Annotated in this window: 479 protein-coding genes, 5 pseudogenes, 5 riboswitches and 1 other annotated feature (2 of these 490 only partly in view); of the genes and pseudogenes, 126 read left to right on the top strand and 358 right to left on the bottom strand. The window is 38.1% G+C overall.

All coding sequences use genetic code 11. The features are described 5' to 3' along the window. From JTI58_RS21840 to JTI58_RS21855, 4 genes are all read left to right on the top strand, one after another. Positions 1–1,022, top strand: the 3' portion of a protein-coding gene (locus tag JTI58_RS21840; RefSeq protein WP_205443683.1) for a solute symporter family protein. The gene continues 532 nt to the left of window position 1, outside the view; only the last 1,022 of its 1,554 coding nucleotides appear in the window; its start codon lies beyond the left edge, outside the window; the stop codon is at positions 1,020–1,022. Positions 1,023–1,503: 481 nt separating this feature from the next. Continuing rightward, positions 1,504–1,842 (top strand): DUF485 domain-containing protein, encoded by a 339-nt coding sequence (locus tag JTI58_RS21845; RefSeq protein WP_205443685.1) that lies wholly within the window; start codon positions 1,504–1,506, stop codon positions 1,840–1,842. An 8-nt stretch (positions 1,843–1,850) separates the two neighbouring features. Then, complete coding sequence (locus JTI58_RS21850) at positions 1,851–3,395, top strand: solute symporter family protein (protein WP_205447534.1); 1,545 nt, start codon at positions 1,851–1,853, stop codon at positions 3,393–3,395. A gap of 92 nt (positions 3,396–3,487) precedes the next feature. Beyond that, positions 3,488–3,670, top strand: coding sequence for a hypothetical protein (locus JTI58_RS21855; protein ID WP_243456202.1), 183 nt, complete (start codon positions 3,488–3,490; stop codon positions 3,668–3,670). A gap of 25 nt (positions 3,671–3,695) precedes the next feature. Here the strand turns inward: JTI58_RS21855 and JTI58_RS21860 are convergent, their stop codons facing one another. The 7 genes from JTI58_RS21860 to parE all read right to left on the bottom strand — a co-directional run bounded on the left by JTI58_RS21860 (position 3,696) and on the right by parE (position 12,016). Next, positions 3,696–4,445 carry a TatD family hydrolase gene (locus tag JTI58_RS21860; RefSeq protein WP_205443688.1) on the bottom strand — a complete coding sequence of 250 codons (750 nt, stop codon included), beginning with the start codon at positions 4,443–4,445 and terminating at the stop codon, positions 3,696–3,698. Then, positions 4,435–5,184, bottom strand: coding sequence for an ABC transporter ATP-binding protein (locus tag JTI58_RS21865; RefSeq protein ID WP_205443689.1), 750 nt, complete (start codon positions 5,182–5,184; stop codon positions 4,435–4,437). Before JTI58_RS21865 ends, JTI58_RS21860 begins: the two co-directional genes overlap by 11 nt. Beyond that, complete coding sequence (locus JTI58_RS21870) at positions 5,159–5,932, bottom strand: ABC transporter permease (RefSeq protein ID WP_205443691.1); 774 nt, start codon at positions 5,930–5,932, stop codon at positions 5,159–5,161. The genes JTI58_RS21865 and JTI58_RS21870 overlap by 26 nt, the downstream gene beginning before the upstream one ends. Then, positions 5,932–6,222, bottom strand: a complete 291-nt coding sequence (locus JTI58_RS21875; protein WP_205443692.1) for a thiamine-binding protein — start codon at positions 6,220–6,222, stop codon at positions 5,932–5,934. The genes JTI58_RS21870 and JTI58_RS21875 overlap by 1 nt, the downstream gene beginning before the upstream one ends. Before the next feature lies 1 nt (position 6,223). After that, complete coding sequence (locus JTI58_RS21880) at positions 6,224–7,219, bottom strand: ABC transporter substrate-binding protein (protein ID WP_205443694.1); 996 nt, start codon at positions 7,217–7,219, stop codon at positions 6,224–6,226. A 154-nt stretch (positions 7,220–7,373) separates the two neighbouring features. Further along, positions 7,374–7,484: riboswitch (TPP riboswitch) on the bottom strand. 120 nt (positions 7,485–7,604) lie between these two features. Then, on the bottom strand, positions 7,605–10,043 hold the full coding sequence (gene parC / locus JTI58_RS21885; RefSeq protein WP_205443696.1) for a DNA topoisomerase IV subunit A: 2,439 nt from the start codon (positions 10,041–10,043) through the stop codon (positions 7,605–7,607). Beyond that, positions 10,040–12,016: a DNA topoisomerase IV subunit B gene (gene parE / locus JTI58_RS21890; RefSeq protein ID WP_205443697.1), complete on the bottom strand. Its 1,977-nt coding sequence runs from the start codon at positions 12,014–12,016 to the stop codon at positions 10,040–10,042. The genes parC and parE overlap by 4 nt, the downstream gene beginning before the upstream one ends. A 558-nt stretch (positions 12,017–12,574) precedes the next feature. Between parE and plsY the strand changes: the two genes are divergently transcribed. The 6 genes from plsY (at position 12,575) to JTI58_RS21920 (ending at position 17,888) form a co-directional block, all read left to right on the top strand. Further along, entirely contained in the window at positions 12,575–13,177 is a 603-nt protein-coding gene (gene plsY, locus JTI58_RS21895) for a glycerol-3-phosphate 1-O-acyltransferase PlsY (RefSeq protein ID WP_205443698.1), read from the top strand. Positions 13,178–13,196: 19 nt separating this feature from the next. Then, positions 13,197–13,487 (top strand): HesB/YadR/YfhF family protein, encoded by a 291-nt coding sequence (locus tag JTI58_RS21900; RefSeq protein WP_205443699.1) that lies wholly within the window; start codon positions 13,197–13,199, stop codon positions 13,485–13,487. Between the two features lie 213 nt (positions 13,488–13,700). Next, positions 13,701–15,245 carry a spore germination protein gene (locus tag JTI58_RS21905; RefSeq protein ID WP_205443700.1) on the top strand — a complete coding sequence of 515 codons (1,545 nt, stop codon included), beginning with the start codon at positions 13,701–13,703 and terminating at the stop codon, positions 15,243–15,245. Between the two features lie 25 nt (positions 15,246–15,270). Next, positions 15,271–16,470, top strand: coding sequence for a Ger(x)C family spore germination protein (locus JTI58_RS21910; protein WP_205443701.1), 1,200 nt, complete (start codon positions 15,271–15,273; stop codon positions 16,468–16,470). A gap of 4 nt (positions 16,471–16,474) precedes the next feature. After that, a complete protein-coding gene (locus JTI58_RS21915; protein ID WP_205443702.1) occupies positions 16,475–16,708 on the top strand; it encodes a hypothetical protein in 234 nt (77 codons plus the stop codon). 31 nt (positions 16,709–16,739) lie between these two features. Beyond that, a complete protein-coding gene (locus JTI58_RS21920; RefSeq protein ID WP_205443703.1) occupies positions 16,740–17,888 on the top strand; it encodes a GerAB/ArcD/ProY family transporter in 1,149 nt (382 codons plus the stop codon). 40 nt (positions 17,889–17,928) lie between these two features. Here the strand turns inward: JTI58_RS21920 and metA are convergent, their stop codons facing one another. Continuing rightward, positions 17,929–18,864 (bottom strand): homoserine O-acetyltransferase MetA, encoded by a 936-nt coding sequence (gene metA / locus JTI58_RS21925; protein ID WP_205443704.1) that lies wholly within the window; start codon positions 18,862–18,864, stop codon positions 17,929–17,931. Between the two features lie 124 nt (positions 18,865–18,988). Then, positions 18,989–19,100, bottom strand: a riboswitch (SAM riboswitch). Between the two features lie 203 nt (positions 19,101–19,303). Between metA and JTI58_RS21930 the strand changes: the two genes are divergently transcribed. Further along, positions 19,304–19,675, top strand: coding sequence for a nucleotide excision repair endonuclease (locus JTI58_RS21930; RefSeq protein ID WP_205447536.1), 372 nt, complete (start codon positions 19,304–19,306; stop codon positions 19,673–19,675). 52 nt (positions 19,676–19,727) lie between these two features. Here the strand turns inward: JTI58_RS21930 and JTI58_RS21935 are convergent, their stop codons facing one another. Then, a complete protein-coding gene (locus JTI58_RS21935; RefSeq protein WP_205443706.1) occupies positions 19,728–20,114 on the bottom strand; it encodes a hypothetical protein in 387 nt (128 codons plus the stop codon). Between the two features lie 23 nt (positions 20,115–20,137). Then, entirely contained in the window at positions 20,138–20,920 is a 783-nt protein-coding gene (locus JTI58_RS21940; protein ID WP_205443707.1) for a TrmB family transcriptional regulator, read from the bottom strand. A 126-nt stretch (positions 20,921–21,046) separates the two neighbouring features. Between JTI58_RS21940 and JTI58_RS21945 the strand changes: the two genes are divergently transcribed. Further along, positions 21,047–21,817: a TSUP family transporter gene (locus JTI58_RS21945; RefSeq protein WP_205443708.1), complete on the top strand. Its 771-nt coding sequence runs from the start codon at positions 21,047–21,049 to the stop codon at positions 21,815–21,817. 43 nt (positions 21,818–21,860) lie between these two features. Here the strand turns inward: JTI58_RS21945 and panF are convergent, their stop codons facing one another. The 12 genes from panF to JTI58_RS22005 form a co-directional block, all read right to left on the bottom strand. Next, positions 21,861–23,306 carry a sodium/pantothenate symporter gene (gene panF / locus JTI58_RS21950; protein ID WP_205443709.1) on the bottom strand — a complete coding sequence of 482 codons (1,446 nt, stop codon included), beginning with the start codon at positions 23,304–23,306 and terminating at the stop codon, positions 21,861–21,863. Then, on the bottom strand, positions 23,306–23,569 hold the full coding sequence (locus tag JTI58_RS21955) for a YhdT family protein (protein ID WP_004227902.1): 264 nt from the start codon (positions 23,567–23,569) through the stop codon (positions 23,306–23,308). Before JTI58_RS21955 ends, panF begins: the two co-directional genes overlap by 1 nt. Positions 23,570–23,832: 263 nt before the next feature. Beyond that, entirely contained in the window at positions 23,833–24,387 is a 555-nt protein-coding gene (locus JTI58_RS21960; protein ID WP_205443710.1) for a short-chain dehydrogenase, read from the bottom strand. Between the two features lie 63 nt (positions 24,388–24,450). After that, positions 24,451–25,926, bottom strand: coding sequence for a class I adenylate-forming enzyme family protein (locus JTI58_RS21965; protein WP_205443711.1), 1,476 nt, complete (start codon positions 25,924–25,926; stop codon positions 24,451–24,453). A gap of 15 nt (positions 25,927–25,941) precedes the next feature. Then, complete coding sequence (fabG, locus tag JTI58_RS21970; RefSeq protein ID WP_205443712.1) at positions 25,942–26,673, bottom strand: 3-oxoacyl-ACP reductase FabG; 732 nt, start codon at positions 26,671–26,673, stop codon at positions 25,942–25,944. Next, positions 26,657–27,568, bottom strand: coding sequence for an intracellular short-chain-length polyhydroxyalkanoate depolymerase (gene phaZ / locus JTI58_RS21975; RefSeq protein ID WP_205443713.1), 912 nt, complete (start codon positions 27,566–27,568; stop codon positions 26,657–26,659). The genes fabG and phaZ overlap by 17 nt, the downstream gene beginning before the upstream one ends. A 12-nt stretch (positions 27,569–27,580) precedes the next feature. Continuing rightward, entirely contained in the window at positions 27,581–28,585 is a 1,005-nt protein-coding gene (locus tag JTI58_RS21980) for a 3-oxoacyl-ACP synthase (protein WP_205443714.1), read from the bottom strand. Next, the gene (locus JTI58_RS21985; RefSeq protein ID WP_205443715.1) at positions 28,582–29,598 is read right to left on the bottom strand and encodes a branched-chain amino acid ABC transporter permease; all 1,017 of its coding nucleotides are present in this window, start codon (positions 29,596–29,598) and stop codon (positions 28,582–28,584) included. Before JTI58_RS21985 ends, JTI58_RS21980 begins: the two co-directional genes overlap by 4 nt. Continuing rightward, complete coding sequence (locus JTI58_RS21990; protein WP_205443716.1) at positions 29,595–30,467, bottom strand: branched-chain amino acid ABC transporter permease; 873 nt, start codon at positions 30,465–30,467, stop codon at positions 29,595–29,597. The genes JTI58_RS21985 and JTI58_RS21990 overlap by 4 nt, the downstream gene beginning before the upstream one ends. A gap of 15 nt (positions 30,468–30,482) precedes the next feature. Then, the gene (locus JTI58_RS21995; RefSeq protein WP_205443718.1) at positions 30,483–31,190 is read right to left on the bottom strand and encodes an ABC transporter ATP-binding protein; all 708 of its coding nucleotides are present in this window, start codon (positions 31,188–31,190) and stop codon (positions 30,483–30,485) included. Beyond that, the gene (locus tag JTI58_RS22000) at positions 31,165–31,941 is read right to left on the bottom strand and encodes an ABC transporter ATP-binding protein (protein ID WP_205443719.1); all 777 of its coding nucleotides are present in this window, start codon (positions 31,939–31,941) and stop codon (positions 31,165–31,167) included. Before JTI58_RS22000 ends, JTI58_RS21995 begins: the two co-directional genes overlap by 26 nt. A gap of 61 nt (positions 31,942–32,002) precedes the next feature. Then, positions 32,003–33,241 (bottom strand): substrate-binding domain-containing protein, encoded by a 1,239-nt coding sequence (locus tag JTI58_RS22005; protein WP_205443721.1) that lies wholly within the window; start codon positions 33,239–33,241, stop codon positions 32,003–32,005. A 303-nt stretch (positions 33,242–33,544) separates the two neighbouring features. On the opposite strand from JTI58_RS22005, the gene JTI58_RS22010 reads away from it, so the two are divergent. Then, positions 33,545–34,456, top strand: a complete 912-nt coding sequence (locus tag JTI58_RS22010) for an MBL fold metallo-hydrolase (protein ID WP_205443722.1) — start codon at positions 33,545–33,547, stop codon at positions 34,454–34,456. Positions 34,457–34,599: 143 nt separating this feature from the next. Here the strand turns inward: JTI58_RS22010 and JTI58_RS22015 are convergent, their stop codons facing one another. The 3 genes from JTI58_RS22015 to JTI58_RS22025 form a co-directional block, all read right to left on the bottom strand. Next, a complete protein-coding gene (locus JTI58_RS22015; protein WP_205447538.1) occupies positions 34,600–35,136 on the bottom strand; it encodes a GNAT family N-acetyltransferase in 537 nt (178 codons plus the stop codon). Next, on the bottom strand, positions 35,120–35,956 hold the full coding sequence (locus JTI58_RS22020) for an alpha/beta fold hydrolase (protein ID WP_205443723.1): 837 nt from the start codon (positions 35,954–35,956) through the stop codon (positions 35,120–35,122). The genes JTI58_RS22015 and JTI58_RS22020 overlap by 17 nt, the downstream gene beginning before the upstream one ends. Before the next feature lie 763 nt (positions 35,957–36,719). Beyond that, entirely contained in the window at positions 36,720–39,908 is a 3,189-nt protein-coding gene (locus JTI58_RS22025) for a winged helix-turn-helix domain-containing protein (protein ID WP_205443724.1), read from the bottom strand. A gap of 211 nt (positions 39,909–40,119) precedes the next feature. Between JTI58_RS22025 and JTI58_RS22030 the strand changes: the two genes are divergently transcribed. After that, positions 40,120–40,710: a hypothetical protein gene (locus JTI58_RS22030; RefSeq protein WP_205443725.1), complete on the top strand. Its 591-nt coding sequence runs from the start codon at positions 40,120–40,122 to the stop codon at positions 40,708–40,710. Between the two features lie 55 nt (positions 40,711–40,765). Here the strand turns inward: JTI58_RS22030 and JTI58_RS22035 are convergent, their stop codons facing one another. Next, a complete protein-coding gene (locus JTI58_RS22035; RefSeq protein ID WP_205443726.1) occupies positions 40,766–41,746 on the bottom strand; it encodes a diaminopimelate dehydrogenase in 981 nt (326 codons plus the stop codon). A 284-nt stretch (positions 41,747–42,030) separates the two neighbouring features. Between JTI58_RS22035 and JTI58_RS22040 the strand changes: the two genes are divergently transcribed. Continuing rightward, positions 42,031–42,342, top strand: a complete 312-nt coding sequence (locus tag JTI58_RS22040) for a hypothetical protein (protein WP_205443727.1) — start codon at positions 42,031–42,033, stop codon at positions 42,340–42,342. Positions 42,343–42,768: 426 nt separating this feature from the next. Here JTI58_RS22040 and JTI58_RS22045 read toward each other — a convergent pair whose 3' ends face one another. The 3 genes from JTI58_RS22045 to yeiL form a co-directional block, all read right to left on the bottom strand. Next, positions 42,769–44,463 (bottom strand): methyl-accepting chemotaxis protein, encoded by a 1,695-nt coding sequence (locus JTI58_RS22045; protein ID WP_205443728.1) that lies wholly within the window; start codon positions 44,461–44,463, stop codon positions 42,769–42,771. 38 nt (positions 44,464–44,501) lie between these two features. Next, complete coding sequence (locus tag JTI58_RS22050; protein ID WP_205443730.1) at positions 44,502–46,253, bottom strand: methyl-accepting chemotaxis protein; 1,752 nt, start codon at positions 46,251–46,253, stop codon at positions 44,502–44,504. A 373-nt stretch (positions 46,254–46,626) separates the two neighbouring features. Continuing rightward, positions 46,627–47,289 (bottom strand): transcriptional regulator YeiL, encoded by a 663-nt coding sequence (yeiL, locus tag JTI58_RS22055; RefSeq protein WP_205443731.1) that lies wholly within the window; start codon positions 47,287–47,289, stop codon positions 46,627–46,629. A gap of 98 nt (positions 47,290–47,387) precedes the next feature. Between yeiL and JTI58_RS22060 the strand changes: the two genes are divergently transcribed. Then, the gene (locus tag JTI58_RS22060) at positions 47,388–48,539 is read left to right on the top strand and encodes an MFS transporter (protein WP_205443733.1); all 1,152 of its coding nucleotides are present in this window, start codon (positions 47,388–47,390) and stop codon (positions 48,537–48,539) included. 36 nt (positions 48,540–48,575) lie between these two features. Here JTI58_RS22060 and JTI58_RS22065 read toward each other — a convergent pair whose 3' ends face one another. Continuing rightward, positions 48,576–49,718 (bottom strand): oxalate decarboxylase family bicupin, encoded by a 1,143-nt coding sequence (locus JTI58_RS22065; protein ID WP_205447540.1) that lies wholly within the window; start codon positions 49,716–49,718, stop codon positions 48,576–48,578. Between the two features lie 849 nt (positions 49,719–50,567). Continuing rightward, positions 50,568–52,010 (bottom strand): aminotransferase-like domain-containing protein, encoded by a 1,443-nt coding sequence (locus JTI58_RS22070; RefSeq protein ID WP_205443734.1) that lies wholly within the window; start codon positions 52,008–52,010, stop codon positions 50,568–50,570. Between the two features lie 110 nt (positions 52,011–52,120). Between JTI58_RS22070 and JTI58_RS22075 the strand changes: the two genes are divergently transcribed. Next, positions 52,121–52,723 carry a LysE/ArgO family amino acid transporter gene (locus JTI58_RS22075; protein WP_205443736.1) on the top strand — a complete coding sequence of 201 codons (603 nt, stop codon included), beginning with the start codon at positions 52,121–52,123 and terminating at the stop codon, positions 52,721–52,723. 42 nt (positions 52,724–52,765) lie between these two features. On the opposite strand, the gene ileS is transcribed toward JTI58_RS22075, so the two are convergent. From ileS to JTI58_RS22105, 6 genes are all read right to left on the bottom strand, one after another. Further along, positions 52,766–55,858 carry an isoleucine--tRNA ligase gene (gene ileS, locus JTI58_RS22080; protein WP_205443737.1) on the bottom strand — a complete coding sequence of 1,031 codons (3,093 nt, stop codon included), beginning with the start codon at positions 55,856–55,858 and terminating at the stop codon, positions 52,766–52,768. Positions 55,859–55,919: 61 nt separating this feature from the next. Beyond that, positions 55,920–56,158: a binding site (T-box leader), on the bottom strand. A gap of 59 nt (positions 56,159–56,217) precedes the next feature. Further along, complete coding sequence (locus JTI58_RS22085; RefSeq protein ID WP_205443739.1) at positions 56,218–57,060, bottom strand: DUF2785 domain-containing protein; 843 nt, start codon at positions 57,058–57,060, stop codon at positions 56,218–56,220. 19 nt (positions 57,061–57,079) lie between these two features. Further along, positions 57,080–57,721, bottom strand: a complete 642-nt coding sequence (locus tag JTI58_RS22090; protein ID WP_205443740.1) for a hypothetical protein — start codon at positions 57,719–57,721, stop codon at positions 57,080–57,082. A 102-nt stretch (positions 57,722–57,823) separates the two neighbouring features. After that, entirely contained in the window at positions 57,824–58,786 is a 963-nt protein-coding gene (locus JTI58_RS22095) for a DUF3221 domain-containing protein (protein WP_205443742.1), read from the bottom strand. Further along, on the bottom strand, positions 58,779–59,297 hold the full coding sequence (locus tag JTI58_RS22100; protein ID WP_205443744.1) for a sigma-70 family RNA polymerase sigma factor: 519 nt from the start codon (positions 59,295–59,297) through the stop codon (positions 58,779–58,781). The genes JTI58_RS22095 and JTI58_RS22100 overlap by 8 nt, the downstream gene beginning before the upstream one ends. A 61-nt stretch (positions 59,298–59,358) precedes the next feature. Continuing rightward, entirely contained in the window at positions 59,359–59,802 is a 444-nt protein-coding gene (locus JTI58_RS22105) for an Lrp/AsnC family transcriptional regulator (RefSeq protein ID WP_016994226.1), read from the bottom strand. Between the two features lie 141 nt (positions 59,803–59,943). On the opposite strand from JTI58_RS22105, the gene JTI58_RS22110 reads away from it, so the two are divergent. Further along, on the top strand, positions 59,944–60,528 hold the full coding sequence (locus tag JTI58_RS22110) for a DJ-1/PfpI family protein (protein WP_205443745.1): 585 nt from the start codon (positions 59,944–59,946) through the stop codon (positions 60,526–60,528). 54 nt (positions 60,529–60,582) lie between these two features. On the opposite strand, the gene JTI58_RS22115 is transcribed toward JTI58_RS22110, so the two are convergent. The 40 genes from JTI58_RS22115 to JTI58_RS22310 form a co-directional block, all read right to left on the bottom strand. After that, positions 60,583–62,073 (bottom strand): S-layer homology domain-containing protein, encoded by a 1,491-nt coding sequence (locus tag JTI58_RS22115; RefSeq protein WP_205443746.1) that lies wholly within the window; start codon positions 62,071–62,073, stop codon positions 60,583–60,585. A gap of 215 nt (positions 62,074–62,288) precedes the next feature. Further along, positions 62,289–64,994, bottom strand: a complete 2,706-nt coding sequence (gene acnA, locus JTI58_RS22120; RefSeq protein ID WP_205443747.1) for an aconitate hydratase AcnA — start codon at positions 64,992–64,994, stop codon at positions 62,289–62,291. A 647-nt stretch (positions 64,995–65,641) separates the two neighbouring features. Then, positions 65,642–65,863: a hypothetical protein gene (locus JTI58_RS22125; protein ID WP_205443748.1), complete on the bottom strand. Its 222-nt coding sequence runs from the start codon at positions 65,861–65,863 to the stop codon at positions 65,642–65,644. A gap of 860 nt (positions 65,864–66,723) precedes the next feature. Next, positions 66,724–67,443: a peptidoglycan recognition protein family protein gene (locus tag JTI58_RS22130; protein WP_205443749.1), complete on the bottom strand. Its 720-nt coding sequence runs from the start codon at positions 67,441–67,443 to the stop codon at positions 66,724–66,726. After that, positions 67,440–67,700 carry a phage holin gene (locus tag JTI58_RS22135; RefSeq protein WP_205443750.1) on the bottom strand — a complete coding sequence of 87 codons (261 nt, stop codon included), beginning with the start codon at positions 67,698–67,700 and terminating at the stop codon, positions 67,440–67,442. The genes JTI58_RS22130 and JTI58_RS22135 overlap by 4 nt, the downstream gene beginning before the upstream one ends. A gap of 15 nt (positions 67,701–67,715) precedes the next feature. Next, positions 67,716–67,988: a hypothetical protein gene (locus JTI58_RS22140; RefSeq protein WP_016994216.1), complete on the bottom strand. Its 273-nt coding sequence runs from the start codon at positions 67,986–67,988 to the stop codon at positions 67,716–67,718. A gap of 144 nt (positions 67,989–68,132) precedes the next feature. Further along, the gene (locus tag JTI58_RS22145) at positions 68,133–68,423 is read right to left on the bottom strand and encodes a hypothetical protein (RefSeq protein ID WP_205443751.1); all 291 of its coding nucleotides are present in this window, start codon (positions 68,421–68,423) and stop codon (positions 68,133–68,135) included. 438 nt (positions 68,424–68,861) lie between these two features. Beyond that, the gene (locus tag JTI58_RS22150) at positions 68,862–69,269 is read right to left on the bottom strand and encodes a hypothetical protein (protein ID WP_205443752.1); all 408 of its coding nucleotides are present in this window, start codon (positions 69,267–69,269) and stop codon (positions 68,862–68,864) included. A 254-nt stretch (positions 69,270–69,523) separates the two neighbouring features. Then, positions 69,524–69,667: a hypothetical protein gene (locus tag JTI58_RS22155; protein WP_205443753.1), complete on the bottom strand. Its 144-nt coding sequence runs from the start codon at positions 69,665–69,667 to the stop codon at positions 69,524–69,526. Next, positions 69,660–69,911: a hypothetical protein gene (locus JTI58_RS22160; RefSeq protein WP_205443754.1), complete on the bottom strand. Its 252-nt coding sequence runs from the start codon at positions 69,909–69,911 to the stop codon at positions 69,660–69,662. Before JTI58_RS22160 ends, JTI58_RS22155 begins: the two co-directional genes overlap by 8 nt. Next, positions 69,912–71,723: a DNRLRE domain-containing protein gene (locus tag JTI58_RS22165; protein ID WP_205443756.1), complete on the bottom strand. Its 1,812-nt coding sequence runs from the start codon at positions 71,721–71,723 to the stop codon at positions 69,912–69,914. A 1-nt stretch (position 71,724) separates the two neighbouring features. Then, complete coding sequence (locus JTI58_RS22170) at positions 71,725–72,330, bottom strand: hypothetical protein (RefSeq protein WP_205443758.1); 606 nt, start codon at positions 72,328–72,330, stop codon at positions 71,725–71,727. Continuing rightward, positions 72,323–72,631, bottom strand: a complete 309-nt coding sequence (locus tag JTI58_RS22175) for a hypothetical protein (protein ID WP_205443759.1) — start codon at positions 72,629–72,631, stop codon at positions 72,323–72,325. Before JTI58_RS22175 ends, JTI58_RS22170 begins: the two co-directional genes overlap by 8 nt. Continuing rightward, positions 72,628–73,284 (bottom strand): putative phage tail protein, encoded by a 657-nt coding sequence (locus JTI58_RS22180; RefSeq protein ID WP_205443761.1) that lies wholly within the window; start codon positions 73,282–73,284, stop codon positions 72,628–72,630. The genes JTI58_RS22175 and JTI58_RS22180 overlap by 4 nt, the downstream gene beginning before the upstream one ends. Next, complete coding sequence (locus JTI58_RS22185) at positions 73,281–74,372, bottom strand: baseplate J/gp47 family protein (RefSeq protein WP_205443763.1); 1,092 nt, start codon at positions 74,370–74,372, stop codon at positions 73,281–73,283. Before JTI58_RS22185 ends, JTI58_RS22180 begins: the two co-directional genes overlap by 4 nt. Beyond that, entirely contained in the window at positions 74,365–74,781 is a 417-nt protein-coding gene (locus tag JTI58_RS22190) for a DUF2634 domain-containing protein (RefSeq protein WP_205443765.1), read from the bottom strand. The genes JTI58_RS22185 and JTI58_RS22190 overlap by 8 nt, the downstream gene beginning before the upstream one ends. Beyond that, on the bottom strand, positions 74,775–75,215 hold the full coding sequence (locus JTI58_RS22195; RefSeq protein ID WP_205443766.1) for a DUF2577 domain-containing protein: 441 nt from the start codon (positions 75,213–75,215) through the stop codon (positions 74,775–74,777). The genes JTI58_RS22190 and JTI58_RS22195 overlap by 7 nt, the downstream gene beginning before the upstream one ends. Beyond that, on the bottom strand, positions 75,212–76,177 hold the full coding sequence (locus JTI58_RS22200; protein ID WP_205443767.1) for an XkdQ/YqbQ family protein: 966 nt from the start codon (positions 76,175–76,177) through the stop codon (positions 75,212–75,214). Before JTI58_RS22200 ends, JTI58_RS22195 begins: the two co-directional genes overlap by 4 nt. Before the next feature lies 1 nt (position 76,178). Beyond that, complete coding sequence (locus JTI58_RS22205) at positions 76,179–76,877, bottom strand: LysM peptidoglycan-binding domain-containing protein (RefSeq protein ID WP_205443768.1); 699 nt, start codon at positions 76,875–76,877, stop codon at positions 76,179–76,181. After that, entirely contained in the window at positions 76,874–79,402 is a 2,529-nt protein-coding gene (locus tag JTI58_RS22210; RefSeq protein WP_205443769.1) for a tape measure protein, read from the bottom strand. The genes JTI58_RS22205 and JTI58_RS22210 overlap by 4 nt, the downstream gene beginning before the upstream one ends. 41 nt (positions 79,403–79,443) lie before the next feature. Beyond that, entirely contained in the window at positions 79,444–79,806 is a 363-nt protein-coding gene (locus JTI58_RS22215; RefSeq protein WP_205443770.1) for a hypothetical protein, read from the bottom strand. A gap of 244 nt (positions 79,807–80,050) precedes the next feature. Beyond that, positions 80,051–80,452: a phage tail assembly chaperone gene (locus tag JTI58_RS22220; protein WP_205443771.1), complete on the bottom strand. Its 402-nt coding sequence runs from the start codon at positions 80,450–80,452 to the stop codon at positions 80,051–80,053. 14 nt (positions 80,453–80,466) lie between these two features. Beyond that, the gene (locus JTI58_RS22225; RefSeq protein ID WP_205443772.1) at positions 80,467–80,934 is read right to left on the bottom strand and encodes a phage tail tube protein; all 468 of its coding nucleotides are present in this window, start codon (positions 80,932–80,934) and stop codon (positions 80,467–80,469) included. Beyond that, complete coding sequence (locus tag JTI58_RS22230; RefSeq protein ID WP_243456206.1) at positions 80,888–82,246, bottom strand: phage tail sheath subtilisin-like domain-containing protein; 1,359 nt, start codon at positions 82,244–82,246, stop codon at positions 80,888–80,890. The genes JTI58_RS22225 and JTI58_RS22230 overlap by 47 nt, the downstream gene beginning before the upstream one ends. Continuing rightward, positions 82,246–82,443 (bottom strand): hypothetical protein, encoded by a 198-nt coding sequence (locus JTI58_RS22235; RefSeq protein ID WP_205443775.1) that lies wholly within the window; start codon positions 82,441–82,443, stop codon positions 82,246–82,248. Before JTI58_RS22235 ends, JTI58_RS22230 begins: the two co-directional genes overlap by 1 nt. Continuing rightward, positions 82,397–82,855, bottom strand: coding sequence for a phage tail terminator family protein (locus tag JTI58_RS22240; RefSeq protein ID WP_205443776.1), 459 nt, complete (start codon positions 82,853–82,855; stop codon positions 82,397–82,399). The genes JTI58_RS22235 and JTI58_RS22240 overlap by 47 nt, the downstream gene beginning before the upstream one ends. Beyond that, positions 82,848–83,246: an HK97 gp10 family phage protein gene (locus JTI58_RS22245; protein WP_205443778.1), complete on the bottom strand. Its 399-nt coding sequence runs from the start codon at positions 83,244–83,246 to the stop codon at positions 82,848–82,850. Before JTI58_RS22245 ends, JTI58_RS22240 begins: the two co-directional genes overlap by 8 nt. Continuing rightward, on the bottom strand, positions 83,246–83,638 hold the full coding sequence (locus JTI58_RS22250) for a hypothetical protein (RefSeq protein WP_243456208.1): 393 nt from the start codon (positions 83,636–83,638) through the stop codon (positions 83,246–83,248). Before JTI58_RS22250 ends, JTI58_RS22245 begins: the two co-directional genes overlap by 1 nt. Position 83,639: 1 nt before the next feature. Next, positions 83,640–83,984 carry a head-tail connector protein gene (locus JTI58_RS22255; protein ID WP_205443780.1) on the bottom strand — a complete coding sequence of 115 codons (345 nt, stop codon included), beginning with the start codon at positions 83,982–83,984 and terminating at the stop codon, positions 83,640–83,642. Positions 83,985–83,995: 11 nt separating this feature from the next. Next, complete coding sequence (locus tag JTI58_RS22260; RefSeq protein WP_205443782.1) at positions 83,996–84,178, bottom strand: hypothetical protein; 183 nt, start codon at positions 84,176–84,178, stop codon at positions 83,996–83,998. 12 nt (positions 84,179–84,190) lie between these two features. After that, complete coding sequence (locus JTI58_RS22265; RefSeq protein ID WP_205443783.1) at positions 84,191–85,207, bottom strand: major capsid protein; 1,017 nt, start codon at positions 85,205–85,207, stop codon at positions 84,191–84,193. A 29-nt stretch (positions 85,208–85,236) separates the two neighbouring features. After that, positions 85,237–85,551 (bottom strand): hypothetical protein, encoded by a 315-nt coding sequence (locus tag JTI58_RS22270; protein ID WP_205443785.1) that lies wholly within the window; start codon positions 85,549–85,551, stop codon positions 85,237–85,239. A gap of 12 nt (positions 85,552–85,563) precedes the next feature. Further along, entirely contained in the window at positions 85,564–86,151 is a 588-nt protein-coding gene (locus JTI58_RS22275; RefSeq protein WP_205443787.1) for a phage scaffolding protein, read from the bottom strand. Positions 86,152–86,247: 96 nt separating this feature from the next. Beyond that, positions 86,248–87,261 (bottom strand): minor capsid protein, encoded by a 1,014-nt coding sequence (locus tag JTI58_RS22280; protein WP_243456210.1) that lies wholly within the window; start codon positions 87,259–87,261, stop codon positions 86,248–86,250. Beyond that, positions 87,254–88,699 (bottom strand): phage portal protein, encoded by a 1,446-nt coding sequence (locus tag JTI58_RS22285; protein WP_205443788.1) that lies wholly within the window; start codon positions 88,697–88,699, stop codon positions 87,254–87,256. The genes JTI58_RS22280 and JTI58_RS22285 overlap by 8 nt, the downstream gene beginning before the upstream one ends. 9 nt (positions 88,700–88,708) lie before the next feature. Beyond that, the gene (locus JTI58_RS22290) at positions 88,709–89,983 is read right to left on the bottom strand and encodes a PBSX family phage terminase large subunit (RefSeq protein ID WP_205443790.1); all 1,275 of its coding nucleotides are present in this window, start codon (positions 89,981–89,983) and stop codon (positions 88,709–88,711) included. Continuing rightward, the gene (gene terS, locus JTI58_RS22295) at positions 89,976–90,788 is read right to left on the bottom strand and encodes a phage terminase small subunit (protein WP_205443792.1); all 813 of its coding nucleotides are present in this window, start codon (positions 90,786–90,788) and stop codon (positions 89,976–89,978) included. Before terS ends, JTI58_RS22290 begins: the two co-directional genes overlap by 8 nt. A 109-nt stretch (positions 90,789–90,897) precedes the next feature. Continuing rightward, positions 90,898–91,755, bottom strand: coding sequence for a DUF456 domain-containing protein (locus JTI58_RS22300; protein ID WP_205443793.1), 858 nt, complete (start codon positions 91,753–91,755; stop codon positions 90,898–90,900). Positions 91,756–91,900: 145 nt separating this feature from the next. Then, positions 91,901–92,479 carry a hypothetical protein gene (locus tag JTI58_RS22305; protein WP_205443795.1) on the bottom strand — a complete coding sequence of 193 codons (579 nt, stop codon included), beginning with the start codon at positions 92,477–92,479 and terminating at the stop codon, positions 91,901–91,903. A 167-nt stretch (positions 92,480–92,646) separates the two neighbouring features. Beyond that, positions 92,647–93,099, bottom strand: a complete 453-nt coding sequence (locus JTI58_RS22310; RefSeq protein ID WP_205443796.1) for a hypothetical protein — start codon at positions 93,097–93,099, stop codon at positions 92,647–92,649. A gap of 273 nt (positions 93,100–93,372) precedes the next feature. Here JTI58_RS22310 and JTI58_RS22315 point away from each other — a divergent pair, with 273 nt between their 5' ends. Beyond that, positions 93,373–93,633 (top strand): DUF7669 domain-containing protein, encoded by a 261-nt coding sequence (locus JTI58_RS22315; RefSeq protein ID WP_205443798.1) that lies wholly within the window; start codon positions 93,373–93,375, stop codon positions 93,631–93,633. A gap of 101 nt (positions 93,634–93,734) precedes the next feature. Here JTI58_RS22315 and JTI58_RS22320 read toward each other — a convergent pair whose 3' ends face one another. The 23 genes from JTI58_RS22320 to JTI58_RS22420 form a co-directional block, all read right to left on the bottom strand. After that, positions 93,735–94,244 carry a sigma factor-like helix-turn-helix DNA-binding protein gene (locus JTI58_RS22320; protein WP_205443800.1) on the bottom strand — a complete coding sequence of 170 codons (510 nt, stop codon included), beginning with the start codon at positions 94,242–94,244 and terminating at the stop codon, positions 93,735–93,737. A gap of 103 nt (positions 94,245–94,347) precedes the next feature. Next, entirely contained in the window at positions 94,348–94,518 is a 171-nt protein-coding gene (locus JTI58_RS22325) for a DUF3954 domain-containing protein (RefSeq protein WP_205443801.1), read from the bottom strand. A 97-nt stretch (positions 94,519–94,615) separates the two neighbouring features. Then, entirely contained in the window at positions 94,616–94,789 is a 174-nt protein-coding gene (locus JTI58_RS22330) for a hypothetical protein (protein ID WP_205443803.1), read from the bottom strand. Positions 94,790–94,869: 80 nt separating this feature from the next. Then, on the bottom strand, positions 94,870–95,313 hold the full coding sequence (locus JTI58_RS22335) for a hypothetical protein (protein WP_205443804.1): 444 nt from the start codon (positions 95,311–95,313) through the stop codon (positions 94,870–94,872). Positions 95,314–95,534: 221 nt separating this feature from the next. Next, positions 95,535–95,789: a hypothetical protein gene (locus tag JTI58_RS22340; RefSeq protein ID WP_205443805.1), complete on the bottom strand. Its 255-nt coding sequence runs from the start codon at positions 95,787–95,789 to the stop codon at positions 95,535–95,537. A 35-nt stretch (positions 95,790–95,824) separates the two neighbouring features. After that, positions 95,825–96,091 (bottom strand): hypothetical protein, encoded by a 267-nt coding sequence (locus JTI58_RS22345; RefSeq protein ID WP_205443806.1) that lies wholly within the window; start codon positions 96,089–96,091, stop codon positions 95,825–95,827. 30 nt (positions 96,092–96,121) lie between these two features. Continuing rightward, positions 96,122–96,385 (bottom strand): hypothetical protein, encoded by a 264-nt coding sequence (locus JTI58_RS22350; RefSeq protein ID WP_205443807.1) that lies wholly within the window; start codon positions 96,383–96,385, stop codon positions 96,122–96,124. 4 nt (positions 96,386–96,389) lie between these two features. Further along, on the bottom strand, positions 96,390–96,821 hold the full coding sequence (locus JTI58_RS22355; protein WP_205443809.1) for an ASCH domain-containing protein: 432 nt from the start codon (positions 96,819–96,821) through the stop codon (positions 96,390–96,392). A gap of 32 nt (positions 96,822–96,853) precedes the next feature. Beyond that, on the bottom strand, positions 96,854–97,597 hold the full coding sequence (locus tag JTI58_RS22360; protein ID WP_205443811.1) for a hypothetical protein: 744 nt from the start codon (positions 97,595–97,597) through the stop codon (positions 96,854–96,856). Between the two features lie 5 nt (positions 97,598–97,602). Further along, positions 97,603–98,145, bottom strand: a complete 543-nt coding sequence (locus JTI58_RS22365; protein WP_205443813.1) for a Holliday junction resolvase RecU — start codon at positions 98,143–98,145, stop codon at positions 97,603–97,605. Then, the gene (locus JTI58_RS25270) at positions 98,135–98,323 is read right to left on the bottom strand and encodes a DUF6011 domain-containing protein (protein ID WP_431844389.1); all 189 of its coding nucleotides are present in this window, start codon (positions 98,321–98,323) and stop codon (positions 98,135–98,137) included. The genes JTI58_RS22365 and JTI58_RS25270 overlap by 11 nt, the downstream gene beginning before the upstream one ends. Further along, a complete protein-coding gene (locus JTI58_RS22370) occupies positions 98,320–98,724 on the bottom strand; it encodes a hypothetical protein (RefSeq protein WP_205443814.1) in 405 nt (134 codons plus the stop codon). The genes JTI58_RS25270 and JTI58_RS22370 overlap by 4 nt, the downstream gene beginning before the upstream one ends. Positions 98,725–98,743: 19 nt before the next feature. Then, on the bottom strand, positions 98,744–99,343 hold the full coding sequence (gene ssb, locus JTI58_RS22375) for a single-stranded DNA-binding protein (RefSeq protein ID WP_205443816.1): 600 nt from the start codon (positions 99,341–99,343) through the stop codon (positions 98,744–98,746). Further along, a complete protein-coding gene (locus JTI58_RS22380) occupies positions 99,340–99,648 on the bottom strand; it encodes a DUF6877 family protein (protein WP_205443818.1) in 309 nt (102 codons plus the stop codon). Before JTI58_RS22380 ends, ssb begins: the two co-directional genes overlap by 4 nt. A 4-nt stretch (positions 99,649–99,652) precedes the next feature. Continuing rightward, positions 99,653–100,657, bottom strand: coding sequence for a DnaD domain-containing protein (locus JTI58_RS22385; protein WP_243456212.1), 1,005 nt, complete (start codon positions 100,655–100,657; stop codon positions 99,653–99,655). Between the two features lie 188 nt (positions 100,658–100,845). Further along, positions 100,846–101,562 carry an ERF family protein gene (locus tag JTI58_RS22390; RefSeq protein ID WP_205443819.1) on the bottom strand — a complete coding sequence of 239 codons (717 nt, stop codon included), beginning with the start codon at positions 101,560–101,562 and terminating at the stop codon, positions 100,846–100,848. 104 nt (positions 101,563–101,666) lie between these two features. Next, a complete protein-coding gene (locus JTI58_RS22395) occupies positions 101,667–101,825 on the bottom strand; it encodes a hypothetical protein (protein ID WP_205443821.1) in 159 nt (52 codons plus the stop codon). A gap of 193 nt (positions 101,826–102,018) precedes the next feature. After that, complete coding sequence (locus tag JTI58_RS25105; protein ID WP_279381290.1) at positions 102,019–102,153, bottom strand: hypothetical protein; 135 nt, start codon at positions 102,151–102,153, stop codon at positions 102,019–102,021. 66 nt (positions 102,154–102,219) lie between these two features. After that, positions 102,220–102,489: a hypothetical protein gene (locus JTI58_RS22400; protein ID WP_205443822.1), complete on the bottom strand. Its 270-nt coding sequence runs from the start codon at positions 102,487–102,489 to the stop codon at positions 102,220–102,222. Next, positions 102,477–102,746: a helix-turn-helix domain-containing protein gene (locus JTI58_RS22405; RefSeq protein WP_243456436.1), complete on the bottom strand. Its 270-nt coding sequence runs from the start codon at positions 102,744–102,746 to the stop codon at positions 102,477–102,479. The genes JTI58_RS22400 and JTI58_RS22405 overlap by 13 nt, the downstream gene beginning before the upstream one ends. Before the next feature lie 140 nt (positions 102,747–102,886). After that, the gene (locus JTI58_RS22410) at positions 102,887–103,189 is read right to left on the bottom strand and encodes a hypothetical protein (protein ID WP_205443824.1); all 303 of its coding nucleotides are present in this window, start codon (positions 103,187–103,189) and stop codon (positions 102,887–102,889) included. A 2-nt stretch (positions 103,190–103,191) separates the two neighbouring features. Further along, positions 103,192–103,929 (bottom strand): Rha family transcriptional regulator, encoded by a 738-nt coding sequence (locus tag JTI58_RS22415; protein ID WP_205443825.1) that lies wholly within the window; start codon positions 103,927–103,929, stop codon positions 103,192–103,194. Between the two features lie 56 nt (positions 103,930–103,985). Continuing rightward, positions 103,986–104,159 (bottom strand): BC1881 family protein, encoded by a 174-nt coding sequence (locus tag JTI58_RS22420; RefSeq protein ID WP_205443826.1) that lies wholly within the window; start codon positions 104,157–104,159, stop codon positions 103,986–103,988. A 66-nt stretch (positions 104,160–104,225) separates the two neighbouring features. On the opposite strand from JTI58_RS22420, the gene JTI58_RS22425 reads away from it, so the two are divergent. Beyond that, a complete protein-coding gene (locus JTI58_RS22425; protein ID WP_205443827.1) occupies positions 104,226–104,492 on the top strand; it encodes a hypothetical protein in 267 nt (88 codons plus the stop codon). Here JTI58_RS22425 and JTI58_RS22430 read toward each other — a convergent pair. Both JTI58_RS22430 and JTI58_RS22435 read right to left on the bottom strand, forming a co-directional pair. Further along, a complete protein-coding gene (locus JTI58_RS22430) occupies positions 104,473–104,706 on the bottom strand; it encodes a hypothetical protein (RefSeq protein ID WP_205443828.1) in 234 nt (77 codons plus the stop codon). The two genes, JTI58_RS22425 and JTI58_RS22430, sit on opposite strands and share 20 nt — an antisense overlap. A gap of 72 nt (positions 104,707–104,778) precedes the next feature. Continuing rightward, a complete protein-coding gene (locus JTI58_RS22435) occupies positions 104,779–105,015 on the bottom strand; it encodes a helix-turn-helix transcriptional regulator (protein ID WP_205443829.1) in 237 nt (78 codons plus the stop codon). Between the two features lie 157 nt (positions 105,016–105,172). On the opposite strand from JTI58_RS22435, the gene JTI58_RS22440 reads away from it, so the two are divergent. From JTI58_RS22440 to JTI58_RS22475, 8 genes are all read left to right on the top strand, one after another. Further along, on the top strand, positions 105,173–105,535 hold the full coding sequence (locus tag JTI58_RS22440) for a helix-turn-helix domain-containing protein (protein ID WP_205443830.1): 363 nt from the start codon (positions 105,173–105,175) through the stop codon (positions 105,533–105,535). Positions 105,536–105,735: 200 nt separating this feature from the next. Further along, positions 105,736–106,071 (top strand): helix-turn-helix domain-containing protein, encoded by a 336-nt coding sequence (locus JTI58_RS22445; RefSeq protein ID WP_205443832.1) that lies wholly within the window; start codon positions 105,736–105,738, stop codon positions 106,069–106,071. A gap of 322 nt (positions 106,072–106,393) precedes the next feature. Further along, positions 106,394–108,373 (top strand): DEAD/DEAH box helicase, encoded by a 1,980-nt coding sequence (locus JTI58_RS22450; RefSeq protein WP_205443834.1) that lies wholly within the window; start codon positions 106,394–106,396, stop codon positions 108,371–108,373. A 5-nt stretch (positions 108,374–108,378) separates the two neighbouring features. Beyond that, complete coding sequence (locus JTI58_RS22455; RefSeq protein ID WP_205443835.1) at positions 108,379–108,633, top strand: hypothetical protein; 255 nt, start codon at positions 108,379–108,381, stop codon at positions 108,631–108,633. Positions 108,634–108,720: 87 nt separating this feature from the next. Further along, positions 108,721–109,221: an ImmA/IrrE family metallo-endopeptidase gene (locus JTI58_RS22460; protein WP_205443837.1), complete on the top strand. Its 501-nt coding sequence runs from the start codon at positions 108,721–108,723 to the stop codon at positions 109,219–109,221. Between the two features lie 135 nt (positions 109,222–109,356). Beyond that, a complete protein-coding gene (locus JTI58_RS22465; RefSeq protein WP_205443838.1) occupies positions 109,357–110,526 on the top strand; it encodes a tyrosine-type recombinase/integrase in 1,170 nt (389 codons plus the stop codon). A 1,250-nt stretch (positions 110,527–111,776) separates the two neighbouring features. Continuing rightward, on the top strand, positions 111,777–112,313 hold the full coding sequence (locus JTI58_RS22470) for an RNA polymerase sigma factor (RefSeq protein ID WP_205443840.1): 537 nt from the start codon (positions 111,777–111,779) through the stop codon (positions 112,311–112,313). Between the two features lies 1 nt (position 112,314). Beyond that, positions 112,315–113,916: a DUF4179 domain-containing protein gene (locus tag JTI58_RS22475; RefSeq protein WP_243456437.1), complete on the top strand. Its 1,602-nt coding sequence runs from the start codon at positions 112,315–112,317 to the stop codon at positions 113,914–113,916. 216 nt (positions 113,917–114,132) lie between these two features. On the opposite strand, the pseudogene JTI58_RS25275 reads toward JTI58_RS22475, so the two are convergent. The 3 genes and pseudogenes from JTI58_RS25275 to JTI58_RS25110 form a co-directional block, all read right to left on the bottom strand. After that, a pseudogene (locus tag JTI58_RS25275) lies at positions 114,133–114,444 on the bottom strand (phage tail protein). 461 nt (positions 114,445–114,905) lie between these two features. Next, positions 114,906–115,046 (bottom strand): hypothetical protein, encoded by a 141-nt coding sequence (locus JTI58_RS22485; protein WP_205443843.1) that lies wholly within the window; start codon positions 115,044–115,046, stop codon positions 114,906–114,908. 313 nt (positions 115,047–115,359) lie between these two features. After that, positions 115,360–115,596, bottom strand: coding sequence for a DUF3953 domain-containing protein (locus tag JTI58_RS25110; protein ID WP_205447543.1), 237 nt, complete (start codon positions 115,594–115,596; stop codon positions 115,360–115,362). A 378-nt stretch (positions 115,597–115,974) separates the two neighbouring features. On the opposite strand from JTI58_RS25110, the gene JTI58_RS22495 reads away from it, so the two are divergent. Together JTI58_RS22495 and JTI58_RS25280 are read left to right on the top strand one after the other, a co-directional pair. Further along, the gene (locus JTI58_RS22495; RefSeq protein ID WP_205443844.1) at positions 115,975–116,442 is read left to right on the top strand and encodes a hypothetical protein; all 468 of its coding nucleotides are present in this window, start codon (positions 115,975–115,977) and stop codon (positions 116,440–116,442) included. 188 nt (positions 116,443–116,630) lie between these two features. After that, positions 116,631–116,780 (top strand): annotated as a pseudogene (locus JTI58_RS25280) (ImmA/IrrE family metallo-endopeptidase); the annotation flags it as partial. Between the two features lie 68 nt (positions 116,781–116,848). Here the strand turns inward: JTI58_RS25280 and JTI58_RS22505 are convergent. The 9 genes from JTI58_RS22505 to JTI58_RS22545 all read right to left on the bottom strand — a co-directional run bounded on the left by JTI58_RS22505 (position 116,849) and on the right by JTI58_RS22545 (position 126,109). Beyond that, the gene (locus tag JTI58_RS22505; protein WP_205443845.1) at positions 116,849–116,995 is read right to left on the bottom strand and encodes a hypothetical protein; all 147 of its coding nucleotides are present in this window, start codon (positions 116,993–116,995) and stop codon (positions 116,849–116,851) included. A 307-nt stretch (positions 116,996–117,302) separates the two neighbouring features. Then, positions 117,303–118,067, bottom strand: coding sequence for an amino acid ABC transporter ATP-binding protein (locus JTI58_RS22510; protein ID WP_205447544.1), 765 nt, complete (start codon positions 118,065–118,067; stop codon positions 117,303–117,305). A 17-nt stretch (positions 118,068–118,084) separates the two neighbouring features. Next, positions 118,085–118,741, bottom strand: coding sequence for an amino acid ABC transporter permease (locus tag JTI58_RS22515; protein ID WP_205443846.1), 657 nt, complete (start codon positions 118,739–118,741; stop codon positions 118,085–118,087). A 50-nt stretch (positions 118,742–118,791) separates the two neighbouring features. After that, a complete protein-coding gene (locus tag JTI58_RS22520) occupies positions 118,792–119,580 on the bottom strand; it encodes a substrate-binding periplasmic protein (RefSeq protein ID WP_205443847.1) in 789 nt (262 codons plus the stop codon). Positions 119,581–119,599: 19 nt separating this feature from the next. Next, complete coding sequence (locus tag JTI58_RS22525) at positions 119,600–120,778, bottom strand: M20 family metallo-hydrolase (RefSeq protein ID WP_205443848.1); 1,179 nt, start codon at positions 120,776–120,778, stop codon at positions 119,600–119,602. Beyond that, positions 120,760–122,106 (bottom strand): MmgE/PrpD family protein, encoded by a 1,347-nt coding sequence (locus JTI58_RS22530; RefSeq protein WP_205443849.1) that lies wholly within the window; start codon positions 122,104–122,106, stop codon positions 120,760–120,762. The genes JTI58_RS22525 and JTI58_RS22530 overlap by 19 nt, the downstream gene beginning before the upstream one ends. Positions 122,107–122,119: 13 nt before the next feature. Continuing rightward, positions 122,120–123,484, bottom strand: a complete 1,365-nt coding sequence (locus tag JTI58_RS22535; RefSeq protein ID WP_205443850.1) for a hydantoin-5-propionate amidohydrolase — start codon at positions 123,482–123,484, stop codon at positions 122,120–122,122. 21 nt (positions 123,485–123,505) lie between these two features. Next, positions 123,506–124,237, bottom strand: a complete 732-nt coding sequence (locus JTI58_RS22540; protein ID WP_205443851.1) for an IclR family transcriptional regulator — start codon at positions 124,235–124,237, stop codon at positions 123,506–123,508. 1,095 nt (positions 124,238–125,332) lie between these two features. After that, positions 125,333–126,109 carry a copper amine oxidase N-terminal domain-containing protein gene (locus JTI58_RS22545; RefSeq protein WP_205443852.1) on the bottom strand — a complete coding sequence of 259 codons (777 nt, stop codon included), beginning with the start codon at positions 126,107–126,109 and terminating at the stop codon, positions 125,333–125,335. 186 nt (positions 126,110–126,295) lie between these two features. Between JTI58_RS22545 and JTI58_RS22550 the strand changes: the two genes are divergently transcribed. Together JTI58_RS22550 and JTI58_RS24965 are read left to right on the top strand one after the other, a co-directional pair. After that, the gene (locus JTI58_RS22550; RefSeq protein ID WP_205443853.1) at positions 126,296–126,925 is read left to right on the top strand and encodes a TetR/AcrR family transcriptional regulator; all 630 of its coding nucleotides are present in this window, start codon (positions 126,296–126,298) and stop codon (positions 126,923–126,925) included. Between the two features lie 25 nt (positions 126,926–126,950). Beyond that, positions 126,951–127,115, top strand: a complete 165-nt coding sequence (locus JTI58_RS24965) for a DUF2197 domain-containing protein (protein WP_243456214.1) — start codon at positions 126,951–126,953, stop codon at positions 127,113–127,115. Between the two features lie 149 nt (positions 127,116–127,264). On the opposite strand, the gene JTI58_RS22555 is transcribed toward JTI58_RS24965, so the two are convergent. Both JTI58_RS22555 and JTI58_RS22560 read right to left on the bottom strand, forming a co-directional pair. Next, entirely contained in the window at positions 127,265–127,972 is a 708-nt protein-coding gene (locus JTI58_RS22555; RefSeq protein ID WP_205443854.1) for an S-layer homology domain-containing protein, read from the bottom strand. Between the two features lie 325 nt (positions 127,973–128,297). Further along, positions 128,298–128,858: a hypothetical protein gene (locus JTI58_RS22560; RefSeq protein ID WP_205443856.1), complete on the bottom strand. Its 561-nt coding sequence runs from the start codon at positions 128,856–128,858 to the stop codon at positions 128,298–128,300. A gap of 376 nt (positions 128,859–129,234) precedes the next feature. Here JTI58_RS22560 and JTI58_RS22565 point away from each other — a divergent pair, with 376 nt between their 5' ends. Continuing rightward, the gene (locus JTI58_RS22565) at positions 129,235–130,176 is read left to right on the top strand and encodes a DMT family transporter (RefSeq protein ID WP_205443858.1); all 942 of its coding nucleotides are present in this window, start codon (positions 129,235–129,237) and stop codon (positions 130,174–130,176) included. 131 nt (positions 130,177–130,307) lie between these two features. Here the strand turns inward: JTI58_RS22565 and JTI58_RS22570 are convergent, their stop codons facing one another. From JTI58_RS22570 to JTI58_RS22605, 8 genes are all read right to left on the bottom strand, one after another. Then, positions 130,308–130,787 (bottom strand): GNAT family N-acetyltransferase, encoded by a 480-nt coding sequence (locus JTI58_RS22570; RefSeq protein ID WP_205443859.1) that lies wholly within the window; start codon positions 130,785–130,787, stop codon positions 130,308–130,310. A gap of 1,358 nt (positions 130,788–132,145) precedes the next feature. Beyond that, positions 132,146–132,322 carry a hypothetical protein gene (locus tag JTI58_RS22575; protein ID WP_205443861.1) on the bottom strand — a complete coding sequence of 59 codons (177 nt, stop codon included), beginning with the start codon at positions 132,320–132,322 and terminating at the stop codon, positions 132,146–132,148. Positions 132,323–132,459: 137 nt separating this feature from the next. Beyond that, positions 132,460–132,828, bottom strand: coding sequence for a hypothetical protein (locus tag JTI58_RS22580; RefSeq protein WP_205443863.1), 369 nt, complete (start codon positions 132,826–132,828; stop codon positions 132,460–132,462). Positions 132,829–132,922: 94 nt separating this feature from the next. Then, a complete protein-coding gene (locus JTI58_RS22585) occupies positions 132,923–133,297 on the bottom strand; it encodes a DUF6713 family protein (RefSeq protein ID WP_205443864.1) in 375 nt (124 codons plus the stop codon). A 154-nt stretch (positions 133,298–133,451) separates the two neighbouring features. Continuing rightward, the gene (locus tag JTI58_RS22590; RefSeq protein ID WP_205443866.1) at positions 133,452–134,057 is read right to left on the bottom strand and encodes an ABC-2 transporter permease; all 606 of its coding nucleotides are present in this window, start codon (positions 134,055–134,057) and stop codon (positions 133,452–133,454) included. After that, positions 134,050–134,916 (bottom strand): ABC transporter ATP-binding protein, encoded by an 867-nt coding sequence (locus tag JTI58_RS22595; RefSeq protein WP_205443867.1) that lies wholly within the window; start codon positions 134,914–134,916, stop codon positions 134,050–134,052. Before JTI58_RS22595 ends, JTI58_RS22590 begins: the two co-directional genes overlap by 8 nt. A 5-nt stretch (positions 134,917–134,921) precedes the next feature. Further along, positions 134,922–135,293, bottom strand: coding sequence for a GntR family transcriptional regulator (locus JTI58_RS22600; protein WP_205443868.1), 372 nt, complete (start codon positions 135,291–135,293; stop codon positions 134,922–134,924). A 15-nt stretch (positions 135,294–135,308) separates the two neighbouring features. Beyond that, positions 135,309–135,461, bottom strand: coding sequence for a YfzA family protein (locus JTI58_RS22605; protein ID WP_243456216.1), 153 nt, complete (start codon positions 135,459–135,461; stop codon positions 135,309–135,311). Positions 135,462–136,836: 1,375 nt separating this feature from the next. Between JTI58_RS22605 and JTI58_RS25285 the strand changes: the two are divergent. Continuing rightward, positions 136,837–136,911, top strand: a pseudogene (locus JTI58_RS25285) (YjcZ family sporulation protein); the annotation flags it as partial. Between the two features lie 369 nt (positions 136,912–137,280). Further along, on the top strand, positions 137,281–137,679 hold the full coding sequence (locus JTI58_RS22615; RefSeq protein WP_205443870.1) for a hypothetical protein: 399 nt from the start codon (positions 137,281–137,283) through the stop codon (positions 137,677–137,679). A 410-nt stretch (positions 137,680–138,089) separates the two neighbouring features. On the opposite strand, the gene JTI58_RS22620 is transcribed toward JTI58_RS22615, so the two are convergent. The 7 genes from JTI58_RS22620 to JTI58_RS22650 all read right to left on the bottom strand — a co-directional run bounded on the left by JTI58_RS22620 (position 138,090) and on the right by JTI58_RS22650 (position 143,888). Further along, positions 138,090–138,290, bottom strand: a complete 201-nt coding sequence (locus tag JTI58_RS22620) for a cold-shock protein (RefSeq protein WP_004225195.1) — start codon at positions 138,288–138,290, stop codon at positions 138,090–138,092. 393 nt (positions 138,291–138,683) lie between these two features. After that, entirely contained in the window at positions 138,684–139,559 is an 876-nt protein-coding gene (locus JTI58_RS22625) for a cation diffusion facilitator family transporter (protein ID WP_279381293.1), read from the bottom strand. 346 nt (positions 139,560–139,905) lie between these two features. Next, entirely contained in the window at positions 139,906–140,661 is a 756-nt protein-coding gene (locus JTI58_RS22630) for an SDR family oxidoreductase (RefSeq protein WP_205443872.1), read from the bottom strand. Between the two features lie 236 nt (positions 140,662–140,897). Continuing rightward, the gene (locus JTI58_RS22635) at positions 140,898–141,554 is read right to left on the bottom strand and encodes a hypothetical protein (RefSeq protein ID WP_205443873.1); all 657 of its coding nucleotides are present in this window, start codon (positions 141,552–141,554) and stop codon (positions 140,898–140,900) included. Positions 141,555–141,600: 46 nt separating this feature from the next. Further along, a complete protein-coding gene (locus JTI58_RS22640) occupies positions 141,601–142,074 on the bottom strand; it encodes a GNAT family N-acetyltransferase (RefSeq protein WP_205443874.1) in 474 nt (157 codons plus the stop codon). Positions 142,075–142,110: 36 nt separating this feature from the next. Next, a complete protein-coding gene (locus JTI58_RS22645) occupies positions 142,111–142,335 on the bottom strand; it encodes a DUF6199 family natural product biosynthesis protein (RefSeq protein ID WP_205443876.1) in 225 nt (74 codons plus the stop codon). A 77-nt stretch (positions 142,336–142,412) separates the two neighbouring features. Next, on the bottom strand, positions 142,413–143,888 hold the full coding sequence (locus JTI58_RS22650; protein ID WP_205443878.1) for a methyl-accepting chemotaxis protein: 1,476 nt from the start codon (positions 143,886–143,888) through the stop codon (positions 142,413–142,415). A 137-nt stretch (positions 143,889–144,025) separates the two neighbouring features. Between JTI58_RS22650 and JTI58_RS22655 the strand changes: the two genes are divergently transcribed. Continuing rightward, positions 144,026–144,988 carry an MBL fold metallo-hydrolase gene (locus JTI58_RS22655; protein ID WP_205443879.1) on the top strand — a complete coding sequence of 321 codons (963 nt, stop codon included), beginning with the start codon at positions 144,026–144,028 and terminating at the stop codon, positions 144,986–144,988. Between the two features lie 326 nt (positions 144,989–145,314). On the opposite strand, the gene JTI58_RS22660 is transcribed toward JTI58_RS22655, so the two are convergent. Together JTI58_RS22660 and JTI58_RS22665 are read right to left on the bottom strand one after the other, a co-directional pair. Next, on the bottom strand, positions 145,315–145,761 hold the full coding sequence (locus JTI58_RS22660; RefSeq protein ID WP_205443881.1) for a hypothetical protein: 447 nt from the start codon (positions 145,759–145,761) through the stop codon (positions 145,315–145,317). Between the two features lie 54 nt (positions 145,762–145,815). Then, positions 145,816–147,633 carry a DNA ligase D gene (locus JTI58_RS22665; RefSeq protein ID WP_205443883.1) on the bottom strand — a complete coding sequence of 606 codons (1,818 nt, stop codon included), beginning with the start codon at positions 147,631–147,633 and terminating at the stop codon, positions 145,816–145,818. A gap of 106 nt (positions 147,634–147,739) precedes the next feature. On the opposite strand from JTI58_RS22665, the gene JTI58_RS22670 reads away from it, so the two are divergent. Next, a complete protein-coding gene (locus JTI58_RS22670) occupies positions 147,740–148,561 on the top strand; it encodes a non-homologous end joining protein Ku (protein ID WP_205443884.1) in 822 nt (273 codons plus the stop codon). A gap of 30 nt (positions 148,562–148,591) precedes the next feature. Here the strand turns inward: JTI58_RS22670 and JTI58_RS22675 are convergent, their stop codons facing one another. Continuing rightward, positions 148,592–149,113 (bottom strand): AAA family ATPase, encoded by a 522-nt coding sequence (locus JTI58_RS22675; RefSeq protein WP_205443886.1) that lies wholly within the window; start codon positions 149,111–149,113, stop codon positions 148,592–148,594. A gap of 132 nt (positions 149,114–149,245) precedes the next feature. Between JTI58_RS22675 and JTI58_RS22680 the strand changes: the two genes are divergently transcribed. After that, a complete protein-coding gene (locus JTI58_RS22680) occupies positions 149,246–150,253 on the top strand; it encodes a serine hydrolase domain-containing protein (RefSeq protein ID WP_205443887.1) in 1,008 nt (335 codons plus the stop codon). 14 nt (positions 150,254–150,267) lie between these two features. Here JTI58_RS22680 and JTI58_RS22685 read toward each other — a convergent pair whose 3' ends face one another. Further along, positions 150,268–150,798, bottom strand: a complete 531-nt coding sequence (locus JTI58_RS22685; RefSeq protein ID WP_205443889.1) for a dihydrofolate reductase family protein — start codon at positions 150,796–150,798, stop codon at positions 150,268–150,270. A 99-nt stretch (positions 150,799–150,897) separates the two neighbouring features. On the opposite strand from JTI58_RS22685, the gene JTI58_RS22690 reads away from it, so the two are divergent. Together JTI58_RS22690 and JTI58_RS22695 are read left to right on the top strand one after the other, a co-directional pair. Further along, positions 150,898–151,848, top strand: coding sequence for a helix-turn-helix transcriptional regulator (locus tag JTI58_RS22690; protein WP_205443891.1), 951 nt, complete (start codon positions 150,898–150,900; stop codon positions 151,846–151,848). A 97-nt stretch (positions 151,849–151,945) separates the two neighbouring features. Next, positions 151,946–152,989: a DUF418 domain-containing protein gene (locus tag JTI58_RS22695; RefSeq protein ID WP_205443892.1), complete on the top strand. Its 1,044-nt coding sequence runs from the start codon at positions 151,946–151,948 to the stop codon at positions 152,987–152,989. A 360-nt stretch (positions 152,990–153,349) separates the two neighbouring features. On the opposite strand, the gene JTI58_RS22700 is transcribed toward JTI58_RS22695, so the two are convergent. After that, on the bottom strand, positions 153,350–154,204 hold the full coding sequence (locus tag JTI58_RS22700) for a malate synthase (protein ID WP_205443893.1): 855 nt from the start codon (positions 154,202–154,204) through the stop codon (positions 153,350–153,352). A 430-nt stretch (positions 154,205–154,634) separates the two neighbouring features. Here JTI58_RS22700 and JTI58_RS22705 point away from each other — a divergent pair, with 430 nt between their 5' ends. Then, on the top strand, positions 154,635–154,880 hold the full coding sequence (locus JTI58_RS22705) for a hypothetical protein (protein ID WP_205443895.1): 246 nt from the start codon (positions 154,635–154,637) through the stop codon (positions 154,878–154,880). A gap of 53 nt (positions 154,881–154,933) precedes the next feature. Here JTI58_RS22705 and JTI58_RS22710 read toward each other — a convergent pair whose 3' ends face one another. Then, positions 154,934–155,326, bottom strand: a complete 393-nt coding sequence (locus tag JTI58_RS22710) for a RidA family protein (protein ID WP_205443897.1) — start codon at positions 155,324–155,326, stop codon at positions 154,934–154,936. Between the two features lie 645 nt (positions 155,327–155,971). Next, on the bottom strand, positions 155,972–156,523 hold the full coding sequence (locus JTI58_RS22715; protein ID WP_205443899.1) for a hypothetical protein: 552 nt from the start codon (positions 156,521–156,523) through the stop codon (positions 155,972–155,974). 218 nt (positions 156,524–156,741) lie between these two features. On the opposite strand from JTI58_RS22715, the gene JTI58_RS22720 reads away from it, so the two are divergent. Together JTI58_RS22720 and JTI58_RS22725 are read left to right on the top strand one after the other, a co-directional pair. Next, positions 156,742–157,407, top strand: coding sequence for a response regulator transcription factor (locus tag JTI58_RS22720; protein WP_205443901.1), 666 nt, complete (start codon positions 156,742–156,744; stop codon positions 157,405–157,407). Between the two features lies 1 nt (position 157,408). Continuing rightward, a complete protein-coding gene (locus tag JTI58_RS22725) occupies positions 157,409–158,644 on the top strand; it encodes a sensor histidine kinase (protein WP_205443902.1) in 1,236 nt (411 codons plus the stop codon). Positions 158,645–158,791: 147 nt separating this feature from the next. Here JTI58_RS22725 and JTI58_RS22730 read toward each other — a convergent pair whose 3' ends face one another. The 9 genes from JTI58_RS22730 to JTI58_RS22770 form a co-directional block, all read right to left on the bottom strand. Continuing rightward, the gene (locus JTI58_RS22730; RefSeq protein ID WP_205443904.1) at positions 158,792–159,346 is read right to left on the bottom strand and encodes a ferric reductase-like transmembrane domain-containing protein; all 555 of its coding nucleotides are present in this window, start codon (positions 159,344–159,346) and stop codon (positions 158,792–158,794) included. Next, the gene (locus JTI58_RS22735; RefSeq protein ID WP_205443906.1) at positions 159,336–160,241 is read right to left on the bottom strand and encodes an FAD:protein FMN transferase; all 906 of its coding nucleotides are present in this window, start codon (positions 160,239–160,241) and stop codon (positions 159,336–159,338) included. The genes JTI58_RS22730 and JTI58_RS22735 overlap by 11 nt, the downstream gene beginning before the upstream one ends. A gap of 28 nt (positions 160,242–160,269) precedes the next feature. Continuing rightward, positions 160,270–160,527: a hypothetical protein gene (locus JTI58_RS22740; RefSeq protein WP_205443907.1), complete on the bottom strand. Its 258-nt coding sequence runs from the start codon at positions 160,525–160,527 to the stop codon at positions 160,270–160,272. A gap of 17 nt (positions 160,528–160,544) precedes the next feature. Continuing rightward, entirely contained in the window at positions 160,545–161,186 is a 642-nt protein-coding gene (locus JTI58_RS22745; RefSeq protein ID WP_205443908.1) for a copper amine oxidase N-terminal domain-containing protein, read from the bottom strand. 320 nt (positions 161,187–161,506) lie between these two features. Beyond that, the gene (locus JTI58_RS22750) at positions 161,507–162,712 is read right to left on the bottom strand and encodes an EAL-associated domain-containing protein (protein ID WP_205443909.1); all 1,206 of its coding nucleotides are present in this window, start codon (positions 162,710–162,712) and stop codon (positions 161,507–161,509) included. A gap of 456 nt (positions 162,713–163,168) precedes the next feature. Then, a complete protein-coding gene (locus JTI58_RS22755; protein ID WP_205443910.1) occupies positions 163,169–164,272 on the bottom strand; it encodes a TFIIB-type zinc ribbon-containing protein in 1,104 nt (367 codons plus the stop codon). 14 nt (positions 164,273–164,286) lie between these two features. Further along, complete coding sequence (locus JTI58_RS22760; RefSeq protein WP_205443911.1) at positions 164,287–165,618, bottom strand: SPFH domain-containing protein; 1,332 nt, start codon at positions 165,616–165,618, stop codon at positions 164,287–164,289. A gap of 163 nt (positions 165,619–165,781) precedes the next feature. After that, a complete protein-coding gene (locus JTI58_RS22765) occupies positions 165,782–166,156 on the bottom strand; it encodes a DUF423 domain-containing protein (protein ID WP_205443912.1) in 375 nt (124 codons plus the stop codon). Between the two features lie 11 nt (positions 166,157–166,167). After that, on the bottom strand, positions 166,168–166,593 hold the full coding sequence (locus tag JTI58_RS22770) for an acyl-CoA thioesterase (protein ID WP_004225136.1): 426 nt from the start codon (positions 166,591–166,593) through the stop codon (positions 166,168–166,170). A gap of 719 nt (positions 166,594–167,312) precedes the next feature. Between JTI58_RS22770 and JTI58_RS22775 the strand changes: the two genes are divergently transcribed. Beyond that, entirely contained in the window at positions 167,313–167,774 is a 462-nt protein-coding gene (locus tag JTI58_RS22775) for a DinB family protein (RefSeq protein WP_205443913.1), read from the top strand. Between the two features lie 467 nt (positions 167,775–168,241). Here the strand turns inward: JTI58_RS22775 and JTI58_RS22780 are convergent, their stop codons facing one another. After that, the gene (locus JTI58_RS22780) at positions 168,242–168,403 is read right to left on the bottom strand and encodes a hypothetical protein (RefSeq protein ID WP_205443914.1); all 162 of its coding nucleotides are present in this window, start codon (positions 168,401–168,403) and stop codon (positions 168,242–168,244) included. Positions 168,404–168,647: 244 nt separating this feature from the next. After that, positions 168,648–168,944, bottom strand: a complete 297-nt coding sequence (locus JTI58_RS22785) for a hypothetical protein (RefSeq protein ID WP_205443915.1) — start codon at positions 168,942–168,944, stop codon at positions 168,648–168,650. A 230-nt stretch (positions 168,945–169,174) separates the two neighbouring features. Between JTI58_RS22785 and JTI58_RS22790 the strand changes: the two genes are divergently transcribed. After that, positions 169,175–170,599: a VanZ family protein gene (locus JTI58_RS22790; RefSeq protein ID WP_205443917.1), complete on the top strand. Its 1,425-nt coding sequence runs from the start codon at positions 169,175–169,177 to the stop codon at positions 170,597–170,599. A gap of 1,906 nt (positions 170,600–172,505) precedes the next feature. Here JTI58_RS22790 and JTI58_RS22795 read toward each other — a convergent pair. Continuing rightward, entirely contained in the window at positions 172,506–172,940 is a 435-nt protein-coding gene (locus JTI58_RS22795; RefSeq protein ID WP_205443919.1) for a hypothetical protein, read from the bottom strand. 135 nt (positions 172,941–173,075) lie between these two features. On the opposite strand from JTI58_RS22795, the gene JTI58_RS22800 reads away from it, so the two are divergent. Both JTI58_RS22800 and JTI58_RS22805 read left to right on the top strand, forming a co-directional pair. Further along, complete coding sequence (locus JTI58_RS22800; protein WP_205443921.1) at positions 173,076–173,990, top strand: class I SAM-dependent methyltransferase; 915 nt, start codon at positions 173,076–173,078, stop codon at positions 173,988–173,990. Between the two features lie 605 nt (positions 173,991–174,595). Next, positions 174,596–175,753, top strand: coding sequence for a Ger(x)C family spore germination protein (locus JTI58_RS22805; RefSeq protein ID WP_243456219.1), 1,158 nt, complete (start codon positions 174,596–174,598; stop codon positions 175,751–175,753). A 47-nt stretch (positions 175,754–175,800) separates the two neighbouring features. Here JTI58_RS22805 and JTI58_RS22810 read toward each other — a convergent pair whose 3' ends face one another. Continuing rightward, positions 175,801–176,556, bottom strand: a complete 756-nt coding sequence (locus JTI58_RS22810; RefSeq protein ID WP_205443924.1) for a class I SAM-dependent methyltransferase — start codon at positions 176,554–176,556, stop codon at positions 175,801–175,803. A gap of 263 nt (positions 176,557–176,819) precedes the next feature. On the opposite strand from JTI58_RS22810, the gene JTI58_RS22815 reads away from it, so the two are divergent. From JTI58_RS22815 to JTI58_RS22825, 3 genes are all read left to right on the top strand, one after another. Beyond that, positions 176,820–177,686, top strand: a complete 867-nt coding sequence (locus JTI58_RS22815; protein WP_205443925.1) for an AraC family transcriptional regulator — start codon at positions 176,820–176,822, stop codon at positions 177,684–177,686. 16 nt (positions 177,687–177,702) lie between these two features. Further along, positions 177,703–178,278 (top strand): GNAT family N-acetyltransferase, encoded by a 576-nt coding sequence (locus JTI58_RS22820; RefSeq protein ID WP_205443927.1) that lies wholly within the window; start codon positions 177,703–177,705, stop codon positions 178,276–178,278. 142 nt (positions 178,279–178,420) lie between these two features. Next, positions 178,421–178,852 (top strand): hypothetical protein, encoded by a 432-nt coding sequence (locus tag JTI58_RS22825; protein ID WP_205443928.1) that lies wholly within the window; start codon positions 178,421–178,423, stop codon positions 178,850–178,852. Positions 178,853–178,926: 74 nt separating this feature from the next. Here JTI58_RS22825 and JTI58_RS22830 read toward each other — a convergent pair whose 3' ends face one another. Beyond that, positions 178,927–179,772 carry an alpha/beta hydrolase gene (locus tag JTI58_RS22830; protein WP_205443931.1) on the bottom strand — a complete coding sequence of 282 codons (846 nt, stop codon included), beginning with the start codon at positions 179,770–179,772 and terminating at the stop codon, positions 178,927–178,929. 181 nt (positions 179,773–179,953) lie between these two features. Here JTI58_RS22830 and JTI58_RS22835 point away from each other — a divergent pair, with 181 nt between their 5' ends. Both JTI58_RS22835 and JTI58_RS22840 read left to right on the top strand, forming a co-directional pair. Beyond that, complete coding sequence (locus tag JTI58_RS22835) at positions 179,954–180,397, top strand: SMI1/KNR4 family protein (RefSeq protein ID WP_205443932.1); 444 nt, start codon at positions 179,954–179,956, stop codon at positions 180,395–180,397. Positions 180,398–180,427: 30 nt separating this feature from the next. Then, positions 180,428–180,913 (top strand): tetratricopeptide repeat protein, encoded by a 486-nt coding sequence (locus JTI58_RS22840; RefSeq protein ID WP_205443934.1) that lies wholly within the window; start codon positions 180,428–180,430, stop codon positions 180,911–180,913. Between the two features lie 35 nt (positions 180,914–180,948). On the opposite strand, the gene JTI58_RS22845 is transcribed toward JTI58_RS22840, so the two are convergent. The 5 genes from JTI58_RS22845 to JTI58_RS22865 all read right to left on the bottom strand — a co-directional run bounded on the left by JTI58_RS22845 (position 180,949) and on the right by JTI58_RS22865 (position 185,582). Continuing rightward, positions 180,949–181,167, bottom strand: coding sequence for a DUF3955 domain-containing protein (locus JTI58_RS22845; RefSeq protein WP_205443936.1), 219 nt, complete (start codon positions 181,165–181,167; stop codon positions 180,949–180,951). 310 nt (positions 181,168–181,477) lie between these two features. Beyond that, complete coding sequence (locus tag JTI58_RS22850) at positions 181,478–182,521, bottom strand: phosphotransferase family protein (RefSeq protein WP_205443937.1); 1,044 nt, start codon at positions 182,519–182,521, stop codon at positions 181,478–181,480. A 13-nt stretch (positions 182,522–182,534) separates the two neighbouring features. After that, positions 182,535–183,311, bottom strand: coding sequence for an SDR family oxidoreductase (locus tag JTI58_RS22855; RefSeq protein WP_205443939.1), 777 nt, complete (start codon positions 183,309–183,311; stop codon positions 182,535–182,537). Continuing rightward, positions 183,308–184,543 carry an acyl-CoA dehydrogenase family protein gene (locus tag JTI58_RS22860; protein WP_205443941.1) on the bottom strand — a complete coding sequence of 412 codons (1,236 nt, stop codon included), beginning with the start codon at positions 184,541–184,543 and terminating at the stop codon, positions 183,308–183,310. The genes JTI58_RS22855 and JTI58_RS22860 overlap by 4 nt, the downstream gene beginning before the upstream one ends. Before the next feature lie 145 nt (positions 184,544–184,688). Continuing rightward, positions 184,689–185,582, bottom strand: a complete 894-nt coding sequence (locus JTI58_RS22865) for a LysR family transcriptional regulator (protein ID WP_205443943.1) — start codon at positions 185,580–185,582, stop codon at positions 184,689–184,691. A 139-nt stretch (positions 185,583–185,721) separates the two neighbouring features. Here JTI58_RS22865 and hutG point away from each other — a divergent pair, with 139 nt between their 5' ends. Beyond that, the gene (hutG, locus tag JTI58_RS22870) at positions 185,722–186,687 is read left to right on the top strand and encodes a formimidoylglutamase (RefSeq protein WP_205443944.1); all 966 of its coding nucleotides are present in this window, start codon (positions 185,722–185,724) and stop codon (positions 186,685–186,687) included. Continuing rightward, positions 186,684–187,868 carry a sodium/glutamate symporter gene (gene gltS, locus JTI58_RS22875; protein WP_205443946.1) on the top strand — a complete coding sequence of 395 codons (1,185 nt, stop codon included), beginning with the start codon at positions 186,684–186,686 and terminating at the stop codon, positions 187,866–187,868. Before hutG ends, gltS begins: the two co-directional genes overlap by 4 nt. 48 nt (positions 187,869–187,916) lie before the next feature. On the opposite strand, the gene JTI58_RS22880 is transcribed toward gltS, so the two are convergent. From JTI58_RS22880 to JTI58_RS22910, 7 genes are all read right to left on the bottom strand, one after another. After that, entirely contained in the window at positions 187,917–189,179 is a 1,263-nt protein-coding gene (locus JTI58_RS22880) for a polysaccharide deacetylase family protein (protein WP_205443948.1), read from the bottom strand. Between the two features lie 312 nt (positions 189,180–189,491). After that, complete coding sequence (locus tag JTI58_RS22885; RefSeq protein ID WP_205443949.1) at positions 189,492–189,683, bottom strand: hypothetical protein; 192 nt, start codon at positions 189,681–189,683, stop codon at positions 189,492–189,494. A 184-nt stretch (positions 189,684–189,867) separates the two neighbouring features. Then, entirely contained in the window at positions 189,868–190,704 is an 837-nt protein-coding gene (locus tag JTI58_RS22890) for a D-alanyl-D-alanine carboxypeptidase family protein (protein WP_205443951.1), read from the bottom strand. 78 nt (positions 190,705–190,782) lie between these two features. Beyond that, on the bottom strand, positions 190,783–191,400 hold the full coding sequence (locus JTI58_RS22895) for a histidine phosphatase family protein (protein WP_205443953.1): 618 nt from the start codon (positions 191,398–191,400) through the stop codon (positions 190,783–190,785). 32 nt (positions 191,401–191,432) lie between these two features. After that, complete coding sequence (locus tag JTI58_RS22900) at positions 191,433–191,852, bottom strand: DUF3995 domain-containing protein (RefSeq protein ID WP_205443955.1); 420 nt, start codon at positions 191,850–191,852, stop codon at positions 191,433–191,435. A gap of 93 nt (positions 191,853–191,945) precedes the next feature. Continuing rightward, positions 191,946–192,455, bottom strand: coding sequence for a TetR/AcrR family transcriptional regulator (locus JTI58_RS22905; RefSeq protein WP_205443957.1), 510 nt, complete (start codon positions 192,453–192,455; stop codon positions 191,946–191,948). Between the two features lie 198 nt (positions 192,456–192,653). After that, positions 192,654–194,342: an AAA family ATPase gene (locus JTI58_RS22910; RefSeq protein WP_205443958.1), complete on the bottom strand. Its 1,689-nt coding sequence runs from the start codon at positions 194,340–194,342 to the stop codon at positions 192,654–192,656. 93 nt (positions 194,343–194,435) lie between these two features. On the opposite strand from JTI58_RS22910, the gene JTI58_RS22915 reads away from it, so the two are divergent. Next, positions 194,436–194,867 carry a hypothetical protein gene (locus JTI58_RS22915; protein WP_205443959.1) on the top strand — a complete coding sequence of 144 codons (432 nt, stop codon included), beginning with the start codon at positions 194,436–194,438 and terminating at the stop codon, positions 194,865–194,867. A gap of 33 nt (positions 194,868–194,900) precedes the next feature. On the opposite strand, the gene JTI58_RS22920 is transcribed toward JTI58_RS22915, so the two are convergent. The 4 genes from JTI58_RS22920 to JTI58_RS22935 form a co-directional block, all read right to left on the bottom strand. Continuing rightward, entirely contained in the window at positions 194,901–195,830 is a 930-nt protein-coding gene (locus JTI58_RS22920) for a helix-turn-helix transcriptional regulator (protein ID WP_243456221.1), read from the bottom strand. Positions 195,831–196,233: 403 nt separating this feature from the next. Then, positions 196,234–196,548 carry a YbjQ family protein gene (locus JTI58_RS22925; protein WP_205443961.1) on the bottom strand — a complete coding sequence of 105 codons (315 nt, stop codon included), beginning with the start codon at positions 196,546–196,548 and terminating at the stop codon, positions 196,234–196,236. Next, the gene (locus JTI58_RS22930) at positions 196,548–197,039 is read right to left on the bottom strand and encodes a nucleoside 2-deoxyribosyltransferase (RefSeq protein ID WP_205443962.1); all 492 of its coding nucleotides are present in this window, start codon (positions 197,037–197,039) and stop codon (positions 196,548–196,550) included. Before JTI58_RS22930 ends, JTI58_RS22925 begins: the two co-directional genes overlap by 1 nt. Before the next feature lie 12 nt (positions 197,040–197,051). After that, complete coding sequence (locus tag JTI58_RS22935; protein WP_205443963.1) at positions 197,052–197,486, bottom strand: GNAT family N-acetyltransferase; 435 nt, start codon at positions 197,484–197,486, stop codon at positions 197,052–197,054. A gap of 183 nt (positions 197,487–197,669) precedes the next feature. Between JTI58_RS22935 and JTI58_RS22940 the strand changes: the two genes are divergently transcribed. Further along, complete coding sequence (locus JTI58_RS22940) at positions 197,670–198,836, top strand: immunity 26/phosphotriesterase HocA family protein (protein WP_205443964.1); 1,167 nt, start codon at positions 197,670–197,672, stop codon at positions 198,834–198,836. A 111-nt stretch (positions 198,837–198,947) separates the two neighbouring features. Then, positions 198,948–199,982 carry a YdcF family protein gene (locus JTI58_RS22945; protein ID WP_205443965.1) on the top strand — a complete coding sequence of 345 codons (1,035 nt, stop codon included), beginning with the start codon at positions 198,948–198,950 and terminating at the stop codon, positions 199,980–199,982. Between the two features lie 61 nt (positions 199,983–200,043). Here JTI58_RS22945 and JTI58_RS22950 read toward each other — a convergent pair whose 3' ends face one another. The 10 genes from JTI58_RS22950 to JTI58_RS22995 form a co-directional block, all read right to left on the bottom strand. Further along, a complete protein-coding gene (locus JTI58_RS22950) occupies positions 200,044–200,511 on the bottom strand; it encodes a hypothetical protein (RefSeq protein ID WP_205443966.1) in 468 nt (155 codons plus the stop codon). Positions 200,512–200,532: 21 nt separating this feature from the next. Further along, positions 200,533–201,000, bottom strand: coding sequence for a DUF4259 domain-containing protein (locus JTI58_RS22955; protein ID WP_205443967.1), 468 nt, complete (start codon positions 200,998–201,000; stop codon positions 200,533–200,535). 69 nt (positions 201,001–201,069) lie between these two features. Then, positions 201,070–201,261, bottom strand: coding sequence for a hypothetical protein (locus JTI58_RS22960; RefSeq protein ID WP_205443969.1), 192 nt, complete (start codon positions 201,259–201,261; stop codon positions 201,070–201,072). Positions 201,262–201,279: 18 nt separating this feature from the next. After that, positions 201,280–202,080 (bottom strand): hypothetical protein, encoded by an 801-nt coding sequence (locus tag JTI58_RS22965; protein ID WP_205443970.1) that lies wholly within the window; start codon positions 202,078–202,080, stop codon positions 201,280–201,282. 17 nt (positions 202,081–202,097) lie between these two features. Further along, a complete protein-coding gene (locus tag JTI58_RS22970) occupies positions 202,098–202,793 on the bottom strand; it encodes a DUF4274 domain-containing protein (RefSeq protein ID WP_205443972.1) in 696 nt (231 codons plus the stop codon). Positions 202,794–202,808: 15 nt separating this feature from the next. Beyond that, positions 202,809–204,470, bottom strand: a complete 1,662-nt coding sequence (locus JTI58_RS22975) for a DUF6138 family protein (RefSeq protein ID WP_205443973.1) — start codon at positions 204,468–204,470, stop codon at positions 202,809–202,811. 64 nt (positions 204,471–204,534) lie between these two features. Then, complete coding sequence (locus tag JTI58_RS22980) at positions 204,535–205,596, bottom strand: suppressor of fused domain protein (protein ID WP_205443975.1); 1,062 nt, start codon at positions 205,594–205,596, stop codon at positions 204,535–204,537. A gap of 403 nt (positions 205,597–205,999) precedes the next feature. Then, a complete protein-coding gene (locus tag JTI58_RS22985; protein WP_205443977.1) occupies positions 206,000–206,548 on the bottom strand; it encodes a hypothetical protein in 549 nt (182 codons plus the stop codon). A 337-nt stretch (positions 206,549–206,885) separates the two neighbouring features. Further along, complete coding sequence (locus JTI58_RS22990) at positions 206,886–207,608, bottom strand: SDR family NAD(P)-dependent oxidoreductase (protein WP_205443978.1); 723 nt, start codon at positions 207,606–207,608, stop codon at positions 206,886–206,888. Positions 207,609–207,678: 70 nt separating this feature from the next. Next, positions 207,679–208,083 carry a cysteine hydrolase family protein gene (locus tag JTI58_RS22995; RefSeq protein ID WP_205443980.1) on the bottom strand — a complete coding sequence of 135 codons (405 nt, stop codon included), beginning with the start codon at positions 208,081–208,083 and terminating at the stop codon, positions 207,679–207,681. 315 nt (positions 208,084–208,398) lie between these two features. On the opposite strand from JTI58_RS22995, the gene JTI58_RS23000 reads away from it, so the two are divergent. Continuing rightward, positions 208,399–209,955 (top strand): S-layer homology domain-containing protein, encoded by a 1,557-nt coding sequence (locus JTI58_RS23000; protein ID WP_205443981.1) that lies wholly within the window; start codon positions 208,399–208,401, stop codon positions 209,953–209,955. Between the two features lie 593 nt (positions 209,956–210,548). On the opposite strand, the gene JTI58_RS23005 is transcribed toward JTI58_RS23000, so the two are convergent. Together JTI58_RS23005 and JTI58_RS23010 are read right to left on the bottom strand one after the other, a co-directional pair. Further along, on the bottom strand, positions 210,549–211,013 hold the full coding sequence (locus JTI58_RS23005) for a GNAT family N-acetyltransferase (RefSeq protein WP_205443982.1): 465 nt from the start codon (positions 211,011–211,013) through the stop codon (positions 210,549–210,551). 242 nt (positions 211,014–211,255) lie between these two features. Further along, positions 211,256–212,236, bottom strand: coding sequence for a DUF2268 domain-containing putative Zn-dependent protease (locus JTI58_RS23010; protein WP_205443983.1), 981 nt, complete (start codon positions 212,234–212,236; stop codon positions 211,256–211,258). A gap of 176 nt (positions 212,237–212,412) precedes the next feature. Here JTI58_RS23010 and JTI58_RS23015 point away from each other — a divergent pair, with 176 nt between their 5' ends. The 4 genes from JTI58_RS23015 to JTI58_RS23030 all read left to right on the top strand — a co-directional run bounded on the left by JTI58_RS23015 (position 212,413) and on the right by JTI58_RS23030 (position 214,372). Continuing rightward, positions 212,413–212,637: a hypothetical protein gene (locus JTI58_RS23015; RefSeq protein WP_205443984.1), complete on the top strand. Its 225-nt coding sequence runs from the start codon at positions 212,413–212,415 to the stop codon at positions 212,635–212,637. Between the two features lie 385 nt (positions 212,638–213,022). Continuing rightward, positions 213,023–213,160 carry a YjcZ family sporulation protein gene (locus JTI58_RS24970; protein ID WP_243456223.1) on the top strand — a complete coding sequence of 46 codons (138 nt, stop codon included), beginning with the start codon at positions 213,023–213,025 and terminating at the stop codon, positions 213,158–213,160. A 363-nt stretch (positions 213,161–213,523) separates the two neighbouring features. After that, positions 213,524–213,808, top strand: coding sequence for a hypothetical protein (locus tag JTI58_RS23025; protein WP_205443985.1), 285 nt, complete (start codon positions 213,524–213,526; stop codon positions 213,806–213,808). An 87-nt stretch (positions 213,809–213,895) separates the two neighbouring features. Next, positions 213,896–214,372, top strand: a complete 477-nt coding sequence (locus JTI58_RS23030; RefSeq protein ID WP_205443986.1) for a GNAT family N-acetyltransferase — start codon at positions 213,896–213,898, stop codon at positions 214,370–214,372. A gap of 172 nt (positions 214,373–214,544) precedes the next feature. Here the strand turns inward: JTI58_RS23030 and JTI58_RS23035 are convergent, their stop codons facing one another. Genes JTI58_RS23035 through JTI58_RS23050 form a run of 4 tightly spaced genes read right to left on the bottom strand, consistent with a single transcriptional unit; the run spans position 214,545 to position 216,706 of the window. Then, the gene (locus JTI58_RS23035; RefSeq protein WP_205443987.1) at positions 214,545–214,898 is read right to left on the bottom strand and encodes a YhjD family protein; all 354 of its coding nucleotides are present in this window, start codon (positions 214,896–214,898) and stop codon (positions 214,545–214,547) included. Further along, a complete protein-coding gene (locus JTI58_RS23040; protein ID WP_205443988.1) occupies positions 214,882–215,217 on the bottom strand; it encodes a YolD-like family protein in 336 nt (111 codons plus the stop codon). Before JTI58_RS23040 ends, JTI58_RS23035 begins: the two co-directional genes overlap by 17 nt. Before the next feature lie 11 nt (positions 215,218–215,228). Next, positions 215,229–216,488, bottom strand: a complete 1,260-nt coding sequence (locus JTI58_RS23045; protein ID WP_205443990.1) for a Y-family DNA polymerase — start codon at positions 216,486–216,488, stop codon at positions 215,229–215,231. Then, a complete protein-coding gene (locus tag JTI58_RS23050; protein ID WP_205443991.1) occupies positions 216,485–216,706 on the bottom strand; it encodes a transcriptional regulator in 222 nt (73 codons plus the stop codon). The genes JTI58_RS23045 and JTI58_RS23050 overlap by 4 nt, the downstream gene beginning before the upstream one ends. Before the next feature lie 244 nt (positions 216,707–216,950). On the opposite strand from JTI58_RS23050, the gene JTI58_RS23055 reads away from it, so the two are divergent. After that, positions 216,951–217,607 (top strand): cupin domain-containing protein, encoded by a 657-nt coding sequence (locus JTI58_RS23055; RefSeq protein WP_205447547.1) that lies wholly within the window; start codon positions 216,951–216,953, stop codon positions 217,605–217,607. Between the two features lie 97 nt (positions 217,608–217,704). After that, positions 217,705–218,187 (top strand): DUF3231 family protein, encoded by a 483-nt coding sequence (locus JTI58_RS23060; RefSeq protein ID WP_243456224.1) that lies wholly within the window; start codon positions 217,705–217,707, stop codon positions 218,185–218,187. Positions 218,188–218,233: 46 nt separating this feature from the next. Here the strand turns inward: JTI58_RS23060 and JTI58_RS23065 are convergent, their stop codons facing one another. The 5 genes from JTI58_RS23065 to JTI58_RS23085 form a co-directional block, all read right to left on the bottom strand. Next, positions 218,234–220,840, bottom strand: a complete 2,607-nt coding sequence (locus tag JTI58_RS23065; RefSeq protein WP_205443992.1) for a cation-translocating P-type ATPase — start codon at positions 220,838–220,840, stop codon at positions 218,234–218,236. A gap of 253 nt (positions 220,841–221,093) precedes the next feature. After that, positions 221,094–222,284 carry an MFS transporter gene (locus tag JTI58_RS23070; RefSeq protein ID WP_205443993.1) on the bottom strand — a complete coding sequence of 397 codons (1,191 nt, stop codon included), beginning with the start codon at positions 222,282–222,284 and terminating at the stop codon, positions 221,094–221,096. Between the two features lie 73 nt (positions 222,285–222,357). Further along, a riboswitch (purine riboswitch) is annotated at positions 222,358–222,457 on the bottom strand. Positions 222,458–222,856: 399 nt separating this feature from the next. Continuing rightward, positions 222,857–223,417: a signal peptidase I gene (gene lepB, locus JTI58_RS23075; protein ID WP_205443994.1), complete on the bottom strand. Its 561-nt coding sequence runs from the start codon at positions 223,415–223,417 to the stop codon at positions 222,857–222,859. A gap of 148 nt (positions 223,418–223,565) precedes the next feature. Further along, positions 223,566–223,676 carry a hypothetical protein gene (locus JTI58_RS23080; RefSeq protein WP_016995537.1) on the bottom strand — a complete coding sequence of 37 codons (111 nt, stop codon included), beginning with the start codon at positions 223,674–223,676 and terminating at the stop codon, positions 223,566–223,568. A 348-nt stretch (positions 223,677–224,024) separates the two neighbouring features. Beyond that, entirely contained in the window at positions 224,025–224,963 is a 939-nt protein-coding gene (locus JTI58_RS23085; RefSeq protein ID WP_205443995.1) for an LCP family glycopolymer transferase, read from the bottom strand. A gap of 296 nt (positions 224,964–225,259) precedes the next feature. On the opposite strand from JTI58_RS23085, the gene JTI58_RS23090 reads away from it, so the two are divergent. Together JTI58_RS23090 and JTI58_RS23095 are read left to right on the top strand one after the other, a co-directional pair. After that, complete coding sequence (locus JTI58_RS23090) at positions 225,260–226,348, top strand: M24 family metallopeptidase (RefSeq protein ID WP_205443996.1); 1,089 nt, start codon at positions 225,260–225,262, stop codon at positions 226,346–226,348. Positions 226,349–226,362: 14 nt separating this feature from the next. After that, positions 226,363–227,562: an aminotransferase class V-fold PLP-dependent enzyme gene (locus tag JTI58_RS23095; RefSeq protein ID WP_205443997.1), complete on the top strand. Its 1,200-nt coding sequence runs from the start codon at positions 226,363–226,365 to the stop codon at positions 227,560–227,562. Positions 227,563–227,589: 27 nt separating this feature from the next. On the opposite strand, the gene JTI58_RS23100 is transcribed toward JTI58_RS23095, so the two are convergent. The 5 genes from JTI58_RS23100 to JTI58_RS23120 all read right to left on the bottom strand — a co-directional run bounded on the left by JTI58_RS23100 (position 227,590) and on the right by JTI58_RS23120 (position 231,544). After that, positions 227,590–228,363: an IclR family transcriptional regulator gene (locus JTI58_RS23100; RefSeq protein ID WP_004230566.1), complete on the bottom strand. Its 774-nt coding sequence runs from the start codon at positions 228,361–228,363 to the stop codon at positions 227,590–227,592. 300 nt (positions 228,364–228,663) lie between these two features. Beyond that, the gene (locus JTI58_RS23105) at positions 228,664–229,098 is read right to left on the bottom strand and encodes a MarR family winged helix-turn-helix transcriptional regulator (protein WP_243456226.1); all 435 of its coding nucleotides are present in this window, start codon (positions 229,096–229,098) and stop codon (positions 228,664–228,666) included. A 25-nt stretch (positions 229,099–229,123) separates the two neighbouring features. Further along, positions 229,124–229,879, bottom strand: a complete 756-nt coding sequence (locus tag JTI58_RS23110; protein ID WP_205443998.1) for an SDR family NAD(P)-dependent oxidoreductase — start codon at positions 229,877–229,879, stop codon at positions 229,124–229,126. 167 nt (positions 229,880–230,046) lie between these two features. Next, on the bottom strand, positions 230,047–231,051 hold the full coding sequence (locus JTI58_RS23115) for an anti sigma factor C-terminal domain-containing protein (protein WP_243456228.1): 1,005 nt from the start codon (positions 231,049–231,051) through the stop codon (positions 230,047–230,049). After that, complete coding sequence (locus tag JTI58_RS23120; RefSeq protein WP_205443999.1) at positions 231,041–231,544, bottom strand: RNA polymerase sigma factor; 504 nt, start codon at positions 231,542–231,544, stop codon at positions 231,041–231,043. Before JTI58_RS23120 ends, JTI58_RS23115 begins: the two co-directional genes overlap by 11 nt. A gap of 192 nt (positions 231,545–231,736) precedes the next feature. On the opposite strand from JTI58_RS23120, the gene JTI58_RS23125 reads away from it, so the two are divergent. Further along, entirely contained in the window at positions 231,737–232,108 is a 372-nt protein-coding gene (locus JTI58_RS23125; RefSeq protein WP_243456230.1) for a hypothetical protein, read from the top strand. 648 nt (positions 232,109–232,756) lie between these two features. Here JTI58_RS23125 and JTI58_RS23130 read toward each other — a convergent pair. Both JTI58_RS23130 and JTI58_RS23135 read right to left on the bottom strand, forming a co-directional pair. Then, positions 232,757–234,490 (bottom strand): ABC transporter ATP-binding protein, encoded by a 1,734-nt coding sequence (locus tag JTI58_RS23130; protein ID WP_205444000.1) that lies wholly within the window; start codon positions 234,488–234,490, stop codon positions 232,757–232,759. After that, complete coding sequence (locus JTI58_RS23135) at positions 234,487–236,229, bottom strand: ABC transporter ATP-binding protein (protein WP_205444002.1); 1,743 nt, start codon at positions 236,227–236,229, stop codon at positions 234,487–234,489. Before JTI58_RS23135 ends, JTI58_RS23130 begins: the two co-directional genes overlap by 4 nt. A gap of 912 nt (positions 236,230–237,141) precedes the next feature. Here JTI58_RS23135 and crcB (JTI58_RS23140) point away from each other — a divergent pair. Genes crcB (JTI58_RS23140) through JTI58_RS23150 form a run of 3 tightly spaced genes read left to right on the top strand, consistent with a single transcriptional unit; the run spans position 237,142 to position 238,195 of the window. Then, on the top strand, positions 237,142–237,507 hold the full coding sequence (gene crcB, locus JTI58_RS23140; RefSeq protein ID WP_048392465.1) for a fluoride efflux transporter CrcB: 366 nt from the start codon (positions 237,142–237,144) through the stop codon (positions 237,505–237,507). Further along, positions 237,504–237,833: a fluoride efflux transporter CrcB gene (gene crcB, locus JTI58_RS23145; RefSeq protein WP_054550415.1), complete on the top strand. Its 330-nt coding sequence runs from the start codon at positions 237,504–237,506 to the stop codon at positions 237,831–237,833. Before crcB (JTI58_RS23140) ends, crcB (JTI58_RS23145) begins: the two co-directional genes overlap by 4 nt. A 14-nt stretch (positions 237,834–237,847) precedes the next feature. Then, positions 237,848–238,195, top strand: a complete 348-nt coding sequence (locus JTI58_RS23150) for a hypothetical protein (RefSeq protein ID WP_205444003.1) — start codon at positions 237,848–237,850, stop codon at positions 238,193–238,195. A 30-nt stretch (positions 238,196–238,225) separates the two neighbouring features. Here JTI58_RS23150 and JTI58_RS23155 read toward each other — a convergent pair whose 3' ends face one another. From JTI58_RS23155 to JTI58_RS23165, 3 genes are all read right to left on the bottom strand, one after another. Then, the gene (locus tag JTI58_RS23155; protein ID WP_205444005.1) at positions 238,226–238,921 is read right to left on the bottom strand and encodes an SIR2 family NAD-dependent protein deacylase; all 696 of its coding nucleotides are present in this window, start codon (positions 238,919–238,921) and stop codon (positions 238,226–238,228) included. Positions 238,922–238,975: 54 nt separating this feature from the next. Continuing rightward, complete coding sequence (locus tag JTI58_RS23160; protein ID WP_243456439.1) at positions 238,976–239,602, bottom strand: trimeric intracellular cation channel family protein; 627 nt, start codon at positions 239,600–239,602, stop codon at positions 238,976–238,978. Positions 239,603–239,834: 232 nt separating this feature from the next. Then, on the bottom strand, positions 239,835–240,761 hold the full coding sequence (locus tag JTI58_RS23165) for a substrate-binding domain-containing protein (RefSeq protein WP_205444008.1): 927 nt from the start codon (positions 240,759–240,761) through the stop codon (positions 239,835–239,837). Positions 240,762–240,924: 163 nt separating this feature from the next. On the opposite strand from JTI58_RS23165, the gene modA reads away from it, so the two are divergent. Further along, positions 240,925–241,710 carry a molybdate ABC transporter substrate-binding protein gene (gene modA, locus JTI58_RS23170; protein WP_205444010.1) on the top strand — a complete coding sequence of 262 codons (786 nt, stop codon included), beginning with the start codon at positions 240,925–240,927 and terminating at the stop codon, positions 241,708–241,710. Positions 241,711–241,713: 3 nt separating this feature from the next. Continuing rightward, entirely contained in the window at positions 241,714–242,370 is a 657-nt protein-coding gene (gene modB / locus JTI58_RS23175) for a molybdate ABC transporter permease subunit (RefSeq protein ID WP_205444011.1), read from the top strand. 37 nt (positions 242,371–242,407) lie between these two features. Here the strand turns inward: modB and moaD are convergent, their stop codons facing one another. Genes moaD through JTI58_RS23200 form a run of 5 tightly spaced genes read right to left on the bottom strand, consistent with a single transcriptional unit; the run spans position 242,408 to position 245,917 of the window. Beyond that, the gene (gene moaD / locus JTI58_RS23180; RefSeq protein WP_205444013.1) at positions 242,408–242,641 is read right to left on the bottom strand and encodes a molybdopterin converting factor subunit 1; all 234 of its coding nucleotides are present in this window, start codon (positions 242,639–242,641) and stop codon (positions 242,408–242,410) included. Beyond that, entirely contained in the window at positions 242,634–243,113 is a 480-nt protein-coding gene (locus JTI58_RS23185; RefSeq protein ID WP_205444014.1) for a molybdenum cofactor biosynthesis protein MoaE, read from the bottom strand. Before JTI58_RS23185 ends, moaD begins: the two co-directional genes overlap by 8 nt. Continuing rightward, on the bottom strand, positions 243,110–243,634 hold the full coding sequence (mobB, locus tag JTI58_RS23190) for a molybdopterin-guanine dinucleotide biosynthesis protein B (protein ID WP_205444016.1): 525 nt from the start codon (positions 243,632–243,634) through the stop codon (positions 243,110–243,112). The genes JTI58_RS23185 and mobB overlap by 4 nt, the downstream gene beginning before the upstream one ends. Beyond that, complete coding sequence (locus tag JTI58_RS23195) at positions 243,598–244,887, bottom strand: molybdopterin molybdotransferase MoeA (protein ID WP_205444018.1); 1,290 nt, start codon at positions 244,885–244,887, stop codon at positions 243,598–243,600. Before JTI58_RS23195 ends, mobB begins: the two co-directional genes overlap by 37 nt. A gap of 13 nt (positions 244,888–244,900) precedes the next feature. After that, positions 244,901–245,917, bottom strand: coding sequence for a thiazole biosynthesis adenylyltransferase ThiF (locus tag JTI58_RS23200; protein WP_205444019.1), 1,017 nt, complete (start codon positions 245,915–245,917; stop codon positions 244,901–244,903). A 107-nt stretch (positions 245,918–246,024) separates the two neighbouring features. Between JTI58_RS23200 and JTI58_RS23205 the strand changes: the two genes are divergently transcribed. The 3 genes from JTI58_RS23205 to moaC are packed head-to-tail and all read left to right on the top strand — an operon-like array spanning position 246,025 to position 247,581. Next, on the top strand, positions 246,025–246,519 hold the full coding sequence (locus JTI58_RS23205; protein ID WP_205444021.1) for a MogA/MoaB family molybdenum cofactor biosynthesis protein: 495 nt from the start codon (positions 246,025–246,027) through the stop codon (positions 246,517–246,519). Continuing rightward, positions 246,516–247,106, top strand: a complete 591-nt coding sequence (mobA, locus tag JTI58_RS23210; RefSeq protein ID WP_205444022.1) for a molybdenum cofactor guanylyltransferase — start codon at positions 246,516–246,518, stop codon at positions 247,104–247,106. The genes JTI58_RS23205 and mobA overlap by 4 nt, the downstream gene beginning before the upstream one ends. Beyond that, positions 247,099–247,581, top strand: coding sequence for a cyclic pyranopterin monophosphate synthase MoaC (gene moaC, locus JTI58_RS23215; protein ID WP_036120641.1), 483 nt, complete (start codon positions 247,099–247,101; stop codon positions 247,579–247,581). The genes mobA and moaC overlap by 8 nt, the downstream gene beginning before the upstream one ends. A 50-nt stretch (positions 247,582–247,631) precedes the next feature. On the opposite strand, the gene moaA is transcribed toward moaC, so the two are convergent. The 3 genes from moaA to JTI58_RS23230 are packed head-to-tail and all read right to left on the bottom strand — an operon-like array spanning position 247,632 to position 249,824. Then, positions 247,632–248,648, bottom strand: a complete 1,017-nt coding sequence (gene moaA / locus JTI58_RS23220) for a GTP 3',8-cyclase MoaA (RefSeq protein WP_205444023.1) — start codon at positions 248,646–248,648, stop codon at positions 247,632–247,634. Beyond that, positions 248,649–249,464, bottom strand: coding sequence for a formate dehydrogenase accessory sulfurtransferase FdhD (fdhD, locus tag JTI58_RS23225; RefSeq protein WP_205444024.1), 816 nt, complete (start codon positions 249,462–249,464; stop codon positions 248,649–248,651). 12 nt (positions 249,465–249,476) lie between these two features. Next, positions 249,477–249,824, bottom strand: a complete 348-nt coding sequence (locus JTI58_RS23230; protein ID WP_036120650.1) for a Na-translocating system protein MpsC family protein — start codon at positions 249,822–249,824, stop codon at positions 249,477–249,479. A gap of 578 nt (positions 249,825–250,402) precedes the next feature. Between JTI58_RS23230 and fdhF the strand changes: the two genes are divergently transcribed. Genes fdhF through JTI58_RS23245 form a run of 3 tightly spaced genes read left to right on the top strand, consistent with a single transcriptional unit; the run spans position 250,403 to position 254,882 of the window. After that, on the top strand, positions 250,403–253,339 hold the full coding sequence (gene fdhF / locus JTI58_RS23235; protein WP_205444025.1) for a formate dehydrogenase subunit alpha: 2,937 nt from the start codon (positions 250,403–250,405) through the stop codon (positions 253,337–253,339). Between the two features lie 4 nt (positions 253,340–253,343). Continuing rightward, positions 253,344–253,823, top strand: coding sequence for a helical membrane plugin domain-containing protein (locus JTI58_RS23240; protein ID WP_205444026.1), 480 nt, complete (start codon positions 253,344–253,346; stop codon positions 253,821–253,823). Positions 253,824–253,835: 12 nt separating this feature from the next. Next, on the top strand, positions 253,836–254,882 hold the full coding sequence (locus JTI58_RS23245; protein WP_205444027.1) for an Mrp/NBP35 family ATP-binding protein: 1,047 nt from the start codon (positions 253,836–253,838) through the stop codon (positions 254,880–254,882). Here the strand turns inward: JTI58_RS23245 and JTI58_RS24975 are convergent. The 5 genes from JTI58_RS24975 to JTI58_RS23270 form a co-directional block, all read right to left on the bottom strand. Next, the gene (locus JTI58_RS24975) at positions 254,873–255,040 is read right to left on the bottom strand and encodes a hypothetical protein (RefSeq protein ID WP_243456232.1); all 168 of its coding nucleotides are present in this window, start codon (positions 255,038–255,040) and stop codon (positions 254,873–254,875) included. The genes JTI58_RS23245 and JTI58_RS24975 overlap by 10 nt on opposite strands. Positions 255,041–255,482: 442 nt before the next feature. After that, positions 255,483–255,773, bottom strand: coding sequence for a hypothetical protein (locus JTI58_RS23255; RefSeq protein ID WP_205444028.1), 291 nt, complete (start codon positions 255,771–255,773; stop codon positions 255,483–255,485). Positions 255,774–255,866: 93 nt separating this feature from the next. After that, entirely contained in the window at positions 255,867–256,976 is a 1,110-nt protein-coding gene (locus tag JTI58_RS23260; RefSeq protein WP_205444029.1) for a PA2928 family protein, read from the bottom strand. 23 nt (positions 256,977–256,999) lie between these two features. Further along, on the bottom strand, positions 257,000–257,830 hold the full coding sequence (locus JTI58_RS23265) for a CbrC family protein (protein WP_205444030.1): 831 nt from the start codon (positions 257,828–257,830) through the stop codon (positions 257,000–257,002). Between the two features lie 25 nt (positions 257,831–257,855). Then, positions 257,856–258,164, bottom strand: coding sequence for an antibiotic biosynthesis monooxygenase family protein (locus JTI58_RS23270; protein WP_205444031.1), 309 nt, complete (start codon positions 258,162–258,164; stop codon positions 257,856–257,858). Positions 258,165–258,251: 87 nt separating this feature from the next. Here JTI58_RS23270 and JTI58_RS23275 point away from each other — a divergent pair, with 87 nt between their 5' ends. Further along, a complete protein-coding gene (locus tag JTI58_RS23275) occupies positions 258,252–258,938 on the top strand; it encodes an ArsR/SmtB family transcription factor (protein WP_205444032.1) in 687 nt (228 codons plus the stop codon). Positions 258,939–258,964: 26 nt separating this feature from the next. Here the strand turns inward: JTI58_RS23275 and JTI58_RS23280 are convergent, their stop codons facing one another. Continuing rightward, the gene (locus tag JTI58_RS23280; RefSeq protein WP_205444033.1) at positions 258,965–259,831 is read right to left on the bottom strand and encodes a DMT family transporter; all 867 of its coding nucleotides are present in this window, start codon (positions 259,829–259,831) and stop codon (positions 258,965–258,967) included. Positions 259,832–259,969: 138 nt separating this feature from the next. Between JTI58_RS23280 and JTI58_RS23285 the strand changes: the two genes are divergently transcribed. Continuing rightward, a complete protein-coding gene (locus JTI58_RS23285) occupies positions 259,970–260,410 on the top strand; it encodes a hypothetical protein (RefSeq protein ID WP_205444035.1) in 441 nt (146 codons plus the stop codon). Positions 260,411–260,467: 57 nt separating this feature from the next. On the opposite strand, the gene JTI58_RS23290 is transcribed toward JTI58_RS23285, so the two are convergent. The 13 genes from JTI58_RS23290 to JTI58_RS23350 all read right to left on the bottom strand — a co-directional run bounded on the left by JTI58_RS23290 (position 260,468) and on the right by JTI58_RS23350 (position 272,541). Beyond that, on the bottom strand, positions 260,468–261,406 hold the full coding sequence (locus JTI58_RS23290) for an alpha/beta fold hydrolase (RefSeq protein WP_205444037.1): 939 nt from the start codon (positions 261,404–261,406) through the stop codon (positions 260,468–260,470). Positions 261,407–261,593: 187 nt separating this feature from the next. Next, positions 261,594–262,955 carry a sensor histidine kinase gene (locus JTI58_RS23295; RefSeq protein ID WP_205444038.1) on the bottom strand — a complete coding sequence of 454 codons (1,362 nt, stop codon included), beginning with the start codon at positions 262,953–262,955 and terminating at the stop codon, positions 261,594–261,596. Next, positions 262,952–263,626, bottom strand: a complete 675-nt coding sequence (locus JTI58_RS23300) for a response regulator transcription factor (RefSeq protein ID WP_205444040.1) — start codon at positions 263,624–263,626, stop codon at positions 262,952–262,954. The genes JTI58_RS23295 and JTI58_RS23300 overlap by 4 nt, the downstream gene beginning before the upstream one ends. A gap of 142 nt (positions 263,627–263,768) precedes the next feature. Continuing rightward, positions 263,769–264,557, bottom strand: coding sequence for a lipid II flippase Amj family protein (locus tag JTI58_RS23305; protein ID WP_279381335.1), 789 nt, complete (start codon positions 264,555–264,557; stop codon positions 263,769–263,771). A 108-nt stretch (positions 264,558–264,665) separates the two neighbouring features. After that, complete coding sequence (locus JTI58_RS23310; RefSeq protein WP_205444043.1) at positions 264,666–265,154, bottom strand: kinase; 489 nt, start codon at positions 265,152–265,154, stop codon at positions 264,666–264,668. 16 nt (positions 265,155–265,170) lie between these two features. Next, on the bottom strand, positions 265,171–266,439 hold the full coding sequence (locus JTI58_RS23315; protein WP_205444045.1) for an MFS transporter: 1,269 nt from the start codon (positions 266,437–266,439) through the stop codon (positions 265,171–265,173). A 135-nt stretch (positions 266,440–266,574) separates the two neighbouring features. After that, positions 266,575–267,762, bottom strand: a complete 1,188-nt coding sequence (locus tag JTI58_RS23320; RefSeq protein ID WP_205444046.1) for an MFS transporter — start codon at positions 267,760–267,762, stop codon at positions 266,575–266,577. Between the two features lie 221 nt (positions 267,763–267,983). Continuing rightward, positions 267,984–268,853, bottom strand: a complete 870-nt coding sequence (locus tag JTI58_RS23325) for a metal ABC transporter permease (protein WP_205444048.1) — start codon at positions 268,851–268,853, stop codon at positions 267,984–267,986. After that, positions 268,850–269,722 (bottom strand): metal ABC transporter permease, encoded by an 873-nt coding sequence (locus JTI58_RS23330; protein WP_205444050.1) that lies wholly within the window; start codon positions 269,720–269,722, stop codon positions 268,850–268,852. The genes JTI58_RS23325 and JTI58_RS23330 overlap by 4 nt, the downstream gene beginning before the upstream one ends. Before the next feature lie 11 nt (positions 269,723–269,733). Continuing rightward, a complete protein-coding gene (locus JTI58_RS23335) occupies positions 269,734–270,462 on the bottom strand; it encodes a metal ABC transporter ATP-binding protein (RefSeq protein ID WP_205444051.1) in 729 nt (242 codons plus the stop codon). Between the two features lie 9 nt (positions 270,463–270,471). Further along, entirely contained in the window at positions 270,472–271,386 is a 915-nt protein-coding gene (locus tag JTI58_RS23340) for a metal ABC transporter solute-binding protein, Zn/Mn family (protein WP_205444053.1), read from the bottom strand. Positions 271,387–271,541: 155 nt separating this feature from the next. Then, positions 271,542–271,703 (bottom strand): hypothetical protein, encoded by a 162-nt coding sequence (locus JTI58_RS23345; protein ID WP_205444054.1) that lies wholly within the window; start codon positions 271,701–271,703, stop codon positions 271,542–271,544. 205 nt (positions 271,704–271,908) lie between these two features. Beyond that, positions 271,909–272,541 (bottom strand): TetR/AcrR family transcriptional regulator, encoded by a 633-nt coding sequence (locus JTI58_RS23350; RefSeq protein WP_205444056.1) that lies wholly within the window; start codon positions 272,539–272,541, stop codon positions 271,909–271,911. Positions 272,542–272,678: 137 nt separating this feature from the next. On the opposite strand from JTI58_RS23350, the gene JTI58_RS23355 reads away from it, so the two are divergent. After that, entirely contained in the window at positions 272,679–273,416 is a 738-nt protein-coding gene (locus JTI58_RS23355) for an SDR family NAD(P)-dependent oxidoreductase (protein ID WP_205444058.1), read from the top strand. A 124-nt stretch (positions 273,417–273,540) separates the two neighbouring features. Further along, complete coding sequence (locus JTI58_RS23360) at positions 273,541–274,569, top strand: S-layer homology domain-containing protein (RefSeq protein WP_205444060.1); 1,029 nt, start codon at positions 273,541–273,543, stop codon at positions 274,567–274,569. A gap of 22 nt (positions 274,570–274,591) precedes the next feature. Here the strand turns inward: JTI58_RS23360 and JTI58_RS23365 are convergent. The 4 genes and pseudogenes from JTI58_RS23365 to JTI58_RS23380 all read right to left on the bottom strand — a co-directional run bounded on the left by JTI58_RS23365 (position 274,592) and on the right by JTI58_RS23380 (position 278,011). Next, positions 274,592–275,491: pseudogene (locus JTI58_RS23365) on the bottom strand (LysR family transcriptional regulator). 218 nt (positions 275,492–275,709) lie between these two features. Beyond that, entirely contained in the window at positions 275,710–276,258 is a 549-nt protein-coding gene (locus JTI58_RS23370; RefSeq protein WP_205444061.1) for a flavodoxin family protein, read from the bottom strand. Between the two features lie 186 nt (positions 276,259–276,444). Beyond that, positions 276,445–277,047 carry a hypothetical protein gene (locus tag JTI58_RS23375; RefSeq protein WP_205444063.1) on the bottom strand — a complete coding sequence of 201 codons (603 nt, stop codon included), beginning with the start codon at positions 277,045–277,047 and terminating at the stop codon, positions 276,445–276,447. 253 nt (positions 277,048–277,300) lie between these two features. After that, the gene (locus tag JTI58_RS23380; RefSeq protein ID WP_205444065.1) at positions 277,301–278,011 is read right to left on the bottom strand and encodes a TspO/MBR family protein; all 711 of its coding nucleotides are present in this window, start codon (positions 278,009–278,011) and stop codon (positions 277,301–277,303) included. Positions 278,012–278,364: 353 nt separating this feature from the next. Here JTI58_RS23380 and JTI58_RS23385 point away from each other — a divergent pair, with 353 nt between their 5' ends. From JTI58_RS23385 to JTI58_RS25115, 3 genes are all read left to right on the top strand, one after another. Beyond that, a complete protein-coding gene (locus JTI58_RS23385; RefSeq protein WP_004230677.1) occupies positions 278,365–279,264 on the top strand; it encodes a MerR family transcriptional regulator in 900 nt (299 codons plus the stop codon). A 395-nt stretch (positions 279,265–279,659) separates the two neighbouring features. Further along, a complete protein-coding gene (locus tag JTI58_RS23390; RefSeq protein WP_004230679.1) occupies positions 279,660–281,231 on the top strand; it encodes a phytoene desaturase family protein in 1,572 nt (523 codons plus the stop codon). Between the two features lie 57 nt (positions 281,232–281,288). After that, complete coding sequence (locus JTI58_RS25115; protein WP_205444066.1) at positions 281,289–282,092, top strand: methyl-accepting chemotaxis protein; 804 nt, start codon at positions 281,289–281,291, stop codon at positions 282,090–282,092. 115 nt (positions 282,093–282,207) lie between these two features. On the opposite strand, the gene JTI58_RS23400 is transcribed toward JTI58_RS25115, so the two are convergent. The 3 genes from JTI58_RS23400 to JTI58_RS23410 all read right to left on the bottom strand — a co-directional run bounded on the left by JTI58_RS23400 (position 282,208) and on the right by JTI58_RS23410 (position 285,257). Further along, a complete protein-coding gene (locus tag JTI58_RS23400; RefSeq protein WP_205444068.1) occupies positions 282,208–282,744 on the bottom strand; it encodes a DUF6143 family protein in 537 nt (178 codons plus the stop codon). Between the two features lie 250 nt (positions 282,745–282,994). Beyond that, positions 282,995–284,740, bottom strand: coding sequence for an adenine deaminase (gene ade / locus JTI58_RS23405; RefSeq protein ID WP_205444069.1), 1,746 nt, complete (start codon positions 284,738–284,740; stop codon positions 282,995–282,997). A gap of 94 nt (positions 284,741–284,834) precedes the next feature. Beyond that, the gene (locus JTI58_RS23410) at positions 284,835–285,257 is read right to left on the bottom strand and encodes a pyridoxamine 5'-phosphate oxidase family protein (RefSeq protein ID WP_048392416.1); all 423 of its coding nucleotides are present in this window, start codon (positions 285,255–285,257) and stop codon (positions 284,835–284,837) included. A 163-nt stretch (positions 285,258–285,420) separates the two neighbouring features. Between JTI58_RS23410 and JTI58_RS23415 the strand changes: the two genes are divergently transcribed. From JTI58_RS23415 to JTI58_RS23425, 3 genes are all read left to right on the top strand, one after another. Next, positions 285,421–286,047 (top strand): YczE/YyaS/YitT family protein, encoded by a 627-nt coding sequence (locus JTI58_RS23415; protein WP_205444071.1) that lies wholly within the window; start codon positions 285,421–285,423, stop codon positions 286,045–286,047. A gap of 145 nt (positions 286,048–286,192) precedes the next feature. Continuing rightward, complete coding sequence (locus JTI58_RS23420; protein WP_036218718.1) at positions 286,193–286,480, top strand: PadR family transcriptional regulator; 288 nt, start codon at positions 286,193–286,195, stop codon at positions 286,478–286,480. Continuing rightward, a complete protein-coding gene (locus JTI58_RS23425; RefSeq protein ID WP_205444072.1) occupies positions 286,467–287,075 on the top strand; it encodes a DUF2812 domain-containing protein in 609 nt (202 codons plus the stop codon). The genes JTI58_RS23420 and JTI58_RS23425 overlap by 14 nt, the downstream gene beginning before the upstream one ends. Positions 287,076–287,120: 45 nt before the next feature. Here JTI58_RS23425 and JTI58_RS23430 read toward each other — a convergent pair whose 3' ends face one another. From JTI58_RS23430 to JTI58_RS23465, 8 genes are all read right to left on the bottom strand, one after another. Beyond that, the gene (locus JTI58_RS23430) at positions 287,121–287,756 is read right to left on the bottom strand and encodes a 50S ribosomal protein L25/general stress protein Ctc (protein WP_205444073.1); all 636 of its coding nucleotides are present in this window, start codon (positions 287,754–287,756) and stop codon (positions 287,121–287,123) included. An 82-nt stretch (positions 287,757–287,838) separates the two neighbouring features. After that, positions 287,839–289,035, bottom strand: coding sequence for a staphylopine family metallophore export MFS transporter CntE (gene cntE, locus JTI58_RS23435; RefSeq protein WP_205444074.1), 1,197 nt, complete (start codon positions 289,033–289,035; stop codon positions 287,839–287,841). Further along, on the bottom strand, positions 289,032–289,844 hold the full coding sequence (locus tag JTI58_RS23440; RefSeq protein ID WP_205444075.1) for an ABC transporter ATP-binding protein: 813 nt from the start codon (positions 289,842–289,844) through the stop codon (positions 289,032–289,034). Before JTI58_RS23440 ends, cntE begins: the two co-directional genes overlap by 4 nt. Then, a complete protein-coding gene (locus tag JTI58_RS23445) occupies positions 289,838–290,710 on the bottom strand; it encodes an ABC transporter ATP-binding protein (RefSeq protein ID WP_205444076.1) in 873 nt (290 codons plus the stop codon). The genes JTI58_RS23440 and JTI58_RS23445 overlap by 7 nt, the downstream gene beginning before the upstream one ends. Before the next feature lie 17 nt (positions 290,711–290,727). After that, entirely contained in the window at positions 290,728–291,531 is an 804-nt protein-coding gene (locus tag JTI58_RS23450) for an ABC transporter permease (protein ID WP_205444077.1), read from the bottom strand. After that, positions 291,531–292,472 carry an ABC transporter permease gene (locus tag JTI58_RS23455; protein ID WP_205444078.1) on the bottom strand — a complete coding sequence of 314 codons (942 nt, stop codon included), beginning with the start codon at positions 292,470–292,472 and terminating at the stop codon, positions 291,531–291,533. The genes JTI58_RS23450 and JTI58_RS23455 overlap by 1 nt, the downstream gene beginning before the upstream one ends. A gap of 5 nt (positions 292,473–292,477) precedes the next feature. Beyond that, positions 292,478–294,079 carry a nickel ABC transporter substrate-binding protein gene (gene nikA, locus JTI58_RS23460; RefSeq protein WP_205444079.1) on the bottom strand — a complete coding sequence of 534 codons (1,602 nt, stop codon included), beginning with the start codon at positions 294,077–294,079 and terminating at the stop codon, positions 292,478–292,480. 170 nt (positions 294,080–294,249) lie between these two features. Next, on the bottom strand, positions 294,250–294,954 hold the full coding sequence (locus JTI58_RS23465) for a YjjG family noncanonical pyrimidine nucleotidase (protein WP_205444080.1): 705 nt from the start codon (positions 294,952–294,954) through the stop codon (positions 294,250–294,252). Between the two features lie 359 nt (positions 294,955–295,313). On the opposite strand from JTI58_RS23465, the gene JTI58_RS23470 reads away from it, so the two are divergent. Then, the gene (locus tag JTI58_RS23470) at positions 295,314–295,568 is read left to right on the top strand and encodes a hypothetical protein (RefSeq protein WP_205444081.1); all 255 of its coding nucleotides are present in this window, start codon (positions 295,314–295,316) and stop codon (positions 295,566–295,568) included. Between the two features lie 324 nt (positions 295,569–295,892). Here JTI58_RS23470 and yfkAB read toward each other — a convergent pair whose 3' ends face one another. Next, a complete protein-coding gene (gene yfkAB, locus JTI58_RS23475; protein WP_205444082.1) occupies positions 295,893–296,996 on the bottom strand; it encodes a radical SAM/CxCxxxxC motif protein YfkAB in 1,104 nt (367 codons plus the stop codon). Positions 296,997–297,246: 250 nt separating this feature from the next. Between yfkAB and JTI58_RS23480 the strand changes: the two are divergent. Further along, positions 297,247–297,465: pseudogene (locus JTI58_RS23480) on the top strand (radical SAM/CxCxxxxC motif protein YfkAB); the annotation flags it as partial. A 99-nt stretch (positions 297,466–297,564) separates the two neighbouring features. Here JTI58_RS23480 and JTI58_RS23485 read toward each other — a convergent pair. The 7 genes from JTI58_RS23485 to JTI58_RS23515 form a co-directional block, all read right to left on the bottom strand. After that, on the bottom strand, positions 297,565–298,755 hold the full coding sequence (locus tag JTI58_RS23485; protein WP_205444083.1) for a hypothetical protein: 1,191 nt from the start codon (positions 298,753–298,755) through the stop codon (positions 297,565–297,567). 13 nt (positions 298,756–298,768) lie between these two features. After that, positions 298,769–299,596: a hypothetical protein gene (locus tag JTI58_RS23490; RefSeq protein ID WP_205444084.1), complete on the bottom strand. Its 828-nt coding sequence runs from the start codon at positions 299,594–299,596 to the stop codon at positions 298,769–298,771. Beyond that, positions 299,593–300,282: an ABC transporter ATP-binding protein gene (locus JTI58_RS23495; RefSeq protein WP_205444085.1), complete on the bottom strand. Its 690-nt coding sequence runs from the start codon at positions 300,280–300,282 to the stop codon at positions 299,593–299,595. Before JTI58_RS23495 ends, JTI58_RS23490 begins: the two co-directional genes overlap by 4 nt. Beyond that, positions 300,279–300,668: a GntR family transcriptional regulator gene (locus JTI58_RS23500; protein ID WP_004230719.1), complete on the bottom strand. Its 390-nt coding sequence runs from the start codon at positions 300,666–300,668 to the stop codon at positions 300,279–300,281. Before JTI58_RS23500 ends, JTI58_RS23495 begins: the two co-directional genes overlap by 4 nt. Positions 300,669–301,005: 337 nt before the next feature. Further along, positions 301,006–301,377, bottom strand: coding sequence for a VOC family protein (locus JTI58_RS23505; protein WP_205444086.1), 372 nt, complete (start codon positions 301,375–301,377; stop codon positions 301,006–301,008). Between the two features lie 939 nt (positions 301,378–302,316). Beyond that, positions 302,317–303,309: an LLM class flavin-dependent oxidoreductase gene (locus JTI58_RS23510; RefSeq protein WP_205444087.1), complete on the bottom strand. Its 993-nt coding sequence runs from the start codon at positions 303,307–303,309 to the stop codon at positions 302,317–302,319. A gap of 74 nt (positions 303,310–303,383) precedes the next feature. Beyond that, complete coding sequence (locus JTI58_RS23515; protein WP_243456236.1) at positions 303,384–303,809, bottom strand: hypothetical protein; 426 nt, start codon at positions 303,807–303,809, stop codon at positions 303,384–303,386. Positions 303,810–304,024: 215 nt separating this feature from the next. Between JTI58_RS23515 and JTI58_RS23520 the strand changes: the two genes are divergently transcribed. From JTI58_RS23520 to JTI58_RS23540, 5 genes are all read left to right on the top strand, one after another. Further along, positions 304,025–304,792 (top strand): sulfite exporter TauE/SafE family protein, encoded by a 768-nt coding sequence (locus JTI58_RS23520; protein ID WP_205444088.1) that lies wholly within the window; start codon positions 304,025–304,027, stop codon positions 304,790–304,792. A 153-nt stretch (positions 304,793–304,945) separates the two neighbouring features. Further along, positions 304,946–305,464, top strand: a complete 519-nt coding sequence (locus tag JTI58_RS23525) for an RNA polymerase sigma factor SigV (protein WP_004230723.1) — start codon at positions 304,946–304,948, stop codon at positions 305,462–305,464. Positions 305,465–305,491: 27 nt separating this feature from the next. Then, entirely contained in the window at positions 305,492–306,346 is an 855-nt protein-coding gene (locus JTI58_RS23530) for an anti-sigma-V factor RsiV (protein WP_205444090.1), read from the top strand. 149 nt (positions 306,347–306,495) lie between these two features. Beyond that, complete coding sequence (locus JTI58_RS23535) at positions 306,496–307,620, top strand: GerAB/ArcD/ProY family transporter (RefSeq protein ID WP_205444091.1); 1,125 nt, start codon at positions 306,496–306,498, stop codon at positions 307,618–307,620. Further along, positions 307,620–309,101 carry a spore germination protein gene (locus tag JTI58_RS23540; protein ID WP_205444093.1) on the top strand — a complete coding sequence of 494 codons (1,482 nt, stop codon included), beginning with the start codon at positions 307,620–307,622 and terminating at the stop codon, positions 309,099–309,101. The genes JTI58_RS23535 and JTI58_RS23540 overlap by 1 nt, the downstream gene beginning before the upstream one ends. 39 nt (positions 309,102–309,140) lie before the next feature. On the opposite strand, the gene JTI58_RS23545 is transcribed toward JTI58_RS23540, so the two are convergent. The 3 genes from JTI58_RS23545 to JTI58_RS23555 all read right to left on the bottom strand — a co-directional run bounded on the left by JTI58_RS23545 (position 309,141) and on the right by JTI58_RS23555 (position 311,926). Then, on the bottom strand, positions 309,141–309,560 hold the full coding sequence (locus tag JTI58_RS23545; protein ID WP_205444094.1) for an SRPBCC family protein: 420 nt from the start codon (positions 309,558–309,560) through the stop codon (positions 309,141–309,143). A 246-nt stretch (positions 309,561–309,806) separates the two neighbouring features. Beyond that, positions 309,807–310,019, bottom strand: coding sequence for a PepSY domain-containing protein (locus JTI58_RS23550; RefSeq protein WP_205444096.1), 213 nt, complete (start codon positions 310,017–310,019; stop codon positions 309,807–309,809). Positions 310,020–310,165: 146 nt separating this feature from the next. Then, positions 310,166–311,926 carry an ABC transporter ATP-binding protein gene (locus JTI58_RS23555; protein ID WP_205444098.1) on the bottom strand — a complete coding sequence of 587 codons (1,761 nt, stop codon included), beginning with the start codon at positions 311,924–311,926 and terminating at the stop codon, positions 310,166–310,168. 416 nt (positions 311,927–312,342) lie between these two features. Between JTI58_RS23555 and JTI58_RS23560 the strand changes: the two genes are divergently transcribed. Next, positions 312,343–313,104 (top strand): TerC family protein, encoded by a 762-nt coding sequence (locus tag JTI58_RS23560; RefSeq protein WP_205444099.1) that lies wholly within the window; start codon positions 312,343–312,345, stop codon positions 313,102–313,104. A gap of 204 nt (positions 313,105–313,308) precedes the next feature. Beyond that, positions 313,309–313,818 (top strand): ferritin, encoded by a 510-nt coding sequence (locus JTI58_RS23565; RefSeq protein WP_009370301.1) that lies wholly within the window; start codon positions 313,309–313,311, stop codon positions 313,816–313,818. A 642-nt stretch (positions 313,819–314,460) separates the two neighbouring features. Here the strand turns inward: JTI58_RS23565 and JTI58_RS23570 are convergent. The 17 genes from JTI58_RS23570 to JTI58_RS23650 form a co-directional block, all read right to left on the bottom strand. Then, a complete protein-coding gene (locus JTI58_RS23570; protein ID WP_205444100.1) occupies positions 314,461–315,633 on the bottom strand; it encodes an iron-containing alcohol dehydrogenase in 1,173 nt (390 codons plus the stop codon). Between the two features lie 17 nt (positions 315,634–315,650). Continuing rightward, positions 315,651–316,496, bottom strand: a complete 846-nt coding sequence (ahlS, locus tag JTI58_RS23575; RefSeq protein WP_004231440.1) for an AhlS family quorum-quenching N-acyl homoserine lactonase — start codon at positions 316,494–316,496, stop codon at positions 315,651–315,653. A gap of 20 nt (positions 316,497–316,516) precedes the next feature. Next, positions 316,517–317,938, bottom strand: coding sequence for an aldehyde dehydrogenase family protein (locus tag JTI58_RS23580; RefSeq protein WP_205444101.1), 1,422 nt, complete (start codon positions 317,936–317,938; stop codon positions 316,517–316,519). 100 nt (positions 317,939–318,038) lie between these two features. Continuing rightward, the gene (locus tag JTI58_RS23585) at positions 318,039–319,040 is read right to left on the bottom strand and encodes a LacI family DNA-binding transcriptional regulator (protein ID WP_243456238.1); all 1,002 of its coding nucleotides are present in this window, start codon (positions 319,038–319,040) and stop codon (positions 318,039–318,041) included. A 72-nt stretch (positions 319,041–319,112) separates the two neighbouring features. Further along, the gene (locus JTI58_RS23590; protein ID WP_205444103.1) at positions 319,113–320,333 is read right to left on the bottom strand and encodes an RtcB family protein; all 1,221 of its coding nucleotides are present in this window, start codon (positions 320,331–320,333) and stop codon (positions 319,113–319,115) included. A 104-nt stretch (positions 320,334–320,437) separates the two neighbouring features. Next, positions 320,438–322,288 (bottom strand): dynamin family protein, encoded by a 1,851-nt coding sequence (locus JTI58_RS23595; protein WP_205444104.1) that lies wholly within the window; start codon positions 322,286–322,288, stop codon positions 320,438–320,440. Between the two features lie 271 nt (positions 322,289–322,559). Continuing rightward, positions 322,560–323,441 (bottom strand): ribokinase, encoded by an 882-nt coding sequence (gene rbsK / locus JTI58_RS23600; RefSeq protein WP_205444105.1) that lies wholly within the window; start codon positions 323,439–323,441, stop codon positions 322,560–322,562. A gap of 306 nt (positions 323,442–323,747) precedes the next feature. Beyond that, positions 323,748–324,338: a 3-isopropylmalate dehydratase small subunit gene (leuD, locus tag JTI58_RS23605; protein ID WP_205444107.1), complete on the bottom strand. Its 591-nt coding sequence runs from the start codon at positions 324,336–324,338 to the stop codon at positions 323,748–323,750. 32 nt (positions 324,339–324,370) lie between these two features. Beyond that, a complete protein-coding gene (gene leuC, locus JTI58_RS23610) occupies positions 324,371–325,780 on the bottom strand; it encodes a 3-isopropylmalate dehydratase large subunit (RefSeq protein ID WP_205444108.1) in 1,410 nt (469 codons plus the stop codon). Positions 325,781–325,797: 17 nt separating this feature from the next. Continuing rightward, positions 325,798–326,898 carry a 3-isopropylmalate dehydrogenase gene (gene leuB / locus JTI58_RS23615; protein ID WP_205444110.1) on the bottom strand — a complete coding sequence of 367 codons (1,101 nt, stop codon included), beginning with the start codon at positions 326,896–326,898 and terminating at the stop codon, positions 325,798–325,800. 184 nt (positions 326,899–327,082) lie between these two features. After that, on the bottom strand, positions 327,083–328,618 hold the full coding sequence (locus JTI58_RS23620) for a 2-isopropylmalate synthase (protein WP_205444111.1): 1,536 nt from the start codon (positions 328,616–328,618) through the stop codon (positions 327,083–327,085). Further along, positions 328,605–329,639 (bottom strand): ketol-acid reductoisomerase, encoded by a 1,035-nt coding sequence (gene ilvC, locus JTI58_RS23625; protein WP_016991908.1) that lies wholly within the window; start codon positions 329,637–329,639, stop codon positions 328,605–328,607. Before ilvC ends, JTI58_RS23620 begins: the two co-directional genes overlap by 14 nt. Positions 329,640–329,725: 86 nt before the next feature. After that, on the bottom strand, positions 329,726–330,241 hold the full coding sequence (gene ilvN / locus JTI58_RS23630; RefSeq protein ID WP_036123293.1) for an acetolactate synthase small subunit: 516 nt from the start codon (positions 330,239–330,241) through the stop codon (positions 329,726–329,728). After that, complete coding sequence (gene ilvB / locus JTI58_RS23635; RefSeq protein ID WP_205444113.1) at positions 330,238–332,004, bottom strand: biosynthetic-type acetolactate synthase large subunit; 1,767 nt, start codon at positions 332,002–332,004, stop codon at positions 330,238–330,240. Before ilvB ends, ilvN begins: the two co-directional genes overlap by 4 nt. A 486-nt stretch (positions 332,005–332,490) precedes the next feature. Further along, entirely contained in the window at positions 332,491–334,161 is a 1,671-nt protein-coding gene (gene ilvD, locus JTI58_RS23640) for a dihydroxy-acid dehydratase (protein WP_205444115.1), read from the bottom strand. Between the two features lie 371 nt (positions 334,162–334,532). Beyond that, the gene (locus JTI58_RS23645; RefSeq protein ID WP_205444116.1) at positions 334,533–335,855 is read right to left on the bottom strand and encodes a D-arabinono-1,4-lactone oxidase; all 1,323 of its coding nucleotides are present in this window, start codon (positions 335,853–335,855) and stop codon (positions 334,533–334,535) included. Then, on the bottom strand, positions 335,843–337,018 hold the full coding sequence (locus JTI58_RS23650; protein ID WP_205444117.1) for an amino acid deaminase/aldolase: 1,176 nt from the start codon (positions 337,016–337,018) through the stop codon (positions 335,843–335,845). Before JTI58_RS23650 ends, JTI58_RS23645 begins: the two co-directional genes overlap by 13 nt. Before the next feature lie 801 nt (positions 337,019–337,819). On the opposite strand from JTI58_RS23650, the gene JTI58_RS23655 reads away from it, so the two are divergent. Continuing rightward, complete coding sequence (locus tag JTI58_RS23655; RefSeq protein WP_036123271.1) at positions 337,820–338,077, top strand: GlsB/YeaQ/YmgE family stress response membrane protein; 258 nt, start codon at positions 337,820–337,822, stop codon at positions 338,075–338,077. 35 nt (positions 338,078–338,112) lie between these two features. Here JTI58_RS23655 and JTI58_RS23660 read toward each other — a convergent pair whose 3' ends face one another. Continuing rightward, positions 338,113–338,811 (bottom strand): lytic transglycosylase domain-containing protein, encoded by a 699-nt coding sequence (locus JTI58_RS23660; protein WP_205444118.1) that lies wholly within the window; start codon positions 338,809–338,811, stop codon positions 338,113–338,115. Positions 338,812–339,014: 203 nt separating this feature from the next. Here JTI58_RS23660 and mscL point away from each other — a divergent pair, with 203 nt between their 5' ends. The 4 genes from mscL (at position 339,015) to JTI58_RS23680 (ending at position 344,283) form a co-directional block, all read left to right on the top strand. Beyond that, the gene (mscL, locus tag JTI58_RS23665; protein WP_004231397.1) at positions 339,015–339,404 is read left to right on the top strand and encodes a large conductance mechanosensitive channel protein MscL; all 390 of its coding nucleotides are present in this window, start codon (positions 339,015–339,017) and stop codon (positions 339,402–339,404) included. 963 nt (positions 339,405–340,367) lie between these two features. Further along, positions 340,368–341,534 (top strand): IS256 family transposase, encoded by a 1,167-nt coding sequence (locus JTI58_RS23670; protein ID WP_066037801.1) that lies wholly within the window; start codon positions 340,368–340,370, stop codon positions 341,532–341,534. 470 nt (positions 341,535–342,004) lie between these two features. Continuing rightward, positions 342,005–343,120 carry a methionine biosynthesis PLP-dependent protein gene (locus JTI58_RS23675; protein WP_205444119.1) on the top strand — a complete coding sequence of 372 codons (1,116 nt, stop codon included), beginning with the start codon at positions 342,005–342,007 and terminating at the stop codon, positions 343,118–343,120. A gap of 2 nt (positions 343,121–343,122) precedes the next feature. Continuing rightward, on the top strand, positions 343,123–344,283 hold the full coding sequence (locus JTI58_RS23680) for an aminotransferase class I/II-fold pyridoxal phosphate-dependent enzyme (protein WP_205444120.1): 1,161 nt from the start codon (positions 343,123–343,125) through the stop codon (positions 344,281–344,283). A 52-nt stretch (positions 344,284–344,335) separates the two neighbouring features. On the opposite strand, the gene JTI58_RS23685 is transcribed toward JTI58_RS23680, so the two are convergent. After that, positions 344,336–344,764, bottom strand: coding sequence for an NUDIX hydrolase (locus tag JTI58_RS23685; RefSeq protein ID WP_205444121.1), 429 nt, complete (start codon positions 344,762–344,764; stop codon positions 344,336–344,338). Positions 344,765–345,054: 290 nt separating this feature from the next. Here JTI58_RS23685 and JTI58_RS24990 point away from each other — a divergent pair, with 290 nt between their 5' ends. Further along, positions 345,055–345,258 (top strand): N-acetyltransferase, encoded by a 204-nt coding sequence (locus JTI58_RS24990; protein ID WP_243456240.1) that lies wholly within the window; start codon positions 345,055–345,057, stop codon positions 345,256–345,258. Positions 345,259–345,288: 30 nt separating this feature from the next. Here the strand turns inward: JTI58_RS24990 and JTI58_RS23695 are convergent, their stop codons facing one another. From JTI58_RS23695 to JTI58_RS23775, 17 genes are all read right to left on the bottom strand, one after another. Further along, complete coding sequence (locus JTI58_RS23695; RefSeq protein WP_205444122.1) at positions 345,289–345,627, bottom strand: cupin domain-containing protein; 339 nt, start codon at positions 345,625–345,627, stop codon at positions 345,289–345,291. 20 nt (positions 345,628–345,647) lie between these two features. Next, positions 345,648–346,184, bottom strand: a complete 537-nt coding sequence (locus JTI58_RS23700; RefSeq protein WP_205444123.1) for a hypothetical protein — start codon at positions 346,182–346,184, stop codon at positions 345,648–345,650. A 126-nt stretch (positions 346,185–346,310) separates the two neighbouring features. Further along, positions 346,311–346,463: a YpzG family protein gene (locus tag JTI58_RS23705; protein WP_004231380.1), complete on the bottom strand. Its 153-nt coding sequence runs from the start codon at positions 346,461–346,463 to the stop codon at positions 346,311–346,313. A gap of 103 nt (positions 346,464–346,566) precedes the next feature. Further along, on the bottom strand, positions 346,567–347,742 hold the full coding sequence (locus JTI58_RS23710; protein ID WP_205444125.1) for an amidohydrolase: 1,176 nt from the start codon (positions 347,740–347,742) through the stop codon (positions 346,567–346,569). Between the two features lie 18 nt (positions 347,743–347,760). Continuing rightward, positions 347,761–348,948, bottom strand: a complete 1,188-nt coding sequence (locus tag JTI58_RS23715) for a hypothetical protein (RefSeq protein ID WP_205444126.1) — start codon at positions 348,946–348,948, stop codon at positions 347,761–347,763. A 226-nt stretch (positions 348,949–349,174) separates the two neighbouring features. After that, a complete protein-coding gene (locus tag JTI58_RS23720; protein ID WP_205444127.1) occupies positions 349,175–351,157 on the bottom strand; it encodes an AraC family transcriptional regulator in 1,983 nt (660 codons plus the stop codon). A gap of 145 nt (positions 351,158–351,302) precedes the next feature. After that, on the bottom strand, positions 351,303–351,617 hold the full coding sequence (locus JTI58_RS23725; RefSeq protein ID WP_205444129.1) for a DUF3784 domain-containing protein: 315 nt from the start codon (positions 351,615–351,617) through the stop codon (positions 351,303–351,305). A gap of 11 nt (positions 351,618–351,628) precedes the next feature. Beyond that, positions 351,629–352,912: an alpha/beta hydrolase gene (locus JTI58_RS23730; RefSeq protein ID WP_205444131.1), complete on the bottom strand. Its 1,284-nt coding sequence runs from the start codon at positions 352,910–352,912 to the stop codon at positions 351,629–351,631. Between the two features lie 13 nt (positions 352,913–352,925). Further along, positions 352,926–354,005, bottom strand: coding sequence for a DUF1648 domain-containing protein (locus JTI58_RS23735; protein WP_205444133.1), 1,080 nt, complete (start codon positions 354,003–354,005; stop codon positions 352,926–352,928). 7 nt (positions 354,006–354,012) lie between these two features. Beyond that, the gene (locus tag JTI58_RS23740) at positions 354,013–354,390 is read right to left on the bottom strand and encodes a GntR family transcriptional regulator (RefSeq protein ID WP_205444134.1); all 378 of its coding nucleotides are present in this window, start codon (positions 354,388–354,390) and stop codon (positions 354,013–354,015) included. 1,327 nt (positions 354,391–355,717) lie between these two features. Further along, positions 355,718–356,095: a carboxymuconolactone decarboxylase family protein gene (locus tag JTI58_RS23745; protein WP_205444135.1), complete on the bottom strand. Its 378-nt coding sequence runs from the start codon at positions 356,093–356,095 to the stop codon at positions 355,718–355,720. Positions 356,096–356,298: 203 nt separating this feature from the next. Continuing rightward, positions 356,299–357,678, bottom strand: coding sequence for an argininosuccinate lyase (argH, locus tag JTI58_RS23750; protein ID WP_205444136.1), 1,380 nt, complete (start codon positions 357,676–357,678; stop codon positions 356,299–356,301). Positions 357,679–357,759: 81 nt separating this feature from the next. Continuing rightward, positions 357,760–358,953, bottom strand: a complete 1,194-nt coding sequence (locus JTI58_RS23755; protein WP_004231366.1) for an argininosuccinate synthase — start codon at positions 358,951–358,953, stop codon at positions 357,760–357,762. 289 nt (positions 358,954–359,242) lie between these two features. Next, positions 359,243–360,049: a CPBP family intramembrane glutamic endopeptidase gene (locus tag JTI58_RS23760; protein WP_205444137.1), complete on the bottom strand. Its 807-nt coding sequence runs from the start codon at positions 360,047–360,049 to the stop codon at positions 359,243–359,245. 74 nt (positions 360,050–360,123) lie between these two features. Further along, complete coding sequence (locus tag JTI58_RS23765; RefSeq protein WP_205444138.1) at positions 360,124–360,918, bottom strand: MerR family transcriptional regulator; 795 nt, start codon at positions 360,916–360,918, stop codon at positions 360,124–360,126. 109 nt (positions 360,919–361,027) lie between these two features. Next, entirely contained in the window at positions 361,028–361,783 is a 756-nt protein-coding gene (locus JTI58_RS23770; RefSeq protein ID WP_205444139.1) for an SDR family NAD(P)-dependent oxidoreductase, read from the bottom strand. Positions 361,784–361,791: 8 nt separating this feature from the next. Further along, positions 361,792–362,781, bottom strand: a complete 990-nt coding sequence (locus tag JTI58_RS23775) for an MBL fold metallo-hydrolase (RefSeq protein ID WP_205444140.1) — start codon at positions 362,779–362,781, stop codon at positions 361,792–361,794. Positions 362,782–363,128: 347 nt separating this feature from the next. Between JTI58_RS23775 and proC the strand changes: the two genes are divergently transcribed. Together proC and namA are read left to right on the top strand one after the other, a co-directional pair. Further along, on the top strand, positions 363,129–363,932 hold the full coding sequence (gene proC / locus JTI58_RS23780) for a pyrroline-5-carboxylate reductase (protein ID WP_205444141.1): 804 nt from the start codon (positions 363,129–363,131) through the stop codon (positions 363,930–363,932). Between the two features lie 48 nt (positions 363,933–363,980). Next, positions 363,981–364,991: an NADPH dehydrogenase NamA gene (gene namA, locus JTI58_RS23785; protein ID WP_205444142.1), complete on the top strand. Its 1,011-nt coding sequence runs from the start codon at positions 363,981–363,983 to the stop codon at positions 364,989–364,991. A 48-nt stretch (positions 364,992–365,039) separates the two neighbouring features. On the opposite strand, the gene JTI58_RS23790 is transcribed toward namA, so the two are convergent. Beyond that, positions 365,040–365,318 (bottom strand): YuzB family protein, encoded by a 279-nt coding sequence (locus JTI58_RS23790; RefSeq protein ID WP_205444144.1) that lies wholly within the window; start codon positions 365,316–365,318, stop codon positions 365,040–365,042. 369 nt (positions 365,319–365,687) lie between these two features. Continuing rightward, positions 365,688–365,903, bottom strand: a complete 216-nt coding sequence (locus JTI58_RS23795; protein ID WP_205444145.1) for a DUF3955 domain-containing protein — start codon at positions 365,901–365,903, stop codon at positions 365,688–365,690. 224 nt (positions 365,904–366,127) lie between these two features. On the opposite strand from JTI58_RS23795, the gene JTI58_RS23800 reads away from it, so the two are divergent. Then, positions 366,128–366,571, top strand: coding sequence for a hypothetical protein (locus JTI58_RS23800; RefSeq protein WP_205444147.1), 444 nt, complete (start codon positions 366,128–366,130; stop codon positions 366,569–366,571). A 101-nt stretch (positions 366,572–366,672) separates the two neighbouring features. Here the strand turns inward: JTI58_RS23800 and JTI58_RS23805 are convergent, their stop codons facing one another. The 26 genes from JTI58_RS23805 to JTI58_RS23930 form a co-directional block, all read right to left on the bottom strand. Then, complete coding sequence (locus tag JTI58_RS23805; protein ID WP_205444148.1) at positions 366,673–367,347, bottom strand: serine/threonine protein kinase; 675 nt, start codon at positions 367,345–367,347, stop codon at positions 366,673–366,675. Positions 367,348–367,792: 445 nt separating this feature from the next. Beyond that, positions 367,793–368,359 carry an NADPH-dependent FMN reductase gene (locus tag JTI58_RS23810; RefSeq protein WP_205444150.1) on the bottom strand — a complete coding sequence of 189 codons (567 nt, stop codon included), beginning with the start codon at positions 368,357–368,359 and terminating at the stop codon, positions 367,793–367,795. A gap of 13 nt (positions 368,360–368,372) precedes the next feature. Beyond that, positions 368,373–369,428 (bottom strand): LLM class flavin-dependent oxidoreductase, encoded by a 1,056-nt coding sequence (locus tag JTI58_RS23815; protein ID WP_205447562.1) that lies wholly within the window; start codon positions 369,426–369,428, stop codon positions 368,373–368,375. A 16-nt stretch (positions 369,429–369,444) separates the two neighbouring features. Next, positions 369,445–370,386: a ring-cleaving dioxygenase gene (locus JTI58_RS23820; protein ID WP_205444151.1), complete on the bottom strand. Its 942-nt coding sequence runs from the start codon at positions 370,384–370,386 to the stop codon at positions 369,445–369,447. A 58-nt stretch (positions 370,387–370,444) separates the two neighbouring features. Beyond that, positions 370,445–370,888, bottom strand: a complete 444-nt coding sequence (locus JTI58_RS23825; RefSeq protein ID WP_205444153.1) for a MarR family winged helix-turn-helix transcriptional regulator — start codon at positions 370,886–370,888, stop codon at positions 370,445–370,447. Between the two features lie 99 nt (positions 370,889–370,987). Next, entirely contained in the window at positions 370,988–371,608 is a 621-nt protein-coding gene (gene cdaS, locus JTI58_RS23830; protein ID WP_205444155.1) for a sporulation-specific diadenylate cyclase CdaS, read from the bottom strand. Between the two features lie 722 nt (positions 371,609–372,330). Beyond that, positions 372,331–372,561 (bottom strand): hypothetical protein, encoded by a 231-nt coding sequence (locus tag JTI58_RS23835; RefSeq protein ID WP_009370265.1) that lies wholly within the window; start codon positions 372,559–372,561, stop codon positions 372,331–372,333. A 65-nt stretch (positions 372,562–372,626) separates the two neighbouring features. Then, entirely contained in the window at positions 372,627–374,621 is a 1,995-nt protein-coding gene (locus tag JTI58_RS23840) for a methyl-accepting chemotaxis protein (protein WP_205444157.1), read from the bottom strand. A 312-nt stretch (positions 374,622–374,933) separates the two neighbouring features. Then, complete coding sequence (gene rnz / locus JTI58_RS23845; RefSeq protein ID WP_205444159.1) at positions 374,934–375,866, bottom strand: ribonuclease Z; 933 nt, start codon at positions 375,864–375,866, stop codon at positions 374,934–374,936. A gap of 97 nt (positions 375,867–375,963) precedes the next feature. Further along, positions 375,964–376,800 (bottom strand): class I SAM-dependent methyltransferase, encoded by an 837-nt coding sequence (locus tag JTI58_RS23850; protein WP_205444160.1) that lies wholly within the window; start codon positions 376,798–376,800, stop codon positions 375,964–375,966. Beyond that, complete coding sequence (locus tag JTI58_RS23855) at positions 376,797–378,296, bottom strand: cobyric acid synthase (protein WP_205444162.1); 1,500 nt, start codon at positions 378,294–378,296, stop codon at positions 376,797–376,799. The genes JTI58_RS23850 and JTI58_RS23855 overlap by 4 nt, the downstream gene beginning before the upstream one ends. Before the next feature lie 257 nt (positions 378,297–378,553). Then, positions 378,554–379,090, bottom strand: a complete 537-nt coding sequence (locus JTI58_RS23860; RefSeq protein ID WP_243456243.1) for a cob(I)yrinic acid a,c-diamide adenosyltransferase — start codon at positions 379,088–379,090, stop codon at positions 378,554–378,556. Between the two features lie 13 nt (positions 379,091–379,103). After that, on the bottom strand, positions 379,104–379,664 hold the full coding sequence (locus JTI58_RS23865) for a nitroreductase family protein (RefSeq protein ID WP_205444164.1): 561 nt from the start codon (positions 379,662–379,664) through the stop codon (positions 379,104–379,106). Between the two features lie 33 nt (positions 379,665–379,697). Next, positions 379,698–380,465 carry a uroporphyrinogen-III C-methyltransferase gene (cobA, locus tag JTI58_RS23870; RefSeq protein ID WP_205444165.1) on the bottom strand — a complete coding sequence of 256 codons (768 nt, stop codon included), beginning with the start codon at positions 380,463–380,465 and terminating at the stop codon, positions 379,698–379,700. Continuing rightward, positions 380,462–381,100, bottom strand: a complete 639-nt coding sequence (locus JTI58_RS23875) for a precorrin-2 dehydrogenase/sirohydrochlorin ferrochelatase family protein (protein ID WP_205444166.1) — start codon at positions 381,098–381,100, stop codon at positions 380,462–380,464. Before JTI58_RS23875 ends, cobA begins: the two co-directional genes overlap by 4 nt. After that, positions 381,093–382,460 (bottom strand): cobyrinic acid a,c-diamide synthase CobB, encoded by a 1,368-nt coding sequence (locus tag JTI58_RS23880; RefSeq protein ID WP_205444167.1) that lies wholly within the window; start codon positions 382,458–382,460, stop codon positions 381,093–381,095. The genes JTI58_RS23875 and JTI58_RS23880 overlap by 8 nt, the downstream gene beginning before the upstream one ends. An 11-nt stretch (positions 382,461–382,471) precedes the next feature. Next, positions 382,472–383,593, bottom strand: a complete 1,122-nt coding sequence (locus JTI58_RS23885; protein ID WP_205444168.1) for a cobalt-precorrin 5A hydrolase — start codon at positions 383,591–383,593, stop codon at positions 382,472–382,474. After that, positions 383,586–384,371 carry a precorrin-4 C(11)-methyltransferase gene (gene cobM, locus JTI58_RS23890; RefSeq protein WP_205444169.1) on the bottom strand — a complete coding sequence of 262 codons (786 nt, stop codon included), beginning with the start codon at positions 384,369–384,371 and terminating at the stop codon, positions 383,586–383,588. The genes JTI58_RS23885 and cobM overlap by 8 nt, the downstream gene beginning before the upstream one ends. Beyond that, on the bottom strand, positions 384,371–385,078 hold the full coding sequence (gene cobI, locus JTI58_RS23895) for a precorrin-2 C(20)-methyltransferase (protein WP_205444170.1): 708 nt from the start codon (positions 385,076–385,078) through the stop codon (positions 384,371–384,373). The genes cobM and cobI overlap by 1 nt, the downstream gene beginning before the upstream one ends. Then, the gene (gene cbiE, locus JTI58_RS23900; protein ID WP_205444171.1) at positions 385,071–386,291 is read right to left on the bottom strand and encodes a precorrin-6y C5,15-methyltransferase (decarboxylating) subunit CbiE; all 1,221 of its coding nucleotides are present in this window, start codon (positions 386,289–386,291) and stop codon (positions 385,071–385,073) included. Before cbiE ends, cobI begins: the two co-directional genes overlap by 8 nt. After that, positions 386,248–387,381: a cobalt-precorrin-5B (C(1))-methyltransferase gene (locus tag JTI58_RS23905; protein ID WP_205444173.1), complete on the bottom strand. Its 1,134-nt coding sequence runs from the start codon at positions 387,379–387,381 to the stop codon at positions 386,248–386,250. Before JTI58_RS23905 ends, cbiE begins: the two co-directional genes overlap by 44 nt. Next, positions 387,381–388,040 carry a precorrin-8X methylmutase gene (locus tag JTI58_RS23910; protein ID WP_205444174.1) on the bottom strand — a complete coding sequence of 220 codons (660 nt, stop codon included), beginning with the start codon at positions 388,038–388,040 and terminating at the stop codon, positions 387,381–387,383. Before JTI58_RS23910 ends, JTI58_RS23905 begins: the two co-directional genes overlap by 1 nt. 12 nt (positions 388,041–388,052) lie before the next feature. After that, positions 388,053–388,814, bottom strand: a complete 762-nt coding sequence (gene cobK, locus JTI58_RS23915) for a precorrin-6A reductase (RefSeq protein WP_205444176.1) — start codon at positions 388,812–388,814, stop codon at positions 388,053–388,055. Then, positions 388,811–389,710, bottom strand: coding sequence for a sirohydrochlorin chelatase (locus JTI58_RS23920; protein WP_205444178.1), 900 nt, complete (start codon positions 389,708–389,710; stop codon positions 388,811–388,813). The genes cobK and JTI58_RS23920 overlap by 4 nt, the downstream gene beginning before the upstream one ends. A 14-nt stretch (positions 389,711–389,724) precedes the next feature. Further along, positions 389,725–391,392, bottom strand: a complete 1,668-nt coding sequence (gene cobJ / locus JTI58_RS23925; RefSeq protein ID WP_205444179.1) for a precorrin-3B C(17)-methyltransferase — start codon at positions 391,390–391,392, stop codon at positions 389,725–389,727. Positions 391,393–391,396: 4 nt separating this feature from the next. Then, positions 391,397–391,768, bottom strand: coding sequence for a (2Fe-2S) ferredoxin domain-containing protein (locus JTI58_RS23930; RefSeq protein WP_205444180.1), 372 nt, complete (start codon positions 391,766–391,768; stop codon positions 391,397–391,399). Positions 391,769–391,913: 145 nt separating this feature from the next. Beyond that, a riboswitch (cobalamin riboswitch) is annotated at positions 391,914–392,095 on the bottom strand. Between the two features lie 252 nt (positions 392,096–392,347). Beyond that, positions 392,348–392,532, top strand: a riboswitch (cobalamin riboswitch). Positions 392,533–392,680: 148 nt separating this feature from the next. Here JTI58_RS23930 and JTI58_RS23935 point away from each other — a divergent pair. From JTI58_RS23935 to JTI58_RS23955, 5 genes are all read left to right on the top strand, one after another. Continuing rightward, positions 392,681–393,427, top strand: a complete 747-nt coding sequence (locus JTI58_RS23935) for an energy-coupling factor ABC transporter permease (RefSeq protein WP_205444181.1) — start codon at positions 392,681–392,683, stop codon at positions 393,425–393,427. Positions 393,428–393,430: 3 nt separating this feature from the next. After that, positions 393,431–393,703, top strand: a complete 273-nt coding sequence (locus tag JTI58_RS23940) for an energy-coupling factor ABC transporter substrate-binding protein (protein ID WP_009370241.1) — start codon at positions 393,431–393,433, stop codon at positions 393,701–393,703. Between the two features lie 5 nt (positions 393,704–393,708). Continuing rightward, positions 393,709–394,482 (top strand): cobalt ECF transporter T component CbiQ, encoded by a 774-nt coding sequence (gene cbiQ, locus JTI58_RS23945; protein WP_205444182.1) that lies wholly within the window; start codon positions 393,709–393,711, stop codon positions 394,480–394,482. Then, on the top strand, positions 394,479–395,315 hold the full coding sequence (locus tag JTI58_RS23950; protein WP_205444183.1) for an energy-coupling factor ABC transporter ATP-binding protein: 837 nt from the start codon (positions 394,479–394,481) through the stop codon (positions 395,313–395,315). The genes cbiQ and JTI58_RS23950 overlap by 4 nt, the downstream gene beginning before the upstream one ends. Before the next feature lie 178 nt (positions 395,316–395,493). Beyond that, entirely contained in the window at positions 395,494–398,994 is a 3,501-nt protein-coding gene (locus JTI58_RS23955) for a S8 family serine peptidase (RefSeq protein WP_205444184.1), read from the top strand. A gap of 622 nt (positions 398,995–399,616) precedes the next feature. Here JTI58_RS23955 and JTI58_RS23960 read toward each other — a convergent pair. Next, positions 399,617–400,057: a GNAT family N-acetyltransferase gene (locus tag JTI58_RS23960; protein WP_205444185.1), complete on the bottom strand. Its 441-nt coding sequence runs from the start codon at positions 400,055–400,057 to the stop codon at positions 399,617–399,619. Positions 400,058–400,175: 118 nt separating this feature from the next. Then, complete coding sequence (locus JTI58_RS23965; protein ID WP_205444186.1) at positions 400,176–401,264, bottom strand: glycosyltransferase; 1,089 nt, start codon at positions 401,262–401,264, stop codon at positions 400,176–400,178. A 255-nt stretch (positions 401,265–401,519) separates the two neighbouring features. Between JTI58_RS23965 and JTI58_RS23970 the strand changes: the two genes are divergently transcribed. Genes JTI58_RS23970 through JTI58_RS23980 form a run of 3 tightly spaced genes read left to right on the top strand, consistent with a single transcriptional unit; the run spans position 401,520 to position 404,029 of the window. Then, positions 401,520–402,119, top strand: coding sequence for a glycosyltransferase family 2 protein (locus JTI58_RS23970; protein ID WP_205444187.1), 600 nt, complete (start codon positions 401,520–401,522; stop codon positions 402,117–402,119). Positions 402,120–402,149: 30 nt separating this feature from the next. After that, entirely contained in the window at positions 402,150–403,178 is a 1,029-nt protein-coding gene (locus tag JTI58_RS23975; protein ID WP_205444188.1) for a polysaccharide biosynthesis protein, read from the top strand. Next, positions 403,175–404,029: an SDR family oxidoreductase gene (locus JTI58_RS23980; protein WP_205444190.1), complete on the top strand. Its 855-nt coding sequence runs from the start codon at positions 403,175–403,177 to the stop codon at positions 404,027–404,029. Before JTI58_RS23975 ends, JTI58_RS23980 begins: the two co-directional genes overlap by 4 nt. A 47-nt stretch (positions 404,030–404,076) precedes the next feature. Here JTI58_RS23980 and JTI58_RS23985 read toward each other — a convergent pair whose 3' ends face one another. Genes JTI58_RS23985 through JTI58_RS23995 form a run of 3 tightly spaced genes read right to left on the bottom strand, consistent with a single transcriptional unit; the run spans position 404,077 to position 407,538 of the window. Continuing rightward, positions 404,077–404,829 (bottom strand): alpha/beta fold hydrolase, encoded by a 753-nt coding sequence (locus tag JTI58_RS23985; protein WP_205444191.1) that lies wholly within the window; start codon positions 404,827–404,829, stop codon positions 404,077–404,079. 24 nt (positions 404,830–404,853) lie between these two features. Beyond that, positions 404,854–406,092 carry a DNA polymerase IV gene (locus JTI58_RS23990; protein ID WP_205444193.1) on the bottom strand — a complete coding sequence of 413 codons (1,239 nt, stop codon included), beginning with the start codon at positions 406,090–406,092 and terminating at the stop codon, positions 404,854–404,856. 48 nt (positions 406,093–406,140) lie between these two features. Next, a complete protein-coding gene (locus JTI58_RS23995) occupies positions 406,141–407,538 on the bottom strand; it encodes an aminotransferase-like domain-containing protein (RefSeq protein WP_205444194.1) in 1,398 nt (465 codons plus the stop codon). Positions 407,539–407,666: 128 nt separating this feature from the next. Here JTI58_RS23995 and JTI58_RS24000 point away from each other — a divergent pair, with 128 nt between their 5' ends. Then, a complete protein-coding gene (locus tag JTI58_RS24000) occupies positions 407,667–408,830 on the top strand; it encodes an aminotransferase-like domain-containing protein (protein ID WP_205444195.1) in 1,164 nt (387 codons plus the stop codon). A 555-nt stretch (positions 408,831–409,385) separates the two neighbouring features. On the opposite strand, the gene JTI58_RS24005 is transcribed toward JTI58_RS24000, so the two are convergent. Further along, positions 409,386–409,940, bottom strand: a complete 555-nt coding sequence (locus JTI58_RS24005; protein WP_205444196.1) for a helix-turn-helix domain-containing protein — start codon at positions 409,938–409,940, stop codon at positions 409,386–409,388. Positions 409,941–410,053: 113 nt separating this feature from the next. On the opposite strand from JTI58_RS24005, the gene JTI58_RS24010 reads away from it, so the two are divergent. Continuing rightward, positions 410,054–410,641 carry a LysE family transporter gene (locus JTI58_RS24010; protein ID WP_205444197.1) on the top strand — a complete coding sequence of 196 codons (588 nt, stop codon included), beginning with the start codon at positions 410,054–410,056 and terminating at the stop codon, positions 410,639–410,641. Positions 410,642–410,683: 42 nt separating this feature from the next. On the opposite strand, the gene JTI58_RS25120 is transcribed toward JTI58_RS24010, so the two are convergent. The 6 genes from JTI58_RS25120 to JTI58_RS24035 all read right to left on the bottom strand — a co-directional run bounded on the left by JTI58_RS25120 (position 410,684) and on the right by JTI58_RS24035 (position 415,192). Next, positions 410,684–410,806 (bottom strand): hypothetical protein, encoded by a 123-nt coding sequence (locus tag JTI58_RS25120; RefSeq protein ID WP_279381295.1) that lies wholly within the window; start codon positions 410,804–410,806, stop codon positions 410,684–410,686. A gap of 370 nt (positions 410,807–411,176) precedes the next feature. After that, entirely contained in the window at positions 411,177–412,172 is a 996-nt protein-coding gene (bioB, locus tag JTI58_RS24015; RefSeq protein WP_205444198.1) for a biotin synthase BioB, read from the bottom strand. Beyond that, positions 412,169–412,762 (bottom strand): biotin transporter BioY, encoded by a 594-nt coding sequence (locus JTI58_RS24020; RefSeq protein WP_205444199.1) that lies wholly within the window; start codon positions 412,760–412,762, stop codon positions 412,169–412,171. Before JTI58_RS24020 ends, bioB begins: the two co-directional genes overlap by 4 nt. Continuing rightward, on the bottom strand, positions 412,738–414,132 hold the full coding sequence (gene bioA, locus JTI58_RS24025; protein WP_205444200.1) for an adenosylmethionine--8-amino-7-oxononanoate transaminase: 1,395 nt from the start codon (positions 414,130–414,132) through the stop codon (positions 412,738–412,740). Before bioA ends, JTI58_RS24020 begins: the two co-directional genes overlap by 25 nt. Beyond that, positions 414,113–414,817, bottom strand: coding sequence for a dethiobiotin synthase (gene bioD, locus JTI58_RS24030; protein WP_205444202.1), 705 nt, complete (start codon positions 414,815–414,817; stop codon positions 414,113–414,115). Before bioD ends, bioA begins: the two co-directional genes overlap by 20 nt. A 192-nt stretch (positions 414,818–415,009) precedes the next feature. Next, complete coding sequence (locus JTI58_RS24035; protein ID WP_205444204.1) at positions 415,010–415,192, bottom strand: DUF4177 domain-containing protein; 183 nt, start codon at positions 415,190–415,192, stop codon at positions 415,010–415,012. A gap of 140 nt (positions 415,193–415,332) precedes the next feature. On the opposite strand from JTI58_RS24035, the gene JTI58_RS24040 reads away from it, so the two are divergent. Next, on the top strand, positions 415,333–415,797 hold the full coding sequence (locus JTI58_RS24040; protein ID WP_205444206.1) for a hypothetical protein: 465 nt from the start codon (positions 415,333–415,335) through the stop codon (positions 415,795–415,797). 180 nt (positions 415,798–415,977) lie between these two features. Continuing rightward, the gene (locus JTI58_RS24045; protein ID WP_205444207.1) at positions 415,978–416,676 is read left to right on the top strand and encodes a response regulator transcription factor; all 699 of its coding nucleotides are present in this window, start codon (positions 415,978–415,980) and stop codon (positions 416,674–416,676) included. 24 nt (positions 416,677–416,700) lie between these two features. On the opposite strand, the gene JTI58_RS24050 is transcribed toward JTI58_RS24045, so the two are convergent. From JTI58_RS24050 to JTI58_RS24065, 4 genes are all read right to left on the bottom strand, one after another. Continuing rightward, positions 416,701–421,836 carry an ATP-binding protein gene (locus JTI58_RS24050; RefSeq protein ID WP_205444208.1) on the bottom strand — a complete coding sequence of 1,712 codons (5,136 nt, stop codon included), beginning with the start codon at positions 421,834–421,836 and terminating at the stop codon, positions 416,701–416,703. 22 nt (positions 421,837–421,858) lie between these two features. Then, entirely contained in the window at positions 421,859–423,526 is a 1,668-nt protein-coding gene (locus tag JTI58_RS24055; protein WP_205444209.1) for an HD-GYP domain-containing protein, read from the bottom strand. Between the two features lie 396 nt (positions 423,527–423,922). Beyond that, positions 423,923–424,966 carry a beta-carotene 15,15'-monooxygenase gene (locus JTI58_RS24060; protein WP_205444210.1) on the bottom strand — a complete coding sequence of 348 codons (1,044 nt, stop codon included), beginning with the start codon at positions 424,964–424,966 and terminating at the stop codon, positions 423,923–423,925. Between the two features lie 98 nt (positions 424,967–425,064). Continuing rightward, positions 425,065–425,958, bottom strand: coding sequence for an AraC family transcriptional regulator (locus JTI58_RS24065; RefSeq protein WP_205444211.1), 894 nt, complete (start codon positions 425,956–425,958; stop codon positions 425,065–425,067). A 106-nt stretch (positions 425,959–426,064) separates the two neighbouring features. On the opposite strand from JTI58_RS24065, the gene JTI58_RS24070 reads away from it, so the two are divergent. Further along, a complete protein-coding gene (locus tag JTI58_RS24070) occupies positions 426,065–426,982 on the top strand; it encodes a DMT family transporter (protein WP_205444212.1) in 918 nt (305 codons plus the stop codon). A gap of 160 nt (positions 426,983–427,142) precedes the next feature. Beyond that, positions 427,143–428,192, top strand: a complete 1,050-nt coding sequence (locus tag JTI58_RS24075) for a Cj0069 family protein (RefSeq protein ID WP_205444213.1) — start codon at positions 427,143–427,145, stop codon at positions 428,190–428,192. Positions 428,193–428,223: 31 nt separating this feature from the next. Here JTI58_RS24075 and JTI58_RS24080 read toward each other — a convergent pair whose 3' ends face one another. The 3 genes from JTI58_RS24080 to JTI58_RS24090 all read right to left on the bottom strand — a co-directional run bounded on the left by JTI58_RS24080 (position 428,224) and on the right by JTI58_RS24090 (position 431,518). Further along, complete coding sequence (locus JTI58_RS24080; RefSeq protein ID WP_205444214.1) at positions 428,224–428,856, bottom strand: LysE family translocator; 633 nt, start codon at positions 428,854–428,856, stop codon at positions 428,224–428,226. Between the two features lie 115 nt (positions 428,857–428,971). Then, the gene (locus JTI58_RS24085) at positions 428,972–429,700 is read right to left on the bottom strand and encodes a tetratricopeptide repeat protein (protein ID WP_243456245.1); all 729 of its coding nucleotides are present in this window, start codon (positions 429,698–429,700) and stop codon (positions 428,972–428,974) included. 105 nt (positions 429,701–429,805) lie between these two features. Further along, the gene (locus JTI58_RS24090; RefSeq protein ID WP_205444216.1) at positions 429,806–431,518 is read right to left on the bottom strand and encodes a methyl-accepting chemotaxis protein; all 1,713 of its coding nucleotides are present in this window, start codon (positions 431,516–431,518) and stop codon (positions 429,806–429,808) included. Positions 431,519–431,715: 197 nt separating this feature from the next. Here JTI58_RS24090 and JTI58_RS24095 point away from each other — a divergent pair, with 197 nt between their 5' ends. The 3 genes from JTI58_RS24095 to nspC all read left to right on the top strand — a co-directional run bounded on the left by JTI58_RS24095 (position 431,716) and on the right by nspC (position 434,700). Continuing rightward, positions 431,716–431,922, top strand: a complete 207-nt coding sequence (locus JTI58_RS24095) for a hypothetical protein (protein ID WP_205444218.1) — start codon at positions 431,716–431,718, stop codon at positions 431,920–431,922. Between the two features lie 412 nt (positions 431,923–432,334). After that, the gene (locus JTI58_RS24100) at positions 432,335–433,564 is read left to right on the top strand and encodes a saccharopine dehydrogenase family protein (protein WP_155591447.1); all 1,230 of its coding nucleotides are present in this window, start codon (positions 432,335–432,337) and stop codon (positions 433,562–433,564) included. Then, positions 433,561–434,700 carry a carboxynorspermidine decarboxylase gene (gene nspC / locus JTI58_RS24105; protein ID WP_205444220.1) on the top strand — a complete coding sequence of 380 codons (1,140 nt, stop codon included), beginning with the start codon at positions 433,561–433,563 and terminating at the stop codon, positions 434,698–434,700. The genes JTI58_RS24100 and nspC overlap by 4 nt, the downstream gene beginning before the upstream one ends. 315 nt (positions 434,701–435,015) lie before the next feature. Here nspC and JTI58_RS24110 read toward each other — a convergent pair whose 3' ends face one another. Continuing rightward, positions 435,016–435,609, bottom strand: a complete 594-nt coding sequence (locus JTI58_RS24110) for a GNAT family N-acetyltransferase (RefSeq protein ID WP_205444222.1) — start codon at positions 435,607–435,609, stop codon at positions 435,016–435,018. Between the two features lie 265 nt (positions 435,610–435,874). Beyond that, a complete protein-coding gene (locus JTI58_RS24115; RefSeq protein ID WP_107894599.1) occupies positions 435,875–436,159 on the bottom strand; it encodes a CD3324 family protein in 285 nt (94 codons plus the stop codon). A 366-nt stretch (positions 436,160–436,525) separates the two neighbouring features. On the opposite strand from JTI58_RS24115, the gene JTI58_RS24120 reads away from it, so the two are divergent. Further along, the gene (locus JTI58_RS24120; protein ID WP_431844412.1) at positions 436,526–436,888 is read left to right on the top strand and encodes an NUDIX hydrolase; all 363 of its coding nucleotides are present in this window, start codon (positions 436,526–436,528) and stop codon (positions 436,886–436,888) included. 304 nt (positions 436,889–437,192) lie between these two features. Here the strand turns inward: JTI58_RS24120 and JTI58_RS24125 are convergent, their stop codons facing one another. From JTI58_RS24125 to mce, 5 genes are all read right to left on the bottom strand, one after another. Further along, positions 437,193–437,681 carry a chemotaxis protein CheW gene (locus tag JTI58_RS24125; RefSeq protein WP_205444223.1) on the bottom strand — a complete coding sequence of 163 codons (489 nt, stop codon included), beginning with the start codon at positions 437,679–437,681 and terminating at the stop codon, positions 437,193–437,195. A 23-nt stretch (positions 437,682–437,704) separates the two neighbouring features. After that, complete coding sequence (locus JTI58_RS24130; protein ID WP_205444224.1) at positions 437,705–438,820, bottom strand: M20/M25/M40 family metallo-hydrolase; 1,116 nt, start codon at positions 438,818–438,820, stop codon at positions 437,705–437,707. A 135-nt stretch (positions 438,821–438,955) separates the two neighbouring features. Next, the gene (locus tag JTI58_RS24135; RefSeq protein WP_205444225.1) at positions 438,956–439,909 is read right to left on the bottom strand and encodes a hypothetical protein; all 954 of its coding nucleotides are present in this window, start codon (positions 439,907–439,909) and stop codon (positions 438,956–438,958) included. A 106-nt stretch (positions 439,910–440,015) separates the two neighbouring features. Next, the gene (locus JTI58_RS24140; protein ID WP_205444227.1) at positions 440,016–441,563 is read right to left on the bottom strand and encodes an acyl-CoA carboxylase subunit beta; all 1,548 of its coding nucleotides are present in this window, start codon (positions 441,561–441,563) and stop codon (positions 440,016–440,018) included. A gap of 5 nt (positions 441,564–441,568) precedes the next feature. Then, positions 441,569–441,982 carry a methylmalonyl-CoA epimerase gene (gene mce, locus JTI58_RS24145; RefSeq protein ID WP_205444228.1) on the bottom strand — a complete coding sequence of 138 codons (414 nt, stop codon included), beginning with the start codon at positions 441,980–441,982 and terminating at the stop codon, positions 441,569–441,571. 125 nt (positions 441,983–442,107) lie between these two features. Here mce and prli42 point away from each other — a divergent pair, with 125 nt between their 5' ends. Continuing rightward, positions 442,108–442,203, top strand: coding sequence for a stressosome-associated protein Prli42 (prli42, locus tag JTI58_RS24150; RefSeq protein WP_205444229.1), 96 nt, complete (start codon positions 442,108–442,110; stop codon positions 442,201–442,203). A gap of 21 nt (positions 442,204–442,224) precedes the next feature. Here prli42 and JTI58_RS24155 read toward each other — a convergent pair whose 3' ends face one another. The 10 genes from JTI58_RS24155 to JTI58_RS24200 form a co-directional block, all read right to left on the bottom strand. After that, positions 442,225–443,235 carry an aromatic acid exporter family protein gene (locus JTI58_RS24155; protein WP_205444230.1) on the bottom strand — a complete coding sequence of 337 codons (1,011 nt, stop codon included), beginning with the start codon at positions 443,233–443,235 and terminating at the stop codon, positions 442,225–442,227. A gap of 151 nt (positions 443,236–443,386) precedes the next feature. After that, positions 443,387–443,827: a BrxA/BrxB family bacilliredoxin gene (locus tag JTI58_RS24160; protein ID WP_205444231.1), complete on the bottom strand. Its 441-nt coding sequence runs from the start codon at positions 443,825–443,827 to the stop codon at positions 443,387–443,389. Positions 443,828–443,988: 161 nt separating this feature from the next. Further along, entirely contained in the window at positions 443,989–445,086 is a 1,098-nt protein-coding gene (gene meaB, locus JTI58_RS24165; protein ID WP_205444232.1) for a methylmalonyl Co-A mutase-associated GTPase MeaB, read from the bottom strand. Next, entirely contained in the window at positions 445,086–447,239 is a 2,154-nt protein-coding gene (scpA, locus tag JTI58_RS24170) for a methylmalonyl-CoA mutase (RefSeq protein WP_205444233.1), read from the bottom strand. Before scpA ends, meaB begins: the two co-directional genes overlap by 1 nt. Beyond that, positions 447,236–448,939, bottom strand: a complete 1,704-nt coding sequence (locus tag JTI58_RS24175) for a methylmalonyl-CoA mutase family protein (protein ID WP_205444234.1) — start codon at positions 448,937–448,939, stop codon at positions 447,236–447,238. The genes scpA and JTI58_RS24175 overlap by 4 nt, the downstream gene beginning before the upstream one ends. A 121-nt stretch (positions 448,940–449,060) precedes the next feature. After that, the gene (locus tag JTI58_RS24180; protein ID WP_205444235.1) at positions 449,061–450,398 is read right to left on the bottom strand and encodes a dihydrolipoamide acetyltransferase family protein; all 1,338 of its coding nucleotides are present in this window, start codon (positions 450,396–450,398) and stop codon (positions 449,061–449,063) included. A gap of 171 nt (positions 450,399–450,569) precedes the next feature. Then, positions 450,570–451,553, bottom strand: a complete 984-nt coding sequence (locus tag JTI58_RS24185; protein WP_016993882.1) for an alpha-ketoacid dehydrogenase subunit beta — start codon at positions 451,551–451,553, stop codon at positions 450,570–450,572. Beyond that, on the bottom strand, positions 451,553–452,569 hold the full coding sequence (locus tag JTI58_RS24190; protein ID WP_205444237.1) for a thiamine pyrophosphate-dependent dehydrogenase E1 component subunit alpha: 1,017 nt from the start codon (positions 452,567–452,569) through the stop codon (positions 451,553–451,555). Before JTI58_RS24190 ends, JTI58_RS24185 begins: the two co-directional genes overlap by 1 nt. Positions 452,570–452,655: 86 nt before the next feature. Continuing rightward, entirely contained in the window at positions 452,656–454,083 is a 1,428-nt protein-coding gene (gene lpdA, locus JTI58_RS24195) for a dihydrolipoyl dehydrogenase (protein WP_205444239.1), read from the bottom strand. A 178-nt stretch (positions 454,084–454,261) separates the two neighbouring features. Next, a complete protein-coding gene (locus JTI58_RS24200) occupies positions 454,262–455,356 on the bottom strand; it encodes a Leu/Phe/Val dehydrogenase (protein WP_205444240.1) in 1,095 nt (364 codons plus the stop codon). A gap of 387 nt (positions 455,357–455,743) precedes the next feature. Here JTI58_RS24200 and JTI58_RS24205 point away from each other — a divergent pair, with 387 nt between their 5' ends. Further along, complete coding sequence (locus JTI58_RS24205; RefSeq protein WP_004231186.1) at positions 455,744–455,980, top strand: DUF2627 domain-containing protein; 237 nt, start codon at positions 455,744–455,746, stop codon at positions 455,978–455,980. 47 nt (positions 455,981–456,027) lie between these two features. Here the strand turns inward: JTI58_RS24205 and JTI58_RS24210 are convergent, their stop codons facing one another. The 6 genes from JTI58_RS24210 to recN all read right to left on the bottom strand — a co-directional run. Then, positions 456,028–456,756: a glycerophosphodiester phosphodiesterase gene (locus JTI58_RS24210; RefSeq protein ID WP_205444242.1), complete on the bottom strand. Its 729-nt coding sequence runs from the start codon at positions 456,754–456,756 to the stop codon at positions 456,028–456,030. After that, complete coding sequence (locus JTI58_RS24215) at positions 456,749–458,320, bottom strand: flagellar assembly protein A (protein WP_205444243.1); 1,572 nt, start codon at positions 458,318–458,320, stop codon at positions 456,749–456,751. Before JTI58_RS24215 ends, JTI58_RS24210 begins: the two co-directional genes overlap by 8 nt. A gap of 289 nt (positions 458,321–458,609) precedes the next feature. Continuing rightward, entirely contained in the window at positions 458,610–458,777 is a 168-nt protein-coding gene (locus JTI58_RS24220; protein WP_205444244.1) for a hypothetical protein, read from the bottom strand. A gap of 324 nt (positions 458,778–459,101) precedes the next feature. Next, on the bottom strand, positions 459,102–459,893 hold the full coding sequence (spo0A, locus tag JTI58_RS24225) for a sporulation transcription factor Spo0A (protein WP_016993890.1): 792 nt from the start codon (positions 459,891–459,893) through the stop codon (positions 459,102–459,104). A 385-nt stretch (positions 459,894–460,278) separates the two neighbouring features. Continuing rightward, a complete protein-coding gene (locus JTI58_RS24230) occupies positions 460,279–461,226 on the bottom strand; it encodes a SpoIVB peptidase S55 domain-containing protein (protein ID WP_205444245.1) in 948 nt (315 codons plus the stop codon). Between the two features lie 122 nt (positions 461,227–461,348). Then, on the bottom strand, positions 461,349–461,373 hold the 3' end of the coding sequence (recN, locus tag JTI58_RS24235; RefSeq protein ID WP_205444246.1) for a DNA repair protein RecN. 1,667 nt of this gene lie beyond the right edge of the window; the window shows 25 of its 1,692 coding nt (coding positions 1,668–1,692); its start codon lies off the right edge, out of view — the gene reads right to left on this strand; the stop codon is at positions 461,349–461,351.

A 461,373-nucleotide genomic window follows, 5' to 3' on the forward strand; every position in this document is an offset into this window, starting at 1 on the left:
AAATCATTAAAGCAAGCTTGTTATTATTCGGGACAGGTCTATTAGCGGTATTAGTGTTAATGAAATTTGACTTCTCTCTTATGAAGATGTTCGACACAATTGCAGTAGATCATGGTGAAAAATTCCTTGTACCTGGAATTAAGTACACAAGCACAATTGACTCTGTTTCGATGATGATGGCTTTAGTTTTAGGAACATCTGGTTTACCACATATTTTAATGCGTTTCTTTACAGTAAAGGACGCAAAGACAGCACGTGCCTCTATTTCTTGGACAACTTGGATTACAGCTATTTTCTTCTCATTAACTATTTTCTTAGGGTTCGGTGCATTAAACTTTGTAGGTTTAGATCAAATTCTTGCTGAAAGTAAGGCTGGTAATACAGCCGCTCCCCTTCTCGCGCATTATTTAGGTGGAGATGTATTGATGGCATTTATCGGCGCCGTTGCATTTGCGACTATTTTAGCCGTTGTTTCTGGTTTAGTTCTGACAGGGGCGTCTGCCATTTCTCATGATATTTATGGAGAAATCATTAAAGGCGGTAAATTAACAGAGAAGCAACAGGTGATGGCAGCCCGTACAGGCTCTATTTCGATTGCGATCGTGTCTATTATTCTTGCTCTGTTTGCACAAAGCTTAAATGTTTCATTTTTAGTATCCTTTGCCTTTTGTATCGGTGCATCAGCAAACCTACCTGTGATCCTTTATACAATCTATTGGAAGAAATTTAATTCCACAGGTGCTGTAACAGCAATGGTAACGGGATTAGTGTCCTGTTTAATTTTAGGAGCAATGGGACCAAATGTCTGGAGCCCTGTTGAAGGTGCGGCAATTTTTGTTGGACAACCACTTGTGCCACTTGCTGTTCCAGCGATTATTACAATTCCACTAGGCTTTATTGCTGGATACTTAGGAACTGTCCTTTCACCTAACAGAGTGCCACAGAAAGAGGCAGAACGTATTTATAAAGAAATTCGTGTGAAAGCAAATACAGGTGTGTCTGTTTCTGATATTTCACATTAATATTTATACACCTCCTGCATAATGAATCCTAATTCAAAAAGCGCAAAAAAATAGGCAAAAAATTCGATTTTTGGTCGAGTTTTTCGCCTTTTTTGTTATTCAATATCTACCAATTTATTTATCGAACAATATTATTTCACTTCCAAAAAACAGAAAAAATCCAATTTTCACTAGGTAAATAGTGTTTATTTTTGATTGAAAAAACGAGATTTTTTTGTAAATTTACCCTTCATTTTTTGTCAAGAATCTAGATTTCTCTTCACTTCATTTATTTATCTGAATTTTCTAAAACCCTTTATATTCTTGAGTTTACGCCATTTTTTCTCTCCTAAGAGTATTTTCTGAAAAATTTTTTTTACATAATTTTTCTGAAATGTATTGCAATTTTGTGAACTGTTTCATAAAATGAAAATGTGAATTCACTAAACTAGCAAAATCAAGTCTTGAGGTAGAAAAAATATACACAAAATGGGGAATGTTAATGGGGAACAATCAAGCAAAAAAAGGTATCGTGATTGACTATGATACAATTGCAAACCAAGAATCGTTTAAATCTCTTGTACGAAGAAAGAATTCTTTTCTTTGGTCTATGACTGCCATATTTTTATCGGCATACATGTTGTTACCAATTCTGACATCGTACACAACAATTCTACACCAAAAGGCATTTGGGGAAATTACTTTTGTGTGGATCTATGCAGCAGGTCTTTTCATCATGACATGGGGGTTATGTCATTTATATGTAGCAAAAGCAAACAGCTTCGATAGAGAAGCAAAAGCGATTATCGCTGAATACGAGAACGGAGGTGGCCGCCGATGAGTAACGGAATGAGTTTTACAGCCATATTCTTCTTCGTAGGCATTGTTGGTTTAACATTAGTTATTACATGGTGGGCATCTAAACGTACATCTTCAGCAAGTGATTTCTACACTGCTGGTGGTGGCTTAACAGGCTGGCAAAATGGACTAGCTATCGCAGGTGACTATTTATCAGCAGCATCCTTCTTAGGTATCGCTGGTGCTGTAGCATTATTTGGATTTGATGGATTCTTCTTCTCTATTGGTTATTTGGTAGCTTACTTAGTGGTATTATATATTGTTGCTGAGCCGTTACGTAACCTTGGGAAATTTACTTTAGCTGATATGATTACAGCGCGTTTTGATAACGCAAAAGTTCGTGGAACAGCTGCTTTAAGCACTATTACAATTGTTTTATTCTACATGATTGCACAACTAGTTGGTGCAGGAGCACTTATTCAATTACTATTAGGTATCGACTATTGGATCGCCGTATTAATCGTAGGTTTCATGATGACAACTTACGTGCTATTCGGTGGTATGACAGCAACATCTTGGGTACAAATTATTAAAGCTTGTCTTTTAATGTTAGGTACGGTTATTATTTCGTTCTTAGTATTAAAAGAGTTCGGCTTCAGTATCTCTACAATGTTTAAAGAAATGACTACTGTTACTGACAGTGGTGCTGCTTATTTAAACCCAGGTCTTAAATATACAAATGGACTTGATACAATCTCTATGTTAATCGCGTTAGTATTGGGTACTGCGGGTCTTCCACATATCTTAATGCGTTTCTTCACAGTAAAAGACGCAAAAACAGCTCGTTCATCTGTTATTTGGGCTACTTGGATCGTAGGTATCTTCTACGTTCTAACAATTTTCTTAGGCTTCGGTGCAGCAGCATTCGTTGGGAAAGAAGATATTATCGCAGCAAACGCTGCTGGTAACATGGCTGCCCCACTTCTTGCAGAAGCACTTGGTGGCGACATTCTATTCTCATTCGTTTGTGCCGTAGCATTCGCAACAATTTTAGCGGTAGTAGCAGGTCTTGTACTATCTGGTGCATCTGCCCTATCACATGATATTTATGGACAAATTATCAAAAAGGGTAAAATTACAGAAAAAGAGCAAGTTCTTGCAGCTCGTATCGGTTCGATTACAATCGCTGTTATTTCTATCCTATTAGCACTTGGTGCACAAACATTAAACGTTGCATTCTTAGTATCTTTAGCATTCTGTATTGCAGGTTCTGCTAACCTTCCAGTTATTATTTACACAATTTATTGGAAACGCTTTAATACAGCAGGTGCTGTTACTGCGATGTTAACAGGTTTAATCTCTGCGTTAGTATTAGTTGCTATGTCTCCAAACGTGTGGAATCCAGTTGAAGGTAAGGCCATTTTCGTAGGTGATCCATTAATTATGTTAACGAACCCAGCCATAATCTCTGTACCACTTGGTTTCCTTGGTGGTTTCTTCGGCACATTACTTTCTAAAGAAACAGATGATGCGAAATATCGTGAAGTTGACGTTAAAGCAAACACAGGTATTTCTGTACAGGACGTATCTCACTAATACACTCGACAGCCTCGTAAGTATCTTGCTTACGAGGTTTTACTTTTTCTTCCCTATTCGCTACTATAGAATTAAATAATGAATTGGAGGTTATGCTCGTGTCACAGTCTAACGCTAAAAAAAAACGTATGCATATTAAACGCACAGTCGGTAAAGATGTTGAAAAAAATCGACAATCTATCTCTTTCAGTACACATGAACGCTTAACGAAAACAAAGAACGAAAAATTGGAGCATGATTATACAAAATATAAAAAGCAGTATAAGGACGATTAACTCGTACCCTATACTGCTTTTTCTTTTAAAGCCGATAGAAGGCTTTCGTGTTTTGCGTAATGATTTTGGCCGCTTCCTGTATTGACAGTCCTTTGATAGAGGCAATCACCTCAAGCGTAGAATGCATCATCCATGGCGATGTACGCTTGTTCGTAAACGGTCCTTCAAACGGCCAAGGACCATCCGTTTCCACCATCATCAGTTCAATCGGATAAGCATGAATTAGCTGTTGAATCTCCTCTTCATACAAACAATCTGGCGTAATGGAAATAAAATAACCACGCTCGATCATGCGCTTCACAACAGCTTCATCCCCTTTAAACCAATGAAAATGGGCTTGACGCAGCTGATGCTTTTCCAGCAAATCACACACAACACTAGCGTCCTCATATACAGCGTGTAATACAATCGGCTTATCCAGTTCCTTCGCCAATACAACAAAACGCTCTAATAACGCCACATAAGGACGATCATCAATCGCTTGCTCTTGCCTTAAATAATAAGGTAGACCCACCTCACCAATAGCCACCATCTCATCCTTATGCGTACGAATCCAATCGAATAAAGCTGCCTCATCGCTTGGACTTAGTAAAGGCTGTTCAGGATGGAAGCCAAAAGCAGCCTTTACTTGCTGATAGCTGTTCGATAAACGCAACGTTCTTTCACACGAGGATAGTTGCATGCTAACCGCAATCACAGCATCGACCTCTTCCAACAATAATGGAATTTCCTCATCGTTATACTGTTCCAAATGAATATGCGCATCAATCAACATACATATCACCCTTTTCTTCTTGTAAATACGTAAATAGCTGTTGCTTTAACGCTGTGAACGCTGCGGAATGTCGAATCTCCTCTTTCCGTGGTCTCTCAAAGGGCACGATGATTTCCTTTTTAACAGTTGCTGGACGTTTGGTTAAGACAAGTATACGATCCGCTAAAAAGAGAGCTTCCTCAATACTATGTGTAACAAATAGGATTGATTTACGATACTCTTCCCAGATGGATAAAAGCCATGCCTGCATTTCCAGTCTTGTAAATTCATCCAACGCAGAAAATGGTTCGTCTAAGCATAAAATCGGCTTATCACTAACCATTGCACGAATGAACGATACACGCTGCTGCATGCCTCCTGACAGTTCGTTCGGATAGGCATGGATAAAGGAGGCAAGACCAACCTTTTCTAGCCATGCCTTGGCACGTTCCACATCAGGTTTATGCTGTAATTCCTCTACAAGCGTGACATTTTCTAAAATCGTACGCCAGGGTAATAGGCAAGGTTGCTGTGGCATATAGCCAATCGTTCCTCTTTTTTGCTGGATATCCTCTTCATTTAATAAAATGGCTCCTTGATCAATTGGCGAAACACCACCAATTAATTGAAAAAGTGTGCTCTTACCACTGCCTGAAGGACCCACAATGGCCACAAACTCACCATCCCTTACGTCAAATGAAAGTTGATCAAGGACTTTTAGTGCATCGAAGGATTTAGCGATGTTTTGAATGCTGAGCATGATAGCCTCTCCCCTTCACCATGAATTTTTCAATCAAACGAATCCCGCTAAACAATAGTAAGCTCAAGAGAACAATCGCAAAAATTGCCACAAATACACGATCTGTTCGGAAGGAGGACTGAGCTAAGGTCATGTAAACACCAATACCCTTTTTTGCACCGAGCCACTCCGCAATCACAGCCCCCATCACACTATATGTAGCAGCAATTTTAACGCCTGAGAAAATGGCTGGATAAGCATGAGGCCATTCCAGCTTCCAAAAAGTTTGTGCCTTGGTAGCACCGATCATGGCAAAATAATGCTTTAATTCAGGGGCCGTTTGCCTAAATCCATCCATCGCTGCAATGACAATTGGGAAAAAGCACACGAGGCAAATAATAATGAGCTTCGGTAATAAGCCAAAGCCAAACCAAATAATAAGCAATGGTGCCAAGACAAGAATGGGAACATTTTGCGACATAATAAGAATTGGATAAAACAACTCCCGAATGAATGTAAAACGATGCAACACAATCGACACCGTTAGACCACAAGCAATGCCAATGGCCAGACCTAGTAAGGCTAACTGCACCGTAGCGAATACATGTGGTAGAAAGGTTTGATACGACTGAAAGGCTTCCGACAAAATACTACTTGGCGCAGGTAATAACCAATGTGGAACTTCAGCAAAATGCACGATTAGTTCCCATATGAATAAGAGGAAGGCGATAAAAATTATCGTCCTTCCCTTTTGCAATGCACGTTTCATTACTGATATTTCTCCGTTAATGTATCCATCGTAATACCCTTTGGCTGATATAAAATTTTCACTTGTGTAATAACATTAATGGCTCCTAGCTCGATCATCTTCTCATTCATTTTTTCAATGATTTGGAGCAATGTAGAAAGCTCGCCTTCCATCGTTGTTTCCAATGGATGTACCTCATATTTCACGCCAGAAGCATCGATCACAGCAATCGCTGCATCCACATAAGGGATAACATCTTCATATTTCTCTGTCTTTGGTATGATTTGCACACTGATTAATGAATTTGCCATGTTAATTGGCCTCCTTTTTAGGTAAGAAATCATTTGTAAAGGCTTGTTTCGCATCAAACTCGCCCTCTAGTACATGATTGCTAGACATCCATTTTGCATAGTTTTCCCACACAGAAAGCTTTTGCTCTCCCCATTGCTTGGCATCATCCTGATATTTATCTGCCAGCCATTCCTGACTTTTATGCACTAGCTCTTTATCTAAATCAGGAGCCGCTTCGATTAACATATCAGCTGCTTCACTTGGGTTTTCTATTGCGTATTCATAGCCTTTTGATGTAGCTGCAACAAAGGCTTTGACAACATCAGGGTTGTCCTGTAGCATTTTTTCATTCGTAGCTAGAACAGGTGTATAGTAATCCAATTGATCACTATAATCCGTTAGATACAGCATATTAATCTTTTCCCCACGCAGCTCAGCTTCAATCCCAGTCCATGCATAATAAATCCAAGCAAAATCAATGTCTTTTTCCATCATTGTGAAGAAATCTAAATCCCCTGCATTGACGATATCTAGCTTATTGATATCTGCCTTTTCTGTTTGCATTAATGATTGGAGAACGGCTTGCTCTAATGGCGCACCCCAACCACCATAAGTTTTACCTTCAAAATCCTTTGGCGATGTAATGCCTTTTGATGCAATAGAAGCAAAGCCAGATGTATTATGCTGAATAATCGCTGCGATAGAGACCAGCGGCACATCTTGTACACGCGCCTGTGTAATGCCTTCCTGATAGCTCACGCCAAACTCTGCCTTTCCAGAAGCAACAAGCTGATCTGCGCCCGCCTCACCAGGCATAATTATCTCAACATCTAAGCCCTGTTCCTCAAAATAACCAAGTTTTTTTGCGACATACAGACCTGTATGATTCGTATTCGGTGTCCAATCCAGTACCACAGACACCTTTTTCAGCTTGTCACTTGCCTGCTTGTCCTCCTTGTCACTACAGCCCACCAAAGTCAAAAGTGCTGCCAATAGAATAAATAACCATTTTTTCATGCGAAAGCCTCCCAGTTTGTAATATGAAAGTGTTCATGAATGAATGTTGTCACCAGAAGAAAGCGTATACAAGGTTTTCAAACTATTGCTTGAAAACATAAAAAAACGCCTAGGATTCCTCCCAGACGTATTACAATCATTCTTCAAAACTTTGCTTTTTTGAATAGATGTTCCCTACGCTGGTACGAGCCAAATCAGGTTCAAAGGGTCAGCGTCTATCGGACACAATCTCAGCTAGCAACTACTAGCCCCCCTACATTCTTTCGCTATGAACTTTTCGATGATTATTATACCCATAGTTACACTTAAATGACAAGGTGCTATTTTTGAATAACGATTGTATTCAAGACAAAAGCCCAGTTCTCCTAAGAGACTGGGCATGATATTAGCTAGGTTTTTGTTCTTTTTTGGCTGTTAATACATGGGAAATCGCCCCATCTGTTGCAATATCCACTTTAAACGAACCGTTGGAATGGCGATCTGCACGAGACAATGCTTGTACAGCAATTACCTCTTGAACGCCTTTTTCGGTTTCAATCACAACCTGCTCCTCGTCTGTCGCTTGTATAACTGCTACAATTCGGTGAGGATTTGCTTTTAACTCTGTTAATACTTTTAGTCCACGTTTTGCACGACTTGCTACTTCAACTTCAGCGACATTCATTTTCTTCACGGCTCCACGCTGTGTCACAATCACTACATATTGTGTAACATCAGGCTGTAGCACATTGACACCAACTAAGGCTTCTCCATCTTTTAGCGTGATCCCTTTCACACCGCCTGTTTTCACACCTGTAACGGGTAGTTCCTCCATCGGGAAACGAATCGCATAGGCTGTATCCGTTGTTAGCATCAGTTCTACATCATCCGTCACAAACGATGCATAGATCATCGCATCACCAGCCTTGACGTTCATCGTTTTAATTGGCTTTGAATAACGTGTTACCGCATAGTCTGCGAGTGGTGAGCGCTTAATTTGACCATCTTTTGTGGCTGTGAAGACATACGTATTTGGCTGTTCAAATGTTTCAAAGCCATAGACCGCAATAATCGATTCATCTTCCCCTGTTGGGACAATACTGGAAATATGCTGGCCCAGGTCCTTCCAGCGTATGTCAGGAAGCTCATGAACAGGTTGATAAATATAATTGCCACGATTTGTGAACAGCAATAGATGGTGCTGTGTATTTAAGTTTGCTTCATACAATAAATAATCCGAATCCTTCATGGCAAAATCTTGCCCATTTGAAGCGGCATGAGAACGTGTCGATGTACGTTTAATATAACCGTCCTTCGTCACTGTCACGACAACCTCTTCACTTGGCACAAGGACATCCAATGTAATTTTAATTTCTTCAATTTCCTGCTCAATCTTCGAGCGACGTGGCTCTGTAAAGCGTTTCTTAATGTCTAGCAACTCTTGTTTAATAACACGTACTAGCTTGGCTTCACTTTGTAGAATGCCCTCTAGCTTCGCAATTAACTTATTTAACTCGTCCTGTTCCTGACGAAGCTCTGTAATATCCGTATTCGTTAAACGGTATAATTGTAGGCTTACAATGGCCTCTGCTTGTACCTCTGTAAAATCAAACTTCGCTTGTAAATTAAGCTTTGCATCCTTCTTATCATTAGAAGAACGAATCGTCGCAATTACTTCATCTAAAATGGAAAGGGCTTTAATTAAGCCTTCTACAATATGAGAACGGTCCTTTGCCTTTTGTAAATCGTAAATGGAGCGGTTTGTCACTACTTCTTTTTGATGGGCGATATACGCATCCAGCAATAATGGCAATGTCATCATCGTTGGGCGACGATTGTGGATGGCAATCATATTAAAATTATAAGCTACCTGTAAATCCGTTGTTTTAAACAAGTACTGTAAAATTCCTTGCCCTGGTACATCCTTTTTCAGCTCAATCACGACACGTAAGCCTGTACGGTCTGATTCATCTCGAATTTCCGCAATACCTTCTAGTCGTTTATCTACACGTTGCTCATCAATTTTTTTCACAAGATTCGCTTTATTTACATCGTATGGTAACTCCGTGATAACAATTTGCTCTTTGCCACCCTTGATTGGTTCGACAACCGCTTGGGCACGGACAATGATTTTGCCACGACCTGTTTCATACGCCTTTTTGATGCCGTCCACACCTTGAATGATACCACCAGTTGGGAAATCTGGCCCTTTAATCACCGTCATCAATTCATCTACACTAACATTAGGCTTGTCTAAGCGCATCAACACAGCATCCAGTACTTCATCTAAGGCATGTGGCGGAATATCCGTCGCATAACCAGCGGAAATCCCTGTAGAGCCGTTGACTAATAGGTTTGGAAAACGTGCTGGTAAAACGGTTGGCTCCATATCCTGGTCATCAAAGTTTGGCACAAACTCGACCGTTTTCTTGCCAATATCTCGTAGCATTTCAGCGGCAATAGCAGATAGTCTCGCCTCTGTATAACGCATCGCAGCTGGTGGATCACCATCGACCGAGCCATTGTTCCCGTGCATCTCAATGAGCATATGACGCGCCTTCCAGTCCTGACTCATACGGACCATCGCCTCATACACAGAGCTATCGCCGTGCGGATGATAGTTACCAATCACGTTACCCACTGTTTTTGCGGATTTACGGAACGGTTTATCGTTTGTATTGCCTTCTGTAAACATCGCATATAAAATACGGCGCTGTACTGGTTTAAGACCGTCACGTGCATCAGGCAACGCGCGGTCTTGAATAATATATTTACTATAGCGACCAAAACGGTCACCCATCACTTCTTCTAACGGTAAATCTTGAAACTTTTCTGTACTACTCATGCTTGGTCCTCCTCTTGTTGGATGAATTCATTCTCTAAAATGTTAGAATCATCCTCCATACCGAAGTCTACATTGGCTTCGATCCACTTACGACGTGGTTCTACCTTATCGCCCATTAACGTCGTGACACGTCTCTCTGCACGTGCACCATCCTCGATTGTGACACGAATCAACGTCCGTGTTTCAGGGTTCATCGTTGTGTCCCATAGTTGGTCTGCATTCATCTCACCAAGACCTTTATAGCGCTGTAATATGTAACCCTTTCCAACCTTTTTGATGGCCTTTTGTAAATCACTTTCTGTCCAAGCATATTCAATGACTTCTTTTTTCCCAGTACCCCTCGAGACTTTATAAAGCGGTGGTAGCGCGATATAGACTTTTCCTGCTTCAATTAGTGGACGCATATAACGATAGAAGAATGTTAATAGCAAGACTTGAATATGTGCCCCGTCTGTATCCGCATCGGTCATAATCACTACTTTATCGTAGGCGGAATCCTCCACCGCAAAATCCGTTCCAACACCTGCCCCAATCGCATGGATAATCGTTGAAATTTCTTCGTTTTTCATAATGTCCTGTAGCTTGGCTTTTTCTGTGTTGATTACTTTCCCACGCAATGGCAGAATCGCTTGGAATGTACGATCACGGCCTTGTTTGGCAGAACCTCCTGCAGAATCACCCTCGACTAAATACAGCTCATTTTTTGACGCATTGCGTGACTGAGCTGGCGTTAATTTTCCTGATAGAATCGTACTACCCTTTTTGTTTTTCTTCCCATTTCGTGCATCCTCACGTGCTTTACGAGCCGCTTCACGTACTTGCTGCGCACGAATCGCTTTACGAACAAGGGAAGCCGATAACTCCGCATTTTCCTCTAGCACATACAAAATTTGCTCAGACACCACACTATCCACTGCAGAACGAGCCTCACTTGTACCAAGCTTGCCCTTTGTTTGACCTTCAAATTGTAGTAAGTGCTCTGGGATACGAACAGACACAATGGCCGCTAAGCCCTCACGAATATCTGTCCCCTCAAGGTTTTTATCCTTGTCCTTTAACAAGCCAATTTTTCTTGCATATTCATTAAAGACACGTGTCAATGCTGCTTTTGCACCCGTTTCATGTGTACCACCATCACGTGTACGAACATTATTAACAAATGATAAGATCGTTTCCGAATAACCATCGTTATACTGGAAAGCGAACTCTACTTCGATATCATCTTGTATACCTTCTACATATTTCACTGGATGAAGGACATCTTTTTCCTCATTCAAATACGCAACGAAAGCTTCAATGCCATTCTCATAAAAGAACACATCATTTTTGCCTTCCTCGCGCTCATCGATTAATTCAATTTTTAAACCCTTTAATAAAAAGGCTGATTCACGTAATCGTTCTGCTAACGTATCATAATTGAATTTTGTGACAGAGAAGATCGTTTCATCTGGTAGGAAATGGACAAGTGTTCCTGTCTGCTTGGTTTGACCAATATTTTCAAGCGTTGTGACAGGCTGTCCCCCGTGCTCAAAGCGCTGACGATACTTTTTGCCATCACGATGAATCGTCACCTCTAAAAATGTTGAGAGCGCATTCACAACAGAAGAACCAACACCATGTAAACCACCACTTGTTTTATAGCCACCTTGACCAAATTTACCGCCAGCGTGTAACACCGTAAAAATAATTTCTGGTGTCGGTTTGCCCATTTTATGCATACCGGTTGGCATCCCACGGCCAAAGTCGCGCACACTCATACTTTGATCTTTATGAATTGTGACAATAATATGAGATCCAAAGCCAGCCAGTGCTTCATCCACCGCATTATCTACGATTTCATACACAAGGTGATGAAGTCCACGGCCATCCGTCGAACCGATATACATGCCAGGTCGTTTGCGCACCGCTTCTAATCCTTCCAATACTTGTATAGCGTCATCATTATAGACGCTAGTTGACTGTTTATTCGTCAAAAAAATTCCCCTCCAAAAACAAACACATGTTCTATTTATGTTCTCATCCTAATAATAATAGCATTTCCTGTCAATAGCTAGCGACAGGTCCAATCATTTTAATAATTTGCTCACAGTTTTGATCATATTTCTAAATAGTAAACATCTTCAACAGTTGCTTAAAATTGGTATTTAAGCAAGACAGACTGCTTCTAGCTTCCATCAACATTGGACGCATCGAAGCCTATATAGTTGCAAAATAAATTTGTGTTGCTTGCAGATAGAAGCACTATTACGTACCTTGGGATGAAACTGGATAAAGTTAGACTTCTATTCTACCAAAGGAATGAGCGATTGACAAAATTGCCTTTTTGCCTATATTTTTAAAAAGGTTTTTTCACTTCTTACAAACTTTTGTCTAAAAGCCTAGCCCTCGCTAATAGATTCTCTTTTGTATTGAATTCAAGGCTTCCTATGAAATCTCCTTCATATCATTGTAGATTAGCAAGAAAAAGTGTAAAATACTTGTTACAAACTATTAGTACCAAGTGATGGACTATGAATGAAAGGAGTCCAGCTATGATCAATGGACTTATTATTTTATGTGCTTATCTAATCGGCTCTATACCTTCTGGATTATGGATAGGCAAAATTTTTTATAATACCGATATTCGTGAACACGGGAGCGGTAATCTTGGTGCGACCAATACTTTTCGAACGTTAGGGAAGAAGGCAGGTATTGTTGTTACGGTGATGGATGTCTTAAAAGGAACAGCCGCTGTCTTACTCGTGACACTTCCCGTTTTCTCTGACAGTACACTTCATTCTTTATTACTTGGTCTTGTCGCTGTGATCGGTCATATGTTTCCGATCTTCGCCAACTTCCGAGGTGGGAAAGCCGTGGCAACTTCTGCGGGTGTATTATTAGGCTATTCTTGGCCTCTCTTTGTCCTACTATTTATTACCTTTATTGTGACATTAAAAATCACAAAAATCGTTAGCTTAACATCGATGATAGCCGCTTTAGTAGCGCTTATTTATGCAATCGTTTATTATTTTATTACAGGTGACTTTGCATTAGGCATCTTGGTAGCCTTTTTATTTACCTTTATTGTTTATCGCCACCGTGCCAATATTGCACGTATTAAAAACGGCACCGAACCAAAGGTAAAATGGCTGTAGGAAGAGAGGAGCATTTGAAATGAACATTGCATTGACAGATGAAGCCCTACAATGGTTCAAACATGAAATGGAAGTTGAACCTGGCGATACAATTCGCTTTTATGCACGCTACGGTGGCTCTAGTCCGTTTCATGAAGGCTTTTCACTCGGCATGACACGTGAGGAACCCATTGCCATAGGTGTGCAGACAGTAATTGATGACGTCATCTATTACATTGACGAGAAAGATCTTTGGTTCTTTAACGATCACAATTTACATGTTGACGTTGATACAAGTAAAGATGAATTACAATACGACTATCGTACATAAAACAAGTCTATCCTTTCAGCCCATGAAAGGATAGACTGTTTTTTTTATTTAGTACAGAACAATTTTTCGAGACAACTTGAAAAACCCGCATACGAATGTTGCACAGTACATGATTTAACCGCAATTAGCTAATTTTTCATCCCCTTTTCGTTTATCTCTCAAAAAAATTGTCCACTCTAATGATAATGAACGTCCATTTGAGGAGGAAAACATATGTCCATGTCCAACAATATCGAGACCTCCCCATCCCATACAACGAACGATTTGTTGTATACTTCCCTATCTAAAAATATAAAAATCATTCAACAGTCACTAGGGCATAGTAATGATATTATCATACGCGAAATTACGATTGGAGAAGCGGTTCCCCATAACCTCGCTATTATTTCCATCGATGGCTTATCGGATAAAACCACTATTTCTGATTCTGTTATCGATAAACTGATGGCAAATATTGAAGAAGAACAAGATATTGAGATAACAACGATTAACCAATATGTTCGGAATTCCTATCTAACAGTAGGCGATGTGACGAATATCGAGCATTTTACAACACTCTATAATGCCATCCTCAATGGTGAAACGGTTATTTTATTAGACGGTTTTGCTGAGGGGATTGTGACAAGTACCAGAAGTGCCAAGGATCGAGCTGTCACAGAGCCATCGACTGAATCTGTTATTCGCGGACCGAGGGAATCCTTTACCGAAACCATACGTACAAATACTGCGCTCATCCGTCGCAAAATAAAAAGTCCGAATCTCTGGATAAAGTCACGCGTTATCGGTGATGTGACACAAACAGACGTTGCGGTGATGTATATAAATGGCATCGCCAGCGACAAAATTGTCGCAGAGGTATTAGCTCGATTAGACCGCATTAATATCGACGGTATACTGGAAAGCGGCTATATTGAGGATTTTATTCAGGATTCAAAAAATTCTATGTTTCCAACCGTCTACAACTCCGAACGTCCTGATGTCATCGCAGGTGAATTATTAGATGGCAAAGTGGCGATTCTCGTTGATGGCACACCTTTTGTTTTAGTTGTACCAGCGTTATTTACATCCTTTTTACAATCAGCAGAAGATTATTATCAGCATTGGATGATTAGCTCACTTGTACGTATCTTGCGTTTTTTTGGTATCAGTCTAGCATTAGTAGCACCTTCTTTGTATGTTGCAATTACCACCTTTCACCAAGAAATGCTACCAACACCTATGTTGATTAGTATTGCATCGCAAAGAGAAGGTGTACCCTTCCCTGCTGTTGTCGAAGCCCTTATTATGGAGATTGCCTTTGAGGTACTAAGGGAAGCTGGGCTACGGATGCCTAGAACAATCGGGCCAGCTGTGTCCATTGTAGGGACATTAGTTATTGGTCAGGCAGCAGTTGATGCAGGCGTTGTTTCGGCTGTAATGGTCATTATTGTGGCCTTAACGGCGATTTGTAGCTTCCTATTCCCTGCTTATGGCTTATCGAATACCATTCGTGTGCTACGTTTTCCATTAATGATTTTAGCTGCTATGTTTGGTTTATTTGGTGTCATGTTTGGCATTATGGTCATTATTCTTCATTTATGTAGCATTCGATCATTTGGTGTACCTTATTTAAGCCCTTTTGCACCGTTAATATTACAGGATCAGAAGGATGCCTTTGTGCTGTTTCCGCGTAGAAAGTTACTTACACGACCTCGTTTAGTCAATCAAAAAAATATTGTTAGAGGCCATAACTATGTCAATGTAAAAGGAAGGAAATAACTACTGGATAAATGAGGAATGGAATATGGCAAAAATAAAATGGATTTGCTTACTATGTATCCTCACTTTACTGTTAAGTGGTTGCTGGAGTAAGCGTGAATTAAATGAACTAGCCATTGTCGTAGCACTGGGCATTGACAAAATAGACGAAGAATATGAAATTACGGTTCAAATTGTCGATCCTAGTGAAGTTTCAGTGCGACAAGCTTCCACTCAACGCTCTCCTGTTGTTAGCTATCATTCTAGAGGCGAAACCATCTTTGAGGCCATTCGAAAAATGACGACCCTTGCTGCACGAAAGCCTTATTTTGCCCATCTTCAAGTGGTTGTTTTAGGAGAAGATCTCGCGAAAGAAGGAATTAGTGATGCACTCGATTTAATTGTAAGGGACCATGAATTTCGTAAGGATTTCGATGTCATTATGTCTCATGAAGCGACAGCGAAGGAAGTATTAAATGTCTTAACACCCATCGAAAAGGTTCCAGCTAATAAAATGTTAAATTCCCTCGATGTCTCTGAGAGAGCTTGGGGTTCCACAATAGCTGTTAATATTGATGAACTAGTCAATACGTTAAGCAACAAGCATAAAGGGGCGTTAATTTCTGCTATTGAAGTTCATGGCGATAAGAAATTAGGGGTAGATCAAACAAATGTGCAACGTGTTAAAACACCTGTGCTGTTACAATATGCGGGATTAGCAGTCTTTAAAGGGGATAAATATATGGGGCTGCTATCCGAGGGTGAAAGCAAAGGCATTAGCTTTCTTAATGACAAAATTCAAAGTACGATTGAAATCATCGCCTGTCCTAACAAAGGGACTTTATCTACGGAAATCACCCAATCCACTACAAAAGTGAAAGGGTCATTTAAAAATGGGAAGCCGAAAATCGATGTTCATATTAATGTTGAGCAGAATGTTGGAGAGGTCGAATGTGATATCAATCTCACCAAAAATAAATCGATTGATTACGTTAATAAAAAAACAGCCCAGGGTATCGATGAACGCATTGAAAAAACATTAGAGATAATGCAACAGCAATATGAAATCGATGTTTTTGGTTTTGGTGATGCCCTACATCGTGCAGATGCAAAGCAGTGGGGAAAAATCAAGGATGAGTGGGCTTCCCTCTTTCCCGATTTGGCAGTGGCTGTTCACGTGAAGGTAACAACACAAGGATTGGGTACGATGCAAAATTCATTATTAAACAAGCCAAAGGAGGAGTAATGAAATGGTGCTAGCTGTAGCTATCTTGATCATCTCAATCATCGTTGCACTTCTATTTATTCCAAAGTTCAAAAAGCAACAGGATAAAAAAACCATTATTGTCTTCTCCTTTTTGCTATTCATTGGAACTGCTTTAAATATGGCCATTGCCCTGAAAGTCCATATTCCAAGCCCATTAGATTTAATTACCTTTATCTTCACACCAATTAAGGATTACATTGTGTCATTCACAAAATAAAAAGATGGACTGAGAAACGGAGGGTAGCTAGATGGAAAAAGAGATCATTAGTTCAAGACAGTTTACAATCGTTACCTTCCTCTATTCTATCGGTACAGCAATTTTAATTATCCCTTCAAGTATTACGGGCGCTGCTAAGCAAGATGCTTGGGTTGCGGCAAGCATTGGTGTTGTGCTTAGTTTACTGGTCATTAAGTTATTCTTAACACTCGCCAATCAAACACCCTCTCTTAATTTTATAGAGGCGAACGAAAAAATTCTTGGTCGTTTTTTGGGGAAAATCACAGCCATTTGCTTTCTCATTCTCACCTTTTTCTCCACTGGAGAGTTACTTTATTTTATTGGTATTTTTATGAAAACCGAAGTTATGCCAGAAACACCGACATTAGCATTCGCCCTACTGTTCAGTATCATTATTATGTATGCCGCGTATCTAGGGATTGAGACGTTTGCCCGTTCAGCAGAAATTCTCTTTCCGTTGTTTATCTTTATCTTTATTTTTTTCGTCGTTTGTATTACCCCTCAAATTACATTTGAGAATATTCAGCCTCTACTAGAAGCAACCAAAACATCTATGTTTTATAGTATTGCACGCTTTATGAGTATCTTTTCCTTTCCATTACTCGTGTTATTGATGCTATATCCTGCTGGCGTCAATGTACAGCCATCTGCACAGAAAGGGCTATATATTGGGACCATCCTTGGTGGTGTCGTCTTAATTACGTTGATTGTCCTATCGATTCTTGTCTTAGGGCCTGAAAACACAGCATCTAGGACATTTCCCAGCTATGCCTTAGCGCAAAGAATATCCATAGGGAATTTTTTGCAACGTATTGAAATTATTATGGCATTTATGTGGATTTCGTCTATTTATATTCGCACATTTATGTATTTCTATACGACCGTTGTTGGCCTTGCCCAAATTTTGAAAATCAAGGATCATCGTCCGCTTATTTTACCGATGGGCATCATTATCATTGGACTTTCTCAAATTGTTCATCCAGATATTGTGCATTCTACTAATTATAATAATGAAATTTGGCCTATCTTTTCCTTTATCTTCACCATTTTATTACCAATACTTTTGTTGATTGTGGCAGTTATTCGAAATCGTAAATCTAAGGCTCAAAATACCGAAACACCCCAACAGGATACAACGAAGGAAAATCAAAAAGTCTAATTTCTTTTACGTTTAGAAAAGAAATTAGACTTTTTATTAATTAGATATGATATTCGATTTCATCTACAAAATCCCATTCGTATGGTGTTTCTTGGTAGACATAGTAGTTCAACCAGTTAGAGAATAATAAATGCGTATGGGCACGCCATGTATTCATCGGCTCTTGTTTCGGATCATCATTCGGGAAGTAATTCACAGGGACGTCGATATCTATGCCCTTCGCCACATCACGGCTATATTCATCGGCTAGTGTTGTCGCATCATACTCCAGATGCCCCGTTATCATAATATTTTTATTATCTTTTGATTGTACGATGAATACCCCTGCATCCTCTGAATAGGATAATAATCGTAGGTCTGGATGATTGCGAACCTCGTCAATGGAAACAGATGTATAGCGAGAATGAGGCGCAGTAAATAAATCGCTAAAGCCGCGCACTAAATCCACCGTTAAATCTGTAATTACATGGGAATAGACGCCTGAGCATTTAGCAGCAAGCTCGACCTTCCCAATGCCATAATGGTGATACAATGCAGCCTGTGCCCCCCAACATATATGTAGCACGGATGTCACATTCTTTTTAGACCAATCCATAATTTCTGAAATTTCCTGCCAATAGTTGACATCTTCAAATGCCATTTTTTCTACAGGTGCCCCAGTAATAATCATGCCATCATAGCGTCGGTGACGAATTTGGTTGAACGTTGTGTAAAATAGTTGCAAATGAGATTTACTCACATTTTTCGATTCATGTGTGGCCGTATTTAAAAAGGTAATATTCACCTGTAGTGGTGTATTCCCTAATAAACGTAGTAATTGAAGCTCTGTTTTTTCTTTTTCAGGCATTAAATTTAGTATTAATATATTTAATGGACGGATTTGCTGTGTTTTCGCTCGATCCTCTTCCATGACGAAGATTTTTTCCTCACGTAAATGTTCTCCAGCTGGTAAATTTTTCGGAATATTAATTGGCATCTTGCTTTCCCCTCTCTATAATCACTCTCTTTTTTAGCAAACCTTGCTTGCAAAGAATGCAACTAAATTAAAAAATCCTCCTCATTCCATACGAGATAGAATGAGAAGGATTTTTTCACGTCCACTCTTATCTCTCAAAGGAAAAAATCCTTTGCTGGAATTAGCACCTTTCTAACAATTGTTAGAGGTTGCTGAAGCGTCATCGGGCCAAATCCCTCAGCTTCTCTTGATAAGATTATTTAATTATCTTGAATTGTAACATGAACTAGTTAGAATATCAATAATTCATAGAATATTTTGTGATTCAAGTGCATGTTCCTTGCTCATTTGATGTACACTAAGCTTGCTATATGTGGTGTTTCTACATTTAAAATTTATGGTAAACATGCCGTAATTATGTTACCATATACTTTTAGTAAGAGAGAGGAACGTGAATAGTTTGATTAAAATTGAATTTCCAAAACCAGATCTAGTAATCCGTCAACGTGAACAAGATTTAAAACCAGGTGATGTGGAAATCACACCTTACTTCGGTTTTATTGACTTCCATAAAATCACACGTGATAAAGGCGGCATTTTCTTATTCTATAATGACAAGAATGAGCTATTGTTTGTTGGGAAAGCACGTAAAATTCGTCAACGTATTAAAAAACATTTCGAGGACAATGTATCTCCGATGAAAAACCATCGTGATGAAGTGTTCAAAATTGAAGTCTATGAAGTAGAAGATCCAATGGAACGTGAAATTTACGAAACATATGCGATTAATACTTTCCGCTCTAAATACAATGTAGACAAAGTCTTTTATTAGACATCATGCAAAGAAACCGAAATCTCGTCTAGAGGGATTTCGGTTTCTTTTTTCACATTATGGTCATGCGATCGATTGGTGTACTCTGGCTATTTATTCGCAAATCAATGGTATCAAACTCAGGATTCTTGACGTTGATTTGAAAAACATAGGGCTGAGCCTCTTTCCTTTGCTCGCTGCCTTCTTCTAGCTGGATGATAAGCCTATTTCCCTCAGCCGTAATACTTGCCAACACATTCCCCTTTGAATAATAGACGAGGTAATATGAAGCATTATTTTCATGCAATAGTTGTATTCTGTCATTAGAAACAATATTTTTTTGGATATTGTCGGGGACAACAGTTAGCTCATGAATCGCTAGTGGATCAGCAGCTGGTGTAGCGTTACATGCTCCTAACATTAGTAAACTCATTAAACCTAGCAACACGATTTTTTTCACGTTACTCCCCTTCCCTTATACGATTATTCCAAGAAGAAAGCTTTTCGCTCCTTAGCAATCCAGTCTTCTAACTCCTGATCATCCCGTTTTACCAGTCGATTGATGAGCACATCATGCCAAATATAATCCTCTAGTAAATAAATATGGACAGGATCATTGGTGATAAAAGCCGTCTCTTGCGTGGATGGAGAGTGACCATAAATCATTTCCTGACTATCTATCGATAAGATAAACCAATGCGGTGTAGACGATTTTTTTGTATAGTGTGTGGCTCTATGCTGGTCAATCGAGGCTAAATGCTCCCCCACATACAAAGTAATTCCATGGACAGGAACATGCTGGGCCACCTCTTGCAACTCTTCTCGTAGCGCATCATACATATCCTCCCACATTGACAGCATCACCTTTTTCTCCGCTTTCTTTAGAAGTGACTGACAATAGTTAATGATGGATTCCTTGCCCTTTAGCATGACCACTTTAGGCTCCGCTTCTTGCACTTTTTCCTCTAGTTTCTCTAATTTCCCGCGCATAGATGTAAAATTTGACTCCCAGCGTTGTTGCATTTGCTGTAAAAACACAGACACTGGCATTGCCGCATAGGTTGTTTGTTCTGCGGTCTCTTCTTTTAACACGATGCCCTTATCTACAAGGATATTTAAAATATCATACACTCTTGCACGTGGTATGCCAGAATTTTTACTAACCTGATAGGCACTGACATGACTTTGCTGAACAAGTGCCGTATAGGCCTTTGCTTCATATTCTGTAAAACCCATTTCTTTCAACTGGGCGATTAATTCCTCCATGTAATCCCTCCATTATCTTTATTATAGGCTACTTTTGTGAAGATTTGCCAATGAAAAAATGAGGGTTTACAGCACAAATAAAATTAGTTACTATTTCAGTAGTAACTAATTTAAAAGAGGTGTAATATGTTTTTTGAAGTCGATGTACATATTCTTATACTGTTAATTTCATTTGGATTTCTGGCGGCTTTTGTCGACTCAGTAGTGGGAGGGGGCGGTTTAATTTCATTACCTGCTTTACTGTTTGTTGGCCTAAATCCAGCCGCAGCTGTTGCCACGAATAAACTAGCAGGAGCAATGGGCTCGCTCACGTCCTCGATTTCCTTCTACCGTTCTGGCCAGCTGGACATTCGCTCTGTCCTCAAATATTTTCCTCTAGCATTTATTGGATCTTTATGTGGTGCATGGACTGTACATCTAATCAACCCAGCATTACTAAAGCCCTTAATGCTTGTTATGCTGGCGGCTGTTGGGATATATACGATCTTTAAAAAGGATTGGGGCGCTGTCGCTACTGTAAAAAAACTATCTAAAACGCATTTATTTTTATTTATGCTGTTATTATTTGCTATTGGTTTTTATGATGGATTTCTTGGTCCTGGAACAGGCTCCTTTTTAATTTTTAGCTTCCTACTGGTAGGCTTTGATTTTTTAAAGGCGGCTGGTAATGCGAAGTTTTTAAATTTGGCGAGTAATGTGGCCGGCGTTTGTATGTTTGCTTACTTAGGCCAAATTCATTATGTCTATGGTTTAGTAATGGGCATTGCGCAAATTGGCGGAGCTATGCTTGGCTCGCGCATGGCGATCAAGAAAGGAAGCGGCTTTGTCCGCACGCTTTTTATTGTAGTCACGATGACACTACTTGCAAAAAATGCCTATGATTTTATGATGCATTAAAACAATAAACGCCACAGAATTTGATATCTGTGGCGTTTTTGAGTTAAATCATAAGTTTTTCGTTTTTAAATTTATGACTAGTAGTCAAACTAACAAGCACAAAAATAATGAAGGATGCGACGATTGGTATTGTGACTGTATGCATACCAAATACAGAAGGGTAGAATCGATCAATCATAATATACAACAGCATACCTGAAATCATCGATGCAATCGCTCCGTATTTATTCGCTTTTTTCCAATATAATCCTAAAACTACTGTCCAAATAAAGACAGCCTCTAGCCCACCGAAGGCAAATAAGTTCAACCACACTAATAAATCAGGTGGATTGAGTGCAAAGATGACAACCGCTAAGCCAATGACCGTTGTCACAATAAAGCTTGCACGTTTAATCTCTGCATCACTAGCTTTCGGCTTCATGTAATTTAAATAAATATCTTTGACAACCGTGGAACTGACAAGCATAAGTAACGCATTAACCGTTGACATTGTGGCGGCCATTGGTGCAGCTAAGACGATTCCTGCTAAAAATGGCGGTAGTACTTTTAATGTCAGAAGTGGCATTACCTTATCACCAATCTCAATGCCAGGTAAGACAGGTCGGGCTAACACACCAATTAAATGCATGCCAAACATGATTGTCCCTATGGCAATCGTGCCAATAATGATCGCTTGATGCATACTTTTTGAATCCTTGTAGCTCATCGCACGAACGGCAATTTGCGGAAGTCCTACAACCCCTACACCGATGAGAATCCAAAATGTCGAGACATACAAAGGCGTTAAGTCTCCTTGTGCGCCAAATGGTGACACAAAGTCAGGATTTTCAGCGACCAGTGAGGCCATTATATTGTCGATGCCTCCACCTGCCACAATGGTTCCGATTAATAAAATAATCGTACCAATCACCATAATCGAACCTTGGACCGTATCCGTTAACGCTACTGCTCGGAAACCACCGATAATGACATACACTAACACGGAAATCGCAAAAATAAACAGTGCCGCTGTGTAGCTTAAGCCAGTTAAAGACTCAATTAAGCGCGCACCCCCAACCCATTGGGCCATCATAGCCGAAAATAAAAAGACAATGATACTAATGGCTGACAAAATGACAATGACATGGCTTTTGTAGCGCTCTCGTAAAAAGTCGATTAACGTAATGGCCTGGTAACGACGAGCGATAATGGCGAATTTTTTCCCTAAAATCATGAGTACAAAATAACCTGCAGGTAGCTGAGCCATTGCCAGTAATACCCACCCTAATCCTTTTGTATAGGCCACACCCGGTCCTCCGATAAAACTACTCGCACTGCCGTATGTAGCGATCATCGTCATCGCAAGGATAAAACCACCCATTTCGCGACCACCAAGGAAATACTCCTGTAGGAATGAATTAGAAGAGCGGACATGCTTATTGGCCCAAATACCAATTCCAAATATAATAATTAAAAATAATAGCAATGGAAATACAACTTGCCAATGCATTAGCGATCCACCTCCTCATCATCAAATGGTACCTCTTTGAAAAAGAGTTTCATCACAATCCAGATAAGAAGGATCATAAAGCCTGTCCCTGCGATACAGCTATAGAAAAACCAAGCTGGAAAACCAAAGACATACGTATAATTTCTTGGGTCCCCTGAGCCTAGTCCATAGGCAAAGCCAAACCAAATCGCAAAGTTGACAAGGACGAGTCCAATCCCGATAAGCGCCTCTCGATGCGCTATTTTAAAGCGTTGATCTTTCATATGTAATCCCCCCTAACCTACTCTATTTTACTGATATGTCGGTCTGATGGGAAGAGATGTGATTAAATAAGGATGAGTTATATAGAAATGATTTTGTTATACTAAGAAAAATTTAAGATGTAAAAAAGACGGTTGATTCTGATGTTTTTCACACAAACCTAAATATCCCTCACCATTATGTAGACATCCGAATTTCGCTAAAAAAACTGATAATGGACATAAGTAAAAACCTTCGTCCATCTAGTTAGACGAAGGTTAGGTAGTTATAGCAGTCGCTTTTCCCACGGTTGTAGCGTGCCAACGATATGAACAGGCAGATCATGTTGAATAGCAGCAACGACACCTTGCGATATTTCTTCATGCGTAAGCCATCTCGAATGACCTTTTTCCATCATAAAACCTAGCTGGATTTGCCTGTATTGCGTACGATCAAGCAGCTTCAATTTCTCTTGGACTTCACTTACATTTACCTTACTCCCCAACACATGAAACAGTTTCCATTTTCCGCTATTCCAATTGGAAATTACACTGGATATGTTCTCTAGTGTCGTGTCAGCATAGGAATGAATCCACGCAATGACCAATTCAATGGGTCCATTATGCGCGATCGTTTCTTCTAGTTTCTCTTTTAATAAGGTGATATCACAATAATCAACTAAAATCGGTGTTAGAAGAGAAGGTTTGGTTGTTCTATTTCGCAAGTTTTCCATTCGATAGGCACTACGTCCAATTATTGACACATGATAGCCTTTATTCACTAACCAAAGAGATGTGTCAGCTAACATCCCTGTTCCACCAATCACTAATGCGTGGGCCATTTATGTGTCCCTCTCTCATTTCTATTTAGCAAGATAAGCGTGTCTTCCTTCTCATCATCATACTTAACAAGTAGATGAGTCGACAAGCCTATACAATGCCTTTTTATCGATTTTACCAACGCTTGTTTTTGGTAGTTCGTCTATGAAAATCATTTGTTTTGGAATCTTATAACGTCCTAGTTGTTGATGACATAGCTCGTTAAGATCATCTAGTATGGAAGCTACTTGGTGAGGACAGACAATAAAAGCTGTCACGATCTCACCCCAATAGTCATCACCTACACCAATCACAGCTACCTCCTGCACATCTGGATGCCGTAATATACATTGCTCTACTTCCTGAGGATAGATATTTTCACCACCAGAGATAATCATTTCTTTTCTTCGCCCTACGATATAAAAATCACCATCCTCATCCATCATGGCTAAATCTCCTGTTTTCAGCCAGCCGTCTTGGAGGATATTAGCGGTTTCTTGTTTGTTATTCCAGTAAAAGCGAAACATATGCTTCCCTCTTACCAATAGCTCTCCTACTTCACGGGGTGCACAGCTTTGTCCCGCAAAATTAACAATTTTAGCTTCATTGAATTGCATGCTTTTCCCGACAGCGCCTTTTTTCGTATAGGCATGCTCTCGGGCAATGTAAAAATTATTTGGCCCTGCTTCTGTTAAGCCATATCCTTCTTTAAAAAATAATCCCTTATTATGAAAGGCATCGTAAATAGGATGAGGACATGGAGCACCACCAGATAAAAATACCTTCATCGAAGGAAATTGATTTTCCTGAAAATACTTGGTCGCAATCATCGCTTGATACATCGTTGGCACAAAAAGGGAAATGGTCGTTTGATATCGGTTCGTTGCTTGCAGTGCCTCTTCTGCATCAAACTTATCGCCAATAATGACGGTTCCTCCCGCCATAAGTAAGGGAATACATAAGGCATTCAAGCCACCAGTATGAAACATCGGCATATAATTTAATGTGCGATCTTGAGCATGTAAACCCCAGCTAATGATCGTATTCATGGCATTCCAATTGACCGACTGAAAGGATAGCACAACCCCCTTTGGACGACCTGTCGTACCTCCTGTATAAATCATTAGCCACGGATCATCCACAGCCACGTCTTGCCTACTTGGTTGTATCTCCTTCTCATGTTGGCTCACATGAAGTGAAAACATCTTTTCTAAAACTAAAGGACAATGACTATCCTCTTCGTATAATAGGATAGCAGGGGTCGCATCCGCCAAAATTTGTGTTAGCTCCTCCTTGCTTAAGCGCCAATTTAACGGCACATAAATGAGCCCACGTAGCCCACAGGCAAATAAAACAGCAAACAATTGGATATGATTTTTCGCAAAAACAGCGACTCTACTTCCTTTTTGTAGCTGCTGACGCTCGAAAAATTGACTCCATTTGCCGATTTCCTCGGATAATTGCTGGTAGGTCCATTGTTCCTCTGACGCTAAATTAATCAAGGCGATGTGATGAGGCGTTAATGCCGCACGTTTTAAAATCCATTCTTGCTCAACAAACATCTTGACCTCCCCCTATCACATCATAATCGCGCCATCCACATGCAGAGTATGCCCATGGACGTAGGAGGCCTCGTCAGATGCTAGAAACAAATAAGCATTGGCAATATCTCTTGGCGTCCCTAAGCGTTGTAGGGGGACGATTGAGCGCATTTGAGCCAAAATATTTTCGGGCATTTTTTTGACCATATCTGTTTCAGTAAAGCCAGGTGCCACTGCATTGACATTAATTCCCTTACGCCCTAATTCCTTCGCCCATGTTTTTGTCATACCTACAATCGCGGCTTTTGTCGCTGCATAATTGGTTTGACCAACATTGCCATAAACCCCACTAACGGAAGATGTATTAATAATCTTGCCTCCACCAGCTGCCACCATATAGGGAATGACCTCCTGTGTACAATGAAAGACCCCTGTCAAATTGACATCTAACACCTGCTGAAATTGGTCCTCTGTCATCTTTGTCAGCATGGCATCTCTTGTAATTCCCGCATTATTCACTAAAATATCAATGCGGCCTGCCTGTTCAATCACTGATGTCACCAATTGTTTAACGCTCTCTCTACTTGCGACATCTACTTGTATAAACACTGCATTTTCCCCTAGTTGATGCGCTGCTAAAATGCCTGCCTTGTCATCAAAATCAGCGATAAATACCAATGCTCCTTCTTCGATAAAACGTTCTGCAGCCGCATAGCCGATGCCATTTGCAGCACCTGTAATGATTGCCACTTTATTGTTTAAACGCATACTGTCTTCCTCCAATTTCTAAAAAGGCTTCAATTTCAGCTGTTAATTGTGCTAAATCATCAATCAAAGGTGAATGTCCACAATTTTTTAAGCTTACAAACTGTGCTGTTTTGCCTAAATCATGTAGCAATTCAGCATTCATTTCTTCTGTAATCACTAAATCTCGATCCCCTCGAAGCACTAAAATTGGGAAATGGAGCATTAGGGCATCCTGTGATCCTTTGGCCACCTCGTTGTCAACAGCACTTATATTAAATGTATTGAGAGCATGATATACTTCCGCTAAATTCCGCTGTGTAAGCATATCCTCCACATATTCTTGATATTTTTCAGCCTCTGGTTGCTGATGCGTATAAATTAACGCATTCCATATAGACTGTAAGCCTTCAGCATTTTTTGACTCATAGAAGCCTTGAATCAGCTTTGTTTTCGATGTATCCACGAGTACCTCTTCATAATGATAGGCTCGCTTAAAGGTGGCTGGATTGCCTGTTCCCAAATCCGTGTAAAATGGGTAGCCACGTGTAGAAGCAGAAGCCAGTAAAATCAGTCGTTGACAGTGACCTGGATAATCCGCCGCAAACTGCATACAGACGGCTCCACCTGTTGACCAGCCAATCATATCAAAGCTTTGCAATTGCATGGCATCCACAAAAAGCTTGACATCATCACTAAAATCTTTAATAGCAGTAATGGGCTTATGATAGGACGATTCGCCAAAGCCACGTAAATCTATTGCGTAAATGGTGTATTTCTCGTCTAAAGTATCCATCAGAATATCCCAATGCTTCGAAGATGTCATATTGCCATGTACCAACACTAAAGGATGACCTCCACCTAAGCGCGTGCGATAAGCCATCGTTTCCCCATTTGCTAGTTGAATCTTTTTTACCATGCCATTTCCCCCTTATCCCCAGCGTATTGTGATAGCTCCCCAAACATAGCCAATACCAGCACTAACGAGCGTCACAATATCGCCTGCTTGAATTTGATTTTGCTCCTGTGCTAGCTGTAGGGACAAAATTTGATCGATCTGACCAATATGTCCATAGTCTTGCAAATAAATAGACTGCTCCTGCTGTAAGCCAAGCTCCGCTAAAATATAATCATGTGCAGATCGTTTCATATGCAGCATCGCTAAGTAATCTAGCTGTTCCTCACTGTATCCACTTTTCGCTAAAGAACTGCGAATGACCTTCAAAAAATTGCTTAAAGATTTTTGTTCTAGCCGCTCCTTCATCCCAATGGGGTCCATAACGTCAAGCTTATATAAATTTTCGGTTAAATGAGATGGAATTAATGGATTTTTCGTTCCTCCAACTGGTACAACTACATCCTCTGAGAAAGAACCATCCGTTATCATATCTGCCTCTAGTAGCAGATTTTTTTCATAGTTTTTTTGTACTAACATGGCGCCCCCACCTGCCGCCAAATTGTACATAAAGCGCGTGCGCGGATTGCTATAATCGATAAAATCAACATTGCGATAACCACCTGCTAAAAGAATGGTTTGTATCGTGTCATCTGAGGCCATTAAGCTTTTCGCCACTTTCAACGCCATGATTGTTGTGCCGCAGCGTAATTGCACATCAAATGCCCATGCATTAACTGCACCAAGCTCCTCCTGCATTTTAATGGAGGCTGTCCAGAGTGGATATTCCTTATGTTCCTCCCCCATATAAATGACAACATCAATATCCTTGGGGTCTATATTTGCTTTTTGAATCGCCTCCTGTGCTGCCCAGATCCCCATTTGCACTGTATGATCATGCTTACCTGGGATTGGCTTTTCATGGATGCCCATTTTTTGACGGATAATGTCCTCAGGAATATTGGAAACAGCCGCTATGTCCTGCGATGTCATCTTCTGTTGAGGTAAATAAATACCTGTACTAACAATACCAACTGTCATTCAAATCGCTCCTTTTCCTGTGGCAGGGGACCCGTCGTTTTTCGTTGCTTTAGCCTTCCTCGCCACTTCCAAAACAGCAGTCTTAGTGAGCCGATAATACCTTTAGGGAAGAAGATAACGGCTAAAATATAAAGAATCCCAAAGAAGATAATCCAGCGTTCGAAAATAGGATAATCTCGCGCAAGCCCAGACAGTGCATGTTGTGCATATTCGATGACTGCCGACCCTAATAACGGCCCCACTAAAGTGCCAACCCCACCGATAATCGTCATTAACAAAGCATCCAGTGTAATATCCATTGCCATGACACTTGTGTTGACGAAACGTAATGACACTGCATATAAGGAACCTGCAAAACTTGCTACAATGCCTGCCACAACAGAGGCAATGACTTTATAGTGCAACGTATTAAAGCCTAATGATTTCGTCCGTTGTTCATTTTCACGAACGGCAATTAAAATACGACCTGTCGGCGAATTAACAAAACGGTAGAGTGCCAAAAAGATGACAACTAGGCTTGCTAGCACAAAGAAATAGAAGGTCATTCGATCTCTAAATAGATCAGGTGCTCGAAAAGTAAAGCCATCATTGCCATATGTGACAGAGCGCCACTTTTCAGCTAAGACTAAAAATAACCCCGAAAAGGCTAGCGTCAGCATTGCAAAAAAATGACTTTTTAAGCGCAAGGTCAATAAGCCTACTAAAAAACTAATGAAGCCTGCTAGTATCATGCCAATCACGATGGACAGTACAAAGATCAAGAGTGTGTTATCCATCTGCTTCAGCATGACCGCTGTTGTATAGGCGCCAATGCCGAAAAACATGGCGTGCCCAAAGGAGACGATGCCTGTATAACCTAGTAAAATATCATAGCTCATCGCCAATATCCCAAAAATAAAGATTTGCGTGAGTAAAATAAGTAACGTGCGTGAATCATTAACAAAAGGAAGGATAATAAAAATGGCAAGTAACAGAAAAAATGCGATCGAGCGTAAGGTTATTTTCTTATTCATGATGTTCGCTCCTTTCGCATCGCAAACAGCCCCTGTGGACGGAAAATTAAAACGATGGCCATTAAAATCATATTGACCGCCAGTGACAGCACAGGGACATAATAAGCCATAAAGCTACCCGCAAGCCCTACTAAAATCGCTGCCAGCAAGGAGCCAGAAAAACTACCCATGCCGCCAATTACCACGACAATAAAGCCTAAAATAGCATATTCCATACCCATTTCCGCATAGATCACACCTGAATAGGGAGCCATCAGCATCCCACTTAGTGCCGCCAGAGCTGCGCCGACCATAAAAACATATAAAAATACACGCTTAATATGAATACCGAGAGCCTGTGCCATTTCCTTATCCTGCACACCCGCACGAACGATCAAGCCAATCTTCGTGCGCTTCAGCATATATTGGAAAATACCAAAAATGATGAACCCTTTGACAATAATAAATAAACGATATTTAATGATGATCACATCACCAATTTCCCAGCTTCCTGCTAAATAACTCGGTGTTTTCACTGCCACACCATTCGGACCAAAGACCACCTTAATAAGCTCCTGCAAAACAAGCATCAGCCCTAAGGTAATTAAAATTTGCTGAATATGATTGCCGTAAACAGGCGTAATAATAAATTTCTCTGTCAACAGTCCAAGTAACGCTCCCGTCACAATCGCACTTATAATCCCAACGATAAAACTTTCTGTCCACATATAGGTAAAGATCCCCGCATAAGCCCCCCAAACAAATAACCCACCATGCGCAAAATTCAATACATCCATTAAACCGAAAATTAACGTCAAACCAGCTGCTAGTAGAAAAATTAACATCCCCGTGGCCAAGCCATTAATGATTAAATTGACGAATAACTCCAATGATGGTCACCCCCTCTATCCAATGCCAAGATACTTACGCTTTAGTTCTTCATCATAAATCAAATCCTGCATATTGCCCGAATTTACGGTTCTGCCATCATCGATTAATGTATAGGTATCACCAATTCGACTAGCCATCATAAAGTTTTGCTCAACCAGGACAATGGACGTTTTCTTTTTCATTTCCACAATCGCTTCCATCACTTTTTCCACAACAATAGGAGCAAGTCCCTTGGAAGGCTCATCTATCAATATTAATTGGCTATCATTGATAAAGGCTCTCGCCATGGACAGCATTTGCTTTTGACCACCAGATAAATGCCCGCCAGCCTTTTTCCAAAATTTCTTTAAGTCAGGAAACAGCTCCAGCACATATTGCTGTCGCTCTAATGTCGCCGTATCCTCCTTGCGCATCGCTACCTTCATATTTTCCTCTACCGTTAAATCTGCAAAAATCCCTTGATTTTCAGGCACATAGCCAATCCCTAATTTCGCCACCTTATAGGTGGGGCTCTTTTTAATCGAATGAGAGCGAAAGGCAATGTCACCCTTTGTTGCAGGCGTTAATCCCATTATTGTTTTCAGAGTGGTCGTTTTTCCTGCGCCATTACGTCCAAGAAGTACTGTAACCTGCCCCTCCTTCGCTTCAAAATTAACGCCCTGTAATATATGATATTGGCCGATATGCGTGTGAACCTCATTTAATGTCAGTAAGGTGGTCATCGTACAGCCCTCCTAAATATGCATGTTGCACAGTATCATTATTCATAATTTCCTCTGGTGAGCCATCTGCTAATAACTGACCATTGAACAACACCATAATGGAATCCGATAAATCTAAAATCATATCCATTTTGTGTTCTATGAGCAAAATGGTTTTATCTCCTTGCTGTTTAATGCTCCGAATGACTTCTAAAATTGTAGGAACTTCCTCTAATGACATCCCTGCCGTTGGTTCATCGAGCAGCAAAATTTCTGTATCTAACGCGAGTAGCATGGCTATCTCAAGCTTTCTTTTCTCTCCGTGGGATAGCATCGTTGTAAGAGCATCTCGTTTATTGTCGAGTAAAACGAGTGCCAATAACTCCTCCGCTTTTTCCGTAATCGCCTTATAGCTTTTGTAATGGCGGAATAGCTGGTAACGAATTTTCTCCTTGGATTGGACGGCTAAACGGACATTTTCGAGAACCGTTAAGTTTGGAAAAACATTGGTGATTTGAAAAGATCGTCCCAATCCCATACGTGTTCTTTCGATAGCCGACTTTTGTGCAAGTGATTGCCCTTTAAAATAAACATCACCCGCAGTTGGCTTTAGCTCACCACTAAGCAAATTAAAGAATGTTGTTTTCCCAGCACCATTCGGCCCAATAATGGACTTCAAATGCTTCTCTGGCATTTGAAAATTAACGCCGTCCACAGCCGTGTGTCCGCCAAAACGGATTGTTAAATTATCAGTGTATAATAGCGGCTCCATTCTCTACTCCCTTTCCTTCTAATAGATATGTAGAGAGACAGCCATGCTGCCTCTCATTTGTTTAATTCATAACAGGAGGTGCCGTTTCCTCAGGACTTAACTCCCGAATAAGCACTGGTACTGGATAATCCACACCATCTTGTTGCTCTAAGCGAATCGAATACATCGATTGAAGAGCCTGATGATCCTCTTCACGGAACGTCATCGTACCTTTTGGTGTCTCAAATGACATACCCTCCATTATGTCGATCAGCTTATTGGCATCTACATCCCCATCCGACTGTTTCAATGCCTCCACAACAGCAATCGCCGCAGACATACCACCAGGAGTAAATAAGTCAGGCACTTCGTTGAAACGTTTCTGGTGTTCATCAACTAACCATTTATTGACATCATTTTGCGGTAGCGTATGATAATACACCGAGAAGCCTTCCATCCCAACCAATGGATTCATAAATTGAAGTGCAATAATGTCCGGTGCACCCGTCGAAATCTTAATGCCCTTTTCTTGAATTTTAAGATCAGCAATTTGATTCCACGGTGAATTTGCCCCAGCCCAGACAACAAACAAATAATCAGGCTTCGTATCAATCACCTTTTGCAAATTGGATGTAAAGTCTGTTGCTGCAGGATCTGCATATTCCTCAAGTACAATTTCAGCCCCTAATTTCTCCGCTGCCGTTTTAAAGGCATTCACCCCATCCCAGCCAAACGAATAATCTGGCGCAAATGTAGCAATCTTCACACCTTTGCCCGCAATAGCCGCTGCCGCAGCATACGCATCCTGTGATGAATTACGACCTGTACGGAAAATATACTCATTAAACTCGGAACCCGTAATACTGTCAGCCACTGCTGGCTCTACCACCATAATTTTTTCATACTCCTCAGCAAGTGGTAAAACAGCGAGCGTATCACCCGAACTCGAAGAACCGACTAAAAAATCAACCTGATCATCTTCCAAAAGCTTTGTCGCCTTCTGCACAGCCACCTCTGGCTTCGTCTCCGTATCCTCATACACAATCTCTATTTTCTTACCATTGACCTCCATCGTGCCACCTGTTGCATACTCAATCCCTAAATCAAACCCACGCTGCGTCTGCTTTCCATATGACTCAAGCGCCCCCGTTAACGAAGCAAGCACCCCAATCTTAATTGTGCCCCCTTTTGCTGTCACCGCCTTCGTCTCACCACCAGAAGAATCTGCATCCGTTGCATCATCCTCTGTGTCTTCCCCATTACAAGCCACCAACACCACAGCCAACATCACGAAAAGAAACCAATACCACTGCTTCCTCATCCCATATCCCCCTTCAAAATAAGCTCCCTAGAAAGCGCTTTCTTGCTTTGACAACACTATATAAAAGTCCAGTTACAAATTAGTTACAAAAATGCTTTGCACTTTAGTGCAGAGCATTTTTATGTCCCGAAAGTGTAGCGTAGCGCCTACGAATGCGATTATTCATAGCGACGATAATCTACAAATTGGGCATTTATGGTATTGTTACTTTAAGTATTTTAAAGAAGAGTGAACAGTGTAGGATATTTATGTAACAACTCGTATTATCTTTACTAAACACCTAAAAAAAGAGAGGGAATTTTAATGAGTGAATATTATTCTAGACATTTTAATCTTGAAAAAGTAAGTGAAGGTATTTATGCCGCTATTGCAAAGGATGGTGGTGGCGCGTTTGGAAATGCTGGTGTCATTGATTTAGGGGACAAAACCATTATTTTTGATACATTTAACACGCAACAAGCAGCTGAAGATCTAAGAAATATAGCTGTACATATTACAAATAAACCCGTCTCTTGGGTAATTAACAGTCATTTCCATAGTGATCATACGAGAGGAAACCAAGTATTTAAAGATTGTCATATTGTTTCTAGTCAAATAACACTTCAACAAATGAAAGAAAACCATCCAGCAAAAATTGCTGAACAAAAGGCAGATTTAGAAGGGTTAAAAAAATACATTGCCTCCCTTGTCGCTTCCACTGACATACAAAAAATGAATGAAATAAGTTTTTTAAAAGAAATGGAAAGCTCAATCCCTGACCTGGAATTAGTTTTGCCGCAATATACTTTTACTCATGAATTTACTATTTCCGGAACAGAACGTACCGCTAGAATAATGACACTGGGAGGTGGTCATTCTCCCTGTGATTCTTTTCTTTATATACCTGAAGATGAAATCATATTTATGGCTGACCTTCTATTTGTCGGTATGCATCCATCATTTTTCCCTTATTCCAATCCAACACAATGGGAAAATATTTTAGAAGAAGTAAATAACTTGGCCATTCAAAAAGCTATCCCTGGTCACGGTTCAGTAGGATCTAAAAAAGATATAGTGAAGCTTAAAAACTACATTAATGAAATGAATTTGTTATCAAAAAAAATTAGGAACATGGAAGACGTTTCAATACCTACAGCATATCAAGATTGGACAACTATCCATATCGACGTTATGGAATTTGTAGCTACGATATATAAAGAAAGACAAAAACGTTGAATGTACAACATTTTTGTCTTTTATATGAGGAACTATTTTTTAAGTGTTCCAAACTAGATTCTGTAATTTCCGATGAGGACAATCTACAAAAAGGATTTCAACATATCCAATAAAATGCAGAATGTTCATTTAATGCATAACTTTTAACATGATGACCATTCCTGTTTCAATACACTATACAAAAATGAATCTCGCCAAACGCCATCTTTCATTAGCATATTTTCACGTAATACTCCTTCTTTTAACATTCCTACTTTTTCTAAAACCTTTGCTGATCCAATATTTCTAGGATCACAGGTTGCACAAATACGATGGAGCTTTAATTTTTCAAAGCCGAAAGTGATCATTAATTTAGCACTCTGCGTTGCTACTCCCTTCCCCCAATAATCAGGGTTCACGATATAGCCAATTTCCCCGACCTTATTTGTAAAATCCTTAATCATGATTTCTACCGCACCTATTAACGTTTCTTGATAAATAATCGCAAAAACATATCTTTCCCTTGGTGTTTGTGTTGCTTCATCGAGAACATCCTGAATGAATTCTTTTGTATCCTCCTCTGTATTCGGTCCCCATGTTTGAAACCTACAAACAATTTCCTGTGAGGCATATTTATGAACATCAATCCAGTCATATTGCGTGAATTCTCTTAAAAATAATTTTTCATTTGCAAGAATCACTTTCATCCACCCCTCCCTCTACACGATTCAACCATTCACTCATCAGCTTGGTAAACAATTCAGCTTGTTCGATCTGCAAATTATGCCCCGCCCTATCTAATATGGCAAAAGTTGCTCTAGGAAATTTTTCTAAAATCGAAAAAGCATCTTTATAGCCAACAACGGAATCTTGTTTTCCAAGTAAAAAGAGACTTGGCTTGTCAAAGGACTGTTCGTCAACGGCAAAGGAAAATCCATAGCTTTGCTGAATTTTTTCTAAAAATGCCTGATCTGCTAGGTTACACCCTGCCAACACCTCTGTTGTATAGCGCTCCCAATTATAGGCATCTAAGACGACTTGATTAGCCCCAAAATCATCTTGCTCCTGCTGACTTAATGTTGATAAAAAAGCAGCATCTGCTTGTACAATACAATGCTGTGGCACTGTACGTTGCTCTTTTTCAGGAATGATGAGAGGACAAATAAGGGCAGCACCTAAAAGTTGATCGACTGACGTTCTCATAATACCGCGCGCTAAATAGCCACCGTAAGATTCACCCACCAACAAGTAGGATTCATTTGGAATGATTGTGTGTATCAATTCGATGATTGCTTCTAGCATTTCATCTGAGTTCTGAATCGATGAATAGTCTGTTGTCTTCCCCATTCCTGGAAGATCAATATAGATACGCTTCCATCCTTCTCGCTCTATAAAAACAGGCTCCATACATCCCTTCATCAAACGATGATCAGGAGAAAAACCATGTAGCATGATAATAGGTGTCCCTGTTCCAATAACTTCATAGTAAATATTCGCTTTATTCGTCTGATAAAATGACATTGTTGTTCCTCCAAATACGGTACATTTTTGTACATTGTATATAGTCTACTCCACAGTTGGAGCGGGTTGACACGGTTTATGAGCGGCTTTCCTCTTTGATTGAGCGCTTTGACCACACTTAGGAGCGGCTCTCTCCTTAGTTGGAGCGCTTTGACTCCACTTAGGAGCGGCTCTCTCCTTAGTTGCAGCGCTTTGACCACACTTAGGAGCGGCTCTCTCCTTAGTTGGAGCGCTTTGACTCCACTTAGGAGCGGCTCTCTCCTTAGTTGGAGCGCTTTGACCACACTTAGGAGCGGCTCTACTCATAGTTGGAGCGCCTTGACCACACTTAGGAGCGGCTCTCTCCTTACTTAGAGCGCTTTGACTTCACTTAGGAGCGGCTCTACTCTCAGTTGGAGCGCCTTGACCACACTTAGGAGCGGCTCTCTCCTTACTTAGAGCGCTCTGACCACACTTAGGAGCGGCTCTCTCCTTAGTTAGAGCGCTTTAATCCCACTTAGGAGCGGCTCTCTCCTTAGTTGGAGCCCTTTGACTCCACTCAGGAGCGGCTCTCTCCTTAGTTAGAGCGCTTTAATCCCACTTAGGAGCGGCTCTCTCCTTAGTTGGAGCGCTTTGACATCACTTAGGAGCGGCTCTCTCCTTAGTTGGAGCGCTTTGACATCACTTAGGAGCGGCTCTCTCCTTAAAAGGATCACTTCCCACACTCAATGGAGCAGTCCCATCCAATACAAAATCACTCCCCTAGCCTTAAAAGCAACACTGGCTAACCCATTATCAAATCATAGACTGTCATGGTGGATTCCATGGGGGTTGTGTTTAGCTCCTGTTGTAATTGTTGGACACATTTTTCATACCATTTTAAGGCCAGGGAGCGGTTTTGGAGTTGGTAGTGGCTGTACATGAGCAGACGATACGCTTCCTCCCAGAGTGCATCCTCGCGCAGGATCTTTTCTGCGAAAAAAATGGCTTTTTTATATTGCTGTTGTCTTGTTGCGTTTTGTGCCAGTCGTTCCAGGACTTCGATATATAAAAATTGTAGCTTTTCACGGTCCTGTGTAAGCCAGTCGATTTGCTTTTTTTCCGCATAGAGAGCATCCGTATAGCTCGCTTCCGCTAATAATAGCCATTCATTGGACAACTGTGGATCAAATTCCTCCATTCCTAAGCTGTAATAATAGTGAAAGCGTTCTACATCAATTTGGAGAAAAGCGATATTTTGTAACTGATACATATTATTTTTTCGTTGAATGAAAAAGCTATCTTGTCTTGCATGACGTTGTGGCTCCAACACTTTGAGTAATGTGTTTAAGACCACCTTAAAATCTCGATCTAAGGACTCGACACTACGATCTGGCCATAATGCCTGTGCTATTTCTTCCTTTGGTGTAAAGCGATTGCGATGACAGTAGAGGTACACGAATAATTCCTTTGATTTATCACGCTGCCACTCTTTGTCTTCCAGCTTTCGTTGTGCTCGAATTAAATTTAAACTCCCAAAAAGATTCATCTGTACCTCATCCTGCGGATAACTGATGCTATCCTCGACCTGAAAATAACTTTGCAATGCTAAGATAGCTGGATGCTCCATCTGACAAGTTTGACTAAATTGAAGTAGCTCGTAAAATATCATTCGATTGCTAGGACCAAGTATCGTTGGCCTTTGTAAGAAATATTCATAGCCATTCCCCACACATAGTTGTGCAAACTGTTGAAAATACTGTTGAAACGGCTTCTTATTACACTCTTGCATGGCAATCACTGACTGATAAAATAAAACATGCATCAAGCCATTGCGATCACCGCATTCTTGAAATAATTGCTGTGTCTTCTTTAATAATTGCTTCGCTCGCCCTCTTTCTTGCTGGGAAAGGATGATTTTTACCTCTGCTAGAAGAATTAGAGCCGTCATCCACGCATCTTGAACTTGCTCTGTTTCCTGTAAGCCCAGTGCTAAGTATTTCTTAGCCGCTACCATATCTCCTAAAAAATGTTTGACAATGGCTAACCCCATATAAGGCTCAGCCTTCACACGAGATATATTAATGGCATTCATTAACGTCAACGCTTTTTCATAGGCTTGACATGCCCCCTGATGATCTGGGAAATCCATTAACAGCAGAGCATGTGCCTTTCTGATATAGCCTACCGCCTCTATGAAAATAGACTTCTCTTTTAATCCTCTGCGAATTCCATGTTGGGCAGCATACCAGGCTTCTTTGCCTTGACCTAACAATGCATAAACGAAAGCCGCCAGCAGTTCACTTTCTCGATGGGTTGCAACAAGCTGAGGCGGTAATTCAAGTCGCTGTGCTAATAACTCCTTGGCCTCCCGTAGTTGTCCAGTTCGTAGTAAAACACGAACATCGACATTCGCTCGTTGTATGACATCCACTGGCAATGCGACGTCCTCCATAAAGAGCTGTGCACCCTTGGCCTTCCCTAGGTTCACTAAATTTTCAGCATATTGCCGTTGAAGTTCTAATAATTCCTCTTTGCGTAATGGTGTATGTTTCGCTAGCTCTAATGCTTTCTCTAGATAGGGCTCTGCTAAAGCAGGTTGAATGGTGTCTAAGTATATATGGGCTATCCCGGCTTGAGATTTTGTCATAAATAGGTGATCCCGCTGTTGCTGTGCGATGGTTGCACATTTTTCATAGGATTGTTTCGCTTTTTCATAATAAGCTCTGTAGCGATGACACTCACCCTCGAAATAATATAATCTATAAAATTTGTCTTTTTCCTGTGCAGTAAATCGATTGATTTTTTCTAACAACCATTCAAATTGACCCGCACGTACGATTGATTCTGCATGAAGCTGTAATAGCTCCCCACAAAAGTCATGATCATTCGTTTTAAAGGCATGATACAGAACAGATTGAATATTATGACGGTCTACATAATACAATGCTGCTTGTTTATGAAGGTCTGCATATTGACTTGGGTGCTGTCGCCATTTCATTTCTAAAAATCGACTGAACAATGCGTGAAAACGGTATAAACCATCTGTTGTCACTGGTTGGATAAATAAATGACGCTGGGTTAATGCATTCAGTATTTGTGCAATTTCAGCGCCATAAAACGCTTCCAATAACTCTGCAGAAAAGGTAGGAAAAATTGCTAATTTCAAAATGGTATCCTGCTCAGAAGCGGTCATCGTACTATAAACTTCTTCTGATAAGTAAGTGAATAGATCATTTGTAGAAATCGTTAGCCAATGATCCAACGAAGCATGGTGCCATTGCTCCGCCAATAAGGAAATACTAATGGCCCAGCCCTCCGTGATCTCTAATACCTTGGTCATTTCAGCCTCGGATAAATGCACATCTACATATTCTTCAAAAAACACCGCAATTTCCTCCGTTGTAAATGCCAGTTCGTCCTCTTTCATAACCAGCCATCTTTTTTGCAGCTTTAATTTCCTCATAATATCCCAATTGGGGAGTGTTCTTGAAGCAATAATAAAATGAATGCTGGGTGGAGCAAATTCAATGATTTTTTCCATGAAATAATTAATAGGAAAGACATGATCTATTAGATGAAAGTCGTCAATTACAATAAGTAGTGACTCCTCTATGTCACATAGGCAATTGACAAATAGCTTATACCAACGATTGAGCTCATCCATCTTAGGAAAGCGTGACAATTGATTCCACCCATCAAAGGTATGACCAAAATTTGGTGCAATTCGCTGTATGCTAAAAAAAAGATGTCTCAAAAAGGGTAATAGATTATCATCTTCATCCGAGATACTATACCAAGAAAATTTACTCGATTCGTTAGCAAGAAATTGAGTTAGAATGGTTGTTTTACCATACCCTGCACCACTATGCAGAAAGGTACAAGTGTGATAATGGCTCTTCTTTAATGTTCGCATGAGTGTCGCTCTATTAATGCAATGCGTGGAAGGATTTGGCGCCATACATTTTGATTGAATAATAATTTCCGCTGTCATATAAGTATAACCTCCATATTTTGTAAGGTTACAAAGATTTCTACAAAAATTCAGATTATTAAATTATTGACAGTTTACCATATTTTTTATGTAATTTTATAGATTTCATCCCCATTTTTTGTTTTGGGAATGGAAGTAGAATTTCGTTTGCATTTTATGCCTAATTTTAGTAATCTGTTATATTACTAAAATTTAGAAGGAAAGTGGATAAATGAACAGTCTAGATAGAGCAACGAAAAGGAAACAACAAGCAGAAAGCGTTTTAACTGACTTACAATTGATTCAGAAATGGAGTACTGTAGGCGAATGTTTTTTAGTAGGGGCAGCTGCTTATAATTTGATGGTTTCCCCCGATATTGACCTCGAAACATTTTGTGATGTGCCTAATCCTCACATCATAATGAGCGAATTAGCCATGCTCACACAGAACAAGAATGTCATTGAACTAAAATATAGAGATTATACAAGTTCCGATTTTAAGGGACATTATTTTAAGTTGCTTTACCGAGCGGAGGAAGTTGAGTGGAATATTGATATGTGGTTATTTTCAAATAGCCACAATGGTGCCATCTCAAAAGATTTAGTACCATTTATGAAAAATCATTTAACAGTGGAAACTAGAAAAGCCATTCTTGATATAAAGGAAGCATTACTTCATCTTCCTACACAATACGCCTCTATTTTTATTTATCAAGCTGTCTTGGAATTTGACATTAGACATGTAGATGATTTTTTACAATGGACGAAACATCATAACACAACTGTACCGTTTCATTGGCAACCTATTTCAGCAAACAATTAGGCTAAAAAAAATTCCCGATTATCAACTCTATGATAATCGGGATCATTAGCTATGATTATAGTAATTCTTTACGTAATTCAGCAGCTGATTTTGGCGAAAGTAGGCTGAATGGGATATCAAATACTGTTTTCGCACCTTTATCACCAGCTTGACTTAAACGGTGTGCTGCACGTGCGTAAGCCACTAATACACTCGATGTAAAGTTTGGATTACTGTCAAGTTTTAATGAGAATTCGAGAATTTGTTTATCGTTTGCACCACTGTCACCACTGCGAATGACAAAACCACCGTGTGGCATACCAGTATGATTTGCTTTAAATTCATCTTCAGTAATGAAGTTCACTGTTGTGTCATACTCATCGAAATAGTTAGGCATTGTGACAATTTCTTGTTCAATCTTCGTTGCATCTGCACCTTCTTCTAACACAACCCAACATTCACGTGCATGTTTTTCACGTGTAGTTAATTCAGGGTTTTCACCGTTACGAACTCGCTCTACAGCTTCTTTAATCGGTAATGTGTATTGAACAGCATTTTTAACACCTTCGATACGACGAACAGCATCTGAGTGTCCTTGACTTAGGCCATCGCCCCAGAATGTATATGTTGTACCAACTGGTAACACTGATTCTCCTAGTAGACGATTTAAAGAGAATAGACCTGGATCCCAACCAACTGAGATAACAGATACTTTACCAGATTTTTGTGCCGCTGCATCTACAGCATCGAAAAATTCAGGAATTTTCGCATGTGTATCGAAGCTATCAATTGTATTAAACCATTGTGCAAAATGTGGACCTTGCTCTGGTAAATCTGTTGCAGAACCACCACATAAAATCATGACATCAATGTCGTTTTGGAATTTTTCAGCGTCATCTACTAAATATACGCTCGCATTGCTTGCTACGTTTACTGTTGAAGGATCACGTCGTGTGAACACCGCTACTAATTCCATATCTGGATTTTGTGAAATGGCATACTCCACACCACGTCCTAAATTTCCATATCCTACAATACCTACTCGAATTGCACTCATTAAAAATTCCTCCTAACGATTTCGTGACTTTGTGAAAACTTTCACGTTAAATCTAATTACAATAATACTTCGTGTTAGAAAAATTCACAATAGTTTGAGTATGAGTTTTTTAAAAAGAATTTATATCAGTTTTCTATGGTTTTTATCCCATAACGGTATGAATACGGTTCCAAATTACTAAATCTTCCATGAACCTTAAAGATATTGTAAAAACCTTGTAAATAACGGCTATTTTCCCACCTAGTCTTGTACAATAAATGTAACGACAAAAGGGGGCATGTTGAATGAAAAGTACTGGTTACTCATCAAGCACAACATTGGCACAAGGAGAACTACTTGCATTCCATATGACACAAAATACTGCAAACAAGCATAGTGAAGCGATACAAATTGGCCGTAAGCCGCATGGAAAATTTCCATCAAACAATCCTATATGTATCGGTGTTTTACCTTTTGACGTTTTAGAAAACATACCTGACATCTCCATCCAAAAAAACAAGGTAAATGAGGTGGACTTCTACAATAGTGGTAAGGACATCGCTCGCTGGTTCATTAAAAAAAGTGAATACAACAAGGATGGCTTTGACTTCAATTAAAGAAATCAAAACCATCCATAGAATAGAGGCTCGCCTGTCTCGCTATCCTATGGAATACAAGTTGCCTTCCACTACACCCCACTTTTTAGCAAAGGTTTTCAAACAAAGTGAAGGTGTTCTCAACACTTTATGAAGGGCTGTTGCCACGCATCGCTTCTCCACATTTTTCACTACTGTTAGTATGAAAGAAAAGGAAAAGACACTTTTGCAGAATGATTGATTGGAGTGGAGCCAGCGTCACAGAGGAGATCCTGGAGCGAACGTAAGTGAGGGAAGCGGCTCCTCGGACGCCCCCTGGAAAGGACGCTGGCGGAACGGAAATCAACCCTCGCCTTGTTAAAAGATCTCTTTCTACTAGTGACATAATCTTTTTTCAACAACATGATGGCTTTGACTTCATTTAAAGAAGTCAAAACCATTTTTAATTTATAGCTTATAGAACTGAATTAATTCCTCTAGTTGATCGGCTGTTCGCGTTAGCTGATCTGCACTGCTCGTAACAACTTGAAGCGAGCTACTGGATTGCTCTGCTGATGCGGCGGTTTGCTCCACACTGGCTGCAGCCTCCTCTGTGACAGCAGCTATTTCCTCAATCATTTTACTGACACTTTCACTATCCTTCATGACGATTTCAATTCTTTCAGATGTATCTTGGATAGTAATCGTCACCATTTTAATGGCTTCATTAATATTTTCAAAGGTATGCCCGGTCATTTTCATTTGCTCTGATCCCCTCGCGACTTCTACATACCCCTTTTGCAGAAATTCTGTCACTGTGTTAGTTTCTTGTTGAATTTTCTCCACAATGCCTGTAATTTCAACTACAGAATAGGAAACTTGATTTGCCAATTTCTTTACTTCCTCCGCAACGACAGCAAAGCCCTTTCCGGCATCACCTGCACGAGCCGCTTCAATTGCAGCGTTTAATGCTAATAAATTCGTTTGGTCCGAAATCTCCCGAATCACGGTGACAAGCTGATTAATTTCTTGAGACTGCTTGTCTAAATTGTTGACATTTGTTACTGTTCCCTCAAATACCTCATGGATGATGGACATTTGTAACAAAGATTGATCCATTAATTCTTTGCCCTGACCAGTCATCGCTAAGATGTCATGTGACTTCTGAAATATGTGCTGACCGTTTTCATTCATTTCACAAATGTTTTTAGAAAATACGTCCATCTTAGAAACCATTTCACTTGCTAAATTTGCTTGTGCTTCGGCCCCTGAGGCAAGTTCTATCATCGTTTCCGTCGTTTGCTCTGAACCATTAAATACATCCTTTACAGATTGTGCAATATAGCCAATTTGTTGATGTAATTCCTTCGCAGATACTTTTACCTGCTGCAATAACCGATTATTATTTTCACTAACAAAATTAGATGCCTTCATCAGTTCTGCCACTTCATCTTGAAATTTAACTTTCAATGGTGGATCCGTTAAATCACCTTCAGCAATTTTTTGTAAACGTTTCATAACCAAATTGATAGGTTTCACTATGCCGTTTGTCACAAATATCGCAATGATTATTCCTGTTAGAACTATCAGAATAGTGAAAATTGAGTTGAATTGAATATTTTTATTTCCTATTTCAATCACATGGATACCTTGTTCTAATACATCCTGCTTGCGCTCGTCTGCCATAGCTGAAAAACCACTCATTAATTCTCTTGCATAGTTTTGTGCCTCTCCATTTAAAATAGCTTCAGCTTGTTCAATTTTTCCCTGTTCAAAAAGAGGAAAAACATTTTCAACAATCATTTCATCCCATTTTCTTCCTAATAAGATCAGCTCCTTAGTCTTTGGAGATTCCGTTTGTTGCAGCAATTCTTCCTCTAGGGTACTGGCTTGCTCAGCATATTTCTGAAACTCATTCTTATAAGAACTATCGCCTGTCAAAATATACCCTCTGGCTAATGCAATTTTTTCTGCCGTGTTAAAGGCCATTGATTGATCCAGCATAAGCAAAGGTAACTGCTCTTGCATGATATGGTTGGTATCTCGATGAATTTTTTTCATCGACTCGATTGTGAAAATAGAAAGAATGATCATTAGAAGTAAGACAAGCAAAAAACCAAATAAATTTTTCTGTCGCACTGATTTAAGTTTAATTATGGCCATTTTAATTCCCCCAGAAATGTTTAAAACCTAAGATATATTTAACGTTCATATCGCTGCTTTTCACTCACTAAAAGAGCTTTTAATTGCTGTAACTTATCCACTACTTTATGAGAAACCAAGGTAATTTCGCGAAGATAAGCTTCCGTTTGATCTTTGTAACCTTGATTGAATGCTTGTACAGCTTTTTTTGCCAGCTCATGGATGAGCATATGAGGTTCTTCAAGCTCTTTGAAAATAGCTTTATCTCCAAGCAATGTTTTTCCTAATCCGTAATACCATTTACCGAGACGACAGTTTTGATAGGAGGCTATTTCTTCTTCAGACATTTTTTCAAAGCCTAATAGTAAATTATAAATTTTCCAACTCCATAGCAAATGATCAGTAATCGCTAATTCGATAACATCTTCCTGACTAATGATGTAATTATTGGAAATCGTTTTGGTACGGTAATCATCAATCATATTGCTCAGTCGGTAAATAGAGGAGCCCATATGAAAAACAATTCCCTTACTTTTGTCCATGCTTTCAGTAATAGTTTGATTGCACTCTGCAATGTAGTTAGCCGATGCAGCTTGACTTCTAGCTGTCTCTGCAATCTCTCCAAAACGGATACCTTGCTGCTGAATATTATCGTTTAAATTTGTAAGTGTTTCTGTAATCATCGCTGTATCGACTACGCCTTTATGCAAATCTTTGGCAAACTGCTGTGTAACGGATTGTATGTCTGCCGTTATGAGCAGTAATTCATTGATGTCCGTATGAATCGAAAGTACGGACGATTTTGTATCATCAGCCAATTTACGTATTTCTTCCGCTACTACTGTAAAGCCCTTTCCTGCCTCTCCCGCTCTTGCTGCCTCAATTGTGGCATTGAGTGCCAGAAGATTCGTCTGATCAGCAATGGCTTTAATCAATTCCATTAATTTTGCCACACTATTGACATGGTTTACTAAAAGACCGATATTTACCTGCATTGATTTTTGGCTTTCATCCGTTACTTGCAAAATGGAAGTAATATGCTTTAAAGACGCTAGGTCTTCATTTAATTCAAACAATGCTGTTTTAGTTTGAGCTGAAATATCGCTTACAGAAACAGCAATTTCTTCAATGCTATTTTCTAAATCCTGCATCGATTGATTTGCGGCAACAATCTCCTTTTGCTGCACCTCTTGGAACTCGATTAATTCTTTGATTGAGACGAGTTGTGTATTATATTTAATAATTTCTCCTAATCCTGTCACAACAGAATTTGCCTGGTTTTCTATATACGTTTCAAAGATAATTTGCTGATCAATATTTAATAGACTTTCAAATGCGAGTAAAACATCCAGCATGTTTTTAGGATTTCGAGCTAATTCTTTTACGATGAGTGGAATAATCAATTGATTAATTAACATATAAATCGCAATGATTTGATTTGGTAATATGCCAACACTTAAAAGTATGGATGATAATTTCCTTCTTTTAAAAACATATTGAAGGTTCAATTCATCCTCAAACAAGCTCTCAAAATAATCATCAATTAATTGCTTGTCTCCACCTAGATCAGGATACTTCTCTGCTATTTTGGCAAAATCTTGTACGTCATTTAAACGGTCAGATAAATTGTCTAAAATGTCTTGTCGATTATTCTCGTAAATTGTACGTAAATAACGAACTAGCTCCCTCCGATTTTTCGAAAATGCTAAAAAATCTAGTTTTTCTTTGAATCGCTCATTGGATTCTATATCTGAAAAATTTATTGCAGAAAAATAATTATAATCTCCAGCTACTTTCTTAGAAAAAAACATTTTTTCTCTCGCTGCATAGCCATAGCAAATGGGCTAAAGGCGTCGCAGCTCCCCCCTTTTTATTATTGTTGATGTTTTTTAGTGATTCTTAGATGTCATAGTTAAAAATAGTATAAACACAGAAACTAAGAAAAACAATCTATAAAATGTAAGATTTTAGTTCAAAATAAATTCTAAAGAACCATATCTAAAGACCTATATTTTTTTTGGTTCTGCTATTTGAAAAATACAGGAGTTTTATCACAGCTCAATTCTGTACAGTGAAAGAATACTTATTTTGACTAGAATAATTATTTTGAAGTAGGCAATTACGCTCTCCTCTATGAATGAAAGAAGGAGGGCCTCAAATAATCTTTGAGACCCTCCTTTATTTTCATTGTATTTCTTGTGCTAGCTGAGCAAGACGCTTGTCATTAATAATATGATAGCTAGTCTTATGCTTTTCCAATATCTTCTCTTCACAAAACTGTGCCAATACATATAATAAATGACGATAAGAAACCCCTAAATACTCACAGATTTCCGTATGCTTTTCTTTGTAGACACCTTGATCGGCAGATAATTGGATAAATGCCGCTAAGCGATTTTCCAACGGATATGCTTGATTTTGTGTATATTTAGATGTCATTTTTGTGGCTTTTTCCCCTAAAAACACACAAAGTCTACGTAAAAATAAGGCATCCGCAAGTAACTTTTCCTTACATGACTGCGTAATCGAATAACAAATTGTCTTGGTGACAGTTTGTATCCCCTTTGTATACCTTGCCTCATTCAGCAACTCAATTTCCCCCATAAAAAGTGGTGCTTCTAGGTATTCAATAAGTGAAACCTTCCCATTTTTATGTGTCATATAGAGTTTCGCCTTTCCTTCTATCATGTAATACACTGTATCTGGAAAGGAGCCTTCCTGGAAGATCCACTCTCCCTTGTCGAACTGGCGGACTTCTAGATAAGGATTGATATCAAATGAGAAAAAATCATCAATCGGATATTTTTCAAGATAATGGGCACGTGCTTCAGCTGTTAAAATATGCATTTTTTTACTCTCTCCTATAAAAAATATGAGATATCTCACATTATTGTAGCGATGAACATGCTATTATTCAACATAGTTAATGGAGGTACGGAAATTATATGAACAATCAACGATGGCTTTCTCAGAATTTCTTTACATTTTTCATCACTTGGGGCATTTTCTTACCCTACTGGACAGGTTGGCTGGTGGATGCGAAACATCTAACCGTTTCGCAGGCAAGTGTGGTGATGGGCTGTGGGCTCCTAGCTCGTGCCACATCCAATCTTTTCTTCTTTCCAGCACTTGCAAAATATGTACACAATAAACGACTCATTACGATTTTAGCAATAGGCTCGCTACTAACAGCCTTCCTCTATATTCCAAGCACTGGCTTTACAGCATTATTAATCGTGACTATTTTATTTAGTATTTTTTATCCAGCACTATTACCTGCTGTGGAAAGTAGTGCAGCAACACTTGTTCAGCATGGCAATATTCATTATGGCAAAAGCCGCTCCTATGGTTCATTTGGCTTTGTCATTGCCGTTTTAATTATTAGTATGCTGACAGGCGTTTTTGGTAAGAACATCATCTTTTGGAGCATGATTATTGGGTTGATTGGCATGTTGCTTATGCAGCAATTAGCGACACCAAAGGAATTACTCGTGGTGCCGACCAAAGAACAACGGGCAAAATCTTTGTCGATGAAGACATTATGGCATATCAAAGGCTTCCCGATTGTTTTATTCATCGTTATCTTGCTACAGGGTGCACATGCTTCCTATTATAGCTATGGTTATATTTATTTAGAAGATTTACAGGTTGATCCATTCTATATGGGGATGATTATTAATATCGCAGTTATTTGCGAAATTTTATACTTTATGAAGGCTGATACGTTATTGACGAAATGGCGCTCATCTTCCTTATTACTCTTAGCAGCGAGCGGCTCTTCCCTACGCTGGTTACTCATCTTTATGTTCCCGAATGTCTGGGTATTTATCGCTTCCCAAACCTTGCATGCATTATCCTTTGCATTAGCGCATTTTGCCTTTATTCGCTACTTAACAAAAGCGCTACCAAAGGAACAAATCCCTAATGCACAGGGTTTATACTCTGCATTAGCTATGGGCTTAAGTACTGCCATCCTTACGTTTCTAGGTGGTTATTTGTACGAAATATCGCTAGGTCTATCCTTCGCAGCCATGCTTATTTGCACAGTACCAGCCATCGCTATTTTGCTCATGACACGCAAAAAATATCAATATTAAACAAAAAGCAGGTGAGAATTTCTTCACCTGCTTTCGTTATTTTGGATAATAGGAAAAGCCAGGATATTTCACTACCGGCCATTTTTCTTTTCTGAGAGCCTCTAGTAGCTCCGGACCGACCTGCAAATTACTTTGCACCAATTCTGTCGGAGTTAAGGCCATCCATTGATTTAAGGACACATCCTGGAACCGATCACTTTTAAACATTTCTAAAAACCATAATGGCTCTGTGCCCGTATTTTCAATATAGTGTCCCGTGGCAAACGGCACATAGCCAACATCGCCCGCCCGATAATCAAATGTTCGAGCTGTTCCATCCCCTGTAAATACTGTCATACGTCCTTTTCCTTGCAGATAATATTGCCACTCATCGTTGTTCGGATGCCAATGCAACTCCCGCATCGCACCAGGCTCAATTTCCACCAGTGCAGCCGCGATATTTTTAGAAATAGGGAAATTAGTCGAATCGACAATGCGCACACTGCCTCCTGGTGTTTTTAATGGCGGCTGTGCCAACAGGCGATGTTTAAAGGTTTGAGGAACCTGCCCGTAAGGAGACTGCACTTTCTGCGAATCGATTGGTCCCGGGACCCGATCCTGATAAATATACACTTGTTCACTCGGAATGTGATCAAAAGCGCTGATGGGAACCCCAAAATTTGCTGATAACACCTCTTTCGGCGTATGAGCAAACCAATCCGAGATTGACAGTGTATTCAGATCAGAGAAATGCCCATCATCAAATACTAATAAAAATTCACAGCCATCCTCTAGCCCTTGAATGGAATGTGGGATGCCGGGTGGAAAATACCATAAATCGCCTGGCCCCACATCCGCTATAAAGTTACAACCATTCTGATCGACTGCTGTAATACGAGCATGACCAAGCAGCATATAAGACCACTCCGCCTGCTGATGCCAGTGCAGTTCACGCACGCCCCCCGGTGTCAAACTCATATTCACACCCGCCAACGTCGTAGCAATCGGCAATTCACGAACCGTAATTTCCCGTGACCACCCACCTTGATTTAAGGTCATATGCGTGTCTGAAAACGAGAATCGCAGATTTGGAATCAAACCTGCATCGGTCGTTGGTGGCACCAGCATATCAGGATTTTCTAAATCCCTCATAATATCCCGCGGCCCCTTATCCACCCCTCCAGCCCCATCACCTCGCATAGGCTGAGGCACCTGAAAATAACCCGGTGGTAAATTCTCCAATCCTTCACCTCTTTATGTTCGAAATCGAAATAAAATACTTTCATCCTTCTAAAATGTATGGATGCAATGCTCGGATTATTCACTTTCTTTTCTGTTGGTGAGATAAGTGACTGAGCGTGGATACTTGATTAAGAGAGGGCTTGCTATGCTATGTTGATCACTTCTCACTGAATTTGGAGCGGGGGCCTCATTTTTTGATCACTTTTCAATCACTTTGGAGCGGGTTTCTCACTTTTTGGATCACTTTTCAATCACTTTAGAGCGGGTTTCTTACTTTTTTGATCGCTTCTCACTTTCTTTGGAGCGGGGGCCTCATTTTTTGATCACTTTTCAATCACTTTGGAGCGGTGCCTCACTTTCATGATCACCTCTCACTCTCTTTAGAACGGGGGCCTCACTTTCATGATCATCTCTCAACCACTTTAGAGCGGGATCCTCTCTTTTTGGATCACTTCTCACTCACTTTGGAGCGAGGGCCTCATCTTTAGGATCACTTTTCAATCACTTTGGAGCGGATTCCTCTCTTTTTGGATCACCTCTTACTCACTTTGGAGCGGTTTTCTTACTTTTTTGATCACTTCTCACTGAATTTGGAGCAGTGGCCTCGCTTTTTGGATCATCTCTCACTCTCTTTAGAACGAGTCCCTCACTTGCATGATCACCTCTTCCTTACTTTGGAGCGGAATCCTCACTTTCATGATCACCTCTCACTCTCTTTAGAACGGGGGCTTGAATTCCATGATCACTTCTCACCTTATTTAGAGCGACCTCCTCACTTCCACGTTTCCCTAACTTTGGAACAAGTCCTTACTTGCTCTTTCGTACCATAGCCGCAACCACACATTCATGCAGGATTCGTAAGCCTTCTTGTAATTCTTCAAAGGTTGCATAGGCATAGGATAGCCGAATATGGTGGTGATTGTGTGGATCGTAAATATAGCCTGGATTGATTAATACTTGTTGATGCAACAGCTTCATAAAGAGGTCTTTATCTACAAGCGGTTCGTGAAACTTGAGCCAAATATAAAAGCCTCCCTTTGGTTTATTCCAATTCGCCATGTCTTTAAATTTTTCCTGTAAAAGCTGTTCCGTAAAATCGGCTCGCTCCTGTAATTGTTGTCGTAATCCAGCGAGATGCTTTTCATATTTTCCTGACTGCAACCAATGGAGGACAATTTCTTGTGAAATGGCACTTGAGCCATAGTCTGTTTGCATTTTTATATCGGCTAATCGTTCGATGACAGTGGTTGGACCAATGAGCCAGCCAATGCGTAGCCCAGGGCTTAAGGTTTTGGAGACGCTACCAATATAAAGGACTTGCCCACTACTATCCATTGCTTTAATCGGAGGGGATGTCTCTTCAAAAAGCAATTCATGGTAGACATCATCCTCTATAATCGGAATGCGTGATGCCTGACATGCTTCGTATAGCTGTTCTTTTTCTCGTGTTGTCCACACATGCCCTGTTGGATTATGTAAAGTAGGAATTGCATAAAACACGGCTTGTTTTTTTCGTTTCCTTTGGGACAATGTACTGGCAAGCTGGTCATCACGCTGAATGCTAATCATTTGCATGCCGACGGACTGAAATGGATGAACAGAATTTAAATAGGAAGTTGGCTCCTGAAACACAATGGACCCTTGCTCTAATAAGCCAACAGCAATCAACTGTAGTGCCTGAAGAGCACCTGAAACAATACAGACGTTTTGAGGCTCGGCAGTAATACCCCTTTTTTGGACATATTCACAAATTGCTGCACGAAGCTGGTCATTTCCCTGTGGTGAAGAGTAGCCTAATGCTTTGGGATGAAAGGATAGCTCTCGAAGTGATGCTTCTATTTCCTCGGTGGGCAACAAGCTAGGTGCTAGCTCTCCCGTTCCTAAACGAATTACATCATCACGCTGTTCGTATTCATTAATTAATTGGATGGTGTGATAATTTGGTTTATGGATGCTTGTCTCAATATAAGTTTGCCAATTCGGCTGTGTTTGTTGGATTAATGCATGCCAAGAATGGTGTGTAACGTAAACCCCAGAGCCTACTTTTGCTTCAAGGATGCCCATTGCTTTTAATTCCTCCAAAGCCTGTTGAACAGTGCTACGGTTCACATCGAACTGGATGGCCAGCTGTCTTTGGGTGGGCAGTTTTGTCCCTGCTACCCAGTCTCCTCGTTCCACTTGGGCTGTTATCCACTGTACAATCTGCTGCTGTAATGTAGTGTCAATTTGTCTATTCGGTTGCCAGCTCATGATCCCTCTCCTTCCATCCTATAAAATTGGGTGGATAAAAAACCATCCAATTGGTCGTTTTCTTTTAGTTATATCATATCTAAAATGAGTAGTGAAAGGAGGAATGATTGTTGGAAGCTTTTCTGCATGGTATCATTTTAGCATTCGGACTCATATTGCCATTAGGCGTTCAAAATGTTTTTGTTTTTTCGCAAGGTGCTACACAACCAAATTTATTACGCGCTTTGCCAGCAAGTGTGACAGCTGCGATCTGTGATACAATGCTCATTCTGCTTGCGGTATTCGGTCTATCACTAATTGTCCTACAATTTGAGTGGCTGCGTATCACTTTAATGACTATTGGTATCGTTTTTTTACTTTATATGGGCTATACCATTTGGCGTTCGAATCCAGCAACCACTGAAAATAGGGAAGCATTGCCCATAAAAAAACAAATTCTCTTCGCACTTTCGGTGTCACTTCTCAATCCACATGCTATTTTAGATACAATCGGCGTCATTGGTACAAGCGCATTAAAATATAATGGTACTGAGCAAATGATGTTCACTGTTGCTTGTGTGTTCATTTCTTGGCTATGGTTTTTCGGTCTGACATTGACAGGCGCCTCATTCAAAAAACTCGATAGCTCTGGAAAGCTGATGCGTATTTTTAATAAATGCTCTGCCATCTTTATTTGGGCAACAGCATGTTACCTCGCAAGTGGCTTATTGTAGCATACATAGAAAATGCTCAGGAGGAACCCCTGAGCATTTCTTTTATAGAGTGACAAACAAAGTGAGTTTTTCATTAAATAATGCCGTCTCAATGGATTTCGCATGAGGCCATTCCTCGCCATAATGAATAGCTTTGACTAATACATTGGCTTGTAATAAAGATTCATGCTGTTGAATGATGGAAAGCACCTCTGCACTACCATTAAAAGCAATCGTTACATATTGCTCCACTGGTAGCTGCCATTTTTTTCGTGCATCTTGTATTGTACGAATCAATTCTCGCATTTGCCCTTCTTGTAGCAAGCTCTCTGTGAGTTGAACATTCATCAAGACACGGCATGTGCTATCCTCCGCTAAAATATAGTGATCCTTCACGATTGATTCAGCTATCACATGTTCTGTTACTAATGTTAGCTGTTGACCTTCCATCATGATATCCACTGTTCCTTGTTGTTGTAGCTTTTGTTTCTCATCATCCGCTAATGTCAACACATATTCTTTTACTTGATTAACCTTTGGACCAAATGCCGCTCCAGCCGTTTTAAAATTCAGCTTGTAATACACGCTTTCATAAGCCGAAAAATCATATGTCCATCTACAAACTTTGATGTTTAACTCATCCTGAATGAGTTCGCAATAGACTTGATAATCTGCCGGTTCACCTCCAATGGCAACAATGAGCTCACTTAAAGGCTGTTTAACCTTGATTCCCTGACTATTACGAATGCTACGTCCAAGTTCCACAACTGTTAAAACCGTTGCCATTTCTTGTTCAAGCTTCATATCCACTAGTTGATCGTTGAATGTTGGATATTTCTCAAGATGAACACTTTTCCCACATAATTGACAGTAGATATCCTCTGCTATAAACGGTGTAAACGGAGCTACTAATTGACAAATGGATGTAAGCACCTCATAAAGTGTGCTAAATGCACCGCGTTTATCTGCTGTCATTCCATTTGCCCAAAATCTAGCGCGTGACCGACGAATATACCAATTGCTTAACTCCTCTACCAATTGACCAATTTCCCGTGTAGCCTGTGTAAATTGATAATCATCCATGGATGTTGTGACAAGCTGGATAGTATGATGTAAGCGAGACAATATCCAACGATCTAGTTGTGAGCGTGTACCTGTATTTGTAGCATCATACGTAAAGCCATCGATTTGGGCATACATTTCATAAAATTTAAACGTATTGTCGAGTGTATCCACTAGTTTAGATTTCGCATCTAGGACAATTTTCTTAGAAAAACGCTTTGGATTCCATGGGGAGCTATCAACTAAAAATGCCCAGCGTAAAGCATCTGCTCCATACTGCTCAATTAACTCAACAGGCTCTAACGCATTGCCTTTACTTTTGGACATCTTCTGTCCATGCTCATCCAGTACATGCCCTAACGATAGCACATTTTTATAAGGTGGTTTTCCTGTAAATAAGGTCGAAACCGCTAATAAGCTATAGAAAAAGCCTCGCGTTTGGTCGATTCCCTCAATAACAACATCTGCTGGAAACTGATGATGAAAAGTCGCTCCATCCTCAAAAGGATAATGCTGTTGGGCAAATGGCATCGAGCCACTGTCAAACCAAACATCGATAACTTCAGGCGTACGTTTCATGTCGCCTCGACAGACAGGACAGGTACAGACAATGTCATCAATAAATGGTTTATGGAGCTCTAATTGCTCATCGACAGTCCCTTTGGCTAATTGTTTTAGTGCTGCAATACTGTTAGGTGCCTCCTCATGAGTGCAGTCCTGACAAATCCATACATTGAGCGGTGTCCCCCAATAGCGATTACGACTAATATTCCAATCCACTAAGTTTTCTAAGAAGTTGCCAAAGCGACCATCCTTGATATGGCTAGGATACCATGTCACCTGTTGATTATTTTGTAAAAGCTGCTCTTTTAATGCAGACATTTTGATAAACCAGCTATCTGTTGCGTAGTACAGCAATGGGGAATCACAGCGCCAGCAATGCGGGTAGCTGTGCTCATATTTTTCTTTAGCAAATAAAAGCTCATTTGCTGCAAGCATCTTAATGATATCGACATCACAGTCTTTCACAAATCTTCCGACAAGCTCAGGTACAGTTTCTGTATAACAGCCTTTAAGATCGACTACATTGACAAAGGACAAATCATTTTGTTGGACCGTTTTATAATCGTCTTCTCCATAAGCCGGCGCTATGTGTACGATCCCTGTTCCATTATGCTCTGTCACATAATCCGCCATGACAACAACATGACCTTTATCGACGGTTATATAGGAAAATGGCGGTAAATAGGAAACACCCGCAAAATCCTGCCCGTCATGCTCACTTAATATTTCCACAGGCTCTGAAAAAACCTTTGATACTAACGATTTGGCGAGGATATATATGTTATTTGCATGCCTTACACGTACATATCGAAGAGCAGGATTCATAGCCAAAGCTACATTGGCTGGTAACGTCCAAGGTGTCGTTGTCCAGCCTAAGAAATATTCGTCTCGATCCTCAAGCTTAAACATTGCAGTAACGGATAAATCCTTGACATCCTTATAGCCCTGTGCCACCTCATGAGAGCTTAAGGATGTTTGACAGCTAGGGCAATAAGGTGAAACGCGATGCCCTTTGTATAAAAGTTTTTCCTTGTGAACATGGCTTAAAATATGCCATACAGATTCGATATAGTCATTACTTAATGTTAGGTAAGGATCATCCATATCGAGCCAGTAGCCAAGCTGCTCTGTAAAGGTACGCCATTTTTGCTCATAGGTAAAAACGCTCTTTTTACATGCCTGAATAAAGCGCTCTACCCCGTAGTTTTCAATCTCCTGCTTTCCAGATATGCCTAATGTCTTTTCTACCCCTAATTCCACAGGCAAACCATGTGTATCCCAGCCTGCTTTTCGTTCAACCAAATAGCCTTGCATCGTTTTATAACGTGCCACGACATCTTTTATGGTTCTACCAAATGCATGGCCAACATGTGGTAAACCATTCGCTGTTGGTGGTCCCTCATAAAACACAAAGGGCTGCTGTCCAGCACGATTGCTAACGGATTTAGTGAAGGTCCCTTCTTGCGCCCACAATGCATGAATCCTTGTTTCTCGTTCAACCGTTGTTTCTTTCTTTTGTTCTTTCTGCATATTAGCTCCTCCTATACAAGCAAATTTGTATAAAAGGCATACAAAAAACCCCGTCCCAAGGAAAAGGGACGGGGTTAACCGCGAATACCACCCTAATTCTATTGACACGATGGCCAATAGCACTCAGCAACGTACAATCATACGTGTTCTTTTTAACGGTAGACACCCGGATTAGCTTACTCGATTCAGCTAATCTTCTCAGAGAGGATTTTCATGTAACACCTGCACACCGACTTCCACCAAATGTCGGCTCTCTGTAGAACAAAATGAAACACTACTCTTTCTCATCAACGAATTTGTATGCTTTTATTGTCCTTCATCTTAGCAAATTACCAATTGTCTGTCAACAGTGGACAATCTTAAAAATTTTCGTTGAGACAAGTGGCAATGCTTTGATGGAGAACAGCATACCGTGGCTGATGAATGGTTTGAATCAAAAGGCTCTTTAGCAAAGTTTTACTATTGAATAGTACTATTCTGTATTGTTCTTCACTCAGCTGTTCCTTTAATACGGCTATAGTGAATGGCATTTGCTGCACTAGTTGGATGACTTCATTTTGATTCAGTCCCTGCTCCAGCATCGCGAATATTGGCACTAATAGCCTTTCATCTTCATTATGGATAAAGACGTAATCTGGTTGTAAATAGATGGACCATAGTGCATGTAGCATATCGACATAGGCTGTTTTCATCGATTTAGGATTTTTCACGAGTTCATCGATAGCATCTGAAACATGTGCCACACTATGCGCCCATCCCTTGCCAGGCACATAGCCTCTTACATCCTTTTCAGATAATACATAGGTTAGTACCTTCGTTTGACAGTCCTCTATATTAGCCTTGGATAAAAAATTATCTTGTAGATCCCTTGCTAAAATAAGCGCTACTAATAATGATGTAAAGGAGCGAGTAAAGACCCAATCCGATTCCTTTTCTCCAATTCCCTTAACTAATAAATGGTTTAAGCTGTAATCCCACAGCTCCGTTAAGCAACGATGATCCAGCAAGTTTTTTTCTAAAATCCATTCATAAAAGCTGCTATAAATATAGGTATCCCGTAGCTCACTATCAATAGAACCGATGTGTGCTAGCATGGAATGCACAAGCTGCTCTTGATTCTCTAGCTCCATTGTTGTTTGTCCCTTTTTCAATGCTATTAATCGATCCTTTAATTCTTCTTCCTTCAGTACATCTTGTATCAACTGTTTGACTCCCCTTTGCTTATTTATTTTGATACTCACTTTTTCGGTATATCCCATCTAGCTTCCATCCCTCATTAAAACGGACATATGTAAATTCCTTTTGCCAATTATCTTGGTGTACAATCACCTTACTACGCCAAGGAAAGGTTGCCGCGTATACCTGACCACTGCGAACTTCAGCTATGTCATCAGCAACATCTAGAAGTGTCGAAGGAGCAATCGTATTGTGTATCAAATAAAGCTGTCGATCTGAACTGTCCTCAAGCTCTAGCATTACCTGCTGATGAATCGCAATCACTTGCTGATTTGCCTGATAAAGTGAATAAACGAGTGAGCTCCCAAATAACACCATCAATGTTGCCACAATCACAACATGCTTTTTCTTTAAGCCTATATAACATGCCCACTTCTTTTCCTTGTTGTATAAATGGAGATAGATTGCTAGACTAATTGGCCATAAAAATAGTAACTGCCAAAAGAGGACAACCCAAAAAAGCGCACCATCCGATACAAAATAACGAATACCAAAGTAATTCAACAACCATAAAGGCATCGACCAACGCCAAGAGGACTCTTCCTGTGACATACTTTTTAAATAAATCAGTAGAAGAGGTAAGCTTAGGAAAAAAGCTGTCGCATTATCTAATATAGCAAATAACAATTCAACACCTCTATTTTAGAAAAATATTACAACTATTGTATATGAATCCAACTTTAAAGAAAAGGCTAGACATTCTATAATCATTGAATGTCTAGCTTCTTTTTATTGATATTCCTTTACTATTTTCATCTCGACGATATCTTTATAATCAATGAACGGCTGAGTGTCATCGTTCCCAATCGCCTGTCTATACTGTACTTCTACTCGATCGCCAACTGATAGTGTTTTCGGGACATCCACTAGAGGGAACCATGTACCATTGCTATGTTTTTGCACTAATTCATCTACAGATTTTTGACCAATCTCGCTTTCCAGGACACCTGAGACAACTAAAAACTCATGTTCCTTAATTGCTAAGACCGTTCCACTTCTGATGAGCTTCATTTGGCTGTCCTTTTCTGGGATTTTATATTTTTCTCGTAAGGAGGCAATGTCTTGAAGATAATGTTGCTCTAAATAATTCATGGCTTCTTGCTCAACAAGCCATGTACGAATTGGATAACTTACATCCTTATAATCGGCTTTGCTTGCCTCCCATAATAAGTTAACTGTGGCCATTTTATAAGCGATTGGCATTGCATATTTAGCAGAAAACTCTTCTTTTGTGATTTGTAGCATTTGTAATCGTTCATCCATTGTTGGCTGAGTTTCATTGCTAAATCCCTCCATAATCAGCTCTAGCTCTTTATCTACTTGCTCCTGTGAGGGGATTAACTTCCTTGATTGCGCATAAGCAAAAGTCGATTCAAGATATAAAAAACTATCAAAACTTGCCTTATAGAGACGATATTTTCCATTCATATAAGCATCCTTTTGTAAATATAGCTCTATAATCCGCTCATCTAATACTTTGGGAATCTTAGATGCTTGCTGTTGTGGATCATTGTATTGCTGGTATATAAACAGCCCTATGCAGATACTTAAAATCATAGCCAAAACGCCATATGGCCAACGTTTAGCAGATTTTTTTTCATGGCGTTGTTGTAAATGCTGGACCACATTTGTCATCACACGCTTTTTGCTTTCTGATAAATCCCTTAATACGCGAACATCCACTTTACTCATGCAGGAGCACCTCCCATTCAACATGCTGTAACTGTAGCTTTAATAACTCTCGCCCACGACGTAGCCTTGTTTTGACTGTGCTTTCAGGAATAGTTAACAGCTCTGCAATGTCCACAACAGGCATTTCTTCAAAATAAAAATGTATAATGACCTCACGCTGCTTGAATGGGAGAGCTAGAATCGCATTTTCAATCAAAGTACGTTCATCTTGCTGTACAAGCATATCTCTTCTCGTGACGGTTTGCTTCGGAAAAATCTTCTGTTGAACTTGAATTTTCCGATAGGTCCAGCTGCGTAAATAATCTTTACTTCGATTACTAACTAATTTCGATAAATAAGCCTTTAGCTCACCACGTTCCTCATAGTTTTGCTGATTATCATAGAATTTAATAAAGACATCTTGTACGATATCTTCAGCGCTTTGTAAATCTCTAACATAATAAAAGGCAAGACGAATAAGCCTCTCTGTATGCTGTTCCATTATTCTTTCCAGTTCATGAATTGGCAACATTCTTCCTCCTCTCTACCCTATAAACGGTGCTTACGGCTTCGAGGTTTGCTTTTTTTATCATTTACCCCAAATCATTGTCAGCAAATGGTGTAATCACCTGTTTTTCCGTTGAAGATAGCACGATATTAGTAGAAGGCGTGCCATAGGGCATAGCCGCATCAATAAATTGTTCTAATGTTTCTACTGAATAGGTCGCTAGTTGAACAATATAACTAATCTCCCCTGCCACCCGATAGCATGCCAAAACATCAGGATGGGCATTACAAAAGGAAGAAAGACTTTTACAGTCAATGGATTTAAATAAAATAATGGCTTCAATCGTACGTTCCATCTTTTTCAAATTTACCTTTGCATGATAGCCTTCAATCACACCTTGCTCCTCCAGCTTTTTGACTCTTTCAATAACGGCAGGAGAGGATAAATGAACGGTAGTGGCTAATTCCTTCATCGAGATTTTGGCATTTTGCTGTAACTGCTGTAAAATTTGTGTATCAATATGATCCATGGTCCATCACCTTTCTAAATCAATCATTTAGGACATAATACCTTTTCAAATAAAGTTTTTTACCTAAAATCCATTATACAGCGTATGTAATCTTTTATCCCTTTTGTTTACAATAAAAGCAATAAAGGAGGCAAAACAAACATGAAAAAAATATTATTACTATTAGCAAATGGCTTTGAAGCGGTGGAAGCAAGCGTCTTTACTGATGTGCTAGGCTGGAATAAATGGGAAGGTGATGGGACGACAGAGGTGGTTACAGTCGGCTTGCATGAACAGCTACAATGCACATGGAATTTTAAAGTCACTCCTGAGAAATTGCTCCATGAAATTAATTTAGAGGAATTTGATACCTTAGCGATTCCAGGTGGCTTTGAGGAAGCGGGATTTTATGAGGATGCCTTTAGCAAGGAATTTCAGGCAGTCGTTCGCCACTTTGATGAGCACAAAAAACCGATTGCAACAATCTGTGTAGCTTCCCTTATTTTAGGACATAGTGGGATTCTTCAGCAACGTCAAGCAACTACCTATAATCATCCAACAAGTAAACGTTTAGCACAGCTAAAAGGCTATGGCGCAACTATTGTCAACGAGCGCATTGTGCAAACAGATCATATTATCACCTCCTCCAATCCAGGAACAGCTTTTGATGTTGCCTTTCGTTTACTAGAAACACTGACGTCTGCTACAAACACAGCGAAAGTAAAAGAATTAATGGGTTTCCACTAAAGCATAAAAAAGTAGGTTTACGCCAATATACTTGGCATAAACCTACTTTTTGTATTATTTGCTTACTGGTGCTGTTTCTGATGCGCTAAAATCCATTTCCTTTGCGTTGTCTAGCACATCTTTTGGAATCGTAATCGTTGTTACCGCATTGAAATCATGATATTTGATCGTTGTTTGCTGTCTTGTTTTGATCGAATTGCCTTCTACTTGCATCTTTAATGTCATATCCATAGCAATTTCTTCTACATCGAATGTTTCTTTATTAATCAATAATTTATATGTGAGACCATCAAAGGAAATATTGCCTAATTGTGCCTCTAAATCAGCATCCATTCCTAAATCCATTGCGCCAAGCTGTTGCTTCACTAGTTCTGTGAATTTATCGCCAGCGCCCTTTAGAGTTAATTCATAACGGTTTGCTGTTTCAACTAATGTGAAATCTTCAGCAAATGCTTGTAGCATCTCCAATTGTTCTGTTGCATCTGGCTGCATCCCTGTTTGGCTCAGTACATCTTCAAATAATTGTTTCGGGAACTTTACCCAAGCCTTTTGTTCTGCCTCATACATATACATACCATCTTTAGCTGTCATATACATTTTAATCGGCAAATTGATCGCTTCACCACTTGTTGGATCTGTTAATGACATTGTACCATCCGCAAAGAATTGCATCGGCTCTGTCACAATTTCCATCTTCATGTTGCCTTTAGAATCCATTTTCATGGTTTCCTTACCATCGTTTGCCTCCACTGACTGAGAGATTGTCATGGTAGCCTTCATGCTTTTTAGCTCTTTTTGCTTAGCTAATGTTTTCGTAAACACTTCCTCTAACAAAGCACTATCCTTTGTTGTCGTAGGTTGTTCTTCCGTTACCTGCTCCTCTGTAGGTTTTTCCTCTTTTTCTTCCGTTGTAGGCTTTGTAACCTCAGCTAAGCCTAATGCGTTTACAATAAATGTCGCTAACTGACCACGTGTAACATTTTTATCTACACCAAATTCTGTGGCAGAAACACCCTTCGCAATACCTGCCTCATACAGGGCTGTTACTGCATCTGCGAATGGACTATTTTGTTGTACATCTGTAAATGGACTTTTGCCTTCTGCTGTTAAACCTGCAGCCTCTGCTACCATTATCGCCATTTGACCACGAGTAATCGTGTCATCTGGACGGAATGTATCATCCTCGTAGCCTTGTACAACCCCAAGATTAACTAATGTAACGATCGCTTTATAGAATGGGCTAGATGAATCGACATCCTTGAAATTTGGATTCTCTACAGTCATATCCGTTGTTGTTAGTTGGAAAGCCCTTGCTATCATCTTCGCCGCCTGTCCACGTGTTACGTCCTGTGAAGGCTTAAATGTACCATCTGGAAAACCATTAATAATATCTTTTGCATGTAATGTGGAAATACTGTTAAAATGCGCATAATCTTTGCTCACATCTGAAAATGGACTTGCAGCCGAAACAGGTACTACCGCAACAGCTGTAATCGCCATTGCCGCTGTTGCCACTGTATAAAGCTTATGTTTTTTCTTTGTCATAATTAATCGTCCCCCGTTTATGTAAATTTTAATGCTTACCTATTAATTTTATCGAATGGAAGGGGAAAATGCTAGGTTAGTTGGAAATTAAATTATAATTATCCATTATATCCGTCATTTGGTTCGATTTATCCATATTTTGGCCACTTCTATCCATCACTTTCTCAAGAAATAAAAAAACCGACCTCCTAAGAGATCGGTTTTTATGGTGATGATTACTCAGCAGCTTTTGCGCGTAGAACCATTTGTAGGATACCACCGTGACGGTAGTAGTCTACTTCTACTTCTGAGTCGAAACGAGCTAAAGCTTGGAAAGTTTTAACTGTACCGTCTTCAGATTTAGCAGTTACTGTTAAGATTTCACGTGGTTTCACGTTGTCAGTAATGTTTACAGAGATTTCTTCTTTACCAGTTAAGCCTAATGTATCAGCAGATTCACCTGGCATAAATTGAAGTGGAAGAACACCCATCATTACTAGGTTAGAACGGTGGATACGCTCGTAAGATTGTGCGATTACAGTTTTCACGCCAAGTAGGAATGTACCTTTCGCAGCCCAGTCACGAGAAGAACCCATACCGTAGTCGTTACCAGCAAGTACGACTAAGCCAGTACCTTGCTCTTGGTATTTCATACATGCGTCATAGATGTACTCTACTTCGCCTGTTGGCCAGTAAGTAGTAAATCCACCCTCTGTACCAGGAGCCACTTGGTTACGGATACGGATGTTTGCAAATGTACCACGCATCATTACTTCGTGGTTACCACGACGAGAACCGTAAGAGTTGAAGTCACGGATTGCAACACCGTTTTCAATTAAATATTTACCTGCAGGTGTATCTTTACCGATTGCACCAGCTGGAGAAATATGGTCAGTTGTGATTGAGTCACCAAACTTCGCCATAATGCGTAAGCCGTCTAAGCCTTTAATAGCTTCTGGCTCTTTTGCAAGACCTTGGAAGAATGGTGGGTTTTGGATGTAAGTTGATTTGTCATCAAATGTGTAAAGAGACTCAGTTGATGTTTCAATTGCATTCCATTTTTCGTTCGCTGTGAATACAGTTTCGTATTCTTTTTGGAATAACTCACGGTTAACAACAGTACCTAATACTGCGTTAACTTCTTCAGTTGAAGGCCAGATATCAGCGAAGAATACTTCGTTACCATCTTTGTCTTTACCGAATGAATCTTTTTGTAGATCGATATCCACTGTACCAGCAAGTGCATAAGCAACAACAAGTGGTGGAGAAGCTAAGTAGTTAGCTTTTACAAGTGGGTGTACACGACCTTCAAAGTTACGGTTACCAGAAAGAACTGAAGTTACGAATAAGTCATTTTCTTTAATTGCATCTTCGATTTCAGGTAATAATGGACCTGAGTTACCAATACATGTTGTACAACCGTAACCTACAGTGTTGAAACCGATTTGGTCAAGGTACGTTTGTAAACCTGAATCTTCAAGGTAACCAGTTACAACTTTAGAACCTGGTGCTAAAGAAGTTTTTACCCATTTCGGCACTGTAAGACCTTTTTCTACAGCTTTTTTCGCCACTAAGCCCGCAGCAATCAATACGTATGGGTTAGATGTGTTTGTACAAGAAGTGATGGCAGCAATTGCAACAGCACCTGTTGGAATTTCTACATCGCCTTCAGCGAATTTCGCTACAGAAGTTTTTGCGAATTCATCTTCTGTTAAACCGAAACCTTGTGTACCTTGTGGTGCCACTACTGCTTCTTTGTAACGAGAACGCATTTGAGATAGTGGAATTAAGTCTTGTGGACGTTTTGGACCAGAAAGGTTTGGTTCGATTTCAGCTAAGTTTACTTCTAAAACATCAGTGTAAACTGGCTCTAATGTTGGATTGAAGAACATGTGGTTCGCTTTTAAGTAAGCTTCTACAACCGCGATGTGCTCTTCGTCACGACCAGTTAAACGCATGTAGTTTAATGATTCTTCGTCAATTGCGAAGTAACCACATGTAGCACCATATTCAGGAGCCATGTTAGAAATTGTCGCACGGTCAGCTAGTGGTAATTTAGATACGCCAGGTCCGAAGAACTCAACGAATTTACCAACTACGCCACGTTGACGTAATACTTGTGTTACTTTTAATGCTAAGTCAGTAGCAGTTGTTCCGTTTGGAAGATCGCCAACTAATTTAACACCAATAACTTCTGGAATTGGGAAGTATGAAGGCTGACCAAGCATACCTGCTTCAGCTTCGATACCACCTACGCCCCATCCAAGAACGCCGATACCGTTGATCATTGTTGTATGAGAGTCAGTACCTACTACTGAATCTGGGAATGTTTCGAATGTGCCATCAGCATTTTCGTTAACGTGTACAACTGGAGCTAAGTACTCTAAGTTTACTTGGTGAACGATACCTGTTGCTGGTGGTACAGCACGGAAGTTATTGTAAGCAGTTTGAGCCCATTTTAAGAAGTTATAACGCTCAGCGTTACGTTCGAATTCTAGGTCCATGTTTGCTTGTAATGCAGATGCATTACCGTATTTGTCAACTTGTACTGAGTGGTCAATTACAAGGTCAACTGGAATAGCAGGGTTGATTTTGCTTGGGTCGCCGCCCATTTCCTTCATTGCAGAACGAAGAGATGCAAGGTCAACAACTACTGGTACACCAGTAAAGTCTTGTAATACAACGCGAGAAGGTTTGAATGGTACTTCTGCTTCTGGGTCAGCACCGTTACCCCATTTTGCTAATTCGTTTACGTGTTCTTCTTTAATTACATACGCATCATATTGACGTAAAACAGATTCTAATAATACTTTAATTGAATAAGGAAGGTTTGAAACTTTTGCAACGCCAGCTTTTTCAATCGCAGCTAAATCATAGTAATTGTAAGTTTTACCATTCACTTCGAATGATGCACGGCTGTTGTGTAAATTACCTTGTGCCATTTGCGGATCCCCCTAATATATATCTTTTTGAAAAGGCTTTAAAAATGTGTAGCATCTTTTCTCCAATACCCATGATAGCGCATTTATATTCATAAGTAAATTACATTAATATTATCTTTTTTGATAAGCATAACTTATGACCTTGGTTTCTATCCTGATGTTTTTAATTTTTTGATGTGCATAATATCAAGGTTTTGTATTAATGAAGGTTTCTATACCTGTCTAACGAAGTGTATCTAAATGTATTTAACTGGGGTACTTTTTGGGGCACTCGCTGGGGCACCTGTAACTTTTTTTAAAATGGTGCCCCAGTTCGTAAAAATGTAGATAAAGAAGGTTTGGCAGGTACTATTTTATAAGGAAAGAACGATATAAATTCCCTTAAAGTTAGTATTATTTCTTTGCCACAATCTGTGGGATTTTTATTTTATTTATACACAAACAACACTCTACTATATTAATACATTTTTATTATTGTACCTTATAGTGGCTCATCTCGTTTGTAGATGCTAAAGATTTTTGTTTGCTTTCTCTACATTGATTCAGTAATGCATTCGCAATTTCTTCCAAATTAAATTCATCACGATCCATGTGTTTGGGCTCTTTTTTCTTTGTTGGTGTTTATTTTGCTATCATATTTGACAGCCTTAAAATCTTTCTTTGAAATTAATACTTATAATATTTTCATCTCTTTGGATCATTCTGATTACGTTGTAACCCTGTGCTCTTAAAAGGTTTAGAGCAACATCATCTGTTAGTGCTTCATGTTCACGGTGTGTTAAATGTAAGCTTGATAAACCTATTATTGGTACATTATCGGGCTCACGTTTGAATAAAAAGCGTACTGGTACTATTACTTCATAGCTCATAATCTTCACCCCTTTTACAAATATTTCTACATATAAGTTTAAATACCCTACCATTAATTCGAATATCAACATTTATTTCTATGTACAAAACATCCTGATTTTCCCAAAATGGTAAATAGTAGATAGGTATATAGAGGTGAATACAAATGAATAATTGTCCTAATTGTTTAGCCAGTAATCCTTTTAAGAAAGTAAATAGAGATGTTTGTGAAATGTGAATATTGTAATACAATTTTTGAAGATACTTCAACGAGAAAAATGAGAGACGTGTCAGAGCGAGTACGAAAGGAAGTCCAAAACAAAGTCACAAACGAAGAAAACATTCGCGCAGCTGAAAAATTCGTTTGGGGTATAGTAGTTCTAATCATTATTTGAGTTATTATTGACGCAATGTTATGGAATAATTAATCACTACAATGCCCAGGCTCAAAATAATTTGAGTTTAGTGCTAAGATGGTAGACATAATATACCAAATACAGTACAGTAATTTTAGGTAAATTAATTTAATTTTACTTTGACACAGGAAGCACCTGGGGATAAGTCATCTTTATGATGGCTTTATCCTCAGGTGCTTTTTCATTTGAAAGGAGGTGAAAAATATGCTAGGATTTCTTAAATTATCAGTCTTAGCTTCAATCTTTATATTGGTATCTGCATTAGGGTTAATTTTCCTATGTAACAATTTCATTAGATTTAGAAAGAACAGATACTATGACTCACGATTAAAGTTATACTGGGCTGGAGCTATTGTAATTACTATTGGATTAACATTTCTTTTTACCCATTAAAAAACATTGCCCGATAAGACAATACTATCGGGCATGATTTTCTTTCCTATTGTTAAAAAATCTATACCATATTATCGTTGAGAAATAATAATTTTCAAACCTTCAAAATCGCCACTTGTCATCGTACCTTGGTCGAATTTATCAAGCCATGACTTATCGATTTTCTTTTTATCAACTGCTTGTTTAATGTAGTCACGTACAGCAGCTTTAGTTGTATCGTTTGTGAATTTCATTGTGTCATCATCCTCCTTAACTATATGCTGTGGTTTGTCCAAGCCATTCAGAATATCCAACTTGAATTGTTTCTCTGTAATCCCCATGCTTGCTAAATAATCATAAGGATCTATATGCGTTGTTCCTTTAAGATTTTCTGTAATCCATCGATGTGACTTGATACCATTACCACTGCCATCAAGTACAACAGGTATTCCAGCCTCTATAGCTAGTTCACGTAACAGCCAAATATAAGCAGCATAATCCTTTTTAAATTGTTCTTTATCATCGGTACGAGCCAACTCAACTTGTGCATAGCTGAGTGGATTCCCCTTAGGACCACAACCGTATTGCACACGATTAACTGGCGCAATTTGCACGATTCGTCCACCACCGCCTACCCAGTGAGACGTAAATGCATTAGCTTTATTTCGGATCATATACGCAATTTCATTTTCTAATGCATCAGGACCGCAATTTTTTGGATTTCCTGACTCATGAGCAATTACATACTTAACAGCTTCTAATCGTGTGTTTGGTAATCCAGACATTAAGCGTTTTTCAATTTGATAAGTCATTTTGCACCACCCGTTGGCTTGTCATATTTTAAAGCTCTTTCACTATCGTTTATACCTGGTGTTGTTGGATCGTGTACGATTCCGATTAACGCGAGAATAGTCAGTACTGTCTCGACTACGTTCGTTACCTGCGCACTAACAATTGTAATGTCTGCGCCCCATATTGAAGCAATTTGTTGTGCTAGGACGATAATAAGCGCCCATAGAGATAATAAAAACGTTTTATTTTTAAAGCGTACTTTCCAGTTAATTTTCATGTGTAATTCCTCCATTTATAGTTTCATGAAATTTAGTACAAGTGCAATGACTGCCACTGCCCAGCCACCCCAGTTCTGAATGGCTTCAAGTACCTTGTTTTTACCTATGGATACAGCTTCAATTTGCACCATCAATTCTTTCACTTGATCAACCTCAAGTTTTAATCCTTGGTACTCTTCACGCAATCCATTGTACTGTTTAATCAAATTACGAGTTTCTTGCATTTCTCCACGTAATGCATTTATTTGTTCGAACAATTCTTTATTCGAATACCATTCTTCGCCCATCTTGGCCACCTGCCTCACAAATAAAAATAGCACTGCTCGGTACAGTGCATCACTTAGATCTTGTTGTATATAAACAACCCTCCACTAATGATTGTGGAAAGGCTTCATGAAAAAACCCCGCCTAAAGGCGAGGTTCTAATAAAACTAATTAAGAGTAATTTTATTTAAACTCCACGTTTCTGAAACAGCGTTATAAATTGCTTTATACACACTTTCTTCATCATTACTCTTTCTAATACCAAAAGTGATATTGACTACTTCCAAACCCGGTTGGATTTCTAATGCTGCAAAATTAAAGCTATTGTAAATTAGAGTTGGATCTGGGCGGCTTTCATTAGGTATGAGTACTCCTTGCCAACCTAACACTTGAGCTTTAACAGGTTCTGAAAACACTACAGAAAAACCATTTGCATCATTAGTTTCGCCTATCACCACTAATGATTCTTGTTCGCTATTCTCGCCTTATACACATCAGTGTTTTATAACGAGCCTTCACCGTACAGGCGACTTTCATCGCATACGGCGATCCGTCAGCAAGAGATCTTCAAAACTTATTTCCCCTATCGTCATCATAATTACAAATATAAAGTTAATCAATAGAATCACGACAAGGTAAAGAAATCTTAACGTACCCTCTCATTATTCACTTCACCACCGATTGACTTTGTTAATAGTACTTCTTTCATTTTACTATCACCTATCCTTCGCCAATTTTTGTGTAAATAAAAAGCCATAAGGCGAATAGAAATTCAGTAATATGTTTCGTTGCCCATCTCGATTGCTCTCATAGCAAAAAAATACATAAAAAATAACACTGCTCACCACGAAAGTGAAAAGCAAAAAGAAACCTCACCAAAAGGTGAGGCCTTAAAATTACTCATTAATAAATACTCGGTTATTACGTGTAGTATCTACATTTAAGTTGATATAATATTTTTCGTTTGGATTTGAAACACTTTGAACTACAACAACGAAATTATCCTGTGCAAAAATTGATAAATCGCTGTCAACATTCACATCAAATGTAAGTGTATGTTCATTCTTAACTGTTACAGTAACACCCTCATTAGGTCCTGTAAAATTGAGTACTCCATCAAAACCTGTTTCAGCTCCATTAAACTCTACATAGACAATATAATCTGCCCCACCAATAGGAGTTTCTTTAAAAACCTCTGTTGACATATATCGAGTTGCTGTATTTCCATAAGTTCTATATATTGCTTGATTAGGTCCTATTGCCTCTGTGAGTGTTTTTTTGTTTCCTATAACAGTGAAGTTCACTTCGTTTGATGTCCAATCAACTTTATTTACAAATACCGGTCCGCTATTCTCGTCTTATACCTATTGGTTTTATAACGAGCCTTCACCGTACAGGCGACTTTCATCGCATACGGCGATCCGTCAGCAGTAGATCTTCAAAACTTATTTCCCCTATCGTCATCATAATTACAAATATAAAGTTAATCAATAGAATCACGACAAGGTAAAGAAATCTTAACGTACCCATTCATTTAGACAATAAAAATAACGCTAAGCTATGCTTGCGTTTCTCCTTTGTCTAGCTTCTTATAAACAACATCACGTAAATTAGATAAATTAGGTACTTGCTCACGCTTGTCAGGATTCGCTTTTACAAAATTGCACCAAATTCCGACTAAGCCGCTGTTTTCATTAAACATCACTTTCACCTCCTGGTAGTGACGTAGCAAGTAATGTGGAGAGCTCCATTATTGCATTCTCTTGCACTTCTAGACGTTTTTCTTGCATTGCCATATAAGATGACATTTCCATCATGCTACCAAGTAACAATTTATTTTCTTGCTCTAAACGAGCAGCCTTTTCCTCTGCTGTTTCTTCAATCCCGAATTTTTTCATTGCACCCATAGTTCCGTCTGGATTACGTACTTTGTACTCAAATGGCATTTAGTCCACCGCCCCTGAAATAAGATGAATTTTATGATTGAACGATAAATCTGTACGTGATGGTGTGATTTTTAGAATAATGTTTTGCTTCTCTTCTGAAACTGTGTGTTCGAAAGTATCTTCTACAGTGCCACTATTTGTTGGTTCAGTATTAACTGGTGTGAGGGTGATGTATTGCTCCTGTTCTCCTGTCAAAGTCATTGACAACTCGACTTTTACTGCCAAATCTGCGTCACGCTCAATAAATAATAAAACACCCTTTGCTGATCCTTTTGGTGGCTCAATTTTATATCGGGCTACGGATTGCAAAATAGGCGTGTTTACAGTGTTTTTATTAAGTTTTATCGTCTTGCTAGTCTTTGCTCCATAATTATCTACTACCTCAACCACAATCGTATTTTCTCCAACTTTTAATTGAGCTAATAACAATTCAAACTCCCATGCCCCGCCTGGGCCTTCATAGATATCTACCGCATTGCCTGCATTGATTCTATAAGACACTTTTACATTAGCATTAGCATCTGGATCGCCTGATGCACCATTTATTGTAAATTTATCAGTATTAATTATTCCGTTTAGCACAATTGTATCTATGGTTAAAAGTGGTGCTCGGTTAGGTACAACGTAAAATGTACGTTCAACCATATCAGATTGTCCACCCTCACTATCTATTGCCCAAAATTTTAGTGTATGTGGGACGCCATCGGCTAAAACATCAGTTATTGGCACATCTCCATCAAACAGCCTGCCACCTTTAAATATCAGTTGCTTTGACAGTGGGATTTGCATCTGGCTTAAATTTGTCGCTAATACCCGTTTGGGATTATCATCAATTTGATAATAAGCTGTAACTGACTGGTTAGGATCAGTATCGTTTGTTGTGCCAGATAAATTGAGTATGTCGTTTTCGTATAATGTTGTGTTATTTGCCGTGTTTAATGTAATTGTAGGAGCACTATTAAATTTTATTTCTAGTATTGGACGCAAATTTACGTTAGCTACTTCATTTGAATGAATAAACCATGAACCACCGCCACCTTCATTGTTTCGTTTTATTATAAACCCATTACTTATTAACCCCTTTTTTACTGCATCCGTTACATCAAATTCTGCTATCGCTGATTGCACCGTAGCCTCAAATGTTTGACTACTTGCAATAAAATCCTCTTCATAGATAGGCAGATTGGTATTATTTGTTCCAGTCACTCGCGATGCATAAACTTTTAGAAAATCGACAGAACCCATTTCGTATATATTTAAAATTAATTTAGCACTTTGTATCTTACTTTTATCAATACTCGCTACATTAAATTTAAAGAGTGAACGAAAATATTCTGTAGCCGTACTATAGCCAACTAAGGTCCGTGTTTTACTTTCATTAGTTATTAATGATTGAGAATTGGTCAGTGTGTACGAATCGTAAATTGGATTCAATGTAATTTTGGTAGCATTTTTGGGCATAGCATATAGATTTAAAGCAGTATTCCAGTTTAACCTTACGGCCATGAACGTTCCGTAGGATTTACCTGGTTCGATTACTAATTCATCACCTGGTTTAAGATTCATGGTTGTGCCTTGATAATTTATCTGATATTTAATTTCATTTGCACTACTTCCATATTCTTCGTTAATTATTTTGTAATTAAAATTTTGGAAGTCTAAATCAAATTTAATATCTGATCCACCACCACCTGCACGATACTGTCTTACAAATGCATTATTGACATCATTACCACTAACACCTATAACTTGGTTGTCAGAACTGTTATCAACAGTTTTTACATACATAGATTTAACTTTAGTCCAAGCCATATTACACCACCTCCACTAACTGAACATCATAAGTCTGCCAATCTCCAACACCCATTTCAGCATTTATGGTATCGATTACCACATTACTACGAGTTACTTTAGCACCCTTTTTATACGGATTTTGTAAGGCTTGTACAGTGATAGTCTTTGCACTTGCATCAATTGCTGTAATTAATACATCTTCAGTATTTGTATCATCAAAAATAGTGGCTTGTGTGAATGGTGTAAAACCATCAACACTCGCCACTTTTAAGGTAGTTGTGCCAGCTATAACAGCTTCAATAATATCCGTTAAGGCTTTATCTAAGTTGATTTTATTTGAGCTGCCATCAAGCGTGTCTGAAAAGGTGCCGCTATTTCCAGGAACACGTCCATCTAACTCAAGTTGAACTTGTAAACGTTGCATTTGACGAGCGTGTTCTATCAAAAAACGGTACGCATTATACAGGCCCCACTCAAGATTGTTTCCATATTCAGCCCAAAAAATTGTACCCTCTTCTAGCACTTCACCAGTGTTGGGGTCCGTTAAATCATCCTCCCATTTCACCCGTTTATATGGATTTGTTTTAAAATTTAAAGGGATTTCTCCTGTCATAAATTCAGCCACTTACTTTCACTTCCTTTGCTTCAAGCGTGAGAGGGAATGCAATGGTATAGCCCTGCGCTCCTTTTTGGTAGTTCATATTTTTCACATATAGCTCTCGGCCCATCGAATCTACTAAAACTACTCGAGTAATAAGACCTTTTTCGGTTGTTAATTTCACATATTTTCTCAATCCATAACGATCACTAGTATGTGAAATAGGTTTATCATAAACTACCCCATCAATTGTTACCTTTGCCCCAACGACCAAATTACTTAAAAATGCTTCTGTAAGTTGTATTAATAAAGGCTGTATTTCGCTCACACTATTCCACCTCCTGCTCTAAATCGCCCACAAGTCCGTGCGCGAAGTAAAAAAGCATACGATCCATCTCGTACGCTTACATTTTCTTTGCCTATGATTGCTGACTTTGAAGCTGTTTTAAATCGTCCACATATACGATTATTGTTAAAATTCCAAGCATATGTTCCAGCAATCATTACTAAAGAATCCTTAATAGCAAGTATTGTCGCCATTAAGTCAATATTCAAAGGCACAATGCGCTCAATTATATTTATTAACTCTTCATAGTAAATGGTTTGCTCCACATCAATGGCTACTTCCATCTCGAAATGATCAATGTCTAGTAAAATTTGATGTTTATTTTCACCCAATAAATTAGTAAGTACCTTAATTAAGTGTTCAAGTACATAGGGCGCTTTATCTTGCATACGGGCAAGTAACCTTAGCTTGCGAAACTTCAATGTTTCACTTTTTAGATCTGCACGAATCCCGAAATCTTTTTCTCTCATTGCAACAGCAGTTTCGCTTGATGTTAAAATAAACTGATCATTTTCCACATCAAAAAGAGCTTCGTCAAGTTGGTCCCAGCTTACTGTAACTGTGTTGGACATCTCGCGAAACTCTCTAATATTTCTATAGTAAGGCGGTAATTCCTCTAAAAAGGGATTGGTCATGTACTCACTTCCCTCAGTATTACTTGTGAGAGAACAGGGATATCTTCAATCAAATTAATGTTCTTATCAAACCCATTTAACGTGGTTGAAGCAATATCCTCTACTCCTTCGATTTCCAAAAGTCTCGCTTCAATATGCGTAATCCGCACATTTATATCTAAATCCTTATACCAAATTGCACGTAGTTCTGCAAAATATTCTTTTAAATTTTCATTTATTTGTGCCTCAATTTGCCCAATTGTTACCCCATTAAGAATGAGTTCACTTTCAACAACAATATCGTTTTTTCCTACACCTTCAACCGTGACCCCATGGCCAATAGGTGCCATGCCGTAACCCTCACCTTTGAACTCGATTGGATCTATAATCTCTTGAACATAGGATACAAACTCTGGTGTCGGTACATTAAAATCAGAATCAATAATAATAGCTTTTACTGTTCCTCCTCCAAATGGCGCACGTCGTAAACGAACACCACCTACACCTTGAATGGCCCTTAACTTTTTCTTATAATCAGCACGATTCCCTCCAAAAGCTTTCTCACGAATATGGTCTAGAAACTTTTGATAAAGGGATTCGTCTGTTTCATCATCTTCACCAGGCACAAGGACATCTGCTAAAATCGCTTTCCCTAACTGATTGTTTGCCTCTAAAGGGAGCATTTCACCATAATCTTTATTTCCAACGGATCCAGCTGTTTGAGCTTCTGCTTTAAAATCACCCGCTTCTATCCGTTCAATTATCGTATATACAATTTCATCTAAACGATATTGGCTACTTATTGACACATCAAGTGGTTGTCCATCACCATCTGTAAACAAAGCACGACGAATAGCCTTACCTGCTTTTTTTCGCTCAACTCCATGCTCATTTACACGCTTTTCAAGATCATCACCGTCTGCCGTAGCAGCAAAAGTGCGACGATAGAGCACAGCCATATCCCAATAAGTCTCAGCAAGTTTCAACGCTGATGGAGCAAGTGCATCGTATATGACACTACCCTCTCGCTTATCAACGTCATCTGGAACCCGTTCAAGCAATGCTGTTAAGATACTATCAAAAGATTGTGCTTCTAAGTAATCAAGCAATCCTTATCGCCTCCTTCAAGAGACTTACATCCCCGTAAATAGTGCGAGCAGTAAAAGTCACTAAAACATCTTCTTTAGAAATAAATTCAAGGCTGAAATTTTCCAATGATGTAATACGCTCATCTTGTAGGACTGCATCATGAATACGCCTAGCTAAGTCCCCTCGTACATACAATTCATCATAACCAACCATATTCTGAAAACCGTAGTTATTTGTATAGATAAGATGTTCGAAGCGGATCGTATTTAGAGCTTTAAAAATCGCTTGCTCCATTGCTTTCTGACCATCAATAAATCCTGTACAACACCCTTTTTTGAAATCCAAGTGGTATGTTCGAGTCGGTAATTCAACGGCATCGATTACCTCAATTTCTGGTGTAATTGTTATTGCTTCTGTTGGGACTACCATACGCTATCACCTTCCTTATATCTGTCTGAAACAAAATATTTTTGCCCTCCCTGCACCCTATGCAACACAACTTTATCACCTATTTTAAGCCCATCTTCAAAAATAAATTTTGCGTATTTCATGTCATATTTTTCATAAGGATTAGGTTCAGATTCCCTTATATTTTTTCGTGAAGAACTTGCTTGTTTCAAAGCATCTCCCATACGGCCACTAGAAAAATTTTGTGCATATTCATAAGCAATTGAAACTATACGTTCATGCCTTGTCAAATGCTCAGCCACAAGCAAAAACTCATCCGTTAAGATGAGCTTGGAATGGACTTCTATTTTAAGTGGCTTCGATTCAATTACTTCACCTACAACGATATTGACTGGATTGGATGCTTGGAAGGCAGCCATGGCCGTTGTTTTGATTAAATCTAGTAAACTCATCATATCACCTTTAATTCTAATGACATTATATGGACTTTAGGTGTCCAATCATGGGTGCAAGTATCCACCAAAAACAATTGTTTTAACCCTAGCTTTTCGATGAAGATAAACACCATTTTGCCTGCTCGTACACGCCAGTCACCTAAACATTTCAAAGATAGTTTCTTTTTTTCTTTATTGTGTACAGCTAGTAATGCATCTAACAGACTCTCAACTTGCGCTTTCGTCATATTTTCATCTACTTTTTCGTAATACTGTAATTGTCCCCATTTAGCGATATTGTTACTATCCTGCGCTATAAATACCCGTCTCTTTGATGCCTTTTTATCATCTAAAACGAGCTTAATGCGATTGTAACTATCATCTATAGAGATGGCATAATCATAATCATACAAAAGACTTTCTTCACCTATATAAAAATCAGTAGGTGGGATAACTAAATCTTTAATATTATGAAGCCCAAGCGAGCCAAAATCGTCCATGAAAACAAAACTTTGGTTGGTTGCTACAATAGCCGAATCAATATATTTCATAATGACATCTAAGGCTTTTTTATCTTCCTCTATCATTGCTGGTGCTTTATAGCCTGTCTTCGTAGATACACTTAATTTTAATTTTGCTTGGCTGCATATTTGAGCTATAGCAGCCTCGGACTGCATTGATTTCATGACAAACGTGTCATTGAACATTAAATACCTCAGTTGGTCATAAGCAGTAATCTTAAATTCGCTGCTTTTCCCCAATCCAGCTTTAAATGAATAACCATAGAAAATTTTGTGCTTCTCATCAGTCACCCTTACAATCGCACCAGATATAATTTTATTTTCGAGTGGCTTCGGATTTAACAGATTAACATTCAGTTCAGAAGCTTTTCCTGTTTTTTCTGTTTTCCAACTAATTGACGTGACAGGAATTTCATATATCTTTCCATCACGATTGTCGATTAATACTTCTATACCTGTCACCTCATTTCTTTGCTGTCCACTCAGGCGGTATTTTTACTTTTAAGCCAATAGGTAATTTTCTTAACTCACTGTCCTTTATTCCATTCAACGATTGTAGCGCCTTGTAGTTTGCTCCATTCCCTGTATACTTTTGAGCAATCTTCCAAAGCGAATCCCCTTTTACTAAACTATAAGTCTGCGGAACAGGTTTAGGGTTATCTCGCGGAGCTTCTTTTTTAGCAACTGTTACTGGCTGTTTAGTGGCCGCTACCTTTTTAGCAGCACTCTTTTTTACTACTTCCATTTTTCGGAATCCAAATGGCACATGTTTTTTAAAAGAAATCGTGTAATCTACATCTTCTGTGCCAAATTGATCCTTTGGTTCAAAGCTTTCAATTGTCACCAATTCATTAACGGAAAAGGAACCACCAACATAAATAAAGCGGATAACCGTTTCTGCGGCCATCCACTTGTTTATCTGGTCTATATATATTTGAGGTTCTCTAAACTGAGTTTCTGCATAGTGGGTATCATCAGCAGGGAAAAATGATGAGAAAGCAAACTCTGTTAGTTTCATTGGTTTAGGTACATTAACAGTTCCCTTTTTGGCGATAGAAAATTCTTCACCATCAGCGGTGTTTTTAAAAGGGAGTTCAGGTGGATTTACAGGGATACGAAAGCCCTCGGTATCATTCTTAGCACTAAGATAGATGCCTATCATGTATATACCCCCTCAACCGAACGATCTTGCTCATCTTTTAACCACTTCACAATTTGTTTGATTAGTTCCTGCAAGTCCACATCTTTATGAATATCACCTGAAAATTCAATTTTAGGATCACTCTTAATATGCTGCACTATGGTCTTATTATTGTTAGTAATAGGTGAAGCGGAAACATTTTCACGTATGTCTTTTGAGACTGCAACATCATCTCTTGACGGAGAGGTTAATGTTTGGGATACAAGATCATTAATTTCCGTTGCATTGCCGCCTACCCTAGACAAATCACCAAACTTATTAAGCATTTTCTCCATTTTGCTACCTGTAGTATCCTCAAACTTATTATGAACCTGTAAGTTTGGTGTTAAAGATACAATGTTATTAATGGCCTTACCCTCAGCTATATCTTTAAATATCTCAAGATATTCGTCTGCAAGGTTTATTTTGTCCTCAATCTTTTTGACCTTATCAAGCTTACCACCTTTTAGTTTTCCTTTGTCTGGATCTCCTGCTGCACCTAATCCAGATTCAGAAGGAGCGGTTTTTACAACGTCGTCCATTAAGCTTGTTTTATCAAGAAAAGGATTTTCTTTATTTTTATCATCTTTACCTAATCCAGCCAAACTTTTTGCCTTATCAACTAAGCCACTTACTTTATCGGCAGCTCCCATCATACCGTCGTATGCCCATTCGTTTGCTTTATTAAAAGTATCTGGGATACTAAAGAGCTTGGTTTTAGACAAACTAACTACGTTTTTATCACTGGTCGGAGCTTTAATATTTGCAGCAAAGTTCTGCCAATGCTTTGTAATGACATTTGATTTACCAGTCTGTAACTCTCCTATTTTACCGAAATTAACACCAGGTATTTTATTAACTAGGGTAATTAATCCATTTACGGCCTTGATGGCAATATTAACGCCTGCAACAAAGGCATTCCCTAACGCTGTTGCAGCACTATCAAAACTCCCTGTCATAGCTGACATATTTTCCACTACCATCATGACCAAATCATAAAATAATTTTTTTACTGCATAGACGGGATCAATAAATAAATTAATAAAGAATTCGGCAAAAATTGTTAAGAAATTTGCTATATTTATAAATTGATTAAGGATATAGGCTCCTAATGCTGCGAAAATGCCTGCTACAAACCCAACTACCGTGGCAGTCTCTTCACCCCACATAACCATGGCCATCACTACTAAGGCAATAACGGTAATGATGGCAATAAGTACCCACGTTATCGGATTTGAAAGAAATGCAGCATTTACAACCCATTGAGCCGCTGCCCAAGCAAGAGTGGCTACTCTAATTAAACCTAATATTGCATATTTAGTTGCTAGTATTGCTACTATTGATCCTATAATCGTTCCTAAAATCACTAAAATAGGTACCACCAAACTAGCATTATCATACATAAACTGCCCTATAGCCCCAATCATGTTATACAATGCCTCAAGAATCGAGAATACGAATGATAGCCCTGATACAAAAAGATTAATAAACACCATTGCATGCCCTGCTAAAATTCCGAAAGCATTGGAATTTACAAATTGTCTAAAACGTACAAATAACGGCTCGAAAGCTCGCTGTGCCCAGTTATTAAAGACTGTCATAGCATCAGCAAATGTCAGTGGCATTTTATTGAATTTGTCTTCAATTTCCGTAGCTGCTGCAAACAAAGATTTTTTAATAATATCAGCAGTAATTTCACCATCTGACGACATATCCTTCAAGCCTTCCATTCCAACACCTGTTGCATCAGCAATCGCTTGACCTAGGAGCGGAGCATTTTCCATTATTGAACGGAATTCATCGCCCTGTAGTCGCCCCGAAGCCATCGCTTGTGTCAATTGGTACATACCTGCTTGTTTTTCTTGCGTCCCCGCTCCTGATACGCTAAATGATTTATTCATAAGCTCTGTAAAACGTAAAGCTTCATCATTGCTTGCAAAAGCATCTTTAGCTAATAGATTTAACTTAGCAACACTTGACGCTGTATCGTTATACGAACTTAAACTTCTTTGAGATGCCCTATAAATCTTGTCTTGTAACTCCTTCTGGGTCTGCAATCCGTCGTTAATATTAGCTAAACGGGCATTAGTATTTGAATAATTATCAGAAGCTTGTGTAAATTTACTAAACCCGTTAGTAATGCCTTGAATAGATAAGTACGCAGTTGTAAAACCCAATAGATTAGTTAACAACATACGTACGCTACTGGTGGCAGAATTCGCACTATCCCGGACTCCATTTAGACTATCTCTTAATCTATTTCCTGAAGTTTGCCCCTCGCTCCCTGCCAACCTAGCACTTAATCTTAAACGTTCAAAAGAAGCACTTGCACTTTCTATGTCTCGCCGAGCCCTCTGCAAACTGCGCATATCACTAGCTCTGTTAGATGCTGTGTGCATTTGTTCCATTGCCCTAATGGTACTATTCATTGCTTTCATCATTTTTTGAAGAGTGCCAGTCATTTTATCTGTTAATGACATCGTTGTGCGTACAGACAGTTTAATCATCCTCCTCCCCAGCCAAAATAAAAAGCACTCAATAAGAGTGCTCAAAACATTTTTTGGATCAATAACTTATAAATTTTTTCATTAACTTCAATCAAACTTTTCTTACCATCTTTGAACTCAATAACCAATGTATGTGTACCTTTATTTTTTGCAGATAAGCCTGCTAAGAGTCCAACAGGCCCTAATAATGCTCCGCCAACTAATCCCCGAGTCACGCCGCTTACTGCACTTTTTCTATGTTCTTCTGTAATTAATTCATAAGAATCAACAGTTTCTTTATTTAAAGGAAACTTTTTAGTAAATCCTGTGAATAAAAAAACCTCTTCTTTACTGAAGAACCCCTGTTGGCCAATCATTATGTTTTTTCCTTCATAATCTCCCGCAAGTACCTTATTTTGAGCCATGTGTATCCCTCCTCATACACAAATATACATAACTTGGAGGGATTTCACTATACTGTATTGGCATAAATCTACTATTTCTTAGCCGCTTCTGCCTCTTTTTCAAGCTCTATGTCCAAACTTGCAATGATAAACGCCCTCTCTTTACGATCCATACTTAAAAAGCTATTGGGCAGTATATTGAACCGATGTAGCGCAACATGTGCATAGAAAGCTAGTCCGTCACGCTCATCCTCACTGCCCTGTATTAGTTTTTTGCTTCTTCTATATCATCTTCTAAAGTATGATCTAAACCACTAATCTCTGATACTTTTTCAGAAATCTGAGATGCTTCTCCAACCCAGAACATTGCACCAAACAATTGCTCAGCACCTTTTACTCCATATGATTTTTGTAGTTCAGTATCATTTAAGTCTGGATAAATAATCGAAGCTACACTAATACCACGGTTGTAAGCGACTGGATCAAATACACGCTCTTGGCGCCCCTTTCTACCAGGTTTATTTTTAAAGCAGCGGTCATTAATTAAATCAGACTCCGCAGATGTTAAAGGACGTAATTTAATTGATTCTGTAAATCTTTCTAATTTCAGTTCTACCGGATCTGCCTGACGTACATTTTCTTTCATAAAAGCTTTAAAATTACTCATTTATAAGTTCCTCCTTATTGGATAACACTGAATTGATTTAAGATTTCAAAATCGTCAAATGTAAATGGGAATTCGTCTTTTAATGTATCAGCGCTATCTGCATCAAGCATTGCCAATAGGGTTTTGTCTGGTACAATGTTTCGAATATCTACTGTTTGTTTACCAGCTGCACTTGTAATATCTGCGTTGACGATTGTTGCATCAAACATCGGTGACTTCCCTGATCGCAAATAATCCGAAGCCATGGCGCGAATTTCTGGACGATGATAGTACATGGTCATCTCTCCAACACCTTTAGCTCCAACAATTTTCGAACCTTCCATGCGAGCATTTAGACGCTTTACTTCCACCTTGTTATATTCTACTTCTGCTTTAAATTTTAGAATCTCCGCAATTTCGAATGTTTGACCCTCAATATTAATAAACACCAAGCCCTCACGTGAGGACATGGCGTCTTTTGTTTGCATAACATTTGGTGCCATCAAGCCTTACCTCCTTCTTATTTGCACTCAACACGCTATATAATTTTTCCATTGCATCAATGAACTTGACACCTAAGACTGCGAACACTGCGTCTTTTTCATCACCCGATTCAATCACAATATCTTCTGGCATGTATGGATCAATTACCCCTAGTCTTACATAAGGATCAAGAACAGTTTTCATAAGTTGTTTCTTAAATAAATCACGCCCATTTGCATCATTATTCACCTTACCTATGAAATATTTACGGAAAATATGACGAGCGTTGTTCTCAATAATCGACATGCCACGATCAATTTTCCCCTTCCGGAAATCCTGATTTTTTTTCGGTGTGAATGAACGGAATGTGTTAATATCTTGCTCCACCACAACCTCATCATTATTGAATGAATAAACAATATGGCCATCTTTTAATGCTTGAATAATCTCATCATTGGTCATCGTTTCTGCCTCAGTCGCCCCAGGGTATGTTGCATAGGTAAGCGATCCTACTGTAGAAGCGGCAAATGCTGCAGCAAACCAATATACAGCATCTTTTGCTGTTAGCACTTCTCCACCATCCAAAGTGACGCCATTTTTAATGGATACGGTACTTTCATGGTCCGCTGCATTGTAATTGTTCGTTACAAATGTTACACGTTTACCTACCTGCTCCCGAAATTCCTTCACTTTAAGAGCAAGCAAGGACTTGATGGTATGATCATCTGTACCGTATGCAACTGTTTTAAAATCTAAGGAATCTAAAGCTGAGGCAAACTCTGAAATAGATTCGTTCGTTGCTGCTACAGTTGCCCCACCCCCAAGTGTCAAAATCGCATCGGCTCCAGGAAGGCTTCCCGTAAAAATAACAAAGTCATTTGCTTTTAATTCTTCAAAACTCGCTACCTTTTGAGAATCTACTTGTAAAGCTTCGAAATACGTTTTAATAGTTACAGCACCATCTAAACCAACAGTGACGGTTACATGAATCTTATTTCCGTCTGAGCCACCATATATTGCTGTTGCTGTAAGTCCTTCTGCTGTGGCTTTTGCCTTTTCCCCTAAACCATTGATGTTATACAAGAAAATGTTACTTGTTGCTTTAAATGATTCTCTTACTGGCAAAATCTCTGCAAGTGACTTGCCAAATAGCGCCTTGAATTTTGTATTGGTAGATAGTTTAATAAATTTACCTACCTCACCCCAATCAAGCGCAACAGGAATAGCTAATGCACCATTTGAATCTAGCCCCATTGTATTAAGGCTATTGGTTTCAAAGTTAATGTACGCATCTGGCCGTACTTTATTTTGCGTTTCCCAAATACCGCCCATTAAGCCTCTACTCCTTTCTTTTTCCATTCATCGACAAGTCTATCCGCTTCACTTTTGGTATAACTCTTATCATCTTCAAGCACTACCTCATACTCTAGCCTTGCCTTTGTGGAAGAAGCGGACTCTAAAAAAGCAACCTTGGAGAACTTTTTATTCCCCGGTTGCTTCGCCGTTTTGTTTGTTGTCTCTTGTGTCAAAATCAACGCCCTCCAATGTTCTCATTTTCACTTCTTCTAATATGTCGTGTAGACAAGCTTTCACTTGATATTTCATAACTAATGTTTCATCTACTATTTCACCTTCAATTTCATGTACATGAAACCTATTTGCGAGGTATTTAAAATTGTTTTGCACAACTTCTAATACATTTAGGCATTCTTCGTCTATATCATCCGTAGCGGGGAAATAGACCATGCTAAAAGAATAGGTCCGACTGGCTTGATGCTTCATACCTCGCTCTTGGTGTACATTAAAAATACGTACTAAAAAAGCAGGTACTTTTAAGCCCTGCTTCACGGGTTTATCATATACTTTCATGGATGGATAAAGAGAACGTATTTGCCTAATTGCAAGTGTCTTAATGCCTTCTGTTACATTTACATCACTCACCTAGAATACGCCTCCATTCCTTTTCAATTTCACGCTCCCACACTCGTGGAGCCAGTCTTTCCATTTCTTGTTCTGTCAGTTCTAACATAAACTGTCCATCAACAAACCCTACTGTACGACCAGCTATTACAATGCGGTGGCCTTTCTCAATAAAAAGTGCGTACTCTACATTATTATAGATAATAATTTTGTACGTATCTCCTTGCTTAATGATGTGATACTTCCAGTTATTGCGTAAATCACCCGTATCAACAGGCGTGAGCATTTTAACCTTACGGATGGCTAATTGAGCAATTCTTTCTGCCACTTTTTTATGGATCTTGCCCGAAGCAATGGTGAGCTCTTTCATCTTTTCTGCTAGTTGTTTCACTTCTTCAAATTCAAAAGCCATTAAGCATACACCTTCTTCTTCAAAAGCACTTCCTGATGTGTTACATAAAGAAAAGACTCTTTAGCAGACGTAAATTCATCCGTCATAATCAGCTCGCCATCTTCAAATAGCTGAACCGTAATTTCGTCCCCAGCTAAAATCTCAACGGTTGAAGAAAGAAACAGCTTGGCATCATATAGAATCTGATTTGCTTCTCCTTCCACAGTATTATTAAGTGTCTGCATTCCTACTGTAGATAAACGGCAAGGCACATTGGCATGCTTTGTAATCCATTTCTGTCCGGTTGAACTATTAGGCTTTTCATACTCTTCATACCGCTTCACTGTGGCCTCTCGATCATACATGAGCTCAACAGACTTTGTTGCTGTAGCCAATAGCTTTCGAATGTTCACTCTACCACCTCAATTTCCGGAAGCGGTTAAGCTGAGATGTGTAGTTAGTGAGTATTTGCATCGTCATTTGTTCACTTGTCGTTGAACTGGTACCTATTTCAACAGCAACATCACCCTCTTTAACAGACTTTGCAACAGCAAAATCGGATGGATTCATCGATTTCATTTCATAGTTGATTAAATCAAGTGTCATATTCGCATGCACGAATTTTATGTCGTCCGGAATGTCACTTCGGTTACAGTACGTTTTAATTGCTTGAGCCACTTCTTCAATTTTTAGAAGCAGTTCATTTCCAGTAAATGTATCTGGTTGAACTTTACTTTTTACGATATCAAATACGTTCAAGCTAAAACCTCCTATTCAGTAGGTTCCGTAGATTTCGTAGTGCGTTTCTTGGATGTTTCTATTACCGATAAAATCTCAAAACTAGGATGCTCAGCGTGTTCACTAAGCACTTCTAATTCCTCACCAACTTTGTACACTTCATCATCATAGCGTACAGGGAAGCTGTTCTCTTTGACTTTCACAAGAGTTTTCATTTAGCAACCTCCTTATATTGTTTGAGCTTGGAAAACGTTATCGGCAGCATGGAATGATGGAATAGCTGTAGCGGCTGCTTTTGTCCAAGTCGAAACTGGGTCTTGTCCTTCTTCAAACACCATTGTGATGATTTTACCCACGCTCGACACGTCTGCACCTTCTCGCAACATACGACTTTCTTCTGGTGTTGGTCCATATAACGTTTCACCTAAAGTTCCATCACCAAACATGACGAATTTGTCTTCATCAAGGTAACGATGTGATGTGTAAGATCCATTGGCTGCTTGCTTACGATACTTTGCATCATATACTGCAATGACAGGCAAATCATGTTGTTGTAAAAAAGCGTTTAAATCTTGTCGTGTTGGAATACGACCTGAATCTTTACCAAATAAAGCAGCAATGATTTTAGCATTTCTTAAAATTGAGCGAAGTATTTTAGTAGAAGTTAATGCACGTGTGGGTTTATCAGTTAAAGTATCTGCCCAACGTTCCATATCACCGATAATGTCAGCTGAATCAGCTGTCCATAGTCCAGCACCACTTAAAGCTTCTTGGTGATCAGGCGGCACATGGTAATTGACAGACATATTAAGTCCATTTTCATTCAACGTCACTTTACCTTTTGATAACGCTTCGATCCGCATTAATTCAACACGGGCTCGTACACCATTCACAAGTGTATCAACATCATTAAATACATTTTGCATTAAGTAATTCTTTTCAGCTTCATTGCGAGGTTGAGTCAATGCAATTATATCTTTCTCAGTAATTTGCATTTTACGTTTAATATAGGCTGCCTCTAAAGCTTGCTTAGAAGCTTCCCGACTACCAATTTCAGCCTCTGTGTCAAATGCATGTACTGAAGCAATTGTCGGTAATGAACTTCCACCTTTAATCATGTCAAATTCAAGCGTAGAGTGCTTAACCTCTGGGAAAAGTGTTTCTCCTAGTAACGGCTTATACTCCCGTGTTTTTGAGTAATCAAGCATAGTTTTTTGATTGAATAATTCTAATACATCTGGCATATTCGTTTACTCCTTTCAAATGGCCGCTATTAGCGGAATGTAATATTCTTTAAAGCTGTTTTCGCTTCTGCTGAAGGTGCTGTGTGTAACCGAGCTTCTAAAATGTAAGCTTGATCAATTAACGAACCAGGTTGTGGTCCGTTTGTTACATCCACATCTGTATACAAAATACCTTTCGCAGTACCGTCATTTGCAGGTAATACTGTCCCTGCTTTAACAATCTTTTTACCGTTTGAATCTGCAACTACACCTACATCACTTACCTGATACGTGAACGATTGCACCTTTGATGATGCAAAAAAATTTACACGTTCTGCTTTTTGTACATTACTTACATATGGCATATAATGTCCTCCCTAATCCCAAATAGTTTTTGTTTCACTTGACTGACTGCGTGTATTTAATTGTTGAGCGATTTGAGCACTGATTGATGTAGATGGTTTATCGTCAGTTTTACCTTCACCCGGTTTAGTTCCCTTTGGTAGCGGCTTTTCCTCAGTTTCAGGTGTAAATAAAAAGGCTTTAGATTCGCGCAGTGTTTTAATCTGCTCATCTAAGCCTTTTTTTACGTTACCTTCTTCGTCCAATTCAATTGTTGATTTATCAATAAGACCTGTAACGAGATCAGTATCATGTACTTTACTGGCAAGTGCTAATTTCAAGGCACTTTTAAGTTGGGTATCCTTGATTTTCGCTTCATATTCAGCCTTGTCAGTTTCATTTTGTTGCTGCAGCTCTTCAATTTTTGTCTGTAACCCAGCTGCATCAATTTTTTTCAAATCATTTAGCTGAGTGTCACGTTCTTTCAATTGATTTGTTAGGTCCTTTACTTCATTGATTTTATCGTCAAGACGACTTTTAGGAACCATGGTGCCAAAACCTGCTATTACTTTATCTGCCTGTTCCTCCGATAAACCTAAAGCAATTAAATCTTCTTTTTTCATCGTATAGCCTCCTATTTCGCATTATCGTAGTACGCACGATAGGTTCTTGCTTTGAATCTTTTACGTCTGCAAAGCGAAAAAGACGCAAAATCAATTTTATGCAACATACCTCTCTTCCCATTCTTTATAGTTCATTTTCTTAATCCTACCGTTAGCAGAATTTCGTGTTTCATAAGCCATATACTCAGCTTCATCAAAATATGGAATAGTCGTAGTTCTGCAACGCGCATGAAATGGGGGTGCATTAGTACCTGGTGTATAGTCCTTCACAAAGTAAATATTCATGTCCTGCTCTTGGCAAATTTCTGATGTGCGATTGTCCAAAGTAGCAAGGATTTGATAACGTTCTAGATCCGCCTCAATGTATGAGTTATTTGCAGCAATGTTATGAAAGAAGTTAGCTTCTGTTCTTACCAGTGCCTCTGCTCTACTTAATACCACGTCAGTAGCTTTGCTGATTGCCCTTGATGTTTTACTAAGGGAGCGGCCTTGCCTAAATGACTTTTCTAACTCCTTTCTAATCGTAACCATAGTTGCCGCTTCATGGCCCCAAATGCGCTTTGAAAACTCCTTACCTGACCAGTTATAGGTGAGTACTTCTTTCATCACACTATCCGTTAACCTAGTGACAGGCTGATAAACAGCAGTGAATGTGGCAATGTCATATAACCCTTTATAATAAGAGTTTTCGTATACTTCTGTTAAACCTGTATACGTATAGGCCTGTAATCCATTCACGCCGCCATATAGTTCAAGCATCTCTAACTGAATCTGTAAATGCAGCATCTCTAATCGAGAAATACGAGCCCGATAGCCAATTGCCTCTAAAATGCGATCATATTCTGGATTCCCCGACAATGAAAGAGCTTTGTATTGCTGCAATGTAATATTGCGAAAATCTTTTAACTCTTTGGCAGTTAGATACTTCTTAGCCTCTGCATAGGAAATCTTATTATCAATAGCATAACGAGAATAAAACACCTCAATCTGCTGTATGATGTTCACTTGTGCTATGCGTAGCTGTTCTTCCATGCGAGCAAGATACTTACTGGCAATAAGCTGTGATTCCAATTCACGTTGTGCAGCACGATTTTCCCAATACTTACTCATCGTCAGTCACTTCCGATTGAGACTGGCGCTGTTTCTCCAAAGCCTCTTGATACTCATCTATCTCTTTCTGTTCTTCAACTTTTTGTTTGGCTAACCTATCCTCAACTTCTGGCGTGTACCATGGATGATTTTCACGGTTGGTTTGATCATCAATAATCCCTACTGACTTCTCACACATTTCAACCGCTTCTACTTCATTAATAATAATGTCACGATTAAAAACAAATTTTACTTTTTCTTCAGTAAAATCACCTTCTCCAATCATTTGCAAATAATGTGTAATGAACCACATCATGTGCTCAATACTCGACTGCATTTCACTCTCTAAAATATTGCAATCCATATCTAAATCACTGTAGCGGAATTTAAGTGCTACCCCAGATGCATTGCCCAAATTTTCATGTAATGTATCAACTCCACGGCCAAGCTCATAAATAGCTCTACGTGTACGTTCAAGTTCTTTTTCGTTAGCTTCAGTTTGAATCTCAGCCGATAATTTATCAACATCACCATTTTCATCCGTTTTGACTGCACGATAGACATTAAGATCGTGAAGAAACTCTTTTAAATCGACTCCACCATAGTTAATGAGTTTATAGATAAAATTAGGAATATCAGCAAGTACATCTGCATTTGTAGAAGCTTGGGTATTGTAATTGTCAACGAGTGATTTAATCAGCTCAATTAAAGGCTGCTCTTCCTCGTTATACCTGAAATGAATAAGGGGTATCTTTTTCCACAGCACCGGTTGATCACCTAATAAAAAGTGATATCCTTGTTTTCCTCCCGCTGGGACATCAGAGATGAGTGTTGAACCTTCAAATACGTAGTGATCTATCCCATCACTGTGATAATGCTCTACCTTTTTCAACGTCTTTTTGGTCGTACCATCATAATGATTGGTTTCATACACCCGTAAAAACGACTCAATTTTCATATTTTCAGAGTCAGCATAAAACGGTATGATTTGCTCGGATGGAAACCGCATAAAGCTAAGCTCCCCAGCTTCATTAAAGTAAGGATGCAAGTAAGCAACACCTTTGTTAATGGCCTCTTTTCCTACTTTACGTAAGCGGTTAATCATGCCAGCATCAAATATGTCATCTAACTTTTTCTGATAACCTTCATTTTCACTAGTGACTGAAGGTTGCTTCGAAAGAACATAGCCAATCTTTTGATCAACAAGTTTCTTCACGTAGCCATGTATCAGCTTTAAGTTGGACTTCCACTCTGCATCCCGCTTCTTTTCTTCAATGTCCATCTTATTTTTGTAATACCTGTCACCTGTTAACATGAGCTTCCGCTTCGGAGAATCCTCCCAATCCTTTATCTCATTAAGCAGCACTTTTTCATTTTTAATAACGCTTTCCACCATTCGTTTTATCACCTCCTCCATCTGTTCATGCCAACGTGGTCTATATAAATCCTCAATTAGCATTTAATCACCTCACTTTAGAACGGATAAACCGCCTTTTTTGAATATGACTGTGTTAACAAAATATCTATCACTATCCATCTGGTGATCATTATGTTTTACTGGCTTATCCTCGCCACGATCTGCCGCTTTTTCATCCCAAATGTAAGACGAAAACTCACGAAAGGTTTCTTTACAGCAATCGTTATACTTGATTAAACCGTTAATAAGCGCATTGCCAACATTTCTAATACCTTCTAACACATCATTTTTCGCCTTTATCACACGTATACCATTCTGTTTTAGTAGTGTGATGAATGAAGAAGCGGACGGGTCAACAATAACACCTTGGAAGTTTTCAACGCCCTCTATGAATCCTAACAAGTCCTTATAATACTCTTGGTCTGTCTTTTGTTTGCTTCTCTTGCGACCGTCATAATGATATTCCTTAACCTTGTACCAAACTCCATCAAAAAATCCCCACAGACCAAATGTCGTAGGGTTCTGTGTGCCGTAATCGACACTGACATAGTATTTCGTATAGTTACGTGGTATCGTCTCGACTGCATGCAATTTCTTATCAAACATGTCGTAGATAACGCCCTCTGCCAGCACCCATAAACCAAGGATGAAACGTTGATAGAACACACCTTTATACATGCGCTTGTACCGTTCTTTAATACGCTGTGATAACGAAAGGTTATCGTCCATCGTAAAGTGCAGATGCAGCATGTTCTTATCTTCTAGTTGATCTAAGTACTCTAATTTGAACCAATGGTAAGGACCAGCTGGGTTACAGTTAAACCAAAACTTAGCTCCATCAACAGAACATCGAGCAGTTGCTTGGTTAACAAATGATTGAGGCATAAGGGCTACTTCGTCAAAGAACATTCCAGCGAGTGTAATCCCTTGGATAAGATCCTGTGACGCCTCATCTCTTCCACCGAAAATATAAAAATAGTTCACCTTGCCATTTCGAGTGACAGTGAACATATTTTCTGAACGATATTCTTTTACTTTATAACCACGGGACTGCAGCATCCGCTTCAAAGGTTTGAAAACGTTACGCCTGAACGAACCGATTGTTTTACCGGCCATACCAAGGTTTTCATCATCAAACGTTTCCATTGCCCACATAACGAACGATAGAGACATAACGATTGTTTTCCCAGCACGAACAGAACCATCACAAATAAGGCCATCTTTATCCTTGTGAGGGGAATCAGATTGCCACCATTTGAGTACTTTGAGTTGTTTCTTGCTAAACGGCTTGAATTTGAATAGAGCGGGTTTCTTCCGTTTACTCATCCCAATCCACTTCCGTTCCCTTCAGCGCCTCTAGGAAGCCATCATCTTCGAACTCATCTTCGTTATCACCATTTTCTTTACGAATAGCGATTTCCGATAGTTCGATGTCTGCTTTTGTTTTCTCCATGTTAAGCTGCATCTGTTCCAGTTTGATCCTGCGTTCATCATCATAATCCGCCATCTCAACAAATTGACGAATAGAAGAACGCAACTCCCTAATTGCTCTCGATTGAGCAGTGAGTAGTTGCGCCTGTCGTTCCCATGCAAATTGGAATTCATATTCTTCTTCAGTTACAGCCTGCTCTACGCCTCCACCATCCTCCTTAGAACGTGGATAGTATTCGTATTTTGCTTTTTTGAGTTCCTTTATGATTTCGTCTTTTGATTCAACATGCATAATTCGTTGAGCCCTTATGATTGCAGCATACTGTATCTGTATTTGGTCCCAGATTAAATCGGCTGGAGAACGTTCATTCATCGCTTCCATGATTTCAAGTGTTTCCTCTGGGAGAAACTTTGAGAAGAAGCCATGAGTAACAGCGTTCTGATTTTGCTTAGGTGCACCATGCCCCTTTGCATTATTGTTACCTGCAGGAGCACCTCTACTTCGTTTAGTAACGTTACCATTGGATTTAGTAACGTTACCTTTCAATTGGTCGTCCCATTTATCTTGGTTCTTCCACTTTCTGATCTGTGAATCGGATAATTCTAACTGCTCAGCAATATTCTTTAGGAGCATTTGCCCTTTGCTTTCAAGCCACATTTGAAAAGCTTCGTCACGCTTCGGATTTCTTGGTCTAGCCATATCTCATACACCACCACCTCCATCATCATTTGTTTGTTTTGTAATCACCCCTGTATGCTAGTTGCTTTGTAAAATAAAAAAACTTCCATAACGGAAGTTTAAAAGATAATTATTTCAAGTGCTCTAATAATGCAACTAGATTATTAGAATATAATTCTAATAAATTATTAAAATCATTATCCTTATTGTCATCATAATTATTCAAAATTTCTTCAAATTCATCGTTAAAATTATTAGAATTCACAAAATTATACATTTCACTAATATTTCTTTCTTGTTTCTTTTTAAATTCCAGTACCTCATCAATACCTACATTCAAATGAAGTATTCTCACGTTTAACTCTGCTAGTTTCTCAAAAATATTAGTTTTAATTTGAGTTTCTTCACGCTTAAGTCTATCTACCTCTTCCATTCTCTCAAAGATTTTAGGTTCCATTCTCTTTATTATTCCTTGTGGATCTCCTTGCCCCATATACATAGTTTTTAAATGTATCATTCCATCGTAGTCTTTTCTAGCATGACTAATAGATAACAACAGATTCACTCGATGAGTTATTATGCCTCTTAATTCAATTAAAAGTTCAATTATTTTTTCATTTTGTCCAATTAAAAATGAAAAATAATACCTTTCTCTTTCTTTTTTATCATTAAGGTCTGCTGCCATTTGAACATCATTTTTTTGTTGTTCTAATAACTCCTTATGTTGTTTGTTTTGATTACTTATTAAAAGGTGAGTTGTCACAATTACTGCAAACATACCCACTATTCCACCTAAAAAACTTCCCCAAAAACTTATCCAACTACCAGCTAAACTACTATCATTATTCCCTACACTACCTATGACCCAATTATTCACTATATATGGAATGACAAATAAAATAACCAAAAGTACTCCAAATGATATGATTGATGAAAATATTAATACTTTAAAATAGGATATTTTTTTCTTCTCTTGTATTGATTCCAATTTATAATCTCTCCTCCCACTCCATAATAGAGTAAAAGGTATGTACAAAACCTCAATAACTTTTTGCTCTCAAAAGTAAGTACCAACGAAACAAAGGGGAGGAACTGCTCAATACTCACTTGTCAAGGCAAAATAAAAACACCCATCAAAAGTGTCTAATTGTATTTTTTATTTTTTCTAAATTCACATCTGCTATTGAAAGTTGTCTACGATATCGCATTAATTCTTCCATTATTTGTTGATCAGTTATTCCAGGAAGTGCCTTTATAATAGTTTTATAAATATTTTCAGCATTGTATTCAACGCTTTTTACTTCTCGATAGATTAATATATCTATTTTCACTGCTTCTTCTTTCATGACTAACGCAGTTTCTGTAAGTTCTTTTGAAAACTGTGCAATCTCATCAATATTTGTATCCCAATCACAAGGCAGTGACTTTATCCTACTGTTCACTTCATTTATTTTCGATAGTAATTCAGTGAAAATATAATTAGCAATGAGATGTTTTTTATGGTTATCAGTCCTTTTATTTTCCTGAATCGTTTGTTTAACACCAATTAATGTAATACCACCTGATATAGCTCCACCTATTAATGCACCAATGAATCCCCAATCAAGTTTAAACCCAAAGTATTTAATTGCTACTTCTATAACGATATATCCAGATGTTACTAAAAACACATTTAGTATTAATACTGTTGTATATAGAAAAAATTTATGCATTTTCAACCCTCCCAAACAATCATAAACTAGTAGATGAAATATATGTAATAACTTTTTGCTCTCAAAACCACACAACCTCCGCCCTCTAATCACAAAGTGTTTTGGCTGTTTGATGCAGTTTTCAAAGCAAAAGAAAAAGCCACTGATTTATAATCAGCAGCATTTTACTATATCTTTTTTTCATTTTCTTTTAAATATATCAATATTCTAATTAAATCATGCAATCTATTTGCCTTTTTACCAAAAAACATTTCATGGTTAAATGCGAATGCAATTATACCAAATAATGCTATTAGAATAAATAAAATCATGATCATCCCAATACCGAAATCTATTTCGAACTCTGACGACAATGATATTAAGATTGCATATGTGCCAATAAAGACTGCCATTACAACACTTAACCCCGTCCAAAATGCAGAATTAATTCTGATATTCTTATTGATATCTAAGGTTATTGTTTTTTCCATTTCCTTTAATTCTTCTATACTTACCTTTTTTAAGATATTACGTGAAAACCATTCTATAGTACATCTATCGTAGAAATCTATTTTCACCAAATCTCTAAAGTAAGAATGTAATTCATTGATTTTAAAGATAGACAATTTGTTATTTTTCATGTTTTTACCTCCCAAACAATCATAAACTGAAGGTGAAAAAAATGGTGCAATTTTCTATAACAAAAATTAGTAAAATATAAATACCAAGGAAGGAAAACTTTACTGTGCCGCTCTGCCATCAATTTTAACTATTTATCGCATAAAATGATACATTTGGACATTTATAACACCTATACTTCTAATCACAGAACTCTAATTATACCTCTCCAATTACTTACATATTTTCATAAAATCTGATAAATTATTCTCAAATACATGTAAGAGGTGATTGAATTGCTTACTGAAAAGAAAACATGTCGAGATGAATTATTAATAGCTGTTCGTGAATTCATTAAAGATACAGGAAAAAACGAATTCTCTATAAACGAAATCATTACTTTTATGAACAATCAAGGAACAATTTTTAAAAAAGGTACGATCAGAAATCACATAAAATATAGATGCTGCGCCAATGCTAAACAACGATACCACGCAACCAATTATGACGATTTAATAATGTTAGAAAACGGTTTGTATTCTTTGAATACTAAATAAAGTAAAGCAACCTGAAGGTCATTTCATCATATCAACATCTAGTTCTCTCACGTAGAGAAAAATTTATTTCTATCACTATATAGGCATTTGTACGACAAATTTTATACTGCAAATAAAAAAAGTTTTTCTTTTCTAATGTTATTTGCAATTTTGGATTCTGCACGTTTTACATAATTTTGCACGGTACCACGATTTACCCCTAGTATTTTGGCAACCTTACTAAAGGTCATTTGCTCGGCTCGTATCATAATGAAAGCGGTACGTTCATTTTCCGTTAAACCGGCTAGAGCTTGATTAGCTGTATCCTTAACATTAAACATTCTTTCAATTTCTTTAACTGCAGAATTGTCGTAACTACAATCAATGACCTCAGCAAGTACAGTAGGAGTCATTTTATCACTATCAACATACGTAATTAGGTCTTGCATTAAATGATGGTCCATAACATAAACATCTGTACGTGTAGCGGCTCTATACTCTGCTGGATCATAGCCTGTTTCCATCCATTTAATAGCTTCCTGCATATCTTTCATCATACTGAGACACCCTCCTGCTACTTTTAACTCTTTAAGAGATCGTTTATATTCTTCGATTAAATCTGGAAAGTACATGGCCATCTTCCTTTCTATTCTATGTAAAAATAAAAAGGACACTAATAGAGCTGACATAATTGCCAACAACTATTAGTGTCCATCGGTTTTTCCGTAAGGACGATTATTTTGTTTTTTTAATACGTATACGTTCAGCCCGCTCCACATCAAGTACTTGACCATTGTGCCAAATGATTGTATCTTGCCCAAATGGTTTTGGTTTTAGCGGTGTAATTATTCCATCTTGTACGATGTATACACCGTTTTCAGATGTGTTGATTTTCTGTTGTGTCATAGTTTTGCCCCCTATGATATAATCAATTATCTGACTGAACTTATAAAAGGGCAGGAACCAATTTTACGGCTGTAGTGTGTGACGACACTACGGCTTTTTATTTAGTATTAATACTTTCCCAATTGTTTAAAATCTCTTGTATTGTATATTTGACAGATTGATGATCATAATTCTTTGCTTTGGAAATAAGTGCTACAAATTCAGCTATCAAGATTTCTTTAGGTAGTTCATTTAACAAATCTTTAATTTCTTTAATTTGTTCGTAATCCAATTTAATCACCCTCTATTTTCATATGCACTAATTTATAGCCTCTTGCCTGGTATGGCACAATTACGGTTTATATGTTCGAACTATGCAACTTTTGTTACTACCAGGGCTGCATTAAAGTAAACCATGCTTCCAGATGTTGAAGATATTAAAACTCGTATAACATCGCCTTGATTTAACGTAAATTGGTCTGTTCTAGATAGTGTATCTGTTTCAGTCGCAGTAGAACCAATAGGGAAGTTTGTTTGAAATGCAATTTCTTTTGAAAAATCAGGAGTCCCGTTTATAGAGAGACAAAAAATAATACTATGAGGTGTTCCTGGCGAACCATTTGTGAATAGTTCAGTTGAAAACGAAATAGTATAAACCCCTGAACTATTAACAGTAATAGAATCATCAATAATATTTGGTGTTGTTCCACTGAAAGGCCCAACTACCTCAAAATCAACATTTGTACCAGCTACAGCAATAGATCCCATTGATGGTGGGGTAGTTAGCGAACCATAAACTGGAATAAATACTGGCACAGGTTCCACTTTAGGCGGCACAAATGGACAACTGGAAATTCTGAAACTAGGGAAACTTTTACAGCCCTCATTACCTCCACAATTCTCGTAACCCCTTTTGAATACTCTCTTCTTAGATGACAAATCTATCGTCTCCTTTATCACTCCTAATAAAATATTTTATGTTTGTAAAAAAATTATTGATTGTACAAAATCCTCATATTGTTCATTAGATTTAGTAATTACTTCTTAACTAAAATGCAATTTTCATAACATGTTTTATCGTCAATATCCTCCCATTCATATACTCTATTAGTTTCAATATCTTCGAAAATTAATCGTTTACCTTTCGCTTTTGCAACAAGAGTGTGTTTCCATGACCACATACCACCGTTACCTACTCCAGCACTCGCTTCACTTTCTCCATCCATTCCTTCCCAAGCAATCAAAGTACCTTCTGAAATTTCGTTCCCTTGATAATCCCTATATTTTTTCATAAAGAAACTTCTCCTTTGTATTTATTTGAGCTTTGTCATTGGTCCATTAACGAATTATTACTAAAGCGCCTATCTTCTTCTGATATTCCTGATTTTAATTTCTCAGCCTTACCAAGAGACTTCTCGCACTTTGCACAGTATGCAATTTTCCCACCACTATGGTTCAAATAATCGTACATACTGCTTTGCTCTTCGGCATAATCACCTAGTTCTGTATAATGGATAGTAGCTGTTCCTGTAATACGTTCCTTAACATAGAATCCATCCTCAGCTTTACAATAAGGACAAATAATAATGCTCATTTTCACACCTCATTTACTGAACAATTTCTTTCAAATATCTAGCTCCAATTGCCCTGTTATTTCTTTTACGTGATCATTCCAAGCGATTTGATAATTCTTGCTATCCGAATTTGCTGGAACAAAATAGGCTTGTTTTAAATGACGGCCAAGACCATTGGAACCGTACCAAATAGAAATCCTTTTTAATATAGTTCCTGGTTTCCAGCCATAAAGAACCTCATAATTTTTATCCGTTTGCTCTAGTAAAATATATTGACTCTGTTGTTCTGGAGGAAGCATTTCAGATACCTTCAAAATTTCACCCCATTTCCTCTTTCCATTCCCATAGGCTTAGCTTTCCTTTTGCTGGCTCTGGCTCAGATAACACTTTCACTTTATTCAGCTCCCATGCATAACGACCATCCATAAAATCACCAAAGTACAGTTCGTCACCCTTTAATATTTTGCCGATGTCTATGCCTGCAGCACTTAACTCATTCGGTATCAAATGGCAGTCAATTAATTCAGCAGTAGCAATGACAAACCCCAGTGGTAAATCTTCATTTTCAATTCCATGTCTTTGAAGTGCTCTCTTAATTGGTGGATATTCGCAATATTCCATATCCATTGTTTTGCCAGCATGAATAGCAATAGGACCTCTGTATTTCGTCTGCCAGCTGCGTGTCTCGAACCGCTTCTCACCCAAAGCAATAAGAGTAGCCCAAGGTTGTTTAATTGTGATTGCTTTCATGACAGTTACCTTCTTTCATTGAGCTCAACTCTTTAAAATAAACTGAGCTGTTCATATTTTTGTTTTTTAACAGGCGCATTCACTATTTCAGGCACATTGTGCACCATTTCTATCGTTTTTTGCACCTTTTCCTGCTTATCGTTCACCATAGCCGCTTCTAGTACAGTTCTTGATCCAACTTTTCTAATAGCCTGTAGATCCTCTCCTACTAAAAGCACACTACTTATGACCATCTTATCTACAGGCTCATTTCTTTGAATTGATATGCAACCATAAAAATTCTCTATAACTGTTGCCTGTATACCATTTTCATAATGTTTACGTCCTATAATCGATGCGTCTACAATTTCTACAATATCGCCAACCTCAAAAACGGTAGCCTTATCTGTTGCTGATTCTTCAAGAGGCACAATACGCTCAAAACAATCCGTACGTTTATATGCCCCGATAGGAGGACCATCTGGGCGATGCTTAAAAAACACACTGTAGTAACCATCTGCTCTTGCCTCCGTAATGATGTATTCCTCATCGATCAGATAAAAATGTGATGGTGGCTTAACTACACGGGCCAAATATTTATTAAGTACTTGAGCTGGCACATCATTAGCAACATTCACTAGCTCAAAGTGATTCTTTTGATAGGCTCCAAAGTGAGATCCAGCTCGAGGGAAGCGGCTAGCACAATATGCTTGACCGCCGTGTGGGAAAAGATAGTACACTTCACCTTTTGTAAGATTAGTAGAACCGCCCGTATCAACACATTTTCCCCGTAACATCCTCATCACCTACTTTCGACAAATGGCAACAAGTAGTGCAAAGTATAGCCGTCCATCGATACCACTTCGCTTGCATGTTCCTCAAATGTCTCCAGCGGAATCGATTTGCGTCCACCACTTTTAGCTGTATGCCAAGCTACTTGGAGCGGTGGAAAAGGTAAGCGATAGTATTTATCCAACTCGTTGAAATACACAAGTAAAAAGGTGATGGCGCCTTTTTCGTACCAGGAGCGAAGCAATTCGTATTGATGTTCATGTAAGTTTTGAAGCGGAAAACTTTTCCCCTTCGTTTCCTTTGCATCAAACACCACTGCTCGTCCATTACAGACACCTGCATAGTCCACCCATTCAGGTTTTTCCTTCCGTCCTTCTATTTGGGAGCCTTTATCCTTTGTAATTTGTACAGGCGTTGGAATTTTACGAATATCTGCTAAGCCTGCATTACGATATTTTGTGTTGGCCATATCAATGACACGTTCTAAAAACTTGCCACGGTTAGCATGTGTTACTGATTTCGCACGCTGTTTAGTTGATTGATTACGAAACATCCTGTGTCCTCATTTCATCTTGATTTTCCGCTTCTAACACGTCATATATGGTGAGCTGATTTTTCAAAAATTCCTCCTCGAGGTCATCCAAATGCCGTTGCCAGCAAGTGAACCCATATTGTCGTACTATGGATTCACCACTTTTTAAAGGTCTGTTACATCTTTTACAACGACTCATGATGTACTCTTTAGAGAAATTTCTTCAATGATTTCTACATCATCAGTTCTAAATGTAGGAGAAGGACCAAATTCATATTCTTCCACTTCCCAATCTTTAATAAATTCATCACGCTCATTAACATAAGTGCCAAAGTAAGGATCTTGTTCTGCTTGGTAAAATAATTCCCTAACTCTTTCGTCATCCTCTTTTTGCCATACATATAACCCATAATTGGCAACACCAAGTTGACCGCGATCATATACAACAATCTCTAAACCATCTAGTTTGTTATAGACATCGATATATCCCTGTATTTCTTCCTCACTAGGTTCTGGACCGACTGAACCATCATACATTTGTTTAATATCCTCTGGCGTTTTTCCAGCAGTTCGTAATATAGCTTTAAACATTTTAAACATGAGAAAATCCCCCTATTTATTAAAATGGCAAATCATCTTCTGATACTTCAATTGGACCCCTACTGTTGGCAAATGGATCTTCATCTACTCGCGTATAGCTTGGCTGATTCATAGGAGGTTGTTGTTGATTCGTGTTATAGGAGCCTCCAAACTGTTGTTGAGGTTGTCCACTACCATAGGATGGTTGATTATTTCCGTATGCTTGTCCTCCATATTGAGGCTGTTGTTGTTGCTGTTGCGGATATTGGTTTGGTTGATTTTGATAATTAGGAGTATTTTGTGGCCCTCCTCCACCGCTTCGTGATGGTTCTAAAAATTGAATACTATCGGCAACAACGTCAGTGGTATACACTCTTTGACCATTTTGTCCCTCGTAACTTCCCGTTTGGATACGACCCTCTAAACCAATCAAAGCCCCTTTACGTTGATAGTTTGCTAGATTTTCAGCTTGCTTGCGCCATGCTACACAACTGATAAAATCAGCATCACGTTCACCTTGTTCGTTAGCAAATGTACGGTTAACCGCTACTGTGAAGCGGCATGATGCAACGCCGTTAGGTGTGTAACGTAACTCGGGATCTTTTGTAAGACGGCCAACTAATACGACACGATTAATCATTTGTTTGAATCCTCCCTTATTGTGGCGATGCCAGCATGTACGTTATTTTCTAAGTATCTAAGTTGCTGCATAGCATAATGTGGGCAATGGCTGTCACTTAACCGCTTCTGTACGTCTTGTAGGACTAGAAGCGGAAACTGGTACTCATTGATGAGTTGGTTAATCCGAATTGCAACTTCCTCATGTGTCATCTTTTTAACTGCTTGTACCAGCGCTTTGTCTGTGCCGTTAGTAAAAGTCCCATTAGCCAGTGCAGCCTTTGCCAAATGTTCACGCATTTTCATATGTTCTTCATGTCTGCTCATAGCGTTACCCCTTCCCTAACATTTCTAAAATTTTCTGACGCTCCGCTTCAAAATCCATGGTTGACGTTGGTTCAGGCACGTCATTCGGAACAGCGTTATGGCGATTATCAAACCAACCTGGAACAACCTCTTCACGTCTATTTTTTTGCTGATAATACTTTTGCGGCTGATTACGTTGCGGTTTCGCTTGGATTTGTTGATTCTTCCACTGTAAGTCAGCTGCTTCAACCGCTTCCAACGTGAAGAGTTTCTTGTTGAACCAATCTTTTAAAATTGTTTCGACATAACCCCAGGTAGTTTTTCCGTTAAGTACAGCTTTCTCCATTGCGTGAATAACTAAAGGCTCTGACAAGTCATTAATCCATTGGTCAATTTTGAAAATGATTAGAGATCCTAATGCTCCAAAATGATTCTGCTCATAAAATGCAAATGCATTTTGTGTTGGAGAAGCGGTTTGCTTTTCTAGTGGTGCTGCATAAGCAGGTGGCTCCTTATCATCATTATTATTAATTAATCTATTAGTACTTAGTAAATCAGTACTTGGTATATCAGTACTTAGTAGTCCTTGATTTTCCACTAATGGTTTTTCCACTCGTGGATTTTCCATGGATGGTTTTTCGGGGTATGGTTCTACCATAGGGTGATTTTCCACTAATGGTTTTTCTGGTGATGGCTGTTCCGCTAGTTGGTCCTTTTGTTCTCCGTCGAACTGTGGAACTTCATATACCACCGTGACCCATTCAAATTTACCGTTTTTGCCACGTCGCCTTTCTTTTTTGACATAGCCGTATTTCTTTAATTCTTTCAAACCTGTATCAAATGATGTATCACCATCCGTGGCCCATTGTGTAAGCTCGCTATTATGAAATGTCCAATCGTCTGGTTTCGAGAGCATAAAGACATGGATGGCTTTTGCTTTCCAACTTAAATTCGTGTCATAAAGCGATGTATTGTTAATGACTGTATAATCTTTGTTTTTGACTACTCTGACGATATTTTTACTCTCCATCAGTTGATCCTCCTATAAAAATCTATCAGTTCGTTCACAGATGGCGAAGCTACCCTCAATTCGTATAATCTTGTAGCCTTGGTAGCTCTGCCATATGTAGCGGCGTACAAGGCGATATAATTCCTTTTCATCGCCTGCCGCCTTTTCAAAAATCCAGTTTGGCAACAACACTCTGTGCGGTACAGAATTCATTGAGCCACTTGCATCTTGATAGCACGTAAATATTGAATTAAGCTATCCGCTTCTTTCATTGTTAATAAATCCGAATTCTTATAAGGGATTTTGCATCTCTGCATAGCACCGTTATAAACTGTGTTAGGATCGGAACTATATGCTGTGGCAACTTCACTCAACAATTTTGCTATATCATTGAACTGTTCCTGAGTCCTTAAACCTGTGTGATTTGGTTGATTTTTTTGCTGCTGAGGCTGACCATTTGGCTGTTTTGAAGGAGATGGTTGATTAATATATTGATAATCATTTCCGCTCGCTCCATTTGCATCATCATCCTTCTCAGTAGCCAGTCCTAACATAGCTGACAAGCTATAGCGCTTCATGTAAGTAATCTGACCACCAAAATCTTGCATGCTGTTGGCTGCTGGAAATTTGAGTGGATAAGATTTCACATACTCTCCTGATTCATGCAGGAATATGGTTTCTACACAAGCCATTGTTAAATTGCCTTCAACGGTTGTATAGCTGTTCTGAATGATGGATAAATGATTTTGAACAAATATAGGTCTGACAGCATCCAAAATGCCATTGAGATCAGTGTATTCAAACGTATATGAACCGCCATTTTTGGTGCGAACATTTACTTTTGCATTATGTTTTGGTGTTTGAATCGTAGCCCATGCTTTAGCTAAGGCTGCCGAAATATTTACATTACTCTCGGAAAAAAGCATGATTTCCCTCCTAGCTAGTTGATTTTTTAAAGTCTAGGGCGTAAAATAAAAGGTAACTATTTTGAAAAATAATTTTCTTAGACCACTGTTTACGGCAGTGGTTTTTACTTTGTATATGATTGAGAATAGAGAGTGGAACGTTCTGCAAATTTCAATGTCACAACTTCTCCATCTTTAGCGACGCCTTCAAGACCTGTGTTCTTTACTTGTAAAAATCGAAATTCTTTCTGATCTGATAAACGCTTGAAGAAAACAATACGCATTTCAATCACCTACTTTCTGATGGAATCCCATCAAGCAGCCTATAACTGCAAAGCAATCCGTCAAGGGGAGGAACGGGTTATAGACTGCTTGACGAGAGCGAGTGTCGTACTCGCAATCATCTAGTTTTGTGATATAATTATCGAGACTAATTTAGTTCTGCTGTTTAATCGCTCCAACGATTAAGCAGCTTTTTTATTGCCAGTAAGCAATAATGATTGGTACGCCAATAGCAATCATCACAATTCCGCATATCACACAGAACTCCTTATGTTTTTGATTGCGGCCATCATCTGGCATATACAAATAGTTCACTAGCCATTTCACCATGCTGACCACCACTTCCCAACAGACACTAAGCGTTCTTGCAATGATAGCTTCTTCCATTTACTAACTTTAAATATTTTCATTAGCAAGCTTCTTCACCGTCCTTGAAAAAATACCTCGTTGTGCTAAATCCTGTATTAAGCCACCAAAATTTTTGTTATCCTGTAACTGTATTTCTAAACGTCTGATAGCATGTTCTGCTTTTTTTATCCGCCACGCACATTCTGCTGCTAAGTTGTATGTACCGTGCTGTTTATGAAATGCCATGGCTACTTGTAAATCCTCAATGCATGCTTTCTTTGCCGCTATCTCTAACTCCAATTTCTTTACATGATCCAATTGAAAATCCCTCCTATAAACATTGGTACTGTCTGTAAAAACTGCATTGCTGCATCTGCACTAAATAACGCTGCTACTACTGTGTCCTGTGAATTTGTAATTGCGGCAGTTCTGGCTAAAAAATTAACTTCGCAAGCGATGATATTCTGCTCAATGCGACTGATAGTTGACTGCGTAGTATGCATAAGTTCCGCAAAGGCTTCCTGCGATAATTTTGCTTTCTTGCGGCACTTTCTGATTAACTCTCCAACATTCACATGCAATGAAATCACCTCCTTATGCAGAAAGTGCATATTATGCTTACCACGCATGGTTTCTCTATTAAGTTATCTTTATAGTTGAGATATGAGATTGATTGCCCCAATCTCTATACATACCTGTCCGGGTAGTTGTATTTTTAATTATCTTTATTCAGAATTTCTTCGAGCACTTTAGCTGTAGGCTCTGCTAACCAAACTCGTTTGTATCTCGAACCTATTTGTCTTTGGTGCTCCCTAATTCGAGGATCGCAAAGAATATATTTTTCTAATGACGCTTTACTAAATCTAGTTTCTCGAACTAGATCATCGATATCCCAATAAAGTGTTCGTTGCCTAACGGTTGCTTGTACTATTTGGTCGTATCTTTCTAATAGTTCCTTTTTAGAAAGGCCAGCATTCTCCAGAACTAAATGAGTAATGTCTGTATCATTTTTAATCACAGTTACTTGGCACCACCTTCAACAAGTTTTAACGCTTGTTGGTTGTATGCGTTAATCTCCATTCTCAGCGTAGTAGATGGCTGCCACATGGAGATAAATTTGATACTTTCAGCAAAACGTGTTTTAGGAATTTCTCCATACCGTGGGACTTCAAAGTGATTTTTGAAATCTCTCCAAAAAGCTGAAAACACTTGACGACTTATTTTTTTATATGCATTTGATTCTTTGCCACCTAACGCGGCAATTACTACTTCTCGGCCACGTTTGCTGATTTGAGACTCTTGATTGCCATCTATACGCATCGTTTTATAGAGTGATTGAACCGTTTCTTTCACTTCGCTCACCTCAACTTTTAATGTTTCGATCTCTTCTGATGTCTCAAGTGATAGTCTCATCGAAGCTTTCAGTTGCTCTTTTTCAGATAATGGCTGTGGTTGAAGCTGTTCCTCTAATGCATTAAAAGCTTGAATGTATTTCAATTTGAACTCTAAGGACTTAGGTCCAGTGAAACCCATTGCTAAGAGCGTAAAGCCATCTCGATTCATGTAATACATTTTGTAAATCTGCTTATTTTGCGGATGTTGATAAGAGCTTTCAAAGAATAAATTTTGGGTCTGCTCATTTTTGAGCAACCCCTCTATATCCCGTAAAACATTGCGATGCTCTTTGTTAAACGATTCAGCAATTTGCAAAGACGTGGTAACAGCTTGGCGGTTTTGAATGACGACTAATTGGTTCATGATAAAACCTCCCTTGTAACTTATATACAAATGTATGGGTAATTTAGAGACATGTATTAGTCTTCATTGATTAATAATCGTGCAGGACCAGTAAATTCATGTACACGCTGACCTTGCAGCACTCTAAATTTCTTATAAGGTGGAATAATGATTTCAGACACCCGTTCATGGCTAGCTAATGATTCATGTAAATCTTTCGTTGGTAGCATATCAATCGATTTTTGTTTCATGTACTCACCACTTTCCCTTTAAATTTCCAATCTGCTAAACTATTGGTAGATTGGGGGTGAACAAATATGAACCATTACGAAAAGCAATTTTTAAAACTAGGTCTTGAAAATTTCTATAAGAGTGGCAGCTCTTATTCAGAGGTTCAGCCTAAAAATTCACAAGAATTGATAGACTTTACGAATGTAGCGAAACAACTTTATGAAAATGAATGGCTAATACCACATTCCGACAATATCTTTTCTAATTCAGTTAGCATCGTACCTAACGAAACATTAATTTGTTATGAATTGACAGACAAAGGATTGTCGGAAGCTAAGAATTTACAATCTTAAAACCAAATTCAACCACAAGTTCGCTTGATCTTTTTTCGAATATGAGCTTGTTGCGAATATATCCTTTAAATTCCTGCAAGCTCATTTTTTGAAATTCTTGATAAAGCAATTCAGAAAATTTCCCCATTTGTTCTTGGTCATCTCCACCTTGAGCAAAACAACCTGATGCTACAAGTAGCTCGTCCATATTGAACTTTTTATGAGTACTATCCAACCCTCTCACCTCCTTCACTGGATTAGCGTTGCTACCGCTTCGTGAGCTATTGGGACGGATAAAATAATAAATCTAAATTACTCTTTCAGCTCCACAAAAATTAGACGTTTTGTCCAATTCGTTACCAAAAAAAATTTCATCTACACTACAGTCAAATAGAGATGCTATTTTTCCAGCAAGCAAAAAATTAGGATTTCTAACACCACTTTCTATTTTATAGTAGTGTGACTGTGAAATATTTAATAGTTGAGCCATTTGTTCTACGCTTAAATTTTTATTCATGCGAAGTTCTTTCAAATAAACTCGCATACTTTCACCTCTTTTCTTTTGGACATTTTGTCCTCGAATTAAATATAATAGACATTTTGTCTAAAGTCAAATATTTTTACACATTTTGTCCAAAACAAATTATTTATTGGACAATGAGTGTAAAATAAATTAAATAAATACATAAAGGAGGGCTCTAATGTTTCATGAACGGTTAAAAAAGCTGAGAGAACAAGAAAATATTAGTCGAGAACATTTAGCTAATTCATTAGGCATTACATATTCTGCATTGTCCAAATATGAAACAGGGAAAAGAGAGCCTGATTTTAAATTACTACAAAAAATAGCGAGCTATTTCAATGTAACAACTGATTATTTACTTGGTAATATAGATAAATCTGAACAACTTTCTCAACAAGAAAAAGACGAAGCTGAGTTCCAGGCTTTTGCCAACAACCCTACCCTGCAAAAATGGTACAAGGAGTTGCCGAAGTCGAAGGAAGAAGATTTGGAGAAGTTGCGTAAGATGTGGGAGATTTTGAAGGATAATGGTGAGATATAATCCTAAAAAGGATTAGTATTTAACCTTTTTATTTTTTTCATTTTTTTAAAGTTAAATAATTCAAAAACGAGTAGTAAATTTAGAATTTAACTAATTAATAATGTTAACATTCTATATATAAATACTATAAATTTAAATAATCCATTTATGAACTCACTGAAAGTTGTGAAAACATGGATATAGGAAAAAAGATAATTTCATTGCGAGAAAAGCGAGGTTGGACTCAAAAGGAGTTAGCTAATCGAGTTAATTTAAATGTCAGTGTAATGAATAGAATTGAGTCTAACGAAAGACCACTTAAAGATAACGAATTATTAAATCTAGCAAATGTCCTTGTCGTTAGTTCCGATTATCTTCTTGGCCGTACAGACACATCAATCCCTACAACCGAAGAAAAAGACGAAGTTGAGTTCCAGACTTTCGCCAACAACCCTACCCTACAAAAATGGTACAAGGAATTGCCGAAGTCGAAGGAAGAGGATCTGGAGAAGCTACGGAAGATGTGGGAGATTTTGAAGGATAATGGTGAATTGTGATGGTTAATTGGTGAAAAGCCAAATAATCGATTTTTATTTTTTTAAAAGTAACATAATAATATGTATGAGGAGGACATGGCATATACATGTCCTTTAAATACACTATTAATTGGTAGTATTATTCATTTATGTTTTATATTATTTTTTTGTGATTGTTATAGGTATATTTACGCAATAACTATTAACTACAAAAATGAAAAGAAATTGCCATCTTAATAACAGCACAAAAATCTAATGTATCAACACCATCAAAAAATTAATTTTAGTATACGATGTTAAAGTAAACTCTTAAATTTAAAATTTTTTTCAGGGGTGACTATTTATGTTCGAATCTTCTAATGCAAATATTATTGGAAATACTAACTTATATCCTGCTCAAATTAAGGCTTATCAAGCCGTTATATCGCATTATCAAGAATTTGGGGATAATCCAAGATATAGAGAATCTCTTGTTGTGATGCCAACAGGGTCTGGTAAATCAGGTCTTATGGCTCTCCTCCCATATGGATTGTCAAGTAAACGTGTATTAATTATCACTCCTGGGAAGATTGTGCGTTCAGCAGTATATAAACATTTTAATACTGCTGATAACCCTGAAAAGACTTTCTGGATAAAACAAAATGTTATATTTGATTATGCGAAGTTACCCAAATCTTACAAATACGAAGGATTTAATTCTGAGAAAGAAGGTATTAAAGAAATTGTTCTTTCATTATTAGGACAAGCTGATCTCGTTATAACTAATGTCCATAAAATTGTGGGAAGCTCTGAAGAGATTAATTTAAAAAATATATTACCTAATGATTTTTTTGACTTAATTATCGTTGACGAAGCACATCATGTAGCTGCAGATATGTGGCAAGAGTCTTTAAATCATTTTAACACTGCTAAAGTAATTAAATTAACAGCTACTCCATTTAGAAGTGATAATATAAGCATTATTAACCATGAATTAGATCCTATTTATGAATATACTTTGGGTCAAGCAATCGATGATGGACTTTTAAAAGAAATTGTCAAGGAAGAGGCCATCCCAAGTCATGTTACATTCACTAGAAGTAATGGTGAAGAAATATCTTTAGAAGATGCCAAACTTTTATTAGGAAGCGATGCTGTTAGTGCAAGTATTGCTATGTCTGAAGAGAGTTCAAAAGAGGTTATTGAATATACTAAAAAAACTTTTATCACTAAACAACGCAATAGTAAACAGAATCATCAAATACTCGCTATTGCATGTAATGATCAACACGCTCAAAATCTTTTTCACTGGTTTACTGAAGCAGGACTTTCTGCAACCTATGTAAGTACAAAATCATTATCACCTGCTCAAAATGAACAAAGAATTGCAGCATTTACTAAAGGTGATTTTAATGTAATGATAAGTATTCAATTATTGGGTGAAGGGTATGATAATCCTAATATTTCAATTATATCCATATTCAGACCTTACCGTACTCTTGGTCCATATGCTCAAGCAATCGGGCGAGGGCTAAGAAAAATATATAGTGGTACTGATTTTGATAATATCTGCAATGTTATCTATCATCGTGAACTCAACCTTGAAAAACTATGGGAATATTATAAAAATCAACGAGAAAAAGCTACTGCTATGAAAATACAGTTAACCAATTTATATGAACAACTTTCATTACCATTTGATGAACTAGGTTTTGTCGAAAAAAGAAGTTTTGGAACTAAACCTGGTGAAAAAGAGTTCTCAGATAAAGATTTTCAAGAACTAACTCTTGCAGTTGCAGAGCATTCTGCTACTACTATTGGTAATATTGACAGCTTTTCTACGGAAGGTGTAGAAACATACTTAAGGGAAAAGGCTAAAATAGAAAAAGAGGTCGAAGAAAATTACAATGCAGAAATTGCTCGTTATAAAAAATTAAAGGATGCGGGTGTGTTGTCAGAAGAAGATTATACTATTTTAATTCGCCAACAACGTGAAAAAATGCAACAAGTAATTGTAACTAATAATGATAATTTCCATGACCAAATTCTTGCTATGAGTTTAAGAACAGACCTTACTACATGGATAATTCAACAGGTAGAAACTACTTTTGAAAAAATTATTATAGAAAAAGATGGTTATGAATTGTTTGATACTCACAGTGGTCCTGAGACACTAGACAAAATTAACAATATAAGTTATATTGTTAAAAATATTAGGGTTAGTCTGTTCAATGAATTCCAAAAGCCAGTTGATCTATATACGTTAAAAGATTACGCTGATGCTAAAAGGTTTGTTGGAGAGAAATTAACTAGCATAATTCAACGCTTTTCAAAGGAGGGATAAGTACCGTGCAAACTTTATTTGTCGAAAAACTCCATGCTACAAATCATTATTTAGATGTTATTGCTAAATTAAATAGCCATGGAAGTAATATTTTATTTTTGACAATGGAAGAAAAGGATAACCATAATATCATTCACTTCCAACATAAATTCCCTCATTCCTCGTTGATTTTTGATGAAGTTATGATATATGAAAAAAACACTGAAAATCTACTGAGTTGGAAAACATCTAATATATATGGTTCCGTAAATATTGTCTAATTAGATTCCCCCCTTTCTTAAGGCGGGGTTTTCTTACAACCAAAAAAGAACATACGTTCCTAATTTTCGTTTCAGGGGTTGATTTACATGTACTATACTCATCTTGAAGATTATGTCCAACAGTTCTACACTCGCATGGGGATTACCTGCCCTCCCCTACTGAATTTAGAAGAAATCGCATTTAGAATGGGCTTGAAAGTTTTTTATTGGGAAGAAAAGAGTCAGGCCTTGTTTATTGATGGTCGGTATTATATTTTCCTTAATAAAAACCAATCGCCACAGCAACAATGGCAAGACTTTTGCCATGAGCTATCACATGTCTTGTTACATACAGGTGATCAATTTCATATGTATCCCCTATTTCGTGAGTATCAGGAATTCAAGGCTAACAATTTTATGTACCAAGCTTGTATTCCCACTTTTATGTTGGAGGCTTTGTCAATACATAATCATACCGAACAAACGATTAAGCAAGTGATGCAAATCTTTAACGTAGAATACGATTTTGCTTATAGAAGATTAACACAATATAACAATAAGCAGATTATGCAGAGGTTGCATAATATGACCTTTCTAAATATGAGATGATGCATATAGGACAGTTCATAAGTGAGTTTAATATAGGTTATTTGCTTCAAATTACTGTGAAAGGAGTGATGTTCTAATTGTCCTTAAACTCTAATCAATGTACCTGTCCGGGTCAGTTAGATAGGAAGTGACGATATGGTTAGAAAGAAACTTAATAGTACTAAAAAGGAAAATATTTATTGGTATTATGATTCAAACAAGAAGAAGAAATTTGCCTACCGTTACAAATTTTATGACCATACTGGAGTACGTAGAGAAAAAACAAGACAAAACTTTAACTCTAGTATCGAAGCTGAAAAAGCATTAACAGCATTAAAAGCTACTTTTTTAAATGGCGGAGAAAAAATAATATTTAATGAGAACATGACTATTGCTCAATGGGTAGATATTTATTTTGATCGTAAAAAATCGAAATGGAAAGGTACCTCCCCTAAAACTTATCGTAATTTAATTGAAATTTACATTAAACCTTATATCGGTGGATATAAGCTATCTCGACTGTCCAAAAGTTTATACCAATCTGAATTTATTGATAAATTATCTTTAATAGCTGCTCCAAAAAGCATTCAAATGTATCATAATTTTTTCATTGGATGTATTAATGCTGCTGTTGAAGATGATATTTTGGATAAAAATCGTATTGCAAAAGCTGAATTACCTCGAGTTGAAAAAATTAATAATGATGAAGTGGAGGGCAATTATTTAACCCCTACTGAACTAGAATTTTTACTTAAATGTGTAAAGCAATCTTGTGATATTTCAAGATATACTTTAATTTCTATTCTAGCAGCTACTGGTATGAGACGTGGAGAAGCTGGAGGTTTACGTTGGTCTGATATAGATTTTAAAAATAATCTAATTTACATCAATCGTACTCGTGATTTTTATGGGGAGCGCTCTGCCAAAACACTAAATAGTATCCGTTGTATTGATATGACCGAGGTACTAAGTAAACAATTAGATCGTTATAGAAAATGGTGTATCGAAAGAAAATTAATTTTCGGGATTCAACATAGTGAGGATGACCTTGTCTTTATAAGTAAAACATGCAAGCCTCTTAATCAAAATGCAGCTAGATTAACGCTAATCTTAATGCATGAATTATATGACGTTAAACTCATCTCTCCTCATGGTTTACGACATACATTTGCTACCATCTCAATTGCATCCGGTACACCGCCAACAACAATTGCCAAAATCCTTGGTATGACTACTTCTACTCTTTTAAAAACCTACGCTCATTCGTTTGCAGATCGAGAGAAAAGAGCAATGCAAGTTCTAAGTGAAATAGTCAATTTCGATTAAAACACTATTTTTCATTTAAAATGGGGCACTTTTTGGGGCACCAATGTGGTTAGCCCCTCCCCAACCCTTGATAATCAAAGGGTTTATAAAAAAATAACTATAAGCATAACTTATGACCTTGGTTTCTATCCTGATATTTTTAATTTTTTGATGTGCATAATATCAAGGTTTTGTATTAATGAGGGTTTCTATACCTGTCTAACGAAGTGTATCTAAGTGTATTTAACTGGGGTACTTTTTGGGGCACTCGCTGGGGCACCTGTAACTTTTTTTAAAATGGTGCCCCAGTTCGTAAAATGTAGATAAAGAAGGTTTGGACAGGTACTCTTTTATAAGGAAAGAACGATATGAATTCCTTTAAATTTAATAGTATTTTTTGTCACAATTTGTGGCATTTTTATTTTTTACTATACAAACAACATACTACTATAATAATACATTTTTATTATTACAAATAACTACCAAGAGAGTTAATACATTATGAAGAATTTCTTTTTTAATTCGACACTTTTTAATTCTCTAATATTTAATAGGATGTGCAGATTCTTCTGAGGATAATATTTATAAACCTGATAATTTACCAAGGTTGTCCTAATGAAACACTTTATCGTCGGTAATTTCTCTCGTCAATTTTTTAACGTTAGAATTCTTCGGATTCTTGAACCTCGCAACCTTGGTATACCAAGTGTTTGCGGGGTTTTTGTTTTATTTTCATCTTTAGATATTTAGCGATTTTTTAATGGGGTTTGGGGAAGCGTTTTTTTCGCTTATATTAATTTTTTAAAAACACCAACGGACAGGTGTACATTAATCTTCATATTTATGATCAGGTACTTTTACCTATCATTTTTATATACTGATAAAACTTTACAATATTTATACAACTTTACTTTATCACCATATACGTCAAAAAAAAGGAGGAAACTAATTTGAAGATACAGGAATAAATAAAAGATTATTTGAAGCCAGCTGGTAAACAAGTTCTTCCTCAGTTGGCTCATACCATAGATCCCAAAAAGTCATTTCCCAAACATATAAAAATTAACTGATAAACTAACAACCAATATACCCTTTTGCTTTTTAAAGTAAGCATGCCATTAGTTAAAGAGATTTATAATTATAATAAGTGTATTTGAATTAATAAGGTGCTTTCACCATCAAATTCGAAGGCAGTTTATCCATTTTAAAAAATGAACTATTTATATTGCTAAATTGTTACTTGTGTAGAAATCGGAAAAGGAGGTGGAATTATGGAACAAATTAGCAATGAAAGGGTCTTATTTCAAACATATTATAAGGATGTCTTCAGAGCTTGCTATTATATGCTTCAAAATAAATATGACGCTGAGGACCTTTGTCAGGATGTATTTGCTAAAGCTTTGAGTGAAGATTTCCAATCTATACAAAATCAAAAATCTTGGTTACTTAGTATTTCTATGAATATGTCTCGAAATTATTTAAAGAAAATGAACAGACTGCTATTAAAAGAAAATTTTGATTTCCTATCATTGATACGAGTTGACAGTACTCAAAATATTGAGCGAACAATACAGCTCAATGAAAATAAAAGTGAATTAGTCGACTTAATGAACAAACTGCCTGTTCGTATACGGAAGGTAATGGTATTGAAATATGTACATGATTGTAAAGATAGAGAAATTGCTGAAATTCTAAAAATCCCTGAGGGAACGGTTAAATCAAGGCTTTTTAAAGGTAAAAAACTAACGAAAGAGTTTATCCAAGTAGATGAAAATTTGTTATTTGAATGGAGGGATCATCGTGAGTAATATGGACGATTTAATGAAAGAAAAAGTGAAATACGATCAAATAGATTATCCAAATGAGAGTGAAATGTGGAGTAAAATCATTCGTAAACAACAAAATCATAATTATAAAACTAAAAAACATAGCAATAAACCACAAGTTATATTAACCGTCATTATGTTCACAATTGTTTTATCAGCCACACCTGTATTTGCTAAATATACAACAGAAATCTTGGACTGGATGCGAAATATGAATAGAACAGGCGTTATCACTTCTTTAGAAAATGGCTTTGGACAGGAAGTCAATAAAACTGTAGAAAACGGAGCTGGTGTATTAAATATCCATAATGTAATTTCAGATCAAAATGGTACTACTATTAACTTTAGCTTAGATATTGATCATGATTCTCCAATCGATGCAGCCAATTTTGAACAAGCATTACTCAAAATAAATGACGGAAAAGAAATAAAGCTGGAGGCTAACGCAGTATATAATCAGGAAACAGATCAATTAGTAGGGATTCTACATACAGATGAAGGAATCCCGCACAACAGCAATGTTACACTTCAACTTGGAGGTGTAAAGGAGACACAGCTGAAAACTATAGAGTTAAAAGATGTGGTTCAATCGAACTCATTCCCTGAAAAAATTACAATTAATCAAGATGGAATATCACATATAGAATTCACTTCAAATGAATATCAAAATGGTCAATATACATTGGATTACCTTATTGATCTGGAAAAGTCCAATAACATAGAAAACGCATATTTATCTTATAAAATTCAAGATGAAAACATTGCGAATTTTGGCGTTATTTATAAACGTCCACAACCAAATGTCATTAAAAGTAGTGATTCACTAGAGATTCAACAAGAAATGGTAGAAAAATTAGGGGTATTTTTAAGCTATACTGATACAGTAAGTTATAAACCAGATACGTGGAGCCTAGATTTCCACTACAATCAGGATCTTGCTAAAAAATCTACATTTGTTATGGATATAGACGAAAAAATAGAGATAGGCTCTCAGCAGCTTCAATTTAACGAGCTTGTTATTACACCGAGTGAGGTAAAGCTTTATTTTGATGAAAAATATATAGATTCTAATTCTAATATAGCTCATTTCAACTATCGTCAGTTTAAATTACGAATTGGCGAACAGGAATTATCGGGAAATAATTTTAAGGATTATATTTCTTTTGAAACACTGGGGCTGATAAAGGATATTACGAATAAGGAAATTTCTCTTACTTTAAATGATGCGAAAGTTTCTTATAAAGCTGGAAAGCAAGACAATGTAGAGCTAACAAATATTTCTGAAGATCCAAAGACTATAAAAGCAGAATTAAACGGATATCCAATTGATATTACCTACTATTCGAAAGGTAATGATTTAATTGTTGAATCAGAAAGTAAGAACGAGCAATTTGGAGGTATCACACAAAATGTTATTTATGAGAATGGCAAAAGAATCTTTGCTGAAACTCGTTCTAATGATGGCGTGTTAAGAACACACAACCAATTAGAAACATTTAAAAATATAAAAGAAAAAGATATTACATTAAACTTCTTCCTTTATACTGTCAATGAAGATCGAGCGAAGACTATTGTTTTACAGTAAATCGTTTGCAGTGAAACTTCTTTAAGCAAATGTTTTATGTAACGTAAGTGAAACGGCAGTTACAAGTCTTTTCGTAGCGACAGTACACGACTGATTGATGTTTTATGGCAGATTAGGAAGACTATGAAGGACTGTACGCCTTCTAAAGGTAAAACTACTTTAGGGCATATGATGATAAAAGCATGATTCAATTGAGTATAAAAAAGCGTGTTTTGATTAATTCAAAATACGCTTCACTACTCTAATTAACTGATTTTCCTCGTCAAAAATACCAATCTCCCTAAATGTGAAACCACCAGCTGTTACAGGAATAACGGCATCAATAATGATCCGTTTGTAGTTTGTTGGATCAATGAATAGCCCAGAGATAGGGCCAACTGACCATGGCTGTTAGATTTGCGTTGGGACATAGTGTGTTCCATTACCATCGCCTAACGCCATGTACTCTAGCCCTACTTTGGACTGTGTGACTTGGGCATTGGCGATTGAAGTTAGCTTTTTACTCTCAAAACCACAACATTCATTCATTGTAGGAATCTATCAATGCTTGTTTTTTGCATTTTAATTTACGTTCAATCAATAGCATCACGTTATTATGCTAGTTGCTAGTTTAATTAAAAGCAACACCCGCATGAGCGTTTTTTTCTTGTATATCTATTGAATGTCATTTAGTGCATCTTTAATTTTTTTATCAATATTATCTTGGATATCCTGTTAACCTTTTGAAATTACAAATACAAGATAAAATCTTATTACCTTTCTCTTTAGTACTGATACAACTACTGACAATTCTATCTAAAACGTCAGCATGGATTTTGTAATTAAGGTAGGAATTTTTTATATCTTCTGCATCAGAATTGACCACCTGATTTCATGTAATTATCTCGTACGTCTCGAATAATTGACAAACTTACATTCTTGCTATTATATTAGATACCCTTATATGATTACTTAATCTATAAATATATTTTTTTCTTTCAAGTCAGCCTTTATAAATGAAGAAGCATGTTGCTCGGATTCGTTTTTATAGAAATTCTTGCAGCATAATAAGCGCCTATTGCCCCTGCAAAACCATCAATCAAACCTAAATATCTAGCTGCTAATGTATTATCCAGTATTTTTGATTTCAAAAAGACTGTTACCCCAATCACAAACTAGAAGATGTTATCTATTTAAAACATTTGCTCTCAAAACCCACCCCCTGCCCTCTCAACTCAAAGCGTTTTAGCTGTTTGATGCAATTTACAAACCAAAAGAAAAAGCCTCCACCCTAAGATGAAGGCTTTGATGTTGTGGTAAATTGTCGAGAGCTCACTTGCGACTCGTGATAGAACGAAACCACGTTATTTTGAATCGATAGCTTGTGTTAGTGCACTTAGTAAATTTGACCGAAATAAATGGAAAGTGGACGAAGGTCACATATAAACCACTTCCTTATTTAAATCAAAAGAAAGTTTGAATTGACACATATTCTATAAATAAAAATACCCCCATATAGATCCAACCATAAACTTTTTGCCCTCTTTGGAATTCTTTCATTCCTAAAATTAATATCAATAATCCTAAGAAGAAAATCAATAGGAAATTCCACTGGTAATCACTTGTGATAATTCCGTAAGTTGAGAGTGATACTACTATGATTGAAAAAACAATTTGTAATATTGTTAGCAAAGCTACCATCACCTTTTAAATATTGTTCTTTGATTATACAATAAAACAGATAATTTAGATATAATTACCAATTTTCACTTTAATGAAGATACCTATTCTCTTAAAAAATATGGACCTGCCATGTCTTGCTCCGAACAAATTTGTGGAGCGCAGGTCTGTCATTCCTGTTAATTTATTGTTTTTATAGATACCCATAGAGGAAAATACCTACACATCATCCTGCTTCCGATTTTACACTATAGATTGCTTAAATTGATTGGTTTGGAACATTCGTAACTCTTATTCTTCTGAAAAACATAACAGTTGCTTCTGCATTAACTATTCATTTCTTGAAATATCTGTTAAATTAATTTTAAGTTTATTGGATTAAGAATGGGGAGAATATCTATGAAAAAATCGTATCATTTACTTATTTTTATTGGTGTAGTAATGCTCGCTCTATATGTTGTAAATAATAGTGAAATAACAGAAACAATTGCTAACAAAAATAGTACCCAGTATATAGTTAATGAAGATCCATATAAAGATTTTAGAAGTGATAACACACAAACAGATTTAGAAAACATTATCAAAAACGAAGCTGATAAATTCATGATAGAAAATTTCGGAAGTTATACTAAAACTACTTGGTTTGACTCAGTTTCAGCTACATCAACTTCCATAAATAAAAATGGAAAGTATTTCTTAGTACAATCAAAAGATACAGAACACGATTCACAAGCAAAGCAGTTTGTACAAGGATTATTAATGTACTTTAATTCAAAGACATTAGATAAATCATACAAAGTAGATAAAGTAATTTTAGTAGATCAAGATTTCAATATTCTATTTGCATTCGAAATTATAAAATGGTAAAAATAACAATATTTAAAAAGAAGCAACCTCAGGTAAAGCTTTGCACCAATCTAATAGAAATTACTGCGGCATTTTGAAGAAGTAGCTTATAGAATGTGCTTGAAAGTTTTTTTTGTTGGCCTGATAAGAGTCAGGCCTTATTTGTTAATGTGTGGCATTTTATTTTTCTTAATTAAAACCAATCTCCACAGCAACAATGGCTTGACTTTTGTCATGAACTATCACATGACTTATTTCATACAGGCGATCAATTTCATATGTATCCCCTATTTCGTAAATACACGGAATATAAGGCTAACAATTTTATGTACCACGCTTGTATTCCTACTTTTATTTAGGAAATGTTGTCTATACATAATGATACAGCAAAAACAAATATTCAAGTTATGCAAATTTTTAACGTGGACTAATAACGGGTCTTTACACAAAACATAGGTGTTGTTACTGCATGATCTAATTGTCCTTTAAATGTAACGTGCAAATTCGTTAATGCGACAATCGATTCCACAATACAAACTGCTAGATTATGATGTTCAAGAATCCCTGCATCCATTATTTTATAAGAATGCTCCCTTTTTCATCTTCTTAAGGAGTGTGCAACTCGATTAAAACCATAGATTTTGGTCGCACCAATTTGGCTAAGCTTTTGTAAACGCTAACACGCTCATATTTAGGGTATGGATTATTTGTAAAGTCTTGTACTGTATCAGGTTAAATGCTTTCTGTTGAGCACCTTTCCCCTACTTCACTCAACGAATAATCTACTATAGATATGGTCCAAACCTAAATATCAGCACTTACTTACTTTTGGTGATAAATCATAAAAGGGAGGAATATGACTTCTATTCCCCCATAAGAAATTATATAGTTGGATGCATACTGTTTAAAAACTGTGTAATACGGGGATTTGCTTTCTCACCAAAAATTTGGTCTGGTGTTCCTACCTCTACAATTGCACCTTGTTCCATAAATACAACACGATCTGATACTTTACGAGCGAACTCCATTTCATGGGTTACGATAATCATCGTCATGCCACTCTCTGCAAGGCTTTTCATAATTTGCAATACCTCATTCACCATCTCTGGGTCAAGTGCCGAAGTAGCCTCATCAAATAACATAACATGTGGATCCATTGCTAATGCACGTGCAATTGCAATTCGTTGCTGTTGGCCACCCGATAAATCACTAGGGTGATCGTCACGTTTATCAGCTAGTCCCACTCGCTCTAAAAGCTTTTCAGCAATTTTAATAGCTTCTTCACGTGACATTTTCTTTACCTGTATGGGACCTTCAATAATATTTTCAAGTACGGTTTTATGCTTCCATAAATTAAAGTGTTGGAAAACCATACCGATGTTTTCACGTACTTTGCTCATTTGAATTTTAGACCGTAATGTTAGTTGATTTGAGCGATTTACTTTATATTTAATTGGCTGATTCTCAAAATTCACAACACCTTCAGAAGGTACCTCTAAAAAATTTACACAACGTAGTAGAGTGGACTTCCCCGAACCGCTTGGACCAATTAAAGAAACAACTTCGCCTTGATTAATCGATAAATTAATATTTTTGAGTGCATGCTTATCTCCAAAATATTTATTAATATTTTTTAATTCTAATATTTCCATGGGTTCCCTCCTTACTTATTGTTATTTGCTACTTTTAATTTTTTCTCTGTCCATGATTGTAGTAGCATTAATGAGCTCGTCATAACTAAGTATAATATGGCTGCCACACCTAATGTTTCATATGGTAGGTATGTACTACTATACTGTGTTTGAGCATTTAACATTAAATCTGGTACGGTAATAACCGAAATTTGCGCCGATTCCTTTAATAAAACTACAGAGTTATTAATATATGGTGGGATAATTAGACGCACCATTTGCGGTATTTTTATTCGAAACATAATTTGAATAGGTGTCATCCCGATTGCTTCTGCCGCCTCAACCTGACCTTTATTAATAGCCATCATACCTGAACGAATAATCTCAGCCTTATATGCTGCAGAGTTCAATGACATTGCGAACAATGCTGCGGTAAATGCACTTAACTTAATATCAAACGGAGTTGCATAGTAAAATAGAAATAAAATAATTAATAGTGGTAATCCTCTAAATAGCCAGATATATACAGATGCTATATACTTTAAGATACGTATATTAGACATCTTACATAAGCACAATATAAAGCCTAAAACTGTTCCTAGTATTATTGCTAGAATAGAGACCTTCAATGTAACCCATGCACCTTCTAAAAAGTACGGCATGGCATTTGAAATTACATCAAAATTCATCTATATCACATCCCTCTTTATTAAATTCATTCAGCTATCTTTCACAATGACTAAAAGGTTTGACCAAAATATTTCATAGCGAGCTCATCAAATGTACCATCCTCTTTTTTCTTTTGAATCACCTTATTAATGGCTTCCAATAAATCATCTGAATCTTTAGCAATTGCGACAGCTATATCTTTTTCATCAAAAGGTTGACCGATTATTTCAATTTCGTTACCTGTTGTTGAATTGTTTATATACTCTGCCGCTGCTGGTAGACCAATTGCGACAAAATCAACACGGCCAGCGATTAAATCGGCAAAGCTCTCTGCAGCACCTGGATATGTTTTCAAATCTTTATAACCACCAATTTTTTTCACAACTTCCTCAAAAGCAGAACCTGCATTTACCCCAACAATTTTGCCTTCCATATCCTCAATGCCACTGACTCCCACAGTACCTTTTTTCACTACCGCTACTGCTCCATCCTTCGCATAAAATTCTGAGAAATCAACTGACTTTTTTCGTTCTTCCGTTGCATTTGCTCCTGATAAAACAACATCGAATTTGCCTGCTACTAAACCTGGTATTAAACCAGAAAATTGTCCTGTTACAAATTCCAGCTCTAGGCCTAATTCATCTGCAATAATCGTCGCCCATTCGATATCGTAACCTGTTAGTTTATTGTTTTTGTCCATGTATGAAAATGGTCGGTAATTTCCTGTTGTCCCGACAACTAATTTGCCCGCTTTCTCTACACGCTCTAATGCCGTTTGTGTTGAAGCTTCCTGTTTGTCCCCACATGCCCCTAATACAAGCGTAGCTACTGCCAAAATTACTAAAAACCATTTTTTCATAAATGCAACCCCTATTGTTTTATTTTGATAAAGATACTAGCGTTTTAAGTAAAATATTCGTTCCGATTTCTATATCCTCCCACGATGAATACTCATCAGGGTGATGACTTATACCGTCCTTACTTGGTATAAAAATTAAGCCTGCTTTCGATAATGTAGCCATTGACTTCGTATCATGATTTGCACCACTTAACATTTTTGTATAACTTACATCATTTTCTTCACACACATTCGTAATCGCTTGTTGAATACTTGCATCTAATGCATTTGGATATTTGACAACATCTCTTCGTAATGATGCATCAATATGCTGTTCACACCAGTCTGAAATCATCTCTTCTACCGACTCTATCTCTTCCCAAAGATCCCCGCGAATTTCAATCATACATTCAACAGCCCCTGGTACGACACTTGCTAAATTTGGATAAACATTGAATTCACCTACTGTTGCAACTAAATTACTCTCTTGTTTTTTTGCCACATTATTTACAAACTGTACTAAAGAGGCTGCTTGAAGCAAGGCATCATTCCGACGATGCATGGGTGTTGTCCCTGCATGACGGGCATCACCCTGAATACGGACGAAAACACGTAATATTCCAGAAATTGCCGTCGCTACACCAATTTTTGCCCTTTTTTCTTCCAATACAAAACCTTGTTCGATATGAAGTTCAAGAAAAGCTTCAAACTCATGTTGAGATCGAATGGCCTTCTCACATTGCGCCCATGTCAAATTAGCTATTTTCAATTTATCATCTGTATAAGACTCATCTAACATGCCAGCTAAAGCTCGACTACCAAATGTACCGCCTAATGGGTTTGCCTCTTCCGCAACAAAAGCGATTAGTTCTAATGGTTTAGTTGGTTTATAGCCGTTTTCAACTAATGTCTGCAAACATTCTAACCCAGCTAACACGCCTAATGCTCCGTCGTATAAGCCACCATTTCTTACGGTATCTAAATGAGATCCAAAACTAATTGAAGGCAGATTGTTAGCACCAAACTTTCCGAAAACATTGCCAACTGCATCTTCTTTCACGGTTACTTGGATTGCATTTAACTTACTCTTTAGCCACTCTAAAGCACCTCTCTCCTCAAGTGAAAAAGCAATTCGATTAAATCCAGCCTCTCCCGTATTGAATTGAGTTGCCAGTTCGTGAAAGTTTTCTTGTAAGCGCTTTAAATTAATGTGATACATTCCCTCACCTCATCTACTTGTGCGATATAGTCTCTAAATGTAACGTCTTCAAGTTGTTGTATTGTTTCCATAAGTTTTTGCACATTAGGCAAACTTATTTTTTCGAATAATTCAGTATATTTATGTTGCAATGCTAGCTTTGGTAGCGGTTCTTTAAAGTTTCCTTTACCATCTAAAGCCAATCTCTCGATGACGCAATCATCTTCAAAAGTAATTCTAATCTTTGAAGGACGACTAGTTGGTAACATCCCTGTCAGTTCTACATCTTCTGTAACTTCTATTTTTTCTATTAACGTTCGTACCTCATTATCTAAATTTTCTTGATAATGCGTATATAAACTTTTCTTCAGAAGCACCACTGCAACGGCATAAGGTATAGAAAATTTTGATGCTAATACTGTTTCTGGATACTTATTCGTTAATCGTGCTGCTAATGAGTATGTTGTTACTTCAACTTTTGTAATAGCTGCTACGCTGGTGCTTAATTCCTCCAAACAAGCCATAGCCGCATCGATTGCTGAATGCGTAAATCGACAAGTAGGATACAATTTAAAATAATTTTGATCCATTAAATATGCTTCATCTTCTTTTAGATTGAATAACGTATAGTCAATTGATACTGGTAGTAATTGGCCCCAAACATGATCCACTACACTTAAATGGCTTGAAAAACCAGCTTTCATAAAACCTAGCATTTGATATGAAATTTGATTGGCTAAACCAACATATAAGTTCCGAGCTGTTCGACCTTGTATTGCAGCCTGCCATGAAGTAACGAATGGAAACGTTGCTGCTAACTTGGCCACTTCTACAATTTCATCATCTGTAAAGCCTTTTAATATTGCTGCAGCTACAGCACCTCCAACAATTCCCCAAGTACCATGAGGATGTGCGTTGTCATCTAGCTTACTAGCATTTCCTAAGCGCGCACTTATTTCATAACCAATCATAAAAGCACGTAACACATCTTTACCTAAACTATTTTCTTCATAAGCTGCAACATAGAGTGGACCAAATATATGGGCTGCAGGATGACCTTTTGCAAATTGGTTCCCCTCATCTAGTTCAAAGCTAACAATAGCTGTTCCTGTTAAAACTAAAAAATCGAGTGGCTGTCTGGCTAGTGCCTGCCCTACTAAAGGAATATTCCCCTCGGACTGCTCTTTTATCATCTGTGACACTTCAGTAGCAGCTTGCATGCCATAAGCTGCTACCATAAATGTGTCTAAATAAATCCATTCAACACGCTCTTTAGTTTTTGCAGGTAACATGTCCCAATCAACTTGTAATAAACGCTTTAATGCATCTTCAAAATGTTGAATTGACATCCCTACACCTCAATTATTGTTTATATGCCTTGCCTGGAACAAATGCACCAAATCCTGGCTCTTTTGTCACTTTCTCTCCATCATAAACGGTTTCGCCACGTACAATCGTTTGCACAACTTTTCCGTTTACCTCTTGTCCATGGAATGGTGAAATTTTCGAATATGAATGGAATAGGTTTTCATCTACTGTCCAAACAACTTCCGGATCAATAATTGCAAAATCTGCATCAAATCCTTCTGCAATACGGCCCTTATTCGGTATGCCATAAATATCTGCAGGATTTTGTGCCATTACTTTTGCAAAATGCACAGGTGAAAATCCTTTTTCTACTACCATACTTTCAAACATTAATGACCCCATAATATCTAAACCAGGCATACCGGATGCAGCTAGGAAAATATTATCTTTCCCTTTTTCTTTATGTGCCAATGACCAAGGAGCATGGTCCGAAGTAACAAAATCAAGATCATTCGTTTTTAGTTTCTCCCATAAGCCATCCACATCCTCTTGATAACGTAATGGTGGATTATTTTTTGCTTTTGGACCAAATTTATCTAAATCATCACAGTTTAATAGTAAGTAAGTGTAACAGGTTTCTGATGTTACTTTTGTCCCTTGCTCTTTAAACAGTTTGATTAATTCCAGCGTACGTGGGTGACTTACATGAACAATATGCAGCTTTGAATCTGTCCAATGCGCGAACTCCATAAGCTTTAATACAGCAGATGTTTCTGTATAAGGAGGACGGGTTTCCATATGTGCCTTCGGGTATACCTTCCCCGCCTTTTGATAGTCTTCAATCAGTTCGACAATGATTTCATCGTTTTCTGCATGGAACGCAGCGACTAGATCATATTCCCGAAGTTGTTCCATTGCTTTAATAATTTCGTAGTCTGGAATACGTGGGAAGCGATAGGCATCTGTCTCGAATGTAGACATTTTAAATGCTACTGCACCAGCTTCTGCTAATGGCTTAATTTGTTCCACACCGTCATATTTAGAAATTGTCCCCCATAAACAAATGTCTACGATTGATTGCTTATTTAAACGCTCAACCTTTTCCTTAAACATCTCTACATTGTTAATAGGATTGGGTAAGTCATATGGCATATCAAGGAATGTGGTAACTCCTCCTGCCGCAGCAGCTGCACTTGTTACTTCAAAACCTTCATCTGGGTTACTAAAGCAATGTACATGGGCATCAATTAACCCTGGAAAAACATATTTTCCTTGAGCATTGACTATATTCGTTGCTTGAAGGTGTCCGATACCCTCCGAAATTGCTACGATTTTTCCATTCTGTACGCCAATCTCTCCTTCTACTACCTTTTCAGGTAAAACTAATTGACCTTGAATAACTACTTCAAATTGATTCATTTCCCCATCCCCCATTGTTTATTAAAAATAATGTTCAATTTCTTCTTTTGCATCAAAAAGTTGTTCAATTATTTTTTGCTCCTCTACTTCCTTCATTCGCTCGGAAGGTCCAGCAATACTTAAAGCTGCGATTAAGTGATTATCCATATCATGTATTGGTACACCATACGCGATTACCCCTTCATCTACTTCAGAATCAGAATACGAATACCCTTTCTCTCTAGTAACCTTCATATCTTCTTGAATTTCTTCTACAGAGGTTTTTGTTGTTTCTGTATATTTATGTAGCAATCCTCGTTTGCTTAATTGCTCTAATGTATCGTCTGGCATATACGCCAGTAATGTTTTTGTAGAAGCACCTGCATGTAGCGGCAGGATCTTCCCCTGTTCAGATGCTACTTTTATTGCTTTATCTGGTGTAACAACTTCCAAACAGACCGCCGAATATTCTGTAGGAATCGTCAAAATAATCGTTTCACCTAACTTGGTAGATAGATTTTTCATTACAGGAAATGCAATAGATGATAAATTAATATCGCTTTTCACATACTTGGCCAGCTGGAGAAAACGATAGCCTAACTTGTAATTACCTAGGCTTGTTTCAACAACATATCCTTTTTCTTTTAGAATTTTCAAATGCCTATAAACAGAACTTTGTGGGCTGTTTAATAATATTGCTATCTGCTGCACTGATAATTCCCTTGTTTCGTAATTGAACAGATCAATGATTTCTAATGTTTTTTCTGCACTCATAGTAACACCTCTTCAAAAATGAGAATTGATTATCATTTATCAATAATTGAATTCTAAATTATCTAAATATTATTTGTCAACGTTTTTTCAAGCAAAAATATACACAAGGTAGAATAAATCATCTATTTTACATCCTCAAAAATTAAATAATCTTCTATCAAACCAGCAGTACGCTTAGTGTGAAACAATTCATTTATCCGCAGAAAAAATTATCAATACATACTGACGATAATGGCAAATTCACTAAATTCACCTATAAATAATTAGTAAAAAATTTCTTTATATTACATATATCAACCAAAAAATATTTGGATGATTTATGCAAAATAGCCGTTTATCTGAAAATTTTCTCCAGATAAACGGCTATTCGGTGTGCCTAAAAAGTGGCTTTTTTTGCATTTTAATGTACGTTAATCAAATTGAAATATACTTATATACATCAACTTACACAAAAAATAAATTATAAACTGCCATACTCACGGATAATAGAAATACAAATATTCCTGTGCTTAAAGACTTAATAAAGTTTCTTTTATTATCACTTTTAAAATCGAAACTTTTATTAATTACAACTAACCCTAAAAGTGCAAACGCTAGATTAATATAGATAGGATTGAATGCACTAGGTATAACGAACAGGACCATTATCATTAATAAAAATTTACTTATGTATTTCCTTTTTTGAGCATCCAGTAATAAAACCTCCTATGACTAAAATATCTACATAACACATCATTAAAGCTAATTTTCATCCCTTATTTTTCTCTAAAAGTTGTTTTATTTTATTATCAGTATTTAATAATACTTGTTTAATCTGATGTTCTCTTTGTAATATCTGCTCATACTTTTCTTGAAATATAACTTTTATTTCAAGCAGATTTTGTATTTCTTATCACCTCCTACACCCAATATTAAACCATAAGATGAAATATATGTAATAATTTTCAGTCTCAAAACCAAACAGCCCCAACCTACTAATAATTAATTCCATTAAGCCCAAGTATTATAATCTTCCTCACGCAACACATGCTTTCGATTGTTTGATTTCAAAGCAAAAGAAAAGCCTCCATCCTTAGATGAAAGCTTTACAAAATTCTATGGCATAAATTGATAAAAACCTTCTGTAAGAGAACCCACTACCCATTGATTATTTCTCTTTGTAAGTAAAGCATCTTGTACCAACCGTCCAAACTTTCCAGGTACAGAAACCTCACGACTGATTTTCATATTCGTTTCTTTTGGATAAGAGTAAGAATAAGAATTATATTCTTGGGACATATCCGTAAAGGTCAAGTTTCTCATAATAATTAAATTAATCATTTCATCTGTGAAGTATGGCTTTAAATACTGTCTTTTTTGAGCGACAGTTGAAATATTTTTTACTTTAGCAATGGCTTCATCCAGCAGCTTATAGCCATCCTCATAGTACAGTGGTTGAGCATATACAACGACACCAAACTGCTCCTCTTCAGAATATAGGCCTGCAACCCGGTTATATTGAGTCCATGTAGTTTTGTACTCTAGCGCATCGCCGATAAATCTGATTGGTAAAAAAATGCTTCCATTTTCCAAAAGTAACGATACATCCATTTGTCGTTGCTCATTATTCACTTTTAGGATCTTGGAGCCAAGTGTCATTTTGATCACTTTCTTACCTTTAATTAAAGTGGCTGTTTTCGTTGTCGCATCCCAGCTTACTTGCGCCTTTATCTTTTCACCTACAGCTCGAATAGGTACGTAAAGTCTTCCGTTTACCACTTTACCATTATAAATCTGATTATCATTTTCACTTGCATATACAGTACTATTCGCTGTACCGAAGTGGCATGTTGCAATAACTACTATTAAACAACAAACTACTAATCTTTTCATTTTACTCAAAATTCATTCAATCCAATCTTTCGTTATTATTCTATTAGGTAATCGTTTTATTATATATATTCTATCCATTATTAACTAATGGTAAATAATTCTTATGGATAATGACACTACAAAAAATAGGAGCCGACTTAAATTTTCTTATTCGATTTATTTGTACGACCGTGCTAAAATATATACATGAGTATAAAAAATAAAACAACTAACCAAAAAGAAATGTCATTTATTGAAAAAGCTCGTAGAACTCAAATTATAGAATGTGCCATTGAAACCATTGCAGAAGTCGGTTACGCTCAAGCTTCTTTAGGTCAAATTGCAAAACGTGCACAAATCAGTAAGGGCGTTATTTCCTATCACTTTGCAAACAAGGGGGAATTATTAGAGCAAGTAATTTACGATTACTACATGGCATGTCAAGCCTATACGGCACCTCTAATAGAAAATCAACCATCTCCTATAGAAATGCTTAGCGTGTATATTGAATCAAACCTGAGATTCATAGATGAAAATAGGCAACATGTTTTCGCTGTCATTGAAATTGTTTCTAATGAAAGAACTGCTGATGGCAAACTTCGATTTGCGGCGGACCATGATGATACTATTTTTCTTCCCATTGAAAACATACTCACACTAGGAATGCACGAGGGTGTTTTCCGAGAATTCACCCAATTGTCTACGAGAGTAATGGCGTTAGCTATAAGAAATTCCATTGATGGGTTCACCATTGAATTAATGAGAAATCCTCAACTAAATGTTCAGGAATATACAAGGGAACTGATTACAATCTTCGATAAATCAACTAAAAAATAATAAGTCACACCTGAGGAGGATAGCTATGAACTACTATGAGGTAATTTGCTCTAGTTGTAGAAATAAATTCAGAGTATATGAGGGGTCACTGAGATTCAGACAGTTAAAGGAAAGAACAGATAAGATTTTTCGTTGCGAAGAGTGTTATAGTAAAATTCGTATGGATGCCATTAAAAATTTCTTTAGATAGCTCTTTGAGGCGGCCTACCAGAAGATTGAGGATAATAAAAAGGAATTACGAGTTGAATAAGCACAAGCCCAGACTCCAAATTAATGAGTATCTGGGCTTTGTGGAATAATTTAGGTCTATCTCTACTTAACAAATATACTATCTTCAAATTATTCAATGTTAGTTTTTGGGTATATAATATTACTCCGATCAAGTGCTAAAGATAATCCATCTCCGACCTTATCGAAAACTAAATGAGCATATGAAGCATTTAGAGCTTCCGTTCCACGCCAACCATACGTTTTTTCATTCGTATTTTTTGATTCAAACGTTAAACCTTTTCCTCCTAGGATCATACTAACTTGTTCATAGCTCATACCCGATTCTAACTTTTTTAAGTTCTCTACTGTTACTTGAGGGTAATTTGCACTAAACCCACCCTTAGACCTTACTGTGCCGTCATTGTTAAACCATACTGTTGTTTCTATTGAAGAAATATAATATTCACCATAGTTAGAGCCTTGACTATATCCTCCAAACATCCTAATCAAATCCTCTTTGGTTGTTTTTCCAATTTTGATTGCTTCATACTGATCCACCCGATCTAAATCCGCATCAATATAACCCCCTTCGGCCAGGTTTTGAACAACACCTGTTAATTCAGCGCGTGTGACATTGCTATTTGGTTTAAACGTCCCATCTGGATAACCACTAACAATTCCCTTTTCTTGTGCCCAAAGAACGGCATCTTCGTACCACGCACCAGCTTTGACATCCTTAAATGTTCCACTCGCAGCACCTACTGTTACTGTGGCAGCCCCTAATACCATTGCTGTTGTAAATCCTAAAAAAAAGCCTTTGATTGTGTTCTTTTGCATATTCACTTTCCTCTCTTACATACATATATTTTCCACAATTATTGATACTATCATAGATTCGAATATTATTATCTAAACAAATATTGCTAATGTTAGCTAGATAGAACTTTACCACTTCAAGCAATTTTCTAAGCTAGCTTCATTATCTATGAGAGTGGAACCATGAATAAATACAAAAATACCCAAATTCAAAATTAATGGAGCACCTATAGAATTTTGTTATTTTGTTCTCGTCTCAGATTTGCTGCTGCTACTGTGGACACTACTTCCATTCGATCGCTCTCATAGTAATTAAAAAGAACACCCAAATTAGGTGTTCTTAAAATCAACTTTTCTCGTTTAAATCATCAGGATAAATTATTGTGTTAATTACATCTCCGTTTGAGTCGTCTTTAAAAATTACTTTGACTTTATAATCTTTTTCGTCCACACCGTTAAATAATTGATAATACATACCTGTTAAAGCTAGTCCTAACGAGGCCATTGTATCAAGACTATTTTCAAACTCTTCTTTGTTTACAGATAATGTGAATTCTGAGAAGGATTTGTTATATGTTACATCTTTTATAGATTTGAAATCTTCACTAGCTTTAATCTCATCTACACTTGCTAGAATGCCTTCTTTTAAACCTTTCATCATTTCTTTGTGTTCTGATTTAGACATTTTATAAGTTAAAGAACCATCATCATTCTTCATGACTTCCTTAATCCCACTATTTTTCGCCTTAGAAATAACCGAATCGATGTCCTGTCCTTCAAAAAATATAGCTGGAATGGTCACTTCTACATCTCCACCATTGTTGCTATCTTTTTCTTGCCCCTGACTACATCCAGCTATCAAAACACTTAATACTAACAAAAAGGGTAGTATCCATTTTCTTGCCATTAAATCTCCTCCTCATACACCAATATACAGAATATGAAGTGATTACACTATACTTTATTGACATAAAGCTACTATTTCTTAGCCTCTTCTATACCTGAGAAATCACTTTTCTTTTTTGAGAGACAAATTTTTTTCATCACCTTCTTTAATGTTCCAGTATCCTGAGCTGGTGGCGTTGGCATCTATTGAAAATACTAACATTGGCTACATTGCATAAAGGATCCAGAGCTGCTAGTAAATAAAATCTATTTTTTACTAAATGTTCAATGCTTAATTTTATAGAATTTGACACGTACTTTGATATAATCAATCATGCCGTTGTTTTAAATTTCTTTTTTCGTTACATTTTATTCAACAAAGGTTGTGATGAATTTTTATGTTTGCAATACTTTTGGCTATAGGTATTGGAGCTATTTTTGCTGGGCAAACAGCCATTAATGCTCAATTAAGAAAGTTTGTGATTTCTCCACTTTTAGCTTCAATGATTTCATTCGCTGTTGGCGTCATCTTCTTAACGATTACATTATTAAGTAGTGGTTCTTCATTGGGTATTCCATTAGATTTATTCTTGAACCAGCCTATCTATATATGGTTGGGAGGAATTGGTGGCGCTATTGCAATAACTACCAACATTCTTTTGTTTCCTAAATTGGGAAGTGTGCAGACAGCCATACTACCAATTTTGGGAATGACTCTGATGAGTATGTTAATCGATCATTATGGTTGGTTTAATTCAATACAATATTCTTTTGGATGGAATCGAATCTTTGGCCTATTACTAGTCTTACTAGGTGTCTTTTTAGCGACAGCTATACGCAGCAAGAAAAATGGCCAGGTTTCTCCCCTAACAAATAAGGAAAGCATGTTGAAACAATGGATTTGGCGCATAGTAGGTATATTAGCAGGAATGTTACTAGCTATCCAAATTGCTATTAATGGACAATTAGGGAAAGTTCTTCACTCTGCTTCCCATGCTGCCCTTGTTTCATTCTTTGTTGGTACTATTACGTTGATTATAATTGTTGGGTTAATGGATCGCTCTTACACAAATATTAAAGAGCCTTTTAAACACTCTGCTCCTTGGTGGATATGGATTGGAGGGATCTTAGGAGGATCTTATGTACTAATCAATGTATTTCTCGTCAATCAAATTGGAAATGGACAAACTGTAGTCCTTGTTTTATTTGGTCAAATCACAGGTAGCCTGTTGGTAGAGCAATTCGGATTGTTTAACTCGATAAAAAATCGAATGGAACCATTACAAATAATTGGTTTAATGGTAATGATAGCTGGTGTATTTTTAATTAGGATATTTTAAATGCTTTTCTTTGCTAAACTTGAGCGATGAAGCTCATTTTTAAGAATGGATCCGACATTTTCCGCAAAACATAAAACCAGAGTTCATCTACAAAATGTAGCATAAACTCTGGTGACAATGCTGGTCTATTATTATTTTATTATTTGTCTCATGATAATTTCTTCACCGATACGTCCTATTAGCCTCTCATTCGTATCTTCAAACCCTACTTTTACATATAGTTTCTGCGCTGGTATATTATCTTTGTCAACAACTAAAACAATTTCATCACAGTTAGGGAATTCTGTTTTAACAAACTCTACTAGTAATGTCATGCCTTGTTTTGCGTAGCCCTTCCCTTGCTCCATATGATTAATTGATAATGCAGATAATAGCATCGCATTTATATTATTAGAGTATTTCTTAACTCGTTCATTTGAATTTAGGAGAAAGAAACCTACAGGTGTATTTTCACTTAAAATTACAATACGATGCTGTCCTTCATTAATTTCCTCAAATTTGCTTGGCAGTGCAGAAAATTGTTTTTGTTCTTCAGTAAGTACAAAAGTGTTCAATTCTTTCATATATTCACTTGAAAAATGCTTTAATTCAACCTTTTTCAGTTTTTCCATTACATAATTCTCCATTCACTTTTTCTATACTTTACCACTTTTTTAGGTTTTGGTCATTCATTTATTTGAAATTTCAAAAATATAAAACCTATATACATCACGATAACGTTTGGGGATTGATCATCTGTTCATGTCCTAACACCCCAACTGGCTTCATGCTGTCCTTTTGTTAGTGATGTATTGCTAAATATAATTAGCCTTTATTTGATTTCGTTCACTACCACTGCCGTATTGGAGCAACAATCGCTTCAATTCCCGGGGCTTTCTTTCTCTAACTGTCACTATCCTCGTGAAAGTTCTAGACCTATGTATCATTTCTTTAGCATTAGTTATTACTTCATTAACCCATGAGATTCCTCCATACAACTTATTCTTTAATTAACGTCCTATGCCAATTCCATTCCATGGAATACTTTACCTATCAAATCTTAACAATGGATTTCTATGTAAATTTTTCCTCTTCCAACTACCCTGCTTCATTAATGGAAGAAACATTACTTTTAGACATTTGCAACTAATTGATAAAAATATCGTTATTGTAATTATTGGAGGAGATTGGAATGGTTATTAAGACATTTTTTCTTTATTTAGCGTATATCGTTTATTTTGTAATAGTGCTTTTCTTAACTTATTGTTTCCAATGGGTGACGGTGCTTTTTATGGGAGGTATTCGATTTACAGCTGCAGAAAGTTATCCTGGGGATTTGAGTACTATTTCTTTAGTTGTATGGAGCTTCTTATTTTCTAGCATTCATTTTATTATTATAACAATGTATTTATTTTTTCATAATTTAATGATGTTTCTGTTTAAAATTAGGTTTCAAAACAAGCTAGCGTTTTTGTTTAATTCTTTTGTGACTGTCTGTTTAGTTTTTTATTATTTAAAAGTATTTTTAGATTAAGCTATTCAAGATGGAACCCATTTCAATTTTCTCATATCGTCCTCCTCTGCTTTATCCTACACCCAATATTTACTAGTTCCATTTGAGTAAGTTACTGATAAAATGAATGAAGTTCGTTTCATCATTTGGAGGCAATATGACCGATGTAAGCACCCAACCTATAACTACCTTACTTTCCCAACTGACATATAGTCCTTTGTATATCTTGATTGTAATTCTCTCCATTGTGGTATTAACGCCCTCAAGTCTTGATCAATATTACTCTACAGTTATATATAAATGTATTGCTGTTTTCTATATCTTCATTTATCTACTAGCAGTTTATTTTTACATATCAGCGAAATAAACTGCTACTGCCTTGTTACTTGTCTTTTGTTAGGAACTATATCACAAGCGTGTCTATCTACTATACAAGCTCTAATGCAGAAGACATCAAGTATTAAAATCCCAATAAGTTCAAATTATTTTTTTTTTTGATATTTTTGCAGGGAAAGAGACAACCACTACTATTAACCCTAAATAGAGAGGGTATTTTAAAAATTCATTCGTTGAATAGCCCAATAAATAAGGCATGCCTATTAATGCCATTACTATACCAATTACGAACAAACCCATTTCAATTTTTTTAATCATATATTTCTCCCAATACTTAATATTTCTAATTCATTTTGATTATCCTCTAACGCTACAACTAGAGAGGCTTTAGCTTATTCAAAAGGAGACCTCTTAAAATAAAAGACACCCCTCAGAAATAAGGAATGTCTAACTTTTTATCTGTACACATCTAACAGATTTAACAAATATCTTTCTAATTCATTAATCGCAAACAAAACTTCCTTATGAAGTCGATCTTCAACCACGCTATCATCAGTAAAGACCTCTAAGTATTTATTCACGTCTACAAAGAATTTTTCATACTCCTGTAAAAATTCATCAATTGTTTGATCACCAGGTGTTACAGATAAATAAATTGTTTTAAATAAATTAAAGTCACTATATGCATTACTTAAAAAATAAATTGCCAGTATTCTATCGCTATTCATATACAATTTTACAAAGGATAGGTTTTGTTTTATTTTTTTCAATGCATTGATAAGATTGTTCGTTTGCTTCAACATATTTGCGGTATTACTATACATCTGTTAATCACCTCCATCTTTATAATAAGCAGAAGATCAACAAATTGGAATAATTTTCAGGAAATTTCACTTTGAAAACTTCCTTTATCATACCTTAAATCGAAATATTAAATAAAAATACTAAATGTATTACAGCAAGGAATCCTATTGGATAAATAATGGCTCTTGAAAACCTATTTTTAAATTCATTTCGAGGATGTCGTTCAAAAATGAAGTGCAAGATTGCATGAATGATAAAGAATAAATCAAGAACCCAAAAAATAATGGTTTGATACTGACTGAAAAGTAAGGAAAGGATTGATACGTAAAGAAACAGGTGAATAAAAGTGAATACTTTATAAGCCTTTGAATCTTCCATATCTTTAAGTATTATAAACAATCGCCACTCAGAATGTCTTATAGCATCCATTTCGTGCAAAAGAAATAATGAAAAGTTCAATAAAAAAAGGATGAGTAATAAATCAGGCATATAAAACCTCCTACATTTTATATACCAAATTTTACTATAAAACCACTTTTGAAATACCAAATAAACCCGCCAAAATATGTCGATTTAAAGTTCGTTATCATTCTTTTCCTCAGATTAAATAATTGAGAGGAAAACATTACCTCAATGAACACAATCAAAACGCTTTTCGTTGGTAAATAATATTGGTAATCCCCCAAGAAATACTATAGATTGCCAAAATTAAAAGTGCCGCTCCTATATATAAAACCGTGACAGATGTATGATCTATAAAATCAATGATTGCTGTTAAGTGTTCATTCATATACAATGCAACAGGTCGTGAAATCCATGTTAAGAGGATAAAGCTAATCAGTATAACAGTTGTAATATAGCCCTGTTTAAATACCTGAAATAATGGGAAAGTAAGCGCAGCAAATAATAAGAATAAGCCGCTACCAATCGCAATATCTGCCATCGTAAAATGTTTATTGAAAGCAAATAACGCTAAACTTGTCACCCCAATGGATAAAATCATATATACAATTGCACCAAGATAGCGTGATGCGATAATCTCCGTACGTGTGTAAGGTAAGGAATTTAATAATATATTTGTCTCTACTTTTTCATCATATGCATATGTGTTAAAGGGAATAAAAATACTGGCAACTAGAAAAATTAAAGCTGGATGTGCCCCCATAATAATAAAGACTAAGATAAAAGGAATAAAGATTACTAGCTGCCTTTTCTGTAGTATGACATCGCGTTTGATTAAGTTAAGCATGATGGATGCCTCCTTTAAAGTAATACATGATATCTTCCAGAGAGGCACGTTCAATAATAACGGTGTCTCCGAAAATATTTTTTGCTGCCTTGATATTATCCGTTAATGCTTCAAATCCTGTTGTTGCACGATGAACATGAACAAATGCCTTTTCAGTATCTCTATCCAGAAGCTCCAATTGGCCTTTGACGAGTCCATAGTTTTCAGCTACATCGTGAATAGACTGATTAAATACTAATTCCCCTTTCTGTATAAAGGCTATATAATCTGCGATACGATCTAAATCAGTTGTAATGTGCGTAGAGAAGAAGATGGTGCGATTACTATCCACCATTAATTCCTGTAATAGATCTAACAGCTCCCGTCTAAAAATGGGATCTAATCCTGCTGTTGGCTCATCCATAATGATCAGCTCTGCGTGATGTGAGAGTGCTATCGCCAATGATGCCTTCATTTGCATCCCTTTTGAAAAAGTTTTTATCGCTTTGTTTAGTGGTAATTCGAATTGTTCAACATATTGATAAAATAATGTGTCATCCCAGCGTTTGTAAGCAGGTGCAACTATGCGTTTTATATCTTTTAAGTTCAGCCCTTCAAAAAAGATATTGCCATCGTATACAAACCCAATGCGCTCCTTAATCGCCTTCTCATGCGTCTTGTAGTCCAATCCGAAAAGCTTCACTTCTCCGGTATCTGGTTTTAATAGATTCATCATCGTTTTTATCGTTGTCGACTTACCCGCGCCATTTGCTCCAATGAATCCCGTAACAAAGCCTCGCTTCACTTGTAAATCAATATTATTTACAGAAAAACCTTTGAACTTCTTCGTTACATTTTTTAATTCAACCACATTTTCCATTTCTTTCACTCCTCGTATAGAATCTTCAATAATTCCTGTAACTCCTCAAGTGACAGGCCCATTTCTCTGCTATTCGTTATGACCGCGCTCAGCTGTTCCTCAATAACCTTCAGCTTCTTTTCTCTTATAACCTCTAAATTTTGCTCTGCAACAAAAGATCCTTTGCCGACAATGGAATAGATAAAGCCCGCCTTCTCTAATTCCTCATAGGCCCGTTTCGTCGTTATCACACTAATTTGTAAATCCTTTGCGAGGTTGCGCATAGAAGGTATTGCTGTCCCCTCCTGTAGTTCACCTGCTAAAATAAGTGATTTAATTTGATTCGTAATCTGTTCATAAATTGGCTCCTTTGAACTGTTCGAAATAATGATTTGCATGCCAATCCCTCTTTTTTATTTTTTTGAGAATATAGTTGAAATAATGCCCCCTAGTGCTGCAATCAGTATCGCAATAACATGAATTGAGATGGCCATATTAAAAAATGGAAAGGAGTAAGGGGTAATCCATTCGGTGAAGAACCTCGAATCCAAAATCCATCTTCCCATCCTCGCAACAAAATCTCCCTTCTCTAAAGGCGGAAATACATACGTTTACCTTCACCATTACATATTGTATATATACTATATAAACATTATATACACAAATGAAAATTTAGTTCAACCACTTTTTTGGTTGAAAGGAAATTTTTCACCAATAAGAGGAGGACATGAATGAATGATATTTCTGTAAAGTAAGAGGTTTAATCTAAAGTACAAGTAGCTTTGATAAATAATAAATAGAAGGAGCATGTTACTAACAGATAAAGACCTTTAGGCAAGGCGCGGGTTGATTTCCGTTCGCTCCAGGGTCTCCTCTGTGACGCTAAATCCCCTAGGAGTGACGCTGGCTCCACTCCAATCAACCATTCTGCAAAATGTCTTTACTTTTTCATACTAGCATAGCAATCAAATAGCCCAATATCTGTATTCTTGGGGGGGATAGGATTTATATTTTCAATGTGGAGAAGTGATGCGTGACAACACCCCTCCATAAAGAGTAGTGAACATCTTCACTTTATCTGAAAATCTTTGCTAAAAAATTAAATATTTATTTGGTTGGAGTGGAGGGCTACTTGACCGTGGGATCGCGAGACAGGCAAAACTCTAAACGAAGCGGTAACGGAGGAAGCGATTCGGCGCTCGCCCACAGGAAAGCAAGTAGCCTGCAACGGAAATCCAATTTCACTTTTCACAAAAATTCTATGGATGGTTTTGTTTTTCAACACTAAAGAGCATGTTTGATAAATAGCTCTATCAAAACATGCTCCTATAAGATTTTGTAATTATTCTCCACAACAGCTATTTGGCTATCGATTGTATCTTGTCGTTTTAACGGTGTATTTCATCCATCTTAAATTATATACACCTATTCAGCTATGTTCATTTTGAGATTGCTATTTGATAATTTATGATATAATGAATCATCTGACTATACTGGCAAGACAACGGCTGTAGCGTGTGACGACGCTGCGGCTTTTTAAATGTATAAATAAGCTATATTTACACAAACTATTAATGAGTGTATCGCACGCACTTCATAGGCTATGACGTTGGTTGACCGTCACAGCCTTTTTTATTGTTTAAATTTATTTTAAAGGCAATAAACTATACAAAAGGAGTTAGCTTTTCATATAAATAGTAGTGTTAAGCTAAACTAGTTTAACTTGTACCTCCCGAATTGTTACTTAGGGTCACTTCCAGCCGAGTGACCCTTAAATATTTCTAATTCGTACGAACCACGATAAATATGTAATATACATTTTTTGAAAAAGGAGAATAACTGGCTAGCTGCTTTCTATAACTTTACATATTCTAGATGACTGAAAGGAGGGACTTTAATATGGGATATGAAGTTTACGGTTCAAGCTATGGCAAGCACGATAATTTATCATTCGCTCTAATTGTTGTCCTATTTATTCTTTTAATTATTGTCGGCGCTAGTTTCTTGCATAATTAATACTTGTATTATTGGCAACAATTAAAAACCTGCATTACGCCTTCTGCTACTAGTGGAATGCCTATCTATCAGCCTTATCTTTTCATGCTATGACCAAAGGGTCGTCTCCCACTCTGGTGACCCTTTTTTAGCTTCTTTCCTCATATGCATACTTTGTCACACTTCATTTTAGTAAACAAATTATTTTAAGTGTTTTCTTGATAGCGCCATATTCTATATCCATTGTTTTAGCATCGTGTATAGAATTCTTAATTGTGATGGCTTACATATGTCAAAACAAGCTCGGCTGCTCATATAAAGTACTAATCTAACATAAAGTTCATACAATATAAACATAATTAAGGCTAAAAATAACAAAGGAGAATGGCTATGAGCATTGAATTTATTACACTTGCACCAACAATATTGCAAGTGTTTAAAGCAGGAGAATCGAATCCAAAAAAAGTAAAGCGCATTGTTTATGGACAAGCTACATCTGATGCAAATGGGATAGCCACATTTTATTTTACAGACAACGCATTAGCTAATGGCTCCCCTCTTTTATCAACAATTGACTATGCCGTGTCAAGCGTATACTCTACAAATTCGTCGATAAATGTAAGACCGAGAGCACAAATGAGGGAGAAGAATAGTATTGGAAAATATGTCTCTGCTAATATTACCAATATTAGTGGTGTCACAGTATTAGGAATTAGTGTATTAGGATCAGAAAATCCAGTAAGTGGCGTTATTGTAGATTTTATGGTTTTAGGTAGTTTTGATGTGTAAGAATGGCATATACCAGCCCCACGTAAATACTCCCTCCTGCTGCTTCTGCGTTCATTATCGTCCGTGTTGGGTTGTAGACAACTTGTTTAGGGAATCTGCGCTACAACGTTTATCAAAATCATTGGGATAACTACTTAAATCCTCTTGAAAATCTATGCAATTTCTTTCAATGAAAAATATTGGGTAAAAATTTAGGTACAGTTCACTTGAAATGCAGGATTGTTTACAGGTGATTTTCGTACGGTAGTATTTCAAAGGGGCGTTTTGGAAGGTGCGTTAAAGATAAAAAATCAATTATTAAATCTAAAATAAAGATCTCAATATGTTTTGAGTCAAAAAAATATAGACAAAGTCGAAAAAATCGACTTTGTCTATTGAAAGCACTCTATTCAAGAATGTTTTTTTTAAAATTAAAGTTTAACGATGTTAGCAGCTTGTGGTCCGCGTTGACCTTCTTCTACTGTGAATTCAACTTTTTGACCTTCTTCAAGTGATTTGAAACCTTCACCTTGGATAGCTGAGAAGTGAGCGAATACGTCTTGTCCGCCTTCTACTTCGATGAAACCAAAACCTTTTTCTGCGTTAAACCATTTTACTGTACCTTGTGTCATTTAAATGACCTCCAATAATGTTATTAAATAAAATCATACAACTTCCAAAGAAAAAAATTCACATATTACAAAAAGTAACTAACAAAACACGATTACTCTTTGTAATATGTGAATTTATTATTTCTTTAAGAAAGATTCTATTACATACAGTATATGATAAAAAATCGTATTAGTCCAGCCCTAAATGAAATTTTTATCAATGAAAGGCTAAAACCTACAATTACCACTTATTTTAAAAGTTAAAATTAGTCATTTCATCACCATTAAGCAGTTACAGAATAATTATTTATTGAGGAATATCTCGCCAGTCACTTACATCCCATTAACCTTCATTATTTCTCCACAGCCTCCACACTTGATAGCGCTCTTTGGTCTCATTCACTCTACTCCCGTTTATGCCTCCTTAGGTTCAACATGGACATGCACTTCATAAACCCCTTGCTTTTCAACCATATTTTTTTCAACAACAGAAGCGACATCGTGAGCTTTCGTGATATCTAGCTTTGCATCTACAAGAATAACGACATCGATTACCTCGTTATTACCATAATTTCTTCCTCTGATTTCTTTCAACCCTTTAACGCCATCTATTTTTAAAATAATTTCTTTGTATGTTTGAAGAATTTTCTCATCAAATCCATCAGAAAGTTCATGAGAAGCATCTTTAAAAATCTCCCAAGCTGTTTTACAAATGATGAAACCTACAATAATAGCTGTTACCGTATCTAACCATGGCATATGTAGTTGTGATCCCAAAATACCTACAGCGGTTCCAATACTTACCCAAGCGTCTGACAAATTATCCTTAGCAGCTGCCATAACGGCTTTACTGTTGATCTTTTCTGCCAATTTTTTGTTATAGCGATAGACAAAATACATCACCAATGTCGATCCTAATCCCACATAGGCTGCAACCATATCTGGCGATTCTTTTCCACCTTGAAAAATTGAAATAAAAGCACCCACTAATACTTGAATACCAACTGCCATCATTATAAATGAAGCGACCATCGATGCAATGGTTTCACTTTTCCAATGCCCATATCGATGATCATGATCTGCAGGTTTTTGTGAAAGCTTTAGTCCAATCAGTACTGCAATAGAGGCAATTATATCTGTTGTATTATTTAATCCATCCGCCTTTAAAGCCTCTGAACCACTCATGTAACCAATTCCAACTTTCACGATGGATAAAACTATATAGGCAATAATACTGATGATGGCGCCACGTTCACCTAATTTAAGGTTATTATATCTTTCTGCTTCCAATTCACTTACCTCCCACTTACGTACATTATCATCATAACAACCCAACATCGAGTGGGTCTACAGCAACCTTTTTGCCTTACTATACATAAGTAGGGCGAAGATAAAAGTGTTGATTATGGGAAAAAATACAGCACTTAGGAAGAAACTTAATTACTGGTTAAAAACCTAGAAATTATTATACTAAACGAATAAAATAATAGTGTATCTGTTCTTTAAGATTTTTTCCTCCAACGAACACACCTGACAAAACTTGGTCATTTCCAAATTCGGAAGTGACCTTTTTTATGGGCACGTAAAAAAGCCTTGCCACAAATCGTAGCAAGACTCTTGATCTCAATTTTATTCTCTATCCTCGCAGAAATCCGCCTTCTGAGTGGATTATTTGTCCAGTTATCCATGTAGCTTCATCACTAGCTAGAAAGCCAATCACTTTGGCCACATCCTCTGGCGTTCCGAGTCGACCCATTGGAAATTTAGGTAATAAATAACCTCTAATTTCATCATTCATCCATGTAGAATCTGTTGGTCCCGGATTGACAGCATTTACGGTAATGCCTAGCGGTGCTAGCTCCTGTGCTAATGATCTAGTAAAGGCTGAAATTGCCCCTTTTGTTGCTACATAGGCTAGCTCTCCCATCATAGGACCTAAATCTTGACCAGATGTCATATTAATGATTCTCCCTGAGATTAAGTTAGCTTTTTCAAAAAGACGGGCAAATTCCACACAAAGAAGAAAGGTGGACCTCATATTCACCGCGTAATGTTCGTCTAATGTTTGAGCATCTAACACTAGATAGCCATCCTGTGCTGAATGGGCAGCATTATTTACTAAAATGGAAGGTACGCCCAGTTGTTCGACGGCCGTTTGGCGTATCGTTTGGGCTGACTGTGAATCTGATAAATCAATCGTCATTTCTTCACAAGAAACACCCATACTCAAAATCTCCTGTTTGAATTCGCCAATCCAATTACGATCAGCATGCCAGTGTGTAAAAAAAATACTGACACCATCCGCAGCTAATCTTCTACAAATAGCTGTGCCAATATCTCGTGGGTGGCTTGCACCTGTAATGATCGCTATTTTATGCTGCATTTTACTCATTATTTTTACCCCCAGTTAATATGGGATGCTTTCGATGGTTATTGAGATTTTAAATAAAAAAAGAGCATCACCATAATGGTCTGCTCCGTTTTTAGGAATCAAAACTCCTCACCGCGCACCCTTGAAAATGAACATCATACCTAGATACACTTTCCCCTTAAAAAAGCTACAGCATTTGCCACATATAGCGTATGAATTCCCCTTTCTTCATATAATACAAAAATTTGTCTTAATTTCTAATCTAAAATTTTAATTTTATTTTGAACGTCAATAGAAAATGTTTCTATATCAAATTGATGCTGTTTTATTGTGTCTTCCGCTAACTGTTGAGCCTTCTTTTTAGCTATGTCATTTTTCTCTTCTGTTAAATTAATCCTTATCTGAATTTCCTCCGACATAATACTATGATCAATGCTAAAGGCGCCAAAATTTTGTTCAATCATCGTCTCAAATAGATTGGCCATTACATCGTTATAACTTAGCCGAGTCGAGAACGCTTCTGCTGGCTCATAGAGATTCTTTAACGTTATTTGAAAAGAGATGGGGTTTAAATCATTGTCTTTTATAACACCCAACATCGTTTCTTCTATATGTTGCTTTGTCTTATGATCGACCTTGGCGGGTAATGACACAAGGAGCTCGATTTTCCCATTGGATAGAATCCCATAATCTAATTGAAAGCTATAGGATTCCTTGCGCAATGCATGAAAAATCTCACTGATTAAAAATTGATATTGCTGAATATAACGCAATAATTCATTATTGCTAGGTCGTGACAGAGGAGCATTGGATTTTTCAGCAGAATGAATAGGTGCATTTGGAAAAAAGAAAAATGCACCACAAACAAGAATCGAAAGTAGCAACCATAACGTAAATATCTTTTTGATAAACATTTATAGCCCCCTTATTGGGGACTATATGCCAATTATCTAAAGTAAATTACGGTAGAATCTTATAAAACAACACACGGTCTTGTTTTTCGCCACCATAATTACTATGAATGGACATATTATCCATCACTTTGTCACCTTTTTCCATTCTAAAGCCCATATTTGTATGAAAGGCAATAGACACTTCGTTAATAGGCGACGTGACACATTTCACAATATTTCGATGGTATTGCTTCACAACATGAAAGAATACATCATATAATCTTTTTGCAATATTCTGTTTTCTATAATCAGGATGGACCCCAACAAAATGGATAAACGCTTCATTTGTTTTGGACTGCGATAAAAAGCCGATGAGGAAGCCGATAATTTCGCCATCCTTCTCCATTATCAGACTCGTATTTGTAAAGTGATCAAAAAATAATTTAGGCAGCTTATCTGACATATTCCTGCCGCCCCACCACTTATCAATTAATGGAGATAAAGTATAGTAATCTGAACTCTGTACACTACGAATGTTCATGGAATCCCTCCTCCTTTTCAACTCATACAACAGATTTTATGGTCTGAATGTATCGACAGCTACAACAATGAGATAAATGGTGACTATCACCATTGCAAACACACTACCAATCCGTATCAATTTTATTTGCAAATCGGATACCTCTGGTGTTTCTTTATAACGCCAACGCTCAAAGAATAAAGAACTTTCCTCAGGATCATACAAACTCCAAATACAATAACCATAAACAGGTATAGATAAAACAATGCAGATGAATAACATCTCTATACCCTCCATCAAGGATGCTTAATCCTATTCTTATTTTACCCTACCATTTATTTCAATATCAATGGTTCTATTTATACCTTTGCCATTACTAATGACTTTAACGTATTGCTTAAAGCCTGAATATGGTTCGTCGTATCTGTCATGCTTACTAGAAGCTGATTTTCGTCCTCCACTGAATGTAGAATATCACCCGTAGAAGCTGCATTTTGCTCAGTCATGTGATTCAGTTTTTCAATTTGCATTTGGATCACCTCAAATTGTGAGATGGCACTGCTTAATTCATGCATTCCCCTCGTTAAATCTGTATTCGTTTCTGAAAAAGAATCTTTTAAACTATTAAAGAAATGACTGACATCCTGTAAAAGCTGTTCTCCGTGCTGTAGCGCCTTTTCACCGTCATCTGAACGTTGATGAGCCTCTGTTGATTTTTCAAACAAAGTTTTCGTCACATTAGTAATGCTGACTGTAATAGCGGCACTTTCCTCTGCTAGCTTACGCACCTCATCAGCTACAATGGCAAATCCTTTACCATGTTCCCCTGCTCTAGCCGCTTCTATCGCCGCATTTAATGCCAATAAATTGGTTTGTTCTGCAATATGAGTAATTCCCTTTAATAGGCTATCCACCGTTTGCAGGCTGTGTTGCAGCTCGTTGACAGTTTCCGCAGTAGAGCTCATCGCATGACTCATGACGCTCATTTGAGTCATTGCATCCTGCATTTTATCCCATCCTGCCGATACTTCTGTTTGTAGCTCCGTAGATTTTGCGACCGTATCCTTCGAAATCGTCAATGTTTTATTGACGAAATGTACAGAGTCGCCCATTGTGCCATGAATCATTTGTAAACTGGATGCCTCCTGCTGAATACTTGCAGAAATATCCTCTGTGGCTACTAAAATTTGCTTACTAGAGCCAGAAATCCTTTGCATGGTTTGTTGGAATTGCGTGACATGTTTGTCCAATGCCTGACTGCTCTTTTCAATTTCTTGAAATGTATTTTGTAGTTGATTGAAGGATGCTTGTACTTCATTTTGCTGGATTTCTGCATGTTGAATCAGTTCATTCCCCCATTTTGCCAGCAAATAAAAGGCAATAATGACCCCATTCATAATCGCCAGAAGTGTCACAAAGACAATGGTGTCATCAAATGGCCCCAACAATGATGACGAGTTAACCATATATAAAATGAAAAAACTAAGATTTGTTAGAATGCCAAAGAAGACGATCAATTCCTTTTTAAAATACAGTGCAATAATCGCCACTGTGCATAGTAAAATATAATGTTTATTTAACGAAAAGCTATCAAGCAAAAATAAGGTAAATACAACACTTGATGGAATGAGGCCAAAAATAAAGCCTTTGACATACGTTTTTATAGGTAAAAAATAATTACACACCGCCAAGGCAATGACAGCTAGCCCAATAAATAAAAAATGTATGCCCTTCGATAGAATCATAGGTCCGCATATTAGAATGGCCAAAATTGAAATAATAGCCAAATTTACACGATGGACTTTTCGTGTATCATAACGAATTTTATTCTCCATTACTTTCCCCCTAAAAAATGAATAGACATTCAGTTTAATTTTCTATTATTATATAGTATAACTACTACTTTTTGTAGCTAAATATTGCATTTATAAGCATAAGTTACTTATTTTTGAAATAAAAGGGGGAAATTGAATTGACCAGCGTCCAACAAATCGCACCAAATTTCTACTGTATTGATACACATGATTTAGGTCGAGAGCAGCGAACAAGCTCCTATCTATTAATTGATGAAAAGATAGCCTTAATCGAAACTTCTGCCAGTCCTTCCGTACCTTATATTATGGAAGGGCTACAGGAATTAAATATTGCATTAGAGGATATAGACTATGTCATCGTGACACATATCCATTTAGATCATGCAGGCGGAGCAGGGTTATTTTTGCAAAGCTGCCCTAATGCTAAATTAGTGGTTCATCCACGAGGTGCAGCCCATATGATTGATCCAAGTCGTCTTATCTTCAGTGCAAAAAGTGTTTATGGCGCTGAATTTGACAAACTCTTTGATCCGATTGTACCCATTGACGCTGCGCGAATTATTGAAATTAGTCATGAACAACGTCTTCAATTAGGACAACATCATTTAACGTTTTATCATACAGAAGGCCATGCTAAACATCATGTTTCAATGCTTTATTCCGCTACAAATGGTTTATTTGTAGGAGATACGACAGGTGTTCGCTACCCTGAAATGGATGGAGAAGCGATCGATTTAATCATTCCGTCGACCTCTCCAAATCAGTACAATCCTGAAACCATGGAACAATCCCTGCAATTGTATGAAAAGCTACAAGCAAATGAGTTATATTTCGGTCACTATGGTGCCTATCAAAATCCAGCAGAAGCCTATCGTCAGGTGCGCTATTGGACACCGTTCTTTCTAGAAGAAGGTAGAAAAGCGCAAGCAGCATCAAGTCAATTCCAGGAACAAGTTCACTACCTAGATGCTCGCTTAAAGGAACTTTTATTCAGCTATTTACAGGAAAACGGCATTCCGTCCGATCATCCTGTCTATCAAACCATTCCATTTGATACCATTGTGTCAGCAATGGGGATACTGGATTACTTAGAAAAACTAAATGCTCAGGTTCCACACTAATAGGAAAAAGAGGTGTCTCCAATGACTTTGGGGACACCTCTTTTTTAGAAGCGCTCATTTTTGGGTAAATCCGCTCTTTTTGCTGTTCGAGGCGCTCCTTTTTTAGGTAAACCCGCTCTTTTTTCTGCTCGAGGCGCTCTTCTTTCAGTTAAACCCGCTCGCTTCTCTGTTCGAGGCGCTCCTTTTTTAGGTAAACCCGCTCTTTTTTCTGTTCGAGGCGCTCTTCTTTCAGTTAAATCCGCTCACTTTTCTGTTCCAGGCGCTCTTTTTTCAGGTAAGCCCGCTCGCTTCTCTTTTCAAAGCGCTCCTTTTTCAGGTAAACCCGCTCACTTTTCTGTTCGAGTCGCTCCTTTTTCAGGTAAAACCCGCTCACTTTTCTGTTCGAGGCGCTCTTTTTTTAGGTAAACCAGCTCTCTTCTCTGTTCAAAGCGCTCCTTTTTCAGGTAAACCCGCTCACTTCTCTGTTCGAAGCGCTCCTTTTCAGATAAAACCCGCTCGCTTCTCTGTTCAAAGCGCTCCTTTTTCAGGTAAGCCCGCTCTTTTTTCTGCTCGAGGCGCTCCTTTTCAGGTAAAACCCGCTCACTTTTCTGTTCAAAGCGCTCCTTCTTCAGGTAAACCTGCTCGCTTCTCTGTTCAAAGCGCTCCTTTTCAGATAAAACCCGCTCGCTTCTCTGTTCAAAGCGCTCCTTTTTCAGGTAAACCTGCTCACTTTTCTGTTCGAGGCGCTCCTTTTTCAGGTAAACCCGCTCACTTCTCTGTTCAAAGCGCTCCAAACCTCATTCAGCAGCGGTCATTCCCTGTCCTCATAAAGAGGCTTATCCCTGTCCTCATTCCTTTAATCGATCTAGAACAGCTTGAAAATCCTGTTGCTCCCCTACTTCACGGAACGATTGAAAGGGATTACTCATTTTTTTTATGCGTTCCATGACAAAAGGAATTGTAAAAAGCGCTGGTGTTAGGTTTTCATTGACCTCCTCCCACAGAAGCGGTGTTGCTACTAAGCCCAGTTCATTGCCACGAGTGGAATAAGGAGCAATAATGGTTTTGCCCTCTGCATGCTGCACATAATCTAAATACAATTTTTCATGACGATTCTTTTTTAAACGCTCAATTGTATATAAATTCGGCTTTTGCTCACATAAAAAACGACAAACAAATTCTGTAAATACACGAACCTCTTCATAGGTAAACGAATTTGCTGGCAAAGGAATATAAAGCTGTAAGCCTTTACCACCAGATGTTTTAACAAAGGATTGTAGCTGAAAATAATCAATAATGTTCTTTAAATCAAGTGCTCCTGAAACGGCTAATGAAAAATCTTGTGCTGAGGGTGGATCTAAATCGAAAACAATCTCTGTTGGATACGGGGAATGTTGTGTTTGAAATGGAATGTGTAGCTCTAATGCCAGTTGATTTCCAAGCCACAATAATGTTTCCAAGTTATTACACACGATATAATCAATGTCATCCATCACTGCTGTTGCCACAAAATCAGGCATTTTTTCTGGTCGACTTTTTTGATAAAAGCTTTCACCTGGAACCCCATGCGGATAGCGTATTAGCGTTAGTGGGCGGTCCTTTAGAAAAGGCAATAAATAGGGCGAGATATTTTGCAAATAGGACAAGTATTGATCCTTTGTAATATCAATTTTTGGCCATACAGGTTTGTCTGGATGTGTGATAGAAACTGATTCAGGGATAGGATACAGTTGACGCTGCATGTGCTGCCAATGACAATCCTCAGGTAACAACTCTAATCGAAAGGCATGAAATCTAGGTTCCCGAAGCTTACTACCATCAAAATCAATACAGGCAATTTCAACACAAATAGAAGGCTCAAGTTCCCATAGCTCCTTTTTACGTTTTCCATTCGTCTGAAAGAATTTGATAAGTGTTTGATGTTCTTCCTCTGTCATTCCATGCTTAAACGTAACGACTTCTCGTAATTGATTCTCCTCAAAAACTGCACCATGAAAATAGCTATTGCTATGGTCGTATTGAGTGACAATGACTGTGACATAACGCCAATTTTTAATTTTTAACCAATGATTTGAACGTATGTTTTCCAGCCATTTACTTGTTTTTTTCTTGGCAACGATGCCCTCCCCATTGTAAAGCTTGATGGACTGCCATAAGCTCTCGTGCTCCTCACTGCCATGTACAACTTGGATAGGCGTTGGATTCTCATAGTCAACGATTGGCCATTTAAACTTCGCAGCAAGCTTGACCAATTGCTCTTTCCGCGTCTTTAAATAGCGGTTATGGAGGGATTCTCCTTTAAGCGTTAAAACATCAAATGCTAGATAGCGAAAAGGAAATGAGTTAGCATGTGAGTTAATCACGTCTTGATTTTGCATTCTCCCCCTTTTTTGAACAACGGCAAAATCACTTTTGTAATGATTGCGTAAATAAACTAATTCCCCATCCAAGGTTAGGGGTAAAAATGTTTGAATCGACGCATGTATTTGCTGACAAAAAGCCAAAATTTCAGGAAACAAGTGATTTAAATTTCGCCCATTTCTACTAATGAGCTGCGGCTCTTCATCCCAAACGAATAAACAGCGAAAACCATCATACTTCGTTTCAAATAGCCATTCATCTCCACTAGGAATATCGTTTGTTTCCGTTAAAAGCATTGGTTTCATTCCACAATACCTTCTTTGCTTTTTATCTTCAGTGTTTGAAGATTTCATTTTAAGATACATAAAAAACCTCAAAATACATCATAGTAAGAAAAACGAGGTGACAATAATGCATACAGTGTGGAAAGGCAGTATTTCCTTTGGACTGGTCAATATCCCTGTGAAACTACATGCTGCTACTGAAAATAAAGATGTCAAATTGCGTCAGCTTCACAAAGACTGTCATACGCCCATTAGCTACAAAAAAGTTTGTGAGGGCTGTAACCAAGAGGTAAAAGATGAAGATATCGTCAAGGCCTATGAATATGCCAAAAATAAATTTGTTGTGTTGGACCAAGAGGATTTAGAAAACTTGCGTAAGGAAAATGAAGATAAGGCTGTGGAAATTATTGATTTTGTGCAATTAACTGAAATCGATCCGATTTATTTTGAGCGTACCTATTTCTTATCGCCCGATTCGACCGGCGCCAAAGCCTATTCATTGTTACGTAAAACATTAGAACAATCAGGAAAAATTGGCATTGCTAAAATCATTATCCGTTCAAAAGAGCAGCTTGCCATCGTACGTGTTTATCAAAATGCCCTCGTGATGGAAACCATTCACTATCCAGATGAAGTTAGAAGTATTGGCGATGTACCCAATATTCCAAGTGAACAGGATGTTGTGCAAAAGGAGCTTGATACTGCACTCATGTTAGTGGAGCAACTAACAACTACATTCAACCCTGAAAAATATACAGACGATTACCGTAATGCTTTATTAGAACTAATTGAAGAAAAGAAAGCTACGAATACGATAGCTACAAGTGATAATCAACGCCCAATCCCTGAAAATGTCACCGATTTAATGACAGCGCTACAGGCTTCCTTAGAAAAAACGAAAAAGCCAGCTACAAGAAAACGGACAACACGAACAAAGAAAAATGCCTAAAAAAAGCGTATCCTTATTTCGGGATACGCTTTAAAATTGCTGAAGGAAGTTATTCAAATCCTTTTTTTGCTGAATCACTAAAATTTTATTTAACAGATCACTTTGTTGTTTAAAAAATCTAGGTTTCCCCTTCTGCTCAAAGCGTTTATTCCAACGAAACATTTTAAAGAAGATCGAAAAAGTTGGCTGATAATGAGCTTTTTCGATGCCCATTTTTTGTTTCATAAATCTTTTTATAATACGAAAGATCCGAACTTTGTAAGGTGTATCAAGAAAGAGAATGCAATCAGCTTGTTGGAAGCTATCAACAACCCACTCCTCCTGATGTATCCCTTCGATAATCCAACTGTTCGTTTGGAGAATGCTTTGTAAGTGCTCCTTTTTTTCTTCATCTGTTCTTAGAATATCTCCTGATTCCTTTCGAATCCATGCCACATTATCAAGCTCATAATAAGGAATCTGAAAGGTTTTAGATAACTCCCTCGCCAATGTTGTTTTCCCACTGCCAACGGACCCAATGATATGTATTCTTTGTGGAAACCCTTTTGTCATCGAACCCCTCCATTACATATACCTTTGTAGAAATAATTCCTTTATTATACAATAAATTTCAGCTTAAAAATTTCCAGAACATAAGTTCCTATTTATGGTATAATGAAGGAAAAACTAGGAGACTCTTTATTTATGACAATACACGAGCAAATGCTGCAACAACAAGTAGCTGGTCTCAGCCTTGCCTATATAGAGGATGGAGAGCTTCAGAAAACAGAGTGCTTTGGGCTGTTAGAGGTCGGAAAAACTACCAGCATCAATACAGAAACCATCTTCAATGCCTGTTCAATCAGTAAACTATTAACAAGCATTTTAGTGCTGAAGCTAGTCGAGCAAGAACTAGTAGATTTAGATGAGGATATTAATCAAAAACTTACGTCCTGGAAGATACCAGATAATAACTATACTAGGGCAAAAAAAGTAACATTACGACATTTGTTATGTCATCAGGCAGGTATTATTGACCCTAAAGGCAGCTTTCCTCCCTTACTTTCATTGACACAAATGCCTTCGATGGGCGATATATTACACGGTAAAACACCTTATTGTCGCATGCCAATCGAAAGTACCATTGAACCGGGACATGAATTTCATTACTCCGATGCAGCCTTTTGCATCGTTCAATTACTGATTGAGAACACCACAGGCTCAATGTTTCCTAAACTCGTGACAGACCTTATTTTTCGACCACTAGCCATGACAAACAGCTTTTTTTCTTCCGAAGTTCCAACTGCTAATACAGCAAGTGGTCATCATAAAGATGGCACCTTAACAGCCCAAAGACACCCAATCTACCCATACGATGCAGCTTGCGGATTATGGACAACACCGTCAGATCTAGCAAAATTATTACTAGAGGTAATGCAGGCATTGAAAGGAAAAGGTACACTTGGATTATCTTCAATCCATGAGCTAATTCGTCCTCAAGGATGTAAGGAATGGATGGGCCTTGGTGTATTTCTTGATAGTACTGGCGAGCAGCTTGAAATATCCTCCCTTGGCTGGGGAGTTGGCTACCAATGTATGCTAGTGTCCTACCCTCATTTAGAAAAAGGCTTTGTTGCCATGTCTAACACCGATACAGGTGTCCATCAAATGCAAGGTCTCTTAGGCGATATCTATCGTTCCTTTGTCAACTAAAAAAGAGGCTCGATTTAAGCCTCTTTCCTCACCTGATAATGCATCTGTACCATTTGACCATATCGCTTTGTCTCCAGTAGCCTTAAATTTTCGAACGGACGTGGAGATGTAAACAAAGGTATTCCCGAGCCCAGTAAATGTGGTGTGATGGTAATAATCCATTCATCAATTAATTGCTCCTGTAAAAAGGCATCTAGTATAATTGCTCCACCAACCATCCAAATTTTTGCACCTTTTTGCTCTTTTAATCGTTTAGTAAATGTGACCACATCTTCTTGGACAAAAGTCACATGCTCATTTTCCCCATTTTGAGCTGTTGTGAACACATAGCATTTTTTATCAGGATAGGGGAACGTATCACTGTGCTCTAGAATATAATCATAAGTTCGTTTTCCCATAATGACGGTATCAATGGTTTGATACATATCAGCGTAGCCATTATCTCCTTCTCCCTCCGTTTCTTCCAGCCACTGCAAATCATCATTTTCCTTAGCAATAAATCCATCTAAACTCCCTGCAATAAATACCACTATTTCTCGTGACATCTCGTCAGCTCCTCTTTTTTGAAAATCTCTTGTACAATCTCTATACTAAATATAAAACATGACAACTATTGGCATGATTAAATAAAAAGGTGAAAGAATATGTCCAAAGCCAAACGATTAATTGATATTTTGTTATTTGTCAGTGCGAAAAAGAAATTTACAGCGCAGGAAATTGCCGACACATTCAATATTTCAGTGCGAACAGTGCATCGCTACCTTTTAGATTTAAGTGATATGGGACTGCCCATCTATGCGGAGCAAGGTAGACATGGTGGCTATACTGTTTTATCAAATGCAATCCTCCCTCCTATTTTATTTACGGAGGAAGAAGCAGTCGCCATTTTCTTTGCATTTCAATCTCTGCACTACTATCGTGATTTACCTTTTAATACTGAAATGAAGTCTGTCTCTCAAAAACTATATGACTCCTTACAGCAGGAGGCCAAGAAAAAGGTGGATACGTTGCAATCGTATATGGCCTTTTGGAATCCTAAAAGAGCCATTACAACGCCACTCTTAACAGACGTTTTAGAGGCGATCATCAACCGGTCACAATTGCATATCCAGTATGAATCAAAGTCTGGTATCACATCAAAGCATATCCAGCCTATTGGCGTGTACGCTCATGATGGCTTATGGTATATGCCTGCATTGTTGCTACCAAATGAAAAAATATTACTCTTCCGTGTCGATCGTATTCATGCCATGACGATCAGTGATAAAAGCCATAAAACGACGATGAATTTGCAACAGTGGCTTGAAAGTGACTATGCGCCTCAACAGCCTATTCGCTTATATGTAGAATTATCAAGCGAAGGCGTTCGTCAATGTTTAAGTGAGCCCCATCTTGAAAAAGCTGTTGTTCGACAAAGTGATGGAACAGGCTATATCGATACGATGATTGATCAAAATGAGCTCCACTTTAATAGTTCCCTATTCTTTCGCCTTGGTCAACATGCGATTGTTAAAGAACCCCAAGCATTGATTCAGCTTTTGCGTCAGCATGCACAGGAGCTATTCGCGATATATCCTGAGCAAACTGAGACCTAATCTGTTAGATGACAATTTTGTCAGATTCGTGTAACCTTCATCGTTACTACTTTTTAGTAAACTTCCTTATACTTGGTTTTGAAGGAGGAGATGAACGTTGCAACCGACCAACATTAATAAACGAATTGATACATTAGATTATTTAAGAGGGTTCGCCTTACTGGGCATTATTTTAGTCAATATTCCTGCATTAATGTGGATAGAACCACCTAAGCTAGCGAACGACATTGCCTATAGCCGCTTTTTAACACTTTTTGTAGAGGGTAAATTTTTTATCATTTTTTCATTTTTATTTGGGATAGGATTTTATCTCTTTATATCACGGGCCAAGGTAAGGGGAGAAAAAGCCTATGCCTTATTTAGTCGTAGACTTTTGATTTTACTGCTTATGGGGCTTGTACATTTTTATTTCCAACCAGGTGAAGCCTTAACTGTCTATGCTTTCTTTGGCTTTGTAGCCTTACCTTTTTATAAAATGCGCAAAGAAATCAATGTTATCATTGGGTTCATTCTTTTAGCCATTACTGCTTATTTTGGCCTTAAAATTTTGATGCCATTTCCACTGATTTTACTAGGTCTAGCTGCTGGTCAATATCGATTATTTGAAAATATCTCTATGCATCAAAGAAAAATTATGCTAGTGACGATTATTATGGGGTGTATTAGTATTGCTAGCTGGTTTTATCAATGGCTGTATGTGCCTGATGCCATTGTCAATATTGATAATATGACTAAGGATCAGCTAGAAGCACATAGTACAAATATCGAGCAATTTGCATTAATCGGACTACAGTTCAGCCCATTTGCTTCCACATTTTATATGGGAACAATCATCCTATTATTACAAAGCACTTTGTTTCAGCGACTATTAGCGCCATTAAAAGCATATGGGCGCATGGCCTTGACTAATTACTTGGGCCAAACAGCACTCATTCTAGTAATCGGTCACGCCTTCCAGCTAATTGGGCATCTTCGCTACATTGAATCTTTGTGGATTTGTCTTGGTATTTATGTTTGCCAATTGCTGTTTAGCAAGCTATGGTTACACTTTTTCCGCTTCGGCCCGATGGAATGGCTGTGGCGTATGGGTACCTATTGGACAGTTCCTCCCCTAAGACAAAGTAATAAAGATTCTTTATAGTCAATGATAAATACCTATCAGCATAGCGTTAAACGTCATATATTGGTAATGTACCCTACTCGCTTTCCATCTTTGCTCATATCTTCAGCAAGAAACACATCCCCATTTAATTTGGTCACTTTTTGCATACAGAAGATTACGGTCAGAAATATGCAGAAGTGACTAATTTAAAAACAGCGTTAATCCAATATTGACGCTGTTTCTTTTATTTCTATAAAAAAACATTTGATAAACAGACAAGTCACTGGATTTTAAAATCCAGTGACTTGTATTCATTGCAGTTATTTTTCTATTTAGCTGTTCATTGCCACTTTCGTCACATTCGAGTATGTCTCTTCTTATATCCGTAGCCCCTAACGTCTAAATACGTGTTAATGCGCCATTCGGCTTTGGTAATTCTTGAACTGTTATCTGATTCATTTTACAAAAGTGTTTAAAGAATTGTTGCGCCAACTCTCGTTCTTTTGGGTCACTTTTCAACGAAATGATATCAAGTAAAATTTGAGCCATCCATAAATTTTCAAAGTAACGATATTTACCTGTCTTCCATGTCATTTTTTCGGGGAATTTTTCATTTATATAGTATTGCCAGAACAGCAGCTGATCTGATTCCTGTTCTGTCAGTTGAATTCTGTATTTTGAATGAGCAGGAATATGTCCATCTTCACACAGCTTACCGACAAAATTTTCATTCACCATATAGACACCTAAGATACGTCTATCTTTTTCAGGCTTGCTGGATTCTCTTGCCGTTAATAGAACAGCGCTATTCTGGTGCAGGCGGCTCGGCTTGTTTGGCTTTCCTTTGTTATTACCACTCTTTAATATGCCTGAAAAAACTTTCCACTCTGAAAAAGAACTATTCTGTTCTTCTGTGTCACACCAAAAAACCATTTGTGATGCGGGATGAAGTTTATGGTTATTCATAAGTTTTTCGTGTTCCAAGCGAAGTACTAGTTCTTTCCGTTGAAGTTCTTTTGCCTCTTCCATCCGCGATTCTTCTTCTTTTCGTTCAATTTCCTTTTTTTGTATAATTTCCTCAAGTAACTTAGCATCACTTTTATCATGTATTGTTAGGTGCTTTCCAAATACGTCTGGAAAAACAAACCTTTTATTTTCTGATGCAAAATGTATTTCAATACTAGAATCGTTTTGTTTAACTATACTACCTATGCCAAAACGCTTGTGTGTAACTTTCTTATTAATTAGATTCATTCATCTAGTCCTCCTTATGGAATAAAAATTAAGTTACTATTAGATAGTAAATTTTTTTAAATAACTTCTTTAAACAATTTCGAATTTTTCTTCCGTTTAAAAAAATAAAAAAAAACGTATCCAAATTCTTTCTGCAAAATAGGACATCGGAATTCGAAATACGTTTATAAAAAATTATCGTAATACTATTATAACATTTTTTAATAAAATTACAAATTTATTATTGACAACCCATTTTTACATGAGTTAAAATGATTATTTATTCTCTGAATGTCATTGGCATCATTTTAGAAAAGACCATAGACTTCTGAAAAACGCCTTCTAAAATCCAACTTTCCCTTGTTACCTATTTGACGCCAATAAATTCTTCACCTGTTACTTATCCTAAGCATACAATGAAAATAATACCCTTTTTTGTAGGGAGGATTATATGAAGCAAAATAAAGGAAATCGGAATCGTGAGGGTTTGGAATCCGTGAGTCAAGCAGCTAAGTTGGCTGTCATTGCGGGGGCGATTACAACACTCGGAGACGCTCTAGCGACCATTGCGGCTGGTCTTGCTCTAGAGGATGAGTTGAAGGAAAACGAAAGTAATAGCAATGATATTTGCAAACTACAAAAGCAAATTGACGAATTAAATTATGAAATGAAACAATTAAAAAGGATGTTACGTTAATTCAGTCTGTACACAAAAACGACAATACCACATGGATATTGTCGTTTTTTAGGCTATTTAGCAGCCCAAAGTTCAATCTCTATTTTTATATCTGGTAGCCCTAATGCAGATACATAAGCAATAGTCATAGAGGGATAGGAATGACCAAACATTACTTCCCATTGCTGATCGAAATGATACCAATCAATCTCCTCTGTCGCCCATATATTCACCTTTACCACATGAGAAGCATCCAATCCCTCAGTTGCTAAAAGCGCTTCAATATTTTTAAATGTATTGATCGTTTGTTCAATTAGACCTCCAGGCAGTTGCTCATCTTGATCAACCCCTATTTGTCCAGAGAATACATACATTGTTGCATCTTTCGGAATGATTGTGATGTGGCTATATTTCCCAACAGGGCTAGGTACCTGCATTGGATTTTTACGTAATATGTTTGTTTTCATATTCTTTTCTCCTTTAGGGTTGTATTTTTTCTAAAAAAGGCAGACTTATCCCTTGTTTGTTGATTTTAGAAAAAAACAGCTGTGGAGAACCCTATACCCATGCTTAAAAAACGAATAGCTCTTTTTTTCATGTGAATTCTCCTCCTTGTCCCTAAAGTTATGTTCACTTTACCATTTCTATCCTATACAATCAATGAAATACCCAAACTATTTTGCATATCATCGATTTTTTCTCAGGCATTTAACTATTCAACCATAGTAATCACAACATATATATAGTAGTGTAAAGCTATATTAGCCTTACACCTCCGAAATTGTTACTAGGGTCACTCCATCCCAAGTGTCCCTTTGCATAATAGAACTAGGTACCCCTCTTTGGCGTACCTAGTTTTTTTGGTTATTTGGGGTCGAGTCGCACTTATGTTGACTAAGTATTGTTACCCCTGCATTACAGCTAATTTTTTTCATCTGCAAGTAATATTGATTGCAGCTTTTATCTCTAATCAATCGTATTTTTTAAGCTGAGGTGTAGAATTCTTATGCTGAAAAATACCATAGCCGTTTATACAACATATATATAAAAGAATGCAATATGCAACAAAAATGTTAAGCTTAGTAATTGTGAGCCGAGTCATGTTTACATAATTAAGAGATAAAAATATGAACCCCTCCTGTAATAACACTTAATGCAGCTATTGAGATATGGATTGTTCGTAAGCTTCGATTTTTTCTATAGTTGAATAAATTGATTCCTATAATAGCAGTAATTGACAAAAGAATAATTGCAATCAAGCCAATGATTCCTTCATTCTCCAATTCACCCTCATTAAAGTACATGATTATCCCATGACCAATACCTAACAACAATGCCATTGTGCCAAAAAGAATATGATATTTACCTATTAACTTTGCTACGTGTAAATATAGCCCTTTAGATTGTGGGAAAGTACGAATTACAGACTTCAAGAAGGTTCTAATAGGAAAAATCATACCCGCTGCACCAATTCCTATGAATGCACACCAACCAATTAATTCACCAAGGTCCTCATATCGCCCTTCTTCATGTTGTTGTCTACCGTTATACTCATCATCATACTCATCTTTTCCTTCAAAAATATCATCTGCATAGATGGGATTTACATCATACAAAAAAAACATAACTACCAATACTATCCCAAAAATTTTTAAATATCGCATAGGAGATCTCCTTCCATATTGAGGTTCAACATTAGTCTAAGCAACCAATATGAAAAAAATCTGAAAAATGGTACTAGAAAAAATTACGATATTTAACTAAAATTTCTTTTTTTAGCTTAGAATAAGTAGAAGATTGGTCGCACAAAAAATTCAGGTGGATTTCATAAAGTTGTTATAAATTAGTTATATTGAATATAAAAAAGGTAGGGGAAGCTTCGTTGAAAATACTGATAGCAGAAGATGATAATCGATTAAGAAAAAACATTGTTCACATCATTCAAAAAGAATTTCATCAGGTGGATGCTGTAGATAATGGTCAACATGCATTAGAATACATACTGTTTCATACATACGATCTAGTCATTCTAGATTGGATGATGCCAGAAATAAGCGGTATTGATGTGTGCAAAGAAGCTAGAAGAAATGGTTATGAAGGTGGCATATTAATACTAACAGCAAAGGATGATAGCAATGACATCATCTGTGGATTAGATGCAGGTGCTGATGATTATGTTGTTAAACCATTTAAAATGGAAGAACTCTTAGCCAGAATACGTGCCATTTTAAGAAGAAAAAATAAATCCATTCATCAAATCATTCAAATTGATGATTTAAAGTTATATTTGGATTCCAGGACACTTTATAAAGATAATCAAGAAATACTATTAACTAAAAACGAATTTTTATTGTTAGAGTACCTTTTTATCAACAAAGGCATCGTTCTTACTAGAGAACAAATTTACACACAAGTATGGGGCTTTGATCATGAAATGACTAACAACAACCTTGATGCGTTAGTAAAATTAGTTCGTAAAAAAATCGATTATAATCGATCAAAATCCATTATTGAAAACATTAGAGGTATAGGATACAGAGTGAGGTAGCATGTTTAAGAAAACCCGTAAAAAATTAACTTTATTTAACTCCATTTATTTTATAGGCTTTTTCTTTGCTTTTCTTATTATTCTTTATTTTTCATTAGTTCAACTAATGAATTATCAACAAGTAGAAGAACTAGAAACTTATTACGAAGAACAATATCATGATTTTTTTGAGCACAAAAATGATAATGAAGGGAAATTAGAATTTAACCCAAATGGTATGTATTTTTACTATATTTATACAAAAGACCAGATACTAGTCCACGGTGACGAAAACTATCAAGGCTTATTTAAAGATCTAGAAAAAATCATTCAAACGGAAAACCCTTCTAAACGTTTTGTAAAAAATATAAATTGGCGTGATAGACATCTTTTAATTTTATCGAAACCCATTCAGACTAACGATGAATTCCTAGGATATATTGTTATAGGCAAATCGACCACATCACAATATCATTTTTTTCAAAAAATGATTTTACTGTTTATTGTTTTAATTATAATTTTTACGATAATAATTGGATTCTTAAGTTACTACATGGCAGGAAAAGCCATGATCCCCATTCAACATGCACTTGAAAAACAGAAAAATTTTGTTTCAGATGCTTCTCATGAGTTAAGAACACCGCTAAGTGTATTTTATAGTTCACTCGATATTTTAGAATCTGATGAAGCTAATAATATGAGTGATTTCGGTAAAGAATTAATCGAAGATTTAAAGCATGAAGCAGAGTTAATGAAAGAGCTATTAGATAAACTATTATTTTTAGCCCGACATGACAAAAATCGTATTAATTCAACTAAAGAAAAAATCTCCTTAACAGAGTTGCTAATAACGATTAGTAGGAAGTTTAAAAGAGCGTTACCGAAAACAATAGTTTTCGAAACAGAAATCCAACCTAATGTTAAATTTATTGGAAATTCAAATAATATAACTGAATTAATTTATATATTATTAGATAATGCAGCGCAGTACACACAAAAAGGTTCAATCTATCTAAAGCTTTTACAAACTGATAAAATGATATATATCTACATTGAAGATACAGGCATTGGGATTTCTAAGGAAGACCTCCCTTTTATTTTTGATAGATTTTTCCGGAGTGATGCTGTGAGAAACAGAAACGGAACAGGACTAGGACTTGCTATAGCTGATTCTATTGTTCAAGATCACGTAGGAACAATTACAGTTCAAAGCGAGTTGGAAAAAGGTACAACATTTTGCATTCAATTTCCTCTTTAATAAAAAGTAGGCTCTTCATCGTTACAGGATGGATAAACCATTGAATGGCATTACATGAATCAGTAGTGCCATTCAACTTTTTTTTTTGAGCTACTTTGGCAGTCTAGCTAACATGGAGAAACTGCCTTTCATCCATTCAAGCACCGCTTACTTGCTAACACCTTGCTTTTGATTTTTCTTCTTAAACCCATCACTCATCAACCTTACAAGTAGTGCGATAATTATAACCATTACTGTACTACTATAAAATAAAATTATTAACATTTGATTAGAGTCAGCACCAATGAATAGCCCATGAATAAGTGATAATATCCAAGCAGGTAAAACAAGAAAATGCATCTTCTTCCAAAGTGAGAAGTTCATTTTATTTATCCATATATCTGATGTTAAAAGAACTATTAAAAATAAATAAAAAGCTATGGTTCCTAGCCCAGACAACAATACCTGATAGTTAGCGCTAAAAGGTAATACGATTTCAGAAATAGTATAGGGTTCGTACTTATCAATCATTAGTAAAAGGAAATGTACAATAACAGTGATAAATCCCATCCATCCACTCATTTGATGTAATTGAAAGTACAAGTTTTTATTGGTCTTGAGAGTAGAAGATTTCCTTAGTAAACCAAAAAAAATGGACATACTGAAGTAAAAATAACTTAAAAGACCTAATAATCGAATCCATTCCCAAGTACTAAATAACATCTAATTTTTCTCCTCCTTTTAGCCAATATATACTTCCATCATCTTTTGCTATCAAGCAAGCACAAAGCATCTGTAGTTTGTCAAACCATACTTGTAATTCTTGTTCATTTAATAAAAAAGCAAGTTTTGTTGCCACTTCTGCTTGACATAATGAGTTTGTTATTATTGTTGTTTGAAGGATTGGGCTAATCATTACCTCTCCGGTTCTTCCATCCAATAAGTGATGCTTTTCTTTCCCCTGCTGTTTCCAACTTCTAAATATACAATTCGAAGTGGCAATTGCTCCATTTTGAATTCTAATTGTACTGATCTCTTCGTGTATATGAAATGGATGAGCAATCCCAATGGTCCATGTCTTTTTGCCTGACGACCACATTTTCATATCTCCACCACCATCTACTATTCCAAACTCTGGAGAAACCTGTCTAAGCCAATCAGCTATTTTTTCAACTATGTATCCTTTGGCAAATCCACCTAAATCAATTAATTGATTACTCGTTTTTAAAACTTCATTGTGATCCAAAAAAAGAAATGGCTTATTTGCCTTTTTTTCTATTTGTATTGGCTCATACTTTGATTCTTGAAAAGGAAAGGATCGATCATACCCATGTTGTTCTAAATGTAATTTTAAATACGGAGAAAATATATTATTAGTTAATGTATAATAGTTGTCTGCTTCTTTTAAACAATCATATAATGCAGGAGAGATTCTGCCTATTTCTCCTACCCTTAGTTGATTAATTTGATTTAACTCATTATTTGGCTCAAATCTCGACCACTCTCTTGCAACGTATTGCAACCATTTCACCACTTTGTCTTTCCAATCCATTTTTTGTGTTCCAGCAATTTCAATATAAAAGTTTGTATTCATCGTGTTTAATGATAGGGTATCCAAGCAACTTCAACTCCACTTCAAACTATGTTTAGGATCGTTTGGTAGTTCGATCGGTACGAATTTTATTTTGTTGCAGTTGATTCACTCCAACAATTTCAAAATTTGTCCAATCCAATTGAACAAGTTCCTTTTCTCGGTCTGACATTTTTTTTGATTGTTCAGTTGTCAAATTTAGATCAGCTATGTTTGTATCTGATGGAACATTATTAAATTGCGTTAATAGTAAAGAAGATAATATTACTCCAGAAGTGCCTAATATCCATTTAGCTTTCTTTTGATCTTTCATTCAATCATCTCCCTTTTTTATTTTAATAACTTCAATACAACAGAGTTATTCATTTCTTGCCATTCAGCCACATAGCCCAAACCATTTGAAATTACACTAATTGGAACATACATATTATCATTCAAGTAAAATGTAACAGCTGGTATCGGTGATTTTATCTCGTTATAGTACACAACATTTGTCCCCGCACGAAAAATTAGTTCTGTACCACCGTTATTAATTTCTAATATTTTACTATTATCATAATTAACTACTTTTGCACCTAAAAGTTCAGCAACAATTTTACCTGGCACATATATTTCACCATCTAAAGGAATCAAGTAAAGTGACACTGTATTATTATTATTTTCTAGTTTTAATTGAATTTCTTTCGCTTCTTTAAAGGGTAACTCTCCTTTTTTTACATAAGTCGATCTTGTCCAAATATTCCATGTATTACTATTTGTTTCAAGGTATCTTTGGTCATAATATTCGTATTCATCCTCTTCTTTATCGTCATCATCATCTTCTTCCGAGTCATCATCATAATCATCATTGTACTTTTTATGAACATCACCCTCGTATTTTTTATAATCTTCTTCATCATCCGCATTTGCTATTTTGGCATCAACAAATGGCCAAATTAAAATAATAATTAGAAGTACTTTGATAATCCTCATTTATTCAGCTCCTTTATGTTATTTCCATCTTAATTAAGCTAAATGAAAAAATACTGAAAAAACAAAATCATTCATTACAAATTTAACAAATGTATAGATTGCCATTTTTGTTTCATAGAGGTAGTTAATTTTCTATGAGAATTTAAATAGCGTTCTTGATTGAAATCAAAAAAATTGCCTTCTGCAAATATAGAAGGCAACTTCAGTATTTTACTCGGCTTTTAGGATTCTCCCCCATAATACCTAGTATTTTATTAAACTAAATATATCGAATTGCAATTTGTACCCCTGAAATGTTGTCACTATAGAAATTAGTAATATTATCTAAAGATTTTATGCTCATAAAGATAGTCATAGGAAAGGTCAACAAACAAATATTCATGCTCGTTGATGGCGATGGAGAATGTTCTTGTAATTTCTCCTGTTTCAATATCCCGATACAATTCAGAGATTTCCCCACTTTGATCGTTGCGCATTTTGATAATCGTTTGAAGGAAATACGGACGCCAGCTCCAATTTTTATTGATGGCACGTGGCTGTAGCTCCCAAATACCGTCAATTCGCATAACGTTTGGTGTTAACTGGAACCCATCCTCATTACAAATATAGAGTCGGAAGGAGTAATTATCTAATAGTTCAGCTAAATACTCTAAATGGGAGACATTGTCGCTCGTTGGTTTCACACGATGAACAATCGCCTCTAATTCCTCTCTTAATTTTTTCAACTGCAAATATTGTGCCTCCAGCATTTTCTTTTCGGAGGTAATAAATTGCTGGCATTCTTTTTTAAAACGTTCCTTTAATATATCCTTATCAACAAAGGTCATTGCTGGATTTGCTAGGTATGGACCTTGATAAAATCTACCCCCATTTTTCCAGGCAAATTGTAGCTGATAAACCGTTTCGATATCTTCAAATAAAAGATTCGCTCCAATTTTATAAGCTAGGCTACCAATGGCGGAAATCATGTCCGATTGAGCAGACCAAGAATCATAATTTAAATCACGTGTATTGACCTTTAAGATATGGGGTGCCAATAACGCAATATGCTCTAAATGACTTTCGGCTCCTACTTCCTGAACGGCAATTTTCACTCCAAACGTCGTAAAATAGCGGAGGGCGTGATGTAGTTTGTTAATATCCCCGATAAAACGATGCTCTGATACGACAAGTACGATGCGCTGTAAATCTTTTTCATCTATATATTGTTGGATAATATTAAAATGACTTTCACCAAAATCTTGCATCAATAAATTTGGATTGCTTGGAATATAAATATCAATTTCTGGTGCAATTTCATCAATTTTAGCTAATGCCGCATGTAAAATTTTATGTTCCATATCAATTCGATATTCTTCTGGAATATCTTCATTGTTGACAAAATCCTTTAAATTAATTTGCTGACCTTGAATTTGTAGATATCCGGAAATTTCGTAGGCAATCACCGTATGCGCATCTGCACTAAATATCGGTTGATAATACCCATGTATTTGATCTAAATTCGTTAACACTTCAATTGCGTCCATCATCGAAACCTCCAATATGAATAACGTTTTTATTGTTATTCAAAAATAACATTACATTCATCATGATTAACTAAAAAAATGCTCTCTGACTGTATAATAAGTTGTTTAAAGTAAAATCGCAACTTCACTTCTCATAATTTATGGCAAATCTGTCCTAAATTTTAACGTTCAACTATTTGATTTTTATCAATGCTAACGACTTTCCTGCATAGTAGGTTGCTCCTTACGCCATCTTGTTCCTTTTACTTAATTTTCATGTCAGTCAAGGCTGTTCTCTTATTTTGTTTCTCACTTTAATTTATGCAACATAACACAAAGACAGCCGTGATAATAGATGATCATTATCCTATCCAAGCCAAACAATTCAGTCATTTGCCCAGTATTTAAGGACAATTTTATGAAAAAACAGTATCCCAATAGGACAACACGAGGCTCCTACTGGCATACTGTTTATTATTATTCAGACATAAAGAAATACCAAATCAGTGCGATTACTGCTACTGATAAAATAATAGCTATCGTTACGCGAAGCGGCGAAATAGGAGCATTTCCGCCAACTCGACCCGTTTGTCCATTCACCATAAAGCGGTAAATCTTCTCCTTATAGCGGAAAGAAGATAACCAAATCGGTAACATTAAATATTTGTATGTAATATCATCATGGTTTGTGGAAAAACGCAGATTGGATACTACATCGGCACTATTTTCCCAACGAATTTTGGACGTGATCTGCGCATGGAGGTGATCATGGATTTCACTTTTTGCTTGGCTCCAGCCATCCTGCAAACCAACACTGTAACGCTCTGATAAAAATCCAGCTACATATTGTGGTTTATAGGCCTTATTATTAAGGAGATTAAATGGTTCGATTTTTCGCATCATGTCCCGATCATAGCGTGTCGTGGCACTCACTAAATGATCGTCTATAAATTCCTGATAAAAACCACTTGTTGAATACCAATCTGTTTCTGTATGCGTTTTACCGTCTTTATCCGTAACTGTTCGATGACGTCCATATCTTGCGGAGTATCTGGAGCTTGTTTTTGAGTCAAACGTCCAATAAGGGAGATATACCCCTTTAAAGGCATCAGGCTTTGCACTTATTTTGGCAGCCTTTGGTGTAAACCATCTGCCTTTAATCCATTTCTGAAAATGTTCCCCTGCCTGCTTATCCGTTACTTCAAAAGCACATACGCCATTGGGTGCTAGCGTATTCTCAGCACTAGCCTCCATGACCTGATTCGAACCGCAGTAAGGACAACTATCAGCAACCTGCAGGGCATCATAAATCGTCTCGGCTGCACAAGCTTTACAAATGACCGTCTTTTTCTCTACGCCCCAATTGAAATTTCCACGTTCTTCTGCTTTTAAGAAGTCCATTTCCTGGGCAACTTTTTCCTCTTCTTGCTCAGGTGTTGCAATTTCAGACTCAAATCCACAATACGGACAAGTCAGCTTACCTGTGGCAGGATTAAACTCAATCGATGCACCACAGGAAGGACATTCAGCATCAAAGTCAAGCTTTACTTGTTTGACATGTTCAACTTCTTGCGTTGACATAGGCCATCATCTCCTTACTTGATATCCTTTTCATCAAAAACATCGCCGCATTCAGGACAGAATTTAGGTGGATTTGCAGGGTCCTCTGGTGTCCATCCACATTTATCACATGCATAGAGTAAAGCACCAGCTGGTTTTTTAGAGCCACACTCACTGCAAAACTTCCCTTTATTCACCGCTCCACACGTACATGTCCAGCCCTCTTCCGCCGGTTTTGCCGCACCACAATTTGAACAGAATTTCCCCGTGTTGTCATGACCACATGCACATGTCCAAGTATCAGAGGCTTTAGCTGTTTGATTTTGCATCGCAGCCTGAGCCATTTGCGCTTGCTTATTTTGCTCATTCATTTGATAAAGCTGACTAGCATTGACTCCACCAGCTTGTGCAGCCATATTCATCCCCATGAATCCTGCCATAGCCCCACCATCATTGTTGGCAGCCGCAATCATCGCTTCTGCCTGAGCACCAGTTAAATGGGCAGCAGCCATACCTGGATCACGCATGACCGCATTGCGTTGTAGTTGTTTGATCATCGCTTCGTCTTCTTCAGAAGCTTTCAGTGTACTGATGCCAAATGACACAACAGCTAAACCACGTGTAGCAAGCCATTTTTCAGATAATACCTTATTGAGTGCGTCTGCTAATGCAACTGTATGAGCGGGTATTTCACTATAACGAACGCCACTAGCTGAAATTTGTGCAAAGGCTGGCTGTAACGCTGTCATTAATTCTGATTTTAACTGGCTATCAATGGCCTCTCGCGTAAATTCACGCTCTACATTTCCACATACATTTGTATAGAATAATAACGGATCAATGATTCTATAAGAATACTCACCATGGCAACGAATGGCAATGTCGATATCTAATTCGATATTACGATCAATAACTCGGAATGGAATTGGTGCAGGAGTGCCATATTTATTCCCAACAATCTCCTTTTTATTAAAATAATAAACTCGCTGATCTTTAGCAGGTTCTCCACCAAATGTGAAACGTTTGCCTATCTGTTTAAATGTTTCCATAATGCCATGAGACAAATCTGAGCCGTACATAATCGAAGGTTCTGTTGATGTATCATAGACATATTCCCCAGCTTCTGAAGAAAACTCTACAACTTTCCCCTGTTCAACAATCATCATACATTGCCCTTCATTGACGGCAATAATCGAGCCATTGCTAATAATGTTGTCATTTCCTTTATTTGAACCTCGTTTAGAAGTGCGTTTAACACCCTTAGTTACTAGAACATCTGAGGATAATGCCTCACAATAAAAATACTCACGCCATTGATCCTCTAAAACGCCTGTTAATGCCCCAACGCCTGCTTTTAATAAACCCATAAATATTCCCACCTTTACATTGATGTTTAGCTTATTTTATCATCTATCAACACTATGTAATACGCAAAATCAGACAAATTGTTTCATTTTCTTCATACTAAACTAAAAAACGAGAAGTTCCTATGATGTGAATCATCAGAACTTTCTCGTTACAGTGTCTTTCTTATGATAAGGCCGCTATTATGACAAGCACCCATGCAACAATAAATAACATTCCACCGATTGGGGTAATCGCCCCTAGCTTTTTCACACCTGTCACGGCAAGCACATATAAGCTACCAGAGAAGAAGACAATCCCTGTAAACATCAGATATCCTGCCCACGAAAGCAGACTAGAGCTTCCTAAAAGTGCCTCATTGGATAGAATGCCAAGCGCAAGAATTCCTATAGCATGATACATTTGATATTGCACAGCCGTTTCCCAAATGGCTGCATAATGTGGCGAGGCAAACTTATCCTTTAGTGCATGTGCGCCAAAAGCTCCTAAAATAACACCAAGACCTGCCAAAATCGCGCCTAAAGCTAAAAACATTTCCATCTATTGTTCTCCTATTTTGCCTCAACGGCAATTTCTTTATATTTGGCGTCCCAAGCTGGGTCAATCTTACTTAAAGATACTGGTCGCAATGTATCCTTATGCGCAAGAATATGTACGGATTGAGCTGTGGCTGCTACCGTGCCATCCTCATGTAAAATTTCATAGCCATACGTAGTTCGTAAACGATCATGCTTTTCTACCCAAGTGCGTACCGTTGCCACCTGTCCATAATGCATGGCTGCTTTATACGAAATCGATAAATCCATTACTGGCGATACATAGCCATCTTTTTCTAATGCAGCATACTCAAAGCCCGCATCACTTACAAGCTGCGTACGACCAATCTCCATCCAAATGATGTAGTTCGCATGGTACACTACGCCCATTTGATCTGTCTCCGCATACCGTATTTCAATCTGTTTCTCACTTACAAACATTTTCTTCACCTCGTCCTACATTATAGCGTAAAAGTATTGATTTGGTGGGGTTTTTGCTCTATTGGAATTGGAGATTGAAAAATGTATTTGTCTACGTAATGATCTCATTCCATATATCCTTTGAAAATCGTATATTTTTAAAACAGGAAACGCTGCCAGATTCCTCGACTTTTCAATGAATGTATAACTAACCATAATTAACACACACTAATTTTGAGTGTCTCGCACGCAGTAAGTGAAGAAAGTAGTATTTGTTGACCGTCTTCATCTCTTATGTGTGATGATTACACCATTTTATATAATAATAGAGGTGCTTGAAGTGACTATATTCGGAAAATGTTTATATATCGCATTCTTTATCATCGTCTTTTTATTCACAACAATTTGGAACTATTTTAATAGTGGTCATTGGGCCTTGCTTGAGAATTTATTCTTTGCCTTTTGGGTAGCCAGTTTCTTATTTATGGCCTTGCTGCTTAGAAGTAAAAAAGTTGAATCGGAAAAAGCTGATAATAGAAGTTGATATACCTATTTAATGATATTTTCTATTGTTTAATTATTTCCTACAATTTATTCATTTGCTGTGGCATCTACAAGCTGCAGCTTTTTTATTGTTGCACCAACTTCATACAAAGCTTGTCAGTACTAGTATTTTATCCGTACATTCAAGCCTCAAAATGATATACTATTCAAAAAATACTTTGAAGAAGGGAACGTGAGTGATGGAGGCTAAGACCATCTTATTAGATCAATTTTTAGCTAATGCGAATGACCGTAGTTGGTATATCTCATTTTATGAAGTCGTTGAAGGGCTATCTGAAGCAGAAGCCTTTTGGAAACCCGATCCTTCTAGCCATAGTATGGCTGAAATTGTCCAGCATTTAATCTATTGGAATGAAATTTGGCAAATACGGTATAGGGAGAATCAAGTGAAGGCCCCATCCCAAACGAATAATGCAAATACGTTTCTTGTTAAAGATGAAGTAACTTTCTATGAATTGAAAGAAAAGTTATTCCATATCCTGCTGCAATGGCAAGATTTAATTGAGGAAGAGCAACTTTTATCTATCGTAAATGGATACCCCGTAAAAGCGGAATGGTGGGCCATCCTATCGAATGCCGCGACTCACAATGCCTATCATATTGGACAGCTCGCTTATTTACGTAAAATGGAAAAATAGACATTTATATGTTATAATCTCAGAGTAGGGCTAATAGTAATAGTCCTATTTTTGTTTGCTGCCGCTTATTTAACTCAAATAACACCAAAGGAAGATGCAATGTGAGCCTAGAAGAAATTACACAAATTTATTCATTTTACTTCTTCACGACACCCATTTTAATAAGGTTAATTGTATTTAATTTTATTTTCAAAGAACACAAACATACGATGGCTATTTTATTGGATGCTATTGTTTTAGTATCAACTACTATATGGTTAATATTGATTAGAGAAGTCATTTTCCCTTTGCCTTCATTAACTTTAAATGTATTTAGTGTACTATACATCCTATTGATTATTGACATTTCTATTAATTATTATCGCTTAAAAAGGAAGAATTCCTTGAAGTGAATAGCCCAATTTATACATATAAACAAGCTCTAAGCAAAAGAAAAAAGCATCTCTCGTCAAGATGCTTTCACTTTACTATTGGGGCAATTCTTCTAGTGATTTTTCAAATTCAAGTATATGTCCATCAACTTTTGCTCTTTCTAGTTCCTCAATAAATTCTTCCTTACGCTCATCAAGTCTGGAGTCAAGTGTGTTTTGATAACCCGGAAATAGATTGTAATCTACTGGTTTCCCCATAAGTTCACCTCTTATTCTCAGCTTTTTTATTTATTATAGGGTATATTGATATTTTCTGACAATTATTTATATCATTTTTGATTACAAGGACCGACAAGCCAACACAACTGAAGACTCATAAAAAACACCTACCTATACTTAATTGCCCATAAAATGATGCCCTTAATTCTAGAGAACAAGCGATGTCATTTATTTTGTCATCACTTCTGAAAGTACAATTTCCATAAACTTTGTTGATGACCCCCTAATCTCCCCTCACTTTTTTTACGGAAAATAAAATCAAATTTACTATATTTAAAAAGAGAATAACTAAAAACATATAAAAGGTAGTTGGGTCTCCGCCTGAGGGCACTTCATCCGCTATGTATCCAGAAATAATCATCAGTGCCCCTGATACGATACAGGAAATTATTGCTAATACACCTATCGTATATCCATTGACAATAGGCTTTTTTAATAAAATTAAAAATAATGTAATGAACAAACTAAGTAGAAAAATACCCATTGATAATTTTATATAATAAAAAACATCTACTAACATTTCATCCACTCCTTTTCACGTTAGACGTTTCCAGCTATTATAGTTTTATCTATTTCCCCTTACTTTTCCAAGCACTTCCTCCACTAGTAGATATGATGCAAAATCTTAAGAAATCTTCATAATTATTCTCAATAATTATTAATAATTACCATTTACAATAAGAAAAGTCGACAATATTACATCAACAGAAAATCAATTCATCAGATTAACATAGTTAGGAGCATCTTGTCTTGGGCGTTACAGATATTATGAATAACATTCGGATTTTAATGTTGCCAGTCATCCTTATTATTGGCGCTGAGTTCTTACTCATTGCACTTTATTATTTCCTTTATTATAAAAAACACCAGTCCGATCGAAAAAAAATAAACATAAAGCAACTGATGCTTGGAGCACTCTTTATCGGCTATATTGTATTTGTGTGTGAGCTAACGATTATTGGTCGCGGTTCTTCCCATTTCATGCAAATGAATCTTCAACCATTCAGTGGTTATATAGATGCATGGAAGAAATACTCGTTACGAGATCTTCAAAATTGTATTTTTAATATTTTCATGTTTGTGCCACTAGGCGTTTTTTTACCTTTACTTTTCTCTAAATTTAAATTGTTTAAGTGGCTTCTTCCTGTAGTAGTGATTGCAACTTTATCCATTGAAACGTATCAAACACTCACAGGAGCGGGGATTTTTGAGCTTGATGACTTAATCAACAACTCGCTTGGCGGGATTATTGGATACCAGTTATACCGACTTGGGACTTCTATTGTTCAGCATAAAAAAATAAAAGTGAAAAGTTTGATCGGAAACCTAGCCATTCCTCTCATGATGAGTTTGATTTTTATTGGCATGATGATTGTCTACGCTCAAGAGGAATTTGGTCATTTAGCAATTAATGCCTACACAAAATCAAATATGTCGGATGTTGATGTAACCACCTCATTAGATTTACATACAGCATCTACCGTTGCCCCCGTGTATAAAAAAATAATTCATACAGATGAAGTTGAGACTTTGTTGCAAAAGAAATTTGATTTATCAGAGTTAAGTCGGCAGGATATTAGTGGTGATCGTGAGCTCTTATTGAAAGATAAAGCCGAGAACTCGTATACGCTATATATTAATTCAGAGGGAAATTGGTCGCTAACAGACGATCTTTATACGCCCGTGCAACCTTCTTTAGCTGTGCAAGAGACACTTGTGAAGAAGGCAAAGAGTATGATGGATGAGCTTTCTCTCCTTCCTAAAGATGGGGAGTTTACAGCTTTGGATAATGGCGTATTTGAATGGACGCTTCCTGACCAAGCTGAATTGAACCAAGATTATTGGCTTGGTGAAGTAGAGCTCGGTTTGAAGCCAGATGGTAGTTTGTATTCATTATCGTATAATATTCATGAGCATCAATTGATCCGTGAAGTAAATATTTTGTCACCTGCAGAGGTGTATGAGCGAATTAAGAAGGGCGAATTTCCACAGATAAAATATAATGCACTCGTAACAGAAGAAGAACTGTTGATAAAAAAAGGCGATCAGCTTACTGTTGATTTAATAGAGCTCTCGTATATGTATGATACAAAAGATTTCTATCAACCCATATACAGAGTTTCTGGTACATTCAATGGAAAAAGTTGGTTCACATTGATTCAGGCGAGAAAGTAGCTTTTTTGATACCGCTAACTAAGGAAAGCCCAGACTTGATACTGGGCTTTCTTTTTATATGAGTTGAAACAGTTAATTTCTCTTTCAACATCTCAAACTTTGGACTACTTCTAACAAAACGGTTAGCCCATCTGGGAATGACTTTGTCGTTCAAAATGACGGTGTCTATCAAATCACCATTTCGATTAATGCGCAAGCAACAGCAGCCCCTGATCCTGATCAACCATTTTTCACAGTGAGCATTACCGTCAATGGTCAACCGATTTTTCTAAACGGCATTGCAGTCTTTAATGTTGTCAATAGAAGTAGCTCGGCCTATGTGGTCCAACCTATATTAGCCGCAGGGGATTTGGTGGGAGCCAGTGCAGCTTCAGATTCCTTCGTCGCTAGTTATGCTAACCGCTCCTTAACGATTGTTCAATTGAGTGGTTAGATTAAAAGTATATAAAGGACAGTAGCTCTCATCTCTAAATTTTAGAGAGGGGATCTTTTTGATTTGACTAAGAGAGTATTCGGCTCTCTCTAATACTTCATTACATATTTCTTACTTATAATCAAGTGACTCTCAAGTCGCATATAACAAAAAACCAGATGCTCTCTTTTGGGGAGCACCTGGTTTTATTGTGAAAGTGAATCTTACTAACTTACTTAGTTTTGATTCGTTATAATACTACGACAACTTGAGGCGCTGAACAAGTTAAAATATTTTCCAATAGGATTTTAGGGGGAATTAATGCTTTTTCGAGAAAATAAATCATTCTATCAAATTTTAAGTCTTTCTTAGTTTCATTAAAATAAGAAATAATGAAAATGACTGAACGTAGCTCATGACACAGGGTCATTTACCAATGACAGCCCCACTGTATGGGTGGGTGACTGTTTGCTATTTTCACATAATTTAAAGTATGTTTCTACAAACTGAAAGTGATAACAATGCTCTCCCTGCTCTAACTGAAAAATTTCTGCTGAAAGCGTGAAATCCACTTCATCATTCTCGCTTAGTGATTGAAAAGCAATACAAGCAAGACATGCGCTGTTAAAACCATACAGGTCTCTATGGTTTTAACTATGAAAGGTGAAGCTACTAATTTTTCGTGCTATTAATAAAACATGCTGAAGAAACACGTCTGTAAAGGAACATTAAACAAAAAGACCAGTCACTCTTTTAAAGAGAACTGGCCATTTTGCGTTTAGGTTGAAGACTATGAAATATCTTCATTCATAGATTAACATATTTATACTGAACAATATCTGAACAACCATACAAAAAAGACTAGACTCTCACATGATGATGTAAGCTCTAGTCTTTTAAGTGAAAGTGAATCTTACTAAATCTTGTCTAGCTTTAGATTCAAATTACAATACGAATGAACAGGCTAAAGGTTTCATAAATTCTTTATTTTTTCGTTAAATTATAGGACCACCACCACAAAAAGACCAGGAAACACGAAAAAATGTGAATCCTGGCCCTTTTGTGAAAAGTGAATGTTACTAGTTTGCTTTAGTTCTTTGTATTCTACTGATGAGTTAGACGGCTGATGTTTTAAAAAGTTACACATTCTTAAAAATTTTTTACTCTACTAATTAAATGGCAAATCAAACACGCCGTCAGCTCCATCTATAGCACACGCTCCTCTGACTTATATAGGCTTCTTTTTCCAGTAAAGATATTTATCCTTCAGCAGCTACTCTACCTTTAGCCCATATTTTCCCTTCCGAACCCGTGTCACTCCAGTTAAATTGTTGTGTGCCTTTATTTTCACATCATATCAGATACCGAGTTCTTCATCAGAATGGTCACTACAAAAGGAGGTGTGAAATTCACCATTCCCAGTTGATTCATCCCATAATTCACAGGGAAGATCTATGCTGTATCCCTACTTATTTAGCTTGTGTTGGATACTAACTAATTCTGTGAATCTTCCGTTGCTTTTTCTAAAAGACTAAAAAAAGCGTGATCTTTTATCAGTTCAAAGCTTTCATTTGTGTTAAGGAGAACCAATATTTTATTTTTAGAATCAATGAACATCGGGTAGCTTGTATTGAGTGAAATTGTCATTCGGTAATCGTAATCAATAGTTTTTATGGCTGTTTTTTTGAATGTTGCCTGTTGAAAAGACTGTATCAATTCTCGCTGTGTTTCTTTTGATATTTTCATTTCAGAAAAGATATCTTCTGTATCTGTATCTATACGATGTAGCGTAACAGTGGGATTTTCCACATCAAAATTAGCATTTTCTAATATATCGGTAGCAGAATAGCTTTGATTTTTCCATGTAACGAACATACCACCAAGAATAATAGCTAAGAGTAAAGGTAAAATCACTTTAAATTTTTTCATATAACTCTCCTCTTTCAATACCTAAAACTTGACAAAAAAATATTTTTATGCTAAAATTTACATTTAAATTAATCTTTTATATAATAGGATTCTCCTGGCCAGGGGAATCCTATTTTTTTGTTAAGGAGTGTTGGTATGAATCAACAGGAATCTAGTATCACTTCATTAGTAGCTGCTTTTAGTAGAGCCTATCATAGTCAATTTGATTCTCCGAAAATTTTTGATGATTATGTAGCCAAAGAATTGATCTCACAAGAAGAATATCAAACAATTCAAGACAACATGATACAAGGTATTGCATTTTTTAATAAAGAGATTGCTACAAAGTTTAAAGGCAATACGAAAGAATTAATAAAATGGATTATACAAGTTCAACTCTCTCCAACGCCCTTGGCACGTGCTGCTTACTGTGAAAGGGTCCTGCAAAACGAAATACAGCTTGGTGTCGAGCAATATGTCATTTTAGGTGCTGGCCTTGATACTTTTCCGTATCGTCAGCAGCAGGTACAAGCCATGCTAGAAATTTTTGAGGTGGATTATCCAGCAACACAGGCTTCCAAAAAGAAAAGATTACAGGAAGCTTCCCTTCCCCTCCTGAATCATCTACATTTTGTACCAATGGATTTTACAAAACAATTTCAATCTCAACCATTAGTAGAGCAAGGCTTCCAAAATAAAAAAACTTTTTTTAGTCTGTTAGGTGTTTCTTATTATTTAACTAAAGAGGAATTAGCAAGCTTACTTAATCATCTATTTGCCCTAGTTCCATCAGGAAGTTCCATTGTTTTGGATTATGCTGATCAATCTCTCTTTAAAGAAAAAGGACTCTCGAATAGAGTGGAAAACATGGTGAAAATGGCCGCAGTTGGTGGTGAACCAATGAAATCTTGCTATGCTTATGCGGACATGGAGAGGATGTTAGATCAATTAGGCTTGCTTATATACGAACATCTATCTCCTACAGCGATTCAAGAGCTGTATTTCCAAAATCGAACAGATTACTTATGTGCTTTTGAAACTATCCATTACATGCATATTGTTAAAAAATAGGTCGAATCATTTATTTTTATATAATTCTTAATTTTCTTTTTATTACCCAGGCAATTAACTATTTCAATATAGAGGATTAGTATACTATAGTAGTGTAAAGCTAATTAGCCTTACGCCTCCTAGATTTGTTACTAGGGTCACTGTTAACGCAGTGACCCGCTTATGATTGACAAACGACTAATAAAAAAAATTAGTTACCCTTCTCCTCTTGAACATGGTGCTCTACTCAAAATAAATCAGTCTCTTCAATATTTTGAGAAAGGAAATTCACATATCTTCCAACTTCAAAGTGATTGTCTGGAAAATGAAATGGCTAATGCTCCCTCTTCTATGTATAGAAGCTTAAAACCCAATATGTCCTCATACCATTTAGCCAATCATTTTGATGGCCTCTACACCTTCAAATAAAAATTGTTTCACTTCCTTTTTTCCATTTCATATACATACTGTTTTGTTTCTACATTTTATCCTCCTTCAAAAAGATTCATTGAGATTTCCGTTATTGATTATTTTGCCTGTCTTTTGCTTATCCTTAATAGTATCGGAAATGTCTTCTTTTCCTAGAGGAGGTGTCCACCATCAAACACAAGGTATCATTCATCCTATTGCTGTCAGTACTTCTTTTACTAGGTGGATGCTGGAATAAGCGGGAGTTAAACGAACTAGCTATTGTTACGGCTGTTGGAGTAGATAAATCGGACGAGCTATTCGAAATTTCTGTTCAGATTGTTAATCCAAGTCAAGTGGCATCAAACAAGGCCTCAGGCAATCGAGTTCCTGTTTTTACCTATCATGCAAAGGGAAAAACCTTATTTGATGCCATTCGAAAATTAACAACACTGACGCCAAGAAAGCCTTATTATGCGCATGCGCAAATCATTATTGTCGGCGAAGAAATGGCTAAAGAAGGTATGAATAGCATTTTGGATTTATTTCAAAGAGACCCTGAAGGTAGAAGTGAATTTAACATTATCGTGTCCCATGAAGCAACTGCACTAGAAATATTAAGTATTTTAACACCGTTAGAGGATATTCCTGCTAGCAAAATGTTTAAATCCTTAAAAGTATCAGAAGCTGTATGGGGAACGACAGAGTCTGTTATTCTAGATGACTTAGTCCAATCTTTAGGTAGTATTGATAATAGTGCCGTATTACCCTCTATTCAAATATACGGTGATGCAGATGCTGGTGCTTATAGCTCTAATATAGAAAAAATTGAGAGCCCCGCACAATTAAAATATGGTGGGCTGGCCATTTTTAAAAATTATAAGCTCATTGGCTATTTATCAGAACAAGAAAGCAGAGATTATAATTTTTTAAACAATAATATAAAAAGTACATTTGAAATTATTGCCTGTCCTGAGCAAGGGAAAATCTCAACCGAAATTATTAATTCTTCTACTAAAGTGACGGGCCATTTTAAAAATGGGATACCTTCGATTTCCATTAAACTTGATATTGAGCAGAACGTTGCAGAGCTTAGTTGCCCTCTGGATTTAACAAAATCAAAAACCATCGATGCTTTAAATAAAGAAACGAGCAGACAAATCAAGGAGCGTTTAGAACATACACTTCAAACGATTCAACAAACCTATCAAGCTGATCTATTAAAATTTAGTGATGTACTACACCGAGAGGACTATCAAGCATGGAATCGAATCAAAAAGAGCTGGCTAACCCTCTATCCAGACCTAGCAGTTCAAATTGAAGTCAAGGTTCATACAAAAGGAGTCGGAACTGCTACAAAATTAAAACTAGATTAATTCATAAAAAATGACCAGACTCTTTTAAGGAGTACTGGTCATTACAATTAACGCACCGCTTCAAATGTTATAAGTGACGTTTCTTCATTTGGTTGTTGAAGGAACGTGTAATTCGCTGAACATGTTATATCAGAGAATCCAACACTTTGTAATAGAAGCTTAAATTCCTCTATCCCATACCAGCGCAATAAAAACTTTTGCAGTTCTGTATCCATTAATGTACCTTGTTGCCACTTCTCGTATTTTAAAACCATGAGTGTATATTGCTCCACCCAGTTCATGGCAATTGATTTTCTTTCAAGAGCAATTCCTTCATCTTGTGAAATTTGATGGTAAGATGTCGTAATTTCCCCTGTTTTCCAGTCAGTAGGAAGTAATAAATCTACTAGGAGTCGACCACCAGGAACAAGGTGCTGATACATAGAGGTTAAGGATGACAGCGCTTCTTGATGATTTTCAATTAAACAAAACGTGCCTGTTGGCATGACAATGGCTTCATATTGTTGATCTAATGTAAATTGACATACATTCCCTTCATAAAGAACTGGTGTCAATCCTCGCTCTTGACAACGCTTTCGACAGGACGCTAGCATTTCTGGAGAGTAATCAATCCCCTCTATATCAAAGCCCTTCTCCATTAAAGGAATATAGAAGCGTCCAGAACCGACCCCTGCCTCTAAAATCTTACCCGTGATACCTTGCAATCGCTCTAGATAATATTCAATATCCCCACCAAGAGAGTGTCCAACTGGTTTTGTAAAATCATAAAGTGCTGTGCTTAACGATCCGTAATTTTTGTACATATTTTCTCCTCCGATTGTTTGCGGAAGAAATCAATCTATTAATCCTCCCGCACCTTTATGTTATTGAATGGGAAAATTGAGCTGACTATCATCATCTATCACTCGCTTTCTTGTAAATTTAGTTAAATTATACATTTATTAATCATTTAATTCAATGTTTCTATTGATTTCCTATTCATTACAATTTAATGTACAAATTAGCACAAATTATCAAAAAACCCTTCCTATTAAACAGTACCATTGAGTTAAGAAAGGATGATGGTATGGATTATTTTGAAAGAATTCAAAACACCATAGAATTTATTGAGAGAAACCTACAGGAAAAGTTAATGATTACAGATATATCTTCCCAATCTTACTTTTCAGCATTTCATTTTCAACGACTTTTTCAAGCCATTACAGGTTTTTCAGTGCAGCAGTATATTCGCAACAGGAGGCTTTCTGAAGCGGCTTCCTTATTAGTAACAACTACCCAGAATATACTTGAGATTGCAATCAACTTTCAATATGGTTCTCAAGAGGCATTTACACGGGCATTTGTTCAGTATTTTGGTGTCACACCTGCTAAATACCGAAAAGGAGCCCACTCCATACCACTTCAAACCAAAATAAACTTTTTGGATTATAAACTGGAAGGAGAACTCCCTATGCAGCGACCAGAAATACTTCAATTACCTAAAAAACGTATCACTGGCTATGAATACAAAACGTCCTTACAAGACGAACAGTATTATGCTGAAATTCCAGGCTTTTATATGGATTTTGGTCAACAGCAATATTATGAGCGAATCTCACATAAAGTAGCCCCTAATATGGCGTATGGCATTTCTACAAACTATCAGGAGAATGGTCAATTTTCCTTTATTGTAGGAGAGGAAGTCGAAACATTTGAGGAGCAATTAGAGAAAGGCTTCACCCAACTTGAAATTCCTGCTGGTAAATATGCGGAGTTTACATTGAATAGCACTGCAGAAGGAATTCAAAATACAAGACGTTATATTTATGGCGTATGGTTACCAAATTCTAATTATGAGCGCGATTCCGGTCCCGATTTTGAAATAACGGATGTTATGCAATCTATCTATCCACATGAGATGAAAATGAAAATCTACATTCCTATTAAAGAATAGAAAAGGAGCTACGCCAATGATTATTGAGAAAATATTTAAGCAATTCCCTACCTTACATTCAACTAATTTACAATTAAAAAAAATAGAAGAATCACATATACAAGAGCTATTTGCCATTTATGATAATGACAAGGTATTTGAGTACTGTGGCATCATCCCAAAACACAACCTTCAAACTGTTCAAAAAATGATTGGCCATTTTGAACGTGATTATACGAAGAAAAGCAGAATAAAATGGGGTATTTTCGAAAAATCACAGAGTGAAAAACTTGTAGGGATTATCGAAGCGATGGACTTTAATCAAAAAGTAGATATGGTTACAATTGGTTACTACTTAGCTGAAGCTTCCTGGGGAAAGGGCATCGCTACAGAGGCAGTCGAAATCATCGTAAAATTTTTATTGGAGGAGGTAAATGTTAATCGAATACAGGCAGAAGTCATGCCTTTAAATGAACCATCGAAAAAAGTGCTGCTAAAAAATGGCTTTATAAAAGAAGGTCTCTTGAGACAAGCTTCATTATGGTCTGGCAAAGGTGTTGTTGATTTAGAGATCTATGGTTTATTGAAGGGCGAGTACGACTTGAACGGCTAAACTCTATTTATGAGTTTAGTCTTTTCTTTTATTCTACAGATAAATAGACATTTTACCATCTCCTAAATGGCTCTTTGACATAGATTAGAAATAGGTGACCCGTGCTAGCATGATATTGAAACCATAAAGGAGCGTTTAAGGAATGGATGAAAACAGATATTTAACACGAATGAATTGGGAATTTAACAATTATCATAAGTTTTCCAAATGTTATTGTGAATCAAGAGATTTTTGCTTTGATCACGCTTCTGGCGTCGATCATCCTATTGTTGAGGAAGATTCTTATAAAATCAAATATTATAATAGCCCCCAATTTGAAAAAACATATCAGAAAAAAAAGCAAGACAAAGAACATTGTCAAAGCTGTGTTTGTAGTCACTTAGAATGTTTTGAACCAGGGACTTTAGTAGATGTATACCTCTCAAACGGCAGCCAATTTTTAGGTATTTATTTTATCTATCTTGATCCGCAAAACTGCTGTGGGTACTTCCTTCAATTCGATGAAACGGCACGCCCAGTCATTATAGACTGTCAAAAAATAGATGCATTACGTAAAACCTGCGCAGGAAGTTAATACTTTAACTCTTCCCTTTTTTGTGTAATTGAAATAGGCTGGTTATTGCTATATAAGCATAACCAGCCATTCGACTACTCTTCGTTTATCCATTTGATTAATTGTTCATCAAAAAAGACAGGTTCTTCAAACATAGGATTATGACCACTTTTTTCAAAAATAACTTTCTTTACATGAGGAGTATAATCCACTGCATCCCATAACGAAACAGGCGCAACTAAATAATCATACCTACCTAGTCCTATAAAAATCGGTTTGCTTACTTGTTGTATTTCTTGTAAAAGGTTCTGCTCCGCAAAAGCTACTCCCCATAGATAATCAATAATTTCCATATTCGGATGAACGTTATCCCACGTAGAGGTAGCATTGAACATATAATCATAAAAACTATGTGCCCCCATACGAATACACATGTGAACAAAGCGTCGTTCAGGCTCCCTCTTAAGATCCTGCTCCAACAAAGCTATATCATGCGTAAATTGATGTTTACGCTGTGCACTTGCATGTGCCTCAAAATAAGACAAGCTTTGCTGCTGTCTTTCTTGACTATTCGTTGTTGCCGTATTTAAAAGAACGATTTTTTGAACATGCTGGGGATAAGCTTTGGCATACGCCATTGCCATAAATGCATGCCCTGAATGTCCTAAAACAATTAAATCATCAAGCTGTAGAGTTTGTCTTGCATACTCCATGTCTTTCACTATTTTGTCTAATGTATAATCAGCTTGTTTCAATGCATGCGTAGGCTTACCAAAACCTCGATGATCTAAAAAAATAACCTGAAAATGTTGGTAGAAGTTTTCTGAAAACAGACGTGGATAATATATACTACTCCCCACTACTAAAATTGGTTGGCCTTGACCTTTTATACAATAGTTTAATTCAAATCCATCACACATAAGTTTTTGATATATCATCATCTTGATCCTCTTTTCTTTTTTTGTATCATCACTCCCTTTCTTCTTTGTTTTCCCGTGTTTTTTCCATTGAACGCTCTAGCATTCTATCACCTCAGTAGATGTTACTATTACATTAACAATATCATTTCCACAGATTCCTAGCAATGAAGGATCGTGTATACTTAATAAAAGGGGCATGTCTATGAAGGAAAATCTAATAAAGCGTTTGCGGTCATTTTTATTTAATGAGAAGCACCCAAACTTAGTAGGTAAACCTGCAAGCCAAAGAGAAATAAAAGATGCACAGCAGCAGCTTCATGTACAATTTCACAGCGATTATGTCGAATTTATTGAAACGTTTGGTGGAGCATACGCAGGTTTAGCAATCCATGCTTTTTCGAATGGCTCTAGTCTAGGAAACGAAACCGTTGTTGATTTAACACTTGATTTTCGTCAACAATATAAAGATATCCTATCTCCGACTATCATAGACACTAGCTATGTCATTTCAATGGACGGTGAAGGAAATCACATTTTCATCGATTCATCAGGTAAGGTTTTCATTTGCGATCATGATTGCGGGGAAATCAAGCGATTAGCTGATTCATTTGAATTGTTAATAGAAGATTGTTTTTATGAATGGTAAGTTATTTAAACAAAGAAGAGGTTAAATAAAATGGACAAACAATTAGAACTTATACTTGCATTAAGAAAAAACGGACAGCTTGAGGAAGCAAATCAATGCATGGTGGCACTGGTCAAGAAACATCCTGAAAATGCATACTATCAATTTCAATGTGCTTGGACATTTGATTCTTTAGGGCAGGAAAAAGAAGCAGCTCCGCACTATGAAAAAGCGATAAAATTGGGACTAGAACCAGAAGTTTTAGTAGATGCCTACCTTGGTTTAGGGAGCACATATCGAACTTTAGGGCAATACGAGCAAGCAAAGCGGATCTTTGAACAAGCCATTCAAGAATTCCCTGAGGCCGAGCATGTCAAGGTCTTCTATGCCATGACACTTTATAATCTTGGCGAACATGCAAAATCAATGGAAACATTATTGCACACCTTAATACTTACAACCAACCATCAGGGCATTCAAGATTATAAAAAAGCCATTCATTACTACAGTGATAAACTAGATCAAACATGGTCATAAAAAAACAGGCTCCTATTTTGGGCCTGTTTTTAGCATTATGATGCGGTAGTTTGCTTTTTGAATGTAGAAGATAATGCCATAATCAAGAATGTTAGTATACCGCTAAAGAAAAATAGATAACTCAATGGAATTAAAAAGAAGTTTTTCTCCACAATCGTACCATCTGCTAGTATCTCATCTCCTATAATTCCTTTTATAAATAAACATACGATCCCCATGATCATCGGAATTGTGGCAAGTAAATATTTTTTCATTATTTTTTCCTCCAGATTGTTAAATCCTTGTTGTTATTGATGTCGCTTACAACTGTTATGATAGCGTTAGTTATATTATAAGTCAATTATTTTTTATCGAAAAACAATAAATAATTATTGATTAACACCCTTAACAAAAAAAGAACGAATGTTCCCCCTCTTTTAATTTCTTGTACGTGCTTTATTACGATTTTCGAGCTGATTTTGTGCGAGCGAAAATCAATAAATATATAATTTAGTGTCGGATAATCTGCTTTAATGAGCTATAAAAAAACAGCTACTTAGCAAAAAGTAACCGTTTTTTCTTGATTTATATCGATTTAGAAGCCTGTTGTATGAGTGCAGCGACCATTTTATCCATCTGAGCAAAGCGATCATCCTGAGTTTGCCCTTTGACATAACGATAATAGATTTGCTGACAAATAACGGCTAATTTGAAATAAGCAAATGTACAGTAATAATGAATGGCTGACACATCTCGCCCACTCTTCTCTGCATAACGATCAATAAATTGTTGTCGGGTATAAAAGCCTGGTAATACAGTTACTGGTGGTTCTCCAAGTGCATATAATAGCATTTTTGGGTCATCCGCTTGCATCCAATAACTCATTGCTACCCCAACATCAGCTAGTGGGTCCCCTACTGTTGTCATCTCCCAATCAAAAAGACCAATCATTTCGGTAACATCCTTAGAGAACATCGCATTATTCAATTTATAGTCATAATGAATAATGGTTGCTTCATTATTGGAAGGGATATGATTTTTTAACCACTCTGTTAATACGGCTACTTCCGCATGCTCTGCTGTTTTCGCTTTTTCATAACGCTCGATCCAGCCATACACTTGTCGTTCCATAAATCCGTCAGGCTTCACCATATCCTTTAATGGTGTGTCCTGATAAGGAATGGCATGTAATGCAACTAAAGAGTCAACCATCATTTCGGACAACTGACGTGCTAGCTCCTCTGTTGGTTCTGTCCCTTTTGGAAAATGCGTATCAAGGACGATGCCTTTTTTGCGCTCCATTAAAAAGAAATCACTACCGATGATGTCTCGATCCTCTACATAGACATATGGCTTGGGAACCACTGTTAAAAATGGATGCAATGCTGATAAAATTGTAAACTCCCGCTTCATATCATGCGCTTTCTTGGCAACTGGTCCAAGCGGAGGACGACGTAGAACTGCTTCGAAATCAGCTATTTTTAAACAATACGTCAAATTGGAATGTCCTGCACTAAATTGTGATATTTCAAGTTTCCCCTGTGGAAGCTCAGGGAAATAGCTTTCTAAAAAGGCATGTAATTTATCCACATCTAACCGTTCACTTGACCTTACTTGCATCGTATCCATTTTACTTCCCTCCTTAAATAATGGAGCTCATGCCCCCATCTACTACAATGACATCCCCTGTTACATAATCCGAAGCTGGTGCTGCTAAAAATAACGCTACGCCCTTCAGATCATTTTCTGAACCTAAACGTTTTAACGGTGTAACGCCCATTAAATAGTCTTGTCCACGCTCGATTAAAACATTGGACATTTTCGTTGGGAAAAATCCTGGTGCAATGGCGTTGACATTAACTCCATGTGGTCCCCATTTAACAGCTAAATCCTTCGTTAAAGTGATGACAGCCCCTTTACTCGCGTTATAGGCAATCGTGTCCATAAAAGCTGGTAGCGTACCTCCTAGTCCAGCGATGGAAGCAATATTAATAATTTTGCCGCTTTTTTGCTCTAGCATAATTTTGCCCACTGCTTGGCTAAATAAAAAGGTTCCATTGACATTGACATCAAATACTTTTTGCCAGGCTTCATAGGGCATATCAATGGCAGGTGTTCCCCATGATGCGCCACTGTTATTGACTAAAATATCAATTTTACCGAATGTTGTGATTGTTTTGGCCACCACATGAGCAATATCCTCTGGCTTTGTGACATCACATGCTAGGGCTAATGTTTGAACACCTAGCTTTTCGAGCCCTGTGGCAACTTCCTCACACGCCTCCACCTTTCGTGAGCATAGGACCACATTGGCTCCAGCCTCTGCGAATCCTTGAGCAATTTGCGCACCGAGTCCACGTCCTCCTCCTGTCACAATGGCTGTTTTACCTTTTAAGCTAAATAACTCTAGGACTGTCATTTCACCAGCTCCTCTTGTTTGTTGGCATGCTTTTTCAATTCTAGCTTAGCAATGGTATTACGATGCACCTCATCTGGTCCATCTGCTAAACGCAATGTGCGTGAATTTGCCCATTGTGCAGCAAGCGTTGTATCTGGACCTACCCCAGCTGCACCAAATGCTTGGATAGCTCGATCAATGACTCTTAGTGCCATATTTGGCGCAACTACCTTAATCATGGCAATTTCAGCTTTTGCCTCTTTGTTGCCTACCGTGTCCATCATATAAGCAGCCTTCAAAGTTAAAAGCCTTGCTTGCTCAATATCCATGCGAGATTCGGCAATACGCTCCCGCATTACCCCTTGATCAGCTAGTGGTCGATGAAATGCCTGTCTCTCCTGTACACGTACACACATTTCCTTCAATGCACGTTCTGCTGCACCAATCAGACGCATACAATGATGAATTCTTCCGGGTCCTAGTCTACCTTGCGCAATGGCAAAGCCTTTTCCTTCACCCCATAAAATATTGTCCACCGGTACACGTACATTGGTAAAAGTAACCTCACCATGGCCCTCTGGTGCATGATCGTAGCCAAAGGCAGTTAGCATACGCTCCACTTTTACCCCTGGTGTATCCATTGGTACGAGAATCATAGATTGCTGCTCATGGATAGGGGCCATTGTATCTTTATGCTTGCCCATAAAAATAGCCACCCTACAGCGAGGATCCCCGGCACCGGTTGTCCACCATTTATGGCCATTTAAAATGTATTCATCTCCGTCTCGTTCAATACTTGCCTCAATATTCGTAGCATCACTGGATGCAACAGCTGGCTCTGTCATCGCAAAGCAAGATCGTATTTCGCCTCGTAATAACGGTTCAAGCCACTGCTTTTTTTGCTGTGCCGATCCATAACGTACAAGTACTTCCATATTTCCTGTGTCAGGTGCATTACAGTTAAACACTTCGGGTGCCAGAAGTGAGCGTCCCATGATTTCACATAAAGGTGCGTATTCTAAGTTGGTTAAACCTGCTCCATATTCACTATCTGGTAAAAATAAATTCCACAAACCTGCCTGTTGTGCCTTCTGTTTCAGCTCCTCCATAATAGGTGGAATCGCTCCCCAACGATCTTCCATTGCCTCGACCTGTGCAGCATAAACGGTCTCATTTGGATAAATATATTGCTCCATAAAATTCGTCAGCTTGTCCTGTAACTTCACAACCTTTTCACTATAGGAAAAATTCATTAGAAGATACCCCCTTTGCTTGAACTTCGCAAAATGAATGAATGTTCATTTTCATTCTTACAATAAATGTTACCGCTATTTTTCTAGTAAAGCAATGTTCTATTTTTGAATTTTCTAACAAAAAGGAAAATTCATTACTATGGACTTACGTCGTTTTATTTTCAAAAAACTGTAAAATATCCTTCAATAATTGTCGGATGGCTAATGGTAAATGACGATTTTTCAAGTACACTAGATAGACATTTCGACTTAAATTCACACCCTCAATTTCTTTTTTTACAATCGTTTTGGCAGTCGGCCCTTGCAAGTAATTTTCAGGTAATATGGTCACACCTAAATGTTCTCGTACAAGCGATACAGCGGTTTCAAAACGCTCAATTTCAAATTGGATATTGATGCTTTTACCAGCCTGTTCAAATGACGTTAAGATATCTCGTCTTGTTTGAAAGCCCTCGGTACTAATAATAAATGGTTCTTCACAAATATCTGAGATGGTTAGAACCTCCTTTTGGGCTAACGGATGATGTAAAGGTAACACTGCGACCAATCGTTCTTCATATAAGGTTTGAACTTCTAAATCTGGATCATCCATTAGCTGATTGGTGATGATTACATGCGTTTTATAGCTTTTCAAGGATTTTTTCACCCGCTTACTGCCTAAAATATCGACTAAATGAATTTTCATTTGTGGATAGTCTTTTTTATAGTTGGCGATTACTTTCGGGAGCCAATGCTTGATCGATTCCATGCCCCCAATAGTGATGTCCTTCGTGCCATGAACAATCACTTCATCCATTTCAATTTTCAATACTTCCATATTTTTCACAATAACTTTTGCCCGTTCAAAAAGTAACTCTCCTGCTTCTGTTAATTGCAGATTTCTAGTATTTCTTTCTAATAAGGGGGAGCCAATCTCTTGTTCTAATTTTTTGATAGCATTACTTAAGGAAGGCTGCGAGATATGCAGTCTTTCTGCGGCTTTTGAGAAATTCATCTGTTCTGAAACAGCGATAAAATAGTGTAATTGTTTAATGTCCACCTATAGATACCTCCAATATTTATAGTTAAAAGCTATAGATTAATATTAATTATATATTAGTAATTATAATTATGTGAATATATAATGAATTACAACAATACTTTTTCTACAATAATATTAACAATGGGGTTGATAAATTATGTACACACTGACAGATCAAAAACAATGGAAAGGCCGAATAGATTCAACGACAAATACAAGCAGTTTTCGTTTACACCAACAAGTTAAAAGATTGGCGATTAATGATGTAAGCGCTTCAGATAAGAAAAGCGCTGCACTCGTTGGTTTTATCTGCGATGAAGGGGTACGTCGAAATCAAGGTCGTGTAGGTGCAGCAAACGGACCAAACGCACTGCGAGAAGGATTAGCAAGTTTACCGTGGACATTTGAGGACGATCAACAAGTCATTGATGTTGGCAATATCGTTTGTCTGAACCATGCGTTAGAGGATGCACAGCGTGAGCTTGGTGAAGTAGTAGCAACAGTACTGCAAAAAAAATTAGCATGTGTTGTGCTAGGTGGCGGACATGAAACGCTGTATGGCCATTATGTAGGCGTTCGTTCTGCCCTACCGAAGGATGCTAAAATCGGCATCATTAATATAGATGCTCACTTCGATTTACGACCATACGATGAACAAACTTCGTCAGGTACGATGTTCCGCCAAATTTTAGAGCAGGATCCACACGCTGACTATTTTGTTGTTGGTATCCAACGCTATGGCAATACAAGAGAACTTTTCGAAAAAGCCGATGAATTAAAGGTGAAGTATGTTTATGAAGATCAAATGACAGTAGCCAACCAACAGCAATTATCGGATGAATTACAGCACTATATGGATCAACATGATTATATTCTTTTAACATTATGTATGGATGTCTTGAATGCAGCTTTCGCTCCAGGTGTAAGTGCTCCTTCACCGTTTGGGCTTGACCCATCGACTGTGCGCACAATCCTCCAACAAGTCACTTCACACCCTCACACACATTCATTTGATATTTGCGAGGTCAATCCGTTATTAGATGAAAACGGACGTACCGTGAAATTAGGTGCTTATTTTGTGTATGAAGCACTGAACAACTTACTTAGGAGGCAAGGTTCATGATCGAAATTAATCAAATTACAACGGTGTTTCTAGCCGTGGCACTCTTTGCATTGGGTGGCTTTCTTATCAATAAAATAGGCTTTTTAAAGCGTTTCTGTATCCCAGCTCCCGTGGTTGGTGGTTTATTGTTCGCTGCCCTTGCTACCATCTTAAAAACAACGGGAATCCTAGAAATATCCCTTGATACTTCTTTACAAAGCTTATTTATGATTACTTTCTTTACGACAATTGGCTTAGGTGCAAGCTTTAAACTAGTAAAGCTCGGTGGAAAATTACTCATTATTTACTGGCTAGCATGTGGCTTCCTAGCGTTAATGCAAAATGTCATTGGGGTATCGCTTGCCTCACTCATGGGCATTCATCCTTTAATCGGAATGATGGCTGGAGCCGTTTCTATGGAGGGTGGTCATGGAGCTGCCGCTGCATTTGGTCAAACTTTAGAAGATTTAGGTATTTCTTCAGCCATGACAATTGGTGCCGCTGCCGCAACATGTGGTCTAGTTGCTGGTGGTTTAATTGGTGGTCCAATTGTCAAATATTTAGTAGGTAAATACAATTTAACACCAGATGAACAAGAATCGGAAGAAATCGAATATGAGAATAAACATGAGCAAATTACATCCGATTCGTTCTTTACACAAGTCTTATTAATTACATTCTGTATGGCTGTCGGTACGTATGTCGGGACTTTATTCTCAGAGGCAACAGGCTTCGTTCTGCCAGGTTATGTGGGAGCAATGTTTGTAGCTGTCTTAGTCCGCAATATGATGGACAAATTCAAACCAGAAGCAATCAATATGAAGAGTATCTCATTAATTGGTGATGTCACATTAGGTGTTTTCCTTTCCATGGCGCTAATGAGTATCAAGTTATGGGAAATTGCTGATTTAGCGCTTCCATTATTTATCATTGTCTTTGCGCAAGTATTCTTTATTGTTGTATTTAGTATTTTTGTATTGTTTAAATTACTTGGCAAAAACTACGATGCAGCTGTTATGGTAGCTGGTTTTGCAGGACATGGTTTAGGGGCCACACCAAATGCCATGGCCAATATGTCAGCCGTTGTGCAACGCTTCGGTCCTTCTAAAAAAGCCTTCCTCGTCGTTCCGATTGTCGGTGCCTTTTTAATCGACGTATTTGGTATTCCAATTATCATTACAACGATCAATTTATTTAAATAAAAAAGAGCTTTGCAGTCGTCCAGTGTAGACGATTGCAAAGCTTTTCTATTATTGTAATATCTCACTTACTGTGACAAATTCATAGCCTTGTTTCTGTAAATAAAGAATGACATTTTCTAAACCATTGGCTGTCGTTTGATGGATATCATGCATTAAAATAATACTACCATCCTTTACAGAGGCTTTGACATACGCCAAAATTTTATCTGGATTGTGATGTTTCCAATCCAGTGTATCAATCGACCACAAAATAGAAGGGATTGTCATGACAGAACGTACTTGGTCATTGGTCGCTCCATATGGTGGACGGAAAACGGTTGGATACTGCCCAATGGCTGCATAAATAGCATTACCTGTGCCATTGACTTCTTGTTTAACGCCTGCTATTGATAAGGTCGTTAATTTTTTATGGCTCAAGGTATGGTTGCCGATTTCGTGCCCTGCTTCATAGACTTGCTTAACGATTGCAGTATTTCTTGATACATTTTTACCTACCATAAAGAATGTAGCCTTGGCATCGTATTTTTTTAACGTTGCCAAAATTTGTGGTGTCACCTTGGCATCAGGCCCATCATCAAATGTTAAAGCTACCCGTTTTTTTGCGCCTTTCGCCACTGGCACACCTTTATTATAAACTTTGTTATCTATTAACTGAATATCGGCTAGCTCAGAAGCTTTGACATACCCTTTTTGGTCACCCGCTTCTACATAGGCCCAGCCTGCAAGTGTTATGTAATACTGGACAGTTGTTTTATTGGCAAGTGTACCAAGAACTTCTCCGTTTGGACTCGCTGTTAAACGTAATTCAGCACCAGCCACAGCTTGGATTCGTTTCTTTGTTGGGACAGGTTTTTTTAATGCGTTTGTCGCTACATACCCTATCTCCTCGCCATATTGAACGAAAGACCAACCACCAGGTGCTGTGCCATACACATAAATCATTCGTCCTTCATAGAGCTGTCCTACATGCTGGGCATGTTGACTTGGGGCTGTAAATAAAGTCGTACCACCCTTTTGAATCACTAAGTAACCCTCAGACTTCAGCTTGACTAAAACATCAGATGTGACATAGCCCTCCTGCTCTGGCGTTTGAATATGTGTCCATCCTTTACTTGCTTGTGTTACTGAAACAAAGCTTCCTTTTGATAATTCCCCAATCTCCGCACTATTCGTAGAAGCTTCTTCATAGATTACCGCATCTTTGGTAACCTTTTGAATCACCACTGACCCTTCAGCACTTGCTGAAAGTTGCCCAGCCAATATGCATATCATAAACGTCAAAACGATTGCATAGGGTAAAAATTTTCTCATTGTTCTACACCGCCCTTAGATGTCTTCCATGTCTGTTTGCTAAAAAAATGTTAAGATTTAACTTTCATTATAGAGGAAACATTCATACCAGAAAATAGTAATAATCAACTAGATTCCCTATTGCAAGGCTACTCAAAACGTATTTTAATAAATACTTATACATTCCTCCTTCCCGTTTTTCTACGAAACTATGCATAGTTTATGCTAATTCAATGATGTCGACTTATTTTGTTAGTTCCTATTTTGAGAATGGATCATCTTCGTGCTGCTACTAATGAGCCGTTGCTACTTAGAATGGAGCGGTACTATTACTTAGGTGAGCGGCTCTCTCCTTATTTGGAGCGAATTTCTCACATCTTTGAGCGGCTCTCTCCTCTTTTGGAGCGGGGTTCTCTCCTTTTTGAGCAGCTCTCTCCTCTTTTGGAGCGGGGTTCTCTCCTTTTTGAGCGGGTCCCTTCTCATTTGGAGCGCTTCTCTCACCTTTATGAGCGGCTCTCTTCTCATTTAGAGCGCTTCCACCACTTTTATGAGCAGCTCTTCTCAGGAATAGATCCTCTTCCTCGTATCAAGCAGCTTCTCCCAAAAAACCTGGATTATCTACTACCGTCCCTAAAATATTCAATGCCCTCCTTTCTATTAAGACGCTGGGAACCATGAAAAAGTTGAGCTTTTTTCATTATTTTTCCTCTCATAAAGCCTCGTAGGCAGTGAGGGCATCCTCGATATGTGGGGGTGGGGTCCACATATAGCTTGGGGCATTGGTTGTAATGAATAAAAAAGATTTCCCTTCTTTTTCGATTATGGACGCCAGACACAGTCCTGCTTCTGGGGTATAGCCTGTTTTTCCACCTAGTATTGGTCCGTCTAGACCCGGCAATTTTGTAAATAATGAGTTTGTAATTATTAATTGGTTGGGTACATGAGTTGTGTAGCTTTTCGAGGTAAAGATTTGATAAAAGATAGGATTTTCTAACGCATAACGTAGAAGTTTACTGATGTCCCGCACGCTGGATACATGTGCCTCATCATGTAGGCCACTGGTGTTAACAAAATGTGTATCATGCATGCCTAATTCCTGCGCCTTATTATTCATCAACGTAACAAATTTATCCTCACTACCTGCCACAGCATCTGCAAGTGTTCCGGTTGCATCGGCACCTGAGGCAAGGAGTGTGCCATACAATAAGTCCTCCATCGTGACAAAATCTCCTGCTTGAAAGCCTGCCATCGAAGCATTTTGTGCCGTATAGTTCGCAATCGTTTGGGGTTCTACAATGGTTTGTGTTTGTAAATTATCTGTCATCTCTATGGCAACGATAGCTGTCATGATTTTTGTTAAGGATGCAGGATAAATAATAGCATCCGCATTTTTTTCGTATAATACTTCGCCCTGTTCATTGAGTAACAAAGCATTTTGACTATGTAATGATGGCAGTTCTAGATGAGCGAGTTCATATGTTTTGTTTATACAATAAAATAAGAAAACCACGATACAAAGACAGCCCAATAACATCCATTTTTTCATAAAAAACGCCTCCTACACATTATAATAGGCGGCATTTCTTAATATTCCTTGAGAAAAATGAGATGAACTCAAATATTTTCACATGTAAAAATCATCTTCGTAATTTGAACTAATTCTTGTAATCTCTTTATTAGTTAGTTTGAACAATACATCTTGAGAAACCTCTAGCTTGAGAGCCTCTTCTTTATTTAGACCAGCATAGACGCCGCGCAAAATACGCCCCGTCAAACCGTGCGAGACAACAATTACTTTTGAAAATGGTTGAATCTCTTCAAGCAAAGCAGTTAGTCTGCTCACAACAGCTTCATAGGTTTCTCCATCTGGTGCACGAAAATACCAATTGAAGGCATCCGTGTTCGTTAATAAAGCAGGCCAATTTTGCTGTATTTCTGCCATGGTTAAGCCAGCCCATTGTCCCACAGCAACCTCTGTTAAACGTTGATCCTGCTTCACCTTGTTAATGTTATAGCCAAGCGTTTCACAAAGTATGACTGTGCTCTGCATGGCTCTTCCCATTGGACTTGATAGGATGGTCCATTCATCTGCATCGCCAATGAGTGATTTCAGCATGCGTGCATTTTGCTGAACTTGCTCCCGGCCACGCTCTGTTAGTGGTGAATCAAGCTGTCCCTGATATCTCCCTTGTGTATTATAATTTGTCTCACCATGACGAAGTAAGTAGATTATTTGCTCCATTTTATTTCCCCCATTCCAAAGTAAAATAGCTGTTAAAACAACACTAGTACATAGACCAAGCTAAGAAACAAACATAACGGACTATACCATTTCGAATCATTTTGAGCAAACTTGGAATGCTTAATGGTTTTAAAAAAGCCAACATATTTAAAATCACCAATTGCTCGTATCAAAAATACCAGCGCACAAACGATACTGCCTACTTTTGAAAAAATAGAGGCTTGAAAAAATGTCATCCACCCTCCTTGAATAAGGATGATACTACTTGCTAGCAACACCAGTATTGCTACACAGAGCGTTCCCCATTTCCTAGGAACAAAAACGGCTTGTTGGCTGCCTTCTTTCATAGGAATAACAGCTTCTGTACCCCATCGACCACCAAAAGCCCAATAAATATGTATTACACTAATCAGCCATAATAGTCCTACTGCGACCATTGATAAAATAAACATGTTCTACCTCCACATTCACATTCCCATACGCTATCGTATGTTTTGGCGATAAATATAGTCCCTCAAAGCTTATGTCGGCTCTGAGAGACCTTCTTATTGTAATAGGAGCTTAATCATCTTTTCGAGATCGAAATGAGGATTGGCTTCGAATCGTGTCATCCAGCCAATATAGGTTAAATAAGCCAATCTTGCACGGTCAGTAGATTCATTTATATCTACACCACTTTTTTGATAGAGTGTCGCCACACAGCCAATTCGCTGCTCCTCTATTTGAACGATACGCGTTGCGACATCTGAATCATATTTGGCCCAAGCATAAATGCCTATCTCCATTTTTTTATTTTTGTGAAAACTTATCCGTAAAAGCTGTTCTAAAGTAGCATCTTCTTGCTCCATGCTTTGAATAATGGCCTTTGTCGCATGGGTTTCCCAATAGTAAAGCATGGCATCTAATAGCTGTTGACGATCACGAAAATAATGATAAAAGCTCCCCTTGCTAATATTTAATGATCGAGCAAGTGCTTCAATACGTACTTTATGTATGCCCGCTTCTGCTAATTGATCTAGACCCGCTCTAATCCAATCTTCTTTCGTTACTTGCATGATTGCCCTCCAAAAAATACGATAGCGTATGTTTTGTCTTATATTACCACCTTATGCATCCCTCATCAACTTTTATCGTTTTTATGGCGAACATTAATATGATTATTCACTGTAACATGGACTGTTACCACTCGTGGTAAAATACATGCACACACTATAATAAGCGCAATCAACTTTTTCATTCGTCTACTCCTTGTCTTAAAAAGTATTATCAAATAGCTTTTCTGCAATGCCCTGTAAAATATCTTGCTCCTCAAATGTCATAAGTTCATCTTTCGTGATTGTTGCCTGTTGAATCAATCGGGTTGATTGGATTGTCACTAGTTTTTCAAACAAGTTTCGAATATAACGACCATTCGAGAAATTAGGGATGGTTTCAATTGGCATATGACGTAGCTGTGCTTTCATATGTTGGGCAAATGCATCGCCAAATTGATAGTCGTTCGTTTGACAAAGCATCGCAAAGATATCATAGAGTTCATCAGTGCTAAAATTATCGAATTGTACAAAATGATTAAAACGAGATTTAAAGCCTGGATTAGATTGTAAAAATTCCTCTATCAGCTCTGTATAGCCAGCAACAATAATTACTAAATCATCACGTAGATCCTCCATTGCCTTTAATAAACTATCAATTGCTTCCTTCCCAAATGCATCCTGTTTATCATTTATTAATGCGTAGGCTTCATCAATAAAAAGTACCCCACCCTTTGCTTTGTTAACGACTTCCTGAACCTTTAACGCTGTTTGTCCAACATAGCCAGCGACTAGCCCCGCACGATCTGTTTCCACAAAATGCCCACTTGAAAGGACACCAAGATGCTTGTAGATTTGGCCAATAATACGTGCCACCGTTGTTTTACCTGTGCCTGGATTACCCGAGAAGACAAGATGATACGTAATAGGAAAGCTTGTTAAACCATGATCCACACGCAAGCTTTGAATTTTAATAAAGTTAATTAAATTATGTAATTCCTTCTTTGCATTTGGAAGGCCTACAAGACTATCTAATTGTTTTTGTAGCTTGGCAATCTCTTGTTCGATTTCAGGTGTGATGCGTAATCGTTCGTCGTTGATAAATTCTCCACTATAGATGATTTTGCCCTCTTCATTAAAATAATCGCCTCGTCCATGTTTTTTGCCTTGCACGAGGTCACCAATATAAGAAGCCTGCCCATTGGCATAATATAGCGTTCCTTGCCCTGTCATCACATCCTCTTTAAATTGCCCTTCCGCTTCTAGAATCCCATCCCTAGCATATACTTTGCCTTTACCATGCTTTAGATCTTCAAAAAAATGACCTTCATAGTGGAGTATTGTTACCCCACGATCAAGCTCCTCAGTTGTTGGTGATTCTGTAGGATAATACAGCTTCCCAGCCCCTTGCATATGATGCCAAATAAAATCACCCTCATATTGTAACAATCCATTTGGATAATATTGCTTGCCTTTTCCTTTTTTCATGCCGTGGACAAAATCACCCTCATACTGTGGTTGATTTAAATGTGGGTACTGTGATCGCAGTGCTTGATAAGGGGCCGTCACGTCCTCTTCATAATATAGAATTCCATAACCATCCATTAAATCATTGCGAAAATGACCTTCATAATGAATATGACCATCCTTGTATAAAATGCCATGACCTTGTTTTTTATTTTGAATGAATTCGCCCTGATAAATGAGTTGTCCTTTTAAATACATGATGCCATTGCCTTGCTTCATATGATTGACGAATTCACCCTCGAATAATAATTCTCCTTCTTGATCAAATAGCGAGCCCTTGCCGTCATAGATATCGTGGCCAAAATCATTCTTTTTGACGCCACCTCGATACATGACCGTTCCATTTGGATAAAATAGTTCTTTTTCTTCATGATTATGTGTCATTTAATTGCCTTCCTTCATCATTTCAGTATATGCTCAATTATAGCGTGGAAAAGAATACATATGTGTGAATTTTTAGAATTTAAGGAGACGAGCATGAAAAAAAGATACAAGCTACTTCTAGGCATTTTACTACCACTACTTATTCTGTATATCTCGACAATGTTGTTAACACGAGACACTGATTTTACAACAGAGGTAACAGAACGTCTCGAAATGGAGGAAATTTATGAAATTGAAATCATTCGTTCCTCAGATGAGAAAACATTGACCATTACTGATGCAGCAGAAATTAATCAAATGATGCAGCCATTAAAGAACCTGCCTTTAAAAAAAGTGTGGTTTTCTAAATCCAATTCTAATGAAGCTTACTGGCTGACATTATCGATCAATGATGGCAGGGAAATTGGCTTGCGTTTAGATGATAATCAGCATTTATTTGTATATTTATATGAAGAAAACTACATGAAAGATTATAAACTTGCTAAGGATGTCGATATGACATTCATCAAGCAATTGTTTCAGTAATCGTAAAAACCCGTGCGCAAATGCACGGGTTTTTTATATGCAACGATAATTTTGCTGCATAGCTTCGATGATTTCAATAATCTCTTCTCTCAATTCAATTGGCTCTAACACCTCTATATCGGCTCCTTGACTTAACAACCATTCTTTCATGCCATGTCCTAACACTTCTGCCTCAAAAACATATTCATGCTTGTTTTTGGAAACTAGGTTGGCTGTTGGGAAACGACCGTAAACAATTTGAGGAGATTGGCCTTTATAGAGAATACGTATATGAGTAAGCTCATTAGCGTCCCCTACTCGTAATTGATTTACAGCGGGAAATTGAAATTTTATATCCATTTCACGAAAATGCTGAATACGATCCATTCTGTAAACAGTTGGGGTGTCATGATTATCTGCCATTAAGTAAAAATAATGTGTTGAAAAGATAATAGCGAGCGGCTTTAAAACCTTTGTAGTTGGAATAGCTTCACCCTCCTGTAAATAATCAATGGTAATGACCTTTTTCTTTTGAATGGCTGCTGAAATCTCCCATATCAATGACAATAATGACTTATTATGATGGACATCTTCATATACAGCTTTTTCATTTAATAATATTTGATCCAGTTGATCTACTGCTACTTGTGAGAGAAGCTGCTCCATGATCTCACCGATATCAGACTTTATGAGTGCTTTAGATGCAATCAATATTTTAACGATGACCAGCACCTGTTCTTTTGATAAACGATTGCTTTCCGTATTCATTAATTTATACACTTTTTCTGTTCGCACATATTGTAAATGGCAATCAAGCTTAGCCTTTTCCAGATACGTACGAATCTCATCGATATCCCGTTGTATGGTTTTTTCACCAACCTGATGTGTCAATGCTTCCTGCTTCTTGTTGATTCCTTGGCCATTCATCAATCGATCAAACATCGATAGAACGCGATAGCCTTTGCCTTGTTGTGAATCTACCATATATCCCACTCTTCCTTCTATCATGCCCAGCTTGCAAGACATTGGACATAAATAGCCTTCCTACTATCAATTACGCCTCAGCGTGATTGCGTACGGATTTTTTCGAGTTGCTCCAAAAGCTCCTCTTCAAAATCTGTGACATCCGCTAGGGCTTTTATCTTGATTCAGTCGGTGTTTGGACACCCGCTAAGATGGGTGTTTTCTGCTGAATCAAGATAAAACTTCTACTTTATTGGTATAATTTGTACTATACGCATCCTACAATAAATCACCATTCAAGCAGCACAATAGACTGTATTTCTGACATAATTAACTAAAATTTTACAGCATTTTAGATGAAGGTGTCACTTTTTAACCATTGAAAAAGGACTTCCATTGAATGAATGAAAGTCCTTCTACTCTTTTATTTGAATTTTACAGCCGTTCCATATACCAATACTTCTGATGTACCATCCATTACAGAGGAAGTAGCATAACGAACGCCTACAATCGCATCTGCACCTAATTGTTTGGCTTCTTCAACCATTGCCTCTGTGGCAATTTCACGAGAGCGCACAAGCATTTCAGCATACTCTTTCATCTCTCCACCTACAATATTGCGAAGTCCAGCTATCATGTCACGACCAATGTTTCTGGATTGAACAGAATTCCCTTTCACCAGTCCTAATGTTTCAATAATATCTTTTCCTGCCACAATGTCTGATGTAGCTAATAGCATCATGATGCCTCCCCGTTCTTTAGTTTTTGTATTGCTTTCACAGCCTCTTCAATAGAAGATGTTATCACGCCATTGCGTTTAATTAACCCAACAACAAATAAATTACGATAAACAAACTGATTCTCTAGCCCATCTCGGATCAGAGCCTCTATTTTTTGCATGTTGTCCCGCCCCTGCTGACGAACATCTGTTAGTACACCAATAATGGGACGATTCAGCATAGAAAACGCACCAATTTCTGCGGCTACACCTGAATCAATTTCCACCCCATCCAATACAGCTATTAGTACATCACTATTTTGTAGCATCTCTAAATCGGCTTGGGCAATGGCTAGACTATCTGCATAGGCAGATTTATCATTGATGGCTTCATTCTCCTGGGGTACATACAATGCGATGCCTGGCACTGCCTCGCGAATAGCTGCTGCCAATTGTTCATTCACTAAACGATCCCCTAACGAAAATAATCCATTTGCTAAATATGCTTTCATGTTTAGAACTCCTTAATCGATTGTTTTTTCAAATATAATTTTATGTCTTCCTTTTTCATCACTAAATGTTGATACTATATCAAAACCATGTTTGAGGTTGGTAATGAGCATGGCTTTGCGTGTATTTCTACCATATGTACGAACTTTGTGAAAGCCTAAAGACTTGATATGTTCGTGCTGTTGTTTCATTAATTGGCTTGCAATCCCCTGACCTCGTTTCGTCACATGAACGCCACCCAACCAACTATAAAAAACACCATCTGGATGTGGATAGCCTAGTTTAAAGCCGATTAATGTGCCACCTTCCACTGCCAATATGCAAAGAAGGCCTTCTTTCTTTTCTAGCTTTTCGAGTGGCAAATTAGCACCATCAAAAACGTGTGCGTGGATTTTCTGTAATTGTTCAAGCCAAGCATAGGGTATGCCTTCTATCGTCACAATATGCATATTCATCACCTCTGTCTGTCATTATAGCAGTTCTATAGCCTGAAGAAAAAGATAGACATCTGCTCCAAAAGCAATTATTACCACTGCATAAAAGTAACTATTTTCCACCTTAGCTATTTTCGTCCTTCATCAATTTCAGTATACTGGACGAAAATAAGAAACGATAGTTAGGAGGAAATCCAGTTGACACCATTTACTAGTTGGTTAACCAATTCATTGCGCCCTTATTTCGGCCTACATACCCTAGAAACACATTGGGAAACGATTCAGATTCGAGAGGATTATTTTATTTGCCTAGAAGGTGATCTCATTAAAAAAAGAATTTTCGTTAATGAGCATAGCTACCAAGAAGCAGATGTGGACATTTTAACACGTAATCGAGAAGTCATCGTCCCTCAAACCGCGCGTGGAAAAGAAAAGAAATTGAATTACACCAATATCTCTGCTGTGAAAGCTGCAGGCGTTGTTTTTTCTGCTAGTCTAGGTAACCAAAATCATCCATCTAGCTCTATTACGGCTCGTAATACCAAAACATATTACCAGCTACCACTAACAGGCTTTGAGCATTTAACGACTAAATCGGCTCTCTTGAATTGGTTACAGCAATTTCCATCCCAGCTTCCTGCAAATTATTCAGCCAAGCTTGAAAAGCTAACAAAGATGAAAAGTCTACGCTATAAGACTGTGCCAGGCGATATTTTCCGTGTAGAAATCGACTTATTTGTAGACGGCTATGTGCTTGTTATTGGCGATTTACGTCAAATGCAAAAGGATCATCTCTTTGCAGAAGATAGTATTTGGCATAATGTAATGACAATGCCATTGTTCGTCCGGCCCTATTTGTTGACAACGACAGAGCGCGTGCCTTCTCTTGAAGAAATCATATCTGCTCCATTGGCCGCTCAAACCCATATTGTGATGGACGACCATTTTATGCGAGGGTGCTATGAAAAGATAGGTCACAAAATGTTAACAGCATCCGATATTGTATTCCCAATGGGCTATGGCGTGACACTAAACTATGGAAAAGAGCCTCGATATCGTCTATCCTGGGGAACAGGAAACATTAGCAAACCTGCACCTTCAACCTTATTTCAAACAGCTAGCCGTTTTACCAATCATGGTGTCTCTGCAGGCATTGCCAGTGATTGGTTGAAACCAGAAGAAGGAATTGTAACAGAGTCGCTAGATCATCCGCACTTCCGCGAAGAACGTCAGCGGGCACTAGCTGAATTTAGTTTACCAGAAGATATCTCCTACGATGATTTTAATCGCCAAACTGGTGGATTGACGCGCACCCAATATATTGATTACCTCAATAAAACCTATCCTCGTACACACAAAAAATAGAGGGGGCTTCTAAATGCTCCCCCTCCACTTTTCATCGATGGTTGATTTCATCCAATAATTACTTATAATAAAGAGATATTAAACAACTCCATCACTTGAGGTGCATTTTGTATGTATTTTGGCATTATTCCACTGATTCTTTTCGTCGTTTTTCTCATTTCTTACTTCAAAGACCCAAGAAAAATGATCAATGGGCTATTATTTAATCTATTTGTCTGTTCATTTCTGCTATTCTGCGTCATCCTATCTTTAGCATCTGACCATTACTTTTTAAGGCTTATTGTCATTATTCCACTCATTGCTCTATTCATCCTAATTCCTTTTGGCATTGTTGCTTTAATGTTTGGTTTATTTTTAAATGCAAGAGTATTAATGAAGCGAGAAGGTAGACGTTTAGCCAATTCCTTAACACTACTCGTGGCGATTGGCATCTTATTATTTATCCTATTACCGATTATCAATCCAGCAAGTTTGTTTTCAATCCATCTCCAGCCCATTTTTGGTGGAATTTCACTCATTACGTTTTATTTTTTTATCCATTTATCCAATTTTTTATCCGCTTATTTTCTTTACCAATTCAATCGACCTCGATTGAACCAAGACTTTATTATTGTGCTAGGCAGTGGATTAATTAATGATAAGGTCCCTCCACTTTTAGCTAGTAGAATTCAAAAGGCAATGGATTTCTATCATAGGCAAGCAGCAGTGACTACACCACCTACCATTATTTTCTCTGGTGGACAAGGTCCTGATGAGAATCTACCAGAAGCTGAAGCGATGCAACGATATGCAATTGAAAAAGGCATTCCTATTGAGCATACACTTCAGGAGAACCGCTCTGTGAATACCTATCAAAATATGTTATTTTCTAAGCAGCTCATGGATGATCGAAAACAAGGTGAAACCTACAACAGTATTTTTACCACAAATAATTTCCATCTATTTCGTGCAGGTATTTATGCAAGACTCGCGGGCTTAGATAGTCAGGGCATTGGCTCTAAGACAGCCTTTTACTATTGGCCCAATGCGATGATTCGTGAATATGTAGCGATTGTTGTGATGACACGAAAACGCCATATGAAAATGATTGGACCTATTGTAATCATTTCCATAGCATTATCTCTATTCAGCTTTGTCTTTGTATAAGTTCTATCATATGGATTCGTGCACTTTTTATAGAAAGTGTCACGAATCCTTTTTGATGCTGTCATACCCAAAATTTCTTCATCTGTTGCTCATATAATGTCTCATAGTAAATTTGGCGAGGATAGCGTTGTTCTTGTAATACCTGATAGAGAATGGATTGACCTTCCTCATAGCGAATCCCCTCATCACAATGATCAAATAGTTCTCGTGTCAGCTGTCTTACTAGGCGAACATCTTTTGTATTCACTCTCCAGCCAAATTGAATCAAATCATGTTGATCAAGTGGATCACGATAAGTATCAAGTACCACACAGACATGTGGCAGCTGCTTATTCGCAAATACTAAAACATGCCCTGTATGGATGGATTGATTCAAATAACGTTCGTAAATCTCTGCTATCGGCACTTGGATATCAAGCACATCCATAATGGCCTGTAAAGTTGGATGTGTCTGATAGTCATCACTTGCTTCATCTGGATATTCAATCAATTCCATGATTGAAGCCATTATCCAAAAATCATAGGTCACTTACACTCACTCCATGTGTTTTTATTGTGGCAAACGGCTAATTTCTTGTTCCATTGTCTGAATAAGGTAGGCTAAGTTGGACTGCCAGTCGGGCCAGCTCTTGGACTCTTGCCATAATTCTACAATCTCTCTACTACCCTGCTGATCAGGTATTTCGTCTCTAATGTCCTGTAAATACCGTAATAGAAATGTCAATGAGCCTTCATCCGCTACCCATTGTATTTCCCCATCCTTCCTTTCTTGACCATAAATGGTACCCGTATTCAGATATTGACTATAAAGCTCTGCCAAAGCCATGGCACTTATATCGTAGAAAAAGTCAATTTCCTCAAAGGTTTTACCAAAAAAGCCTTGCTGTTTCATAGCCTGTATAATACCCGATAATGTTATCTCATTGGATTCCTTATGCTGTTCCATAAAATCCTGTAAAAACGCCACTACATCTAAACCTTCATCACTTTCTAATGCTTTGTATCCCCATGCACCCATTTCATTGTCCTCTCCTTTTTACTTAATCTAATAAAGCTTTCGTAAAAATAAATGCTCAGCTCTCTGTAATTAAAATCTGCCTATCGTCTGTGTATTCCACCATGGCAGTATTCCATTGAACATGTTCACAGAAACTATCAAATAAATAGGGAGCCATTTAGAAGCTGTTCCTTTTCCATTAGGAGCTGCTGTCAAATACGCTATTTGCTTTAAAGGTTCCCTCGCTACAAGCTTCAACGGTCTTTTCGTCGGTTTCTTCATCGAATATCGCTCCTTTTTTTATAAGTAGGAACCGAAGTAGAACTCCATCTTTTCTTGTGAATAGCCATCCTGTCCTCTCCAAGTAGCCATTGACATAAAATCAGTTCCCCGTCCGCGCTCCTTGCGATAATCATCCTTCGATACGAGTAAACCCGCATAACCCCAGATTTCCATTACCACATCTCGTTCATATTGATTGGACTTGAAAACTTCTTTCCAGCGCTTCTCAAGCTGTCTAGCTGCATCTGTGTCGTTACAGGATTCTACTGCCGCTACCATCTGTTTTAGCAGGGCTACGTCTCCCTCACTTACATTCAATGTCTGTTGTTCTTTCACTAAGCATTCTAAGTCTAGTAAACAATAGACGAGCCAATTGAGGCGAACCCCTCCCCACTTGATTCGTTCAAAATTAAGCACATTTAAATCTTCATTTTCATACGCTTCATTTGACATGATTTTCTGCTCATTACAGTAGCCACAACCACTATAGGAGGCCAATGCCACAGGTCGTTCATGATACGTATGCATTGGTAAATTATGAGTAAGAGCCCAGCTCGATAAGGCACTGCGTAAATGTACCTTGCGCGTCGATAAACTATGCAAAAATGCCTTCACCACAAGCTCCTTTGTTAAGGCTTTCTCGTGAAGCTGTTGCAACCTTTGTACACATTCATCGTGGGAAATCGTTAATCGATCAAACATCAAACCCTTACTTTTAGCATATTGAAAATCTTCTTCTGTATAGGTATATCCACCAGATCGCCATCTACCAGATTGCCAATAGGTTTGCATTAATATTTTCCTTGCTTTCTGATCCATTGCTCTTTCCTCACTATCTATCGTTCTAATTTTCCCCGTAACATTTCCGCCATCTCTTTCCATGGTCGCTTCCAATCGGAACTCGCTATTTCTTCCTCTGTTAGTGCTAGCCAATACGCACCTTCCATTAGCTCAAACATGTCCATCATGGTAATAGGGGCACAAACTGGATTAGCTAATGCTGTGCGCATTGGCTCTGGTCCATCATCCCAGTTATAGTTATTGACAATGGCATGCAAAATGATAGCTGATGATATTTTGCTAATGTGCTGGCACATTGTATCGAGAGAATCCTCGTATAAAATGGTATCGACTTGCTGTTGTTCTACTGCATTCAAGGTTAGACGGATTGCACCTGGTGTTTCTAGCAATAAATCTGCTATTCTAGCATGCTCCCTGGCTGCAAACCAAGCTGTAGCTGTAATCCCCTCTGGCATATGTAAATTTACACCCTCTGCAAGTAGTAATGAAATCACTTTTTCTTGCTTACACTTTACAGCCTTTTTAAGCGCTGTATCACCTAGCTTGTCTCGTGCCTCCAAATCAATATGTTGTGCCATAAGAAGCTGGATTCCTTCTAGGGGCATTCGATTTGTTATAAAAAGCATCAGCGGTGTTCTCCCTCGTGCATCTCGCTCATTTACATCTAGTTTACTTAAGGCCTTTCGGACGACCTCCAGATCCTTGGATTTACTCACTTCCGCCCATTCCATTCGTCTTCCCTCCTTTCAGGAATCCATCCATTGCAGTAATTTCTCTAGTTCATCCTTTATGGGTGCTGATTCTTGCTTTAGTCGCTGTGCAAACTTCTTGGAACTACCGAATATTTGGTATAATGCAAATGCACGCTGATAATCTTCTTTCTTCTCCAGCTCTTGTCGAAGCGCCACGAGTAAATCCAGTTCCCTGATGTCAATACCCTTTAATGGCTTCGCCGATTCACTTGCACCAAGTAAAATAGCTACAAACACAGGCATTATCTCCACCGATAGACCATGAGCTTCGAGAAAAGCCTCCGCATAAGCATCTTGCACGGATTGATGCTCTGTATCAACGAGTAACATATAACGTTGAACAAGCGTAAAATAATCCCTGCTAGAAAGCCCTAATCCTAAAACTGCATAGGTACCAGGCATAGCTGATTTTTCGCTTGGCTCGACATCCTGATACCAAGTAAATTCCTCCATCGCGAGCTGTGCATAGTCCGCCAATAATGGAAAAAGATTCGGAAATTCTAGGCAATTAGCGAAAAACTGATGAAGCTTTGATTTAGCTAACTTTTTAATAGGAAGATAATTTTTCGCTTTACTCTTTAAAGTCAGCTTATAGCCCTTCGGAAAACCTTCCTCTAACAGTTGATTGATATAGCAAAGCGCTTCACGATAAGCCGCTTCCTCTTCTACCATCACTCGTATATCAATCGTTTGTAAAATATCATTTGCTTGTCCTTGGAATACATCTCGCTTTCTTATGCTTTCAAAACGACCGCTACCTTTTTCCAAATAATCAGCTGCCTGCCGCGAGCCAAGCTGCTTAGCAAGTTCCAAGTATTCTAATCGCGTGGCTGGCTCTTTTTGACCAATTTTCAACGCAACATAAAGAAAGAAATCTAGTTTTTCCTGCTCTAGTTGTTGTACTGGGTCCTCCGTTATCAATACCCACTCTTTCATGTAATCGCCTGTTTGTTCAAAATAGTGCGTTAAAAAACGCTCCTCTGCCCAGTGCTTAAACGCCATCGTATAATAATAAATCCATTGGTCTAAACGCTCTTTATTGGCACGATGCTTTTCTTGAAGTCGATGAATAAGTGGTTCGACTTCCTCAGCTGTTTGATGGAAAAAATGTGGATTGACCAAATACTGCGCAAAGAAAAATTCATCGTTATCACTTGGTCTGACTGGCAGCTCTGCCATCACCTTTGTTTCTATAAATGTTGCCAGCACTTGTTTCGTTGACTCCAGTTTACGATTATTCAACAGCTCCTTTTGATATTGGCATACCGTTTTATCATCTTCAAATTCAAGTACCACCTGAAAGCGGTAATCAAAAAATCGGGGACCATATTGCTCAGATTGAAACATAGCCTCTGTTTTTGTACATAAAGCCGAAAAAAGCTCCTCAATATGGTGTACGTTTGTAAACTCTTGTATATATGGACCCGCTTCCACCTTATAGGAACTATCACTCCAACTAAATGGCTCATAAACATCTATCAAGATCGTGCCATTAGGGCTTTTTCCCTTTTTCCAGGTGACTTTTAAATAGTGAAAGATGCCTGCTTGTAACCTACTTTGCTCTTTCAAGTCTGTTATTCGTTTACTCTCTTGTTGATAAACAGCTGTGAGTTGCTCCCATACAGCCGCTAGAAAATGCTCTACACACTGCTTCACTGTACATCCTCGCTTTCTATTGTTAGAGAAAAATCTCTCGCTAAAGCCTAGCGAGAGATTCATCTTATCCGATTGTTTTCACAACCGCTCCTTCTTGATTTTTAATATATGTCTTCAAAATTTGAAAGCTTACATCAGCTAAAGAAGAAATGGTGAATTGACTTTCTTGCGGTATCAGCTTCTGACTTAATTCTTCTACTGCTGCCTTGTTCAATGTGATCGTAATCTCTTGACCATTTTCAGAAAAACCTACTTGATGGCCTGCTTTAAATATTATCGTTATTTGTTGACCGACTAAGCTAAGATCTTTATCTTTCAAAATTCGTCCACGTAATAATTTACTAATGACATCAGCTTGCTTTGCCCCAAGTTGAACGATAGTAGACTGTTTGTTAAACCAGCCCTTTTTTTCTACTTCCCAAGCGAGTTGATCTACGAAAAGAAACCCCGTATTAGAACCATCCTCCTCCATTCCTCGCGCAACTGCCTCGGCAACTTCAGGATTTTGGAGTAGAGAAGTTCTTGTTAAATCAGTAATATAGCTTTGGATTTCCTTGATGCCTGCCTCTAGCACACCAAGTGTATTCCACGTCTGCATCGCTTCTAACTCATCCTCTGTAATACCAACCATTTGGATAAACGCCATCTTGCCATTTGGTGTATCGATTTCAGCAAGCTCTGGATCATGTGTGAAGGCCAGTGCGGTTAATTGTGTATCGGCATCAAGACAAATCGGACCATTTGCATCTAAATAATCTCCCGCTCTAAAAACATTGCCACTATTAAACACATATCTGCCCATATTTTGGAGTAAATTCAACGCCCAAGCAGGTGGCTCTTCCTCATCTATTTGACATACTAGTCGAAATGTTAATTCAAATCCATAGCCACTATAGTCCTTATTTTCAAATTCCTTTTCATATAATTCCGAGAAGCCATATGTAACAAAATGCCAATGTGGAATCGATGTTTCGCTTTTATAAACACTTATTCCATCTAAAGGATCTTGTCCTCCTAGTGAATAGGGAATCAATGTCCCATAATGCATTGGCTCCTGCTCACCATACACCTGTGATAATGCCTGATCAATCGCATCCCAACCAACTGCTGTTACTTCTTCACTCATTTACATATCCTCCTTGCTACTATTCAATCATTGAACGTACATTCGCTACTAATTATGATAGCAATTTTATGGGGACTCTTTTAACAGGAATAGGACTCATTTTCCACTTTCCAACAACTAGGTTTATTGACATTCCATATGAGGTAAATATTACTAATAATCGACTGCGCCTTAGCGTAATTGCATCCATATTTTTTTGAGTTTGCTCGAAAAGTTCCTCCGCTTCGGTATTTGGATACCCACTGCATCAAAAGAACAATTTGTACTTTCATCTCACTACCGATAGAGAAGCGAGTTTTCTATTGAATGAAGATAAAAAGGCAATCCTCTATTTTACAAAATAGAAGATTGCCCGCGTGCGTGTCTATTTTACTATTTAAACGTAAGGTAGTGCGTACATTCGTTAACCGTAAAGCATAGCTGGCTCACGAACAGTTTGTAAATAGTCTGCCATTTTCCCTGCAAATACTTTCTCTAAATACGGTAATTGTGCTAGGCAATGAGGCGTCATTAATGCTGGATTTTGAACTATTCTTAGACCTCCCACTTTTAATAGCGTCGCTACAAACTGGGAACAAAAATAAGCACGCTCACGTCTCACTTCCTTTTGCATCACCACACCAAACAGTCCGATAAAATTATATTTATAGCGATCTCGATTCCAATACATATATCGGACAATTTTCATCATGTCTAAATATTGATAATGGGATATACGACAGCGATAAATAACGCAATCCGCACATTCAAATAGCCCTCTTTCTGCATCCTCTCGTAAAAAACCCCCACTTAATGGATTGTTCAATTGCCTTCGACCAAAGCTATACATCTCCAATAGCCCCTCGTCAAAGGCTATGGATGCATGATTCATCTCCTTGCCCGTATACATGCCAATCGCTTTTGATAATAACGTCCCTGTTTTGGTTAATACTATGTAAATCGTATGTGCCATATCTTCACCTACTTCAATGTTCTCTCTCCTACTACCAATACGTTTTAAATCTTCAAATGGTTTCGTAAATTTCCTTTTTTTATAATTATACACCGCGAATCTTAAATATTTCCTAGTAGAACCTGAAGATTTTCTTAAGATTTGATAGGGTGGAAGTGTTTTTAGAATTTAATGATGACGATGAAATGATGATGATTTTTTTACTACCTTTATTTATATGAGCTTACTTGTATGCATATGTGTGAGGTGATCTCGAAAATTTTTTCAGGGGTAAAGAATAACTGCTTATTATTTAATTAAAATACGCTACTCAACATGAGTAGCGTCTACCGAGTAATCAAGCATTTAAATCCGTTATGGCTGGCACATTAATTTCTTTTACACAGGAGACCGCTGATAAATTAATTACACATTGTACAATAGCTACAATATCTTGTACGGGAATTCTTGTACCTTCATATAAATGAATGGCCTTTTCGGCTCCTTCTTCATACGGTACTTCCGCTGCCAGTTCACCTGGATTAATACAAGTAACTGAAATTTTATCTTCTCTTAAATGTTCGCGTAGCGCATTTGTAATGCCCCTTAAGCCGAATTTAGATGTTACAAATGAAACTTGTGCATTGTTTGTGTGATCTAAGCCTGCCGTTGACCCAATTAAAATAACTTTCCCATGCTCCGCTTGTCTTAAGTTTGGTAAAAGTGCCTGAATATATGTAATAGTAGATGTTAGATTAATATTGATTAATTTAGAAATATCCTCTACTTCATCCTTATCAAATGTATAATTATCTTCAAATCCATGCTTTTCCCATACCCCAACATTATAAATTAATACATCGAGAGGAATGTCTTTTAACGCTTCTTTTAAAGTTGCTATTTGTTGTTGATTAGACAAATCGATTGATAGCCATTGACGATTTACTCCGTCAATTATATCTAAACTTTTAGGTCTCGTTCGTGATACCATCCATACTGTATCTCCTTTGACAGGTAAACCTTTGACAAACGCATCACCCAATCCTTGGCTAGCCCCAAATATAATGAAATTCCTACTCATATTGCCACCCTTTCTCGTTACAAAAATGTAATTAAAACCTGTATCCTTGTGTGAAAGGAATTTCTGCCATTCAAAGCATCTCTAATAACTGAAAAGAATCAATAACTTTCACCTTATTTGATCTTAACTTATTTAATGCTATTAATCTCTTTTTATCACTTGAACTTGCCACTGCATCTTTCACGACGGTCGTATGAAAATTATTGTGAAGAGAACAGCCTTCTGTAAACAAACCGACAATATGTATTTCTTTGATTCCATTACCATTTAAAAATCTAGTCAGTTCTGGGTTACTAAATGCATTAGCTTTATTTTTTGAAAAATAAACATTGTTTACTTTCAGCAATCTTTCATCTAGCTCAACTCCAGTACTCCCTTTTAACGCTGAATATTTCCTAAAAAAGTTCGCAATTTTTAGGTTCAAATTCATTGTATATGTAAATAATTGGACAATTACGACTGTGAATTTTTTCAATCATGGTATTAATTCTTTCTAACATGGATTCTACTAACCTATTACCCCCTCTCTAAAAAGACCATTTACATATATACACAAAACCAATGAATAGGATTCAAAACATAACATATTTATCCATTGTTAGATTTAGCAACGTACCCCTTATCTTTATCCAAAACGGATTTATAGAAAGATAAAAATTTTTCACTATGAATTAGTAGATTTACTATTTTGATCAAGCTATTTCACTTCAAATTTGTTATTCATTACCAATAGAATTTAACGGTTTAAACATGCTATCATTTTGTGGATATTGGTTAAAGCAGGTGAATGATGAAAAGAAAGCTTATTTATACAATTATGTTCGTTTTATTTTGTTTCGTTTTTTTAGTGAATCACCTATCTGTCTCTGCAAATAGCTTTGATGATATAAAAAAACTGCCGAATCAAATGCAACAAGAAGTACAAGATTTAATAAAAAGAAAAATTATTAAGGGAACAACACCAACAACCTTTTCCCCAAACACGACGATTACTCGTGGTCAGGTTGTCATAATGATGGGACGGTATATCGAACAGAACGGCATTGCGAAGGTTGATAAAAATTGGGAGGAAATGGATCGATTTATGGATATGCCTCTTCGTGTGAAGGACCGTGAATTGCTAAAGTATTCAACATTACTTTACGATAATGGTATCTTTAAAGGTGAAAATGGGCATCTAAATCCATATCAACACATGACACGAGAACAAATGGCATTAACGTTAAACCGACTTATGGTATTAGCACGTAAATATTCATTGATTGACTATGCATACGATTTACAAAGTCATGTAGTGGATATTCAGAAAGCAAATAAAGAAGCTAGACCATATATTCAGGCACTTAATGCTTTAGGTATTTCAAATGTAGATACCTTCAATCCTAAAAACAGTGTTACACGTGTGCAGTTTGCTTCGTTTTTATCGAGAACAATAAAATTAATTGAGCGCAATCACCATGTTATTCATTTTGAAAAAACAGCTGAAGAGCTCGGGTTCCAAAAGATTTCAAATGTAACAACGATCAATAAATCAAATTTACATGTGTCCTTTTCCAATTCGCTTCTTCATATTTATGCACGCTATGATGGTAACTTTGCCATCGACGAAGAAGTGCTAATTGAAGGGACTAGCCTTTTTGGTCGTCCTCATGAATCAAGATTACAGCTAAGAAATCAATTTATGCAACCGAATGCTTTTTCCATTATAAATAAATACATTCCAGGTCAACATGGATATGTCAATATGAATCTTTTCTTAATGCATAGTTTTACAGATGCGCATTACAAATTATTAGATACAGGAAAAGAATATGGATCAGAAGCAGGATATTTAGATAAACAAGGTATATCTATGTATTTCATAGACAGTGATTCTGGCATAATAGAGCATACAATCAATGGAAATGTATTATCTATTAAAAATGAAGAAATTATAAGAACACCAAAGACGGTGCATTACCGATATTACTTCGACTATCAAGGTGTGATGGTTTCTGATACAGCGGCCAAGAATCATATTGGTGATAAGCGTTACACAGTAACAAATAGTGGAGACGTTCTATTTGAAGGAAAATCACTAACAGATCGTACATTTTATTATTTACCTATAATTCGACCTGTACCTTTCCATACTTATAATGATGATTTCGGTGGATTTGCATATACCGATGACGTGACATTGCAACAAATTTTAGCATTCCACAAAACTGATGGACAAAAATCAAGTATTCCAAGACAATACATGCATCCAAATGTGCTAGTGATTGATGGGAAGAAAAATATATATGGTACAATTAATCTACGGGATGCAACGTTCGGGACTTTTGAAGAGATTAAAAATTATTAATATTTTTATAAATGAAGAAGCCATCTGGTGATGTTATTTTTTAAACGCCAGATGGTTTATTTTTTCTGAGCTAGATCGGCCTAATCTGTCATTTAGCACCATCCCATTGTTTGAACCCCCTCCACAGTGTATTTGTTTCTTATGCTCTTTCTTGACAAAAAGCGTAGTCAGAAAACAGATTAATGATGTAAAAAACTTTTCACCCTTATTTCAATTACTTTTCAATTTACTTACAGTGGTAATGTTCTTAAGTCCTTTCACATACATTAATGTCGGGATAGCACCTTTAACATCGCCCCCAAGATGTTTTTGTACAATGCTATCCCTTTTTACATACTTTGTTTAGCCGCAGATTTTTTCATGATTTAGAGCGAACTATTCATTAACAACCCGTTGCATCGTTCTTGGGGAGGTTCTCCTCATTCCATCAGCATACTATGACTTTGCGGCATTTATATTTTGCACTTTGAACAGCTAAGGTTGCTTTGATAACACACTAATTTTCCTACCTTTTTTTGCAAATTCTGTCTGTAATAATGAGTAGATCAACATATCGCTACTTTGTCCTGTAACACTATGATATTCATATTGTCTTAAATACCCTTCGTTAGTAACTTCTTGGACGCAATGTTTTCTGTAGCAACAGTTGCCTGTATTCTGACCAGACCTAATTGATTAAAGCCAAAAGATAATATTTCATTCACCGCTTCTGTCATAATGCCTCGATGCCAGTATCTTTCCGATAATTCGTAGCCTATTTCAGCTCGTTTTCCTACAAATTCACTTAAAAAAATCGTTCCAATTACTTCATCTGTCGACTTGTCAGCAATGGCAAAACGAATAAGCCAACCCTTTTCATAGCCTTCGTTCCAACTATTAATGACTTCATATTTTTTTTCGAGTGACTCTGGTCCGTTCCAATCCAGATAACGATAGACCTTTTCATTTGAATAATAGTTGTATAAGTTTATAGCATCCTCTGGTTTTAACTTTCTTAATTGAATTTGCTTCGTTTGTATTGTCGGAAAAGGTGTTCCTAATATTTTTGTAAAACTCATATTTCTCTTCTTTTTTTCGAATAATTGTGAACCTTACATAAAAGAATATTTGACAGTTAGTGCTCATTAAAGAGAATAAGCCACTGCGATTCAAAACCGTAGTGACTCATTGTTTGTTGCTTTTTAATTGAGAAAGACCTATCATTACGCTGCATGTTTTACTAGTTCACAAGGGAATCCGTAAGCAAAAGTGCTCTGTCTTTAATTTTGGCCCCTCACAAATAAGTGTCATCCTAAAATAGTTATTGATAGTGTTCCAAGTATTTTCCTTCTTCAAAAATCTCTTGTGCACTTAAGGCTGTCCAATCCTCTGGTGTTTGATTAGGATGCAAGTCAAGATAGGATTTAACCATCTTATAGCCTTCACTGTAACCGTAATTTTCCGGTAATCCTTTTCCACCATATAAAACTTCTGAGGTACGATTACTATCATACTTAGTTAAATCAGGTTCTACTTTAGACCATAATTCCTTGTTGTAAGTTACATTCTTTGGTGTATAGCCGATGTTGGGATAAACAGATTTTTCAAACATAACTGCTTTTCCTTCAAAGACGATATTATCCAAAACCGAAACCTCGACATCTTTATTGAAATATTTTTCCGCCCAAACGCTGTGATGGTATTCGTGGGCAACAGTTGACTTTATACCATCATCCAAAACATTTAGATTAAGCGGGATAATTATTTTGCCCGCCCCAACTGCGAAGGGTATTCTATTATTGGTTGCGGAAGGGAATACGCAAACGGCTACATCACTTTGAGAGGGTAAGAGGTCTGCGGATTTCAAAAGAGATTCTTGAATGGCTTGATTGATTTCTGCTTTACGCGTCTCCATTTTTTCACTTACCACTTGTATTTCTGTTAACCTGTTAGGAACCGTATTAAGCAGGGTTTCTGCCATATGATAATACTCCCCATTTTCAAAACAATCCTGGTAGATTGGTTGAATGATTTCCTTATTATACAGTTCCAAGGTTTCCGAAGTTGAAAGATTCGGATTCTCTTTGACCTTTTCAATATAGGGATAAAACAGTTGATTGGCATGAATGATTTTGTATTTTTGTTTGGTTTGAGGGTGCTCAAATGAGAACACCATCTCTTCGTCATCTGTTATTTGCTCTTTCTCGTGAAGTTGGCTCTCCTTTTTTTCAGTTGGTGTGCATGCAGCAAGCATGAGTAGTAAGAAGCCTAGAATAAATGTGATCCCTATTTTAAATTTCATCATTTCTCCTCCCGATCGTTAATAACTCATAATTCTTTATAACCCCAATTATAACTTATATTACCATGTAAATGATGATGAAAGAAAATAGATTCACTAATATTTGGTAACGTTTTAGTAAAGGCAAGAACCTCTAGTCACTCCTTTCATATATTATAGTGAAAGGGGTGACTATTGTGCCTTGGCAACATAAAATTCCATATTTAATCGGTCAGCCCGTTGGTGTTTCTTTCACAAATGGTCAAGGAACTTCCGGTGTCCTCTGTGGCGTATCAGGTGGAAAGCTTCTTGTCCTTGAATATTTGTATCAAAGTCAATTTGCCTTAAAGCAGTACGATCTTCATATGATTCATGATGTGAACGGCTTCCCTTCTTGTCATATGCAGCAGCCGTTATACTAAAAAACATCCTAGAACGGATGTTTTTTTACATAGTGATGAAAACAAAACAATTAGTAGAATTTGTTTCATTATTTTTGATGCTGTAACTAGTTGGAAGCGAACACAATAAGTGAATGGGCTCATCGTACACTGACATAACGGAAATCACCCCCTCCCCTTGCCAAAAAGTCTTTACCTGCTCGTGATAGCATTTTCTAGTGCTGTGCAGGCTAACAACTAGCTCAAGCTACTATTTCATCATAATAATAAGGTAAAGCGTTCAAAATGAAGGTTCAACTCAGGCAATGATTTGCTCTTTCACATTTTCTCTCATTGTGGCTTGGCTCCATAACGCTCCCCCTTTTGTCCTGTACATACTTTAGAAGAAAGAAAGGAGGTTTGTTTCATGAGTTACTATGGAAATGTTAGTAATTTCAATAGTTACTGTGGCGGGGACAATGGAAGTGGCAATAGCTCGACATTCGTGCTTATTGTTGTACTATTCATCCTTCTTATTATCGTTGGTGCTAGCTTTATGTGTTAATTGATCGCCTCGGGCTTTAGCCTCTATTCCATTACAGAAGCTAAAGCCTTTTACAATGAAACGCTACCCAGCTATTCCTCTAAACTCCCCCTCTTCGTTTTTTTCTAGCTCATTTTATTTTTGACAAACAATTAATAGCTAGCGGCTGAGATAGATAACTATCTTAAACAGCTAGCTTCACATACTAATAGTAGTGTAAAGTTCTTTCAACTTTACTTTATACTCCTTTATGGTACTTTGGGTCACTTTCGTCCAAGTGACCCTCTTTTAGCAACTGCTCGTTTAGTTTCTCCTTTTCCCTATCAAGCGGAATCATCGAAACATTCCTACAACAAATTCGTTTTTATAGGAAGGAGGAAAATAATGAGAATTAATTTAAATTTTTGGTCATTTATTTTATCTTTGGGTTGCATCCTACTATTTTTTCTATCAGGCACATTGAAAGGCTTCTTTGACACACATCTTCATTTCCATCCATTACTATTGACACTTCTCTTGTCCATTGCCTGCTTTTATCTAAGCCTGGTCGGCATGAAAGATGTGAAAAATTTAACGACCTTGCTTCGAGGAATTTTGACAATGGTAATCACTCTTATTGTGATTATTAGTATTTCTTTTATTTTATTTTTTGGTACCCTATTAAGTTAAAATGACCTGCCCCCATATTATTTTTATACAAGCCTCCTTGACGAACATTTGTTCTATGTTTAAAATATAAAAAAAGGAGGCTTTTTTATGCAAAAAACAACGAGTATTGCGTTAGTACATTTCTCTAAAAACTACGTAGAACAGTTAAATCGTTTTGAATTACCTGAAGAACAACACCAATTTACAGCTCTTCCTAAAGAGATTGCGATTGAAAAGGTAGGACAATATCCGATTGTGATTTTAAGTGATGATGTACCTGTTGGCTTTTTTGTTCTTCATGCAACGGACAGGGTTAAGGAGTATTCTAGTAATCCTCAGGCCATGTTACTAACTGCCCTATCCATCGATCATCAGCAGCAAGGTAAGGGCTATGCTAAAATGGCCATGTTTGCTCTTGCTGATTTTGTGAAGCAGGAATTTAAAGAATGTAACGAAGTGGTGTTAGTCGTCAATCATAAAAATATAGCTGCACAGAATTTGTATATCAAAGTAGGCTTTGTGGATCATGGCGTAAGAAGAATGGGGCCTATTGGTGAGCAAACCGTTTTGAATTTGCCGCTATAAAGGTAACGTCACCCATTTATGTAGCCGATGTTCGTATCACCTATCAATTCAATCGTTCTAACAATGAATTTCTTGTTGAGCAAATGGATGTGAAACCTATCGAGAAATAAAGCCAGCCAAAAGCTGACCATTTTTGTCATCAGCTTTTGGCTTTTTCGTCGTAAACGTCAGCCTAGGCATTGTGTAGATGTTTATTCATAAGCTCCTCCACCTGGATTTTTAGCGCTTGATTGGCATAGCGTAGCACCTCATCATTGCCTGCGGTAGCCACTTGCACATCACTAAAGTAGTCATCAATCCGGTGCCAGCCAACTAATCGTATTTTTTGTTGGGCGAGCTGACGTTTCAATTGAAAATAATCTTTGTGTAGCTGCTTTAACAAGGCATCCATGGCAGGTAAAAATACACGCTTCATCTTAAAATGTTCTGCCACTGTCAGATCGTGCTGCAAGGATTTCACGGCTAAATCAAGCAGCAAATATTGATGTAATAATCGTCGTTGCTCTCCATTAATCACAGCCATCATCTTCTATACGAGCAGCATAAATATATCTTAAGGGAATATGCTTCGTTGTGGTAATGGTTTCAAGTAGCAACTGCTCCTCGTTCATTGCTTGAATGGTACCTCCCCATTGCACATAGTTACCATGTTCCCATATAGTTAACATAATATAGTTATGCTGTACGAATGCTCGTGTGATTGTTTGCTGTAATTCTTCAAGCTCCCATTCAGCATGTTCCCGAGGTGACTCTGTCAACATCTCTTGTTTCCACGCCTTCAAAAGCATTAAATGCTCTGGTAGCATCATCGCTGTCCATTTCATCGTTCCTCTATCTCTTATCATTTTTTCACTCCTTATGCTAAATGCCCACCAACTAAGCGATTCCGTGAAATAGCCGTACCAGCGTTTGTATAGGAGGCTGCGCGTAATAAGGCCACCACTCCATATTTTCTGCGAATCGCATCCATGACATGACCAATGACCTGTCGTTGTTCCCTCCGCTCATCAAATAAATCAAGTTGAATACTACGCTCTGGCTCTAGGTTTGTCAGTCTAACCGATAATTGACGTGCTGGCTCACCCGCAAAATGCTCATCTAGTAAGGCCAGACATGTCTGATACATGACAAGGGTCTCATTAGTTGGACTTTCGATGGTTCTTGAGCGATGGAACCCTTTCGTCATCGCATTGCGACTGTAAGAGAGCCCCAGGCTAACAGTCCGCCCGACATAGCCTGCTTCCCGTGTACGTCGCATCACATCCTCACACATTTCTAAAAGTACAACCGCAATATCCCTTCGTGTGTGATAATCCTTCATGAGCATTTGGCCCTTCCCAAAGCTTAATGCCGCATTGTTCACTAATGGCTCACCTAATGTGGAGAGATCAATGCCCCATGCATGGTAATAGTATTGATTACCCATAATACCAAAGCGCTTTTCTAATTCGGCTAAATCGGCATGGGCTAATCCACCGACTGTTTGGATGCCCATCGCATTTAAATTGGCTGCCATCTGTTTCCCAATCCCCCACATGTCAGACAGAGGACGCACGGGCCAAAGCTTTGTTGGCACATCGGCATAGGTCCATTTGGCAAAGCCTGTTTTTTTTGCCTCTAAATCTAATGCTAATTTAGCCATCAACATGTTTGGTCCCATGCCAATGGCGGACGGAATGCGAAACTTTTCATAGATGTCTTCCTGAATCAATTTGGCTACCTGCTCAGGCGAGCCCCAAAGTTGCTCCGTGCCTGTTAGATCTATAAAGCTTTCATCCACACTATAAACATGGATCGCCTCTGGAGGGACATATTGTGCAATCAGACGCGTAATGGCCATGGACATCTCTAGAAAAAAGGACATTTTTGGTTCAAACAACTTAATATCTGGGTGTTGGGGAATTTCATAACGCCGATTCCCTGTTTTAATGTTAAATTTTTCTTTCATCACTGGTGATGCAGCCAGCACAATACTACCAGGTTGTTCAAAATTACCGATGATAGCAATTGGATCTGTCAGCACATCTAGCCCTTCTAGCATGGCAATACAGCTTGCATAAAAGCACTTCATATCAATACAAAAAATATCTCTTTGTGGGAAGTCGTCGTAATTCATATGACCTCAGACTCTCGCTGTAAAATAGGCAGAAGTGCTAGAACATTGTTAATAAGAAACGTACGCTTCGCTAGCCTTGTAAAGCAAAAGGCGGTAAAGGAATCACCTGTGATGTTGATGATTTTCACGCGCCTTTTTGTAATAGCACCTGATTTCGCTATATACATCATGTGGACGATTTGGTGACGGTGCATGGCTTTTATTAACTGTTCTTTCATGTTGAATGCTCCTTTACTGACTCTGTTTACGTGCGTTACATGTTGAACAGAGTTTTTCATAACTAAGAACAAACGTTTGTGTTTTCATTATACGCACATACGTTCTGAAATAGAAGTGGTAATTTTAGCTAATTTTTATCCAGACAGATGCTAGCGGCATCTAGGCATTTGTGTAAGTCTAGAAGCCCTTAAAACATAATCTATGATGATGAATAGCTCAATTTACATGAGAAAGGATGTAAGTATCAGCTCAAATATCGATTATAGCTCCCCTTCTGCAGCGTTCACGTTTGATGTCAATAAAAGTAAGCTTTTTAAAAAAGACTCCCGAAATTACATTAATATTCTCGGTGTGGAACAATTAAATACATTAGAAAATACATCTTTGCTTGATATTTTTTTAAGTAAAGACAATGTCATCGAGCCACATTACCATCAAAATGCAGCCGAGCTTGTCTATTGTATTGCAGGAGCAGCAACGGTTTCTCTATTGAATCCCTTTACCAAGAAAATTCAAAACTATCCCATCAAGCCTGGGCAAGTTGCCAATATACCACAGGGCTGGTGGCATTATGAGGTAGCAACAGAAGATAACACACATCTACTCGCTATTTTTGATGCGCCAACGCCAGAGGTCATTTTAGGCTCTGATATCTTAAAATTCACACCAGCCAATATTATGGCCCATACGTATTGTTTAGATGAAGAGCAATGGAAGAAAACTATTGCACCGATTGTTCCTACAACTTATATTGGACCAGCAAAAGGCTGCAATCGTGTCAAATCAGCAACCGATCAAGCCCCTTATAAACCAACCATGCCACAGCAATATATGAAACCATGTCCATACCCTTATCCATATCGTTACCCTCATACGTATCCTTATGGCACCTACTATTAGCGACCTACTATTCATTTTTTATTGTAAAAGATGAATAGAATGTCATTTACTGCTCCATCCTAATCTTAAATCAAACTAAGAGTTAGGAAGTGTCAGGATGACAATGATAAATGAAAATCTAGCATCATTACGATTTAAGGAGATTTTTAAGCTTTGGTCACAGCTCGGTGTCAATCAAGGCTATATTGCTTCAAGCCATGCTTTTTTTAAGCATACGCGTGATAAAAACTTAAAAATCCTAACATTGGAATTTATTCAATGTTTAAAAGAAGAAAATAAACAGCTAACACTGCTATTAAAGGAAAACGGTGTGCTAGCACCAACAGCCTCGATAGAGTACAGCAAAATGAAAATAACGGATATCCGTGGAAAATCTTTCATTAATGATAGCGAAATTAGTGCTATTTTATCGATGAATATTGCCTCCTCTTTGATTGCCGTAAGCCAAGCTTTAGAACTGGCAGTAAAGAAAACACATCTAACCAAGTATGGTGAACTCCATATGCGTTATGCCCTACTTGGAGCGAAATTGATTGACCTAAGTAAGAGTAAAGGCTGGTTATTAGCCTCTCCACGCTAAAAAGAAGCCTCCGTTTATTACCTAACGGAAGCTTCTTTTTTATCTATTATCGATTTCTCACAAACAGTAGCTTATACCATTGATTGACTAGGAATGGTAACACCGATAGGCTATAAATAAAGCCTAGCTGTGCTAGTGTTAATGGAGCTACCTCAAAGACCGTTGTAAGCATTGGCATAAATAAAACAATGTGTAAACTTAGCACACCAATGATAAAGGCAAACCACGTATATTTATTCGAAAATACACCAATAGCAAAAATGGATTGTTTGGATCGAGAGTTAAAGCCATGCACTAACCTCGATAAGCATAGTGTTGTAAAGGCCATCGTGCTCGCTGTTAACGTATCGCCTGTCGATAAACCGATTTGAAACGCAATAATGGTGGAAATGGCGATTAATATCCCTTCAAGCACGACTTGTGTGGTAAAGGCTTTATTTAATAAAGGGGTATGAATGTTTCTAGGCTTGTCCTTCATTGTTTTCTTATTATTTGGCTCTAAACCGATGGCGATAGCTGGCAGACTATCTGTTAATAAGTTGATGAATAATAGATGGACAGGTGCAAAAGGAACAGGTAAGCCCAGAACCGTTGCATACAACACGACAAAAATAGCGCCTGCATTTCCAGATAATAAGAACAGAATGGCATTTTTAATATTTGTATAGATGCTACGGCCATTGGCGATTGCTTTAACAATCGTTGAAAAATTATCATCAGTTAAAATCATGGACGAGGCATCTTTTGCAACCTCTGTTCCCGTCACGCCCATAGCTACCCCAATATCTGCTTGTTTCAGAGCAGGGCCGTCATTGACACCATCCCCTGTCATGGCTACAACATGCCCTTTATCCTGCCATGCTTTAACAATACGGATTTTTTGGGCTGGTGTAACACGAGCATACACAGAATAATCATGTACTTTATCTTGTAACTCTTGATCGGTTAGACCCTCGAGTGCATGTCCTTCTATCGCTTCTGCTGGATTTTGTAAAATACCAATTTGTTCGGCAATAGCCGTTGCTGTAATTTTATGGTCTCCTGTAATCATGACGGGCTTAATACCTGCTTTTATACAGCTTTCCACAGCCTCTTTTGATTCTTTTCTTGGCGGGTCCATCATTGCCACTAAGCCCACAAAGATTAAATCTCGTTCCGCTCTTGTATCGACTTTTTGTAGCGGCAATACCTCCTTATAAGCAATGGCTAACACCCTTAAGCCATTCATAGAAAAATCACGATTCATCGCCTCGATTTTCTGACGATGCTGCGGGGTCATCTCAAAAATGCCTGTTGATGTTTTGATTCGTGTCACTTTTGGCAAAAGTACATCTAAAGCCCCTTTGGTAATCATGACGGGTTGCTTGTCCATCTGATTGACAGTGCTCATGAGCTTCCTCGTCGAATCAAATGGAATTTCAGCCAGGCGTGGATATTGCTCGCGGATATTCAATTCATCTAAACCATACTGTTTCCCCAATTTCACAAGCGCAATTTCTGTAGGATCGCCGATTTCTTTCTGCTCACGCTCTACAGCATCACTACATAAAAGGGCTTTTACCATTAGCTCTTTTTCCACTGGGTTCGTTGGATTAAGCCAGTCATGGGGAATCTTCTTCTGGTCTACAAAAACTTCCTGTACCACCATTTTATTTTCTGTTAAAGTACCTGTTTTATCGGAACAAATGACCGATACACTCCCTAAGCTTTCAACAGCATACAGCTTGCGAATGATCGCATTTTCCTTCGCCATCTTTTGGGTGCCAAAAGCTAATACGATGGTCACAATGGAGCTCAAAGCCTCTGGAATAGCCGCAACAGCAAGAGATACGGCAAACATAAAGGATTCCACTAAGGCTCGTCCTCGGATAAGGTCAATCGTAAAAATCGCTAAACAAATCAAGGTAATCCCTAATGCTAATTTTTCACCGAATTGATCGAGGCTAATCTGTAACGGTGTTTTCTTTTCCTTGGCTGTATCGAGTAAATTCGCAATTTTTCCGATTTCCGTCTGCATCCCGATTGCCGTAACCATCACGATCCCACGTCCATTGGTCACAAAGCTTCCTGAGTACACCATATTTTTCTTATCTGCAATGGTGATATTGTTTTTTCGAATAGGGTCTGTACTTTTGGCCACAGCTATCGATTCGCCTGTAAGAGAGCTTTCGTTGATGTGTAAATTATGGCTTTCTAGTAGTCTGCCATCTGCATTGATATAGTCCCCTGCCTCCAACATCAGAAGGTCTCCTACTACAATTTCTTCAGAAGGAATTTCTACTAGTTGATTATTGCGCATGACCTTGGCAATGGGAGAGGTCAAGGCTTTCAGATTATCTAGTGACTGTTCTGCCTTGACATGCTGCACTGTACCTAAAATGGCATTTAAAATAACCACAATCATGATCACAATGGTGCTTTCTACTTCTCCTAGTAGAAAGGAAACAATGGCAGCAACGAGTAAAATGATGACCAATAAATCTTTAAATTGGCCCATGAAAACAGCCAACGTACTTGTTTTTTTCCCTTCCTCTAATACATTATAGCCATAGACCTGTTGCCTTTTTTGGACGTCATCATCAGTCAAACCTTGTGTGGTGACGTTCAATATCTTCATGACTTCAGCAGATGATTGTTGATGAAATTCAGTCATTGGGTTCTCCTTCCATTTACAAGAGATGAAGGTCTCCTACTATTTTTCTTGAAAATAATATTCGCTCTTAAAATCTCAAACTCCTCAAATCTGTAAATTCATTAACTACAACAATCTATTCCATAGGTAATTAGAGTATGCTAAGAAACCATAGAGAATTTAATTTTGGAAAGCGTATGAAAATAGATTCATGCAGACCAATTAAAAAGGTATTGGGATGGCTTTCCCAATACCTTTCATGGCTGTTGTTCTATTATGAGTTATGTTGTGCTGATTGATAATCTACGTGCTGCTCCTGTCCAAGTGGTGCTCTTTTAATAGAGAAGATGGCACAGCCTAAAGCACCGAGAACTAGAATCGTACCGAAGCTAGCTAAGTGCATAACAGATCCCGTCCAGGCAAACATTGCGCCACCAACTGCTGATCCGATAGAAATACCAATTTGCAGGGCAGCTGTATTTAAGCTTTGCTGAATATCGGATGATTGAGGATCCGCCTGAATTAAGTAATTTTGTAATGGCGGTGTCAGTGCCCAGCTCAACGCACCCCATAAAACTGTAAATACTAAAAACAGTGGTAAGGCAATAATTGTATAAGGAATACTGAATAAGACAATGGCAAAGGCTGAGACAATTAAAATAATGGCTTTACTTGTGCCAATTTTATCACTGATCCAGCCACCTACAGCATTCCCGCTAACAGAGGCAATACCAAAGATTAAGTAACAAATACTAATCCATGAAGCACTCATATCAAATGCCTCTACTAAAAATGGTGTTAAATAAGCATAGAGCATGTAATGACCAGCTAGCATAAACAAGGTAGTTAACTGCGCTGTCAGGATTTTTAAATTCGCCAGAGATTTGATTTGCGCCTTGAGTGGCACTACTTCTCCAATTGGCATTTTTTCAAGTAATAAGGCAATTAATATCATTGAAATCGTTGATAGGATACTAATACCTAAAAATACAGCTCGCCAGCCAAACGCTTCTGTAATAAAAATACCCATTGGCACACCGATCACCAGCGCAGAACTTACCCCCATAAAAACAAGCCCCAGTGCTTTAGCACGATGGCGAGGCTCTACGATTTTAGTTGTAATCGTTAATGATAAAACAATCACTAACGCTGTACTCATAGCTGTGAAAATACGTGCGATTAGCACAATGATAAACGTTGTACTAAAGAAGGTCATGAGATTTCCTAACGTAAAAATAAATAAAGAAATAAGGAATAAGCGCTTGCGTTCCACCTTGGCTGTCAAGGATAGTAGGACAGGCGCAGAAATCGCATAAACAAGTGCAAAAATAGTAATTAATTGTCCCGCTGTCGCTAAAGACACATCTAAATCCTCTGCAATATTTGGCAGGATTCCACCAACAATTAATTCAACTAACCCTACTGCAAAGGTAGTCACAGCAAGAATATAAACTCTCCAATTCATCGTAATCTCCCCTTCGTTACACGCTCATTTTTGTAGGAGATTGTTTTAAAACAAAATAAAAAATCCTGACTACAAAAATAAAGCAAAGTTTTGTAGTCAGGATTTTATGGTTCCTGGTAGAGACCCTCAATCCATATTATTGAGGTTATACAGATCAAATATTTACTTTAGCTATAGTAGCACATCAAAATTTCATTGACAATAGCTTTTTTTATAGAGTTTTTTACATCTAACAATCTTTTCATCGAGAGAAAATTTCGATTTTCTGCTTATATTTCGACGAATTTGACCATATATAATAACATACAATAACTATTTTACGAGGTGATTGTTTGCGTATAGTAGGATTTGTCTGCTATTTTTTAATACTATTTTATGGCGTAGAATTAGTAGAAGAAGCGTTCACAAATGAAGAAACAGCAATGCAATCTCCCATGAAAAGTAAGCCATCGCCCATCAAGGAAACCGTTGAAAATTCAAGGATTTGTGTCTATTATCCCACTTATAAAAGCTGTACCGATTTACCCCAACAATAAAAAAGAGGCTACTCAATGGAGTGACCTCTTTTTTCATCATTTTGAGCCAATATGAAAATGACTAAATGGATAGAGTATTAATTTTGATTCACCGTAAACTGCATCCTCTGAAATTAAACCATAATGGCGACTATCACTACTTTTTAGACGATTGTCACCGAGCACAAAATACATGCCCTTTGGCACTTCTTTTTCATTTACTAATTGTTCCAATGTAAAGTTTTCCGTAATGCGTAATTGATTAGGATCATCCGTTTGACGGTTAACATAATCTTCTTTGTATGCTTTGCCATTGACATACAATACATCGTCTTTCATTTCCACTTTATCCCCTGGAAGACCAATGACACGCTTAATATATAACTCATCCTCAACAGGTGATTGGAAAACAATTTGATCGAAACGTTCGATTTTACTTGTTTTACTTACAATAATAATATCCTTATCATGGTAAGTCGGGTACATCGATGCTCCCTGCACTTTAATCGGCGCAAATAAAAATTGCTTACAGCCAAAAACAACAACAGCTGTAATGACAATAATTTTGATGTAGGATACTATTTCTTTTTTTAGATTGGATGTTTTTTCCTCTTGCATGCTCATTCCCCGATACTGTTTTTTAATAGTATAACATTTTCTCACTATTATTGACGAATGAATCACACAAATTGTTTCCTATTCATAGAAAAATAGACAAGGCTACAAAGTAACATTGTCTAGAAATTGCTATTTTGATGTTTCACCGTTATGAATGGTTAGTTTGTGTAGCAGAGTGATGCTGCTCGTTTAATAAATCTACTGCTAATACGATACCAACTGGTAATGCAAATGCTAATAAAATTGTGCCTATAATCATCACAATCACTCCTTTAACCATTTCTAATGTCAGTATACACTTAATTTTCAGATATTTCAAGAAATATCGAAAAATGATGGATAACAGCAAAAAAATCATTCAACTAGGCATGCACCCTACCTGAATGATTTTTTATCCCTTACATAAACAATTTTAAACACAATACTTGTAGGCCTCTTACCGCTGATTGGACTGGATTTTTTCGCACTTTACGTTTAGGTACATAGCTTTGCATGCAATGATTCAGCGCTGTATACCTCAGCACCTGGGTCCTCCCATTCATTCATCTCCCTCCCTTCGTGGCCAAAAAGTTTACAACTCGTATGCGACATATTGTAAGCAACTTGCTTACTTGCTTTGTAAATGGTTTTTTAAATCTGTTTGTATTTTTTGAAGCTCTGCCTCATTCGGAATGTAGTACCAAATGCGGTTAATCCTTTCTCCATCTCCCTCTTCAAACGATAACTGCTCAATATCCTTATCCATTTTTTTATAAATACTTTGTAGCTGAATAAGGTCCTTCACAGAGAAATTCATGCGAACATTGTCGCCTAGTACATTCAGCATATCGGTTGCCTTTAATAATGTTGATGGTGTGGAGGCTTTTTTCATCACCGCTTCAATGATTTGGCGTTGTCGAATTTGGCGTCCAAAATCACCTCGTGGATCTTCATAACGAATACGAGAAAAAATAAGGGCCTCATTACCATCTAATGTGATTTCTCCCTTTGGATAATGGTATTCGTCATAGGTTAAATCCATATCATTATCGATTGTTACGCCACCCAGCGTGTCAATAATTTGTAAAAAGCCCTCCATATTAATAAACACATAATAATCAATGGGTATATTTAAAAAATTTTCGACCGTATCCACAGCCATTGGGACGCCCCCAAAGGCATAGGCATGATTAATCTTATCTACTGTGTCATGACCAACAATTTCTGTTCGTGTATCACGGGGTATACTAAGCATTTTCATTGTCTGTTTTTCAGGATTCACAGTGATTACAATCATGGTATCGGAACGACCACTATCATCTTTTCGTTCATCGACCCCAAGCATCAGAACCGAAAATGGATCTTTTTTAATCACTGTTTTTTCTTCTGGTTGTGCTGCATCTGTTGTTTGAATAAGTGGTGTATTTATTTTATTCATAGTTTTTTGGATGGTAAAGTAGGCAGTACCTATAAAAATCAAAAAAATTGCTAATAGGCTACCAACAATCCACAGCCATAATTTTTTCTTGCTCTTTTTCTCTTTTGAGCGTTTCATATTTTTTTCCATACATAAGTCCTTTCTTGCTTAACAATTTTGCCCCTCTTTTTGACGTATTAAGTTGGAAAAAAGTTTATCTAGTCTACTTATATGCATAATGAACGAAAAAAAGACGTACACTAGTATTTACTAATTTTACAGCATACTATTCCCTCATTTGTCAATTATCTTCCTTTTACATTCATTCCCTTCTATCAAAATGGTGCTATCTTAATTTATTGAAAATTCATTATTGTTGATATATACTATTTTTAAGATACAACGTCTCTATAATAGAAACAATTTTATTTAGGAGGAATCACTCAATGTTTCAAAAAAGAAGAGAGCAGCTCGTTTCCCGTATGCAGCAACAGTCGATTGATGTAGCGGTACTAGTGCCAGGGTCAAACATGTATTATTTTACAGGCCTTCAGTTAAAGCAAAGTGAACGCTTAACAGTAGCCGCTATCACCGCTCATAATCAATTATATTTTCTCGTTCCACAAGTAGAATTAACAAAAGTAGACTTGAGTAATGGTGGGACAATCTTATCCTATTCAGATGAAGAAGGACCTACACAGGCCATCCAGCAACTAAAAAAAGAATTAGGAATAGCGCAGACACTTGGTATTGAATATGACGCCATGCGCGTGAAGGAACAGAAGGCTATCGAAAACCTTACATATGACAATTTATGTGATATCGGAGCATCCATTCGTGATATACGTATGGAAAAAGATGAACATGAAATAGCCCTTATGCGTCAGGCTGTACAGATTGTCGAAGAAAGTCTAGCAGCCACATTACCAATTATTCAAGCAGGTATTTCAGAAATGGAAGTCGCAGCCCAATTAGAATATGAAATGAGACGACGCGGATCAGAAGGAACACCTTTTGGGACTATTGTTGCTTCGGGTTATCGAGGTGCGCTTCCTCATGGTAGAGCAAGCACGAAAAAAATAGAGACAGGCGAATTAATCGTCATAGATTTTGGTGCTATTTATAAGGGCTATGTGGCGGATATGACCAGAACGGTTGCTTTAGGAGAAGTTTCTCCAACGTTAAAAACGATTTACAGCATTGTGAAGCAAGCAAATGAAACGGCCATAGCAGCCATAAAACCAGGTATGACAGCTCATGCCATCGATGATCTGGCAAGAGGCATTATTCGCGATGCTGGCTATGGCGATTATTTCACACATCGACTTGGCCATGGCATTGGTTTAAGCGCACATGAAGAGCCTTATATGATGCAACGTAATCAACTAATGTTAAAGCCAGGCATGGCCTTTACTGTGGAGCCAGGTATCTATGTGCAGGATGTTGCTGGTGTTCGTATCGAGGATAATTTAATTGTCACAGAAGATGGTTACGAAAATTTAATGACCTATTCGAAAGAATTAATCATTTTATAAGGTTGGTGTGTACAATGATAGACATGAGGAAAGTACAACAGGATATGCCGCTCCTTGAACACTATATTTATCTAAACACAGCTGCTGCATCTGCCATGCCACAGCCAGTAGTGGATGAAATGACGAGCTATCTCCAAAAACAAGCAAGTATTGGTCCCTACTTGCCCTCTTTTCGTCAAGAAACGTATGCTCAAGTAGAGCGTATTCGAGAAAAAGCCGCATTGTTTATCGGCGCAATAAAAGAGGAAATTGCCTTTGTGCCAAACGGTTCAGTGGCTATTAATTATGTCGCTGGGGGCATGCAATGGAAACAGGGAGATGAGGTCATAGTGCTCGACACAGAAATGTTGAGTAACTATGTGCCTTGGCTTGCCCTTCAGCAACAAGGGGTTCAGCTGAAAGTGTTAAAAACGAATGATGAATATATGGTAGATTTACAAGCGCTTGAGCTACTCATCACCCCTCAAACGAGATTGATTGCCTTTGCCCATATGTCCAATGCTGCTGGCGCACTCCAGCCCGCCAAAGAAATATGTCAGCTAGCCCAGCAACACCATGTACTAACCTTGATTAATGCCAATCAAACACTTGGTTTAACACCGATGAATGTTGCCGAACTTGGCTGTGACTTTCTAGTTGCATGTGGGCGGAAATGGCTACGCGGCCCTGAAGGATCAGGTATTTTATACGTACGAGAAGCGCTCATTCCAACATTGACACCCATTATGATTGGCTGGGGCAGCACCCAGTGGGATTATCAGAACAATGCCTATTCTTTTTTAGAAACAGCTAAACGTTTTGAGCCAGGTTGTCCGATCATTCCCAGTATTTTCGGATTAGGGGCAGCTATTGATTATGCGAACAATATTGGTATCCATCACATATATGAACGCGTACAACAGCTAACAAACTATTTAATTGAACAGCTTGCAACGATTCCAGGCATTGTCTTATATGGCCCGCAAAATAATGCTTATCGATTATCGATTACACCGTTTAATATTGAAGGGCTGTCACCAGATGATCTAACCAATGCTTTAGCAGAACGTGGGGTCATCATTGAAGCGGGCACATTTATGGCGAATACCATTATGGAACGCAATCAAATTACTAAAATGGCCCGTTTTTCGCCACACTATTTTAATACGTTTGAAGAAATCGACAAGGCCGTATCCATTATGAAAAAAATCCAAGCAAAGGCTCAAGATAGTTAATGTCTATCTTGAGCCTCTTTTTCATGCTTATTCATGATATAATTTAAAGCTGTATTGATCGAAATAACGTTGAATATTCATCGCTCCGTATTGAAGAACATTCACCATTTCAGGTAACTTCTCCTCTGTTGGCTTACGATAAATAGGGCCAGCAATTGTTAAAGAGGCAATCACTTCTTTTTTACTATTAAAAAGAGGTACACCTAGCCCAAATACCGAGTGAGAATATTCTCCCGTCGAAAAGCACCAGCCTTGCTGTTGTATTTTTTCTAAATCAGCTAGCATTTCATCAGGGTCAGTAATCGTTTCAGGAGTTAATCTTTTCATCCCATGCTCCATGATCTCCTTTTTTCTCTCTTCAGGTAGATAAGCCATGATGACTTTACAAGATGCCCCAATATGTAGCGGTGTCCGCGTGCCAATCGACACCGAAAACTTAATGGTTTGAGAGCTCTCAGCTATTTCCACTGTGACACCATCCGTTCCATCTAGCCATGTTAAAAACACGGATTCTTTGATGGTATCTGCAAGGTTTATCATAATTGGTAAAACAAAGTCAGAAAGATTTAATTTATCTTTAACCATCTGACCATATTCTAGAAAGCGTAGCCCCAATTCATATTTTTTTGTCTCAGGATTTTGAATAAGAAAGCCTTGTTTTTCGAAGGTCGCTAAAATTCGATAAATAATCGAGTGACTAATATCCATCTCTTTCGCTAGCTCACGTACACCCCATGTAGGATTTTCCTTATTAAAATATTTCAGAACCTCCAAGGAGTTATCTAATGTTTTTAATGTCATTTTACACCTCAAATGTCTCTATAATAGAACCGTATTTTGATTATAAAATGAAGCCGGACAATTTTCAATAAATTCAACTATTTTACAATTAGATTTTAAATGAATTATTGTATTCAAGCAGTTAATAGGGTCATCCAAATTGCATAGAGCATGGCTATCCAGCAAAAATAGAAGGCTATCCACCAGAATCCTCATTCTATCCGTCACATATTGAGTTTTATCCGCCAGTTTGCGTATTCTATCCAATAAAAAATCAACCCACCTCTTAAAAGGAGCGTTGATTTTTTACATTACTATTAGCTACTCATTTTTCTGCTGGATACCCTGTACTAATTTTTCTTGAATCCGTAAGTATTGGGCAATTTCCTCATCATCTAATACGTCAAAAAGCTGTACAAAGACCTCTTTCCCGATGGATTGAGCCTTTGCTAAAGCACTTTGACCCTCAACTGTAATTTGTAAGCGAATCGTGCGACGGTCGGATGGATCATACAGTCTTTCTGCTAATCCAAGCTTGACCAACTTTTCAGCAATGCTCGTCATAGCACCTTTTGTATAGCCGATCGTTTCGGCTAATTCTGCTTGTTTTTGCGGGCCTTTGCCATGTAGCTCGTTTAAAACTAAAATAGGTGAAATTCCTAAAGGATATGGAAACGCTTTTGTAAAACGTATAATATTGGCATTATTCACCTGCTCAATCATATGAATCAGTTTAAAAATATTTGTCTGTTTCAAAAAAATCCTCCTCAAACGCCGAGCATTAATGAAGCATTAGTGAACCCCCATCCACCATAATCGTTTGACCCGTGATGTATTGGGAATCGTCAGAAGCTAAGAAAACAGCTACACGGCCGATATCTTGCTCAGTATCACCAAAACGACCTAGTGGGATTTTACTTCTAACCGCTTCATAATATTCTGGCTGTGCTTTTGCCCATGCCTGTACACCTGGTGAGTCAGCAAGCGGACTAATGATATTGACATTAATACCAAAACGTCCCCATTCATTTGCGGCAACACGTGAAATGCCGCGAATGGCTTCCTTAGCAGCGGCATAAGCTGCCTGTGTTTCATGACCTTGAATGCCTGCTCCAGATGCAAAGTTAATAATATTACCCTTTGTTTCTTTTAAATGTGGTAGTGCTGCTTGCATTAAATAGAAGGTTGGATAAAAACCTGTCCCAAATGACAAGTCAAGATCTGCTTGTGTAGTTTCTTCTATTGTAACTTGTTTAGCAGCATGAGCGTTATTAACTAGCACATCTAGTTTACCGTATTTTTCTACGACTGTATCAATAATTTTTGGTAATTCATCGCGTTCCATTAGATTCGCCTGTAAAAACATAGACTGTGGAGACATTTCTTGTAATTCTTTTGCCATTGCCTCGCCTGCTTCTGCATTTAAATCCACAATTGTGACAATCGCCCCTTCCTTTACCATAGATTTTGCCATTCCACTACCAATACCACCTGCACCACCAGTAATGATGACTACTTTGTTTTGTAGTTTACCCATTGCAACAACATCTCCTTCTTGTTTGTCTGTAAATAGTTTAACATTAAACTATTTAATTTTAAACTAAATTACTTCAGATAAAAAAGCCTATTCTGGTTAATCCAAAATAAGCTTTTCTAAAATTGACCTTTCCTGCAGGATCGTGCTGATTACTTTTTTCAAGCCCTCTATTTCTGATTTGATATTACACCAAATATAGACCCTTTAATGTATGGTTGTCCTTGTAATGACTGCAATTGTTCTGGTGTACCAGTTACTACCGCTCCAGTTATTTTCACATCACTTTTCTCCAGGGTCCCATTTTCCCCTATTAAAGCTTGATAAACCTGGTTTGTTTCCCACTCAAAGTTCTTGCCTTTACGAAGAAGCTCAATGTTTCGAATAAAGGTGTCAACCTCGTCGCTTGAAGAACGTCGGGGTTTTGGTTTGGATTGCTCTGATTGGAAGCCGTAAATGTACGGATGATTAGCTGCAATCGTATGCTGTCCTTGCTTAATAAAATCTAGCGTATCATCTGTATAAGCATCCACCCACCACCAATCTACTTGCACTTCAGGCGGTAGCTTGCTTTTAATGTCGTCAAAACGATAGGCATTATCAAAAGAAATAGCTAATTCTACTAAAGTATTTTTCTCCAATTGATTCAGTTCACTAATATTATCTTTATAATGATCGTATGCAATTTTAGGGTGATAAAAAAACATTTCTCGATCACCCGTGTAGTCATTAAACCGTTCGAATTGATGTGTTTCTGCCAGTGATTCTGAACCTTCTATTTGGATGGAGCTAGAAAAGGAAGTGAATGTAAGCGTTCCAAACAGATTATAATCACTTTCGATAGGCTTCCAAATATAGGGTCGATGCTGATCTCCAAGCACCTTATAGGTTGTTGTTGTTATTTTTCCTCCAAGCAAATGATCGTCATAAACCTGATTACTAATTTGAACATTGGGCGCACTTATTTCGTTAAATAAATGAATATCATCCATTACTTTTTGAGCACTATTTAACGATAAAGTCCTCAGCCCATACCATAAGGCTATTAGCACAATGGGTGTAACGATCAATGTAATCCCAATCATTTTGACTGTTGACCAAAACCTTGCCCTTCTCATTATTTTTTTCGTTTGTTTATCATCAAACAAAAATTCATTTTCTTCTTTATTCATCATGAATATCCTCCTTAAATCGTTCAGTAAATTCTTCTCTAGCACGTCTGACATGCGTTTTTAGTGTGTTTTCATTCTTATTCATTAAGGCTGAAATTTCCTTATACGATAACCCCAGCTCATATTTCAGGATTAATAATTCCTGATGCAAAATGGATAGCGTTTCGAGTGTATTCTGTATGTCCTTTAATTTTTCTTTTTTTAGCATCTGGATCTCAGGAATATGAATGAATGAAGTCAATTGAACTTCCTCTAATTCTGTTGTTGGATGACGTGTTTCTTTTCTCTTGAGATCATAAAATTGATTGGTTGCTACACGATATAACCAGCTCATTACTTTGTCTGAGTGAATTCCATTTTTATGTAATAAAAATTTATAACATGTATCTTGGACGATATCTTCTGCATCCTCATGGGCTAACCCACGTTTTCTCAAATAACGATATAGCAGCGTTCCTGCTTGCTGTAGAAACGCATTCATTGATTGCTTTACCATGTCCACCTCCCTTCTGCCTATACAACGCAGAACGCCATGAAAAGTTTACATATTACAAAAAGTTCCCATTAAATATTTTAGTTTACCGAAAACAAACTACATTTATTTTCAAATACATACAAGCATCTTTTTTATTTGACAAGAATATACTGTAGCAGCTAGCTAAAATCACTTTCAAGAAAGGAGTTGTGGATGATGGGTGCTAAATGGATAAAGGTTTCAGTCTTTTATTTATTGATTGTTTTTGCTTTTGGCCTGTTTATGCATTATACGGTTCAACTTCAATGGAAGGCGACACATGCTCATATTGGTGTGGTAGGTTGGCTGACTACTGGATTCATTGGTTTAATTTATTCGACTTATAAAGATGCTGCGGAGACAGGTCTTGCCAAAGCACAGTTCTGGCTTTACAATCTCGGTTTACCATTCCTTTTTGTTGGCATGATGATGGTGTATTGGGATGTACCACGCTGGTTATTTGAGCTTTTCGTATCAGGTGGTGGCATTGCTGTAGCACTGTCCGTTCTGTTATTCTTTGTCAATGTCTTTAAATATGTAAGATAAATAGGAAAGCCCCGCTTCAGTTGAAGTGGGGCTTTCCTATTGTTGAAAAACAAAACCATCAATAGAATTTTTGTGAAAGGTGAAAATGGTTTCCGTTGCAGGCTACTTGCTTTCCTGTGGGCGAGCGCCGAATCGCTTCCTCCGCTACCGCTCCGTTTAGAGTTTTGCCTGTCTCGCTATCCCACGGGAGTCAAGTAGCCCTCCACTCCAACCTACAAAATGTTAACTTTTTAGCAAAGATTTTCAACTAAAGTGAAGGTCTTCACTACCCATTTTATGGAGGGCTTTTGACACTCATCACTTCTTCGCAATGAAAATAAGAGTCTATCCTTTCTCTAATCATACAAATAATGGGCTAATTTGATTACTACGGCTAGCTAGTATGAAAGATAAGGAAAAGCCACTTTTGCAGAATGGTTGATTGGAGTGGAGCTAGCGTCACTCCTAGGGGATTTAGCGTCACAGAGGAGACCCTGGAGCGAACGGAAGTGAGTGAAGCGGCTCATCGGACGCCCCCTGGAAAGGACGCTGGCGGAACGGAAATCAACCCCTCGCCTTGCCAAAAGGTCTTTTTCTGCTAGTGACATGATCTTTTTTCAACAACATGAAAGCCCCGCTTCACAGTTGAAGTGGGGCTTTTCGTAGCTATTATTGTAAGGAATTCGCTTGCATTTGATACATCTTGTCATAGATTCCGCCAAGTGCTAGCAGTTCATCATGCGTGCCGTTTTCTACAATTTTCCCTCGATCAAGCACGAGGATACGATCTGCATTTTTAATCGTAGAAAGTCGGTGGGCAATAATAAACGTTGTTCGCCCTTTTTTAAGGACATCCATCGCATGCTGAATAATTTCTTCCGTTTCCGTATCAATATTCGATGTCGCTTCATCTAATATTAAAATCGCTGGATCGAAAGCAAGTGCACGTGCAAACGAAATCAACTGACGTTGTCCTGATGATAATGTACTGCCCTTCTCAATGACTGGCTCCTCATAGCCATTCGGTAAGTTCGCTAAAACACGTTCTCCCCCGACAGCATTTAAAGAAGCTTCTATTTTCTCTTGGGAGATGCGAGGGTTGTTTAAGCCAACATTGGACGCTATCGTACCCGTAAATAAATAGGGGTCCTGTAGCACAATCCCCATATGTTCACGCATCGTTTGACGAGGAACAGAGGTGATATCAATGCCATCAATGGTAATTTTACCTTTTGACGGGTCGTAGAAGCGGAATAACAAGTTCATAATGGAACTTTTCCCTGAGCCTGTATGACCAACTAAGGCAATTGTTTCACCTTGATGTGCTTCAAATGATAGGTTTTTCAGCACGTATTCATTGTCTTTATAAGCAAAGGAAACATCTTCAAAGACCACATTTCCTTTATATCGTGGAATGCTCTTTTCAGAAACAGGCTCTCCATCTGTATCTAGCACCTCAAAGACACGTTTCCCTGCAACGAGAGAACGCTCAAGCTGAGAAAATTGGTTGACGATATTCGTAATTGGGTTAAACAGCTTTGTTAAATAATCGACAAACGCATACAATGTCCCCGCTGAAATCACTTCAGTAGCTGTAAATGACTGTGTACCAAAATAGAAAATAAACACGGTAAACATAATGAGCCTTAACGTATTCACAAGGTTAAAGGAAGTCGCTGAATCAAGCACTAATAGCTTACGTCCATAAGCATAATGCTCATTATTCATATCATCAAATTCCTTCGTCATTTGTTGCTCGCGACGGAATGCCTGAATAATCGTCATGCCCTGAATGGATTCATTAATCATGGCATTAATATCTGCGATTTTTGTACGAATGACATCGTTATATTTGGAGGCGATTTTTCGATACAAAATCATCCACACATAAACAATGGGAATCATTATTAAAGCAAGCATTGCCATTTTCCAATTTAAAATAAAGAGTGCGATATACACCCCAAAAATAGAAATGAAGCTCGTCACAAAATTGGATAATACCTGTACATATAAATTACGAACTGCTTCTGTATCGTTCGTTACACGAGCAACAATTTTACCTGCTGGTAAATTGTCGAAATACTGGATCGGTAAAGTTTGAATATGTTCAAAGACATCCTGACGTAATTTTTGGATTACACGGTTTGCACCGATTTGCAAATAAATATACATAAAATAGCGTAATATAGCCGTTGCAATGGCTAATAATAAATAAACAATGAGCAACCATGTAATCGGTTTGATTTCAATATGACCGATCGTCATGTAATGATCAATAATATGTTTCGCAATAAATGGCCCAACAAGCTCCGTAAATACGGCAATTGTCAGGAAGAATAAGCCTAATAATATCGGCTTTTTAAAATACATCGCATAGCGTATTAAACGTTGACTCGTACTCATGAGGCACCTCCTTCTAGCTGCTGACGGTCAAATTGCTCTTTATACCATCCTTGTTGCGCAAGAAGTTCCTCATGTGTTCCCTGCTCTACAATTTGCCCATCATCCAATACGATGATGACATCCGCATGCTGAATACCAGACAAGCGATGCGTTGTGATAATGGTTGTTTTACCTTGACGTTCACGCTGAATATTTTCAATAATTCGTGCCTCCGTCTTCGCGTCGACAGCTGAAAGGGAATCATCCAGCATTAAAATTTCAGGATCTTTAATTAATGCACGGGCAATGGATACACGTTGTTTTTGACCGCCTGAAAGAGAGACACCCTTTTCTCCAACAAGTGTTTCAAGGCCCATTGGTAGATTGCCTAAATCCTTTTCAAAATACGCGGCATGAATCGCCTGCTGTAATTCTGCTTGTGTTGCATCTTCTTTCCCAAATAAAATATTTTCACGAATAGTCCGTGAGAATAGCACATGATCTTGCGGCACATAACCAATCCAGTCGAGAATCTGCTCCTTCGTTTGAGCGGTAATATCGATACCGTCAATGGAAAGCTGTCCCTGTCCGATTGGGTATTCTCGCAATAATTGGCGTAGGAAGGTTGTTTTACCTGCCCCTGTTTTACCAACAATGCCGAGCGTTTGACCTTTTTTCAAGGACAGTGAAATTTGCTGTAGATTTTTCACCTGACTCATTGGATATTGGAATGTTAAAGCATCAAAGCCAATCGCATTCGGTGTCGCAATCATTTGCGGATTCGGAATATTTCGAACATCTGCCTCGTAGTTCAATGTTTCCTGTACGCGATCTAGTGAGGCATTCCCCTGCTGCATAACATTGATGAGCTCGCCAATTGCAAATATTGGCCAAACAGCTAAACCTAAATAAACATTAAACGTGACCAATTGTCCAACTGTCATCGCTTCCGTTGCCACTAAATGAGCCCCGTAGCCAAGTGCTACCACATAGCTAATACCTGTTCCGACTTTTGTAATTGGACCAAATAAAGCATTGATTTTAGCTGTGTGAATATTTTTCGCATACACGACTTCACTCATATCCGCAAAATTAGCCTCATCCTTTTTTTCCTGCACATAGGCGCGCACCACTCGCACACCTGCCACAGATTCAAGTACACTATCGTTTAGCTCCCCAAAAGCATCTTGTGCCTTCATATAACGCTCATGAACAATTTTCCCTAAATATTGAATGAGGATTGCCATGATAGGGACTGGTAACATCGCAAAAAATGTGAGCTTCCACGAAATCATATAGCCCATCGCAAAAATAATAAAGCCCATATAAACCGTTGAATCAATCAATGTCATAATGCCAAAACCAGCTGTCATGGAAACGGCATTTAAATCATTTGTTGCACGTGCCATGAGATCGCCTGTACGGTTTTTCTCATAAAACGTTGGGGTCATGCGTAAAAAATGCTGCATCAAGTTTCGACGTAAAATTTTCTCAAGGTTGATAGCCCCTTCAAATAGTCGGAATTGCCACACAAAATTTAATAAATAGCCCCCAATAATAATCCCAATAAAAATCAATACATACTTAGTTAAAATAGCTGGTGTCATCGCTCCTGTAGTCAATAGATCAATAATTGAGCCGAGTAAATATGGAGGCACAACCTCTAATCCACTAGCAACCATCAGTAAAACAATGGCAACCGTATATTGCTTCCAGTATTGTTTAAAGAACCAGCCTAATTTACTTAACACATCAAACATACATCATAACCTTCTTTCCTCCGTGCTGTTGTGGGTGGCTACCCACTTTCTAGAAATTCCTTTTTGAAAATCATTCGTCGTACTGTGTTTCGCATATACATACACTCCTTTTTTGTTTCACTACAACCTTTTTTGCACAAAAAAAGACACATACCCTAAAAGAGTAAGTGTCTCTTATAAAAGGCAGGATAATTCCATACCTTTTTCTGCAATTTTAAATAAATGTTAGGCATGGACAATGTATGTAACTGTGATAGAATGTGATACTGATAAAATGAACATTGTCATGCCCTCCTTTAGTTTATTTGTTATAGTGTTCTTGAAGATTATCACACTATAGAAATATTTGTCAACTATCACCCTGTTATTTTTTATCATTTTCAAGAAATAGTTAGCGCTTTAAAGCATTGAAATGCTCTAAGGAATCAAAGGGAGAACATGCTTAAAATTACAGTATTATCTATAACCTTACAATAATTCTATGGCACAAACATTAACCTAAAGACTGAAATCCAAGGCTAGAGATTTTGATACCCAGTAGTAGACAATAGAATATTCTTTTTGCGTCTGTTGCACTCCTTCCATATGCTTATCTCATCATCTTTATTTAGTTAATTATTATTTAGTTATTTATTATTTAGTAGTGTCGGGATTTCCGTTTATGGATTAGCCGTCACCGGGTTTTCCGTCAACGGCTTCACATAAGAGGGACAAAGAATTGTCCTTGTAATAAAAAATATTTCAATTTCCACATATAATATTTCGAAATATTATTTCATGCGCATCTATAACTTTCTATACACTATATACATTTTAACAATCGATTTTGGGACATAACTTGAATTGAAATATTTCTAAAATTTTTGTCTCATGATACACTTTCATTATAGTCATTTTCAGTAAGGGGTTTTTATGTTGAGGTCATTTCTAGCCGTGGGAATTGGTGGAATTCTTGGTGCCATCTGTCGATATAGTCTGAGTCTCGCCGTTCCCAATACAGAAATATTTCCATTCACAACACTGTTTATTAATTTACTGGGCTGCTTTTGCTTAGCATGGCTTTTTACTTCATTTATAAAACGCACACCTATTGTACTAGGAGTAGGTACAGGGTTTTGTGGAGCTTTTACTACCTTTTCGACATTTTCCTTAGAGACACTATTACTCCTAGAAAATAGCGAGTGGCTACAGGCTGTACTCTATGTTACAGTGAGTGTTTTAGGTGGATTAGCTTGCACATGGCTGGGAATACGACTTGCTAGGGGGCGTATTGCATGATTTTAGTCGGAATTGGTGGATTTTTTGGCGCTCTTTCTAGATTTTATTTAGGAAAATTACTTGTACATCCCTATCCATGGGCGACTTTTATTATTAATTGTACAGGCTCCTTTGCGCTTGGTTTCTTATTTGCCCTACATCTTAGTGATTGGTTATGGCAATTAATGGGCATAGGTTTTTTAGGAGCCTACACAACTTTTTCTACTTTTGGATTTGAATGTCTACAGCTTATAGAACAACAAAAATGGAGACAAGCCATTAGCTATATTGCCAGTACCTTGCTAATTGGCGTACTTTGTGCAGCTATTGGTTATCTAGTCGTATAAAAGAGGGTGAACTAGTGACACAGCCGTCAAAAGAGTTATTGGAGGAATTAGAAGTTGAAATAGAGCAAACGCTCTATGCATTGATTGACCTAGAATTAGAGGAAAATTACGCTACCATGAATACACAATTTGCGCAATTACTTGCCAAGGTTCAGACAGCCCTGTTAATTAATTACAAGTTGGATGTTCTCGTTGAACCTCAAGCTTTTGCAACTGAAACTTGTATTCTTTTACAGAGCCTCATAGAAGCAAAGGCGAGACCAAATAAAAGGCATAAACTGTTAACACATCGCATGATTTTGAAAATTTGGTTACGAAAAAATCAACGATTCATGAGGGAATTTCTACCTCAAATGTTTTAGGCGCCACTTGAAATTGCAAGGGCGCCTTTTTTAAATTTGAAGTTTTTGCAACACTTCTTTTATTTTCCCCCTCACCGTCAGATCAAATGGGGTTGTCTGCTGTGAAATATCCATATTAATATAAACGGTTTTTCCTGTTGTCATCATAGGCAGTTGATTGACGGGATATACCTCAAGACTCGTTCCAAGGACAAGTTCAGCTGTTTTAATTTCCTCCATGGAACGGTGCCAGCTTGCTTGTGGTAGGCTTTCTCCAAATAGCACGACATTTGGACGAAGTTTCCCACCGCAATGGGTGCAACTAGGCTTGTTCAAGAAGCTTTCCATACCACCAGCCTGCTGGCAACGTTGACAACGAATAGACCGAATGGAACCATGTAATTCCTCGACGTATTGACTTCCCGCTAATTGGTGAAAGCCATCCACATTTTGAGTAGCGATTAGAGACACTAGACCTCTTTGTTCCCAATCAGCTAATATAAGATGCCCCTCATGGGGAGCCGCCTTTTCTAGGTTTTCGATACGTGTTTTATAAAATTCATGAAATAATGAGTAATGATCTGTTAATGCTTCCGTTGTCGCGACAGTTCTTGGATCCATTTGTTTCCACCAACCAGATGCTGAACGGAAATCAGGAACTCCACTTTCTGTTGACATGCCCGCTCCTGATAGAATCACTGTATTATTTGAGGATAGTAACCACTCACGTAAACGTTCTATTGCCATTTTCCCCCTCCTTTTTTCGTATTAAAACTACCTTCACCTATTTCGACAATCAACCTATTTTTCCTCTGCATTCTTATAGGAATGTTTAAAAGGAGGCTTCCATTTTAATTTATTATTCACAGATAACATGCGAATCACTACTATAAAAATAACAATGACTGACAATTCAAGCGGGCTGTCCCACCCTAACCATATCCAAAGGGCACATACAAATGTTAGGACAGCATGTATTTCTTCTCTTAATGCAAGTGGCGTTCTACCCGCTAACAAATCTCGAACCATGCCTCCACCAACACCTGTAAACATCGACGCTATAATAATGATGCCGAGGTCATGATGCAAGCTTTTTGCTAATAATCCCCCTTGAATAGCGAACGAAGCCAGTCCAATCGAATCAAAGAAGTAGCCCCAGCGGTTCCAGTGGTGAATCCAATTCCTTTTGACAAATAAAATAGCCGTCAGCGTGACTAAAACGACTAATAAGGATTGCCGCTCCCATATATCTGACACAGGGATATCCAGTACAACGTTGCGGATAATGGAACCACCATAGGAAGTTGTAAGACCAAGCACAAATATGCCAATAAAAGAATAGTTGGCCTGTAACGCAACAAATGCTCCACTAATGGCGTAGGCAATAATGCCAATGATATGTAGTACTGACCATGTCACATAATCCATCTCCTTTTTAATATACAAAAAAGCCCACCATAAAATAGTTGCGCTTTGATTACGCAAACTATTTTATGGTGGGCTAATATTCTAGCAGTAGTACCTACTAATTTATCCATCTCACCATGTATCATAAAAAATTATATAGAAGCTATGCAATAGTTAAATGACACAACGACCATAAAATTTCCTAGTTAAAATTGTAATTGATTTTTTTGTTAAACTCAATATGAATTTTTGATTATAGCGTTTCATACATGACTTGACCCATTTGAGAGACGTCATAATCTCCTAATGCAGCTACTTCCGATTGGAAATCAGGTGCATTCAAAATCTCTTTTACCGCATCAATTAGTGGTTGATTCTCAGGCGTTTTTAATAACACAATATCATAACGTTCGGTGACAACCGGTATAAAATCGACCTGGATAAGCTTGGCGATTTTTTCAATTCCTATCCCAACATCTGCACGTCCATTTGCGACAGCAGAGGCGACATCGAGGTGGCTCATTTCTTCCTGTGAATAGCCTGCAATCGTGGATGGTGCAATATCGTGAATGCGTAATTGCTCATCTAACAGAGTACGAGCCCCTGAACCTTTCTCACGATTGATAAGTGTGAATGTCTTAGTTTGAAAATCTTCAAATGTGCGAATTTCCAACGGATTCCCCTTTTGAACATAGAAACCTGCTTTACGTGATACGACATTGATAAGGACAAATGCATGGCTCACAAAGATCTTTTTTACATAAGGCGTATTATAATCGCTTGTATCCCCATCAAACATATGCAAGCTCGCAATATCACAGTCTCCATGATACAGTGCCATCACACCATTGAAACTACCTTCATGTGAACGTAATACTTTCGTAGATCGTCGTTTCTCAATATATTTTGCTAAAATATCTAACACTAAATCTTGCCCACTTATAATAATTTTCGCGTGATTTTTAGTTGGAGTAGCTACGGATGCCTGTGGCACAGCTGGCGCACTACCTGTTTTTCGTTTTTGTATATAGGTTTGCAAGTCAGCACGATCTACCCGCATTTGCCGCCCTACACGGAAAACCGGCAAGTCTCCCTTTTTCACTAAATCATAAATCGTTAATTTTGAAACCTTTAATAATTGTGCAACCTCTTCAATCGTATAGGATTGTTCTTGTGACATGTAAAAGTTCTCCTCCTATAAGCCTCTATTTACATGGTAACGTATTTAAAGCTTTATGAACATCTTGAAATTTTTCTACCAATACTATCTTTCTTTTTTACTTATAACTGATTATAATTAGTCATGTCTTGTTATAACTAGTTATAAAAGGAGTATATTCATAGTGAAAAAATTTTATCGTTTATTTGCGACACTGTTAGTATTAGTTGGTCTTTTAGCAGCCTGTGGTAACCAAGAAAAAGAGGTGGCAACAAACGAACCTGTTGAATTAACGATTTCTGCCGCAGCTAGTTTACAGGATGCCTTAGAAGAACTGAAAACAACTTATGAACAGCAACACGATACAATCAACATCCTCTATAACTTTGGTGGTTCAGGTGCATTACAGCAACAAATTTTACAGGGTGCTCCTGCCGATCTTTTCTTTTCAGCAGCAGAAGATAAATTCGATGCTCTTGTAGAGAAAGAAATGATCGATCAAAAGCAAGGAACAGATCTTTTAGCCAATGAATTGGTATTAATCGTTCCTAAAAACAATGAAAAGCAAATTCAATCCTTTGAAGATTTACAACAAGCAGGAAAAATTGCACTCGGTACACCCGAAACGGTTCCTGCTGGGCAGTATGGCGTGGATACATTAAAAAATATGCAACTTTGGGATTCACTTGAATCGAAAGTAGTGTATACAAAAGATGTACGTCAAGTACTTACTTACACAGAAACAGAAAATGTGGATGCTGGAATGGTTTACAAAACAGATGCCCTTGTCTCTGATAAAGTCAATGTCGTTGCAACTGCTGATGATGCTATGCACGCACCAATTATTTATCCTGTAGGTGTTCTAAAAGCTAGTAAGCATGCGCAAGAGGCGGAAGATTTTTATCAATTCTTACAAAGTGATGAAGCTATGGATGTCTTTGAAAAGTATGGGTTTAAAGGGGCTCAATAAAAGATGAGTACCGATTTTTGGTCTCCACTTAGGCTTTCGATTGAAATAGCCTTTGTTGCAGGGATCATCGCTATTATAGCAGGTATTTTAATGGGTAAATGGATGGCAGCTCATCATTTCAAAGGCAAACTAGTGGTAGAAACGGTGTTGCTATTACCCTTAGTACTACCTCCTACAGTAGTCGGTTTCCTGCTCATCGTTATTTTCGGGAAAAATAGTCTGTTAGGAAATTTCATTATCTGGCTATTCGATCAACCTATCATGTTCACATGGTGGGCGGCTGTCATCGCTTCTACGATTGTTGCCTTTCCATTAATGTATCAATCGGCTAAAACTGGCTTTGCCTCTGTCGATCGAGATATTGAAAATGCAGCACGTGTGGATGGGGCGAATGAATGGCAGGTCTTTCTTTATGTGTCCATCCCCCTTGCATTAAAGGCACTTGTATCTGGTGGGATTCTAAGCTTCACACGAGCTTTAGGTGAGTTTGGAGCGACTCTCATGTTTGCGGGGAATATTCCAGGGAAAACACAAACAACACCGCTAGCGATTTATATGGCGATTGATTCGGGAAACATGACTCTTGCCTGGACATGGGTTTTGTGCATGATCGCTATTTCCTTCCTTTTGCTTCTTAGCATTCATATCCTGAAAGTATAAAAGAGGTAGTTGGTTCAAGCCAACTACCTCTTTTTGATCATCCCCCACTGATGGGTGGAATAAAGGCGATTGTGTCGCCAGATTTGACAATCGTGGTATCCGTTGCAAATTCCTCATTAATCGCCGTCATTATCTGTTGTAATGATAGCTGGGGATAGTGCTTTTCCATCCACTCTTTTAATTGCGCAACTGTCACATCTGACAGCTCTACTGTTAGCTTTGACTCACCAACCGCTTCCTGTAGATGGGCAAATAATAAAATGTTAATCACCGTTTTCCTCCTCCTGAATGGCTGGTTTCCCTTGTGGATAGGGAATATTTTCTAATTGATCACCAATCCATTCTGTCCCGTCCTCCCAATGTTCTTTTTTCCAAATCGGCACAATTTGTTTTATGCGATCAATTGCATATTCATTCGCCATATAAGCTATTTTACGATGCCGTGATGACACAGCAATCACTACAGCAATATCAGAAATAGCTAAATGACCAACACGATGGGTGATGGCCACTTTTGCTTCTGGCCACTCTTCTTGTATTTCCTTCGCAATCTGTTCAAACATTTTAATCGCCATCGCAGGATAGGCTTGGTATTCCAAATGCATTGTTTTTTTACCATTCGTCATTTCACGCACGGTGCCGATGAATAATGTAATGGCCCCAGCATTTCGACTAAGGACTTTTTTTCTTACTTCCTCCACATCAATCGGTTGATCGATAATTTCAAATAACGCTGTCGTCATAGTTTTCCCCTCATTTCTGTCAACAAAAATTCCATATATTGTGTTTCTTCATGAATCGAAAAAGCTGGGATTGTTAAGGATGGATCGAGTAGATAGCTTGGCCAATAAACCACACAGAGGATATTCGCTACTTGCTGTAGCAGCACTTGATCCTGAGCAGTGCGCAGCAACACAACCTTCGGATAATGTTCATTTTTATACCCTTCAATCAGTATGATATCCAGTGGAAGGGACTCATAGATTGTTAGTATATCAGCCAACTGCCAGCTATCTTGGTGAATACTCATACGTAAAGTACCTGCCCCCTCCACTGCTGTGACAACCGCACCTGCCAGCTCATGACGACTACTATCCTTCGAGGTTTCGATCATCGGCACACCACCATGTCCGTGATGCTTAATGGTTCCTACTCGTAGCCCTTCCATTGTAGCCTGCTTGATCAATTGCTCCATCAATGTCGTTTTCCCACTATTTTGATAGCCAACTATCTGTAAGATTTTTCGATGTTGTCCCAAGGCCATTCACTTCCCTGCAAATCTTCTAGCAAAAGGACATCCACTTGCATACCCTTTTCATAGCCTCTAGAGCCACCTGGTAAAACAATGAACGCATTGGCTGTCGCTAAAGATGAAACTGCACTCGATTTATCAAAGCCAGATGGGCTAGTGACGAGCTGCCCTTTTTCATAATAGATACTAGCTCGTACAAAGCGTGTAAAGGGATTAGGCTTTGTAAAATCCGCCCCTAAAATAGCTTGCTCTCTGCGTAAATGTGGTTGTTTATTCCCATATGCAGTGCGAATAATCGGGCGTACAAATAGCTCAAAGCCAACATAGCAGGCTGAGGGATTACCAGAAAGTCCAAATAATAATTTGTCATTGCGAGCCGCAACCGTTGTCACACTACCTGGACGCATCGCTACTTTATTGAACAATACCTTTGCATCAATCGCTTCGTAAATGGCTGGTAAATAATCATAATCACCTACGGAAACGCCTCCTGTTGTAATTAAAATATCTACTTCCTGTAAGGCTTTTTCGACGTTTTCAATACATAATGTAAGATCATCGCTAAACTTGCCGAAATATTTTACTTCTGCTCCAGCACGCTCAATCTGAGCCATCATCATATAGGCATTACTATTTCGAATTTTGCCTGGCTGTAAAGATTCACCTGGCTCTAGTAATTCGCTACCAGTGGCAATCACACCAATAACCGTTTTACGAAAAACGGGTACTTGCTCATAGCCAAAAGTAGCAAGTAAGGCCATCACACCCGGGTTAATATATTGGCCTTGTTCAATGAGGACTGCGCCTTGCTGCACATCTTCCCCTTTATAGGAAATATTAGTACCTGCTTCAAAAGACCGTTTAATCGACATATACTTCTGATTATTTTCTTCAAATGTATGGGTTAATTCTAGCATGACCACTGCATCACACCCTTGTGGTATCGGTGCTCCCGTCATAATACGGACAGCTTGATGATCCCCAACTACTTCGTCATAGACATAGCCTGCCCCAATTTCTCCAACAACTTGAAAACGGACGGGATGCTGTGAAGAGGCTTCTTGACTATCAATGGAACGAATGGCATAGCCATCATACGGCGAACGATCAAAGGCTGGTACATCATGATCAGCTTTAACAGCTTCTGCGATAAATCGCCCATGAGCTTGTGTTAATGACACATGCTCCTTTTGTGCTTGAAAGGCGTAGTCCATTACACGATGAACAGCTTCTGCCACAGGAATTGGTTGTCTTTTTTCTAACATTTGGCACACTCCTTTATCCTAATAAACGATAATAAATGCTTTTAGCTTTTTGTATATCTTGTATACCATGTATTACTACTCGCCCATCTTGGAAAATAACGATTCGGTAATCTTCAGCTTGGTAAGATAGCAAATAAGGATTGACCTGAATTTCACCATAGGAACGAAGCTGGTTTGCCAGTTGGTCGAACGAATAGTGAATGGGCTTTGGTGGTCGAATTTGGACCGCGTCACGGCCACAAAGTATCTGTAATTTAGTTTGATTTTCATAGGACAGGTAAGGATATGTCGGCTTATCGCCACAAGATGGACAATCAGCCTGCCTTATTTTCTCTACATTGATTTCATAGTGTTGATTTTGCCAAACATCAAACGTTAAGTAGCTTTTTCGTAAGGCTTTCTCATCCCCAACAAGCAATTTTAAAACCTCTGCCACTTGATAAGCAGCTACGATTTGGACCGTTGGGCTAATAATTCCTACCGTATCACAAGTCATCCCAGTATGGGGCATCACGTTTAATAAGCAATGCAAACAAGGTGTTTTGCCTGGCACAATCGTATAGGTCGCGCCATAACTTCCAACACAAGAGCCATATACCCAAGGAATACGATACTTTTGTGCAAGGTCATTCATGACAAAGCGAACATCAAAATTATCAGTCGCATCGACCATCACATCTACACCTTCTAGCAATGGTAGCAAGGACTCGGTACAAGCATCCATAATGCCGACATGGATTTCTACCTCTGTGTTAATTTGTTGAAGGCGCTTTTTAGCTGCGATGACTTTGGGCATTTTTTCTTGTGCATCTAGCTCTGTATATAATTGCTGTCTTTGTAAGTTGCTCCACTCTACATAATCACGATCAATGAGGGTCAGCCTACCAATACCAGCACGCACAAGTGCTTCTGCGCTAGCACTCCCCAATGCACCCGCGCCTATCATAAGGACGTGTTTTTGTTGGAGGGACTGTTGCCCTGTTTGTCCAATAGGGTGAAATAATTGTTGTCTAGAATATCTATTTTGCATAAGTATGAGGCCTTTCTTTCTATGAATTTTCGTTTGACCTTTTCATTTATAGCATTATAATAAAAGCAATGTTTTTTAGCAAAACGCATTTGAAGGAGGTCCTACCTGTGCATCCCACACATCAACAGCAACCAATCCAAGTTGCTATTTTAACGATCAGTGACACACGCACAAAGACAGATGATCATGCTGGTCAACGTATTCAGTCCTTACTTCAAGAAGCTGCATTTGAAGTAGTGGACTACCAACTAACAAAGGATGAACCACTGGATATCGCTCGTCATGTTACAAATTGGTGCAGTGATCCAACAATTAATACCATTATCGTCACTGGTGGAACAGGATTTACACCAAGAGATCAAACCTATGACACCATTCTGCCTCTGTTTGAAAAAGAAATGATGGGGTTTGGTGAATTATTTCGAACGCTCAGCTATGAAGAAATTGGCCCAAGAGCGATGTTTAGTCGTGCCACTGCTGGGAGTCTTCAGCAAACAGCCATTTATGTTTTACCAGGTTCCACTAATGCGGTGACTTTAGCTATGACGAAGCTTATAGTGCCTACTGTTCAACATTTTGTCGGTGAGTTACATCGCTTATGAAAATTGCTGGTATTGTGTTAGCTGGCGGTCAATCCTCTCGCTATGGTCAGCCAAAAATGTTTGAGACATTTGCTGGGCAGCCTTTATATAAGCATAGTCTCATAGCCCTGCAAAAAAATCAGCTAGATCCTCTTATTATTGCTACAAATGCGCACTTACAACATCAGTTTGGACAGGAAAATGTCCAATGGGTCATTGAAAAGCAGCCACATCAAGGCCCTCTTTTTGCCTTGCATCATATCATGATAGCCTATCCTGATGTGGAATGGTTTTTTGTCGTAGCGAGCGATATGCCTTATATGAATGCAAAATTTATCCAAAAAATGCTAGGGCTGATTAATGACAGTTATGATGCCATTGTTCCGACGCAAGCGCTACGCGATCAGCCATTAGCTGCATTATATCGACGTACTGCTTTACCAAAGGCGACACAATTAACGGCACAAAACAAACGGAGTATGAAAGTGCTTTTAGAGCAACTTCGTGTCTGTTATGTTCCTTTTGATGACGATAACTCAACATTTATCAATATCAATGCACAACAAGACTGGTCACAAACAAGTAAAAAGGAGTCTAACAATGAATAATTTTACACACTGGAACGAAGAAGGTCGTCCTAAAATGGTCGATATCTCGGCAAAAGAAATCACAACACGTACAGCCATTGCTCGCAGTACGATTATATTATCCGATGCGGTCTATGAAGCCATCCAACAAGGTGGCATTAAAAAAGGTGATCCGACGCAAGTTGCGCAAATTGCAGGGATTATGGGTGCTAAAAAAACGGCTGATATCATTCCCATGTGCCATCCCATCATGCTACAGGGCACAGACTTCCAGTTTGACTATGAAAAAGCAGAAAATGGCTATGAGCTCCATATTCAAGCCACTGTTAAATGTAGTGGAAAAACGGGTGTTGAAATGGAAGCCCTCACTGCTGTGTCGATCGCTGCACTAACTTTTTATGATATGTGTAAAGCCGTTGATAAGACGATGGTCATTAAAGAAACCTATCTTGTTGAAAAAACTGGTGGGAAAAGTGGCACTTTTGTGCATAAATAAACAGAAAAAATTCGGCATGATTGTGCCGATTTTTTTCTGTTTTTTTCACGTTACCCCCCAATGTGAGACATTTCAATTTTTGACGTTTTCCTTTTTGCCATGGTTTGTTCATTACGTTCATCTGAATAACGATCATTTCTTGTTTCCCAAACATTCGTAATACACTTGATGATAGCTGCATCATCTTGCCCTGAACGTAATAGTTCTCTTAAATCCGTGCCTTCTGTCGCAAATAAACAAGTGTATAATGATCCTTCTGCAGAGAGACGAGCACGTGAGCAATTGGAGCAGAAAGAATCCGTCACAGACGAGATTACACCAATCTCACCTTGGGCATCTTGATATTGATAACGTGTTGCCACTTCTCCCTTATAATTGGGGGCTACTGGCTGTAACGGTGAAATCTGATGGATTTGCTCAATAATATCTTTTTTGGACACCACATCATCCAAGCGCCAGCCGTTTGAATTCCCTACATCCATATATTCTATAAAGCGTAGAATATGTTGTTTTTCTTTGAAAAATTGTGCCATTGTAACAATATCTTGTTCATTTTTCCCTTTTTGAACAACCATATTAATTTTTACTTGTAAGCCCGCTTCTGCAGCCTTTTCAATTCCCTCTAACACAGGCAATACCTTGCCTCGATGACCATTCATCTCAAAAAAACGCTCATCATCAAGTGAGTCTAGACTAACCGAAACTCGCGCTAAGCCTGCTTGTGCCAATGGCTGTGCATATTTTTTTAATAACGAACCATTGGTTGTTAAAGCAATATCTTCTACACCCTCTATGCGGTGAATACGGGCAATTAATTCGGGCAAATCACGACGTAACAATGGTTCTCCGCCTGTAATCCGTATTTTTTTCACGCCCAATGAAACAAAGATTTTTACTAATCGTTCAATTTCATCAAAACTTAATATTTTATCAGATGGTAAAAATGCGTAATCTGGACCAAATACTTCTGCTGGCATACAATAGCGACAACGAAAATTACAACGATCTGTCACGGATATTCTTAAATCTCTTAACGGTCTGTGTAATTGGTCTTGTAGATTCGTCATTTAATCTCCTTCTTTCAATTCATTAGCTGGTAATAGGATGCGTTGTGGATGTGTATAAATATTCAATGCGTGTTGTCGAATAAAGCCAACCGTCGTAATACCCAGCTGCTCCGCTAATTGCAATGCTAATTCGGTTGGTGCTGATTTAGATAGTACAATGGCACAGCCTATTTTGGAAACCTTTAGTAAAATTTCCGACGATATTCGTCCGCTAAAGACGATGATTTTATCTTCCATACGGATATTGTTACGTAGGCAATAGCCGTAAATTTTATCTAAAGCATTATGACGACCAATGTCCATGCGACTTAAGACAATGCCATTCACATCACATAGTGCAGCATTATGCACGCCACCCGTTTTCTTAAAAATGTCGGCATCATGCTGCATCTCGTGCATTAAACGGAAGCAATCTTCGGTCGTTATTTGGACATGGACTTCATCCATTTTTTTGGCTACTAATGCATCATTCGTAAACACAAACCCTTGTCGACTCATCCCACAGCAAGAGGTAATATAGCGCTTGTTTTGCGTCTGTTGGTAATAAGGATTGACATGCTTTGTTTTAATATGCACAAAACCTTCTTTCTCCTGGTGCCAAATTTCTTCAATATCCTCAAAGCTACGAATGACTCGTTCAGAGGCTAAGTAGCCGATAACCATATCTTCCACATACTCTGGTGTACATACCATTGTGACAAATTCTTGCTGATTTATTTTTACGGTCACCGCGTATTCTGAGACGATTAAATCATCCATTTCTTTCACCTGTTGTCCTTCAACACGCACAACTTTTCTTGTTATTGCTCGATCCATAAGGCATCCCCTTTATTCACTGATATTCTTTTCAAAAACAAAGACGGAAATCGCAAAATCCTCTTCAATTTTAATATCTGAAAATAAGTGAAGTAATTTGCTGCCCATCAATTCTTCCATACCCTCTGGTGGCGATTGTGTATATAAATCTTGAATCATACTCGTCCTTGCAGCATGCACCATTTTCAGTCCTTCAGGTGTACTGGCAATAAATTTTTCTGTCGGTGTAATATTCCCGTATAAAGTAGAGACAGCCATATTCTCGACAAAAACGGTATGAATACGTTCAGGACCTTTACCAAACACTTCCTTGCGTAACTTTCGAATCATGTCATTAAATTCATGTATTTTTTTAGACATAGCAACGATTCTCCCATCGTAATTAAACTTTTTTTAGGCAAATGGTTATGTGGGCCACCCTTACAGTTTGTTAATGATATAGCAACTTTTAAAAAAATAAAAGAGAAAATACTTCTTGATAATAATTCTCATTTAATAAATTTTATGATAAATATTGTTCATTTTGAAGGAAAGGGCTATAATATTCATATCACAAATGGAATTGATTTATTTTGATCCCTATGTCACGATGTTGCATAGTGTTTTTAATAGTTGAATTCTATTGTTATTAAAAAATAAAAGTTGATTGAGTTTTTAGCAAGGCCTGCTAAGAATTTTATCCACCATGAATTATTAGCATGTCTAGAACATGTAATTTCATGGTGGATTTTTTTATTTTTTTGAATAGCCGAGACATGGATAACTTGTTATGATCTAGCAATTTGCCTATTTTGAGGTAGCTTCAAGAACAATTGGGAATTACAATGATAACAAGACAATCTTTTCAAAAATAACCAACTCAATTTGTTATTCCCTTTTTGTCTTAAGCTGCAACATGTTGTCCGATTAGTCTCAAAGTGCAAAAGGAGGAAGTTATCTTGACTCAAATTAATATTAATGGCGTATCGTATGATGTAAAAGAGGGAGCTACAATCCTTGATACCATTAATCAACATGACATTCCACATCCACAGATTTGTCATGTGCCCGCTGTTGACCCAATCGAAACATGTGATACATGTATCGTGGAGGTGAATGGCCAATTAGTTCGTTCCTGCTCCACAAAGGCAATAGACGGTATGAATGTATTACTAACTTCTGACAAAGCAAAAGCAGCACAAACAGAAGCGATGGACCGTCTACTCGAAAATCATTTACTGTACTGTACAGTTTGTGATAACAACAACGGGAATTGTACATTACACAACACGGCCGAATTAATGGAAATCGAGCATCAAAAATATCCATACCAACCAAAAGTGGAACCTCATGAAGTGGACATGTCACATCCGTTTTATCGTTATGATCCTAACCAATGTATTGCTTGTGGTCAGTGCGTAGAGGTTTGTCAAAATCTACAGGTGAATGAAACATTATCCCTTGATTGGGAAGCAGAAAGACCACGTATTATTTGGGATACGGGCGTTGCCATCAATGATTCTTCATGTGTAAGTTGCGGTCAATGTGTAACCGTTTGCCCATGTAATGCCTTAATGGAAAAATCCATGCTTGGAGAGGCTGGATTTATGACTGGTCTGAAACAGGATATGTTAGATCCGATGATCAGTTTAATTAAGGAAGTTGAACCGGGCTATAGCGGTATTTTTGCCGTTTCCGAAGTGGAAGCAGCTATGCGTAGTAAACGCACTAAAAAAACAAAAACAGTTTGTACTTTCTGTGGTGTAGGCTGCTCGTTCGAAGTTTGGACAAAGGGCCGAAAAATTTTAAAAGTACAGCCTTCTGAAGGTCCAGTAAATGCGATTTCTACTTGTGTCAAAGGGAAATTCGGCTGGGATTTTGTCAATTCTGAGGAACGTATTACAAAACCACTCATTCGTAAAAATGATGAGTTTGTTGAATCATCGTGGGATGAAGCATTGGATTTAATTGCAACAAAACTAGGCGGAATTCAACAACAATATGGACCAGGTTCTGTTGGCTTTATCTCCTCTTCTAAAATTACAAATGAAGAGAATTACTTAATTCAAAAAATGGCACGTCAGTTATTTGGAACAAACGATGTCGATAATTGTTCTCGTTATTGTCAATCCCCTGCTACTGACGGTTTATTACGTACAGTAGGTTTAGGCGGTGACGCTGGTACGATCAAAGATATCGCCAAGGCTGGGCTTGTCATTATTGTTGGGGCTAACCCAGCTGAGGGACACCCTGTTTTAGCAACACGTGTGAAACGTGCGCATAAATTACATGGTCAGAAATTAATTGTTGCCGATATTCGTAAGCATGAAATGGCTGAGCGTTCCGACATCTTTATGCGTCCAAAGCAAGGTACTGACCAAGTTTGGTTAATGGCTGTTACCAAATATATCATTGATCAAGGTTGGCATGATGAAGCGTTTATTCAAGAAAACGTCCTTCATTATGAAGATTTTAAACAAGTACTTGCAACCTATACACTTGATTATGCGCAAGAAATGACGGGTATTAGTAAAGAAACATTGATCGAAGTGGCTGAAATGATTCGTGATGCAGATGGGACATGTGTGCTTTGGGGCATGGGTGTAACACAAAATACTGGTGGCTCCTATACATCCGCGGCGATTTCAAATTTACTTTTAGCAACGGGGAACTATCGTCGTCCAGGTGCTGGTGCCTACCCACTTCGCGGCCATAACAATGTGCAAGGTGCCTGCGATATGGGGACACTTCCAAATCTACTGCCAGGTTATCAAAGAGTCACTGATGACGAGGCACGTGCAAAATTCGAAAAAGCCTATGGTGTCCCTATTCAACCACAGCCTGGTCGAAATAATATGCAAATGTTAGATGCGATTATGGAAGGGAAAATGAAAGCAATGTATTTAGTGGGTGAAGATATGGCACTTGTTGACTGTAATGCTAACCATGTAGATGAGGTGCTTTCACAGCTTGACTTTTTCGTTGTCCAAGATTGTTTCCTATCACGCACAGCACAATATGCAGATGTGATTTTACCTGCTGCGCCTTCGCTTGAAAAAGAAGGTACATTCACGAATACAGAACGCCGCGTTCAACGCCTGTATCAAGTATTACCAACACTTGGTGAGTCGAAAGCAGATTGGGAAATCTTGCAAGCGGTTGCTCGTCGTTTAGGAGCAGATTGGCATTATGATCACCCAAGTGACATTTTTGATGAAATGGCCAGCCTGTCTCCCCTCTTCTCACAAGCCAACTATGAGGTTCTAGAGGGCTGGGGAAGCTTCTGTTGGGGTAGCCATGATGGTAAGGATACGCCCTTATTATATGAAGATGGCTTTAACTTCCCTGACAAAAAAGCTCGTTTTGCTTTAAATGATTGGGTGCAACCTGTTGAGTTTGAAGCACAATACGATTGTCATATTAATAATGGCCGTATGCTTGAACACTTCCATGAAGGAAATCTAACTAATAAATCGAAAGGTATTCAATCGAAAGTACCTGAAATTTTCGTTGAAGTATCACCAGAATTGGCGAAAGAACGAGGCATTGCAGATGGAGCCCTACTTCGTTTAGTGTCTCCATATGGTGCCTTGAAGCTAAATGCTCTTGTTACAGATCGCGTACAAGGAAACGAATTATTCTTACCAATGAACTCTGTTAGCAAAGATTCTGCCATTAACTTCCTAACAGGTCCTGCAGCAGACGTAAATACATCAACACCAGCTTATAAACAAACAAAAGTACGAGTAGAAGTGCTAAAAGCAAAAGGAAAATCACCACTTCCTCGCACGAACCCACGCTATAAAAAGCGTCATCCTCAAAATGGTGTTGAGGTACAACGAAAATGGAATCGTCCTGGCTACGTTCACTTAACAACCATTAACGAAAGAGAGTGAGAGCATGGCTGTACCCATTACAGGCATTAAAAAACAACAATTAACGGAAGAACAACTAAAGGAACAAAAATTAGACAATCTAAAAAAACTACTTTCTGATAATGAAGAAACGGTCAATCAAGTGTTTAGTATTATGGCTGAATTAAATGATATCGGTGCACTAGAAGCAGCAATGAAGCTACTTGAAGCCAAAGAAGAAGTCGCCCATGTTGCACTTGGTCAATTAACACGTAAGCCTGTAACCAATATTATTAACAATTTAATGGGTGTTGTAGGTGCATTGACGGAGCTCAATCCTGAAACAACGACTAAGCTGATCGAAGGCTTAAATACAGGCGTAGATGAAGCAAGCAAAGCACTTGAATCGAATGAAAAAGTAAGTGCCTTTAAGCTGATGAAAATGTTAAATGATCCAGATGTCAATCGCGCGCTCAATTTTGGGGTCCATTTCTTAAAGGGACTTGGCAAAGGCTTAAAAGAATAAGGTGGTTCCTATATGTTAACAAAAGAACATGTTGTAAACGCATTGAAACAAGTGAATGATCCTGAGCTCCATCAAAGTATCGTAGATTTGAATATGGTGCGTAACATCCAAATACATGACAACCGTATAGCGCTGGATATTATTTTGACCATTCCAGGATGTCCGTTAAAGGCAAAAATACAGCAAGATGTGGAGGAGGCATTACAAGCGCTTGGTGCTTCCACTGTTACCATTAGCTTTGGCGCTATGACAGATCAGGAGCGACGCACATTAACTGCCTCTCTACAAGCAAAAAATGTAACTGAACAAGGAATGCCGAACATGCTACTGCTTAATTCTGGCGTTCAATTCATTGCCATCACAAGTGGTAAAGGCGGTGTTGGAAAGTCTACTGTAACAATCAATTTAGCGGTTGCTCTTGCTCGTCTTGGTAAACGTGTAGGTATTTTAGATGCCGATATCTATGGTTTCAGTATCCCTGCCATGATGAAGATTGACCAAAAGCCTACCATGCTTGATCAAACGGCAATTCCAGTAGAAAGTCACGGCGTAAAAATGATGTCGATGGGCTTTTTTACAAATGACAACCAGCCTGTTATGTGGCGTGGTCCTATGCTCAATAAGTGGATTCGCAATTTCCTTGTCAACACGCTATGGGGAGATTTAGATTATCTCCTCATCGATTTACCACCTGGTACAGGAGATGTAGCGATTGATATGGCTGCGATGATTCCACAAGCTCAAGAAATCATCGTGACAACACCGCATCTTGCCGCGTCTCATGTTGCTTCTCGTGCAGGCTTGATGGCTCAACATACAAAACACACGATTCTTGGTGTTGTTGAAAACATGGCCTATTTTGAAGGAGCAGATGGTCAAAAAAACTATCTATTTGGACAAGGTGGAGCAGAACAGTTAGCAGATTTATTGCAGACACATGTGATAGCTCAGATTCCTTTCGCTCAACCTGAGGAAAATACAGGTTCCTCGGTCTATGATGAAGAGTCGATAATCGGTGAAGTGTTTACTCATTTAGCAGAAGATCTGCTTTATAAATAATATGAAGCCCTTGATTTGTGTAAAAACAAATCAAGGGCTTCATGTTGTTGAAAAAAGATGATGTCAACGGCAGAAAAAGCAACTTTGCAAGGTGAGGGGTTGATTTCCGTTCCGCCAGCATCCTTTCCAGGGGGCGTCCGAGGAGCCGCTTCACTCACTTCCGTTCGCTCCAGGGTCTCCTCTGTGACGCTAAATCCCCTAGGAGTGACGCTGGCTCCACTCCAATCAACCATTCTGCAAAAGTGTCTTTACTTTTTTTCATAGTAGCATAGCGATCAAATCGCCCATTAACTGTATTCTTAGAGGGGATAGGCTCTTATTTTCAATGTGGCGAAGTGATGCGTGACAACCTTCACTTTATTTGAAAATCTTTGCTAAAAAGTCAGTGGGTTGAAGTGGAAGGCTACTTGACTCCCGTGGGATAGCGAGACAGGCGAAGCCCTGCACGGAGCGGTAGCGGAGGAAGCGATTCGGCGCTCGCCCACAGGAAAGCAAGTAGCCTGCAACGGAAATCCATTTCTACCTTTCAATTGACAGTTTTGTTTTTCAACACTAAGAAGCCCTTGATTTGTGTAAAAACAAATCAAGGGCTTTATTCTATCACTTATAACCAGCCTTTTGTAACACCTGCATGAAATAAAAACGATACGTATTTTTGACGAATGTTTCTAGTGGTAGCCCTACATTCACTTGATATTTTGTAAATATAAAATAAAATCGTTTATCCCACTTTAGGCGTAATAACTCGCCTGCCTCTTCCCCATACTTCGTTGTAAATTCTTCAATCAAAGGTTCGACCATCTCATAACAATAGTCTTTTAAATTGGCCAGTGCTTCAATATCTTTATCCCTTTGAAAGCGTATAATCCAATCTACTAATTGCTCATCCATATTCGCACGCCATCCTTTTATTCAGAGTTTCTTCCTATTAAATTATACTCCTTTTTTGGAGAATCGGAAAAAGAACAATTATTCGAATAGATTTCACTCATCAATAGGGCGATTCCAACGTAGATGATAGTGAACAAACCTCTTTTTCGTTTCTTTATCGAATACTAGAAATCTATCACCAGCTTGAATGACATAACTAGTCTCTAATGTCCGTACACCTGGCTGTTGTTGCTGTGAATTAATGACACCAATATTATTTTCCCACAATACTTGATGTTTGTTCATATCATAAAGCAATAGCATGTGTTCAGCACTTTCTCGCTGTGTTTGTCGATAAGAAACAAGCGCTGTTTTTTCTACGATATCCACATCGACCACTTTTGGCTCTAAATTTTCATAGGCTTGAATGGCTGGCTCTGTTAGGACAGCTTGACTAAAATCTCGAATGGCCTGATCATCCTCTACAAGCAGTGGATGTGTAGCAAAATAACCCGGCAACTCGGTTTCAATGAAAAAACGGGCAGATAGGTAATCTTGAGCCTTCGCCTCCTCACTTAATGCTTTACCATCAAAGCGATAGAATTTACCATCGACCCCTTCCAAATATAAATTGTTCTCTAGGACAGCCATTTGATGTGCATTATTACTCAATATCGCTATTAAGGATGGATGTTGCTTTCGAAAATCTTTTTCAGAAAGTATTTCTTTGCCTGTTTCCATATCTAACAATGACAATTGACCAAACTCATCATCACGATGATGGATAAGAAGACCACCCATAAATTTCCCAATCAGTGTTTCTTTATAGGAAGCTGATTTTGTCCATTGCTTTTCACCCGTTTGTAAATTCACAGCTACTAGGAGATGGTGTGCAATTAAATGCGTAATTCCATTCGATGTCCCATTATTTTCCGAACCTTGCACCATTTGGACAGCAATGCTTTGTGAATCATCTGTATAAATCGGAGAATCTGATTTAATTGGAAAGCCTCTCCCCGCTAAGCCAAAAACAATCATTAAGAGATGACTGACCAATAAAAAAGCAATGAGCAAAATGCTAGAAGTAACGAGTCGTTTACGTTTCATGACGATAAACAATAACAGTATAAATCCTATGCCTAGCACAATACATAAAAAAATATCGTGGATGAGCCAACCATTTAAGCGCCATGAATACATATATCGTTGCAGAAATTGTTCCACTTCTCTACCCCCTCAAACAACCATTAACTAAAATCTGAATAAAGCACATAACGGTCACATTCCAAGCATTGAAACAAATACCCTTGATGATGACCATTGTTCATTAAGGATGCAGAAAGTTCTTCTTTCGGAAACCCTGTATAATTGTCAAATTGATCCTCAATTCCTAGCTCCACTATATCACTCCAACCAACATAACCAATAAATGCACAGTAGTCAGAGCAATGTGCCACCCAATTATTCCCCTGCCAGCTCACATAACCTGGCGTGCGATACAGTACTTCTTGTGCCAATAAAGGATTGGTAATCTGCTCATCATACAGTAAATCTTGCTGAAAAGAGCCATCATATTTTTGCGCTGCATCCCCACTGTGAATACAAGTAGGACAGAGATAATCAACATCCTCAATTGCGTAAATGCCTCCTGTATAATAAACATCCACTTGCTGTTGGCAACAATCACAGACAACGACCTCATCTGTTTCAAATATTTTCGCCTCAAGCGGTTTGGGGACATATTTAAACGTTGGGATAATCGTTTGTGTTGGCTGATGATCTCTTATTTTTCGTGGCAACAGAGGATTCACCGAATTTGCTTGATTTATGTAGGTTTGGAGAACACCATATTTTTTTCGATCTTTTTTATCGTCTTTATTCATAATGACAGTAAATAACCGATAAGCCTCTGGATACATTCTAAGTAAACAGTAAACCTCTACTAATATCCTTAACGTTTCTTCTGTTTGTTGAACCTGCTTTAATTGATCTTTAAAAATATGCATTTGATTAATGGTTATCGGATTGGAAGGATTAAATGTTTGTCTTAGATCATGCCATTCCTCAACAATCGTCATAAAAAATAGGCCTCCTTCTCATTTGCTATTTGGTAAAAGAATAATCTTTAATCATTTGGCAAATTTCCACTTTATAATTTGTGTACCATTTGTCTTTACCCAATTGTTGTGCCGTCAAATGCTTGGCATTGTCTTTCCATGCTTGGATAGCCTCTAGCGATTCCCAATAAGACACCGTTATGCCCTTTCCTTCCTCGTTTCTGACACTTTCCACACGAAGGAAACCAGGTTGTTGCTGTGCTAAGGCATCGATGAGGTCAGCCATCTTGCCATAGCCTTCCCCATCTTGTTTAGTTCTTTGCGATGTAAAAATCACTGCATAATATGTTTCCATTTATTTCTCCCCCTCTATTACTTTTATTGTAAACGATAATGACTTTGACTAAAATCTAAATATAGGAAACTGAAAGGATTGTGACATATGGGAATTAATCCAAACATGGCAGAAGTAGCAGCACTTCTTGGTGAAACGTCAAGGGCAACCATTCTTGCTAGTATGATGGACGGTCGTTTTCATACGGCTAGTGAACTGGCATATATGGCTGCTATCAAGCCACAAACTGCTAGCTTCCATCTTGCTAAATTAGTAGAAGGAAAGCTGATAAAAGTTGAAAAACAGGGCAGACATCGTTATTTTCAATTGGCTGATGAGGACATTGCTCAATTTTTAGAGTCATTCCTAGCCATCTCACCGCCACCTGAAGTGCGTTCATTAAAGCAATCAAGCCAAATCAAATTATTGCAGGATGCTAGAACTTGCTATGATCATCTTGCTGGTAAATTGGGTGTCCAATTAACGGAATCGATGATGAATGCAGGTTATATAAAACTAGACGACAAGCAATTTATCCTGACAGATGAAGGCACATTATTTTTCACCACATTCGGAATCGATTTAGCTGCTTTAAAGAGAAAACGACGCTCCTTTTCTCATGCCTGTTTAGATTGGAGTGAACGGCGTTATCATTTAGCTGGTGCACTAGGCAGCGAGCTATTAAATCAATTTTTCAACCTCGATTGGCTTATACGTGTTCCCTCTATTCGCGCCATTAAAGTGACGGAGAAAGGTAAAATAGGCTTTAAAGAGGTCTTTCATTTAGATTTGTAAAATAGAAAAGGGCTCTGAGTTATCTCCTAGCCCTTTCCTTTACTAAAAGTACGATTTACTAAATAAATGCCCATGATGATGAATAAGCCGCCAACCATTAGGGATGGTTTTAACGGTTCATTTAATAACACCCAGCCTGTTAATACACCAAAAAATGGCGCTAAAAATAAATAGGCACTTGTTTTCCCTGGATCACTGTTTTGCAGAAGATAATACCAGCCCGCAAATTGAATGATGGAGGAAAAAATACTAAGCCACAACAAAATTATTAATGATTGTTTATTCACAATAAAAAATGGTTGCTCTAACAAGACACTCCCAAGTAAAAGGAGTAAGCCGCCAAACAACATCTGGTAAGCCGATAAAGTCCACGTATCAAATAATACGCCCCATTTTTTCACTAATAGGGTGGCAATGGCCCAAAAAACAGCAGATAGCAAGCCAAAAAGGATACCTATTTTCAATTCAACTTGTGCCCCCATCGTGATGATCACGCCGATTAAGCCAAACAATACTCCTATCCATTGATAGACATGGTAGCGTACTTTCATAAAAATGGTGGCAAAAATCACAACTAGTAATGGGTTTGTAAATGTTAATATAGAAGATTCACTTGCTGTGATGGTGCGTAGACTTAAAAAAATACATCCCATCACACCTGCCGTTTGAAAGGACCCGATCATGCATAACTTGAACCATTCTTTCTTTGCAATAGGATGAGGTCTCTTCAAGATGATCACAACGATAGCCATCATAATACCTGCCAATATAAAACGGAGGGCAGCCAATAATAAAGGCGAGGCATACGGTAAACCTAATTTAACAATGGCAAAAGATGAACCCATTAAAAAGGTCGTTACTACTAATAAAGCAATAAATTGATAATTTTTCATCTAATAGCTCCTTATCTGATAGAATAATTGCTCTATGTTGATTATAATCAGGAAGTATTTCCATGCTTATCGAAGTATGGATTACAACTATCATTAAAGATAGAATGAGACTATACATATCTAAAGGAGGAGATAGCGATGCATTATAGTGCAAAGCAGCCTAGAAGTAGCTTATTACCATCCATACTTTTTTATGGGACATTCCTATTGATTACTTTAGGAGATAATTTCATCCTTACCCTTTTATTGAGTCTCTCATTGTTACTTTGTTTGGCAGGTCTCCTAGTACAATATGATTTACTGATCAAAGAAAATGAAATCAAGTATACCATCTCTCTTTGTAAGGTCGTACTATTTTCAAAGCATCTGCAAGCACAGCAAATAAAGCGCATACTGTTTAAGCGCTATGGATGGGCAACACCGGGTGCAACGATTATCACAAAAGGCTTCAACTTACATATTGTCTATTTTAAACCGAAAGATGTGATAACACATTTGGATCATTTTGCTCAATTCAATCATATAACTATCAGAAAAACGAAAGATTTTAGAAGACTACGTAAGGAAGAAATCAATTAAAGGGATAGGATTTAAAAAATCTTACCTCCAAAAAGCAAAGAGGTAAGATACTATTGATCATTTGTTTTGCATAAACAATCTGACGTTTTCTGCGATTTCCGGCGATTTTGTATGGTGTAAGTAATGATCCCCATCCAATGTGATTACTTTGCCATAAACTGAATATTTGACTTGTTCTTCATGGAGTGGTATCCAATTTTTTTCAACACCCTCACTATTTGCTTGGACAAATAATAGAAGGGGTAAATCTTTAGGGAATGTAAGATTTTTTGCTGCTGTAAATTTTTTGTAAATACTTTCTAATTCATTAGAAGTACTTGTATTATAAAAGTTTTTGAGTGTAATCATCCTTATTTGCTCTTTTGTGTCATCATCATACGGAAGACCTGCATAGGGATCATCTGTAAATTTTATAAGAATTCTTGCAATCCCTGATTTTTTTAGAAGTTGTAATGACTTGATTGGAAATTTCGTGTCCATCCCATCCTGCGTAGGTACACTGCTATCAATCCCGACAAATCCAGTTACTTCATTCCGATATTTATTGACATAATCCAGACCATAGATGCCTGCTATCGAGTGTCCCATGAGCATATACCGATCAATCTTTAACTCCTGTAAAGCTTCATGAATCTCACTAACTATGTTCTCCGTGCTTCGTTCTTTAGCAGTATCCTCACTTAAGCCATAACCAAAGGGCTCTACGGAGACGATCTTATAATAAGGAGCTAGTTCATCTATCAGTGGCTTGAAATCAAGCGTTGGTGCTGCAGTTCCGAAGCCTGGTAGCAGTACGATGGTTTCAGTACCCTTGCCTTGGATGGTGATATTCATCTTTTTCCCATTAACAGAGACGAGCTGACCATAGGGTTCTATTTTTCCTTGCTCTATTTTGTTGCAAACAATGTTTACTGTAAAAACAATAGCAAGTAGCACCACAATTGTTACACCGATGACCGCCATTGATTTCAGTAAAACACGCGTAAATTTTTTCATGTTTGATGCACGAGGGGGATTCACCTTTACTCGTGCCTCCCTCCTTTACTACGATTATTCCAGCTACTTTTAAGCTGTTAGTATTAATATAAAGGAGGAAGATGTCTTCCGAATGACGACAATATGAACGCAAGATGAACAATAAAAAATGTTACGACATCCCTCTAGGAGTCGTAACATTATCCCTTTAATTTAAGGAAAAAGGCAATCTGACAATGATTGTCGTTCCTCGTCCAAGCTCACTCTCTACTTGAATTTCTCCTTGATGTAGCGAGACAATTTGTTTCACGATAGCAAGTCCCATTCCACTGCCTTCATATTTGTGACTATGTGAACGATCAGCCTTAAAAAATCGCTCAAATATACGTTTCTGATCCTCTAAAGAAATCCCAATGCCCCTATCCGTTATTCGCACTGTCACATGATCAGCATGTTGCTTCATGCTGATCTCAATCGTATCATGAGCATGTGAAAATTTAATACTATTCGTAAGAATATTTGTCCATACCTGATGTAATTGATCGTAATCAGCCATGAGGCGAACAGCCTTCAAATTAAGCTCAAAATCGATGTTGCGAGAAGACCATTGCGGCTGGATCGAGACAATGACACGTCTAATTTGCTCATCTAGGTTGAACCTATCAAGATGCATGGGCTTTGTCTTTGATTCTAGTAAGCTCAGCTTTAAGAGGCTATCACTCATCTTGGACATTCGATTGGCTTCTGAAATGATAATATCAAGATAACGGCTTTTCTCGTCGTCCGTTACATCGACTTGCTTTAGTGCTAACGCGTAGCCAGAGATGGAGGTAAGTGGAGACTGCACCTCATGGGATACGTTCGATACAAAATCTCTTCTCATTTGCTCTAGCTGCTGTAACTCCTCCGCCATGTCTTCAAAGCTTTTAGCCAACGTCCCTAGCTCTCCTGATTGTTTAATGTTTAGCTCTACATTGAAGTCACCACCAGCAATATGTTTAGTTGCTTGTGTTAGCTTTTTGATTGGCTTCACTAGAAACATCGCTGCTACTAAAAACACAACACTTCCTATAACAAGGGCATAGGTAGCAAAATTCAAAATCAACTTTATGGAAAAAGAGGTAGAAGGTAAAGATATAGGCTGGATAAACATCGCTTTTGTTCCCATTTCAGTTGTTAAAGGTATGCCAACAAGAATAGATGAAATGCCCCCAGGATTGACTTGAATGACCTCTCCAGCCAGCACAGTTTGCACTTGTGTCATGGTTACAGGAGCCAGTTCATCGTCAGGAAGCTTTCCGTAAGACGTAAAATGCCCCGTTTCTTCATAAATGCGAATATGATAGGATTCAAGCTGATGCATATCACGAATGAAACGATCTGCTTCATTAAACGGTAATGTGTCAAAAATTTGTACCATGTCTTGACCAAAATTCAGTAAGGGAATTTGTAGGTTTTCATTCAATTTATCTTTAAATACCCATGTTGCCATGAAAAAGGAGATAACAGTTCCTCCAATGACAGCAACTAAAAAGATTAAAACGACGCGTGTATATAAAGATTTAATCATTCATCAACCTCAAGCCTATAGCCAAGACCCCTTATTGTTTCGATATGAAAATCAGTTATCGTGTTGAAGCGCTCGCGCAGGCGCTTAATATGTACATCGATGGTTCGATTATCTCCCGCATAATCAATCCCCCAAATTTGATCGATTAGTTGTTCCCGTGTATAGACTTGCCCAGGTGTTTCCGCAAGCTTATATAATAATTCAAATTCCTTGAGTGGCAGTGAAATGGCATCTGTCCCTCTCATGATTTTATAGGTCTGACGGTCCAGCGTGATTTGACCAAGTTGTATCGTCTGCGAATGACCAATCCTGTAGCGCTTTAAAAGCGCCTTTACACGTACCGTCAGCTCTAACGGGTCAAATGGCTTCGTTAAATAGTCATCTGTTCCGAGCTCAAAGCCCTTCACTTTTTCCCATGTTTCTCCTCTTGCTGTCAGCATTAGTAAGGGCAGATCTGTATTCATTTTGCGTAGCTCCTTACATAGTGTCCAGCCATCCATCGTTGGCATCATAATATCCAGTACAACAAGATCAATTGGCGTTGAGCGATAGAGGGCTAGCGCTTCTTTGCCATCTCCAGCCTCTATGGTCGTGAACCCGTCTTTGCGTAGAAAAAGGCAAACAAGTTCACGAATGTTCACATCATCATCCGCTACAAGTATCGTTGGCATACTTTCGTTCCCCTCTTTTCCAATGTATTATTCACACACATTATACTATATAACTAATGTACTTCTCCCCTACCAATAGCTTATTTCCTTAAAGTAAAAAAACCCCTCCTTTATATGAAAAAATATAAAGGAAGGTTTCTAATCAAGCAATTAGCTTTGCAAACCACGCGACATAATGCGCGCCAGGAATCAATAATAACTGTGCCACAATGGTTCCTAAAAATCTGGAAAACATCATCATAACGGACATTCTCTTTAAGTCGAGATAACTCCCTCTCTTATTGATAACATCATCGGCCAGAATGGATATTTTAGGGTCAATAAACAGGATCAATAGAATCGTTGCAATACCATTGATTAATCCAGATGCCATGACAGCAGTAGTCTTTAGTTCTGGTACTAATAATGTGGCATATAAAGCGGATAAAACACCAATGGTATAGATAGCTGTAATGACAATATTGATGATGAATAATTTAATTGGTATATCCCCTAGACGAATGCCTTTTAAATAACTAAAACTTGGTTTATGAATATGCTTAATACCTCGTCTTATATAGTCCAACGTAAAGCCCTTTTTCATTAAAGCGGGAATGGAACCTCTTTCCTCAGCCAAATGGACGATAGCCCTTGAAAAAATAGCTATAAAGGTGGGGATGAGTAAGATTCCTACTATTGTTCCAAGCGAAGCCGCTCCAATAATGAGTCGAAATTGGTGCTCTACAAATGTCATCGCATTATCTGCAGGTGCTGTATCAACAAGGCTCCCTGTGAATGGTTGTTGCATCATATTTGCTAACCTTGACACCATGACCATTACATTAAAAAGAGATAAAGCCGAAGCTAGTAATTTGACACGTGCTCCTGATAGACGTACTGCATAGGCAAGCGTTTCAATGGCATGAATGATTAAAATAAATAAAGCAATCATGATTAATTTTTCTGTTATTAAATCCACATATGTACCTACTCTTCGCTTTCCTACACTTTAACATTGGGACGCTTCTCCCACAAAATAGTTCCGCTTGAAAAAATACCGTTACTTCTGTAGCTGCTTACCAATCAATTTCAATATATCTTCCTTTGACATCTCTTCGATCAACAGCGTTTCTCCATCCATACCATGTGGATTCCACCAAGCATGTAAAGAATCTTCGCCGAAGTCATTCTTTTTGGAGCTAGAATGATGACGAATAACGGTTTCCTCAAAAGATAAATCAAAATAATACGTATAGGCCTTCTGATCATAGAATTGTATTAAATCTTTTAACATATCTCCATAACGACTGGTATATAATATTCCTTCTACAATGACAACTTCACAACGACCTTTACCATACTCTGCGATTTGACGAATGAATTCAATAGAAAGATTGCCTTCTCGATCATGCACCTTTAACATATCACGTCGGACAACATCTTGCGGAACTAAAAGCGTACCATGTCCAAGATGATGTTGAAGACTTTTCGCAATCGTCGTTTTTCCGCTACCAGAATTTCCTCGGATGATAATTAGTTTAGATTCCAAATTTCCCTTCTCCTTTTTAAGCTGCTCTTCTAGACCAAATCACAACAGGAATCAATACTAATGACAATAGCCCTCCCGCTAAGGACAACACCGCATAGCTTGAATTCGCCACTACCATACCTGATAGCGCACCACCTGACGCACCCGCTAATGCAACAAAGACATCCATTTTCCCCTGTGTTTTTGCACGTGTAGCAGGTTCCGTTGCATCAACGATTTGAGCAGTCCCACTGATTAAACCAAAGTTCCAGCCTAATCCTAGTAAAGAAAGTGCCACAATGAGTAACACCATTGAATCGCTTGGTGCAAACGCCGCCACTAAACCCGCGAGTAGCAATGTAATACCCGAAGCAATACTCATCGCTGTCCGTCCGATTTTATCGACAAGAATACCTGTGACGAGTGATGGCAGATACATAGAACCTACATGAAACCCTATCACAATGCCAACTTCGGCTAAACCATGTCCATGATGTTTCATATGTACGGGTGTCATTGTCATAATCGCTACCATGACAATTTGTGTCAAGACCATCACCGTTGCCCCTATCGCTAAGCCTCTTTTATTGCCTGTAGTATGCAAGGATTGTGCTTGATGTTCTTTGTTCATTTTTTGCTTATGTGCCTCAAGGGCTTTCGCTATTTCTAATGGATCAGGACGCAACAGAGTAAATAATACAAGTCCCGCTACAATAAAGGCGACAGCCGATAATATAAAAGGCCCTGCCAAAGCTGGAATACCAATGGATCGTGCCACTTTCCCCATCCATTCTACTAAATTCGGACCTAAAACAGCGCCAAACGTAGTCATAAGCATGGTCGTACTAATTGCCGTAGCACGCTGCTTATCATTGGCTAAATCCGTCCCAGCGTAGCGAGCCTGTAAATTAGTTGCCGTACCCGCTCCATAGATTAATAGAGAAGCAAACAATAACACAATACTATTCATTAAAGCAGCCAGGACTACACCCATCGCGCCTATTCCGCCCACTATAAAACCTGTTGATAAGCCGATACGGCGGCCATAACGCTGCGATAGTTTCCCCACAATAAAAGCTGCACCTGCCGAGCCTAACGTAAATAATGCAGAGGGTACACCCGCATAGGCATCCGTTCCTAGCATTTGTTGTGCCAGTAGAGCGCCAACCGTAATCCCTGCCGCAAGCCCAGCTCCACCAAATATTTGGGATAGACTAACAACGATGAGTACACGTCTATATAGGTTTTTTAGTTTTTCTGGTGACTCCATATAGGACGCGATTGACTCTTTAGATTTTCCAACCATTTTTCAACCTTCTTTCTCTTAATTCTCTATGTATATCAAACAAGATTACTTGAAGCTAATGAAGAAGGAACCGTCCCCATTTAGACAGTTCCTTTCATCTGCTACCCCCTTTATACGACTACCGTATTCCACATATTAATGTGCATGCATAACGACTTTCTTTTTCTTCGAGTAGAATAAGAAAGTAGCTGTTAAACTTAAGCTTATGATTCCAAAAACAAGTCCCATACCACTTAAACCAATTAAATCTAGCATCATGCCTGTCGATAAAAGCACGATTTGAAAGACAACCGAATCAATCATGTTTCGGAACGAGAAAAAGCGTCCATGAAACTGTTTTGGTACTTGCTTTTGGAAGATTACCATTGTCGTTGGGAAAAAACAGCCAACGGAAAAGCCAAAAACGCCAAATGCCACTAAAGCGAAAAAGGGAATGTCCGCCAGTAACAGTAGTAGCTCCATTGAGCCGATAATAAAGGCTAATGAAAAAAGCAGCGTGCCCATTTGTACACGATTAGCGATCATTTTCAAACCAGCTGCCCCCAGCATAAAACCAATGCCTTCCACCGTATACAGTAACCCTGAAATTGTGGTAGATTGGTGGATTTCAGATATTTTCATAATGACTAAATTGAAAGAGCCTAAAAATAATGTTGGAATTAACATTAAGACAAGCGTCATCAAGACGACCGGGTGCTCTTTCACCATCGGTAACACTTCTTTAAAATTCCCTTTTTCTTTATTTGCCAGCGTTGCATTGGTTGTTTCATCTAATTGTAGCAAGCTTGTAATGACAAACATGACTATGTAGACAATAAATGAAATAATATATAACCATTTTAATTCAAAGAAGCTTAGCATAAATCCTGCTGCAGCTGTGCCAATAATCCTAGAGATGGTTCTGGCATTCATTTGCCAAGCATTTAGCGTAATTAAATCTTGCTCATTAGCAATCATTGGAATAATCGATTGCAAGGCAGGCATATAAAAAGCTGCTGCTATTTGCAGTGTGATTAAAAATAGGATCATCCAAATAACCGAATTGGTATAAAGTGCGATAAACATAAATAAAACACTGATGATGCGTCCGATACTTGCCATCTGGACAACCGTTTTTTTCTTCGATTGGTCAATGATACGCCCTGCCATTGGACCGACGACTAAGCCTGCTAAAATACCACAAGAAATAATTAATGATTTGTGAAAGTCAGAAGGTACTACCTCTTGCATAAAGGCTAAATTCCCAATAATGCCAGCCCATAAGCCAAGACCTACGACAAATTCACCTAATAAAATAATCCAAACGTTTCGATTTTTCCACATGCTGTTCTCCTTGTTGCTTCCATAAAATTTATCGTAACAAAATTTTAAATATTCGTACATAAAAATATAGAAAAATTTGCTAGATTCTATGCCATTCTTTCCCTTTCTAGTTTACCTTATCGAGTATACTATTTTTCCTAGAGGGAGTACTCATTCAAAAGTTTGAACTTGCGGCTAAAAGAAAAACAACGTTTGATGGGCGTATCAAACGATGTTTTTCGTTAAGAGATTTCTAGTTTATGAACAAGTGCTTTTTTTCTACGTTCAACTATTTTTTGACAGATGAACGTCACGATAAAGATTAAGCCGACTGTTGTCGCCATCATACCTGCTATAGAAGTATCCCAGAACTTCGCTAAATAATAACCCAAGACGGAAGCAGCAGCACCAAAGAGCATACTATAGACGAACATTTGCTTAATCGTCTTGCTGATTAAATAGGAAGTAGCAGCTGGCCCAATCAACATGGCAACCACTAAAATGGCTCCCACACTATCAAAAGCTGCCACTGTTGTAAACGAAATGGACGTCATAAAGCCATAATGTAGAAAGACGACGGGAATGCCAATGGTTGCTGCATACACAGGGTCAAACGTCGCAAGCTTCATTTCTTTAAAGAATAAGAGCAGGAACGCAATATTAATCACGAGGACGAGCAATAGCATCCACACCGCCTTAGGCATCGCTAGCCCAAGCAGTGTCCATCTATCCCAAGGAACAAAAGCTATCTCTCCCATTAAAACATGTTCAACATCTAAATGGACATTGCCGGCATATAAGGTGATCAGGAGGACACCTGCTGCAAACAGGGATGTAAACACCACACCAATCGCAGCATCTTCTTGAATACCAGAAGAATGTAATAATTGCACGAGATAGGCTGTTAGAATCCCTGCAAACGCGGCACCTACTAACATCCAAAAGCCATTTAATGTTTGGGTAATAAGATAGGCCATCACGATACCAAAGAGCACTGTATGACTGATCGCATCTGCAATCATAGACATTCTACGCAAGATGAGGAAGACACCTGCAATCCCGCATGTTATCCCAACTAATAGTCCTGTGAATACAACCCAAAATTCGATCATCCTACATCACCCTGCTTCCGAAATTGCATTTTCCTACGATATTTACTAATTTGACCAGCTGGACTTATAAAATACGATAGAAAGAATATACCTGCTGCGACTAAAACGATAATCGGACCAGTCGATAACCCTGTTCGAATCGCACTAATAAAGGTTCCTGTTATGCCAGCAATGCCTCCAATCGCGGCACTTAAGATCAGCATCGTACTCAATTTATTTGTCCATAGCTTGGCACTAGCAGCAGGAATAATTAATAAGGCCGACATTAAAATCACCCCTACAGCTTGGATCCCTGTAACAATCGTCATAACAATTAAAACCGTTAAGGTTGCCTTTAAAGCCTCAATTGGTAAGCCAATTCCCTTTGCATAAACAGGATCAAAGATCAGTAGCTTCCATTCCTTATAAAGTAACAGACTCACCACAATAATGATGGTTGCGCTAATAAAGAGCCACATTAAATCCGCCTTGGTCATCGTCGCTGCTTTGCCAAAAATAAAATTATTCAATCCGCTCTGATTCCCAAGTGGGCTCCGATTAACGACAGTTAAAAATACAACGCCAACACCAAAAAATACAGTAAGGACTAATCCTATAGCAGCGTCAGCCTTCATTTTTGAAAATGACACAATCCATTGAATACAATACACAGATAATGCAGATGTAATGCCCGCTCCTAGCATTAAAATCGGCAATTCCTTTTGACCTGTTAGCAGGAACGCCAGGGCAATGCCTGGTAATGCTGCATGCGCCGCAGCATCACCAACTAGACTTTGTTTTTGTAAGAAGGAGAACGTGCCTGTGATGCCAGCTGCAATGCCAAGTAACATCGTTCCGCTCAGTACCCACAATAAGTTACCACTTAACATAGTGTCCCTCCTTACACATGCTGCATCATGAAAAGTTTACCACCATATGTTTTTTGTAATTGCTCTGGTGTAAAAACATCTTCTGTTGCGCCTGATGCTAAAATGGTTTTGTTTAATAAAATCGTATAGTCAAAATATTCTTTGACGGTTTGAAGATCGTGATGCACAACAAAAATACTTTTTCCCTGTGCCTTTAAATCTTTTAAAATATCAATAATTGTTTTTTCTGTCGCAGCATCTACCCCCGCAAACGGTTCATCTAAAAAATAAATATCTGCATTTTGTGCAAGGGCTCTCGCTAGGAACACACGCTGCTGCTGCCCTCCTGAAAGCTGCCCGATGGAACGCTCTGCAAAATCCTGCATCCCTACACTTGCTAATGCTTGTCGAGCAACAATTTTATCTTGCTTGGATGGTCTTTTAAACAAACCTGTATGACCATAACGCCCCATGAGCACCACATCCAGCGCATTTGTAGGGAAATCCCAATCCACCGCATTACGCTGTGGGACATAGCCCACGACTAAACTCTTTGGCTCAAACATCTTCCCTAAAATTTCAACCTTTCCTACTTTATTAGGAAGTTGATTTAAAATGGCCTTTAAAAATGTGGATTTCCCCGCACCATTTGGGCCAATAATGGCAGCTAGGTGGCCTGTAGGCACTGTTACACAGGCATTTTCTAATACTGTTTTCTTATCATACGCGACTGATAGATTTTCTACTGTTAATGCATACATTTTCTTCACCTACTTTAATGCATCGACGATCGTGTCGATGTTATGTTGATACATACCTATATACGTACCTTCTGTTGTTCCTTCAGCTCCCATGGCATCGGAGAATAATTCCCCACCGATGACAATGTCGTGGCCTTTTTCCTTCGCCCCTTCAATGACAGCCTTCATCGCCTTATCAGATACACTGGATTCTATAAAAAGAGCCTTAATCTTTTTTTCTACTAAGAAATCAACCATCTCCTGGACATCTTTCACACCGTACTCTGAATCCGTACTCAGTCCTTGTAAGCCACGTACTTCAAATCCCTGACTTCTGCCAAAGTAATTGAACGCATCATGAGCCGTTACTAATATTCTTTGCTGCTGTGGTATTTCATTCACACGTTGTTGTGCATAGCCTTGTAAATCATCTAGCTTTTTCAAGTAAGCTGCTTCATTCGTTTGAAAATCTGCTTTAAATTCAGGATATTCCTCCTGAAGTTGCGTACTGATTGCCTTGACAACGCCTTTCCAAAGCTCAATATCAAACCAAATATGTGGATCATGGAGCATGGCATCTGTGTCACTGGCAAGCAGTTGCTTTTCATCTAATGTCTCGCCCACTGCCAGGACTGTTTTATCCTTAGCCATTTGTTCAAATATATCAAGCATCTGTCCTTCTAAATGTAAGCCATTATAAAAAATGACTTCTGCTTTATCCAATTTTGATAAATCACTTTGAGTCGCCTTATATAGATGAGGATCTACCCCTGGGCCCATCAATGCTGATACCTGTAAATGATCGCCACTGATTTCTTTAATCGCATCTGCAATTTGTCCAGTAGTTGCAACCACAATGCCTTCTTTTTCACCCTCTGTTTCTGCTGAACAGCCAAATAATAGAAGTGAGAGTGATAATACCATTACACCTAACCATTGTTTCATTTTTCTACCTCTTCTTTCTCTTTATTAAGCAATTGTTTGAAAAAATGTGCATACGCACGTAGGAACCAATTGGCGGACAAGCTGTAAATTGTTTGTCATGCCCGCCTTTTAATAGCAGTTGGCGTTCCTATCACGACTTTTTTTCATACAATGCCTTAATTTATATTCATTTTCCTAATAAGCTGGCGCCAGCTCATCCAGAAAAGTATTAACATCATACCTGCACCTACTGAATCGGTAAGTTTCCATACAATTGTCAAAATAATTAAAATGGCCATTGGAAGAATCGTCAGCTTGAAATCACCTAAATCTTTCATTCACGCACTCTTCTTTCTTAGGAGATATTTTGTTTCCCTTAGGAAAAATATATGCTTAATACAAAGAAAATTCAACTACTTTATGAAAATTTCTTTAAAAAAATTTTTTTCTTACATAAAACTTAGTTTAGCCCAAACAAAAAAATCCCTAATGAAGACATTAGAGATTTTTTATAAAAATACATAGATATATGTTAATAAACATTTATTTTTCTTTTTCTAGCGGTTTCCCTATAAACTCAAATGCATAAATATGTGTCTTAGTTAATTCAATGATGTCCTTGATTAATGCTTCTTCTGATTTTTCATAGCCGCTTGCAATCCATTGCATCATTAATCCATAAAAACCGTAGGATGTATAATGCTTGAACATGTCCATATTGACAGGCTGTTGATTGATTGTCTCAAATTTAAATTGCTCTTGATAAATTTTTGTAATCGTTAAGGGCATACGTGTATGCAACCCAGGAATGGTATCTTCCACATTCAGCAACTCGAAAAAAAGACGATGCTTATAAATGTAATGAATAATATTAAAGGATGGTGCTTTCAATTTGGTCGTATATACCTTTTCTCCATATAGGTATGGTTCACCTACTGCTACTTCCAGACCATTCAACATCAGTTCGAGCAAATTTTCTGCCAGCTCAAATTTATCTTGAAAATGCACATAAAAGGTACTACGGTTGTAGCCTGCTTGTTCTACAATATCCTTCACTGTAATGGCTTGAAAACCATGTTGTTTAATTAAATCGACAAACGCCTCATAAAAATGACGACGGGTTCTTTCTTGTCTTTGTGTCCATTTTGGCAATTTTGCTTCCTCCCTTTTAGACATTTCAGGCAAATATGTCTACTAGTTAGACACTTGCTACGACATTAATGATTGTTTCCATTTTCAAGCGCTTTACAATAAAAGTACACCGTGATTTACGCAGGGTGCAAGAAAAATGATTGTTTAAGGGAGTGTCATATATGGGGAAATTACAAGATAAAGTCGCAATTATTACAGGTGGTGCTTCTGGTATCGGTGCTGCAACAGCCCAATTATTTGTAGCAGAGGGTGCAAAAGTGGTGCTTGTGGACCTAAACGAAGAAAAAGGTCAGGCATTTGCTGCCGAACTACAGGCAACAGGAGCAGAGGCTTTGTTTATCAAAGCAAATGTAACAGATGAAAATGAAGTAGCAGCTATTTATCAAACAACCATTGAGACATTTGGCAAAGTCGATGTCCTTTTTAATAATGCAGGAATTGGCCGTGTTACACCAACTGAGGAGCTTCCTTATGCGGAATGGCGTCAAACTGTAAATGTGGATCTAGATGGCGTATTTTTAATGGCCCAAGCAGCCATCAAAGAAATGCTAAAAGGGAATGGTGGAACGATTGTTAACACAGCTTCGATGTATGGTTGGGTTGGCTCACCAGGATCAGCTGCCTATAATGCAGCAAAAGGAGGCGTGATTAATTTAACACGTTCATTAGCATTGGAATTTGCTACTCGGGGTATTCGTGTCAATGCGCTTTGTCCAGGTTTTATTGATACACCAATCATTCCAGAAGAAAGCAAAGAGCCATTACGTCAAATCACACCTATGCAACGACTAGGTCAACCAGTGGAAATGGCGAAAGCTGTTTTATTTATGGCTTGTGACGATTCAACGTTTATGACAGGTAACACATTAACTGTAGATGGTGGTTATACAGCCCAATAATGACGTTCAAAATAATCGCTTCCCCACAAAGGATAGCGATTATTTTTCACTAGAAAAATTTGCAGTTTTTATCCATTTCCTGCAAACTATTACTAAAGCGAGCAAGAAAGGATGAAGACAACGAATGAAAAAATTAATAGGTACATTATTATTTTCTATTCTGTTTATAGCTAGTGCAGGCAATGTACAAGCTGCTGGCTTTCGAGATGTATCAGAGGATCATTATGCCTATGAAGCTATTTTATGGGCAGAAGAGTATGATATTGTTAATGGCTTTACAGACGGTACATTTAAACCGAATGCTACCATTACTGAACAGCAATTAGCAAAACTATTAGCCAATTTTTATGAGCTTGAAATGCCCATCGACGAATTAAAAAAGCAAACTCCTTCAGCAAACTGGTCGGATGCATTCTATAACCAACTCGCAAGCTATGGGGTGCCTTTAAATGGCTATTTCGACAACCGAATCCGAGCGGCTACGGTGAAGCGTGGTGTAGTGGCACAGGCTATTGCTCATTTAGCTAGCGGTAAGAAGGGATTAGATCAATCTATTCAATTTTTACTTGATACCTATATTTCTTCCGGGTTAAATCCACAGTATGAAGATCGTAATTTACAAAAGTTTTATGGCGTGACGAACAACATGACCCGTGCGCAAGTTGTCACGATGCTCTATCGTATGGACGAACGAAATTATTATGAAATTTCAGCGGATGCACAAGCCATTTATGAGAATGCCAACAACGTATCTTTAAATAATAGAGCAAAAAATGCTCAAAATCAGCTCGACAAATCATTACAGCAGGCTACGCCTAGTAAAAGCGCATGGGAGGGTGTATATACCTATTACTATAAATGGGGGAAGGGTACAAACGATTTTAACCGCCGTGATGCTATGATCTCCAATGCCACAAACAAAAGCTTTTCAATTGCTTTAACGGCGAATGATGGTACTGCTTCAGGTAGTGTAAATGGCACAGCCACAATCACAAGTAATACGAAAGCACTTATGAATACATCCTCTAATGGCAATCGCTGTGTCGTCGAGTTTGAACGTTTATCCAATAATGCCCTAAAGGTGTCCGAGATTGATTGTCGTGCTGAACGTAATGAAGGCACCAATTTTTCTGGTACCTTAAAGCAACAATAACTGATAACAGAGTCTGATACATTCAGGCTCTTTTTTCATCCTTAAAAGCATCATAGCTAAGTTTGGCTATGGTAATAAAATCTTCGAGACAGCGATGCATATGCTTATCTTTATGCCATGCAATATCTGTATAAATGGGCGCTAAATCGACTGTGGATGGTAGCTCCACTAATTGCCCACTTGCCAGCTCCTTCTCTACGACCATTTTAGGTAAAAACGTTATACCTAACCCTGCCATCACACATTGCTTGATTGCTTCTATGCTGGCAAATTCAATCATTTGTAAGGGCTTGACACCTTCTTGCTGTAGCTGTGCTTCTAAATGATTACGATAGGAGCATCCTGTTTCTGTTAACAGCATCGTTTCAGTTAATAATTGTTGAGCCGATAGCGGATGCCTGATTTCTTTCGAGGCACTGACGAATACAAGCTGTTCCTGTATCAATCGCTCTCGCTTGAGCATAGCAGTTTCCTGATAAGTGTCCGTAATCAATGCAATATCAAGTTTACCTGCTTGTAATAACTCCTTCGCAATGTCCGTCGTATGCACAGGCTTAAAAATGATTTTTACTTGCGGATGTGCTTGTTGAAACTGCTGTAAAATACTTGGTAATCGATAGACACATTGGCTTTCCTGAGCCCCAATTTTTAAGACGATTTGTTCCTGCTCAGTGGACATAGCTTTTTTCAAATCACGATCTAGCTCTAGCATTTTTTGGGCATACTGTTGCAGACGTTTCCCCTCTTCTGTCAGGACAATACGTTTTCATAGACGCTCAAAAAGAATTACACCCAATTCTTGTTCTAATGTTTTAATTTGGGCAGTGATACTCGATTGAGCGTAATCAAGAAGCTGTGCCGTCTGTGTAAAGCTTAAGGTTTCAGCTGCCGTTAAAAACGTCTGAAGTTGCTTCATATCCATTCACTCAAACCCCTTTAATTCAATTTTACCGAAACATTCATCTTTATCGATAGTAAATTTCAGTTTACACTAGTTAGTAGCTAAGTGACAGGGACACAGGCTCGCGAACATAGCAATCGTGAAACGATGAAGCCAAGCCTGTTGCCATTAAAATTCAAATAAAAAAACTTATTTGGGTCATAATAGTTTCCAAATAAGTCTTTTTATCGGGCTATCAATTACTCGTTCCCTGCTAATTCTTTTTTTAGAAGATTAGCTGCAGATAACACTTTTAAATCTTGTAGAATGTCGCCTGGCTTGTTTCCTTGTCCTACAATATAAGCTTCAAATTTTGTCCCAATAAAGTCAAATATATATTGAAATTGCTGAATCATTGGTAACCCTTTTATATATGGCTCGTCTCCACCAACTGCAATGACATATGCTTTTTTAGAAGACATCAGTGCCTTAAAATCAGGATAATCTGGGTCCCTTAAAGTTTGCGACCATCGATCAATAAAATTCTTCATTATTCCTGTCATGCTATACCAATAAATAGGCGTAGAAAAAATAAGAATATCATGCGGAAGTATCCGGTCAATGATGGCGTTATAATCATCGTTGATATTAGAAAAGCCCTCCTCAGTATGACGCTTATCAATGATCGGCTGAATTAAATAATCCTTTAAATAAATTTCTTCTACCATTAGGCCTTGAGTAACTAATTTTGTTAATGTCTCTACATTCCCATCAGGACGATTTCCACCGTAAATAACTGCTATTGACATTTAGTATCCCTACTTCCTTTAAGTTTTAACTAGTGTCCCCGTATATCAATAGCTTATTATGATTTCACAAATCGATAAAGATGATTATTTCGATAAAATAAATCGAAAAATCCGATTACAATTAGCATGCATACTTTTAAAATTATGTTCAATTAAACTAGGTTACAAAATGAAATCAATAGTTAGTTATAACCCCTCTAAATTATCCAACAAACTATACCCATATTTAGCAAATTGTTGTTTGACTTGGTTAATACAATATGCAATTCGTTTCTTTTTTTCTTCTTCAGAATATCCTATTGGGTTTTTTACACAAGCACCCAAATCAATCCATTTCAACGTGCTATTTACCGTATCCCAGTATATATGTTCAAATTTAAAATCAAAATCATATCTGTCTACATTCATCATATCTTTTTTTGCTTCAATCATTTTCAAAACAATTTCTTTTAATTCGTTGTTAGTTATGCCTTCTTTTAAAACCTGTGATAAAGTTTTACCATTCACTTTTTCTAAAAATAAAAACTCCCTTTTTTTATATGCATAAATTTTAGGAAAATAAGGACTACTGTTTAACTCTAACAATGCGTAAATATCGTTATCCCCTTTTCCTTCAGATAGAAATTTTTTCAATATAATTCCTTTGTTTTTCATTTCATAAACAATTGACCGTTTTCGATGTAATTGAATGATTTCAACTTCTTTACTCAATATAAGATTATATTCATATAAATAAATAGATTCTTTAGTCTCTTCTGGTAGATCATAAAAATAATTTGTGACAAGCAAAACTTGATTACTCCTTTCATCATAAGAAGATTCGACAAAAAGAGCTTATTCCCTTTATATTTCCATTATTTCTACATTCAAAAAAGTGAATACATTTTAATCATTGGATAAGAAGAATTGGATGAAAGGTCACCTATCTTTACAAAAAACCCAAACTACACAGAAGCTCATAACACTTCATTAGTTTGGGTTTCTTTATAAATAAATTTTCTTTTCAAAGCACGCTTTCTATCAAATATTATAGATACTTTAACTATAATCTTTTAGGCCTTCCAATGAAAATCCAAATTACCAGGAACAAACTATATATAAATGGCATATAGAAAGTACTCCCTGCATCTGCTCCATTCTTGATAGCGATTCCTATAAAAGCCCAGATAATTACTAATGGAAAAAATACATCTTGCTTATAAACACGTATAAAAGTAGCTAGCACAGTCGCAAGAATAAGTAATAACTGTGCCCATATTTCCTCCGAGAGCCCAAACCCATCCCACTCATAATATTTAAGCACAAAGCTAATATTAGCCATCAACGCCACACTAATCCACCCTAAATATACAGAAAACGGAAGTCTCCCTGAAAAACGATTATCCTCTTTCGGGTAACTTACATACAGAAAAATTATATGAACCAATAAGCCGACCATAATAACAATGGACGTTATAAACAATTCATAATGCCAGCTCAACAACCATGCGATATTTAATAATGCAGTGATTACAAAGAGACCAAGCTTGCTATTTATACGATTAGTAGTTGAAGATCGAAATTGTTGTACAAGCCAAATGAATAATAAAAAATAAATCAAGCCCCAAATACTAAAAACATAACCCGCTGGAATAAACAATACATCTACCTGATTAGAAATTTCACCTGTCTTTTTCCCATTAATCCCCACCGTGCTAGCTAGTCCATTAATAATAACCATGGCGAAATAACTTATGAGTGCAAGCCATTTCATGTTCTTTCCCCCTCTCATTTACATCATCTAATTCAATATATTCATTACCCATTCCAACTTATAATTACTCCGCTTACATAACATGAATAAATTATTTAAAGCCATTCGCTTATCTATAAAATCGTATAGCCTACTCATTATGGTATGGAAGAAAAAACCAACAAATTGTCTCATTAAATTCCCCACCCTTATTTCCTTTTTATTCAATATTCAACCACTATAGTTATACAATTGTTGTACAACTTTTAAATATCTATATTATAATATGAAAAGTTGTAAGGTTTCGGAAAGCACTACGGCACACAAATACTCACAATCATGAATGTTACTAGCTATAGAAAGGCAGGGAAATAATGACACCAACAGATTGGCAATATAATATTACGCAGGTATCTGAAATCACAGGGCTATCCAAACAAGTGATACGTAAATGGGAAGAGCGCTACCAACTTGTTCATCCAAAAAGATTAGAAAATGGACACCGTGTTTATAGTGAAGAGGATGTGCAGCTATATTTAAAAGTACTTAGCCTTTCAAACCAAGGCTATTCTATAAAACAAGCAGTGACAATTGTACTTAGCAATCAAAATGTTTTAGAGGCAGTTACCCCCACAGTGTTGACCATAAGCGACAATGTAGATCATTTCTGTAATCTTTTATTGGAAGAAGGAAGACTTTGCAATGAAGTAGAACTTAATCGACTCTTGCAACAAGCAAATCATTCATTAGGATTAGCAAAATTTCTATCTCATGTGATTATTCCTTTCTTACAAGAGGTAGGAAGATTATGGGAAAAACAGGTATGGACCGAGTATCAAGAATCTGTTACTACAATGATTGTTAGAGATTATTTAGTACAATTAAGACGGAATTACCACTCTAAAGAGGATGCACCACTAATAATGGGCGCATGCTTACCAGGGGAGCATCATGAAGTTCAACTTCATATTTTATTGTTGCAAGCAATGATGACTGGTTGGCGATCATTCCTTGTTGGCAGTTCTCCAGCTGTTGGGGCAATTGAATCTTTAATCATACATTTTAAACCAAAGGTGGTTCTATTATCTGCTATGACTACAAGGCCATTTGAGTTATACCCTACTAGCATTCAGCAATTAGATGACTTCGCTGCAAAACATCCTTCTATTCGATTTTATATGGGGGGTGCTGGCTCTGAAGAGTATTTAAAAACACATTCCTTACATTCAATTGCTATTGCCAGTACTATTGATGAAGTTATAAATAACTTATAAACTCTCACTCTAAATAACATTTATTTTTAGTAGGAGTTTAACGTTTTGGTTAGAACTAGTACTATAAGCAAAAGTTAAAAAGTTTATTAATACTGCTATCCCTGTTTAAATAAGGCATTGTTCTTACAATCTATTTTATTGAGAAGTTCAACGAGAATATCATGGATGAAAGCATTGGTTACACATGCTTTTGTCTATGATTTTTTTTTGCACGCAATAGCCATAAAATAATTTTTTAAATTTCAAGAATATATAGTTTGCACATTTTTGTACACTAATTGTATAATCACTGTATAACTTTTGTACAACCAATAAATATTTTTATCTTTTTATAAATCATGACTCAATACAGGTAGTGTTATAAGACTAAATAGCAGATACGGAGGTTTTTCACAATGAAAAAGGAGATTATTGTTATAGGAGCTGGTCCAGGTGGTTTAGCGTCGGCAATGCTGCTTAGCGCTAAAGGATTTAATGTCAAAGTTTACGAGAAACAACCCTATATTGGTGGTAGAACAAGTGAAATAAAGCTAGGAGAATATAAATTTGATATGGGCCCCACATTTTTAAATATGTTTTATATTATTGAAGAAATATTCGAGCTTGCCGGTAAAAATATACATAATTATATAGATCTAGTAAACCTAGATCCAATGTATGAATTAATTTTTCACGATAAGCGCATTAAAATGACTCGTGATCGTGAGGAAATGATTCGTCAAATAAATGAACTATTTCCAGGCAATGAGGGCTCTTTTGAAAAATATATGAAGGAAACTAATCACAAATTAGAAGCGTTAGTACCTGTATTGCAAGCAAGCATGAACCGTTATACAGATTTACTACAACCAAAAGTTTTAAAGGCATTGGGTGAGCTTGAAATCGGTAGATCTTTAATCGATACGCTTTCACGATTTTACAAGCAAGAGGAATTACAACTTGCCTTTACTTTCCAAGCAAAATACTTAGGCATGTCTCCGTGGGAAAGTCCTGGTGCATTTTCCATTCTATCTTTTATTGAGCATGCTTATGGTGTTTACCACATTACAGGTGGCATTAATAAGTTAACACAGGCAATGGCAAAGGTTGTACGAGAAAATGGTGGAGAGATCTACACGAACTGTGGCGTTTCAAAGCTCTGGTTGGATGGTCGAAAGGTAAAGGGTGTCATTTTAGATAATGGCGAAAAAATAGCATCGAATGAAGTAATAATAAATAGTGATTTTGGTCATGCGATGACTCATTTAGTCGAGCCTGGTGTTCTTAAAAAATACACTAAAGAAAAGTTAGAGAAGAAAAAATACTCTTGCTCTACTTTTATGCTTTATCTAGGTGTCAATAAAAAATTTGATTTGCCCCATCATACGATCTGGTTTGCAAAAAATTACCGAAAAAATGTTGAAGAAATTACTAACCATAAATTGTTGTCGGATGATCCATCTATCTACATTCAAAATGCAGTTGTAACAGATCCAACAGTTGCCCCACAAGGGAAATCAACGCTATATGTATTAGCACCAGTACCTAATAATTTCAGTCATATTGAGTGGGATACCTGTGAACAAGATTATCGTAACATGCTAATTGGGTTAATTGAGGACAAACTTGGCATTGAAAATCTAGAGCAATACATTGAAGAAGAACACATAATTTCACCGAAAAATTGGGAAGAGAATCTAGGTGTATATAAAGGAGCGACTTTTAACCTAGGTCATCAGCTTACACAGATGCTGACATTCCGACCTCACAATAAATTTGAAGAATTAAAAAATAGTTGGTTAGTTGGCGGTGGTACACATCCAGGAAGTGGTTTACCGATTATATTGGAGTCTGCCCGCATTACTTCTAATGGAATTCTACAAAAGCATGGTCTAGCACAATTAGCAGTGAAACCTTTACCTAAAATAGATCTCTTTAATACGGAACTCCATAACAAACCTAGTGAAAAAGTAATGTTGCATATCTAATAATCATTAAGTATGAACTAAATTTAGCTTAGCTACCTAATATAAGGATTTGAAAATATGAATATTCAGACAAAACATATGAATGAAAATGCAATTGTAGATTCAATGAAAAAAAATTTAGCCCTCGTAGAGTTTAACTTGAATAGAAAAGTGATTTGGGCTAATAAAAAATTTGCAGAGGTTCTAGGATATCAGGTGGATGAAGTTATTGGGATGGGTCATGAAAAGTTTTGTAAACCGGATTTTATACAAAACCCAGACTATCATCTCCTATGGCAAGGTTTATTAAATGGAGAAAAATATGAAGGAAAAATTGAAAGAATAAGTAAAATGAACGATTCTATATGGCTTGAAGCAACTTACCTCCCCATTTTCAATGACAATAATAAGGTAAGTTCCATATTAAAAATTTCAACAGATATTACAGATCGAGAATTCAATACTTTAGAGATTATTGCTAAACTAAAAAGTATGCCTCAGGAGTTAGTAGAAATTGTTGTGTCCAATTCAGAAGAAAACATAAAAGCCGTAGCATCACTTGCCAAAGAAGTTGACGCAATTAGAGATACTGTAAAAGTGATTCATACTATCGCTAAACAAACAAATGTCCTAGCACTGAATGCCGCAATAGAGGCTGCACGTGTTGGTGAAAAAGGTCGCGGATTTAAAGTCGTAGCAGAAGAGGTACGAAAATTAGCACTGAATGTGGATAATGCACTTCGAAATATCGAATATAATGTAATGACTATAGAAAGTGATACGGAAAAGGTCGATAATATTACACATGATTTGAAGAAAGTTGTAACAGAAACTCACAATGAATTTAATAAAGCCATTGATAGATTCGAAAAAATGCTTTAACTAGTCAATAATACAGCAGCTAAAGTTCTCAATAGATATTTGAGAGCTTTAGCTTCTTTTTTCTAACTAATTGATATCACTATAAATTATATTCTACTAACAATCTCCTTAGTATTTAATGGCACTTTTTCATTTTTTCAAACCACCCAAATGCTATTTCAGCCTCTATACATTCATTGTCCTGTGTAACTAAAAAAATTACAAATGATTCACCAGATGGAAAAATAAATTTTCCATCTTCATCGCTTACTAAAGTACTTTGTGGTGGAACAATTCGTTTAAACGCATTTACTCCTTTATATGGGTGCCCTTCAACAAGTTCAGCAAATTCAATTTTAACGTCTGGATTTGGTGGTGGATAAATGGCTGTATTAGTAGGCGTTACATTTTTAGAAATCATTGAATCCCCAGGAGGTATTGCATTAAACCAAATTTCAGCTAGAATAGGTTGCTTAGAATAATTAGTAATGGTAAACGCATTTACAAACAAATCCACATTAGAATATTTAGGATTACTCAAGCTTCCCCACGCATTTCTTCCTTTTTGTAAGGTAATTAATTCGGTTTGCCCAACAAAATATTGACCTAATAATGATTCATATAAAGGCGTAGGAATACTAACTACTTTCATAAATCGATCATTATTTTTCATTGTCAATCTCACCCCCTTTTATATATTAATGTATGTATTTTTAGTAGGGATGTTTAGACGAAAATAGCTTACAAATAAGAGGTTGAAATAATCAACACACAATCCTTAATTTTACGACTAATTCCATATTACAATGACTTTTAAGCATGTTTATAGTTCGTAAATGATGGTGAATGAGAGCTAGCACTAAATAAGCAATAGAAGAAAACGACCTAAAAGCTTATTGAAAGCTAGTAGGTCGTTTTTTTATCTATGCTTCTACTGAGATATGCTGGAAGGTTGTCACATCAAATAATCCTGTATCTGTTAGCTTTAAAGCAGGAATAACTGGTAATGCCACAAAAGAAAACGTCAGTAGAAAATGGAAATCTAATGTTGGATTAAGCGTCTTTAATGCACTGTGCAAGCCTGCTAGCTGCTCCTTTGCTTGCTGAGCTGGTACATCTGTCATCAAGCCTCCAATGGTTAATGGCATCTCCGCTAGAATATGGCCATCCGCTACAATGACAAAGCCTCCTTGAATTTCCTGAATGCGTGTAAGCGCCAGGACCATATCCTCATCATTTGTTCCTACAACAAGGGCATTATGTGAATCATGAGCTACTGTTGTAGCAACTGCCCCTTTTTGTAAGCCAAAGCCTTTGACGATTCCTAAACCTGTCGTGTGTAACTGATGATGACGTTCGATGACGGCTAATTTCAGTAGATCTTGTTCTACAGAAGGGACGAAAACACCATCCTTTATAGGTACATCAATTATTACATGATTGGTAATTAGCTGATTTGGCACAATCTCCATTACATTCGCCTTTGTACCCTTTGTGAATGCTAGTTGTAGCCTATCCTTTGTAATGGTTGGTAAATGGACAGATTGATGGATATGAGCAGGCACAACTGGCACTTGACGATTAGTCAGCATTCTACCATCTTCAGCCACTTTCCGCCCATTTTTCCATACGGCCTTTGCCTGCATCGTCGACAAATCCTCTATTAACACAAAATCTGCCTTATAGCCTGGTGCAAGTACACCTCGATCCAATAAACGATAGCATTCTGCTGTGTTCACAGTTGCTAACTGGATGGCCTGTAATGGTGGCATCCCTTCGGCAATTGCCATGGCAACATCAAAATTGATACTGCCTTCATCAATTAACTCATCCACATATTTATCATCCGTACAAAAACCAAAGCGACGAGCATTATGTGGCTGAACAGCTGGTAATAAATCTCGTAAATTTTTAGCAGCTGAGCCTTCTCGAATCAGCACATACAGCCCTTGCTCTACACGATCAATGGCTTCCTCAGCTGTTACACATTCATGATCTGTGTGAATACCTGCGGCCCGATAGCCTGTAATTTGTTCGCTCTGTAAGCCCGCACAATGCCCGTCGATTACTAAATTTGTTTCCTGTGATAATAAAATTTTCTGAAGCATGTCCTCTTGCCCATTTAACACCGCTGGAAAATCCATCACTTCAGCTAATCCACGAACCTGTTCATTTTGTAGAAACGGCGCCAAATCCTTAGCCGTTAGTGTAGCACCAGCATTTTCAAACTGTGTACCTGGCACACTTGATGGTAGCATCACAAAAATATCCATATCCGCCTTCTGTGCATCATCGAGCATAAATTGAATGCCTTCTGCTCCTGCGACATTGGCAATTTCATGAGGATCTGTCATCACTGTTGTAATACCATGAGGAAGTAAAACGCGACTAAATTCCCCTGGTGTCAACATAGAAGATTCAATATGTATATGACCATCAATTAATCCAGGAATGACATAGCTTCCTGAAGCATCCTCTTCCTGCTTAGCCTGAAACTTATTCGTGCGATCTAGAGCCACAATCATACCATTCTTCACGACAATATCTGCTTTTTTCCACGTTAACGAAAAAACATCGGCAATTTGTGCATTTCTCAGAATGAAATCTGCCTCTAATTTTCCTTGAGATGATAAGATATTTTGTGTTAACTGCTGTAATTTTATCGACATAACCTATACTCCTTTTTCTTTTAAGAACTATCATGCCAAAAAGATGCTAACCATTGCAACTATTTATCGCTACATCAGTAAAAAACGACCATTGTCAATGGTCGTTTGAAAATTCTAGCTCTTTAGGTGGCTGCCCTTTTTTATTCATTAAGCGCATACGAATAGGCTCAATCTTTAATGTCACCATTTCATCCTGATTGCCAATAAAGATACTCGTAAAAAATTCAGCTAGTTTATTTTTTATCCCTTCTTCATGTACTTCTGTAAGTTTTCCTTCTATTTCCACATACGTATCACCAAAACCACCATTTTCGTAGCCATATAAAATATGGGTATATGGGTTTTTGCGTAGCTCTTCCATTTTTTCTGAATGTTTATTCGTCACTGTATACAATACAAAATCTTCATGCTGGAACGTCATGTATCGTGAGTAAGGCTTGCCATTTTCTACAGTTGCCATTGTTCCAATCTTTTCTCGATTTAATACTTCTAAAATTTCATCACGTACAGAAGTCATAGTATCCCATCCTTTCATCTATATACCTATTTTGCCCTTTCCCAAGAAAGCTAAACCGTATTTTTTTGAAAAATGCGAAATGACAATCTTCGGACATAATGAAAATCTATTGTTATAATAACTGGATGGACAACAGGAATTTTCGAATGAATGAGGGTTAAAAATGAAACAAGCTTTTCTTACGCGCTGTTTGTTTTTCATAACAGGCATTATCGTGCTTTCTTTTGGTATCACCTTAACAATTAAAGGCCAACTTTTTGGAGTGGGCTCATGGGATGTACTACATATTGGCTTAACAAAAACAGTAGGCTTATCAATCGGTTCATGGTCCATTATTTTGGGACTTGCTATTTTAGCATTTGATATGCTGATTACAAAAAAATTCCCTTTACCTGGAACGTTTATCGATATGTTTTTGGCAGGCATTTTTATTGATATTTTTAACTATTGGTTACCTGATATTGATGGTTTTTGGATGCAACTTATATCTTACCTAACAGGGTTAGTTTTACTTGGCTGGGGCTGTGGGATGTATATGGTGGCGAACTTAGGTATTGGACCGCGTGATACACTCATGCTGATGATGGTCCATAAGCTTGGCTGGAGTGTGACTCGCTCTCGTACAACAATGGAAGTAACGGTTGCAATTATTGGCTTCCTACTTGGTGGTCCTATTGGTATCGGTACGGTATTTATGGCATTTGGACTTGGACCAATCGTACAATTTGCCTTATCCTATAACGAAAAATTATTTATGCGATGGACAGGCGTGAAAAGCGCTGTTGTCTAAACTTTAATGACAATGCAGTTTTTGCATTGTCTTTTTTTACAGTTGAAATATACAGTTCAACTATATATAATCAAACTATATAGTCTGACTGTATATTTGAGGTGAAGATGTGAAAAAACATAAATTATTACCTTTATCTGAAACCATGCATTACATTTTACTTGCCTTACGTGAACCACTGCATGGTTATGCGATGATGCAAAAAATTGAGGAAATGAGTGCTGGTACAGTAAGGATTGCTGCTGGTACTATGTATGGAGCCATTGAAAATTTATTGAAATATCATTGGATTACACCTGTTGAAACCCAGGATTCAAGACGCAAGGTTTATCAAACGACCGAAGAGGGTCTAGAAATATTAGCGGCAGAGCAGCAAAGATTGCAGCACATTTTAGCTTTATATGAGGGAGCTGGCAAACATGATAAAATTTAAAGTCTTTTTTGATATCGAAAAGGAAGAGCGCTGGTTAAATGAAATGTTAGCTAAGGGTTGGCTATGCTCCAACGTAAACTCAGCAGGTATTTATACATTTCAGCCTACTGAAGATCTTGAACAAGTTATTCGGATTGATTGTCAGCAGGAGCTTCGCAAAGAAAATAAAGCTACCTATAAGCAATTACATGAGGATTTTGGCTGGCGTATAGTAAAAGAAAAATCATATGATGGCACCTATTATTGGACAAAAAGTAAAGATGGTAATGATGAATTATTTTCAGATCATGATTCCCACATTGCGAAATATAAACGTTTAATGAAACATGCAAGCAATTGGGCAATACTCTCATTTATCTTCTTAATGATTTTTTATGCCAACGATAGTTACTACTCCCTTTTCAGTATAAAAAATGCGTATTTTACACCTGGTTTATGGGAGAAAGAAGGGTTTTCTTTCCTTTTTGCCTTTTTATTTGAAACACCCTTTGCTATCGGGCGCTTTATCCCACCATGGCTATTTTTAGTAACTTGTAGTATTTACATCACTTTATATTATCGTTACCGAAAATCGATAAAGCAGTTTAACCAATAAACGGTAAGGAGCCACTTACGAAATGTAAGATGGCTCCCTCTTTCTCTATCCTCTTGTTTCATCCGTATTTTGCCCTGTCGCTTCAAGCACTTCAGGTGTATCGTCGACTGTATCATCTTCCTGTACATTTTCAGCAGCTGGTGGTGTGATGGTCACCAGTGTATAGTCATCCTCATGTAAAATTTCAAACGGAAACTGTTGGCGAATATCCCCTACATAAAGAGAAGTGCCAATCGCAACATTCGTGGCATCTATTTCAATGGTTTCTGGAATTTCAGTTGGCTTCACTTTAATGCGAACCTCACGATTAGGCTGAAGCAGGAAGCCTCCTTCTGTCACTCCTACAGCATCACCAATCACGGTTACCGGAATATCGACTTCTAGCTCCTCAGACATATTAATGGACTTGAAATCAACATGCTTTACATTACCCTTCAATGCACAGCGCTGCACTTCTGTTAAAACAGCATTAATGCGCTTTCCTTCCACATCGAGTTGAAAGACACTTTTCGTACCATGTGCAGCCAATATTTTCGCAAAAGCTCTAGCATCTAACGTAATGGCTGTCGGCTCCATTTGAAAACCGTAAACCACACCTGGAATGCGCCCATTTTGTCGAAGCTGTGTTAAAGAAGATTGTCGTCCCTTTTGACGTTTACTGGCAGTTAAAACCATATTCATCGAATATTTCCCCTTTCATGGAAACTAGTCTCATAAAAGGTTTTGCCTTTTCTATTATATTTTATACATAGCAAGCACGCGATTATTTTGTCAGTATGGTAGTGATAATTTGCCTCTCGGGATTACCGTTACGCAATACAACACAGAGTGCGATAATCGCTAAAACCGTACAAACCATAAACATGACCATATAGGACGTAAATTGCACAATAAAGCCCATCAAAAATCCACCCAACCCAAAGCCTAAATCATAGGTAGCTAAAAATAAACCTAGCAAAACATTTCTCGATTCTTTTGGTACAACAAACGACATATATGTAGTAATTGTCGGATATAGCATCGCTGAGGCAAGGCCATTGAAAACAGCGGAAATATAGACAAAAGAACCTATTTCAGGTAAAACAGCAAGCAGCGTTGTGCCCAATATGGAGCTGAAAAGCACACAGGCAATAAATTTCGGATGCCATTGACCATCTGAAGGAATAGAGCGTCGCAATACAAAGCGACTACCCACCACGACCAATGCCTGTAACGTTAAATAAATAGCTGGATTCCCCACTCCCTCAGTCAGCATAAACAATGGTAAAAACGTGGTGATGGCGCCAAAAATAGCAGCACCAAGAACCATAACGATTGCTGATAGGATTAGCCCCTTGTGTTGTTTTGCCCCCTTCATGGCGGCCATCAGCTCTCTTGTTGTCACAACTTCTGTGTCTTCCTTTGCTTTTGGTAAAGGGGAGCCAATAAAAAACAGTAGTGGCAGAAGAGCCAACAAAACCACAAAGATCAATAAATGCTGTCTATCAAATTGCGTCCACAAGAGTAGCGCTACTGCAGGTCCATATAAACCAGGTACAACACTGGATAAGGAATACATCGACATGCCTTGCCCTCGATCATGATCGTGTAAAACATCTGTAATACCTAACTGCATCGCCATAGAAAAGAAAGCGGTGATGATACCCTGTAGGGCTCGTACTAAAAAGACACTATCAATACCAAATATTACATAGATAAGCAGTGCAAGTGCATGGCCAATTAACAGCCATTGCATAATGGTATAAGGGCTATGCTTGGCGACCATTTGGCCAGCAAAAGGTCTTAATAGCATACAAACAAGCATATACATGGCCATCATGGCACCAATTTCGCCCTCCAAGTACCCTCCATCCGCTGCTTCTAATGGAAAAATAACTGTCAACACGGCATTGGCGGTAAAAAAAATAACCGCAAGCCCATATAATTGCATCATGCGAAGGGATAAAGGCTGAAGTTTCATGATACTTGCTCCCCTTGCAACGAAGAAATTTCTTGACGGCTTATAGGTAATCTAGAGGCTAATAAGCGCTGGCTGATCGGATGGGTCATATATGGAATTTGAGACACATCATGAAGAAATTCCACCACTTCCCCCTGGTCTACAACAGCTACTTCATCTGCAAACAAACTAACTGCGTGTAAATCGTGGGTAATAAATAAGTAACTGAGGCCCCTTTCCTGTTGCAATTGTTTCAATAGTTTTAGAATACTGATTTGTACCAATATATCTAAACTATTAATGGATTCATCCAAGATAATGAGCTTAGGGTCTGTTGCTATCGCCCTTGCTATGGTCACCCGCTGTAACTGACCACCACTTAATTGATGAGGGTATTTTTGAGCATCTCGCTCCGATAGTCCCACCTGTACTAAAAGTTCCTCTATTTTTTCTAGCCGCTGTTGTTTCGTCAACTGTAAATGACATTTCATTGGCTCTGCAATGATGTCTCGAATCTTCATTTTCGGATTAACAGCACTATGGCAATCTTGAAACACGATTTGAATATTTTTTTGTAATTGCTTCTTCTCTTCTTTGCATGTCGTTGCTAGGTTTATATGATCGAATTGTATGGTGCCGCTATCCGGCTTTTCCATACCTATTATCAGCTTTCCTAGTGTGGTTTTGCCACTACCGCTCTCCCCAACAATGGCTAAGCAAACTCCTTGCTCCAAGGTGAAAGATATATTTTTCACAGCCTCTATCGTTTCATGTTCCCCAAACCATCTCTTTTTTCGATAGGTTTTAGATACTTGTTGGATTTCTAACATCGGCTTACCTCCTGTCTTACCCAATAATTCGTGTCTAGTTCATATAAGATTCCGTTTGTATCACCTGACCAACTATCCACCAGTTGTTCGAGCTGATCATCATTCCTTTTCGCTGCCACTAATGCTCTTGAATAAGAATGAACAGGGTTTTGTAATAGACGTTCGGCTGGGCCGTATTCTATGATTATCCCTCTTCGCATAACCACAATTTGCTCTGCCATTCGAGCGATGACGCCAAGATCATGTGACACAATCAGCATCGTTGTCTGATATTGTTGCTGACAATGAGACAATTCCTCTAAAATTTTGAGCTGTGTCATCGTATCAAGGGCTGTCGTTGGCTCATCTGCAAGTAAAAGTTTCGGGCGAAGACTCATGGCAAGGGCAATCATGACACGTTGAAGCATGCCCCCACTTAATTCGTGAGGATATTTTTTTAACATTGTTGAATCGGTCAATTGAAAAAAAGCAAGTTGCTCAGTTGCTATGTGCAATGCTTGTTTTTTACTGAGTGAACGGTGTGCTTGTAATGTTTCAATCATATGCTCTCCTATTGTTAAAATAGGATTAAACATCGCCATAGGATTCTGCAAGATACATGCCACGTCATTGCCGCGAAGACCTCGCAACTGCTGTTCATCCATTTTTATTAAGGAACGCCCTTCCAATAAAATGTCCCCCTCATAGTGTCGGGACTCCCGAAACAGTTGTAAGATGGCATAGCACAGCATCGTTTTACCGCTACCGCTTTCTCCGACAATGCCAAGCGTTGTACCAGTTGGAATATGGAAATCAACATGCTGCACAACCGTTTTCGGTCCATGCGCTGTTTGAAGCGTAATGGATAAATCCTTTATCTCTAACATGGCGTCACCTCTTCTCCTTACATTTTGGCATCCATTGCCGTACGCAATGCATCCCCAAACCAATTAAAAATAAGAACGGTTAATGAGATCATGATGCCTGGTATAAACATAAGCAGTGGCTCACTCATTAAATAGGTTTTACTATCATTAATCATCATGCCCCATTCTGCCATTGGTGCCGTTACACCTAACCCTAAAAACGACAGCTCCGAAATTAAAAGTATTGTTGAGCCAAGCCCGATTAGTTTCAACAATAATATTTGTGGAAAGACAAACGGCAATATATGCCTCATAATAATGGATCGTTTCGGTACACCAGTCACACGTGCATACTGTACATAGGTGCTTTCTTTAAGAGAACGCACCATATTGCGAATAATACGCGCAAAACCTACCCACGACACAAAAATGATTGCCAAAAACATATTTTTAATGCCGCCACCTAGCGCACCCACAATGACCAGGGCAAAAATAAAATCAGGAATGGATAGAAGAACATCACAAATACGCATCAAGACTAAATCAACCAGCCCACCCATGTATCCTGCCAAACACCCTACGATGATGCTAATGATGAATGTAATGAACAGTACGCCAGAGGCTAGCAGCAGAGAGGTGCGTGTACCATATAATAAACGTGATAGCACACATCGCCCCAGATGATCAGTCCCTAAAGGGTAGTGCATAGAAAAACCTTGTAATTTATTGGCTATATCCGTTGTATAAGGATCATGAGGCGCTAACCAAGGAGCAAATAGAGCCATCACCACCAGCACAAGTACGAGTAAACTACTGATGATGAGTGGTAGATTCTTTTTCATTAAAGAGCTCCTCCTTTCAGCCTGACACGTGGATCAACAACAGCACAAAGTATATCTGCTATAAAATTGATGGTGATATACAATCCCCCAATGATGACGATAAAAGCTTGCAGTACAGCGTAGTCCCTTGCCAACATGGCCTCTACAATAAAATGGCCCACGCCTGAAATGGCAAAAACATTCTCAATAATCGCGGCACCACCCAGTAAACCACCACAGGTCATCGCAAGGGATGTGATAAGTTGTGGTAAAATGCCTTTGAAAATATGTTTACGCAAAATAACCGTTTCTTTTACACCTCTTGCACGGGCAAATAGAACATGCGGTTTCTTCATTTCTTCTCTCATGCTTGAACGAATTAACCGAATGTAATAAGGGATAAATCCTAAAGCTAGCGTTATTGAGGGTAAAATGACATGAGCAAAACTCCCCCACCCCATGAGTGGTAAGACGCCCCATTTCAAAGCCACCGTGTAAATGAAGAGAAAGGCCAGCCAAAAACTGGGCATGGAGGCGATTGTAAAGATCGTGGTACGTGTAAACCAATCCAGCCATCCACCGTTTTTTCTTGCAGACCAAATGCCAATGACAAAGCTAGTCACAATGATTATGATCAATGCTGTTGCCGCTAATAGTATTGTCGTCTCAAAACGTTGAAACAGTTCTGTTGCCACTGCCTTTTTCGATACAAAGGATGTTCCAAAATCCAATTGCAGTGCATGGCTGAGCCAATTAAAATATTGTGTCCACACTGGTTGATCAAGACCCATTTCTTGACGCATACTTGTCATGGCTTCTTCAGTAGCTGGAATTTGATTGATTGTAAAATAAGCTTCAACAGGATCAACAGGAATGAAACGAATTAACCCAAAGGCAATGATGGTTATACCAAGCAACGCTAAAAACATACTCGCTAGCCGTTTAACAAAAAATGGCACCATTTTAACTATTTCACCTCATATTGATTGAGTGGCACTTCAAATTGCTGCATAGAAAACGATAAATTGGCTAGACGTTGATTGGCCACCAAATAATTTGTCCGATAAGATAATGGCATGAAAATCGCCTCTTCATGAATCATTTGTAAAATGGCTTCATACAAGCTACGTCTCTCTGATTCATCCGTTGAGCGAATCACTTTCGCAATATTCGCTGCTAATGGTTCTGCTTGTGCTATGCCTTTTAACGCATAATAGCCAATTTGCTTTTCCCCTGTCATCATCCGTAAATACATATGTGGATCATAGGGTGCTCCCCATGTATCATTCATAATGACATTAAACTCACCTGTTTTACTTCGCGTTCGGAAGAGTTGATCTTCTTCTCCAATCAGTTTGACCTCTACACCCAATTCCCGCCATGCGCTCTGTAAATATTCGAAAATAGACTTGTGTACTTGGTCATTACTGTTATACGGAATCGTTATGGTCAATGCTTGACCGTTTTTGGATCGGAACGGTGCCCCTTTTTCAAAGTGCCAGCCTGCTTTATCCAATAGTTGCTGCGCCTTTTCTAAATCATAGCTGTAAGAATCAAATTGAATATCACTATATGGAAACCCTGGAGCAAATAATGATTTGGCCTTTTGCTCAATGCCATTTAACACATGTTCAATAATTGTTTGACGATCAAAAGCATACTGCAGCGCAAGTCTGATATCTTTATCTTGGGTCACACCATAGACTGAGTTGAAAGATAGTATTCTAGTAGAGGAAGGTTCAGAAATCATCGTTTGATATTGTGGATTTTTTTCCAAAGCTCGGAGTTCCTCAGGCGCTAATTGACCACTTCCGAAAATTAAATCAATATCCCCTTTTTCAAGTGCCATCATCCGTGCTTGTGAATCAGGAATGATTTTGACGATCACTTTTTCTAACTTAGGCTTCTCTCCCCAATAATGCTCATTGCGTGTAAACTCAGCAAAATTGTCTTGCTGGTAAGCAGTTAAAATCCAAGGACCTGTTCCAACCGCTTTTTCAATGCCATCTTTGGTTGACCCGCTTGCTGGGAAGCCACTATCCCCTAACATACGTAATGGACGAATCAACGTTAACTCCTGTAAAAATGGATAGTAAGGCTCTTTTAAATGAATCTGTAATTTCAGCTCATCTAAAACTTCTATCCGATCAATGACTGCCACCACTTCTAGCCAACTATGCGGTGCAATATTCTCCACTACGGCTTCGATATTACGTTTAACATTGTCTGCTGTAAGCTTAGAACCGTCTGAATACAACACATTATCTCGTAATGTAAATAGGTAGCGCTTACCATCTTCGGACATTTCCCATGCTGTTGCTAATCCTGGCTCTATTTGTCCGTCATTTCCATAGCGTACAAGCGGATCATATAACATTGCCTGGGCAAACATTTCATTTGGAGCATACAGATGTGGATTCACTTCTCCAATATCCTTTGGCCAAGACATTGTTAAAACATGCTCTTGTTCACCTTTTGCCTTTTCTTTTTTCGTCTTGTCATCAGATTGTCCGCACGCCACAAGCACACTTACAATGAATAGGACTAGTATACTCATTATTTTTTTCAATTCACTTTCCCCTTTATCCAAATCGTAATCATTACTATTATCATTCAAAATCGAATTTTAAATGATTCAGGACTTTTTGTAAAGTAGATATCCAAAATTAAATTTTACTAGCGGCAAAAACATAAAAAAACACCTCCTCTGCTCATGGAACAAAGAAAGTGCCTTATTTCTTAATAGAGTGCTATTTTAGTATGCAATAGCTCATGTAGTTCATGTAATTTTTTAATTTCATAATGCGGTTCAATACCACTCGTATTTTCAATATTGCGGATGTTAAACCAGCATGTATCGATACCTGACAGCAATCCGCCTTTTATGTCTGATGTCAAAGAATCGCCGACAATAAGCGTTTTCGCTTTATCAAAATGCTCAATGCGTTCAAATACATAATCAAAAAAGGCAGGCATTGGTTTTTGATAGCCCGTTTGCTCGGAGATAAAGATGCCTTTAAAATATTGCGCTAAATCAGCATCCACTAGTCGTTTATTCTGTGTCAGCGTTACGCCATTTGATACGACATACAAATGATAGTGATTAGCTAGTTGAGCGATAACTTCATAAGCCCCCTCTACATAATGATGTGCTTCCTGTAAGTATTTTTGGAATAAAGATTCAAAATAGACGCCATCGACCTCCATCCCAAATTCTTTTAAAGCAACCGCAAATCTTGTATTATGTAGTGTATTTTTTGTCACTTCCCCACGCTCAAATGCTCGCCACATCGATTCATTAATTTCTTTGTAGCGCGCAATCATCTCGGGTGTAGTTGCTATCTTTTCCTCTTTAAACATGCGGTCAAGTGCTGCATTTTCAGCTAAATCAAAATCTAGCAATGTATCATCTACGTCAAACAATAATATCTCATATTTCGTCATGTTCATTCCCACTTTCTTCGATGCATTGTGACTATTTACTCTATATTATGATAACGTGTTTTATAAAAAATAACAGTAAAATGTCCTATGACAGAATATTAGGACATGTATGCGCTTTATATACATGCTAATCAGTCTATTGAAAAAAGGGAACTTTTTCCTATATTAGGTATTTGAAATTATCGATGAATATGAGACAATAGAATGCTAGAAAGAAAGATGTACGAAAGGTGACGACCTTACAAAAACGATCATGTTAGCGTAATTGCTTCTGTTGCAGGTTTTAAAATGAATGAACAATTTAGAGCTGCTGGTGATTGGTATTTTAATACAAAGCCATATTAAGGAGGTTTTTAGGTTTGCAAAAGTCTAGCATATTTAATAGAATTGCGTTAGTAGTGATGTCTATTATGGTTATCGGTGTTCTTTATTCTTTCATTTGGCATAAAGAGAGTTTTGATAGACCCATTTGGATACAACTTGTTATGACTTTTTGCTTTTTAATGTTGAGTATAAATAACTTTAGGATAAGGAAATATGCGATGGGTTGGATTTTTGCTGGGGTAGTAGTAGCTTTTGGAATCAGTATATTTTGGGATACTACTGCAGTTTAATCAATTATCACGCATGTCAATTAACTCAGATCAGCCAACGATTTCTTGTAAATTTTATGACAAAACCTCAAATTCAGATAAAGAGTAAAACGACAGTTTTAAAAAATGGCCTTACAAAGACAAAGGCTCAAATCCTGTGAATAACAGGCTTTGGGCCTTTTTTCTTTGTGTATTAAGGTACAATTAAATTGTATTCTGACAACCTTTTGAATTTAAACTGAGGTATAGTTGTTTAATACATACTAGGCTAGTAGTAAAAAATTATATAATACATATCGCGAAAAAACCTCCAATGTATTTTCCAAAGGAGGTCTTCCAATTTCATTATTTAACTGAACCACTAATAAATGTTTTATCAGGATAATACATATTCTTTACAATTACATTTGCACCTAAACATTTTACTGCTGGACAGTGACAATTAATGGATTTAGAAATATTTGAATCTAACCATCGCTCGTAAATTTGAGGTAATGATTCATTTTTAATATTTCCGAAAGCCGAACCATCATCCGAAAAATCTGTAACCGATATATCCCCTGTGAAAATATTTAAATTCATTCTTGATCGTCCATCAACATCATTTCTGATTGTTATATTATGTTCACTATTGATTCGCTTGATTAACGCTAAATCTCGCTCATCTTGACTACAAGGGTAAAATGGCAATGTACCAAATAATACCCATATGTCTTTATTTCTATAATCAAGAATTTCATTCACAACTTTTCTGTATTCATCCAAACTGATAACTTCTAAATTTTCAGCGAAGTCACTGGCATACATAGGATGAATTTCGTGTCGCTTACATAACATTTCGTTAGCCACTTCATTATGAATTTTCTCCATATGTGGGACAGTGTTACGATTTAACATTGTTTCAGCAGATACAAACATGCCACCTTTGGAAAGCTCTCTAGCATTGTCGAAAATATTGCGATATAAATTGCCTCTATATTCAATTGACGGTTGCTTGTCCATCATAGCGAAGCCTGTTTCAACAAATTCTTTTTCATCACACCAGTTATGCGATATGTGCATCACATCTAGATAAGGAGCAATTAATTCGTAATGAGACATAGGTAAAGTTAAGTTCGAATTAATTTGCGTCTTAATTCCCCTACCCTTAGCATATTTCAAAAGTGGTAACAAATTATCCTTTATACCCTTTTTAGTCATTAAAGGTTCTCCACCTGTAAAACTCATTGTACGTAAAGTTTCGACCTCATCTAACTTGCGAATAATTTCTTCTGTAGGTATTGCTGGTAATTCTTTCGTTAATAATGTGTAGCCCACTGCACAATGTGAACATCTCATATTACATAAATGCGTTGTAGTAAATTCAATATTTGATAAAGTTAATTTCCCATACCTATCAATGTCATGGTAACTTTCCCATTCATCATGCGTTTTCTGTACTGTAAACATAAAAAACTTCCTTTCCATACTTATAATTTTCGCACAGATAAAATAATTTTTAAAGTGTATTTATTTATAAATTATCTCGAAATCGAACTTACTCTTTATTAGAATCTTTTTTATTATTTTGTTTACATCTGCTCTATTTCTGACAACTATATTCGTATCCTCTTTTATCTTCTCTCCAATTAATATTTCTTGCGTTGCTTTGTAATTACAAGGAGTTAAGTGATATCCTTTAGTTTTCGATTTACAGTAAACAGGCGATGTGATCGTTACCGACTTTGGTGACACACCAGCTCTCGGCAATATTGTACATGATGAACTACCATTGATCTTTGACAAATGGATGGCTACCGACTTGGCGAAATCGCTTAACTGCCATTGTCCAGCTGTCAAATGCTTAGGGCCAAATGTACTTGTAAAAAATATGTATTATCAGGATGCCGCGTTTGTAAGTGGCTCTGCTCGCGCATAAGATAATTTATAAAGAGAGAAACTCCATGTTGAACAAAGACTGATCAACATGGAGTTTCTTTTTTCATATAGAGTTATAAATCGTAGGTTATCCCTGTTCTTAATGCTGAGTATATAATTGTTCAATAGTAAGTGAAGAATCCGCCTCTTGATTTTTTTTATCTTCGGAGATGATTTTTCCTTCATAAATCAATTCACCTGTTTTTAAATCACCGATAGACAACCACTGTCCGTCAGAAACACGATACACTAAATAAAATTTACCCTCTGTTATACGTAAAAAAGAAGCATCATTCTCACTCGTAATGCTTGAATATGGAATGATTAGAGGTTCTTCCCATTGTTTCTTTTCAATATGATAACGATGCAGTTTTAAACCATTAACTGAATAAACAGGAATGAATATCGTTTCTTCATGAATAAGCGTTGCCTTTCTATAGGGTTTTAACTCTTCTGGAATAACCCATTCCTCTACTTCATTGTTGGCGTTGTTATAAAGATAAATCTGACTGGAGATAACTTCTGCCTCAGAATCTTCTTTTCGATCACTGTATTTTTCCACCATATATAAATAATAATTTTCGTTTTGAATCATATTATTTTCATTAAAAATACGGATACTGGATGAGCCTCTTTCTTCCATCATAAATTTCGCAAGAATGGAATCCTTCACTAATCGCTTTTTGTTGTCATCAATTGTATAGATATGCAACTCTTCTCCGCCATTTATGGGATAGTTTGTTGTTAAAATATTTATTTTTCCATCTCCTACGTAGACGTCTTTCATATTGATCCAATCATAGCTTGTTTGGACTGGCATATGGATTTTAAAGGAGGAACTTTCATTTGTATTTTTATCCAGTGTATCGATTTGAACATCTCCCCATCCCCCTCTTCGACCATCATCTAGAAACGTTGTGTAAATCAAGCGTGTTTTGTCTTCAAAGTATTTTCTTGGGTCCAATTCCTTCCCTCTCATAAATTTACGGTGTTCATCAATATATTTCTGAAGAATCCTAGGCCCATTCGGGGCAATCAAATCTCTAAAAAAAGACTGATTATTTGGATTCGTGGAACCATCCTTTGATATGTACAACATATGATAAAAATCATTACTCTTATAACTTGTTTGAAGGATAAGATTTTCGATTTCTTCCTTGTTTCCGCTGATCGTTTCAATTTTAAAGGATCTATCATTTTTGGAAGCCATTGCTGTTTTTTGGATATAGTAAGAACTGATTATCGCCACGATTAAGATACTAATACATATTGTTTTCCAATATTTTTTCATCGTTATACCTCCTCTAGACCCTGATTTTATATTTTAGTAAATGATTCGCAATCCAAATGGCACTTCCTAAGACGATAATGCTTGCTACCACTACCATTAAGAAAATTTCAAGTGGATAAAAATAGTTTGTATAGAAATTAACGAAGAATATTGGAGCATAAAAGACAACGAGTGACAATAATCCATAAAAAATTGCACCAAAAATACCTTTTAAACCATAACTTCGCTCAATTAAAATGGCCGTAAATATTACTGCTACGAAAAGTAACCCAACTGTATATACCAGGATAAACTCTGTAAAGGTAGTCGGATACAGCCACCTCCACATATTTAGAGTAGAACTAGAATAAATTGAAAAATTTGATTGAAAATCTATTGGTATAATGCTATTAACAATTTGTTTTTCCATCAAAATCAGCAATATTTGCAAGGCAATCAATCCAAGAACCAGAAGCATAATGGTTGTTAATTTAGCAAAATAAATAACCATTCTTTCTGTTGGCAACATTAATAATCTGTAAATGAATGTATTTTTACCAAACCAATCTCGATACCCAATAAAGAAAACATAAATCATCAGCATGGCGATACATAAAAAGATTGGCAGCAGAAACCATTCCGAATCAGTGAATTGATCAAAAGAAAAAGTCCCATATTGCTCCTTATACTGGTTCATAGATAACTGTTTTTCAGCCATCATCTGTTTGGCATTTTTCATATAGGTTTGTGAGATGATCCATGCTCCAATAAGCTGACTAAGAATGGTCAAGCCAATTAAAATTAAATACAATTTAAAAAAGCGATTTACTTCAAAATTGACAAGTTTTAAATAGTTTTTCATGCTCGATATACCTCCCTCATCACATCAACAACTGATTTCCCTTCATTCTCACGTACTTCCTCCACGCTAAATTCCCTCAATACTGCCCCGTCATCGATAAGGACTGCTTTATCAATCAGATGTTCAATATCAGTAATTTCATGCGTTGTTATAATAACACCACGTTCTTCAATTAAATGGCTTGTAAATACTTCTGCAATCTGTTCACGAGAGAAAATATCAATACCAGAGAATGGTTCATCCATCAGTAAGTAATCGACATCCAGTGACAAACCTAGTAGCATATTCACTTTCGCTGTATTTCCTTTCGATAAGTTAGCAATTCGTTCAGTCGGATCAAGTTTAAAAAATTGCAGTAAATCTTCTGCCCTCTGAGGATTCCAGCTTTTATAAAAATCAGCCATGAACGCAAAAGCTTCACAGATTTTCATTTGTGGCAACATCGTTATCGTGTCTGGGATGAAGGTGATTTTTTCAAAACTTTTTTTTGTGATTTTTTCTCCATCAATTAAAATTTCACCGCTATTAATTGGTGTGAGCGCCATAATAGCTTTCATAACTGTCGTCTTTCCTACGCCATTTATCCCGATTAAACAAGTAATCTCCCCTTTTTCTGCAGTAAAAGAAAAGTCTTTTAAAACCTGTTTCCTGCCGTACTTCTTCTTCACATTTTTTACTTCAATCATTTCGATTCCTCCGCTTCTCCGCTTTCGGCATCATGTTTTTTCTTTACGAGTTCCAACACTTCTGCTAACGGCACATCGATGGATTTAATAGAGCCTAAAAATAAGTCAACCGCTTCGATAATCAATTCCTCACGGACATTTTTAAGTACCGCTTCATCTTTTGTAATGCAGCTAGGCATATTCCCCTCTGTAAAAATCAATCCTTGTTCCTCCATTTCCTTATAAGCTCGTTGTGCAGTATTAGGGTTAATCTTTAACTGATTGGCTAATTCCCTTCTGGATGGAATTTCCTGGCCAGGCTCATAAAATCCCTTGGCAATTTGTTCTTTCAAATGCCGAATCACTTGGACATACACCGGGTCCCGATTATTAAAATTTATAGTCAATTAACTCAACTCCTCAAAAATTAAATTCATGTATTAACCACTTAATACACAGTGTGCATAATGATGGGTTGCACCTATCATGGACATATTGTTTTTCAGTGTATTAATCACTTAATACACTGGCATTAAAAAAACGTATTAAACAGTTAATACACTTCTTGAAATGTATTATATGCTTAATACACATTTTAAGTCAATCATTTTTATGGAAATCACAACCATTTGTGAAAGATATAAGAAAATACTATTCAAACTAACTACAGCAGGTCAAAATGAATGATTTTTAATAGGGATATCAGCAATAAAAAAAGCGATTCTTAGATAGAATCACTTCGTTTCATCTGTGCTGGTCTAAAAGGATGATATTACCATCAGGGTCTTCAATTGTAAGATTTGCTGGCCCATTGCTTGTTTCATCTGCTTCAGATAATAATGACATCCCCTTTGCTTTAAGCTCTTTTTGAATAGCTCGAATGTCTGTAAATGACTGAAGATTCTCAGCATTTTCATTCCATCCTGGATTAAATGTTAAAAGGTTCTTTTCAAACATTCCTTGGAATAAACCAATGACACAACCTTCATTTTTCATAATGAGCCAGTTTTGCGTTATATCACCCATCATCACTTCAAATTCCAGATTTTCGTAAAATAATTTTGATTTGTGAATATCCTTCACACTTAAACTTACAGAGAATGCACCTAGTTTCATCATAATCCTCCAACAAAAGTTAATTTGGTAAATTAAGTATACTTTTTATTAAGATTTTTGTTATTATTTCTTCTTAAAAAATAGTAAATCACATAAAGTAAAGCCGAGTGAAAAAGCCATTGACCAAAATACAATTTGATAAAAATCGATTTTTGATGGCTCTATTACATAGTAAATGATTAAGCTACAACTACTATATAAAATAAAACAAATCATGAATTGATAGAACCTTTTTCTTTTATCTATTTTATTCAATTTTCTTATATTGATTAGAGATATCAAGACGAAGAAAATACAAAATAAAAGAAGGAAAATTAAAAAACTAAATACAAATTTTGCTGCAAGTAAATGATCAATATCCTGATATACAATAAAAAAGGTAATGATCATTCCAACTACAATTAGCATGTACAACATGCCTGTAAAAATCTTTTTCTTCAATTAGACTACCCCAAATTCTTTATTTATCGTTACGCCCATCTTCTCAATAATCATGCGATTTGTTAACTGGTAATTAATGCATGATACTTTGTATTTATTTCGTACTAACAATAAAACAAATTTTTTTGTTCACAGGACGTATAAAAAATAATAGTTGATCTATACTATTAAAGATTTCACTTCAAATCCAATGACTAGGAGGGTTAACCCGATGAGTGCGATTGATCGATAACTCAGAAGGACCATCAAAGCTGAATAAGCTAAAGTACAGATTTCTTAGGAATATCTTAAGATCCTATGCGGAAGCGAGGCAGTGTGTCATGGAGCAAAAAATGTAAGTGGTAATCAGACCCGGAAATTTATTTCCGGGTTTTCTATTTTGTCTATCTATTTGCAATTAGGAATGGCTTATTCAATTTGTTCTAAAACCAAAATAAAACAAAAAAAAATCACCTCGTTGAATAATTACGAGATGATTTTTAGCAAACTTTATTTTTTCTATATTAATTCCTTTGCCAGGAATCTATAGGTATTTAAACGACTTTCTAATTCATATTGATTGCAATTTAGCATCACTTCATCAAAGCCATAGCGTTCTTGCTCGGCGCTTAAAAAAGCAGCAACGTCTTGTGGGGTCCCAACAAGATTCGCCTTGCGATTATTGTCAATCGTCAATTTATCCATTTCTGTTAATGGATAATCCTTTGCTTCTTCAGGTGACATCGTTTGAATGATTTGCCCTTTCATTAATTGAAGACGAGAAATATCGATCGGTTTAGCTAAATATTCCGCTTCTTCTAATGTAGGGGCAACGGTTGCTGCATATGTCACAATGATTTGTGGTTTATCCATATAATAAGAAGGTGTGAAGTAGGCTTTATAGGCATCAAAGATATCCTTTGACATATTGCCAGTGAAAAATTGTGCATACGAATAGCCTACTCCCAATTGTCCAGCATGCATTGCACTCTGACCACTCGAGCCTAGTAACCAAGCCTCTGGTAATGAAATATGAGCAGGAGCTGCAACGACTTGATCATAGACATGTTCACCTGTTTTTTGATTATTCATCAGTTTTAAAATGATTTCGAGCTTATCATACTGTTCCGTGAAGCGTTGTCGTCTTCCCTCTGCCAATGCATAAATAGCTGCATGATCACCGCCAGGAGCTCTACCCACACCAAAATCAATACGATTTGGTGCTAGTCCCGACAATGTTTTAAAAACCTCTGCTAGCTTATAGGGTGAATAATGCATCATCATGACGCCACCTGTACCAATGCGTAGGCGTTTTGTTTTCGCAGCTAAAAAAGCAGCGGTTACTTCAGGAGCTGAACTCGCCAATGACTGACTATTATGGTGTTCAGCTAGCCACATTCGATGATAGCCAAGTTCTTCACCTAGTAGTGCTAGTTGTTCTGTACGTTGGAAGGCTTCCTCTGCAGAATGACCTTTTGGAATGGGCATTTGATCTAACATACTTAATCTCATTTAAAACATCCTCTCTGTCTCTAGCTCCCCCTTTTACTGTAATACAGTTTGGATGATTTACAAAATAAAAAACCTTACTCATAAGCTAGTTGTTTCTTTTCCCATGTGTGATAGACCATGCCAACAAGCTTTTGTTGTTGTTGCTGATTTAATACGACATCTTTAAATTTCATTGCCTCTAGAGAAAATTGCTGCGTTTGTTCGTTCACGACAAATTGGAGGATAGCATGTCCTTTTTCGTCTTGAAACGTTATTTCACCTGATAATTCTACAACTTGTTCCCCTGTTTTCGCTTCATAATAGCGCCAGTAAGGTTCAAAAAAAGCGTAATTAAATGCATTTCGAACTGTGACATCCGAAAAATTCTCCAAATAACCTTCCTTTACGGTATCAATATACTCATGGTCTGTTATATCTTTTTTTGCATTAAAGACATACCCTACAAGTACTCCCATAAACACAACACAGAGAAATACGCGTATATGATTTCCTAAACTCATGTCATCACGTCCCCTTTACGTAAAAACACCATCATTTACATAATACATCAAAATAATGACTCCAAGTAGAAATTTTTTGAATAATGTAGAAATTATCATCAACTTCTATTCAATCACTTCATTTACTGCTATCAAAAAATAATGGCAAGAGTATTTACAGCCCACCCTCATTTCGCTACTATCAGTTTATTATGATAGAAAAGAGATGACCTATTGTGCCTTTTGATTTAGATGTAAATATTTTATTAATCTTACTCCTCTTCGGTTTTTTAGCAGCCTTTATTGATTCAGTGGTTGGAGGAGGCGGGCTTATCTCTTTACCAGCTCTTCTGTTTGTTGGCCTTCCTCCCTCTGCTGCAGTAGCAACCAATAAATTGGCAGGTACGATGGGTTCCCTTACTAGCACAGTGACATTTTATCGCTCTGGTAAACTAGATATTAAAGCCGTCTATAAGCTATTTCCCTTTGTCTTTTTTGGTTCTATGCTTGGTGCTTGGATTGTCCACTTAATGGACCCAAGTGTATTGAAGCCCTTAATGCTGATTATGCTTGCAGCCGTGGCCATCTATACCATCTTTAAAAAAGACTGGGGCAGTATGACTACCTATAAACAATTAACGCCAAAACGCTCTATTATTTTTGTTATCGTAATGACGCTTATTGGCTTTTATGATGGCTTTTTAGGACCTGGGACAGGCTCATTTTTACTGTTTGCTTTTCTCATGGTTGGTTTTGATTTTTTACAATCGGCGGGGAATGCTAAATTCTTAAATTTTGGCAGTAATATAGCGGCCCTTCTTATGTTTATATACTTAGGACAAATAAATTATGCCTATGGTCTACCAATGGGCCTAGCACAAATTGCAGGTGCCATAGTTGGTTCAAAATTTGCCATTAAACGCGGCAGTGGCTATGTACGTAAATTATTTATCGTTGTGACCATTCTATTACTCTTGAAAAATACATATGACTATTTTTCATGATCAGCCGTTATACTAACGTATGCCAATACTATAGAACGATCAAACTTATCTCAATTGGGGTAAGTTTTTTCATGGCATCAACTTTTTCCCTCTCCTCGTACGTCTAGTAAATGTATACAATTTGACAATGTTAAAAAAGGAGCTTCTTTGGACATGAGAACAAGAAATGCATTTCAACATGAAGAGGTGTTTGTCCAATTCATTCGAGAACAAAAAGAGCGTTTTTATTTGCTCGCGTATAGCTATACAAAAAATGAACAGGACGCACTAGATGTTGTACAAGACAGTATCCAAAAAGCCATGCTTTCATTAGATCGACTTGAAAATGTGACCTATATGAAAAGCTGGTTTTATAAAATAGTTGTCCGTACAGCCATAGATTTTTTACGTAAGCATAAACGCTTACAAGTGACAGATGATGATACATTACAATATTTAACACCTGCTCAAGAGGATGTTTATGAGAATGTTGACTTGGAGCATGCGTTGGATGAACTCCCGCAAATGTATCGAGAGGTTGTCATTCTCCATTATTTCGAGGATTTAAAACTCGCTGACGTGGCGAACATCCTCGACATTAAGTTGAGTACAGCCAAATCACGTCTTTATAAAGCATTAAAACTATTGAAAATACAACTGGAAGATGTGAAGGGAGAAACTGCACATGGATAAAAATTACAGGAGTTAGAGAAACAATATATGAAAGTCCCGATTCCAAAAGAGCTAGACTTCGTGGTTGAAAAAGCACTTAAGCAAGGTCAAAAAAAGAAAAAAAATCGTACACCTCAATGGGTCCTTGGATCTGCCGCTGCAGCCATGCTATTTACAGCTGGTTTAAATGTAAGTCCTGCAATGGCACGTACACTCTCAGAAATTCCCGTGGTTGGTAGTGTGATAAAAGTATTGACTTGGACAGAATATGAAGTGGCTGAAGATACTTATGATGCCAACATTAAAGTACCTTCTATTGAAAACTTAGAAAATCAAGATCTGGCGAATACATTAAATGAAAAGTATCGTGCAGAAGGTAAAACACTTTACGATGAATTTATGGCAGAAGTGGGCGATTTAAAATTAAATGGCGGAGGTCATTTAGGTATTGATAGTGGTTTCGAAATCAAAACTGATAATGACCAAATTTTATCGATCGGCCGTTATGTTGTAAATACTGTTGGTTCGTCTTCAACGGTGATGGAATACGATACGATCGATAAAGAAAACGAAATTTTAATTACTTTACCAATGCTCTTTAAAGATCAGCACTATATTGAAACAATCAGTGAAAATATTAAAGAACAAATGCGTACACAAATAGCTGAATCGAATCAAGATAAAGTTTACTGGGTAAAGGGTGCTGGCCTTGCCGATGAAGAGTTAATGGAGGAATTTACAACTATTAAACCTGATCAGCAATTCTACATTTCTGATAAAGGCAAGCTTGTGATTTCCTTTGATAAATATGAAGTGGCACCTGGCTATATGGGCGTTGTAGAGTTTGAAATCCCAACAGATGTCTTAAAAGAAAATCTTGTAAGCACAAAATATATTCATTAATTTAGCTTACGTTTCCTATGATGAGGTATTGGATGATGGTGTCGTCCAATACCTCATTTTTTTCATGAAACCATACCATTTTCTGCTTATAAAGCCGACTTTTTTTGTCAAAGCTAATATGTATCAATCTATGTTAGAGGGTTTTCAACATGAAAAGTGTAGGATCAATCAGTATTTTACATGTCATCTTCCTATCAATGACTGTTATTGGCTTAAAAAATCATGTAACCATTATTCCTCCACTACTAGATGTGGCCAAAAGAGATGGCTGGCTGTCAGTATTATTTGCTGGAGGAATTATTTTCTTTTGGCTATTTTTATTAGTATATATTCAATCAAAATCTAATCAGGAGCCCATCCGAGATTGGCTCGATTCAAAAATCGGGAAAATTGGCTCTACTATTGTTGTTTATACAAATGCTATTTTTTTAATGATTATCGCTGCTTTTACAATGGTTGAAACATTGCAATGGATTAATACTACATTTTTACCGCAAACGCCTGTTATCATCTTATTATTTATCTACACCATTCTGTGTATTCTTCTTGTGGCGACTAGCTTACAGACAATTGTCATTTTAAACGTTTTTGTATTATTCGGTGTAGTTATCTTTGGCTTTTTCGTTGCCTTTACGAACATGCAGGTGAAAGACTATGAATTATTGCGTCCATTTTTTGAACATGGATTCCAACCTGTATTGCGAGGCATGATTTTCCCTGCATCCGGGTTTATTGAGCTTTTAATGCTGCTATTTTTACAGCATCAATTTAAGGAACGTATTCGCTGGTATCATTTTGCTATTATGCTGGCCATTTTAGTAGGACTGACATTAGGACCATTAATTGGGGCCATTACAGAATTTGGACCGAATGAAGCAGCTAAGCAACGCTATCCTGCCTACGAAGAATGGGGATTAGTGACAATCGGTCGCTATATCGAGCATCTTGACTTTTTCTCCATTTATCAATGGCTGACAGGAACCTTTATTCGTGTTAGTTTCCTTTTGTACATTGTGGCAGATTTATTGAAGATGACAGGAGATCCGAAGCGTATATGGCAAATGCTTGCTCCTCCCTTCTTTATTCTTTGTTTACCATTAATCATGCTAAATGAAAGCTTATTTTTAAAAGTTAAAGGACATTATTTTCTTACAGCCACTTTTATTTTTTTCTTTTTACTCTCAATATTTTTCGTAGTCGTAGCTTTCTTGTCGGATAAATCTTCTAAAAAGGGGAAAACTGAAAAACAAGATAGGAAAAGTGGTGAAACATAATGCCTCAGCAAGAACAGGCGCTAGATCTTAGTACGCTCAGAAAATTATTTCAAAAATCGGCAGATATTCAATTTCAGGAATATATGTTTAATCAGCAGAAAGTACACTTTATTACGTGTGATGCTATGATTGATCAACAAATGCTTAATGAAGTGATTATTCAACGTATTCAGTATTTATATGATCATTTGGATGAGGTCCCCTTTGAAGAGAATATCGCAAGGCATCTTCATGTTCCAAGTATTCAAAAAGTACAAGACAAGGAACAGCTGATAACTTTTGTCTATAGTGGCTTCTTGTTGTTGTATTTTGATGAAGGCAATCTTTTATATGCAAGCAATATTGCCCAAAAGCCAAATCGTCAACCTGAAGAAACGCGCATGGAGGTTCTTGTTAAAGGACCCAGGGATAATTTCATTGAAGATATTCGCGTCAATATTGCATTGATACGAAAACGCTTGCCGACCAATTCTTTTTGTGTAGAAAAAATGGAGCTTGGGAAACGATCGAAAACTACGGTAGCCATTCTTTACTTTGATGATATTGTGGATATGGATATTTTGCATGGAATCAAAAAGCAGCTTGCAGCCGTCGATACGGATATTGTTTTTAGTGGCGATTTATTGATGGAACGAGTGAATAAAAATTCCAAGCTTTTTCCGAAGTTTGATTATACAGGGCGCCCTGATTATGCGGTTCAAGCCTTGGCAAGAGGTCGATTTATCATTTTTGTAGATGGTGTCGCCTACGCCGTCGTTACACCGGTTAATCTGTTTCTATTACTGAAATCGGCTGAGGATAATGAATACCCTATTATCTTTAGTTCACTCGAGCGATTATTAAGGATATTCGGTATTTTAATTGGGCTATTACTCCCTGCATTCTGGCTTGCCTTAACAACCTATCATCAAAATCAATTGCCACTCCAACTACTCGCAACCGTTGTACAAGCGAAGGCGGGCTTACCGCTCCCCTCTTCGCTTGAAATGCTGCTCATGTTGCTCATGTTTGAATTGTTTCGTGAAGCGGGCTTGCGTCTACCCTCCGTTATAGGTGGGACCATCAGTGTTGTAGGTGGATTAATTATCGGCGATGCTGCTATTCGAGCAGGCGTAACGAGTCCTGAAATGATCGTTGTCATCGCTATTTCTACCATTGCCTCCTTTACATTGGTGAATCAGTCACTTGTTACTTCTGTCAGCATATTGCGTGTCGCCTTTATCTTTGCCAGTGCCTTTTTTGGATTATTCGGCTTCTTTGTTTCTTTATATCTGACCCTGCTTTACTTAAGTAATATTCGAATATACGGTTACTCTTACATGAATCTGGCAACAGATCTAAATTGGGCTACCATTAAAAAATCCATCTTTCGTTTGTCACCTAAGGGCTATACAGAGCGCAACAAAGCACTGGCTCCTCAGGATTATACACGAACTTCAAAAGGGCATGAAAACAAGGATTCTCCAAATAAAAACAAATAGCATCCCTATCGATTGTGAAGGGATGCTATTTTTGTTCGCTCAAATATTTTGTGTCCTTTCTTTAATAGCGTCCAGTACACTTTCCCAATGATTTTTCATTTCTTCTCGTACTGTCTGATCAGAAAGATGTTCCTGATGAAAGCTAATGGTTGTTTTATTACGATCTTTTGGTAAAATACGGATTTGTACGGTAGATGGTTTTGACCACTCTTCCTTTTGCCAAGTTAATCGAAGCTGCTCTAACGGTTTAACAATCCTGATTTCGCCTGACCCTGTCTTTGAATGGTATTTGTGCCCAGGCTCAAATATAACTGAAGTGCCTTTACCTAGCCATGTACGTACCCCTTCTGTTGTCGTGAGCAATGCCCATGCTTGCTCCTGCGAAATTGGAAATGTCCTTCTAACCCCTACTTGAAAGCCGACACTTTTCGTTTGACCGATGATTTTTTCGTTATCCATTGCTTCACCTCTACTATTTCATGATTTATAGTGGGACTGTTGTGTTCTATTCGATTTACTTGCTTAACATTCCTTCTATGTATTCACAAATTTCACTAAGTAAGGATCATATTTGTACTTCATACAAAATTAATTAGCACAGAAATATCACTTTAGAGCAATTAACCCAAACTCTGGATTTTTCATATTAAAAAAACCCAGGTTCAAATAATTTGAGTACTTGGGATTTACTTTATTTATAATCAATTAATCAAAATCATTCTCTTCCTCAATTTTCCGAATGACGCCTGTCTTTGCATTTACTTCTACTTCGTAAATCTTATTCTGAGCAGTCAAAATAAATATTTCATAGACTAAAGTTCCATTTTCCATATCCATGCCATAATGTATGATTTGACCTGGCACCCTTTGCATAGCATGTTGAAGCGATACCCTTTGATTATTCGATGGCATTACCATTCAATCATCTCCCTCTTACTACATAAACCTATATTATGCTTGTAGGGAAATAGTATGCTTTTGATACAACATAACCAGTACAAGTAACTAAGGGAACCAACTAAAAAAGGGAAATTGTTTTAAAAACAATCTCCCCTTTCCTTCATTTACGTCAATTCCACAAAATCTTTCTGAACGCTTTGTTCTGTTTGTCCTTTGCGAAATTGAATATGATGGAGTTTGGCAAAGATACCATTTTGAGCAACAAGCTCGTCATAAGTACCATCCTCTTCAATCCCTTTCGGTGTCACAACTAATACGCGATCTGCATTGCGAATAGTTGCCAATCGGTGGGCAATAACTAATGTTGTACGATTTTCAGCTAGCTCTGTTAATGATTGCTGAATAATCATCTCTGTTTCCGTATCTAAGGCAGATGTTGCCTCGTCTAAAATCAAGATCGGTGGGTTCTTTAGGAACATACGAGCAATCGCTAGTCTTTGCTTTTGCCCTCCTGATAATTTTAAGCCACGTTCGCCAATTTGTGTATCGTAGCCATCTGGTAGCTCTGCGATAAATGCCTCTAAATGAGCCTTTTTCGCTGCCTCTCGAATTTCCGCTTCACTGGCGTCTAATTTTCCATAGGCAATGTTTTCGCGAATCGTCCCTGTAAATAAGAAGACGTCCTGCTGTACGATACCAATTTGAGCACGCAATGATGCCTGTGTCAAATTACGTATATCGATGCCATCAATCGTAATAGCACCATTTGTCACCTCATAAAATCGAGGAATTAACGAGCAGATTGTAGTTTTACCAGCACCCGAAGGCCCTACAAAGGCAATCGTTTGGCCAGCTTTTACATCAAATGATATATCATGTAAAACTTGTTTTGATGCATCGTAATTAAAATCAACATGATTGAATGCAATATCACCATCTAAGTGTTTAATGACCTTTGCATCCTCACGATCTTGAATTTCTGGCTCCTGTTCGATTAATTCACGGAAGCGCTTAAAGCCGGCCATCCCCTTCGGATAAAGCTCTAATAATGCACTAATTTTATCAATTGGTTTAATCAAGACATTCGTATATAAGACAAAGCTTACTAATTCACCGTAAGAAAGCTTTCCATTAAAGCTTAACCAAGCACCGACAACAAGCACTACTAGTGTTAAGAGGCGTGTCATCATGTAAATACTGGAGTGTGTCCCTGCCATAATTTTATAGGCATATAGTTTTGCCGCACGGAAAAATCCATTTTGTTCTTTGAATCGGCTAATTTCAAAAGCTTCATTCGTAAAGGATTTTACAACCCGTACACCGGATACACTATCCTCCACACGTCCATTGACATCAGCAATTTTGCCATACATCGTTTTCCATGCATTGTTCATTTTGACATTACTAAAGGTCACAAGCCAAGTTAAAAATGGCACCATGATCACTGCAATTAAAGCGAGTGTAGGGTTCACATTAAACATAATAGCAAAGGCACCAATAAAGGTCATGATCGCAATAAATAAATCCTCTGGTCCGTGATGGGCAAACTCACCTATATCAAATAAGTCATTGGTAATCCGACTCATAATATGTCCTGTTTTGGTATTATCAAAAAAACGAAATGATTGTCTTTGTACATGCGTAAATAATTCCTGTCGCATATCCGTTTCAATGTTAATGCCGAGTTTATGTCCTAAATAGTTTACGATAAAGTTCAAGAATGTACTAATTGCATAAACAAGCAGTAATAAGACACTTACTTTCACAATCATGCCCCAATCGCCTGATGGCAATAACTCATCGATAAACCACTGAACAGCTAATGGAAAGGCAAGCTCTAAGATTGCTACAATGATGGCACTCGAAAAATCGATGACAAACAATCGTTTATGTGGCTTGTAGTAGGAAAAAAATTTTCTATACATGTTTGTCCCCTTTCTAAGTTGTAAAAATTTCGCCTATCTTTTAATAGTACCATTTGTGCAAACGTAACGGAAAAGTATTTTTTCTCCATAGCAGTATATTTTTATTTACTTTCATTTTATTGCATGCTATGATTGGTGTAAGAATTGAATAGCTTTTGACTTTATTGTCAAAGGGGAGTAGCTAGCGGATGCGATCGAAGCATCTGATTCACATTCGTCATTACATGGTTTCTTACCATCGGGTGTGATGGCATAATTTGTCTCACAGAATACATTCTGTGCAACGAACAGTAAATTGCTTAGCAAGACCTTTGCCTATTTTTTAGGCAGGGGTCTTTTTCTTTTGCTTAAAATTGGGAAGAATATGTTAGAAGCAATCATTCATTTCTGTTCATTAATTAAAGGAGGAAACAAATTTGGAGGCAATTATTTTAGAATACGCATGGGTACTCGTCGTATTAATTGTATTAGAAGGTTTGTTAGCAGCAGACAACGCAGTCGTAATGGCAGTTATGGTAAAGCATTTACCAAAAGCACAACAACAAAAAGCTTTATTATATGGATTAGTGGGGGCATTTGTTTTCCGTTTCGCCGCATTATTCCTTATTACAACACTCGTTAATTTCTGGCAAATCCAAGCAATAGGTGCAGCTTATCTATTGTTTATGTCTATTAAGCATATTTATGATTCACGGAAAGCATCCCAAAACTCCGAAGAAATCCAAGAGCCGAAAAAACAATCTGGCTTCTGGATGACGGTTGTAAAAGTGGAACTTGCTGATATCGCGTTCGCGGTAGATTCTATCCTAGCAGCGGTTGCTATTGCTGTAACGCTACCACATATCGGCGATTTTGATATCGGTGGTATTAATGCAGGACAATTCGCCGTTATGTTCTTAGGTGGTATTATTGGGGTCATCATGATGCGATTCGCGGCTCGTTGGTTCGTGAAAGTTCTTGATAAATTCCCTTCACTGGAAACAGCTGCCTTCCTAATCGTTGGCTGGGTGGGTGTAAAATTAGCTGTATTAACATTAGCACATGAAAAATTAGGTGTGATTCCACACGAATTCCCCCACTCTACTATTTGGAAAGCTATTTTCTGGATTGTTTTAGTTGCTATTGCATTAGGTGGCTACTTAATCGGTGTCAAAAATCAAAAGAAACAAGCACAATAATGATGAAAAATTCGCTTCGATTACGATCGGGGCGATTTTTTCTAGCTTCTTTTTGAAAATTAAAAAGAAGGAATCTTCTAATTGAGAACGAATATCAATTAATTTTTGCACAAATTGCCTTGAAAATTAATTTTTTTGTATGTTACTACCTCTACACGGTATACTAGTAAAGAAGTCATTTACTGCAAAAGGAGGAAAACTTTTATGTTATCTGAAAAACTACACACAGCTCTTAACGAACAAATGAATTTTGAATTCTACTCTGCGCATGCCTATATGGCAATGGCAGCCTATTGCACTGATCAAGATTATGATGGCTTCGCTAACTTCTTTTTAGTACAAGCAGAAGAAGAACGCTTCCATGCCATGAAATTTTATAATTTCCTAAGTGATATGGGCTATCGTGCGACAATCCAAGGTTTTGAAAGCCCAGGCAATCATTTCGAATCCATTTTAGATGCCTTTAAAACGGCTCTATCACACGAAAAAGAAGTAACTCGTCGTATTTACAATTTATCAGACATTGCTTTAGATGAACGTGAGCATGCGACAATGGCCTTTTTAAAATGGTTCATTGACGAGCAAGTGGAAGAAGAGTCTACATTCGATACATTAATTCGTAAAATCGAGCGTATCGAAACTGACTCAAACGCTATCTTTATGCTAGATGCCGAACTGGCAACTCGTACTTTTACACCAGATGCGGAAGCGTAATATTTCTTATAAAAAAATCTGCCATTAAGGCAGATTTTTTTCATAGTGTTGAAAAACAAAACAGTCAATTGAAAGGTAGAAATGGATTTCCGTTGCAGGCTACTTGCTTTCCTGTGGGCGAGCGCCGAGCCGCTTCCTCCGCTCCCGCTCCGTGCAGGTGCTCGCCTGTCTCGCTATCCCACGGGAGTCAAGTAGCCTTCCACTCCAACCCACTGACTTTTTAGCAAAGGTTTTCAAATAAAGGGAAGGTGCTCACTGCTCTTTATGAAGAGGTGTTGTCACGCATCACTTCTCCACATTGAAAATAAGAGTTTATCCCCTCTAAGAATACAGTTAATGGGCGATTTGATCGCTATGCTACTATGAAAAAAAGTAAAGACACTTTTGCAGCATGGTTGATTGGAGTGGAGCCAGCGTCACTCCTTGGGGATTTAGCGTCACAGAGGAGACCCTGGAGCGAACGGAAGTGAGTGAAGCGGCTCATCGGACGGCCCCCTGGAAAGGACGCTGGCGGAACGGAAATCAACCCCTCACCTTGCAAAGTTGCTTTTTCTGCCGTTGACATCATCTTTTTTCAACAACATGAAAAAAATCTGCCATTCAGGCAGATTTTTTTAGTTATTGAATCTTTTGAAAACCTCATTACGGTTCTCGCACCACACCAGCAAAGGAAGCTTGATAGATTTGATAGATATCTTCACGCTCTAATGGCATCGGACTTCGCGCTAAAATACGCGTTTGTTTTGTAGCATCCTCTGTTAGCTGTTCAAGTGCTGATACAGGGATATTGAATCCTTGTAATGTTGAGGGAATTTTCACATCTTGAACGAGTTGTTGTAAGGCATCAACACATTTATAGGAAGCCTCTTCTTGCGATAAATAGGAAGATGATATTCCCATGGCATCTAAAATATCTTTCATTCGTTTTTCACAGCTTTGACGAATATACCCCATGACATATGGTAATAGTACTGCATTGGAATCACCATGAGCTATATGGAACTGACCTCCCAGGGGATAGGCTAAAGCATGGACACCTGCTACACCGGCATTGAAAAAGGCTAATCCTGCTAAATAGCTGCCATAACTCATATCTGTGCGCGCTTGCTTGTCTTGCCCATTATGGACAGCTGTTCGTATTGACTGGCTAATTAATCGGATAGCTTGTAGTGCAAGTGCATCTGTTACTGCATTCGCATTTACTGATACGTAGGCTTCTATCGCATGAGTTAACGCGTCTACCCCAGTCGCAGCCGTCACCTTCGATGGTAAGGAAATCGTTAAGGCAGGATCTACAATCGCTACATCCGCTAATAAATAATCATGTGTCACGACATCCTTGGTTGTATCCAGTGATAGCACAGAAATATTTGTTACCTCTGAGCCTGTCCCAGAAGTGGTAGGAATTAAGATTTTAGGTAACCCTTTATTATCTAATGTTTTCGTTCCTGTTAGGTTTAAATAATCTGCAACTTTTCCATCATGTTTTGCTAATACCGCGGCAAGCTTTGCTAAATCTAGTGCACTGCCCCCACCTACACCAATCACCAAATCAAATGGATGCTTTCTCGTAAAATCAACCAGTTTTTCACCAATTGCAAGCGGAGGCTCTGGTGCAATATCAGTATAAATGGTTGTTGTATAGCCTTTCTCAATCAAAGGCTTTTCAACATTGTCTGTTAGACCTATTTCTTTTAATAATGGATCTGTCACGATCAAAATATTGTGCGCGTTAAACTTCTTTACCTCTAGCAGAAGCTGACTCAAACAGCCCCAGCCAGTATAGCTAGCAGGCGTAAAGGTTAATTTATGCATGGCTTCTCTACTCCTATCTATTCATAATAGCCTTCCGTCGATTTTCTAAATGATTTAAATTGAATAGGATCATGTCCAAACCATACTTGTGAATTTGTTTCATGTGCTAGTCTTCGAATCCGTTCCACAGTTGTATTATAACCTACAGAATCGTAGATAATGCCTGGTGGCTTGACAGGAGGGCCAAAGCTTTCTGCCGTATAAATGGCATCTGAAGCTAAAATAATACCACCTGTGTCAGGCATTTGAATATGCAAACCTAGCATTCCCCAAGCGTGACCACTACCAAAATTTAATACCTGTATCCCTTCAGCTAGTTTTACATGATCCTCGCCACGTTTGATTAAGCGCCATTGTAGATTGTTTTTAATCCACATATCAATGTCACCCCAAACATAGGCACCGTCTTTCACGTTTCTAGCATATGTTTGTAATGTGCCATTAAACTCATCTTCCTGTACAATAATTGTCGCATTTGTAAAGAGTTCTAAGCACCCTGCATGGTCGAGATGCAAATGAGAAGCAACAACATATTTGATATCCTCTGGACGAACATTTAATTCTTCTAGACGATGATGTAAATAGCATTCTTCTGGCATATTAATAGGAAATGCTTTTTGCGTAAATTCACCCCATCGCCCTTCTGGACCCATCGAGTTTGGATTGCATGCTGTATCAAATAGAATTTTGCCTTCTGGATGATCAATCAGTACTGTATAAACAGGGAACTCAACAAATTCATTTGGCTGGTTTGGATGATCGATGGTTGCGGGATTGTGCATCGCAATCATATAATTTTTATCCATTCGCATCGTACCATTGTCCATCACATACAATTTTGGATGTTGTTTAATCATTTTCATTTTCCCATCTCCATTCGTGATTATTGGTTATTCCAAATTACTAGCTTCATTTCCGTCATTTCTTCTAACGCATATTTAATGCCTTCACGACCTGTGCCGCTTTCCTTTACACCACCATATGGCATGTGATCTACTCGATAAGTAGGTACATCATTAATGATGACCCCACCAACGTGCAATGCTTTTGTAGCTTGAAAAGCTGTCTGAATAGAAGGAGTGAAGATGCCTGCCTGTAGGCCATAGTGAGAATCATTGATAGCCGCTATCCCTTCATCAATGGTGGCTACCGTATTGACGATAACAACAGGTGCAAAAATTTCTTCACAGGATACACGACTCTGTGGTTGAACATTATATAAAACAGTGGGCAATAAAATATGATTGTCAATGTGACCACCTGTAATTACTTGTGCCCCTTCAGCTACTGCCTCTTCAATCCATTGATAAGCACGCTGTTGTTCAGTTTGTGAAATCATCATAGCAAGATCTGTTTGATTATCCATTGGATCACCAATTGTAAGCTGCTCTATTTTTTCCTTCAGCCGTATTAAAAACTCCTCAACCATACTTTCCATGACATAGATACGTTGTAAAGAAATGCAGACTTGACCTTGGTTGGAAAAGGCCCCCATCACAATGCGATCCATAATACGCTCTAGCTGTACCCCTTCATCTATAATTACGCCTGCATTGGAACCTAATTCTAAGGTTACTTTCTTCAAGCTTGCACGATTGCGTAGAGAAATCCCTACCGCTGGACTTCCTGTAAACGTAATCATCTTAACATTTGGATGTGCTAAAAATGCATCGCCTACTAATTTACCTTGTCCAGTTACAAGATTAAAGGCACCTGCTGGTAAATTTGTTTGCGCCAATAATTTTGCAAGAAAATGGGCGGATAATGCTGTTTGTGTGGCAGGTTTTAATACAATCGTATTGCCTGCAGCTAATGCTGGCCCAACTTTGTGTGCTACTAGATTTTGAGGAAAGTTAAATGGTGTAATCGCTGCCACAACACCGATTGGCTCTCTTAATGTATAAGCAAAGCGCCCCTCTCCATTTTTTGATGCATCCATTGGAACCATTTCACCAGTAAGTCGCTTTGCTTCTTCTGCCGCAAATTTATAGGTTTCAACTGTGCGATCAATTTCAGCGTAAGCATACTTTAACGGTTTGGCTGATTCCATTGCAATGATACTTGCTGCTTCATCCCTATTTTCTGCAAAAAGGGTGGATAACTGCTCTAATATCTCTGCTCGTTGAAAAGCAGTTAATGCAGCCATTTGAGGAGCTGCAGCATGCGCACTTTCAATGGCCACCTGTACATCTTTTTCAGTGGCCATCGCAAAGTGTGCCAATACCTCTTGCGAATAGGGAGCTTGGATCTCCATCCATTCAGCAGTCATCTTCCATTCTCCATTGATCCATAAGCCCTTTTTCAATCGTAATTCACTCCTTTCTTTTTATGGTTACGTATTCATTTCAGAAAATAAAGAAATGAATACGTAACCATTTTGGTGTAAAAAATAAACTGATTGTCTATCAGTTTATTTTACACGTTGTATTTCTTGGGAAAATCTTAACAGACTCTGTTTGTCTAATGCAAGTATTTTTTTTCTCCATTACCTCAAATAATTTTTCGATAGCAATAAAACCTAAGTTCTCTTCTGATGTTAAACCTACTGTTGTTAAGGCAATAGAATGATGTTTACTAAGTTCTACATTATCAATACCAATGATATTAAAATCTCTCGGGACCTGAAAACCTCTCTCTAAACAAAGATTCAATATTTCAATGGCAATGGCATCGGTAGCAGCACAAATAGCTGTCGGTCTTTTTTCGAGTTGTAAAAGTTCTGTAAACGCTCGTTCAATATCTATTTTATTGGTGTTCGTTAAAAAAGTAGGCACTAATTTTGCATCCAGCCCATAATCCTGTAAAGCTTGTTCAAATCCCAGATAGCGTCCATGGAAGGTGCTCATTTGATGTGGCCCCCCTATCCAACATAAAGAGTCATGCCCTAATGATAGGACATGATTGGTCGCAAGGTAACCTGCTTGAACATTATCAATTTCCACAAAATGTCTATTCTCTTTATGCTTACGATTAAACATAATAAATGGAATAGCTAGTTTTTCTAGTTTATAAAATAAATCATCTTGATACAGCATAGAAGACAAAATGATCGCATCTGCTTTCGTTTCTAAAACTGCATTGTAGATTGAATTAAGATTATCCTCTGTGCCAAAATAGACATTCACTTTATAGCCACGTGCATTAACATAATTCACGATGGCTGTAGTTGTATCAACAAAAAAAGGGTTGTGTAATGGCCCCGAAATCAATGTAATAATGCCTGTTTTTTTCTGAACAAGCGATCTTGCTATATCATTTGGCACATAGTTTAGCTCCTCTATTGCCTGCATTACTTTTTCAATTGTTTTTGGCTTTACAAGCTCTGGTGTATTCAATACTCTAGATACAGTTGTTTGTGAGACACCAGCATGCTTCGCCACATCTTTTGAAGATACCAAAAAAACCACCCATTTCATCATTGTGAAGCTATATTATATCATCTATAGAATAATGATTATAGTGATGATTCCTTCTCTACTTTAACCCTTTCGCTCATAAGGCTTTACTGCTTCACTCGCTTTAAAGTTATAGACAGGTTTAATGACTTTTATAATATCTACAGTTTCGCCAATCGCAGAAGTAATCTCTGTCATCGGTTTATAGGCCATTGGCGCCTCATCCAAAGTTTCTTCATTGACGGATGTTGTCCAGATTCCCTGCATCGTATCTTTGAAATCGTCCATGTTCAACGCTTTTTTCGCTGCTCGTCGTGAAAACATGCGCCCCGCTCCATGAGGTGCTGAATAATTCCATTCCGCGTTGCCTTTCCCTATACAAAGAAGTGATCCATCACGCATATTCATTGGAATAACAAGCTTTTCATCTTTATTTGCACGAACAGCCCCTTTGCGAAGTGTCATCGTTTCTGTATCAATATAGTTATGAATCGTATCAAACGTATCTGTAAAATGCCAATTCATCTGTTTAGCGATCTTTTCAGCAATGGTCCAGCGATTCATACGTGCAAATTGCTGTGCAATCTTCATATCATGAATATAGTCATGGAAAGCTTCACCCTCTAAATAAGCCAAATCTTTTGGAACAAACGGTTTTTGTTCTTTATAGGCTTGTATCATGGATTGAATCTCTTGTTGTCGTCCTTGCTGTTTCAGTTCTTCTATTTTTTCAGTCAAATCTTCCCGACGTAAATTTTCATAAGCTCTTTTTTGGTGCCAGTTAGCAACCTTTGCCCCTACATAGCGTGAACCTGTATGGATTAGTAAATAGTGTTGATTTTCCTCATCTTTGGCCAGTTCAATAAAATGATTGCCTCCCCCAAGTGTACCTAATGACAAGTTAGTATAGTCGTCTTTCAAGCCGCTTGCTCGAAATTGTTTACCTTCAAATTCTAGAAAATGTCGTTTCGGCGATACTTCTTTATGAATGTCCTGCCCACTTGGTACATATGTGCGAATGATGGCATCGAGCTGAGCAAAATCAACTGTCGTTACATCTAGTTGTGCTACAAATACACCACAGCCCACATCAATGCCGACAAGATTTGGTACAACACGGTCTTGTAATTGGATGGTCGTGCCAATGACACATCCTTTACCCGCATGATAATCTGGCATAATCCGTACTGTAGTGCCCGCCATGAAAGCCTGGTCTGTCAATTCCTGAATCTGATCAACAGCTGTTTGTAATGCTGTTTGAGCAAAAATTTTAGCGTTCGTGAAGCGTCCATTTATTTCAATCAAGTGTATCCCTCCTTACTAGTTATACGTAAAAATGGAATGATATGTTTCATATCATAAAGAAAACGCTCTAAAAGCATGCTACTTTTAGAACGTTTTGTGAAAACCTAATCTTCATATTGTACAACTAATTTCTTTGGTATTTCGGGTATATCCTTTGATTTTACATCTTCTTCTTTTAAGGCAAGCAGTTGCAGAGGATATTTTTCTTGAACCTCAAAAGGTATTGCAATACTTTCCATTTTATTATTCATTTGACTTCGTGCAAGTAAGCCATTGTTTGATAAATCAATCGCTAAAATAGCCTGCACAGTTTCCTCAAGCATATCAATATCCTTCGTTTTCAACGGTATTTGCTCATTTATTAAAAATGGTTGAAGATGCTCTTTGATATAGCCCTGTGCTTCAATTAAGCATGAAAATTCATTTAGTTTTTCAGCATAGCGCTTTAATTGGCGTTTATCTTTTGCACGCTGTTGATTTAACTTCAGTACTTTATGTTCAATACGACTCATGCGTTCTTTTACTAAATCAATTAAATAAGGTTGCGTGTCTCGAATCGCTTGTAGCATCGAAGCCTCTGCTTGTTGTACTTTGGCATATTGGGCGATGCAAACCTCTTGCTGCTCATTTAATTTTTGAACACGCTCTTTGAAAAATTCATTTTGCGTATGTTGGCCAAAGATCGCTTTCATCAGACCTTTGCCATGAATTTTTTTATGCTGTGCATCTAAGCGCTCATATTCACGTATATACTCACTGTGCATGTTGCGATATTCGCGTAACATCTGTTGATAGTGCACAGCAACTTCAGTAAACTCTTCCACCTTCGTATCTTGTAAATAATCATGTTGTGCGATCGTTTGTAATAGCTGATACAGTGTTTGAACGTGTTTAAACGTATCCGCTACCTGTTCATATTCTTGCTCATATTCTTTAACAATCGCTAAGTCACGTTGATAGCGAGAATATTCATATTGGGTATCGCCTGCGTATTTTTCAATATTCTCAACAGCAGATTGAAATGGATCTCGTTGTGGAATTACCGTTAATTCGAAGCGGAATCGTTCGAGCCATTGTAAGAAGCGGATTAAGATGGCATATGTTTTTTTATCACTATTTTCAGCCACACGATGAATGTGAGCAATTAACTGATCGTACTGGCTTTTTTGCCAAAGCTCATGATTGTCTGTTTGTTTGGCTACGAGAGCATTGGTTGCTGAAATCGCTATAAAATCACTCATTAGGTGGCCAATACGCTGTTGTTCAGAGGTCATAAATGCTTCGGCATGTTCATTGTCATCAATGCCATTGATGACACATAAAGGTTCAACGCCTTTATTTTTTAACATCTCAATCAATAAAAGTTCAGCATCAATAGCCATCGAGCCAGCGCGTAACACCCAGAAAATTTCATCCACACGGTTCATAAGCGCCTCTGAAAAATAAGCCATTTCTCCGCCACCTGCTTCTAAAGAAACAGAGTCAATTATTGTCACCGATTTTAATAAATCATTTTTCAAATAGACTTCCAGATAATCTAAATGCTCACGTAAAATTTGGGAAGCAAATGTGTCGCCAGTTGTTAGTAGCTCTAATTTACTGAGATCAAATATAGCCACAACACCATCTAAAAAATAAGCTTTAATCTCTTCTTGTTCTCCATATCGAATAAATGTATTTACACCTGTTGGATGCTGATCATCTACTGATAATATTTCGCGTCCAAGAAGTCCATTCACAAGTGTCGTTTTGCCCACTCGCTCTTTTCCGACAATTAAAATCATCGTCTGGTTATTGGCATCTTGAATAATTCGATTTAAATGTTTTGCTGTATCTTTCACATATGTATTTTGGACAATGATGCCATACAAGTGTCGTAGTTGATCAACAAGTTGTGGCAAAATATTATTCGCTGAGGTTGTATTTTCGATTGGCGTATTGTCAATGTTCGTCATCCTCAAAACCTCTTTTCGTATGTATCTATAAGACCATTATAAATGAAACCATGGCTTTTCTAATACAAGGATTGATGAAAAGAGGACAATATACTTACGTGTTTATATGATAAATAGGAATTCATTCTTACGCCTATTGAATGTTTGCTGCATATATGTTTGGCTACTCATACTAAAGGGAGTAGTCCAAGCTATGAATTTAGAAGTATGAAGCTTGGCTATTTCTATTCAAGGTTGCATATTAGCTGACCTTTGTCCTAGTTATCTTCTATTACTCCAAACCAGCCATACGAGCATAAACGGCTTCAAGAGTTGGCATGCCACCTTGGGCACCAAGCTTTTCTACAGACAAGGAGGCAGCGATATTAGCAAAATATACAGCCTCATCCAACGATTGTCCTTCTACTAAAGCATAGGCCAACGCCCCATTAAAGGTATCACCTGCACCAGTTGTATCCACAGCTGTTGTCATATAGCCTGGTACATGGATTGGATAGGAGCCATCGAAATAACGTGCACCATCACTTCCTAGTGTCACGATTAATTTATTCGGATATTTTTCTAAAATTCGATCCACTGGCTCGTTAAATATTTCTGCACATTCTGTCTCGTTAGGTGTTAAATAGGTAATATCCTCCATCCACTGCACATCAAAATTGGCTGCTGGAGCTGGGTTTAACAGCACAGGAACACCCGCTTCTTTACATAAATGGATTGCATAAGCTGTCGTCTCTTTAGGAATTTCAAGCTGTATGATTACCAAGTGGCTCTTTTGTATCAAATCCTTTGATGCCTCAAGATGTGAAAAGGATAACTCATAATTTGCTCCAGGTACGACAACAATTCGATTATCGTTATTGTAAATAAGTATATTAGCTATTCCTGTTGGAGCAGAGGTACTTTTTACAAGGGCATCTGTCTGAATCTGCTCTTGCTGTAAAACGGCATGTAATGTCTCACCAAAATGATCGTCCCCTAAACAACCAACCATCGCCACCTTACTGCCAAGACGAGCAGCGGCAACTGCTTGATTTGCCCCTTTGCCACCTGGAACTGTTTGAAACGAGTTGCCTAAAATGGTTTCTCCCTGCTTTGGAAAAGCATTCATTTGTACAACTAAATCCATATTTAAACTGCCTATAACTGTAATCACAGAAATCCCTACCTTTCTTCTTTTGATAAAACAAAAAAACAACTGAAATGAGCACCATCATTTCAGTAGCTAACTTATCATTATAAATCTCTTATAAACTAAGAAATCTCCTAAATGCCTATCAAGTTCAATTCTTTTTTATAGTCATGAACAGATGAATGACCCAAAAAGGCTGCACTTGCTTAGTTAACATCGTGCCACCTCTGTATTTGTATTTCCTTCATTATAAGGAATTTCGTATGGAAAATGCACACCAAACATAAAAAAAACTGAAGACAACATCCAGTTTGTCTTCAGTCATTCCAATTAATAGGCTACTCGCTTCGCCTCATATGCGGCAATGTGGTCGTCATATTTAAAGGTTAAGGCGATTTCATCCCAACCGTTAAGTAACGTTTCTTTATAGTACGGATCAATTGTAAAATGATAGACTGTACCATCTTCTCCTGTTACGGTTTGCTCTGCAAGATTTACTTCCATTTTATATGGCTTTGCTAAGCCTTTCGCCAGAATGTCATCACATTCCGCTTCTGTTAGCTTAATCGGTAAGATACCGTTTTTAAAGCAGTTATTATGGAAAATATCTGCAAAAGAAGGTGCAATCACAACATTAAAACCGTAATCTAAAATGGCCCATGGTGCGTGTTCACGAGAGGAGCCACAGCCGAAATTATCTTGTGCCACTAGAATTTTCGATTCTTTAAATTCAGGTTTATTTAATACGAAGTCAGCTACTTCATTGCCTTGTGCATCGAAACGCCAATGGTAAAATAAATACTGTCCAAAGCCCGTGCGCTCAATACGTTTTAAAAATTCTTTTGAAATTATTTGATCTGTATCAACATTTTTTCGATCAAGTGGTGTGATGACACTATTGACGATATTAATTGGTTCCATTTTTCAATCATCCCTTCCGAGTAAAGCAAGACTTACACTGTTTCCTTCACAAATTCACGTACATCTACAAAGTGACCTGCAATGGCAGCGGCTGCTGCCATTGGTGGTGAAACTAAATGTGTACGCGATCCAGCTCCTTGACGTCCTTCAAAGTTGCGGTTGGAGGTAGAGGCACAGCGTTCTCCAGCTGGTACGACGTCATCATTCATCGCAAGACACATCGAGCAACCAGATTCTCGCCATTCAAAGCCTGCATCCATAAAGATTTTATCTAAACCTTCTGCCTCTGCTTGTTTTTTCGTCGTATGTGAGCCTGGTACAACGATGGCTGTGACCTTTTCATGCACCTTACGCCCTTTGATGACATCAGCAGCTGCACGCAAATCACTAATGCGTGAGTTTGTGCAGGAGCCAATGAAGACATGCTGGATGTCAATGGATGTTAATGGCTGCCCTTCCTCTAAGCCCATATAGGCAAGTGCTTTTTGAAGTGCTGCCTTGTCAGATTCATCTGCATAATCTGCTTGTGTTGGAACATGCCCAGAAACACCTGTACCCATCGATGGGTTTGTTCCCCATGTAATGATTGGTTCAATTTCTTCCGCTTTTATAATACGAACTGTATCGTACGTGGCATCCTCGTCCGAAGCAAGGCTTAACCAGTAAGCGGCTGCTTCTTCCAATTTTTCTCCCTGTGGTGCATATTTGCGACCACGAATATAATCAACTGTTGTTTGATCAGGTGAGATAAGCCCTGCTTTTGCACCTGCCTCAATTGACATATTACAAATCGTCATACGTTCTTCCATAGATAGTTTGTGGATAGCCTCTCCAGTGAACTCCACAATATGTCCTGTACCAACACCAATGCCGAACTTCGCAATGATAGCTAAAATAATATCCTTTGCTGCTACCCCAACTGATAGCTCCCCTTCGACACGAATTTCCATCGTCTTTGGCTTATTTTGCCATAATGTTTGCGTCGATAATACATGCTCCACCTCTGATGTACCAATACCAAATGCAATGGCACCAAAGGCACCGTGTGTCGATGTATGAGAGTCGCCACAAACAATGGTTTTACCAGGCTGTGTTAAACCGAGCTCTGGCCCAATAACGTGTACAATCCCTTGGTCAGGGTGACCCATTCCTGCTAACTCAACGCCAAATTCCTCAGCATTTTTAGCTAATGTTTCGATTTGATTGCGTGCAATGGGATCATGAATAGTCGGTAAATTTTTTGTTGGTACGTTATGATCCATTGTCGCAAAGCTTAAATCAGGACGGCGCACCTTACGTCCGTTCATGCGTAGCCCTTCAAAAGCTTGCGGAGATGTTACTTCATGAATTAAATGAAGATCAATATATAACAGGTCCGGTTTGCCCTCTTCCTGATAAACAACATGTTTATCCCAAATCTTTTCAATTATATTTTTACCCATTGTCTTCACCTATTTCTTTAAATATATGTTGTCATTATACTTTGCGATACAAAGCTAGTATCAATTTCATTAATCACTTTATCTGTCCATTCATTAGTCGATAAAACGCGACTGCCGTCACGAGCAAGATCTGCTGTAAAATAGCCATCATCAAATACTGCACTAACAGCCCGCTCTATTTCTGCTGCTTCTTCTTTTAAGCCAAATGAATATTGCAGCATCATCGCCACAGATAAAATGGTTGCTGCAGGGTTTGCTACGCCTTGCCCTGCGATTTCTGGTGCTGAGCCATGTACCGGTTCATATAAGCCAAAATTATCACCACGAATGGATGCAGATGGTAATACACCTAAAGAGCCAGTAATAACAGATGCTTCATCACTTAAAATATCACCAAACATATTTTCAGTAACGACTACATCATAGTGTCCTGGATTTGTAATAAGTTTCATTGCGACAGAGTCTACTAGGTTATGTTCTACGATTACATCTGGATACTCTTTTTTCTTTGCTTCTACGACTTCACGCCATAAACGACTTGTTTCAAGCACATTTGCTTTATCAACAGAGCATAATTTGCCGCCACGTAAACGTGCTAGTTCAAAGGCATTTTCAACAATACGCTCCACCTCTGCTTTAGAGTAAACCGTTGTATCAATTGCGCCATTTTCAGTACGCATACGTGGTTCCCCGAAGTATACGCCGCCTGTTAGTTCACGTACAATCATTAAATCAACGTTCTCAGCTACTTCACGCTTTAATGGTGAAGCATCTAGTAAACTCGGGAACGCCTTTACTGGACGTAGATTTGCAAATAAATCGAAGTGTTTACGGATTCGCAATAACCCTTTCTCCGGGCGTAATTCAGGCGGATTCTGATCCCACTTTGGACCACCTACAGCCCCTAATAAAATCGCATCACTATTTTCACACATCTCGATTGTTTCATCTGGTAATGGATTATTGTGCTGGTCGATTGCAGCACCTCCAATTGTTGCATACCCTAAATGAAATGTATGATTAAATCGTTTACCAATCACTTGTAATACACGTACAGCAGAAGCAACAACCTCTGGCCCAATTCCATCACCAGGAAGTACTGTAATTTTTCTCTCCATTGTCAAAACACCCTTCTTTGTATAGCGTATTCGCTAATTTAGTAAAGACGCTCACCTACCTTTTATCGAGGTGAGCGTAGTCATTACGTCTAAGCGTAATTTTTTGTTAATTGATACAATACGCCATGACATCATTGCATCCGACTTGTGAATGGTACGTCATACAATTCACTCCCTCTGAAACTTATACAGGATGTGCGCGAAGGCTTGTTTGTATTAAATGACGGTTAATGGCATTTAAATACGCTTTTGCCGATGCTTCTAAAACATCTTGAGAGGAGTTGCGGCCTGTAGTCGATACATCATCATAGCGAATATTAATAACTGCTTCACCCAGTGCATCTCGTCCTTTGCCAACCGATGTCACACGATAATCAATGACATGCACAGCTCCGGGTACAAGTTGCTCGAGTGTATTAAATATAGCTTCTACTGAACCAGAGCCAGTAGCCACAACTGTTTTTTCTAGCCCCTCTGGTGTAAGCACAATGGCTGTGGCTGTAGGAATATTTTCAGTACCATATTGTACTTGCACCATTTTCAAATCAAAGAGTGATACATCCTCTACTTGAACTTGTTGTTCCGTCAAAAGGGTTAGTAAATCTTCCTCTGTAATCTCTTTTTTACGATCAGCCAATTTTTTAAATTCCACAAATGCTTTGTTCAACTTCTCATCAGAAAGATGGAAGCCCATTGTTTCTGCACGATCACGGAAGGCTGCACGACCAGAATGTTTCCCAAGAACTAATGGTATTTCTCCCTCACCGATTAAAGCAGGTGAAATAATTTCATAGGTTTCCGGATTTTTTAAGACACCGTCTTGATGAATGCCTGATTCGTGTGCAAATGCATTTTTCCCAACAATCGCTTTATTTGGCTGAATCACTACATTTGTCAATTTACTGACTAATTGAGATGTACGTTTAATCTCTTGCAACTGAATGTTCGTTTCCACCTGATAAATGTCCTTGCGAATATGAAGTGCTACAGCAATTTCCTCAAGTGCCACATTACCTGCACGTTCTCCAATGCCATTTATCGTCCCCTCTACTTGTGTAGCGCCATTTTCTATCGCCGCAATCGTGTTAGCTGTTGCCATCCCTAAATCATCATGACAATGGGCGGAGAATTTCACTTTGTCAGCACCTTTGACATTCTCTAATAGGAACTTAAATAATGCACCATATTCTTGTGGGGAGGCATAGCCTACAGTGTCTGGAACATTAATCGTTGTAGCACCAGCAACAACCACTTCATTCATAATTCTTACTAAGAATTCTCGATCAGAACGGAATGCATCCTCAGCAGACCATTGCACAAGTGGGAAGAATTTTTTAGCATATTTAACAGCCTCCACCGCTTGCTCCACTACTTGATCAGGGGATTTTTTTAGCTTGTATTCCATATGAATAGGTGAAGTGGCTAGAAAAATATGAATATGTGGCTGTTGTGCTACTTTAATCGCTTCCCATGTAGCATCAATATCCTTTTGGATACAGCGGGCTAGCCCCGTCACAATGGAATTTTTTACTGTACCTGCAATGCGATGGACCGCATCAAAGTCACCGGGTGACGAAGCAGGAAATCCTGCTTCTATAATTGTCACACCAAGGCGCTCTAACTGTTTGGCAATTTCAATCTTCTCGGCCGTGTTTAAGTTGATCCCAGCAGATTGTTCACCATCGCGAAGCGTAGTATCGAAAATATCAATTTTTCGCACTTGTCGCCACTTCTCTCACAACTTTTTCTTTACCTTCGTTGATGAATGGCATCATAGCACGTAGTTTTGCGCCCACTTCTTCGATTTGATGGTTCGCACCAGCTTCTTTGAATTTTGTATATTCTGGACGACCATTTTCATTTTCTTGAATCCAACGACGAGCAAATGTACCATCTTGGATATCTGTTAATACGTCTTTCATACGAGCTTTTACAGACTCATCGATGATGCGTGGTCCTGCCACATAATCTCCCCACTCCGCTGTATCTGAAACTGAGTAACGCATTGTTGCCATACCGCCCTCAAACATTAGGTCAACAATTAATTTAAGCTCATGTAGTGTTTCAAAGTAGGCTAATTCTGGTTGATAACCAGCTTCTACTAATGTTTCAAATCCTGCTCTTACAAGTTGTGTTGCACCACCACAAAGTACCGCTTGTTCACCGAATAGATCTGTTTCTGTTTCTTCTTTAAATGTTGTTTCAAGAAGTCCACCACGAGCAGCACCGATTCCTTTACCATAAGCAAGTGCTAAATCTTTTGCTTGACCTGTAGCATCTTGGTGAATAGCGAATAGTCCTGGTACACCAGCACCTTCTTGGAATTGACGACGAACTAGATGTCCTGGTCCTTTTGGTGCTACTAAAAATACGTCAACATCTGCTGGTGGTGTAATTTGACCGAAATGGATATTGAAGCCGTGTGCAAACATCAATGCTTTACCAGCTTGTAAATGTGGTGCAATTTCTGCTTCATAAACTGCTTTTTGACGCTCATCTGGTAGTAAAATTTGGATTACATCTGCTTCTTGAGCTGCTTCCGCAACTGTTTTTACGTCAATACCATCTGCCTTTGCCGCATCGAAAGATCCACCTGGGCGAACTCCTACTACTACGTCAAAGCCTGATTCTTTAAGGTTTAAAGCGTGTGCATGACCTTGTGATCCGTAACCGATAATTGCGATTTTCTTTCCTTTTAATACGTCCTCGTTGATATTTTGTTCATAGTACATTGTAGCCATAGTTAATTTCCTCCTAGAATTTGTTTTGTTTTTTATAGCTTTAGATACTTGCTTTGTCTATAAAGCTATTCATTTTTATATGCAAACTATTTTAAAATAGAGAGCTGCGGGTTTGAGATTTTTTGTGTTTCACGAACGGAGGCAGTTGCTCCTGTACGTGTAAGTTCTTTAATGCCATATGGTCGAATGAGTTCGATAAAGGCATCAATTTTTTCTGGATGTCCCACTACTTGATACGTCACAACATTTTTGGCTGTATCAATAATTTGTGCGCGGAACGGTTCAACAATCGAATTCATTTCTAAGCGTAAATTTGGTGGTGAAATCACCTTTACTAGTGCTAGCTCTCGCAGAACAATCGATTTATCAGTAATATCATTGACTTTTAACACATCAATTTGCTTGGATAACTGTTTCACTAGTTGCTCGATTTTACGTTCATCCTCTACGTTGACAACGAAGGTCATCTTTGAAAAATTTGGTTGCTCCGTATGACCTACTGTAATCGATTCAATATTGAACTGACGCTTCATCAATAAACCTGTCAAACGGTTTAATACACCACTTTGGTTAATCACAGTTACGGTAATTACTCGTTTCAATTCTTTTTCACCCCAATCATTTCATGTAAGCCTTTGCCAGGTGCTACCATTGGGTAAACACATTCAAGCTGTTTCACTCGACAATCAATTAATACTGGCTCATCAGAAAGCAGTGCCTCACGGAAAATAGCCTCTGCTTCATCGATTGTGTTAATACGATAGCCTTTAATGTTATAGGCATCAGCTAACTTAACAAAATCTGGTTGGATCGGCATAAGTGATGATGAATAGCGCTCTTCATAGAATGTTTGTTGCCATTGACGCACCATGCCAAGACAGCTATTATTCAAAATCACTATTTTTACTGGTAAGTTAAATTCCTGTAGGATGGACAGCTCCTGTGCCGTCATTTGGAATCCTGCATCTCCTACAATCGAAATAACTTTTTTGTCTGGCTTCGCAAATTGGGCGCCAATTGCGGCCGGGAAGCCGAAGCCCATCGTACCAAGTCCACCAGACGTTACCCATGCATGATCATTATTTAAATGGTAGTATTGTGCTGCCCACATTTGATGCTGCCCAACATCTGTCGTCACAATGGCATCACCCTCTGTAATCTTGTGCACTAATTGCAATGCCTCTTGTGGTAAGATTTCTTGTGTATTTGTATCCTTGCAATACCACAATGGGTATTCAATGGAATGATTTCTTAAATAAGTTAGCCAATCAGCTGTATCAGGACCTTGGAAATCCTTTTTCAACAGTGCTTTTAAAGCCTCTTTTGCATCGGCAACAATCGGAATATCTGTCGGTACATTTTTGCCAATTTCAGCAGGATCAATATCGATATGGATAATCGTTGCATTCGGTGCAAATGTGGCTAAATTACCTGTTAAACGATCATCAAATCGTGCTCCAATATTGAGTAATAAATCCGATTTCGTAATTGCTGTATTCGCTGTAGCCGTACCGTGCATCCCCGCCATTCCAAGGAATAAATCATGTTCACCATGAATGGAGCCTAATCCTAGTAATGTGTTCGTTACTGGAATACGATATTTTTCTGCGAAGGTCGTTAATTCTTCCCGTGCATCAGCAAAAAGAACACCTGCACCAGCTAAAATGATTGGATTTTTTGCCAATGAAATGGCTTGAATCGCCTTTTGAACTTGTAAATAGTTTGGTTTATACGTTGGTTGATAGCCTGGTAAATAAATTTCCTCAGGTGCTTGTGGCGGATTCTCTACATCAAACAACACTTGTGAAACGTTTTTTGGGAAATCCACGACAACCGGTCCCTTACGACCTGTGCTAGCGATATGGAAAGCTTCCTTCACAATGCGTGGGATATCATTAACATCCTGCACCTGGTAATTGTGCTTTGTAATCGGTGTTGTAATCCCCATAATATCGGCTTCTTGGAAAGCATCTGTTCCAATCACTGATGTCGCAACCTGTCCTGTAAAAACAACTAATGGGATGGAATCGATCATGGCATCCGCAATACCTGTAACAAGGTTTGTTGCACCAGGGCCACTTGTGGCAATGACAACGCCTGTTTTACCTGAGACACGAGCATAGCCTTCCGCTGCATGAATCGCACCCTGTTCATGTCTTGTTAAAATATGGCGAATTGGATTTTTATACATCGCATCATAGATTTGTAATACGGCTCCTCCTGGATAGCCAAAGACGATTTCAACGCCTTGATCGTGCAATGCCTGCACTAATACATCTGCACCGTCCTTCGCTTGATAGGTTTGTTCAGCTGTTGCTGTTGTAGCTAATTGTTCTTGTTCATTGATTGAAACATTCGCACTCATCAAATTATGCCTCCTTCATTTCTTTCAAACTCACACATCAGTGTTGTAGATTAGTGAAGTGTCAATAGCTGGATTGACTATTCCTCTCTTCCTTTTCAGTTGAGAGGCTGTTCAATTGCATCGTGAAAATAATAAAAAGCCTTTTTCTCCACACGCAAAGAACTACCTTACGTAGGGATGAAAAAGACTTTCCATGGTACCACCCTTTTTTATAGCAAATAATTGCTACCTCGCGAATAAATGACTGCATTTATGCACCAATGCGAAAGACTTCGCATCCAATATAGTGTCATAAAACATTTATTCATTAATAACGAGCACTTTCGACTATGCCCGGAGCTATCTAATGGTGTAAACACGTTTAATAGCCCACTCCGAGGGGATGTCGGATCTAGTTGTATCGCCGGCTTCCAGCACGACCGGCTCTCTGGTAGATACAAGGCTCTAGAACCTTTAACCTCATCAACGTTTTTATCTATCTAGTTGTTAAATTTTCATTACGCCACCAGTGGAAGCGCTCGTCACTAATTTTGAATATCTTGCTAACCAACCACGTTTAATTTTTGGCTCAAAGACTGGTAATTTTGCACGACGTTCAGCTAAAACTTTATCTGAAACTTGTACATTAATCGTACGATTCGGTAGATCAATTTCGATAATATCTCCGTTTTCTACTAAAGCGATTGGACCACCTTCAGCAGCTTCTGGTGAAATATGGCCAATTGAAATACCACGAGATGCCCCTGAGAAACGACCATCTGTAATTAATGCAACCTTTGTGCCAAGGCCACGACCTTGGATTGCAGATGTTGGTGCGAGCATTTCTGGCATCCCTGGGCCACCCTTAGGTCCTTCATAGCGAATGACGACTACATGGCCCTCTTTGACCGTTCCATTATCAATGTTTTCCTGCGCTGCTTCCTGTGAATCAAAGACAATTGCCTCACCCTTGAATACTTTGATGGAAGGATCAACTGCCCCTACTTTAATAACAGAGCCGTCTGGTGCGATGTTACCGAATAAGACCGATAATCCACCTACAGCACTATAGGGATTGTCTTTTGTTCGAATGACTTGATCATTCGTGATGTGATAATCTTTGACAAGCTCACCCATTGTGACGCCTGCAACGGTTGGACGGTTCGGGTGAATAGCACCTGGAATAGAGGTTAATTCATTAATAATGGCACTAACACCACCCGCTTTATTGATATCATCCATTGAAATATCTGAAGCAGGCATAATTTTTGCCAAATAAGGCACTCTTTCTGCTACTTTATTAATATCTTCAATGTTGTAATCTATTTCTGCTTCATTGGCAATTGCTAATGTATGAAGCACTGTATTTGTAGAGCCCCCCATTGCCATATCAAGCGCAAAAGCATCATCAATTGCTTCTTTTGTAATAATATCGCGTGGCTTAATGTCTTCCTTAACCATGCGAATTAATTGTTTCGCTGCTTCTTTAATCAGCTTGTGACGCTCTTCAGAAGTGGCAACGATTGTACCATTCCCAGGTAAAGCTACACCAAGCATTTCCATTAAGCAATTCATCGAATTTGCTGTAAACATTCCTGAGCAAGAACCACATGTTGGACATGCATTATTTTCAATATCCAACAGCTCTTCAGCAGACATTTTTCCTGATTTATGGGCCCCTACACCTTCAAAAACAGATGTTAAGGAAAGCTGTTTCCCTGCTGCAGAAGTACCTGCCTCCATTGGACCACCCGAAACAAAGATAGATGGTACATTCGTACGAACTGCTGCCATAAGCATTCCAGGTGTAATTTTGTCACAGTTTGGAATATAAAATACGCCATCAAACCAATGTGCATTGATAACTGTCTCAGCTGAGTCTGCTATAATTTCACGACTTGGTAAGGAATAACGCATACCAATATGCCCCATTGCAATACCATCATCGACTCCAATTGTATTAAATTCGAATGGAATACCACCCGCTTCAATAATAGCTTCTTTCACTACATCAGCGAACGTACGTAAATGAACGTGACCTGGTATTATGTCGATATAAGAGTTACAAACCCCAATAAATGGTTTGCCTAGATCTTTTGCTTTTACTTTGCCTGTTGCATATAAAAGACTTCGATGCGGCGCTCGATCTACGCCTACTTTAATCATGTCACTTCTCATTTTAAACGCCCCTCATTGCTTTCCATACTATGTTCGTTTCTATAGACAAAATGTTCTGTCTTTTTAATTTTTGTTTATAGAGTAACAGTCTCTTAGATGATGACTGCTGTAACGAACGTGTTAAATTGTTGTTATCATAGTACGAAAAAAAGGTCTCGTCAACAGTATTTTTTGAATTGTTTAAACAATTCAAAAAATCTGTCAAAATTGAAATCGTTTACATGCTGATTAAGCATCAGTTTTATCTCGCTTTGATAAAAATTTTGACATTTCGTTCAAATTTTAATTTTTTAACAATAAACAAAAAATAAGTAAATAAATAATTCCCATATATTTCAATAAGCTAAATCACCCAATCATAGAGATAACGCTTACAATAGAAACAATTTTTTTAAGTATCCTGTAAAAAATACTTGTTCGGGATCATATTGGTGTCGAATTTTTAAAAACTTTTCAATCTCTGGATACAACGCATAGACCGTTTGCGCTGTTAAATGATGTTGTTTTCCCCAGTGAGGACGACCCTCATATTTTTGCATCAATGTATGCACCCATTTAAAATAAGGTTCTTCCGCCATCCCCTTATACATATGAAAGGCTATAAAAGCTGACTCACGACCTTGTGTTGGACTTAAAAAACCTGCTTCACCCGCAGTTGTTCGACACTCTAATGGAAAATGAACATGAAAAATGCCTTTTTTAAAGGTTGCATGAATTTCTTCCAGACAAGCTTCAAATTGTGATAAAGGGATGGCATATTCACTCTCTTGGAACTTCACACTACGAGGTGAAGGATAAATTTCATAGCTTATCCCTACTTTTTCACTTTCTACAACATTGGCAGCCGCTATCTTGCTCATAGCACCACTTAATTCTGGTCTCCATTTACATAACTCTGACATCGCATAGAAAGCACCATTTTCTACTATTTGAAGCTTTAACGTTTCTATTCTTTTATTCCATTCACTTTGAAAAACAGGCGCGACCGCATTCATCCGTTTTACTTGAATGGTTTCACTACCAGGAAAATAAAACCACTCCACATGGCGATGTTGACGAATATCCTCGGCAAACAATGTAAGACCATTTGTCAAAGTTTCTCTTGCCCCAACATAATGCAAACCATAAAGTGGCATGACCTTGATCGTTACTTTGACAAGGACACCAAGCATTCCAAGAGATACATGAAGCGCTTCAGATAAATCATCCATCCCTCTCCTATGTTCCTGATAAGTCCCAGTGCCATCTACAAATCCCCATGCCTCGACAGCTGACGATAAAGAACCAAGCGTAACCCCTGTGCCATGTGTACCAGTCGACACTGCACCTGCAATGGTTTGCTCCTGAATATCTCCCATATTGATTAACGCAAAGCCGTGTTTCGCTAGCATCGGCCCAATTTCATATAAGTAGGTCCCCGCCCATAGTGTTGCCTCCTGTCTTTCCTCATTCACAGCGATTAATCCACGCAGATTATGTAAGGAAATAGCGATATGCTCAGGCATAGCCACAGCACTAAAAGAATGTGCAGCACCTGTGACACGTATTGTCTTTCCTGCTTGACACGCATGCTTCACAATGGCTGAAACTTCATCAATAGAGTGTGGTAAATACATTTCGCTCGGATAGGAAATAACATTCCCAGCCCAATTTGTCCACTTTTCACCATTCCGCCATTTTTCTATAGAAAACATTGTCCATCCCCCCTGTATGTTGTGTAAGGTCCTGCATACTTGTCCCCACGAATAGCATGCAGGACCTGAAAACGCTCACAAAGCTCTCCAGCCTTTGCATGTCGAAAATAAATGGTATCGCCAATATTGATGCTTTTTCCTTTGACCTTAATTGGTGTTTGCACCTCCCCTGCGCCTTCTAGGCTAAGATATGCAAAAGTGGTAGGGTCATAGAATACAGGCAAGCGATCCATCGCTATTGCTCCAGAAGCCGTATAGCCTCCACCATGACAAACAACGATATTTTTTTCAGGCATTCTTGTGACACGCAAGGCAAATCCAGCAGCCTTTTCTAGCTGTAAATGTGTAAATTGATCGAACAATGCAGGCGCATAAAAAGCTGAGCCAACTGTAATTTCCGTTACCTCCTTTTGTTGATTGGTATATGTCATACTTCCTGATCCTCCGCCATTAACAAAGCGCAGATTCGGAAAATAGGCCTTGATATGAGCGATTGCTAATCGACGAAATTGCGTTACTTGCTTTTTGGCCTGTACTTGCATGGCTTCTATGACTCTACCTTTTAAAGCATTCGCTGGACGATTGCCAACACCCGCAATTTGAGCCTCATAGCCCATCGCTCCTACCACTTCAATTGAAGGAGTCTTTTGAATGGTTTGTAAAAAAGGTGTCAATGTTTCAAGAGAATACAATGATGAACGTTTTGTTCCAAAATACAATACTTTAAAATCATTCGAAACATTAATATCAATACAAACCTGTACACGTACTCCAAGCTCTTGTCCTAATTTCGCCAATAGTTCGATATGTTCTGGTCGATCTACCATAAACGTGACGATTTTTCCTTCTTTCACAAAATGCAACAATCGACGAATCGTTGCTTCCTCCATTACTGGATAGCCAAGCAATAAATCATCAAACCCCTGTTCTAATAAAAAAAGAGTCTCTGCTGCCGTGAATGTCATAAAGCCGACAACATTCACAAGTTTTTTCTGTATATAACTAAGGACCTCAATAGAACGAATCGATTTTGTCGCAATACGAATTTGTTTTCCACCACAAGCCTCTTGCACCATTTGTATATTTTTATCTAGTGCATCTAAGTCCAACCATGCAAATGGCCTTTCTAAATCACAAAACGCTTGATCCAATCTTGTCGTCATTTCATCACTCCCTTGTATGTACTATGTATTTGACATTTGACGGAATAATTCCTTTTTTCAAACAATTAAGCAAAATAAAACAACCGTGAGCCTGTTATTCAATAAGACTACACGGTTGTTTTAATATGGGATAAACATTTCATTCACCTTTCTATTTAATTGGTTACGATGCGTATAAGAAATCAGCTGCAAGATTTAGCATCACTAGTAAATGCAAACCAGCAATTAAAAAGCCTTGACGATTTAAACGTTTCATAACAGCCATATTCATATGACCACGCTCCTTTTCTACATTATAATCCCTTTATACAGAATTTTCAAACTATTAAAAAGTGGAAATTTACCCATTTTTCTTTTTCTCAAATAAAAATTTTACCTAAGAAATATGTGACTGCACGGAGAATGGACATTCTGCTTCAACAAATAATGTATTTTTTTATGAATGAAAAGGTTGTAGTAGCAAATAATTTAGTCAAATGGCTGATTTTTTTATTGTTCATGGGATTGAGCGTTGCAAGCATTTCTGGTACGAATTGAATGCATGAACATACTATAGAAGTAAGCGATAATCGGTGTATGTACAATATAGAAGTAATTGTAGTTAATGTGGACATTTTCACAGTAATTTATGCAGTTGGATTAGCTATAAAGTGAGCATAGCAAAGGAGCTGTATTCACTTATCTACAGCCTCATTGACAACATGTAATAATTACTAAACAAGATCACAGTGTTTAATCTACTCCATTCAGGGTATAACTAAGTAATCGCCATTATATCTTAAATTTAAGGAGATGAAAGTAATGATTAGTTTCATTTGGTATTTAATTATCGGAGGAATTCTTGGATGGTTAGCTGGTGTCATTTTAGGTAAAGATGTACCTGGCGGCATCATCGGGAATATTATTGCAGGGATTGTCGGTTCTTGGATTGGTAGTATGGTTTTAGGGAACTGGGGCTGGAGAGTAAGTGATTTCTATGTGTTCCCAGCACTAATTGGTGCCGTCGTGTTGATCTTTATCGTCAGCCTTATTTTAAAAGGTATGCGCAAAGCAACTTAAATATGTAATGAAGAGCCATCCGTTGTGGTGGCTCTTTATTTTTCTTCATTTAAAAGAACGGCTGCTTGGAGTTCATCGTGAAAATCATTATACAACTGGTAGTAATATAACACATCATTTACATATTTCTCGCTATGGTTGTATTGATAAACAGCTTTCTTAATATTCCCTGTACCAGCACCGTATTTGGATAAGTAGTTCGCTGCACTAAATACGGCATCCTCAATATCATAGGGATCGGCTATCCCATCCCCATTTGCATCTACGCCATATCCTCCATATTTAGCAATTATCTCTGGATTCATTAATTCAGTTTTTGTGATGTTTCCTTTTCCTAAACCTGAGCATGTGGGATGCTGCCAGCCAACGAAAGTGCAAGGCATAAATTGCATATGCCCCTCTGCCCCAGCAGATGATACCATTGATTTTACCGTAGAAAATCGTGTTTCAATCCGATGATGCGCAGCAAGTAATGTCCATGGTACACCATATTTTTCTTCTGCAGCTACATAAACGGGAATGTATTGCTCAGGAATATTCATATCAAAATGTTGTTGAATCTCCTCTATTGCTTTTTGCTGGGCAAGCTTTTCGAAAATCGGTAATGTCTGAAGCTCCTTCCATGCAAAAAATGTGAGGACATACACAGTTATTGCAATTGGAATCAATAATGCTATCATACCCAATTTTGTGGCAGATGATAACATGGGTTTGTTATTCTTTTTCTTTGCCATACGTCACACCTAATCTAGTATTCTTTTTCTATATTACCAAATTTTCCGTAATGTGTAGTATATCTTTTGATTTTGAAAAATGAAGTCTTCCACATATATGAAGTACATCATTTCCACCATGAAAGCAGTTGAAAGGTTTGGTAAAAATATAGTAAAATACAGATTGATTCATTTTATTGGATAATAATAGGGAGGAATTTATCTTGTGGAAAGACTTTAAAGAATTTGCAATGAAAGGCAATATTGTCGATCTAGCAGTAGCAGTAGTCATTGGTGGTGCTTTCGGTAAAATTGTTACCTCCTTAGTTGAAAATATCATCATGCCATTGGTCGGTATTTTAACAGGTGGAATCGATTTAACAAAGAGTTTTGTTTTTGGCTCAGGTGAAGCCCAAATCAATTTTGGTGTATTTCTACAATCCATCATTGATTTTTTAATTATAGCGTTTGCCATTTTTATGGCCTTACGAATTATGACGAAGCTCACACGTAAAAAAGAAGAAGCAGTCGTTGAAGAACCAGCTCCTGAACTCGATGCCAAAGAAGAACTTCTCAAAGAAATTCGCGATTTGCTAAAAAAAGAACAAGCCTAACATACGGTGTAAAAACATCTGTCTCTCATTTAAATGAGGCAGATGTTTTTGTTTTGTATCCTTCACTTCGGGTGTTCTCCTACTATTTAATGCGTATCCTTTACTTTTTCTCCTCTATCCACCACTTTACTCGTTCTATCCGATACTTTGCATGTCCTATCCACTACTTTTTATCTTGTATCCACTAACTTAATGGGTATCCTTTACTTTCTCTGCTCAATCTATATTCTGGAAGATAGTTTTACGTAAATTGAAGCAGTTCCATTCTAGATAGAAACGCTTACTTTGAAGTTTAGAGCGATTCCTTCTGCTGGAAACTACTTTTTTGAAGGCGGACGAACAATCTTTTTTAGAAACCCACCTTTTTGAATCTAACCGATCATCTTTACTTAGAATCCGCTCTTTCTGGAACCTAAAGCGCTCTTCTTTACTTAGAATCCGCTCTTTCTGGAACCTAAAGTGCTCTTCTTTACTTAGAATCTGCTCTTTCTGAAACCTAAACCGATCATCTTTACTTAGAATCTGCTCTTTTTGGAACCTAAAGCGATCAACTTTACTTAGAATCTGCTCTTTTTGGAACCTAAAGCGATCATCTTTACTTAGAATCCGCTCTTTCTGGAACCTAAAGTGCTCTTCTTTACTTAGAATCCGCTCTTTTTGGAACCTAAAGCGATCATCTTTACTTAGAATCCGCTCTTTCTGGAACCTAAACCGATCATCTTTACTTAGAATCCGCTCTTTCTGAAACCTAAAGCGCTCTTCTTTACTTAGAATCTGCTCTTTCTGGAACCTAAAGCGCTCTTCTTTACTTAGAATCCGCTCTTTTTGATGTATAAACCGCTCACTCTGTTAAAATTTCAGATTAAGTCCATATAATTGTGTAAAAAGAAAAGGGGTCATTTTCTCTCCTCTTGGTTAGAATGTTTTCAACCACGAACACATTTTAAGAGAGGTAGATTAAAAATGACCCAGTTACAGTTTAACCTAGACATGGATCTTTTAAAAGATTCCGTTATGAATTCCACTATTGATGCTGTTGTAAAGTCAGCTATTATTTTAGTCTTAAATGAATTTATGGAAAAAGAAAGAGATGCCTTCCTTCATGCATCTGCCTATGAACGTTCTAATGAGCGTCGTGATTACCGTAATGGGTACTATGAACGTGAACTGACTATGAGTATTGGTAAGATAAAACTAAAAGTTCCTAGAACGCGTCATGGTGAATTTTCTCCTACTGTTTTTGACAAGTATGCACGTTGTGATCAGGCATTTGTTCTTTCTATGCTGGAGATGGTTATTAATGGCGTCTCTACACGAAAAGTCACACATATTGTAGAACAACTTTGCGGCGAATCCGTTTCTAAATCTTTTGTTTCTTCACTCACACAGAAACTGGATCCGATCGTGAACGAATGGGCAAATCGTCCATTAAACACCATGTATTATCCTTTTGTTTTTGTAGATGCCATGTACATAAAAGTACGTGAACATCAACGTGTCGTATCAAAAGCTGTTTATATCGCTACGGCCATTACGGAAGAAAATAAACGCGAAATTATCGGTTTAAGTGTGGATCATGTTGAAAGTTTTGATAGTTGGAGCTCTTTTTTTAAACAACTCAAATCACGTGGACTTCAATCACCTCAACTAGTGATTTCAGATGCTCATCAAGGGCTTCAAAAAGCGATACAGCGTGAATTTATCGGCACTGCTTGGCAAAGATGTAATGTGCATTTTAAACGAAATATTATCGAGAAGCTTCCTAAAAAAGACTCCGTCGATATCCGAATGATGATGAAGCGCATTTTTGAAGCCGTAACCCTTGAAGATATTCGAAAGTTTAAGGATGAATTAATGGACCAATTTGGAAATAATCCAAAGTACGAAAAAGCTCTTACTATCTTAGATGAAGGTTTCGAAGATACCATCCAATACATGAATTATCCAGCAGATATACGCTGTCATATTCGAAGTACAAATTCACTTGAACGATTAAATCAAGAAGTGCGTAGAAGAGAAAAGGTCATACGAATCTTTCCAAATACGCAGTCTGCCTTTCGATTGGTAGGTGCTATTTTAATGCAGTATCAAGAAACGATTTACTCAAAGAAAAAAGGTTTAACCAAATAGAACAAGTATTTTTCAACGTATCTTCCATTCATGGAGTATTCCACAAGCAGTAAAGGCTATCAAAGTGAAAAGAGCCTTTGACAGCCTTTACTGCCTGTGGAGATATAAACCCATGGAAGTTACGGGCAAAAAAATGGTAGTGTTGTTAAATGGATAAACAAAATTTGGCTACACCAATCAAGAGCTATGAATAAACGCTAGGTTGAAAACTTCTGTATAGAATTTTACACAATAATTAGGACTTGACTAAATTTCATTCCATTCGAAGCTAACAGGGATAATTTCGCATAAATTCACAATTAATCTCCTACTATTCCTAGGTGATTAACTATAAATAATCTAGCTAATTTTCAGAAATCACCTTGTTCTTCTTTAGTATCCATGTTAAATTGGTAACAATTATTGAGAATACTATTAAATTGAAAGCGAAAGTTGTTGCTTTTAATAATATTGAAGAAAAGAGTGACGTCATGACATTAAACAGAAGTATTGAAACAAAGCTTGTACAACTAGGCAATTTAAGTGACCCAATAACAGGAGCTGTGAGTCCGCCCATTCATTTATCGACTGCTTACAAACATACTGGGATTGGTGAATCTACTGGTTTTGACTATACACGTACAAAAAATCCAACACGTGCGCTTTTAGAAGCAGGAATTGCTGATTTAGAGGGTGGCGATATGGGCTTTGCCTGTAGTTCCGGGATGGCTGCCATTCAATTGGTGTTATCCCTATTTAAACCAGGCGATGAATTAGTCGTGCCAGATGATTTATATGGCGGTACATATAGACTATTTAACTTCTTCCAAGATACTTATAATATAAAGCCTGTTTATTCAAAATTCGAATCGGTTGAACAGGTGGAAGCATTAATGAATGAAAATACACGTGCAATATTCATTGAAACACCAACAAATCCACTTATGCAGGAATTTGATTTACAAGTGTATGCGGAGTTAGCACATAAGCATGGGGCATGGCTAATTGTGGATAACACATTTTATACGCCATACTTCCAACGTCCTATTGAATTAGGCGCAGATATTGTGCTTCATTCTGCAACGAAGTATATTGGTGGTCATAATGATGTTTTAGCTGGACTGGTGGTTGCTAAAGGTGCAGAATTAGCCGAACGCATTGGCTTTATTCATAATGGCAGTGGCATGGTGCTAGGAGCTATGGATTCCTGGTTACTTATTCGTGGTCTAAAAACAATGCATCTTCGTTTAAAACAACATGATGCAAATGCGAAGGCGATTGCTGCTTACTTAGAGGAAGAAGCGTTAGTGACAGATGTTCTTTATACTGGAAAAGGTGGCATGCTGTCATTCCGCTTACAAAAGCCTGAGTGGATTGACCCATTCCTTCGTAATTTAAAATTAATTACTTTTGCTGAAAGTCTTGGCGGTGTCGAAAGCTTTATTACGTATCCTGCTACACAAACACATGCAGATATGCCTTATGAAGAGCGTGTGGAGCGTGGCGTTTGTGATCGTTTATTACGCTTCTCTGTCGGCATTGAGGAAGCAGAAGATTTAATTGCAGACTTACGACAAGTATTTGATATCCTTAGAAAAGAGGCATAATTATGAAGCAACGTATTGAAACAAGCCTCATTCACGCAGGTGTTCGTGATGGCTATGGTAATAAAAAAGGGGCTGTCAATGTCCCAATGTATTTGTCCTCTACTTTCCACCAAGAAAGTATTGATGAATTTGGAGAATATGATTATGCTCGTTCTGGCAATCCTACAAGAGATGCGTTAGAAAAAGCTGTAGCAGAGCTTGAAGGTGGCGTTCGTGCACATGCATTTTCATCTGGTATCGCTGCCGTTTCAGCAGCGTTAATGCTGTTATCACAGGGAGATCATATCGTCATGACTGAGGATGTTTATGGTGGAACCTATCGTTTTGTGACAAAGGTGTTGCCTCGCTTTGGAATTTCCCATACATTTGTAGATTTTACTGATCTAGCAGCTGTAGAAGCGGCAATCACGCCCGCTACAAAACTACTTTATATGGAAACACCATCAAATCCAACATTAGGTATTACAGATATCCGCGGTGTAGTGGCGCTTGCCAAGCAACATCACTGCCTTACATTCTTGGATAATACCTTTATGACACCGTTACACCAACGCCCACTCGAGCTTGGTGTGGATGTCGTCATTCATAGTGCGACGAAGTTCTTATCTGGACATTCTGATATTATTGCTGGTTTAACGATTACTGCCGATGAAAAACTTGGACAGGATCTTTACTTTATCCAAAATTCATTCGGTAATATTTTAGGTGTGCAGGATTCTTTCACACTGCTACAAAACATCAAAACAACAGATGTACGTTTTAGTCGTTCTGCTGAATCTGCTCAAAAAATTGCAGCCTATTTGGCTAGCAATCCGCTAGTTGAGCAAGTCTACTATCCAGGACTTGCTTCACATCCAGGGTATTCTATTCATCAGCGTCAAAGCACGAGTCCTGGGGCTGTTTTATCCTTCCGACTACCTAGCTATGCTGCCGCAAAGGCATTGGTCGAGGCGATGACAATTCCTGTCTTTGCGGTCTCTCTTGGAGGAGTAGAATCTATTCTTTCTTACCCTGCAAAAATGAGTCATGCTGCTATGGAGCCTGAGGAGCGTGCTAAACGTGGCATCACAGATGGTCTGCTACGTTTTTCTGTAGGACTTGAGCATGTGGATGACTTAATTGCTGATTTTGCACAAGCCCTAGAAATTGCTGCCAAGGCTTAATTGAATCAACATAAAAACCGCGTCTAGTTGACGCGGTTTAATTATTATAGGTTCAATTTTTCACCTTTGCTAACAAACGGTATAAATAATCACCATGCCCCTTTGCCAGCAGGGCATCTTGCTCAGCTGAAATCCAATAAAATGAAAAAATTAAATCCCCTTCGTTTAAACCAGTTGGATGATGCTGCCATGCATCTCTTGTTTCATCGGATGTTAGATGATAGAAATACCGTTTCTGTAAAATACCTGATGGATGATTAAAATAGTCCTGTGCTATTAACGCCTGAACGACAAGTGTGGTTAGACCTGTCTCTTCTAGCATTTCACGTTTCACAGCGTCTAAAGGTGTTTCACCTTCCTCTACCGTACCTTTGGGCACTTGAATACCTGCCCCAACTGAATTCTGTTCAAATACGAGTACCTGTAATCGATCCTCATGCTCTCTCGTAATATAGCCAAATGCTTTTTCAACTACTTGCATGAAAGTGACCCCCTTTGAATGATTGAATGTTACAATAAAGAAAAAAATTGGAATAGCAGGTGAAAAGTGTTGACACTTATTATACGACAGATGCAAGAAAATGACATTACTTTTGTACAAGAAATTGCTAGAATAAGCTGCCATTCCTCATGACATTCAAGATCGCTTTTTACAGCTAGCTTATAGTCGACAATGATTAATCGAACGTCTTATCAATAGTCCGTTTCTCGTTGCAATTTTTGATGAATTGCTAGTTTTTCAAACGTGACCCAAATTATTTACATCCTGATATGCATGGTAAGGGCATTGGTACTATACTTTTACTGGAAGGTCTGCGCATGCTCCCAAATCTATCGGCTTTATTTGTTTATGTAGAGAAAGAAAATAAGCTTGGTATGCATTTTTATCAAGCAAAGGGATTTGTAACAATTGAAGAATTTGATGGGCATTTACTCAAAACTATTAAATTGGTTAAACAACAAGAAAAAGTGTAACGGTTCTTGCAACTACCGTTACACTTTTAATTATGTAAGATGAATTTGCTCGGCTTGGATAACAAGTGCTGTTAACCCAGTTATACTGCCAGATTCATGCGCTTGGCCTTGTTGCCATAGCACACCCTGTCCTGTTTTTATCGTGATTTTTTCACCCTCTTCACCACTAATCCATCCTTCGCCATTGATAACAATAAATAGCTGTGGAATGGGAGCTTCATGCATCCCAACTACGCCACCTGGCTCAATATAGATGAAACCGATCGTCGTAGGCACTTCCGTTTTCGTGATTTTTCTATAGAATGTATCGATGGATTGGTATTGATGAATTGGATTTGCTAAATCTTGTGTAAATTGTATGATTTGCATTGCGCGAAAATCCTTTCCTATTAGGCTAGTTCTTCTTCAGCAAATGCTAAAAGTGTCCCATCTTCTTTTTTGAAATAAAAAGCAAATGCATCATAGCCATTTCTTTTAATCGTTTCCCAGTTAGCCGCTTCTCCATTTATAAGCCGTACATTTTCTTGTTCATCTACCTCATAGTCGTCTATTTCTTCGTCATAGTCGATATTATAGAAAAATGATAGTACGACTTCTGTTACAGGCAAAATATATTTCTCCAATGGTCGGTTGTCACGGTGCTCGTCGGTATACTCCTCACAAAATAGCGCATTATAACCATGCAGCGTAGCATCAAACAGCAATATTTCCTCTGCTGTTAAAGGATCTTTAGCAACGATTCTAGTAGCTGAGCCTGTAATAAAAGGCATTTCCTCTCCTTCAATCATTAGCAAATCACCATGATACCAAATTTCAAATTGTTCATTGCCTGCGCTAGATTGAAGGTGAAACTGTGATTCAACGCCATCAACAAATTGTACGTTTCCTGCAAATGGCTGTAAATAAGTTGGAATAGGAATGGTCATCGTGTCCCTCTCCTTTTTCTGTTAAAAATTACTTCCTTACAATATTATACATCTTTCTCATTTTACTCATAAAGAAAAACCCAGAATTTTTTTCTGGGCTTGATGACACTTACTTTTCTAGCATGATTAAAACTGACGGGCCTTTGCTTCACTTCGCAAGAGACGGTTATGGAGAGTAATCTCCGTTTCACCATTTACTTGCGATTTGGATCGCTTAATCCTTGACCAGTTGCGGTGGATTTTTTGAGATTTGGGGTCTAGTTGTTCGAACCTACTCATTTTTCATCCTCCTCATCATTATAGATTTCATAAGTGAAATCTTCTTTATTATGACCAGCTAAGGTGAATTTATACTAATCAAAACAAGCTTGTTTACTTGTTATTATTTATTTTCTCTTAACCAAGTTAGCGCATATTGTACATATAATTCGGCTCCAACGCGCAAACCATCTTCATCAATATCAAAATGGCCATTATGGTGTGCCCAACGTGTATCCTTTTCTGTATTACCTGAGCCTACGAGGGCAAAGCAACCAGGTACTTCATCTAAGTAAAAGCTAAAGTCTTCTCCACCCATTGTTGGATCATCAATATGATAAGCTTCTGCGCCAAAATGTTCAGCTGTGAGGCGCTCAACCAAGTTGGCACTTGCCACATCATTGTTGACGGCTTGTGTACCATATTCATAAACAACCTCTGCTGTGCCACCATAAAGTGACGCAACCTGCTCAGCATAATGACGAATTTGCGCTTCGATATGTGAACGAACCTCTTTATCGAAGCAGCGCACAGTCCCTTCTAAAATGGCATCTTCTGCAATTACATTAAAGCGTGTGCCTACTTCCATTTTCCCAATCGTAAGAACAGCAGGTCGAAGTGGGTTGACTGTACGTGACACAACCGTTTGGACATTCAAAGCAAACGTTGAAGCAATCATTACGGCATCAATGGCATCATGTGGTACCGCCGCATGTCCGCCCTGCCCTTTAAAGCGTACTTTGAAAATATCAGCAGAGGCAAAGGCAGGTCCTTTATTGCACTGGATTTTTCCTGTGTCAATCTGTGACCAAATATGAATACCAAAGGCGTTATCTACACCTTTCATTGCTCCTTGCTCAACCATCGCTTTTGCGCCTGTAGCTACTTCTTCAGCTGGTTGGAAAATAAAACGAACTGTTCCTTCGATTTCATCTTGTACCGTATGTAATGTCTTAGCTGCAATCAGCAACATAGCTGTATGCGCATCATGACCACAGGCATGCATCTTACCATCCGTTTTAGAACGATACGGAATATCTTCTGTTATTTCATAAACTGACAATGCATCCATATCCGCACGCAAGGCAACAGTTTTTCCTTCCTTGCCTCCTTTTAACTCAGCGATAATGCCTGTTGGCTCTGTTCGTCTATATGGAATACCAAGGTTATCTAAATACGCTGCTACATAATTCGTTGTTTCATATTCTTCCCAAGAAAGCTCTGGCTCACTATGCAATTTTTGACGAATCGCCACAAGCTCACTATTTAATTCCGCAATAGTTTGTTTCATTTTATTCATGCTCACTCTCTCCTTCTTTTATAGCCAATTGACAAAAATACCTGCTAAAATAACGGATGTTATCGTTACACTGATGAAGCCACCAACAAGCATCGGAGGCAACATATGGCTTAATAGCATATCACGTTCTTTTTCATCGGTTGTGGACGATTTCACTACTTCATTTGTTAAAATATAATCCGCTGGGAACCCATAGAGCGCTGTTAAGGATACAGCAAACGCTAAATTCGGGCTGACTTTTAAAACTTTCCCTGCGATGAAAGAGAAAATATACATACCAATGACCGCTAAAATAATTGACACAACTAATGGCACAATAATACGCATCAGCATTTCAGGGGATGCCTGTTTTAAGCCATCAAATATAAAGAGCATTAAACCCATAATAGCAAAACCGAAACCATTTGCTTTTTGCAATGGTTGTCTTTCTAAAAACCCAAATGTGGATGCAAGTACACCAAATACTAAGCACAGCACTAATGCATTGACTGTTACAATAGGTGCTAATGCGGTTGAAGTACCATAAGCTAATAATCCAACAAACGCTAAACGGAAAAATTTAAAGTATTCTGTATTGTATTTAGAAGGGATTTTTCTAAATAATTTAGGTTGTTCAGAGGACTGTTCAACCTCTTCCTGTTCTTGTGTCACCGATTGTAAATTCCCTTGGTGGTGTTCTTTTAATAAACGTTTTGCTTCACGCTTCAATACAATGGACGTGATGGGGTATCCTGCAAAACCTTGAATTACGTAAATCACAATGGCAAAGACCGCTAAATCCTCTAAGCCAGCTGCAGAAGCACCTTCTGACATGACTAGGGCAGCCACAACGCCACCTACTAATGGCGGAACCGCAACAATCATCGTTTTTAAATCAAAAATCATGGCACCAATTGTAAATAATATGGCGATGATGCCTACAATACCAGCTAAAGAAATAACGATGGCTTTCCACTGGTTTTTCAATTCCTTAAGGGACAGAAGTGTACCCATATTGGTAATTAATAAATACATTAACATCGTGGCAACGACTGGACCAATCCCGGCAATACTCACAATATCTTTCGGGAAGAACGTCCAATAGCCGATTAAAAATAATACCGCACAGACGAACACAGATGGAATCCACGCCTTCGTTCTTGTTGCTACGATATCTCCGATGTAAAGAATAGCAAGTACTATCGTCAGTGCTAACATTTGCGACATATCAAAGAATTCTCCTAACTTAGTAATTTTTTAATGTCATCTATGATAATACTAATTATTCTTAAAATTCTATTTTTACAGAAAAGAAGAAAAATAATGCATGAACGAGCATATTCGTGACACTAAAATTACGATTATCCAAATATTTAGATTTTAAAGAATTTTCATAAAGCGCTTTCATAAAAAAATAGAACCATTTTAAAATGGCTCTACTTCGTTTTGCGCGCTATTTTTTTTCCAATAAAACGTTAACAATTTTCTCAAGCTGAAGATCTAACGAGTAAGGATCTTCCATCACAAATTCATCTCCAAACTCGCCATACATATAAACATTGCCATTTTTAACAGCAGGTGCTCCCTGCCAAATTGGACTGTTCAAAATTTCCTCTGCATCTTCTTGCGAGTTTACATAGACAAATACATGATCGCCTAAATATTCTGGCAGTACCTCTAAAGATATATTTTCAAACCCCTCTTTCATATTTAATGCCTGTTCTGTCGGAGGTAATTTCAACATTTGATAAATGGTATTACTACCATAATTCCCTCCTTCTGCAGCTAATACAAATAATCCTGTAGGGCTTAATTGTACGACTGACACCGTTTCACCTTCTTTAATGATGCCGTCTATTTGTTTTCGAGCGTCTTCAACCTTGAGTTCATATTCTTCGATCCATTGGTCTGCTTCCTTTTCTTTGCCAAATACTTCAGCAATCCTTTTGAATTTCTCTAATGGTCCAGCTGTCGAAAGCTCTTCCCAATAAGGAATAAAAACAGTCGTGCCTATTTTTTCATATTGTTCAATATTTTTCTCAATCGATCCAATGATTAAATCTGGCTCTAGCATAATGAGTTTTTCAGGGTTCATTGGGAAGCCACCTAAATTTTCAATTTTAGCTAATGTTTCTTGTGGAATCCCTGCTTTTTCAATCCATCCTTCTGCTAACATCCCTTCGCGGACACCAACTGGAATAATTCCTAGTTTTAAAAGCTGCCCCATGTACTGATCGGCCGCTACACGCTGTGGTTGTGCCGGAATTTCTACATCACCTCTAGGTGTAGAAACTATTCTTGTCTTTCCTTCCTGCACAGCTTCTTGTCCACTATTCGCTTGTGTTTCCACTTGCTTTGTCGCGGATGATGAGGCACCATTTGTATTCGCTGTATTTGAGCATGCTGCTAGCAGCAATGATAGACACATAAACAACGTCATCGCCTTTACTTTCATACTTTTGTACTTCGACATTTCATTTACTCCCTTTCGTTGATAATGATTTTCAATTTCATCATCAATATACCACTCGAATTGTTTTGGGAGAATAGCATATCTTCTTTTCCAAAGTGGCAATTCTTCATCTTCCATTTGCCGCTTTTGTCTCCATGTTACTTTAAATTGAGCGGGAGACACGCCCTTATATCGTTTAAAGCTTCGGCTCAAGGAATGACCATCGGGGTAGCCGACATGTTCAGCAATTTCCTGCAATGTAGCATCTGTTTGTACGAGTAAAGTCGCTGCTTTGTTTACACGCATTTCACCCAAGTAGTGAATGGGGCTAGTATGCATTTTTTCTTTAAAGCGTTTAGATAAATAACCGATGCTACAGCCCAGCTCTTGCGCTATGATATCCAGTGTCAGAGGTTGATGAGCATGTTCCTCCATATAGCGAACTGCCTCCGCTACAATATCTGGCTTTACAGGGTGAATTTCCTGCACATGCATTTGTCGTAATAATTCATAGACATATTGATAAAACACTGATTTTATATGTAAATGTTTCAGCTCTTTGTCATCATTTTGCAGCCAAATCATGTTCATCTGCTCTGCTTTATCAAGTAACGCAAGTGGATGAGCAGGCGCAAAAGCATATTGATAGTGGAAAGGATGATTGTTTTCCAATAAGGCGACTATTTCTTGGCGGTTAGGTAACGGGACAATCGCTTTATAAAAAATCAGGAAGTATTCGAGCTCTTTTTCCGCTACAATCTCTACATAGACCCCTTTCCCTGCATGCAGGACATAAAACGGGTGTACCATATGTCTATTTTTATCCAGCCATATTTGGGCACTACCTCTTTTTGTATAAAGAAAGGCATTGGTTGGTAATCGATAGGGGCCAAAATCTTCACCCTGCTCCATTATCGTCAATCGTACATCCATTATTTTGATGTATGCGTGATTCCATAAAAGTATATGATCACTTAATTTCATCAGGGTCAAACACTCCTTCTAATAAACCATTAACATGTCTATAGTTTAACAGAAATTCTACTAGTTGATAACGATTCTCATACATAAAATATGAGACAAAAAATGGACTTGTCATCGCATTGACTAAGTCCATTTTTCATCTCTGTTATTTTTTGAAACGATTGCCAGTGTTCGCATAGATCAATAAAAATATTGTAAGTGCGACAAAAAGTACAAGACCAACATTAAATAACCACTGTGTATGGAGTATTTCGTTTAGAATCCATAAAAGAACACAAAAACAGTAACCATACATCATTTTTCCCATAAATTTTGCCAGTGCTCTTTCATCATAACGTTCTTTCTCTTCCTGTGCCATCGTATTAAAGCCTGCAAGTAGAAAAGCTCCTTTACCTTGCGATAAAACAATGGCGAAGATGAGAAACGGCAGCATGATAATTAAATAGACAATAACACCCAAAGTTCATCATCCTACTTTTCATTTTTAATAAATTGCTGAATTGCTGGTAGTAATTCTTCATGAAGTGGCAGCGAAGGATTTGCATAGGTTGCTAAGTTTTCTGCACGATCTGCTGGTGCCTTTTTCAATACATGATTCATGCCCTCTAAATAAAGCAATTTAGCCTCTTGTTTGCCTTTCTTCAATGCTTCGGCATCGGTTACCTTCACTTGTAAATCCGTTGTTCCTTGTAGCAGTAATACACGTCCTTTTACTTTGGCTAACTCATTAGCAGGTTGATACTTTAGCAAAGAAATCAGGAAAGGCTGTACAGATGGACGGAAAAGTGCTTGTAGCTCTGGTGAAATATTTTTCACTTGCTCCCCTTGCTTTAAAGCTGTCAAAATATTCGTGGATTCATTGAAAAGCTTTGGTGCTAATTGACCCTTTAATTGCTCTAAAAGCACTGCATCCAACGGTCTACCTGCACCTGCAATGGAGACAAAGGATTCTACGCCTGTTTGTTGAGCTGCTAGTAAACCAATGAGTGAACCTTCGCTATGTCCAATCACATGGACGCTTGTATAGGCTTTATCAGCCATCAATGTTTGGATGATTTGTACAGCATCATCCACGTATTGGTCAAACGTTCCATCCTCTTCCTTTGTTAAGAGCGCTTGATTGTCACCAAGTCCTCGCTTATCATAACGCACCGTCGCAATACCCTGTTGTGCTAAACCTTCCGCCAACATTTTTAAGCTGTTATTTTTTCCAGCTAAAGCGGAATTACCGTCTTTATCAGTTGGCCCCGAGCCTGCTATTATCAGTGCCACTGGGGATGGAGATGTACCAGCTTTTTGTAAGGCTACCGTTAAATTACCGTTTTGAACGGGAATCTTTAATGTGTCATAGGTAACGGGTTGCTCTTTATAAGCCTTTAGTGTTAAAGGATATTTTCCCCCATTTTGTTGAAATGTAGCCTCTATTTGTTCATTTTTGATTGTGCCATTAATGGCAATAGCTGAGCCGTTTAAATTAATGGACACTTTTACTTTATCACCCGTATACTTCACACTTTGAAATGGAAAATTAGATAACCCTTGTGCTGGAACAGATAATGTGCCACTATCCTTCTGTAAATTGACGATAATCGGTAGTGGTCCATTTGGTGTTTCAATACTTCCTTCCCATTTTCCAATAAACTGTTCATTCATTGCATTTGTCCCCTTTGTTCCTTGATGTTGAGCAGTGACCTCTTTTTGCCCACAAGCAGCTAAAAGTAAAATTGTACAGCAAAACAATAACCATTTTTTCATCTAATCTTCCTTTCTATATGAAGATCACCAATAAAATTGGTAATAAAGTTATACCGATCAAGATGTAGCACCATTTATTCGCAAAATTGACAGTCCAACCAATCCCGAATTTTTTGGGCACTAATAAAGAGGGATCATTTTTGTTGCAATAAAAAACACCCCATTTCCAATATTGATCATCTGTCGCAGCTGTTTCATTTGTATGTACCTCATCAAAACGTTCGTTACTTTTACTAAGCTTCCAAATGAACACTAGTAAACCACCCAGCATGACGACATTAAAGATAAGAAAAAGGGGGAAAAAGTAAGGAACCGTTTGGTCGTGTAAAATAACGGTTGTATAGTGTAAAACAACAAATAGAATAGTCATACTAAAATTAATGGCTGCCAAGTACCAGCTCCCATATTTACGCTGAGCTAGCTCGCGATGGATGGATGCTTCTTTGGCCTGTGCGCTCAATTGGATTTTGGCACTTTTCATCCCTTGGTTCATGATGAAAAAACTGATTTGTATCGCCAATAATATAAGTGGCATACTGACGACTGACAGCCATGATTTATCAGTCCAACCATCGACCTCCCCCGCTCCATTCCAATGTGTCGCAAAAACCGCTGGGATTGTCTCATAGTTCATATACGTAAAAGCGATTAATGCCAGTGTGATGATCATGGGTACGCTAAAAAATATAGATGACAAGGTTTCTTCATTTTGGCGGATAGACAAATCTGTCACATATACTGTTTTTATTTGCGCTTCCCACTGCTCCTGCACCTTTAATTTTTTCGTTTTGACATGATAACTCATGTAAAGACCAGATGATAAAAGGAGCATGATATACAACAGGATAAAGGAAATTAAGGACGCCTTCTCCTCTTGCATAGGCGAAAGATAAAGCCCGATTTGACCTAGTAAAAATAAACCGGCAATCCCTCCGATGATTTGGCTATAATGCTTCTTCCACAGCTGTAATTGTGGATGTTTAACATAAGGTTCAGGTATAGAAACACCAAAGACAATCGATTTTCTTGTTAAATGTGGTGTCAGCGTTTCTAAAATCCCGACAATGATAAAGATGCCTACGATTATAAGCATACTACCCCTACTTCCATTGTTTTAAAATTCGCTGGAACAAACTTGTCATTTGCTCTTTTTCCAAACCCCGTGCAAAAGCTTCTGCCATAATAGGCTTCAAGGCATTTTCGACTTTTTCAACCTCCGTTTCTTCCAGCTCTCTCTTTTGGCCACCAATAATGACCGCTTTCGCTTTCGGCTTTAATTCAATTAAGCCCTTCTCTTCAAGTTCATGATAACTCTTACTGACCGTGCTGACATTGATACCTAAATCCGTAGCCATCGCACGCACAGACGGTAAAGTATCACCGTTTTTCAGCTCCCCTTTTGCAATGCTTTCAATTAATTGATTAGCTAACTGTTTATAAAGCTGTAATTCACTGCTTGGATCTAAATGTATTTGCATAAAACTCCTCCGATCTGTATTGCTAATAACCAAACAGAAATCTGTTATGTATAGAGTAATACAGATTTTCTGTAATGTCAAATGAAGGAATTTTTTTGTGGAGAAGAATTTTTTAGTATGGTGGTTACATTTTTGGAGAGGGTTTGTCTTCACTAGGAGCGGGAGCCTTGGATGAGCGTTTTTAATGCCTATTGGAGCGGGGTCCTTCCTTGAATGAGCGCTTTGTCCATCAATTCGAGCGGATTCCTTCCTTGGGGGAGCGCTTTTGACTCCTATTCGAGCGGGGTCCTTCCTTGGGGGAGCGCTTTTGACTCCCATTCGAGCGGATTCCTTCCTTAGGTGAGCGCTTTGTCCATCATTTAGAGCGGGGTCTCCTCCCTTAGGAGCGCTTTTGACACCCATTGGAGCGGATTCCTTCCTTAGGAGCGCTTTGTCCATCAATTCGAGCGGGTTCCTTCCTTAGATGAGCACTTTTGACAACAATTGGAGCGGGGTCCTTCCTTGGGTGAGCGCTTTGTCCATCATTTAGAGCGGATTTCTTCCTTGAATGAGCGCTTTTGACTCCCATTCGAGCGGGGTCCTTCCTTGAGTGAGCGCTTTGTCCATCAATTCGAGCGGGGTCTCCTCCCTTAGGAGCGCTTTTGACTCTCATTAGAGCGGATTCCTTCCTTAGGTGAGCGCTTTTGACACCAATTGGAACGGATTCCTTCCTTAGGAGTGCTTTGTCCATCAATTCGAGCGGGTTCCTTCCTTAGATGAGCACTTTTGACAACAATTGGAGCGGGTTCCTTCCTTGAATGAGCGCTTTTGACAACAACTCGAGCGGGTTCCTTCCTTGAATGAGCGCTTTTGACAACAATTCGAGCGGGTTCCTTCCTTGAATGAGCGCTTTTGACAACAATTCGAGCGGGTTCCTTCCTTAGATGAGCGCTTTTGACAACAATTCGAGCGGGTTCCTTCCTTAGATGAGCACTTTTGACAACAATTCGAGCGGGTCTTGAGCACTTTTGACCTCAAATAGGAAACCTAAAAATAAGAAAAGGACCCAGAATAATTCTGGATCCATGGACACTTATTGCTTCTATTTGATTTTTAACTGGCTGGTTGTCACTTCATCTTAAACTACAGCAAAACAGATCATTTCTGCTCCACCTTTAGGCTTAAGATTTAAGAAGCTTCAACCTTGAACAGTTGTGGCGGACTTTCCTGAGATTCTTGGTCTTTGGGTGTTTGACTATTACTACTCATTCTGCATCCTCCCCATCAGATTAGATTAATAAGTGGTTCCTCTCTTATTATGAACCTTCTTCTATTTTTTATACATGCTTTAACTTTTTTCTACAAAGACTTGTTGTGCTATCGTAAGAGCATTTTGCACTCTTGGAAAACCGATGTAGGGTACTAATTGTAAAAGTGCCTCAACCACTTCTGTCTGTGTTAAGCCTGCATGTAATCCTCGCTGAATATGAGTTTTGGTTTGTGGTGCAGCCCCTTGTGTAACAACTGCTGTTATCACGACGAGTGCTCGACTTTTTGCATCTAGCCCAGATCTTGAATAGACATCACCATAAGCAAACTCAATAATCATTTTGCGTAAATCGGGTGCTACATCGGCTAATGCATCGGATTCAATCATCCGTGCTGCTTCTTCCTCTGTCACATATTGTTTAATTGTTTCGAGCCCCTTTGTAAAACGTTCATTCATTTCTTTATCCCTCCCACCAATTACTTATACAAAAACCCCAATTCCGCGTCTCCAGAATTGGGGATTGTCCTTCACATATGTAAGGTTCTCTTTTTCACATCACCCTCTGGTTCAGTTGAAAAAGGATAAAGGTTTTCATAGTGCCTCACAGGACAACTTTAATGAATATCTATGCAAAAGTCTCAAGGACATGCACGCAAAAATTAAATAACTACAAGACAGGCTTTAGCTTTCTCAATTTGGATTTTTACTTGTTCAAAGCCAGTACCACCTAAGGAATGACGGCGGCGAACAGCCGCTTCTGGCGCTAGTACATCATAAATATCCGCTTCAATTAACGCACTTTCTTGCTGCATTTCTTCCAATGGTAAGTCTAATAAATAAATGCCCTTTTGAATACATGTAAAGACAAGCTTACCTGTCACCTCATGTGCCTCACGGAATGGCATCCCCTTTGTCGCAAGGTAATCTGCCAGCTCTGTTGCATTTGAAAAATCAGAGTGAACAGCCTGATGTAAACGTTCCGTGTTGACAGTCATTGTACGAACCATGCCTTCAAAGATTTTAAGTGAACCAAGAATCGTATGAACGGTATCGAACATGCCCTCTTTGTCCTCCTGCATATCTTTGTTATACGTTAATGGTGTGCCCTTTAACACCGTTAATAAGCCCATTAGATTCCCATAAACACGCCCTGTTTTACCACGAATAAGCTCTGCCATATCCGGGTTTTTCTTTTGTGGCATAATCGAAGAACCTGTTGAAAAGGCATCATCCAATTCGATAAATTTAAATTCATCTGTAGACCAGATAATAATTTCCTCAGCAAAGCGTGATAGATGTGCCATAAGTAAGGAAGAATGACTTAAAAACTCCACTATAAAATCACGATCACTCACAGCATCCATGGAGTTTGCATAAACCTCGCTAAACCCTAATAACTCTGCTGATTTTAAACGGTCAATCGGGAAAGTTGTCCCTGCCATTGCCCCAGCACCTAAAGGCAAAATATCAATACGTTTTATGGATTCTGTAAAACGTTGTTTATCACGCTCTAGCATCCAAAAATAGGCCATTAAATGATGGGCAAAGGAAATTGGCTGTGCACGTTGTAAATGCGTATAACCTGGTGCAATCGTTTCAATATGCTCTTGTGCTTTGTCTAATAGCGTTTGTTGGAACGTCACAATTAAATCAATTGCTTCCTGCACACGCTTTTTCAAAAAGAGGTGCATATCCGTTGCTACTTGGTCATTTCGGCTACGTCCTGTATGTAGTTTGCCACCGACAGGACCAATTAAATCAATTAACATCTTTTCTAAATTTAAGTGTATATCTTCATTGGCAACGCTAAATTCAAGCTCACCTGCGATTGCCTTTTCTTTTAATTGGGCAAGACCACCTAGTATGGCCTCTACGTCAGCTGCAGGTAAAATTCCTGTTGCACCAAGCATTGTGACATGTGCAACACTACCTTCAAGGTCCTCTAGCACAAGTTGCTGGTCAAAGCCAATGGATGCGCCAAACTCGTCTACCCATGCTTCTGCTGATTTTTGGAAACGTCCACCCCAAAGTTTTGTCATGTCAGCTCACCTTTTCCTCGATTACTTATTAAAAGGTGTAGTATAAGCACAAATGCCTCACCACACCTTGCTTGTTCAACATTACTTTTTATTTACAGATGAGTTCACTACAGTTGGTAGACCCCATAACTCGATAAAGCCTACAGCGGAAGCGTGATTGAATTGATCTTCCTTCGAGTATGTTGCTAGCTTTTCACTGTATAATGAATTTGGTGATTTACGTCCTTCTACAATCGCATGTCCTTTAAATAGTTTCACACGTACTGTACCATTCACATATTGTTGTGTTTGCGCAAGGAATGCTTCAAGAGCATCACGTAATGGTGAGAACCATAGACCGTCGTAAATTAATTCAGAAAGTTTTTTCTCAATTACTGGCTTGAAGTGTGCTAATTCTTTTACAAGCGTTAAATCTTCAAGCTCTTTATGCGCTGTTAACAGCACTTTTGCACCTGGAATTTCATAAACCTCACGAGATTTAATACCAACTAGACGATTTTCTACGTGGTCGATACGTCCTACACCATGAGCACCTGCTACTGCATTTAATTCTTGAATTAAATCAGCAAGCTTCATTTCTTTTCCATTTAATGCTACTGGTTTACCAGCTACAAACTCGATTTCCACATATTCGGCTTCATTCGGTGCATTTTCAACAGAAACTGTTAAGCCATAAGCTTCTTCTGGTGGCGACACCCATGGATCTTCCATGATGCCTGCCTCATTTGCACGGCCCCATAAGTTTTGGTCGATTGAGAATGGTGAATCCAATGTTGCAGGAATCGGTACATTATGCTTCATTGCATATTCGATTTCCTCATCGCGGCTCCAGCCCCACTCACGTACTGGTGCTAATACCTCTAAATCTGGATTTAATGCTTTAATGGATACTTCAAAACGAACTTGGTCATTCCCTTTACCTGTGCAACCATGCGCAACAGCATCTGCGCCTACTTGATTAGCAATCTCTACTAGTTTTTTCGAGATAAGTGGACGGGAAAGTGCTGATACTAATGGATACTTTTGCTCATACCAAGTATGTGCTTGTAAAGAAATTAATGCATATCCTTCAGCAAATTCATCTTTCGCATCCACCATATAAGATTCAATCGCCCCTACTTGAAGAGCTTTATTTTTTACGAATTCAAGATCTTTCCCTTCGCCAACGTCAAGACATACTGCAATGACGTCCCACCCTTGTTCTTTTAACCATGGAATTGCTACCGAAGTATCAAGTCCGCCTGAATAAGCTAACACAACTTTTTTATTTGCCATTAAAAATGCGCCTCCATTGCTCTATCGATATGTATGTTTATACATTCATTTAAAAGTTTATACACGAATAGTATCATGTTATAAAAATAAATACAAGTGTATTTTTATAAATTAATAGACTTTTATTTTTATTGTCAAAAGTAAGTCGTTCCTGACAAAAGGTCACGAAGGAATCCATGGATATTAACTCGAAAAAACGTTTTTTTACTATATATAGAAATGTATACTATATAAGTTTAGCAATGAACGACAAAAAAGAATCCATTATACAAACTGGATTCTTTTCTAGCTACTTTTCTGATTGAATCCCATACAAGACTTTATTAGGATTAATCAAAATAAGTAGAACGGCCGCCGCCGAGTATAAAATGGCATTATACATGATTAAATCAATTAGGTTTCCATTTATGGAGCCGATAAAAAAATTAAAGAGCTGATGAATAATAATAGGAATAATTAAATTCTGATTGATGTTATAAAATACTGTCATGATAATGGTCGTTGCTATGATGGATAGCATAAAGAATAAACTGTATTTGATTAAATCCATCCCAATAAACCCTGTTGTAAGCCATATAGGTAAATGCCACATCCCCCACCAAAAGCCTATGATAATAGATGCAATTAAAGGGGAATACTCCTTTTGAAGCTCAAGCAGCGCAAAGCCCCTCCATCCTAATTCTTCTCCTAGTGGTCCTGACAAAAGCGTTTTAACAAAATAAAAACTCAGCATGCCCCATGAAGACAGCGTAAAAATAGAGGTTGCTTCATAATTATTCATGATAAGAAACAAAATAATGATAAAGATAACCGTTTGTATCATCACTATTGAAACAATCACTGACAATGACAATTTACTTTTAAATTTTTGTTTGACAAAGTGGATAAAACGCTGCCCAGGATAGATTCTTGGAAAAAGTAGAACAAAGGCAAAGGTGGATGACCAAGCCGATAGACAGCGTACGATATCAAATAGCCAAGTCGGATAGCCTAATAGCTTGACGGCCCCAACAACACAAAAAAGTGGCCAAAAAATGATATTGGTTAAAACAATAAAGCTTGCTACTGGTTTTTTTAATTTCTTTTTTCTACGCAAGTAGATCCCCCATTTCATCTGAATATCTTCAGCATAAACCTGGGGGTTGCTCACAGGTCAAACCCATTTTGCGATTATTTTATCGGTACATACATTTCTAAAAAAATACGTTCAAGCCCCTCTTCATAAGTGGTAAGCAATAAGTTGATATAAACAAGCCCTAAAAGCTCATAGCCATTTTCCTTAGCTACTTTTCTTATACTAGCCTCTACTTTATCGTCTGTGTTTTTGCCCCCTGTAGACCAGCGCCCATCTTCTATAACCGTATAAAGACATTTAGGGTGCGATAAAATTTCACCTTCTGTTGGTGGATCGCTATTTTCCACTTTCCTGACAATCATAAATTTATTTTCTAGCATTCCGCTATCATTGAATCGAATAACTCTTCTTAAAGATGTAAGAATTACCGCTTTCTTTATACTGTCTGCCTTTTCTTTTAACGAGTCATATTCATCATAGGCCGTATAATGATCTATTACGCCCATTATTTCCAATGGTTTCATTTCCTTTATAGTATACTTCCCTAAAAATTGACTAATTTTTTGACAATCCTCTTTTACAAGCTGGAGCTTTTTTAATTGTAGCTTTTTATAAGCTATCTCCTCTAACACTTCCTGTTCTTTTTCTACTAACAATGATTGGATGCCATCTATACTCTTGCCTTTTCTTAATTCCTGAATCTTTTTAATTTCAACATCAATTTCTCTATAAAAATTGACGGTTGTGACATCGTATATATCAAAATGATTGTATGTTCTATACCCATTCTGACTATTTTGCTGGGGCTTTACTAATCCCTTTTCTTCGTAATATTTTAAGGTGTCCCTAGAAACCCTTAAAAATTTTGCAACTTGACCAATTGTATACATTTAAGTCTCCCTTTCAGCTCTTCCTCTTCACTACTATAGCTACAATTATATGTAAATATGAAAAAACCGTAGACATGCACGTGAAGCATGTTTACAGTTTCAAATGTTGTTATTTCTTATGAAAAAATGATTTGCCCAACCATTCTATGGTCGCAGGGGCTAATGCATATAATTTACTGGATAATCCCATAATTCGAGGTAGATTCATCTCACGAACTGGACGATCAATTGTTTTCACCGTTGCTTGTGCCACTTCTTCTGCTGATAATAAAAATCGACCCAAGGACTCTCGGTAGCCACTTGCATCATTGGCTTTATCTAAAAATGGTGTATCAATTGGACCTGGATGGATGGCTGTTACGTTGACATTATACGGAGCCAATTCCATACGCAGTCCATTGGTAAAGCCAACAATCGCGTGTTTCGTAGCAGCATAGACACTTGCTTTTGGTGTGGCTACCTTTCCAGCCTGTGAACCAATGAATATTAAATGGCCCTGTTTGCGTTCCATCATCTTAGCGGCTAATCGTTTCGTAAGATAGATTGGTACACTAACATTTAATTCGATCATTTGCGCAATCTCCTCATCCTGTAAAGCAGGGGCTACAGCAAATTTTCCTACACCTGCTGAAAGAATCGCTACATCAAGCGGTGGTAGTTGGGCGCAAACATCATCAAGTGTATGGAGATTGGTTAAATCCGCTTGGATCACTTGAGCACCTAAACGCTCTAGGACCTTTAGTGCAACGGCATTGCGACCCGTTGCATAAACGGTATGCCCTTGAGCTACTAGTAATTCCGTTATTTTTAGGCCAACCCCACTTGTCGCACCTGTCACAAAGATCGTTTTGTTAGGATGATTCATGTATAAACCTACTTCCTTTGAAATAAATAGATACCTGCTTGTGTCTTCGTTGACGTAATATACTCATTGGCCTCTAAATAATCTAAATGACCAAGTGTTTTGGATAAAGTTAAACCAAGCTGATGCTGGAAGATGGCTGGATACAGGCGTTTTGTTACTTGGACAACGGTTAATTGATCATCGCCTAACAATTCAAGAACCTTCATCGATTGCTGGTGCTGACGCTCTAATCGTTTATCAATTAACACAGGAATATCCTCTAGCTCTGCTCCATGCCCTGTATACATCCTTTTGACTGGTAATTGGCGTAGAATTTCAAGGGATGCATTGTATTGCAGTAAAGATTTTGTACGTCCTACTGTACGATCCAATGGTGGCTCTATTAATGGATTGGGCGTTATTTTTTCGAGTAATAAATCTCCACCAATCACATGATGGTTTTTTTCATTCCAAAAAATGAAGTGGCTTTGTGCGTGACCTAATGTTTCGATTGCCTTTAATCCTGGATGCCCAGGCACTTCATCTCCATCCGCCAAGATTTGTGTTAATGGTCGTTCACCCACAAGCTCCAGTTCACGACGAACATGGACACTTTTTGAAATATATTCTTGTGGTACACCATGCTCCAACAAACGCTCACTGTAAAATTGCTCGTGATAACGTAAAAAATCTTCATCATGACGAAGCCATTTGTCATTATAGGCATGCCCTAAAATTTCTGCATGTGGAAAGGCATCGACCCATCCTGCATGATCTGGATGGTGGTGGGTTAACACAACCTGTTCAATATCTTGCATGTCAAAGCCGGCTGCTCGAATTCCCCATTTCAAAGCATCATAGGCTTCCATTGTTTTTGGTCCAACATCAAAAATGCTAAGTGCATCGCCTTTTACAATAAATGCATTGACATCTCCTACTGCATAGGGTGTTGGTATTTCTATTTTGACTATAGACAAAGTTGTCTCCCCCTTTTCACGCACTTGTGAATACTGATTCATTCTATTTTACAAGTTTTTTCTGTTTTCGTCATCCTCCTGTTGACAGGTTGCCTTTTCCTCACTATAATTTTGAATAATCTAATTATTTATGTGCGTTGAGGAAGACGAGTACGTAACTGGTGAAGGTGTTAGAGAGTGTTACATTTGCTGAGAGTAACATCACCCGCTCCCATTACCGAACCTACTTCTGAGCAGTTATGCAAACATAACCGTTTCCCTTGCGATAAGAGGGCTAAGAGTTGTGCCAACAATTGGCAAACAAAGGTGGTACCGCGGAAACGAGAGCGTTTTCGTCCTTCTAAATAAGGACGAGAGCGCTTTTTTATTTTGAACTGGAGGTTTTGTTCATGAAAAAAATATTATTTATCGGTGCAGGCTCAATGGCGGAAGCATTGATGCAAGGCTGGATTAAACAAAAGGTGTTCACACCTCAGGAAATATACGTCACCAATCGCTCTGACAAAGAACGTTTACATTTCTTACATGAAACATATGGTGTCCATTGTGTGTTTGATCATGCAATTTATCAACAGGCAGACCTTATCATTTTAGCGATGAAGCCGAAAGATGCCATTGCTGCCATGTGTGATCTTAAGCCTAAACTTACAGCGCACACTGCTGTATTGTCCATTTTAGCAGGCATTGCGATTGATACGATTACAGAATTTTTAGGGAGTCGCCCTGTAGCAAGAGTCATGCCGAACACTTCTGCTACAATCGGCATGTCAGCAAGTGGCATTGCATTCAATCACGAGGTATCTGCAGAGCAGCGTATCCTTTTCCTCCAATTATTAGAGGCAGTTGGCTCCGTTATTGAAGTCGATGAGGATCAGCTACATGCTGTCACAGCCCTTTCAGGTAGTGGCCCTGCTTATATCTATTATTTAATGGAAGCTTTTGAACGAGTAGGAACAAAGGTAGGTTTATCGAAAGATACTGTGCGCTTACTGATGACTCAAACACTGGCAGGAACAGCGGAGATGCTCAAGCAATCAGTAGATGAACCAGATGTCTTACGCAAAAAGGTGACAAGTCCAGGTGGTACAACGGAGGCTGGAATTCAGGCGCTAGAGCAATATCAATTTAATGAAGCCATTGAAGCATGTATTAAAGAAGCAGAGGCACGATCTCGTTCACTTGCAAATGGGTAACATTATGTGCAAAATAGAGTGTATCACTAGGAATTAGGAGGCTTTATTTTGAGTAAATTATTCGAACCCTATACATTACAATCTATCTCCTTAAAAAACCGTGTTGTTATGGCCCCTATGTGCATGTACTCAGCACAAGACGATGGTATGGTGACACCCTTTCATTTCGTCCATTATGCGACACGTGCAGCTGGTCAAGTAGGCTTAATCATTTTAGAAGCTACGGGTGTTGTGCCAGAAGGTCGTATCTCAAATAAGGATTTAGGGATTTGGGATGATGCACATATTGAAGGATTAAGTCAATTAGTTGAAGGAATGAAAGCTTACGGAGCTAAAACAGGCATCCAGCTTGCACATGCTGGTCGTAAAGCAACAGTGGATGGCGAAATTTTTGCCCCATCAGCTATTGCCTTTAGTTCAGACTATAAAACGCCAACAGAAATGACAGAAGAGGACATTCACTATGTCATCGAGGCATTTCAACAAGCAGCGGTTCGTGCCGCTAAGGCTGGCTTTGATGTACTCGAAATTCATGGCGCACATGGCTATTTAATTAGCGAATTTTTATCACCTGCTACGAATAAACGTCAAGATCAATACGGTGGTTCACAGGAAAATCGTTATCGTATTCTGCGTCAAGTCATCGATGCGGTTCGCAGTGTATGGAATGGACCATTATTGGTACGTGTCTCTGCGGAAGATTACGCGGAAGATGGCACAACAATGGATGATTTTATTGTTTTTAGCCGCTGGATGAAATCTCAAGGTGTTGATTTAGTCGATGTGTCAACAGGCGGTGTTGTACCAGCAGCCATCAATGTCTTTCCAGGCTATCAAGTAACACATGCAGAAGCGATTAAGCATGGGGCTGATATTCCTACGGGCGCAGTTGGTCTTATTACAACAGCCATTCAAGCCGAAGAGATTCTTCAAAATAATCGTGCAGATTTAATATTTTTAGCGCGTGTTTTATTACGAGACCCTTATTGGGCACTACAGGCAGCTAAAGAACTAGGAGAAGACGTGCAACCTCCCGTACAATACGTGCGTGGCTGGTAAATCAATTTCATCAAAAAACAGCTTGTTATCCAGCAAGCTGTTTTTCAATTAGAAAAGTGGATTTTGTTTTAATTCTTCATCAATAGCCTGCACCAATGACGCTGCATCTTCAGCTGTTACTACTTCTCCATTGACTATGGCAAAAATACCTTGCTCACAGATTTCACAGTGGGATGTACAACCAGATTCCTCTATTTCAATATCATCACGTTCTAGTAATACATCATACGCATCTGCTGCCCCAAGAGATAAATTAGTGATACAAAACTCCACTCTATTTTTTAGTTGCTGTGGTTCCTTCTTTTTTTTAAAAAGAGAAAATACCATATTTATTGACCCCCTACTCTCTAAAAACGATCATACCACAATTCCATAAACTTAATGAAAACTGTATCGTTAAGCAAAATAATTTTCATAAAATACTATTAAGCTTTCTGCTCAATAAACATAAGTTTTTCTTATGAAATTAATGTACAACCATTAAACGAAAATGACTGCCTTGAAAAAAGGCAGTCACATACTACCTTCAAGTACTATTCTGCAATCAACTAAAATAGCTATTTATGTTGTTCAATCAAATCATCAGTCTGATCCATAAATCGTGTAAACATAAACTCCCACACAAATGTAGCGCTTTTATTATGTCAATATTAAAAACAACCAAGTCTCTTATGTATGACCTGGTTGTTTTATCTATTATTTAACGTATTGTGTCTTTTTAATAACCGAATTTAACGCCACCCCTACAACACATATAAATCCAATAAATAACAATAAAAATCCTATTGGAATAAGAAAGAATGGTTCTTCTAATGTACCATCAGGTGCTACATTACTCCCTTTCACCATAAAGATTAAAAAACTAAGTACGCCTAATATGATTGGCATTAATGCAAAAATATATTTTTTCATAACTTATTTCCTCTCTCCTAAATATTTTTATGTTTAATTCCTCCACTGCATCTTTCTACAACTTGTTGTAACAATCATAAATCCAAAATATATTCTAAGTCAATTATTTTTTATTGATAAACAATAAATTTTTATTCCAATTCAACCAATCCCAAATTGACATTTTGAAATTCTAACTATAAAATGACCATAATCTCTAGTGATAATTTGGAAGGGTGTTTTGTATGAACTATGAAGATTTAATGCAATGGAAAGGTTATTTGTTTTTAGATAATATAGTAGAGCCAGGGACAAATTCTTTGAGAGTTTCTATTTCTAGAGCTTCCGTTAGCTCCGAAAGCGAGGATATAAGTTTTGAGGAAAAAACAATAAATGATGTCTATCCTATTGAAATTGATAAGACATTACCGGTCATACATATAGAATTCGATTCATATGTAGCCTATACTGTTTTTGACGAATCATTTCATTTTGTAAATCAAGAAGATGATTTCTTGGGTAACTCAGTACGTCTTTTTACAAACTCAACTTATTTAGATTTCATAAGTAAAGGAACTATAGCTCTCGATATCTATTCCTACAAGGAGCTATTCCATTATCAGATTGTTTGTTTAGACCATATTATTGATATTGTCTCATTCGATGAACCCACTATTATAAGCGAATAAGTAGTTTTTAAAACAGTCAATGAAATTATGTTGTCTGTTTTCTTTATTTCTATTAAACTGACCAAAATGAAATCATCTCGTAAAAGGTAGCTCCCGTAAATTCAATTATTTTTTAACAAAAATTTTAGGATATTTTTTGTAAACTCTTCATATGAAGTATTCTTTCCACGCTGGTTATACCACTTTCGTATTGTTTCAACTAACCAAAACGGTACAGAATTTCCATCTATTAAATGATAGTATTGCTCATATCCTTTTTTTAAATGCTCCCATCGATAATCATTGCCCTGTAGTGTGTACTCAGAGACATCAATTACTTTTGCCCTTCCATTTTGGAGCAAAATATTTTTCAAATGTATATCACGAGGGTTAAGGCCCTTCTTCCGAACATATTCTCTTGCATCCTCCACTTCATTTATAACCTGTTTTGGAATGTGAATACCTTGTAGAATGCAATCAAAGAGCGTTTTTCCTTCTTCGTAACTTAAAACAAGGTATTCGTCATGTGTAGCAAAGCATGTTGAAAAGAAAGGTGAATCTCCTAATATTTGATAAACATTTGCTTCAACTTTTACTTTGTGCACTTTGTCTTTGGCATATAGTTTAAATACATACGCTGGGGCGGAAAGAGATTGAAAAACAGCCGCATCTGTCCCAACACCTATACACTTCAAATCATCAGCTTCACCACTTATGGTTACCGGCTCATTATTTGAATTTGAAAAAACGTTTATTTTAGAAAGAGAACCTATAGCTTTGTCCCAGTCGTTTTCCATTTCCATCTCTCCCATCATTTGCATTGAAGAAAACTACACTATCTAATTACTTTAGTAGGGATTCTATATCGCCCTTAACAATATTCAGTTTCTTTAACTAACCCCCGTTAAAGATTAAGGGGTACTATCTCCATAATTTTTTTCACCACATTCTAAATGTCACACTTATATCTCAAATTTCCTACATGTTCTCTTTAATTTTAAAACGTTGGGAACTAATAGAAGTTCCTATATACATTTCTCCTTGTGGAAGTATACGGCTTCGTTAGCTACAGAAGAACCAGTTCTATCCTCTATTTACCCTTAACCACCCTTATTAAAAACTCAAAGTGATTTGGTAGTAACGTTTTATTTTTTATCATGATTGTCACGAACTTATAGCTAGCCTTGAAGCAAAAAGAAACGCTGTGTCAGACTACTTACACAGCGTTTCATCTATTAATCTTTAAAAATCATATTCTGCATCTTTTTTGGCCCGAATTTCTGCAAAAGCATCTGTAACCATCACTGTATCCTCCGCTAACCGTTCTAAACGAAAAAGGACATCATCATTGACAATTTCTTTACGTAAAAAATCCTTTTCTTCTATAAATACATAGGTCGGAACGATGTGCGCTTTCATATAAGCAAGGATCGGCTTTAGTTGCTGTTCCACCATTAAATAATGCTTGGATGTACCCGCTGTAACAATGAAACTGACGACTTTATCGCGGAAGGCATTGACAGGTAAAAGGTCAAAAATATTTTTTAATGTAGCTGGAATAGATGCTTGGAATGTTGGTGTCCCAATCACAATTGCATCTGCTTCCATGATAGTTTCAGTGACATATTTTGTATCGCCCTCATAGTCAAAGTAATTACGACCATCACTAAATACTAGCTGATAGTCAGCAAGATCTAGTAATGTTACTTCATGCTCTGGGTATTTTTCTTGTAACATCTCGACTATTTTTTGTGTAGCTGTTCTTGTTTTTGAGCCGACAATTGAACCCGCAAGTGCGACAATTTTCATGATGCACCACTCCTTATTTTGCTGTGTGTTTTTTTATCGCTGGCATAATATCATTGCCAATGATTTCTATGTTTTTCATCACTTTTTCGAATGGTACGCCACCAAAATCGATTTGTGCCATAAAGCGTTGCATGCCATATAGTTCGTACTGATAAAGTAGTTTTTCAATAATTTGCTCTTTACTGCCCACCATTAAAGCATCACGTGTATCAGGCGCTTGTGCAAATTGTTGCTTTGGATAGCCCCCACCACGAATCGCTTGGAAACCACCGTTTAAATGTGGGTACATGCCTTGCAATGCCTCTTTTGTTGTGTCTGCTACATAAAACAAGCTTGTTGTGGCAATAGGCAATTCATTTGGGTCAAAGCCTTTGCGCTCTGCCGCTTCTCGATAGGCATCCACAGATGGTTTAAAGTTGATAGCAGGTCCACCTAATGTTGTAAGCATCATCGGAATGCCCATATAGCCTGCTTTAATGGCGCTGGCAGGTGGTCCACCAACCGCACGCCATATTGGCAGCGAGCCGTTTTTTGGCTGCGGTAAAATTTGTGCATGATGGAGTGGGGCTCTGAATTGCCCTTCCCACGTCACAAGCTCCTCGTCATTGATTTTCATAAGAAGCTCTAATTTTTCCTCAAAGATTTCTTCATAATCTTGTAAATCAACACCTAGTAAGTGATAGGCACCTACACGTGAACCACGTCCCGCTACAATTTCTGCACGACCATCTGATAATAAATCAATTGTGGCAAAATCCTCATATACTCGTACAGGGTCTGAAACACTTAATACGGTTGCTGAGCTAGACAATTTAATGGTAGAAGTGGCTTGGGCAATAGCACCTAACACGACCGTATGTGCCTGTGTTGTAAAATAAGACTGATGACTTTCACCTATGCCGAATACATCAATTCCCGCTTGCTCTGCTAATTGACTTGCCTCAACTAGCTCTTTTAGTCGTTGTTGCGCAGAAATACGCTCGCCTGTTAAGGGATTAGGGATATGGTCACCTAAAGAGTACAGCCCAAATTCGAGCCCTTGTGTTTGATCTATATGATATTTTTCCATCATGTGTTATCTCTCCTTATTCTAGTGGTTCTAAAATGGCTTCAATTTCTGAACGTCTCTCTTCTAAAAATGGCGGGAGGTCTAGCTCTTTGCCAAGTTCTTCGACTGCTGAATCCACAGTAAATCCTGGGCCGTCTGTCGCCATTTCAAATAAAATACCGTTGCGATCTCTAAAATAAAGGCTTTGGAAATAATAACGATCAACAACACCTGTACTATCCAATCCTAGTTCCTTAATTTTGCTATCCCATTGCTGTAATTCCTCGACAGTTGCAACGCGTAACGCAAGATGGTGAATACTGCCTTTACCAGGTTTCTCGCTTGGCCCTTCTAATTCTTTGACAACAATCTCTCCAAGCACTTCCCCTTCTATCGATTGTAGGACCGTTTCTTTGTCCTTTTCTGCAACAACGGTATAGTGAAATAAATCTTGTAATAAATTGACCGTTCTTAGTAAATAACGCACCGTGATTTCAACAGTTCCCATACCTAAAATACGGTGTTCCTTCGGTATATCATTTCCATCCCATGGTTGCCATTGCGCAGGCGTTTCTTGTCCTTGATGGTTTAACAATACCATCCGTAAACCTTCATGATCTTCAAAAAATAAGGCATCTTTCCCTGCATATGTCGTAATGTCACTATGTTTTACCTCCAGCTGTTGAAAACGTTCTTTCCAATAAAGTAAACTTTCGTAGCTAGGTACAAGTAAGCCAATGCGAGTAATAGCATTCGTCCCACGTACTGTACGTCCTGCAACAGGCATTTCAAAAAATGTTAATTCTGTACCCGCTGCTCCTGTTAAGTCTCCATAAAATAAGTGATACATAGAAGGTGCGTCTTGATTCACCGTTTTTTTTACACGTCGTAACCCTAAAATAGTTGTGTAGAAATGATTATTCTGTTTACCATTTTTCGTTAGCATAGAGATATGATGGTGTCCGCTTAATTTGTTCATCCTAATTGTTCCTCCTCATCATTTTCACTTGACTAAGCAAGTGATTTCATAAAAAAAATTACACGGGCGGCAATTTTTTTTCTCTGCTATGTTTTTCAAGCTTTGTCATCGCAATATATAAAGATTTTATTTCCTCAGCTGTTAATACTTCTTCAAAAAATGAGGACTGGAAGTGAAGTTGACTAGGTGTTGCTGCATCAATCATTTGCTCCCCTTTTGATGTCAATGAGATGGTTTTCGTCTTCCAATTTTGTTTACGCTCGATTAGCCCCTCTTTTTCCAGTCGTGCTAGCATGCGAGACATGCCACCTTGCGTTACAGTTACTTTTTCTGCTAATTGACACTGTGTAAGCGGGGCATATGTTTTGATTTGGATTAACACATCAAATTGAGCTGTCGTTAAATCAAAACGTTTTAAAAATTCATTCGATAACTGATTACTTTGCGTTGTAAAACGCATCATACGAATCCACGTTAAGGTACCTAATGTATGATTTCTCATCACTTCATCCTCTCTTCAGCTATCACTTTACCACGCAAGTGATACTTCCGCAAGAGAATTATCTCGAATTCAAGATATTTTATAACATAGGGAGACTCCCTATATAATGCCAGGTGTTGTCACAGGATATAAATTGCCTTTAAGAGCAAAAGAAATTCTCCCTGTTTCTTCGGATACAACCATTACCAGCGCATCACTAACCTCACTCAATCCCAGCGCTGCACGATGTCTTGTTCCTAATTTCTTTTCCCCTGTATAACGCTCTGACAATGGCAGTACATTTGCTGCTGACTCAATTTGATTTTGATTGACAAGTACAGCACCATCATGAAGCGGATTACCAGGGAAGAAAATAGATTCTAATAAAGAATGGGTTAAATCTGCCCCAATATGAATACCAGGCTGAATCAGATTCTCTAAAGTATCTTGACGTTGGATGACAATTAAACCACCATGTCTTCTTAAAGACATATTTTGTACACTATGTGATAGCTCTGGATACTTTTCAGTAAACGGGGAAAGATAACAATTTAAATAGAACGTTGCAGCTTTCATTTCAATTGTCATAAACTTCTCTTTAATTTTCTCAAAATTACCGAGGAGACAATTTGCATCTGTATCCATTTCCTGCACACTCTGCTGTAAGGACAGGATCACTTGGAGAAGCTCATCTTTTAATGTTTCTTTCATTGGTGAAAAATCACAATTTATTGGATCCATATGATACCACACCTCTTCATTTCATCACTGTTTACGCTAGTTTTTCTCTCTATATGTTTTTTATTCTCTTTTAAGCAAAACGACTTCCTACTATGTTGAATAGGAAGTCGTTACATGTTGTTGCAAAAAGATGATGTCAACGGCAGAAAAAGCAACTTTGCAAGGTGAGAGGTTGATTTCCGTTCCGCCAGCGTCCTTTCCAGGGGGCGTCCGATGAGCCGCTTCACTCACTTCCGTTCGCTCCAGGGTCTCCTCTGTGACGCTAAATCCCCAAGGAGTGACGCTGGCTCCACTCCAATCAACCATTCTTCAAAAGTGTCTTTTCCTCATTTTTCATACTAGCGGTAGCGATCAAAATAGCCCATGATTTGTATGATTAGAAAAAGGATAGGCTTTTATTTTCAATGTAGAGAAGTGATGAATGACAACATCCCTCCATAAAATGAGTAGTGAAGACCTTCACTTTATTTGAAAACCTTTGCTAAAAAGATTACGTTTTCTGGGTTGGAGTGGAAGGCTACTTGACTCCCGTGGGATAGCGAGACAGGCAAAACTCTAAACGGAGCGGTAGCGGAGGAAGCGGCTCGGCGCTCGCCCAAAGGAAAGCAAGTAGCCTGCAACGGAAACCATTTTCACCTTTCACAAAAATTCTATTGATGGTTTTGTTTTTCAACAATATGAAACGACTTCCTATTACGTTGAATAGGAAGTCGTTGATATTCTTACATATGCCCTGCCCGAATTTTTTTCACGATGCTGAAAGTCGTATAGGCAGCAGCGGGTGCTAATACGACAATAAAAATAATCCACACCGTTAAATTATTTGTCGCTTTTAATGTTTCATAATTTGTCATGACAAAAATAATTAGACCGAATAATAGTAAATAGCTCAGCACATTTGGAAAAATGACGATTAATCGCAATAATGCTGGCGGCATCTTTTGTTGATTCACTTAAACCACACCCCTTTTTTCAATTATACGGGAATCTAGTGATTTATCGTACTATATTTTTCCTTTTATACTTTATATTTGCCTGCTGATAGTTGGAGGTTTTCCGCTGTTGTATTCAATTGATCGATAAATGCGGTCATGCTCTCCATATTTTCCGCTTGATGTTTAGCCTTTTGGGCAACGGCATCAACACTTTGCGATGTTTGCTTGGCAAGTAGCGAAACATCTTCCATAGTAGCTGTTACTTCCTCAGTACTTGCAGCAATTTCCTCGGTTGAGCTAGATACTAAATCTACTTGTGTTGCTAACACCTGTACATCATTATGAATTCCTTCAAATGATTGTTGTGCTTCTTGTACGATCGCACGTCCTGCATGTAATACATCCGCTGTCGCTTGGATGGTCACTACAATATTGGCCGTTTCCTTTTGGACATTCATCACCACCTGTGTGATTCTATCCGCTGCACGCTTAGAATCTTCAGCTAATTTACGCACTTCTTCTGCTACAACGGCAAAGCCTTTACCCGCTTCACCAGCACGTGCTGCTTCAATGGATGCATTTAATGCCAATAAATTCGTTTGATCAGAGATTCCCGTAATGACATTGGTAAATTCCCCAATCATGGTAGACAATTTTTCAAGTTCCTGTGTACCAATCACCGCAAAATTCGTTTTCTCATGAATAGTCACTAATTGCTTTTGTAAGGACTGCATAATTTGTAATCCATTATCGGCATTTTCCTCAGTATTACGAGAAATACTAGAAATTTCTGCTATGGACTCCGAAATATATTGAATGCTGCGTGCCAATTCCTCCATTGAGTGCGCACTGTCTGCTGTATTATTCTGTTGTGCAAAGGAGGCCTGAGCTACCTGACTGGATTCTCCTTGGATCATTGCGGCTGAATCTAGTGTTTCATGGGCGTTTTCTTGAATCGTGTAGGTAGCTTCTTTTATTTGATTGGCCCCTTGCTTTAATTCACACATGATTTGTTGGAAATTATCCATCATCCCATTAAATGATGTCACTAATTGGCCAATTTCATCCTTCGCATGGATCGGAATGCGCTTGGTTAAATCTGCTTCACCTTTGCTAATTTCCTCTAAGGAATTTCGCACGCTTAAAATACGAGATACTTGTTTGGAAATAGATAGGCCCGTAATGAAGAAAATCACACAGACAACGATCAATGAAGCCACAATTGTACCCACTAAAATTTGTGATAGGACGGCATTGGATACAATAATCGCTAAGTATGTACCGTTTGATAATGGCTTTATATATTGCGTGACACGCGTGCCATCATAGCGCCCTGAAAATTCAGTCGACTTTTGTGCTGAAAATTGGGCTGGCTCAAAACCAATATCCGCTAAATCTTTTTCTGCTGTAGCGGCAATAGCTTGGCCTTTTTCATCTACAATAGCGGCGAATAATACAGTTGAGGATAAATAATTGTCCAATTGATCGATATAGGATGCGCTGCCAATACTTGCTTCTAAATCTAGTAGTTGCTGTCCATGACGAGCCACCTGTACAATTTGTGGTGTTGCTGGATTCCAGCTACCTACCCCGACAAATTTGAAAAATTGATCATCGACATCGCGAATTTGTGCTTTTTGCACGACCTCTTTCGCTCTACCATCTAGGAGTTGCATATATTCAGCAGCTTGTCCGTTTGGATCAGCGCCAAAGTTGAAATCAACTGTTGGAGCTACTGATGTCACCGTTGTATTTCCTTTATCATCTGTACTCCAAATCTCATCGATGCCACCACGTTCAGCAATAGCCTTTAAATCCTCATACGTAGCACCTTTATCAATTATGTAAGCAGCCATCACAGATTCGGCAATCATTTCCTTTTCCATGATTTCTTCCGCTTTTGCTCTAGATTGAATCGCTCCTTCCATCCCCATGACAATGGAGTTGGCGATTGCTTCTCCATTGCTTTTTTCACTTTTATATGTAGCTTGATAAATATAAATAGAAAATGCCGCTATAATGAACACTACAATGCCCATAATCTCCAGAAGCATTTTCCATTTCATTGACTTTCTCATGATGAGATCCCCCTAAAAATTACGATTATTTCCACTTCATCATACAATATCACTTCCATATATTTCATTAACTATTTATTAAATATAAAATAATAAGTTTTGAAGAAGTTTAAAGTGTCATTAATTTGTAAAAATTGCAAAATAAAATCTACAAGAGGAATAGTCTGTATATTTCAGACTAGTTAAAGAAAGAAATAAATCATATTTCTGAGGGTTAATTAGTAATATTTAAGTACATCTTTAGAACTGCAAATAAAAAACATCCATTAGAAGAATCCTCCACTAATAGATGTTTTTTATCTAACAATTATATCAAAATAATTTATTGTGTTGCCACGTAAAGACTGCTTGATCAGATGTCAGGAGCGTATTCGGGAAAACATCCTGTGCTTCAGCCAAAAACTGAGGTAAGTCATATGGAAGAAAACGAGCACTTAAATGATTTAATAATAAATAGTGTGCACCTGCTTGCTGTGCGACTTTTGCTGCCTCTACATTTGTCGCATGACCATAGCTTGCTGCCAAATCCGTTGTTGTACCATCAAAAGTCGCTTCATGCACAATGATATCAGCACCCACGGATAGTTGGATGGCTTCTTCACAATATTTCGTATCGCCTAAAATCGACAGAGTAAAGCCCTTTTTGGCAGGTGCCACAACATCTTTTGCGTGTATCACATCGCCATTTTCAAGCACGATATCATGGCCATTTTTTAATTGCCCGAGCAAAGGTCCTTTTGGAACGCCAAGTGCCTGTGCTTTATCAATTAATAATTCGCCTGGTAAATCCTTTTGCTCAATTCGATAACCATAGCAAGGTACAACATGGCGCAATTCCTTAGCATGAATTGTAAAATGAGCATCTTCAAAAATAATCCCTTCCTGTACTTCTACAAAGTGTAAAGGATACGTTAAATGGGTTTTCGATAGCGCCAATGTTTGTTCAATCCACTGCTGTAAACCAGGTGGCCCGAAGATCGTTAGCGTCTCATCCCCACCTTGAAAGGAACGCGAGCTTAAAAAGCCTGGCAGTCCAAAAATATGATCACCATGTAAATGTGTAATAAAAATTTTCGTAACCTTCCGCGGCTTTAATGATGTATGGAGGATTTGATGCTGTGTCGCCTCTCCACAGTCAAATAGCCACATTTCACTCACTTCATCTAATAGCTTTACCATCAGAGCACTTGTATTTCGTTCTTTTGAAGGCATGCCTGCGCCTGTCCCTAAAAAATGTAGCTGCACATATGCCACCTCACTTCTTGTTTATATCGTTTTATTGTACCTTATCCATTCCCATAAGAAAAACCTTTGGTGTACAGTTTCTCCAAAGGTTTCTTGATTATTTTGGTTGCCATGAAACAAGTGCTGCATGAAAATCATGACGATAATAATAACGTCCATCTTTTTCTTCAATAAAAGGTAGAAGTGATTCTTCCACATGGGCTCGCTGGAAGTTTGGCGTTAATATTTTTTTACTTTGCGTTGCCACAAGTTGCTCATAGCTCTCATATTCATAAACACGTTCGAGCGGGATAATTTGACAATCAGCATAAATATCCATTTCATATAGTAGATTCAAAAACTCGATATAATCTCTGCGAGGAAATTTTATGTCATAGCCATATTTTTCATATAATTGTTCATAATGTGGCTGAATAGGCCCTGTCGTCATCCCAATAATGGCACGCTTCTTCGCCAGCCGATTCATATGATATAAAGCTGCTTTAATTTCATACATACGGTAAAAACAATTCACGCCTAAAACGATATCATGTGGCTCAATCTCATCACGCTCTAAACTTTCCCACTTCGCATGAATATAAGAAACGTGCTCCTTCTCGGGCATGCACTGTTGTAAGTAATGCAAAATGCTTTCGGAGCTATCCACACATGTGAGCTTGCTCACTTTATCAGCTAATGGGAATGTATAATTGCCCCATCCAGGGCCAATTTCTAATACAGAATGCTGAGGTTCAATCTTTTTTTGAAGCTCCTGAAAAATCCGTGCAGCATAAGGATCAGTTTGCCCCATTTTTTTACGTGCTACGGATTGCGCCCAAAATTGCTCCTCTAGCTGATCATTCACCATTCGTTCAGGCATATGGCCATGCCAATCCTTCATGCCTTCCTGCCATAATGCCTCATAGTTAATGGCTAACGGTCCTTTTCTCGTCATACAGATACCTCTATAGATAAAATTTCATATATTTTTTTCATATCAAGATTTGCTCGTACATGGTCGGCTAACATATTATAGGCATCTTCTCTTCGTTCTGCGTCACTTTTCACATCACTTGGTAAAGCAGCTAACCCTTTTTTCTCTCGTATTTCATTGACGAGTTGACGAGTAAAGGTACGATTATGGAACAAGCCGTGGAAATACGTGCCAATCACTTGCTCATCATGACTAACCGCACCATCTTTTCTTCCATCTTCTAACTGTAAAAACGGTGATACTTCATCACGTAAAATTTTTGTACGTCCTAGATGAATTTCGTAGCCTGTCAATGTGTCCTGCCCTCTTACGCCTGTCATTTGCACCGTTTTTTTATTGCCTACAAAAATGGTTTCCATCGGTAATAGCCCAAGACCATGAGCAGATTCGTCATTTCCCTCCACTGCCCCAGGATCTAGTAATGTTTCACCAAGCATTTGGAAACCACCGCAAATGCCAATAATTTTAGTACCTTTATTACGTAAATGTGTGATGGCTTGATCAAAGCCCTGTGCTTTTAGCCAAGCTAAATCATCCATTGTACTTTTCGTTCCTGGCAGAATGAGGATATCTGGTGTACCTAGCTCGTTGACATTACCAATTAAACGCACACCCACCTCTGGCTCATCGAAAAATGGATCAATATCGGTGAAGTTTGAAATACGTGGTAAACGAATCATGGCTACATCTACAGCAAATTCGCCTGGCTTTGGTTTTTTAAAGCGTAGTGACGATAGTGCGAGAGAATCCTCCGCTTCAATATTGACATCGACATAAGGAATCACGCCAAGTACCGGAATGCCCGTTTCACGCTCCACCCATGCCAAACCATCATCCAGTAATTCACGCATGCCTCTAAATTTATTGATAATTAATCCTTTTACACGTGCTCGTTCTTTCTCATCTAACAATGCCAGTGTACCAACAATCGAGGCAAAGACTCCACCACGATCAATATCAGCAACGAGGACAACCGCTGCATCTGCTAAATGAGCCATTCGCATATTGGCAATATCGCGATCCTTTAAGTTAATCTCTGCAGGGCTACCAGCGCCCTCTAGGACTATGACATCATATGTATTTTGTAGTGTACGTACTGATTTTTCCACGATTGGCATCGCTTCTTGCACAAAATTATTGCGGTAGCTTTTGGCATCCATATTTAAAAAATGCTTACCATGAACGATAACCTCTGACATCATATCTTGCTTCGGTTTCAGCAGGATAGGATTCATATCAGTCGTTGCAACAACACGAGCCGCCTCTGCCTGCACCCCTTGTGCGCGGCCGATTTCACCGCCATCCTTCGTAACAAATGAATTAAGAGCCATATTTTGCGATTTAAATGGTACTACTTTTAGTCCATCATCTGAAAATATACGACATAGTGCGGTACAAATCATACTTTTTCCAACATCGGAAGCCGTTCCTTGAATCATGATTGATTTTGCTGGCATAGTCACTCTCCTCTGTAGTATTTGCCTTCACTCCGCGGGTATTTCATGGCGAAGCGCGAGTATTTCCCTTCGCTCCGCGGGTATTTTATCGCGACGCGCGGGTATTTCCCTTCGCTCCGCGGGTATTTTATCGCGACGCGCGGGTATTTCCCTTCGCTCCGCGGGTATTTTATCGCGACGCGCGGGTATTCCCTTTCGCTCCGCGGGTATTCCATGGCGACGCGTGGGTATTTTTCATCCAGCAATAGTGAGGGGCTTTAAAATTCAAGCCCTTTCACTGCTGGGATCCCTTCATCATAGTAATGCTTTGTTGCATCAATGGTTGACACTAAATCAGCCATTGCCAGTAGCGAAGGGTTCGCGCTTCGGCCTGTGACAACCAGGTGCATCGTTGAGGGGCGTTGTTGGATTGCCTCGATGACTTCTGCTAGTGGGAGGACATCATCGATTGGAAACTTGGTGATCGCCAGGGCATTATTTAGCTCATCAAGCACCAATAAATCAATGCGATCATCCTGCAGAGCTGCCTTCGTTTTTTTCCAAGCCTTGGCTAATGCAGCACGATGCTCCTCAGGCGTCTTTGTCCATGTAAAACCTATGCCCATTTGTTCCATTTCTACGCCTAGCTTACGAAGGGCAATTTGCTCTCCATAAGTGCGTTCAGGTGATTTAATAAACTGCATAAAGCGCACATTTAAGCCACGGCCCACCGCACGCAATGTAACACCTAGGGATGCTGTCGTTTTGCCCTTTCCTTCACCTGTATATACTAAAAATAAGCCTTTTCTTGCCATGCTGTTAGCCTCCTTACAGCCATGTTGTCTTTTCTGCAAACGGTGTACGTTTCTTGTCGCTTTGCTCTTGCTCCTGTGGGTAGCCAATAAATATTGTGCCGACTACTTTTTGAGAGGCACTTGCACCAAGGAACGTATGCATACGAGAATCATGCACCAGGCCAACACCACGTGTACGCCAAACAAAACCAAGACCTAGCTCCTCTGCTGTCAACCACATAGACATAATGGCACTACATACGGCAAAAACATTATCTTCTGTCGCATCTGCATCGCCCTCTACAATGTCTGCTGTTACAACAATGGCCACAGGCGTTGTTTGTACAACCTTCAATGAACTTTCCACTAGGTTTGGCTTCGTGGGGAAGCGTTCTTGTAAATAAGCACTAGCCATTTCTTCATAACGCTTCATGGCTTCATCTTGTATGACATAAAAATGCCAAGGCTCTCGCATACGGTCATTCGGTGCATAGGTTGCTGCCTGTAAAATTTGCTCAATCTTTTCTTTCTCTACCGATTGTGTTGTGTAATTACGAATTGCTCGACGTTTTTTTAATGCTTCAATGACAGTCATATTGCTTCCTCCTTGTGCTCTTTCAAAAGATGATTATGAAAAGGTAAGTCCCTGCTCTTCAAACCATTGAATTTTTTCACGTACATTGACAACCTCGCCCACTACAATCATAGAAGGGTTATGATACCCTTCACGCTCAATAATGCTGGCTATCTCATCTAACGGCCCTGTAATCGTGCGTTGTTGAGCAGTTGTTCCCCACTCAATAACCGCTACTGGCGTTGTAGCCTTCCGTCCGTTTTCGATTAATTTTCGAGCGATGTAGGCAATGTTCCCAACACTCATATAAAAAGCAACAGTATCAATGCCTGTAGCTAATGCTGGCCAATTCAAAAAATCTTGTCCTTTTTCTTCACGTCCATGCCCAGTCACAAGGGCAAAGCTTGTCGCGAAGTCTCTATGCGTAACGGGAATCCCTGCATATGCAGGAGCCGCAATACCTGCTGTTATCCCAGGAACGATTTCATAGGCAATGTCATGATTTTTTAATATCTCTGCTTCCTCAGCACCACGTCCAAAGACAAAAGGATCGCCACCTTTAAGACGTGTAACAATTTTACCTTCTTGAGCTTTTTCCACAAGTAATGCATTAATTTCATCTTGAATGAGATGATGCTTCCCAGGTAATTTGCCACAATAAACAAGCTCCGCATCCTTTTTTGCAAAATCAAGCAATTTAGGATTCACAAGACGATCATAGGAAATTACATCAGCCTTTTGAATACATTCCAGTCCATACACAGTAATGAGCTTCGGATCGCCAGGACCTGCTCCAACGATATATACAATTCCATCCTTCATTGCGCTGCTCCCATCAATAGTTGTTGTAAATATGCTTCACGTCGATCAATCTCGCCATGACGTGTCCATTCAAGGATGTTTGGCTCTAGCAACGCTTGTAATGCTGCACGTCTTTGTGGACCTTTATCATACTTAGCAGCAATCATTAAGCGAGCTTGCTGTAAAAAGCATACATAGTCATCATAAGCATCATCGAATTGATCTTCTAAATCTGCTTTGATCTTGCGCGCTAGACCTGGGCTTGCTCCTGATGTTGAAACAGTTAACACCAATGGACCACGGCGAACAGTAGCAGGCGTAATAAAATCACTTTCACTTTGTTTATCTGTTCGGTTGATTAATTGCCAATGCTGGGCCGCCTCTTGAACTGCTTCGTTCACTGCTGTCACATTCGTTGCAGCGATAATGAGAATGGCATCATCTAAATCACGCGGTTCAAATTCCTTTTGCTTCCAAGTAATTTGCCCTGACTCAGCAAGTGGCTGTAATGTGTCATGTAAGGTTGGGCTGACAATCACGATGTTTGCCTTTGCCGGTAACAGGGATGCTACCTTCTGCATTGCCACGTGACCGCCGCCTACAATTACTACCGTTTTATATTCTAGATTGATATGAATAGGAAAATAATTAGTCATTACTTTTCACCTTCTTACAAGCTGTTAACCAATTGTCAACTAGCTTTGGGTTTGATACAAAATGGAAATGTGTATAGCCAGCCACTAAATTTCCTTCTTGATAGCCTTCTTTCTTTTTGCCAAAACGACCAATCGTTTCGTAGGCTGCTGTGTTGTGAGAACCACTATATTTGGAATAATGGAACTCATGGCCCTTCGCTTGCTCCTCAGCACCAATTAAGAAATTATCGGCTGTGCCAAAAATTTCACGATAACCAAGTGCTGCTAGTTTTGTTTGCATCGCCACTTCTCCAGGAATTACCCCTACCATGTCATAGCGTTCGCCATGGCTATTTGTGATCGCCTCTGTTAAATACATAAAGCCCCCACATTCAGCTAATGTTGGAAGACCTTTGGCAATGGCTTCACGAATAGAGTCTTTAACGACTGTATTGGTCGCAAGTGACTCTGCAAATTCCTCAGGAAAGCCCCCACCAATATATAAGCCATCTGCTTCTGCTGGTACAGGCTCATTAGCAAGCGGTGAGAAAAATTGTAGTGTTGCCCCTTTCGCACGTAACAAAGCCAGGTTTTCTTCATAATAAAAATTAAATGCCGCATCTCTTGCAACTGCTATACAAATATTTTGTGAAGGCTCCTCCATAAATAAATGACCAGATTCTTGTAAGATAGGAGCCTTTGTTAAATGTAGTAATTGGTCCAAATCAATCGTTTCTGCCATTAGGTTCCCTAGTTTATCAAAAAATGAATCTAGCTCTCCTCTTTCAATCGCAGGCACTAATCCTAAATGACGACTCGGGATATCGATCCCTTCCTCACGCTTTAAGTAGCCAATCACAGGTATGCCGCATTCTTGTTCAATAGCTGCCTTGGCAATTTCGTAATGACCGACACTACCAACCTGGTTCGCAATAACACCAACGATATTCGGTTTATCTGATAGTAGTTGGAAACCCTTAACAACCGCTGCTACACTGCGTGCCATGCTAGCACAATTGACAATTAAAATAACAGGGCTCTCAGTCACTACGCTAATATCAGCAGCAGAACCAGCGTCCGATAAAGGGCTTTTACCGTCATAAAAGCCCATCACACCTTCAATAATGGATACATCTGCATCCATACTTGCGCGTGCCACAATATCACGTACCGCTTCATGTGAGAACATCCAGCTATCAATATTGCGTGATACTCTGCCTGTTACAGCCGTATGATAGGTTGGATCGATATAATCAGGACCACATTTAAAGCCTTGCACCACGTTTCCTTTATTTTGTAATGCCTTCATCAGTCCAATGGTAAAAGTAGTTTTACCTACCCCACTGCCCGTACCAGCTAGTACAAAACGATTTGTTTGCATGGACTTCCTCCTTAAAATAGGTATCTAGCAACTGAAATCGTAGCATTACCCGATTTTTTCTTCTCTAATAGGAGTGTCTGCACCTGTGCATAACGCATAGCCGCTGGTTCACTCACACCATATGCACCCGTATATTTAAAGACCGTTTCAGAGGGTGATGGAAATTCGATTTCATTTAATTCAGCCGGTGTATACGTAACGAACTCCCAATCATATTTCTTCGTAATATCTAAAAAACATTGCTCATCTTTCTTTAAATCAATCGTGCATAAGGCTTTTACACTTTTTTTCGAAAGCTTTAGCTCTGCCAAGGTTTCATCGATTACCTGTTCAATTTCCTCTAACGATGTACCACGGTTACAGCCCATTCCTAGCACAATGGATTTTGGTCGATAAATAACACCGTTTTCTAGAAGAACCTCCTCTTCAGGTTCAATGATTCGATCGGTTATTAATAATGTAGCATGGGGGTTAGCCCCAATAGCCACCTGTGTGGATGGATAAATTTTGATTTGTTCAGGCATCGGTGTATCACGCATCCACCAGTCGCGTTCACCCGTTTCCTGCACAATGGCTACATGCTCCTCATTTACAACAGAAGCACTAACAGGTGTTAATTTATCGGCACTATCCCATACCCAGCCAAAGCGTGCCCCAAATAAATCAACAGGAATCGTCTTTTGCACATCAGAAGCCGTAGTAATTATTGGATTTGCCCCAAGTGCTGCTGCCACCTCATGCGTTAACTCATTGGCCCCACCAAGATGGCCTGATAATACGCTAATGACATTTTCGCCTCGATCATCAATCACGACAACGCCCGGGTCTGTCTTTTTATCCTTTAAAATCGGTGCAATCATTCTTACGACTGCCCCTAGTGAAATAATTAAGATCAAGCCTTTATATTGTTTAAATAGCGTTGGCAATAATAGACGCACTGTTCCTGTAAATAGTTGAATATGCTTTTCTGCTTCATCGCCTTGCTCAAATTTACTCATATAATATAAATCACTTGCTGCAAAGGTTTGCTGTAGGCGGCGCCCAATTTGAACACCATGCTTCGTAATGGCTACTACAGCATAAGGATTGCGTTGATCAACCTCTGGTAAAATACCTTCTTGTAACTCAATCACTTGTCTTCACACCTTTTCTAAAGCCATGTGTAAAGCTTGCATCATACAACTTCGAGCGATATTGATCCTTATCATGAATAGTCGGATCTAACGCCCAACCCGCTAAAATCATTGCATGCTTACGAATACCGTTCACACGCATTGCTTCATCTAATTCGATTAAGGTTGTCCGTACGATTTTTTGATCTGGCCATGAAGCACGTTGAATAACTGCTACAGGCGTATCATCAGCCCAACCAGCACTTTGTAGTTCTTTGACAATTTTCTTAGTCAGCGTTGCACTAAGGAATAATGCAATTGTACAATGATGGCTCGCTAAATCACGCAGCTTTTCAAATTCTGGTACAGGTGTGCGCCCTTCAGCGCGTGTTAAAATAAGGGTTTGTGTTAAATCAGGAATTGTTAGCTCAGCTCCGATAGCCGCTGCCGAAGCAAATACAGAGCTAACTCCTGGAACGACTTCATACCCAATGCCCTCCTTTTTCAAGAGAGCTACTTGCTCCATGATGGCACCATACATCGCTGGGTCACCTGTATGCATACGTGCCACTGTTTTCCCAGCATTGACACGGTCCACCATCACAGCAACCATTTCCTCTAAATGCATGCCAGCTGTTCGTATGACCTCTGCATCTGGTTTGGCTTTCGCAATGAGGTCCTCACTCACTAAAGAATCTGTGTACATGACAACGTCCGCAGTTTGTAACATATGTAAACCTTTGACTGTAATTAAATCTGGATCACCAGGACCAGCGCCAACAATATAGATTTTCTTCATTATTTACGCACCACCATTAACGTTAAATATTCTAAATCAACACCATCCAACTCACGCACATCCCAAATGATTTCTTCATCAGAGGTTACCTTTGTCACCACGGATGCTTTATCTAATAAATCTAAATCGCGTAGCACCTCAAGCATTAAATCAATCACTTTTGCCACTTTAATAAAGACAACGGCATCATGGCTTTCAATTGCTTCACGCATGGAGTCATAATCATCATGAGCAGGGATAATCGCAACACGATCATCGCCATCCGCTAACGCAATCCCTAAGCGAGATGCAGAGCCATTGAACGACGAAATCCCAGGAACCGTACGGATTTCTACATCTGGATGCATTTCCTGCATTAATTTCATCATATGGATAAACGTACTATACAATAATGGATCGCCCTCTGTGACAAACGCCACATCTTTGCCCGCTTGTAATTTTTCGTAGACAAGTTCTACTGACTTTGTCCATTCACGTTCTAGAACAGCCTCATCTTTCGTCATTGGAAATACAAGACCAAGCATATCTTTTTCGTCTGGATTAATATAAACATCTACAATACGATGGGCATAGCTTTTACTGCCTTTTAGCTTTTTAGGGTAAGCAATAACAGGTGATTCCTGAATCACTCGAAATGCCTTTACTGTAATTAATTCTGGATCGCCAGGACCAACGCCCAAGCCGTATAAAACACCTAAATTACTCATGATTTTCTTCCTTTCGATAAGCCGAAATAATGTATATTGGATTTAATGGTACAAAGCGTGTCATATCTAAAATAGGTTTACTGCGCGCAAGCTGTGCCTGCAAAATATCAACCGCAAAACCACAAGCCTTAAACGCCTCGACGGCTTTATATAAATTCTCAATTGTCGCTGCATTTAAGACAATGCGACCTTTAGACTTCAAACGTTGACAGCATAATTGCAGCAACTCGACCATTTCGCCCCCTGTACCACCGATGAAAATAGCATCAGGATCTGGGAAACTGTCTAATCCTGCTGGTGCTTTGCTATGAATTGCAGTCATATCAACACGGAATTTTTGCTGATTTTGGAGACAATTTTCTAAATCAGGGGCATTTTTCTCAACAGCAAATACTTGTCCTTCTGGCGCAAGCTTACCTGCCTCAATCGCCATAGATCCCGTACATGTGCCAATATCCCAAATAATGCTATCCTGTTGAAGCTGCATGGCTTGCAAACTTAAAACTCGAATTTCTTTCTTTGTAATAAGTCCTTTATCTGGCTTGCGTTGTGAAAATTCTTCATCATCAATCCCAAGTGTGTAGCGTTTCGGTGCTATTGTTTGTTTTAAAATCACGACATTTAAAGGCGAAAAATGAGTACTTTCCATTTCATCAAGCGAGTACCAGCCACTTTTTTCGTTTTCACCCTGTAAATTTTCTGCTACAAACGCACGGTATTCTGTCATACCAAAATGCTTTAAATATCGAGCGAGAGCATTCGGACTATTCTCAGCATCTGTTAAAAGTGCTACTTTCTTTTTGCCATCGATTCGCTGTGCCAAGCCCTTCATTGGGCGTCCATGTATGCTCGTTACATAAGCGTCCTGCCAGCTTTCTCCCATTTTCGCAAAGGCAAGCTGGACAGAGCTCATATAGGGATAAACCTCTATTTGTAGCTTTTTAGCTAGATAGCCTCCGATGCCATAAAATAATGGATCTCCAGATGCAAGGATCACCGTATTTTTTGTTTCTTCAGACAATCTTTCAACAAGTGCTGAAAGACCTCCTTTAATAAGGATTTTTTCACCCATAAAGTTTGGGAAGAAATCCAGTACGCGCTCACCACCAACAAGTACCTCACAGTCTTCAATCCACTGAAGGTATTGTGGTAATAAGCTTGCTAATCCGTTATCCCCGATCCCAATCAATTTCATCGATCGATGCAATGTCATCAGCCCTTCCTAATAATTGTCCCTGCATCGAATAGATCGATGTGGAAAGCGTTAAACCGCCCCTAATATGACGGATGGAGGAATAGCAGCAGGCCTCACATAAATGATGGAAGAACGCGTCATAGCCCTTCTCCATCATAATTTCACCTACTTGTGACGCTGTATTTGCCTCCAGAACTTGTGCTATGGTTTCTCCATCGGCTCCTATATCCTCTGCCAGTTGTGCTAAAAAATTAAAGTCGATTGGCGCACTTTTGGAATGCACCATCATGACACCTTGCGCCACTTTTGAAAATTTCCCCATCATACCAACAAGTGATACTTGTTTGATGCCGAGGCGCTTACAATGTTTTAATGTAAAACCAACAAAGTCACCCATTTCAATAAACGCTTCTTCTGCTAGATGTGGGTATTGTTTCATCGCAAATTTTTCACTACGACCACCTGTTGTCACCACTAAGTGCTCACAGCCAGCCTCTTTCGCTACACTAATGGCTTGGACAATACTGGCCATATACGCAGAACTCGAAAAAGGCACGACGGTTCCCCTTGTGCCTAAGATTGAGATGCCTCCAAGTATACCGAGTCGCCCATTTAACGTTTTTTTAGCAATCTCCTCTCCTTTCGGTACGGAAATTACCACGTTCACGCCTCGTGTAATGTGAAATTCGTCCAATACACCTTGGACCGTGCTATAAATCATTTTACGTGGTACAGGATTAATGGCCGCCTCTCCGACAGGCACTGGCAAGCCAGGCTTTGTGACACGCCCGACGCCAATTCCTCCATCTAAATGAATACCAGGTGTATCTGCCCAACTCACTGTGCCAACGATGAGTGCCTGATGGGTCGCATCAGGATCATCACCAGCATCTTTAATCGTTTCACAGCTGACAGCATTTTCTTCAAATATGCATTTTTCAATTGTAAAGGTTGCATCTCGACCAATAGGTAAATGAATCGTGCTTGTTTCTTGCTCCTCCTTGGTAATAAGGGCAAGCAATGCAGCCTTTGATACCGCAGTTGCACAGGCTCCCGTCGTATAACCGTGACGCATGTCTTTGGGATCCTTTTTTGGCTTCCGCTCCATTATTTTTTCGCCTGTTCGTCCGCTAAAAGTGAGATGGCATTTAATGCGGCAACCGTCACTGTACTACCGCCTTTACGACCAACATTGGTAATGTACGGAATCCCTTCTAGTTTAAGCAGCTCTTCTTTTGACTCGGCTGCTGACACGAAACCAACAGGCATACCGATAATTAAATCTGGTTTTGCTAGTCCTTCTTTAATTAAACGAATCAATTCCAGCAATGCGGTTGGTGCATTACCAATGGCATAAATACCACCTTCATGTAATGTTGAAGCCTTTTGCATCGAAATGATGGCACGAGTTGTATTTTGTTTTTTCGCTTCGATTGATACATCTTCATCCGCAATATAGCAATGCAAATCGCCACCATGTTTTTGGAAACGCTTTTTACCAGAGCCACTTTCAATCATTTGCACATCTGCAATCACATGACGTCCTGCAAGAATAGACTTGATACCCGCTTCAATCGCCCCTGGTGTAATGATGACACTACGTCCTAGCTCGAAATCAGCCGATGCATGGATAATACGACGTACAACTTTCCATTCATCTTCTGAGAAGTCATGCTCGCCCATTTCCTCTGCAATAATGGCGAAACTGTAATCGTAAATTTTATCTGGGTCTACCGTTAATGGTTTGAAATCTGTTTTAAAATCCATGGAAAATGCCTCCTAAATTGTCTGTTCAACAGCCTTTAATACTTCTTCAAATGTTGAATATTGTTGGCCGTATTGAATATTTGGTCTAGCAATAAGAATTGTTTCAATCTGACATGCAAGAGCTGCCTCTAGCTTCTCATCCACTGAGCCAACTTTACCGCTTTCTTTGGTGATCATCAGCGTCACTCCGTATTGACGAAAGAGAGCTTCATTTAATTCCTTTGAAAACGGACCTTGAATCGCCACAATATCTCGCTGTGCCACTCCTAGCGCCTCACATTTTTCCATATTGTCCAGTCGTGGAAGCATACGAGCGATTACTCTTGTGTTTTCTAAGCCCTGTAACACCTTTGTAAATGTAGCGAGTGTTTTACTTCCCGTCGTTAGCATAATGACACCGCGTTTTTCTGCAGCTAACTGAGCTGCCTCCTCATAATCCTTTACAACAGTAATTAAAGGATGGGCATAATGTTCATGAGCTCGCTCATAGCGAATATAAGGAATTTGTGCCTGTTTCGCCGCTGCCATCGCATTTTTAGATGCCTCCTCCGCAAATGGGTGAGAGGCATCTACCACCAATTGATAGCCTTGCTCTGTCATAATGGTCGCCATTTCCTCAGCCGTCAGTCGACCAACTAAATGTGGCAGGCCAACGTCAGCAAGACTTGAGGCTGCCGATTCGGTGACGACCGTAGCTGTCACCGCATGACCTGCGCTTTGTAATGCAAGGGCTAAATCCCTTGCATCACTCGTCCCCGCTAACATGAAAATCATTTTACCGGCTCCTCTTCATGATGATGGTCGTGGTCGTGGTCGTGCTCATGATGGTGGTCATGATCATGATGGTGATGATGATGTGCATGTCCATGTACTGCCGCATAGGCACGATAGTCTTCTAGATCTTGCATACCTGTTGATGTACCATTGACCGCCTGTTCAATACGCTCTAATAGAACATTTTGTAAACGTTCATGGTAGCCAAAATAGTTAGCAATTTGAATATCACACTCTGGATAAAGTTCATTAAACTTCTCACACATGCCATTCATACGTTCCATCAAAATGCCTGTGAATAAAAAGTAAGGTAACATGATGATTTTTTTTGCACCTAGTTTGACACAACGTTCAATTCCTTCTTCAACTCGTGGATCTGTGACACCCATAAAAGCACTTTCCACGTATTTAACAGGTAGTTTTTCCCATAAAAGTCGTGTAATTTTATAAAAATCGCCATTAGCAGATGGATCACTGCCTCCTCGTGCAATCAATAAAATAGCCGTGTCTTGCTGCTCTTGTTCTGAATTAAAGCCAATTTCAGCTAAGCGATCTTGTAAAATGGCAAAGATTTCATCATGGATGCCAATTGTTTGACCATATGTGAATGTAATCGTTGGATAATGCTCACGCGCATGCTCGATTTCTGCTGGAATATGCAGTTTTGAATGGCCTGCATGAAGTAAAATGATTGGAATCACATGAACCTCTGTAGCTCCCTTTTTCACACAGTTTGTAATACCTTCTTCGATGTTAGGTGAAGCAAATTCAAGGAAACAAGTTTCCACTAAAAATTGTTCGTCAATACGCGGTGTCATTTGTTCGATAAATGTACGAACCTCATCATTTCCTGCTGCTAAACGGCTCCCATGGCCGACAAATAAAATAGCTTTCATCTCTTTACCCCTTACTAGTCGCCGCACGGAGCTGGCTCTACTTTTATTTTGGAAGACATATCTTGATACGTAAAATGCAGTATCTTTTTCACACGTTTAAAATATTTAAACAAGCGTTCATTTGGATGAGCATTTGCTTGGTATTCTTCAATAATATCTGTAATGAGTGGAATCAGCTGATCAGGCTCCAACCCTTCTACAACAGGCTGTGCTGCGTGAGCCGTACGACCAACTGGCTTCGCTCCAATAAAGACATCAAATTTACTTTTACGGTAGACGATGCCAATATCATCAAATACAGCTCGATAACAGGCCATACCACAGCCATTAAAGCCAATATTTAATGTTTTCGGTAAAGACATGCCACCAAGTTTTTCTTGTATTTCTTCGGCGTATGGTATCGAATCAGCCTTTTCACCATAGCAAAAATCACAAGCTTTTAGAGATAGCACATCACCAATCGGTGCTAATAAAAAGCCTACTTCCTGCAATTTCTCTGTGATCTGTTCAGGGGCAGTCGTTGGTATTTTCAAATGGATTTGATGATCTGGTGTATATTCCATCGTCCCCTCTTCCCCAACGACCTCTGCTAACGTCAGCATTTGCTGAGGAGTAAAAAACTTATTGGCCACACCTGGGCTCACTGCTAATTCAAAAATAGATTCTATTTTTTGCTGTACAAGCTTCGGTGTTACGTTGACTGCGTTTGTCCCTTTCACCATTGCGAGTGCCGCTGTAGCCATTTCAAGTGCTGTTTTTTTCGGCTTTGGCGTAGCGGCTATACTGGGTTTATTAAAACGCCCTGCATTAGGATCAGCTGTAAAGTCATTTCTTGCTGTTCCTGTCTCTTGATTCATTGCCCAAGGTTCATTTTCTTCACGCAAACGTTGATGTGGACGTAATGGTTGTTTTTCTTCCCCAAGGGTATATTTACGTTGGTAACCGCGTGGCGTAATCATCTTATTGTCATAGAAAAATGTTGATGAATTCCCGATAATGACAGTTGTCAGCATACCAATATCATGTTCTAGCATTTCTGCTAGCGTTGTCATGGTCACTTCTTGACGTTCTCGATACGCACTTTTCACAAGCCCTACTGGTGTGTCTGGCGAACGATATTCTAAGAGAATTCGCTGAGCTTCGACAATTTGTCTTGTACGGCGACCACTTTTAGGATTGTATAATGCGATGACAAAATCTGCCATCGCAGCTGCCTCGACACGCTTTGCAATCAAATTCCAAGGTGTTAGATGGTCACTTAAACTGATTGTACAAGCATCATGCATAATGGGTGCACCAAGTATGCTCGCACATGAATTAATCGCAGAAATACCAGGAACAATTTCTACTTCAATTCCTGTTGCTTCTGTCCAGCCTAGCTCGATTAACACCTCATACACTAATCCCGCCATGCCATAAACGCCTGCATCACCACTCGAAATCACCGAGACAATGCTCCCTGCCTCTGCTTGGCGAACGGCTTCCTGCGCACGGGACACCTCTTCTGTCATGCCTGTGCTAACAATCGATTTCGCACTAACTAAATCTTGAATCAGCTCTACATAGGTTTTGTAGCCTATAATCATATCACTTTGTTGTAAAGCTTCTACTGCACGTGTCGTAATATGCTTAAAATCTCCAGGTCCAAAGCCTACTACGAAAATTTTTCCTTTTTGCGCCATGTTGTTACCCCTCTTTCACCTTTTCGATCCCTTTAATGGCTGTTGTTTGAGCAGTACGCTGTAATGTACCTTCACGAAGTGTAAAGACATGTTCGTTGTATAAGGATTCATGATGTAAATCTTGTACTAGTGTCCTAGCATGCTCTGTTGATGGCACACGATACCAATTCCCTTGAGGGTAGGCGATTACCACACAGGCATCCTTGCATCGTCCATTACAGCGCGTTCTTGTCGTATGTATTTCTTGATCGAGTGCTTGTCGCTGTATTTCATCTCGAATGGCTAAGGTAATTTCCTCACCATCCTTATTCATGCAACTACTGCCATTGCAAATAAAGAGATGTGTTTTCATCCCCTCTAAATTCCATGTTGTCATCTTCTGTCTCCCCTCATTTGCTTTCTGGAAAAAGAAAAACCTTTACTCTAAACGAAGAGTAAAGGTTTTGTAGAAGCCAAATAAAAACGAATAGCATGAAATAAAGGTACTCGCTTCCGCTTCAACTTCTCCCTCCGAAAAGTTTGCATGCACAATCAAATAAGCAGGTTTCCTGACTTAAGCTTCATTTTACAGTCGCACCTTCCCAAGCTTGCACCAGTGGCTTTGCGATTTCATCAGCTATTACAGTAGCGGGGGCTGTATTGGATTTTCACCAATTTCCCTATTATCTCGAGCTATTCGAGCACTTATTGACGTTTTATATGAAATTTTTATTAGTATTTTAAATAGAAAACTGTCTTAATCATATCTTATTATTTTAAAATTTCAATATTTCTTTAAAAATTTATGACAAATTTATCAATTTTGAAGTGAACTGGGGTATAAAATTTATACAATATCCATCATTAGCACAATGAATATTATCAGAATATTCGCTGTTGACCTTTAATTAAAAAAATTTTATAAAAAGGTATAGCATATTTATGGAAAATCATGTTACACTTTGTCGTGAAATCTCACAATTGAATGTTTTTCGGTGTAAAATGCTTGGCATTTTGCTTAAAAGGGAAGCCGGTTTGAGTCCGGCGCGGTCCCGCCACTGTAATAGGGAGCTTTATAGAATATGTCACTGTCCAACGGATGGGAAGACCTATAAAGTATTGAACTAGAGCCAGGAGACCTGCCGAAAAATAGGTGATCGTTTCAGCCTACGAGGATAGGTGTGCGGCTTAGCAGATGAGAATGTTATTTGCTTTTTTAGCTATGCACTTTTCCACCAACGGAGAAGTGCTTTTTTATTTACGCACGCTACATTCTAAAAATCTATTAATTAGTTAGGAGGAAAGCTTTTTGAAATTTTCATGGTGGAAACTTAGTTATTTTTTATTGGCCTTTTTAATTGTGCCAAAACGTGCCTTTGCGATGCATATCATGGAAGGTTTTTTGCCAATCGAATGGGCGATTTTTTGGTGGGTCATCTCTATTCCTTTTATAGTTCTAGGATTGCGCTCTATTCGCAAAACAATTGATGAAAATCCTGAAACAAAGATGCTTTTAGGGCTTTCAGGAGCCTTTGCTTTTGTGCTATCTGCCTTAAAAATCCCTTCTGTTACAGGTAGCTGCTCTCACCCAACTGGTGTTGGACTTGGGACAGTTCTCTTTGGCCCTCTAGCCATGAGTGTAATTGGAACAATCGTTTTATTATTCCAATCTTTATTATTAGCACATGGAGGAATCACGACTTTAGGGGCGAACGCCTTTTCGATGGCTATTGTAGGTCCTTTTATTGCTTACTTTGTCTTTAAAGGAGCACAAAAAGTAGGTTTGTCATTTTCACTAGCCGTATTTTTCGCAGCTATGCTTGGTGATTTAGGTACATATGTTGTGACTTCTGTACAACTAGCACTAGCCTTCCCTTCAGAAGTTGGAGGCTTTATGGCATCCTTTACAAAGTTTGCAGGTATTTTTGCCTTAACTCAAATTCCTTTAGCGGTGAGTGAAGGGATTTTAACGGTCATTGTGATGAATTTCTTGAAAAAATACAATATTAGCGAATTAAAAACTTTACGTGTTTTCTCAACAAAGGAGGCACATTAACAGATGAAAAAAAATTTATTGCTATTAGCAATTGTTGTGTTGTTAGCCATCATTCCATTGTTCATACAAAAAGGTGCTGAATTTGGTGGTGCTGATGGAGAGGCAGAAGCAGCCATTGGTGAAATCAATGCGGAATATGAACCATGGTTCGAAAGCCTATGGGAGCCACCAAGCGGTGAAATCGAAAGCTTATTATTCGTGCTACAGGCAGCTATTGGAGCTGGCTTTATTGGCTACTTCATCGGCTATATGCGTGGCAAACATAAAGAAGGTTAACCATTATGTTACTCATTGATAAGTATGCCTATCTTAATAAGCTAGCGTCTGTTCATCCGCTAGAAAAAATGATATTTTCACTTGGAATACTTCTCATAACGCTCATCATGAGAGATGAACGACTTTCACTCATTACATTTTTTGTAATGAGTGCTTTTATCATTTTAGGTGCAAAAATTCCGCTTACATACTATGCCAAGTTATTATTGCTACCTGGATTTTTCTTATTCACAAGTCTCGTATCTATTTTACTTTCCATTACACCGTCAACCAATGCACTACCTGCCCATATTTGGTCTTATACATGGACGAATTGGACTGTTTTCATTGGGAACGCAAGTGTGCTATTAGCGCAGCAGCTGTTCTTTGTCGTTCTGGGCAGTATTAGTTGTTTATACTTTTTAATTCTAACCACTTCTGTACAAGGAATATGTTATGTGCTACGACAATGGCGACTCCCCTCTTTATTGGTTGAACTCGTTGAACTAACCTATCGTTTTATTTTTATGTTTTTAGAAAGTATGCAAAATATCCATCTAGCCCAGCAAGCGCGTCTCGGCTACCATTCACCGTTGCAATGGCTACGCTCTGTCTCCATGCTCATTGTGGCATTATTTGTGGAAATGTTTCAACGTAGTCGGGAGCTCAACAATGCCATGCAATCACGTGGTGGCGAGGCCGTCTACTGGCAAGAGGTGGGCTCCTATAGCAAGAAAAATTGGCTAGGTATGGCAGCAATATTACTAGTCCTCATCGTATATGGAGGGTATTTCACATGACAGCATTTTATTTTGAACTCAACCAATTATCATATGCCTATGCAGATGGTACGAAAGCGTTGTCAGATATTACATTAGACATTCCAAAAGGGAAAAAAATCGCCATACTCGGGCATAATGGCGCAGGAAAATCGACTTTGTTTCAGCATCTTAATGGTATTTTGAAACCTACAGCTGGGACGATTTTATTCGAAGGCAACGGACTGGAATATAGTCGAAAAGCTTTAAAAGTTCTACGTCAGCAGGTAGGCATTGTCTTTCAGAATGCAGATCATCAGCTTTTTTCAGGGACCGTCAAGCAAGATATAGCATTTGGACCATTGAACCTCGGCTGGTCTACTGAAAAAATGGAAGAAAAAATAGCATGGGCCGTTGCGCAAACCGAAGTGGAAGATTTGCTCGATAAACCCATTCATTTTCTAAGCGTAGGTCAGAAAAAGCGTGTGGCGATGGCAGGTGTTTTAGCGATGGAGCCCTCTGTCCTTTTATTAGACGAACCAACGGCAGGTCTTGATAATTATTATGCTACACAAGTATTACAATACTTAGCCAAATTAGAAGATGGTGAGAGAACCATTTTACTAGCAACTCATGACATTCCTCTCGCCTATGAATGGGCAGATCTAATGATCGTCATGGAAGCAGGAAAAATTATTTATAACGGCGATCCAATCGCCTTGTTTTATGAAGAAGAATTATTAAAACGCGCACATCTTGAACGGCCATGGATTTTTGAGATGGTCATGGCCTTACAAAAAAAGAAGCTATTGCAGGAAAACATCACAATCCCCCGCTCCAAAAATGAATTACAACAATTAATCGAACAGATCTAAAGCTTTTCATAATGTGAGGTATCCGAAAAACGGACAATGTTTAACTGTCCGTTTTTCGTTATACCCACCAAAAGTTAAAGTAGCGAAGAAAAATTTTCCTCCATTACGAAACTTTTCTAATCTTTATCCGTATTAGTATAGTCAAGATTTAATTTATAACACCAAGGAGAGATAACAATTGAAAAGTTGGTATAAAAAATCAGTCGCTGTTGTAGCATCCGCTGCACTCATGGTTCCTGCTGCTTCTGCATTTGCTGAGGCACCCCAGCATAAAGCAAAGAACGTGCTGGCAAACAGTGCGAAACAAACAGAGAAAAATGAAGAAAAATGGATGAGTAAGGATACAATTGTTATCAAGCATTCAGGTCTTGATAAAAACGTACATAAAAAAATTGGCTCCAAAGTCATCCGCTCTATTCCTTCATTAGGTTATGATGTCGTGCAACTAAATAAAGGCGTATCGATAGAAAAAGCCGTCTCTTACTATTTAAAGCAAAACGGGATATCAAGTGTATCTCCTAGCTACGTCTATCATTCTTTCAATAAAGAAGCTGATCCCAAGAAACAAGAGATGTATCATTTAAACCTACTGCAAATGGATAAGGCACTGGAATTAGCAGGCAACCATGATGTCACAGTTGCTGTCATTGATTCTGGTGTGGATTTTAAACACCCCGATCTAAAGTCACAAGTACTCCCACCCTATAATGCAGCAGCACCTGCTAATACTACTTATTCAGGCGATCACGGAACACATGTGGCAGGTATTATCGCCGCAGCAAAAGATAATGGCGTAGGTGGGCATGGGATTAATCCGAAAGCGAAGTTACTGCCAATTGATGTATTTAACGGCAAAGAAGGTGCTAATGATTTCATCATTGCACAGGGTATTCTATACGCAATTGAGCAAGGCGTTGACGTCATTAATATGAGTCTAGGAGGCTATGGTGAATCTCCACTGATGAAGGAAGCCGTTCAGAAAGCCATTGATAGTGGTATTACGATTGTGGCAGCTGCAGGAAATGAATCGACAGATGAATACTCCTTCCCCGCTTCTTTCGAAGGTGTCATTAGTGTGGGTTCAACGAATGAACGCAACAAACTATCAAGCTACTCCAATTACGGCCCGTCCGTTGATATTGTTGCACCAGGTGAAGACATTTATAGTACCGTTCATGATGCGAAAAAAGGATCATCCTTTGTCAAATTTAGTGGCACATCCATGGCCTCTCCAGTCGTGGCAGGTATCGCTTCTCTTCTTAAATCAAAAGATCCATCTTTAAAACCGCATCAAATAGAAGCGATTCTAGAAATGACAGCACAAGATTTGGGCGAAAAAGGTTATGATCTTACTTATGGTCATGGACTTGTCGATCCTGTAAAAGCATTACAGTTTGATTTAAACAAACTGCCTAAGCATTATGCAGAGACAAAGGAAGATCGTATTCAAAACGCCAAGGTCCTTGCTAAAAATAAGCTAAATACAGAACAGGGTGCTTTTGAACAGCAAGACGAAAAGAAATGGTATAAAGTCGATTTAGAAGAAAATGAATATGCTCAATTGACATTAAAAGGCGCTGACAAATACGACTATGCCTTTGATTTATATTTCTACCCAAATAGCGGGATTGGTGATGTAGAGCCGATCCATGTTAATGATGTACGTGTCGGAAAAAAAGAAGGTTATCTATTTAAAGCAGATCAAAAAGGAACGCTTGTAATTGGTGTCAAAGATCACAATGGTAGCTATAGCTTAAAAGGCAAATCTACTTATATTTTTACAGCACAAACAACGAAAGACTTGCCAATCGATACAGTAGACAAGTCTTCAATGGAGCCTATCAAAAAGTTCCCATATAATACAGCAGGTAAAAACTATACATTACTGTCAAAAGATCAACAACAAGATCAAGATTACTTCACGTTCTCTGTCAAAAAACCGACGACATTACAGTTTGATCTATCAGGTATTCCAGGTGTCACTGCCTCTATGGAGCTCTATCTAAAAGACGACTTTCTTCCTGTACCACCAGAAGAAATCGATCAAGCTGAAAATGATGAAGATGAAGAATTGGAAGCCTATCCAATGCAGACCGCTTATGGTACAGCAAAAGGTGAGCCGGTCCGTATGATTATCGACGCTGTTCCCGATCAAGAGTACATTTTAAGTGTCTCTAATGAGAGTAATAGTGAGTTTTCTATGGAGATGTTCTTTAGTGGCGGCATTGAAAAAGAAGAAACAATCAGTGAATCGATGATCCCTTACACATTAAAAGGTGAAGTGGTTACCCTTCCTCCTGATGAGGATGGACTACCTGTTAATGAAGTCATGTTCGAAGAAAATGTTCTTGAGGACCAATTACCACTTACAGAGAATAACATAAAAAAACGTAATGAAATTGACAGCTTGATGAGTATGTTAATGAATCCTACGGGTTCAGGCAACCTAGAAAATGTTGATCCTATCATTAAGCAGGCGATCCGTTTTGAAATAGGCGAAGATCAAAAAGCTTATTTCCAAACAGACTATGATGAGGATTATTTCTTGTTTAAAGCGAAGGAAGACGCCCTTTATAGCTTCAGCTTTTTGAAAGGATTGAACCAAATGCCGACGGGTACAGTATTTGAGTATGAAGAAGAAGCAAAGGAGTTAATCCCCGTTTCTTCCTTAACAAATAGCCTTGGCATACTGGCACTACTACTTGGTACAGCTGGTAATGAGGACGATGCAAAAGTTATTCCATTGAAAAAGGACAAAACCTACGTGGTAGCCGTTGTCAATGCTGGAGAACGATCTGCCGAGCCTTATACATTGAAAACAAAGAAAATAGGCGATATTCCAGCAGAGTACAATCCAAACAATCATGAGGAAGCAAAAGCGCTAAAAATCCAACCAGGTACTACTTATAAAGATCACCTGATTTATCAAGATGATGTAGATTATTACTATTATAAGCAACAAGGCAATGATGAGGTCATGAGTCTGCTTCTTTCTTCAGTTCCCTTTACAAATGAACAATTAGCTCAACTACCTAAAGAACTACAAAAAGACTTAAAATTTGCAGGAGCTATCATCGAAGATACAAACGGCAATATGAAAATTGATGCCAAAGAAATGGAAACAGAAATTCCATTTGGACTAGGTGATAATATTCTTGAAATGTTACTTGGAATGATGGGTACAAACGATGTAAATACATCGTTTAAGGCGAAGAAGGATCGAGGTTATTTTATTCTTGTCAACAGCATGGGGCTTGGCCAGGTTTCGATTCAGCCCTATACATTAACATTGTTTGATCATAAGCACGTGGATGAAGACAGTGATTCAAAATTAGTCAATGGTGTACCTAGTAAACCTTCTGTCCTTGTGAAAAAAGATGAAAAATGGGTTGCAACGCAATATTTAAATGCAGGTATTCCATTTGGCGATAAAGACTATTTTGAATGGAACAACGACCAGAAGCGTGAAGTCTTCTTCTCACTTCAAACAGAAAAAGCGTTGGATGGTGTTATTCGAGTGATGGATGCAAACGGAAAAACCGTTAAAACATTCGATCTTTACGGAGTTGGTGATGCCGAAGTTGGCACGGTGGAGCTAGATGCAGGCAAATACTATATTGAAGTAAGTGAGTTTGATGGTAAAGCTAGCACACAACCCTATACGCTTGAAATAAAATAAATGAAATCAAACAAAATCCCCTAGATCATCACGATCTAGGGGATTTCATGTTGTTGAAAAAAGATCATGTCACTAGCAGAAAAAGACTTTTTAGCAAGGTGAGGGGTTGATTTCCGTTGCGCCAGCGTCCTTTCCAGGGGGCGTCCGAGGAGCCGCTTCACTCACTTCCGTTCGCTCCAGGGTCTCCTCTGTGACGCTAAATCCCCTAGGAGTGACGCTGGCTCCACTCCAATCAACCATTCTGCAAAATGTCTTTACTTTTTTCATACTAACATAGCAATCAAATAGCCCAATACCTGTATTCTTAGGGGGATAGGATTTTTATTTTCAATGTGGAGAAGTGATTCGTTACTACCCCCTCAAAAAATGAGTAGTGAACGCCTTTGCTAAAAAGTTAATGGGTTGGATTGGAAGGCTACTTGACTCCCGTGGGATAGCGAGACAGGCAAAACTCTAAACGGAGCGGTAGCGGAGGAAGCGATTCGGCGCTCGCCCACAGGAAAGCAAGTAGCCTGCAACGGAAATACATTTTCACTTTTCATAAAAATTCTATTGATGGTTTTGTTTTTCAACACTATGAAAGAAGTATTTTCATCCAAGATGAGATGCTTACAAGTTCAGCTTACATAAAAAATTTAACATAATTACAATATTCATCTTGCTTCATTTGTAGCTTTTCATAAAGCTTGCGTGCATTTACATTGTCAGCCGCCGTTTGCAGCGTGACATAGCGAGCAGATTGTTGCTCACAATAGCGAAATACCTTTTCCATCAATGCCTTGCCCACCCCTAGGCCTCTAGCATCCTCTGTTACATAAATATCATTTAAAATATAGGCACGTTGTAAAGCGATGGACGAAAATGTTGGATATAATTGCGTAAATCCGATCACCTTGTCATCTACCAGCGCTATAAAAATGACGGATTCTTTCAAGGCCAATCGTAATTGTAAAAATGCCTTGGCACTGCTTATATCTGACTCAATTCCATAAAATTGACGATATTCATCAAACAGTTTTGATAAGTCCTCTAGTTCATTCATTGTTGCTTGCAGTATTTCCATTCTAGTCTCCCCTTGTGTCTACCCATGATTGTCTAGCTTTATAAATCTAGTTTTTATTATATAGGAAATAATGGTATAAAGAAAAGAATACTCCTCTAAATCGAGAAAAGATTCACTTTTATTCACCTAAATAATTAGCAACCTTCTGGACAATCTGCCTCCAGTTTAATTCCTTGCGGGCAAATGCTTGGAGCTGTACACAAGTATCGGCCAGCAAGGTTTCCTGTGCTGCTACTTGTTGCAATGTCCGCCCTACCGCCTCCCAATCATGGGTAGGATGGATTGTACCAAAACGCTGTTGTTGCGTAATATCAGCAGCACCATCCACATCCGTTGTCACGATATAGCAACCATTTTTAGCTGCCTCTGCAAAGACGTGAGCATAGCATTCAACTAAAGATGTTAAGCAAAAAATTTTAGCCTTGCGATACTCCTCTTCTAGCTGAGCCTTATCAATAATCGGTCCTACCATCGTCACTTGAGCGGCAAGCGGATGATCATCCAGTAACAGTCTCAGCTCCTCTTGAAATGTGGCTGACATCGGCCCTACTAAACGAAGCTCCCAATCTGGCAGTTGTGCCGCTAAAAATGCTTTAACCGTCAACATAATTTGCTTCTCCGGTGCATCTAAGCGCCCAACTGTTAAAATTCTATTTTCTTTCTCATGAAACGGCACTGGCTCTGTGGGAAAATGCTCAAAAAAGCCATTGGGTATATGTTTAATTTCCAATTGCGAAAATTCTTGGATTGACGTTTGAATGGATGCACATTCGGAGGTGAGGAGATCACATAGCTGCAACAACTCTAAAAAATAGGGATAGGTTTTTAATCGATTTAACCAAAATCGATTGACATCTAATTTCATATAAATTTTTCCATTCGGATTGAAGTGCTTATAGGTTTTCAGAATGGCTAAATAGGATGGATACGGTCCTATGGCAAAGGCAATGTCGATATCCTTTGCATGCTTGGCTAAATAGGCATTCATATTCGCCACATAATCATCTTCAAATGGTACGGACTCAAATTTTACAGCGGGAAAAACTTGTTGAAGAAGAGCATCATTCATTTCTGTCGTTACAATAGTCACGTCATAGCCTAAATGTTCTCCCAATAAAATAGGCACTAGACACAAATCTTTGAAAATATGGGCATCTGAAAGTTTATAAGATTCCACGCTACAAATAAATGCGATTCTTTTTGTCATCGTATCCCTCTTTCTAAAAAAGCGCTCTGACTAGTTTATGACCTTGCCTGCTAAACGTGCTTATCTTAGTAAATTTTTGTCTCTCTTATGCCATTTCTCTAGTAACATAAAAATTCTATCTAAAAACAACTCTCTTAAAAACTTCCTAAAACAAGCAATTGCCTACAGTAGCACTACGTCTACGCATATTGTATTAAAGAATCTACTCAGTCACATAGAACAACTCTACGAATGCACATAGAATGGAGGGATCAGATGAAGATTAGTTTTTTATCACCTGCATTTAATAGCGAAGAATGGATTTTAACGATGCTTGATAGTATTCCTAAAGAATATGCCTATGAAATTATCGTGGTGGATGATGGCTCTACAGACAATACGTTAGCCATTTTACAGGACTATCAGACAAACTGTGCAGCTTTAAAAATCATCGTTCACCCAACGAATTTAGGTGCGAGTGTTGCCTATAATCGATGCATTGCAGAAGCGACAGGAGATTATATAGCCATCATCGATAGTGATGACCACTATTTACCCGCCATTCGCAATGTACTAGCACAAGTGGATGGTACATTTGATATTTACTATTACAACATGATTATTAAGAATGGCTTTGCTTTTATTAAAGATGAATCCAACCGCTACTCCTTACCTGGACAATTTAAAATTATCCGGAGAAGTTTAATTGGAGATGCGAAATTTACAATACGCAAAGATATAGCAGGAGATTGGGATTTTAATTGCGCCCTGATGGATAAAAATCCGACAAGTAAATATACTAACGAATTTGCTTACTGGTACAACTACCCGAGAGAAAACTCGGAATGTGATCTACATCAAAGAGGATTGAAATAATAGCGTGCAGGAGGTGTAACGAACCATACCATGTTTACAGATAAAATATTATTGATTACTGGCGGCACTGGCTCTTTCGGGAATGCCGTATTAAAGCGATTTTTAAATACGGATATCAAGGAAATTCGTATTTTTTCAAGGGATGAAAAAAAGCAAGATGATATGCGGAAACGCTATCAGCATAGTAAAATCAAATTTCATATTGGGGATGTCCGTGACATTCAAAGCATTCATAATGCTATGTATAATGTTGACTATGTATTCCATGCCGCCGCTCTCAAGCAAGTTCCCTCCTGCGAATTTTTCCCCTTAGAAGCTGTGAAAACCAATATTTTAGGAACGGATCATGTCCTAACAGCCGCCATTCAAGCTGGCGTCAAGAAAATCATTTGCCTTTCAACAGATAAGGCGGCCTACCCTGTCAATGCAATGGGCATATCCAAGGCGATGATGGAAAAAACGTTTATTGCGAAGTCGCGAATGGTTGATCCTCACCAAACCCTGATTTGTGGCACTAGATACGGCAATGTCATGGCTTCACGAGGCTCGGTCATCCCATTATTCATCGAGCAAATAAAGGCTGGGAAATCTTTAACGATTACGGACCCTCATATGACACGTTTTATGATGAGCCTTGAGGAAGCGGTAGAATTAGTATTGTACGCATTCTCACATGCTCAAAATGGGGATATTATGGTGCAAAAATCACCTGCTGCCACAATAGAAAATTTAGCACAGGCTTTACTTGAGATCTTTCAAGCGAACAATGCCATGCAAATTATCGGAACACGACATGGGGAAAAAATGTATGAAGTATTATGTACAAAGGAAGAAGCGGCAAAAGCTATTGATATGGGTCATTTCTATCGAATCCCAGCGGATAATCGGGATTTAAATTATGGAAAATACCTCGATGAGGGCTCTCCAAAAATTACATTAACAGATGAATATAACTCGAACAATACACAACAATTAAGTGTGGCTGACATCAAAGAAAAGCTCTTAACATTGCCTCTTATACAAGAAGAGCTCCTTCATTGGACAGGAGGAAAACCATGAAATTTTTAGTACTCGGTGCTACAGGTATGGCTGGCCACACCATTGCCACCTATTTATATGAACAAGGGCATGATGTAACAACTTACTCTAGAACCCCTTTTCCCTATGGCAATAATAGAACCGGTGATGTGACGGACGCCCATTTCTTAAGGTCGCTACTACTAGACAATGATGTAGATGTCGTCATTAATTGTATTGGTGTTTTAAACAATGCTTGTGAGGCTCATCCAGCCCAAAGCATTTTACTGAATAGTTATTTACCGCATGCCATTGTATCTCTCCTAGAAAATCGACAAACAAAACTCATTCATCTAAGTACCGATTGCGTATTTTCTGGTAAAAATGCTCCCTACTATGAAGAAAGTGTACGGGACGGGGAAACCTTTTATGACCGCACAAAAGGATTGGGAGAAGTGAATGACAACAAGCATGTAACATTTCGTAACTCGATTATTGGCCCTGATTTGAAAAAGGATGGCATCGGACTCTTCAATTGGTTTATGCAACAAAAAAGCTCCGTATATGGCTATTCAGGCGCTATTTGGACGGGAGTAACAACACTTACATTAGCTAGAGCCATTGAACGTGCTGCCCAAGAAGATTTAACAGGACTCTATCATCTCGTAAATACGACAACTATTTCTAAACATGATCTGCTTCATCTATTGAATAAACACTTCCTCAACAACAGAATAAAAATTCTTCCTCATCAGCTCGTCAATGTCAATAAAACTTTAATAAATACAAGAAATGACTTCTCATTTATTGTCCCTAGCTACGAAGAAATGATCATAGAAATGAAGGAATGGGTATTGCAGCATCAAGATTTATATCCTCACTATCTTCAATGATCAATACATCAACTCCATTATGGATGACGATTCGTAATGGAGTTTCCCTACTCAATAACTGTCCCCTCAGGTAATTGACCATCCTTAATCCAATTCTCTACAAAGCGATTAAAAAATGCAGGCTGGGCTAATGATACGCCATGACCGATGTTCTTCAATAGCACACCCTTGCTATGTGGATGATTTTGCACAAGTGCTTTAGCGGATTTTTTCATGTTGTTTTTCTCTTTGTCTCCCACTGTTATTAAAATCTTTCCTTGGGCTTTGTGAAAATCAGGTGGAATGGAAAATAACATATTTTCTCGCAAAATTTGAATCAATGTATCTACCTTCATCGTGGCACTCTCTTGATAGTAACGTTCAAAATAATCCTCATGAATGTAGAGGGTTTTCGCTTGAAGTTTCGCAAATGCTTTATTTTTTATAAGAGGAAAGGACAGCCGAATAAACGGTTGAAGCATCCTTTCTACAGTAGGAGAGGGTATCTCAAGCGCACTATTGATGATGGTATAATCGATTAAACTCGGTTTTAGACTTAGCATTTGAATAGCGATTTGCGCTCCTAAGGAGAAACCAATCACGATAACAGGCTTCTCATTGGCTTTTTCCTCAATAAGTAGCAGAAGCTCTTTAGCACTATGTTCAATGGAAAATGGATCGTCTGACATTAGCTCTGGTATAACACAATGGAAATGGGCAAAATGCTGAATTTGTTGATCCCACATCCAGCCTCCAACGCCCCCTCCATGAATAAACATCATTAAAGGATGATGAGCATCCCCATACTCCTTGTACTGCATAGATACCCCCACTTTCATTCCATCTCATTCATGGTCATCTAAGAAATCTTTACTAAAGCTTGTTTGTGATTGATAGGACGAACGTTTCCCTAAATCTACACCACGTTTGATAATCCCCTTGCCAAACCGTCCCTCCATTTCATCGACAAGCTTGAGAATTGGTTCATCTTTCGCATGCTCTTGAAAATCAAAAATCGATAATTGCTGTGAATAATCTTTTCGATCCACCACATTGGAAACTGTTACACCTAGTAATCTTACAGGAGATTCATCCCAATGCTTATCAAATAATGTACAAGCAATGTCGTAAATTTCTTCATAACGATAAAGGACATTGGACATTGTTTTTGAACGCGTATGATTATGCCAATCAGCATCACGAATTTGGATGCTCACAGTGGAACCCGCTAAGCGCTTGGCATCAAGACGCTCCACCACTTTCTTACACAGACCTTCAATCGTTTTATGAAGTGTACGAACATCTGTTACATCTTCTGGTAATGTTGTTGAATTCCCAACGCTTTTCGTATCAAAGATTGCCTCTGGATCAACCATGCGCTGATCCACACCATTTGCTCTTGCTCGAAGTCGTACCCCATTCTTTCCTAAGATTTGCTTCATTTTAAATTCTTCTGTCTTAGCTAAATCACCTATCGTAAATATGCCTTGTGCATTTAATTTTTTAGCTGTACTTGCTCCAATCCCATGCATACTGACAACCTCACGATGCCACAACTGATGTTCAATATCCCGTATTCGTAGTACAGTAATCCCCATCGGTTTCTTCATATCAGAAGCTGTTTTTGCTAAAAATTTATTCGGTGCAATACCGATGGAACAAGGTAAATCCAGCTCAGCTAAAATGCGCGCTTGTATTTCCTGGGCAATACTTAAGGCATGTCGTTCCTTGCTTAACTCAGTCACATCCAAGTAGCCCTCATCAATCGAAACAGGCTCTACTAATGGTGTATAGCTTCGAAGAATGGTGAACATTTCTTTAGATGCTTGACGATACTTTTGAAAATCTGGAGGTAATAACAATAGCTCAGGGCATTTTCGCTTCGCTTCATGAACAGTCATAGTTGTATAAATGCCTAGCGCCCTTGCTTCATATGAACAAGTTACTAAAATGCCACGCCGCTCCTTTGGGTTCCCTGCAATCGCGATTGGCTTCCCCTTTAAACTTGGATCATGCGCTTGCTCCACCGAAGCATAGAAACTATTCATATCCACATGTAAAATAACGCGCCCTTTATGTGTCATGTACATCACCTCTATCCTATCTTAGCTTTATTATACCTTTCATCCCCTTTAATCAACAAATGCGTAATCACCATTACTTTCGAGTAAGTCCTTTAAAATCATTAACGCTTGCTCAAGCTGAGATTCTGGCGCCGCAATGGCTAAACGAACGGCATTGACAGGCTTTGCATTCCCTACAGCAAAGCGTTCTGCTGCATAAACTTGTACACCAGCTTTCGAAGCCAGCAATTCAAATTGAACACCCGTAAACTTGTCTGGCAATTGTAGCCACCTAAAAATACATTCCTCCTCCCCTAAAATGTGATAATCCCCTAAATACTGATCGACAAGTGCATTTTGCTGTTTGGCATATGCTCGGTGTTTTTCTAATATCGTTTGGGCCACTCCCTCATGGATTAACCTTGCTGCAAGCTCCAACATGATAGGAGAAACGGAAATATTAATATTATAGAGCGTTTCCATTATTTTTTTCCGAAGCGCAGGAGGTGTCACAAGGAAGGATAATCGTAAACCAGGTGAAAGCGTTTTAGATAGGCTAGCAATGTAAATTACCTTATCAGGTGCATAAGAAGCAATCGGAGCAAGCGGCTGCTCCTTGAGAAAGCTATAGATAGCATCCTCAATCACCAGCAAATCCTTCTGTCTTGCCACGTCTGCAATCATTTTTCTTGTTTCCACTGACATCGTATGAGTCGTTGGGTTATGAAAATCAGGGATCACATAAATTCCTTTGATATGCTCATTTTTACAAGCATACAGTAACCCTTCTTTTGTCATTTCACCCTGACATTGCTGGATAGCTACAAGCTGGATACCGAGCATATTTGCAGCTGTTTTAATGCCGGCATAGGTAATCGGATCTGTACCAATGCGGTCGCCTGGCTGAAATAAAGCAGCGAGGGTTCCCACAATGGCATTTTGTCCACCCGCTCCTAGAAGAATAGGCTGATCTGTTTGAAAATTCACCAATTCGAGAAGCTTCATCACGGCTTCATTTTGCCATGCATTGGCCTCAGGTCTGCCATATTGAAATAGCATGCTAAAACTAGGTTCGTTCATCATCTTTTTCATAAAGCGTGTAATGTCTTCATTCACAAAATTATCTGGTAGAACAGAGCCCATTTCAATGATAGGTGTGGCATGGTTAGTTGGTAGTAACATTTTATTGCTAGCCGCATCTGTTGAAACAAATGTACCACTGCCAATCGAGGCATAGATTAATCCTTTTTGACCACAAAGCTTAAAGGCTCGCGTAATCGTACTCAAATTCACATCTAAAAAATCAGCTAATTCGCGTTGTGGTGGCAATTTTGTGCCAGGTACTAGCTTTCCATCCTTGATATCTTGCTCAAGCTGATGTGCAATGGCTATATATAATGGAGCAGAAATATTGCTAATATCCGGCTTCCAACTCATTGGATACTCGTCAAATGAATTAATAGGCATTCACTAGGCCCTTCTTTCTCTTAATTTGCATACAATAGTTTAATTGTCTTGCATACAATGATAATATTGTATGCACACGATGACAATGATATAATTTTTAAAAAATCAGAAAAAAAGGACCGATTATTATGCAATATTCTGAAAGAATCTTAAAAACACCATCCTCATTTATTCGAAATATTTTGAAAGTAACAGATGCGGAGGACGTTATTTCCTTTGCAGGTGGGCTTCCAAACCCCATCTCTTTCCCTATTGATGCATTGAGAGCATCCGTAGACCATGCCATTACGGTAAATGGCAGCAAACTATTTCAATATTCGTCAACACAGGGTTATGCACCATTGCGTGAATATATTGCCGCGAAATATCAACGTGTGCATGGACTTGATGTACATGCTGATGATGTCTTTATTACAACAGGCTCACAGCAAGCACTTGAACTTATTGGTAAAGTACTTATCAATAAAGGCGATGGCATTATCATCGAAGAGCCAGGTTACCTCGGAGCCATTCAAGCCTTTACTTTAGCGGAGCCAACTTTCCATGGGGTTACACTTGAAAACGATGGTCTTAATCTAGAAGAGTTAGAGCGTGCCCTACAACAACCAAATGTAAAATTCATTTATACGGTGCCAAACTTCCAAAATCCAACAGGGCTCACATATTCGAAAGAAAAGCGTGAACAAATTTATGAAATAGTGGCAAAATACGATGTTGCTTTAATTGAGGATGATCCATATGGAGAGCTACGTTTCCAAGGAGAGCCGCTTCCATATATCGGTGCTGGTAAATTAGAAAATAGTATTTTACTAGGTTCTTTCTCTAAAACGGTCACACCTGGCATGCGTCTTGGCTTTATCATCACGAAAAACAAAGAGCTTTTACAGCATATTGAAACAGCGAAGCAAGCGTCAGATCTTCATACAAATATTTTTTCGCAATATGTCATCTACGATTATTTAGCAAGTAATGATTACGCGGAACATGTAAAGAAAATTATCGCTTTATATAAAAATCAATCAGATGCGATGCTAAATGCGATGCAAGAGTTTTTCCCTGCCCATGTTGAATATACACGACCTGAGGGTGGAATGTTCATATGGGCAACAATGAAGGACGGTACGCCAGCCCTTGATCTTTTCCATAAAGCAATGGAACAAAAGGTTGCCTTTGTGCCTGGTGACCCATTCTATACATCAAAAACGAATGTGAATACAATGCGCCTAAACTATACAAATGCTACACCTGAAGTGATCCGCGAGGGGATTAAACGTTTAGCTAGTATTTTATAAAAATAGCAGCCGTATAAACGCTTTATAGAAGCGCTTATACGGCATATTGTTGAAAAAAGATGATGTCAACGGCAGAAAAAGCAACTTTGCAAGGTGAGAGGTTGATTTCCGTTCCGCCAGCGTCCTTTCCAGGGGGCGTTCGATGAGCCTCTCCACTCCAATCAAGCATTCTGCAAAGTGTATTTACTTTTTTTCATAGTAGCATAGCGATCAAATTGCCCATTATCTATATTCTTAGAGGGGATAAGCTCTTATTTTCAATGTGGAGAAGTGATGCGTGACAACACCCTTCCATAAAGAGTAGTGGACACCTTCACTTTATCTAAAAACCTTTGCTAAAAAGTCAGTGGGTTGAAGTGGAGGGCTACTTGACTCCCGTGGGATAGCGAGACAGGCGAAGCCCTGCACGGAGCGGTAGCGGAGGAAGCGATTCGGCGCTCGCTCACAGGAAAGCAAGTAGCCTGCAACGGAAATTCATTTCTATCTTTCAATTGACTGTTTTGTTTTTCAACACTAAGCCGTATAAACGCTTTATAAAAGCGCTTATACGGGTTTTTAACGTGGGTAGTAAATAGACATACTAAGCCGTGTTACTGTACTACCTGGATTGCTATATGTGTGTGGACGGTCTGCCTTAAATCGGATGGCATCCCCACTTGTCAATCGATAATCCTGATCCTGTATACGAATGAGTAATTCTCCCTCGAAAACGGTTAGATATTCCTCCGTTCCTTCTCGATGTGCCTCAGCATCTAACGTCCCATTTTGTTTGATTTCGATTGTATAAATTTCAAAGCGACTATCCTTTTGGAATGGAAAATGAGGGTAAACAATATATTGGCCATGATCCTCCTTCAATACTTGAATATCTTTACCGCGAATAACCTCCGTCTCAGGTTGTGGATGATGAATAAGCTCTGTAAAGGAAACCTTTAATCCATTTGCAATTTTCCAAATCGTTGTCAAAGTTGGACTGGATTCTCCCCTTTCAATTTGACCAATCATCGTTTTACTCACGCCACTAAGCTGCGAAACCTTCTCTAAGCTTAACTTTTCCCTTTCTCGAATTGCCTTTAAATTTCTTGCAAAGACTAGATGAATTTCTTCCATCCAAGAGCCCTCCTTATATGTACAATATAGCGTACATTTCGTATAATAAAATGACCGACGTTATACTGTCTATTTCGGACATTATATCATACAACTTGAAAGAGGTGATTGATTTGCCTGTATTTTCCTTTTTACTATTTATCATCATTACAAGTTTTACACCTGGCCCTAATAATTTTATGGCGATGGTTTTTGCTAAACAATATGGCTTATCGAAAACGATTCCATTCTGTTTAGGCGTAGGGATTGGTTTTTTCATCATTATTGGTCTGAGTAGCTTTTTTAACACGGTCATGTTAAACATCTTGCCTGCCATTAAATTACCCTTAACCATATTTGGTGTAGGCTATATGCTGTACCTGGCTTATAAAATTTTAACAAGCAAAGAATTAGAGGATCACGACAACGAAGAAGAAAAACGAAACCTATTTTTTGTAGGCACGTTCGTTCAATTTATTAACCCAAAAGGTATTTTATTTGGTCTTACTGTTGTCGCAACTTACATCCTACCCTACTACTCATCCTACATAAGCTATCTCCTTTTCTCTTTATTTTTAGCTCTAGTAGGTGTAATCAGTACATTTAGTTGGGCGTTATGTGGCTCCGTTTTTCAAAAGGTTCTACAGCAATATCGACAACCGTTTAACATCATCATGGCACTTTTATTACTGTACAGTGCTGTTTCGATTGTTGTACATTAAAAAAACAGCCCTCTGTCGGTAGAGGGCTGCTTCGTCAGCAACTTATTTTGTATACGTTAAAACGGCATTTTTCTTGAATTTTGCTAAAGCTTCTGTTGCCTCATTTTTGTTCGTATACTCAAAAACTCGAACATCCTTCTTATCAAAAACTGTAATAACCCACATATGAAAAGCTCCCTTCATTCATTATTTTTGTAATATAACAACTACCAAAATTTATGCTACGTCTCGTCAACTGTTTTATAACAATTCCTTACTTGATACTTATTTTACGCTGATTTTTTCAAAAAGAAAGCTTTATGTGAAGGTCTTCACAAACTGTTCAATTTCAAAACGCTTTCATTGAACAATTTGTGAAAACCTTGATTTTATAGGTATATAAACAGCCAGTGATGTCAGGCCTATCCGTTACTTTTTAATTTTTATCCACTATTTTTCGCTGCCTAACCACCACTTTTCAATTTCTATCCGCTTACAGCAAAAAACCGTACAAAAGTACGGTTTTGCTGTAGTAGTAGATTTTTATTTCATAAGCTTAACATAATACTTCTTCTTGCTTTTGCGTTAATTCAATCTCGAAACCTAAATCCTCCAACATGCGATAGTCACTATTCGCTTCTTGTCCTGCTGTTGTTAAATAATCGCCTACAAAAATACTATTAGCAGCATAGAGACCAAGTGGCTGAAGCGAGCCTAAATTGATTTCACGACCACCCGAAATACGGATTTCCTTTGTAGGATTGAGGTAGCGGAATAACGCTAAAACCTTTAAACAATAGCGTGGGTTTAAGTCCTTTGTTCCTTCTAGCTTTGTCCCATCAATTGCATTTAAAAAGTTTACAGGAATAGAATCCGCGTCTAATTGATGGAGGGCGCGCGCTATATTGACCACATCCTCCTTCGTTTCCTTCATCCCAATAATGGCACCAGAGCAAGGTGATATTCCATGCTTTTTCACGATCTCCACCGTATTGACACGATCCTCATATGTATGTGAGGTCGTGATGAAGGAATGATGACGTTCAGATGTATTTAAATTATGATTGTAACGATCCACCCCCGCTTCCTTTAATTGCTGTGCCTGTTCTTCTTTTAATAAGCCAAGACAGGCACAAACCTTCAAGCCATATTTTTCTTTAATTTCAGTAACTGCCTCACTCACGACATTGACATCCTTACGTGTTGGCCCACGACCACTGGCTACAATACAATATGTCCCAATCTTATTGTCAAACGCTCGTTTGGCACCTGCTAAAATTTCCTCTTTTGTAATAAAGGGATATTTTTCAATAGGAGCCGTTGATTTAGAGGACTGGGAGCAATAGCCACAATCCTCCGGGCAATAACCGCTTTTGGCGTTCATAATCATATTCAATTTTACTTTTTTCCCATAATAATGCCGACGAATCGTAAAAGCACCATCCATAAGCTGTAATAGCGCATCATCCTCGCTATTTAATATGGCAAGTGCCTCTTCATTGCTAATGATTTTGCCAGCAATTACTTCTTGAGCTAGTTGGTAATAATTCATATTACATTCTCCCTCTCTACGCGTGAAAATTTCACATTTCTTGCCGACTGAAATACTTTATACAATCGCTCAGCTAATAGCGCTGATGTGATAGCTAAGCAAAAATCAGCGATAATACTACTTAAAAAGCCGACAACCAAAACATGTGACCAGCTTGATTTCATATCTAACCAGAAATTCAATGCTACATATAAATAAGGAACGGCCACAGCATAAATAATGACCAGCCCTATAATCGTTACCGCAATAAAATGCTTTTTCGTTGGTGTCTCTATCCTTTCAATGATGAACCCAATTACATAGGCTGCTATGGCAAAGCCAATCAGATAACCAAATGTTGGCTGTAAGACATACGTGATACCACCACCCTGTGTAAAAACAGGCAATCCTACTAAGCCCACACCGATATAGACAAGTTGACTATAAAAACCATTCCGACTACCCAACAAACATCCTGCTAAAAATACAAAAACAATTTGTAATGTAAAAGGTACGACAGGCAATGGGATTTTAATAAACGCTCCGATCGCTGTTAGAGCAGCAAACATGGCGATCATGACAAGTGCTAATGTCTGATGACGCTTAACCAACCTGAGCCCCCCCTGTCCTGGAAAAATTGTTCGATTGTCTCTTTCGTTGTCTGAATCATAAATGCCATTTCCTCTTCAGAAATAATATAAGGTGGCATAAAATACAAAACATTGCCGAGCGGTCTGATTAGTAAGCCTTTTGTTAAAGCCCGTTGATAAATTTGATAACCGATACGTTCCTCACTAGCGAACGCTTCCTTTGTCCATTGATTCGCTACAAGTTCAATCGCTCCCACTAAACCAACTTGCCGGTATTCACCCACATAAGGCATATTACGAAAAGCTTCTATGGCTAACGCTCGCATGCGTTGTCCCTTGTGCTGAATCATCTCCATCACTTGTTCCTCTTCAAACATCGTTAACACTTCAAGTGCCACACGACAGGCTAATGTATTGCCTGAATAGCTATGCGAATGTAAAAAAGCCTTCATTGTTCCGTAATCATCATAAAAAGCTTGATAGATTTGCTCTGTTGTTAAGACAACAGATAATGGTAAATAACCGCCTGTTAGCCCCTTGGATAAGCACATAAAATCTGGTGTGATGTCCGCTTGTTCACAGGCAAACAATGTGCCGGTCCGACCAAAACCTACAGCAATTTCATCTGCAATGAAGTGCACATCATAGTGTGAGCACAATGCTCGTAAGCGCTGTAAATAGACAGGTGGATACATTTTCATACCTGCAGCAGCCTGAATTAATGGTTCGATAATAACTGCTGTAATTTCCTCATGATGAGCTTGCAGCTGTTCCTCGATAAATTGACTACATGGCGCATTACAGCTTGCTGGGTCTTCCTGAAATGGGCAGCGGAAGCAATCTGGCCCTTTGGCACGAACCGTATCTAATAACAGAGGCTGGTATACTTCATTGTAAAGGTCTACCCCTCCTACCGATAAAGCACCAATGGTTTCTCCATGATAGGCATCTGTCAGGGCGAGGAAGCGCTTTTTCGCTGGTTTCCCTGTCTGCATATGGTATTGAAAGCTCATTTTCAGCGCGACTTCAATGGCAGATGAGCCATTATCGGCAAAAAAGACTTTATGTAATCCCTTAGGTGCTAACGCTGTTAATTTTTCAGCTAACTGTATGGCTGGTTCATGTGTAAAATTAGCAAAAATCGTATGCTCTAATGTAAATGCTTGCTCACTTAAAGCTTGGCTAATGCGCGGATTGGCATGGCCAAATAAATTAACCCACCAAGATGATACAGCATCCAAATAACGCTGATCATGCTCATCATAAAGCCATACGCCCTGCCCCTTTTTTATGACGATTGGTGGAAATGCTTCATAGTCCTTCATTTGCGAGCATGGATGCCAAACATGACGTAAATCTCTTACCTGTAAATCAGTTAATGCTTGTTTCATAGTTAAAAAGCCTTTCAAACAGTGTGGTATGTGTGATGGCATAATCCATTAGCTGTGATAGATCCTGTAGCTGTGGAATAATCGCATAGGGCACAGGATGGTACTGTAAAATTGTTTTTATATTATCTTGTTCCATGCTGCTGCCCGTGTCTCCATTAAACACTATGCCAAGAATGTCGATTTGACGAGAGCGCAAAGCCTCCATTGTTAACAATGTGTGATTGATCGTCCCAAGGGAAGTCCTTGTGACAAGCACTACTGGCAGCTTGCTACTGACGATGACATCAAGCAGTGTCATACCATTTGGAGCAGTAAATGGAACAAAGAGCCCACCCGCTCCCTCACATATCACGACATCATAGGATGCTTGTAATAATTGAATACGCAATAATAGCTCTTTGACATCAATTTGCTGCCCCTCCAGTTGCGCAGCAAAATGTGGTGATGCAGCTTCTCTAAATGAATAGCTATTGAGGTGCTCTTGTTGAAGCTTTTGTAAGGAATACTTTTCATACATGGCTGTATCGTGATAATAGCCACGACCATTTTCGTATAGCTCTCCTGTTTGCACAGGCTTGTATGGTGAAACTTTCAAACCTTGTTTTTGTAAATGACACATCAACATTGTGGTGACAATTGTTTTCCCAACATCCGTATCTGTACCGACAACCCAAAAATGTTGCATTGTTAACCTCCCCCTTTTTAAGTTAACCATTAACACTATTTAAGTTAACACATATATTTTTGTTTTGTAAATGCTATTTCTATATTTTTCTGAATACACTATTTTTCTTAATAAAAACAGCAAATTATGTATTAAAATAAGAAAACACTAAACTCCCACCATTTATGGCAAGAATCTAGCGTTCCTTAATAGTCATTCTATTAATCTCTCAAAAATGATTTCATAGTCTGTTGGTTTTCCATGTCCATTATAGGCAATCGGCAATACTTGCACTAAACGCCAACCTTGCTTAGCGTATTCTTCGATTGTTTGCTGATGTGTAGCTTCCTGAAAAAAGCTACCTAAATGTGTTTGTACAAATTTATATTCATACATTGACTCACCCCCTTGTAAATCTTTACGTAACTACTTAGGCAAGGTTTCAATAATTAGTCAGTTCTCCCTATCGATTATTATGAAGATTTTAAAGGATTTTAAACTTCACTCGTAGTATTAAACTACATGGGGGTGGTAGTATGTTTGGCATTTTTAAAGAACCAGAAAAGATCATCGATACATATGAACAAGTACATTCAATTTTAAAAGCATTACTTACCTATGAACTAAGAGAATTACCGCATCGTTATGAATTTTGGTATCGTGTGGCCATTCTTCAGGAGGAGTTTCGCACATTACAAGCAGAGCATCGAGCAAAAATTTCCATGACTTCTGCGGTAGGACGTTTTCATCAAATACAATATGAAACGATGACACAAAAATTAGCAAAGTTTGAGCGCCTCTCCGATATTTATAAACTGTTTTGTATTGAAGAAGAACGAGAGGTATTAAACCATCGGCTCTCTTTTCATCAAGAAGATATTGCTGCTATCTATGATCATATTCAGCATAAAGAGCTTTATACTTACAGTGATGCTGTTCAACAGCAATTTTGGGCGGCCATCCGTGATGATCTACTCAATGCTATCGCACACCTCGATTAATTTCTTGGAGACTTCATTTTCTAGTGGGAAATTGAAGTCTTTGTTCATTTATAGCAAACCCACATGATTACTTTGACCTACGGATGATTGCAGATTTTAAAATCAAGCAAGTCCTAAGCCTTCTCTTTCCCATCCTAGACAAAAGTTGGTATATTTAAAAGAGGAAGGTGATTGATAGATATGTCGAACGAGAAAATTTTAATAGTGGAAGATGATATAGATATTATGGAGGTTTTATCGCTTACGCTAGCTAATGCTAACTATAGCGTAGTAAAGGCATCCACTCTATCCAGTGGCTGGCATCTCGCTGTCACGCAACAACCTGATTTAATCTTGTTAGATGTTAATTTACCAGATGGTACAGGCTTCGAGTTAGCCAAAAAAATCCGTGATGTGTCGGATGCCATTATCATTTTTGTGACCGTCAATCATCTAATCGAACAGAAGCTTGAGGGCTTTGAGGTTGGTGCAGATGATTATATGACAAAGCCATTTATTCCAAAAGAATTATTGGCCCGTATCCAAGCAAATTTAAAAAGAAGAAACCCATCAAAAAAAAGTAATATTGTACATATTGATAATTTGTCCATCCATTTAGATGAGAAAAATGTTTATAAGGATGGACAGCTTGTAAATTTATTTACGAAGGAGAAGCTGCTCCTCTTTTTTCTAATTGAGCATGCAAATCAAGTGATTAGTGTTGATCAACTCATTGATCATGTTTGGGGCTATGATGGTGTCACTGATTTGAAAACCGTATCTGTCCATATAAGTACTCTTCGTCGTAAAATTGAAGATATCCCCTCAAAACCGAAATGGATTCAAACAGTGAGAGGTTTTGGCTACCAATTCGTCTATAAAAAAGAGAGTGGTGAGTAGGAAGAAAACGCTCACCACCCCTTGTTAATTTTTCACCAATACCTTAACTAGTGGTAATGTAAAGCTAAATATGCTTCCTTCATTTTCAAGACTTTCAACAAAAATCTCGCCATTGTGCTGGTGAACAATTTGTTTACAGATAGCTAAGCCAATGCCATGTGAATGTGCTTCATGGATGTTAGTTGCTCGATAATAGCTGTCGAAAATAAAGGGAAGATCACTCTCAGCAATACCAATGCCACTATCAGCTATCGAACAAATCAAATGCTTGTCCTCTACATGTATGGACAATTGAATGCCACCACTTGATGTATATTTCATTGCATTGGTCATGATATTTTCAATCACTTGATTGATTCGCGTTTTATCAATCAGTAGCTGAGCTTCTTCCTGACCATAAAAGTGCGCACTGTAGGTTAATCCTGATTGTTTCACTTCATCCTCATAACGGGATGCCATTTGCAGAAATAATTCCTTCGCCTGTACCTCTGTAAAAGAAAATTCTGCTCTACCAGCTTCTAGATTCGCTAAATCAAACAAATCTTGTATTAAGCTATTTAATGCTAGTAGCCGTTCCTTACTTCTTATTAAATATTTCTCTCTGGCCACTGCATCTACGATCACACCCTCTAGCATTAATTCTATATACCCTAAAGTCGAGGTTAACGGGGAGCGTAATTCATGGGAAATACTATGCAAGAGTTTTTTACGTTCCAGTTCATTTTTTTCTAAACGTTCATTCATTTTTGTCAAATGCCGATTCGTCTCATCTAACTCCTTAGTACGTAACTGAACACGTTTTTCTAAATCTCCATATATTTGCGCATTTTCAAAGGAAACAGCAATTTGAGCAGCGATCACTTTCAATAGCTGAACATGAGATGGATGGAAGGCATTCGTCATTAATGTATGCTCAAAATACAATATCGAAATAATTTCATTTTGATGGATAATCGGTAGACAAAGAATAGATTTAGCCGTTGAATAGGAACAATGAGGATGCTGCGTTTTTTGTGCATTGTCGATAATCACATGCTCTTTACTATTAAGAACATAGCGTATAATCGATTGCATATTAGCATTAAAATTCTCCATTCTTTGTTGATCATACATAGTAAATGTTTTTTCCGCAGCTTCCGCCTTTGCTAACACCAATAATTGCTGCTGCTGTTTATGAATAAAATAGCCACTATCTGCTCCTACATGCTTTAACAGAGAAAACAATATTTTATAAAGTAAATCTTCCATACGAATGGCTGTTGCAAAAGATTGCGTCGTCTCAAAAACCGTCATCATATCAAACGTGACTGATTCTCTACTCTGACTCTCCTGTTGACGATGCACTTGATAGTCTCTTGCCCATCTTCTAGCAACTGTTTCGGCTCCCCATGTTTCAATATTTTGAATACCACTTAGTATATAATGTCTTGCCGTTTTCTCTTGCTGTTTTCTGAGATAATTATTTGCCGCTCGCTCATATGCTAGTGCTGTATCCTGGACAAAGCCGTTCATTCTTGCTAATTGTATTGCTCGGTCATAATAGAGCTCAGCGTCTTTGTCGTTGTTGTTGAAACGGCAATTCTCCGCCATTAATAAAGCATAGAGATGCTCATAATTCTCTGAAGAATACATCGCCCATTTCTTAAATTTCTTTAGGCTTTGACGTATGTCAGCTAAAAACAACCTCTGCTCTTGTACCTGACAATTTTGGCGATGCAGAAAATGAAATTGCCACATGGCACGATAAAAATAATAAACTGTGGTGATTGGTAATGTATAGGTTTCCTTACTTAGCTCCTTTAATTCTGTCAGAATCGCTTTCCCTTGCTTTTCATCCCCTAATAAAAATGACATTTGTAAACGTACTGAATAATGCATCATTTTAATAGCAGGCTGATTCTGTATTGTGATGGGATAAGCCCATTGTACAGGATGGTGTGGCGAGCGGAGGATATTCACCCATCTCCCCATTTCGGCTAAAAAGTCAATCGATAAGGTACTTGCATGAACAGAAAATTCCTCTTGTTGTCGTCTAATTTCCTGCTGTAAATCTTCTAGGGAAACACCTTGAATAAGTCGTATCGCGACTATAAAGCAGGATGCTGAGGATACTAAATGATATAAGCCGAGCTCTTGGCTTTTTGCTTGAGCTTCGTTGATGTATTGAATACTGGCTTCATAGGGCTCTGTCCAATGACTGATAAACACACCATACACATAATAGGTATGTCCCTTGATATACATACTTTCTTGCGTATCTGCAACAATGATGGCAAGTTTTCCAAAGCGAGTGGCTTCTTTTATATTGGCAAAACCCGCATTTAAAAGCAGCGCATAGTTAATCAATACCATACCGCTTTTCGATGTAGCACCATACTTCAACTGTAGACGTAGCCCTTTCATCAAAAGAATGCCTGTCAAGTTAGGATTTAATAGGAAAGCACTTGCCGTCATATTAACAATTAAATGAATCAAAATATCAATTTCTTTACTATTCGTTGGGGGATGCTGCAATAAATCTTGGTCAGACATATGTCGCAATGCAAATTTCAACAATAGATACTCTTTTAGAAGCTGTGACTTTTTCGGATATGCGGAAATTTTCACATTTGCAACTTGTAAACCTACCAAGCCTGCTTCTAGGCCGATAGTTGGATTATCAGACTCGATGTATAATACCGTTTTTAAATTGTTAATCATTAGCTTTTCTAACACAGTCTCCGAATGCTGCAAAGCTTCTGTTAAATGCGTTTCCGATTGTTCATAGTGGCCAGTTATATATTCACATTCACCTAAATTAGCATATAATTTAACGGACTGTTCTCTCCTAGTCCCCCAATGATCAGGCGTCAATAGTTCTTTACTGGTTGTAAAAAATTTTAGCGCATTATCAAATAGCCCTATTCTTTTAGCCTCAATACCAAGTTGATAATTCCATATAGCCAACTTTTGCTTTTCTTCCCCAGTCAATAAGTGTCGACTGTAATTGAAATGCATGACGATTTCGCTTAAGCGATCATGATCTGCAACCATTTGAGAGCCCTCTGTTAAAAGCTGGCCAATTTGATAATGCAATTTTGCACGCAATTGACCTGGTAAATCGTGGTAAGCTACTTGTTGAATACGATCGTGGACAAATTGGAATTTCGTCGAAAATGTATGTAAAATCCCTTCATGCTCTAACGTACCCGCCCATTTATAATGGGCATCTAACGGAATAATAAAGCCATTTTCGACAAGTGTTTCCAGGTGTTTTAATAATGCTTGGGCTGATAAGGACACAAGCTTTAAGACATCTGTAAATTCAAAGCGCTGACCGAAACATGCTACAATTCGTAAAATCTCATGGGCTTCTGTTGTTAAATTAGCCATTCTCGTTTCAATAAAGGCAAGTAGCTCGTTATTTAAGCGGGATAAATTAAATTTCTTACGATTAAACTCCCATTCTTTTGTTGTTGCACTAAAATAAATTGTGTTATCTTGCTGGAGTGAACGAAACGCTTCTTTCACAAATAACGGATTCCCTTTGGTCAAATTAAATAATTGCTTGGCAATGACCTGTATGGTATGAGGCTTTGCATTGAAAGACGCCTCCAACCATTGTTGAACATGTTGTTCCTGAAGCAAGGATAAATGGATTTGATGACCGTTAAAAAAATTAGTGGTTCTTTGCTGATTTTCCTCCTCTGTACGGTCCTCATTCACTCGAAATGTACCAATCATCATAAAGTATCCTGCTCGGTGTTGCTCAAAAATTTGGGTCATAATGTCAATCGTACTTTGATTGGCCCAATGCAAATCATCTACAAACCATATAACAGGTTTCTTTTGCATAGCAAATGTTAATAAAATTTTTTGAATCGATATAAACGTATAGGAATGGAGCTGTTTTGTATTTTGGCGAACTTCTTTTTGGAAGCGTACTTCCTCCTTCACAAACCATTTGAGTTCAGGTAATAGATGGATAAGTTCATCTGTCACAACTAATTTAACCTCTTGAAATAATTTCTTCCATAAATGGACAGACTTTTCACCCTCCATATAAATATATTTCAATAAACTCCTTAAAGGATGAATTACAATGGTATAGTCATTTTCTAATTGCAACTGCTCATACTTAGTTGTAATAAAATAGCCCTTTGCAGCCGCAATTTCACCCTTTAGTTCTTGAACTAACTTGGATTTTCCATATCCTGCTTGTCCTGAAATAGTAACCATCTTTTTGTCACCTTTTGCAACCTGACGAAAAATAGAAGAAAGTTCAGCGAATTGCGATTCTCTCCCATAAAGCTTTGTAGACAGTCCCATATTCAGATGCAAATCCTGTTCACCAAGCAGGAAATCTTCAAGTGGTTCGTTTACTAAAAGTTTCTGTTGGATATATAGCAAATCCTCTCTCAAACCAATGGCACTTTGATAACGGTCGGCTGGATTTTTAGCCAATAACTTTTCAATAATTTCCCAAATCAAAGTATGATAACGACTGTCTCTACTCACCAATGCTTCTGGTTTTTTGGTGATGATTTCATAAATCAAATCCACAGCATCCTTTGCTTGAAAAGGTAATTGACCACCCAGTATTTCGTAAAATATGATCCCCAGTGCATATAAATCAGTCCGATAGTCCACCTCTAAATGAAGTCTGCCCGTTTGCTCTGGTGCATAATAGGGAAGCTGCTCTAGTCGTTCATAGGGATTTTCAATCACAACTGGAGATTCTACATCATATTTTGTACTAAATTCAGAGCTTAGTAGCTTTATTTTTAAAGAATTAGGATTGATTAAGATTTGATTAGGATGTAGGTTTAGGTAGAGTAAATCACTTTGTTGCATTTTCATACAAATATTGACAAGGTCAATGGCAATCTGTAGAAATTGATGCAAAGAAATCAAGTTGTTACTGAATTGCTTTAAGGGGACTCCATTAAAGTTTTCATAGATGATCGCATATTGATCATCTATATAATCCATGGCAATCGGCTTTAATAGCCAAGGATTTTGCTCATTCGAAAACAAGGAAAACTCATATTGTAGTTTGGCTCTTGTCTCTGCTGAATTAGGATGAACACTTTTTACCAGTACCAGATTGTTAAATTTCTTCATATACATTCTCTGTAGATGCCAATCTTGACTGGACAGTAAAAGAATACAATCATTCACACACAATCTCTCCTCTTCTTTGCTAGTTGTTTATCATCTTTGTAACCGCTTTATATTTTTGCAATGCTTTCTTTAGATTCATTTGTTTAACTGATAATCCAGCGAAGCTAAAAACCAGGCTATCTAACTTCTTTGTTGTAATATGATAGAGTTCCAATTTTCGGTTTGTACCAATCAGTGGGTTATATTCCTCTTCAAATGAACAGATAGCAGACGCTTTACAATAGTCTGCAATTCTCAATAATTCCTCTTTACTTGTTGTAGTGTCTATTATAATAGGACAGATTTCCTTTACATAGAAAACACCTTCTAGTAACAGGAATGGAATACTTGCTCGCAGATTTTGATCAACTAGAAAGATGGCAGAGGTCTTTGTTTTCGAACCTTTACGTAATTGAAGGATAGCCTTGTTTAATAATCCTCTTAACTTTACTCGTACATTTTCTAACATTACTTGTTCTTTAAGTACATCAAAAATTTGGTATACGGGAATATAAATTTTTGTGATGCATTCGGAAGTTGTATGGAGTTCAATTAGCTTATGATAATATTTCTCCATTAAATGCGCTTCGCCTTTTATTAAATACTCAGAAAATTTTCGGAACAATTGATCTGGTGTTTCCACATAATATGTAATAAGCTTCTCAATCTTAAGTTGAAAATTTACCGGTAAATCAAAAATGGTATTCGTATCTAATCTCCTAACCGTAGGAAGAAGTGGGAACATATTATTGACATGCTCTACTAAAGCATGCGTTCCATCTGACAAAAGGACAATGGACCTTTCTGGATAAATACCAATAAAATCAACAAATTTAGCCAAAAGCTTTTCGTCTAATAAATGCTTTTCTTTATAGATTGTCGCCATTGCTTCGGCAGCACCTATTTCCTGTTTATAGGGACGATTCATCGTGACGGCCGAGTAGATATCAATCAGCTGTAATAGTAACACTTCCTTTGGAATCTCATTTTCTGCTAATCCTTCTGGATATCCCGAGCCATCGATTCGTTCATGATGTAACTTTGCCAAAAAGGCAATGGATTCAAGTCCAATTTCCTTTAATATATCATAGCCAAACTGTGTATGCTTCTGCATCGTAGCAAATTCTTCTACAGTTAGCTTCTCCTCTTTCGATAAAATTTCATAGGGAATATTTAATTTACCAATATCATGAAATAAAAAGCCTAATGCATAATGCTTTAAATGGGAAATACCTTCTTTTTTCGCAAATAAGGTAGCGAGTGTAAATACATCAATCGCATGCATAAAGGTATATTCATCATATTTTTTAAGTGTCAGTAGTAGCCTTCGATAGTTTAGATTCTGCATATACGTTTCAAATAAGTCACGCACAAATACGATATCATCCATATTTTTTAAAGCATGGCCATATCGTCTTTCTGTGCTCAACTCTGCGAGTGCTTGCAGGAATTTAGGCATTTCAATCCATTCACTACATACTAAAGGATTTTGTTGCTGTTGCTCTGTAATAGACTGTATTTGATTGATCCCTTCGTCTGTTGGCACTTCAATATATACATGTTGAACATTGCGGTTTTTTAATAATGTAAGAATACGTGCTGTTAATACACTTCCCTTTTTCATGAGCATACGATTTTCAACATATAAATCTTTCCCTAAAACAAAACCCTCCTGTAAATCATCAATTTTTGTTGGAACTACCTTCAAAATTAACACTCCTCCTATTTTAGTACAATAAAACTATAAAATTCGAAGGTTAAAATTAGGTTAAATAGTATTCATTACTTTTATAAATACGTGAGAAAATATTCATTTTCATATGAAGAACTATGACCTTTGTTAACTAATAAAAGTTGCACGCTATCTGAATTGGCTATTTATATTAAAATCTAATAAAAGAACTAAAAGTCCAACTATTTTCACCATGATAATGGTTAAATATTTATGGAGAAAGGCTAGATACGGCAGTCCTAACGATCATCAAACAAAATTAATGTCTCTTTATGTAAATTCTTCTAGTCAATCAATAAAAAATAGCCAACGTTTTGATCATACTTTTTACAAAACATTGGCTATTTATATAGAGGACAATCATAAGTGCTTTCAATGATGTTGGCTCATTGCTATTCCTTGTGCAAGCATTTGTCTAAATTCTTGGGCCTGATCTGCTTTAATGGCTACTTGACTATAGCGTTTCTTTATTCCTAACATAAACGTTACTTCCACAGGCTCTTTCATTTTCAAAATGAAATGTGGATAGGCCTCACCAAAATCACGTGCTATAAAGTCTATCGTATCTTTTGATAACTTCCCCTCTAATTGCTCCCTGTCTTCAATGATTGCGGCAATATGATCAAAACGGATTTCAGTGCGTTTCATTAATCCAAGCGATAAGTACAATGTATCATTTGTTACGTAAACAGGATTTAGACGAATAGCCTGCATATCCGCAAGCAAGAAGATTACTGAATAAATATTAATAATAAGCAACACAATGGAAAGTACCATTGACTTTTCATGTAGCCACCAGTGAATACCAATCGTTTCAATAGCAATCCCATGAATAATCATAAGCTGAAAAGCGATATAGCTCGAATTTTTATGCAATGTTAAACCTTGACATTCTTGTCTTCTCCAACTCGCGAAACCATAATAAAGCACTAATAAATCCGCACAAATCATCTGAATAACAGGGTGCTTGGGTGCATGTTTTTCTACAGCCTTTGAAAATGAAAAGAGATCTGGCAAAGAGCTTCCACGCACTTCCCCTAGGATTTTTGGCAGGTATCGTACAAGCGTTGCCACTAGAACAATTTCTAATAGAATAATAGACCCTTCAATCGCAAATCCAGCCCATGTCACTGCCACATAAGGCTGAAGATGTTCCATTGGGATGATAAAACGTGCAGCAATACAGCCAGCTGCAGCTAATAGAATGGCCTGCTTTAACGAAAATTTACCTTTATAAAGCATATATAACACGGGTATTACCAAAATAAAGTCAATCAATGACCCCATGACAACACCATTTGTTTCGATGGGTAAAATAGATGTGCCAAACCCAGTGTTATAGAGTGTATAATTACTCGCTAATACCACTAATAATAAGGCGAGCCATATATTTTGCTTACTTTTTAAGACCATCATTCTCTACGCCCCCTCTCAACTATTAATTTTACTTTATGCCAAATGGTTAATCTTGTATATCATTTGAGTATAAAAGATTATCCTTTTTCTATTCACGTTCAATTATTTTTCACACTTAAAAACTTCTTACGATAAACATGTGGTGGGTAGCCAGTGTATTCTTTAAACTTTTCAATATAATAACTGACCGTACTAAAGCCTGTATCCACCGCTATTTCTGTTATAGATAGCTCATCGCCTCTCAATAATTCTATACTTTTACGTAGCCGATATTGGCGTAAATAGGTAAACGGTGTCATGCCCACTATTTTCTTAAAAAAGCGACTGCATTCAGCGCGACTTATATACACATGGCTAGCTAAATCTTCTAATGCTATTTTCTGCTGATAATGTGCATGTAAAAAATCTAGCATAGCTTTTGCTCGTTCATGCTGCACAATAGTGAAAGAGTCCATCATTTGTTCTGTCAACAAGGATTGGGTCAGCATGGATTCCCAAATGAATAGAAGCTCTCTCCGTACCTTTAGCTCGAAAAATGCGGCTTGCTCTCGCATTAATTCCGCAATCGTCGCTACTTTCTGTGCTAACTCTCCTGTTAGTTTGACATAAGGTAATCGATTTTTTGTGATATACGGTTGTACATATTTCGTAAAAAAGATACTGCCATCATGTCCCCCCATTACTATTGGGTCCACATTTACACAATAAACCACAGCTTGTTCCATTTGATAAGGTTTTGCTTCATGTAATCCTGAAGCATTGATAAAGAGCCCCTCGCCTTGCTTCAATACAAAAACGTCCGTCCCTACTCGATACTGTGCACATCCATTTTTTATAAAAACAAATTGTATTTCTTTATGCCAATGGAGAGGTAGAAAATCCATACTTTCTAATCGCATAACCGTTTCATACAAGGCAACCGGAAATTCCTTTGTTCCATGCAAGGTTAATTCCTGTAAATCCTTTGCTACTTTGATATGTGTTAACGGCATCTACATCACCTCAATATATTGATATTTTTTTGGATTAAATCGATATTTATTTGCATTTAATCACTTTATACTCATCTTATATTGATAGTTTGGGAGATGTAAACAGATGAATCAACTAATCCAAAATAAACGTACTCTTGGCTTGCTATTAGTTATACTCGGTGCAAGCTTCTGGGGAATTGGAGGGACTGTTGCCCAAAGGCTGTTTCAGCAGGATCATATTGAAGTCGGCTGGCTTGTTTCTAGTCGTTTACTTTTAGCCGGTCTATTACTGATAGCTATTTATAAAATGACCCATCGTCATGAATCCATTTTCGTCATGTGGCGCACGAAGCAACATGCATTTAGACAAATTCTATTTAGCTTACTCGGCATGCTTGCTGTCCAATATACATATATGATGTCAATCGCCATTGGTAATTCAGCTGTAGCCACATTATTGCAATATTTAGCACCGCTATTTATCATGGCTTATTACTTTGTAACGAAGCAAAGTCCATTGACAAAACAGGATGCTCTTGCTGTGTCACTGACACTTGTGGGGACCTTTTTATTATTAACAAACGGCTCCTTTTCGACATTGTCCGTTCCTTTTATGGCAGTGTTGTGGGGTATCTTATCTGGTCTTTCTGTTGCATTTTACACCATTTATGCCGTCCCACTTTTACAGCAATTCCATTCATTACTAGTTGTCGGCTGGTCGATGATTATCGGTGGTTTGGTGATGAGTATTTTCCACCCACCCTGGGCTATTGATCTATCAGGTTGGACATTTTCTACCGTTGCTTATTTTCTCTTTATCATTATTTTTGGTACAATGCTCGCTTTTTGGTTTTATATTGCGAGTTTGCACTATCTTTCACCAAAGGAGTCAAGCTTATTAGGTAGTCTTGAGCCATTAATGGCTGTCATCACAAGTGTTTGGTGGTTAAAAATTGCCTTTGGCGGCTATCAGTTTATAGGGACTTTACTAATTCTTCTCATGATTTTATATCTCACAGTATTTCAGAAGAAACAGTCTTGAATATTGAAAATTTAGATTATTATAAATATTAATAGTTAATACCTCCTAGAGTCGATATAGTAATATATGAATTTATACATAAAATTTACATATTTCATATATCTTTTCTCCTTATTTATCTACTATACTGAACCTAACAACAGATAAAAGGAGGTATTTTATGGATAAAAAAGTTATTTTTTTCGAGGTTGAAGGTGGCACAGATAAAGGGCCAAATGGCTATCGTCCAGATACCATGCCAATGGTGGAAGCGCTAAAACAACGTGGGCAAGATGCTGAGGTACTATTCTTTGATATCACAAAAAAGCAACAAATCTTTAACTATGTGAAGGAACATGGTGTTGCCTATGTATCTCGTATAAATCCAGGGAACTTACAGCATGAGGAAGAGTATTTTGCCATGCTACGTGAGCTATGCCAAGCTGGCGTTATAGGGATGCCACATCCAGATGCAATGATTAGCTACGGCTCTAAAGATGTGTTATCAAAGCTTACGACAACAAATTTAGTACCTGATGATACATTTGCCTACTACACAATCGAAGCATTCAAAACACAATTCCCTACTTCCTTAGCACTGACAGAGCGCGTTTTGAAGCAAAATCGTGGTTCAACTGGTGAAGGCATTTGGCGTGTAAAATTGGTAGAACCACTAGCTGAGGGTATCACAGAAGTGCCACTTGATGCACAAATTAAATGTACAGAAGCAAAAGATAATCATGTAGAATTTTGGCAGCTTGGCGACTTTATGACATATTGTGAGCAGTATATTACGGGGACGAATGGTATGTTAATCGATATGCGCTTTCTTCCAAGGATTACAGAAGGCGAAATCCGCTTATTCATGTTGCGCGATCATCCCGTACACGTCGTACATAAAAAACCAGCCGCTACCGAGGATGCCTTTAGCGCAACGCTATTCTCTGGCGCTCAATACCGCTATGACAAGCCTGAAGACTGGCAAGAGCTGGTGCAAAACTTTTTAACGCAGCTCCCTCAAGTAACAAACTTACTAGGCAATTATGATTTACCGTTAATCTGGACGGCTGATTTTATGCTAGATACCAATGAAGCTGGAGAAGATTGCTATATTTTAGGTGAAATGAATTGTTCTTGTGTGGGCTTTACTTCAGAACTGTCGTTAGCCCATGAAGTAGCAGAAGAAATTTTAGCTTGTATCAAGGAGCAAACAGAGGCCATTGCGCCATAAAAAAAGTGCGATCTTTAGGGATCGCACTGTTTCATATATAAATCTTAATTCCTTGTATAAATTCATATATAAAATAACAAGCAAAACCAATCAATAAGAATCCTGCGACAATTGTAAATGTCCTAATCATCTTACGATTCATAGCTTTACGGGTAACCGAAACAATGGTCAGCAAACCGATATCGTGGAGTAAGATTCCACTTAAAACACCAGCTGCAATAATTAAAAAGTTCGTTGGCTGCCCTTGTCCATAAGATTTTGCTAGCACTACACCAAATACATTGACCCAAAAAACGAGATTCCCAGGCGAAATAGCCACCAGTAAGCCGTTAAAATAAGAGGCAAAAAACGATTTGGTTACTTTTTCTCCTGCCAATGTAATATCATGGTCAGCGTTCTTGATAGAATCATAGCCTAACAAGAATAAAAAGCCCGCTCCAATAATCCACATAGGTAGTTGAATCAAAGGCATAGCCAAGATAGAGGCTAGTCCCATATACAAAGCAAAAACCAATACAATATCAATGGTCATGCCACCAAGCCCTACAGCCCAGCCGTGCATAAAACCATTTTTGAGTCCTTGCTTTGTCATTTCTACTGTAATAGCTCCTACAGGCATGGCAATGGCAAGTCCTACCAATACATACGCTACATATAAACTCAAAAAAACACTTCTTTCATGTCATCGATAAGCTTCATACGTCCGTTTATGGTTTCACTATAGCATAATTATACTCAAAAGGAAATAATTATTAATATTTCATACGACTTTTTAACTGTTATAGCATTTGCTTTTTCCATTGCGCTAACACATCGTTTGACTTTGCCAAATCCATTTTCAGTGTAACTTGCTTGGCTGTACAACGTTTTTCAGCTTTTTCCCATGCTTCTTCCAAGGCAGGTAAATAGCTTAAATTTTTTGTCGCTGCTACGAGCTGGAAAAAAATATTCCCTTGTATATAGTGCCAACGAGGATTCATCCCATCCAATAGTATAGCGTCTTCAATCAGTCGTAAAGCCAAATAAGGGCTACCTTCGTGACGATTCAAAAACTGTGCAAAAGCTCCCCAATACAATGCCTTATTGGGCTGTAATTTGATTGCCTCCGCATATTGCACAGATGCCTTGTCCTGTTCTTTAGCGAGGACATAGTATTCCGCCATTGTATAAAAGGCGTTAGCTTGCGCTTCTATAGACCCTGCTAATAATTCATCGATCACTTTGCCAAATTGCTCATCATCCTGACTACCTATATAGGCTGCGAGAACATCTCGTTCTGGATACGAGCCATCTGTACGTTCCACACTTTGCTTCACCTTATCATCAGTAGGCTGAGGCATGTTTGCATACCCATTTGCCTCTAGCATTGCCACATGCTGCTGGATGATTTGATTGGCCTCTTCTTCGACAGCTGCATGATTGCCCAATATTTCTTTAGCTAGTTGATAACTTTCCTTTACTTGACCACTCAAAAACAAGTCATTGATTTGTTGAACTTGTTCGTTCATTTGTTTTACCACTATTAAAATCCTCACCTTCGCAAAAGAAAAATCTTAATGCTAGTTTACCATCTAAGCAGTAGAAGCAAAAGACAGCATGTCCTAATCTTTCTATTATTCTTTTAATTTAAACGCTTTTACATGCTGTTCAAGTGTGTGTGCCATATGATTTGTTTCATTAGAACCTTGTGCTACCTCATCAATGCTTGCAGTTGTTTGCTGTGCCGCAATAGTAATCATATTCATTGTTTCTTCTATATCTCGAATGGATTCCGTTAATTGTTGAATCATTTGCACAATGCGTGCTGATTTTTCATTTTCAGCGGTCATGGCAGTAGAAATAGTAATCATTTCTTCTACTGTTGTGGCCACTGCTGTCGAAATATTCCCTAAAGATTGTGCTGTTAGACGCACCGTCTCCGTCCCTTTTTCAATATATTGCGTATTATCATTCGTAGATGACATAACCTGCTGAACATGCTTCATTATATCCTGAATAAGCTGTTCAACTTGTAATACCTCTTGATTAGATTGCTCAGCAAGCTTGCGTACTTCCTCAGCAACAATCGCAAAGCCTTTACCATGCTCCCCTGCTCTAGCCGCCTCAATGGAAGCATTCAGAGCTAGCAAATTTGTTTGTGATGCGATGTTCGCAATAGACGTTGTAATCGTTTGAATTTTCGTTGCAGACGTGACTAAGTTTTCTACTGTTTGTCGCACCTCACCTGATCCGCTATGAATCAATGCCATATCATTGCTTATATCTTTCGCTAGTCGCTCACCCTCTGTTGCTAATTCCATCGTTTGTCGGGCATTATCAGCACTGTTATTGGCATTGCTTTGAATCATTTGAAGGTCCCCTGCTAAGGAAGTAAGAACATCTGTCGCATTTTCAGCATGGTGCATCCCTGCGGTCACAGCACTTGTCACTTCTTCGATATTATTGGCAACACCTTGAATAGTATTGCTCATATCGTTCAAGGTGGAAGCGGTTTCATCAGCGTTGTTCGTCAACGTATTGGAAGTGGAACGCATCGTCATAATCATATTTTGTAAATTAGCCGTCATTCGATTTAATGTATTCGCTAAATCCGCTACTTCATCTTTACTGTTAATTTTTGTTTCAGGTACAGCTAAATTCCCATTCGCAATTTCTTTCGCCTGCTGAATGAGCACACTAATCGGTCTTACTTTACGACGGATTAAAAAGCCTGTAATGATGGAAGCGATTAGCATAGGGAAAATACTAATTAATATTCCATTTCGTACAACATCCCACGTTCGCTCCTTTACGATATTGGCATCAAAGTCGATGACACTAATGGCAATAATCTCTTTACTAGAATCATGGTCTTTAAAAATAGGGGCATAGCCAGATAAACGGTCCATCCCTGCAAAGGTATAAGGCTGTGAGTATGTCGGATGCTTATGTGTAAGCAACATATCAATCGCTTCTTTGTCTAAATGAAATTGATCACCAGGAGCAAAGCCTTTTTCAGCCAAATGATCATCAAGCGCTAATAATGTACCATCCAATGCTAGAATATATTGTGTTTGGAAAATATCTTTATGACCTGTTGTCCAGTTTAAATCATTCCCGATGTGTTCCTGTACAGCTCGATCGCCTTGAATGGCCTTGTCCAATTGTTCTGGATTGATCAAACCTGTCGTAATATTGGCACATCCATATGCCTCCACACCAGCAGCATCATAAAGTTTATTGTAAGCAGTTATGTATGTAGCGAACGATGTAATCCCTAGCATCACCACTAAAATACCAGCGATAATCGTTCCAAGTTGAAAAGTTAATGAATTACGTAATTTCACGATTCATCCTCTCCCCTTTCTTGTAATAATCTATGAATATTCCCTTTTGTTTTTCATCATACTACAAAAAGATGTATTAAAAAAGCATCTTTAATTATTCTAGTAAGATAAAAACATTGGATAAAAGTTCTGAATTGTGCGATAATTGAAGTAAATCATCATGAGCATTACCAATTCATCTAATAGGAGGGCTTGCTATGAATAAACGCTTTCATTTTATATCGATTGTTACAGGAAACTTGTTAACAATCGGAGCTATTTTTATTTATGCCTTGCAAAGTCAAGTGGATGTAGCCCTCAGCACGTATGCTCTTGTGATGGGTTTTTTAAGTACATTACTGGTGGTTTTCTTCTATATATGGGGAGAAGAAAAGCAACAAGTATCCAATCGTTTTTTGAAATAATATGTATCATTTGTCAGTAGCACGTTTAATGTGGTTCCTTCCCTTTCTATATGCAAAGGGATTTTTTTATGTAAAGATTTAGTCGCGTGAATCAAAAAGTAAGTCAGAAGAGATACTATGTCATACCATTCATTTAGAAAATTAATTATTTGATGTCGTGGAATTGAGATTAAACCTCACCAATTATTCGGGTCTATAAAACAGCTATTTCCATCTATTTTTACTAAAATGGCTTCTTAGATTTATTCACAATTCCCTCCTTTTCCGAGGTATTCCCCTCCGTATACGTCTAATTGTTGTAGAAAAATAAAATTTTTTGTAGAAAATTTTAAAACAATGATTGAGTAGTATATCAATTTTCTGTATAATCAGCTTGTTTGACAATACTTTATATGAACTTGGGGGTAGACAATTGGGTAAAGCATTGATTATCGGAGCTGGCGGAGTTGCCAGTGTTGTGGTACACAAGTGTGTTCAAAATTCGGACGTATTTGAGGAAATTTGTATCGCAAGTAGAACTGTTTCAAAATGTGACGCTCTAAAAGAAAAACTTGACGGCGGAAAAACAAAAATTCATACTGCACAGGTAGACGCAGACAATACAGAAGAGGTTATTGAGCTTATTAAAGCTTTCGGACCAGATGTTGTGATTAACGTGGCCTTACCTTATCAGGACTTAACGATTATGGATGCTTGCTTAGCGACAGGTGTGCACTATGTGGATACTGCAAACTACGAGCCACCTGAAACGGCAAAATTTGAATATAAATGGCAATGGGCTTATAAAGAGAAGTTTGAAAAAGCTGGCTTAACTGCACTACTTGGTAGCGGTTTTGACCCAGGTGTAACAGGCGTTTTCACAGCTCATGCACAAAAACATGAATTTGATGAAATCCACTATATCGATATCGTGGATGCCAATGCGGGAGATCATGGTTATCATTTCGCAACAAACTTCAACCCAGAAATTAACATTCGCGAAATTACAGCGAATGGTCGTTACTGGAAAGAAGGCGAGTGGGTTGAAACAGCACCACTTGAGAAAAAAGAAGTGTATAACCTACCGGAAATCGGACCAAAAGATATTTACCTTCTATACCATGAAGAACTGGAATCACTTGCAAAAAATATCAAAGGTTTAAAACAAATCCGCTTCTGGATGACGTTCTCTGAAAAATACTTAACACACTTAAAAGTATTAGAAAACGTAGGTATGACATCAATTGAGCCAATCGAATTCGAAGGACAAATGATTCAACCAATCCACTTCCTTAAAGCGGTATTACCTGATCCAGCTTCACTTGGACCACGTACAAAAGGTAAAACAAACATCGGTTGTATCATTCGCGGTCTAAAAGACGGCAAAGAAAAAACGTATTATGTGTACAACGTATGTGACCACGAAGAGTGCTACAACGAGGTTGGTTCACAAGCGATTTCTTACACAACTGGCGTACCAGCTATGATCGGTGCAATGCTTGTGATGAACGGTGAATGGCGTAAACCAGGTGTTTGGAATGTGGAAGATTTCAATCCAGATCCATTCATGGATGCATTAAATAAATGGGGTCTACCATGGCAAGAAAGCCATAACCCAGAGTTACTAGACCTTGATTTAGATGCAAAGGAATTAAGCCGATGAAACCAATTGATTTTTCAAAAGTTCCATCCCCTTCTTATGTAGTGGATGAGCGATTATTAACAAAAAATCTTGAGCTTTTAAAATCAATTCAAGATCGTACAGGCTGCCGCATTTTACTAGCCCTTAAAGGGTTCTCTATGCATTCAACTTTCCCGCTAGTAGGGGAATATTTAGCAGGCATTACAGCCAGCTCCCTGCATGAGGCGCGTCTTGGCTATGAAAAAATGGGCAAAGAAGTACACGTTTATGCTCCTGCTTATATTGAGCATGAAATGGACGAGCTTCTAGGCTATGTGGATCACGTCGTATTTAACTCATTTAACCAATGGGCTCAGTTCAAGGATAAAGTAAAATCTACTGGTAAAACAATTGAATGTGGTATTCGTGTGAATCCTGAGTACTCTGAAATTGAAACAGCTCTTTACGATCCTTGTTATACGAATTCCCGTCTTGGAACGACTTTGGCTAACTTCGATAAATCACAGCTTGACGGTATCGATGGCTTACACTTCCATGCGATGTGTGAACAAAATTCAGATACATTAGAGCGTATTATTGAAGTGGTTGAAGAAAAGTTTGGTGATGTTTTACATCAAATGAAATGGTTGAATTTCGGTGGTGGTCACCATATTACACGTGAAGATTATGATGTAGAGAAACTTGTAAACATCATTAATTATATTCAAGATAAATACAACCTGCTTGTTTATCTAGAGCCAGGTGAAGCAGTAGCCCTTAATACAGGTTATTTAGTAGCTACTGTGCTTGATATTCAAGAAAATGGAATGGATCTTGCTATTTTAGATACGTCAGCAACATGTCACATGCCTGATGTACTTGAAATGCCTTACCGTCCAATGATTATTGGTTCTGGCCAAGCAAATGAATTAGCACACACATATCGCTTAGGTGGACTAACATGTCTAGCTGGTGATGTGATTGGCGATTATTCGTTTGAACAGCCATTAAAACCAGGTGATCGTCTTGTATTCACAGATATGGCTCATTATTCAATGGTGAAAAACCATATGTTTAACGGTGTCAACCTCCCTTCTATCGTTTCTTATAACGATGAAGAAGGCATTAAGGTTATCCGTGAGTTTAAATTTGAAGACTACAGTGGTCGTTTGTCTTAATGACATGCGAAAAGCCCTTCCAGTTTATGCTGGAAGGGCTTTTCATGTTGTTGAAAAACAAAGCAGTCAATTGAAACGCAGCTATAAATGATGATTCTTATAGAAAATCATAGCCCTTATTTTTCATTTTGTATTGGTTTTTTTGTAATAAAGATTGATCATTTCGGAAATTGAATATTCAACTAAAGCCCTCCGTTAGTTTAAGTACATTTCTTCACAAAATTAAATGTTTTACTAAGAACATTCCGTCCACTTATTACAGGAACGCTGTTTGGTTAGAAAGTAAACGTCTACATTATTGTTGAAACACTCCCACTATATGAATCTTTCAATAGTCTTAGTGATTTTTCCCCCTTTCCAATCCTCTTTGTTAAGAGTGTAATGATAATGAGTTTGGTCTTCAATTTCAATTTCTCCATTAAAACGAAATCCGCATTTTTGAATAACTTTATTTGAGCCTAAATTGTGAGGTAGAACAACTGTATTAAGCAGCTCTAAATCTGTATTCTCAAACAAATATTTTATCAATCCTTTTACTGCATTTGTTGTGTATCCACGACAACTGTATTGCTTTGAAATTGCATAAACAACTTCTCGGTTTGGTTCACTTAGCTCTTCTTTAATACCTATATTGCAGAAACCAATAAATTCTCCAGTTTCCTTCAATATAATTCCCAACTTCAGGTAATTAGCACTACTAATATTAGGTACAGCTAACAAAAACTTTTTATTGTCGGGTATTTCATAATTCGTGACCCAGTTTAATCGTTGTTCTTTTGTTGAACGCCAATCTGGCAGAAAATTATAAACTTCAGGTTGTGAGGTTAGCTCATAAATAGCATCAGCATCTTCAATTCTAAATTCTCTCAGTAAAATGTCACCACAATCTATTGTAAATAAATTGTTCATATCTATCCCCCCTATTCCTTTGCTAATATTCATTTTGCACAAAAAAACAATTCCTTAAGTAACAATGTCCGCCCAATACATACTTCCACTTCAGTTCATTAATCTAGATAAACTACGTCTGGGTCTCAAAAATCAATTAACTGGTTCCCCTTACCTTTTATAAGAGTTGATTAGATTATATCTGACTTACATTACTTGAAAAAACCTCAAACTTATTTCATAAAAGAAAATAAGCCAATGCGGCATAAAACCACATTGGCTTATTTTAAAAATTTGTTCTTTTTCTTTTCTCTTTTAATACAATTCTTTGAATACTTTTTGATGACAAATAATATTTTTCACACAAAGAAGCTATATTCAACCCCGATAGATAATCATTATATATATTAGAATTTCTTAGATCCAATTCTCCTCTGGTAGCAGTACTGGACCCCCAACTCTTTTTACTATCTTTTCTTCGTGGGATATAAATATATTCACCATCAACATATTTCTGTATTAACTCCACCAACTCAGTTGGAAGTATATGCTTTGCTTTTTTATAGCTCATTTTTGCACTCCTAATTTTTAGTATTTCTTTTAGGAAGAGCAAAGGCTACTTTTTCAATTATTTTATTATGCAATAGCCTTTGCTATGCAAAAATAGTATTCCTTCTCACACACTCAATCCTCCTTGCAATTTTAGATTTTAATACAATTTCACTTTACATTTAATACATATTATACCATATTGTTTTTGATTTATAAGAAGGAAAAAACAAACTGTAAGTTGAATTATAGAATTTATTGAAAACCAGTCACAAAGGAGATGTAATAAATGGAATACTATAAATAATTACGACAGTATGTAGGACATAGACCTATTATTTTACCTGGTTCTGTTGTCATCATTTTAAATGAACAAAATGATGTACTACTGCAAAAAAGGCATGATGGTTATTGGGGTTTACCAGGTGGTTTAATGGATTTAGGAGAAAGTTTTGAAGAGGTAGCAAAAAGAGAGGTTTTTGAAGAAACGGGATTAGTAGTTGAAAACTTAAAATTACTAAATGTCTTCTCTGGTTCTGAATATTACTTCAAAGTTCCAAATGGTGATGAATTATATTCGGTTACAGCAGTTTATTATACCAAAGATATAAGTGGAGAAATGAAAATTGATTATAGCGAGTCAGAAAAAATGCAATATTTCTCAATTAATAATTTGCCAAATGAATTATCTGATGAATATAGAGGGTTTATTGAGCAATACATAGATTTTGAAAAAATGTACTTAAAGTAACGGGGTCTTTAATTGAATATTCGCATCCCGAAATAACTAAACTTTTTTATAAAAACCAAACTAGATAAATAAAGAACCAACTGTTTTGATCAAACTTTGTTTCAAAACAGTTGGTTCCTTTCTGTATAAAAACAGCGTTTGCAACTTACTTTTAATCGAACTTTATTAAAAAACTACATCTATATAAAAAAACAGAATTAGTCCTTCAACTAATTCTGCAAAAAGCTATTATAATGTGTAACATTCTATTTGTCATGTTGTTAAATCTTTAACAGTAGAAAATAACTAGACTTTTTATAAAAATCTAAGACTCTACGTTTTCCTTTTCATTTTCAAGCATTTTGTGTAAATAATTGATGATCTCACGAATGCCATCTAATGAATTAACTAGTATTTTTGGATCAACATACGTAATCATTCGATTTTCGAGATTAGCTACAGCAGTAAAGTAGCGTGTTTTACTATAATTGACTAGACCCAATTGCTGAAGTACTGATTCATCGAAATCAAGAATTTCACGTGCTTCTGTGACAAGTAATCCATAATTGACCACATCTGTATTCAACACAATGATACGAGCAGTTGCTGGATTCGATGAGCGGTTGTACAGTATGCGTTCAAAATCAAGAACAGGTACAAGCTCACCACGAATTCTTGTAAAGCCTAGAAGATAATTAGGTAAATGGGGAATAGGTGTTACATGCTCTAATTTTTCAATTGAAATCGCTTGCTCCACCGGCACAGCATACTCCTCTGTCCCACAAGCAAAAACGACTGCTTTGACACTTTCCATAGGGTCACATCCTTATTCGACTGTTAGTTTTTCGCGGATTCTTTGACGATTTCTACTAGTAAATCTGCTAATTTTTCAAGCTCTTCTACTGGTATTTTTTCATTCGTTGTATGGATATCCTCGTATCCAACAGATAGATTAACTGTCGGAATGCCAAAACCTGCAATCACGTTTGCGTCTGATCCACCACCTGAAATGCCTAGTGTCGGTGTACGGTCAATATTGCGTGCAGCAGTCATGGCTATTTGAACTACTTTATCCGTTTCTGTTACACGGAATCCTGGGTACATCAGCTTCACTTCTACTTCAGCACGTGCACCTAATGACGCTGATACTTGTTCAAATGTTTCCTGCATATGCATTGTTTGCGCATCCAATTTAGCTTTGTCTATTGAGCGTGCTTCTGCAAGGATTGTCACTTCGTCACAAACAATATTTGTCGCTTGTCCACCTTCAAAACGTCCAATATTCGCTGTCGTTTCTTCATCTAAGCGGCCTAGTTTCATTTGAGCAATGCATTTTGATGCGACTGTAATAGCAGAAATTCCTTTTTCTGGAGCTACTCCCGCATGTGCCGTTTTACCGATAATTTTCGTGAAAATTTTCGCTTGGAATGGCGCCGCTGTCACGATGCCGCCAACTTTACCATCACTATCCACTGCAAAGCCATATTTTGCTTTAATGTTAGCTGGATCTAACTCTTTAGCGCCAACAAGGCCGCTTTCTTCACCAGCTGTAATGATAAATTCAATATCTCCGTGTGCAATATTTTGCTCTTTTAAACGTTTAACCATCTCAAATAATGCTGCTAGTCCTGCCTTATCATCAGCACCTAAAATCGTTGTACCGTCGGATACGATATAGCCATCTTCACGTAGAGAAGGTTTGATGCCTTTTCCTGGAACAACGGTATCCATATGAGAAGTGAAGTAGATTGGTTCCACATCCAATGTGCCTTTTAATGTAGCAATAATATTACCTGCCCCATGTCCATTACGTGTATGTGCATCGTCTTGGATAACTGAAAATCCGAGTGCAGTTAACTTATCTACAAGAATGGGTGCAATTAGCTGTTCATGTTTTGTTTCTGAATCAATTTGTACGAGCTCAAAAAACTCTTCTACTAAACGACTTGTCATGTTGTAAAACTCCCTTAGTTTACGTGTTTTTCCACGTTATAGTATACATATTATTTTAGCACAACGTCAGAAGAGTTGAAATCATTGAACAATCCTACCAAAATAAAAAGTCTGAGAAAAATTCTCAGACTTTCCTTAGTGGTTGAAAATACGCTCTTTTTCTTTTTCTAATGATTGTAGGTAGTCTACTGCTTTATGATGCTTATCTTGTAAGCGCCAAATCGTATTATGTACATCATCCTGAACACGTGATACCTGTTCTCTTGCTGTTGAGATTTTAGAATGAACAGACCATGCTGAAAAAATATCATCAAAAAAGTAGTCAGCAAACTTAACAAAGCCATCTGTTTCAACATGTAGCGATTTCGTAGACATTTCTTGAACATCCAATAACTCATTATGAAAACGTTGTAACGCAATTTGTGCACTGTGTAAATAGTTTTCTGACTGATCCAGTGCATCATGCTTTAAGTGAGTGGCGATGAGCCCTCCACCAAAAAATGTATCCCATGTAGAATATCCACTGGCTGAATGGAGTGAAGCTGCTGCTTGCCCTAGCCTCGTTAGGGCTACTTCTCCCGCTTCCTCTGCCTCTTGAATTTCAGTGATGAGTTGTTTTGTCAGCATTTCCTCATGTGCTAACTGCTCTAGTCTCTCAGCTTGGGCAGCGTCATGAATTTGTAAATACGCCTTCTTTTGAAGATAAATCTGTTGCAGTGATTGCTGTAACGCTCTTTCATCAATTTGGGCTAACTGATTCATCACTTGTACGCTGTCTTCTGTTAAATCTGTTTGCATTTTCATTGCTTCATTGAGCTTTAATTCAAGTACTGCCGCCTTATCAATTTTTTCTGCCCTCAGTTCATCCTGTTGCCCTGTCCACGTACGAATCATATTCATAAATGAAAAACCATCTAATTTGTCAAGCTTGGATCGAATTTGATGGAGTGCTGCCGTATGGTTGTCTATTTCCTGTTGTGTATGTTTAATCTGTCCATCAATTAACTGATTTTGTTCGTTTAATCTAGATGCTTTTCTAAGTTGTGCATGAATCTTTTCTTGCGCTGTTTGTAATTGCTGCCATTCCATTCATCTCAACTCCTCTTATCTATCAGTACGGATGACAAACAAAAATGTTTCACTTTTTGGCAATGAAAAACCTAGCAACTTATGAGCTGCTAGGCTTGTACTACTATTATAGAGGAATATTACCGTGTTTTTTCTCTGGACGTGTTTCATGTTTGTTTGACAGCATATCAAGTCCTTGAATCAGCTTGATACGTGTATCTCGTGGATCGATGACGTCATCTACCATACCGCGAGATGCCGCAACATATGGGTTCGCAAATTTTTCTTTATATTCTTCAATTTTTGCTGCACGAGTTGCTTCTGGATCATCTGATTTCGCAATTTCACGGGCAAAGATGATGTTCGCTGCTCCAGCAGCACCCATAACAGCAATCTCAGCATTTGGCCATGCAAATACTAGGTCAGCACCAATTGATTTAGAGTTTAAGGCAACGTAAGCGCCCCCATAAGCTTTACGTAAAATCACTGTAATTTTTGGTACAGTTGCTTCTGAATACGCATAAAGAATTTTCGCACCATGACGAATAATGCCACCATGTTCTTGTTTAACGCCTGGGAAGAAGCCAGAAACGTCTTCAAATGTGATGATTGGGATATTGTATGCATCACAAGTACGGATGAAACGAGCTGCTTTATCAGAAGAATCAATATCTAAACCACCAGCAAGTACTTTTGGTTGGTTACAAACAAGTCCAACTGATTCACCAGCAATACGTGCAAAACCAACTACTACGTTTTTTGCAAACTCTGCGTGAACTTCCATGAATGAACCTTCATCTACTACTTGCTCTACAACTTTACGTACATCATATGGACGTGTTGTTTCGATTGGCACTGTATCTACGATTTCTGGGCGGTAGTCATCCCCTTCAGGTCGTGCTTGGCGAGGTGCCTTTTCTTTATTATTTTGTGGTAAATAGCTTAATAGTTTCTTAATTTCATCAATCGCTGCTTCCTCAGATGGAGCGCGGAAATGAGCATTCCCACTTACCGCATTATTTACTTTCGAGCCACCTAAATCTTCAGCAGAGATTTTTTCTCCCGTTACCGTTTCAATTACTTTAGGTCCTGTAATAAACATTTGAGATGTTTTATCCACCATTAGGATAAAGTCTGTAATGGCTGGAGAATAAACAGCTCCACCAGCACAAGGTCCCATAATAACAGAGATTTGCGGGATCACACCAGAATAAATGGCATTGCGGTAGAAAATATGACCGTAGCCATCTAGTGAAAGAACACCCTCTTGGATACGTGCGCCACCTGAGTCATTGATGCCGATAAATGGTGTACCGTTTTTGGCAGCTAGATCCATCACTGTTGCCATTTTTTTCGCGTGCATTTCACCAAGCGCTCCACCAAACACTGTGAAATCTTGAGAGAATAAGTATACTGGACGTCCTTTAATTTTACCGAATCCAGTTACCACACCATCACCAGGTCCCTCCAACTTATCCATTCCGAAGTCTACTGTACGGTGTGTAATAAATGGGTTGATTTCAAAAAATGTACCTTCATCTAGCAATAAGTCTATGCGCTCACGAGCAGTAAGTTTCCCCTTTTCATGCTGTTTATCGATGCGATCATAGCCACCACCAAGTTCAATTACCGTCTTACGATCATACAAGTCATTGATTTTGTCGAACATATCCATACTGATCACTTATCCCCTTTTCCACTTTTATCACATAATTCATATAACACCCCAAATGAGGATTTAGGATGCATAAATGCAACCTCTGCCCCTCCAGCACCTGGTCCTGGCTCTTCGGATAATAGACGTACACCTTTTTCACGAAGCTCTGCCATTCGCTCACGAATTCCTGTTACACCGAACGCAACATGGTGAATTCCTTCTCCACGTTTTTCAATAAAACCATGAATAGCACTTTTATCACTCATCGGCTCTAATAACTCAATTTTCACGTTACCTGCGTCGATAAATGCCACACGAACCTGCTGAGATTCTACTTCTTCCACTTTCATCAACTTTAAGCCTAAAATTTCTGTATAATATGTAATGCGTTCATCAAGATTGCGCACCGCAATCCCAATATGGTCTACTCTCTCCATGGTGACATCTCCTTCTGTTATGGTACATACTCTATTTTACAGACTTTTTTGTCAAAACTCTACTACTTGAGAAATTTTTCAGATTTGCTAAACTATTTATAAGAAAAGAAGGAGCGAACGAGCATATGAGTAATAAAAAATTTCAAAAAATCGTTGTTTATAGTATGATCGCAATTATGCTAATCTCATCTCTAGCATTCGGATTATCTATGATAGTTTAAGACAAGCATGAGGCGTCCACACTACTGTGGGCGCTCTTTTTTAGCCTTTAACCCTTTAAATGACTGCTTTATTTCTAAATACCTGTCCATTTCCTCTATAAACTGATAGAGTGCTGCCTGGGCGATAAATTGCTCATGGCTTTGTGGTAAAGGAAGTTGAGAAAAATCACGCTTAACATTGTCGAGCTTTTCACGATAATGACTAGCCGTATTTCCCGAATGAACATGCGCTCCAAGGTCTTGTAAAAAATCTGCCACAATTTCAGCCTCTTGTACTATAACAGGTAATGTTGTCACTTTGGGCAGTACTCTTTCGATAATTTCTAGCTGTTGCTCACGCATATCGAAATAAACATAGTAATCATTTTTACGTCTCATAAAATGGTTTTCAACATCTTTAAAGGCCAATGATTTTGCCTCTTCAAGTGCCCTGATTGCTTCTATGATTTCGTGCCCGTTCCACAGCGTATCTCCTTGCCGTAAATAGCTGGCAATTTCTAAAAAAATCTTACTATATAACTCCTCAATTTTAACTCTGTAGTAATTTAATTCCTTTTGAATGTCTGGCATATACATATTAATGGCAATCCCTGTTCCATAACCGATAGCCATCAACGCTAATTCATTATAAACAAGTGTCAATGAGTAACCTTCAGCAGCGTAAATATGCATAATAATGACGACACTGGAGATAAATCCGTCCGCAACCTTTAAAGACACAATGGTTGGTATGAACAGTATAAGCATACCCGCTAATGTAAGCGGATGATAAGCAAATAACTCAAAGCTTACGAAGGCAAAAAGCATTGCCACAATACTTGCGACTAGTCGTGTATAGGCTGCATAAATGGATTTCTTTTTTGTTGGCTGCACACATAATATGGTCAGAATACCAGCAGATGCATATGAGGCTAAATCAAAATACTGCGCAATGGCAATAGCAATGGCCGCACCAATTGCTGTTTTTAACGTTCGATAGCCGATTGAAAACGTCTTCAGGCCGACTGCCTCCCATCCTTTAGTACTCTTCACTCATTTAGCTAATTATTTAGCCAATATTACAAAAATTTTAACGATAATGAAACTATCTACTCTTGATGAATAGTAGGAAGCCTACATAGACAACATGATCTATGAGGCTTTTCTACTTCATTTGAATGATTTTTCTTATGCAAGAAAGGACTTAAAGCTCGTCACAATATTCTTCAAAGTTTGCTTGTAGGTTTGTCACAACCGACATTGGGTCATGCCCTTCAATTTCATAGCGTCCCACTTCTGCGACTACTTGTCCATCTTTTAATAGAACGAATGATGGTGATGAAGGTAAATGATCTTCTCCAAAATGATAACGTGCCGCTGCAGTCGCTTCTTTATCTTGCCCTGCAAACACTGTGACTAAATGGTCTGGACGTTTATCATAATGAACGCATTGTGCCGCTGCTGGACGAGCGATCCCCCCCGCACAACCACATACTGAGTTCACCATTACTAATGTTGTACCTGGACGAGCAAACGCCTCTTCTACAGCTTCTGGTGTTTGTAGTTGTTCATAACCAGCTGCCTCAATTTCAGCACGTGCTGTTTTTAAAATTTCCTGCATAAATAAATCGTAATCCATATTCATATAGCGATAGCTCCTTTCAAGTTCGCGCCAAAATAGTGATATTTCATATAGTAGCTTTTTGACGCTTATCCATCTCTTATCATAGCAGTTTGCAACGAATTTGTGCACCTACTTGCTCATCACAATTCAGTTGAATTTACTAAGATGACAATAAGACTCGTTTACTTGTCTTCCTGCTCTACGCTAAATAAACGATCAACACCTTGTGTGACAGTCAATTGCCCACTTAAAATTTGACGTTCAAGCTGTTGTACTTGTGCTTTACGCTGCGGATTCCCATAAAATAGATCAATTAAATGATCGGTAATCATCGATTGGAACCACTCTTTTGTTTGTTGTTGGCGCCGGGTAGCCCAATAGTGATTTGCTTCTACAATTTGCTTGAATTCCCCAATTGTATCCCAAACCTTATCAAGACCCCGTTTTTCTAATGAACTAACAGGCATGGCAGTTGACATCCAACCAGGTGTAGCTGGCTGTAAAAAATGCAAAATTTGTTTATACTCTGCAACCGTTTTTTTGGCAAGACGAATATTATCACCATCCGCCTTATGCACAACAATCGCATCTGCTAATTCCATGATGCCTTTTTTCATACCCTGCAATTCGTCCCCCGCTCCTGTTAAAACAAGAAGAAGGAAGAAATCTACCATACCACGGACATAGGTTTCACTTTGTCCGACACCAACTGTTTCAATTAAAATCACATCATAGCCTGCAGCCTCACAAACTAACATCGTTTCCCGCGTCTTTTTGTGAACACCCCCTAGGGTACCTGCCGATGGGGATGGACGAACAAATGCAGTAGGTTTTTTGACGAGCTCCTCCATTCGGGTTTTATCGCCAAGTATACTTCCCCCTGATAGAGAAGAACTCGGATCAATGGCTAGGACAGCAACTCGTTTTCCCATGTCACAAAGCTTTGTGCCGAAAGCCTCAATGAATGAGCTTTTCCCTGCTCCTGGCACACCCGTTATGCCAATTCGGATACTATTACCTGTATGTGGAAGAAGCTCCTGCAATAGTTCTTGTGCTTGCACTTTATGTGTAGCATTGGAACTTTCAATGAGGGTAATGGCTTTTGATAAATGTGTGCGAGAGCCCGCACGTACTTGTTGTGCAAGCTCTCCTACATTTAGACTGTCTGCCTTTTTCTTTCGGAATTTTTTGGGTGTACCATATTGCATCCCGTCGTGAGTTGCCTCTACTCCGTCCATGACAAATAGCGCACTGTCTTCGATTCCTTTATTTTTGTCCATTATTCAGACACTTCCTCGTAGCCTAAACGTTTGTAGATTTCTTCAATAATTTTTAGTGCGGAAACAGGGATCACTGTACCTGGACCGAAAATGGCTACTGCGCCTGCATTATAAAGGAAATCATAATCTTGTGCTGGTATAACCCCACCCACAATAATGATAATATCCCCACGACCTAGTTTTTCAAGCTCTGCAATCAATTCAGGCACTAATGTTTTATGACCTGCAGCTAGTGAAGATACCCCGATAACATGGACATCATTTTCAACAGCCATTTGAGCTGCCTCAGCAGGCGTCATAAATAATGGTGAAATATCTACGTCAAAGCCTAGGTCCGCATAGCCTGTTGCGACAACTTTCGCGCCACGGTCATGTCCATCTTGTCCCATTTTGGCAACTAAAATACGTGGACGACGCCCTTCATTTTCTAGGAATTCTTCTGTCATTTGTTTCACTTCTGCAATTTGCTCCTCATCCGAGAAGTTGGCAGAGTAAACACCTGAAATCGAACGAATCACGGCCTTATGACGACCAGAAATTACTTCGATAGCATCAGAGATTTCACCTAAAGAAGCACGAGCACGCGCTGCATCCACTGCCACGGCTAGTAAGTTTTCTTCTCCATCTTGAGCAGCTTTCGTTAAGCGAGCTAAATGTTTCTGAACTTCCGCTTCATCACGAGCTTCCTTCATCGCTTCTAAACGTTCGATTTGTTTTTGACGAACAATTGTATTATCGATATCCAAAATATCAATTGGCTCTTCTTTTGTTAAGCGATACTTGTTCACGCCCACAATCGTTTCTGTTTTAGAATCGATTTTCGCTTGACGTTTGGCTGCGGCTTCTTCAACCTTCATTTTTGGAAGGCCCGTTTCAATCGCTTTGGCCATACCCCCAAGTGCTTCTATCTCTTCGATTAACGCCCAAGCAGACTTCGTAATTTCTTCTGTTAATTTTTCCACGTAGTATGAACCACCCCATGGATCAATGACTTTTGTCATCGCTGTTTCCTCTTGTAAAAATAGCTGTGTATTACGTGCGATACGTGCAGAGAAATCAGTTGGAAGTGCAATGGCTTCATCTAGCGCATTGGTATGAAGGGATTGCGTGTGTCCCATGGAAGACGCATTTGCTTCGATTAATGTACGTGCCACATTGTTAAATGGATCTTGCTCAGTTAAAGACCAACCAGATGTTTGCGAATGGGTACGCAAAGCTAATGTTTTCGGATTTTTTGGATTAAACGTTGACATCATTTGCGCCCAAATACGGCGTGCTGCGCGCATTTTAGCAACTTCCATGTAATAGTTCATACCAATTGCCCAGAAGAATGATAAACGAGGTGCAAATGCATCGATATCAATACCTGCTTTTAATCCTGTTCGTACATATTCCAAACCATCTGCTAACGTATAGGCAAGCTCAATGTCATTTGTTGCGCCTGCTTCTTGAATATGGTAACCAGAAATCGAAATAGAGTTAAATTTTGGCATATATTTCGCTGTATATTCAAAAATATCTGCAATGATTTTCATTGACATAGCTGGTGGGTAAATATATGTATTACGCACCATATATTCTTTTAAAATATCATTTTGAATGGTACCTGCTAATTTATCTGGCGTTACCCCTTGTTCTTCTGCTGCCACAATATAGAATGCAAGAACTGGTAATACTGCACCGTTCATCGTCATCGAAACTGACATTTGGTCTAACGGGATTTGATCGAAAAGGATTTTCATATCCTCAACAGAGTCAATGGCAACCCCTGCTTTCCCTACATCCCCAGTTACACGTGGATGATCAGAGTCATAGCCTCGGTGTGTTGCTAAGTCAAACGCTACAGAAAGACCTTTTTGCCCCATTGCCAAATTTCGTTTGTAAAAGGCATTGGACTCTTCAGCAGTTGAGAAACCTGCATATTGGCGAACCGTCCATGGACGTGCTACATACATAGTAGGGTATGGCCCACGTGTATTGGGCGCAATTCCTGCCACATCGTTTAAGTGTTTAGCCTCTTTGATATCTTCTTTTGTGTAAATATCTTTAATTTCAATCCCTTCATTTGTCATGAACTTGTCGTCAGACGCTTGAGGTGTTTCAGCTGTTAAAACTTTTTCTATTTCTACTACATTAAAATTTGGCTTGCTCATCGTTGGACCTCCTTCATGCTCGCAAACACGGACTGTAATTTTTCGATGATGTTTTGTCCTGCGAAAATAAAGCCGTTTAAGCCATTTGCTAACCACGCTTCTTCTTCGTCTTTAAATTTACCCGCTACATCTACAAGCACATTCGCTGGTTTTTCAGCTAAAATGGCTGATACAAATGCTTTTGTATCATCATCATTGCCTGCAATCACTACATACTTAGCCTCTGTCGCCTTCAGCCAAGCTACTGCTTCTTCTACAGTTGTCACTGGCTCACTTTTTTCTGGTACAAGACCCACTGTGTTTAAGAAGCCAGCTACAAAATCTGCGCGTGGTTTAGAGCTTTTTAATGATCCTAATGCTAAAATACCTGTTTTTACATCTGCTGCTGTCATGTCTGCACGTAAGTCCTCAAATGGAGCAGCGATACGCTTAATATCAGCAAATAATGGATTTGTATCCTGTTCAAGAATATCAGCTGGATTAGCATAAATATTCGTTCCAATTAATGATTGCTTCCGTGTTTGTGCAGCTTTGATACGCTTTTGATAGGATGCTTCCACTTCTTCTGCAAGCTTGCCAGAAGCCATGTATTCATCAATACCGCCAGCTGTCTCAATGTCTAAAAATAATGCCCAAGCTTCTTTCACAAAATCTGCTGTTAACGACTCGATAAAGTAAGAGCCCCCTGCTGGATCTGTTACTTTCAAGACATTTGTTTCTTCTTTTAATATTAATGACACATTACGAGCAATACGAATCGATTGATCCGTAGGCTTCGTTAACACATCATGTGGATGAACCGTAAAGAGATCGGCACCACCGATTAAACCAGAAAGCGCTTCATTTGAAGAACGTAATAAGTTCACATACACATCTAATTTAGAAAAGCTTCTTAATGATGTTTCAGCAACCGTCGGGATTTTCACATCATCTGTGACGCCATAAGCGGATGAGAACGCTTTCCAAAGTACTTTAAAAGCACGCAATTTCGCAATCTCCGTAAAGAATTGTGTATCAATAGCAAAGGATACAAAAAACTTCTTCGAAAATGCTGCAAAGCTTTCTTCCTGTTGTGCAAATTTGGCTGCTAATGCAAGTGCATAGGCTAATTCTTGTACAGCGTTGGCCCCTTCATTATGATAAATCGTTGTGTCTGCACTGACTGAGCGCACGTTCGGAAATGCAGTCAAAGTGATAGGGTCTTTCGAAATAATGTAACCTTTAATGGCTTCTTGTTGATCTACTGCAATGTTGTCGAATACTGCTAATAATGGGTCTTTTGAATTCTCGATAGTAATTTTAAACGAATATTCTGAGAAATATGATGCTAATTTGACCAATACTTCTTCTGTCCAAGCAAAGCTCACTCGGCTATCAATCGTAATAACTTCATTGCCTCGAGCTAAACTATCTTCAAGCTGTGCAAAAAAAGCTTCGCTTGAATCAGCGTGAATTTGCTGTGCCACCTGAAACACTGGACCATTTTGTAGGGAACGGATTGTGGCAACTTGTAAATCAAGCTCTTCTCCAAGCTTAGCTACTAAACTTTCTTGCGTGTAAAGTGGCTGTAGTGTAACACCTTCATTTGTTTTTGTGAATAGTGACTCAAATGGTTTCCCTTTTAAAGCTTTGATTGCTGCATCTTGCCAGTCTGAATAGGCTGGTATTTCAAATTCAATATTTTTCATGTTGTTTGACATGCGGACGCTTAATCAGCTTCCCCCCTTAGTAGTTTCTATTTGTTATTCTACATGACAAATTGCGACTCGAAAAGCATAAAAAAAATCGGAAACCCTTATACAGCAGGTTTCCGACGAGTCATCAGTAGACTGACGTTGAAGATTTATTTGTATTTTCGAGTATTTCTTTCACTCTATTTAGGAATTTACCACAGACAAGTCCATCAAGCACACGATGATCTAAAGATAAACATAAATTCACAATATCACGTGCAGCAAACATTCCACCTGGTAAAACGACCGGTTTTTTTACAATACTTTCCACTTGAAGGATCGCTGCTTGTGGGTAATTAATGATGCCCATTGATTGAACAGAGCCAAATGCACCTGTATTATTCACTGTAAATGTACCACCAGTGATGTCATCCATCGCCAATTTCCCTGTACGTACTTTAATAGCCAGTTCATGGATTTCTTTAGCAATTCCTTTAATGGATTTTTCATCTGCGTGTTTTATAACAGGTACAAATAAGGCATCATCCGTTGCTACTGCAATCGAAATATTGATGTCATGTTTTTGAATAATTTTATCTTCCGCCCACATAGAATTCAGCATCGGGAATTCCTTTAAAGCTTGAGCAACCGCTTTTACAAAGAAGGCGAAATATGTAAGATTAAAGCCTTCTTTTTGCTTAAATTCATTCTTTAAGCTATCACGATAAGTGACTAAATCTGTTACATCCACTTCCATCATCATCCAAGCATGCGGCGCTTCATGGACACTTTTCACCATATTATTCGCAATGGCACGACGGATCTTCGTCACCGGAATTTCGATATCTCCTGGATGAACAGGTTGTACAGGTGCAGCTGCTTTTTCCACTTGTTGCTGAGGCGCTGATGTAGGCGCTGATGCTGTTTGAACAGCTGTTGGTGCTGGTGCCACATCGTTTGCCGTTGGGATATTACCCGTTTCAATTAGCTTTAACAGGTCTTTTCTTGTAATACGACCACCCTCGCCAGTTCCTGTTACAAGGTCTAATGCAATATCGTGCTCCTGTGCAAGTCGAAGAACAGCTGGTGAGTAACGCACTTTACTCGTACGTGCCTCTTTTGGTGCAGCTACTGGAGGTGCCACCTGCTGTGGTGCCTCCTGTTTCTTTTGAACACCTGCATTTAAAATAGCCGTACTTACTGCCGATTTTTTTTCAGGTGGCGGTGCTGGTAATTCGCCTTCTCCTGCTATTTCAATCGAGCATACGACTGCCCCAACTGGTAATGTCTGACCTTCTTGTGCAAGAAGCTCCGTAATAACCCCTTCAAATGATGAGGGGATTTCAGCATTTACTTTATCTGTAACAACTTCTGCTAATGGATCATATTTTTTTACTGTATCTCCAGGCTTTACAAGCCATTTTTCAATTGTACCTTCTGTTACACTTTCGCCGAGCTGTGGCATTGTAATATTTTGAACCGACATCCTTTATTCCTCCCATCAATTAAGCCTAGGCGTCATTGTACCTGATGCAGCGCTAAAAACATTAAACGTAGATAGGCAATTAGACAGATTTTGACTTTCTTGTGTTCAAAGTCAAAATCTGTTGTTCCGTCTGAGGCTTTCTCTTTTTTCATTCAGCCTTGTTGTGATCTATTAGAACGCAGCAAGTTCTCGCATAGCACGTTCCACTTTATCAGGATTAATCATGAAATATTTCTCCATCGTTGGTGCATATGGCATGGCTGGCACATCAGGTCCTGCTAGACGTTGAATTGGTGCATCAAGCTCAAATAAACAATGCTCTGCAATAATTGCTGCAACCTCACTCATGATACTACCTTCTTTATTATCCTCTGTGACAAGCAATACTTTACCTGTCTTACTTGCAGCCTCAATGATTGCTTCTTTATCGAGAGGATAAACTGTACGCAAGTCAAGGATATGAGCAGAAATACCATCTGCAGCTAGGCGCTCTGCCGCTTGTAGTGCAAAGTGGACAGCTAAACCATAGGTAATGACTGTCACGTCATCTCCTTCACGTTTCACATCTGCTTTACCAATCGGCAACGTGTAATCATCTAATGGTACTTCCCCTTTAATTAAACGATAGGCACGTTTATGTTCGAAAAATAATACTGGATCTTCATCACGAATAGCAGCTTTCAGCAAACCTTTTGCATCATACGGTGTTGATGGAATGACAATTTTCAAACCAGGCGTACCAGCAAAAAGTGCTTCAACAGATTGTGAATGGTATAGTGCCCCGTGAATACCTCCGCCAAAAGGTGCACGGATAACCATTGGACAAGTCCAGTCATTATTAGAACGGTAACGAATTTTAGCTGCCTCTGAGACGATTTGGTTGACAGCTGGCATAATAAAATCAGCAAATTGCATTTCAGCAATCGGACGCATACCGTACATCGCAGCACCGATACCTACACCAGCGATCGCACTTTCTGCAAGAGGTGTATCAAGGACGCGGTATTCACCGAATTGATCGTATAGTCCAGTAGTAGCTTTAAATACACCGCCCTTACGACCAACGTCCTCTCCTAAAATGAAAACTCGTTCGTCACGTTCCATTTCTTCTTTCATTGCTAATGTAATCGCATCAATATAAGACATTACTGCCATTACATGTCACCTCCGTCCACTGGTGCATAAACATATTTAAGTGCATGCTCTGGTTGTGCATATGGAGCCGCTTCTGCATAATCAGTTGCTTCATTTACTTCTGCCATGATACGCTCTTCGATTTCAGTACGTATTGCGTCTGTCATCACACCAGCATCCATTAAATACTTTTCAAATAAGACAATTGGATCCTTTGCTTTGCCTTCTGCAATGTCTTCAGCCGTACGGTATTGACGGTCATCATCATCCGATGAATGGGCTGTTAAACGATATGTTACTGTTTCGATTAAGCTTGGACCTTCCCCATTACGTGCACGGTCTGCGGCCTCTTTCACCACTTTATACACTTGTAACGGATTTTTCCCATCAACTGTCACACCTGGCATTCCGTAGCCAATCCCACGATCAGATACTTTTGCACACCCTAGTTGACGTTCCACTGGTACAGAAATAGCATATTGATTGTTTTCTACCATAATAATGACTGGTAGCTTATGAACACCTGCAAAGTTTGCTCCTTCATGGAAGTCCCCTTGGTTGGATGAACCTTCACCAAGTGTAACGAATGAAACAAAATCTTCTTTTTGTAGTCGTCCAGCAAGTGCAACACCAACTGCGTGTGGAACTTGCGTTGTAACAGGAGATGATCCTGTTATAATACGGTTTTTCTTTTGCCCAAAGTGACCAGGCATTTGACGACCACCAGAGTTTGGATCTTCTGCTTTGGCAAACGCAGATAACATCAATTCTCTCGGTGTCATACCAAAATGTAAAACAACACCCATATCACGATAATATGGTGCAATATAATCCTTATTTTTATCAAGTGCAAAGGCTGCTCCAACTTGTGCTGCCTCCTGGCCTTGACAAGAAATTACAAACGGAATTTTACCAGAACGGTTTAGTAACCACATACGCTCATCTAATCTTCTGGCCATTAACATTGTTTCGAACATAGCAAGTACATCTTCATTTGACAAACCTAAATCTTCATGTTTGATTTGAACATCTTGCATACGAACACCCCTTTCGTATTATAGAGAAATAACTATCTTATCCTATATCCCCACATTTGGATATGTTAGTTATGAAATTCAGAAAATTAAAAATGGATAGCACGATCATCCACTGCAAGAGCAGATTCCACTAACACCTCATTTAAGGATGGATGTGGATGAATAGCCTGACTTATTTCCCATGGTGTTGCATCTAACACTTTCGCTAAGGATGCTTCTCCAATTAAATCTGTCACATGTGGCCCTACCATATGAATACCCAAAATATCATCGGTTTCTTCATCAGCAATAATTTTGACAAAGCCTTCTGTCTCTCCATTGACTAATGCTTTACCAATGGCTTTAAACGGGAATTTACCAATCTTTAATGAAAATCCTCGTTCTTTAGCAGCACTCTCTGTTAAGCCAATGCTGGCAACCTCTGGATAGGAATAAACACATTTTGGTACTTTCAAATCATCCAATTTCTCTGTTTTCCCTGTTGCTATATGCTCAATAGCTGAAAGCCCTTCATGAGAAGCAACATGTGCTAATTGTAAGCCACCAATCACATCTCCTATGGCATACATATGAGACTCTTTCGTTTGATAGGAATCAATCACTTTAATAAAGCCGTTTTCCACTTCAATCTCTGTATTTTCTAAACCAATACCCTGCGTATTCGCCTCACGCCCTACACAAAGTAATAATTTATCAGCCTCAAAGATTTCTTCTTTATCATTCACTTTCGCTGAAATGAAAACGTTATCATTTTCAATTTTGAATGTATTTGTATCTAAGCGAGCATTCGTAACAATACGAACTCCTCGTTTTTCAAGTTGTTTCGTCACTTCTTTAACAATGTCCGCATCTTCCGCTGGTAAAATGGATGTTCCATATTCTACAACTGTTACATATACACCAAAATCGCATAGCATAGATGCCCATTCAATTCCGATAACACCGCCACCAACGATTAGCAATGACTTTGGTAAATTTTCTAACGCTAAAGCATGATCGGAATTTAGCACATATTGCCCATCTACCGTTAACCCTGCCATACCACGAGGCTTTGAGCCTGTTGCAATGACAACATTTGTAGGAACAAGCATTTCATTTTCATCGCCATTTGACATTTCTACAGATATCGTACCCGGCATAGGTGAGAAAATAGATGGACCCAAAATTCGCCCTGTACCATGATAAACATCTATTTTGCCTTTTTTCATCAGTGTATTCACACCCTGACTTAATTGCTCAACGATTGCTTGTTTTCTCGCTTGAACTTTGTCAAATTGTAATGTCACACCTTCAATATCGACACCATATTCGCTAGCTGTTTTATTCGCCATACGATATACTTCTGCACTTCGAAGTAAGGCTTTACTTGGAATACAGCCTTTATGCAAGCAAGTACCACCTAAACGTTCACGCTCTACAATGGCTGTTTTCAAGCCTAGCTGAGCAGCTCGGATGGCTGCAACATACCCACCTGTACCTCCACCTAAAATGACAACATCATAATTTTGAGCCATGTTTATTCCCCCTATTGAGAAAAGTGCTAAAGATTCTATTAAACAATTACCAAGCCATTTTTTAGCAGTCAGTCCTTGTCCTAGAGGATCTTTAGCTTTACTTCATTAATGCCCTATTTCTTGTTGAAAATAGAAGAAGTCGACAATGCGACTTCTCATCATGTATCAACCGTGTAAATTAGCGACCATGTAAAATATTTTTTTCATTTTTTAAGAATTGGCTGCGAGATTTCGCTACGCGAGCGATACGTTCCTCAGCTAAGCGGTTCGCTGCCACATATGTTGGAATGCCATCTCGTTTTGAAATAGCAAAGATTTTTTCAATACTATCGTAAATGCCATCAACGCGTTTCATTGCACGTTCTCGATTATAGCCATATAATTCATCTGCAACGTTAATCACGCCACCAGCATTGATTACATAATCTGGTGCATAGACGATACCTAATTCATGTAGGTAGTCACCATGACGTGAATCTTTTAATTGGTTATTAGCAGATCCAGCAATCACTTTCGCTTTTAATTGCGGAATTGTTTCATCATTTAAAATTGCACCTAGTGCACAAGGTGAGAAAATATCAACTTCTTGCGCATAGATTTCATCTGGTGCCACTGCAATTGCATCGAAGTCATTCACAACTCGATCAATGGCAGCCTGATTGATATCTGTTACAACAAGTTTTGCTCCTTCATTATGTAAATACTCGCAAAGCTTGTAGGCTACATTTCCAAGACCCTGTACAGAAATTTTTAATCCTTCTAGTGAGTCAGAACCGAATGCTTCTTTTGCAGCTGCTTTCATACCACGGTAAACACCATAAGCTGTTACTGGAGATGGATTACCTGAAGAACCGAATGCAGGAGAAATTCCTGTTACATAATCTGTTTCCTCATGGATTAAATCCATATCCGATACCGTTGTACCTACGTCTTCAGCTGTGATATAGCGGCCATTCAATCCATGGATGAAACGACCTAACGCACGGAACATCTCTTCATTTTTATCTTTAAATGGGTCACCAATAATGACCGTTTTTCCACCGCCAAGGTTTAAACCAGCTGCAGCATTTTTGTAAGTCATTCCTCGTGCTAAACGTAATGCATCTTCAATTGCATTTTCTTCTGACGCATATGTCCACATACGTGCTCCACCTAGTGCTGGTCCAAGTGTTGTATCATGGATAGCGATAACCGCTTTTAACCCTGATGCTTCATCTTGGCAAAATACCAATTGTTCGTAATCATACTTTTCCATATACTTGAAGATTTCCATGAAACTCGCCCCTTTGCTTTGGAAAGTGCATCCCCAAATGCCCATCCAATCAAGTTTTATCTAACAATCACTTCTACATAGCGTCCTCACTCAGCAAATCCTGAGCTCCTCTTATTCAGTAGGTGTTTAGACCCTAAAACTTGAAGAAGAAATTGTTTAGTAATGGATAATATTGCTCCACTTATTTTTACAATACTGACAAATTCACAATTTCGCAACTATTATTACATATTCTTATTTAAGTAAGAATTTTCTAAACATTCTGTTACAATCGCTACTTTCTGTCCTGCCTCGTTTTTAGGCAAAAATATTATATTGATTTATACCGTTCCTTGACATTCCACCATCCACAGGTACAATTAATCATAGGAATAAGGAGGGGTATGCATGGCCCGTTTAGCTGCATTTATTGTAATGCTTATTCCAGGTCTTATGGCTGCAGGTGGCATTAAATTTATGCGTGATACATTATTTGGTAAGCTCATTTCACCATTCCCATTTTTATGGCTACAATTTGTAGTTGGTGTCATTTTCTTCGTAATAGGCTTTGGGTTTTTCGCTGGATTTTTACTGCATCGCGATCGAAAAAATGGAAAAGTAGCACCACGCTTCCAAAAAAAATAAAAATAGCTATCCATATAAGTCACGCGAGACTTACTGGATAGCTATTTTTATACTCGTTGCTGTGTTGTGATGACTTTATCAGGATAATCCGTAATCCAACCAATGACAGAAGGATGCGTATTGGTTAAAAATGATTCTGAGCCATCAATGGCATAAAAACGACATGCTTTTTCACTTGTAACACAGGCCTCCAAGTATCTTGGCTTGTAGTACCTTTTATGCATATGCACACTATCAGCGGCTTTATAATCAGCTAGAAGATCCCATTTTATTTTTTTCGTGGCAATAAGGGCCGTTTCAAATTCTGGTCTCTGCTTTTTTACGATCTCTAAAAGCTCATAGTGAAAGGATGAAAAATGACTACCCTCTGGCAGCGCTAATCCTCTTAGGAAATGAATGAGCCCGCTCTTATTATCCAGGATCGTTGATTTTAATTCAATATTCAATGGCATCTGCTGTGTATTTGCCCATGCTAAAACTGCCTCAAACGCTGGCATTTTATACGACGAAAATAGACGTCTCCAAGGCTTGCCAAGTTTAAAGCGCAGAAGCTCCTCCATCGTACAATCACTTACCAATTTATTCGTGCCTACTAACCTCGATAACTGTGGATCATGATACACTACAGGTAATCCATCTTTTGAGAATTGAATATCTAGTTCAATTCCATCGGCCCCTAGCTCTAATGCCTTTTCAAAAGCTTTAAAGGTATTCTCTAATGCATAAGCAGAAGCTCCTCGATGTGCAAAAACAGGAATAAAAGCTACCTTAGACATTTAACTCACCGAATTCTAGCAGGAATTTGCCATTCGTCATCTTGCTTAATAAAGATGATTTTCTACCAATTTGAATATAAGTTCCAGGATGGGCCTCTTTTGTCACAACAATCTCTTCTTTCCCTACATGACGCATTTCATCCATTAATAATTTAATTTCACGATCTAATGTAATCGCTTCGGCCTTTAATTTAGTCAAGGCTTGCTTTGTTACTTCAAATGAGGCTGATTGTTCTTTTGACATTTGATTGAGGAAAGGCAATAAATTTTTCATGCTATTCTCATGTGCTGAAATCTCTGTCTGCAATTGTTTTAGCTGTGCTGCTTTTTCTTGCATCACGGAGTTATTCTCCTGCTTATTAATACTTTCTATTATCAAATCTGTTCGACGCTCTAATCGGTTCCCTGAAATGGCCGTAACAATCGTATTTTTAGCTACTGCACGCCCCCCAATAATTTTACCTTTTCGTTCGTCCACATAAATAGAATGAGCAGAAAGCTGTGATCCTAGTGCATAAAAACCAATATGAATACTATTAGCAGCAAATAAATTTGCTTCATTCACATGTTTAACAAATATATTGCCACCTGCTTCTACCACTGTTGAACCAAGCCCAAAGATTCCACCACGAATATAGACATCACCTTCAATGGATTTAATAAGCTTGGCACCGCTTACACCCTCCGCTCCCTCAATGGAAATATCACCAGTTGCAATAACCGTATAGCCATTTGTTACTGTACCTTTAATACTGAGTGAGCCATTAAATTCAAGGTTACCTGTCTCCACTCCAACATCACCATTTATAGGAAGGTGTCTGTTTACACCAATCATGCCTTTGACATCATCTAAAACGCCAGCGATTTTCGAGCGAATGACTACTTTTCCGTCTTCTTCCACTTCATAGGCCGATTTTGTATCATATTTGATAGGATAATCTCGTCCAGGTACAGCAGCAACTACTTGACCTAGCACATTTTTCCCCGGTTTACCTAATGTAGCAGGAATCTTTTCACCTAGCCAAGAGCCTTCTGAAATTTCCGAAATAAAATTCATATCATAGTAATCCGCTTTACCGTCTTCACGAATGACCGGCTTTCTCTCTGGTTTAGGTAAGTATGTAATTTGTGCATCTATTCCCGCTATAGGTTGCTCTCCTTGAGCAATTAAAAATGCTTTTCCTGGTTCAGCCTTCAATATATCAAAATCCAATATTCCGTGCACAATTCCATTTTCATTCAATGTTTCTCGGATTTGTTGTGTTAATTTCTCTTTATTGTTTTGAATATATTCAAGCGTTTCATATATAAAAACAGAGGCTGACATCTTATCACGTGCCACTTCTGCTTCAATGTTCGGAAGCCAGCGTCCAATTTCAACAGGATTGGTATTCTGGGTTGATAACACATTTTTTAAAATTGAAAAATTAGATAATTTCAGTCGTGGATGACTACGTAGGATGCTATCAAATTCTTTTAATGGGAAACCAGCGCTAAAAGTAAGCATATATACCTTGCCATTTTCCTCAGAAATTTCGAAGTTTTCGTTTCGAACTAGAATCAAGCTACCTCCTCCTTCCCTCTATATGTAAGTATATACAATCCACTTACTTTTGTTTAGAGACCATTGTCACTACCGAGAAAGAAAATAGTACCACTTAATCATTAAAACATGAGACGATATTTTATTATTCATAAAGAAAAGAAGGCATTTAATACTACTAAATTTCTTGTTTTTGAGTTTTTTTATTAAAATTACCGATAAATTCAAAGTAATTCCATTAGGCTATTTTGAACAAATGATCTTCCAAGGACAGATATCTTGGTTGCTTCTCGCTAAACCATCGTTTATATTAGGTCTTTTTAACCATGAATTCATTGATATTACTTTCAATTTGGAAAGTAGAACCGAGTTGTAGCAATTGCTGTCGACTCATATAATGCATACTTAATTTACCATCGAATGCTAAACGTACCTCAAATAGATCTTCCTCTATCTGTGTGATTTCGAGCGAATTCATTTGATCTAGTTGAAAATTTACACTTTTTATTTTAATCACCTACTATAAGTATAACGAAACGATGTGAGGTATCAAACGACCTATTACCCTTCACTATTCATCTTTAGGATATGACTTTAAATCCACTATTCATGCATATATCGTGCATTTTTATCTGAATTAGACTTTCTTTTAACGGTTTCAATATTAAAGGACAGCCACAGATATTTCCACAGCATTTGTTCAAGTAACAAAAAAAGCGCCCTTTTAAACAGTAAAATTTAAAAGGGCGCTATACTATGCGAAGTATAATTGCTGTATATGTTTATTATATATATGTCGGAACTAGCTAGCCATCATATCGATGCGGATTTTGTCTGCGATCATGGCAATGAATTCGCTATTTGTTGGCTTAGATTTTAAGTGATGGACTGTGTAGCCAAACATCGACGAAATGGATTCATAATTGCCTCGATTCCATGCAACCTCGATCGCATGGCGAATCGCACGTTCCACACGAGATGGTGTTGTATTGAACTTTTTGGCGATTTCTGGATATAAAATTTTTGTCACAGATCCTAATAATTCAATATCTTCAAAGACCATTTGAATGGCTTCACGCAAATAAGAATAGCCTTTAATATGGGCAGGTACACCGATTTCTTTAATGATGGCTGTAATCGTACTGTCCAATTGATGCTGATTTAATTTTTGAGGTACTGTCGGTTGTAACACGCTTGTCTTTTTCGGAAGTGTCGCCTTCTGTCCAGCACAATGCAAAATCTTTTGTACCAATTGATCGAATTCAAAGGGCTTTAGCATGAAGTAGGAAGCTCCTAAATCTACCGCCTGTTTCATGACATCTTCTTGGCCAAAAGCTGTTAGCATAATGACTTGAATTGATGACATTTTTTCATTTTGATACATGGATTCTAATACAGCTAAACCGTCAAGATGAGGCATTATTATATCTAGAAGTAAAATATCTGGTGTAAATTCCTCAAGCATTTGTAGACATACTTTTCCATTTGAAGCAGTTGCAATAATTTCTATTTCGGCATGTCCTTGAAAATACTGCTCCATTGTTTTTAATAACTCACGATTATCATCTGCAATCGCTACTTTTACCTTTGTCATTTCAATTCCTCCTTCTGGACTTGCTTTGAACACCTCAAAGCGATAACCTAAACCCCTAAATGCCGTTTTTGGCACACTGTGGAATTTTCGACATTTTTGTTTTAAAAACCTTTTCTATTTCCAAAAATGAGTATGTAGTCCGATACTTTCTTTTAATATCGACAAGTTACGCTAAATGGCTGCGACCTGTTGAATGCTCTAATAACTTATTTTAGATAAATTTAGTAGATAAAACTACAGTTTTTTTAAATATCATGACTCCTTCAGGAAATTATCAGAAATACATGTTGGATTCGATGAAATAAAGGTAAAAAATCCGTGTAGTTTCCTGCGGCATTTGTCCAGCCTGCGGAAAATTAAACGGATTTTTACCTTTCATCCCTTTTTATGAAGATCTTCTTAACATTTCCGCTACCGTTAGCGCTGCACCTTTTTTCGGCTCCTCCACAAACATATGTGTCACCGCACCGACAAAACGACCATCTTGAATAATAGGACTGCCACTCATTCCCTGCAAAATACCACCTGTTTTTTCAATGAGCTTCTCGTCAGATACTATAAATTCAAGGCGTTCATTTTCCACTTTGGTAATTTCAATTGAAAAGGTTTCCACCTTACTGCCTTCAATGGCTGTATAGATTTCTGCTTTCCCCGTTTTTATATCTTTTTCATGCATAATTTCTATCGCTTTGGGTAATCTTTGTTGATAACCGTCTTCCCAACGGCCAAAAATACCATAAATAGTATTTTTATCTATACTGCCTAGCCGTTCTTGATGCTTTTCAATGGAGGAAATTTTATAGCCTGGTTGGCCCGGTGTGCTTTTTCGGATTTGCTGAATAGAAGCTAAAAAAATGGAGCCAGCTCTAAAAACAGGGGCTTCTTGTAGGGTTGAATCGACGATTTGATGACCTAGTGCACCGTAATTTTTTGTCTCTGGATCAATATAAGTCAGTGTTCCTACTCCATCTGTTTCATCTTTTAAAAAGGAAATGACATGCTCTGCTTCTTGGTTTTGTAATTCCAATGTAATTTGTTGGCCACCACTATTGATCGTCCATTTCTGTTGGCCATCCTTTGCCACAGCTTGCTTGGCATCAGCAAGTGATTTTACTGGTATATTATTTATTTTTTCAATAACAGCGCCTCCTTTCATCCACTGATTGGAAGCTAACAGTACATCGTGTGCTACAAATACATGTGATAATTGAAGTTGGATTCCAATTGCTTCGCCCATCGGTATAAGCTTTTTGGCAGCTAAAGCTTGTATAGGCATCACTAATAAAAAGATGAGCATAGGCAAAATGACTAATTGACGCCAATGACGATTCATACGACACCTCCTTTTCATTTTTGTCTTTTTACTATGTGTTGTTGTGACGTTCTTATAAGCGGTAAATATTTGCGCAAAATGAAAAAAGCCAGAAACAGCTGAAACTGTTTCTGGAATAAAGGTTAACGCATTTGTTTTTTTCGTTCA

This window comes from Lysinibacillus fusiformis, from assembly GCF_016925635.1.
Lineage (GTDB): Bacteria > Bacillota > Bacilli > Bacillales_A > Planococcaceae > Lysinibacillus > Lysinibacillus fusiformis_F.

Coding starts and splice junctions, on each gene's coding strand:
- JTI58_RS23360 (WP_205444060.1), top strand. CDS start 273,541: ATGAAAAAATTAATAGGTACATTATTATTTTCTATTCTGTTTATAGCT.
- JTI58_RS22600 (WP_205443868.1), bottom strand. CDS start 135,293: ATGCAAATCATTATTTCGAACAGTTCAAAGGAGCCAATTTATGAACAG.
- JTI58_RS22755 (WP_205443910.1), bottom strand. CDS start 164,272: ATGTCAACGCAAGAAGTTGAACATGTCAAACAAGTAAAGCTTGACTTT.
- JTI58_RS23700 (WP_205444123.1), bottom strand. CDS start 346,184: ATGACCATTCCTATTCCAACTTATTTACAGCCATTTGCAGGAAACGTA.
- JTI58_RS22665 (WP_205443883.1), bottom strand. CDS start 147,633: ATGAAACCAATGCTTTTAACGGAAACAAACGATATTCCTAGTGGAGAT.
- JTI58_RS24110 (WP_205444222.1), bottom strand. CDS start 435,609: ATGAACAATTTATTTACAATAGATTGTGGTGACATTTTACTGAGAGAA.
- JTI58_RS23950 (WP_205444183.1), top strand. CDS start 394,479: ATGACAGCATTTTATTTTGAACTCAACCAATTATCATATGCCTATGCA.
- JTI58_RS22880 (WP_205443948.1), bottom strand. CDS start 189,179: ATGAGAAAATTTTTACCCTATGCAATCGTTTTGACGTTTATGATATGC.
- JTI58_RS23290 (WP_205444037.1), bottom strand. CDS start 261,406: ATGAAAAAATTTACGCGTGTTTTACTGAAATCAATGGCGGTCATCGGT.
- JTI58_RS23880 (WP_205444167.1), bottom strand. CDS start 382,460: ATGCAAACAAATCGTTTTGTACTAGCTGGTACGGGCAGTGGGGTAGGT.
- JTI58_RS21880 (WP_205443694.1), bottom strand. CDS start 7,219: ATGAAAAAATGGTTATTTATTCTATTGGCAGCACTTTTGACTTTGGTG.
- JTI58_RS22095 (WP_205443742.1), bottom strand. CDS start 58,786: ATGAGTAAAGTGGATGTTCGCGTATTAAGGGATTTATCAGAAAGCAAA.
- JTI58_RS23680 (WP_205444120.1), top strand. CDS start 343,123: ATGAAGCAACGTATTGAAACAAGCCTCATTCACGCAGGTGTTCGTGAT.
- JTI58_RS22305 (WP_205443795.1), bottom strand. CDS start 92,479: ATGCATAAATTTTTTCTATATACAACAGTATTAATACTAAATGTGTTT.
- leuD (WP_205444107.1), bottom strand. CDS start 324,338: ATGGAACCAATTAATATCGTCAATAGTGTCATCACACCACTTGATCGA.
- JTI58_RS22195 (WP_205443766.1), bottom strand. CDS start 75,215: ATGATGAGTTTACTAGATTTAATCAAAACAACGGCCATGGCTGCCTTC.
- JTI58_RS22990 (WP_205443978.1), bottom strand. CDS start 207,608: ATGAGTAGGAATTTCATTATATTTGGGGCTAGCCAAGGATTGGGTGAT.
- JTI58_RS22750 (WP_205443909.1), bottom strand. CDS start 162,712: ATGGACGCAATTGAAGTGTTAACGAATTTAGATCAAATACATGGGTAT.
- JTI58_RS23865 (WP_205444164.1), bottom strand. CDS start 379,664: ATGACTGTCATTGAAGCATTAAAAAAACGTCGAGCAATTCGTAATTAC.
- JTI58_RS22925 (WP_205443961.1), bottom strand. CDS start 196,548: ATGCTATTAGCTACATCAGACATTGTGGCAGGAAAAGATATTATTGAA.
- JTI58_RS23920 (WP_205444178.1), bottom strand. CDS start 389,710: ATGAAAGCTATTTTATTTGTCGGCCATGGGAGCCGTTTAGCAGCAGGA.
- JTI58_RS22265 (WP_205443783.1), bottom strand. CDS start 85,207: ATGCCAGATGTATTAGAATTATTCAATCAAAAAACTATGCTTGATTAC.
- JTI58_RS22140 (WP_016994216.1), bottom strand. CDS start 67,988: ATGGGCGAAGAATGGTATTCGAATAAAGAATTGTTCGAACAAATAAAT.
- JTI58_RS22035 (WP_205443726.1), bottom strand. CDS start 41,746: ATGAGTGCAATTCGAGTAGGTATTGTAGGATATGGAAATTTAGGACGT.
- crcB (WP_054550415.1), top strand. CDS start 237,504: ATGATTTTAGTCGGAATTGGTGGATTTTTTGGCGCTCTTTCTAGATTT.
- JTI58_RS22130 (WP_205443749.1), bottom strand. CDS start 67,443: ATGACTTATCAAATTGAAAAACGCTTAATGTCTGGATTACCAAACACA.
- JTI58_RS21960 (WP_205443710.1), bottom strand. CDS start 24,387: ATGGCCCACGCATTAGTGATTGGTGGAACAGGGATGTTAGCTGACACA.
- JTI58_RS22640 (WP_205443874.1), bottom strand. CDS start 142,074: ATGAACATTCGTAGTGTACAGAGTTCAGATTACTATACTTTATCTCCA.
- JTI58_RS24230 (WP_205444245.1), bottom strand. CDS start 461,226: ATGAATCGTCATTGGCGTCAATTAGTCATTTTGCCTATGCTCATCTTT.
- JTI58_RS22765 (WP_205443912.1), bottom strand. CDS start 166,156: ATGGAAATGTTTTTAGCTTTAGGCGCGATTTTGGCAGGTCTTGGTGTT.
- JTI58_RS22190 (WP_205443765.1), bottom strand. CDS start 74,781: ATGGTAGTCCCAACAGAAGCAATAACAATTACACCAGAAATTGAGGTA.
- JTI58_RS22180 (WP_205443761.1), bottom strand. CDS start 73,284: ATGACCAATCCCTTTTTAGAGGAATTACCGCCTTACTATAGAAATATT.
- JTI58_RS23120 (WP_205443999.1), bottom strand. CDS start 231,544: ATGGTAAAGCAATCAATGAATGCGTTTCTACAGCAAGCAGGAACGCTG.
- JTI58_RS22280 (WP_243456210.1), bottom strand. CDS start 87,261: ATGAGTAAGTATTGGGAAAATCGTGCTGCACAACGTGAATTGGAATCA.
- JTI58_RS22385 (WP_243456212.1), bottom strand. CDS start 100,657: ATGGAGAGTAAAAATATCGTCAGAGTAGTCAAAAACAAAGATTATACA.
- JTI58_RS24160 (WP_205444231.1), bottom strand. CDS start 443,827: ATGAATATGGATTACGATTTATTTATGCAGGAAATTTTAAAAACAGCA.
- fabG (WP_205443712.1), bottom strand. CDS start 26,673: ATGCGTTTAAACAATAAAGTGGCAATCATTACAGGTGCTGCAAATGGC.
- JTI58_RS22575 (WP_205443861.1), bottom strand. CDS start 132,322: ATGATTAAAAAAATTGAAATGGGTTTGTTCGTAATTGGTATAGTAATG.
- JTI58_RS22325 (WP_205443801.1), bottom strand. CDS start 94,518: ATGACACAACAGAAAATCAACACATCTGAAAACGGTGTATACATCGTA.
- JTI58_RS23655 (WP_036123271.1), top strand. CDS start 337,820: ATGATTAGTTTCATTTGGTATTTAATTATCGGAGGAATTCTTGGATGG.
- JTI58_RS23670 (WP_066037801.1), top strand. CDS start 340,368: ATGACCCAGTTACAGTTTAACCTAGACATGGATCTTTTAAAAGATTCC.
- JTI58_RS23355 (WP_205444058.1), top strand. CDS start 272,679: ATGGGGAAATTACAAGATAAAGTCGCAATTATTACAGGTGGTGCTTCT.
- JTI58_RS23160 (WP_243456439.1), bottom strand. CDS start 239,602: ATGGATTATGTGACATGGTCAGTACTACATATCATTGGCATTATTGCC.
- JTI58_RS23295 (WP_205444038.1), bottom strand. CDS start 262,955: ATGATTAAATCTTTATATACACGCGTCGTTTTAATCTTTTTAGTTGCT.
- JTI58_RS23450 (WP_205444077.1), bottom strand. CDS start 291,531: ATGAAAAAGAATCTACCACTCATCATCAGTAGTTTACTCGTACTTGTG.
- JTI58_RS22165 (WP_205443756.1), bottom strand. CDS start 71,723: ATGGCTTGGACTAAAGTTAAATCTATGTATGTAAAAACTGTTGATAAC.
- JTI58_RS21910 (WP_205443701.1), top strand. CDS start 15,271: ATGGCAAAAATAAAATGGATTTGCTTACTATGTATCCTCACTTTACTG.
- JTI58_RS22690 (WP_205443891.1), top strand. CDS start 150,898: ATGTCCAAAGCCAAACGATTAATTGATATTTTGTTATTTGTCAGTGCG.
- JTI58_RS23445 (WP_205444076.1), bottom strand. CDS start 290,710: ATGTTAGAGATAAAGGATTTATCCATTACGCTTCAAACAGCGCATGGA.
- JTI58_RS22895 (WP_205443953.1), bottom strand. CDS start 191,400: ATGGAGCAAATAATCTACTTACTTCGTCATGGTGAGACAAATTATAAT.
- JTI58_RS23510 (WP_205444087.1), bottom strand. CDS start 303,309: ATGAGATTAAGTATGTTAGATCAAATGCCCATTCCAAAAGGTCATTCT.
- JTI58_RS22520 (WP_205443847.1), bottom strand. CDS start 119,580: ATGAAAAAATGGTTTTTAGTAATTTTGGCAGTAGCTACGCTTGTATTA.
- JTI58_RS23390 (WP_004230679.1), top strand. CDS start 279,660: ATGAAAAAGGAGATTATTGTTATAGGAGCTGGTCCAGGTGGTTTAGCG.
- JTI58_RS22650 (WP_205443878.1), bottom strand. CDS start 143,888: ATGGAGAATAAAATTCGTTATGATACACGAAAAGTCCATCGTGTAAAT.
- JTI58_RS23990 (WP_205444193.1), bottom strand. CDS start 406,092: ATGACACATAAAGGGCGCGTTATTTTACATGTGGATATGAATAGTTTC.
- cobA (WP_205444165.1), bottom strand. CDS start 380,465: ATGAAGGATGGAATTGTATATATCGTTGGAGCAGGTCCTGGCGATCCG.
- JTI58_RS22450 (WP_205443834.1), top strand. CDS start 106,394: ATGTTCGAATCTTCTAATGCAAATATTATTGGAAATACTAACTTATAT.
- JTI58_RS21940 (WP_205443707.1), bottom strand. CDS start 20,920: ATGGAGGAATTAATCGCCCAGTTGAAAGAAATGGGTTTTACAGAATAT.
- JTI58_RS23420 (WP_036218718.1), top strand. CDS start 286,193: ATGCATTACATTTTACTTGCCTTACGTGAACCACTGCATGGTTATGCG.
- JTI58_RS23995 (WP_205444194.1), bottom strand. CDS start 407,538: ATGCCTATTAATTCATTTGACGAGTATCCAATGAGTTGGAAGCCGGAT.
- JTI58_RS23710 (WP_205444125.1), bottom strand. CDS start 347,742: ATGAATAAAATGAAACAAACTATTGCGGAATTAAATAGTGAGCTTGTG.
- JTI58_RS22705 (WP_205443895.1), top strand. CDS start 154,635: ATGAAGCAAAATAAAGGAAATCGGAATCGTGAGGGTTTGGAATCCGTG.
- JTI58_RS22345 (WP_205443806.1), bottom strand. CDS start 96,091: ATGAGCATTATTATTTGTCCTTATTGTAAAGCTGAGGATGGATTCTAT.
- JTI58_RS22470 (WP_205443840.1), top strand. CDS start 111,777: ATGGAACAAATTAGCAATGAAAGGGTCTTATTTCAAACATATTATAAG.
- JTI58_RS23050 (WP_205443991.1), bottom strand. CDS start 216,706: ATGAAAGAACAGTTAATAAAAGCCATGCACCGTCACCAAATCGTCCAC.
- JTI58_RS22815 (WP_205443925.1), top strand. CDS start 176,820: ATGGATTATTTTGAAAGAATTCAAAACACCATAGAATTTATTGAGAGA.
- JTI58_RS23430 (WP_205444073.1), bottom strand. CDS start 287,756: ATGAATATGGTTTTAACTGCCAGTAAACGTCAAAAGGGACGACAATCT.
- JTI58_RS22545 (WP_205443852.1), bottom strand. CDS start 126,109: ATGAAAAGATTAGTAGTTTGTTGTTTAATAGTAGTTATTGCAACATGC.
- JTI58_RS23400 (WP_205444068.1), bottom strand. CDS start 282,744: ATGAAAAATAATGATCGATTTATGAAAGTAGTTAGTATTCCTACGCCT.
- JTI58_RS23080 (WP_016995537.1), bottom strand. CDS start 223,676: ATGATTATAGGCACAATTTTATTAGCATTTGCATTACCAGTTGGTATC.
- JTI58_RS23280 (WP_205444033.1), bottom strand. CDS start 259,831: ATGAAAAATTATCAATTTATTGCTTTATTAGTAGTAACGACCTTTTTA.
- JTI58_RS21995 (WP_205443718.1), bottom strand. CDS start 31,190: ATGACCACCTTACTGACATTAAATGAGGTTCACACGCATATCGGCCAA.
- JTI58_RS23820 (WP_205444151.1), bottom strand. CDS start 370,386: ATGAACAAATTAAGCGGACACCATCATATCTCTATGCTAACGAAAAAT.
- JTI58_RS23165 (WP_205444008.1), bottom strand. CDS start 240,761: ATGTCACAAGAACAATCCTATACGATTGAAGAGGTTGCACAATTATTA.
- cbiE (WP_205444171.1), bottom strand. CDS start 386,291: ATGACATTGCATCGATCGATGAAATTGATTGGGATCGGGGATAACGGA.
- JTI58_RS23425 (WP_205444072.1), top strand. CDS start 286,467: ATGATAAAATTTAAAGTCTTTTTTGATATCGAAAAGGAAGAGCGCTGG.
- JTI58_RS23805 (WP_205444148.1), bottom strand. CDS start 367,347: ATGGAAAACGACTGGGACAAAGCTATAGGTTCTCTTTCTAAAATAAAC.
- JTI58_RS22615 (WP_205443870.1), top strand. CDS start 137,281: ATGAGCATTGAATTTATTACACTTGCACCAACAATATTGCAAGTGTTT.
- JTI58_RS21855 (WP_243456202.1), top strand. CDS start 3,488: ATGCTCGTGTCACAGTCTAACGCTAAAAAAAAACGTATGCATATTAAA.
- prli42 (WP_205444229.1), top strand. CDS start 442,108: ATGAGTAATAAAAAATTTCAAAAAATCGTTGTTTATAGTATGATCGCA.
- JTI58_RS22025 (WP_205443724.1), bottom strand. CDS start 39,908: ATGACAGCGGAAATTATTATTCAATCAAAATGTATGGCGCCAAATCCT.
- JTI58_RS21845 (WP_205443685.1), top strand. CDS start 1,504: ATGGGGAACAATCAAGCAAAAAAAGGTATCGTGATTGACTATGATACA.
- ilvB (WP_205444113.1), bottom strand. CDS start 332,004: ATGAGTGCGAATGTTTCAATCAATGAACAAGAACAATTAGCTACAACA.
- JTI58_RS22365 (WP_205443813.1), bottom strand. CDS start 98,145: ATGTTTCGTAATCAATCAACTAAACAGCGTGCGAAATCAGTAACACAT.
- JTI58_RS22740 (WP_205443907.1), bottom strand. CDS start 160,527: ATGAAAGATCAAAAGAAAGCTAAATGGATATTAGGCACTTCTGGAGTA.
- JTI58_RS25270 (WP_431844389.1), bottom strand. CDS start 98,323: ATGAGTCGTTGTAAAAGATGTAACAGACCTTTAAAAAGTGGTGAATCC.
- JTI58_RS22920 (WP_243456221.1), bottom strand. CDS start 195,830: ATGGTAGATTCACAACAAGGCAAAGGCTATCGCGTTCTATCGATGTTT.
- JTI58_RS21865 (WP_205443689.1), bottom strand. CDS start 5,184: ATGCTCAGCATTCAAAACATCGCTAAATCCTTCGATGCACTAAAAGTC.
- JTI58_RS23045 (WP_205443990.1), bottom strand. CDS start 216,488: ATGAATTACGACGACTTCCCACAAAGAGATATTTTTTGTATTGATATG.
- mobA (WP_205444022.1), top strand. CDS start 246,516: ATGAAAATTGCTGGTATTGTGTTAGCTGGCGGTCAATCCTCTCGCTAT.
- JTI58_RS23455 (WP_205444078.1), bottom strand. CDS start 292,472: ATGGTGCCATTTTTTGTTAAACGGCTAGCGAGTATGTTTTTAGCGTTG.
- JTI58_RS23875 (WP_205444166.1), bottom strand. CDS start 381,100: ATGACTAATTATTTTCCTATTCATATCAATCTAGAATATAAAACGGTA.
- JTI58_RS23070 (WP_205443993.1), bottom strand. CDS start 222,284: ATGAATTGGAGAGTTTATATTCTTGCTGTGACTACCTTTGCAGTAGGG.
- JTI58_RS22810 (WP_205443924.1), bottom strand. CDS start 176,556: ATGTACAAAAATTACGGATCGTTAAGCACAGCACTTTATGATTTTACA.
- JTI58_RS24210 (WP_205444242.1), bottom strand. CDS start 456,756: ATGTCTAAGGTAGCTTTTATTCCTGTTTTTGCACATCGAGGAGCTTCT.
- panF (WP_205443709.1), bottom strand. CDS start 23,306: ATGCATTGGCAAGTTGTATTTCCATTGCTATTATTTTTAATTATTATA.
- JTI58_RS23125 (WP_243456230.1), top strand. CDS start 231,737: ATGATGGGTGCTAAATGGATAAAGGTTTCAGTCTTTTATTTATTGATT.
- JTI58_RS24085 (WP_243456245.1), bottom strand. CDS start 429,700: ATGAACGAACAAGTTCAACAAATCAATGACTTGTTTTTGAGTGGTCAA.
- JTI58_RS23185 (WP_205444014.1), bottom strand. CDS start 243,113: ATGACGACAGCGTTATTTGAAATTATCGATCAACCGATTGATGTGGAG.
- JTI58_RS23930 (WP_205444180.1), bottom strand. CDS start 391,768: ATGACAACATGGAATTTAGAGGGGATGAAAACACATCTCTTTATTTGC.
- JTI58_RS22715 (WP_205443899.1), bottom strand. CDS start 156,523: ATGCGATATTTAAAAATTTTTGGGATAGTATTGGTAGTTATGTTTTTT.
- JTI58_RS23940 (WP_009370241.1), top strand. CDS start 393,431: ATGAAAAAAAATTTATTGCTATTAGCAATTGTTGTGTTGTTAGCCATC.
- JTI58_RS23910 (WP_205444174.1), bottom strand. CDS start 388,040: ATGGATTTTAAAACAGATTTCAAACCATTAACGGTAGACCCAGATAAA.
- JTI58_RS21875 (WP_205443692.1), bottom strand. CDS start 6,222: ATGGCAAATTCATTAATCAGTGTGCAAATCATACCAAAGACAGAGAAA.
- JTI58_RS22580 (WP_205443863.1), bottom strand. CDS start 132,828: ATGTATAGTAATACCGCAAATATGTTGAAGCAAACGAACAATCTTATC.
- scpA (WP_205444233.1), bottom strand. CDS start 447,239: ATGAGCAAGCCAAATTTTAATGTAGTAGAAATAGAAAAAGTTTTAACA.
- JTI58_RS22110 (WP_205443745.1), top strand. CDS start 59,944: ATGAAAAAAATATTATTACTATTAGCAAATGGCTTTGAAGCGGTGGAA.
- JTI58_RS23720 (WP_205444127.1), bottom strand. CDS start 351,157: ATGAAATTAAGTGATCATATACTTTTATGGAATCACGCATACATCAAA.
- JTI58_RS23675 (WP_205444119.1), top strand. CDS start 342,005: ATGACATTAAACAGAAGTATTGAAACAAAGCTTGTACAACTAGGCAAT.
- JTI58_RS23255 (WP_205444028.1), bottom strand. CDS start 255,773: ATGGATGAGCAATTAGTAGATTGGATTATACGCTTTCAAAGGGATAAA.
- JTI58_RS22475 (WP_243456437.1), top strand. CDS start 112,315: ATGGACGATTTAATGAAAGAAAAAGTGAAATACGATCAAATAGATTAT.
- JTI58_RS22760 (WP_205443911.1), bottom strand. CDS start 165,618: ATGGGTTTATTAAAAGCAGGCGTTGGGGCATTAACAGGCGTTTTAGAG.
- JTI58_RS23960 (WP_205444185.1), bottom strand. CDS start 400,057: ATGGAAATACTGCAAGCAACAATGAATGAACTAGAGGACTTATCAAAA.
- JTI58_RS23415 (WP_205444071.1), top strand. CDS start 285,421: ATGAAACAAGCTTTTCTTACGCGCTGTTTGTTTTTCATAACAGGCATT.
- JTI58_RS23380 (WP_205444065.1), bottom strand. CDS start 278,011: ATGAAATGGCTTGCACTCATAAGTTATTTCGCCATGGTTATTATTAAT.
- JTI58_RS21920 (WP_205443703.1), top strand. CDS start 16,740: ATGGAAAAAGAGATCATTAGTTCAAGACAGTTTACAATCGTTACCTTC.
- JTI58_RS23555 (WP_205444098.1), bottom strand. CDS start 311,926: ATGTATAGAAAATTTTTTTCCTACTACAAGCCACATAAACGATTGTTT.
- JTI58_RS23570 (WP_205444100.1), bottom strand. CDS start 315,633: ATGCATAAATTAACCTTTACGCCTGCTAGCTATACTGGCTGGGGCTGT.
- JTI58_RS23705 (WP_004231380.1), bottom strand. CDS start 346,463: ATGAGTAGGTTCGAACAACTAGACCCCAAATCTCAAAAAATCCACCGC.
- JTI58_RS22845 (WP_205443936.1), bottom strand. CDS start 181,167: ATGAAAAAATATTTACTTGCCACAATTCCGATGATCATGGGGATCGTA.
- parC (WP_205443696.1), bottom strand. CDS start 10,043: ATGAGTAGTACAGAAAAGTTTCAAGATTTACCGTTAGAAGAAGTGATG.
- JTI58_RS22820 (WP_205443927.1), top strand. CDS start 177,703: ATGATTATTGAGAAAATATTTAAGCAATTCCCTACCTTACATTCAACT.
- JTI58_RS22725 (WP_205443902.1), top strand. CDS start 157,409: ATGTTTAAGAAAACCCGTAAAAAATTAACTTTATTTAACTCCATTTAT.
- JTI58_RS22275 (WP_205443787.1), bottom strand. CDS start 86,151: ATGAAAAAAGAAGATTTAATTGCTTTAGGTTTATCGGAGGAACAGGCA.
- yfkAB (WP_205444082.1), bottom strand. CDS start 296,996: ATGTTTACAGTACAGAAAACGCATGATGAATGGGAAAGTTACCATGAC.
- bioA (WP_205444200.1), bottom strand. CDS start 414,132: ATGAAACAAGCATTAACTGATTTACAGGTAAGAGATTTACGTCATGTT.
- cobK (WP_205444176.1), bottom strand. CDS start 388,814: ATGATTTTCATGTTAGCGGGGACGAGTGATGCAAGGGATTTAGCCCTT.
- JTI58_RS23495 (WP_205444085.1), bottom strand. CDS start 300,282: ATGATTGAAGTAAAAAATGTGAAGAAGAAGTACGGCAGGAAACAGGTT.
- JTI58_RS23010 (WP_205443983.1), bottom strand. CDS start 212,236: ATGAAATTTAAAATAGGGATCACATTTATTCTAGGCTTCTTACTACTC.
- JTI58_RS22855 (WP_205443939.1), bottom strand. CDS start 183,311: ATGACAGTCCTAGAGTTATTTAGCTTAAAAGGTAAAACAGCCATTGTG.
- JTI58_RS25115 (WP_205444066.1), top strand. CDS start 281,289: ATGAATATTCAGACAAAACATATGAATGAAAATGCAATTGTAGATTCA.
- JTI58_RS23490 (WP_205444084.1), bottom strand. CDS start 299,596: ATGAAAAACTATTTAAAACTTGTCAATTTTGAAGTAAATCGCTTTTTT.
- JTI58_RS23005 (WP_205443982.1), bottom strand. CDS start 211,013: ATGAGTTTTACAAAAATATTAGGAACACCTTTTCCGACAATACAAACG.
- JTI58_RS23195 (WP_205444018.1), bottom strand. CDS start 244,887: ATGTTAGAAAAAAGACAACCAATTCCTGTGGCAGAAGCTGTTCATCGT.
- JTI58_RS23535 (WP_205444091.1), top strand. CDS start 306,496: ATGAAAAGTGTAGGATCAATCAGTATTTTACATGTCATCTTCCTATCA.
- ileS (WP_205443737.1), bottom strand. CDS start 55,858: ATGCAGAAAGAACAAAAGAAAGAAACAACGGTTGAACGAGAAACAAGG.
- JTI58_RS23230 (WP_036120650.1), bottom strand. CDS start 249,824: ATGTCTAAAAAAATACATGAATTTAATGACATGATTCGAAAGTTACGC.
- JTI58_RS23515 (WP_243456236.1), bottom strand. CDS start 303,809: ATGAGTTTAGGAAATCATATACGCGTATTTCTCTGTGTTGTGTTTATG.
- cbiQ (WP_205444182.1), top strand. CDS start 393,709: ATGTTACTCATTGATAAGTATGCCTATCTTAATAAGCTAGCGTCTGTT.
- JTI58_RS22205 (WP_205443768.1), bottom strand. CDS start 76,877: ATGATAGGCATCTATCTTAGTGCTAAGAATGATACCGAGGGCTTTCGT.
- JTI58_RS22505 (WP_205443845.1), bottom strand. CDS start 116,995: ATGGATGCAGGGATTCTTGAACATCATAATCTAGCAGTTTGTATTGTG.
- JTI58_RS22045 (WP_205443728.1), bottom strand. CDS start 44,463: ATGGCCATAATTAAACTTAAATCAGTGCGACAGAAAAATTTATTTGGT.
- JTI58_RS22620 (WP_004225195.1), bottom strand. CDS start 138,290: ATGACACAAGGTACAGTAAAATGGTTTAACGCAGAAAAAGGTTTTGGT.
- JTI58_RS22000 (WP_205443719.1), bottom strand. CDS start 31,941: ATGGAGCCGCTATTATACACTGATAATTTAACAATCCGTTTTGGCGGA.
- JTI58_RS22680 (WP_205443887.1), top strand. CDS start 149,246: ATGACAATACACGAGCAAATGCTGCAACAACAAGTAGCTGGTCTCAGC.
- cobI (WP_205444170.1), bottom strand. CDS start 385,078: ATGAGTAATTTAGGTGTTTTATACGGCTTGGGCGTTGGTCCTGGCGAT.
- JTI58_RS22415 (WP_205443825.1), bottom strand. CDS start 103,929: ATGAACCAATTAGTCGTCATTCAAAACCGCCAAGCTGTTACCACGTCT.
- JTI58_RS23030 (WP_205443986.1), top strand. CDS start 213,896: ATGCAAAAAACAACGAGTATTGCGTTAGTACATTTCTCTAAAAACTAC.
- JTI58_RS24060 (WP_205444210.1), bottom strand. CDS start 424,966: ATGATGGTCTTAAAAAGTAAGCAAAATATATGGCTCGCCTTATTATTA.
- JTI58_RS23270 (WP_205444031.1), bottom strand. CDS start 258,164: ATGGAAACATATTATGCAGTGATTTTTACATCGCAAAGAACTAAACAA.
- crcB (WP_048392465.1), top strand. CDS start 237,142: ATGTTGAGGTCATTTCTAGCCGTGGGAATTGGTGGAATTCTTGGTGCC.
- JTI58_RS22785 (WP_205443915.1), bottom strand. CDS start 168,944: ATGTTAGTAGATGTTTTTTATTATATAAAATTATCAATGGGTATTTTT.
- JTI58_RS22555 (WP_205443854.1), bottom strand. CDS start 127,972: ATGCAAAAGAACACAATCAAAGGCTTTTTTTTAGGATTTACAACAGCA.
- JTI58_RS23095 (WP_205443997.1), top strand. CDS start 226,363: ATGATAGACATGAGGAAAGTACAACAGGATATGCCGCTCCTTGAACAC.
- JTI58_RS22225 (WP_205443772.1), bottom strand. CDS start 80,934: ATGGCACCAAATGTTATGCAAACAAAAGACGCCATGTCCTCACGTGAG.
- JTI58_RS21985 (WP_205443715.1), bottom strand. CDS start 29,598: ATGAATAAGAAAATAACCTTACGCTCGATCGCATTTTTTCTGTTACTT.
- ade (WP_205444069.1), bottom strand. CDS start 284,740: ATGTCGATAAAATTACAGCAGTTAACACAAAATATCTTATCATCTCAA.
- JTI58_RS22945 (WP_205443965.1), top strand. CDS start 198,948: ATGTATTTTGGCATTATTCCACTGATTCTTTTCGTCGTTTTTCTCATT.
- JTI58_RS22900 (WP_205443955.1), bottom strand. CDS start 191,852: ATGTTTATTTTATCAATGGTCGCAGTAGGACTATTATGGCTGATTAGT.
- JTI58_RS23645 (WP_205444116.1), bottom strand. CDS start 335,855: ATGTTTTCTATAGAAAAATGGCGGAATGGTGAAAAGTGGACAAATTGG.
- JTI58_RS23350 (WP_205444056.1), bottom strand. CDS start 272,541: ATGTCTAAAAGGGAGGAAGCAAAATTGCCAAAATGGACACAAAGACAA.
- JTI58_RS22835 (WP_205443932.1), top strand. CDS start 179,954: ATGAAGGAAAATCTAATAAAGCGTTTGCGGTCATTTTTATTTAATGAG.
- JTI58_RS22605 (WP_243456216.1), bottom strand. CDS start 135,461: ATGGGAAGATGGATTTTGGATTCGAGGTTCTTCACCGAATGGATTACC.
- JTI58_RS24125 (WP_205444223.1), bottom strand. CDS start 437,681: ATGGAAAGTGTCAAAGCAGTCGTTTTTGCTTGTGGGACAGAGGAGTAT.
- JTI58_RS22360 (WP_205443811.1), bottom strand. CDS start 97,597: ATGTTACGGGGAAAATGTGTTGATACGGGCGGTTCTACTAATCTTACA.
- JTI58_RS22630 (WP_205443872.1), bottom strand. CDS start 140,661: ATGAGTAAAATGCAGCATAAAATAGCGATCATTACAGGTGCAAGCCAC.
- leuB (WP_205444110.1), bottom strand. CDS start 326,898: ATGGAGAGAAAAATTACAGTACTTCCTGGTGATGGAATTGGGCCAGAG.
- JTI58_RS22800 (WP_205443921.1), top strand. CDS start 173,076: ATGAATCAACAGGAATCTAGTATCACTTCATTAGTAGCTGCTTTTAGT.
- JTI58_RS24990 (WP_243456240.1), top strand. CDS start 345,055: ATGCATGGTAAGGGCATTGGTACTATACTTTTACTGGAAGGTCTGCGC.
- JTI58_RS22070 (WP_205443734.1), bottom strand. CDS start 52,010: ATGAGCTGGCAACCGAATAGACAAATTGACACTACATTACAGCAGCAG.
- JTI58_RS23855 (WP_205444162.1), bottom strand. CDS start 378,296: ATGCCAGCAAAATCAATCATGATTCAAGGAACGGCTTCCGATGTTGGA.
- JTI58_RS21850 (WP_205447534.1), top strand. CDS start 1,851: ATGAGTTTTACAGCCATATTCTTCTTCGTAGGCATTGTTGGTTTAACA.
- JTI58_RS22515 (WP_205443846.1), bottom strand. CDS start 118,741: ATGAATTTTGATGTAATTTCAAATGCCATGCCGTACTTTTTAGAAGGT.
- JTI58_RS23765 (WP_205444138.1), bottom strand. CDS start 360,918: ATGTATACAATTGGTCAAGTTGCAAAATTTTTAAGGGTTTCTAGGGAC.
- JTI58_RS23550 (WP_205444096.1), bottom strand. CDS start 310,019: ATGGTAATGCCATCGAATAATCAAAGGGTATCGCTTCAACATGCTATG.
- JTI58_RS24035 (WP_205444204.1), bottom strand. CDS start 415,192: ATGTATGAATATAAATTTGTACAAACACATTTAGGTAGCTTTTTTCAG.
- JTI58_RS23320 (WP_205444046.1), bottom strand. CDS start 267,762: ATGTGGAAAAATCGAAACGTTTGGATTATTTTATTAGGTGAATTTGTC.
- JTI58_RS23795 (WP_205444145.1), bottom strand. CDS start 365,903: ATGAAAAAATATATTTTTGCATTAATGCCAATCATATTAGGCGTACTT.
- metA (WP_205443704.1), bottom strand. CDS start 18,864: ATGCCAATTAATATTCCGAAAAATTTACCAGCTGGAGAACATTTACGT.
- JTI58_RS22310 (WP_205443796.1), bottom strand. CDS start 93,099: ATGAAAAATAACAAATTGTCTATCTTTAAAATCAATGAATTACATTCT.
- JTI58_RS23905 (WP_205444173.1), bottom strand. CDS start 387,381: ATGGAGCGGAAGCCAAAAAAGGATCCCAAAGACATGCGTCACGGTTAT.
- JTI58_RS23155 (WP_205444005.1), bottom strand. CDS start 238,921: ATGGCAATAGAACGTTTACGTGAGTGGTTACTATCCTCAAATAATACA.
- JTI58_RS22270 (WP_205443785.1), bottom strand. CDS start 85,551: ATGCCATATGTAAGTAATGTACAAAAAGCAGAACGTGTAAATTTTTTT.
- JTI58_RS24115 (WP_107894599.1), bottom strand. CDS start 436,159: ATGAGCTATAAAAAAGCAAAGCATATACTTCCAACTGAGTTGGTGGAG.
- nspC (WP_205444220.1), top strand. CDS start 433,561: ATGAAACCAATTGATTTTTCAAAAGTTCCATCCCCTTCTTATGTAGTG.
- JTI58_RS22890 (WP_205443951.1), bottom strand. CDS start 190,704: ATGAAAAAATGGATGTTATTGGGCTGTCTTTGTATCGTGGTTTTCTTA.
- JTI58_RS23385 (WP_004230677.1), top strand. CDS start 278,365: ATGACACCAACAGATTGGCAATATAATATTACGCAGGTATCTGAAATC.
- cntE (WP_205444074.1), bottom strand. CDS start 289,035: ATGAAACTTCAGCCTTTATCCCTTCGCATGATGCAATTATATGGGCTT.
- JTI58_RS23545 (WP_205444094.1), bottom strand. CDS start 309,560: ATGGATAACGAAAAAATCATCGGTCAAACGAAAAGTGTCGGCTTTCAA.
- JTI58_RS22980 (WP_205443975.1), bottom strand. CDS start 205,596: ATGAGTGAAGAAGTAACAGCAGTTGGTTGGGATGCGATTGATCAGGCA.
- JTI58_RS23370 (WP_205444061.1), bottom strand. CDS start 276,258: ATGTCAATAGCAGTTATTTACGGTGGAAATCGTCCTGATGGGAATGTA.
- JTI58_RS23745 (WP_205444135.1), bottom strand. CDS start 356,095: ATGAATGAACGTTTTACAAAGGGGCTCGAAACAATTAAACAATATGTG.
- JTI58_RS23325 (WP_205444048.1), bottom strand. CDS start 268,853: ATGATCGAATTTTGGGTTGTATTCACAGGACTATTAGTTGGGATAACA.
- JTI58_RS22590 (WP_205443866.1), bottom strand. CDS start 134,057: ATGCTTAACTTAATCAAACGCGATGTCATACTACAGAAAAGGCAGCTA.
- JTI58_RS22245 (WP_205443778.1), bottom strand. CDS start 83,246: ATGGCTTTTGAATTTGAAGAAGTGAAACAACTAGCAGAAAAGATGAAA.
- JTI58_RS22675 (WP_205443886.1), bottom strand. CDS start 149,113: ATGACAAAAGGGTTTCCACAAAGAATACATATCATTGGGTCCGTTGGC.
- JTI58_RS22710 (WP_205443897.1), bottom strand. CDS start 155,326: ATGAAAACAAACATATTACGTAAAAATCCAATGCAGGTACCTAGCCCT.
- JTI58_RS23735 (WP_205444133.1), bottom strand. CDS start 354,005: ATGCTTATAATCGTAGGCATCTTTATCATTGTCGGGATTTTAGAAACG.
- JTI58_RS22530 (WP_205443849.1), bottom strand. CDS start 122,106: ATGTCAATTCAACATTTTGAAGATGCATTAAAGCGTTTATTACAAGTT.
- bioD (WP_205444202.1), bottom strand. CDS start 414,817: ATGCAACATTTTTGGGTTGTCGGTACAGATACGGATGTTGGGAAAACA.
- JTI58_RS22745 (WP_205443908.1), bottom strand. CDS start 161,186: ATGAGGATTATCAAAGTACTTCTAATTATTATTTTAATTTGGCCATTT.
- JTI58_RS23565 (WP_009370301.1), top strand. CDS start 313,309: ATGTTATCTGAAAAACTACACACAGCTCTTAACGAACAAATGAATTTT.
- JTI58_RS22965 (WP_205443970.1), bottom strand. CDS start 202,080: ATGGATCAGAAAGCAAGGAAAATATTAATGCAAACCTATTGGCAATCT.
- JTI58_RS22010 (WP_205443722.1), top strand. CDS start 33,545: ATGAGTGAATATTATTCTAGACATTTTAATCTTGAAAAAGTAAGTGAA.
- moaC (WP_036120641.1), top strand. CDS start 247,099: ATGAATAATTTTACACACTGGAACGAAGAAGGTCGTCCTAAAATGGTC.
- JTI58_RS22595 (WP_205443867.1), bottom strand. CDS start 134,916: ATGGAAAATGTGGTTGAATTAAAAAATGTAACGAAGAAGTTCAAAGGT.
- JTI58_RS23275 (WP_205444032.1), top strand. CDS start 258,252: ATGGGAATTAATCCAAACATGGCAGAAGTAGCAGCACTTCTTGGTGAA.
- JTI58_RS22570 (WP_205443859.1), bottom strand. CDS start 130,787: ATGGAAAAACTGAAAAAGGTTGAATTAAAGCATTTTTCAAGTGAATAT.
- meaB (WP_205444232.1), bottom strand. CDS start 445,086: ATGGACAAAAATAAAGGAATCGAAGACAGTGCGCTATTTGTCATGGAC.
- JTI58_RS21980 (WP_205443714.1), bottom strand. CDS start 28,585: ATGACAGTTGGTATTGTTAGTACAGGTATTTATTTACCTCAACAGAAG.
- JTI58_RS23440 (WP_205444075.1), bottom strand. CDS start 289,844: ATGTTAGAAATCCAACAAGTATCTAAAACCTATCGAAAAAAGAGATGG.
- JTI58_RS23715 (WP_205444126.1), bottom strand. CDS start 348,948: ATGTCGCAAATGTTAGCACTGACGATAGTACTTGCTATTCTTTACATC.
- JTI58_RS23965 (WP_205444186.1), bottom strand. CDS start 401,264: ATGACAAAAAGAATCGCATTTATTTGTAGCGTGGAATCTTATAAACTT.
- JTI58_RS23060 (WP_243456224.1), top strand. CDS start 217,705: ATGACAATGATAAATGAAAATCTAGCATCATTACGATTTAAGGAGATT.
- JTI58_RS23245 (WP_205444027.1), top strand. CDS start 253,836: ATGTTAACAAAAGAACATGTTGTAAACGCATTGAAACAAGTGAATGAT.
- JTI58_RS22435 (WP_205443829.1), bottom strand. CDS start 105,015: ATGCGAGTTTATTTGAAAGAACTTCGCATGAATAAAAATTTAAGCGTA.
- acnA (WP_205443747.1), bottom strand. CDS start 64,994: ATGGCACAAGGTAATTTACACAACAGCCGTGCATCATTCGAAGTGAAT.
- JTI58_RS23815 (WP_205447562.1), bottom strand. CDS start 369,428: ATGGAAAAATATCATATAGATCAAACACAAGGGCTCGAATTTGGGCTG.
- JTI58_RS22395 (WP_205443821.1), bottom strand. CDS start 101,825: ATGCGTATTGTTTTCTTCAAGCGTTTATCAGATCAGAAAGAATTTCGA.
- JTI58_RS21965 (WP_205443711.1), bottom strand. CDS start 25,926: ATGTTTGTTGAGCAAGAATGGATTTTAAAACGTGCGGCATTAACGCCT.
- JTI58_RS23730 (WP_205444131.1), bottom strand. CDS start 352,912: ATGAAAAAATGGTTATTGTTTTGCTGTACAATTTTACTTTTAGCTGCT.
- JTI58_RS23315 (WP_205444045.1), bottom strand. CDS start 266,439: ATGGTTGGAAAATCTAAAGAGTCAATCGCGTCCTATATGGAGTCACCA.
- JTI58_RS22495 (WP_205443844.1), top strand. CDS start 115,975: ATGAAAAAATCGTATCATTTACTTATTTTTATTGGTGTAGTAATGCTC.
- ilvD (WP_205444115.1), bottom strand. CDS start 334,161: ATGAGAAGTGACATGATTAAAGTAGGCGTAGATCGAGCGCCGCATCGA.
- JTI58_RS23980 (WP_205444190.1), top strand. CDS start 403,175: ATGAAATTTTTAGTACTCGGTGCTACAGGTATGGCTGGCCACACCATT.
- JTI58_RS23265 (WP_205444030.1), bottom strand. CDS start 257,830: ATGACGATTGTTGAGGAATGGCATGATCTAAGACAAACATTTAATCCT.
- JTI58_RS23595 (WP_205444104.1), bottom strand. CDS start 322,288: ATGACGAACATTGACAATACGCCAATCGAAAATACAACCTCAGCGAAT.
- mobB (WP_205444016.1), bottom strand. CDS start 243,634: ATGGCCTTGGGACAACATCGAAAAATCTTACAGATAGTTGGCTATCAA.
- JTI58_RS24140 (WP_205444227.1), bottom strand. CDS start 441,563: ATGGATATGTTCGACAAAATCAATGACTTGTATGATCGTAAGACGGTA.
- JTI58_RS23110 (WP_205443998.1), bottom strand. CDS start 229,879: ATGGGTAAACTACAAAACAAAGTAGTCATCATTACTGGTGGTGCAGGT.
- JTI58_RS23040 (WP_205443988.1), bottom strand. CDS start 215,217: ATGATAAGAGATAGAGGAACGATGAAATGGACAGCGATGATGCTACCA.
- JTI58_RS22020 (WP_205443723.1), bottom strand. CDS start 35,956: ATGTCATTTTATCAGACGAATAAAGCGAATATTTACTATGAAGTTATT.
- JTI58_RS24065 (WP_205444211.1), bottom strand. CDS start 425,958: ATGCCGTTAACACATATCAAAGTAGCAAAGGATTTACAGGAATTAACC.
- JTI58_RS22910 (WP_205443958.1), bottom strand. CDS start 194,342: ATGACACATAATCATGAAGAAAAAGAACTATTTTATCCAAATGGAACG.
- JTI58_RS22795 (WP_205443919.1), bottom strand. CDS start 172,940: ATGAAAAAATTTAAAGTGATTTTACCTTTACTCTTAGCTATTATTCTT.
- JTI58_RS23530 (WP_205444090.1), top strand. CDS start 305,492: ATGAAAGTCCCGATTCCAAAAGAGCTAGACTTCGTGGTTGAAAAAGCA.
- JTI58_RS22540 (WP_205443851.1), bottom strand. CDS start 124,237: ATGAGTGCAGAAAAAACATTAGAAATCATTGATCTGTTCAATTACGAA.
- lepB (WP_205443994.1), bottom strand. CDS start 223,417: ATGCAAGAGGAAAAAACATCCAATCTAAAAAAAGAAATAGTATCCTAC.
- terS (WP_205443792.1), bottom strand. CDS start 90,788: ATGGCTAGACCAAGAAATCCGAAGCGTGACGAAGCTTTTCAAATGTGG.
- JTI58_RS22985 (WP_205443977.1), bottom strand. CDS start 206,548: ATGGCACATACGATTTACATAGTATTAACCAAAACAGGGACGTTATTA.
- JTI58_RS22040 (WP_205443727.1), top strand. CDS start 42,031: ATGAAAAGTACTGGTTACTCATCAAGCACAACATTGGCACAAGGAGAA.
- JTI58_RS23200 (WP_205444019.1), bottom strand. CDS start 245,917: ATGCAAAATAGATATTCTAGACAACAATTATTTCACCCTATTGGACAA.
- JTI58_RS22210 (WP_205443769.1), bottom strand. CDS start 79,402: ATGATTAAACTGTCTGTACGCACAACGATGTCATTAACAGATAAAATG.
- JTI58_RS22155 (WP_205443753.1), bottom strand. CDS start 69,667: ATGTTTAATGAAAACAGCGGCTTAGTCGGAATTTGGTGCAATTTTGTA.
- proC (WP_205444141.1), top strand. CDS start 363,129: ATGAAAAAAATATTATTTATCGGTGCAGGCTCAATGGCGGAAGCATTG.
- JTI58_RS22930 (WP_205443962.1), bottom strand. CDS start 197,039: ATGAAAGCATATTTAGCAAATGGATTATTTTCGTTAGGGGATCGTTTA.
- JTI58_RS23540 (WP_205444093.1), top strand. CDS start 307,620: ATGCCTCAGCAAGAACAGGCGCTAGATCTTAGTACGCTCAGAAAATTA.
- JTI58_RS24045 (WP_205444207.1), top strand. CDS start 415,978: ATGTCGAACGAGAAAATTTTAATAGTGGAAGATGATATAGATATTATG.
- JTI58_RS22915 (WP_205443959.1), top strand. CDS start 194,436: ATGAAAAAAAGATACAAGCTACTTCTAGGCATTTTACTACCACTACTT.
- JTI58_RS22770 (WP_004225136.1), bottom strand. CDS start 166,593: ATGTTTGTAAGTGAGAAACAGATTGAAATACGGTATGCGGAGACAGAT.
- lpdA (WP_205444239.1), bottom strand. CDS start 454,083: ATGGCTCAAAATTATGATGTTGTCATTTTAGGTGGAGGTACAGGTGGG.
- JTI58_RS22050 (WP_205443730.1), bottom strand. CDS start 46,253: ATGTTTTTTTCTAAGAAAGTAGCTGGAGATTATAATTATTTTTCTGCA.
- JTI58_RS21945 (WP_205443708.1), top strand. CDS start 21,047: ATGTTTTTTGAAGTCGATGTACATATTCTTATACTGTTAATTTCATTT.
- JTI58_RS22220 (WP_205443771.1), bottom strand. CDS start 80,452: ATGAGTAATTTTAAAGCTTTTATGAAAGAAAATGTACGTCAGGCAGAT.
- ahlS (WP_004231440.1), bottom strand. CDS start 316,496: ATGAAAATGATTAAACAACATCCAAAATTGTATGTGATGGACAATGGT.
- JTI58_RS23300 (WP_205444040.1), bottom strand. CDS start 263,626: ATGCCAACGATACTTGTAGCGGATGATGATGTGAACATTCGTGAACTT.
- JTI58_RS24070 (WP_205444212.1), top strand. CDS start 426,065: ATGAATCAACTAATCCAAAATAAACGTACTCTTGGCTTGCTATTAGTT.
- JTI58_RS22935 (WP_205443963.1), bottom strand. CDS start 197,486: ATGCATATTGTGACGATAGAAGGCATACCCTATGCTTGGCTTGAACAA.
- JTI58_RS22425 (WP_205443827.1), top strand. CDS start 104,226: ATGAACCATTACGAAAAGCAATTTTTAAAACTAGGTCTTGAAAATTTC.
- JTI58_RS22565 (WP_205443858.1), top strand. CDS start 129,235: ATGTTTGCAATACTTTTGGCTATAGGTATTGGAGCTATTTTTGCTGGG.
- JTI58_RS23345 (WP_205444054.1), bottom strand. CDS start 271,703: ATGAAAGATTTAGGTGATTTCAAGCTGACGATTCTTCCAATGGCCATT.
- JTI58_RS23775 (WP_205444140.1), bottom strand. CDS start 362,781: ATGAATCAGTATTCACAAGTGCGTGAAAAGGGGGAGACAACTTTGTCT.
- JTI58_RS23525 (WP_004230723.1), top strand. CDS start 304,946: ATGAGAACAAGAAATGCATTTCAACATGAAGAGGTGTTTGTCCAATTC.
- argH (WP_205444136.1), bottom strand. CDS start 357,678: ATGACAAAACTTTGGGGTGGACGTTTCCAAAAATCAGCAGAAGCATGG.
- JTI58_RS24205 (WP_004231186.1), top strand. CDS start 455,744: ATGGCCCGTTTAGCTGCATTTATTGTAATGCTTATTCCAGGTCTTATG.
- JTI58_RS22160 (WP_205443754.1), bottom strand. CDS start 69,911: ATGCCATTTGAGTACAAAGTACGTAATCCAGACGGAACTATGGGTGCA.
- JTI58_RS24220 (WP_205444244.1), bottom strand. CDS start 458,777: ATGAATTCGCTCGAAATCACACAGATAGAGGAAGATCTATTTGAGGTA.
- JTI58_RS23975 (WP_205444188.1), top strand. CDS start 402,150: ATGTTTACAGATAAAATATTATTGATTACTGGCGGCACTGGCTCTTTC.
- JTI58_RS21900 (WP_205443699.1), top strand. CDS start 13,197: ATGAACATTGCATTGACAGATGAAGCCCTACAATGGTTCAAACATGAA.
- JTI58_RS23065 (WP_205443992.1), bottom strand. CDS start 220,840: ATGACTGAATTTCATCAACAATCATCTGCTGAAGTCATGAAGATATTG.
- JTI58_RS23985 (WP_205444191.1), bottom strand. CDS start 404,829: ATGCAGTACAAGGAGTATGGGGATGCTCATCATCCTTTAATGATGTTT.
- JTI58_RS25120 (WP_279381295.1), bottom strand. CDS start 410,806: ATGTGGGTTATTACAGTTTTTGATAAGAAGGATGTTCGAGTTTTTGAG.
- JTI58_RS24200 (WP_205444240.1), bottom strand. CDS start 455,356: ATGGAAATCTTCAAGTATATGGAAAAGTATGATTACGAACAATTGGTA.
- JTI58_RS23305 (WP_279381335.1), bottom strand. CDS start 264,557: ATGATTGCTTTATTTATTTTAATCATTCATGCCATTGAAACGCTTGCC.
- JTI58_RS22465 (WP_205443838.1), top strand. CDS start 109,357: ATGGTTAGAAAGAAACTTAATAGTACTAAAAAGGAAAATATTTATTGG.
- JTI58_RS24005 (WP_205444196.1), bottom strand. CDS start 409,940: ATGGAAGAAATTCATCTAGTCTTTGCAAGAAATTTAAAGGCAATTCGA.
- JTI58_RS22560 (WP_205443856.1), bottom strand. CDS start 128,858: ATGGCAAGAAAATGGATACTACCCTTTTTGTTAGTATTAAGTGTTTTG.
- JTI58_RS23025 (WP_205443985.1), top strand. CDS start 213,524: ATGAGAATTAATTTAAATTTTTGGTCATTTATTTTATCTTTGGGTTGC.
- JTI58_RS23485 (WP_205444083.1), bottom strand. CDS start 298,755: ATGAAAAAATATTGGAAAACAATATGTATTAGTATCTTAATCGTGGCG.
- JTI58_RS22685 (WP_205443889.1), bottom strand. CDS start 150,798: ATGTCACGAGAAATAGTGGTATTTATTGCAGGGAGTTTAGATGGATTT.
- JTI58_RS23660 (WP_205444118.1), bottom strand. CDS start 338,811: ATGGCAAAGAAAAAGAATAACAAACCCATGTTATCATCTGCCACAAAA.
- plsY (WP_205443698.1), top strand. CDS start 12,575: ATGATCAATGGACTTATTATTTTATGTGCTTATCTAATCGGCTCTATA.
- JTI58_RS22420 (WP_205443826.1), bottom strand. CDS start 104,159: ATGAAACAAAAATCGATTGATATGCTACCAACGAAAGATTTACATGAA.
- JTI58_RS22005 (WP_205443721.1), bottom strand. CDS start 33,241: ATGAGGAAGCAGTGGTATTGGTTTCTTTTCGTGATGTTGGCTGTGGTG.
- JTI58_RS23860 (WP_243456243.1), bottom strand. CDS start 379,090: ATGGCAAGAAAAGGCTTATTTTTAGTATATACAGGTGAAGGAAAGGGC.
- JTI58_RS22460 (WP_205443837.1), top strand. CDS start 108,721: ATGTACTATACTCATCTTGAAGATTATGTCCAACAGTTCTACACTCGC.
- JTI58_RS22390 (WP_205443819.1), bottom strand. CDS start 101,562: ATGCTTTTTTCCGAGAGTAATGTAAATATTTCGGCAGCCTTAGCTAAA.
- JTI58_RS22380 (WP_205443818.1), bottom strand. CDS start 99,648: ATGAGCAGACATGAAGAACATATGAAAATGCGTGAACATTTGGCAAAG.
- JTI58_RS22960 (WP_205443969.1), bottom strand. CDS start 201,261: ATGAAGAAACCGACGAAAAGACCGTTGAAGCTTGTAGCGAGGGAACCT.
- JTI58_RS21955 (WP_004227902.1), bottom strand. CDS start 23,569: ATGAAAGATCAACGCTTTAAAATAGCGCATCGAGAGGCGCTTATCGGG.
- JTI58_RS24135 (WP_205444225.1), bottom strand. CDS start 439,909: ATGGAATGGCAGCAATTACAAACAGCGCAAGAAAAGATTCATGCACAA.
- JTI58_RS23465 (WP_205444080.1), bottom strand. CDS start 294,954: ATGACGAAATATGAGATATTATTGTTTGACGTAGATGATACATTGCTA.
- cobM (WP_205444169.1), bottom strand. CDS start 384,371: ATGAAGAAAATCTATATTGTTGGCGCTGGTCCTGGTGATCCAGATTTA.
- JTI58_RS23790 (WP_205444144.1), bottom strand. CDS start 365,318: ATGGTATTTTCTCTTTTTAAAAAAAAGAAGGAACCACAGCAACTAAAA.
- JTI58_RS23740 (WP_205444134.1), bottom strand. CDS start 354,390: ATGCAAATACATTTAGATCCAAGCAGTGAATTACAGCTTTATAAACAG.
- ilvC (WP_016991908.1), bottom strand. CDS start 329,639: ATGGCTACAATGTACTATGAACAAAATATCAACGAGGACGTATTAAAA.
- JTI58_RS22840 (WP_205443934.1), top strand. CDS start 180,428: ATGGACAAACAATTAGAACTTATACTTGCATTAAGAAAAAACGGACAG.
- cobJ (WP_205444179.1), bottom strand. CDS start 391,392: ATGGCGCAAAAAGGAAAAATTTTCGTAGTAGGCTTTGGACCTGGAGAT.
- JTI58_RS22100 (WP_205443744.1), bottom strand. CDS start 59,297: ATGTTGCCAATTCATGAACTGGAAAGAATAATGGAACAGCATACAGAG.
- JTI58_RS21870 (WP_205443691.1), bottom strand. CDS start 5,932: ATGAAACGTGCATTGCAAAAGGGAAGGACGATAATTTTTATCGCCTTC.
- JTI58_RS24965 (WP_243456214.1), top strand. CDS start 126,951: ATGAACTACTATGAGGTAATTTGCTCTAGTTGTAGAAATAAATTCAGA.
- JTI58_RS22585 (WP_205443864.1), bottom strand. CDS start 133,297: ATGCCTGATTTATTACTCATCCTTTTTTTATTGAACTTTTCATTATTT.
- gltS (WP_205443946.1), top strand. CDS start 186,684: ATGATCGAAATTAATCAAATTACAACGGTGTTTCTAGCCGTGGCACTC.
- JTI58_RS23240 (WP_205444026.1), top strand. CDS start 253,344: ATGGCTGTACCCATTACAGGCATTAAAAAACAACAATTAACGGAAGAA.
- JTI58_RS22535 (WP_205443850.1), bottom strand. CDS start 123,484: ATGAATCAATTTGAAGTAGTTATTCAAGGTCAATTAGTTTTACCTGAA.
- JTI58_RS23285 (WP_205444035.1), top strand. CDS start 259,970: ATGCATTATAGTGCAAAGCAGCCTAGAAGTAGCTTATTACCATCCATA.
- JTI58_RS22105 (WP_016994226.1), bottom strand. CDS start 59,802: ATGGATCATATTGATACACAAATTTTACAGCAGTTACAGCAAAATGCC.
- ssb (WP_205443816.1), bottom strand. CDS start 99,343: ATGATTAATCGTGTCGTATTAGTTGGCCGTCTTACAAAAGATCCCGAG.
- JTI58_RS23650 (WP_205444117.1), bottom strand. CDS start 337,018: ATGACGACAAGATTGGATCAAGCGTTTTGTGATTTAGAAAGGCCATTT.
- JTI58_RS22215 (WP_205443770.1), bottom strand. CDS start 79,806: ATGGCTCAAAATAAGGTACTTGCGGGAGATTATGAAGGAAAAAACATA.
- JTI58_RS23085 (WP_205443995.1), bottom strand. CDS start 224,963: ATGGAAAAAAATATGAAACGCTCAAAAGAGAAAAAGAGCAAGAAAAAA.
- JTI58_RS23810 (WP_205444150.1), bottom strand. CDS start 368,359: ATGAAAATTGTCGCACTTGCGGGTTCAATTGTCGGCTCAAAAACAAGA.
- JTI58_RS23115 (WP_243456228.1), bottom strand. CDS start 231,051: ATGATGAATAAAGAAGAAAATGAATTTTTGTTTGATGATAAACAAACG.
- JTI58_RS22125 (WP_205443748.1), bottom strand. CDS start 65,863: ATGAGCTATGAAGTAATAGTACCAGTACGCTTTTTATTCAAACGTGAG.
- JTI58_RS22860 (WP_205443941.1), bottom strand. CDS start 184,543: ATGAATTTTTCCTATAGTGAAAAGGTTGTGAAGTTACAGGACAAGCTG.
- JTI58_RS23695 (WP_205444122.1), bottom strand. CDS start 345,627: ATGCAAATCATACAATTTACACAAGATTTAGCAAATCCAATTCATCAA.
- JTI58_RS22440 (WP_205443830.1), top strand. CDS start 105,173: ATGTTTCATGAACGGTTAAAAAAGCTGAGAGAACAAGAAAATATTAGT.
- JTI58_RS23135 (WP_205444002.1), bottom strand. CDS start 236,229: ATGTTTGATGTGTTAAGTAAATTAGGCTGGTTCTTTAAACAATACTGG.
- JTI58_RS23755 (WP_004231366.1), bottom strand. CDS start 358,953: ATGGCAAATAAAAAAGTTGTGTTAGCTTATTCAGGCGGACTTGATACT.
- JTI58_RS24970 (WP_243456223.1), top strand. CDS start 213,023: ATGAGTTACTATGGAAATGTTAGTAATTTCAATAGTTACTGTGGCGGG.
- JTI58_RS23970 (WP_205444187.1), top strand. CDS start 401,520: ATGAAGATTAGTTTTTTATCACCTGCATTTAATAGCGAAGAATGGATT.
- JTI58_RS22635 (WP_205443873.1), bottom strand. CDS start 141,554: ATGTTTATCAAAAAGATATTTACGTTATGGTTGCTACTTTCGATTCTT.
- cdaS (WP_205444155.1), bottom strand. CDS start 371,608: ATGGATCCAATAAATTGTGATTTTTCACCAATGAAAGAAACATTAAAA.
- JTI58_RS23100 (WP_004230566.1), bottom strand. CDS start 228,363: ATGACATTAAAAACATTAGATAACTCCTTGGAGGTTCTGAAATATTTT.
- JTI58_RS21905 (WP_205443700.1), top strand. CDS start 13,701: ATGTCCATGTCCAACAATATCGAGACCTCCCCATCCCATACAACGAAC.
- JTI58_RS22670 (WP_205443884.1), top strand. CDS start 147,740: ATGCATACAGTGTGGAAAGGCAGTATTTCCTTTGGACTGGTCAATATC.
- JTI58_RS23770 (WP_205444139.1), bottom strand. CDS start 361,783: ATGAATCATCCTAACAAAACGATCTTTGTGACAGGTGCGACAAGTGGG.
- JTI58_RS23825 (WP_205444153.1), bottom strand. CDS start 370,888: ATGAGAAATCATACATTAGGTACCTTAACGTGGATTCGTATGATGCGT.
- JTI58_RS22730 (WP_205443904.1), bottom strand. CDS start 159,346: ATGTTATTTAGTACTTGGGAATGGATTCGATTATTAGGTCTTTTAAGT.
- JTI58_RS25110 (WP_205447543.1), bottom strand. CDS start 115,596: ATGGTAGCTTTGCTAACAATATTACAAATTGTTTTTTCAATCATAGTA.
- JTI58_RS22065 (WP_205447540.1), bottom strand. CDS start 49,718: ATGCGAGGTGATGGGGCTGGAGGGGTGGATAAGGGGCCGCGGGATATT.
- modB (WP_205444011.1), top strand. CDS start 241,714: ATGAGTACCGATTTTTGGTCTCCACTTAGGCTTTCGATTGAAATAGCC.
- JTI58_RS22970 (WP_205443972.1), bottom strand. CDS start 202,793: ATGGAATGGGCGGAAGTGAGTAAATCCAAGGATCTGGAGGTCGTCCGA.
- leuC (WP_205444108.1), bottom strand. CDS start 325,780: ATGGGTAAAAATATAATTGAAAAGATTTGGGATAAACATGTTGTTTAT.
- JTI58_RS22780 (WP_205443914.1), bottom strand. CDS start 168,403: ATGGGGAAACCAGTAGATTACAATCTATTTCCGGGTTATCAAAACACA.
- JTI58_RS22955 (WP_205443967.1), bottom strand. CDS start 201,000: ATGGGTGCATGGGGATACAAAGCATTAGAAAGTGATGAAGGTTTAGAT.
- JTI58_RS24000 (WP_205444195.1), top strand. CDS start 407,667: ATGCAATATTCTGAAAGAATCTTAAAAACACCATCCTCATTTATTCGA.
- JTI58_RS22370 (WP_205443814.1), bottom strand. CDS start 98,724: ATGTTTAAAATGTTTAAAGCTATATTACGAACTGCTGGAAAAACGCCA.
- JTI58_RS24040 (WP_205444206.1), top strand. CDS start 415,333: ATGTTTGGCATTTTTAAAGAACCAGAAAAGATCATCGATACATATGAA.
- JTI58_RS21860 (WP_205443688.1), bottom strand. CDS start 4,445: ATGTTGATTGATGCGCATATTCATTTGGAACAGTATAACGATGAGGAA.
- JTI58_RS22905 (WP_205443957.1), bottom strand. CDS start 192,455: ATGCAAGTAACGAAAGAAGATTGGATTAGAGCGGGTCTAGATCAATTA.
- JTI58_RS22850 (WP_205443937.1), bottom strand. CDS start 182,521: ATGGATACGATGCAAGTAAGGTCAAGTGAACGGTTAGATGTGGATAAA.
- yeiL (WP_205443731.1), bottom strand. CDS start 47,289: ATGCATATTTTAACAGCTGAAGCACGTGCCCATTATCTTGAAAAATAT.
- JTI58_RS22320 (WP_205443800.1), bottom strand. CDS start 94,244: ATGTACTTTCCAGATTTAATCGAAGAATATAAACGATCTCTTAAAGAG.
- JTI58_RS24130 (WP_205444224.1), bottom strand. CDS start 438,820: ATGACAAGTCGTTTAGTAGAAGAGTTTTTTGAGCTCGTACAAATTGAT.
- JTI58_RS23685 (WP_205444121.1), bottom strand. CDS start 344,764: ATGCAAGTAGTTGAAAAAGCATTTGGCTATATTACGAGAGAGCATGAG.
- JTI58_RS21915 (WP_205443702.1), top strand. CDS start 16,475: ATGGTGCTAGCTGTAGCTATCTTGATCATCTCAATCATCGTTGCACTT.
- JTI58_RS24185 (WP_016993882.1), bottom strand. CDS start 451,553: ATGGCAGTAATGTCTTATATTGATGCGATTACATTAGCAATGAAAGAA.
- JTI58_RS22115 (WP_205443746.1), bottom strand. CDS start 62,073: ATGACAAAGAAAAAACATAAGCTTTATACAGTGGCAACAGCGGCAATG.
- JTI58_RS24075 (WP_205444213.1), top strand. CDS start 427,143: ATGGATAAAAAAGTTATTTTTTTCGAGGTTGAAGGTGGCACAGATAAA.
- mce (WP_205444228.1), bottom strand. CDS start 441,982: ATGGAGAGAGTAGACCATATTGGGATTGCGGTGCGCAATCTTGATGAA.
- hutG (WP_205443944.1), top strand. CDS start 185,722: ATGTACACACTGACAGATCAAAAACAATGGAAAGGCCGAATAGATTCA.
- JTI58_RS23335 (WP_205444051.1), bottom strand. CDS start 270,462: ATGTATGCATTAACAGTAGAAAATCTATCAGTCGCGTATGATAAGAAA.
- JTI58_RS22825 (WP_205443928.1), top strand. CDS start 178,421: ATGGATGAAAACAGATATTTAACACGAATGAATTGGGAATTTAACAAT.
- JTI58_RS23130 (WP_205444000.1), bottom strand. CDS start 234,490: ATGAGTACGAGTCAACGTTTAATACGCTATGCGATGTATTTTAAAAAG.
- JTI58_RS23840 (WP_205444157.1), bottom strand. CDS start 374,621: ATGAGAAAGTCAATGAAATGGAAAATGCTTCTGGAGATTATGGGCATT.
- JTI58_RS24180 (WP_205444235.1), bottom strand. CDS start 450,398: ATGTCGGTTCAAAATATTACAATGCCACAGCTCGGCGAAAGTGTAACA.
- phaZ (WP_205443713.1), bottom strand. CDS start 27,568: ATGGTAAAAAAGATTCAACTAGCAAATGGGGAAACGATGGCTTATCGC.
- JTI58_RS22340 (WP_205443805.1), bottom strand. CDS start 95,789: ATGAAAAAATATAGGGATTATCAAGGGAACGAAATTTCAGAAGGTACT.
- JTI58_RS23340 (WP_205444053.1), bottom strand. CDS start 271,386: ATGAAACAATGGTTAGGTGTAATGGTATTATCACTCTCACTTCTATTA.
- JTI58_RS25105 (WP_279381290.1), bottom strand. CDS start 102,153: ATGGTGAAATGGCTAGTGAACTATTTGTATATGCCAGATGATGGCCGC.
- JTI58_RS23330 (WP_205444050.1), bottom strand. CDS start 269,722: ATGTTAAGTGGTAACTTATTGTGGGTACTGAGCGGAACGATGTTACTT.
- JTI58_RS23000 (WP_205443981.1), top strand. CDS start 208,399: ATGAAAAGAAAGCTTATTTATACAATTATGTTCGTTTTATTTTGTTTC.
- JTI58_RS22135 (WP_205443750.1), bottom strand. CDS start 67,700: ATGAAAATTAACTGGAAAGTACGCTTTAAAAATAAAACGTTTTTATTA.
- JTI58_RS22645 (WP_205443876.1), bottom strand. CDS start 142,335: ATGTTATTCATCTGCATTGTTTTATCTATACCTGTTTATGGTTATTGT.
- bioB (WP_205444198.1), bottom strand. CDS start 412,172: ATGAATTATTACCAACTAGCTCAAGAAGTAATTGCTGGCAAAATCATT.
- JTI58_RS23800 (WP_205444147.1), top strand. CDS start 366,128: ATGAACTATGAAGATTTAATGCAATGGAAAGGTTATTTGTTTTTAGAT.
- JTI58_RS22290 (WP_205443790.1), bottom strand. CDS start 89,983: ATGAGTAAACGGAAGAAACCCGCTCTATTCAAATTCAAGCCGTTTAGC.
- JTI58_RS22355 (WP_205443809.1), bottom strand. CDS start 96,821: ATGAAAGCAATCACAATTAAACAACCTTGGGCTACTCTTATTGCTTTG.
- JTI58_RS22260 (WP_205443782.1), bottom strand. CDS start 84,178: ATGAAAACTCTTGTGAAAGTCAAAGAGAACAGCTTCCCTGTACGCTAT.
- JTI58_RS22030 (WP_205443725.1), top strand. CDS start 40,120: ATGAACAGTCTAGATAGAGCAACGAAAAGGAAACAACAAGCAGAAAGC.
- JTI58_RS22700 (WP_205443893.1), bottom strand. CDS start 154,204: ATGAATCTAATTAATAAGAAAGTTACACACAAGCGTTTTGGCATAGGT.
- JTI58_RS22060 (WP_205443733.1), top strand. CDS start 47,388: ATGAACAATCAACGATGGCTTTCTCAGAATTTCTTTACATTTTTCATC.
- JTI58_RS22885 (WP_205443949.1), bottom strand. CDS start 189,683: ATGAGAAGAGAGCCGCTCATAAAGGTGAGAGAAGCGCTCCAAATGAGA.
- JTI58_RS23410 (WP_048392416.1), bottom strand. CDS start 285,257: ATGACTTCTGTACGTGATGAAATTTTAGAAGTATTAAATCGAGAAAAG.
- JTI58_RS22230 (WP_243456206.1), bottom strand. CDS start 82,246: ATGGGCGGTATTTGGGAAACGCAAAATAAAGTACGGCCAGATGCGTAC.
- JTI58_RS23090 (WP_205443996.1), top strand. CDS start 225,260: ATGTTTCAAAAAAGAAGAGAGCAGCTCGTTTCCCGTATGCAGCAACAG.
- JTI58_RS23850 (WP_205444160.1), bottom strand. CDS start 376,800: ATGACGAGAAAAGGACCGTTAGCCATTAACTATGAGGCATTATGGCAG.
- fdhD (WP_205444024.1), bottom strand. CDS start 249,464: ATGGATCGAGCAATAACAAGAAAAGTTGTGCGTGTTGAAGGACAACAG.
- JTI58_RS22285 (WP_205443788.1), bottom strand. CDS start 88,699: ATGCTAATTGAGGATTTATATAGACCACGTTGGCATGAACAGATGGAG.
- JTI58_RS24190 (WP_205444237.1), bottom strand. CDS start 452,569: ATGCAAGATGTTCAAATCAAACATGAAGATTTAGGTTTGTCAAATGAA.
- spo0A (WP_016993890.1), bottom strand. CDS start 459,893: ATGACAAAGGTAAAAGTAGCGATTGCAGATGATAATCGTGAGTTATTA.
- moaA (WP_205444023.1), bottom strand. CDS start 248,648: ATGACGAATCTACAAGACCAATTACACAGACCGTTAAGAGATTTAAGA.
- JTI58_RS24095 (WP_205444218.1), top strand. CDS start 431,716: ATGAATAAACGCTTTCATTTTATATCGATTGTTACAGGAAACTTGTTA.
- JTI58_RS22550 (WP_205443853.1), top strand. CDS start 126,296: ATGAGTATAAAAAATAAAACAACTAACCAAAAAGAAATGTCATTTATT.
- JTI58_RS23035 (WP_205443987.1), bottom strand. CDS start 214,898: ATGATGGCTGTGATTAATGGAGAGCAACGACGATTATTACATCAATAT.
- JTI58_RS23505 (WP_205444086.1), bottom strand. CDS start 301,377: ATGAAACTAGGTGCATTCTCTGTAAGTTTAAGTGTGAAGGATATTCAC.
- JTI58_RS22525 (WP_205443848.1), bottom strand. CDS start 120,778: ATGTATCACATTAATTTAAAGCGCTTACAAGAAAACTTTCACGAACTG.
- JTI58_RS22830 (WP_205443931.1), bottom strand. CDS start 179,772: ATGATGATATATCAAAAACTTATGTGTGATGGATTTGAATTAAACTAT.
- JTI58_RS24175 (WP_205444234.1), bottom strand. CDS start 448,939: ATGTCAAACAACATGAAAAATATTGAATTTGAAATACCAGCCTATTCA.